At 45.9% G+C, this 461,373-nt stretch carries 376 protein-coding genes, 11 tRNA genes, 1 other RNA gene, 6 pseudogenes and 1 riboswitch (1 of these 395 cut by a window edge); of the genes and pseudogenes, 211 read left to right on the top strand and 183 right to left on the bottom strand.

Going from position 1 to position 461,373, the window contains the following annotated elements:
- The 3 genes from ZMOB_RS03815 to ZMOB_RS03805 form a co-directional block, all read right to left on the bottom strand.
- Positions 1-522, bottom strand: the 5' portion of a protein-coding gene (locus ZMOB_RS03815) for a RelA/SpoT family protein (protein WP_014500685.1). Its footprint begins 1,596 nt before the window's first position; 522 of the gene's 2,118 nt are visible here — the first part of the coding sequence; the start codon lies at positions 520-522; its stop codon lies off the left edge, out of view.
- Positions 523-712: 190 nt separating this feature from the next.
- A complete protein-coding gene (locus ZMOB_RS03810) occupies positions 713-1,195 on the bottom strand; it encodes a hypothetical protein (protein WP_011240060.1) in 483 nt (160 codons plus the stop codon).
- A gap of 125 nt (positions 1,196-1,320) precedes the next feature.
- Positions 1,321-1,851: a hypothetical protein gene (locus ZMOB_RS03805; protein ID WP_252507317.1), complete on the bottom strand. Its 531-nt coding sequence runs from the start codon at positions 1,849-1,851 to the stop codon at positions 1,321-1,323.
- 22 nt (positions 1,852-1,873) lie between these two features.
- On the opposite strand from ZMOB_RS03805, the gene ZMOB_RS10335 reads away from it, so the two are divergent.
- Positions 1,874-2,065 (top strand): hypothetical protein, encoded by a 192-nt coding sequence (locus ZMOB_RS10335; RefSeq protein WP_252507316.1) that lies wholly within the window; start codon positions 1,874-1,876, stop codon positions 2,063-2,065.
- Positions 2,066-2,461: 396 nt separating this feature from the next.
- Here ZMOB_RS10335 and ZMOB_RS03800 read toward each other — a convergent pair whose 3' ends face one another.
- On the bottom strand, positions 2,462-3,226 hold the full coding sequence (locus tag ZMOB_RS03800; protein WP_041573369.1) for an SDR family NAD(P)-dependent oxidoreductase: 765 nt from the start codon (positions 3,224-3,226) through the stop codon (positions 2,462-2,464).
- Positions 3,227-3,268: 42 nt separating this feature from the next.
- On the opposite strand from ZMOB_RS03800, the pseudogene ZMOB_RS10560 reads away from it, so the two are divergent.
- A pseudogene (locus tag ZMOB_RS10560) lies at positions 3,269-4,047 on the top strand (IS5 family transposase).
- Here ZMOB_RS10560 and ZMOB_RS10210 read toward each other — a convergent pair.
- Positions 4,021-4,224: a hypothetical protein gene (locus tag ZMOB_RS10210; RefSeq protein WP_162094011.1), complete on the bottom strand. Its 204-nt coding sequence runs from the start codon at positions 4,222-4,224 to the stop codon at positions 4,021-4,023. The pseudogene ZMOB_RS10560 and the gene ZMOB_RS10210 overlap by 27 nt on opposite strands.
- Positions 4,225-4,432: 208 nt before the next feature.
- Here ZMOB_RS10210 and ZMOB_RS03790 point away from each other — a divergent pair, with 208 nt between their 5' ends.
- Entirely contained in the window at positions 4,433-5,197 is a 765-nt protein-coding gene (locus ZMOB_RS03790) for a hypothetical protein (RefSeq protein ID WP_014500683.1), read from the top strand.
- Positions 5,198-5,412: 215 nt separating this feature from the next.
- On the top strand, positions 5,413-6,420 hold the full coding sequence (gene bioB, locus ZMOB_RS03785) for a biotin synthase BioB (protein ID WP_012817502.1): 1,008 nt from the start codon (positions 5,413-5,415) through the stop codon (positions 6,418-6,420).
- A gap of 82 nt (positions 6,421-6,502) precedes the next feature.
- Here the strand turns inward: bioB and ZMOB_RS03780 are convergent, their stop codons facing one another.
- Positions 6,503-6,724: a hypothetical protein gene (locus ZMOB_RS03780; RefSeq protein ID WP_011240067.1), complete on the bottom strand. Its 222-nt coding sequence runs from the start codon at positions 6,722-6,724 to the stop codon at positions 6,503-6,505.
- 445 nt (positions 6,725-7,169) lie between these two features.
- Positions 7,170-7,721, bottom strand: coding sequence for a CDP-diacylglycerol--glycerol-3-phosphate 3-phosphatidyltransferase (pgsA, locus tag ZMOB_RS03775; RefSeq protein ID WP_011240068.1), 552 nt, complete (start codon positions 7,719-7,721; stop codon positions 7,170-7,172).
- 501 nt (positions 7,722-8,222) lie between these two features.
- Here pgsA and ZMOB_RS03770 point away from each other — a divergent pair.
- The gene (locus ZMOB_RS03770) at positions 8,223-9,491 is read left to right on the top strand and encodes an MFS transporter (protein ID WP_012817501.1); all 1,269 of its coding nucleotides are present in this window, start codon (positions 8,223-8,225) and stop codon (positions 9,489-9,491) included.
- A gap of 64 nt (positions 9,492-9,555) precedes the next feature.
- Here ZMOB_RS03770 and ZMOB_RS03765 read toward each other — a convergent pair whose 3' ends face one another.
- On the bottom strand, positions 9,556-9,936 hold the full coding sequence (locus ZMOB_RS03765; protein ID WP_014500682.1) for a winged helix-turn-helix transcriptional regulator: 381 nt from the start codon (positions 9,934-9,936) through the stop codon (positions 9,556-9,558).
- A gap of 106 nt (positions 9,937-10,042) precedes the next feature.
- Here ZMOB_RS03765 and ZMOB_RS03760 point away from each other — a divergent pair, with 106 nt between their 5' ends.
- The 4 genes from ZMOB_RS03760 (at position 10,043) to leuD (ending at position 15,233) form a co-directional block, all read left to right on the top strand.
- Positions 10,043-11,107, top strand: a complete 1,065-nt coding sequence (locus ZMOB_RS03760) for an SDR family oxidoreductase (RefSeq protein WP_014500681.1) — start codon at positions 10,043-10,045, stop codon at positions 11,105-11,107.
- 429 nt (positions 11,108-11,536) lie between these two features.
- Positions 11,537-13,099, top strand: coding sequence for a serine hydrolase domain-containing protein (locus tag ZMOB_RS03750; protein ID WP_014500680.1), 1,563 nt, complete (start codon positions 11,537-11,539; stop codon positions 13,097-13,099).
- A gap of 104 nt (positions 13,100-13,203) precedes the next feature.
- Positions 13,204-14,658 (top strand): 3-isopropylmalate dehydratase large subunit, encoded by a 1,455-nt coding sequence (leuC, locus tag ZMOB_RS03745; RefSeq protein WP_011240074.1) that lies wholly within the window; start codon positions 13,204-13,206, stop codon positions 14,656-14,658.
- The gene (gene leuD / locus ZMOB_RS03740; protein WP_014500679.1) at positions 14,655-15,233 is read left to right on the top strand and encodes a 3-isopropylmalate dehydratase small subunit; all 579 of its coding nucleotides are present in this window, start codon (positions 14,655-14,657) and stop codon (positions 15,231-15,233) included. Before leuC ends, leuD begins: the two co-directional genes overlap by 4 nt.
- A 63-nt stretch (positions 15,234-15,296) precedes the next feature.
- Here leuD and ZMOB_RS03735 read toward each other — a convergent pair whose 3' ends face one another.
- Both ZMOB_RS03735 and ZMOB_RS03730 read right to left on the bottom strand, forming a co-directional pair.
- A complete protein-coding gene (locus ZMOB_RS03735) occupies positions 15,297-16,106 on the bottom strand; it encodes a nucleotidyltransferase family protein (RefSeq protein ID WP_011240076.1) in 810 nt (269 codons plus the stop codon).
- Between the two features lie 57 nt (positions 16,107-16,163).
- A complete protein-coding gene (locus ZMOB_RS03730) occupies positions 16,164-16,490 on the bottom strand; it encodes a DMT family transporter (RefSeq protein ID WP_011240077.1) in 327 nt (108 codons plus the stop codon).
- 337 nt (positions 16,491-16,827) lie between these two features.
- On the opposite strand from ZMOB_RS03730, the gene ZMOB_RS03725 reads away from it, so the two are divergent.
- Together ZMOB_RS03725 and ZMOB_RS03720 are read left to right on the top strand one after the other, a co-directional pair.
- Positions 16,828-18,267 (top strand): hypothetical protein, encoded by a 1,440-nt coding sequence (locus ZMOB_RS03725; RefSeq protein WP_014500678.1) that lies wholly within the window; start codon positions 16,828-16,830, stop codon positions 18,265-18,267.
- Positions 18,264-19,253 carry a glycosyltransferase family 2 protein gene (locus ZMOB_RS03720; RefSeq protein WP_014500677.1) on the top strand — a complete coding sequence of 330 codons (990 nt, stop codon included), beginning with the start codon at positions 18,264-18,266 and terminating at the stop codon, positions 19,251-19,253. Before ZMOB_RS03725 ends, ZMOB_RS03720 begins: the two co-directional genes overlap by 4 nt.
- Before the next feature lie 146 nt (positions 19,254-19,399).
- On the opposite strand, the gene ZMOB_RS03715 is transcribed toward ZMOB_RS03720, so the two are convergent.
- Positions 19,400-21,196 (bottom strand): ABC-F family ATP-binding cassette domain-containing protein, encoded by a 1,797-nt coding sequence (locus tag ZMOB_RS03715; protein ID WP_014500676.1) that lies wholly within the window; start codon positions 21,194-21,196, stop codon positions 19,400-19,402.
- 195 nt (positions 21,197-21,391) lie between these two features.
- Here ZMOB_RS03715 and ZMOB_RS03710 point away from each other — a divergent pair, with 195 nt between their 5' ends.
- From ZMOB_RS03710 to ZMOB_RS03665, 9 genes are all read left to right on the top strand, one after another.
- Positions 21,392-21,742, top strand: a complete 351-nt coding sequence (locus ZMOB_RS03710) for a WD40 repeat domain-containing protein (protein ID WP_011240081.1) — start codon at positions 21,392-21,394, stop codon at positions 21,740-21,742.
- Positions 21,743-23,144: 1,402 nt separating this feature from the next.
- On the top strand, positions 23,145-24,551 hold the full coding sequence (gene pabB / locus ZMOB_RS03700; RefSeq protein WP_252507315.1) for an aminodeoxychorismate synthase component I: 1,407 nt from the start codon (positions 23,145-23,147) through the stop codon (positions 24,549-24,551).
- On the top strand, positions 24,523-25,179 hold the full coding sequence (locus tag ZMOB_RS03695; RefSeq protein ID WP_252507314.1) for an anthranilate synthase component II: 657 nt from the start codon (positions 24,523-24,525) through the stop codon (positions 25,177-25,179). Before pabB ends, ZMOB_RS03695 begins: the two co-directional genes overlap by 29 nt.
- A complete protein-coding gene (locus tag ZMOB_RS03690) occupies positions 25,145-25,981 on the top strand; it encodes an aminotransferase class IV (protein ID WP_014500673.1) in 837 nt (278 codons plus the stop codon). Before ZMOB_RS03695 ends, ZMOB_RS03690 begins: the two co-directional genes overlap by 35 nt.
- A gap of 199 nt (positions 25,982-26,180) precedes the next feature.
- Positions 26,181-26,618, top strand: coding sequence for an RrF2 family transcriptional regulator (locus tag ZMOB_RS03685; RefSeq protein ID WP_011240085.1), 438 nt, complete (start codon positions 26,181-26,183; stop codon positions 26,616-26,618).
- A 66-nt stretch (positions 26,619-26,684) separates the two neighbouring features.
- Positions 26,685-28,322 (top strand): hydroxylamine reductase, encoded by a 1,638-nt coding sequence (gene hcp / locus ZMOB_RS03680; RefSeq protein ID WP_011240086.1) that lies wholly within the window; start codon positions 26,685-26,687, stop codon positions 28,320-28,322.
- A gap of 341 nt (positions 28,323-28,663) precedes the next feature.
- On the top strand, positions 28,664-29,731 hold the full coding sequence (locus tag ZMOB_RS03675; protein ID WP_014500672.1) for a tRNA-dihydrouridine synthase: 1,068 nt from the start codon (positions 28,664-28,666) through the stop codon (positions 29,729-29,731).
- 268 nt (positions 29,732-29,999) lie between these two features.
- A complete protein-coding gene (locus ZMOB_RS03670) occupies positions 30,000-31,349 on the top strand; it encodes a replication-associated recombination protein A (protein ID WP_014500671.1) in 1,350 nt (449 codons plus the stop codon).
- A 189-nt stretch (positions 31,350-31,538) separates the two neighbouring features.
- On the top strand, positions 31,539-31,871 hold the full coding sequence (locus tag ZMOB_RS03665) for a hypothetical protein (RefSeq protein ID WP_014500670.1): 333 nt from the start codon (positions 31,539-31,541) through the stop codon (positions 31,869-31,871).
- 266 nt (positions 31,872-32,137) lie between these two features.
- On the opposite strand, the gene ZMOB_RS03660 is transcribed toward ZMOB_RS03665, so the two are convergent.
- The 8 genes from ZMOB_RS03660 to ZMOB_RS03625 form a co-directional block, all read right to left on the bottom strand.
- Positions 32,138-33,721, bottom strand: a complete 1,584-nt coding sequence (locus ZMOB_RS03660) for a helicase HerA domain-containing protein (RefSeq protein WP_012817485.1) — start codon at positions 33,719-33,721, stop codon at positions 32,138-32,140.
- 12 nt (positions 33,722-33,733) lie between these two features.
- A complete protein-coding gene (gene ybaK / locus ZMOB_RS03655; RefSeq protein WP_014500669.1) occupies positions 33,734-34,207 on the bottom strand; it encodes a Cys-tRNA(Pro) deacylase in 474 nt (157 codons plus the stop codon).
- A 356-nt stretch (positions 34,208-34,563) separates the two neighbouring features.
- A tRNA-Cys gene (locus ZMOB_RS03650) sits at positions 34,564-34,637 on the bottom strand.
- A gap of 339 nt (positions 34,638-34,976) precedes the next feature.
- A complete protein-coding gene (locus ZMOB_RS03645) occupies positions 34,977-35,639 on the bottom strand; it encodes a hypothetical protein (protein WP_014500668.1) in 663 nt (220 codons plus the stop codon).
- Positions 35,640-35,937: 298 nt separating this feature from the next.
- Complete coding sequence (locus tag ZMOB_RS03640; protein WP_014500667.1) at positions 35,938-36,897, bottom strand: S1/P1 nuclease; 960 nt, start codon at positions 36,895-36,897, stop codon at positions 35,938-35,940.
- 17 nt (positions 36,898-36,914) lie between these two features.
- On the bottom strand, positions 36,915-39,407 hold the full coding sequence (locus tag ZMOB_RS03635) for a TonB-dependent receptor (protein WP_014500666.1): 2,493 nt from the start codon (positions 39,405-39,407) through the stop codon (positions 36,915-36,917).
- Between the two features lie 322 nt (positions 39,408-39,729).
- Entirely contained in the window at positions 39,730-40,524 is a 795-nt protein-coding gene (phoC, locus tag ZMOB_RS03630; RefSeq protein WP_014500665.1) for an acid phosphatase PhoC, read from the bottom strand.
- 157 nt (positions 40,525-40,681) lie between these two features.
- Positions 40,682-41,626, bottom strand: coding sequence for a metallophosphoesterase family protein (locus ZMOB_RS03625; RefSeq protein WP_011240096.1), 945 nt, complete (start codon positions 41,624-41,626; stop codon positions 40,682-40,684).
- 507 nt (positions 41,627-42,133) lie between these two features.
- Between ZMOB_RS03625 and ZMOB_RS03620 the strand changes: the two genes are divergently transcribed.
- From ZMOB_RS03620 to ZMOB_RS03585, 9 genes are all read left to right on the top strand, one after another.
- Positions 42,134-42,952, top strand: a complete 819-nt coding sequence (locus tag ZMOB_RS03620) for a tetratricopeptide repeat protein (protein ID WP_014500664.1) — start codon at positions 42,134-42,136, stop codon at positions 42,950-42,952.
- A gap of 230 nt (positions 42,953-43,182) precedes the next feature.
- Positions 43,183-43,905 (top strand): tetratricopeptide repeat protein, encoded by a 723-nt coding sequence (locus tag ZMOB_RS03615; RefSeq protein WP_025420184.1) that lies wholly within the window; start codon positions 43,183-43,185, stop codon positions 43,903-43,905.
- Positions 43,906-43,924: 19 nt separating this feature from the next.
- Positions 43,925-44,074 (top strand): hypothetical protein, encoded by a 150-nt coding sequence (locus ZMOB_RS10195; protein ID WP_158306276.1) that lies wholly within the window; start codon positions 43,925-43,927, stop codon positions 44,072-44,074.
- A 9-nt stretch (positions 44,075-44,083) separates the two neighbouring features.
- A complete protein-coding gene (locus ZMOB_RS03610; protein WP_014500662.1) occupies positions 44,084-45,451 on the top strand; it encodes a tetratricopeptide repeat protein in 1,368 nt (455 codons plus the stop codon).
- 137 nt (positions 45,452-45,588) lie between these two features.
- On the top strand, positions 45,589-46,413 hold the full coding sequence (locus ZMOB_RS03605) for a tetratricopeptide repeat protein (RefSeq protein ID WP_014500661.1): 825 nt from the start codon (positions 45,589-45,591) through the stop codon (positions 46,411-46,413).
- A 182-nt stretch (positions 46,414-46,595) separates the two neighbouring features.
- The gene (locus ZMOB_RS03600) at positions 46,596-47,204 is read left to right on the top strand and encodes a tetratricopeptide repeat protein (protein ID WP_014500660.1); all 609 of its coding nucleotides are present in this window, start codon (positions 46,596-46,598) and stop codon (positions 47,202-47,204) included.
- A gap of 107 nt (positions 47,205-47,311) precedes the next feature.
- Positions 47,312-47,905, top strand: a complete 594-nt coding sequence (locus tag ZMOB_RS03595; protein WP_014500659.1) for a tetratricopeptide repeat protein — start codon at positions 47,312-47,314, stop codon at positions 47,903-47,905.
- Positions 47,906-48,108: 203 nt separating this feature from the next.
- Positions 48,109-49,689 carry an SEL1-like repeat protein gene (locus tag ZMOB_RS03590; RefSeq protein WP_014500658.1) on the top strand — a complete coding sequence of 527 codons (1,581 nt, stop codon included), beginning with the start codon at positions 48,109-48,111 and terminating at the stop codon, positions 49,687-49,689.
- A 269-nt stretch (positions 49,690-49,958) separates the two neighbouring features.
- Positions 49,959-50,501, top strand: a complete 543-nt coding sequence (locus tag ZMOB_RS03585) for a tetratricopeptide repeat protein (protein ID WP_252507312.1) — start codon at positions 49,959-49,961, stop codon at positions 50,499-50,501.
- A 159-nt stretch (positions 50,502-50,660) separates the two neighbouring features.
- Here the strand turns inward: ZMOB_RS03585 and ZMOB_RS03580 are convergent, their stop codons facing one another.
- Entirely contained in the window at positions 50,661-51,491 is an 831-nt protein-coding gene (locus ZMOB_RS03580) for a fructosamine kinase family protein (RefSeq protein ID WP_011240103.1), read from the bottom strand.
- A 65-nt stretch (positions 51,492-51,556) separates the two neighbouring features.
- A complete protein-coding gene (locus tag ZMOB_RS03575) occupies positions 51,557-52,036 on the bottom strand; it encodes a low molecular weight protein-tyrosine-phosphatase (RefSeq protein WP_011240104.1) in 480 nt (159 codons plus the stop codon).
- A 338-nt stretch (positions 52,037-52,374) separates the two neighbouring features.
- Here ZMOB_RS03575 and ZMOB_RS03565 point away from each other — a divergent pair, with 338 nt between their 5' ends.
- The 4 genes from ZMOB_RS03565 to ZMOB_RS03550 all read left to right on the top strand — a co-directional run bounded on the left by ZMOB_RS03565 (position 52,375) and on the right by ZMOB_RS03550 (position 57,403).
- Positions 52,375-53,073, top strand: coding sequence for a YggS family pyridoxal phosphate-dependent enzyme (locus ZMOB_RS03565; RefSeq protein WP_011240105.1), 699 nt, complete (start codon positions 52,375-52,377; stop codon positions 53,071-53,073).
- Positions 53,074-53,090: 17 nt separating this feature from the next.
- A complete protein-coding gene (locus tag ZMOB_RS03560) occupies positions 53,091-54,050 on the top strand; it encodes an ABC transporter ATP-binding protein (RefSeq protein WP_011240106.1) in 960 nt (319 codons plus the stop codon).
- A gap of 64 nt (positions 54,051-54,114) precedes the next feature.
- On the top strand, positions 54,115-55,707 hold the full coding sequence (nadB, locus tag ZMOB_RS03555; RefSeq protein ID WP_011240107.1) for an L-aspartate oxidase: 1,593 nt from the start codon (positions 54,115-54,117) through the stop codon (positions 55,705-55,707).
- Positions 55,708-55,729: 22 nt separating this feature from the next.
- Entirely contained in the window at positions 55,730-57,403 is a 1,674-nt protein-coding gene (locus tag ZMOB_RS03550; RefSeq protein WP_014500656.1) for a M20/M25/M40 family metallo-hydrolase, read from the top strand.
- 667 nt (positions 57,404-58,070) lie between these two features.
- On the opposite strand, the gene ZMOB_RS03545 is transcribed toward ZMOB_RS03550, so the two are convergent.
- The 4 genes from ZMOB_RS03545 to pyk all read right to left on the bottom strand — a co-directional run bounded on the left by ZMOB_RS03545 (position 58,071) and on the right by pyk (position 62,156).
- A complete protein-coding gene (locus ZMOB_RS03545) occupies positions 58,071-58,877 on the bottom strand; it encodes a DUF2141 domain-containing protein (RefSeq protein WP_014500655.1) in 807 nt (268 codons plus the stop codon).
- A 184-nt stretch (positions 58,878-59,061) separates the two neighbouring features.
- Positions 59,062-59,757: a tRNA (guanine(46)-N(7))-methyltransferase TrmB gene (gene trmB / locus ZMOB_RS03540; RefSeq protein ID WP_011240110.1), complete on the bottom strand. Its 696-nt coding sequence runs from the start codon at positions 59,755-59,757 to the stop codon at positions 59,062-59,064.
- Positions 59,758-59,836: 79 nt separating this feature from the next.
- Positions 59,837-60,463, bottom strand: coding sequence for a GNAT family N-acetyltransferase (locus ZMOB_RS03535; RefSeq protein WP_014500654.1), 627 nt, complete (start codon positions 60,461-60,463; stop codon positions 59,837-59,839).
- A 265-nt stretch (positions 60,464-60,728) separates the two neighbouring features.
- A complete protein-coding gene (pyk, locus tag ZMOB_RS03530) occupies positions 60,729-62,156 on the bottom strand; it encodes a pyruvate kinase (RefSeq protein ID WP_014500653.1) in 1,428 nt (475 codons plus the stop codon).
- Positions 62,157-62,475: 319 nt separating this feature from the next.
- On the opposite strand from pyk, the gene ZMOB_RS03525 reads away from it, so the two are divergent.
- The 4 genes from ZMOB_RS03525 (at position 62,476) to ruvA (ending at position 65,140) form a co-directional block, all read left to right on the top strand.
- Positions 62,476-62,715 carry a DUF2312 domain-containing protein gene (locus ZMOB_RS03525; RefSeq protein WP_012817470.1) on the top strand — a complete coding sequence of 80 codons (240 nt, stop codon included), beginning with the start codon at positions 62,476-62,478 and terminating at the stop codon, positions 62,713-62,715.
- Between the two features lie 454 nt (positions 62,716-63,169).
- Positions 63,170-63,919, top strand: coding sequence for a YebC/PmpR family DNA-binding transcriptional regulator (locus tag ZMOB_RS03520; RefSeq protein ID WP_014500652.1), 750 nt, complete (start codon positions 63,170-63,172; stop codon positions 63,917-63,919).
- 34 nt (positions 63,920-63,953) lie between these two features.
- The gene (gene ruvC, locus ZMOB_RS03515; RefSeq protein ID WP_041573432.1) at positions 63,954-64,457 is read left to right on the top strand and encodes a crossover junction endodeoxyribonuclease RuvC; all 504 of its coding nucleotides are present in this window, start codon (positions 63,954-63,956) and stop codon (positions 64,455-64,457) included.
- A 41-nt stretch (positions 64,458-64,498) separates the two neighbouring features.
- Positions 64,499-65,140, top strand: a complete 642-nt coding sequence (gene ruvA, locus ZMOB_RS03510; protein ID WP_014500650.1) for a Holliday junction branch migration protein RuvA — start codon at positions 64,499-64,501, stop codon at positions 65,138-65,140.
- A gap of 59 nt (positions 65,141-65,199) precedes the next feature.
- Here the strand turns inward: ruvA and ZMOB_RS03505 are convergent, their stop codons facing one another.
- Positions 65,200-65,502: a hypothetical protein gene (locus ZMOB_RS03505; RefSeq protein WP_224452981.1), complete on the bottom strand. Its 303-nt coding sequence runs from the start codon at positions 65,500-65,502 to the stop codon at positions 65,200-65,202.
- Between the two features lie 268 nt (positions 65,503-65,770).
- On the bottom strand, positions 65,771-66,700 hold the full coding sequence (locus ZMOB_RS03500; RefSeq protein ID WP_014500649.1) for a 2-hydroxyacid dehydrogenase: 930 nt from the start codon (positions 66,698-66,700) through the stop codon (positions 65,771-65,773).
- A gap of 145 nt (positions 66,701-66,845) precedes the next feature.
- On the opposite strand from ZMOB_RS03500, the gene ruvB reads away from it, so the two are divergent.
- The 7 genes from ruvB (at position 66,846) to pal (ending at position 72,990) form a co-directional block, all read left to right on the top strand.
- On the top strand, positions 66,846-67,889 hold the full coding sequence (ruvB, locus tag ZMOB_RS03495) for a Holliday junction branch migration DNA helicase RuvB (RefSeq protein WP_011240118.1): 1,044 nt from the start codon (positions 66,846-66,848) through the stop codon (positions 67,887-67,889).
- Positions 67,890-68,068: 179 nt separating this feature from the next.
- On the top strand, positions 68,069-68,569 hold the full coding sequence (locus ZMOB_RS03490) for a YbgC/FadM family acyl-CoA thioesterase (protein WP_011240119.1): 501 nt from the start codon (positions 68,069-68,071) through the stop codon (positions 68,567-68,569).
- Between the two features lie 7 nt (positions 68,570-68,576).
- A complete protein-coding gene (locus tag ZMOB_RS03485; protein ID WP_011240120.1) occupies positions 68,577-69,287 on the top strand; it encodes a MotA/TolQ/ExbB proton channel family protein in 711 nt (236 codons plus the stop codon).
- A complete protein-coding gene (locus tag ZMOB_RS03480; protein ID WP_014500648.1) occupies positions 69,287-69,814 on the top strand; it encodes an ExbD/TolR family protein in 528 nt (175 codons plus the stop codon). Before ZMOB_RS03485 ends, ZMOB_RS03480 begins: the two co-directional genes overlap by 1 nt.
- 9 nt (positions 69,815-69,823) lie before the next feature.
- On the top strand, positions 69,824-70,903 hold the full coding sequence (locus tag ZMOB_RS03475; RefSeq protein ID WP_014500647.1) for a hypothetical protein: 1,080 nt from the start codon (positions 69,824-69,826) through the stop codon (positions 70,901-70,903).
- 53 nt (positions 70,904-70,956) lie between these two features.
- Positions 70,957-72,333, top strand: coding sequence for a Tol-Pal system beta propeller repeat protein TolB (tolB, locus tag ZMOB_RS03470; RefSeq protein WP_011240123.1), 1,377 nt, complete (start codon positions 70,957-70,959; stop codon positions 72,331-72,333).
- Between the two features lie 126 nt (positions 72,334-72,459).
- Complete coding sequence (pal, locus tag ZMOB_RS03465) at positions 72,460-72,990, top strand: peptidoglycan-associated lipoprotein Pal (protein ID WP_011240124.1); 531 nt, start codon at positions 72,460-72,462, stop codon at positions 72,988-72,990.
- A gap of 177 nt (positions 72,991-73,167) precedes the next feature.
- Here the strand turns inward: pal and ZMOB_RS03460 are convergent, their stop codons facing one another.
- Positions 73,168-74,295 (bottom strand): glycerophosphodiester phosphodiesterase, encoded by a 1,128-nt coding sequence (locus ZMOB_RS03460; RefSeq protein ID WP_014500646.1) that lies wholly within the window; start codon positions 74,293-74,295, stop codon positions 73,168-73,170.
- Between the two features lie 17 nt (positions 74,296-74,312).
- Positions 74,313-76,703, bottom strand: coding sequence for a TonB-dependent receptor (locus ZMOB_RS03455; RefSeq protein ID WP_014500645.1), 2,391 nt, complete (start codon positions 76,701-76,703; stop codon positions 74,313-74,315).
- Between the two features lie 210 nt (positions 76,704-76,913).
- Positions 76,914-77,023, top strand: a riboswitch (TPP riboswitch).
- A 71-nt stretch (positions 77,024-77,094) separates the two neighbouring features.
- Here ZMOB_RS03455 and thiC point away from each other — a divergent pair.
- Positions 77,095-78,909 carry a phosphomethylpyrimidine synthase ThiC gene (gene thiC / locus ZMOB_RS03450; protein ID WP_014500644.1) on the top strand — a complete coding sequence of 605 codons (1,815 nt, stop codon included), beginning with the start codon at positions 77,095-77,097 and terminating at the stop codon, positions 78,907-78,909.
- Positions 78,910-79,426: 517 nt separating this feature from the next.
- Here the strand turns inward: thiC and ZMOB_RS03445 are convergent.
- The 3 genes from ZMOB_RS03445 to ZMOB_RS03435 form a co-directional block, all read right to left on the bottom strand.
- Positions 79,427-79,828 (bottom strand): cell division protein ZapA, encoded by a 402-nt coding sequence (locus ZMOB_RS03445; protein ID WP_014500643.1) that lies wholly within the window; start codon positions 79,826-79,828, stop codon positions 79,427-79,429.
- A 192-nt stretch (positions 79,829-80,020) separates the two neighbouring features.
- Complete coding sequence (locus tag ZMOB_RS03440) at positions 80,021-80,413, bottom strand: nuclear transport factor 2 family protein (protein ID WP_014500642.1); 393 nt, start codon at positions 80,411-80,413, stop codon at positions 80,021-80,023.
- Between the two features lie 210 nt (positions 80,414-80,623).
- Positions 80,624-80,905: a hypothetical protein gene (locus ZMOB_RS03435; protein ID WP_012817458.1), complete on the bottom strand. Its 282-nt coding sequence runs from the start codon at positions 80,903-80,905 to the stop codon at positions 80,624-80,626.
- Between the two features lie 214 nt (positions 80,906-81,119).
- Between ZMOB_RS03435 and tkt the strand changes: the two genes are divergently transcribed.
- From tkt to ZMOB_RS03415, 4 genes are all read left to right on the top strand, one after another.
- Positions 81,120-83,111 (top strand): transketolase, encoded by a 1,992-nt coding sequence (tkt, locus tag ZMOB_RS03430; protein WP_014500641.1) that lies wholly within the window; start codon positions 81,120-81,122, stop codon positions 83,109-83,111.
- 49 nt (positions 83,112-83,160) lie between these two features.
- Positions 83,161-84,174 carry a type I glyceraldehyde-3-phosphate dehydrogenase gene (gene gap, locus ZMOB_RS03425; RefSeq protein ID WP_011240132.1) on the top strand — a complete coding sequence of 338 codons (1,014 nt, stop codon included), beginning with the start codon at positions 83,161-83,163 and terminating at the stop codon, positions 84,172-84,174.
- Between the two features lie 222 nt (positions 84,175-84,396).
- Positions 84,397-85,590 carry a phosphoglycerate kinase gene (locus ZMOB_RS03420; RefSeq protein ID WP_011240133.1) on the top strand — a complete coding sequence of 398 codons (1,194 nt, stop codon included), beginning with the start codon at positions 84,397-84,399 and terminating at the stop codon, positions 85,588-85,590.
- Between the two features lie 669 nt (positions 85,591-86,259).
- Positions 86,260-87,174 (top strand): class I fructose-bisphosphate aldolase, encoded by a 915-nt coding sequence (locus tag ZMOB_RS03415; RefSeq protein WP_011240134.1) that lies wholly within the window; start codon positions 86,260-86,262, stop codon positions 87,172-87,174.
- A 156-nt stretch (positions 87,175-87,330) separates the two neighbouring features.
- Here the strand turns inward: ZMOB_RS03415 and ispG are convergent, their stop codons facing one another.
- The gene (gene ispG, locus ZMOB_RS03410) at positions 87,331-88,464 is read right to left on the bottom strand and encodes a flavodoxin-dependent (E)-4-hydroxy-3-methylbut-2-enyl-diphosphate synthase (RefSeq protein ID WP_011240135.1); all 1,134 of its coding nucleotides are present in this window, start codon (positions 88,462-88,464) and stop codon (positions 87,331-87,333) included.
- A 377-nt stretch (positions 88,465-88,841) separates the two neighbouring features.
- Between ispG and ahcY the strand changes: the two genes are divergently transcribed.
- The gene (gene ahcY / locus ZMOB_RS03405) at positions 88,842-90,236 is read left to right on the top strand and encodes an adenosylhomocysteinase (protein WP_012817455.1); all 1,395 of its coding nucleotides are present in this window, start codon (positions 88,842-88,844) and stop codon (positions 90,234-90,236) included.
- Positions 90,237-90,530: 294 nt separating this feature from the next.
- Here ahcY and ettA read toward each other — a convergent pair whose 3' ends face one another.
- Positions 90,531-92,213, bottom strand: a complete 1,683-nt coding sequence (gene ettA / locus ZMOB_RS03400; protein ID WP_011240137.1) for an energy-dependent translational throttle protein EttA — start codon at positions 92,211-92,213, stop codon at positions 90,531-90,533.
- 708 nt (positions 92,214-92,921) lie between these two features.
- Here ettA and ZMOB_RS03395 point away from each other — a divergent pair.
- The 5 genes from ZMOB_RS03395 (at position 92,922) to ZMOB_RS03375 (ending at position 99,298) form a co-directional block, all read left to right on the top strand.
- Positions 92,922-93,161, top strand: coding sequence for a hypothetical protein (locus ZMOB_RS03395; protein ID WP_011240138.1), 240 nt, complete (start codon positions 92,922-92,924; stop codon positions 93,159-93,161).
- 220 nt (positions 93,162-93,381) lie between these two features.
- A complete protein-coding gene (gene cysS / locus ZMOB_RS03390; protein WP_014500640.1) occupies positions 93,382-94,932 on the top strand; it encodes a cysteine--tRNA ligase in 1,551 nt (516 codons plus the stop codon).
- A gap of 92 nt (positions 94,933-95,024) precedes the next feature.
- Positions 95,025-96,353, top strand: a complete 1,329-nt coding sequence (locus tag ZMOB_RS03385; RefSeq protein WP_014500639.1) for a 3-deoxy-7-phosphoheptulonate synthase class II — start codon at positions 95,025-95,027, stop codon at positions 96,351-96,353.
- Between the two features lie 55 nt (positions 96,354-96,408).
- Positions 96,409-96,484 (top strand) — tRNA-Glu (locus ZMOB_RS03380).
- A 447-nt stretch (positions 96,485-96,931) separates the two neighbouring features.
- Positions 96,932-99,298 carry a TonB-dependent siderophore receptor gene (locus tag ZMOB_RS03375; protein WP_014500638.1) on the top strand — a complete coding sequence of 789 codons (2,367 nt, stop codon included), beginning with the start codon at positions 96,932-96,934 and terminating at the stop codon, positions 99,296-99,298.
- 25 nt (positions 99,299-99,323) lie between these two features.
- Here the strand turns inward: ZMOB_RS03375 and ZMOB_RS03370 are convergent, their stop codons facing one another.
- The 5 genes from ZMOB_RS03370 to ZMOB_RS03350 form a co-directional block, all read right to left on the bottom strand.
- Complete coding sequence (locus ZMOB_RS03370; protein WP_012817453.1) at positions 99,324-100,685, bottom strand: L-serine ammonia-lyase; 1,362 nt, start codon at positions 100,683-100,685, stop codon at positions 99,324-99,326.
- Between the two features lie 90 nt (positions 100,686-100,775).
- Complete coding sequence (locus ZMOB_RS03365; protein WP_011240143.1) at positions 100,776-101,693, bottom strand: MurR/RpiR family transcriptional regulator; 918 nt, start codon at positions 101,691-101,693, stop codon at positions 100,776-100,778.
- 332 nt (positions 101,694-102,025) lie between these two features.
- Entirely contained in the window at positions 102,026-102,805 is a 780-nt protein-coding gene (locus ZMOB_RS03360) for a DsbA family protein (protein WP_014500637.1), read from the bottom strand.
- Between the two features lie 30 nt (positions 102,806-102,835).
- Positions 102,836-104,194, bottom strand: a complete 1,359-nt coding sequence (locus tag ZMOB_RS03355) for a M48 family metalloprotease (RefSeq protein ID WP_011240145.1) — start codon at positions 104,192-104,194, stop codon at positions 102,836-102,838.
- Between the two features lie 335 nt (positions 104,195-104,529).
- Positions 104,530-107,268, bottom strand: a complete 2,739-nt coding sequence (locus tag ZMOB_RS03350) for an Rne/Rng family ribonuclease (RefSeq protein WP_014500636.1) — start codon at positions 107,266-107,268, stop codon at positions 104,530-104,532.
- Positions 107,269-107,870: 602 nt separating this feature from the next.
- Between ZMOB_RS03350 and ZMOB_RS03340 the strand changes: the two genes are divergently transcribed.
- From ZMOB_RS03340 to prfB, 3 genes are all read left to right on the top strand, one after another.
- Positions 107,871-108,818, top strand: coding sequence for an N-acetylmuramoyl-L-alanine amidase family protein (locus ZMOB_RS03340; protein WP_012817448.1), 948 nt, complete (start codon positions 107,871-107,873; stop codon positions 108,816-108,818).
- A 211-nt stretch (positions 108,819-109,029) separates the two neighbouring features.
- Entirely contained in the window at positions 109,030-111,609 is a 2,580-nt protein-coding gene (locus tag ZMOB_RS03335; protein ID WP_014500633.1) for a penicillin-binding protein 1A, read from the top strand.
- A gap of 110 nt (positions 111,610-111,719) precedes the next feature.
- On the top strand, positions 111,720-112,847 hold the full coding sequence (prfB, locus tag ZMOB_RS03330) for a peptide chain release factor 2 (RefSeq protein WP_011240149.1): 1,128 nt from the start codon (positions 111,720-111,722) through the stop codon (positions 112,845-112,847).
- 52 nt (positions 112,848-112,899) lie between these two features.
- On the opposite strand, the gene lexA is transcribed toward prfB, so the two are convergent.
- The 3 genes from lexA to ZMOB_RS03315 form a co-directional block, all read right to left on the bottom strand.
- The gene (gene lexA, locus ZMOB_RS03325) at positions 112,900-113,553 is read right to left on the bottom strand and encodes a transcriptional repressor LexA (protein WP_011240150.1); all 654 of its coding nucleotides are present in this window, start codon (positions 113,551-113,553) and stop codon (positions 112,900-112,902) included.
- 165 nt (positions 113,554-113,718) lie between these two features.
- Positions 113,719-114,744, bottom strand: coding sequence for an anthranilate phosphoribosyltransferase (gene trpD, locus ZMOB_RS03320; RefSeq protein ID WP_011240151.1), 1,026 nt, complete (start codon positions 114,742-114,744; stop codon positions 113,719-113,721).
- A 26-nt stretch (positions 114,745-114,770) separates the two neighbouring features.
- Positions 114,771-115,355 (bottom strand): anthranilate synthase component II, encoded by a 585-nt coding sequence (locus ZMOB_RS03315; RefSeq protein ID WP_041573431.1) that lies wholly within the window; start codon positions 115,353-115,355, stop codon positions 114,771-114,773.
- A gap of 992 nt (positions 115,356-116,347) precedes the next feature.
- Here ZMOB_RS03315 and ZMOB_RS03310 point away from each other — a divergent pair.
- Positions 116,348-118,240, top strand: a complete 1,893-nt coding sequence (locus ZMOB_RS03310) for a methyl-accepting chemotaxis protein (RefSeq protein WP_014500631.1) — start codon at positions 116,348-116,350, stop codon at positions 118,238-118,240.
- 58 nt (positions 118,241-118,298) lie between these two features.
- Here ZMOB_RS03310 and ZMOB_RS03305 read toward each other — a convergent pair whose 3' ends face one another.
- Entirely contained in the window at positions 118,299-118,730 is a 432-nt protein-coding gene (locus ZMOB_RS03305; protein WP_014500630.1) for a MerR family transcriptional regulator, read from the bottom strand.
- Between the two features lie 66 nt (positions 118,731-118,796).
- Between ZMOB_RS03305 and ZMOB_RS03300 the strand changes: the two genes are divergently transcribed.
- A complete protein-coding gene (locus ZMOB_RS03300; protein ID WP_014500629.1) occupies positions 118,797-119,429 on the top strand; it encodes a cation efflux transmembrane domain-containing protein in 633 nt (210 codons plus the stop codon).
- 3 nt (positions 119,430-119,432) lie between these two features.
- Here ZMOB_RS03300 and ZMOB_RS03295 read toward each other — a convergent pair whose 3' ends face one another.
- The 8 genes from ZMOB_RS03295 to ZMOB_RS03260 form a co-directional block, all read right to left on the bottom strand.
- Positions 119,433-120,356 carry an NAD(P)H-binding protein gene (locus ZMOB_RS03295; RefSeq protein WP_014500628.1) on the bottom strand — a complete coding sequence of 308 codons (924 nt, stop codon included), beginning with the start codon at positions 120,354-120,356 and terminating at the stop codon, positions 119,433-119,435.
- The gene (gene proB / locus ZMOB_RS03290) at positions 120,353-121,546 is read right to left on the bottom strand and encodes a glutamate 5-kinase (protein ID WP_011240157.1); all 1,194 of its coding nucleotides are present in this window, start codon (positions 121,544-121,546) and stop codon (positions 120,353-120,355) included. Before proB ends, ZMOB_RS03295 begins: the two co-directional genes overlap by 4 nt.
- Entirely contained in the window at positions 121,531-122,574 is a 1,044-nt protein-coding gene (gene obgE / locus ZMOB_RS03285) for a GTPase ObgE (RefSeq protein ID WP_014500627.1), read from the bottom strand. Before obgE ends, proB begins: the two co-directional genes overlap by 16 nt.
- Positions 122,575-122,665: 91 nt before the next feature.
- The gene (locus ZMOB_RS03280; RefSeq protein ID WP_014500626.1) at positions 122,666-123,274 is read right to left on the bottom strand and encodes a GNAT family N-acetyltransferase; all 609 of its coding nucleotides are present in this window, start codon (positions 123,272-123,274) and stop codon (positions 122,666-122,668) included.
- Positions 123,275-123,466: 192 nt separating this feature from the next.
- Positions 123,467-123,736 carry a 50S ribosomal protein L27 gene (gene rpmA / locus ZMOB_RS03275; RefSeq protein ID WP_011240160.1) on the bottom strand — a complete coding sequence of 90 codons (270 nt, stop codon included), beginning with the start codon at positions 123,734-123,736 and terminating at the stop codon, positions 123,467-123,469.
- A 132-nt stretch (positions 123,737-123,868) separates the two neighbouring features.
- Positions 123,869-124,177 carry a 50S ribosomal protein L21 gene (gene rplU / locus ZMOB_RS03270; protein WP_014500625.1) on the bottom strand — a complete coding sequence of 103 codons (309 nt, stop codon included), beginning with the start codon at positions 124,175-124,177 and terminating at the stop codon, positions 123,869-123,871.
- 303 nt (positions 124,178-124,480) lie between these two features.
- Positions 124,481-127,861: an autotransporter outer membrane beta-barrel domain-containing protein gene (locus tag ZMOB_RS03265; RefSeq protein ID WP_014500624.1), complete on the bottom strand. Its 3,381-nt coding sequence runs from the start codon at positions 127,859-127,861 to the stop codon at positions 124,481-124,483.
- A gap of 305 nt (positions 127,862-128,166) precedes the next feature.
- On the bottom strand, positions 128,167-129,621 hold the full coding sequence (locus ZMOB_RS03260; RefSeq protein WP_014500623.1) for an MATE family efflux transporter: 1,455 nt from the start codon (positions 129,619-129,621) through the stop codon (positions 128,167-128,169).
- 224 nt (positions 129,622-129,845) lie between these two features.
- Here ZMOB_RS03260 and ZMOB_RS03255 point away from each other — a divergent pair, with 224 nt between their 5' ends.
- Positions 129,846-130,496 carry a 5-formyltetrahydrofolate cyclo-ligase gene (locus ZMOB_RS03255; protein WP_014500622.1) on the top strand — a complete coding sequence of 217 codons (651 nt, stop codon included), beginning with the start codon at positions 129,846-129,848 and terminating at the stop codon, positions 130,494-130,496.
- Between the two features lie 79 nt (positions 130,497-130,575).
- On the opposite strand, the gene ZMOB_RS03250 is transcribed toward ZMOB_RS03255, so the two are convergent.
- The 4 genes from ZMOB_RS03250 to ZMOB_RS03235 form a co-directional block, all read right to left on the bottom strand.
- Positions 130,576-131,901 (bottom strand): M23 family metallopeptidase, encoded by a 1,326-nt coding sequence (locus ZMOB_RS03250; protein ID WP_080558553.1) that lies wholly within the window; start codon positions 131,899-131,901, stop codon positions 130,576-130,578.
- Between the two features lie 66 nt (positions 131,902-131,967).
- Positions 131,968-132,731, bottom strand: a protein-coding gene (locus tag ZMOB_RS09800; RefSeq protein ID WP_099045773.1) for an IS5 family transposase whose coding sequence is annotated in 2 segments (ribosomal slippage) — positions 131,968-132,398 and positions 132,398-132,731 — 765 coding nt in all. Because the reading frame shifts where the segments join, the coding sequence is not laid out codon by codon here.
- A 43-nt stretch (positions 132,732-132,774) separates the two neighbouring features.
- A complete protein-coding gene (locus tag ZMOB_RS03240; RefSeq protein WP_049779044.1) occupies positions 132,775-133,158 on the bottom strand; it encodes an arginine N-succinyltransferase in 384 nt (127 codons plus the stop codon).
- On the bottom strand, positions 133,155-134,369 hold the full coding sequence (locus ZMOB_RS03235; protein WP_014500621.1) for a hydrolase: 1,215 nt from the start codon (positions 134,367-134,369) through the stop codon (positions 133,155-133,157). Before ZMOB_RS03235 ends, ZMOB_RS03240 begins: the two co-directional genes overlap by 4 nt.
- A 317-nt stretch (positions 134,370-134,686) precedes the next feature.
- On the opposite strand from ZMOB_RS03235, the gene ZMOB_RS03230 reads away from it, so the two are divergent.
- The 3 genes from ZMOB_RS03230 (at position 134,687) to dnaJ (ending at position 138,753) form a co-directional block, all read left to right on the top strand.
- On the top strand, positions 134,687-135,367 hold the full coding sequence (locus ZMOB_RS03230) for an HAD family hydrolase (RefSeq protein WP_014500620.1): 681 nt from the start codon (positions 134,687-134,689) through the stop codon (positions 135,365-135,367).
- 231 nt (positions 135,368-135,598) lie between these two features.
- Entirely contained in the window at positions 135,599-137,506 is a 1,908-nt protein-coding gene (dnaK, locus tag ZMOB_RS03225) for a molecular chaperone DnaK (protein ID WP_011240553.1), read from the top strand.
- 119 nt (positions 137,507-137,625) lie between these two features.
- Positions 137,626-138,753, top strand: a complete 1,128-nt coding sequence (gene dnaJ, locus ZMOB_RS03220) for a molecular chaperone DnaJ (protein WP_011240554.1) — start codon at positions 137,626-137,628, stop codon at positions 138,751-138,753.
- 110 nt (positions 138,754-138,863) lie between these two features.
- Here dnaJ and purB read toward each other — a convergent pair whose 3' ends face one another.
- Together purB and radC are read right to left on the bottom strand one after the other, a co-directional pair.
- Positions 138,864-140,159, bottom strand: a complete 1,296-nt coding sequence (purB, locus tag ZMOB_RS03215) for an adenylosuccinate lyase (protein WP_014500619.1) — start codon at positions 140,157-140,159, stop codon at positions 138,864-138,866.
- A gap of 139 nt (positions 140,160-140,298) precedes the next feature.
- Positions 140,299-140,982: a RadC family protein gene (gene radC / locus ZMOB_RS03210; RefSeq protein WP_011240556.1), complete on the bottom strand. Its 684-nt coding sequence runs from the start codon at positions 140,980-140,982 to the stop codon at positions 140,299-140,301.
- 154 nt (positions 140,983-141,136) lie between these two features.
- On the opposite strand from radC, the gene ZMOB_RS03205 reads away from it, so the two are divergent.
- The 11 genes from ZMOB_RS03205 to ZMOB_RS03155 all read left to right on the top strand — a co-directional run bounded on the left by ZMOB_RS03205 (position 141,137) and on the right by ZMOB_RS03155 (position 151,397).
- Entirely contained in the window at positions 141,137-144,277 is a 3,141-nt protein-coding gene (locus tag ZMOB_RS03205; protein ID WP_014500618.1) for an intermembrane phospholipid transport YdbH family protein, read from the top strand.
- Positions 144,278-144,331: 54 nt separating this feature from the next.
- Positions 144,332-144,532: a YnbE family lipoprotein gene (locus tag ZMOB_RS03200; RefSeq protein ID WP_011240558.1), complete on the top strand. Its 201-nt coding sequence runs from the start codon at positions 144,332-144,334 to the stop codon at positions 144,530-144,532.
- Positions 144,529-144,927, top strand: a complete 399-nt coding sequence (locus ZMOB_RS03195; RefSeq protein WP_011240559.1) for a YdbL family probable chaperone protein — start codon at positions 144,529-144,531, stop codon at positions 144,925-144,927. Before ZMOB_RS03200 ends, ZMOB_RS03195 begins: the two co-directional genes overlap by 4 nt.
- Before the next feature lie 247 nt (positions 144,928-145,174).
- Entirely contained in the window at positions 145,175-145,492 is a 318-nt protein-coding gene (locus ZMOB_RS03190; protein WP_011240560.1) for an AtpZ/AtpI family protein, read from the top strand.
- A gap of 44 nt (positions 145,493-145,536) precedes the next feature.
- Entirely contained in the window at positions 145,537-146,337 is an 801-nt protein-coding gene (locus ZMOB_RS03185) for a F0F1 ATP synthase subunit A (RefSeq protein WP_011240561.1), read from the top strand.
- A 35-nt stretch (positions 146,338-146,372) separates the two neighbouring features.
- Entirely contained in the window at positions 146,373-146,612 is a 240-nt protein-coding gene (locus ZMOB_RS03180) for an ATP synthase subunit c family protein (protein ID WP_011240562.1), read from the top strand.
- A 121-nt stretch (positions 146,613-146,733) separates the two neighbouring features.
- Positions 146,734-147,234 carry a F0F1 ATP synthase subunit B family protein gene (locus ZMOB_RS03175; protein ID WP_011240563.1) on the top strand — a complete coding sequence of 167 codons (501 nt, stop codon included), beginning with the start codon at positions 146,734-146,736 and terminating at the stop codon, positions 147,232-147,234.
- A gap of 13 nt (positions 147,235-147,247) precedes the next feature.
- Complete coding sequence (locus tag ZMOB_RS03170; protein WP_012817205.1) at positions 147,248-147,886, top strand: F0F1 ATP synthase subunit B family protein; 639 nt, start codon at positions 147,248-147,250, stop codon at positions 147,884-147,886.
- Positions 147,887-148,040: 154 nt separating this feature from the next.
- A complete protein-coding gene (gene uvrC, locus ZMOB_RS03165) occupies positions 148,041-150,035 on the top strand; it encodes an excinuclease ABC subunit UvrC (protein ID WP_014500617.1) in 1,995 nt (664 codons plus the stop codon).
- A gap of 41 nt (positions 150,036-150,076) precedes the next feature.
- The gene (gene recO, locus ZMOB_RS03160) at positions 150,077-150,835 is read left to right on the top strand and encodes a DNA repair protein RecO (RefSeq protein ID WP_014500616.1); all 759 of its coding nucleotides are present in this window, start codon (positions 150,077-150,079) and stop codon (positions 150,833-150,835) included.
- A gap of 37 nt (positions 150,836-150,872) precedes the next feature.
- A complete protein-coding gene (locus ZMOB_RS03155; protein WP_014500615.1) occupies positions 150,873-151,397 on the top strand; it encodes a cupin domain-containing protein in 525 nt (174 codons plus the stop codon).
- Here ZMOB_RS03155 and ZMOB_RS03150 read toward each other — a convergent pair whose 3' ends face one another.
- The 4 genes from ZMOB_RS03150 to ZMOB_RS03135 form a co-directional block, all read right to left on the bottom strand.
- Positions 151,398-152,207, bottom strand: a complete 810-nt coding sequence (locus ZMOB_RS03150; protein ID WP_014500614.1) for a LysR family transcriptional regulator — start codon at positions 152,205-152,207, stop codon at positions 151,398-151,400.
- Positions 152,208-152,273: 66 nt separating this feature from the next.
- Positions 152,274-153,482, bottom strand: coding sequence for a trans-sulfuration enzyme family protein (locus ZMOB_RS03145; RefSeq protein WP_014500613.1), 1,209 nt, complete (start codon positions 153,480-153,482; stop codon positions 152,274-152,276).
- 66 nt (positions 153,483-153,548) lie between these two features.
- On the bottom strand, positions 153,549-154,598 hold the full coding sequence (gene leuB, locus ZMOB_RS03140; protein WP_014500612.1) for a 3-isopropylmalate dehydrogenase: 1,050 nt from the start codon (positions 154,596-154,598) through the stop codon (positions 153,549-153,551).
- Between the two features lie 132 nt (positions 154,599-154,730).
- Complete coding sequence (locus ZMOB_RS03135; RefSeq protein ID WP_014500611.1) at positions 154,731-155,354, bottom strand: nitroreductase family protein; 624 nt, start codon at positions 155,352-155,354, stop codon at positions 154,731-154,733.
- A 413-nt stretch (positions 155,355-155,767) separates the two neighbouring features.
- On the opposite strand from ZMOB_RS03135, the gene cas1f reads away from it, so the two are divergent.
- From cas1f to cas6f, 6 genes are read left to right on the top strand one after another with little or no spacing between them, the layout of a single operon-like run.
- A complete protein-coding gene (gene cas1f, locus ZMOB_RS03130) occupies positions 155,768-156,745 on the top strand; it encodes a type I-F CRISPR-associated endonuclease Cas1f (RefSeq protein ID WP_014500610.1) in 978 nt (325 codons plus the stop codon).
- Positions 156,742-160,182, top strand: coding sequence for a type I-F CRISPR-associated helicase Cas3f (gene cas3f, locus ZMOB_RS03125; RefSeq protein ID WP_014500609.1), 3,441 nt, complete (start codon positions 156,742-156,744; stop codon positions 160,180-160,182). The genes cas1f and cas3f overlap by 4 nt, the downstream gene beginning before the upstream one ends.
- Positions 160,183-160,209: 27 nt before the next feature.
- The gene (gene csy1 / locus ZMOB_RS03120; RefSeq protein WP_014500608.1) at positions 160,210-161,529 is read left to right on the top strand and encodes a type I-F CRISPR-associated protein Csy1; all 1,320 of its coding nucleotides are present in this window, start codon (positions 160,210-160,212) and stop codon (positions 161,527-161,529) included.
- An 11-nt stretch (positions 161,530-161,540) separates the two neighbouring features.
- Positions 161,541-162,554 (top strand): type I-F CRISPR-associated protein Csy2, encoded by a 1,014-nt coding sequence (csy2, locus tag ZMOB_RS03115; protein ID WP_014500607.1) that lies wholly within the window; start codon positions 161,541-161,543, stop codon positions 162,552-162,554.
- Positions 162,555-162,602: 48 nt separating this feature from the next.
- On the top strand, positions 162,603-163,646 hold the full coding sequence (gene csy3 / locus ZMOB_RS03110) for a type I-F CRISPR-associated protein Csy3 (protein ID WP_014500606.1): 1,044 nt from the start codon (positions 162,603-162,605) through the stop codon (positions 163,644-163,646).
- A complete protein-coding gene (cas6f, locus tag ZMOB_RS03105; protein ID WP_041573366.1) occupies positions 163,636-163,836 on the top strand; it encodes a type I-F CRISPR-associated endoribonuclease Cas6/Csy4 in 201 nt (66 codons plus the stop codon). Before csy3 ends, cas6f begins: the two co-directional genes overlap by 11 nt.
- Here cas6f and ZMOB_RS09795 read toward each other — a convergent pair.
- Positions 163,810-164,588 (bottom strand): annotated as a pseudogene (locus tag ZMOB_RS09795) (IS5 family transposase). The gene cas6f and the pseudogene ZMOB_RS09795 sit on opposite strands and share 27 nt — an antisense overlap.
- Positions 164,589-164,819: 231 nt before the next feature.
- Here ZMOB_RS09795 and ZMOB_RS03095 point away from each other — a divergent pair.
- On the top strand, positions 164,820-165,242 hold the full coding sequence (locus tag ZMOB_RS03095; protein ID WP_014500604.1) for an EF-hand domain-containing protein: 423 nt from the start codon (positions 164,820-164,822) through the stop codon (positions 165,240-165,242).
- 86 nt (positions 165,243-165,328) lie between these two features.
- On the opposite strand, the gene ZMOB_RS03090 is transcribed toward ZMOB_RS03095, so the two are convergent.
- The 7 genes from ZMOB_RS03090 to ZMOB_RS03060 form a co-directional block, all read right to left on the bottom strand.
- Complete coding sequence (locus ZMOB_RS03090; protein WP_011240579.1) at positions 165,329-166,990, bottom strand: acetolactate synthase large subunit; 1,662 nt, start codon at positions 166,988-166,990, stop codon at positions 165,329-165,331.
- 63 nt (positions 166,991-167,053) lie between these two features.
- Positions 167,054-168,001, bottom strand: a complete 948-nt coding sequence (locus tag ZMOB_RS03085; protein ID WP_014500603.1) for an AEC family transporter — start codon at positions 167,999-168,001, stop codon at positions 167,054-167,056.
- 209 nt (positions 168,002-168,210) lie between these two features.
- On the bottom strand, positions 168,211-169,512 hold the full coding sequence (locus tag ZMOB_RS03080) for a Gfo/Idh/MocA family protein (RefSeq protein ID WP_014500602.1): 1,302 nt from the start codon (positions 169,510-169,512) through the stop codon (positions 168,211-168,213).
- A gap of 627 nt (positions 169,513-170,139) precedes the next feature.
- A complete protein-coding gene (gene trmFO / locus ZMOB_RS03075; protein WP_014500601.1) occupies positions 170,140-171,480 on the bottom strand; it encodes a methylenetetrahydrofolate--tRNA-(uracil(54)-C(5))-methyltransferase (FADH(2)-oxidizing) TrmFO in 1,341 nt (446 codons plus the stop codon).
- A gap of 48 nt (positions 171,481-171,528) precedes the next feature.
- Positions 171,529-174,306, bottom strand: a complete 2,778-nt coding sequence (gene gyrA / locus ZMOB_RS03070; RefSeq protein ID WP_014500600.1) for a DNA gyrase subunit A — start codon at positions 174,304-174,306, stop codon at positions 171,529-171,531.
- 68 nt (positions 174,307-174,374) lie between these two features.
- Positions 174,375-174,800 carry an organic hydroperoxide resistance protein gene (locus tag ZMOB_RS03065; protein WP_011240584.1) on the bottom strand — a complete coding sequence of 142 codons (426 nt, stop codon included), beginning with the start codon at positions 174,798-174,800 and terminating at the stop codon, positions 174,375-174,377.
- Positions 174,801-175,070: 270 nt separating this feature from the next.
- Positions 175,071-175,778, bottom strand: a complete 708-nt coding sequence (locus ZMOB_RS03060; RefSeq protein WP_014500599.1) for a YfdX family protein — start codon at positions 175,776-175,778, stop codon at positions 175,071-175,073.
- Positions 175,779-176,224: 446 nt separating this feature from the next.
- Here ZMOB_RS03060 and ZMOB_RS03055 point away from each other — a divergent pair.
- Positions 176,225-176,299, top strand: a tRNA-Val gene (locus ZMOB_RS03055).
- A 209-nt stretch (positions 176,300-176,508) separates the two neighbouring features.
- Here the strand turns inward: ZMOB_RS03055 and ZMOB_RS03050 are convergent.
- From ZMOB_RS03050 to ZMOB_RS03035, 4 genes are all read right to left on the bottom strand, one after another.
- The gene (locus tag ZMOB_RS03050) at positions 176,509-180,084 is read right to left on the bottom strand and encodes a DEAD/DEAH box helicase (protein WP_014500598.1); all 3,576 of its coding nucleotides are present in this window, start codon (positions 180,082-180,084) and stop codon (positions 176,509-176,511) included.
- Between the two features lie 226 nt (positions 180,085-180,310).
- Positions 180,311-180,387 (bottom strand) — tRNA-Arg (locus tag ZMOB_RS03045).
- Positions 180,388-180,549: 162 nt separating this feature from the next.
- Positions 180,550-180,873 (bottom strand): DMT family transporter, encoded by a 324-nt coding sequence (locus ZMOB_RS03040; protein ID WP_011240587.1) that lies wholly within the window; start codon positions 180,871-180,873, stop codon positions 180,550-180,552.
- A 66-nt stretch (positions 180,874-180,939) separates the two neighbouring features.
- Positions 180,940-181,407, bottom strand: a complete 468-nt coding sequence (locus ZMOB_RS03035; RefSeq protein WP_011240588.1) for a helix-turn-helix transcriptional regulator — start codon at positions 181,405-181,407, stop codon at positions 180,940-180,942.
- A 175-nt stretch (positions 181,408-181,582) separates the two neighbouring features.
- Here ZMOB_RS03035 and ZMOB_RS03030 point away from each other — a divergent pair, with 175 nt between their 5' ends.
- Positions 181,583-181,774: a hypothetical protein gene (locus tag ZMOB_RS03030; protein ID WP_011240589.1), complete on the top strand. Its 192-nt coding sequence runs from the start codon at positions 181,583-181,585 to the stop codon at positions 181,772-181,774.
- Between the two features lie 6 nt (positions 181,775-181,780).
- On the opposite strand, the gene ZMOB_RS03025 is transcribed toward ZMOB_RS03030, so the two are convergent.
- A complete protein-coding gene (locus ZMOB_RS03025; protein ID WP_252507308.1) occupies positions 181,781-184,003 on the bottom strand; it encodes a S9 family peptidase in 2,223 nt (740 codons plus the stop codon).
- A 98-nt stretch (positions 184,004-184,101) separates the two neighbouring features.
- The gene (locus ZMOB_RS03020) at positions 184,102-185,871 is read right to left on the bottom strand and encodes a fatty acyl-AMP ligase (RefSeq protein ID WP_014500596.1); all 1,770 of its coding nucleotides are present in this window, start codon (positions 185,869-185,871) and stop codon (positions 184,102-184,104) included.
- 98 nt (positions 185,872-185,969) lie between these two features.
- Here ZMOB_RS03020 and ZMOB_RS03015 point away from each other — a divergent pair, with 98 nt between their 5' ends.
- Positions 185,970-186,515 carry a regulatory protein RecX gene (locus tag ZMOB_RS03015; protein WP_011240592.1) on the top strand — a complete coding sequence of 182 codons (546 nt, stop codon included), beginning with the start codon at positions 185,970-185,972 and terminating at the stop codon, positions 186,513-186,515.
- Positions 186,516-186,523: 8 nt separating this feature from the next.
- Here ZMOB_RS03015 and nth read toward each other — a convergent pair whose 3' ends face one another.
- From nth to purM, 4 genes are read right to left on the bottom strand one after another with little or no spacing between them, the layout of a single operon-like run.
- Positions 186,524-187,171, bottom strand: a complete 648-nt coding sequence (nth, locus tag ZMOB_RS03010; protein ID WP_014500594.1) for an endonuclease III — start codon at positions 187,169-187,171, stop codon at positions 186,524-186,526.
- Positions 187,168-187,932 (bottom strand): 4-hydroxy-tetrahydrodipicolinate reductase, encoded by a 765-nt coding sequence (dapB, locus tag ZMOB_RS03005; RefSeq protein ID WP_011240594.1) that lies wholly within the window; start codon positions 187,930-187,932, stop codon positions 187,168-187,170. The genes nth and dapB overlap by 4 nt, the downstream gene beginning before the upstream one ends.
- A 4-nt stretch (positions 187,933-187,936) precedes the next feature.
- Positions 187,937-188,563, bottom strand: a complete 627-nt coding sequence (purN, locus tag ZMOB_RS03000; RefSeq protein ID WP_014500593.1) for a phosphoribosylglycinamide formyltransferase — start codon at positions 188,561-188,563, stop codon at positions 187,937-187,939.
- Entirely contained in the window at positions 188,556-189,656 is a 1,101-nt protein-coding gene (gene purM / locus ZMOB_RS02995; RefSeq protein WP_014500592.1) for a phosphoribosylformylglycinamidine cyclo-ligase, read from the bottom strand. The genes purN and purM overlap by 8 nt, the downstream gene beginning before the upstream one ends.
- A gap of 60 nt (positions 189,657-189,716) precedes the next feature.
- Between purM and ZMOB_RS02990 the strand changes: the two genes are divergently transcribed.
- From ZMOB_RS02990 to ZMOB_RS02975, 4 genes are all read left to right on the top strand, one after another.
- Positions 189,717-190,808: a hypothetical protein gene (locus ZMOB_RS02990; protein ID WP_011240597.1), complete on the top strand. Its 1,092-nt coding sequence runs from the start codon at positions 189,717-189,719 to the stop codon at positions 190,806-190,808.
- 3 nt (positions 190,809-190,811) lie between these two features.
- The gene (locus ZMOB_RS02985) at positions 190,812-191,456 is read left to right on the top strand and encodes an HdaA/DnaA family protein (RefSeq protein WP_011240598.1); all 645 of its coding nucleotides are present in this window, start codon (positions 190,812-190,814) and stop codon (positions 191,454-191,456) included.
- A gap of 196 nt (positions 191,457-191,652) precedes the next feature.
- Positions 191,653-193,791: an RNA degradosome polyphosphate kinase gene (locus ZMOB_RS02980; protein WP_014500591.1), complete on the top strand. Its 2,139-nt coding sequence runs from the start codon at positions 191,653-191,655 to the stop codon at positions 193,789-193,791.
- 199 nt (positions 193,792-193,990) lie between these two features.
- Positions 193,991-195,484 (top strand): Ppx/GppA family phosphatase, encoded by a 1,494-nt coding sequence (locus tag ZMOB_RS02975; RefSeq protein ID WP_252507307.1) that lies wholly within the window; start codon positions 193,991-193,993, stop codon positions 195,482-195,484.
- 77 nt (positions 195,485-195,561) lie between these two features.
- On the opposite strand, the gene rnd is transcribed toward ZMOB_RS02975, so the two are convergent.
- Complete coding sequence (rnd, locus tag ZMOB_RS02970) at positions 195,562-196,734, bottom strand: ribonuclease D (protein WP_011240601.1); 1,173 nt, start codon at positions 196,732-196,734, stop codon at positions 195,562-195,564.
- A 101-nt stretch (positions 196,735-196,835) separates the two neighbouring features.
- Here rnd and aspS point away from each other — a divergent pair, with 101 nt between their 5' ends.
- Positions 196,836-198,626, top strand: coding sequence for an aspartate--tRNA ligase (aspS, locus tag ZMOB_RS02965; protein ID WP_014500589.1), 1,791 nt, complete (start codon positions 196,836-196,838; stop codon positions 198,624-198,626).
- Positions 198,627-198,658: 32 nt separating this feature from the next.
- A complete protein-coding gene (locus ZMOB_RS02960) occupies positions 198,659-199,444 on the top strand; it encodes a polyphosphate kinase 2 family protein (RefSeq protein ID WP_014500588.1) in 786 nt (261 codons plus the stop codon).
- 48 nt (positions 199,445-199,492) lie between these two features.
- Here ZMOB_RS02960 and greB read toward each other — a convergent pair whose 3' ends face one another.
- Entirely contained in the window at positions 199,493-199,990 is a 498-nt protein-coding gene (gene greB / locus ZMOB_RS02955; RefSeq protein ID WP_011240604.1) for a transcription elongation factor GreB, read from the bottom strand.
- A gap of 74 nt (positions 199,991-200,064) precedes the next feature.
- Positions 200,065-202,131 carry a lytic transglycosylase domain-containing protein gene (locus ZMOB_RS02950; protein WP_252507306.1) on the bottom strand — a complete coding sequence of 689 codons (2,067 nt, stop codon included), beginning with the start codon at positions 202,129-202,131 and terminating at the stop codon, positions 200,065-200,067.
- A gap of 48 nt (positions 202,132-202,179) precedes the next feature.
- Here ZMOB_RS02950 and dapA point away from each other — a divergent pair, with 48 nt between their 5' ends.
- The 10 genes from dapA to rplL all read left to right on the top strand — a co-directional run bounded on the left by dapA (position 202,180) and on the right by rplL (position 209,426).
- On the top strand, positions 202,180-203,055 hold the full coding sequence (gene dapA / locus ZMOB_RS02945) for a 4-hydroxy-tetrahydrodipicolinate synthase (RefSeq protein ID WP_014500586.1): 876 nt from the start codon (positions 202,180-202,182) through the stop codon (positions 203,053-203,055).
- A gap of 3 nt (positions 203,056-203,058) precedes the next feature.
- Positions 203,059-203,541 carry an SsrA-binding protein SmpB gene (gene smpB / locus ZMOB_RS02940; RefSeq protein ID WP_011240607.1) on the top strand — a complete coding sequence of 161 codons (483 nt, stop codon included), beginning with the start codon at positions 203,059-203,061 and terminating at the stop codon, positions 203,539-203,541.
- Between the two features lie 194 nt (positions 203,542-203,735).
- Positions 203,736-205,781 (top strand): M13 family metallopeptidase, encoded by a 2,046-nt coding sequence (locus ZMOB_RS02935; RefSeq protein WP_014500585.1) that lies wholly within the window; start codon positions 203,736-203,738, stop codon positions 205,779-205,781.
- Positions 205,782-206,065: 284 nt separating this feature from the next.
- A tRNA-Trp gene (locus ZMOB_RS02930) sits at positions 206,066-206,141 on the top strand.
- 99 nt (positions 206,142-206,240) lie between these two features.
- Positions 206,241-206,438 (top strand): preprotein translocase subunit SecE, encoded by a 198-nt coding sequence (gene secE / locus ZMOB_RS02925; protein ID WP_011241714.1) that lies wholly within the window; start codon positions 206,241-206,243, stop codon positions 206,436-206,438.
- A 15-nt stretch (positions 206,439-206,453) separates the two neighbouring features.
- The gene (gene nusG / locus ZMOB_RS02920) at positions 206,454-206,993 is read left to right on the top strand and encodes a transcription termination/antitermination protein NusG (protein WP_011240609.1); all 540 of its coding nucleotides are present in this window, start codon (positions 206,454-206,456) and stop codon (positions 206,991-206,993) included.
- Between the two features lie 86 nt (positions 206,994-207,079).
- Positions 207,080-207,511, top strand: coding sequence for a 50S ribosomal protein L11 (gene rplK, locus ZMOB_RS02915; RefSeq protein WP_011240610.1), 432 nt, complete (start codon positions 207,080-207,082; stop codon positions 207,509-207,511).
- Between the two features lie 4 nt (positions 207,512-207,515).
- A complete protein-coding gene (gene rplA, locus ZMOB_RS02910) occupies positions 207,516-208,217 on the top strand; it encodes a 50S ribosomal protein L1 (protein WP_011240611.1) in 702 nt (233 codons plus the stop codon).
- Between the two features lie 264 nt (positions 208,218-208,481).
- The gene (rplJ, locus tag ZMOB_RS02905) at positions 208,482-208,997 is read left to right on the top strand and encodes a 50S ribosomal protein L10 (protein WP_011240612.1); all 516 of its coding nucleotides are present in this window, start codon (positions 208,482-208,484) and stop codon (positions 208,995-208,997) included.
- A gap of 57 nt (positions 208,998-209,054) precedes the next feature.
- Positions 209,055-209,426, top strand: a complete 372-nt coding sequence (gene rplL, locus ZMOB_RS02900; protein WP_011240613.1) for a 50S ribosomal protein L7/L12 — start codon at positions 209,055-209,057, stop codon at positions 209,424-209,426.
- A gap of 6 nt (positions 209,427-209,432) precedes the next feature.
- Here rplL and ZMOB_RS02895 read toward each other — a convergent pair whose 3' ends face one another.
- Complete coding sequence (locus ZMOB_RS02895; protein WP_041573364.1) at positions 209,433-209,810, bottom strand: hypothetical protein; 378 nt, start codon at positions 209,808-209,810, stop codon at positions 209,433-209,435.
- Positions 209,811-209,921: 111 nt separating this feature from the next.
- Here ZMOB_RS02895 and rpoB point away from each other — a divergent pair, with 111 nt between their 5' ends.
- Both rpoB and rpoC read left to right on the top strand, forming a co-directional pair.
- Entirely contained in the window at positions 209,922-214,094 is a 4,173-nt protein-coding gene (gene rpoB, locus ZMOB_RS02890; protein WP_041573427.1) for a DNA-directed RNA polymerase subunit beta, read from the top strand.
- Positions 214,095-214,176: 82 nt separating this feature from the next.
- Entirely contained in the window at positions 214,177-218,352 is a 4,176-nt protein-coding gene (gene rpoC / locus ZMOB_RS02885) for a DNA-directed RNA polymerase subunit beta' (RefSeq protein ID WP_011240615.1), read from the top strand.
- Positions 218,353-218,480: 128 nt separating this feature from the next.
- Here rpoC and ZMOB_RS02880 read toward each other — a convergent pair whose 3' ends face one another.
- Complete coding sequence (locus ZMOB_RS02880) at positions 218,481-218,951, bottom strand: acetyltransferase (RefSeq protein WP_014500583.1); 471 nt, start codon at positions 218,949-218,951, stop codon at positions 218,481-218,483.
- 197 nt (positions 218,952-219,148) lie between these two features.
- On the opposite strand from ZMOB_RS02880, the gene cysQ reads away from it, so the two are divergent.
- A complete protein-coding gene (cysQ, locus tag ZMOB_RS02875) occupies positions 219,149-219,967 on the top strand; it encodes a 3'(2'),5'-bisphosphate nucleotidase CysQ (protein WP_014500582.1) in 819 nt (272 codons plus the stop codon).
- Positions 219,968-220,026: 59 nt separating this feature from the next.
- Here cysQ and accC read toward each other — a convergent pair whose 3' ends face one another.
- The 3 genes from accC to aroQ form a co-directional block, all read right to left on the bottom strand.
- Positions 220,027-221,385 (bottom strand): acetyl-CoA carboxylase biotin carboxylase subunit, encoded by a 1,359-nt coding sequence (gene accC / locus ZMOB_RS02870; protein ID WP_012817173.1) that lies wholly within the window; start codon positions 221,383-221,385, stop codon positions 220,027-220,029.
- A gap of 4 nt (positions 221,386-221,389) precedes the next feature.
- Positions 221,390-221,872, bottom strand: a complete 483-nt coding sequence (accB, locus tag ZMOB_RS02865; RefSeq protein WP_014500581.1) for an acetyl-CoA carboxylase biotin carboxyl carrier protein — start codon at positions 221,870-221,872, stop codon at positions 221,390-221,392.
- A 96-nt stretch (positions 221,873-221,968) separates the two neighbouring features.
- The gene (aroQ, locus tag ZMOB_RS02860) at positions 221,969-222,409 is read right to left on the bottom strand and encodes a type II 3-dehydroquinate dehydratase (protein WP_011240620.1); all 441 of its coding nucleotides are present in this window, start codon (positions 222,407-222,409) and stop codon (positions 221,969-221,971) included.
- Positions 222,410-222,487: 78 nt separating this feature from the next.
- Here aroQ and thiS point away from each other — a divergent pair, with 78 nt between their 5' ends.
- Complete coding sequence (thiS, locus tag ZMOB_RS02855) at positions 222,488-223,483, top strand: sulfur carrier protein ThiS (RefSeq protein WP_014500580.1); 996 nt, start codon at positions 222,488-222,490, stop codon at positions 223,481-223,483.
- Positions 223,484-223,549: 66 nt separating this feature from the next.
- Here the strand turns inward: thiS and ZMOB_RS02850 are convergent, their stop codons facing one another.
- Positions 223,550-223,846, bottom strand: a complete 297-nt coding sequence (locus ZMOB_RS02850) for a putative quinol monooxygenase (RefSeq protein ID WP_011240622.1) — start codon at positions 223,844-223,846, stop codon at positions 223,550-223,552.
- Positions 223,847-224,066: 220 nt separating this feature from the next.
- On the opposite strand from ZMOB_RS02850, the gene ZMOB_RS02845 reads away from it, so the two are divergent.
- The 3 genes from ZMOB_RS02845 to ZMOB_RS02835 all read left to right on the top strand — a co-directional run bounded on the left by ZMOB_RS02845 (position 224,067) and on the right by ZMOB_RS02835 (position 227,218).
- Positions 224,067-224,339: a CsbD family protein gene (locus ZMOB_RS02845; RefSeq protein ID WP_014500579.1), complete on the top strand. Its 273-nt coding sequence runs from the start codon at positions 224,067-224,069 to the stop codon at positions 224,337-224,339.
- Positions 224,340-224,669: 330 nt separating this feature from the next.
- Positions 224,670-226,259, top strand: a complete 1,590-nt coding sequence (locus ZMOB_RS02840; RefSeq protein ID WP_011240624.1) for a peptide chain release factor 3 — start codon at positions 224,670-224,672, stop codon at positions 226,257-226,259.
- Positions 226,260-226,435: 176 nt separating this feature from the next.
- Positions 226,436-227,218, top strand: coding sequence for a transporter (locus tag ZMOB_RS02835; RefSeq protein WP_252507305.1), 783 nt, complete (start codon positions 226,436-226,438; stop codon positions 227,216-227,218).
- 196 nt (positions 227,219-227,414) lie between these two features.
- On the opposite strand, the gene glf is transcribed toward ZMOB_RS02835, so the two are convergent.
- The 7 genes from glf to ZMOB_RS02800 all read right to left on the bottom strand — a co-directional run bounded on the left by glf (position 227,415) and on the right by ZMOB_RS02800 (position 236,022).
- Entirely contained in the window at positions 227,415-228,560 is a 1,146-nt protein-coding gene (gene glf, locus ZMOB_RS02830; RefSeq protein ID WP_014500577.1) for a UDP-galactopyranose mutase, read from the bottom strand.
- Between the two features lie 113 nt (positions 228,561-228,673).
- Positions 228,674-229,594, bottom strand: coding sequence for a DUF4422 domain-containing protein (locus tag ZMOB_RS02825; protein WP_014500576.1), 921 nt, complete (start codon positions 229,592-229,594; stop codon positions 228,674-228,676).
- A complete protein-coding gene (locus ZMOB_RS09685) occupies positions 229,591-231,135 on the bottom strand; it encodes a glycosyltransferase family 2 protein (protein ID WP_014500575.1) in 1,545 nt (514 codons plus the stop codon). Before ZMOB_RS09685 ends, ZMOB_RS02825 begins: the two co-directional genes overlap by 4 nt.
- An 86-nt stretch (positions 231,136-231,221) precedes the next feature.
- Positions 231,222-233,162: a glycosyltransferase family 2 protein gene (locus tag ZMOB_RS09680; RefSeq protein ID WP_141933255.1), complete on the bottom strand. Its 1,941-nt coding sequence runs from the start codon at positions 233,160-233,162 to the stop codon at positions 231,222-231,224.
- 331 nt (positions 233,163-233,493) lie between these two features.
- The gene (galE, locus tag ZMOB_RS02810; RefSeq protein WP_014500574.1) at positions 233,494-234,477 is read right to left on the bottom strand and encodes a UDP-glucose 4-epimerase GalE; all 984 of its coding nucleotides are present in this window, start codon (positions 234,475-234,477) and stop codon (positions 233,494-233,496) included.
- Between the two features lie 48 nt (positions 234,478-234,525).
- Entirely contained in the window at positions 234,526-235,782 is a 1,257-nt protein-coding gene (locus ZMOB_RS02805; RefSeq protein ID WP_014500573.1) for a glycosyltransferase family 4 protein, read from the bottom strand.
- A 150-nt stretch (positions 235,783-235,932) separates the two neighbouring features.
- Positions 235,933-236,022: transfer RNA gene (locus ZMOB_RS02800), tRNA-Ser, on the bottom strand.
- A 314-nt stretch (positions 236,023-236,336) separates the two neighbouring features.
- Here ZMOB_RS02800 and ZMOB_RS02795 point away from each other — a divergent pair.
- Together ZMOB_RS02795 and ZMOB_RS02790 are read left to right on the top strand one after the other, a co-directional pair.
- Positions 236,337-236,870: an SH3 domain-containing protein gene (locus ZMOB_RS02795; RefSeq protein WP_014500572.1), complete on the top strand. Its 534-nt coding sequence runs from the start codon at positions 236,337-236,339 to the stop codon at positions 236,868-236,870.
- A 103-nt stretch (positions 236,871-236,973) separates the two neighbouring features.
- Entirely contained in the window at positions 236,974-237,393 is a 420-nt protein-coding gene (locus tag ZMOB_RS02790; protein WP_011240628.1) for a hypothetical protein, read from the top strand.
- 38 nt (positions 237,394-237,431) lie between these two features.
- On the opposite strand, the gene cysK is transcribed toward ZMOB_RS02790, so the two are convergent.
- The 3 genes from cysK to ZMOB_RS02775 form a co-directional block, all read right to left on the bottom strand.
- Positions 237,432-238,355 (bottom strand): cysteine synthase A, encoded by a 924-nt coding sequence (cysK, locus tag ZMOB_RS02785; protein WP_014500571.1) that lies wholly within the window; start codon positions 238,353-238,355, stop codon positions 237,432-237,434.
- A gap of 209 nt (positions 238,356-238,564) precedes the next feature.
- Positions 238,565-239,473 carry an RNA polymerase sigma factor RpoH gene (gene rpoH / locus ZMOB_RS02780; RefSeq protein WP_011240630.1) on the bottom strand — a complete coding sequence of 303 codons (909 nt, stop codon included), beginning with the start codon at positions 239,471-239,473 and terminating at the stop codon, positions 238,565-238,567.
- Positions 239,474-239,525: 52 nt separating this feature from the next.
- Positions 239,526-240,479 (bottom strand): RluA family pseudouridine synthase, encoded by a 954-nt coding sequence (locus ZMOB_RS02775; RefSeq protein WP_011240631.1) that lies wholly within the window; start codon positions 240,477-240,479, stop codon positions 239,526-239,528.
- A gap of 56 nt (positions 240,480-240,535) precedes the next feature.
- On the opposite strand from ZMOB_RS02775, the gene ZMOB_RS02770 reads away from it, so the two are divergent.
- From ZMOB_RS02770 to ZMOB_RS02755, 4 genes are all read left to right on the top strand, one after another.
- Positions 240,536-240,979 (top strand): M67 family metallopeptidase, encoded by a 444-nt coding sequence (locus ZMOB_RS02770; protein WP_014500570.1) that lies wholly within the window; start codon positions 240,536-240,538, stop codon positions 240,977-240,979.
- 117 nt (positions 240,980-241,096) lie between these two features.
- The gene (locus ZMOB_RS02765) at positions 241,097-241,723 is read left to right on the top strand and encodes a histidine phosphotransferase family protein (protein WP_011240633.1); all 627 of its coding nucleotides are present in this window, start codon (positions 241,097-241,099) and stop codon (positions 241,721-241,723) included.
- A 171-nt stretch (positions 241,724-241,894) separates the two neighbouring features.
- Positions 241,895-242,149, top strand: a complete 255-nt coding sequence (gene grxC / locus ZMOB_RS02760) for a glutaredoxin 3 (RefSeq protein ID WP_011240634.1) — start codon at positions 241,895-241,897, stop codon at positions 242,147-242,149.
- Positions 242,150-242,186: 37 nt separating this feature from the next.
- Positions 242,187-242,489: an SCP2 sterol-binding domain-containing protein gene (locus ZMOB_RS02755; protein ID WP_012817168.1), complete on the top strand. Its 303-nt coding sequence runs from the start codon at positions 242,187-242,189 to the stop codon at positions 242,487-242,489.
- A gap of 75 nt (positions 242,490-242,564) precedes the next feature.
- Here ZMOB_RS02755 and ZMOB_RS02750 read toward each other — a convergent pair whose 3' ends face one another.
- From ZMOB_RS02750 to ZMOB_RS02720, 7 genes are all read right to left on the bottom strand, one after another.
- Positions 242,565-243,923, bottom strand: coding sequence for a tetratricopeptide repeat protein (locus ZMOB_RS02750; RefSeq protein ID WP_252507304.1), 1,359 nt, complete (start codon positions 243,921-243,923; stop codon positions 242,565-242,567).
- Between the two features lie 173 nt (positions 243,924-244,096).
- Complete coding sequence (locus ZMOB_RS02745; RefSeq protein WP_014500568.1) at positions 244,097-245,221, bottom strand: tetratricopeptide repeat protein; 1,125 nt, start codon at positions 245,219-245,221, stop codon at positions 244,097-244,099.
- On the bottom strand, positions 245,211-245,861 hold the full coding sequence (locus tag ZMOB_RS02740) for a cysteine hydrolase family protein (protein WP_011240638.1): 651 nt from the start codon (positions 245,859-245,861) through the stop codon (positions 245,211-245,213). Before ZMOB_RS02740 ends, ZMOB_RS02745 begins: the two co-directional genes overlap by 11 nt.
- A gap of 37 nt (positions 245,862-245,898) precedes the next feature.
- Positions 245,899-246,624 carry a hydroxyacylglutathione hydrolase gene (gene gloB, locus ZMOB_RS02735; protein WP_011240639.1) on the bottom strand — a complete coding sequence of 242 codons (726 nt, stop codon included), beginning with the start codon at positions 246,622-246,624 and terminating at the stop codon, positions 245,899-245,901.
- A 41-nt stretch (positions 246,625-246,665) separates the two neighbouring features.
- A complete protein-coding gene (locus ZMOB_RS02730) occupies positions 246,666-247,079 on the bottom strand; it encodes a VOC family protein (RefSeq protein ID WP_011240640.1) in 414 nt (137 codons plus the stop codon).
- A gap of 202 nt (positions 247,080-247,281) precedes the next feature.
- Entirely contained in the window at positions 247,282-248,307 is a 1,026-nt protein-coding gene (locus tag ZMOB_RS02725) for a tetratricopeptide repeat protein (protein ID WP_014500567.1), read from the bottom strand.
- Between the two features lie 25 nt (positions 248,308-248,332).
- The gene (locus ZMOB_RS02720) at positions 248,333-249,076 is read right to left on the bottom strand and encodes an alpha/beta fold hydrolase (RefSeq protein WP_012817163.1); all 744 of its coding nucleotides are present in this window, start codon (positions 249,074-249,076) and stop codon (positions 248,333-248,335) included.
- Positions 249,077-249,339: 263 nt separating this feature from the next.
- Here ZMOB_RS02720 and thrS point away from each other — a divergent pair, with 263 nt between their 5' ends.
- From thrS to ZMOB_RS02705, 3 genes are all read left to right on the top strand, one after another.
- Entirely contained in the window at positions 249,340-251,319 is a 1,980-nt protein-coding gene (gene thrS, locus ZMOB_RS02715; RefSeq protein ID WP_014500566.1) for a threonine--tRNA ligase, read from the top strand.
- A gap of 13 nt (positions 251,320-251,332) precedes the next feature.
- Positions 251,333-254,113, top strand: coding sequence for a [protein-PII] uridylyltransferase (locus tag ZMOB_RS02710; protein WP_014500565.1), 2,781 nt, complete (start codon positions 251,333-251,335; stop codon positions 254,111-254,113).
- A gap of 163 nt (positions 254,114-254,276) precedes the next feature.
- Positions 254,277-256,523 carry a RodZ family helix-turn-helix domain-containing protein gene (locus ZMOB_RS02705; protein WP_014500564.1) on the top strand — a complete coding sequence of 749 codons (2,247 nt, stop codon included), beginning with the start codon at positions 254,277-254,279 and terminating at the stop codon, positions 256,521-256,523.
- 25 nt (positions 256,524-256,548) lie between these two features.
- Here the strand turns inward: ZMOB_RS02705 and ZMOB_RS02700 are convergent, their stop codons facing one another.
- Positions 256,549-256,800, bottom strand: a complete 252-nt coding sequence (locus ZMOB_RS02700; protein ID WP_011240646.1) for a hypothetical protein — start codon at positions 256,798-256,800, stop codon at positions 256,549-256,551.
- A gap of 116 nt (positions 256,801-256,916) precedes the next feature.
- Between ZMOB_RS02700 and mnmA the strand changes: the two genes are divergently transcribed.
- A complete protein-coding gene (gene mnmA / locus ZMOB_RS02695) occupies positions 256,917-258,029 on the top strand; it encodes a tRNA 2-thiouridine(34) synthase MnmA (protein WP_011240647.1) in 1,113 nt (370 codons plus the stop codon).
- Between the two features lie 82 nt (positions 258,030-258,111).
- Here the strand turns inward: mnmA and mgtE are convergent, their stop codons facing one another.
- Positions 258,112-259,587, bottom strand: coding sequence for a magnesium transporter (gene mgtE / locus ZMOB_RS02690; protein ID WP_011240648.1), 1,476 nt, complete (start codon positions 259,585-259,587; stop codon positions 258,112-258,114).
- A 212-nt stretch (positions 259,588-259,799) separates the two neighbouring features.
- Between mgtE and ZMOB_RS02685 the strand changes: the two genes are divergently transcribed.
- Positions 259,800-260,267, top strand: coding sequence for a peptidylprolyl isomerase (locus ZMOB_RS02685; protein ID WP_014500563.1), 468 nt, complete (start codon positions 259,800-259,802; stop codon positions 260,265-260,267).
- 10 nt (positions 260,268-260,277) lie between these two features.
- Here ZMOB_RS02685 and ZMOB_RS02680 read toward each other — a convergent pair whose 3' ends face one another.
- Positions 260,278-261,177: a LysR family transcriptional regulator gene (locus ZMOB_RS02680; protein WP_011240650.1), complete on the bottom strand. Its 900-nt coding sequence runs from the start codon at positions 261,175-261,177 to the stop codon at positions 260,278-260,280.
- A 527-nt stretch (positions 261,178-261,704) separates the two neighbouring features.
- Here ZMOB_RS02680 and ZMOB_RS02675 point away from each other — a divergent pair.
- Positions 261,705-262,331, top strand: coding sequence for a class I SAM-dependent methyltransferase (locus ZMOB_RS02675; protein WP_011240651.1), 627 nt, complete (start codon positions 261,705-261,707; stop codon positions 262,329-262,331).
- Between the two features lie 30 nt (positions 262,332-262,361).
- Here the strand turns inward: ZMOB_RS02675 and ZMOB_RS02670 are convergent, their stop codons facing one another.
- The gene (locus tag ZMOB_RS02670) at positions 262,362-263,045 is read right to left on the bottom strand and encodes an MBL fold metallo-hydrolase (RefSeq protein WP_011240652.1); all 684 of its coding nucleotides are present in this window, start codon (positions 263,043-263,045) and stop codon (positions 262,362-262,364) included.
- Positions 263,046-263,312: 267 nt separating this feature from the next.
- Between ZMOB_RS02670 and ZMOB_RS02665 the strand changes: the two genes are divergently transcribed.
- From ZMOB_RS02665 to ZMOB_RS02650, 4 genes are all read left to right on the top strand, one after another.
- Positions 263,313-266,564, top strand: coding sequence for an efflux RND transporter permease subunit (locus tag ZMOB_RS02665; protein ID WP_014500562.1), 3,252 nt, complete (start codon positions 263,313-263,315; stop codon positions 266,562-266,564).
- A complete protein-coding gene (locus tag ZMOB_RS02660; protein WP_011240654.1) occupies positions 266,557-267,774 on the top strand; it encodes an efflux RND transporter periplasmic adaptor subunit in 1,218 nt (405 codons plus the stop codon). Before ZMOB_RS02665 ends, ZMOB_RS02660 begins: the two co-directional genes overlap by 8 nt.
- Positions 267,764-269,254, top strand: coding sequence for an efflux transporter outer membrane subunit (locus ZMOB_RS02655; protein WP_011240655.1), 1,491 nt, complete (start codon positions 267,764-267,766; stop codon positions 269,252-269,254). Before ZMOB_RS02660 ends, ZMOB_RS02655 begins: the two co-directional genes overlap by 11 nt.
- A gap of 188 nt (positions 269,255-269,442) precedes the next feature.
- On the top strand, positions 269,443-270,390 hold the full coding sequence (locus ZMOB_RS02650; protein WP_014500560.1) for a LysR family transcriptional regulator: 948 nt from the start codon (positions 269,443-269,445) through the stop codon (positions 270,388-270,390).
- Between the two features lie 75 nt (positions 270,391-270,465).
- Here the strand turns inward: ZMOB_RS02650 and gatB are convergent, their stop codons facing one another.
- The 3 genes from gatB to gatC are packed head-to-tail and all read right to left on the bottom strand — an operon-like array spanning position 270,466 to position 273,708.
- Positions 270,466-271,938 carry an Asp-tRNA(Asn)/Glu-tRNA(Gln) amidotransferase subunit GatB gene (gene gatB / locus ZMOB_RS02645; protein ID WP_012817153.1) on the bottom strand — a complete coding sequence of 491 codons (1,473 nt, stop codon included), beginning with the start codon at positions 271,936-271,938 and terminating at the stop codon, positions 270,466-270,468.
- Position 271,939: 1 nt separating this feature from the next.
- Positions 271,940-273,418: an Asp-tRNA(Asn)/Glu-tRNA(Gln) amidotransferase subunit GatA gene (gene gatA / locus ZMOB_RS02640; RefSeq protein ID WP_011240658.1), complete on the bottom strand. Its 1,479-nt coding sequence runs from the start codon at positions 273,416-273,418 to the stop codon at positions 271,940-271,942.
- Positions 273,418-273,708, bottom strand: a complete 291-nt coding sequence (gatC, locus tag ZMOB_RS02635) for an Asp-tRNA(Asn)/Glu-tRNA(Gln) amidotransferase subunit GatC (protein WP_011240659.1) — start codon at positions 273,706-273,708, stop codon at positions 273,418-273,420. The genes gatA and gatC overlap by 1 nt, the downstream gene beginning before the upstream one ends.
- 233 nt (positions 273,709-273,941) lie before the next feature.
- On the opposite strand from gatC, the gene ruvX reads away from it, so the two are divergent.
- From ruvX to ZMOB_RS02585, 10 genes and pseudogenes are all read left to right on the top strand, one after another.
- Positions 273,942-274,481 (top strand): Holliday junction resolvase RuvX, encoded by a 540-nt coding sequence (gene ruvX, locus ZMOB_RS02630; RefSeq protein WP_011240660.1) that lies wholly within the window; start codon positions 273,942-273,944, stop codon positions 274,479-274,481.
- 204 nt (positions 274,482-274,685) lie between these two features.
- A complete protein-coding gene (locus ZMOB_RS02625) occupies positions 274,686-275,246 on the top strand; it encodes a sorbitol dehydrogenase family protein (RefSeq protein WP_014500559.1) in 561 nt (186 codons plus the stop codon).
- A 57-nt stretch (positions 275,247-275,303) separates the two neighbouring features.
- Complete coding sequence (locus ZMOB_RS02620; RefSeq protein WP_014500558.1) at positions 275,304-276,890, top strand: GMC family oxidoreductase; 1,587 nt, start codon at positions 275,304-275,306, stop codon at positions 276,888-276,890.
- A gap of 9 nt (positions 276,891-276,899) precedes the next feature.
- Positions 276,900-278,417, top strand: a complete 1,518-nt coding sequence (locus tag ZMOB_RS02615) for a cytochrome c (RefSeq protein WP_252507003.1) — start codon at positions 276,900-276,902, stop codon at positions 278,415-278,417.
- 317 nt (positions 278,418-278,734) lie between these two features.
- Positions 278,735-281,260, top strand: coding sequence for a TonB-dependent receptor (locus ZMOB_RS02610; RefSeq protein WP_041573363.1), 2,526 nt, complete (start codon positions 278,735-278,737; stop codon positions 281,258-281,260).
- Positions 281,261-281,525: 265 nt separating this feature from the next.
- Positions 281,526-281,864 carry a hypothetical protein gene (locus ZMOB_RS10150; protein ID WP_014500556.1) on the top strand — a complete coding sequence of 113 codons (339 nt, stop codon included), beginning with the start codon at positions 281,526-281,528 and terminating at the stop codon, positions 281,862-281,864.
- Between the two features lie 145 nt (positions 281,865-282,009).
- A pseudogene (locus ZMOB_RS10555) lies at positions 282,010-282,788 on the top strand (IS5 family transposase).
- Positions 282,789-282,920: 132 nt separating this feature from the next.
- The gene (locus ZMOB_RS02595; protein ID WP_014500555.1) at positions 282,921-283,880 is read left to right on the top strand and encodes an aspartate carbamoyltransferase catalytic subunit; all 960 of its coding nucleotides are present in this window, start codon (positions 282,921-282,923) and stop codon (positions 283,878-283,880) included.
- A complete protein-coding gene (locus ZMOB_RS02590; RefSeq protein ID WP_014500554.1) occupies positions 283,877-285,103 on the top strand; it encodes a dihydroorotase in 1,227 nt (408 codons plus the stop codon). The genes ZMOB_RS02595 and ZMOB_RS02590 overlap by 4 nt, the downstream gene beginning before the upstream one ends.
- Before the next feature lie 152 nt (positions 285,104-285,255).
- Positions 285,256-285,846: a hypothetical protein gene (locus ZMOB_RS02585; RefSeq protein WP_014500553.1), complete on the top strand. Its 591-nt coding sequence runs from the start codon at positions 285,256-285,258 to the stop codon at positions 285,844-285,846.
- A gap of 46 nt (positions 285,847-285,892) precedes the next feature.
- Here the strand turns inward: ZMOB_RS02585 and ZMOB_RS02580 are convergent, their stop codons facing one another.
- The 16 genes from ZMOB_RS02580 to fmt all read right to left on the bottom strand — a co-directional run bounded on the left by ZMOB_RS02580 (position 285,893) and on the right by fmt (position 307,408).
- Positions 285,893-287,995: a prolyl oligopeptidase family serine peptidase gene (locus ZMOB_RS02580; protein ID WP_014500552.1), complete on the bottom strand. Its 2,103-nt coding sequence runs from the start codon at positions 287,993-287,995 to the stop codon at positions 285,893-285,895.
- A gap of 58 nt (positions 287,996-288,053) precedes the next feature.
- Entirely contained in the window at positions 288,054-290,291 is a 2,238-nt protein-coding gene (locus ZMOB_RS02575; RefSeq protein ID WP_014500551.1) for a TonB-dependent receptor, read from the bottom strand.
- Between the two features lie 92 nt (positions 290,292-290,383).
- A complete protein-coding gene (locus ZMOB_RS10225; protein WP_011240670.1) occupies positions 290,384-290,548 on the bottom strand; it encodes a hypothetical protein in 165 nt (54 codons plus the stop codon).
- A gap of 255 nt (positions 290,549-290,803) precedes the next feature.
- Positions 290,804-291,589 carry an SDR family NAD(P)-dependent oxidoreductase gene (locus tag ZMOB_RS02570; RefSeq protein WP_014500550.1) on the bottom strand — a complete coding sequence of 262 codons (786 nt, stop codon included), beginning with the start codon at positions 291,587-291,589 and terminating at the stop codon, positions 290,804-290,806.
- A 227-nt stretch (positions 291,590-291,816) separates the two neighbouring features.
- Complete coding sequence (locus tag ZMOB_RS02565) at positions 291,817-293,232, bottom strand: efflux transporter outer membrane subunit (RefSeq protein ID WP_014500549.1); 1,416 nt, start codon at positions 293,230-293,232, stop codon at positions 291,817-291,819.
- The gene (locus tag ZMOB_RS02560) at positions 293,232-294,359 is read right to left on the bottom strand and encodes an ABC transporter permease (RefSeq protein ID WP_014500548.1); all 1,128 of its coding nucleotides are present in this window, start codon (positions 294,357-294,359) and stop codon (positions 293,232-293,234) included. The genes ZMOB_RS02565 and ZMOB_RS02560 overlap by 1 nt, the downstream gene beginning before the upstream one ends.
- Before the next feature lie 3 nt (positions 294,360-294,362).
- Positions 294,363-297,131 (bottom strand): ribosome-associated ATPase/putative transporter RbbA, encoded by a 2,769-nt coding sequence (rbbA, locus tag ZMOB_RS02555; RefSeq protein WP_014500547.1) that lies wholly within the window; start codon positions 297,129-297,131, stop codon positions 294,363-294,365.
- A gap of 4 nt (positions 297,132-297,135) precedes the next feature.
- Positions 297,136-298,182 (bottom strand): HlyD family secretion protein, encoded by a 1,047-nt coding sequence (locus ZMOB_RS02550; RefSeq protein ID WP_014500546.1) that lies wholly within the window; start codon positions 298,180-298,182, stop codon positions 297,136-297,138.
- A gap of 422 nt (positions 298,183-298,604) precedes the next feature.
- Complete coding sequence (locus ZMOB_RS02540; protein WP_252507302.1) at positions 298,605-300,215, bottom strand: tetratricopeptide repeat protein; 1,611 nt, start codon at positions 300,213-300,215, stop codon at positions 298,605-298,607.
- A 156-nt stretch (positions 300,216-300,371) separates the two neighbouring features.
- Complete coding sequence (gene argC / locus ZMOB_RS02535; RefSeq protein WP_014500544.1) at positions 300,372-301,310, bottom strand: N-acetyl-gamma-glutamyl-phosphate reductase; 939 nt, start codon at positions 301,308-301,310, stop codon at positions 300,372-300,374.
- A gap of 2 nt (positions 301,311-301,312) precedes the next feature.
- Positions 301,313-302,215, bottom strand: coding sequence for a C40 family peptidase (locus ZMOB_RS02530; protein WP_014500543.1), 903 nt, complete (start codon positions 302,213-302,215; stop codon positions 301,313-301,315).
- Positions 302,216-302,298: 83 nt separating this feature from the next.
- Positions 302,299-303,693, bottom strand: a complete 1,395-nt coding sequence (locus ZMOB_RS02525) for a leucyl aminopeptidase family protein (protein WP_014500542.1) — start codon at positions 303,691-303,693, stop codon at positions 302,299-302,301.
- Positions 303,694-303,836: 143 nt separating this feature from the next.
- On the bottom strand, positions 303,837-305,168 hold the full coding sequence (rimO, locus tag ZMOB_RS02520; RefSeq protein WP_014500541.1) for a 30S ribosomal protein S12 methylthiotransferase RimO: 1,332 nt from the start codon (positions 305,166-305,168) through the stop codon (positions 303,837-303,839).
- Positions 305,169-305,412: 244 nt separating this feature from the next.
- Entirely contained in the window at positions 305,413-305,754 is a 342-nt protein-coding gene (locus ZMOB_RS02515; protein ID WP_014500540.1) for a DUF167 domain-containing protein, read from the bottom strand.
- A 14-nt stretch (positions 305,755-305,768) separates the two neighbouring features.
- Entirely contained in the window at positions 305,769-306,506 is a 738-nt protein-coding gene (gene truA / locus ZMOB_RS02510) for a tRNA pseudouridine(38-40) synthase TruA (protein ID WP_011240682.1), read from the bottom strand.
- Positions 306,503-307,408, bottom strand: a complete 906-nt coding sequence (fmt, locus tag ZMOB_RS02505; RefSeq protein WP_014500539.1) for a methionyl-tRNA formyltransferase — start codon at positions 307,406-307,408, stop codon at positions 306,503-306,505. Before fmt ends, truA begins: the two co-directional genes overlap by 4 nt.
- Before the next feature lie 146 nt (positions 307,409-307,554).
- Here fmt and recR point away from each other — a divergent pair, with 146 nt between their 5' ends.
- The 3 genes from recR to ZMOB_RS02490 all read left to right on the top strand — a co-directional run bounded on the left by recR (position 307,555) and on the right by ZMOB_RS02490 (position 310,138).
- Positions 307,555-308,151, top strand: coding sequence for a recombination mediator RecR (gene recR / locus ZMOB_RS02500; RefSeq protein ID WP_011240684.1), 597 nt, complete (start codon positions 307,555-307,557; stop codon positions 308,149-308,151).
- A 22-nt stretch (positions 308,152-308,173) separates the two neighbouring features.
- Positions 308,174-308,707 carry a peptide deformylase gene (gene def / locus ZMOB_RS02495; protein WP_011240685.1) on the top strand — a complete coding sequence of 178 codons (534 nt, stop codon included), beginning with the start codon at positions 308,174-308,176 and terminating at the stop codon, positions 308,705-308,707.
- Between the two features lie 84 nt (positions 308,708-308,791).
- The gene (locus tag ZMOB_RS02490) at positions 308,792-310,138 is read left to right on the top strand and encodes a DNA recombination protein RmuC (RefSeq protein WP_012817134.1); all 1,347 of its coding nucleotides are present in this window, start codon (positions 308,792-308,794) and stop codon (positions 310,136-310,138) included.
- 36 nt (positions 310,139-310,174) lie between these two features.
- On the opposite strand, the gene ZMOB_RS02485 is transcribed toward ZMOB_RS02490, so the two are convergent.
- Both ZMOB_RS02485 and ZMOB_RS02480 read right to left on the bottom strand, forming a co-directional pair.
- Positions 310,175-310,414, bottom strand: a complete 240-nt coding sequence (locus ZMOB_RS02485; protein ID WP_012817133.1) for a hypothetical protein — start codon at positions 310,412-310,414, stop codon at positions 310,175-310,177.
- 211 nt (positions 310,415-310,625) lie between these two features.
- The gene (locus ZMOB_RS02480; protein WP_017466380.1) at positions 310,626-310,826 is read right to left on the bottom strand and encodes a hypothetical protein; all 201 of its coding nucleotides are present in this window, start codon (positions 310,824-310,826) and stop codon (positions 310,626-310,628) included.
- Between the two features lie 254 nt (positions 310,827-311,080).
- On the opposite strand from ZMOB_RS02480, the gene queD reads away from it, so the two are divergent.
- Entirely contained in the window at positions 311,081-311,437 is a 357-nt protein-coding gene (queD, locus tag ZMOB_RS02475) for a 6-carboxytetrahydropterin synthase QueD (protein WP_011240688.1), read from the top strand.
- Positions 311,438-311,649: 212 nt separating this feature from the next.
- Positions 311,650-312,963, top strand: coding sequence for a UDP-glucose dehydrogenase family protein (locus ZMOB_RS02470; protein WP_014500538.1), 1,314 nt, complete (start codon positions 311,650-311,652; stop codon positions 312,961-312,963).
- Between the two features lie 79 nt (positions 312,964-313,042).
- On the opposite strand, the gene purL is transcribed toward ZMOB_RS02470, so the two are convergent.
- Positions 313,043-315,247, bottom strand: coding sequence for a phosphoribosylformylglycinamidine synthase subunit PurL (gene purL, locus ZMOB_RS02465; RefSeq protein WP_014500537.1), 2,205 nt, complete (start codon positions 315,245-315,247; stop codon positions 313,043-313,045).
- Between the two features lie 147 nt (positions 315,248-315,394).
- Here purL and ZMOB_RS02460 point away from each other — a divergent pair, with 147 nt between their 5' ends.
- The 23 genes from ZMOB_RS02460 (at position 315,395) to alaS (ending at position 346,693) form a co-directional block, all read left to right on the top strand.
- Entirely contained in the window at positions 315,395-316,408 is a 1,014-nt protein-coding gene (locus tag ZMOB_RS02460) for a cysteine synthase A (protein WP_011240691.1), read from the top strand.
- Positions 316,409-316,477: 69 nt separating this feature from the next.
- A complete protein-coding gene (locus ZMOB_RS02455; RefSeq protein WP_011240692.1) occupies positions 316,478-316,840 on the top strand; it encodes a heme oxygenase-like domain-containing protein in 363 nt (120 codons plus the stop codon).
- Between the two features lie 1,209 nt (positions 316,841-318,049).
- Positions 318,050-319,048: a 16S rRNA (cytosine(1402)-N(4))-methyltransferase RsmH gene (gene rsmH, locus ZMOB_RS02445; RefSeq protein WP_014500536.1), complete on the top strand. Its 999-nt coding sequence runs from the start codon at positions 318,050-318,052 to the stop codon at positions 319,046-319,048.
- Positions 319,045-319,635, top strand: a complete 591-nt coding sequence (locus tag ZMOB_RS02440; protein WP_014500535.1) for a hypothetical protein — start codon at positions 319,045-319,047, stop codon at positions 319,633-319,635. Before rsmH ends, ZMOB_RS02440 begins: the two co-directional genes overlap by 4 nt.
- Positions 319,632-321,347 carry a peptidoglycan D,D-transpeptidase FtsI family protein gene (locus ZMOB_RS02435; RefSeq protein WP_011240695.1) on the top strand — a complete coding sequence of 572 codons (1,716 nt, stop codon included), beginning with the start codon at positions 319,632-319,634 and terminating at the stop codon, positions 321,345-321,347. Before ZMOB_RS02440 ends, ZMOB_RS02435 begins: the two co-directional genes overlap by 4 nt.
- On the top strand, positions 321,347-322,807 hold the full coding sequence (locus ZMOB_RS02430) for a UDP-N-acetylmuramoyl-L-alanyl-D-glutamate--2,6-diaminopimelate ligase (RefSeq protein ID WP_014500534.1): 1,461 nt from the start codon (positions 321,347-321,349) through the stop codon (positions 322,805-322,807). Before ZMOB_RS02435 ends, ZMOB_RS02430 begins: the two co-directional genes overlap by 1 nt.
- A complete protein-coding gene (locus ZMOB_RS02425; protein ID WP_014500533.1) occupies positions 322,804-324,195 on the top strand; it encodes a UDP-N-acetylmuramoyl-tripeptide--D-alanyl-D-alanine ligase in 1,392 nt (463 codons plus the stop codon). The genes ZMOB_RS02430 and ZMOB_RS02425 overlap by 4 nt, the downstream gene beginning before the upstream one ends.
- Complete coding sequence (mraY, locus tag ZMOB_RS02420; RefSeq protein WP_014500532.1) at positions 324,183-325,253, top strand: phospho-N-acetylmuramoyl-pentapeptide-transferase; 1,071 nt, start codon at positions 324,183-324,185, stop codon at positions 325,251-325,253. Before ZMOB_RS02425 ends, mraY begins: the two co-directional genes overlap by 13 nt.
- On the top strand, positions 325,250-326,575 hold the full coding sequence (murD, locus tag ZMOB_RS02415; protein ID WP_014500531.1) for a UDP-N-acetylmuramoyl-L-alanine--D-glutamate ligase: 1,326 nt from the start codon (positions 325,250-325,252) through the stop codon (positions 326,573-326,575). The genes mraY and murD overlap by 4 nt, the downstream gene beginning before the upstream one ends.
- Complete coding sequence (ftsW, locus tag ZMOB_RS02410) at positions 326,575-327,810, top strand: putative lipid II flippase FtsW (protein ID WP_014500530.1); 1,236 nt, start codon at positions 326,575-326,577, stop codon at positions 327,808-327,810. Before murD ends, ftsW begins: the two co-directional genes overlap by 1 nt.
- Positions 327,807-328,970: an undecaprenyldiphospho-muramoylpentapeptide beta-N-acetylglucosaminyltransferase gene (murG, locus tag ZMOB_RS02405; protein ID WP_014500529.1), complete on the top strand. Its 1,164-nt coding sequence runs from the start codon at positions 327,807-327,809 to the stop codon at positions 328,968-328,970. The genes ftsW and murG overlap by 4 nt, the downstream gene beginning before the upstream one ends.
- The gene (gene murC / locus ZMOB_RS02400) at positions 328,967-330,397 is read left to right on the top strand and encodes a UDP-N-acetylmuramate--L-alanine ligase (RefSeq protein WP_012817126.1); all 1,431 of its coding nucleotides are present in this window, start codon (positions 328,967-328,969) and stop codon (positions 330,395-330,397) included. The genes murG and murC overlap by 4 nt, the downstream gene beginning before the upstream one ends.
- Positions 330,394-331,326 carry a UDP-N-acetylmuramate dehydrogenase gene (murB, locus tag ZMOB_RS02395; protein ID WP_014500528.1) on the top strand — a complete coding sequence of 311 codons (933 nt, stop codon included), beginning with the start codon at positions 330,394-330,396 and terminating at the stop codon, positions 331,324-331,326. The genes murC and murB overlap by 4 nt, the downstream gene beginning before the upstream one ends.
- Positions 331,323-332,288, top strand: coding sequence for a D-alanine--D-alanine ligase (locus tag ZMOB_RS02390; RefSeq protein ID WP_011240704.1), 966 nt, complete (start codon positions 331,323-331,325; stop codon positions 332,286-332,288). Before murB ends, ZMOB_RS02390 begins: the two co-directional genes overlap by 4 nt.
- On the top strand, positions 332,281-333,231 hold the full coding sequence (locus tag ZMOB_RS02385) for a cell division protein FtsQ/DivIB (protein WP_011240705.1): 951 nt from the start codon (positions 332,281-332,283) through the stop codon (positions 333,229-333,231). The genes ZMOB_RS02390 and ZMOB_RS02385 overlap by 8 nt, the downstream gene beginning before the upstream one ends.
- On the top strand, positions 333,228-334,511 hold the full coding sequence (gene ftsA, locus ZMOB_RS02380; RefSeq protein ID WP_012817123.1) for a cell division protein FtsA: 1,284 nt from the start codon (positions 333,228-333,230) through the stop codon (positions 334,509-334,511). Before ZMOB_RS02385 ends, ftsA begins: the two co-directional genes overlap by 4 nt.
- Positions 334,512-334,727: 216 nt before the next feature.
- On the top strand, positions 334,728-336,137 hold the full coding sequence (gene ftsZ, locus ZMOB_RS02375; RefSeq protein ID WP_014500527.1) for a cell division protein FtsZ: 1,410 nt from the start codon (positions 334,728-334,730) through the stop codon (positions 336,135-336,137).
- Positions 336,138-336,212: 75 nt separating this feature from the next.
- A complete protein-coding gene (locus ZMOB_RS02370; RefSeq protein WP_252507301.1) occupies positions 336,213-338,282 on the top strand; it encodes an SPOR domain-containing protein in 2,070 nt (689 codons plus the stop codon).
- Positions 338,279-339,556, top strand: coding sequence for a chloride channel protein (locus ZMOB_RS02365; RefSeq protein ID WP_014500525.1), 1,278 nt, complete (start codon positions 338,279-338,281; stop codon positions 339,554-339,556). Before ZMOB_RS02370 ends, ZMOB_RS02365 begins: the two co-directional genes overlap by 4 nt.
- Positions 339,557-339,645: 89 nt before the next feature.
- The gene (locus ZMOB_RS02360) at positions 339,646-340,824 is read left to right on the top strand and encodes a deoxyguanosinetriphosphate triphosphohydrolase (RefSeq protein WP_014500524.1); all 1,179 of its coding nucleotides are present in this window, start codon (positions 339,646-339,648) and stop codon (positions 340,822-340,824) included.
- Between the two features lie 200 nt (positions 340,825-341,024).
- Positions 341,025-342,749, top strand: coding sequence for an arginine--tRNA ligase (argS, locus tag ZMOB_RS02355; protein ID WP_012817119.1), 1,725 nt, complete (start codon positions 341,025-341,027; stop codon positions 342,747-342,749).
- 3 nt (positions 342,750-342,752) lie between these two features.
- Positions 342,753-343,880: an SPOR domain-containing protein gene (locus ZMOB_RS02350; RefSeq protein ID WP_014500523.1), complete on the top strand. Its 1,128-nt coding sequence runs from the start codon at positions 342,753-342,755 to the stop codon at positions 343,878-343,880.
- 140 nt (positions 343,881-344,020) lie between these two features.
- Positions 344,021-346,693, top strand: coding sequence for an alanine--tRNA ligase (gene alaS, locus ZMOB_RS02345; protein WP_014500522.1), 2,673 nt, complete (start codon positions 344,021-344,023; stop codon positions 346,691-346,693).
- Between the two features lie 76 nt (positions 346,694-346,769).
- On the opposite strand, the gene ZMOB_RS02340 is transcribed toward alaS, so the two are convergent.
- The gene (locus ZMOB_RS02340) at positions 346,770-348,548 is read right to left on the bottom strand and encodes a cation:proton antiporter domain-containing protein (protein ID WP_011240714.1); all 1,779 of its coding nucleotides are present in this window, start codon (positions 348,546-348,548) and stop codon (positions 346,770-346,772) included.
- A gap of 702 nt (positions 348,549-349,250) precedes the next feature.
- On the opposite strand from ZMOB_RS02340, the gene ZMOB_RS02335 reads away from it, so the two are divergent.
- Entirely contained in the window at positions 349,251-351,131 is a 1,881-nt protein-coding gene (locus ZMOB_RS02335) for a carbohydrate porin (protein WP_014500521.1), read from the top strand.
- 286 nt (positions 351,132-351,417) lie between these two features.
- Here ZMOB_RS02335 and ZMOB_RS02330 read toward each other — a convergent pair whose 3' ends face one another.
- Positions 351,418-352,845, bottom strand: a complete 1,428-nt coding sequence (locus ZMOB_RS02330; protein WP_252507300.1) for a glycosyltransferase family protein — start codon at positions 352,843-352,845, stop codon at positions 351,418-351,420.
- Positions 352,846-352,923: 78 nt separating this feature from the next.
- Between ZMOB_RS02330 and ZMOB_RS10550 the strand changes: the two are divergent.
- Together ZMOB_RS10550 and ZMOB_RS02315 are read left to right on the top strand one after the other, a co-directional pair.
- Positions 352,924-353,702, top strand: a pseudogene (locus ZMOB_RS10550) (IS5 family transposase).
- 950 nt (positions 353,703-354,652) lie between these two features.
- Positions 354,653-355,699, top strand: a complete 1,047-nt coding sequence (locus tag ZMOB_RS02315; RefSeq protein ID WP_252507299.1) for a sigma-54 interaction domain-containing protein — start codon at positions 354,653-354,655, stop codon at positions 355,697-355,699.
- 39 nt (positions 355,700-355,738) lie between these two features.
- On the opposite strand, the gene pdxH is transcribed toward ZMOB_RS02315, so the two are convergent.
- From pdxH to ZMOB_RS02280, 7 genes are all read right to left on the bottom strand, one after another.
- Positions 355,739-356,317 (bottom strand): pyridoxamine 5'-phosphate oxidase, encoded by a 579-nt coding sequence (pdxH, locus tag ZMOB_RS02310; RefSeq protein WP_011240718.1) that lies wholly within the window; start codon positions 356,315-356,317, stop codon positions 355,739-355,741.
- A 65-nt stretch (positions 356,318-356,382) separates the two neighbouring features.
- Positions 356,383-357,411 (bottom strand): tRNA preQ1(34) S-adenosylmethionine ribosyltransferase-isomerase QueA, encoded by a 1,029-nt coding sequence (gene queA, locus ZMOB_RS02305; RefSeq protein ID WP_014500518.1) that lies wholly within the window; start codon positions 357,409-357,411, stop codon positions 356,383-356,385.
- Between the two features lie 36 nt (positions 357,412-357,447).
- The gene (locus tag ZMOB_RS02300; RefSeq protein ID WP_014500517.1) at positions 357,448-358,281 is read right to left on the bottom strand and encodes a peptidylprolyl isomerase; all 834 of its coding nucleotides are present in this window, start codon (positions 358,279-358,281) and stop codon (positions 357,448-357,450) included.
- Positions 358,282-358,517: 236 nt separating this feature from the next.
- Positions 358,518-359,054 (bottom strand): pantetheine-phosphate adenylyltransferase, encoded by a 537-nt coding sequence (gene coaD / locus ZMOB_RS02295; protein WP_014500516.1) that lies wholly within the window; start codon positions 359,052-359,054, stop codon positions 358,518-358,520.
- Between the two features lie 83 nt (positions 359,055-359,137).
- Positions 359,138-360,034 carry a polyprenyl synthetase family protein gene (locus tag ZMOB_RS02290; RefSeq protein WP_011240722.1) on the bottom strand — a complete coding sequence of 299 codons (897 nt, stop codon included), beginning with the start codon at positions 360,032-360,034 and terminating at the stop codon, positions 359,138-359,140.
- 9 nt (positions 360,035-360,043) lie between these two features.
- Positions 360,044-360,289: an exodeoxyribonuclease VII small subunit gene (locus ZMOB_RS02285; RefSeq protein WP_011240723.1), complete on the bottom strand. Its 246-nt coding sequence runs from the start codon at positions 360,287-360,289 to the stop codon at positions 360,044-360,046.
- Between the two features lie 76 nt (positions 360,290-360,365).
- Positions 360,366-361,052 carry a DUF1013 domain-containing protein gene (locus ZMOB_RS02280; protein WP_011240724.1) on the bottom strand — a complete coding sequence of 229 codons (687 nt, stop codon included), beginning with the start codon at positions 361,050-361,052 and terminating at the stop codon, positions 360,366-360,368.
- Positions 361,053-361,457: 405 nt separating this feature from the next.
- On the opposite strand from ZMOB_RS02280, the gene ZMOB_RS02275 reads away from it, so the two are divergent.
- The 5 genes from ZMOB_RS02275 (at position 361,458) to ZMOB_RS02260 (ending at position 365,632) form a co-directional block, all read left to right on the top strand.
- On the top strand, positions 361,458-362,573 hold the full coding sequence (locus ZMOB_RS02275) for a cysteine desulfurase family protein (protein ID WP_014500515.1): 1,116 nt from the start codon (positions 361,458-361,460) through the stop codon (positions 362,571-362,573).
- Positions 362,574-362,582: 9 nt separating this feature from the next.
- The gene (locus ZMOB_RS02270) at positions 362,583-362,897 is read left to right on the top strand and encodes a 2Fe-2S iron-sulfur cluster-binding protein (RefSeq protein ID WP_011240726.1); all 315 of its coding nucleotides are present in this window, start codon (positions 362,583-362,585) and stop codon (positions 362,895-362,897) included.
- Positions 362,898-363,003: 106 nt separating this feature from the next.
- Positions 363,004-363,101: signal recognition particle sRNA small type (gene ffs, locus ZMOB_RS09775), an RNA gene on the top strand.
- A gap of 153 nt (positions 363,102-363,254) precedes the next feature.
- Positions 363,255-365,141, top strand: a complete 1,887-nt coding sequence (locus tag ZMOB_RS02265; protein WP_014500514.1) for a DNA polymerase III subunit gamma/tau — start codon at positions 363,255-363,257, stop codon at positions 365,139-365,141.
- 158 nt (positions 365,142-365,299) lie between these two features.
- Positions 365,300-365,632 (top strand): YbaB/EbfC family nucleoid-associated protein, encoded by a 333-nt coding sequence (locus tag ZMOB_RS02260; protein WP_014500513.1) that lies wholly within the window; start codon positions 365,300-365,302, stop codon positions 365,630-365,632.
- 51 nt (positions 365,633-365,683) lie between these two features.
- Here ZMOB_RS02260 and dcd read toward each other — a convergent pair whose 3' ends face one another.
- Positions 365,684-366,238, bottom strand: a complete 555-nt coding sequence (gene dcd, locus ZMOB_RS02255; RefSeq protein WP_014500512.1) for a dCTP deaminase — start codon at positions 366,236-366,238, stop codon at positions 365,684-365,686.
- A 53-nt stretch (positions 366,239-366,291) separates the two neighbouring features.
- On the bottom strand, positions 366,292-366,777 hold the full coding sequence (locus ZMOB_RS02250; RefSeq protein ID WP_014500511.1) for a cytidine deaminase: 486 nt from the start codon (positions 366,775-366,777) through the stop codon (positions 366,292-366,294).
- 95 nt (positions 366,778-366,872) lie between these two features.
- Here ZMOB_RS02250 and ZMOB_RS02245 point away from each other — a divergent pair, with 95 nt between their 5' ends.
- The 9 genes from ZMOB_RS02245 (at position 366,873) to ZMOB_RS02205 (ending at position 377,711) form a co-directional block, all read left to right on the top strand.
- A complete protein-coding gene (locus ZMOB_RS02245) occupies positions 366,873-368,408 on the top strand; it encodes a replicative DNA helicase (protein ID WP_011240731.1) in 1,536 nt (511 codons plus the stop codon).
- A 115-nt stretch (positions 368,409-368,523) separates the two neighbouring features.
- Positions 368,524-369,498 (top strand): cation diffusion facilitator family transporter, encoded by a 975-nt coding sequence (locus ZMOB_RS02240; RefSeq protein WP_014500510.1) that lies wholly within the window; start codon positions 368,524-368,526, stop codon positions 369,496-369,498.
- Positions 369,499-369,776: 278 nt separating this feature from the next.
- Entirely contained in the window at positions 369,777-370,790 is a 1,014-nt protein-coding gene (gene hpnA / locus ZMOB_RS02235) for a hopanoid-associated sugar epimerase (RefSeq protein ID WP_014500509.1), read from the top strand.
- Positions 370,790-371,929 carry a glycosyltransferase gene (locus tag ZMOB_RS02230; protein ID WP_011240734.1) on the top strand — a complete coding sequence of 380 codons (1,140 nt, stop codon included), beginning with the start codon at positions 370,790-370,792 and terminating at the stop codon, positions 371,927-371,929. The genes hpnA and ZMOB_RS02230 overlap by 1 nt, the downstream gene beginning before the upstream one ends.
- Positions 371,926-372,786, top strand: a complete 861-nt coding sequence (gene hpnC, locus ZMOB_RS02225; protein ID WP_014500508.1) for a squalene synthase HpnC — start codon at positions 371,926-371,928, stop codon at positions 372,784-372,786. Before ZMOB_RS02230 ends, hpnC begins: the two co-directional genes overlap by 4 nt.
- The gene (gene hpnD, locus ZMOB_RS02220; RefSeq protein ID WP_011240736.1) at positions 372,786-373,661 is read left to right on the top strand and encodes a presqualene diphosphate synthase HpnD; all 876 of its coding nucleotides are present in this window, start codon (positions 372,786-372,788) and stop codon (positions 373,659-373,661) included. The genes hpnC and hpnD overlap by 1 nt, the downstream gene beginning before the upstream one ends.
- The gene (hpnE, locus tag ZMOB_RS02215; protein ID WP_014500507.1) at positions 373,658-374,902 is read left to right on the top strand and encodes a hydroxysqualene dehydroxylase HpnE; all 1,245 of its coding nucleotides are present in this window, start codon (positions 373,658-373,660) and stop codon (positions 374,900-374,902) included. Before hpnD ends, hpnE begins: the two co-directional genes overlap by 4 nt.
- A gap of 14 nt (positions 374,903-374,916) precedes the next feature.
- Complete coding sequence (gene shc, locus ZMOB_RS02210; protein WP_014500506.1) at positions 374,917-376,893, top strand: squalene--hopene cyclase; 1,977 nt, start codon at positions 374,917-374,919, stop codon at positions 376,891-376,893.
- Between the two features lie 140 nt (positions 376,894-377,033).
- Positions 377,034-377,711 (top strand): phosphorylase family protein, encoded by a 678-nt coding sequence (locus ZMOB_RS02205; RefSeq protein WP_014500505.1) that lies wholly within the window; start codon positions 377,034-377,036, stop codon positions 377,709-377,711.
- On the opposite strand, the gene hpnH is transcribed toward ZMOB_RS02205, so the two are convergent.
- Positions 377,655-378,800 (bottom strand): adenosyl-hopene transferase HpnH, encoded by a 1,146-nt coding sequence (gene hpnH, locus ZMOB_RS02200; protein WP_012817100.1) that lies wholly within the window; start codon positions 378,798-378,800, stop codon positions 377,655-377,657. The two genes, ZMOB_RS02205 and hpnH, sit on opposite strands and share 57 nt — an antisense overlap.
- Positions 378,801-378,803: 3 nt before the next feature.
- Positions 378,804-379,826: a 4-hydroxy-3-methylbut-2-enyl diphosphate reductase gene (gene ispH, locus ZMOB_RS02195; protein WP_011240741.1), complete on the bottom strand. Its 1,023-nt coding sequence runs from the start codon at positions 379,824-379,826 to the stop codon at positions 378,804-378,806.
- A gap of 495 nt (positions 379,827-380,321) precedes the next feature.
- On the opposite strand from ispH, the gene ZMOB_RS02190 reads away from it, so the two are divergent.
- Positions 380,322-380,912: an HpnM family protein gene (locus tag ZMOB_RS02190; RefSeq protein WP_014500504.1), complete on the top strand. Its 591-nt coding sequence runs from the start codon at positions 380,322-380,324 to the stop codon at positions 380,910-380,912.
- A 69-nt stretch (positions 380,913-380,981) separates the two neighbouring features.
- On the opposite strand, the gene ZMOB_RS02185 is transcribed toward ZMOB_RS02190, so the two are convergent.
- From ZMOB_RS02185 to rplM, 6 genes are all read right to left on the bottom strand, one after another.
- Positions 380,982-381,314, bottom strand: coding sequence for a hypothetical protein (locus ZMOB_RS02185; protein ID WP_011240743.1), 333 nt, complete (start codon positions 381,312-381,314; stop codon positions 380,982-380,984).
- Complete coding sequence (cheB, locus tag ZMOB_RS02180; RefSeq protein WP_011240744.1) at positions 381,302-382,327, bottom strand: chemotaxis-specific protein-glutamate methyltransferase CheB; 1,026 nt, start codon at positions 382,325-382,327, stop codon at positions 381,302-381,304. The genes ZMOB_RS02185 and cheB overlap by 13 nt, the downstream gene beginning before the upstream one ends.
- A 356-nt stretch (positions 382,328-382,683) precedes the next feature.
- Positions 382,684-384,357 (bottom strand): chemotaxis protein CheW, encoded by a 1,674-nt coding sequence (locus ZMOB_RS02175; protein ID WP_014500503.1) that lies wholly within the window; start codon positions 384,355-384,357, stop codon positions 382,684-382,686.
- A gap of 220 nt (positions 384,358-384,577) precedes the next feature.
- The gene (locus ZMOB_RS02170; RefSeq protein WP_014500502.1) at positions 384,578-385,981 is read right to left on the bottom strand and encodes a globin-coupled sensor protein; all 1,404 of its coding nucleotides are present in this window, start codon (positions 385,979-385,981) and stop codon (positions 384,578-384,580) included.
- 206 nt (positions 385,982-386,187) lie between these two features.
- Positions 386,188-386,736, bottom strand: a complete 549-nt coding sequence (gene rpsI / locus ZMOB_RS02165; protein WP_014500501.1) for a 30S ribosomal protein S9 — start codon at positions 386,734-386,736, stop codon at positions 386,188-386,190.
- The gene (gene rplM, locus ZMOB_RS02160; RefSeq protein WP_011240748.1) at positions 386,736-387,215 is read right to left on the bottom strand and encodes a 50S ribosomal protein L13; all 480 of its coding nucleotides are present in this window, start codon (positions 387,213-387,215) and stop codon (positions 386,736-386,738) included. The genes rpsI and rplM overlap by 1 nt, the downstream gene beginning before the upstream one ends.
- Before the next feature lie 329 nt (positions 387,216-387,544).
- Between rplM and ZMOB_RS02155 the strand changes: the two genes are divergently transcribed.
- Positions 387,545-387,928 carry a MerC domain-containing protein gene (locus tag ZMOB_RS02155; protein ID WP_011240749.1) on the top strand — a complete coding sequence of 128 codons (384 nt, stop codon included), beginning with the start codon at positions 387,545-387,547 and terminating at the stop codon, positions 387,926-387,928.
- Positions 387,929-387,990: 62 nt separating this feature from the next.
- Here the strand turns inward: ZMOB_RS02155 and ZMOB_RS02150 are convergent, their stop codons facing one another.
- The 4 genes from ZMOB_RS02150 to ZMOB_RS02135 form a co-directional block, all read right to left on the bottom strand.
- Positions 387,991-388,524: a DUF192 domain-containing protein gene (locus ZMOB_RS02150; RefSeq protein WP_012817097.1), complete on the bottom strand. Its 534-nt coding sequence runs from the start codon at positions 388,522-388,524 to the stop codon at positions 387,991-387,993.
- A gap of 229 nt (positions 388,525-388,753) precedes the next feature.
- Complete coding sequence (locus ZMOB_RS02145; RefSeq protein ID WP_011240751.1) at positions 388,754-389,308, bottom strand: recombinase family protein; 555 nt, start codon at positions 389,306-389,308, stop codon at positions 388,754-388,756.
- A 224-nt stretch (positions 389,309-389,532) separates the two neighbouring features.
- Positions 389,533-390,711, bottom strand: coding sequence for an aldose epimerase family protein (locus ZMOB_RS02140; RefSeq protein WP_014500500.1), 1,179 nt, complete (start codon positions 390,709-390,711; stop codon positions 389,533-389,535).
- A 503-nt stretch (positions 390,712-391,214) separates the two neighbouring features.
- Positions 391,215-392,792 carry a lysine--tRNA ligase gene (locus tag ZMOB_RS02135; RefSeq protein WP_014500499.1) on the bottom strand — a complete coding sequence of 526 codons (1,578 nt, stop codon included), beginning with the start codon at positions 392,790-392,792 and terminating at the stop codon, positions 391,215-391,217.
- A 371-nt stretch (positions 392,793-393,163) separates the two neighbouring features.
- On the opposite strand from ZMOB_RS02135, the gene ZMOB_RS02130 reads away from it, so the two are divergent.
- The gene (locus ZMOB_RS02130; RefSeq protein WP_014500498.1) at positions 393,164-395,884 is read left to right on the top strand and encodes an ATP-dependent DNA helicase; all 2,721 of its coding nucleotides are present in this window, start codon (positions 393,164-393,166) and stop codon (positions 395,882-395,884) included.
- On the opposite strand, the gene ZMOB_RS02125 is transcribed toward ZMOB_RS02130, so the two are convergent.
- From ZMOB_RS02125 to ZMOB_RS02110, 4 genes are all read right to left on the bottom strand, one after another.
- The gene (locus ZMOB_RS02125) at positions 395,885-396,931 is read right to left on the bottom strand and encodes a serine hydrolase domain-containing protein (RefSeq protein ID WP_014500497.1); all 1,047 of its coding nucleotides are present in this window, start codon (positions 396,929-396,931) and stop codon (positions 395,885-395,887) included.
- Between the two features lie 35 nt (positions 396,932-396,966).
- Positions 396,967-397,881 (bottom strand): nuclease-related domain-containing protein, encoded by a 915-nt coding sequence (locus ZMOB_RS02120; protein ID WP_014500496.1) that lies wholly within the window; start codon positions 397,879-397,881, stop codon positions 396,967-396,969.
- Positions 397,882-398,043: 162 nt separating this feature from the next.
- The gene (locus ZMOB_RS02115) at positions 398,044-398,289 is read right to left on the bottom strand and encodes a hypothetical protein (RefSeq protein ID WP_012817091.1); all 246 of its coding nucleotides are present in this window, start codon (positions 398,287-398,289) and stop codon (positions 398,044-398,046) included.
- 356 nt (positions 398,290-398,645) lie between these two features.
- Positions 398,646-398,721, bottom strand: a tRNA-Thr gene (locus tag ZMOB_RS02110).
- 194 nt (positions 398,722-398,915) lie between these two features.
- On the opposite strand from ZMOB_RS02110, the gene ZMOB_RS02105 reads away from it, so the two are divergent.
- The 3 genes from ZMOB_RS02105 to gltX all read left to right on the top strand — a co-directional run bounded on the left by ZMOB_RS02105 (position 398,916) and on the right by gltX (position 402,984).
- Complete coding sequence (locus ZMOB_RS02105) at positions 398,916-399,734, top strand: PAS domain-containing protein (protein ID WP_014500495.1); 819 nt, start codon at positions 398,916-398,918, stop codon at positions 399,732-399,734.
- A 226-nt stretch (positions 399,735-399,960) separates the two neighbouring features.
- Entirely contained in the window at positions 399,961-401,637 is a 1,677-nt protein-coding gene (locus tag ZMOB_RS02100) for an NAD+ synthase (protein WP_014500494.1), read from the top strand.
- Positions 401,638-401,649: 12 nt separating this feature from the next.
- Positions 401,650-402,984, top strand: coding sequence for a glutamate--tRNA ligase (gene gltX / locus ZMOB_RS02095; protein WP_014500493.1), 1,335 nt, complete (start codon positions 401,650-401,652; stop codon positions 402,982-402,984).
- Between the two features lie 20 nt (positions 402,985-403,004).
- Here gltX and ZMOB_RS02090 read toward each other — a convergent pair whose 3' ends face one another.
- From ZMOB_RS02090 to ZMOB_RS02075, 4 genes are all read right to left on the bottom strand, one after another.
- The gene (locus ZMOB_RS02090; protein WP_014500492.1) at positions 403,005-403,208 is read right to left on the bottom strand and encodes a hypothetical protein; all 204 of its coding nucleotides are present in this window, start codon (positions 403,206-403,208) and stop codon (positions 403,005-403,007) included.
- 66 nt (positions 403,209-403,274) lie between these two features.
- Positions 403,275-405,527 (bottom strand): TonB-dependent receptor, encoded by a 2,253-nt coding sequence (locus ZMOB_RS02085; RefSeq protein ID WP_014500491.1) that lies wholly within the window; start codon positions 405,525-405,527, stop codon positions 403,275-403,277.
- A gap of 193 nt (positions 405,528-405,720) precedes the next feature.
- Positions 405,721-407,421 carry a 2-isopropylmalate synthase gene (gene leuA / locus ZMOB_RS02080; RefSeq protein ID WP_014500490.1) on the bottom strand — a complete coding sequence of 567 codons (1,701 nt, stop codon included), beginning with the start codon at positions 407,419-407,421 and terminating at the stop codon, positions 405,721-405,723.
- Positions 407,422-407,740: 319 nt separating this feature from the next.
- On the bottom strand, positions 407,741-410,833 hold the full coding sequence (locus ZMOB_RS02075) for a beta-galactosidase (RefSeq protein WP_244858482.1): 3,093 nt from the start codon (positions 410,831-410,833) through the stop codon (positions 407,741-407,743).
- A gap of 303 nt (positions 410,834-411,136) precedes the next feature.
- Here ZMOB_RS02075 and ZMOB_RS02070 point away from each other — a divergent pair, with 303 nt between their 5' ends.
- The 3 genes from ZMOB_RS02070 (at position 411,137) to ZMOB_RS02060 (ending at position 415,020) form a co-directional block, all read left to right on the top strand.
- Positions 411,137-412,708 carry a glucan biosynthesis protein D gene (locus ZMOB_RS02070; RefSeq protein ID WP_014500489.1) on the top strand — a complete coding sequence of 524 codons (1,572 nt, stop codon included), beginning with the start codon at positions 411,137-411,139 and terminating at the stop codon, positions 412,706-412,708.
- 116 nt (positions 412,709-412,824) lie between these two features.
- Complete coding sequence (gene mdoH, locus ZMOB_RS02065; protein WP_014500488.1) at positions 412,825-414,783, top strand: glucans biosynthesis glucosyltransferase MdoH; 1,959 nt, start codon at positions 412,825-412,827, stop codon at positions 414,781-414,783.
- 160 nt (positions 414,784-414,943) lie between these two features.
- Positions 414,944-415,020 (top strand) — tRNA-Arg (locus ZMOB_RS02060).
- Positions 415,021-415,233: 213 nt separating this feature from the next.
- Here ZMOB_RS02060 and ZMOB_RS02055 read toward each other — a convergent pair.
- The 3 genes from ZMOB_RS02055 to ZMOB_RS02045 are packed head-to-tail and all read right to left on the bottom strand — an operon-like array spanning position 415,234 to position 418,363.
- The gene (locus ZMOB_RS02055; RefSeq protein ID WP_014500487.1) at positions 415,234-416,400 is read right to left on the bottom strand and encodes a KpsE/RkpR family capsule polysaccharide export protein; all 1,167 of its coding nucleotides are present in this window, start codon (positions 416,398-416,400) and stop codon (positions 415,234-415,236) included.
- A 47-nt stretch (positions 416,401-416,447) separates the two neighbouring features.
- Positions 416,448-417,686 (bottom strand): glycosyltransferase family 4 protein, encoded by a 1,239-nt coding sequence (locus ZMOB_RS02050; RefSeq protein WP_014500486.1) that lies wholly within the window; start codon positions 417,684-417,686, stop codon positions 416,448-416,450.
- A 17-nt stretch (positions 417,687-417,703) separates the two neighbouring features.
- Positions 417,704-418,363, bottom strand: coding sequence for an ABC transporter ATP-binding protein (locus tag ZMOB_RS02045; RefSeq protein WP_014500485.1), 660 nt, complete (start codon positions 418,361-418,363; stop codon positions 417,704-417,706).
- Between the two features lie 372 nt (positions 418,364-418,735).
- Between ZMOB_RS02045 and ZMOB_RS02040 the strand changes: the two genes are divergently transcribed.
- On the top strand, positions 418,736-419,860 hold the full coding sequence (locus tag ZMOB_RS02040; RefSeq protein WP_252507298.1) for a polysaccharide biosynthesis/export family protein: 1,125 nt from the start codon (positions 418,736-418,738) through the stop codon (positions 419,858-419,860).
- Between the two features lie 190 nt (positions 419,861-420,050).
- Positions 420,051-421,925, top strand: coding sequence for a DUF885 domain-containing protein (locus ZMOB_RS02035; RefSeq protein ID WP_014500483.1), 1,875 nt, complete (start codon positions 420,051-420,053; stop codon positions 421,923-421,925).
- 48 nt (positions 421,926-421,973) lie between these two features.
- Here ZMOB_RS02035 and ZMOB_RS02030 read toward each other — a convergent pair whose 3' ends face one another.
- Positions 421,974-423,074 carry a branched-chain amino acid aminotransferase gene (locus ZMOB_RS02030; protein WP_012817078.1) on the bottom strand — a complete coding sequence of 367 codons (1,101 nt, stop codon included), beginning with the start codon at positions 423,072-423,074 and terminating at the stop codon, positions 421,974-421,976.
- Between the two features lie 49 nt (positions 423,075-423,123).
- A complete protein-coding gene (gene folD / locus ZMOB_RS02025) occupies positions 423,124-424,017 on the bottom strand; it encodes a bifunctional methylenetetrahydrofolate dehydrogenase/methenyltetrahydrofolate cyclohydrolase FolD (protein WP_014500482.1) in 894 nt (297 codons plus the stop codon).
- 226 nt (positions 424,018-424,243) lie between these two features.
- On the opposite strand from folD, the gene ZMOB_RS02020 reads away from it, so the two are divergent.
- The 5 genes from ZMOB_RS02020 to ZMOB_RS02000 all read left to right on the top strand — a co-directional run bounded on the left by ZMOB_RS02020 (position 424,244) and on the right by ZMOB_RS02000 (position 432,652).
- Positions 424,244-426,466, top strand: coding sequence for a heavy metal translocating P-type ATPase (locus ZMOB_RS02020; protein ID WP_014500481.1), 2,223 nt, complete (start codon positions 424,244-424,246; stop codon positions 426,464-426,466).
- The gene (locus ZMOB_RS02015; protein WP_014500480.1) at positions 426,463-426,672 is read left to right on the top strand and encodes a heavy-metal-associated domain-containing protein; all 210 of its coding nucleotides are present in this window, start codon (positions 426,463-426,465) and stop codon (positions 426,670-426,672) included. Before ZMOB_RS02020 ends, ZMOB_RS02015 begins: the two co-directional genes overlap by 4 nt.
- 597 nt (positions 426,673-427,269) lie before the next feature.
- A complete protein-coding gene (locus ZMOB_RS02010) occupies positions 427,270-428,676 on the top strand; it encodes an NAD(P)H-dependent flavin oxidoreductase (protein ID WP_011240776.1) in 1,407 nt (468 codons plus the stop codon).
- Between the two features lie 163 nt (positions 428,677-428,839).
- Complete coding sequence (locus ZMOB_RS02005) at positions 428,840-430,285, top strand: catalase (RefSeq protein ID WP_014500479.1); 1,446 nt, start codon at positions 428,840-428,842, stop codon at positions 430,283-430,285.
- A 240-nt stretch (positions 430,286-430,525) separates the two neighbouring features.
- The gene (locus ZMOB_RS02000; protein ID WP_252507297.1) at positions 430,526-432,652 is read left to right on the top strand and encodes a ligand-binding sensor domain-containing protein; all 2,127 of its coding nucleotides are present in this window, start codon (positions 430,526-430,528) and stop codon (positions 432,650-432,652) included.
- Here ZMOB_RS02000 and ZMOB_RS10060 read toward each other — a convergent pair.
- Positions 432,639-433,417, bottom strand: a pseudogene (locus ZMOB_RS10060) (IS5 family transposase). The gene ZMOB_RS02000 and the pseudogene ZMOB_RS10060 overlap by 14 nt on opposite strands.
- A 59-nt stretch (positions 433,418-433,476) precedes the next feature.
- On the opposite strand from ZMOB_RS10060, the gene ZMOB_RS01985 reads away from it, so the two are divergent.
- Positions 433,477-434,319 carry a GGDEF domain-containing protein gene (locus ZMOB_RS01985; protein ID WP_252507296.1) on the top strand — a complete coding sequence of 281 codons (843 nt, stop codon included), beginning with the start codon at positions 433,477-433,479 and terminating at the stop codon, positions 434,317-434,319.
- 18 nt (positions 434,320-434,337) lie between these two features.
- Here the strand turns inward: ZMOB_RS01985 and ZMOB_RS01980 are convergent, their stop codons facing one another.
- Positions 434,338-434,727 carry an MliC family protein gene (locus ZMOB_RS01980; RefSeq protein WP_014500478.1) on the bottom strand — a complete coding sequence of 130 codons (390 nt, stop codon included), beginning with the start codon at positions 434,725-434,727 and terminating at the stop codon, positions 434,338-434,340.
- Positions 434,728-434,875: 148 nt separating this feature from the next.
- Between ZMOB_RS01980 and ZMOB_RS01975 the strand changes: the two genes are divergently transcribed.
- Together ZMOB_RS01975 and ZMOB_RS01970 are read left to right on the top strand one after the other, a co-directional pair.
- On the top strand, positions 434,876-436,003 hold the full coding sequence (locus tag ZMOB_RS01975; RefSeq protein ID WP_012817071.1) for a hypothetical protein: 1,128 nt from the start codon (positions 434,876-434,878) through the stop codon (positions 436,001-436,003).
- Positions 436,004-436,051: 48 nt separating this feature from the next.
- Positions 436,052-436,498, top strand: a complete 447-nt coding sequence (locus ZMOB_RS01970) for an ASCH domain-containing ribonuclease (RefSeq protein WP_012817070.1) — start codon at positions 436,052-436,054, stop codon at positions 436,496-436,498.
- Positions 436,499-436,537: 39 nt separating this feature from the next.
- On the opposite strand, the gene argJ is transcribed toward ZMOB_RS01970, so the two are convergent.
- Positions 436,538-437,767 carry a bifunctional glutamate N-acetyltransferase/amino-acid acetyltransferase ArgJ gene (gene argJ / locus ZMOB_RS01965; RefSeq protein ID WP_014500477.1) on the bottom strand — a complete coding sequence of 410 codons (1,230 nt, stop codon included), beginning with the start codon at positions 437,765-437,767 and terminating at the stop codon, positions 436,538-436,540.
- Positions 437,768-438,119: 352 nt separating this feature from the next.
- On the opposite strand from argJ, the gene secA reads away from it, so the two are divergent.
- The 4 genes and pseudogenes from secA to ZMOB_RS10525 form a co-directional block, all read left to right on the top strand.
- Positions 438,120-440,897 carry a preprotein translocase subunit SecA gene (gene secA / locus ZMOB_RS01960; RefSeq protein WP_014500476.1) on the top strand — a complete coding sequence of 926 codons (2,778 nt, stop codon included), beginning with the start codon at positions 438,120-438,122 and terminating at the stop codon, positions 440,895-440,897.
- Positions 440,898-441,075: 178 nt separating this feature from the next.
- The gene (locus tag ZMOB_RS01955; protein WP_014500475.1) at positions 441,076-441,645 is read left to right on the top strand and encodes a cold shock domain-containing protein; all 570 of its coding nucleotides are present in this window, start codon (positions 441,076-441,078) and stop codon (positions 441,643-441,645) included.
- A 144-nt stretch (positions 441,646-441,789) separates the two neighbouring features.
- Positions 441,790-442,299, top strand: coding sequence for an outer membrane lipid asymmetry maintenance protein MlaD (gene mlaD, locus ZMOB_RS01950; RefSeq protein ID WP_011240785.1), 510 nt, complete (start codon positions 441,790-441,792; stop codon positions 442,297-442,299).
- A pseudogene (locus tag ZMOB_RS10525) lies at positions 442,296-442,766 on the top strand (DUF2155 domain-containing protein); the annotation flags it as partial. The gene mlaD and the pseudogene ZMOB_RS10525, both read left to right, overlap by 4 nt.
- A 35-nt stretch (positions 442,767-442,801) precedes the next feature.
- On the opposite strand, the gene aat reads toward ZMOB_RS10525, so the two are convergent.
- On the bottom strand, positions 442,802-443,608 hold the full coding sequence (gene aat, locus ZMOB_RS01945; RefSeq protein ID WP_014500473.1) for a leucyl/phenylalanyl-tRNA--protein transferase: 807 nt from the start codon (positions 443,606-443,608) through the stop codon (positions 442,802-442,804).
- A gap of 150 nt (positions 443,609-443,758) precedes the next feature.
- Between aat and ZMOB_RS01940 the strand changes: the two genes are divergently transcribed.
- Complete coding sequence (locus ZMOB_RS01940) at positions 443,759-444,769, top strand: P1 family peptidase (protein WP_014500472.1); 1,011 nt, start codon at positions 443,759-443,761, stop codon at positions 444,767-444,769.
- Positions 444,770-444,775: 6 nt separating this feature from the next.
- Here the strand turns inward: ZMOB_RS01940 and ZMOB_RS10480 are convergent, their stop codons facing one another.
- From ZMOB_RS10480 to ZMOB_RS01915, 6 genes are all read right to left on the bottom strand, one after another.
- Positions 444,776-444,901 carry a hypothetical protein gene (locus ZMOB_RS10480; protein WP_011240789.1) on the bottom strand — a complete coding sequence of 42 codons (126 nt, stop codon included), beginning with the start codon at positions 444,899-444,901 and terminating at the stop codon, positions 444,776-444,778.
- Positions 444,902-444,905: 4 nt separating this feature from the next.
- Positions 444,906-445,334: a hypothetical protein gene (locus ZMOB_RS01935; RefSeq protein WP_014500471.1), complete on the bottom strand. Its 429-nt coding sequence runs from the start codon at positions 445,332-445,334 to the stop codon at positions 444,906-444,908.
- Complete coding sequence (locus tag ZMOB_RS01930; protein ID WP_011240791.1) at positions 445,327-445,548, bottom strand: hypothetical protein; 222 nt, start codon at positions 445,546-445,548, stop codon at positions 445,327-445,329. Before ZMOB_RS01930 ends, ZMOB_RS01935 begins: the two co-directional genes overlap by 8 nt.
- 34 nt (positions 445,549-445,582) lie before the next feature.
- Positions 445,583-446,137: a glycoside hydrolase family 108 protein gene (locus ZMOB_RS01925; protein ID WP_014500470.1), complete on the bottom strand. Its 555-nt coding sequence runs from the start codon at positions 446,135-446,137 to the stop codon at positions 445,583-445,585.
- Positions 446,138-446,274: 137 nt separating this feature from the next.
- Entirely contained in the window at positions 446,275-446,601 is a 327-nt protein-coding gene (locus ZMOB_RS01920) for a hypothetical protein (protein WP_014500469.1), read from the bottom strand.
- A gap of 225 nt (positions 446,602-446,826) precedes the next feature.
- On the bottom strand, positions 446,827-447,459 hold the full coding sequence (locus ZMOB_RS01915; RefSeq protein WP_011240794.1) for a glutathione S-transferase: 633 nt from the start codon (positions 447,457-447,459) through the stop codon (positions 446,827-446,829).
- Between the two features lie 285 nt (positions 447,460-447,744).
- Here ZMOB_RS01915 and ZMOB_RS01910 point away from each other — a divergent pair, with 285 nt between their 5' ends.
- On the top strand, positions 447,745-448,635 hold the full coding sequence (locus ZMOB_RS01910; RefSeq protein ID WP_012817060.1) for a DMT family transporter: 891 nt from the start codon (positions 447,745-447,747) through the stop codon (positions 448,633-448,635).
- Between the two features lie 37 nt (positions 448,636-448,672).
- On the opposite strand, the gene ZMOB_RS01905 is transcribed toward ZMOB_RS01910, so the two are convergent.
- Positions 448,673-449,896 carry an amino acid aminotransferase gene (locus ZMOB_RS01905; protein ID WP_014500468.1) on the bottom strand — a complete coding sequence of 408 codons (1,224 nt, stop codon included), beginning with the start codon at positions 449,894-449,896 and terminating at the stop codon, positions 448,673-448,675.
- Between the two features lie 316 nt (positions 449,897-450,212).
- On the opposite strand from ZMOB_RS01905, the gene ZMOB_RS01900 reads away from it, so the two are divergent.
- Positions 450,213-451,943, top strand: a complete 1,731-nt coding sequence (locus ZMOB_RS01900; protein ID WP_014500467.1) for an alkaline phosphatase family protein — start codon at positions 450,213-450,215, stop codon at positions 451,941-451,943.
- A gap of 3 nt (positions 451,944-451,946) precedes the next feature.
- On the opposite strand, the gene guaD is transcribed toward ZMOB_RS01900, so the two are convergent.
- The 3 genes from guaD to ZMOB_RS01885 all read right to left on the bottom strand — a co-directional run bounded on the left by guaD (position 451,947) and on the right by ZMOB_RS01885 (position 454,877).
- A complete protein-coding gene (gene guaD / locus ZMOB_RS01895; RefSeq protein ID WP_014500466.1) occupies positions 451,947-453,248 on the bottom strand; it encodes a guanine deaminase in 1,302 nt (433 codons plus the stop codon).
- Positions 453,249-453,261: 13 nt separating this feature from the next.
- Complete coding sequence (locus tag ZMOB_RS01890) at positions 453,262-453,762, bottom strand: MarR family winged helix-turn-helix transcriptional regulator (RefSeq protein ID WP_011240799.1); 501 nt, start codon at positions 453,760-453,762, stop codon at positions 453,262-453,264.
- A gap of 113 nt (positions 453,763-453,875) precedes the next feature.
- Positions 453,876-454,877 carry an NAD-dependent epimerase/dehydratase family protein gene (locus ZMOB_RS01885; RefSeq protein ID WP_014500465.1) on the bottom strand — a complete coding sequence of 334 codons (1,002 nt, stop codon included), beginning with the start codon at positions 454,875-454,877 and terminating at the stop codon, positions 453,876-453,878.
- Between the two features lie 125 nt (positions 454,878-455,002).
- Here ZMOB_RS01885 and ZMOB_RS01880 point away from each other — a divergent pair.
- Positions 455,003-455,077, top strand: a tRNA-Gln gene (locus ZMOB_RS01880).
- A 3-nt stretch (positions 455,078-455,080) separates the two neighbouring features.
- Here the strand turns inward: ZMOB_RS01880 and ZMOB_RS01875 are convergent.
- Positions 455,081-456,619, bottom strand: coding sequence for a sucrose-6-phosphate hydrolase (locus ZMOB_RS01875; RefSeq protein ID WP_014500464.1), 1,539 nt, complete (start codon positions 456,617-456,619; stop codon positions 455,081-455,083).
- Positions 456,620-456,803: 184 nt separating this feature from the next.
- On the opposite strand from ZMOB_RS01875, the gene ZMOB_RS01870 reads away from it, so the two are divergent.
- Positions 456,804-456,878 (top strand) — tRNA-Gln (locus tag ZMOB_RS01870).
- Between the two features lie 79 nt (positions 456,879-456,957).
- Here the strand turns inward: ZMOB_RS01870 and ZMOB_RS01865 are convergent.
- A complete protein-coding gene (locus ZMOB_RS01865; RefSeq protein ID WP_011240802.1) occupies positions 456,958-457,845 on the bottom strand; it encodes an aldose 1-epimerase family protein in 888 nt (295 codons plus the stop codon).
- A gap of 146 nt (positions 457,846-457,991) precedes the next feature.
- On the opposite strand from ZMOB_RS01865, the gene ZMOB_RS01860 reads away from it, so the two are divergent.
- From ZMOB_RS01860 to clpP, 4 genes are all read left to right on the top strand, one after another.
- A tRNA-Leu gene (locus ZMOB_RS01860) sits at positions 457,992-458,076 on the top strand.
- A gap of 109 nt (positions 458,077-458,185) precedes the next feature.
- Positions 458,186-459,667, top strand: a complete 1,482-nt coding sequence (tig, locus tag ZMOB_RS01855) for a trigger factor (protein ID WP_012817053.1) — start codon at positions 458,186-458,188, stop codon at positions 459,665-459,667.
- Positions 459,668-459,684: 17 nt separating this feature from the next.
- Positions 459,685-460,650: a glycosyltransferase gene (locus ZMOB_RS01850; RefSeq protein WP_011240804.1), complete on the top strand. Its 966-nt coding sequence runs from the start codon at positions 459,685-459,687 to the stop codon at positions 460,648-460,650.
- Between the two features lie 78 nt (positions 460,651-460,728).
- Positions 460,729-461,361 carry an ATP-dependent Clp endopeptidase proteolytic subunit ClpP gene (gene clpP / locus ZMOB_RS01845; RefSeq protein ID WP_011240805.1) on the top strand — a complete coding sequence of 211 codons (633 nt, stop codon included), beginning with the start codon at positions 460,729-460,731 and terminating at the stop codon, positions 461,359-461,361.
- The last annotated feature ends 12 nt before the right edge of the window (positions 461,362-461,373 follow it).

Below are 461,373 nucleotides of genomic sequence, written 5' to 3'. Positions count from 1 at the left end.
AATCCGTTCTGCCAACGGGGCGTAGATATCCATGGTTTCACGCGCGATACGGCGGCGTTTTTCTTCCTTTTTAATGAAATGCAATGTCCGCATATTATGCAGACGGTCTGCCAGCTTGACCAGAAGAACGCGGATGTCGTCTGACATAGCGAGCAGGAATTTTCTGAGATTTTCAGCCGCGCGTTCGGTGACGGATTGTGCCTCGATTCGCGATAATTTCGTGACACCATCAACTAGACGAGCCACCGCTGAGCCAAAGAGTTTTGCCAGCTCTTCGCTGGTTGTTCCAGTGTCTTCGACAGTATCATGCAGGATGGCCGTTATGATCGTTTCGGCATCCATATGGATATCGGTCAGGATTCCGGCCACCTCTAGCGGGTGGCTGAAATAGGGATCGCCGCTTGCCCTTTTTTGATTGCCATGCGCTTTCATGGCGAAAACATAGGCGCGGTTTATCAACGCTTCATCGGCGTTTGGATCGTAGCTTAAAACCCGATCGACTAGTTCATATTGTCTCAACACGGAGATAAAATTGCGGAGGATTTCAACATATTGCAAGCCTTCATTCACATGAAGCGCAATTTTTTTTGTGAGGCCGAAATCTGTCTTTTTGAAAGGCTGTTATTGTCGGGTAATCTATCATTTCGCCTCGGAAGCGATTGAGGGCGCTTTCCGAGGCTATATCATCGCTGATTATCTTGAAATCGGGCGATTAAAAACCGCGTTCAGCATTGCGGCGTTGTGCATCGAATTTGATAGCGGCCATTGTGTCAGGCAGTTTTTCGGATGCAATATGGCTGTTGTAATAGACGAAATATTTCTTCAAAGGCGCTTCATATTCTTTACCAGCTTCGCCTAAATGTTGCTCGGCTAAATTAGCGATGGCAGCGAGTTTTGTCGGTTCAACGGAAGCAGGATCGGGATTAGCCTGCAATATCGCTAAAAGGTCAGGCTGAATGGTAACCGCTTTTGGCATTTTTGCGGCCTGTTCTGCGGCATTTTGGGCATTGATGCTTTTCCAGCGGAGCATTTGACCACCCACCAGAAGGCAAAGTAAGCCCAAGGAAACAACGATATGGATTAAGGCCTTTTTCAGGCTGCCTTTATGAAAATAGAGCCAGTAGAAAAACATGAGCATCGCGGCGATGAAATAGAGTGCAATCACGCCTGCGATGATGTTGATGATATTATCCATAAAATTCCCACAAATATGATCTTTTTAGGAGATATAGGGTGAGATAAGATTGTTTGTAAATTGTCCATTTGAGTAATAATCGTAAAAAATGATGTAATGATGTTCAGGGTATTATTTTAACGCTGCTATATAGCTTTATCATCGGATTTTTGTAGGTTGTCTTGATTAGGGCTATTTTGAAGGGATAATCCGCCTTGTTGGGCGACTTCTAGCAGAATGTCCCAGAGCGTTTTTAAATGTGATTTATTAAGGGCTTTGCCGGAATGGCTGGCCATTTCCTCACCGACTTCAACCATGCTCTCTGTCCATCCGAGAGCATCGCGGACATTTTGGCTCATATGGTTATATAATGTCCTGATTGCCATGGATTCACCACGGAAATCGCCGATTTCGGCGGCTGGTTCAAAGGGCTCTAAAGATATCTTCATTCTTTCTGCCAGTGCCCCACCCGCATAAAGGGATAAATCGCCTGAAAAATGATGATCTTTATTATTGGTCATTTGAGCCAATTCATCATCTGTGAAAGACGATACATCGAGCCACTCGCCGCCTTTAGAATAGTCAAAAGTGATGAAGAAACCTTCATCGCGGGCATCTTGGAAGAGCTTGTTAAGTCTTGATTTGATAGAATTATCAGCGTTTTCAGTATTAGACATTTTCTGACTTTTAAAAGCGGCTTTGGCCTCTTCTGATATTTGGATGCTATTTTCTGATGAATTCGATGTGGGTTGGATTACCTTTGAAGCTGTTGTTCTGACATTTATATTTTGGCTAGCCTTATATAAAAGTAAGTTATCCCTTGGTCCCGGGATGATATTGGATAAAGGCATTGATGTATCCTTTAAGAATCCAATGATTGGGGCAATGTGATATTATTTACCCATGAAAAATCATTGGATATTAAGTGCATTATTTTGTGATAAGTATTTATATTTTTAATAACGCCATTGGTGACTGAATATTTAATTCATTTATACTTTAAAACAGAAGTAAAGAGGCCTCTAATGTAGAGGTGATTAGAGGAGAGTGAGAGATTGTCGTTAGGTAGTCTTTAGGTCTCGAAGAGATACAGAGGTCGATGGAACGTTATTTGAGAGTAGGTGATGATCGAATGACGGTTTTTGTGAATGTAAAAGAGAAATAGCTTTCTGCGTAGTGGAAGAGGCCGAAGCCATTATGTCTTTTTCAGGCTATTGAGTTATTGAGATGTGAGGTAAAAAAAAGGGCTGCTAAAGGGCAGCCCTTTTTGCGGTTATCGCTGTATTTTTAGAGATAATTGAGGATACCGCCTTCAACCCGGAGAGCGGCTCCGGTCGTGGCAGAAGCCAAAGGCGAGGCGGCGTAGAGCACCATATTGGCGACCTCTTCGACACTAGCGGCGCGTTCAATAATGGAAGAAGGCCGAAGATTTTTGGTAAAATCGGCTGCCGCTTCTTCGTAGCTTTTTCCGGTTTTTTTGACTTCCGGTTCCAGCATTTTTTTCAAGCCATCCGAGAGCGTGGGCCCAGGTAGGACAGAATTGACGGTAACGCCGGTTCCTGCCAGCGTTTTAGCAAGGCCACGGGCGATTGCAATCTGGGCGGTTTTGCTGAAGCCGTAATGCACCATTTCTTCTGGAATATTGAAGCCGGATTCCGACGAAATAAATAGCACCCGATCCCAGCCTTTTTCAGCCATTTTCTTGGCATAGGCACGGGAGAGACGAACGCCGGACATTACATTGATGTCAAAGAAATTCTGCCAGCAATCATCGCCGATATCGAAGAAATTGCCTTGGGGGCTGAAAATACCCAGGTTATTGACCAGAATATCGCAAACCGGATGCGCTTTGACCAAGGCATCGCAGCCTTCGGCCTGTCCAAGATCACCGACGAAGCCAACAACTTCGGCTTCTGGAGCGGCTTTTTTGACTTCGGCAATTGCACTATTTAATTTTTCTTGATGACGGCCATTAACAATGACCTTTGCACCTGCTTCGGCGAGACGAATAGCAATGCCTAGGTTCTGTTGACAAAGGGTATAATTTAAGATTTTTAGAGATAACTTGAGAACAAGTTTTGTAGGGTAGATAGGATGCGAGGAGATCTGACGGACGCGGAGTGGGAGATAATACAGGGTCTTCTTCCAAGCGAACGAGGCCGCTGCGCGCGTCCCGCCAAAAGTAATCGGTTATTTCTCAATGGTATGCTTTATGTGCTTCGAACAGGCTGCCCGTGGCGAGATATGCATGAACGTTATGGGAAATGGAATTCGATCTATGTTCGGTTTCGTAGGTGGGCAGAACAGGGTGTGTGGGACGCTCTTCTTGAAACTCTCGTTGACCTTGGCCTGACAGATGACTGGCAACATATGATAGATAGTACGATTATTCGCGCCCACAGCCAAGCGGCTGGCGCAAAAGGGGGACGTATAAGGAAGGCTTTGGTCGCAGTCGCGGAGGCTTTACGAGCAAGATCCACGCCCGTTCCGATGGTCAAGGCCGCCCTCTAGCTTTCGCACTAACCGGTGGTGAGGTCTCTGATTATTCTGGCGCTGATAGCTTGATAGATATCCCTGTCACAACACCCCACTGTTTTCTCGCTGATAAAGGATATGATAGCGATAGGTTACGCGAAAAACTGCTTTTTCGAGGCATCCTTCCTGTTATCCCGCCTCGTTCCAATCGAAAAAAGCCTATTCCTTATAATCTCCAGCACTACAAAGATCGTAATCGTATTGAGCGGATGTTTAATAAGCTAAAGCAGTTCAGGCGCATTGCCACACGCTATGACAAAACCAGAAAATCTTTTCTCGCCTTCCTTCATCTCGCGGCCGTAAAATTGTGGTTACCTTCCTTTGTCAACAAAACCTAGGCCGATGCCTTCGGATGAGCCGGTGACAATAGCTGTTTTGCCGGTGAGATCAATTTTAACCATCTTCTTCCTTTCATTGAATCCTCTATGCCCGAAAGAGAAAGCAATCTGTCCTGAGGACGTTGCCTTTTGATTAGGGGCGAAGGTAGTTTTGATAAGGAAACGATTGCTCTGCAAAGAATTTCCGAGTTTTTGCGGGTGATTATTCAGATAAAAAAAAGCGTCTTTATCGGTTTATTCGATATATGGCAGAGGCCATTTTATCAGAAAATTGTGGGCAGGTGATAAAGACGGGGCTGTGCTTCTTTTCAGGATATGAGATGAAAAACGGGGTGAAAGAGGTTTCATTTGCCTGAAAACTAGCCTTGTTTTATAGGGTTTTTCTATGACCCCGATCCATGCTCAACCGCCTATCCGTGATGATAGTTTTGCCGCTTTGATTGCCCATGCGGCCAGCTTCTTTTATGGCGAAAAAACAGCCGTCGATTTTATTTATAGTGTATCGCGGATTTGTGAGTTTAAGACCTATTTTCGTGACTTTTTGACTAATGCGGTTCAGCCGGATGTCGCCGGTATTTTTTTGCTGTATCCGAAAGCCTTGGAGGACAAGGCTTTTGAACGGGAATTTTCGCCTTTTGTTGAGAAAGGTATTTTGATTCCGGCGACGACCCCTGATGGTTGGATTTTGCCGAAATTATCCCAGAAGAATGATATTTTTGAAGCGATTATGGCTTTATTCGCATTAAAAAAGAAATTCAGAAAGCGGGTAAAGTATTTTTTCAGCTTTGAATTGTTGTTTGACGAAAGCTATCGCGACAAAATTTTCTTTGCTTTATTATTGCTGGCTATCGAGCATATCGACCGCAGTCGGAATGTTCAATTTATCGAAGAAATCGGCGATATTTTTAATAAGGATTTGAAGAATACTTTGCTGATCCTGTCGGAAAATCGCTCTTTTGCTTTTGATAGCTTGTTGCTGCCTGTAGAAAATGAAGTGGTTTACCCTGATCTTGTTGATGAAGCGGTTTTTGTGCCAGCGGGACAATCTGAAAATAACCTGCTTTTTTCGATCAAAAGTCGCAATATCAACCAGATATTGTCTTCTATCGCGGCTTTGATGTTGGGTGATATTCCGGTAAAAATTAGATAATTTTATAGATATATTATCGGGCATATCGGGATGCCATGATGCCCGCAATCAGTGTGATGAGGAAATATCATTGGCTATTTAGGCCATTATTTTTATGGCCTTCTGTGTATTTCTGTTTTCTTTGTCGCGCCTATCCTTGGCTGGCGCGGCTATCCATAACGGCCAATTACTGGCATTAAAGGCGATTATTTCGCTGCGAAAAGGGTTTTTAAAATATGGTATCGGTGGGAACACAGTCTCATTCTGGCAGAGATCAGGCCGAACAGAATCCGTCTGTGGAGAATGTTCGTTATGACTGGCAATTGGATGAGGCTTTGGCGATTTACAACCTGCCTCTTTTGGAGTTGATCGGGCGCGCCAATTCTGTCCATCGTCGTTATCATGACGCAGGTCATCTTCAGAAAAGTAGCCTTTTGAGTATTAAAACCGGCGGCTGTCCTGAAGATTGCGGCTATTGTTCCCAATCAGCCCATCATGATGTTGAATTAACCCGCGAAAAGCTGATGAACCCGACGGCGGTTATCGCTTTGGCCGCGAAAGCCAAGAAGGCCGGTGCCGAGCGTTTCTGTATGGGTGCGGCATGGCGCAAAGTGCGAGACGGTAAGGAATTTGATGCCGTTTTAGAAATGATCCGTGGTGTTCGCGCCTTGGATATGGAAGCCTGTGTTACTCTGGGCATGGTCAATGAAGATCAGGCCAGACGTTTGGCCGAGGCCGGATTAACCGCCTATAACCATAATTTGGATACGGGCCCCGCTTATTATCCCCAAATTGTATCGACCCATAGTTATCAGGATCGCTTGGAGACTTTAGCCAAAATTCGCGATGCCGGTATTGCGCTTTGCACCGGTGGGATCATTGGTTTGGGAGAATCTCCCCGTGATCGGGTCGAAATGTTGGTGGTTCTGGCAGGCATGAATCCTCATCCCGAAAGCGTACCGGTCAATATGTTGGTGCCGATTGAAGGCACTCCCTTGGCCGATGCCGATCCGGTCGACCCTCTGGAAATTGTCAGAATGATTGCTACGGCGCGTTTGATGATGCCGCAGTCGATGGTGCGTTTATCCGCTGGCCGATCAACTTTGAGCCGTGAAACCCAGATTTTATGTTTGGTCGCGGGTGCCAATTCGATTTTCTATGGCAATGTTTTATTGACGACCCCTAATGCCGATATGGCCGCCGATGATGCTTTGTTAGAGGCTTTGGGCGTTACCGCTGAATAAGACAAAAAAATAACCTCATGTCTTTTTGACATGAGGTTATGAGCAAGCAAGGGCGGTCTTTGTTGCCGTGAAGAAAGCGCCTTTATGATAACATGGTATCGTAAAGTAATTCGCCGATATGGCTTAAGATAAAGGCGGATACCGCAAAATAGGCAAAAGAACCTATCGCAATGCGCACGGCTGGAAATTTCGAATGATAGTTGTCTTTCCGGTTGGCAAAATAGAAAGCCAAAGTCAAAGCGGCTGACAAAATCAAAATAACGGGCAGCAAAAGCGACAGGGAAAAGTCAGAAAGATTCAGCATGATTCTCTCCTTTTTTTATTTTTATAAGAAATAAACTAACATATTTTCCGCATAAATAAATATAAAAAATTATTTTTTTAAAATAAAAGATAATCAATTATATCGAGGCTCTGCTGGATCTTTTCTGCTTGATGGCCTCGGTAACAGTATGAAAAAGCTGTGTTTCATCTCTGTGTCCGAGAAAAAAGAATATATTCATTTCGGATGAAAAAGTATGTCCGAAACAAAGAGAAACAGAAAAAGGCAGACTTGCGGAAGAAAAACGGGAATCAGTACAGGCTGATAATTAGGAAATCAGGCTATATGAGATTGGTCATAGCCTGAGGAAAAAGCCGTTTTGCAGTTACGAATAGAAACAGGTTTTACTAAAAACAGAAATGGCAAATTAGAAATCCATTTGTCGTTATCGAAAAAGGGTTATTCAGATTGGGAGAATAATCCGGCATCAATCCATATGTTTGATGCCGATACGCAAATAATCCCATCCGGTGATAAGTGTTAAGCTAGCGGCTATCCATAAAGACGTCAAGCCGAGGATGCTGACCAAAGGCGTGCTAAGGGTGGCTCCGCTGAGAATGATGGCTCCAAAAGCGACCAGCTGGAAGGTCGTTTTCCATTTGGCCAATTGGCTGACAGGCAAAGAAACATGCAATTCGGCCAGAAATTCCCGTAGGCCAGAAACCGCGATTTCCCGCAGCAAGATAATCAATGCCGCCAAAATATGGAAACCGGCAATCAGCGGATGGCGGGAGATCAACATCACGATAACCGAAGCTACCATGATTTTATCCGCGATCGGATCAAGAAAAATGCCGAGTTTTGAAACCGTCCCCTGCGCGCGGGCAAGATAGCCGTCGAAATAATCAGTAATCGCCATCAGGCAATATAAAAGAAAAGCGCAGACATAGCCCAGCCAGCCCGGATTCCAGAGCAGGGCAACCAAAACCGGAACCGCAAAAATACGGGAAAGAGTCAGGACATTCGGCAATGTCAGCATGGCACGATCAGTTCCTTTGGCATCGGCCTTGATCCTTGCGGAAGAAAGGCTTTTTTTTGTAAAACGGTCATGCCCGACCGCGAAAAAGCTACCTGTAGCAGCCTTCTCCTATTTCGAGGATGCCCTATTGCCTTATCAGAAATGACAAATCGCAAAACGGGCAGCGACGAGAAAGACTATGTCCCATTAACAACTTGAAAACAACATCTGCGTTGCCGCTATCTGTCCAATATTGCCTTTGAAGTTATCTTTATGAGACGCGGTTTCAAATCTTGCATATCGCCAAGATAACCTGCTGTCAAACCTATCTATTTTCCTTTGAAAAAACGATTTTTGGGTAAAAAGGCTGCCTTGCTGCAAAGGTAAAAATGTTCGCTTTTTTCGGCTTTGAAAAAGGGTCGGGTGTATTTTTTCCTTTTTCTAGCGGCTTCTGCCCCTTGGCTCTATTCCCTGCTTTCGTTATGAGAGATGCCTTCTAGGACAATATGAGTTTTTTCCGGCATGAAAGCTTCTATCCGGCTTCTGAATAAACGCCGGTTCCTGCCGCTTTTCGTTACCCAGACCTTGGGAGCTTTTAACGATAACCTGTTCAGGACAGTGGTAGTTCTGGTCGCGACTTATGGGATTTATTCCAATCCTCAAATGGAAACCCGTTTTTCTGCGCTGGCAACCGGCATCTTTATTATACCTTTTTTTCTGTTTTCGGCTTTGGCGGGACAATTGGCTGATAGCCATGACAAAGCCCGCATTATCCGCATCGTTAAAATAGCGGAAATCGCTATCATGGCGACGGGCGCTATCGGTCTATGGGGACATTCGATCCCGTTAATGCTGATCGCCGTTTTTGCGATGGGCATCCATTCGACTTTCTTTGGCCCGATCAAATATGCGATTTTACCCCAGCATCTGAAAAAAGATGAAGTTTTGGGAGGAACTGGCCTTGTTGAAGCCGGTAGTTATCTCGCTATTCTGGGGGGAACGGTGGTAGCCGGTTTTGTGAATAGCCAAATCGCCGGTGCCGTGATTTTGTTGGTCGCTTTATCGGGCTGTTATGCATCGAAATCTATTCCCGATGCCAAAGCCGAAAAAGAAGGCGAGCCGATTGATCATCATATCTTTCGTGCCTCTTACCGTCTGATCTCGGCAACAATGCATATTCCGCGTTTGTTTTTGGCGATTTGTTCGATCAGCTTTTTCTGGGCTATCGGGTCGGTGCTGATTATCCAATTCCCGCCTTTGGTTAAAAATCTTTTTTATGCGGATAAGCAGGTAGCTAGTCTCTTTCTAGCGATTTTTTCTATCGGTGTGGCGATTGGTTCGGTTCTGATTAATCGCCTTCTTTGCGGTAAGGTATCTGCCCGCTATGCCCCCGGTTCGGTTTTGGCAATGGGCGCTTCGGTCTTATGGTTTGAGCAGGTTATCGGGCGTTGGCATAATATCCCCGTTCATCGTTTTTTCTCGGTGCCTGAATTTATCCAACAGCCCGGTGTTATCTTGGTCTTCTCTGCTTTGTTGGCAGTTGCCATTACTGGCGGGATGTTTGTTGTGCCGCTTTATGCTTTTTTGACGACGACCGTTGAGAAAGATCACACTGCCCGCACGGTTGCGGCTAATAACATTATGACATCTGGTGCGATGGTTTTGGGTGGTTTTTTGGCAGCCCTTGCTAGCAATAGCGGTTTTTCAACTTCCCAGATTTTATATTCCGTCGCGGGGATGTGTTGTGTTGCCGCATGGCTGTCATGGCGGCTGCATTGTAGTTGTGACTAAGTTTTTTTGGCACAAGCGGAAAGAAAAAAGGCAGTTGAAAGAATGTCCTTTCGACTGTCTTTTTTTATGGTTTTTCGGGAGAATATGCCCTGTTTAATGCCTCGCTATGGGCAATGCCCCATTGGTAAAGCATTTCAATAGGTTCGACAAAAAGCTGTCCCAATTCGGTTAACCTATATTCGACAATCGGGGGCATCACTTGCTCTATATCGCGATAAACCCATTGTCGTTGTTCCAATTCTTTTAATGTTTGGGTCATCATTTTTTTGGATAGACCCGGAATAGCCCGCATCAACTGGGTTGGACGGGCATGTCCTCCCAAGAGATGGAGGCTGTGCAAAATCATCGTTGTCCATTTCCCGCTTAATAAACGTAATAACTGTCTGGGCGCGCAATCTTCATCAAAGGGTGGGTGGCGATATTCTTCGGGAAGAGGCGGAGTCAAAGGGGTAACCTTTCAGTGACCAAGGCACAAAATAGTGCCGGATTGCGGATATTTTCCAGAACAGACATGCTCCTGACAGAAGCGTGTTGAAAAGGAAATATCAATTATGGCTCTTAAAGCGTTGGTTGTCGGATCGACGGGTATTGTCGGTCAAAATCTCTCCAATCGTTTGGTTGCGGAAGGTTGGACGGTCTATGGTTTAGCACGGCATCCCTTTGATATTGTGAGTGGGGTTTTGCCTGTTGCTGCCGATATTTTTGACAGGGAAGCCTTGCAGCAGGCTTTAGCCGATATTTCTGTCTCCCATGTCTTTTTTTGTGCATGGTCACGTCGTCCAACAGAAAAAGAAAATTGCATCGTTAACAGCGAAATGATTACCCATATTTTTCAGGCTCTACCCCATCCTGAAAAGATCAAGCATAGTGCGCTGATTACCGGCATGAAGCATTATCTGGGTTCTTTTGAAAATTATGCCAAAGGGGGCGCGATTGAAACGCCTTTTCGAGAAAGTGTGCCGCGTCTTGATCTCGAAAATTTTTACTACAATCAAGAAGATGCTTTGTTCAAAGCGTCGAAGCAATATGGCTTTTCATGGAGCGTCCATCGTCCCCATAGCATTATTGGCTATGCCCTTGGCAATGTGATGAATATGGGCACAACTTTGGCAGTTTATGCCACTATTTGTCGCGAAACAGGCCGTCCCTTTATCTTTCCGGGATCGCCTGAACAATGGCATGCTTTATCTGATTTGACCGATGCCCGCCTGTTAGCGGATCATGTGTTATGGGCTTCGACCCGTGCCGAAGGGCAAAATGAGGCGTTTAATGTCGTGAATGGCGATATTTTCCGCTGGAAATGGTTATGGCCAAAATTGGCGGAATGGTTCGGAATCGAAGCCGCACCCTATCCTGAAAAAATCACCTCTTTGGCTGATACTTTATCAGGGGATGCGGATTTATGGCAGGATATTGTGAAGCGGTATCAGCTTAAAAATATCGGATTTGAGAAGTTAAATTCGGCATGGCATACCGATGCCGATTTGGATCGCCCGCTTGAGACCGTGACCGATATGAGCAAGAGCCGCCTTGGCGGATTTACGGGCTATCAATATACGCCGCATTCCTTTTTCGATTTATTTGAACGTTTGCGGGCTGAACATATTATTCCATAGCCGCTTTCTTTTTGCGCCTCGTCAGAATGATTTTACCTTATGGTCATAAAGTCTTTCTGATGAGGACATGGTATGAAAGGCGTCAGGAAAAATTGTTTATTCCCTTTTCTGAAATGCGTCTTTTCTCGAAGAGCCTTTTCGCAAAAATCATTTTTGTTTTTGGGCGTTTTGAAAAGTCATTTTCGACCAAAATAGACCCCTTTGTTGTGACTGTCTAAAATCCGGCACTATTAATCTGATCCCTCTTTTATCTTGATGAAATAAAGCTATTGAGTTTCGTCTAAATTTTCCTGTCTTTTTATGAAAAAACGCTATCGAAGAAGAGAGGACGACTTTATCTGAGTCGTCTCTTTTCGCGCCAATCATTTGAATGACGGTCTGTTTTTATTCACTGTCCGCTTTTTTGGGCAGAATGGTAAAGGGTATGGCATGAAGTGTCGGACGATCATAACGGCTGTTAAAAATTTACGCCGTGTTAAAACAGTTTATTGCAAAAACAGGATCGCCTCTCTTCATAAAATCGCATTGAAAACCGGCACGCTGTTAACCGCGTTTTCCTGTCTTGTCCCGTCAATGATTCAAGCCGCTGAGCCGGTCAATAATACGGTTGTGCAAACGCTGGCACCGCCGGAAGAAGGCACTTCTGTTATTGATTATCAGAAAATAGACCAACGTCTGAATCGTTTGATGGAATCCCAGACGATGGTAGGATTGGGCGTTGTTATCGTCGAAAATGGTAAAATCCGTTTTGTCCGTGGCTATGGTGTTAGGCGGGCAGGGGGACATGCTTCGGTAACCCCCAATACAGTATTCCGTTGGGCGTCTTTGTCGAAAGGGGTGGCTTCGACTTTGGTCAATTTATTGGCCGATCAAAAACGCCTGTCTATTGACGATATTATTGCCCGCTACAGCACCAGTCTTCGCTTGCCAGAACATGCCGAACAGCAAGCGACTATTCGGATGTTGTTATCGCAGCGTTTGGGTTTGGTCCATAATGCCTATGATGACCGTTTGGAGCATGGCGAAGATCCGGCGACGCTGCGCCAGAATTTGGATCATTTGCATTTAAGTTGTTCTGTCGGGCAATGTTATGGCTATCAGAATGTCGCGTTTGATACGGCGCATGAGATTGTCGAACGCGTAACCGGCATGAGTTATGCCCAAGCCGTGCGGCGTTATCTGTTTTTGCCTTTGGGGATGTATTCCGCCTCGATTGGCCGCAATGCTTTGGTCAATTCAGCTGATTGGGCGGAGCCTCATGTCTGGCAGCATACCCGCGAGGTCAAAGAAAATTATTACCGGATCCCAGCCGCTGGTGGTGTGAATAGTTCTATTCTCGATTTGGGACGTTGGATGCGGGCGCAAATGGGGATGGATCCAGAAACTTTGTCGCCGTCTTTATTAAATCGTATTCATCAACCCCAGATCAATACTGGCACATGGAAAGGAGGGCCTGTCGATCATGCGATGGATGATGCCGCCTATGCCATGGCTTTTCGGGTCTATCATTACCGTGGTCATTTGATGGTAGGGCATCGGGGCGCGGTGAGTGGTTACCGTTCCTTGTTATTGTTTGATCCCAAATTAAAATCCGGTGTGGCCGCGCTATGGAATAGTGAAAGTCCGCGTCCAACGGGAGTGCAATTGGAGGTGATGGATATGCTCTATCACCAGCCCTTCCATGACTGGATGGAATTGGATACACCAGACCAAGCCCCGCTTGTGCATCGCGCGGCGCATCCTATATCAAAGAAAGAGCGATTGCAGTTGGAACGGCATCATCCGTCATCTGTGAATGCGAAAAAGGGAAAAGGCGGCAAGACTGCTTTACCGACCAAAGAAAATCATAGCAAAACGACATCTTCGAAAGCGTCTGCGCATTCGGTCGTTACCAAGAAAGTGGTAGCGGCGGATAAAAAGGCGAAAGGAAATGCTGTGAAAAAGCCAGCACCGGCAGCGGCCAAGAAAGACAAGGCATCCCATAAGAAATAAAGGCAAAGCGAGGCCTTTCTTGGGGTGTGTGCTTGCTATCCATAAGGGCGGCGATATTGCAATTATAACGAATAGCGTTAAAAAACGCCGCCAAAGGAATGATTATGACAAAAAATCCCCGCACTCTTTATGAAAAAATATGGGACGCTCATATTGTCGAGCGTCGTGAGGATGGTTCTGCTCTTATCTATATCGATCGGCATCTTGTCCATGAAGTGACCAGCCCGCAGGCTTTTGAAGCCCTGCGTCAGGCAGGTCGCCCCTTGCGTCGCCCTGATCGGACTTTGGCGGTGCCGGATCACAATGTGCCGACAACCGCACGTGTCGATAGTGAAGGCCATCTGTTACCAATTGCCGACCCACAATCGGCAAAGCAATTAGCGGCTTTGGCTAAAAATGCGCCAGAATTTGGGGTTCGCTATATCAGTGCGACTGACCCTGAACAGGGCATTGTCCATGTCGTGGGCCCTGAACAGGGTTTTACCTTGCCCGGAACGACTTTGGTGTGTGGTGATAGTCATACGGCGGCTCATGGAGCCTTGGGGGCTTTGGCTTTCGGTATCGGGACTTCTGAAGTCGAACATGTCATGGCAACCCAGACTTTGATCCTAACCCCTGCCAAGACTATGGAAGTTCGGGTTGAAGGCAAGCTGTCTCCCGATGTGTCGGCAAAAGACCTGATCCTTCATATCATTCATAGCTTAGGCACCGCAGGCGGCACCGGATATGCTATTGAATATACCGGTGAGGCGATCCGCAATCTGTCGATCGAAGAGCGTCTGACCGTTTCCAATATGTCGATCGAAGCGGGTGCGCGCACCGGATTGATTGCAGCGGATGAAAAGACCTTTGCTTATCTCTTTGGTCGTCCGATGGCACCCAAAGGCGCAGATTGGGAAAAAGCGGTGCAGTGGTGGAAGTCTTTGGCGACTGATAAGGGGGCTGTTTATGACAAGACCGTTATCATTAAAGCCGAGGATGTTCAGCCTTCCGTGACATGGGGCACCAGCCCTGAAGATGTGGTACCGATTACCGGCGTTGTGCCTGATCCGGCTTCTTTTGCTGACCCTGCCAAACAGGCGGCGGCACGTCGTTCTCTGGAATATATGGGGTTAGAACCCGGCCAGAAAATGGAAGGTCTGGCAGTTGAAAACGTCTTTATCGGAAGCTGCACCAATAGCCGTATTGAAGATTTGAGAGCGGCGGCTTCGGTCGTTTGGGGGCGGCATGTCGCCGATAACGTTAAACAGGCTTTGGTCGTTCCCGGATCCGGTTTGGTAAAACGTCAGGCCGAGGCTGAAGGTTTGGATGAAGTCTTTAAAGCGGCTGGCTTTGAATGGCGTGAACCCGGTTGTTCGATGTGTTTGGCGATGAATCCCGATAAGGTTCCAGCAGGTGAGCGTTGTGCTTCGACCTCGAACCGTAACTTCGTCGGACGGCAGGGCCCCGGTGCCAGAACTCATCTGGTTTCACCTGCTATGGCGGCCGCTGCGGCTGTGACCGGACATCTGACCGACCTGCGTCATCTGGAGCCGGTTAAAATGGGAGAAAAGGCATGAAAGCTGTCAAAATAGTCGAAGGTCGTGCCTATCCGTTGGGCGGAAGTAATATTGATACGGATATTATTATTCCGGCTCATTATCTGAAAACGACCGACCGTAAAGGTTTGGCCAAAGGTGCCTTTGAAACTATTCGGGCGAAAGAAGGCAATGTCTTTGACAATCCCGAATATAAGGGTGCGCCTATTTTGATTGCCGGTGACAATTTCGGTTGCGGTTCCAGTCGAGAACATGCGGCTTGGGCGATTAAGGAAATGGGTATTGAGGCGGTGATCGCGCCTCGTTTTTCGGATATTTTTTCCGGTAATGCCTTCAAAAACGGTTTGTTGACGGTTGTTTTGCCGGAAGCCGATGTTGAGCGTTTATTAGAAGTCGCCAAGACTGATCCCATTACGCTTGATCTTGAAAATCAGGTGGTCACGACCCCTTTTCAGGATCGCTTTCATTTCGACATTGATCCTTTCCGCAAGCGTTGCCTGTTGGAAGGTTTGGATGAAATCGGTCTGACTTTGAAAGATCAGGACAAAATTAGCCAATATGAAGACGTGTTGGCCAGTGATCGTCCTTGGGTCTAGGATTCTTTAAGATCGCATTTTAGAAAAACAGCCCGTTTTTTAGCGGGCTGTTTTTTGTTTATGTTATTGTCGATTTTTTAGGATTTTTTCGGCAAGCTGATAATCCGAGAGTTTATCAACATCAATGCCAGCTTCCGGTTCGGATAAAACCACTGGATTGATCGTAAGACCGAGCTTGTTACCAACCTGATTGAGGGCTTTTTTAAAGCTGATACTGCGCGTGATGGCGCGGATCGCAAGGCAAAGGCCAAAATGGCGAATGAGCCGCCATGCTTTTTTACGGTTTTGTTCTATTTCTGACCATTGCTGTAGGGCGGATTTTACCTTGTCATTGGCCATAGCGAAAAGATTGGCTCCGCTATAGGCATCATCCGAAAAACAGAGCCATGTCCGGCGATTTTCAGGATAGCTTTTGAGAAGATTGCTCCGAGACACAACCCCAACGCTTAAATCGCTATTCTGTGCTTGGGACAGAAATTCCGTGACCATCTCTTTTGTCAGCAAAGGGTGGTCGGCTGTCGTTACCAAAAGCGGATAGGTGATTTTTTTCTGGTCGATCAGGCTGATAATGCTGTTGGCAATGCCGCTTCCCGATAAAGCCGTTGTGATCCGCGCATCTTCGGCCATCCATGCACAATCACCTGTTAACAGGGCTTCGGGCTCCTGTGCCATTACAACAATCTGACTAATTGCAGGCGTTTTTGTATTTTTATCGGGCGACAGGGCTAGCAATGTTTTTGCTACCCGTGACAGCATGGCTTCGCCAGCAATCGGTGTTAGCGCTTTCCATTCCTGTTGAAACTGAGCGGCGAGCGGGTCAATGCCGGGGCGTTGCCCTGCCAGAATGAGTGCTGTCCATAATTGTCCGGTCATATTTTTTTCCCGCTATCCGCCAAGAAAGCATAAATTGCGGCTTGGCACATGATCCCGCTAGGCAGGTGAAATCAGATTAAGGCCGATAACACCGATCAAAATCAAGGCGATACAGCCTATCTGTCGAAGATCAAGCGTTTCGTTGAAAATCCATTGGCTGACGATAGTCATGATCGCCAAGCCGCCACCCGCCCATACGGCATAGACGATACCTAGGGGGAGCGTTTTGAATACGAAGGATATAATCGTAAAACAGATAAAATAGCCGATGCAGGCGGTAATCAGCCATAGCGGTTTATCGATGCCGTTTGCCAGTCGCAAGGCGGTGGTAGCGGCTACTTCGAAAAAGACCGCGATAGCTAGACCTGTCCAGCCGGTAAACATGATAATCTCCTGAAAATATGGGGAAGGAAGAATAGCGGGAAATGATGATGGCGTAAGCTAATTTTTGAAGAAAAACAGTAACTCTTTAATCGGTATAATAACTGGAAAAGTTAATAGCAGAGGTCCTGCCAGCGGAAGAATACTCACGATTATATATTTGGAAAATATACTTTGAATAATGCAAAAAAGCCATTTAATTATAATATTTTTTAATACTCTTAAGTATTATATTTTATATAGATGAATTTATTAAATTATATAAATAAAATATGTAATGGTATGCTTGTCTGAATATAAGGTGATGTTGTAGATCCCGCTCATTAACAGTGGGGTATCTATGGAAAACAAAAGATTATATAAAATAAGTTTTATATTCATTGTATGTTGTATATTAATATATGCAGGAGATGTGCTTTTTTGGTGCCATCTTCCCATACGAATAAAAGACAGTGGATTAACGCTTACATTCAATAGTATGATTGATCACCTTCTTCACGGTAAATTCGATGTCGATCCCGACATCGTTGGGAAGGAAGGTTTTCTTCGGGATGGGCATGTTTATGCGTATTGGGGGATATTTCCTGCGCTTTTGCGTCTTCCAGTAATTTTTCTACCGAATGGTTTGCATATCGATGTGACGCGTCTTTCCTGTGTCATTGCGGCTATATTTATGTTTTTAATAAATTTGAAAAGCCTTAAATATGTTACAGCCAATACCACCCCAGCTTCTTCATGGGTAAGAAAAAGTCTGTTGTTTGCAATAGCGTTTAGCGGCGTTCAGATATGCTTTCTTCGTCCTTCTCTTTATCAAGAAGTATGTTTATGGGCATTGGTCTTTGGTATGATGTTTGTGCATTGGTCACTACGTGCATGTTTGGATGCAAAACAGATTCCGAAGGCTCTTATTTGGATGTCAGTAGCATCTGTAGGAGCCCTTTTGACACGTGTGTCTATGGGAATTGGAACCTATGGAGCTGAGTGCCTCTTAGGAATTGTTGTTCTTTGGCGCCATCTTAATAATATTTCAAAATCTTCTAAAGAGACAGTCCACCAGCAAAAATACCAGTATGTTATCGCAGCTGCTATTCTAATTGTTGGAATTTTGCTTACGGCTGGTATTAATTTTGAAAGATGGGGTAATCCTTTTACTTTCGCTAATTATAACCTTTATTTATATAATGCAGAGTATCCCGATCGAATAGCAAGAACTGCGCGTTATGGGCTATTTAATATCCAGCGAATCCCTTTCGGCCTGATCTATTTCTTTTTTCCATTATGGGCAGTGCGCAACGGAAATCACTTGATTTTTCAAAATCTATTTACACATCTTCTTGATGCAGTTGAATTACCTCCAAGTAGTTTTTTTCTTACAGATGGTGTATTTCTTCTCTTTGGGGCTATTTTTATTTATTCTTTATTAAATCGTTCTGCCAAATGTCGATCTACGGATATAAGAATATTTTCTTGCTCGATTATCTTAGGGCTGGCTGTTCCTGCAGTTCTTATGTTGATGGCTATTAGTATGAATTATCGATATCGGGCAGAATTTTATCCTCTCATTATGTTCCTAGGATTTATGGGCATCTCCTGTGTGTCTGTAGGTGAGTTTAATAAAAAGTGGCTTAAAACACTATGCATAACACTTGTTGTTATCGGTATCATTTTTTCGAATGCTATTCTTATCATCTACAATCTTAGTCAGCATGGGCCTGCCTTAGAGTTAATAACAGATGGAATCCCTAATTATTACTTATCAAGGTTTCGGCACATTATATGAACGAGATACTTAGTAAAAATGATATGTCGTTTTGCATACCTCGAGCATTCTATGGCTTACGCGTAGCTGTGTTGATTCCCTGCTACAATGAGGAAGTCACGATTAAAAAGGTGATTTGTGACTTTCTCGATCATCTGCCTGAAGCGACTATCTATGTTTATGACAATAATTCAACCGACAGAACTGCAGAATTGGCATATGAGGCTGGAGCTGAGGTCTATAATGAATCGAGTCAAGGAAAAGGATGTGTTATCCGTCGCATGTTTGCGGATATTGAGGCAGATCTTTATGTACTTGTAGATGGAGATGCAACTTACGATGCATCTGCCTCTCCTCAGATGTTGAATATAGCTATAGAACAAAATCTCGATATGGTGACTGGGCTGCGAGTGACTGACAGGCAGGACGCCTACCGGAGCGGCCATGTCTTAGGAAACAAGATATTCACGTCCCTTGTCCGCTATATGTTTGGACGAGGGTCTAAAGATATATTTTCTGGATATCGTGTATTTTCTAGAAGATTTGTGAAATCTTTTCCAGCCTTATCATCAGGTTTTGAAATTGAAACCGAGTTTACAGTTCATGCCCTAACGCTTTTAATGCCTATAGGTGATATAGAAACTGCGTATGTTGAGAGACCAGAAGGGTCATTATCAAAACTTAATACATACCGAGATGGATTACGGATACTTAATGTTATTTTTACACTTCTACGCAAAGAAAGGCCTTTGTTTTTTTTCGGTATTCTCGGAACTTTTTTTTGTCTTTCAGGAATTTTTCTTGGGATCCCTGTTATTATGGAATTCTTGAGAACAGGCTGTGTCTTACGTCTGCCTACGGCTGTACTGGCGACCGGCTTTATAACGCTGGCAGCTTTATCATTTTGTTGTGGCCAGATTATAGATAATATTGCCGTAGCGAGATTTGAAACTCGAAGGTTAAATTATCTTGCTTATCCATCTATAAGAAAAATGAATGATCGTTAAATATTCATTGTAGATAAAAAAGAGATCATTGATTATTTAAATTAAGTTTTAAAGTCAGAAATATTGAAATGGATTATCTATCGGGCTGACCTATCCAATAATATCTAAATATTAGGGGTGGAGTCATCCCGATAGCAATTGAGATATTAGCCTTCCAGTTGTTCGGCTAACTCGAGCCAGTGCATCTCGGCTTCTTCTTTTTCAGCTTTTAAAGCGGCGATTTTGTCGCTTAATTCCGAAAATTTAGCCGGATCGCGGCTGTATAAAGTCGGATCAGCTAGATCGCTTTCATGCTTTTGGATGGTCGCTTCCATTTTTTCGATTTCTTGGGGAAGCAGGTCATAGGCTCTCTGGTCTTTATAGCTTAATTTGACCTTGCCAGATTTGGGTTGCGGTATCGTTTTGCTGGAGGCTGTTTTTTCCTCAGCTGTGTTCGCCGGTTTTCTGGTTGCGGCAAGCCGTTCGGCGCGTTGCTTTTGCCAGTCGCTATAACCACCGGCAACGATATCAATTACCCCAGAGCCGTCCATCCCGAGAGTCATCGTGGCGACATTATCGAGAAAGTCACGATCATGGCTGACCAGAAGCACGGTGCCGCTGTAATTGCTGATGACTTCTTGCAGTAAGTCAATCGTTTCAAGATCGAGATCGTTGGTCGGTTCATCGAGAATAAGCAAGTTGGAGCGTCGTGCAAATTCACGTGCCATCAACAGGCGTGATTTCTCACCACCGGAAAGGGTAGATACCTTGGCATCCAAGATAGATGGATCAAAAAGAAAATCTTTCAGATAACCGACGACATGTTTTTTTTGATCGCCTATTTCGATCCATTCTCCGCCATGCGCGATAACATCTCGCAATGTTTTTTCGGGAGAGATAGACGCTCGTTGCTGGTCGATAACAACGGCTTCTAATGTATCAGCACGTTTGACGATACCTTGATCGGGGTCGAGGTCACCCATCAGGATTTTTAACAGTGTTGTTTTGCCTGCTCCGTTGGCACCGACAATGCCGATACGGTCGCCGCGACGGATTCGCAGCGAGAAATCTTTGATGACTTCACGATCACCGAAGCGCTTGCTGATATTTTTGGCATCAATGACAACCTTCGTTCGGACATCATTAGTATCGAGCGCTAATTTGGCCGTGCCTTCCATGCCGGTCATATTTTTGCGCTCTGCCCGCATTTCAAAGAGCTTGGTCAATCGTCCTTGGTTGCGTTTGCGCCGTGCCGTGACACCGCGTAAGAGCCAATGTTCTTCTATCTTGAGTTTGGCATCCAGCTTTTCAGCGGCACGCAATTCTTCGGCCTGAATTTTTTCCATCCATGCGTCAAAACCGCCGAAGCCGATTTCTGCCCGCCGGATATCGCCGCGATCAAGCCAGAGACATTGGCGGGTAAGGCGGGTTAAAAAGGCTCGGTCATGGCTGATAACGACAAAGGCACCTTTGAAACGGTTGAGCCAGCCTTCCAAAAATTCGATTGCGGCCAAATCCAGATGGTTGGTCGGTTCATCCATTAACAAAAGATCGGGTTCCATTGCCAATGCGCGAGCAATAGCTGCCCGTCTTTGTTCCCCGCCGGAGGCAGATTGGGCATTGCGAGAAAGATCAACGCCTAATTGATCGGCGATAGCTTCAACCTGATAGCGGGGAGGGGCGTTATCGCCTGATAGAGCATAGTCGGCCAAAGTCTCGAAACCTTCAAAAGAAGGTGCCTGTTCCAGTAAGACTAGTTTCAGTCCTGGCTGGATGCTGCGTCGCCCTTCATCCGGTTCGATTGTCCCTGCGAGTAATCTCAACAGGGTTGATTTACCGGCTCCGTTCCGACCGATCAGTGCCAGACGGTCGCGGGGCTGGATATTGATATCAAGATGACGGAAAAGATATCCGGTGCCTTGATTAACACCGAGATTTTCAAAAGAGAGTAAAGGTGGAGCCATAGCCTGTTTCTATAAAGGGAAAAAAGCTTGCCGTCATCCTTTGATGAAGGCTTGTTTTAACGGATATTTTCTTTGTCTTATTTAAAGATAGATAGAAAGTGTTAAACATTTACCGCTATTCGATAGGGGGAATTGATCGGGCAATTATTCATTCCTTATTCAAAACCGCTCCTTTATTGAAGAAGAATGCTTAAAATGAAATCTGCCGCAGTTTTTTGCCTGTGGGCTGTTCTTTCCGGTGGTGTGATTTTATCTCCGGCTACAGCGCAGCAAAGAAGAGATCGGGATGTCGCACTGGCAGCTATCCGTAACGGCCAGATATTGTCTTTGCATCAAATTGAAGAGAAGATCCTGCCTCGTATGGGTGGGTGCCGCTATCTGGGCCCCGAATTGCATGATAATACCATTTATCGTCTGAAATTTATCCGCAATAATACGGTTATTTGGGTCGATGTTGATGGTCAGAGTGGTGAAGTTTTGAGTCGCACCGATTCCGATAATGGCGATGAAAGTGATCAACCTTATATGGGCGATCCCAGAAAATAACGTTTTACCCTGACCCGCTTTCTGTGCTGGGTCTGCGCATTTTAAAAATTTTTAGAGTCTGACACCACCTTTTCGCTTAATAGAGAGAAGGACAAGGCCTTGCCTGTTACTGGCCGATAAAGCGTCCTAGAGCGGTGATCCTCATCAGGACGGAAAAGCTATCGTAAAATCTAAGACTGGATGTTTGAAATTTAGTCTAGGCCTCAAGACGAATAATATAGAAAATATAGTAATGGTAGCTGGAAAAAATTTATAATAAGAAATTTATTTATAAAATATGAAAATAGCATTCATCGTATAAACAAAAATTATTACAGATGGCATATTCGGTACAATTATTTTTATAATTATTCGTTTCTATAATAATTTATTTCTATTTTTTAGATCTAAATATATTAGGAATTATGGATTATTACTCTTATATTAGAGGAATTTCAATATCATATACCTAAGTGACTGCATGAAGGTAGTTATGACGGTGGCGCTGACAAAGAAGCTCAACAAAGGGCGATTTCTGAAAAGGGAGTCTTTCATGCGCGGATTGAAGTTAAGTATAATGCCGAGTTGTAGCCAAATAAGAGCGATTTGTATTAGAAATTGAGCTGACCAGAAAGTCGGTGATGATTTTATAATCAAAGGAACGAGCGCTACCAAAATAGGGATTATTTTGGTGATAGGTATGTTTTTTATAGTTAACATTTCCAAACGCCTCTTTATTGATGAATAATATAACGTTTTTTATTGGAGTATTACATTAAATATTTTTAATGTTATGTTTTGTAATTTATGTTTATTTTTTTATTATTATTTTGTTGTTAAATTTTTATTTATTTTATTTTTCTATTTTATTGTAGCAAATATACGTTTTTATTAAAATTTATGAGTTGTTAATGACATTATTTATAATACAATATTTGTTTCCAAGGCAAAAATGTTACTTTTTGAATAGATTTTTATTTTTATAGACTATCTTCGTTTCATATTTGTGTTTTTACTATGATTTCCAAAAGATATTGCTTTTCTTTATAATCTTTAACCTGATCATGCGCAGGGTCGTTTTTTTGTGAGATGAATAGCGACAAGAAAACTTTCTTTGAAAATACTGCCTGATATTCTGCGACAAGAGTATTCTGGCAAGCGATCGCCTGTGTTTGATGGTCAATTTACCTCATTTTGAAATATTGTTACTATCTCTTTTTTGATATTATTGTTTTCAAATTTAAGTCTTTGTTCTGATTATCGGAAATTATATCCAAAGCCGCTTCTTTTCTTCATTCTTGTCAGGATTTTAGGTAGCGTATTGCCGCATAAGGGATAATATAATCAGGCTATTCTTCGTTGCCGGATGGAAGTCTTCCGCCCGACTATCAGCAATCCTGATAAATTTCAGATCGGTAAAGCAATGTGGCTACAAAAAATTGATCTTAAAGACCCGTTGGTCGCCGCGAATATCCTTTCTTCCCGACCGTATTTTGCTTTTCTTGATAGTGCGATGCATCAGGATAAATTGGGGCGATATTCTTATATCGCAGTTGATCCTTTTGCGAGACTGACGGTTTGTGGTGACCAAGCCTATTGGAATTCAGTTCCCGAAAAAGGTGATCCTTTAGAAATTTTGCAACGGCATTTGGCGCAATTCGCTTTTGATGAAAAAATTGAACGGCGCTTTCCTTTTCAAGGCGGATGTATTGGTTATGTCGGTTATGATTATGGCCGCTGCCTTGAAGTCATCAATGGCTATCCTGAAACAGAAGACAAAGCCGCCGATATCAATTTTTGTTTTTACGATGTGGTTCTGGCTTTTGACCATATGACGGGGGAAAGTTACCTTTGCTCTTCCGGTTATCCTGAAACCCAACCTGACAAAAAAGAAAGCCGAGCAAAAGCCCGTTTGGCACAATTTTCTGACTGGCTTTCGATGCCTTCTAAACAGGCATCTTTGGATGAAAAGCCCAACAGGCTTTCATTAAATTGGCAATCGAATTTTACGAAAGAACATTATTGTCAGGCGATCGAAACAGTTCGGGAATATATTCGAAAAGGCGATATTTATCAGGCGAATATCGCCCAGAGTTTTTCAGCTGAATTGCCGGATGATTTTCAGCCTTGGCCTTTTTATCGCCAGTTACGTCGCATCAATCCTGCAACCTTTGGGGCGTATCTTGCTTTTGGCGATCAGGTTATTGCATCGGCTTCGCCGGAACGTTTTGTTCTGTTGCAGGATAATCAGATTGAGACGCGTCCGATTAAGGGGACTGCCCGCCGGTCACCGGATCTTGAGAAAGATAGAGCCGCCGCTGAAGAATTGCTTCATTCCGAAAAAGACCGCGCTGAAAATATCATGATTGTCGATCTGTTGCGGAATGATTTGTCACATGTGTCAACAGCGGATTCTGTCGAAGTAACCGATTTATGCCGCCTAGAAAGCTATGCTGGTGTGCATCATTTGGTGTCCGTGGTTACCGGAAAATTACGGCCTGAAAATTCTTCCGTTGATCTTTTGAAAGCCTGCTTCCCCGGTGGGTCGATTACAGGTGCGCCCAAAATTCGGGCGATGGAAATTATTGCAGAAATCGAACAATTGGCACGCGGCGTTTATTGCGGGTCGATTGGGTATATTGATTTTGGCGGTAATCTCGATTTCAACATTGCGATTAGAACCGTCACCCTGAGTGAAAACAAAGCGGTTTTTCAGGTCGGCGGCGGGATTACCCTGCTTTCCGATCCCGAAGCGGAATATGTCGAGACCCTGACCAAGGCAGCAAAAATCTTTGAAAGTTTTGGCACATCGGTTTCTGAAATGGCTTGATGGTGAGGAATGTCTGATGCTTTTGATGATTGATAATTACGACTCTTTTGTCGTTAATCTGGCGCGCTATTGCGAAAGGCTTGGCCGTAAAGTCAGCTTGTTTCGCCATGATAAAATCACCCTTGAAGAGATCGAGGTGATGTCGCCCAAAGCGATTATCCTTTCTCCGGGGCCTTGCTCACCGGAAGAAGCCGGTATCTCTTTGGATGTTTTACGGCAATTTTCTGGCAAGATACCTATTTTAGGGGTCTGCCTTGGACATCAAGCCATTGGTGTTGCTTTTGGTGGTGTTATTGCTCGTGCCAGCTATCCGCTTCATGGGCGTGCCGTGGAAATCAGCCATGTCGGGAAAAGACTATTTAAAGATATTCCTAATCCTTTTAAGGCGGCACGCTATAATTCGCTGATTATCCAGAAAACCGAAGAGATGGAACAGCATTTGACGGTTGATGCGCTGTCACCGGAAGGCGAGATCATGGCTTTATCGCATAAAAGTCATCCTACCTATGGTATCCAGTTTCATCCTGAATCGGTTTTGACCGAATATGGCGACGCGCTTTTGTCGCGCTTTTTTGATTTGGAGGAAGCCTTCTATGCCGATATGGCTGAACGGTGTATTAGCCAATAATGCTGGCGCAGAATTTAACCTGAATGATAAAGGGTTATTACTGGGATATGGTGTTTTCGATACCGCCTTGGTTATCGCTGATAAAGTTGCCTATCGGGAAGCGCATCTTGAAAAATTGACAAAAAGCTGTGCGGCGTTGTCCTTGCCGGTCGCTTCCTCTTTTTTAAGCGAAATGATGGAGGAGGCAGCGAAAGACCTGCCTTTGGGCGTAATAAGGATCACCGTGACGGGAGGCGTGGGCCCAAGGGGAATGGCTTTTAGTCCCGAAGCCAAGCCTAATGTTATTGTTTCAGCTTCCCCGATAGCAGCGACAATATTTTGTCCTGAGATACGGCTTGTCTTGACGCCACTTCGGCGGAATGAAAGCTCTTTTACGGCGCGGATTAAAACGCTGAATTATCTTGATGCGATTATGGCGGTGACAGAAGCGCGTCAGAAGTCTTTTGATGATGCGCTGTTTTTAAATACCGCAGGACATGTTGCCTGTAGTAGCACGGCCAATCTTTTTATGATCCGTGACGGGTGTTTGATTACTCCGCCAGTCAGTGATGGTATTTTGGCAGGTATTATGCGTGCCAATATTCTGCGTTTGGCAAAATCCCGTGATATTCCGGTTGAAGAGCGCTCTATTGGCTATGAAGAGCTGTTAGAGGCAGATGACATTTTCCTAACCAATAGTTTGCGTCTGATCACTCAGGTGACGCATTTAGGGGAGGTTGCTTTGCCGCGTCGGTCGGCGGCCTTGCTGGCTTTGCTGAAGTCGATGGTTTTTGACGAGATTAATTACAGTCGTTTTCAATAGGGGGTTTTGATTTTATTATCATATTGAGTAATATATTTTTTGATATTGCCTTTTTTTGTATTTTTCATTCTTCTTGAGTGAAAGAAAGTGATGAAGAAGGCCTCTTCTTTTTAAATATGACCTTTAGGTAAAATTTAAACTTTACCTTTTTGTAAACTTTGTGGTAAAAGTCTTTTCGTCGATAAGGAATCAGCGTTTTATGCTCTCAATTTCGCAATCAACCGGTTATGCTGTTCTTGCGCTGTCTGCTATTCATGCAGAGAGTGAAAAGCTCACCATGGCGCGCGACATTGCCGAAAAAGCGAATATTCCACGCCCTTATCTGACGAAGATTTTAGGTCGCTTGCAAGAAGCCGGACTGATTACAGCCAAGCGAGGTCAAAATGGTGGCCTGCGTTTGAACCGTCCGCCGGAGACGATTTCTCTTTTGGAAATCGTGAAGGCGATTGATGGGAAAGATTGGGGCTGTGGTTGCTTTTTGGGTTTGCCGGGATGTTCCAATGAGCATCCTTGCCCAATGCACAGCTTTTGGCTGAAAACCCGTCCGGTTATTGTCAAGCAATTGGAAAATATGACCTTGGATAAGGCCAAACACTTTACCGAAGCCGGTTGGAAATTCCGCTCTGAAGAAGGCTGAAGATCCGTTTTCCTGACCTCAGAATCTTTTCTGCATTGATGGGTAGGTTACGAAGAGGTTAATGTCATGCTATGTTTTCAGTGTGAACAGACACACAGCGGCACCGGCTGCGTTATTCGGGGTGTTTGCACCAAAACCCCTGAAGTCGCGGCTATTCAGGATCTGATGATTTTTGCATCGGCAGGTCTTTCTTATGTCGCCAAGAAATTGCCGGATAGCTGTGAGGCAGAGCGAAAAGAAGCCGCTTCACTGGTCATTCAGGCCTTGTTCTCGACAGTGACGAATGTCAATTTCGACGCCGATGTTTTGACCAAAGCCCTTTATCATCTGGTTGACTTCCGCGATGCGCTGAAAGCCAAACTACCTGAAGATGTCGAGCTTCCTCTGGCTGCAACGCTTGATTTTTCACGTGATCGTGAAACGCTGGTCAAGCAGGGGGAGTCCTATGGCATTGCGAGCCGTCAGAAAACGCTTGGTATCGACGTCACTGGTCTTCAGGAACTTCTGACCTATGGCATGAAAGGCATGGCCGCCTATGCGCATCACGCAGCGGTTTTGGATTATCGTGATCCCGATGTCGATAACTTCCTGTTGGAAGGCATGGCCGCTCTGACCGATCACAGCCTTGACATCCAAGCTTTGTTAGCTGTTGTGATGCGTTGTGGTGAAGCCTCTTATAAGACGCTGGCTCTGCTCGATAAGGCTAATACTTCCTCCTTTGGCCATCCGGTTCCAACTAATGTTAAAATGGGCCCGTCAAAAGGAAAAGCGATTTTGGTATCGGGGCATGACCTCCTTGATATGAAAGAGCTTTTGGAGCAGACCAAAGATACCGGCATCAAGGTCTATACCCATGGCGAAATGTTGCCCGCCCATGGTTATCCCGAATTGAATAAATATCCGCATCTTGCTGGCCATTATGGCGGTGCATGGATGCTTCAGCGTCAGGAATTTATCAATTTCCCAGGCCCGATCGTCATGACAACCAACTGTCTGATGGAGCCGAGAAAAGAATATGCCGGTCGCGTCTTTACCCGTGATCTGGTCGGTTGGCCGGGCTTGACCCATTTGCCTGATCGTGACTTTTCAAAGGTAATTGAAGCCGCGCTTGAGAGTGAAGGCTTTACCGAAGATCAGGAAAGCCGTTCCCATATCGCTGGTTTTGGTCATCATACAGTTCTTGATTCTGCCGATGCGGTTGTTTCGGCGATCAAGAAAGGTGATATTAAGCATTTCATGTTGGTCGGTGGCTGTGATGGTATCAAAAGCGGTCGACATTACTTTACCGATATTGCCGAGAAGGCTCCCAAAGACTGGGTCATTTTGACATTGGGTTGCGGTAAATTCCGTGTCACTGATTTGGATCTTGGTAAAATTGGCGATCTGCCGCGCTTGCTCGATATGGGGCAGTGCAATGACAGCTATTCCGCTATTCGGGTCGCTTTGGCTTTGGCCGAGGCTTTTGATACCGATGTGAATAGTCTGCCTTTATCGCTTGTTCTGTCTTGGTATGAGCAGAAAGCTGTTTGTGTGTTGTTGGCTCTATTGCATTTGGGTGTGAAGGGTATCCGCTTGGGCCCGACGCTTCCGGCCTTTATCACGCCGAATATGCTGAAAATTCTGGTCGATAATTTCGATATTAAACCAATCGGTAATTCTGCCGAAGAGGATTTGCAGGAAATCTTGGCTGCTAAAGCCGCCTGATAGATTCAAAGAGTTTAATTTATTCTACGGGGAAGGGGGGCTTTGGCTCCCCTTTTCTGTATTCATGAAAGAGGCGGTTTTTATATCAAAAAAGAGGGCGATATTAGACAATAGCTTGGTTTGATTTTTAGCTATACGTTTGATCAATAAGGCAGGATATGCGGTTTTCTATTCGTCGATTTTTTTCAGCTGCCTCTTCTGCTGCGATAGAAAAATGACGATATAAATATTACCCGAAAAATCTTAAATCCGGTTATATCGGGCGATTATCTTAAAAAACTTGTTTCCTGATGAAAGGATATTTCTGTATTCCTCTCGGGAATCATTTGGGAGGCCAGAGCATGAAAACCGAAATTCCATATTACAATCCTGAATTGAGTTATGAAGATAACTATAAGGAAGGCCCTTTCGGCTATTTCGCAGATATTGTCGAAAAGCCCGCTCCTTCTTTTGCGGTTTCGGTGAAAAAGCCGGTTTCTTTTCTTGGATGTTCGGTTGATCTGCCCTTTGGTATTCCGGCAGGCCCTTTGTTGAACAGTCGCTATATCAAGGCGGCTTTTCATGCGGGTTTTGATCTATGCGTTTACAAGACGGTTAGAACGCAGGAGCATAAAAGCCATCCTTTGCCGAATGTTCTAGCCATTCATCCCGAAGGTGTCTTGAGTGCCGATTGTGAAGCGGTTTTAGCGGATACCCGTTATAATCAGCCTTTATCGATTACCAATTCTTTTGGAGTGCCTTCCTTTAACCCTGATATCTGGCAGCCGGATATGGCCGAAGCGGTTAAAGCAGCTTCGGATCATCAGGTCATGATCGGCAGTTTCCAAGGCACGCGCGGCAAGGGCAAGATTGAAGAAGATTATGCCTTGGCTGCCCGTATGGTTGCGGAAACCGGCGCACCTGTTTTGGAAGCGAATTTGAGCTGTCCCAATGAAGGTGTGAATAGCTTGCTTTGCTTTGATGCGTCTTTGGTTCAAAAGATTGTAGAAGCTATCAAAGCAGCTGTGCCGGATCGGCCTTTGTTGATTAAGACCGCTTATTTCAAAGATAATGCCAAGCTAGCCGATCTCGTCTCGCGCGTTGGCCATCTAGTAAGTGGGTTTAGCACGATTAATACTTTGAGTGCGCGGCCTCTCGATGAAAAAGGGCAAGCTGCTTTATCCCCGAGCCGTCCTGAAGGTGGGGTTTGCGGTGATGCTATCCGTTGGGCTGGACTGGAAATGGTGCAGCGTTTGGCAGCTTTTCGTGAAGAAAAATCACTCGATTATGCTATTGTGGGTGTTGGAGGCGTGAATAAGCCTGAACATTATAAGGCTTATATCGAGGCGGGTGCGAATGCTGTGATGACCGCCACGGGATCTATGTGGAATCCACATTTGGCAGAAGAAACTAAGAAATTTTTGGCTTAAATTAGCTTAGATTTAAAGGGGCAGACTTGGCGTTATGCGATGTTTGCTCCATTCTGTTTCACGTGAAACAAGGGCAGCGCCTCTATTCGAGCGTTGCCTTTTTTTGTTTATGTGGGTTGGAGGTGGGCACGGTTCGGGACGGCTATTCAGAGTGAAATTGGCTAGCGAAGTCGTGAGTATAACTCGAGCGATTCTGGAAGAGATTTTATTGTAAAAAACCCCGTGCTAACGATAGCCAAAAAGGGCGTTTACCCTGTATGATTGGTAGATGGATGATTTATTCAATTCTGTAGAGCCGCTTGTTTTTACCGAAAATGAAAAACAGCCTTTGCCTGAAAATCGGCCTTTAGCGGATATTTTGCGCCCCAAGCATCTATCTGATGTGATCGGGCAGGCGCATGTCACTGGAGAAAACGGCATTATTGGTCGAATGGTGGCGGCTGGTCGGTTATCCTCTCTGATTTTATGGGGCCCGCCCGGAACGGGAAAAACGAGTATTGCCCAGCTTTTGGCTGAATCGGTCGGGATACGGTTTGAAATGGTATCGGCCATTTTTTCAGGTGTTGCCGATCTCAAAAAGATTTTTTTAAAAGCGGAGCATCATCGACAGCAGGGGCGTCAGACTCTTCTTTTTATTGATGAAATCCATCGTTTCAATAAAGGGCAACAGGATAGCTTTTTACCCTATATCGAGAATGGCACTTTTGTCTTGGTAGGGGCGACAACTGAAAATCCGTCTTTCGCTTTGAATGCGGCTTTGTTGTCCCGCGCCCAAGTGGTAACGCTGAACCGTCTGGATGAAGAGGCCTTGGGCTTGTTGCTAGAAAGAGCCGAGACGGTTTCTGGTCAGCTTTTGCCTGTGGATGAAGATGCCCGAAAAGCCTTAATCGCTTCGGCTGATGGTGATGGTCGGTTTTTGCTAAATCAGGCAGAAATCCTGTTGGCAATGAATCTGACAAAATCTTTATCCGTGCCAGAATTGGCGCAAATCCTTCAAAAAAGGATGGCGATCTATGACAAAGATCGGGATGGCCATTATAATTTGATATCGGCGCTACATAAATCAGTAAGGGGGTCTGATCCGCAGGCCGCGCTTTATTATTTGTCGCGGATGCTGGTTGCTGGTGAAGACCCGCTTTACCTGCTGCGCCGTTTGACCCGTATGGCCAATGAAGAAGTGGGCTTGGCTGATCCTAGGGCTATGGAGCAGTGTATTGCGGCTAAAGAGACTTATCAGCTTTTAGGCTCGCCAGAAGGCGAGCTGGCGATTGCTCAAGCCTGTGTCTATGTCGCGACCGCACCCAAATCCAATGCGATCTATAAGGCCTATAATCAGGCAATGGCTTTGGCGCGCGAAAGCGGCTCTGTCTTGCCACCACCCAATATCCTTAATGCACCAACCGAGATGATGAAACAGCAGGGTTATGGTGAGGGGTATCACTATGACCATGATATGCCCGATGCTTTTTCAGGGGATAATTACTGGCCGGAGAATTTGCCGCCTGTGACCCTCTATCAACCGAATATACGGGGTTATGAAAAGCATATCACGGAGAGGTTAGCTTTTTGGGAGCATTTGCGACAGGAAAGAAAAAAAGGAAAGCCTAGCGGTAAGTAAAAGCGGGTGAAAATATCGGGCAAGGCAGGAATTTATGTCGGCTTTTGAAACGGCATTGACGGCGATCACTTTTATCGGGATTGGGTTTTTGGGGAACAAAAAGGCCTGAATTAACGTATTACCTTTCATAAAGACGCCTTTTGTCGAGTAAAATGAGGGCAAAGGGCGGAAAGAGTAAAGGTGCTTGTTATGTCCCATAAAAAACTGGAAGTGTCTGCCGGAATAAGGCACCGCATGGCCGCTGAGATTATGGATCATATGAATTATATGGTCGATGACCCAGATCAGCTATCAGTTAAACCCGCTAATGCCCTTGATCATATCTTTCTTTATGAAGATAGTGGTGCTGTGATTGCCGAAATTCCTGTGGTTTTTAAAGGTGAGTCCGGACGCGTCCTTTACGATATATCGCATAACCGTCTTGTCCACAGCGATATTAAACACGACCAGTTGAAAGAAATGGTTTCCAGTAAGATGCCTGATTTTAAGGAAGAGCTTCTGGAATATTTTCGCGAAAATTGATGGTGGATAATGGGTTTGAAGGGTGCTCTCTTTAAGAAGAGGGCGCCTTTTTTATTGAATATTGTTGATCCTGTTGTTTCACGTGAAACAAGCTAGGATGTCGGAAGGCATGATGCAAATTTGCGTCTGGATGAAGGCGATAGGGTAAAAGGCTTTTTTTGCGAAAGCGGACGAAAGAGCGTTGGTCGTCTGTATCTGAAAAAACAGCTTGTTGTTTATGTAAAAGGGCAGAGTTGAGATAAAGCCATCTGCCCTTGTGATTGATGTTAGGCGGCTGTGCTGGTCGTCCAGCCTAAAGCCGGAAGAGTAATGCTGCGCCGTCCGCCAAAATCGGTTCTGATAGCGATAATGCCTTGATTTTCCATATAGCCGATCAGCCGTCTGGCACGCCCAGCCGAGCGCGTGCCATAAATACGGGCAATCATTTCATCATCAGGGCAGGGGGCATTTTCTTTGGCGGTTTTTGCCAAGAACAAGAACACCGCTTGTATATCGTCTTCTAGGATACTGGCTGCCTTAAGCGCTGGTTGCCACAATTCATCCTGTAAGTCGTCATTGCTAAGCCCTGCCTTGGCGATAGTCAGCCTTTTGGTGAAGGCGGTTAAATCCAAAGGCGGAGTGGATAGGCCATGCATCCGACAACCGATTGTAAATTCGGGATAGAGCAGATTGGCTTGACGGTAAGCATTTTCTTCTTCTTCGACGATGCTGGAAAGTAGGGCATCAATGAGCGCTTCTTTCTGGCTATTATCGACCGGATTTTCGGCGGCTTCTGCCTCGGCTATTTTCGCCTCTTCTTCCTTTTCCTTTTGTAGCAATTCCATCAATTGACTGGATGACGGCGGTGGAGGTGGTTCCGGCGAGGCCAAAGGTAAAGCCGGTTCTTCTGGTTCAGAGAAGAGCAAATCTTCGGGATTGCTATTTTTGCTGTCGGGGAGCGGCATCAGTTTAAATCCGCCTGTCCGGCTCTTAGTCTCGACTTCCCCAATTTTGACCGCAATAGGGCGGCGGCATAAAGCAGGCCCTAGGGCGAGAAAATGGCCCCTTTCAAGATCGCGGATGCTTTCGGCTTGTCTTCTATCCATGCCGAGCAAATCGGCTGCCCGCGCCATATCGATGTCAAGAAAAGTACGCCCCATGAGAAAATTTGAGGCTTCGGCGGCAACATTCTTGGCTAATTTGGCAAGACGTTGGGTTGCAATGACACCGGCAAGGCCTCTTTTCCGGCCACGGCACATCAGATTTGTCATAGCCGCGAGAGATAGACGGCGTGCTTCGTCCGAGACTTCTCCTGCTTGGGCGGGAGCGAATATCTGGGCTTCATCCACAACGACAATTGCTGGATACCAATGATCGCGCGGAGCATCAAAAAGCGTTGCCAGAAACCACGCCGCGCATTTCATCTGGTTATCGACATCAAGACCTTCGAGATTAAGCACCACGGAAACGCGATGTTCACGAATTCTTTGCGCCAAAACCCGAATTTCGGATTCATTATAAGCCGCTGCTTCGACTGCAACATGAGGAAAGCGTTCTGCGAGGGTGACGAAATCGCCTTCGGGATCAATGACAATCTGTTGCACAAAACGGGCGCTTTTTTCCAGCATCCGCCTCAATAAATGGGACTTACCGGAACCGGAATTACCCTGAACCAACAATCTTGTTGCCAGCAATTCTTCGAGATCCATCGGGACAACTTGTCCCTTGGGATCTTTTCCCATGTCGATCATCACAGTCATGCGGCATCTTTGAGCAAGGCTTGTCCTTTTCTGCAAGGGCAGATCAGTCAAAAATAAAAGAATTTGCCATAAATAAGAAAAGGGTTCGTCTCTTTCCTTATTTATGGCCATTGAGAATCGAGGTTAATTGGCGACCGATGCGATTTTGCCATCAACAGCGCGACGAGCATCTTCGGGAGCAAGAGCGACTAATACCCCGCGCTGACCGCCATTGATAAAGATTTTTTCAGCCTGAAACGCAGATTCATCAAAGATGACCGGAACGCGTTTCTTCTGACCAAAAGGGCTAATCCCACCAACATGATAGCCGGTCATCCGTTCTGCATCGACAGGTTTAATCATATTGGCTGATTTTCCCCCTGCTGCGGCAGCCAATTTTTTCATCGAGACTTCGTGATTGACCTGCACCACGACGCAAACCGGCTTGCCATCGACTTCAGTCATTAGAGTTTTATAGACGATCTCGGCGGGTTGCTGGAGGGCTTCGGCGGCTTGTAATCCAGCGGCTGATGCCTTGGGATCGTAGTCATAGGGATGAACGGTAAAAGCAATGCCTGCTTTTTCAAGAAAAGCGGTTCCGCGTGTTTTCTTAGTCATATTTTCAAATACCCTGTTCTCTTTTGATCGAAAAGAGTTGAAGTGAAAATGGGGAGGTCGTGAACAGACGGATGGCTTATGGACTGTGTTTTGGCCATATCGCCAGCCTGTGAAGACGTAATATAGCGGTTTCGCATCTATATCAAAAGAGGGCGATCGAAGCGATGAAAAGAGAGGATATGAGAATTATCGGGATAGTGGGAAGAAAAGCGAAAAGAATGTTTTGAAATAGAACGGTGGTGTTGAGGGGATAGCTGACAGCTGTCCCATTATGGCAGGATGTATCTATTAGGAGGATAAATTTAGGAGATGTCGGCAGGGTGAGGCCATTTGCCTTCAGCCGATAAAAAGAAATCTGGAGGCCCGAGCCGGAATCGAACCGGCGTGCAAGGATTTGCAGTCCTCTGCGTAACCACTCCGCCATCGAGCCACCTCAAGCGCAAATGCGCGGATTTTTGGCTTTCGTCAACCTAAATCTTTGAAAAAATGTATAATATTTTTTAAAGGGTATAATATATTGGTAGTTAAGTGGTTGTTTTTAAATGCTTTTATGTTGGAGGCTGCCTGTGGGGCAGTGAACGACTGTATTGTAATCCCGTAAACTTCCATCAAGTTTCTAAGCTGCCTGTGCGGCAGTGAACAAGACAAGGCGGGAAAATGGGTTTCCTTTAATTTTCTAAGCTGCCTGCGCGGCAGTGAACCAGTATCATAGGCATCATAGATAAATTTTATGTTTCTAAGCTGCCTGTGCGGCAGTTATAAATCCTATTCAATCAAATTTTAAATCTTTTGTATTAAATGTAAATTGTTGGTTGCCAGATTCATAAAATGGCGCTTCTATAATCATTTTTTTAGAATTTTTTATTTGTTTCAAAAATGAGGTTGCAGATTCAATAAAAGATATATCAGATCTACCTGAATCAGAACTTGAACATTTAAATTTTTGAATGGGTTTATCATCAAATTTTACTGAAAAAAAACTCCTTGAGAAAGAATGACAGAGTATTTGCCCTGAATCTACTGAAAATAGTATATTCAATCCATCTTTAGGTCTTCTTCTAATCATTACATGAGCATATGATGTATCATAAGGAAATGGGAAATATACATTGTTTAGGCTGGTGATTGATGCAAAATAAGAGGTGGTTCCACGCATTTCATCTTTGCCTTCACTATAAACCCATGGTGAAGATTCTACTTTTTTATCATTAGAATTTGGTGTAACCTGTACTTTATTAGAAAATTCTGTGTTGTTTTCTGAAATTGTTCTATCTTTTTTCTGTTCTTCTTTGTTGCTTGTAAAAGTTCCATATAAAAATGCTACACCTATAGTAGCTGCTATAAAATGGCCTCTATTTACTCCTTTAATATAAGGAACAAGTATACCTGCAAAACATAGTAAAATAATTATTGTAAAAATAAAATAAATCATGATGAATCTCAAAATTACTTTTTTAGTATTATATAAAAATATTTAAATAAATAAATAAATTTTTTGCATTCTTTCTTCTTTTTTATTGGTATTGTTTGTGTATTTTTGGATGTGTCTAAAAATATAATGTTGTTAGTGAAAAGATTTTGAGAAAATTCAAATGGGTATGCAATGCCTAATTCCTACGTATACGCAGGATATAAACGCATGGATTCGAGCTTTTATAGAATAGCCCATAGTCGGAATAACATACGGGCCATTCTATAAAATGATTGAGATGAAAATTATTGAAACAGGCTTATCCGTTATTATTGGCGGCGGCGTCCTGTTTTTGTGCCTGAAGAAAATAGGAAAGCGGAATAGAGCGCAGGCGATGGTTTAAGATATAAGCCAGACGCACCCCTGCCTTTTTGAGCTGTGAAGCGGCGACTTTTCGAGCGGCTGAGTCATAGCCTGCAGAAAGCGGAATGGGGGGGCGTGTTGCATCGCAGCCAGCGGGGGGATTGAAGCTGTAGGCATAGCGTTTACCGAGTTGGAAACTTTCCATTGCCCATTGCTTGCTATCACCGAGAACCCAAGATTTTTTATCTTCCGGCGAGATTTCCTTCTTCAAGCTATCAGCAAGATGTTGCGGGTCGGGGTCAATTTCTTTGACCACATAGGTATCCCAATAGCTGTGAAGGTTGAGCGACCTTGCATTATTGATCGAGACTTTGACGCAGTTGCCGCCCCGATCATCATGATCGGCGGCGTGGAGCGGCTGATGAAGATCACCGACAAAATGAAGGACATATTTCAGCGCTAAGACCCGATCTTGATCGGAGGTCTGTTTACTGGAAAGTTCTCTTTCAAAGCGGTCTAACTGACTGACGACGCAAGGTTGTGCGCCGCCATTTTTCATCGGATTGGAACGGTTGGAGGCCGCTGCACAAGCCGTGACAAGATTGGGGTTGTCGATTTCGATATCAACAAAATGCCACGGTTCGGTTTCACCATGTCCAGCCGAACGCCATTTATCTGCCCATGTGGCGCGAGACATGAAGTCCGGTTCGGTCAATCTATCGTGATCCATTGCCAGAATAGCATTGACCTTTTTGCGGGTTGTCGGCGTCATATATTTCCATGCCAAAGCGGCGATGGCTTCATGGCCTTCCATGCCCCAAGCATAAAGCGGTTGGGGCAGGGTCAGCATAGCGGCGACTATAGCCAATTTTGTCAGTCGTTTTTTAAACAACTTTAAAACGCGATTATCCGTCATGAGAATATCCTATGCGATTAGAAACCGCTGCTGATAGAGAACATGGCCGAGAAAGGTGACGCAATGCTGTAGGTTGGTGCAGAACCTTTGACCATCTGTCCATCCAGAGCCTTGGCATATTGGGCGTTGGTCTGGAGACCGGAAGCATAGTTTAGATAATGCTTGTTGGTGATGTTGGAAAGATTGAAACGGATGGTTGGGCTTTTGAGACCGCCCCAGCTTTTGAAGCGATAGCCGCCGCCGATATTCATACGAACATAGGAAGGCACCTGTTCGTCATTCATAAAGGTTGAATATTGCGATCCGACATATTTCAGGCTGAAGTTACCGAAGATATGACCGTTGTCGTAGTCGAGACCGAAGCCGACCTGATAGCGAGGCGTTTGCGGCGCAAATTTGCCTTTTGTTGGCAGAATAGCGGAAACACCGGCGGCCGAAGCGGCGAGATTACTTCTGTTACGGGCATCGATATATTCGGCAGAGACGTAAGGTCGGATATTATAGATAGCACGCGTACCGATTTCAAAATCGACACCATTCGTCGTTTGGTTACCGCCGTTAATGCTTCTGGAATAGTAAGAAGTTGGGTTGTTGGGATCGATAACAGTCTGAGAAAATAGACGGTTATGGAAGTCATAATGGAAATAGGTCAACGAGGTGTTGATCAATTTACCATGATAACGCCAGCCGAATTCTTCGGATATCGAGGTTTCTGGCTTGAGATCTTTCACCGCCTGATTGCTATATCCGGTTCCGGCAACATAGGAGCCGGAATCAAATAGTGAGGTATTCATCGGGATGCGGTAATTGGTCGCGACCGAGAAGAATACCTGATGTTCGTCATTGATTTTATAACGGATAGAGCCGCTGGGTAAGACTTCGCGGTAAGTTTGGTTGATATTTTTGCCGGTTGAGGTGTCAGGGAGATAATTTCTGCCCTGACGGTTGATAATCGAGATTTTAACCCCGCCATCAATCGTCAATTTGTCATTGAGCAAAGAAATTGTGTCACCAATAAAAGGCGTATGAATAAAGGTGCGGGTCAAGTTGTCGCGATATTCGGCTTTCTCACCATTAGCTAAAATCACATTTGAACCACCCCCCCATTTGTCACGCGGGCTGCCATCGTCATTCAATAAAGAATAAGGTGCCGTTTGGCGTTGAGAGGAATATTCAAACCAATAGCCGACCATCAGGCGGTTGATGCCTGATGTCCATGTCCATTTGGTTGTAGAACCGGAACGATAGGTTTTGGTGATTGAGGGTTCATAAAGCAGCGTTTGGCCATAATTCTGCCCGTCGACTGTTCCGCTCATCGTTTGGGAACCATAGGACATTTTGTTCATGTCCTGCCAATAAGCGCCGCCGCCATTTCCGTTGCTATATAAGAAATAGGGGGTTTCCGTCAGCGTCATTTTATGCCCGAGATTGAGATGAACCGGCGCGCTGACATAGATATTGGTGAAGGGATTGGGATGTAATTTATAATAGGTCGTGTTGGCTTTGGTATTTCCGGTATAAACCGAGCTGTAAACGGTATTGGCAATGCCGGATACGGGCCCGCCCATGATACCTTTCCCGTATTTTTGCCAAGAAGCCATATTAACGCTGGGCATGTTAATATTGTCTAGGTTATTCCCGATGACAAGCAATGAGGCTTTGTTATCCTTGCCCCATTCCTTGACCACTTTCATTTCACCGTGAAGTTTCTTTTCGGTGCCGGGCCCACGCCATAAATCTTCATGGGTGTCGGAGAAAGAGAAATAGGCGCGTGTGCCGGAATTGCCGATTTCACCCGTGTCAAAACGAGCAAAACCACGGAAAGTGTTATAAGAGCCATAGGTAAAATTGGCGCGACCGCCCATCTTTTTAGCCGGATCAATCATATGCATGTTGACCACACCACCGGCAGCACTGACGGTTGGGCTGTCGAGATCGGCAGAGCCTTGAGCGACCTGAATAGTCGACAAATTTTCGGAATCGACGATTTCCTGCGGATAGACGGCATGGCTACCAACATCGTTTAGCGGGAAGCCTTCCAGAATATAGCCCATTGAGCTTTCATTCATGCCGCGCACCGAGGTATGTCCACCGGTCAAGCCCATCGGGTCGGAATCTGACGAGTTAACGCCTGGCAAGAGGGCGATCAACTGCATCGGGTTAAGCCCCGGTGTCTGCTTTTCGATATAATCGCGAGTCAGTGTCGATTTTGATTTGGGGGAATCTTCCTTGATCATCAGACCGCCACCGAATGCCCGTCTGGTCACCCCATCGGCATAGGAACGCCCCGTCACCACAATGGCCCCGTCATTTTTTGCCGGATGATTGGCGCTGTTATCGGTGACGGCATGTTGTTGACTGGATGTGTCATCGGTTGCGGGCTGTGGCGGCACCGTGTTTTGTGCCATTGCGCCGGAAACCCATAAAGACGAATATAAAATGACCCAATTTAATCTGGACTGTTTAAATGACAAAAAAGATTTTGTTTTAGCCGATAAAAGATTCTTCATCCCGTCCCCCCTTAAAATATTTCCCGATCCTGCTATGATACAAATAGCGGTTTACAATGATTAAGTTCGATGATTGCTTGTTTTAGAAATATTACGTCTAGGAAAAATGACGATATTCCAGCCTGTCGGTATTCTATAATTTTGCAGTTATCTGGCGGAAAAGAGGCGGTTATTTATGATTTGGTTTGTGGCGTGAGAATGCCACCGGACTAAATCCAATTGCCTTTGAAAGAGGCTGCGCTCTTTCATTTTTTCTCCTGTTTGATATCCAAAAATTACAGCAAGCAATCTTTCCCCTTGTTGAAATAATACCTGATTGAATTTAGCGAGCGCTTTGTTCAATCTTGCATAGAAGATCGTCTGGCGTGTGCGCTGATGCGCGTGCCTTTTCTAATTCTTTCCGAGCTAATTCCATGTCTCGGCGGAAATCGGCATCCCCATGTAAAGCTGCAATTTCGCCCGATGCCATGATATAGCCTGCCTGCACATCGCTGACCCAATGCGCGCCGCAGACAATCCGGCTGGTTCCAAAAATTTGGCCACGCTGCAAAATATTTGCCGCATGATCGGGGATCAATTCAGCCAGAATGAGCGCAACGCTCCAACCGATAGTCGTATGACCTGAAGGATAGGAGCCTTGTTTTCCCAGACCTTCGCGATCTTTTTCCGTGCAGATAGGTTGATCGGTATCCACAAAAGGCCGTTTGCGATTCCAGTTATTTTTGGCTCTGCCAATATCGTCATATTCGGTGCGAAGTGCGCGTTTAATCAAATTGGCAAGATGCGGTAATTGCGCAATATCGAGATTCATTCCTGCGGCGCAGGCATAGTCTTTGAGCACTGAAGCGAGATGAAGATCGGCATCTTGAGTTGCCAATGCCCAGCGCGTGCTACCTTTTAATTGTCTGGTGCTGTTAAAGGTTTGATCATCATGCGCCTGTAATGGACTGCCGGAAGTGGGTGGGGGCGCAAGGTAAAGAAGGGGATCGCTGTGGAAATGATAAGTCGAGGAGGGTTCACTTTTTTCTGTATGAGCTGAAACGCTTTGAGAAAGGCCGCTTGCCAGAACGCCGGATGTAAGCGCGATCATACAGATGAACCGCGGGACTTTTATCATGTCGTCAGTCTTCCCTTGTTATATAATATGGATAGAAAATGCCGATTTCACGACATTTCCTATCCTTTTAATAAAAAAACCTTTATTTCAAGAATTTAATTCTTAATTTTAGTTTAAAATTGTAACATAAAAATATCATGTGGCTATAATAAGACAATTATGTGTTGCGCGGGTCTATCGTGTGGAAGCCATAGCTTTCGTAATGCGGAATGACTTTACCCTTTTCGACTTTGACGACCATGAAGCCTTCCGGCGTGCCGTAGCGCGTGCCATGCCACCAATTGCCGCAGACTGATCCCCCCGTGATATAAGGCACGCCATGCCATTCGACCCGTTCGACAACATGGGTATGCCCCTGAAACACCCCGATCACATTATAATGGTCGAATAATTCCAGAATATCGGCTGCATTGATGACCGATAAAGAATGATGTTTCATTTTATTGAGGGGGACAGAGGCGTAATCAATCGCATTCATAATCGGAATATGGGTGGAAACAATAATCGGTGTACCGACAGGCTGGGCAGCGAGATCGCGCGAGAGCCAATTGAATTGTTCGGCATCAACGCGACCTTCATAAGAGCGATCTTCTGTAATACCGATTGAATCCAGAATAACGAAATGCACACCTTTATGATCAAAGGAATAATAGGTCTGCCCGAAATTGTCCTGAAAGTATTTTTTACCGTAAAAAGGATCGGTCGGCTGGGCGCCGCTTTCTTTATAAATACCGAAGCAGTCATGATTACCCATAGTATTATAGACAGGTAATCGCAGATCATCGGCGGTGCGTTTGTATAGATCGGCGAGCATGGTGGCTCTGTTCGCGTTAACGCCTAGCGCGTCGAAAACATGGTCACCGCCATGAATGGCAAAATCAGCAGGAAATTGGCGAGCCTTTAAAAAGGCTTCGTGGCAGCCTTCGGCACCGTTTAATTCTGGTTGAAGATGAGTGTCTGTAATAAATACAAAGGTAAAGGATTGGTGAGACCGTAGCGGGGGACGATTGGGAACACCGGCATAAAGGCGAGGTGCTGTTGCGGCGGCGAATGTTGCGCCAGCAGAGAGTGACAGGAAGCGGCGGCGATTAAAAGAGATCATGGATTCTACCCTATTTCCTCGTGAACCTACAAAAATATCGGTTTTTGAAATTTTCATTTCGAGAGAAATGAGGCCAGACAAGCCAATAGAGAGGGCGATATCCGATGATATGCCTTGAACACAAACTATCCATCCAGCTTGTTTAAGCCCCCCGCCCCAAGAAAGATTTTATGTGTCTAGAGTAGAAAAGTGACTGTATTGTTACAGCCTTTATTCCCTCTGATACTGATTTTTTGAAAGAATGTAAGACGTTTTAGTCATCACTGTCTGAATGAATGTAACTAATTGGCTTTATTGTGGATTATGCACCACAAGTCATTTTTGAATTGAAGCGCTTTGGGGCTTGTGTCTAAAGCGATGCGGAAGGACGTGTTTCGCTGGAGGGGCTGTTTTTACAAGAATGAAGGCCTTGGCGTGAAACGGCTTTGATCGTTGTCTGTCTTTACCCATGAGCGATGCGGTCATTTCGAGGCATCCATATTCGATGATAGAAAACAGACGGTGATCATGAAAAAAATTCTGCTTTTATGGGTTGTGGTTTTTTCTTTTGTCGCGAGCCGCACGCAAATGCAGATTAGAAAAGAATTAGAATCCTTTCAGTCGAAATATGCGGCCTTGATAAAAAAGCCTGTTCAAGAAAAGAGCTCTGGGCGTCGTCTTGTCGTCGAAAAAGATAGTATACCGCCTGATCCTCCGCTTCGTTATCAAATTTTTTTGCATCCTCAAGAGGCCGCCAAGAAAGGCGATGCTGAAGCCCAAATGTTTTTAGGGAAAGCCTATCTGACGGGGCGTTCCGATGTCCCTAAAAATAGTAAACAGGCGGTGTTCTGGTTCCAAAAATCTGCCAATCAAGGCTATGCCGAGGGGGAAGTAGCGTTAGCGGATGCCTATCACAATGGAACGGGCGTGGGGCGCGATGAAGCAAAAGCGGCTTTTTGGTATCAAAAGGCGGCGGCGCAAAATAATATCGAGGCCGAAGCCCGTTTAGGTTTTGTATATCATCAAGGGCGCGGTCTTCCCAAAGATGATAAGATGTCTTTTTTTTGGTTCGATAAAGCCGCCCATCAGGGATCCCTTTTAGCGCAAACGATGGTTGGCGTGGCCTATTATTACGGTAGTGGCGTTCCGCAGGATAAGGGGCGAGCTTTCATGTGGTATCAGAAGGCTGCCCATCAGGGTGATGTGATGGCGCAATATTTATTGGGTATGGCCTATTTGAAAGGAGAGGGCGTTGCGCGATCCAAGCGTGACGGGGTTTTCTGGTTACAAAGGGCGGCTGCCCAAGGGGATTATAACGCCTTTAAAATCCTGCAAAGACTACAATAGCCCAATCCATAATAAGGGAATTTTTATCTTATCAATAGAGGATTTTTATATCCCTGTATTGGAAGAATTATGCGTTGTTTGCATGAGGATTTCGTTATTTGTGCTTAGATAAAACAGAGAGTTATTACAATATTTTTCAATTTGAGAAAATTATAAGCGGATTTTGAATGATATTATAGCCATGATTGTATAAGGGCTATGCAGTCTTTGTTACTAATTATACGGTGATTATGAAGAGAATACTTGTTTTGACTGCCGCCCTTCTTCCTGTTTTTGCCCAACCCGCTTTTGCCCGTATCGGTGTTGGTCGCGTTGTAAAAATGACCCGTGATGGTTTGAAATCGCCGCTTCAAAAAGCGGCTGAACGAGGAGATGCCAAAGCGCAATATGCTTTGGGTAATGCCTATTCCAAAGGCCAAGATGTTTCCAAAAGTGACGAACAAGCTGTCTCTTGGTATCAGAAATCTGCCAGCCAAGGCTATGCACCGGCTCAGGCGGCCTTGGGATATGCTTATTCCTCTGGATTGGGTGTGCCCCATGATGATCAACAGGCGGTTTCTTTTTTCCAAAAAGCGGCCAATCAGGGTAATGCTTCGGCTCAATATAATTTAGGCATGGCCTATTCAAATGGTCAGGGTGTGCCTCATAGTGATGAAGAGGCCGCTTCTTGGTATCAGAGAGCGGCACATCAGGGTTATGCCCCTGCTGAATTTAATTTAGGTGCCGCCTATTATCACGGCGAAGGGGTCGTTCAGGATTACGGTCAGGCCGTCTTTTGGTATCAAAAAGCAGCTGAACAGGGCGATGCCAAGGCGCAAACGGCGTTAGGTGTTGCCTATATTACAGGTCGGGGCGTGACGAAAAGTAGAGATAATGCGCTGATTTGGATTCAGAAAGCCGCCGATCAGGGGGATGTGACGGCTCAAAAAATTCTACCTGCTTTGAAGAAATAAATTTTTCTGAAAGGCTTTTTTGAGAAAAGGCTGGGGTGGCTTCTTATGGGGCTGCCCTGCTTTTATTGATATCGGAGATTGGGGGCAGGCATCATTTCCGAATGATCTTTTTTATCACGGATGGCTTTCAGGGGGAGCGCTATCTGTGGTTGTTATTCCTTTTGAATAGACGGTTATTGTGAAAAAAATTCTGCTTTTATCTGTTTTGTTATCGTCTTCTGTCACGCCTTCTATGGCTGCCCCAGAAAAACCGCATGTTGTTGAATCGGATCAGATCCCGCTTAAACAGGCAGCCGAAGCGGGTGATATCGCGGCACAATCCAATTTAGGTTTGGCTTATTATGTCGGAGCTGCCGTGCCTAAAGACGCCGCGATGGCAGCTTTCTGGTTTGAAAAAGCTGCAAGTAAAGGTTTTTCAGCGGCGCAATATAATCTGGCCGGTCTTTATGCCACCGGAGAGGGGGTTGCTCAGAGCGATAAGCAGGCGGCCTTTTGGTATGAGAAAGCGGCCGAACAGGGCATTGATGAGGCAGAATATAATCTTGCCCTTGCTTATGAACAGGGGAAGGGCGTTGAGCAGAATTATGAGCGGGCGCTTTTCTGGCTGAAAAAAGCGGCGGATCAAAATTTTTTCAAGGCAGAGACGCATTTAGGCTTGGCTTATCAGGCGGGGATTATGCTGCCTCGTGATGATAAAAAAGCGGTGGCGCTTTTCATGAAAGCGGATCGTCAGGTCTATTATGCTGAAGCGCAAATGGCACTGGGTAATGCCTATCGTCGGGGTGCCGGTGTAAAACAGGACGATCAAAAAGCGGTTTCATATTATCAAAAAGCGGCGGATCAAGGTGATGGTGAAGCGCTAACCGCTTTAGGCGTTTTTTATATGACGGGACGCGGCGTGCCGCAGAATTATGAGCGCGGTTTGGATTGTTTTCGTAAAGCTGCTGATAAAGATGTCAGCGCAGCCGAGGATAATTTGGGTAATGCCTATCGTCATGGTTATGGCGTGCCGAAAGATGATGAAAAAGCGGTTTATTGGTATCAAAAGGCAGCCGATAAAGGCGATGCCGAGGCAGAATATAATTTAGGTTTAGCCTATCGAAAAGGCGAAGGTATCTCGCAAGATGATGCAAAGGCAGCCTTTTGGTATAAGAAAGCGGCCGATCAAGGGCATGTAAAAGCGCAATTGAATATGGGCTTTGCCTATTATCAAGCTAGGGGTGTGGCGCAAGACTATGCGCGTGGCATTTTTCTCTATCGCAAAGCCGCAGAGCAAGGCGATAGTAAGGCTGAATATAATCTCGCTATCGCTTATTATAATGGTGTGGGTGAGCCGAAAGATCTTGCCCAGTCGATCTATTGGTTCCAGAGAGCCGCCAGTCATGGGGAAATGAGCGCCCAATATAATCTTGGAGCTTTCTATATGAGAGGCGAAGGCGTGCCGAAAGATAGGAATGAAGCCATTTTCTGGCTGGAAAAGGCGGCCGCTCAAGGGGATGTCGAGGCGCAGTCAACCTTGCATAATTTGGATCACTATCCCCTTTAAGGGCTTTCCTCTGTGCGGGTATTAAGGATTGAAACGGCTTTTGTTTCTTTCGACAAAGCTGTTTAATATTGGCTAAAACCTCTTAAATAGGTTCAAGGAAAAGAAGTTCAGCTTTTTTGAGAGGATGGGCGGTTGTTATGAGAAAATTCCTGTTTTTTACGGCCGTTTTTTTGCCTTTTGTTGCTAATCCGGTGCAAGCCCAGACGGCTAAATCGACGAAAGTGGTAGCCGGAAAAACGGCTCTGTCTTTGGAACAGAAGGCCAGAGCCGGTAACCCGAAGGCGCAAACGGATTTGGGCACGGCTTATTATAACGGCCAAGGCATGGCGCAGGACTATAAGCAGGCTATTTCCTGGTATCAGAAGGCGGCTAACCAAGGTTATCCGCTTGCCCAATATTATTTGGGTAATGCTTGTCTGCAGGGCATTGGTTTGACCCAAAGTGATGAGCAGGCCGTTTCATGGTATCAAAAGGCGGCCAATCAGGGTTTGGCTGAGGCTCAATATAGTTTGGCTATCGCCTATTATACTGGGCGCGGTGTGACGCAGAATTATGGGCAGGCTTCTTTCTGGTTTCAGCGTTCTGCCAATCAAGGCTTTGTTCCTGCCCAATTTTATCTTGGTGTTATGTATCGGAATGGAGCGGGCATACCAGAGGATCATGACCGCGCTTTATTCTGGTTTCATAAGGCCGCCGATAAAGGCTATGCCGATGCCCAATATAATTTGGGGCTGATTTATCACGAGGGCAAAGTCGTCAAAAAAGACGAGAAACAGGCGACCTTCTGGTATCAGCAAGCCGCTAATCAGGGACTTGTCGAGGCTGAATTCAATTTGGGTATCGCCTATTTGAAAGGCCAAGGGGTGCAGAAAGATAAGGATAAAGCGACTTTCTGGCTCGAAAAAGCGGCAGATAAAGGCGACAGCCATGCCCAAGATGTATTGGAAATGATGAATAAATAGATTTGAGAGTCTGTTTGACGATTGAATAACGGGTATGGGCGATGAGCTTATGCCCGTTTTTGTTGGTTATGCTTGTTTCTGGAGAGACATTGAAGCGGATAGGGCGTTTAACAAATTGAAAAATAAAGGAATATTGCCGTAGCTTATTTTATACATATCTTTTTATAAATTATACGGCGATTATGAAGAAAAGAATTATTCTGTTAGGGCTGCTTTTGTCTGTCGGCGGCCAGATTGTTTATTCGCAGGTGCGTAAAACGCCGTCCATTTTTTCCCAAAAAAAACTGTATGAATTAAAACAGGCTGCCGATCAGGGCGATACCGAGGCAGAAGCTGCCTTGGGAGAGGCCTTTGATTTTGGAAAAATAACGCCGCAGGATTACCAAAAGGCTTTTTTCTGGTATCAAAAAGCGGCCGATCAAGCTGTCGCTGAGGCTCAATATAATTTAGGCGGGCTTTATTATAAGGGGGCAGGAAGGCCTAAAGATGGGGAAAAAGCTGTCTATTGGTACCGAAAGGCGGCGGATCAAGGCTATATAGACGCGCAACGGAATTTAGCTCTTTTATATGCTAAAGGGGAGCTGGTGCCGCAGAGCGATGAGCAGGCTGTTTATTGGTATCAAAAAGCCGCCGATCAAGGCAATGCTGAGGCTCAAAGGGCTTTGGGATCGGCTTATGCTTTGGGAAAGGGCATGCCAAGAAATAAAGAAAAAGCGCTTTTCTGGATTGGGAAAGCCGCTGACCAAGGGGATGCTGAAGCGCAAAAGTTACTGGCGATGTTGGTGCGATAATCTGACAAGGATTCTGTTTGTCTTAATATTCATGTGATTTTGAGAATAACGCGTTTTAAAATGAGGGAATAGAGGGCGGTTTTGGCCTTCTTTTATCGTGGGGTTTGATGTTTTTTGTTCCTTTAGTGGTTTTGTCCCTGTCTGTTTCGCCTTTAACGATGCAAGCGGATAAGGAACGCTATGACCGTGAGATGATCTCTTCTTTGGAAGTACGGGCGAAGGCCGGTAACCGTTTGGCAGAAGAGGTTCTGGGCGAGGCTTATGCGCATGGCAGAGGGCGGCCGCAGGATGATGAAAAGGCTGTTTACTGGTATCAGAAGGCGGCCGATAAAGGCATGAAGGAATCCCAGTATAATTTGGGGGATGCCTATCTTCATGGGCGAGGTGTCGGGGTAGATTATGAAAAAGCCGCCTTTTGGTATCGGAAAGCGGCTGATCAGAATTTTATACAAGCGCAATATAATCTCGGGCTTTTATACGTCAAAGGCCAAGGTCTGCCAAAAAGTGATGAGCATGCAGCCTTTTGGTGGCAGAAGGCTGCAGATCAAGGCTATGCCGATGCTCAATTAAATTTAGGTAAGGCTTATTATTTGGGTCAGGGTGTTGTGCAAGATAAAGGGATTGCACGATTCTGGATTCAGCAGGCGGCTGATAAGGGTAATGCCAAGGCTAAGGAGGCTTTACAAATATTGTCTCATTAGTTTGTGTTCTATTTGATAGGTTTTTATGGGCTGGGCGAGATATCGTCCGGCCTTTTTTGTGAAGTAACTGTGTTAATGTTCGGGTTTATAGAAAAAGATTGGAATGATGAATTTATTAGGGTGTCGGTACAAGTTTTAATGTAATTATGTTTATTGATGCCGTAGAATAATTATTCTGTTCTTTTATAAATAATGTGGTTTTCATGAAAAGAATATTATTGGTAGCGGCCTTTTTTCCTTTGTTTGTTAAGCCTGTTCAAGCGGCGGGGGTGGCGCAGACAAGTCAAGTGTCCCGTGGCAGTGCTATCATTGAACTTCAAAAAAAGGCTGAAGCAGGTGATGCCGCTGCTCAATTCGTTTTAGGTTTAGCTTATCAAAAAGGAGCGGGAATTGCGCAGGATTATGAGAAGGCGGTGTTTTGGTGGCAGAAGGCAGCTGATCAAGATAATGTCTCGGCTCAACGTAAGTTAGGTGTCGCTTATATTTCGGGTCAAGGTATCTCACAAGATTATGAGAAGGCCGTATTTTGGTTTGACAAGGCTGCCGATCAAAACGATGCTTCGGCTCAATATTATTTAGGCCTTTTGTATGATCAAGGGGCAGGCGTCCCAAAAGATAAAGTAAAAGCGATATTTTGGTATCAGAAGGCTGCTGAACAAGGTGATGCTGCTGCTCAATCTAATTTAGGTAATGCTTATCGTGATGGTATGGGCGTTGCGCAGGATTATGAGAAGGCAGCCTTTTGGTGGCAGAAGGCCGCTGATCAAGGCAATGTTGATGCTCAATTTTATCTAGGTGGTGCTTATTATTTTGGTTATGGAGTTGCGCGAGATTATGAGAAGGCGATGTTCTGGTCGCAGAAGGCAGCTGATCAAGGACTTGCCGCTGCTCAATATTTTTTAGGTAATGCTTATTATAATGGAGCCGGTGTTGCGCAGGATTATGGGAAATCGGTGTTTTGGTATCAGAAGGCAGCTGATCAAGGACTTGCCGCTGCTCAATATTTTTTAGGTAATGCTTATCATGATGGAGCGGGAATTGCGCAGGACTATGGGAAGGCGGTATTTTGGTATCAGAAGGCAGCTGATCAAGAACTTGCCGATGCTCAATTGAGTTTAGGTTTGGCTTATGATTTGGGTCAGGGAATTGCGCAGGACTATGAGAAGGCAGTATTTTGGTATCAGAAGGCAGCTGATCAAGGCAATGTTGATGCTCAATTTTATCTAGGTAGTGCTTATTATTTTGGTCAAGGAGTTGCGCAGGACTATGAGAAAACGATGTTTTGGTGGCAGAAGGCTGCTGAACAAGGCAATCCCAAGTCTCAATTTGGTTTAGGTAATGCTTATTATAATGGAGAGGGAGTTGCGCGGGATTATGAGAAGGCGGTGTTTTGGTATCAGAAAGCTGCTGATCAAGGCTATGCTGATGCTCAATATAATTTGGGTGATGCTTATTATCAAGGTCAGGGTGCTGCGCAGGATTATGGGAAGGCAGTATTTTGGTGGCGGAAGGCAGCTGATCAAGGACTTGCCGCTGCTCAATATGCTTTAGGTTTAGCTTATTACAACGGAGCAGGAATTGCGCAGGATTATGGGAAGGCGGTGTTTTGGTATCAGAAAGCTGCCAATAAAGGCTATGCCGACGCTCAATTAAATTTGGGTGTAGCTTATCTGAAAGGTCAAGGTGTTGTGCAAGATAAAGGGGTTGCGCGATTCTGGATTCAGAAAGCGGCGGATAAAGGTAATGAAGCGGCTAAGGAGGCTTTACAAATATTGTCTCATTAGTTTGTGTTCTATTTGATAGGTTTTTATGGGCTGGGCGAGGTGTCGTCCAGCCTTTTTTGTGAAGTAACTGTGTTAATGTTCGGGTTTATAGAAAAAGATTGGAATGATGAATTTATTAGGGTGTCGGTACAAGTTTTAATGTAATTATGTTTATTGATGCCGTAGAATAATTATTCTGTTCTTTTATAAATAATGTGGTTTTCATGAAAAGAATATTATTGGTAGCAGTATTTTTTCCTTTGTTTGTTGAGCCTGTTCAAGCGGCGGGGGTGGCGCGGACAAGTCAAGTGTCCCGTGGCAGTGCTATCATTGAACTTCAGAAAAAAGCTGAAGCGGGTGATGCTGCTGCCCAATTCGTTTTCGGTTTTGCTTATTCTCAAGGTAAGGGAGTTGCGCGGGATTATGAGAAGGCGGTGTTTTGGTGGCAGAAGGCAGCTGATCAAGGCAATGCCAAGGCTCAATATGCTTTAGGTGTCGCTTATGCTAATGGTATGGGCGTTGCGCAGGATTATGAGAAGGCGGTGTTTTGGTATCAAAAGGCTGCTGATCAAGGACATGCCGCTGCTCAATATGATTTAGGTAGTGCGTATTATCAAGGTGCGGGTGTTCCGCAGGGTTATGAGAAAGCGGTGTTTTGGTATCAGAAGGCTGCCAATCAAGGCGATGCCGACGCTCAATATAATTTAGGTGTCGCTTATTATTTTGGTCAGGGTGTTGTGCAAGATAAAGGGATTGCGCGATTCTGGTTTCAGCAGGCGGCTGATAAGGGTGAGGCCAAGGCTAAAGAGAATTTGCAAAAATTGTTTTATTAGTTTTGTTCTATTTGATAGGTTTTTATGGGCTGGGCGAGGTGTCGTCCGGCCTTTTTCGTTAGGATAGGATGAAGGGCGTTTTTCTTTTATCTTATTATCGGAGTAGAATGCGTTTTCTGGTTGATGAGGATTCTGGGGCGGGGGCGGTGATCCCGCCCGTTAGACCCCAACAGCCTTTAGAAGATGGGTGACCAAGGGGCGATAGCCGTCCCCGAATAATCTGAGATGAATTAAAGCTGGCCATAATTTATAGATAGGCAATCTTTCTTTATAGCCCGGGGTTAAGGGGTGGTAGGTTTCATAGGCTTCGTAAAAAGAGCCGCTGGCGCGATCGAAGAGATTAATCATCGCAATATCGACTTCGGCATCACCATAATAGCAGCAAGGATCAATCAAGCCTGAAATTCGGCCATCATCGACCAAGATATTACCATCCCATAAATCACCATGCAGTAAAACCGCAGGCGGGGTCATCGGAAGCCTTTGCGGTAAATCTTCAATCAGTTCTTCCAGTCTATCGACCAGATCGGCCGAGATATGTTCGAGATGGGGGCGGAGGCGATATTCACCCCAGAAATCCGGCCAGCTTCTCATCCATTTATTGACCATCGGGATACCGCCGATGCCGTAATCTTTTGGCCAGCCATAAAGCGCGCCTTCGGTGCTGTGAAGTAGGGCAATGACTTTGCCGAGGTCATCCCAAGCATGATGCAGCACGTCCCGATTGCGAAGCCATTCCATTACCAGCAAATTTTCATTGGTGGCGTAAACCATGGGTGCCGGTGCGCCGCTTTGGCTGATTGCGGCGAGCATGGCGGCTTCTATCTCGGGGAAGGGGCTGTTTTTAGCGACGGCATGGCTACCATCTTCCAGCCACAAACGCGTGACTTGAGAAATGTCGCCCCCATGCAATCGTTCTTCCGTGACCAATGGTTTGCCAATTAAAAAGGCGGCTTCATTTGCGACAGAGGCAGAGGATTGGTCATTCATGGGATTACCTTCGCAACAGCGATTCTTGAGATATCAAATAGTTAGGTCTCTTTTTAGCCTTTAGATCAAGCTTTATTCCGGTTTTCGATGTAATCAAGCAAGGCTTTTGCGCCGGTTGAGACATCTTGCCATGTTTTTTCAAAGTCATCTGCCCCGCCATGATAAGGGTCAGCTACCGATTTGCCTTCTTTCCCCGCGACGTAATCCAGCAGAAGATTGAGTTTGGCCTTGCCATCTTTGGGCTGCATTCTTTTGAGATTGGCGAGGTTTTTACCGTCCATCGCAATGATGTAATCGAAGAGATGAAAATCCTGTTTCGAGACCTGCCGCGCTCTTAAATCACTGATATCAAGGCCGTGGTTGCGGGCGGCGGCTTGGGCGCGTTTATCCGGTGCGCGGCCAATATGCCAATCGCCCGTTCCTGCGGAATCCGTTTTAACCTTGAAGCCGTTTTGCTGGGCGAGATCGCGAAAAGCCCCTTCTGCCAAGGGGGAACGGCAAATATTGCCGAGGCAGACAAAAAGCACGGTCGGGGTCGAGGTCATCGGGTTTAGGACTCCTGCAAAAAAAGGCTTTGTTTCGGATCGGATAAAAGGATTAAACGGATTCATCCATCGTTATGTTTAATTTTAGATTTTTTATCCCTGAATAGCGAGGGGTATACATCACTGTTTTTTGGGAAAAAACGGCGGTGAAATTCCTATTTTTCTGTAGCGCTTTGTGAAGCTTTTCTGGGATATTTGGCTTTTTGCCTTGTTCTTTATCGTATTTTTTGGGTTTTTACCGGAAAATGCTCTGATGCTATATCGGTTTTGTGCTTTTTCCCGACTTTTCGGGCTTTGTTCCGAAATATCGGGAAAATCGGTTGGAAATCAGGAAAAAAGTGATAGCGTCTTCTGCCATGACTAACGCGACTTCTCAAAATGAAAATCTTTCGCCTCTCGCTGTTGTGCGGGCGAAAATCGAAAAAGCGGCAAAAATTGCCGGTCGGAATCCTGACGATATCGAGTTGATTGCGATTTCCAAATTGCATCCAGCGGAAGCGGCTCTGCCCTTGATTGCCGAAGGTCAACGCGTTTTCGGTGAAAACCGCGTTCAGGAAGCCTTGGGGAAATGGCCGCCTTTGATTAAGGCGCATCCCGATATCCGGTTGCATTGTGTCGGCCAGCTTCAATCTAACAAGGCCAAAACCGCAGTCGAATTATTCGATGCGATCCATTCGGTAGATCGGCCTTCTTTGATTGAGGCTTTGGGGCGCGCGATGGAAAGCACCGAGAAAAAACCGGAATGTTTTATTCAGGTCAATATTGGTGAAGAAGACCAGAAGGGTGGCTGTGATATTGCCGACACCAAGGCTATTTTACAGCAATGCCGTGATGCCGGATTGCCGGTTATCGGGTTGATGTCGGTGCCGCCTTTGGAAGTTGATCCCGCCCCTTATTTCGCTCTGACCGTGAAAATGGCGCATGATCTTGCTTTGCCTGCGGTGTCGATCGGGATGTCGGCTGATTATGAATTAGCGATTACCCTTGGTGCGACCCATATCCGTGTGGGCACCGCCTTATTCGGTCATCGGGAATAGTGTTGAAAGGCGGGGGAATGAGCGAAGCGGCTATTCTGATCGAAGGGTTATCCAAAGTCTATCAGGGCGGGAAACAAGCCGTCACTGATCTTAACCTGAGGATACCGCGTGGTTCCATTTATGGTTTGTTGGGCCCGAATGGTGCCGGAAAATCAACAACCATCAATGTTCTGGCAGGTCTTGTCAGAAAAACTGCTGGTCGGGTTTCTATCTGGGGTTTCGATATTGACCAAGACCCGTTAAATGCCCGCGCCTCTATCGGGATTGTGCCGCAGGAAATATTCTTTGATCCTTTCTTTACCCCTTTTGAAACGCTGGAAGTCTATGCCGGTCTTTTCGGGATTCCGAAGCATAAGCGCCGGACGATGGAGCTTTTGGAAGCGGTGCATTTGGAGGATAAAGCCTTTTCCCATGCCCGTTCTTTATCCGGTGGTATGAAGCGCCGTTTATTGGTCGCAAAAGCCATGGTGGCTTCGCCGCCGGTTCTGGTCTTGGATGAGCCAACGGCCGGTGTCGATATCGAATTGCGGCAACAGCTTTGGTCTTATGTCAAAAAACTGAATGACCAAGGGGTCACGATTGTTTTGACGACCCATTATCTCGAAGAAGCCGAGCAATTATGCGACCGGATCGCCATTATCAATCATGGCCATTTGGTAACGGATCAGCCGACCCGCGAGCTTTTGGACATGGCAGGCGATAAAAGCATGGATGTTGTTTTGCGCCAGCCGATGGAGGTTTTGCCTTCTGATGTCTCTGATTGGTTAGCCCGCTATCATCATGATGTTTCCGCCGAAATGGTTAATCCGACCCGCTTGCATATTCGCTATGACAAGAAGAAGATTACCGCCGGTGATATATTGACGGTCATTGAACAGGCCGGATTGGCTATTGTCGATGTGTCGACCCACGAAGCCGATCTGGAAGATGTCTTTTTGAGATTGACCAAAAATAATCCAGAGGCATCGTTAACATAGTTGGTTTTTTTCGAGCTTTGAGTTTGGGAAAAATCGGCATCAGGAATGGAGGTCTTTTGACCTTATGAGTGACAAAATTTTCGACGTCGTTATCGTCGGGTCTGGTGCGGCCGGATTAACCGCCGCCTTGCATCTGGCTGACCGTTTTGATGTGGCCGTTTTGGCCAAAGGGTCGATTTCTGACGGATCAACCGCAAAGGCACAGGGGGGTATTGCCGCCGTCTTGGATGCGGGTGATAATTTTGAAAACCATATCAAGGATACCTTTACCGCAGGGGCTGGGTTGAATCGCCGTTCCACGGTTGAATATGTGGTAGAACATGCGCCGGAAGCCATTGAGCATTTGGCTGAAATCGGTGTCCCTTTTAATCCGGGAAATCAATTCGGCGAAAGATGGCATCTGACCCGTGAAGGGGGGCATAGTCATCGCCGTATTGTCCATGTTGACGATGCGACCGGATTGGCGGTGCAGAAGGCTTTACAAAAAGCGGCACATGCCCATCCTCGTATTCGTTTAATTCCCGATATGGCAGCCATTGATCTGATATCCGGTCGCCATTGTCAGGATTCTTCCGATAGCCGCGATATTCACGGGGTCTATGCCTATAATTCCTGGAATGGAAAGGTTCAGCGCTTTTTAGGCCGTGCCACTATTTTGGCAACAGGTGGCGCGGGACAAGTTTACCAACATTCAACGGCACCAAAAGGCGCGACCGGTGATGGTATCGCGATGGCTTGGCGGGCTGGGGCGCGGGTATCTAATCTGGAATTTAACCAATTCCATCCGACTGCCCTCTATAATCCTGAAGGCACCCATTTTCTGATTACCGAAGCGATGCGCGGAGAGGGAGGACAGCTTAAAATTCCGACCGATGGTCATCGCTTTATGCCCGATTTTGATGATCGCAATGAATTGGCTCCCCGTGATATTGTCGCACGTGCCATTGACCATGAAATCAAGCGTTTAGGTCTGAATTACGTTTATCTGGATATTAGCCATCGTCCGGCTGAATTCATTGAACAGCATTTCCCGACCATTCGCGCCCATCTGTTAGAGCAGGGTATTGATATTACGACCCAGCCGATTCCGGTTGTGCCTGCGATGCATTATACCTGTGGTGGTGTGCTGACTGATATCAATGGACGGACGGATTTACCCGGCCTTTATGCCATTGGTGAGGTCGCGCAATCAGGATTGCACGGAGCCAATCGTCTCGCCAGTAATTCTTTGCTGGAATGTTTGGTTTTTGGTGAAGCCGCTGCTCGTCATATTACTGAAAATTGGGATAATCTGTCAGAGCCTCCGGCGGTTCGCCCTTGGGATGACAGTCGAGTTACCAATTCCGATGAAGAAATTGTGGTGCAACATAACTGGCATGAAATCCGGCGCGCTATGTGGGACTATGTCGGTATTGTCCGTTCCAACAAGCGGTTAATGCGCGCTCGTCATCGTCTCGATAATTTGGCGCATGAAATTGCTGATTATTACGGCAATTTCCATGTTTCGCCTGAATTGATCGAGTTGCGTAACTTGATTGATGTCGCGGGTCTGGTGGTGCGCTGTGCCTTGAGCCGTAAGGAAAGCCGTGGGCTGCATTTCAATCTGGATTATCCTGACACTTTGCCGGTTGCCGTTGATACGGTGCTGACGCCTTAATTTTTTAGAGCGTGATTTTTGAATGGGGGGGAAGATGAAAAAGACAATAATTGGCCTTTTGGCGATGGCCGCTGTTGTTCCGGCGGCGGCTGTCCCGCCACCGATTTTGGGGCAAGCGTCATGGCCGATTGAGGCCAGCCGTCTATCGGATACCGTGAAGGTTATTGCCTCTGACTATTTTGAAGGCCGTGCGCCGGGAAGTCAGGGCGAGAAAAAGACAGTTGCCTGGTTAATCAAGCAATATCAGTCTTTGGGGTTGGAGCCTGCCGGAGATAAAGGTGGGTGGACGCAAGCTGTCCCCTTGGTTCACACCCGACTGGGCAAAGCAGATCGGTTGGAGATAACCACCCAGCAAGGGAAAAGGCCGTTACAGTCGGATAAAGATATTTATCTTGCCAGCTTACGGCCTGTAAACAGAATTGCCCTGAATAAAGTGCCGCTGGTTTTTGTCGGTTATGGTGTTTCTGCCCCCGAACGGGGGTGGGATGATTTTAAAGGCGTTGATCTGAAAGGCAAAATTGCTGTCTTCTTAATCAATGATCCCGATTTTTCGGCAGTATCTGGTGACGATGCTTTTGAAAAATTTGGTGGTCGTTCTATGACCTATTATGGCCGTTGGACCTATAAATTTGAAGAAGCTGCCAGAAGAGGGGCTGTTGGCGCTTTGATTATTCATGACAGTCAAGGGGCTGGTTATGGATGGGATACGGTTATCGCTCCTGCGGGTGAGGGCTATGATATTATTCGGGGAGACAAAGATAAGCCCGTAGCCTTGCAGGGATGGCTATCCCAAGCGGCGGCGCAGGATATTTTTGCAAAATCCGGTTTTGATTTGGATAGCCTGAAAAAACAGGCACGGCAAAAATCATTCCAGCCTGTATCGTTAAAAGGCAGCGTTTTTTCAGCTAGCCTGCCGGTAAGCTATCAAAATATCACCAGCTATAACGTTCTTGGCCAGATTAAAGGCGCTAAGCGACCTGACGAAACTATTATGTTTGGGGCGCATTGGGATGCCTATGGCATTGGAGCGCCCGATAGCCAAGGGCGCACTATTCGTTCTGGTGCTATTGATGATGGTGTTGGTGTCGCGGCGGTTTTGGAATTGGCACGCGTCTTTAAGGCCGAGCATCAACCTGATCGGACATTGGTTTTTGCATCATGGACGGCTGAAGAACGCGGTATTTTAGGTTCCAGCTATTATGCCGAGCATCCTTTATTCCCGTTAGATAAAACCGTTGCCAATTTTACGGTTGATGTTTTGCAAACCGCTGGCCGTTCAAAGGATGTGTTATTGATTGGTGCCGGACAAAACAGCCTTGAAAATGACTTGGCGGCTGCGGCGAAAGAAGAAAATCGGGTTGTAAAAGCCGAATTGTTACCGGAACGTGGTTTATTTTTCCGTGCTGATCATTTGCCCTTTGCTAGAAAAGGCGTGCCAGTTCTGTTGATGATGGGGATGGCCGGTGCCTATGACCTTCGAGAGGGCGGCATGGCGGCTGGAGAAAAATGGCTATCTGGGTATATGAAATGCTATCATCAGACCTGTGACCGTTGGACTGAAAATGATGATTTTGAGGGCGCGGCTGAGGATGTGAAGCTGATTTACCTGATGGGGCATCATTTGGCTTTTTCAGATCAAAAGCCGGAATGGCTGCCCAATTCAGAATTTAAAACCAAAACTGTCACTAAAGAATAAAAACGCATTCGCATCGAGGGGTGGTTATTGGCTTCAATGAGATAGCCACCTCTGCTTTTTGGGTTAGAAATTATTTTTTGTAGGCCTTTAAAAGCGCGCCTTCTATCAGACATGTTTTAAAGTTCGTTTTCTGTTGATTGAGGGCGGTCGGTGTTATTGATGGAAGCTAGGCCTTAGGTAACGTTTTTTTACGCAGCTGGCGGTTTGAGAGAAAAACAATGCGTTCCTAGGCGGTATAATCCGGTCCCAGTCGTGATTTTAGTTATATCTTTTTACAGCTTGGGCTTGCTCTCTAAGCATATCAAAAGATCTATAAAATTAGCTCTTAAAACAAAGATAAAAGCCTACACAAATCAATCATCCCCAAAAAGGATGATACCTGTCCTATTGTCATGGCGGGGTATCTTTTGGACTATTTAGGGCTGTGGTGCGGTTTGATAATGCAAGATCGTTGCTGCCGGTCTGTGGCGCCTGTTGCTGATCAATGCGTTTTTGCGATCTTCGGCAGAGGTTAAAATTTTAAACAACAGAGCTGTGGCTAAGGAAGATTATCTTCCCTGATTGCTGTTTGGTTAAAAGATGGCCTGATAGATATCATCAGGCCATCTTTAGAAAAGAAGAATTTAATGTTTTGCAAAAATCATCTTAGAAATTAGATTCCGAGTGATTAGAGACCTTGGTAATCAATGGTATCTTTCCGCCGGAGAGGGGCAAAAGAGAGCAATCCACGGCGGTAATTGAAGCGCACCGGAATAGTGGTCACGCCACTACCAATCGTTACCAAGGATTCTTGCACCCGTGGTTCATGCATCAGATGGGGCGGATTGATCGGAATACCGACACCATCTTCCGAGACCGTTACCCGATGATTGGCATCGCGGTCATGGGTCAGAATAACGGCATAAACGCCCGGTTTCGGCACCCGAATGCAGATTTTGATTGCGCCACTTTTCGGGATAATCATTTCCTGCCGCCGGAATATTTTATTTTGAGCCGATAATGTTTCTTCATCAGCCATGAAATCATCTTCATTCGGTGGATAAAGGTCGATACGCAGCAAGCCCTTCCGATCTTTCAGCCCTACCGCCTGCACGACCAAAGCAGGGCCTTTTTCATTGGGGCGGCACATGACATCTTCTTCTGAAGGAGAATTGGCAATGATGCCTTGATCGTCAGCCATGAAAGAGACGATACCCTTGGTAGAATCAACCTCGGCCATATGTTGTTTATGGCTGGATGTGCTGCCGCTGCTGTTTGGGGTTGATGCCGTTGCTTTTGATGCCGAGGGCGTGGCTGTGCCAAAAGAAGAAGAATCCGGATTATCGGAATCCAGAATTGGTTTCGGGCGGTTATCACCGGATATTGTAGAAGCGGAAGAAGAAAGAATAGGGGTTGCCGCCGATACTTTCTGTTGTGTGCTGATCCTGCCATCCACAACAGGCTGGGCAGCCAGCAAGGCCAAGAATTCCAACACGTATTTTTCCTCTCTTACCGCTTCTTAGAAAGCAATATTTTGTTTTTATACTGTAGTGACAAGCATATTTATACAAAGATGACAAGGGAAAGAACATCGAGCTTAAACAAGCTGTTATGCCCTTCTTTCAAAAGCGTCTTCTTTTTACTCAATAGCTTGAAGAATTTCTTCTGGAATTAGTTTGTCATACTCTCCGATAACGGAAATACCATACTTCATGGCCTTTTTCGCGGGCTTTCTTTTCATAACGAGTCTGTGGCCAATCTTCGGGACGCTGCAAAAAATCACGCGGTGTTTGTGCCAGCCATTCAAAGTCAGGCCGTTGCCCCATAATCATCATCGCCCAGTGGCAATAAATCGGATGATCGGTGCCAAAGCGAAATTCTCCGCCTTTTTTCATCTTGCGGGCGATAAGGCCGATAGGCCCGTGATTCATGAAACGTCTTTTGGCGTGACGGGCTTTTGGCCAAGGGTCGGGATGAAGCAGATAAGCGCGATCGAGGCAGCCGTCGGGAAGCTGTTCGAGAATATCCAAGGCATCGCCCCGATGGAGGCGAATATTTTTTATCTGGTTATTGTCGATATGAGTCAGCAAGCCGACAACGCCATCGAGGAAAGGTTCACATCCGATAAAACCGTGATCGGGGCGCATCATAGCCTGTCCGGCAAGATGTTCGCCTTTCCCAAAGCCGATTTCAAATTCCAATGGGCGATCATCGCCGAAAAGATCCGTTGCGGAGACAGCTTGTTCCGTTGTGATTTCAAGCTGGGGCAGCAGCGTTTCCACTAATTCTGCCTGTTTCGGGCGCAGGCTGTGGCCTTGTTGTCTGCCATAGAGGCGACGAATGGTGAGGGGATCGTGAATAGAGCTTTCAGTCATAAGATCGCCGTATCGGATTTTTTAAAAAGAAGAAAGACAAAGCGTTCCTCTTGAAAAGCCTTCTTTTCGGGAGGAATCGCTACTGAGTTAGGCTTAGACCCATGCGGATAGACTCTTTAAAACCGAAAATGGGTGACAAGAGACCAACAGAATGATGTCTGATATCGCGATAGCCTAGGCGGCTATAAAGGCGATGCGCCCTTTCATTTTTGGTAATGACATCGAGGATAACCCTTTTCATACCCTGTCGGGTCGCCTGTTCCTTGATATAGCCAAGAAGTGCATGGCCAATGCCATGGCTGCGCGCTTTTTCATCAACGCAGATGCTTTCTACCATCATTTCATCCGCGGCAGGTTGTTGGTCTAGTTGACTTAATAATAATCCACGGAATAGGCCGCTGGCTTTCCCGTAAGTCGCAAAAAGATGTTTCAAATCTTGAGTAAGCGAATTGGGGCGATAGCTTTTATAGGTCGCGACACCGAGTAGTTTGCCATCCTTGCGGATCGCGCTGACGATGGATCGATCGCCCATGCTGTGACGAAGAAATTCTTGGCCTTTTTCGGGTGGGCCTAAGGGTATCTTCAATTTTCTTTCAAAGGCTTGCCAGAAAAGTTGAAGGGCGGAAGGGATATTATCAGGGGGAACGCCATCTTGAAGCGTGAAATTTTCGATTTTGGCTAGGGGCGAGGGGGCTGAAGAAGACATTTCATTATCCACATTCTTGACCACAATATTGAGCGGCACGCAGCGGGAATAAGGTCATCAATAGCCGGATAGCTGGAAAAGACAGCCGCGTTGATTTTGCGATAGAAAGTCTGTCCCGAATGAGAAAACGAGATGACAGTCTTTCTTTGTGACTAGCAAGGGTGACTATCTTGGGGAAAAGCAGATATCGGGCTATTCTTGAGCTTAAAAAAAAGCCGGAGAGAAATGTCCCCCCGGCCTTTTTTCTGTGTTGTTATAAAGCGAATTAGGCTTCGATAACATCAACAATGTTGGTGGTTCCAGCTTTACCGAAAGGTTCACCTGCAACAACAACCAGCTTGTCACCGGCTTTGGCGAAACCGTATTTTTTAGCGGTTTCAGCAGCCAGCTTCTTGGCTTCGTCGAGGGTCTTAACCGTGGAAACCTGAACCGGCTGTGCGCCCCAGACCAAACCAAGACGACGAGCAACTTCGGCATCCGGGGTCAGAGACAGGATCGGAGCAACCGGACGGGCGCGGGAAACGCGCTGTGCGGTCTTACCGGTTTCGGTGAAGACGATGATCGCTTTTGCGCCAACCGTTTCAGCGGTTTTGCTGGCGTTTTCAGCCAGAGCGTCAACCGTCGTCGGTTCTGCCGGAGTCGGGGTGAAGCGAACGCGTTCGATGTAACCCGGAGCATTTTCAACATAAGAAGCAATACGATGCATCATGTTGACAGCTTCATGCGGCCAATCACCGGCGGCGGATTCTGCAGAAAGCATGATACCATCAGCACCTTCGTAAATGGCGTTTGCAACGTCACTTACTTCAGCGCGGGTCGGAGCCGGAGCTTTGATCATGGATTCGAGCATAGCGGTTGCAACAACAACCGGCTTACCCAGCTGGCGGGAGCGTTCAACGATACGCTTCTGCGTCGGGGGAACGGATTCCGGCAAGCATTCAACACCGAGGTCACCACGAGCAACCATGACAGCATCGGTTGCAGCCAAGATGGATTCGAGGTTTTCAATGGCAGCTGGCTTTTCGAGTTTAACGAGAAGCGGTGCGCGACCTTTGATGAGTTCTTTGGCTTCGATGACGTCTTCGACGCGCTGCACAAAGCTAAGAGCAACCCAGTCAGCTTTTTCCTTAAGAGCAAAGTCGAGATCTTTGCGATCTTTCGGGGTCAGAGCGGCCAGCGGAATCACAACGTCAGGAACGTTGAAACCTTTATGGTCGGAAAGCGGACCCGGAACTTCGACGCGGGTAACGATTTTGGTCGGGGAAGATTCGACGCAACGAACAACGATCTTACCATCATCCAAAAGCAGGCGATGACCTTTGTCTAAAGCCTTGAAGATTTCAGGATGCGGCAGGTTGACGCGGGTTTCGTCACCGAGAGTTGGGTCCTGATCGAAAGTGAAGGTCTGGCCTTCTTTCAACTGAACCTTGCCTTCTTTGAAGTCACCAACGCGGAGCTTCGGACCCTGAAGATCGAAAAGGATCGTGGTCGGGCGGTTGAATTCTTTTTCAAGCGCACGAATGTTGTCAACGATGACCTTCTTTTCGTCATGGGTACCATGGCTCATGTTGATACGGAATACATCCGCACCAGCCAAGAAACGATCACGAATCTGTTCTGCCGTCGAGCTGGCAGGACCCAGCGTAGAAACAACACGTACCTTGCGGCCGCGTGGGAAAAGTCCTTCAGTCAAGCTTCTATTCCTTCCGCTTTGCTGATTTAATTACATATGCCATTTGCGCTTCTATCATCAGATGATCAAGCACAACTTCGTTTGTCAATTTGTTACAAATGGAAGGAAAAGGGAAGCGTCTCTTCGCAAAGAGATCATATTTTTCTGCATTTTCAATAAAAAAAACAGTCTCTTTCCCGTATCTTGGCAGAAGATTGCTGTATCGTGAGTTTTTTCATACAGCCTTGATAGGTTAAACTTATAGTGGAATGCCTTTTCCTTTGGAAAACAGGCAAAAATTATATATTTAGTTATTTTTCAATGGGGACCGAATTTTACTATGTCAGAAAATATTGCGGCTGATCAACTTCGTCTGTTTATCGAACGGATTGAACGACTCGAAGAAGAAAAAAAAGGGATGGCGGATGATATCCGTGATGTCTATTTAGAAGCCAAGTCTCAAGGTTTCGATGCCAAAACCATGCGTTCGGTTATCCGCTTGCGGAAAATGGAAAAAGACGCTCGCGACGAAATGGATGCTTTGCTGGAAACCTATCGTAACGCTTTGGGCTTGAACTAGGCTTTCTTTCCTGCCTTGAAAAGCGGATTTGCTTGACGCTTTGCTGGATAAAATTTTTATTTTTATCGGCAGGCTATCAGGCTTTGATCCGGTGTCATTCGGCCTGTTGAAGAGGCAATATCCGCTATTGATAGGCTGTTCTTCCCATAGAAATGATATTTTGCTATTTACCCCGCTCGTAAAGTTACGGTTTTCTTCCTTCTTGGTATGTTTTTAGGCTTTGGCCTGAAAAAGAAGAGTGCTGTGACTTGAAAACGGAGACCGGAATCTTCTGACTGTCGATTTGTCAGTCAGCTCGGGACATTGTCTTTAACGTTAAGGCTGGATCAGGCGTGGTCTGACCCATGTCCCGCTTTATTTCGTCTAATTTTTTGATTAGGTCGGATGTAAAGCCAGTATCCCTATTCCCCGAATGCGGGGATATTCATGTTATCTTGTATAGACAGATGGAACCATGGCAGGCCATTCAAAATTTAAAAATATTATGTATCGCAAAGGAGCGCAGGATAAAAAGCGTTCCGCCCTTTTTTCTAAATTATCCCGTGAAGTCACGGTAGCCGCCAAGTCCGGCTTACCTGATCCGAACGCGAATCCGCGCTTGCGTGCAGCGGTTTCCGCTGCCCGTTCCGGTGGTATGCCGAAAGATAATATCGAACGCGCTATTGCGAAGGCTATCGGTGGCGACGGCGATAATTACGAAGAATTGCGGTATGAAGGCTTTGGCCCGAGTGGCGTTTCTTTGATTATCGAAACCCTGACTGACAACCGTAATCGCACGGCCACCAATGTCAGAACAGCGCTTTCCAAAAATGGCGGTAATCTCGGCACCAGTGGTTCTGTGACCCATGGTTTCGACCGTATGGGGTTAATTACCTATAAAGCCGAAGCCGGTGATCCCGACAAAATTTTTGAAGCTGCTTTGGAAGCCGGTGCTGAAGATGTCACATCTTCTGAAGATGAGCATGAAATCTGGACCGCTCAGGCTGATCTTCATGAAGTCGCCGGAAAGCTGGAAGCTATTCTGGGTGAACCGGAAGGCGTGAAATTGGCATGGCGTCCGCAGACCCTGATCAATGTTGATGAGGAAAGTGCCGGAACCTTGCTGCGCTTGATTGAAACCTTGGAAGACGATGACGACGTCCAGACTGTTTGGGCCAATTACGACATCGATGATGAAGTTATGGAAAGTCTGGGACAGGAATAATCTTTCTGTCTGAAAAGGGATGTGATCGGTGCCGATGATTTTTCTGGGACTTGACCCCGGTTTGGGAACAACCGGCTGGGGAGCGATTACAGTTGAGGGTAATCGTCTTAGTCATATTGCCAATGGACAAATCCGCACCGGTCCTTCCATGGCTTTGGCACGGCGGCTAGCGTTATTGCATGATGCCTTAGCCGCCGTCATTGCCAGCCACCAGCCGGAAATGGCGGCGGTTGAAGAGGTTTTGGGCAATAGCAATGCGCAATCAACCCTGAAATTGGGGCAGGCGCGCGGTATTGCCCTGTTTAGCCTTGCAGAAGCTGGGCTATCCGTCGGGGAATATCACCCGAATGTGGTTAAAAAGGCCGTTGTTGGCACCGGAAGCGCTGACAAGAAACAGGTGCAAGCAATGGTGTCCCGTTTGTTACCCGGAGTGAAGTTAGCGGGCCCTGATGCGGCAGATGCCTTGGCGGTGGCTATTACGCATGCCCATCATCACGCCTCTGCCCGTGGTTATGCCCGTCGCGTAAGGGCTTCATAATGGGCGGCTGTAATGAAATGCCGGAATAGAAAGAGATATTGATGATCGCGCGATTGGTTGGTTTTCTGGTAGAAAAAAATTCTGATTCTGCGATCATTGACGTTAATGGCGTCGGCTATCTCGTCCAATTATCAGGACGCGCTTTAGATTATTTCTCCGAAATTGAAGGTGAAATTACCGTCCATATCGAAACCCAAATTCGGGAAGATTCGATTACCCTTTTTGGTTTTGCTTCTTATTTGGAACGGGATTGGTTCAGGCTTTTAACGTCGGTGCAAGGCGTGGGAGGCAAAGCAGCTCTGGCTATTTTAACGGCGTTGACCTGCGATGCGATTTCTGTAGCGATTTCCAGTGGCGACAAGACCATGATTTGTCGCGCCAATGGGATAGGCCCCAAAATTGCCCAGCGTATTATCAATGAATTGAAAGAGAAACCGGCGGCTATTGCTTTGTTTTCTTCTGCCAAAGGCGATCATTTGGCGGTTGAAGATATTTCCCAGCCAGCAGCCTCTGCCCATCATGCGGGTAATTTCGTGGCAGATGCGGTGTCTGCGCTTTTGAATTTAGGGTTTAAACCGGCTGAAGCGCAACGCGTTGTTCAATTGGCTTCGGAAGAATTAGGCGATCAAGCAACATTAGATAGTCTTGTACGTCTGGCTTTACGGTTATCTTCCAAGCATTAAATTTAATCTGTGCCGAATCCCCGCAATAGAGAGCGGGGATAGCGGACTGCTCTTGTGGTTTATGAATGGTCGGGATGCGGGACTTCCCAGTCAACAAAGGCTTTGTTTGTTTTGACTTGGGGATGGCTATCCATCAAAACCTTGATAACCCGATTATAGCGTTCGTCTTTTTCTGCGGCTTTAATCAGTAAATCACCCAAGATTTTCCGGCGCGCTTCCGCATGTTTCTTTTTGGCGGCGGCCTGACGCGCTAGCAGAGATTTATAGCGCTGCTTGGCTTCTTCAACCTGTTTTTGAGCTTTCAGGATTTGCGGCGTCAAGCTGTCATTGCCTTCCGCATCATCGGTCGGAGTTTCTGTCATATAGCTATCCACGGGCTGTATTGATCTTTGTACTTTTCTTTTTCTGACAATATAGCGCATTTTTTCTTCTCAAGATCCTCTCACAAGAGAATTAAAGCTCTATTCGATATGGGGTAAAAAGAGAAGATGCGCAAAATGGATATATTTCAACTGTTTTTATCCATAGACGTGAAATAACTATAAAATATTTTTGAAAATTGAAAAAGAAGGGCAGGCCATCCTTGTTTTTTTGTCTGGCCTGCCCTGTATTCTTTATTTTGTGATGAAATCAGACCACCGGCGTAAGAAGCGGTTTTCCAGCAAAAAAGGCCTGAAGATTGTCGATCACCAAATGCGCCATTGTTGTCCGTGTCTCGACAGTGGCGCTGCCTAAATGGGGCTGTAAAACGACTTTCTGAGATTGCTGTAAGGCCGCTGGCACATTGGGTTCATTAGCAAAAACATCCAATCCGGCACCTGCGATGACGCCTTTTTCAAGCGCCTCTATCAAGGCATCTTCATCAACAATGCTGCCACGGGCAATATTGATAAGAACAGCTTTTTGACCCAAGGCTTCCAGAACCTCTTTATTGACGAGGCCTTTGGTCTCGGCTGTGCCTGGGGCTGCCAACACCAGCACGTCAACGGCTTTCGCAAGATCAAGGATATTGTTGTAATAATTCCAAGAGACTTCCTTGGGATGACGGCTGCAATAGCTGACAGATTTGGACATGGGTGCCAGTCTTTCGGCGATAGCTTGGCCAATTCGTCCTAAACCAAAGACCCCGACATCAAGATTGCTGGCACTGTGGGACAACGGGATTTCTTCTTTTTTAATCCAGCCGCCGTCACGAACCAGCTTGTCATTTCGGATGATGTCCCTTTTTAAGGTAAGGAATAACCCGACAGCCATATCAGCGACATCTTCGGTCAAAACACCCGGAGTGTTAGAAACCCTGATATTCCGTTTTTTGGCGGCCTGTAAGTCAATGCCATCAAAACCAACGGCATATTGGGCAATGATCTGGAGGTTCGGAAATTGATCCATATCATCTGCCCCGAAACGGGCTTGACCATCGCCGATGACGGCCTTGATTTGAGAGGCTATCTCGGCGGTTATTTTTGTGCCGTAATCGTAAACCGTAAAGAGAGAATCGAGCTTGTCTCTTGCCCCGTAAAAAAGCGGGGTGCGTAATAGAATCGCGGGTTTATCCGTCATTGCGTAATCTCCTGATCGCCTTATGAAGGATAAGCATTTTTCTGATCTATCTGCAATCAACTGCCTTGTGATTCCTGTCGCGAAAAAACGAGGCAGCTTTTAAAAGAACTTTATTTTCTCTCCTTTTCATGGTCTTTTTCTTTTTATGACGCGCAATAGCTTATTAAATCCCGAAGCCGAAAATGCTGACCCCGATCAGGCCTTGCGCCCTCGCTCGCTGGATGAATTTATCGGGCAACAGGCGGCAAGAGAAAATATCCGCGTCTTTATCGAGGCGGCAAAAAAACGGCAGGAATCGCTCGATCATGTGCTTTTCTTTGGCCCGCCAGGATTGGGGAAAACAACCTTAGCCCAGATTATTGCCCGCGAAATGGGCGTTGGCTTTCGAGCGACTTCGGGCCCAGTTATTGTGAAATCCGGCGATTTGGCCGCGCTTTTGACCAATCTTGAAGATGGCGATGTGTTGTTCATTGACGAAATCCATCGTCTTCAGCCGGTCGTCGAAGAAGTTCTTTATCCCGCGATGGAAGATCGCGCTTTGGATTTGATGATAGGTGAGGGGCCTTCTGCTCGTTCTGTCCGAATTGATTTACCTCATTTTACCCTTGTAGGGGCAACGACCCGTCAAGGTTTGTTAAGCACGCCTTTGCGTGATCGTTTCGGGATTCCGGTGCGTTTGCAATTCTATAGCATTGAAGAATTGCGGCAGGTCATTACGCGCGCTGCCCGTTTGTTGGGTATGGAAATCGCGCCGGAAGGTGCCGAGGAAATTGCCAAAAGATCGCGTGGAACACCTCGTATCGCCGGACGTTTGCTGCGTCGTGTGCGTGATTTTGCCGATGTTGCTGGCTCTAAAATAGTTGACCGCTTTATTGCAGATGAGGCCTTGAATCGTCTGGAAGTTGATAAATTGGGGCTTGATCTGATGGATCGCCGTTATCTGATGATGATTGCCGATATTTATAAAGGCGGGCCTGTTGGACTGGATACCTTGGCCGCTGGTCTATCCGAGCCTCGGGATACAGTTGAAGAGGTAATCGAACCTTATTTGATCCAGTTAGGATTGGTGGCGCGCACGGCGCGCGGTCGTCAGTTAAATGGTCTGGCTTGGCGACATTTGGGCTTAACTGACCCTAGAGAAGCAGAAGGAAAGCATTCTGAAATAAAAAATCAGCCCGGATTATTATAAAGATATATAAGATTTCATCGCTGGTTAAGGTTACTTTTCTTTTACAAGAGGCCATTCATTAAACGGATTAAAAAAGAATAGATATTTATATTATAATGACGGCTTAGAGCGTATTTTGATTTTTTCGTTAGATAGCTGAAGAAATTCTTGAGCTTGGTCTGTTCAAAAAGGCGGCTGTGATGGTGACAGAGGAAAAGACAATATCGGAAGATACGCCTGTTCATCCGGTTGCAGATGGCCTTTTGAAGGGGCGCGTCCATCATTTTCCCGTCAATATCTATTATGAAGACACTGACCTTTCGGGGCGAGTCTATCACGCCAATTATTTACGTTTTACCGAGCGGGCGCGTTCCGATCTGGTGAAGATTTTGGGTGTCAATCAGCGTCAAGCCTATCAGGACGGTATTGGCATGTTTGTCATTCACCAACAGAAAATCCGTTACTGTCAGCCTGCATGGCTGGATGACCGATTGGATATACAAACTGAAATTATCCGCTTGCGGGCGGCAACACTTCAGCTACAGCAAAAAATTTTTCGGGGTGCAGAGCTTTTAACAGAAATAGAAAGCGAAGTTGCCTTTTTATCTGTCGATGGGCGGCCTTGTCGAATACCGACAGATTGGCGGTCTTTATTTGAAGCGCTGTGCTCTCCCGCATTGGATCGGGTTGAAAGGAAGTAATTAAAAGATGCCTTCTTTGGAAATGTCCGGCAATGCCGATTTGGCGAGTTCTGTTCTATCGCCGGTGACGTTATTTCTTCATGCCGATATGGTTGGCCGTTTGGTCATGATATTGTTGCTTTGCGCCAGTATAGGCAGTTGGGCGCTTATTTTCGGGCAGTTTTTCCGTTCCTCTGCTGCTAATCGGGCAAGCCGTAATTTTGAAAAAGCCTATAGCAAAGCCGAATCAATGGGGGAGCTGGAGCGCTTTTATGATCGCTATTTCGGTAGCAATGATCCTTCTGCCCGTATCTTTCTGGCTGGGATGCAGACCGCCAAATCGGCTGGAAAAGTCATTGACCATGAAGGCGAGCGTGATCGCCTTTCTTTATCCCTTGAGGATGCTGTTGCAGCAGCGGTTGAGGATATGTCTTCCCCGTTGAGTAGTCTGGCAACGATTGGATCTGTCTCTCCCTTTGTGGGTTTGTTCGGGACGGTTTGGGGCATTATGCATAGTTTTAGCCAGATTGCCGCAGGCGGAAATACCGCCATGGCGATTGTGGGCCCCGGTATTGCTGAAGCGCTTTTCTCGACGGCATTGGGGCTGTTCGCAGCTATTCCGGCGAGCATTGCCTATAACCGGATGTCGCATACCATTGGGCGTTTTGAATCGCGCCTGACCCGTTTTTCTGACCGCATCTATATCACCTTAAGCCGCGCCATGGACGCTCGCCACTGATGAGCGCAGTTTCGGCAAGAAAAAGGCGCGGTGCCAAAAGACGGCCTTTAATGGCAGAAATCAACGTCACACCTTTGGTTGATGTGATGTTGGTTCTGTTGATTATCTTTATGGTGACAGCGCCTTTGATGGTGACAGGGGTGGCCGTCAATTTGCCGGATAGCCGTGCCAAGGCTTTGGAATCCAAGGAAAAGCCGGTCACCATTACTATTGAAGCGGATGGCAGTATTCATATTGATGACGATGTTGTTGATATGGCTGAATTGCCTGCCCGTTTGCAGGCTATCCATGAAGCGAATTTGGCAAAGCATGAGCAGGTATCGGGTGAGGGTGATCCTGATGCCCCTGCCGTGGTTAGTGAGCAGCCGATTTATCTGAAAGCCGATCGGGTTTTAAATTATGGTCGAGTGATGCAGGTAATGGGCGAATTGGATCATGCCGGTTTGAAAAAAGTGGCTTTGGTAACAACCGGTTCTTCGGGACATTCTGCGACAAGCAAAGAATCCCCGAATGATGAAGGAAGGTAAGTCATTGTGATGACCTCCCGATCAGCGATGAGGCGCGGCTTTTTTATCGCGGTGGCCGGTCATGTTCTGCTTCTGCTGTTTTTTTTGATCCGTTTTTCCTTGCAAGATAAGCGACAAAGTCAGCCCGTTGATACGATAGAAGTGACCTTTGCCCATGGAGTCGGGATCCATTCTTCTTCCCCTGAAGCCTCTTCTGAAGCGGCAAGGGCGACGACTGCGCCGAAGATAGGGGAAGAAAAAGAGGCTGCCCCCGCGCCGAAAAAAGAGACTCCAAAGGAAGCGGATAGCCAGCCTAAGGCTCAAACCCAGAATTCGGCGAAAGCCGAAGCAAAGGTAGAAAACAAGCCTGTGGCGAAGCCGGAACCGCAACCCAAAGCCAAGCCGGTTGAAACGCCGAAGCCTGTGCCTGTGGCAAAGCCAGAACCCCAGCCTAGAGAAGCGGCAGTAGCCCCAGCTCAAAAAGCAAAAGTAACGGCAGCTGAAAAAACACAACCAAAAGCGGAAAGTAAAACGCCAAGCAAGCCGCATAATGACGTCAAGAATTTGATGGAGTCTTTTTCTAAATCTCAGGTTAATGTTTCTGATCATAAGGCAGGCAGCAACACTGGGAGTAATAAAGGAAAAGAAAAGAGTAACGCATCCGATAGCGGGAAAAGTAAAAGCGACAATAGTCGTAATAGTGGTTCCCGTTTGGGTAATGATTTTTTGAAGGGTATTCTTGGGGGGACGGGGACTTCTTCGAAACCGCAAGGGTCTTCAATCTCGGGCCCTGCCTTGAATGGTTTGGGTGCCGCGATCAAACGTCAGGTTCAACCTTGCTATGATCTTGGGGCATTAGGCGGCACGGATGCAATGCGGATTATTACCGTTTTGCGGTTGCGTTTTAACCCTGATGGTTCGGTAAATGGTGTGCCTGAAATGATCGAGCAAACCGGATTGACCTCGGACAATCGTTCTTATGCCCGTCAAATGGCTGAAATAAGCCGTCGTGCTGTTTTGCGTTGTGCTCCGCTGCATCTGCCTGCCGAACTGTATAAAGGTGGGTGGGATGAAATTGATATTGGCTTCATTCCGGCGCAGATGCATTGAGATTATAAGAAATAACGTCGCCTGTGATGGGCTTCGAAATGAAGGATTGTTGAATGAGCAGCGTAATCAGAAAATGGGCCTTAACGGCTTTGATGGCGGTAAGCAGCACGGCTTTGTTCGCGCAAAATCCTGCGGCTAGTGGTCAAGCAGCCAATCAGGGCGATAATCGCCGCATCTTGCGAGTCGATATTACGGGCGGTATTTCCCAGCCTATGCCGATTGCGGTGCCGGTAATGCCGACTCCGAGTTCGGTTGAAACCTTGGCGGGAACGACGGCGGTATTAGGTCGGCAGGTCGCTTCGGTTATTTCCAATGACCTGAAATCCAGTGGCCTTTTTACGCCATCGCAGCAAGCCTCCTTGCATAATGTATCTTTTCCTGAAGTAACCGCTCCGCAATATAGCTATTGGTTATCGAGTGGCGCGCAGGCCTTGGTTCAGGGTTTCGTTCAGGCCAATGGCGATGGCACTCTGACGGTAGGCTGTTATTTATATGACGTTTTCGCTTCGCAGGAAATGTTGCATAAGGGCTTTGTCGTGAAACCAGCCGACTGGCGGCGAGCCGCACATAAATGTGCTGATGCAGTTTATACCCGTTTGACAGGTGAAGGCCCCTATTTTGACAGCCGCATCGTTTATATTTCTGAAACGGGCCCAAAAAATCATCGCCTGAAGCGTCTGGCGATCATGGATCAGGATGGTGCCAATCACCGTTTCTTGACGAATGGCCAGTCGATGGTTCTGACCCCGCGTTTTGCGCCGAACCAGCAGACTGTTACTTATCTTTCTTATGTTGGTAATTCTCCGCGCATTTATGTCTATACTTTAGGTTCTGGCCATGTGCGTTTGGTGGTGAATAAGCCGAATACGACCTTTGCCCCGCGTTTTTCGCCAGATGGGAAAACGATTGTTTTCTCTATGTCTGTTGCGGGCAATACCGATATTTACAAGGTTCCGGTTTCCGGTGGGCAGGCAACCCGTCTGACCACTTCGCCCGGTATCGACACGGCACCGAGTTTCTCACCCGATGGCTCTAAAATCGTCTTTGAAAGTGATCGGTCAGGTAGTCAGCAGATTTATATTATGAATGCTGATGGATCCAATCAGAACCGCATTAGTTTTGGTAGTGGACGTTACGCAACCCCAGTTTGGAGTCCGCGCGGTGATCTGATCGCCTTTACAAAATTGGGCGGCGGATTTCATGTCGGTGTGATGAAAACGGATGGTTCGGGTGAACAAATTCTGACCAATGGTTGGCAGGATGAAGGGCCTAGCTGGTCGCCGAATGGACGAGTCATTGCCTTCTTTAGAACAGCCCGTAATTCTGGTCATACGGAGTTATGGTCGGTTGATCTGACGGGGGTTAATGAACGGCATATTCCAACGCCTTTAGATGGTTCTGATCCATCTTGGGGGCCGTTATTGCCGTAATTTCTTTATTATTTCGATAAATTGTAAGATAATATCCGAGTTGTTCAAGTGATTCGGTGATTATTACTTTCGATATTATTGCTTTTTTCACAGGATGGCAGACATTTTTTGCCGATGAGGTTAATAATGACTAAAAGTAAATTAACAATAAGTCTGTTTGCTGGTCTCGTAGCCCTGACTGCCTGCTCCGATCACCAGCCTAAAACGGCAAGTTTGCCACCGGCACCGACAACCAAAGCACCAGCCCCGACTTCAAACGGTAATGCTGATGTCGGTGCGGTTCGCGATACTGTGGTTCCCGGCTCTCACGCTGATTTCTTGCGTCAGGTCGGCACCGACATGGTGCATTTTGCTTTGAATAGCCATGATCTTGACAGTGAAGCCAAGGCTATTTTGGATCGCGAAATCCAGTGGTTCAAAAAATACCCCAGCACCCGCGTCACGATTGAAGGTCACTGTGACGAACGCGGCACCCGTGAATATAATATCGCCTTGGGTGAAAAACGCGCTGATGCCGTTCGTGACTATTTGGCCAAAGCCGGTGTTGCTAATTCAATCAATGTCATCAGCTATGGTAAAGAGCGGCCATTGGCGATGGGATCGGATGAAGAATCTTGGGCACAGAATCGTCGTGCTGTGACGGTTACGCCGAATTGATCGGTTACTTTGCCTTAAAAATTGATGCGTAAGTAAGAAGAAGGCCACCTTGGATAAAGGTGGCCTTCTTTTTTTGTGTCGGCGGGTTTTGACGATAGAAATTTGTTTTTTTGTCTTGGGATTTAGGTCACCAATGGATTCGCCTTATCGGCAATAAATGTTGTCCGTAAAATGGCGTTACAGTTCTGTAATGGCTAGACGACCGATAGCGGGGTCATCCGTGAAAAAACCATCTAACCCCATGCTTAAATAGCGTCTGATTTCAGCAATTGAGCCTTGGATGTTACGGCTGCTGTCGCCTTCTTGATTGCGTAATTGCCGAGGCAAAAAGATATTTTCCGGTCGACAAGTATAGCTATGCACTAACAGTCCGGCTTCATGCGCGTCTTGTATAAGGCTGGTCGGTTGTAGCCATTGCCCCGTATTGTCTTTTGGAATGAGATATTCATTAGCGGGCCCAATGGCATCAGCATAGCGGCGTATGTCCCGCAAACCCTCTTTAGTTATCAGATTTCTATAGGTTGTTTTGCCACCCGATGCCAGAATATCGGCTGGTGGCACGTCAGGATCGCCAAGTAAAAACATGAGTTTCCAGTTGGGATGATTTTGCCCTATCTTTTGATGGAGATAACGGAGGGCTGTTGGTTCAAATGACTGGATTTCGACAGCTGTCTGACGAGTGTATGGGTGGTGATCGAGTATTTCTACCAGCTTATCTTCAGAGGGAAGTCCTATTTTCCTGAAATGGGTTGGATGCTTAATTTCAGGAATAAGGCCAATATTTTTTCCATAGGCGGTCGAAGTCGCAGCGACAAAGTCGATGACTTCTTCTAAAGAGGGAATTTCAAACCAGCCATTATAGCGACTGTTAAACGGTCTGATTTTGGAGAGCCGTTCGCAGGCACGAAGCTGTTTGATTTCGGCAAGTGTGAAATCACTTGTAAACCAGCCTTCCTGTTCTTTGCCGTCAATAGTCATCACTCGTCGCCGATTGGCAAATTCGGGATGCTGGGCGACGTCAGTGGTATCGGTGATATTGCTTTCGTGACGGGCAATAAGTTTACCGTCTTTAGTTGGCACCAGATCCGGTTCTATATAATCGGCACCATCGATAATAGCTTTGCCATAGGCGGCTAATGTATGTTCTGGCCGTAGGGCAGAGGCTCCGCGATGCGCAAAAATTAGAGGACGGGTCGGAAAAGCCAAGCTGGGAGCTGCAAAAAGGTCTGTTCCTTTTAAGAGGCTACTGCTGCCAAGAAGAGCGCCTGTAGTTTGTAGAAAATGGCGGCGATTGAAGCGGGTCATAGTAAAAGCCTCGAAAATTAGAAACCGGCCTGAACCGTGATGAAGAACATACGGGGCGCAATAGGGAATGCAGTATATTGGCCAGAGGCTTGATTGGTTCCAAGGGTTGACCAGCCTTTTTCATTCGTCAGGTTAGTAATATTGCCTTGGATACGTAAATCACGGACATGGGGAATATTATGGAAAGTATAGCCCGCATTGAGGCCGTAAATCATATAGGAACCGGCGGATAAATCATTGGTAAAGGTGGCCGGACGTTTGCCGATAATATCGCCGGTGATCTGTGCCGAGAAATTACCCCATTCAAAGCTGCCTACGAATTTTTCTGTCCAGTCGGGAACACCGGCTACGCGTTTGCCTGCGGTCATGACTTCGGAACTGCCGTTATTGTAGTTATCGTTATAGACCGAACGGTTATAGGAAAGGGCATTATAGACAGAGAAATGAGGCCCGAATTTCATCGTGAAGGACAAATCCATACCATCTGTCGTCACTGAACCGACATTGGTCAGGATGGTTGCGCTGCCGACGATCGAAGAATTGGTTTGGGTGGTTGAAACGGCCAAGAGCCGATTGGAAAAATGGACATGGTAATATTCAAGCTGTCCACTGAAATGGGTGAGGGGCCCGAAATGAACCTCTCGGTTGGTGCGGATACCCGTTTCATAGGTCCATGAGGTTTCAGGCTTGCCGTGTTTTTTAAAGTCTTCAAAGGCTTCCTGACTGGTAACGCCCCAAGGTGTAGCATTGCCATAGCCTGCAGCTTCAAAACTACGCATATTTTCTTGAATATTGGCAAAAAGCTGTTCGTGAGGCGTGACATTCCATAACGCGCCAAAGGCTGGAAGGAAGGGTTTGGTCGCTGAAATTTTACCACCCGGAACAGTAATCGCGTTTTTGGGAGAAAGAGAGCCGGGGAGGGCGGCAATCGGTAATTTCCCATCGGTATAGACTAATTCAGATTTAAAACCGGCCTGTAAGGTCAGATTATGGGTTATTCGCCATGTATCCTGAAGATGGGTTACAAAAGTGTCTGTATAAAAAGCGTTTTTATATTGTCGGATAAGCGGGTTTTTCGGTCTTTGATAGGGGGTTGAGGGAGAATTAACATCGAGCGCATACCAGTTTCGGGCTTGGGTATTGTCATTACGTTCATACCAACCGCCGACTTCGATAGAATGTTTACCCGTTTTATAATGCAAGGTGGACATTAAGCCGCCTCGATTATCGAGATATTCGGTTGTCCGTGTCGCATAACCCGAATTACCAAAAACAGATTTTAAATTTTGTCCGGGGAAATAGGCTTCGAATAAGGCGGGAAGTCCGGCGGCTTGAATGGGGCCTGCGACGACACCGACACCAGCGTTATGATGATAATAGAATTGATTATCCCATGAAACATTATCGCTGAAATCATGAGTGAATTTTATATAGCCCAAGAAATCTTCGCGTTGGGCATCAGAATAATAATTTCGATAATTCAATCCAGCGGCAGCAGGCGTTGCTCCACTCGCTGAAAGATAATTTTGGGCATAATTAAAATCGGGATACATGGATGGCCGGACATAAATCGAACTAGGCATAACAACGCCATCTTCATTGGGTTCGATCTTTTTTGACCAATCGAAATAGAGGGTCAGCTTGTTACTATCATCTTGGTGAATGAATTTGGCATTGACCTGATTGCCCCCTTGATGCCCGTTAAAATCCCATGCTTTGGCATCTTGTCTTGCCCATGACACATAGGCTTTGTTCCCGTCTCCAAATTCGCCAGTGTCGATACGCGCAAAGGTTCGATAGGTGGAATAACTGCCAAAAGTTTGGCTTATCTGTCCGCCTGCCCGTGAGAGGGGATCGCTGGTTAGAAATTCTAAAGTACCGCCAAGATTGCTGGTTGAGGCCGTCCCAAGCGCGCCCGCACCGGATGAAAGTGAGGCAGATTTTGTGTTTTCACTAATCATTGCCCGCTGGGGTGATAAGCCATTGTAATTGCCATAATCCTGGTCACCTAACGGCACTCCATCCATTGTGTAACCAAGTTGGTTTTTGCTGAATCCATGAATAAAAAGGGAGGAATTCTGTTCATTATTTCCCCATGGATCAGCATTGGTGAAAACAACCCCTGGTAAAATAGCAATGGCTTTTACCGGATTTAAGCCGGGAAGAAGACGCTGTATTTCAACATGGCTGACGCTTTGCTCGGAATGGGTCTGCCGTGCGGTAACAACAAGGTCAGCCCCTTTATCGGCCTCTTTCCCATTTGTTGTTTTATTCGTTACTTCGGGGACTGAGTCTGCTTTTGTTGTCTCTGTCTGCGCTTTTTCAAGGCTAGGCGTTGCCCCTAAAGCAATGCCGGGAAGAAGAGAGGAAAGCGTAAGCCAACAACATGAAAAAGCGATTTTGCGCACAGATTGTATCCCCTGTAACTTGATTGCAGGAAGGGGATAAGAGCTGATTTTTGCATCAATATTTCAACAAAATGTCATTTATGTTTCATATTCTGAGTGTGGTTTATTTGTATCGTTCTTTTTTGTTGCAAAACATGTATGTGAAATCGTTTTTTATCGGCAAAAGTCATTTGATCGGGTTGCTATCCTTTTCCTTTCGGCGTAATGACAGAGGCATCCCCGGGGGGCCGTATAAATACGGCTGAGAATGAGCTGATTGCTCTAACCCGTCGAACCTGATCCGGCTTAACACCGGCGTAGGGAGGGAAGGCATCAGACCTTGCTTCTTATCCGTCGGCCGAAAGCCTTTTTCCGGTCGGCCTGATGGTTGACCTGCAAGAAGGATGCATAAATGGCTGATATTTCCGATCAGAATATTCCCGGTCACGTCACGACCGGTCCGATTCGTGGTTCCCGTAAAATTTACGTTGAAGGTAAAAATGGCATTCGCGTGGCTATGCGCGAAATCGACCTTGAGCCTTCTGCCAATGAACCACCCGTTCGTGTCTATGATTGTTCGGGACCTTATACTGATCCCAATATTAAAATCGACATTGCCGCTGGTTTAAAACCGCTTCGCCGTGAATGGATTTTGGCGCGCGGTGATGTTGAAAGTTACGAAGGTCGCGAAATTAAACCCGAAGATAATGGCCAGTTGGGCCCTGATCGTTCGGGCGGCGTGCCACCTTTCCCCAATGTAAACCATCATCCTTTGCGTGCCAAAGCGGGTGCCAATGTCACCCAGATGCATTATGCCAAAAAAGGCATTGTCACGCCGGAAATGGAATATATTGCTATTCGTGAAAATTGCGGTCGTGCCCAGATGAAAGAGGCGATGATCCGTGATGGCGAAAGTTTTGGCGCGAATATTCCTGATTTTATCACGCCTGAATTTGTTCGTGACGAAATCGCCGAAGGTCGTGCAGTTATTGCCGCCAATATCAACCATCCTGAAGCAGAACCGATGATTATTGGCCGGAATTTTCTGGTTAAAATCAACGCCAATATCGGTAATTCAGCAGTGGCCTCGGATGTCGCAGCCGAAGTCGAAAAAATGGTCTGGGCCATTCGTTGGGGTGCCGACACGGTGATGGATCTGTCCACTGGACGGAATATCCACGATACTCGCGAATGGATTTTGCGGAATAGTCCTGTTCCGATTGGAACGGTGCCGATTTATCAGGCTTTGGAAAAAGTAAATGGTATTGCTGAAAATCTGACATGGGAAGTTTTCAGAGATACCTTGATCGAACAAGCCGAGCAGGGTGTTGATTATTTCACCATTCATGCCGGTGTTCGTTTGGCCTATATTCCGTTAACGGCAAACCGTATTACCGGTATTGTCAGCCGCGGCGGTTCGATCATGGCAAAATGGTGTTTGGCACATCATCAGGAAAATTTCCTCTACACCCATTTTGAAGACATCTGCGAAATCCTGAAACGCTATGATATTGCCTTTTCTTTGGGCGATGGTTTGCGTCCGGGTTGTATTGCGGATGCCAATGATCGCGCCCAATTCGCTGAATTGGAAACATTGGGCGAATTGACCAAAATTGCATGGAAGCATGATGTTCAGGTTATGATTGAAGGCCCGGGTCATGTCCCGATGCACAAGATCAAGCCGAATATGGATAAGGAATTGGTCGCTTGCCATGAAGCGCCTTTCTACACCTTGGGGCCGTTGACGACGGATATCGCCCCTGGTTACGATCATATCACCTCGGCAATCGGTGCGGCCATGATCGGATGGTATGGCACGGCGATGCTGTGCTATGTTACCCCGAAAGAACATTTAGGTTTGCCTGACCGTGATGATGTGAAAGTCGGTGTTGTGACCTATAAGCTGGCGGCGCATGCAGCTGACTTGGCGAAAGGGCATCCGACAGCGCATTTCCGCGATAATGCTTTGTCTCGCGCGCGTTTTGAATTCCGGTGGAAAGATCAGTTCAATTTGAGCCTCGATCCCGATACCGCAGAATCCTTCCATGATCAGACCTTGCCCGCAGAAGGGGCGAAAGCTGCCCATTTCTGTTCGATGTGTGGCCCGAAATTCTGCTCGATGAAAATCACGCAGGAAGTTCGTGAATTCGCCGCGCAAGGCATGGAAGAAATGAGCGATCAGTTCAAAGAAAAAGGCGGGGAAATCTACCTTCCTGCCGCGGAATAATTCTTATTTTGCTTACTCCCTAGTTTACCCTTGTTCCCTGTCCCTGTTCTGTTCGTCAGAACAGGGATTTTTTTGTCTGTTCGCTGAAAATTCTAAGCTGATTTGAGACGGGTGGGTATGAGGATGCAAAATAGAAAAAGGGTGACCTGTTTTTTGTGAAGCCCCATCGCTATTTAGCTCGACAGTTAACGATGCTGAGAAATATTTCGAGTCGATTAGTCTGGTTAGTTAGACCAATGCTCTGTCCGTATGGTTTGAAGAGCGATAAGAGAGATCGCAGAATTATAATCCGCTATTGGATGCGGTCATTCTAAGAAAAACAGTGTCATTGACCTGTATATTAAAGTGGCGGAACCGCTGCCAGGCCGTTTGCTTGAATATCCACTGACGCCCAAACGTCAGGTGGGCACCGTATGCATCGAACCAAGATTCGAACAGGGACAGCTCCCTTGGATGTATTTATAGCCTCAGGGATAATTGCTAGAGCGCGCACCGCGCAGAACCGCCGTCTGCCTATTTAGGATGCTTGCGCTTCATCATCAAGGCGATTTACGATATTTTCCATTCTTTCTGCATAGTCTTCGATCAAAACTGCCAGTCGTTCTTTTTCCTCTTGCTCCATTTTTAGCTTTTCCTGACAAAGTTTTAGGCTTTCCGTCAGTTGATCTTTTTGCTGCTGGAGCTGTTGATTTTGGGATTCTGCATCGCTGGCTTCGCTTTTGATGTCTTCATTTTGATCGGCCAGCAACAAAGAGGCCAGCATTAAACGTCTGATATCGCCTGCGACATGGAGTTGTTCGCTGACCTTTGCGACTTCTTTATCGACAATATCAGCAAGGAAGCGAAGGCGGTTTTCATCACCATCGCGGCAGGCCAGCTGATAATTACGCCCGCCAATTATTATATCTACTTGCGCCATAATCTGTTCCTGTCTTCAATGTTGCCGGTTTTGTGGAACAGTCACCTTCGTCACTTTATCCCTTTATAAACGCAACAATTACAGGATAAAATACAGAGCTTTTAGGTCTCTGCCAATGACAGGGGACGTGCATTGGCAGGGTAATAGAGTTAACGGCTTGAAGACCTGTTTTTTTACTATAATGAAAGAATCTTATTGAACTGAGCCTAGCGCTTGATCCCCTTCTTTGCCTTCAAGCGGATGCGTTAATTCGTCAACAAAGGCAATTTTTCCATCTCGAAAGCTGTAAAAAGCGACGACTTTGATCCGGCTTTTCTCACCAGAAGCCCGAGTGACATGGGCAATATGCACGGTTGCCGCCGCATCATTATTACTGATGATATGCTGAATATCAATTTCGAGTGCTTTTAATTTTTGGCGCAAGGCTTTGATATGAATAAGAAAATCATTAAGCCCTAATTCTTTGCCGTCAACAAGTTGGCGATAATCTTCTGTAAAAAAAGCCAGCATTTCTTCTGCCGGACGGTTGAAGTCGCTAAGCGTTTCAAAAACCTGCCGAACTAATTGCTCACTATTCTGTGCCATACTTTCTATTCCCCCGCCTAGGATGGATAAGAGAAAGTAATGTTGGTTCTTGCCTGCCTATATTCAATCACGCAGGCAGATTTTTAATGATTCCACGATGTCCATTTTGACAACTGCAACAATAGGAGCCGTTAGATATTTTGCCACTCATTATTTATAATTTATGGCTCTTGCTTTTGTGAGAGGGCGGATGATTCCGAAGGTAGCTTTTTATTTCTTTTCTTGAGAGGCTTCTGAGGCTTTCGCATCAGACAGACTGTCTGCCAGCTTTTCTCTATCTTCTTTTGTTGGGAAAGAGCTTTTATAGGATTCTTGGATGTTTCCAGACAGAAGACTGTCGATACGAGCCAAGGCCTGTTCAGTCGCTTCGCGTAATTTTTGGTAACGCGCAGCAATATCATGATCGGCTATACGCCGGTGGTCTGCTTCTTCCAGACGGATAAGAGCCTGTGACAGACGGTTAAGGGCATGTGAAAGACGATCTTGAGGCATATCTAGCCCATAGCATGTTGAGGCTATGCCTCAATATGGCCTTTTATTGTTTTTATAGGGTTTTTTGCATCTAAAGGTTATTCTTTGTCGTGCGTGGCTGTCCGGCATGTTGACCTTTCCGGTGGCAAAAGACTAATAAAGCCGCGTCTTCCAGTTTCTGTCATTTTTGGCCGGAAATATCGACCTTTTCTTCCAATTTTTTAGGTATCTTGTAATGTCTGTTCCGTATCGACACCTCGCTAATGCCATTCGTGCCTTGTCGATGGATGCTATCCAGGCCGCTAATAGCGGGCATCCGGGGTTGCCGATGGGTATGGCAGATGTCGCAACCATCCTCTTTGGGCGCTATTTAAAATTTAACCCCAAAGATCCGACATGGCCGGATCGTGACCGCTTTGTCTTGTCCGGTGGTCATGGATGTATGCTGCTTTATTCCCTGTTATATTTGACTGGATATGATGAACCTAGCTTAGAGGACATCCAGAATTTCCGGCAGCTGGGTAGCCGTTGCGCGGGTCATCCTGAAAATACTTTGCTGTCAGGGGTTGAAGCAACTACGGGCCCTCTGGGACAGGGAATCGGGATGGCGGCTGGAATGGCCTTGGCTGAACGTCATTTGAAGGCTCAATTCGGTGAAGATATCGTTAATCACCGTGTTTGGACCATTGCCGGTGACGGATGCCTGATGGAAGGTATTAACCATGAAGTTGTTGGGATTGCGGCTAGACTGGGCTTAGGAAATCTTAATGTTTTGTGGGATGATAACGGTATCACCATCGATGGTGACGTTACTATTTCACGCAAAGAAGACGTGATGGCGCGTCATCGTGCCTGTGGTTGGCATGTTGTGGCTTGTGATGGTCATAATACAGAATCCATTATCAAGGCCATGGATGAAGCTATTGCTGATCCTAGACCTTCCTTGATCGCTTGCCGGACAACGATTGGTTATGGTTCCCCAGGAAAACAGGGGACGGCGGCCGCTCATGGAACGCCATTAGGGGAAGAAGAAATTCTGTTGACCCGTGAGGCTTTGGAATGGACTAGCCCTGACTTTACTGTCCCCCATCACATCCTGAAAAAATGGAAAGAACTGGGCACGCGTCATCTTGACGAATATCACGCATGGAAAGAGCGCCTTGAGGCGAATAAAGATAAAGACGAATTTTTGCGGATCACTAAGGGGCAGTTGCCGCAAGATTTTGATCTGACAGACCATAAGAACAATATCATCAGCTCGGCTATGCCGATGGCAACTCGTAAAGCCTCGGAAATGGCTTTGAGCGTTCTGATTCGTCAGTTACCGGAATTGGTTGGCGGTTCGGCTGATCTTACGCCGTCTAATAATACCAAGCCCAAGGGCATGACGACCCTATCGTCAGCTGATTATGGCGGTCGCTACATCCATTACGGTATTCGTGAATTCGGGATGGCGACGGTGATGAATGGTCTGGCCCTTCATGGTGGGGTTATTCCTTATGGCGGTACTTTCCTTGCCTTTTCTGATTATAGCCGCCCTGCAATCCGACTGTCGGCTTTGCAAAAGACAAGAGTCGTCTATGTCATGACCCATGATTCGATCGGTGTTGGGGAAGATGGCCCGACTCATCAGCCGATTGAACAAGTTATGTCTTTGCGTTTGATTCCTAATTTAAGAGTTTTCCGGCCTGCTGATTCGGTTGAAACGGCAGAATGTTGGGAACTGGCCTTGAAAAATATTGATGGCCCCTCATTAATAGTTTTGTCCCGTCAGAACTTACCGTTGCTACGCGAATCGGCGGATGAAAATCTTTCGGCGCGCGGGGCTTATCGTCTCCGGTCGGCTGTTGCCAAAAGGCGGGTTATTTTGATGGCAACAGGATCAGAGGTTTCCTTGGCTGTTGAGGTCGCAGACCTCCTAGAAACAGCAGGTTTTGGGGCAGATGTCGTGTCGATGCCGAGTTGGACCTTGTTCGATCAACAACCCGAATCCTATCGTAATGACGTTTTGCCCGATCAGCCTCAATCGACAATTTTACGCGTTTCGATCGAAGCAGGGACGACAATTGGCTGGGAACGGTATACTGGAATAAATGGTCTTCGTTATGGTATTGATGTTTTTGGTGCATCGGCCCCGGCGAATGATCTATATGCTCATTTCGGCTTGACCGCAGTCGGCATCACGAACAAGGTGTTGGCCGCGATCGCCGGTAAGTCGGCACGTTAAAAAATAGCTATGGAATATAATAGCTACTTAATAAGTTAGGAGAATAAACATGGCGGTTAAAGTTGCGATTAATGGCTTCGGCCGTATCGGCCGTCTGGCTGCGCGTGCAATTCTGTCGCGTCCGGATTCTGGACTTGAACTGGTTACCATCAATGACCTGGGTAGCGTTGAAGGCAACGCTTTCTTGTTCAAGCGTGACAGTGCACATGGCACCTATCCGGGTACCGTTACCACCGAAGGTAACGACATGGTCATCGATGGCAAGAAAATTGTTGTCACCGCTGAACGTGATCCGGCCAATCTGCCGCACAAAAAGCTTGGCGTTGATATCGTGATGGAATGCACGGGTATCTTCACCAACACCGAAAAAGCTTCTGCTCATCTGACCGCAGGTGCCAAGAAGGTTCTGATTTCTGCTCCGGCTAAAGGCGATGTTGATCGCACCGTTGTTTATGGTGTGAACCACAAAGACCTGACCGCAGATGACAAGATCGTTTCCAACGCATCTTGCACCACCAACTGCTTGGCTCCGGTTCTGCATGTTCTTCAGCAGAAAATCGGTATCGTTCGTGGTTTGATGACCACCGTTCACAGCTTCACCAACGATCAGCGCATCCTCGATCAGATCCATTCTGATCTGCGTCGTGCCCGCACGGCCAGCGCTTCCATGATCCCGACCAGCACCGGTGCTGCCCGCGCTGTTGCTCTCGTGATCCCGGAACTCAAAGGTAAGCTGGATGGTATCTCCATCCGCGTCCCGACCCCGGATGTCAGCCTTGTTGACTTCACCTTCGTTCCGCAGCGTGACACGACCGCAGAAGAAATCAACAGCGTTCTTAAAGCCGCTGCTGACACCGGTGATATGACTGGCGTTCTCGGTTACACCGACGAACCCCTCGTTTCCCGTGACTTCTACTCCGATCCGCACAGCTCCACCGTTGATAGCCGTGAAACGGCTGTTCTCGAAGGTAAGCTGGCTCGCGTTGTTGCATGGTATGACAACGAATGGGGCTTCTCCAATCGTATGGTCGATACCGCTGCTCAGATGGCTAAAACGCTCTAGTTTTTGCGATCTTATCGGTAAAAGGGTTGTCCCGCTTTTTGTCCTTGTGGCAAGGGGCGGGATGCCTCTTAATTACTGCAGTTAGTTATTAAGCTGATTGCAGCATTAACCTCCTGATACAGGCCCGTTATGGGATATATCCGTTATAGCTGGGTCTCGTAAGGAGGCTGTCTCCGTTATCAGATCCGCTTTATGATATAAGGCGGCCAAAAGGAGGATATAATGGCTTTTCGTACATTAGATGATATTGGTGACGTCAAAGGTAAGCGCGTTCTTGTTCGCGAAGATCTGAACGTTCCTATGGATGGCGATCGCGTTACGGATGATACTCGTCTGCGCGCTGCAATCCCGACCGTTAATGAATTGGCTGAAAAGGGCGCCAAAGTCCTTATTCTGGCTCACTTCGGTCGTCCAAAAGGTCAGCCGAATCCTGAAATGTCCTTGGCTCGCATCAAAGATGCGCTGGCTGGCGTTCTGGGTCGTCCGGTTCACTTCATCAATGACATCAAAGGTGAAGCTGCAGCAAAAGCCGTTGATGCCCTGAATCCTGGTGCCGTTGCTCTTCTTGAAAACACCCGCTTCTATGCTGGTGAAGAAAAGAATGATCCGGCTCTGGCAGCAGAAGTAGCTAAGCTCGGCGATTTCTATGTCAATGATGCTTTCTCGGCTGCTCACCGCGCCCATGTTTCGACCGAAGGTCTGGCTCACAAGCTGCCTGCTTTCGCTGGTCGTGCCATGCAGAAAGAATTAGAAGCTCTTGAAGCTGCCCTTGGTAAGCCGACCCATCCGGTCGCAGCCGTTGTCGGTGGTGCTAAAGTTTCTACCAAGCTCGACGTTCTGACCAACCTTGTTTCCAAGGTTGACCATCTGATCATCGGTGGTGGTATGGCTAATACCTTCCTCGCTGCTCAGGGTGTTGATGTTGGTAAATCGCTTTGTGAGCATGAGCTGAAAGATACCGTTAAAGGTATTTTCGCTGCTGCTGAAAAAACGGGCTGCAAAATCCATCTTCCGAGCGATGTCGTTGTCGCCAAGGAATTCAAAGCCAATCCGCCGATCCGTACCATTCCGGTCAGCGACGTTGCTGCTGACGAAATGATCCTTGACGTTGGCCCGAAAGCCGTCGCTGCTTTGACCGAAGTTCTGAAAGCTTCCAAGACCTTGGTCTGGAATGGCCCGTTGGGCGCTTTCGAAATTGAACCTTTCGATAAAGCCACGGTTGCTCTCGCTAAGGAAGCCGCTGCTTTGACCAAAGCCGGTTCTTTGATCTCTGTTGCTGGTGGTGGTGACACGGTTGCCGCTCTTAACCATGCTGGTGTGGCAAAAGACTTTAGCTTTGTCTCAACGGCTGGTGGTGCTTTCCTTGAATGGATGGAAGGTAAAGAGCTGCCGGGTGTTAAAGCCCTCGAAGCTTAATTTTCCAGAAGAAGGGGGCGGCTTTTTTAAGTCGCCCTTTTTTTGTCTTTTTTAGATAAAAGAGGCTTTTTAGGCTTGCCTCTTCTTTTTAAAAAATTAACCTGCGACCTGCGACCTGCGACCTGCGACCTGCGACCTGCGACCTGCGACCTGCGACCTGCGACCTGCGACCTGCGACCTGCGACCTGCGACCTGCGACCTGCGACCTGCGACCTGCGACCTGCGACCTGCGACCTGCGACCTGCGACCTGCGACCTGCGACCTGTTTGGGTAAAAGAAAATGGTGATTATTTTTTAAGGTTTAATCACATCAATTGAGCAAAATAAATTAAGAATATAGCCATTATTTTTGCCCATGATTTTATTTTAAGCAGCAATGATCACTAATAAGGCGATTATTCTTTCTTGTTAAAGCAAATCTTTGTCTAATTTTTTAGAAAAACTTTAAAATTTTTTATTTAAGAAGAAGCTAACTCTGTAGCTCTGATGCTATAACCTTATAGTATCTTTCTATATGACAGAAAAAACGGGTGACTGATTCTCTTATCAGGTTAAAAAGAGTTGCTCAGGTAACCGTCAAATTAAGTTTTCAGCCGAAAGCGTTATTTTACTGATACAGCTAGATATGCCGGGGCTGTTACCTTATATCCCAAGGGAAGGAGCGCTGTGATGTCTATTACTCCCGAAGTAAAAGCTATTCTTGATCTTTATGAAAGTGATAATCCCGGGACAAAGGCTAATCTTGCTCGTATTTTGAATCATGGCCGTTTGGGTGGCACTGGCAAGCTGATTATTTTGCCGGTCGATCAAGGTTTAGAACATGGCCCTGCGCGCAGTTTTTATCCTAATCCCGCCGGATATGATCCCCAATATCATTATAAATTAGCAATTGATGGCGGGTTTTCTGCTTTTGCGGCACCGCTTGGGATGCTGGAAACGGGAGCAGCGACTTTTGCCGGTCAAATACCGACTATTTTGAAGATGAACTCTTCGAATAGTTGGTCCTCTGTGAACGATCAGGCGGTCACTTCTTGTGTCGGCGATGCGTTAAGATTGGGATGTTCGGCGGTTGGTTTTACGATTTATCCCGGTTCCGATATTATCTTTGAGCAGATTGAAGAATTCCGCCATATTGCGGCAGAAGCCAAAAGATGCGGATTGGCAACCGTTATTTGGGCCTATCCACGCGGTGGACGATTGACCAAAAGAGGCGAAACGGCCTTGGATGTCAGTGCCTATGCTGTGCATATCGCTGCCCAGATTGGTGGTCATATTATCAAGGTGAAATTACCGACTTCTCATATCGAACAGCCTGAAGCTATCCCAGCTTATTCAGGAAAAGACTGGGCACCATTAGCTAACCGTGTTTCCCATATTATGGAATCAGCTTTTGCAGGTCGGCGTATGGTAGTCTTTTCAGGTGGCGAAGCAAAAACGCCAGATGAGCTTTTTAAAGAAGCCGAAGCTATTCGCGACGGTGGCGGCTTTGGTTCAATTATGGGACGGAATGTTTTCCAGCGTTCAAGAGAAGAAGCCTTGGAGCTGGTGGATAAAATTGTCGAGATTTATAAGAAGAAAGATTGATAGAATCTTAGATGGTGGCCTAATTTAACGAGGCTTTGTATCTGCCTTTTGTAAGAAAGGCTTTTCTGTTGAATGAAAACAGAATTTTAACAGGTGGTTCTGTATCCCTGCCCAAAATGAGCAGGGATAACGAGAAGTAAATTTGTTATAACGAGATTATTCGGCGGCGACCGTGGCCGCCTTCTCTTTTGCTTTTTCGGCTTCGATTTCGGCTGCTTTGGCTTCGACCAAGGAAACGATGTGATCGAGCATTTTGGCATCTTCGACGGTATGATCGGTGACACCGGACAAGAAGACCATATGCTTACCCTGACCGCCACCGGTAACGCCGATATCGGTTTCCCGTGCTTCGCCGGGCCCGTTCACCACGCAGCCCAGAATAGAAAGCGAAATTGGCGTAGCAATATGGGCCAGTCTTTCTTCCAGAGCCTTGACCGTTTTGACAACATCAAAGCCTTGTCTTGCACAGCTGGGGCAGGAAACAACCCGAACACCACGAGTGCGAAGATCCAAAGTCTTGAGAATGTCGTAGCCGACCCGCACTTCCTGCTCGGGATCAGCGGAAAGCGAAACGCGTAACGTATCGCCGATACCATCCCACAACAGATTACCGATACCCAGAGCGGATTTAACGGTTCCGCCAATAAGGCCACCGGCTTCGGTGATACCGAGATGGAGCGGGCAATCGACAGCTTTCGCTAGCGCTTTATAAGAAGCAACTGCCAAGAAAACATCGGAAGCCTTTACGGCTACCTTGAATTCATGGAAATCTTGGTCTTGTAATAATTTAATATGGTTAAGGGCGCTTTCAACCAGCGCATCGGGGCAGGGCTCGCCATATTTTTCGAGTAGCTCTTTTTCAAGGCTACCGGCATTCACACCGATACGGATGGCGCAGCCATTGGCTTTTGCCGCGCGGACAACTTCGGCAACGCGTTCGGAGGAACCGATATTGCCAGGATTGATGCGAAGGCAGGCTGCCCCTGCATCAGCGGCTTCTAAAGCGCGTTTATAGTGAAAATGGATGTCCGCGATGATCGGCACTTCGGCTGCGCGGACAATGTCCTTTAAAGCGGCGGTGGATTCTTTATCGGGACAGGATACCCGAATAAGATCGACACCGACAGCTTCGCAGCGTTTGATCTGGGCGATCGTGGCTTGAGCATCGACGGTCGGGGTGTTTGTCATGGTCTGGACACTGATCGGGGCATCGCCACCGACAGCTACATTACCAACCATGATCTTGCGCGATTTGCGGCGCTCTATATGGCGCCAAGGACGAATGGACATATGCAGAGCCTATACGTCTAAAGGGGCATAAAACCAACCGTTTAAGGGTTTTTGGCCAGCGAAGAAAGCAATATTCAAAATTCTATGGAGAAGATACAACAGTTTATCTTGATATCTGATATCGAAGAAGAGCAGCTTGCCACTTTACATAAAGAATTATTTATATTTTTATATTCTTAATGTTTACATGTCAGGTTATCTCACGTTACAGCTATCCGAATATGGGGAAATATAGCCTTCCGAGCAGATGAGAAATGTGATTCCAGCCTTTGCTTGTGAAAGCGTTTTTTATCTGTTGGCAGAAGACAGCTGAAGCACCCGCCGGATATATTTTGAAATTTGATTGCCGACTAGCCTTTTCTTAGGAGACTTCATTTATGGCTAATGAGCCTTATATTGTCCGTGACATCAGCCTTGCTGGCTGGGGGCGTAAAGAAATTGATATCGCCGAAGGTGAAATGCCCGGTCTGATGGCTTTGCGGGAAGAATATGCCGCTAAAAAGCCGTTAAAAGGCGCGCGGATCACCGGTTCTTTGCATATGACCATCCAAACCGCTGTTTTGATTGAAACGCTGGTCGATTTGGGGGCAGAAGTGCGTTGGGCTTCCTGCAATATCTTTTCCACGCAGGATCACGCGGCAGCGGCCATTGCCGAACAGAATATTCCGGTTTTTGCCGTTAAAGGCGAATCTTTGGAAGAATATTGGGATTATGTCGATCGTATTTTCGATTGGGGTAAGGGTGAAACCGCCAATATGATTTTGGATGATGGTGGCGATGCGACCATGTTCGTTCTGTGGGGTGCCAAGCTGGAAGCGGGTGTTGAATTCCCTGCGCCGCAGAATGAAGAAGAAGAAATCTTCCAGAAAACGGTTCGTCGTCGGGTTGCTGCAACCCCCGGTTTCTTAACCAAAACCGCAAAAGCCATTAAGGGTGTTTCCGAAGAAACCACGACTGGTGTTCATCGTTTGTATGAAATTGCCAAGAAAGGCGAATTGCTTTTCCCAGCGATTAACGTCAACGATTCCGTGACCAAGTCAAAATTCGACAATCTCTATGGTTGTAAAGAATCTTTGGTCGATGCCATCCGCCGCGCAACCGACGTGATGTTGGCCGGTAAAGTGGCTTGTGTCGCCGGTTTCGGTGATGTGGGTAAAGGCTCTGCCGCTTCCTTGCGGAATGGTGGCGCGCGTGTTCTGGTAACCGAAGTCGATCCGATCTGTGCGCTTCAGGCCGCCATGGAAGGCTATGAAGTCGTTACCTTGGAAGAAGCGGCACCGCGAGCTGATATTTTCGTTACCTGCACCGGTAATGCCGATATTATTACGCTCGATCACATGCGCGCCATGAAGCAGCATGCGATTGTCTGCAATATCGGTCATTTCGACAGTGAAATTCAGATCAATTCGCTCGCCAACATGGAATGGACTGAAATCAAACCGCAGGTTGATCTGGTTAAATTCCCTGATGGTAAGGAAATCATCGTTCTGGCTAAGGGCCGTTTGGTCAATCTGGGATGTGCCACGGGTCACCCAAGCTTTGTGATGTCAGCCAGCTTCACCAATCAGGTGTTGGCGCAGATTGAGCTGTTCTGCAACACGGATAAATATCAGAAAGATGTTTACATGTTGCCGAAGCATCTTGATGAAAAGGTTGCAGCTTTGCATCTCCCGAAATTGGGCGTTCATTTGAGCAAGCTTACCCAGAAACAGGCTGATTATATCGGTGTTCCGGTCAATGGCCCGTTCAAGCCGGATCATTATCGTTATTGATTTGTCATTTTGGAAGAGAGCGCTCTCTCTTCTGAATGAAAGCACAAGGAGCCGGTCATTTTATGGCCGGTTCTTTTTTTTGAGTAGGTCGTTGTTGGATAATTAGGCTTGGAATCGATTGTAGGAATCGCCGCCGCTAGGACAAGACGGTAAGGCGTTTTCCGCTCGTCAGTTTATGAGAGCTAGTAACGCGGATGGAGGGAGAGCAGATACTTTAAGAAAGTATCCGCGATTCTAGGGATAAGATAAAAACTGTCCCGACCGGAAAATCCGGTCAGGACAGAGGCAACATGATTAGTTGCGAGTTAATTTTTTATAGGCCTGTGCGCTGGAGCGGTCAGCGGCATCACCCAAGCGGCGGCGTTTGTCTTCTTCATAGGATTCGAAGTTACCTTCAAACCATTCGACATGGCCGTCGCCTTCAAAAGCGAGGATATGGGTTGCCAAGCGGTCAAGGAAGAAACGGTCATGGCTGATAACTACGGCGCAACCAGCGAAGTTTTCCAAGGCTTCTTCCAAAGCACGCAGGGTTTCAACGTCAAGATCGTTGGTCGGTTCATCCAACAGCAAAACGTTTCCGCCTTCTTTCAGCATTTTGGCCATATGGACGCGGTTTCTTTCACCGCCTGATAACTGGCCAACTTTTTTCTGCTGATCCGAGCCTTTGAAATTAAAGGCACCGACATAAGCGCGGGTAGCGATTTCATGCTTACCGAAGGTGAAGCGATCAAGACCGTCGGAAACTTCTTCCCAGACATTCTTTTTATCGTCGAGATGGTCGCGGCTTTGATCGACATAGCCAAGCTGCACCGTGGGCCCGACTTCGATTTCACCGGCATCCGGTTTTTCTTGTCCGGTAATCAGTTTGAACAGCGTCGTTTTACCGGCACCATTGGCACCGATCACGCCAACAATACCACCGGGGGGCAGCGTGAAGCTCAGATCTTCAAACAGCTTTTTCTCACCGAAGCTTTTGGTCAGGCCGCGTGCTTCGATAACTTTGCTGCCCAAGCGTTCCGGAATCTGGATCATGATCTGAGCCGCACCCGGGCGGCGGTCATTTTGCTTTTCAACCAATTCTTCAAAAGCCTTGATACGGGCTTTGCTCTTGGTCTGACGCGCTTTCGGGCTTTGTCTAATCCACTGCAATTCCTGCTGGATGGCTTTTTGACGGCCTTCTTCTTCGCGTTCTTCCTGCTCCAGTCGTTTCGACTGGGCTTCTAACCATGCAGAATAGTTGCCTTCAAACGGAATACCGCGACCACGGTCGATTTCCAGCACCCAACCAACGACATTATCCAAGAAGTAACGGTCATGGGTAACCAGAATGACGTTGCCCGGATATTCTTTCAGATGATTTTCCAGCCATGCGACGCTTTCGGCATCAAGATGGTTGGTCGGTTCATCTAGCAACAGGATTTCGGGTTTTTCCAACAGCAAGCGGCAAAGCGCAACGCGGCGGCGTTCACCACCGGAAAGTTTGGTAACATCGGCATCGCCGGGAGGGCAACGCAGAGCTTCCATGGCGATTTCAAGCTGGTTGTCCAATGTCCAGCCGTCAACAGTGTCAATCCGTTCCTGTAATTCGCCCATTTCAGTCATCAGGGCGTCAAAATCGGCATCCGCAGGCGGATCGGCCATTAAGGTCGAGATTTCGTTAAAGCGATCGACCAGATCCGCGATTTCGCGAACGCCGTCCATCACATTGCCTTTGACATCCTTTGTCGGGTCAAGGTCTGGTTCCTGTGGGAGATAGCCGACGCGGATTCCTTCCGCTGCCCATGCTTCACCCTGAAATTCGGTGTCCATACCGGCCATGATTTTCATCAAGGTCGATTTACCGGCACCATTCACACCGATAATGGCGATTTTGGTTCCGGGTAAAAATTGCAGGTGAATATTATTCAGAACAGGTTTTTTAGCGCCGGGAAAAGTCTTGGTCAGACCTTTCATGACATAACTATACTGGACGGCCATGACGTCTCCGAGATTTGGCGAAAAAGGGAAAATATCGTCTAAATTAGCGAAGCTTTGTTATATTGGCAAATCCTGATCCCCAAAAAATGCGGTCATCAGTGTCTTTGTTTGGTTGTTTTTAAAAAGAAGAAAAATCACCCTTACCCTGTATAGATAAGTCTTCTAAAATTCTACGCCTTATTTTGGTGATGAAAGGCGTGGTCGCCTTGTCTTTTGTAAAATTATATTATTTTTATTGTTAATAATATTTCGCATTTTTGCGTGAAAAACCATTTTTATGCGAATACACCCTAAGGGCTAAAAAGGAAGAACAGAAATCTGAAAAAACGTCCTGAAAAATTTTCTTCTTCATCGAGAAACAGGATATTGGCGATGCGGTGATTCTTGCAAGAAAAACCAATAATAAGGAAACTTATAAGTTTTTATTTTATTTCCCGATTCTGACTCGAAAGCGCAAAAGCGTTTACAACGTCATTTTTTGTCGAAATTTTTAAAATAAAATCGAAGTAATAGGGGTGATAATCAGCTTCTATTCAAAAAACTTGTTCTATTTTGTAGCTTTTTTGCCTCGAAATCACAAATTTGCGACCAATAGAGGTCGAAAAGGCTTTCTTCCTGATTGATTATTGGAAATGAATCGCTATTGGGAGCCAATGGGGCACGGCGTTTCGGACCGGGCCCGTTATTAACAAAACTGGAGCTACTCTCATGAAGAAGCTTGGCATCATTTTTGCCGCCGCCGGTCTGATGGCTGTTGCTGCTTGCAACAAACCGGCTGAAAACACTGAAGCTGCTAACACGGCTGACAACTCTGTTGTCTCCGTTGACAACGGCGCAATCGACAATTTCGCAACCGACGTTAGCACGGCTGCTGCCAACGCTGCTGAAAGCGTTGACAATGTAGCTACCGATGCTGCGAACGATCTGAAGAACAAAGTCGGTAAATAATCGGCTTTTTCTTCCTTGATTGATATAAGCGGCAGGCTTCTGCGGTTTATATCAATACAGAATTTTAGGCGGGTATCTGTTAGATGCCCGCCTTATTCTATATATATCTGGTGCAAAAACGGGTAAAAGCCATTCTCTCTTGTTTTTGAGGCAAGGCGTGGTTTACCTTTCCTATCCTCCTTATCAGCAAGAATAGTATTTTATTTATTAGGGACGACAGATGGCCAAGCCTTCCGCACCGGTTCTGTTTTTTAACAGCCTTTCCAAAAAGATCGAAAATTTTACCCCTATCGATCCAGAGCGTGTGCGTCTTTATAGCTGTGGCCCAACTGTTTATAATTTTGCCCATCTCGGAAATTTACGGGCTTATGTCTTTACCGATAGTTTGCGGCGGATGCTGAACTGGAAAGGCTATCCGGTCAATCATGTCATCAATATCACCGATGTCGGGCATCTGACTTCTGACAGTGATACCGGTGACGATAAAATGGAAGCCGCCGCCCATAAAGCCCAAAAAACAATATGGGATGTTGCCCGCTTTTATACCGAAGCCTTTTGGTCTGATCTAAAAAATCTGAATATTTTTAATCCGACTATCTGGAGCATTGCTACCGACCATATCGAGGATATGATTGCCTTTGCCCGAAAAATAGAAGAGGCCGGATTTACCTATCAACTGGATAGCGGTCTTTATTTCGATACCAGCCGTTTAAAAGAGTATGGATTACTGGCCGGTCATCGTGAGGCCGAAGGTGTTGGGCGGATTGAAACCGTTGCCGGTAAGAAGCATCCTGCTGATTTTGCTTTGTGGCGGCGTTCTTCTCCTGATGAAAAGCGCCAGATGGAATGGATTTCTCCTTGGGGCCCGGGTGCGCCAGGATGGCATCTGGAATGCTCGGTGATGAGCATGAAATATCTGGGTGAGCAATTCGATATCCATACCGGTGGGATTGACCATCGCGAGATTCATCACTGCAACGAGATCGCCCAGAATCAGGCCTTTACTGGTGACCAGCAGAAAACAGGTGCGAATTTCTGGCTCCATAACAATTTTCTGGTGGATCGTAGCGGTAAAATGTCGAAGTCAAAGGGTAGTTTCTTGACCCTTTCTACCTTGATAGAAGCGGGTATCCATCCTTTGGCTTATCGGGTATTATGCTTGTCAGCCCATTACCGTTCCGAGTTAGAGTTTTCACCAGATAATATTCTGGCGGCTTTAACCCGTTTGAAACGGTTGGTCATTGCCGTCGGTCAGCTGAAAAAGAAAGTCCAGAAAAAGGTGGTTGCTGACGGTGAACCAGATTGGTTGCGGGCTTTTGATGAAAGATCATTTAGTAAAGGGGCGCCGCTTGATTATCAGCGGGGTTTGATTGAAGCGCCTTTGAAAAAAGAGGCTTTGGCTATATTGGAACTTTTTGATCTGGCTGTTTCCAATGATTTGATGTTGCCGCAGGCTTTGCCATTGCTGGAAGAAACGCTTGGCAATAAAAAATTACAACCAGAAGAGCAGTTACGATTGATTGCCTCTATGGACATGATATTGGGACTCAATCTTCTGCATCTGGATCGGGCAAGTCTCAATATCCGCCCCAAAAACGCATCTTTACAGGAAAATAACGTTTTGGATCTATTAGAAGAACGGCAATTGAAACGGAAAGAAAAAGATTTTGCGGCATCCGATGCCATCAGAGATCGTCTTTCCGAAGCCGGTATTGACGTTCTTGATGGTGATCCTTTGGGGTGGGAATGGCGGCCTGAATGGAATGCCTGAGTTTTTTGCCAGAGCTTTTCTCTGACAGAAAGAACGCTCCTGCCGAATAGAAAACTGATGAACCGCCTTTGCGCAGCTTGAAAGGAATAATAATGGTAACAGACTGGACGCCAGATAGTTGGCGCGATTTTGAAGCGCGACAATTACCGATTTATCCAGATAACGATAAACTGGATAAGGCTTTAGATCAGTTATCTTCTTACCCGCCTTTGATTTTGGGTTCAGAAGCCCGACTGTTAAAAGAAAAATTGGCCGATGTTGCCAAGGGCAAAGCCTTTGTTGTCCAAGGCGGTGACTGTGCCGAAAGTTTCCGCGATTTCTCGGCTGAATCTGTGCGTGCAACTCTGTCTGCCCTGTTATGGATGGATGCCGTTGTTTCCTATGCTTCTGGTAAGCCCGTTGTCCGCATCGGGCGGATTGCAGGTCAGTTTGCCAAGCCGCGTTCTTCCAACATGGAAGAAAAAGATGGCGTTTCTTTGCCAAGCTATCGTGGCGATAACGTCAACGATATTTCTTTTACCGAAGAAGCGCGTTTGCCCGACCCAGATCGTCTGTTGGCCGGACATGCCCAATCGGCCATCACCCTTAATTTGATCCGTGCCTATACCCAAGCCGGTGATGACAAATGGGAATATGCCTTTAACGGTCTGCATGACTTTGTGAATAGCCGTTCATGGGCAGATGATTCATGGCGTGGTCTGGTCGCTGAAATGGGCGATGCGTTCCGTTTTGCCCAGAGCTGTGGCGGTTTTGGTAACGGATATGCCGCGCCATGCTTTACCAGCCATGAGGCTTTGCATCTGCCTTATGAAGAAGCCATGGTGCGGAGCGATTGCGACTATGGATTGGATTATGCCACATCCGGTCATTTCTTGTGGATTGGTGATCGCACCCGTTTTGAAGGTTCGGCTCATGTCGAATTTTTGCGCGGTATTGATAACCCCATCGGTTTGAAATGTGGCCCCAATTTGGAAGCTGATGAGCTGTTGCGCTTGTTGGATGTCCTTGATCCGTCCCGTGAAGCCGGTCGTATCACCTTGATTACCCGTTATGGTGCGGACAAGATCGAAAAGCATCTGCCTACTTTGGTTCGGGCCGTTAAGGCGGAAGGTCGTCCTGTCGCATGGATTTGTGATCCTATGCATGGCAATGGCACAACCACCAGCGAAGGTCAGAAAACCCGACCATTTGAACGCATCCTTGATGAAGTCAAAGGCTTCTTTGCTGTTCATCAGGCAGAAGGCACCTATGCCGGTGGTATCCATCTTGAAATGACAGGTTTGGATGTAACCGAATGCATCGGTGGCAGCGCTGGATTGAGCGAAGAAGACCTGAAACGGCGTTATATGACGCATTGTGATCCGCGCTTAAGTCGCGATCAGGCTTTGGAAATGGCCTTTCAAGTTGCCGATTTGTTCTAGGCGGCTTTTATAGTTGACGGGAAGGGCGGGGTGGACTATCCCGCGCTTCTCTGCTGGTCCCTTCGTCTAGCGGTCTAGGACGTCGCCCTCTCACGGCGAAAACACGGGTTCGATTCCCGTAGGGATCACCATCCAAGAAATATCGCTATCTATTATGCTGTCTCTGATTTGAGATATTAAATTTTTAAAATGAGCGATCTCCTGATTAAAAAATAACATATCTTTTATAAGTAAAGATATTTTTTATAATTTAATCCTCTTTATAGTAATTTTATTTTAAAATTTTTTTGTCTCTGTTTATTATATAGACAACCCTCTTTTTTTATTATTTTATATTTTCTGACATTCTTTCATTAGAAAACCTCTTGAATATGATATTGATTTGCAATATCATATTTAGAATAATAAATCATTGTTGCTAAACAATATTATCTAATAATATGCTAAATTATTGTTTTTTGTCATATTGGTATATTCTTATTATAAGATAATATGTTTTTAAGGGGGGTCTATGTATATTTCGAGAAATCTGCTTCCGTTTTTAAAATCTGCAAGCCTTTGATTTTAAGGTTCTATCTATGAATTTTTTGGAACCACCTCGTCGCCGTTCCTATGCTTTTTTGAGACGCAATATTGGTTGGCTGTTCCCTTGTTTTTGTCTAGGCGCCATATCGACCGCAGCTTTTTCTGAAACAGCATCCTTTCCTCAAGAAAATATGGAATCCGAGCGGTCGGATGATTCTATGTCGGGACGGCATCATCGCCATCATCACGAAGATCGCGACCATCATGCAGATTCTTATCATGACGAGCACCCTCACGGTCATCACCATGGTCACCAAGATAGGGGATCAGAGGATGAGTTATCTATTCGTGATTTAATCGTTGAAGCCGATCGTCCCAAAGCTACTACCGACGGCAGTAATAGTTATGCCGTAAAAGGGGTTACTATCGGTAAGCGGATTCAACGATTGGAAGATATTCCGCAGTCAGTGTCTGTTATGACTAAGCAACAGATGCTGGATCAGAATTTGAATACTGTTAACGAGGCTTTGAATCAGGTGCCTGGGGTCACGGTTAATAATTATGGTGATGGCACTTCGGGATTTATGTCTCGTGGCTATTCCATGAATACTCAATTTGACAGTATCCCATCTTTCGGTGGGACGTCTTTTGCCCAGCAATTTGATCTGAGCATTTATGATCGTATGGAAATTTTGCGCGGGCCTGATGGTATTTTCCAAGGGGGTGGTTCCCCGGGTGGTGTCATCAATATGGTTCACAAGCGGCCTTTGAACAAATTTCATGTCGAAACCGGTGGATCGGTAGGGGCATGGAATAATCTGCATGGCTATTTTGATGTGACAGGCCCGCTTAATAAAGCAGGGACAATCAATGGCCGTATTGTCATGGCTGGCACCAGTCAGGATTATTACTATAAACCCGGCCATGACCAGCGTTGGACTGGATATGGTGCCATTGATTTCCATTTTGATGACAAAACGACTTTAACCCTGACGGCTGCTGGACAAAAAAATAAGACTACCCGTTTTATGGGATTGCCGCGTGCTAGCAATGGTTCGGATCTAAACCTGCCGGTTTCAAGCTATGTCGGTGCCAGTTGGAATAAAAGTCAGTCCCCAATGTATGAGCTGTCTGCTGATTTTGAGCGCCATCTTGGAAAAGGTTGGCAGGTTCGTTTGGCGGGGCGGCATCGCTATACCAATTCTTCCCAAGAATATAGCTTGCTGAGCAAGCTTGATCCCCAAACAATGAAGGGGTCTTTTAATCTCACGAAGGCTATCGATAAAGAAAGATATGATGACGTTGATTTATATGTGACGGGCCCCGTTCATCTCTTTAATCGGAAGCATATCTTCTTGGTTGGGGCTAACTATAGCTACAATCTTGAAAGAGATGGTAGTGGTTCTGCGACCTATAGCAAAAATCCTCAGTTAACTAATCAGGATATCTTTAATCCAGTTCTTCCACAAAATCTGCTTTCAGGAGATTTGACCTCTTATTATAGAGAACCTTTCGTCCAAAAAGGTTTATATGCCTCTGCCCAGATTGAAGTAATTAAGCCTGTTCAAATTTTGTTGGGCGGAAGATTGAGCAGCTATACCTATAAGCTGAAAAATTTGATCGCAGGTACGCCTACCAAAATCCAGCAGCATGTCGGAAATCATTTGACGCCTTATGCCGGTGTCGTCTGGCATATGACGCCTAATCTGACTTCTTATTTCAGCTATACGGATATTTTTTCACCTCAGGGTGGATATACTGAAGCGGGAACGCGGATTAAACCATTGCAGGGGCAGCAAATGGAGGCCGGAATCAAGGGATCATGGTTCCGTGGAAAGCTGCATGCCAGTTTTGCGGCTTATCGTATTATGCAGCATAATTTGGCGCGTGCGACTGAAGATGGTCGGATGGATTGTGGTCCATCGCAAAGTTCGACCTGTTATGAAGCGGCTGGTTTAGTGCGGAGCCAAGGTTTCGATACCGAAATTATCGGGCAACCGATGAAAGGCCTCGATATCAATTTCGGCTATACCTATAATGATAACCGTCTCATGAAGGCTATTGGTAGCACTTTACCGGTCGGTTCGCGTTATACGTCGAATACGCCTGCTCATTTGTTCAAATTATGGACGCATTACCGCTTTGCTTTGGGAAAATCTTCCGACAAAAATATTTTAAGTTTCGGCGGCGGTCTTAATGCCCAAAGCTCTACTTTTGGCACAACCCGTACGGTTACTCAACCGGGTTATATCATCGGATCCGCTCAAATCGGTTACCAGCTTAGCCCGAAATTCGAAATTTCGGTGACGGTCAACAATTTGAGCGATACCCGCTATTATTCCCGTTTGGGTAATGTGAATTATTATAACTATTATGGCACACCGAGAAGTTTCATGTTCTCGGTTCATAACTCTTTCTAACCTTTTCCAAAGGAGGAATAGCCCTTTAACAGAGGGCTAATCCTCCTTGTGAGGTTTCCTTGTAATTAGCATTCATATCAAGGCCAGTTCGGAGCATCGTCTCAATAACCTGATCGAGACTGACGCGATGATTACCGTCCCCAATCATCGCCAAGCGTGCTGCTTCGATTGCCTTGATTGAGCCAACCGCATTTCTTTCAATGCAAGGCACCTGCACTAATCCTCCAATAGGATCGCAGGTTAAGCCAAGATTATGTTCCATGCCGATTTCAGCGGCATTTTCTATCTGGCGAGGAGACGCATCCAAGGCCGCAGCAAAACCAGCGGCAGCCATTGAGCAAGCGACCCCGACTTCACCCTGACAGCCGACCTCTGCCCCCGAAATGGAAGCGTTTTCCTTGAATAGCGCGCCAATAGCGGTTGCGGTTAGCAGAAAATTTTCAATCCCTTTTGTGATGTCACCTTGGATGAAACGGCGATAATAACGCAAAACAGCAGGAATGATGCCAGCTGCTCCGTTGGTTGGCGCAGTAACAATTCGACCACCCGAAGCATTTTCTTCATTAACAGCCAAAGCCCAAAGATTGATCCAATCCAAAGCCGCTAGAGGGTCAATGGCGCGATCGCTATGGATCGCTTTTAATCGGGCATAAAGGGCAGGGGCGCGTCGTCTGACCCGCAAACCGCCCGGCAGAACGCCGGTTTCACTCATCCCGCGTTCGATGCATTCTTCCATAGTTTGGGCAATGCGTTCAATGCCTTGCGTTAATTCTTCTTCACTGAGGCTTGCCAATTCATTCTGGCGTTGGATGTCGGCAATGGAAAGCCCCGTTTCGATAGCGATTTCCAGTAAGTCCCGCGCGGAATGATACGGATAGGGGATATCTTCATCTTGTAGTTGTGGCGGCAATTTTGCGCCCTCTTCTGGGGCGCGTTCAACAATTGTCCCACCTCCGATAGAATAGGCTGTGTTCTCAAGGAGAATATGGTTTTTATGGTTGTAGGCGACAAAATGCATCGCATTGGAATGAAAGGATAACCGTTTTTTCTTTTCCCAAAGGATGTCTTTGTCAGGGTCAAAGGGAATGATGTCTCCATTTGCAAAATGGAGAGCTTTTTCCTGTTGAATACGGCTGATAATCGGTTCGATGTCGTCGACATTGACTTGATCCGGTCTTTCACCGGATAGACCTAATAAAATCGCACGATCGGTGGCATGGCCGCGTCCGGTCAGTGCCAAAGAGCCGAAAAGGGTAACCACAATCCGGCTTACCTGTTTTTTGTCCAGCGCTTGAATGAAATCGGCGGCGGCGATCATGGGCCCCATCGTGTGGGAGGACGAAGGCCCAATGCCTATTTTGAACAATTCGAAAACACTGCTAACCATATTATCTCCTATTAAGAATAGGTAATAGATAAATTAGGATGAAATAAAGCAGGTTTTTTAAAACTTTATCAAAAAAAAGAGCCTGTGAATCTAATTTTGTGGCGGGCGGGGAAAAAGATGTTTTTCTTTTAGATCCTGTTCCGCTTTTTCTATATTTTGCTGCCGGATAAGCGCATCCGCTCCAAGCTTTTTTTCAAGCGATGCCGCCAGCAATTCTACCATGACCAGACAAGGCACCAAAGATTCATGTGATGTGAAAAGCGTAAAATCGCAGGTCAATACATGATGTGCCAAACGGGAAACCGGTGATAATTTCGGATCCGTTATCAGAATAATGGTGGTGCGTCTTTGATGTGCCTGTTCCGCCAAGAGAGCAATGTCTTCTTGATAATGGCAGATATCAAAGAGCAACAAGATATCACGTCTTCCGCTATCTATGAGTTGTTCATAAGGCGTAAAAGCATTGTTCTGCACCAAATGCGTGCGAGGGCGTAATCGGTGTAACTGATACCAGAATAATTCGGCAATCGGATGTGTGAGATGGTTACCGACAATGTAAACATTGCGCGAGCAATCGGCCAGAAGTTCGGTCACATCCTCTAATTCACAAGCGTTGATCTGCTGTAACGTCCTGTGCATACAATTTTCAAAGAAGCTGTCAGCTTCTTGAAGCACAGACGCAACGGCTGGACGGTCGCTGACATGATTGGCGGTATCATCCTGATTTTGGGGCGTATTATAGATGAGTTTTTGATATAACTCGCCCCGTAAACTGGCTTGAAATTCAGGAAAACTGCTGAAACCCAATTTTGAAACGAAGCGCAGCACGGTGGGCCCGCTTACTTTGGCCTTCGCCCCCAGTTTTGCAACGGTTTCTAAACCGGCCATCATATCGCTGGCAAATAATATCTGAGCAATTCGCCTTTCAGCCTGCGTGAAATTTTCTGACGCCTGATGAATTAGAATAGCAAGATTTGATGTATCTTTTTTTACTTTATGCGCTTTCATGCGATGCTTGCAATATTTGTTAACATAGAATCTTTGCAAATATAAAAAAGGTTTTTCTTAAGAAATTCCCCCTATTTTGAAATATTGGTATCATTTTATTATTTAAATTGGAAGGCTTTAAAAAAGATATTTTGTCGGACTATTGTTCTTATTAATTTTTTTCTAAAAAAATAATTTTATTTTTTTAAAGAAATAAAAAAAGTATATATATGTTATATGTGGGATATTTTTGAAATATAGATATCACCTTTTTGGAGAAGGTGATATCTCCATGTCAGCTATCCAAAGCAAGAATAGAATAATAACAAAATATTTCTTTGGATCCGAAAATATTATTTTGACGATTTTTCTCGAATTTTGGCGACAGCTTCCTTTAAGGCGTCATATCCAGCAACACCGGAGAAGACTTTGTCTCCAATAATAAAGGCAGGCGTGCCGGTTAGACCCAATTCTCTCGCCAGTAGAATATTTTTAGTAATCTCTTGCGTGATGGCTGGATCGCTACCCTGTTTAGCGATGTCCTGAGGATTGAGTCCTAAGGATTTGACGATATCGACGATGACTTCGGGTGAAAGATGTTTGCTGTTATAAATCTGGTGATGAAATTCACTGAATTTAGAACTGTTTTTCGCAATAGCTAATGCTGTGCGAGCAGCAATCTCACTGTCGGGCCCCAAGATTGGCAATTGCCGTATCACCAGACGGATATCTTTATCTTCGGATAAAAGGCGGTTGAGATCGCCGTTGGCTTTACGACAAAAACCGCAAGCATAGTCCGAGAATTCGACAATCGTCACGCGGCCTTTTTCTGCCCCATCCCATGCACCCGCAAAAGGCATTTCCAAAGCCGTTCTGTTTTGTGAAACTAGCTTGTCGGTTTCCCGTTGCTGTAGCGCTTCCATGGCTTGGGGAATAACTTCGGGATGTTCCATAAGATAGTCCCGAACCGGTTCGCCCGATTTTCCTGATATCAAATGGCTTGATAACAGATAGCCTAGCACGACAACGCCACCACCGACGGCTCCAGCTAGAGCAGAACAAAGGCAACTTTTTTTATGACAGCTGTTATTTTCCACTCTTACTTCCTCGGTTGGCTGCGGCATATCGGGCATATTGGGCGGTTCCTTTCAGGGTTAAGTCGGTTATTTTTTCTTCTTGCTAGCCAGTGCCTGACGGGCCGTTGTCGCAATATCGTTAGCACGTCGCCATTCAGCGCTATTCGGATCAAGTCCTTTTAGCGCCATATCCGCCGCATCCATCGCTAGAGTGGTTTGACCACTAAGGCTGTAGCGTTCGGCAGTGGCCAAATTCATATGGGCAACATCGCCTTCGCGGTCATAGATGCTGCCAAGGACAAACCATGCAAGCGGATTATCCTCTTCCCGATCAACGGCAACTGTCAGCACTTTTTTAGCTTCAGCATAATGGGAAGAATCTTCTGTTGCCATCAAGGCGTGACCAAAGGAGGCCGCAATAAGCGGCGACTGTGATATTTCGGTTGCCTCTCTATAGGGTTCCAAAGCGTCATCCGGATGGCCGGATTCGAGTAGAATTTGACCCTTTAATTCCAGAAAATAGGGGTCTTTAGGAATGAGTTTGAGCAGCTTTTCAACTTCATCCATTGATTGCTTGAAATAGGACAGGCGATGAAAAGCATAAGCCCGAGCGTAAAGATCGGGAATATTATGGGCATCGTCCGGATATTCTTTCAGTACTTCGTTAGGGTCAGCAAGATAGCCGGTTAATTTGGCTCTGACCCGAAGGAAGCTCTGCTGTAACTGGGGATCTATGGGACGGTTCCAAGAAGGGAGATTCTCAAGATCACCCCGAAGCATCATTTCACGATCAGCCGTCATAGGATGGTCGCTGGCAAAGCTTCCATCGGAATCGGCGGGCATCGAGCGATATTCCATTTTGCGGATTTTTCCGAAAAATTCCAACAAACCTCGTCCAGAGATATCCGCTCTTTTTAAAAATTTGACGGCAGCGGCATCGGCACTGGCTTCTTGTGTACGGGTGAAGGCAAGGTAATGCTGCACCGCGACCTGACTGCCGATCCCGCCTAGCATGGTTCCGATGGCACCCGCTGCTGGAACGATGGCAGAAAGCGGTACCAAAACCGCTTGTAAAATCATTGCCGCGACACTGATGCGTCCTGCTTCTTTAATACCGCTTGAGTTGATAACATGCCCTGCGGTTACATGCCCTAATTCATGGGCGACAACGCCTTGAATCTGGTTGATGTTATCGGCTGCCATGATCGTGCCAGAATTGATAAAGACCATCTGTCCACCGGCAACAAAGGCATTGATTTCAGAATCATTGACGATCAGGATTTTGACATCCCGTAATCCAGTAGCCGCGACCAAAGGTGCCAATGCCTTCTTTAAAAGAGCATCGCTCTCGGCATCCTGAAGAATTTCCTGTGCAAAGGCGGCTGACTGAATCAACGTAAAGCTGATCATCAAACAAGAGATGAAGAGCCAAAAACGGCGTATCATGAAAAAATGAAAACCCTGATAGCTAAAGAACGGACTCTACACCCAGATATAAGCGCTTATTTATAAGATAACGACCGGAATGGATAAAAGTTTGATAAATATTTTTTATAAATTGTGAAGCACTCTTTTTAATTTTTAAAATTAAATATTGAATATCCATATTTTCGATTTTTTATCATATTTTAAAGTATTTAAATCGAAATGTTCTTTATATTTCGGTTTAGTGTGAATTATCTTGTTGGTGTTTTTCTATATTTATTATTTTTTCTTTTTCTAAAAAACAAAAAGAGCAGGGTTTTTATACCCTGCTCTTTTTTTAGACTGTGTGAATATTTTTATTCACCAAATGTCCGCTGCCACCAACCACGACGGGGAGCTGGCTTTTCAGCTTCTTCCTTGCTGTCGGATACAGGGGCAGCATCAGAATCCTTGGGGGTTTCTGATTTGATGGCCGTGTCATCCGCCTTTTCAACCGTCTTGGCTTCAGCCTTGACGACGACTGGCGTTTCGCTTTCGGTTTCAGCCTTTTTAGCGGCTACTTTTGCTGTAGCGGCCTTGGTCGTTCTCGTCCGTCTTGTCGCCGGACGTTTTGGCTTGGCTTCGGCTTCGCTGTCTTCTGACTCCTCGGCTTTGTCCGCGGTTTTCGGTTCCGCTTTTTTACGACGGGTAGTCGTTGTCCGTTTTCTGACCCGCTTTGGTTTTGTTTCTTCTACCGTTTCGGGTTCACTGGAAGCGACGACCGCTGTTTCTGCCTCGGTGGCCGGTTTTTCTGCAATCGGTTCTTCGTTCTTCACTTCTACGACGGCTGTTTCCGTCGGAGGCGTTTCTTCGTGAAGAACATTTGCCGGTGCCTGATAGCTTTCGCTTTCTACTTTAGGTGAGCGAGCGCGAGGGCGGCGTCTTGTCCGACTGCTGCGAGCTGTTTTGTTTTCAGCTTCGCTGGTTTCTTCTGTCGGCGTGCTTTTTTCTGCAACGTCTTTTTCTACCGGCAGAGCTTCGCTTTCATAGCTTTCCTTGATGGGGGTATCCTCATCAGGCGATGTGGCTTCTGAGGCCTCCGAAGAAAGCATCAAAGGTTTTTCGGCAAAATTTTCACCATTGCGACGACGACCGCCTCGTCTGCCCCGCCGACTGCGACGATTACGACGGCTATGTTCGCTGTCTTCTTCGTGGCTGGCATCTTCTTCTGTATTCAGGAACGCCTGTGTAGCCTCTTTGGGCTCCATACGTTGGTTATCCTGAATCGCTACTTCGGCATTATAGGACGAATTGCGACGAGCCATATTTTGGCGATGATTCCGACGGAAGGGGGCTTCGATAACCTCTTCAGCTTCGATTTCTTCGATCTCTGGCTCTTCCTCATAATCGTCGATTTCGTCTGGTGAGGAAGTCGGCAAAGGCGGTGGTAACATCAGGCCATGGCTGGGGGGAGGCCCTGCCGATTCTACGGATATCTGATTATTGCCACGCAGAGGATCGCCATCGATCAGGATCGTCACCCCATAAAGGGTTTCGATGCTGCCCAGTTCTTTCCGCTTTTTGTTGAGGACATAAATAGCGGAATCAAGTGAAGTCAAAACGTGAATCTGACTGCCATTGCCGCGTGAGGCTTCATCTTCGATCATCCGCAAGGCCATCAAACCTGCAGAAGGCGTGGTCAGCATCAATCCCGATCCCTGACAATGCGGGCAGGGGACAGTCGAGGCTTCGAGCATACCGGTTCTTAAACGTTGGCGGCTCATTTCCATTAGGCCGAAGCTGGAAATATGGCCGACCTGAATACGGGCGCGGTCATGTTTCAAGGCATCTTTCATGGCCTTTTCAACCCGACGGATATTGGCGCTTGATTCCATGTCAATGAAGTCAATGACAATCAATCCGGCCATATCGCGCAGGCGAAGCTGTCTTGCGATTTCGGCTGCCGCTTCGAGATTGGTTGCGGTGGCCGTCTGCTCAATATTATGTTCGCGCGTCGAACGGCCAGAGTTGATATCAATCGAGACCAAGGCTTCGGTTGGATTGATAACCAGATAACCGCCCGATTTAAGCTGAACAATCGGCTGATACATGGCGTTAAGCTGCGCTTCTACTCCGAAACGCTGAAACAGAGGTGCCGGATCAGCATAAGGCCGCACTTTGCGGACGTGGCTAGGCATCAACAGCTTCATGAAATTCCGTGCCGCCCGATAACCGTCATCGCCTTCGACCAGAATTTCATCAATTTCGCGGCTATAGATGTCACGGATAGCCCGTTTCACAAGATCGCTATCGCCATAGATAAGCGCCGGAGCCTGTGACAAAAGCGTTTTTTCGCGAATTTCATCCCATAAGCGGGCAAGATAATCGAAATCGCGTTTGATTTCGGTTTTTGTTCGTTGCAGGCCAGCCGTTCTGACAATGCAGCCCATTGAGCTAGGCAGATTTAATTCTGCCATGATGGACTTTAATCTTTTCCGATCGGCTAGATTGGAAATTTTGCGGGAAATACCGCCACCATTGCTGGTATTCGGCATCAAGACGCAATAGCGACCAGCCAAAGAAAGATAGGTCGTGAGAGCGGCGCCTTTGTTACCGCGTTCTTCTTTGACAACCTGAACCAGCAAAACCTGCCGCCGCCGGATAACATCCTGTATCCGGTAATGATGCCGCCCAAAATGTCGCCGCCGATTTCTTAAATTTTCGAGGCTGTCATCATTGGCATCGTTGCGGATGGCTTCGGAATCAGAGAGATCTTCGCCCTCTTCATCATCTTCACTTTCCTGCTGCTTGTTATGGCGTGCAGAATATTCTTCTTCCTCACGAAGAAGCGCTTCGCGGTCTTCGCGGGGAATTTGATAATAATCGGGGTGAATTTCTGAAAAAGCTAAAAATCCCTGACGATTGCCGCCATAATCGACAAAAGCCGCCTGTAAGGAAGGTTCGACACGGGTAACCTTGGCCAGATAAATATTGCCTTTTAATTGGCGACGGTCAGCCGATTCAAAATCAAATTCTTCGATACGGTTACCTTTGATGACGGCAACCCGGGTTTCTTCCCTGTGGCGGGCGTCAATCAACATTTTAGTAAGAGTCATTCAAAAATCTCCGTCGCGCTGCACAATTCTTTTAGGACAAAGGGCGCGCGAGTAATAATAATATTATCTAAAATAGAGTCGTCATCTGAGAAACAGGATCCAGCGCCGACCTGAGAGGTCAGCCATGAACAACAGCACTGAAAGGCCGCGCGGCTAGTATCGGCGCTGTTACAAGCGCGGAAGGTCTTAGCTGCAGCGGGCCCTGCCTTATCGGAATGGGGCAGGCTTAAAACAGCGGCGTGCATCGATGCTTTCGATCCGGAAACACAAATAGATATCATTCAATAAAGTAGTAATAGCGAGAGGCAGAAGCGATTCCGTTTTTTGAACCAAATTTTTCCTGTTCTCTTCATTGATTCGCTACCATCGCTTTACGTCAGACGCAATGGTTGCTGTTCAACTTGTGGGATGAGCTTATCCTTTATGGGGGAAAATATAAATATCAATAGCTTGCGCTCTAAAAATGTTTTTTTAAAAATGAGCGTTTTTCTGGCTGGTCACAGTCCTTCTAACAAGGGTAATCGGTTAAAATGGCGTATCCGAAAAGAAAAAAGACCCTTTTTTACAGAGAGGGAGCTGTAACTGTTAAATATCTTAAAGGCATGGTCGAGGGTTTTAAGCTGAAATTTTTGAAAAAAAAGCCTTTTGGTTCGATTATCTTTTTTTTGTTTTTCGTATCTCATGAGTCTTGGGCTGCAGTTGTGCCGATGGCAAAACCGGTTCGGATACCCATCGCGCGTGAATCTGGTTCTGCTCCATCAATGCCTCGCATCTATGGGGCGCGGGTTTCCGGTCGTCCTTTAGTCTTGATTGATCCCGGTCATGGAGGGCATGACCCCGGCTCTTCCTCTCGCGATGGACGGTTGCGAGAAAAAGAAGTGACTTTGGCGATTGGTCTTGCCATTCGGGATGCCCTTATCCGGTCGGGGCGGGTTAGAGTGGCATTGACGCGCGAAGATGACCGTTTTTTGCCTTTGGTGACCCGAAGAGAAATCGGGCGGCGGATGAATGCTGATCTTCTTATTTCTATTCATGCGGATAGTGCGGCTGTCGGGAATCCGCATGGGGCAACCATTTATACTTTGTCGGAAGTCGCCTCGGACAAGATTGCAGCACGCTTGGCGGCTAGAGAAAATCAGGCCGATATTTCGGGTTCAAGAGAATTGAGAAATCAGAATAGTGAAGTAAAATCTATTCTTTATGATTTGACCCGTCGTGAAACGATGAATGCTTCTGTGTCTTTTGCGTCGCTTTTACAAAGAGAATTGCAGGATAGAATCCCTTTTCGTAGTCATTACCATCGCTTTGCGGGCTTTGTCGTTTTAAAAGCACCGGATGTGCCTTCTGTTCTTATGGAAACAGGTTATATCTCCAATCCTGTGGAAGCAGCGCGTCTTTTTTCGCGGGGATATCGCGAAAATCTGGCTTTGGGGGTCAGACGTGCGATTGAAATTTATTTTGCCCGACGATTAGCGCGATTGGCAGAAGTTTCTGATTTGAAACCGGATAGGTCGAAAGAAAAAATCGTTACAAGGAAAATAAAAAGATAAATATCAGATATGGTCTAAAAAACAGTTTTTTTATAAATGATTTCCAAATAAGGTAAATGGACGGATATGGCAGATACCGATAACAACAAAGAAAAAGATGTCCCATATCATCTTTTGTTGAAAAAGGTTTTTGCTTCTTTCTGGCAAAGATATTATTTCTATCTTTCTTCAAAAATAGGCTGGAATATTCTCCGCCATTGGAAATTTAACAATGTCTGATCCCTTAAAAATAAGGGGGACAACATCGCAGCGAAAAAAACAGAAAATACAGAAAAAAATGTCTGTTAAACGATTTTGGCATGGAAAGATTTTTCGGTCTTTCTTTCTGTTGTTGGTTGTCGGCTGCTCTTTTTCCGGCTTTCTGTTCTGGCGGTATTTTATCCGAGATTTACCATCAGTTGAAATGCTGGCTGATTATCATTTGCCGATGCCGGCGGTTGTGCGCGATGGCAATGGGATGCCCTTTGGTCATTTTGTTCGCGAACATCGTGAAAAGCTGAATTATGAAGATTTCCCGCCTGTGGTTATTCAGGCTTTTTTATCGGCAGAAGATAAATCCTTCTTTTCCCATCACGGGATCAATGGCGCTGCCTTCTTAAAAGCCGTGTATGAATATTTTACCAAAATGGGCAGTGGAGAACGCGCCCATGGCGGTTCTACCATTACCCAGCAGGTAGCCAAGAATTTATTGGTAGGGGATGAATATTCCCCGACCCGCAAAGTCAAAGAAGCTCTTTTGGCTTTCCAGATCGAGCATCTGTTAACGAAGCGCCAGATTCTAGAAATTTATCTCAATCAGATTTTTTTAGGGCGGAATGCCTATGGTGTCAGTGCCGCTGCTAAAGCCTATTTCGGAAAAACAGTGAAAGATCTGTCTTTACCGGAAGCGGCTTTTTTAGCCATTCTGCCAAAAGCACCGTCCAATTATACCCCTGAACGCTATATGGAGCGCGCTTTGGGACGGCGTGCTTATGTCCTGCATCAGATGATGTTGAATGGCTATATTACTGCCTTTCAATATACCGAGGCTAGTCAAACGCCTTTGGGTGTTATTAAGCCGCATATTATCGCTAAAGCTCCTGTTAAGGGGGGCTATTTTCTTGAAGAAGTGCGGCGGGAATTGGTGAACCGTTTTGGCGAGAGTGCCAAAGACGGCGAGAATAACGTTTATTCCGGTGGGTTATGGGTTAGAACCTCTTTTGATCCTGCGCTTCAGGAATCCGCCGAAACCGCCTTAAGGGATGGCTTTGTTCGTTTTGAACGGGATCATGGTTGGAATGGACGCGTCGGGAATATTGATCCAGGTGAGGGGTGGCAAGAACGGCTGATCGCTGCCAATATCGGCACCGGTTATGCGGATTGGTATGCGGCTGTTATCCTAGAAAAAGAAAATGGTCGCGCCAAAATTGGCTTTGAAGATGGTCAGGAAGATTATCTTTATCCATGGGGGGCAGCGATGCCGCGCCATGATACTGAAACCTCGGCATGGCGGTTTTTGCATGAAGGCGATATTATTATCGTCAAGAAAATCGACAATTTTTGGATATTACGTAGCCTTCCCGCTGTTTCCGGCGGCATGGTGGTAGAAGACCCCCATACAGGCCGAGTCATGGCAATGCAGGGAGGATTTGACTACCGGAACGGGGATTTTAACCGCGCCACCCAAGCCGAAAGACAACCGGGATCCACCTTTAAGCCTTTTGTTTATTCAGCGGCTTTGGATCACGGTATGACACCGGCCTCTATCATTGTTGATGGCCCTTTCTGCGTCTATCAATCTGCTCGTTTGGGTATGAAATGTTTTCGTAACTTTTCCGGTGGTTATTCGGGCCCCCAGACAATGCGTTGGGGTGTTGAGCAATCCCGAAATTTGATGACGGTGAGAGCGGCCGCCCAGACAGGAATGGCGCATGTCGTCAAAATGGCCGAAAAAGCCGAAATCAATCCGCCGGGGCATCCTTATCCACCGGTATTGGGCATCGCTTTGGGCGCGGGCAATACCACTGTTATGCGCCTCACCAATGGTTATTCGATGTTAGCCAATCAAGGGCGGCGCTTGCATCCGAGTTTGATTGATTACGTCCAAGATCGGAATGGGAAGGTTATTTATAAATCGGATGACCGGATATGCAGCGGATGCAATCTGCCAGAATGGGATGGTCAACCCATGCCGAGGCCGCATCATACCAATGGGCAGGCGATCAATGCGATGACGGCTTATCAGATGCTGCATATCTTAGAAGGGGTTGTTCAACGAGGAACTGCCGCGATCTTGCGGGATTTGGGGCGTCCCATGTTTGGTAAGACTGGCACCTCGACAGGGCCGACCAATGTCTGGTTTGTTGGCGGATCTGCGGATTTGGTCGCAGGGCTTTATGTCGGTTATGATCGTCCCCGTTCGATGGGACATAGCGCCCAAGGGGGTACTGTAGCTGCCCCGATTTTTAAACAATTTGCCCAGCGCAGTATGACAGAGATGCCTGTGAAACCTTTTCCGGTGGCACCTGATATTCATATGGTAAAAATAGATCGCTATTCAGGTTTGCGGATCTATGGTTCTGCGCCCGTCAATCCTGCCGATCCGATGAGTCCGATTATATGGGAGGCTTTTAAACCCGATAATGAGCCGCGTCGGAGTTTCTATCGACCTGCGGTTGTTGCGGCAGCCGTTACGCCTGTTCCCAATAATACGACCGATGACAGCCATAAAAGTGAGGCTGTCAAAGCTCAGCCTGTGGCTCCTCCTGTTAATCTTCCGCATCCAAATGATCGCAGTAGCTTGCAGAAGTGAGGTTAAATCTATTAGAAGCCTAGCTGGTCAGTTTTTATCGTCTGATCCGAATAATGTATTTTGATCGGCCTTGTTTGATAGGCTGTTTTCTCATTCAGAAAGGGATGATTATGCGCGCCGAAGCGCAAGCCCATGTCGACCATATTCAAGAATCTTTGGCGCTGCTTAGGCGCTTCCTCGACTGGGATAGAGCCTTGCGGCGGCTGGATGAATTGAACGCCCGCGTCGAAGACCCCAGCCTTTGGGATGATGCCCGCGCGGCGCAAGAAGTGATGCGCGAAAGAGGACGCTTGGATGAGTCCATTGCGGCCACGCGTGCTATTGCGACAGAGCTTCAGGAAAATATCGAGCTGATCGAGATGGCCGAGGCAGAAGGTGAAGAGGAAATGGTGCAGGATGCCATTTCTGCACTGGAAAGCCTTGCTGAGCGCGCCGATCGTGACAAAGTCAAAGCTTTGCTGTCTGGTGAAGCCGATGGCAATGATACCTATATTGAAGTCAATGCCGGAGCCGGTGGCACTGAAAGTCAGGATTGGGCAGAAATGCTTAGTCGGATGTATCAGCGTTGGGCTGAACGCCAAGGCTTCAAGGTCGAATTGGTTGACTATCATGCCGGAGAACAGGCCGGTATTAAATCAGCAACCCTATTGGTCAAAGGCGAAAGTGCCTATGGCTATGCCAAGACCGAAAACGGGGTGCATCGTCTGGTGCGCATTTCACCTTTCGATAGTAACGCACGTCGTCACACCAGCTTTGCTTCTGTTGCTGTTTACCCTGTGGTAGATGACGATATTGATATCGAAGTTTTGGATAAAGATTTAAAAATTGATACCTATCGTTCATCGGGTGCCGGTGGTCAGCATGTGAACACGACGGATTCTGCCGTTCGTATTACCCATATGCCGACGGGTATTGTCGTTGCCTGCCAGAACCAGCGTTCCCAGCATAAGAACCGTGCCGAAGCGATGAAGCAGTTGAAGGCGCGCCTTTATGAACGCGAATTACAAATTCGTGAAGCTGAAGCCAGTGCCGGTTATGCTGCCAAGAGTGAAATCGGATGGGGGCATCAGATCCGTTCTTATGTCTTGCAACCTTATCAGCTGGTAAAAGATTTACGAACTGGCATTACTTCGACGGCTCCGGCTGATGTGCTGGATGGTAATTTGGATGCCTTTATTGCTGCGGCTTTGGCGCAACGGATTACAGGCGAAACCGTTGAAGTCGAAGATGTAGAATAGAGAACAAAATTTTTGATAGCGGTTGTCAAAAACCGCTATTAAAAAGATTTACTTAATAGCGCCGTAATAAGCCCACTAACCGACCTTGGATGCCAATTCTACTGGCATCATAACGCATCGGTGCATAGGCACGATTGGCAGGGTCCAGTCGAACCATTCGACCTTCACGGTGGAAATATTTTAAAGTCGCATCGCTGTTATCAATTAAGGCAACCACGATTTCACCTTCATGAGCTTCATCGGTTTGACGAACGATAATATAATCGCCATCAAAAATACCGGCATCGACCATGGAATCTCCGGCGACCTCTAGGGCGTAATGGGCACCGCTTCCAAGATAGCTTGGTGGGACAGCCAGATGGGATTGGCCTTCCAGAGCTTCTATCGGTAAACCAGCAGCAATTCTGCCATGAAGCGGGATCTCGATAACATCATTATCCGCTTTCGGGGGCGTATAATCCCGAGAAATTTTTTTTTGAATTTCCGTTTTATCTTCTGGCAAACGGATCACTTCCAATGCCCGTGCGCGATTAGGTAATCGGCGGATAAAGCCTCGCTCTTCCAGAGCCTTGATAAGGCGGTGAATCCCTGATTTCGATTTGAGATCAAGGGCGAGTTTCATTTCTTCAAAAGAAGGTGAAATACCTGATACGCTGAGCCGGTTGTGGATAAAAAGAAGCAAATCATGTTGCTTGCGCGTCAGCATAGCCGCAATCTTCCGTCAAAGGCCCGCTAACGAAGGGGCGTGTTTCCTCATCTTTTATAAGACAGGCTTCATGATTCTGTTGGAACAGATATAGAACGTGTAGGAAACATCCATCTAACTGTCAATAGATGAGCCGTTCTTTTGCCCCATTCGTTAGCGGCTATTTTAGCGGAGATTCTGGGAAAATTTCTTCCATGCCTCGAAAACTTGACTGGCACGTCCACTATCTATGACATTTGAGGCGACATTAACGCCGTCATCCCAGTCCCAGCATTTTTCAGCAACAATCAGCGCGCCCGCTGCATTGATTAGAACGGCATCGCGATAGGCCGAGGCTTTACCTGCCAAGAGATCTAATAAGGCTTGGGCGTTGTAGTCTGCATTACCACCCCGAATACTGCTGATCGGGTGGGTATCAAGGTTAACATCGGCAGGTTTTATCCGTATCCGACCTGCGGGTAATCCACTGTTGGGATTTTCATTCTTACGGATCATTAATGCGGTGCTGCTTTTGCTGATTGAGACCTCGTCCAAGGGATCGTCGCCGGAAACCAGCAAAACGGTATCCAGACCAAGGAGGCTAATAGCTTCGCTATAGGCATCAAAATAGCGCGGCGAGGCTAAGCCGATAAGTTGACGGCTGACTTGTGCGGGATTGGCGAGAGGCCCGATCAGATTGAAAATCGTAGGCTGGCCTATTTTGCGTCGCAAAGGTGCAAGCTCGACCAAGGCAGGATGATAGGTTGGCGCAAAAAGAAAAGTGATGCCGGTTTCTTTCAGGCAGTGTTCTGCCTGCTTGGGAGTAAGGTCTATTTTGACACCCAAGGCCTCCAATGTATCAGCAGCCCCTGCCATACTGGAAGAGGCTCTGTTTCCATGCTTGGCTACGGGAATATGAGTGGCGGCAACGACAAGAGAAACGGCGGTTGAAATATTCAGGCTGTTTTGGCCATCGCCACCCGTCCCGCAAACATCAATAGTATCTTCCGGTGCCTTGATTGTGACCATTCTTTCAATGGCAGCTTTGGCTGCGCCAGCAATTTCAGCACCGCTTTCGCCTCTTTTAGACATGGCGATAAGGAAAGCTGCAAGATCATCCTTATCATAGAAGCCATCAAGGATTTCTCCGAATGTTTTTCTGGCTTCGTCGAAGCTAAGGGGGCGGGTCGGGTCTGGAAGAACGGATGTCATAAAAAAGCCCTGCTATTCAGCCGTCGTTATTGATTATTTTCTTGCGCAATTTTGATGAAATTACCAAGCATTTCATGCCCAAAATCGGTGGCAATACTTTCAGGATGGAATTGTAAGCCGTGGATCGGAAGGCTTTTATGCCTTAATCCCATGATAGTGCCGTCTTCATCCCATGCATTCACGACCAGTTCGGAAGGAAAATTTTTCTTGTCCACGACTAAAGAGTGATAGCGTGTGGCTGTCAGTGGAGAGGGCAGGCCTGCAAAAAGGCCGCTATCATCATGGTGGATAGAAGAGGTCTTACCATGCATTAAATGTTCGGCTCGGACGACTGAGCCGCCAAAATATTGGCCGATAGCCTGATGCCCCAGACAAACACCCAGAAGAGGACGTTTATTTTTGACGCAGGCCGCGACCAGATCAAGAGAAATGCCCGCTTCATTCGGCGTTTTGGGGCCAGGAGAAATCACAAAGGCTTGGGCATGGGTTGCCAAGGCTTCTTCTACCGTTAGAGCATCATTGCGGACGACGTCTATTGTTGCGCCTAATTCCTGTAGGTAATGGACAATATTCCATGTGAAACTATCGTAATTATCAATGACAAGGATCATCTTATAAAGACTTTTTAAAACGGACAAACTGTCTTCTTTTAGCACAGCTTTTCCATCCTAGGGATAGTTCTTCTGTTGTTTCTCTTGGTGATTGGAAAAGAAAATTTTTTTGACAGTATGAAAAGCGTAAATAAGATTTACCGCTGTATCTTGATTTTGAGATCAAGGTCTTTTTATTCAAAATGAAATGTAAAAAATAAAAATCCCATATGCTTTGTAAAATTGAGTTCAGTGTATCTCCATTTTTATTTTTATGGAGTAATTTTTATTTAAAAATAGTTTTTGTTCTTTTGAAATGCTTTCTACTAATTTTTCTTTTTAGTCTAATGGCTATTGAAACATTTTTTAATTTTAAATTGTTTAAAAAAGGTCTGGTTTATATTTGAGATTAAGCCTGTATTCTTGAAATATTCTATTCTTATGAGGGGATTGGATATGTGTGCTTTGTAGGGCGCATTCTTCTTTTTTTTACAAAAGATTGCTGTCTGGTTGTGGGGCGTGCCTATTCATTGCTTTTACAGAGAGAAAACGGCCAATTTTAATTTTAAGTTATTTTTAATTTAGTTTTTTTAAAATATAATTTTATATATTATAAAATATTATTTTTATAATTTTATTTTTGGCCAATCCAAATAAATAGAAGGTTTTTCCTAAAACGCTATTTTTATTTCCAAAAATAGAAGTAAATTATGATTTACAGTAAGAACGTAATTCTTCTTAAGAAGAATATTTTATTGTCAATTTTATACAGATGTAGTTGCTACTCCCTATATTTCTGAATATAAAATAACAAAATTTTAGCTAGACCAAGAAAGTTAATAAAAATTTCACGAAATTTAAATACTGAATCTCTTCGTCAAAATAACATCCCTTTGGGATGTTGTTCGGATGGCCGACTGCCTTTGCATAGGAATTTTCAGTAAATAAAATTTAAAAAATGTCGTTTGAATAAAATAACGCCTTTCCTGCTCCTTTGAAAAAACGGTGAATTTATGGGTATTTCAAATTTAATAAAAAATTTGAAAGTTTCTACCAAAGCACACTTCATTATGGTCCTACCTATTCTTCTGTTAATTATAGGAGGATTTGGGTCTCTTCGTGTCCAGTGGAAATTTGTATCAATCGCGAAAGATTTATGTGTCGCCCAGCGCGCCAGAGCACAGTCTGTCAGCGATATTTCTCGTGCAACAGCTGATTATCGTTCTGCTGAAACACGTTATGTTATGGTTCCCGACCCACAGGCCATTCAGGCTGCCCGTCAGGAAATGACAGTCTATCGTAGCCGGATAGAAGACAATATTCACGCATTGGAGCAGAGTGAAGCCAGTCAGGATGTTTTCGATGCGACACGTCGCTTTTTAACAAGCTGGCAGAATTATGCTATTTTAAATAAAGCCACGTTGGATGCGATTCAACAGGGGCGAACGAATGAAGGCCGCGATTTCTTCTGGAAAGAACTTCCTGCTTTTGATCAGGTGACTTCAGCACTTGGTAATTTACAGGCTGTTGAAAAACAGGCGAATGCCAACAAAGTCGCTGATATGGAGCATTCATATAATTATGTTCGTATCCTGACGATTATTGTGACGATATTGGCTATTTTGCTTTCTCTGTTAATCGCTAATATTATGATTAAGGCAGTCGTCCAGCCTTTGGGTATTATTACCAATGCTTTGGCTGAATTGGCCGAAGGTAATATGGATGTAAAGGTTGCCCTTGATCCCCGTGAAGATGAAATCGGCACCTTGCTTGATACTTTGAATACATTCCGTGACCGGATGCGGAATGCTGAAAAGCAAAAGCAGATGGAGTTGGATTCTCTGTTCTCTGGTATTGGTGAGGCCTTGGAAGGTCTGCGTAATTGTGATCTGACAACGCGGATTAGAGGTAATTTGTCTGGCTCTTTCTCGGAAATTCAGGAAAACTTTAATGATTCCCTGAATATTTTAGAACAGACGGTATCCCAGATTATAAAATCGGCTGAAAATATTCAGAATGGGGCAAGTGAAATTCGTCAGGCTTCTGATGATCTGTCTCAGCGGACGGAACAGCAAGCTGCCAGCCTTGAAGAAACTTCGGCTGCTATGGAAGAGATTTCTAAGACCGTCGATCAAGCGGCTGTTGGTGCCAAAGATGCTAAACAAATGATAGATAAAGTTCGTGGTGAAGCCGAAAAGAGCGGCGATATTGTTCATAGAGCGATTGATGCTATGGCCAAAATCGAAAGCTCTTCCAACGAAATCGCACAGATCATCAGCATTATTGATGGCATTGCTTTCCAGACAAACTTGCTGGCTTTGAATGCTGGTGTTGAAGCCGCCCGTGCCGGTGATGCTGGTAAGGGATTTGCGGTTGTGGCCTCGGAAGTTCGGGCTTTGGCACAGCGTTCGGCTGAAGCCGCTAAGGATGTGAAAGAAAAAATCACGGCCAGCGCAGGCGAGGTTGATGGCGGCGTTGTTCTCGTGAATGAGACTGGACAGGCACTGCAACGCATTGTCAGTCAGGTTCATGAACTTGGTAAGAGGGCAACGGAAGCTGCTGCCATGGCGGAAGAACAGGCTGTTGGTTTGAAACAGGTCAACACGGCTGTTTCCGAAATGGACGGCGTGACCCAGCAGAACGCTGCGATGGTTGAAGAATCAACCGCGGCAGCCCGTAATCTGGCCAATGAAACCATCGCTATGATGGAACAGGTCAGCATGTTTAAGCTGGGGAATGGGAATACGCGGCAGTTCGCCAGCACGCCAGCGGTAACTTCCGCTCCGAAGAAGCCAGCGGCACGGCCTGCCTCAAGAAGCAGCGCCAAATCTGCTCCGGCGAAAGCGGCAGCCAAACCCAATCCGGCCCCTAAGCCTATGGCGGATGATGATTGGTCAGAATTCTAATTCCAATAAAAAGCGCTTAATCCTCAAGCGGGTCGGTTTTATCACCGACCCGTTTTTTTTATGAGGTTGATTCTATGGGCGTTTTATTCTGCTTTGATAAATTTTTGAGAATACAGCATTGTGCTATTGTCCCGCCCTGACAGGCGGTTATTTTTTGCCTGAGTTCGGAAGCGAGCTGGGTTAAATCCTGAATTTTGGATTCGATGATATCTAAATGGCCGCGCGCGATTTTATCGACTTTTTGACAATCCTCATCGGGTTGGTCGGTCAATGCGATAATCTCGCGAATTTGAGATAATGGGAAGCCCAATGACCGGCAGCGGCGAATGAAAGATAATCTCTTAAAATGGTCGCGGTTATAAAGTCTATAATTATGGCCTGTGCGAAGCGGGGCAGGGAGCAGCCCAATAGATTCGTAATAGCGGATCGTAACGACTTTGGTATCAGTCTCTTTGGCTAATTTGCCGATCGTGAAATAATCCGTATTCATCGCTTGACCCTATAGTAACTATAGACTGCATTTTAGCTGTCTTGATTCCTCATGACACGAGCAGATATGATGGGTAGGAAATGTTGTTGCGAGCCTGATTTTTCAACAAAGAAAGCTATACCCGAGGGATATAAAAAGGCCTTATGGGTTGTTTTTATTCTTAATAGCATGATGTTTTTAGCCGAGATTGCTACCGGATTTTTTTCAAAATCGGCTTCTTTGCAAGGGGATGCTTTGGATTTTTTAGGGGATGCCCTTAACTATGCCATTAGTTTGCTGGTTATAGGGTATTCGCTGCGGGTAACCGCGTGGGCGGCGGTTCTAAAAGGCGCTACTATGGGGCTGTTAGGCGCATGGGTCTTGGCTATTACCCTTTGGCATATAGCGCATGCTATTGTCCCAGAAGCGACGACCATGGGTATTGTCGGTTCGGTTGCCTTGTTAGTTAATGTCGTTTCATTTTTATTATTATGGCGGTTCAGATCAGAGGACGCCAATATGCATTCTGCGTGGATTTGTTCGCGGAATGATGTGATCGGTAATTGTGCTGTTTTATTAGCGGCCTTTGGCGTGTTTCATTGGGTGAAAGGCTGGCCTGACTATTCCGTTGCCTTTATTATGGCTTTATTAGCTTTGCAGGGGGCTTGGGTCAGTATCCGTATGGCTTTGAAGGAATTACGATCTTTATCTGTTTGCTAACTGCTATCTTTTGAGCCAACCACGGGAGCGATACCAGATAGCGGTTTGGTTCAATCCTTCTTCAAGTGGGATTTGAGGCTCCCAAAGGGTAGTAGGGGGTCTCAAAGTCGGATTGATGACCCAATCAGGATGGCAGAAATAACGGACGCGATCTTGTGTTAGCCGCGCTTGATTTCCATGCAGCCAGCCTTCTGCTTTGGAGGCAAAAGATAGCAATTTTTTAGGAAGATGGACGACCTTTATAGAAGGGCGCCCAACGGCATGTCCCAAGGCTTGGGCGAATTCATTTTGGCTCCAGCCTTCGGGGCGGCCGTCATCAACTTCATAAAGTTGGTGATAGCTTGGCTGGCTGATATCTCGATCGACTAATGTCAGGATAAGGCGCGAAAGGTCATCGGCAGCAATCAGGGATAACCTGCCTTTGGGCGGCATAATCATCAATCCCATGACCGCCATTCTAAACATCTCGAGCATTTCCCGATCCCCTGAACCGTAAACGGCAGGTGGTCGGATAATCGTCCAGTCAAGCCCAGAGGATCTTACCTTTTCTTCTGATTGGGCTTTTGACCAGCCATAATCCGAGAGTTCGGCTTCTCTGGCCGCCAAAGATGAGACATGAATAAAGCGTTTTATTCCGGCGGCCTTGGTGGCTGCGAGAAGTTTTTCTGTGCCGGTCAGATTGATATGCGCGAAGGCTTCCCTGTTTTCGGCTTTGACAGCCCCAGCCATGTGAATAACGGCCTGACAGGATGAAACCAGTTTTTTGAGGCTGTCTTCATCTTCAAGGCTACCACGAATCCACTCTACCCCCGGTCTTGCGGGTTGTGGTCGTCGGGTCAAAGCCTTGATACCAATACCGCGACCTGCGGTATTGTCGAAGACGTGGCCGCCAATAAAACCTGTTCCCCCCGTCAGTGCAATTTTCATAGCATAACCATATGATTGCGATGGATCAGGGCTGTTCTGGCCTCATATCCTAGAATATCAGCAATTTCCTGCGATCGCTTGCCTGTGATTTGGGCAGAATCTTCGCTGTCATATTCGATCAGACCCCGCGCAATAAGGTTGTGTTCTTGATCGAGGATATCGACCACGTCACCGCGGTTGAATTTGCCCTCTATGGAGCAGACGCCCGCAGGGAGCAGGCTGTTTCCATCATGGAGTGCCTCGACTGCGCCTTGATCGATATAAACCTGACCATGAGCGGTTAATCGTCCGGCCAGCCATGTTTTATGAGCTGAAGCGCTTTCATCGGCTGTGAATAGCGTGCCAGCACCATCATCCAAAAACATCGTCAGCGGGGAAGGGCGTTTACCCGTTGTAATCGCGAGATTAACGCCGGAATAGGTGGCGATGCGCGCCGCTTCTACCTTGGAAGCCATGCCGCCAGAACCCATGCCGGAAGCGGAATCACTGCTAGCCATGGCTTCTGTGCTATTGTCGATATGTTCGACCCGATCAATCCGTTTGGCGTTGGGATCTTTCATGGGGTTGGCCGTGTAAAGGCCATCCACATCCGAAAAGAGGATAACGCCAGAGGCATGGCTGGCCTGCCCGATACGAGCAGCGAGACGGTCATTATCTCCAAAACGAATTTCTGCGGTCGCAATCGAGTCATTTTCATTGATGACTGGCACGACACCAAGAGAAAGCAGGCGATCAAGCGTAGCCGAGACGTTAAGATAGCGGCGGCGATCTTCTAGATCATCGAGTGTCAGTAGAATTTGGGATGAATCCAAGCTGCATGCACCCAGCAATTCTGCCCAGCATTGGCTAAGCAAAATTTGTCCGACAGAAGCCGAGGCTTGAGCATCTTCCAAGGATGCCCGTCCACCGCGTGGCAAGTTCAAGCGTCTGGCACCCAGTGCGATAGCACCTGAGGAAACAACAATGATTTGCTGTCCAGCTTGATGCAATTTGGCAATGTCATAGGCGACAGTTTGCAGCCAATCGCGACGAACTTGACCGCGTTGGTCAACGAGCAAAGAAGAACCAATTTTTATAACCAGTCGCGGGCAGTTTTCCGGTCGGAAAACCGCACCGTTATTATTGGCAGAGTTAGTTTCTGTTTCTTGCTCTTGGGATTCTGAAATATCAGAAGTTAGATCGGCGACCATATCTTCTCCGTTTGGGCGCTGCTCTCTTGAGCTTTTTCTATAGCGCGACCGGTCATGGTAATAAGTTGGTCAAGGATGGGATCCAAGCCTTGGCCTGTGGCACCGGATAAAAGCAGAACTTTCTGTCCACTGGCTTCTTCCAATGCCTGCGAAAGCTCAGCACATGTTTCTTCATCAACGCTGTCTATCTTATTCAGCGCCAGTAATTGCGGTTTTTCGGCGAGACCGGCCCCATAAAGAGCCAGCTCGTTTTGCACCTCATTCCATGCGGCTATCGGATCTTCGCCGGAGGCATCAATCAGATGCAGTAAAATCCGGCAGCGTTCGATATGACCCAAGAATCGGTCACCGATGCCGATACCTTCGGAAGCCCCTTCAATAAGCCCAGGAATATCGGCCAGAACGAATTCCTGACCATGGCGGCGCACAACCCCCAATTGAGGATGCAGTGTCGTGAAGGGATAATTACCGATTTTAGGATGGGCGTTGGTCGTGGCTTTAAGAAAAGTAGATTTGCCGGCGTTAGGTAAACCTACCAGTCCCACATCCGCGAGTAATTTCAGTCTGAGCCAGACCCATGCTTCTTGGGCCGGCCAGCCGGGGCCATGTTGACGAGGTGCGCGATTGGTCGAGCTTTTATAGCTAGCGTTACCGCGGCCACCATCACCCCCTTTTAAGAAAATGATTCTTTCGCCGACTTTTGTGAAGTCGTGGAGGATTTCTTCTTTATCTTCTGAAAGAACCTGCGTGCCTACTGGAACATGGATGACCAGATCTTTGGCACCCGCGCCGGTTTTGTTGGAGCCAGCCCCGCTAGCGCCACGGGCTGCGCGGAAATGCTGGGTATAACGAAAGTCGATCAGAGTATTGAGGCCGGGGACGGCTTCAAAAACAATGTCGCCGCCTTTGCCCCCGTTACCCCCATCGGGGCCGCCATATTCAATATATTTTTCATGACGGAAAGAGACCGCACCGGGGCCACCAGCACCGGAGCGAAGATAGATTTTTGCCTGATCGAGAAATTGCATGGTGTGACAGACTATAAAGAAAACAGGGCTTGTTTAAAAGCCTGATGATAGCAGGGGATATCATTTCATCAATAATATCCCCGTTATCATATTACGCAGCTAGTGTCGCGCTTCTGTTTGAAATAGTCTGTGATTTACTGTGTTGAGGAGATGGCTGACAGGAGGAAAAGACCCTGACGCGTTCTTCCTTGATAAAATTTTCTGGTAAAAAAGATACCGATGTATTGGCAGCACCCCAAGCAGCCGTTGGCGGCGTTTTCTGTTTTTCAGAAAAGCCGAGCTTGGTCAGCAATTTTTCAGCCGCAGCATCTGCGTGATCGTAGGCTGCCGTCAGTGACGGAAGGCGCAAAGCCTCATCCGCGAAATGAAGCATCAGTCGGCTGGCTTCGGTGGCAAAGCCCTGTCCCCGAAAAGCGGGGGCAATCCAGCAGAAGAAATGCGCTTCTTTTCCCGCAAGGGCAGTGATGCCGATAAGGCGGGGTTCTTTCCCATCCCGCAAAAAAATGCCGGAATGGGGGCGGGTAACGTCATTTTCGTGAATAAGCCGTGCGGCGTTATCCCGTAAATAACAGGTTACATCGTTATCCGGAGAGTCGAGTAATCCGCTGCGTGATGAGGCAGTATCCAGCAGATCGAGTAAAACGCCGAGGTCATCTGACCAAAGCGGCCTCAAAAATAAACGTGCGCTATAAGCGAACATCGGTTTAAGCTCCTTGATCGCCCCCCGTTTGTAGCTGCCTTAAAAGACAGTATCATGACAAAAGACGAATTATATGAGCGACTAACCGATCAAAAAAAAGAGCGGCCTTTTAGAAGGCTGCTCCCTTTTGTGACTGCTTTTCAACAGTCATAATCGGGTCGCCCTTTGACGGACGACCCAACGGATCATCCGTTATTCAGCTGCCAATGGCAAGGCATCGACGCTGACATAGCTGCGTCCGAGTTTTCCTTTATGGAAAACGACACGGCCTTCGGCTGTTGCAAATAAAGTATGGTCTTTGCCCATACCTACATTGCGACCGGCGTAAACTTTGGTACCGCGCTGGCGAATAATAATGTTACCGCCAATAACGCTTTCACCACCAAATTTTTTAACACCAAGGCGACGACCAGCTGAATCGCGGCCGTTACGCGATGAACCGCCTGCTTTCTTATGTGCCATTATGTAATCTCCCTAGAAAAGCCGACTTTTAAAAAGTAACGACTTTGCCGGTTAAAATTCTGAACATTCTGGCACTGATGGGTAGAATACGCATAGTGCCGGAAAAAGTTTCAGAAAAAATGAAATCCAATATTAAGCAGCGGCGTTACCGACTGATACAATCTTGAGGATTGTATGCTGCTGACGGTGGCCGTTACGGCGACGGTAGTTATGGCGGCGACGTTTCTTGAAGACGATGACTTTTTCCGCCTTAGCCTGAGCAATGATCTCGGCTGAAACCGTCAAACCTTTGACGGGCTGGAGATCAGCACCCTCACCGGCAAGCAGGACATCTTCAAGCGAAACTGTCGTTCCCGCCTCGCCGGCGATTTTTTCGACAACAATTTTGTCTCCAGCGGCGACGCGGTATTGCTTCCCGCCGGTGCGCACGATAGCGAACATGGCTTTTATCACTTCTTCAAAGGCATGAAATAAACAGATCGGATCATGCGTGGTTAACCCACACATGCCGGTTTAAGTGTGCTCTGCTAGTCTAAAGTGAGTCGTGAGTCAATATGTTGAATCGGCTATCAGCCGAAAAAGGCCAGTTTTTGGCCTTATTTCTTCATTGACGTGAAGGATGTGTCTTTTTGAACCACCTGTCCTTTGTTTGGGTATTTTCTTTTTTGAAAAAAAAGGCGTTACTTTTGAAGGTAACGCCTTGAAGAGATTACGAGGAAGTTTGGTCGGAGAAAAATGATTGAATCAGAAGATCCATGAAATATTACCTTTGAGGCCGCTTGAAGAATAATGCGCGCTATATTGGCCGCTATAGCTAAGGCCTAGCTGTAGGCGATTTTTGACTTGGGCTTGTAGGCCGACGCTGACCATCGCCGAATTTTCAGCCAAAGGCACACCCGAAACATTGAAGTCCGCCGTTTGATTAAGAAAATTTTCTTTGATGGAAGATGTGATTGTCCCGAAGGCATGGCGATAACCGATTGTGGCATTGGGTGTCAGGACAGTCGATTTCCCAAGCGTTACGCGGGAAGCCAGTCGGGAACCGAAAGTCGCATAGGCCATATTGCTGCTTAAAGCATGGCCAGAGAGCGCCGCTGCGCCGCCTGATTCACGGAAAGCATTGGTATGCTGGTTGATATAGGCGGCATTTCCAAAAGGTTCGACCATGACCCGACCAATGTCAAAGCGATAGCCGATATCCGCAAAGGCCTGCACGGTGCCGCCATTATAGCGACTGCTTTGTTGATCGGTAAAATCAGCGTAAAGCACTTTCCGACGGGTTGCTAATCTATCCCATGTGTAGGTTGCGCCCATTCTTAAGCCAAGACGATCCCAATGAGTATTGGCATAGCCACCCAAGGTAACGTTATTGCTGTGGCCGGATGAAGCCCGTTCGGAGACAGAAAAGCCGGAATGACCGTAGCCAACCAAGCCACCGATATGCCAATTCGGGATAAGCGAGGTTTCACCACCGAGAACAAAGCCGCCGACGGAATTACTCATTCCAGCGGCATTGGCGCTGTGGCTGTTATGGCTCCAATTGCCGTAGGATTGCATCCAAAGTGTTTGGCCTTGATCGCTGTCGCAGGTCGCTCCTGTAGATTGGCCATCCCGATTGGCAGTTTTTTCAGTGGATGCCCCAGGAATACAGTCGGCTGCCCGCATCCGGTTGATGGCCATATCCCTGATCTCGGTGGCATTTTGAATAAGCGCTGTTCTTGCCGAGGCGTGAATTTCACCAGACAGGCTATTGAAAGCATTCCGTGCCGCTGCAAAATCAAGTAGCGTTACCGGTAGAGCCAAGCTGGAAGTCGGGGACATCGCATCAAGTACTGTTGCAACATTTCGTTCATTTCGGCTTTGGGCGGCATTCGTAAAAGCGATATTGCTTCGTTCGATTTCAAGAGAGACAATATTGCTCTGGTAATCAACGCCGGTTGTCAGGAAGGGGTAAAGGGCATTGCCAGTCAGGTCGCTTTTGACAGCTCCAAATTGACCGGATATGCCGTCCGAGGCGGTCAAAATCGTATAATTTTGTCCTAATTTTGGTCGCCCCGCTTCGGAAGTGGCTAAGCTGACAAGAGTGGCGTTATTGATTTCGGCCTTGCCCTCTACAGCAATCATACTGGCGCTATTGCTGCCTATTTGGGTGAGATAGGTCGCGGCACTATCCAACACTAAATTGTGTGAAACATGCATATTGCCGCCGCCATTGTTGAGCACGGCACCCGGTGTGACAATCCCTTGCTTTACAGTCAAACCGCCAGCAAAAAGCCCGTTACCACTGACAATGCCGGTTGAATTGACAATGGCTGTTGTTTCGCCGTTATTTTCAAAACGGCCTGCATTTTCTACCTGCGATTTGTCCAATCTTCCTGTCAAGATGAGTTGGGCAGCCGCTGCCACGCCGGTTTTTCCGCTGTAGCTGTTATTGCCGGAGAAGATTTCTTGGCCGCCGCCAATGATAACACCACCATGAGTCTGGTTTTCGCCGCCTGTTAAAATAGGCACCGGCACCATCGCGGCACGGGTTGAGCCTTCGGCATAATCATCGCGAATAGAACCGGAGAAGGTATCTTGTGCCTGACTAAGCAATAGGGTGTTATCGCCTAAGACGACTTGTCCGCTGCCAGATAAAGAGCGGATATTCTGTCCGGTTTCAGAATGAGCGATATCGAAACTTCCCGCGACATTAACAACCGCCGATTGGGATATGCTGCCCGTACCGCCAATACCTAACCAGCCTTTTTCAGCGATATTGGTGGCACCGGTATAGCTGTTGTTATTGGTCAGATAGGCGATACCGCCCTCATGGATATTCACATCTTTACTGCCAGAGATGACCCCGGCCAGTCCCAATGCCCCCATGTCAGAAGAGACATCTAGCCCATTGGTGAAATTATAATCCGATACGTAAAAAGGCGTATAGCCTGTTACGGCATTTTCCAGATCATACATCACGGCATTTTGTAAGAAGAAAGAAACGCCTTCCAAGGTGTAATTCTTGGGTGTGTAGATATTGCTGCCCAATGTGAGGACATTGGTTTGATCGCCTTGGGAACCATCACCGGTGACAACCGAAACTGTCTGACCATTCGGGACATTGCCGGTAATGTTTAATATATGACCGGGGTCAACATCGTTGATATAGCCATCGCTGCCTGTTGCGCCTGCATCAATCGCCTGACCCAGTAAATCATTTGAGCCGACGATAATCATTGGTGTTCCGGAATCCAGCAGGGTCGGCATCCCTTTGGTATTTTGTCCGTTATCAAGCGCATATTGGAACATTGCATCAAATTGCCGTCCGGCGTTGGCTCCCGATAACGGAAAGCTGCCGATGATGCCCCGCCAAGGCACTTGGGTGAAGAATTGCGCTCTTAAGGCAGGTGTTAATCCAACGATAAGACAGCTTGCTCCGCAATCCCCCGGGGTTGTTGTGGTGCCATTGGCTTCGACAATATAGCCGCTTTTTGTAAGTTGGCCGGGAACGCCACCATTATCACCGCGATAAATGAAATCACCAGCACCCATAATCCCATAGAAATGATTTTCATCAGGCGCTTTCCCAGCGTCCAGTGATTGTTGCCATGACAAATCTTGATAATAGGCCTGTGAAGGATCCAATCCTGCCGTGTCGGGTGAAATCTGTTGCCCGATGTCGTTAGGATTTAATCGGTTCTCGGTAGCAATAGAGGCTTGAATAAGAGCGACACCTAGACCTGCTGAGGTGTCATAATTGGCTATTTTGCTGCCTGTTGTGCTGTTATAAAATTGGATATTTGAAACCGATGTATCGGATTGCAGATAGCCATAAGTGCCATCGCCATACATATAGCCGTAAGGACTGGATACGGCGGTACCGGTTTGTGGAAACCAGCTGGGCATCGTGCCACTGTTATTCATGCCGACTGCAATATTAAAGGAATCCGAGCCGGTATCGAAAAGATATTCTTTTGGGTCTCCGTTATTAACACCGGCATTGATGCCTAAGCGGGTAAAAGAAAATCCGTCTTCTACTTCATTGATAATATCGAGCGGTATTTCAGTTGCATGCAAAGCATGTGGGTAGAAAACACAACTCGCTAGAAAAAAACGGGTTATAATCCGTCTTAAATTTATCATACTCCCCCCAAATTTTATAATTTAACTATAATTTTATAGTAACGGGAGGAATTTTAGAATTTTTAAAAGTTTTTTTAAGATATTCGAATTTATTTTTGCTCTATAATGGTGAAATATATAAGATAATTTTAATTACATGGGGATGTTTTCATCTGTTTCTTCAAATAAATTAAGGTTTTTATGTAAAAATTTATTTTATATTTATTCATAAAAACCAAAATTTTTAAAAAAGTAATAATTTTTATATTTTTATTGTTGAAATTTTAAGTATAGATTGAAAATATATTTAAATATAAAAATTTATTTTAATGTTTTAAATCTTTATTAGCGTAAAATTGTCTTTTTTCCATGAATGGTAAAAGAATAAGTTGAGCACTACTGCGATAAAAGAGAAAGAGGCTAAAGGATAACCATAAGCCATTATTTCCCCAAGCTTTGAAAAAAAACAGGCTAATCATGAAGAGCAAAAGCGCAATAGCCATACTACCCATCATAGCTTTGCTCCATCCAGCACCAACAAAAACGCCATCCATTACATAGGAGCTGACTCCAACAAGGGGCAGAACAACCAACCAAATAGATAAATTTCCGGCGGCTTGGGCAACGATTGAATCTGTCGTGAAAGATTTGACCAGTAATGAACCCGAAAATCCGTAGATAAGTGCTAATAAAGTGGCGACTAGAAACGCCTGAAATAAAGTAGCGCGCATTAATTGAGAGAAACGCGTGTGATCTTTTGCGCCAGCGGCCTCACCACATAATATTTGTGCCGAACTTTCGTAGCCATCCAAAATCAGCGTTGCGAGCGAAAAAAGTTGATTGATAATGGCATTGGCCGCAAGCAAGATAGCGCCTTGCTGGACACTCATCCGAGTAAAGAAAATAATAGCCGTCATTAACAGTAAAGTGCGTATGAACAGATCGCGATTGAGGCTGAACAAGCTGTAGATGGTTTCTTTTTGCCAAGTCAGGCGATGAAAACCCAGCCGACATAATAGCTGAGGCGAAGCGTAACGGGTGACAGCCGCCAGTAGCAACAGAGTTGAAAAGATTTCAGAGATAATCGAGGCATGGGCGACCCCATTTACCCCTTGCTTTAGCAACAAGACAAAGAGGCAATCCATTGAAATATGAAAAAAATTACTGGCAACCTCGATAGCCAGAACCAGACGCATTGACCGCATCCCGATCAGCCATGCACTTAAAGCCATATTGGCAAGGATGAGGGGCACAATCCAGTAACGGAGACAAACATAGGAAGCGGCCTGCTCTCTAATCCCGCCAGAGGCATTCATTAAAGATAGCCCGAAGGGAATGATAAAAGTTTTGAAAAGTAGCAATAAAAGTCCGAGTCCTAAGGCAAGGGAAACGGCTCGAATAAGCGTTTGTTCGGTTTCATGGCTGGCTTCTATATTCGCGGGGTGGCGTAACCCTGCTTCTTGCCATTGTGCTTCTGACAAAGCGGCGCTGTGGCTGGCTTGGGTTGTATTCTGTCTTCCGGCGGCTTGAGCCGTCAAAGCGGTTGTTCCTGATCGTAAAAAATTAAAAAGCACACAGAGGGTGGTTAATAATTTTGCCCCGATTTCGACACCGCCTTGCGCTTGAGGATCGCCCAAGCGGCCTATCGCCCAGATATCCGCCAGACCAAACAAAGCGGTTGCGATATTGGTGACAATGGCGGGAAGCGCAATAGCTCCAATCACTTTATGACGGGAAAAGGAAAGGCGAAGGCGCGCAGTGGCTTGTTTCGGCAATAGCATTTGTTGGGGATGACTTGCTGCCTTTTCACTGTCAAGTTTGATCGGTGAAATTTGATGTCTTGATATATCCGCTTTCGAGAGGCGTAGCAGAAAGAACAACGCGCGTTTTTATTTTAACTTTGGGATAGTTATGCCTTCTTTCGAAAAAACGGGTTGAAAAAAGCAGAATAACAACAAAATTAAGAAGATAATGAATATTTTTCTGTGCTTGGATGGAGAAGCCTGTGTCCGTTGCGTCGTCTTCCCTTTTCTCTGTTTCTGATCTTCTGAAAGAAGGGGATACATCGGATAATATGCAGCCAACAGCGTCATTGGCTGATAAAAAATCCCTGCGGAAATTATTTCGTCAGCGTCGGAAGGCTTTGGCTGATCATCCTTCTTGGAAAGCTGATGGCTTGATTTTTACGCTGATGTTGGCTGAACACATCCGCAGTCATTTCGGAAAAGCACGTTCTATTTCGGCTTATTTGCCCAATGATGGTGAAGTCGACCCTTTGCCTATTTTCTTGCAGGCGATTGATGCCGGTATCACGCCTTTATTGCCGAGAATTGTTGAAAAAGACGCGCCTCTTGATTTTCATCGCTGGTGGCCGGGTGACCCTTTGGAAGAGAAAAATGGCGGTATTTTGCAGCCGGTTGCAGAATCTGAAAAAATAGTGCCGGATATTATTTTAACGCCCCTAGTCGGTTTTGATCGCTCTTTGCGCCGTTTGGGGCGAGGCGGGGGCTATTATGACCGCAGTTTCAAGGCCTATCCCGATGCCATTCGGATCGGCGTAGCTTGGAGTATTCAAGAGGCAGAGGCTATTCCGGTTGAAGCTTGGGATATGCCCCTTCATGCGGTTGCGACCGAAAAAGAATGGATAGGTTTTTAGGATAGCTTTCCACTAAGACTTTATCGCGATGAAGGGCGGGGGACTCTAGCAGGTGATGCTGGGCGGTAGCGCTTTTCCTTTAGCTTTGCTTGGAAGTGGAATCAGCTAAGGCAAGCATTTCTGCGGTTCTTTTCTTAAAGGCGGTTAGGTCTTGTCCTGTTAACTGATAATGTGCCGTTTGGACAAAATGATCAGGATTGACCGGCACAGAATTGTAATGCAGTTCGTAATGGAGATGGGGGCCTGTTGAAAGGCCACTTGTCCCGATTTGTCCGATTACTTGGCCTTGTGAGACACTCTGTCCTTGATGAACATGAAGGCAGCTCATATGCGCATAGGCGGTTTCAATGCCCTGTCCATGATCGATAAGCGCAAAATTACCATAGCCTGATTTGCGACCCGCAAAAATAACCCGACCGGTTGAAGCCGCTTTGATAGGCGTTCCATAGCTGCTGCTGATATCAATGCCTTTATGGAGACGGCCAAAGCCTAAAATAGGGTGAAAGCGATATCCGAAGGGGGAGGTTATCCGCCCCGCGACCGGAAGAATGAAATTATTGACGCTGACAAGCGGTGCCTGTCCTTTATCGTCCAGCCAGTAGCTTTGTCCGTCTTTTTCCCATTTGAAAAGTCGGAGTTGTGCTATCGGTTTTTTTGTGTCGGACGTATGGCTTTGCGTCAAAGCAATATAAAGTGGGTCGCCAATTTCTTTCTCACCCAAGCTATTTTCCCGCTGGTTCAAGACGATATCCAGCCGTGTTTGGTGACGGATAAACAGGCGAGGATTCGTAAGCTGTTTTTTGAGTAATTCTTCTATTTTAGAAGCCAGTGATGTCGGGATTCCCGCTATTCGGCTATCTTCCCGTATGTTTTTTTCAACCGAAAAACTGAATTTTATAGGGCGGGTCGTAAAAGGGATCGGGTATTTTGTTAGTTTGAACCCGTCTTTTTCGCGATCAATATTGACCATACTGTCAAAAGAAGCCTGAAAATTCAGATGACTAAGACGATGCGCTTGTAACGGGCTGGCGGGCGGCAGGGTAATAAAATGAAAAGCGGTATCTTCCCCGATGTTGTTGTCGGGGATGTTGCTTGAGATCAATTTATCAATTTCTTGCGCTTCTTGGGTTGAAAGTCCGGCTTTCTCGAATATCCGACTAAGCGCTATCCCATTTTCTTTTTTAAGATAACGGATGGGCGCTGTCGGTGAAAGCATGACCTCGCTTTGGGTCGGCATAATGCCGGTTTGAGACGGTGCCGGAAAGAAATGATCCATCCCGACAATCGCCGTCGATAAAGGTGTTTTTTGTGGGTTGGATTTGATGATGGGGGCAACCGCTTCACTTTCTGGCGGGAGAAAAGTGATATGGCTTGCCGGATGGGTCAATAATGCAGCGGTAATCAAACCCGTTAGAGAAAAAGCGCCGCGCCACCAGCGTGCGGAACCAATAGATTCCGCTAGGCTCAGGACTCATTCTTTGAGATAGAAGATGAAACTTGCTGCGATATGGATTGCTGACATGAATGTGTGAGCGCACCGGTCGTATCGTGTTGCGACACGCCGCCAGTCTTTGAGCTTTGCGAACATATTTTCGATGAGGTGACGCTTTTTATACAGATGCCAGTCGTAAGGCGGCTTTGATTTCCGGTTCTTCTTCGGCGGAATACAGGCGGTGATATTCCGGTCTGCGAGAGACTGTCTGATTTTATTACTGTCGTATCCCCGGTCCCCGAGAATTTCTTGTGTTTCTTCCGGCAGATTTGCCAGCAGAACATCCGCGCCTTTGAAGTCACTGACCTGACCTGCGGTCAGATGCAGCCGGACAGGGCGGCCCTGACTATCGCATACAGCGTGAAGCTTTGAGTTCAGTCCGCCTTTCGTGCGTCCGATATGGCGGGGAAAAGCCCCTTTTTGAGCAGGGAGGCCGCTGTCCGGTGTGCTTTCAGATGTGTTGCATCGATCATCAGACGCTTCGAACGGCCTGCCTGCTCCGTCAGGGCGACGAAGATCCGGTCAAAGACACCCAGGCGGCTCCACCGGATAAACCGGTTGTATAAAGTCTTGTGCGGGCCATACGCTTTCGGGGCGTCTTTCCACTGAAGGCCGTTGCGGATCACGTAAACGATCCCGCTCAGGACACGACGGTCATCGACACGCGGCACACCATGCGCCAGTGGAAAAAACGGCTTAATCCGTTCCATCTGGTGCTCAGACAGCAAAAACACGTCACTCACAGCTTCACCTCCATCGGTAAACCTGTGAATCACAACAGCCCGCTCAACTCAAGAAATTAACAGGTCCTGAGCCTAGATCAGTTGTTAGCGTCAGCATCTGTGTTGTGATGCGTTGGTCTAATTCTGGAGAGGTCTTGGTGAGCTGGCTGAGACGATAGCTGTAAAAAGGTTGCTTGACCCCAACTTTGGCAAAAATCTGGGCTGTTCCGACGATTTGACCACTGTCGCTATGTTCGAGCACCAAGACATAGACATGATCGCGGACAGCATCTTCTGTTTCAGAAAAAGCCTCGTTACTTCTAACAATCTTTGCCTCTAAAGCCTTGAGATCAGGAGGTAAATTCGTAAAACCACCTCCTGTTAATTGTGCCAAGGCATAAAGCGATTGTTCATCACCGGCACGTGCTGGACGAATTTTGTAACTCATATTCCCCCGATATTTAAAAGTCCTGTCAGAATGAGAGCAGAAAGCTGCGCCCGTTCTTCAAGACTTTTGATAATCATGAACTCCTTTTGGGAATGGATATTGCCTCCCCGAACCCCCATTGTGTCAATGACGGGCACATCCATTGCCGAAATATTATTGCCATCGCAGACTCCCCCCGTTTCTTGCCAGCGAGCGGTTAATCCGAGATCTTGACAGCTGGATTCAACCAGCGCCATCAGATTTTTGCCTTTTTGGCTAATCGCTTTGGGTGGACGACCGAAATGACCATAAATTTTGACTGTTACACTATGGTCTTGAGCAATATCTGCAATTGTTTTTTTCAGAAGATTTTCAGCTAATTGCATTTTTTCAGGCGTCGAAGGGCGGATATTAATCCGTAACACCGCATTGTCAGGAACAATGTTATTGGGCCCGCCGCCATCAATCTTGGCAGGATTAACCGTTAATCCTTTTTGACTAGCTGATTTGAGGCGAAGTGCCATATCGGCGGCCGCCACGATCGCATTGCGCCCTTGATCTATATTCCGTCCAGCATGGGCAGCCAGACCAGTTATAACAATAGAAAAATTGCCACTTCCTGGTCGGGCACTGGCAAAAGTCCCATCTGGTAGGGTGGACGGTTCATAGGTGAAAGCAGCGATTTTTCCTTTAGCAGATTGAGCCAGTAGCGGAGCAGAGGAAGAAGAGCCTATTTCTTCATCGCTATTTAAAACGATTTCATAGCCTAATTTGTCTTTGTTGGGATGATTTTCAAAGGCTTGGAGTGCCGCCAGCATTACAGTCAAGCCGCCCTTCATATCGGCGACGCCAGGACCACCAATTGTTTCTTCATCCAAGCGAGTTACTTTGTTGAAAGGGTGATCTTTGCCAAAAACAGTATCGAAATGACCTGTAAAAAGGAGTTGTAAGGGCGCATCTGGACGAATCGTTAAATGTAGATGTGTTGCTGTTGTAGGAGAAAGCGGGACGCCTTCCGCAGAAATAATGGCCTGGGAGGGATGTGTTACTTCCTCTATTTTAGCTGGAAGGATTGAAAAAGCCTGTTTCAGCTTTTCTGCCATAACGGCTAGTCCCGCTTGGTTATAAGAGCCGCTGTTAATATTTGCCCATTCTGTGAGATAATCCAGCATAGGAAAATCAGCAGCTATTTTTAAAATTTTCTCTTCGCAAGCATTGATTATATCAGCCATTTCGTCCAATCCTTTTTATTTGTGAATGAAGGCCGATAAATAAAAAAACGGCGATTTATCGACAGAAACAGGAATTTCTAGAGATATAGATCTAGATCATTCCTGATAAAAATGGCAAATGCTGTTCTACGATACTGCGGCGAAGACAGAATGTTTTTTCGTAGAAAATGAAAAAATTTTGAAACCTAAATCGGATATACCATCTAAGGCCGGATATTCTCAGTTAGGGTAAGGTATTTGTAAAAAATAGATCGTATATTTTTATGTAATTATCTTGTTTTAGTTTGAGATACCCCATTACCTACCCCAAGGGAGCTATGACGATAGAACTTGCTATTTATGATATGGATCGCACGATTACTTATCGGCCGACATGGACACCCTTTTTAATTTATGTGGCTTGTCGTCGGCAAAGGTGGCGTTTGCTCTTTCTTCCCTTGGTCGCCTTGGCAATGCTTTCCTATATCATGCGTCTGATTTCACGGGGGCGTTTGAAAGAGATATCCCATGCTTTGCTTTTAGGGATACATGTTGATCCCAATGATATCATGCCTTTGGCCGAGAGTTTCGCTGAGAAAACGATCCGTGATAATATCCGTCCCGGAGCTGTTGCGGCTATAAAAGCCGATCACCAAGCTGGAAGACGGTTGGTTATGGCCACGGCATCTTATCGCCTTTATGCGGGTTTGATTGCCAGAAAATTGGGTTTTGATGATGTTATTGCGACCAATAGCAGTATTCGTCATGATGGTCATTTGATTGCCCGTATTGAGGGAGAAAATAATTATGGCCCTGCAAAATTGCGAATGATTTTGGCATGGATGACATCGGTCGATTTAAAACTCACCGATTGCCATATCCGTTTTTATAGCGACCATGTTTCCGATGCGCCGGTATTCCGTTGGGTGGATTTACCCTTTGCGATCAATCCTTGCCGCCGTCTTGAAATCTTGGCCAAAAGAGAAGGTTGGCCTTGTCTCGACTGGAAACATAGCTGACTAGAATAGAATTCGATTATTTTTATTGAATATTAGGATCTGAAAAACCAATATACGCTGCTTGAGGCGATAAAATAGCCTTAAAAATCAAAATAATAAGAAGCTGTCTTGGGTGAGTGGCTTGCGCTTGTAAAAAGCGTTCTTATATCGCCCAATGTAGACTTGTTCCAAGGGCAAGCTTTTATTTTTAGAAGAGTAAATTTTGTCATTCCTGGGGAAGGAAGGTAGGACATGGGTAAAGTTATAGGTATTGACTTAGGTACGACCAACAGCTGCGTTGCTGTTATGGAAGGTGGTCAGCCTAAGGTTATTGAAAACGCAGAAGGTGCCCGCACGACGCCGTCTATTGTTGCTTTCACCAAAGACAGTGAGCGTTTGATCGGTCAGCCCGCAAAACGTCAGGCTGTTACTAATTCTGAAAACACGATTTTCGCTGTTAAACGTTTGATCGGTCGCCGTTTTGATGATCCGGTAACCAAGCGTGATACCGAATTAGTCCCTTATCATATTGTTCGCGGTAGCAATGGTGATGCTTGGGTTAAAGCGGGTGGTCAGGATTATTCACCTTCCCAGATTTCGGCTTTCATCCTTCAGAAAATGAAAGAAACCGCAGAATCTTATCTCGGTGAAACCGTTGATCAGGCGGTTATTACGGTTCCGGCTTACTTCAACGATGCTCAGCGTCAGGCAACCAAAGATGCCGGTAAGATCGCTGGTCTTGAAGTACTCCGTATCATCAACGAACCGACAGCCGCTGCTTTGGCTTATGGTCTCGACAAGAATGATGGTAAGACGATTGCTGTTTATGACTTGGGTGGTGGTACCTTTGATATCTCCATTCTGGAAATCGGCGATGGCGTTTTTGAAGTGAAGGCCACCAATGGTGACACCTTCCTCGGTGGTGAAGATTTCGACACCAAAATCGTTAGCTATCTTGCTGAAGAATTCAAAAAAGCCGAAGGCATTGATCTGACTAAAGATCGCCTGGCTCTTCAGCGTTTGAAAGAAGCTGCTGAAAAAGCCAAGATCGAATTGTCTTCTGCTCAGACGACCGAAGTCAATCTGCCCTTTATTACCGCAGATGCCACGGGCCCGAAGCATTTGGTCAAAACCATTTCTCGCGCCGAACTGGAACGCTTGGTTGCTGATCTGATTGATCGCACTTTGGAACCCGTGAAAAAAGCTTTGGCTGATGCAGGTGTTAAAGCCTCTGACATTGACGATGTCGTCATGGTCGGTGGTATGACCCGTATGCCGAAGGTTCGTCAGGTTGTTAAAGAATTCTTTGGCAAAGAGCCGCATACCGGCGTGAACCCGGATGAAGTCGTTGCCATGGGTGCGGCCATTCAGGCAGGCGTGCTTCAGGGCGATGTTAAAGACGTTCTGTTGCTTGACGTGACGCCGCTCTCCCTTGGTATTGAAACCTTGGGTGGTGTGTTCACCCGTATGATTGACCGTAACACGACGATTCCAACGAAGAAGTCGCAGGTCTATTCAACGGCTGAAGATAACCAGAATGCTGTGACTATTCGCGTTTTCCAAGGCGAACGTGAAATGGCAGCCGACAACAAGCTGTTAGGTCAGTTTGACCTTGTTGGTATTCCGCCTGCGCCGCGTGGTGTTCCGCAGATCGAAGTAACCTTCGATATTGACGCTAACGGTATCGTTAATGTGTCTGCTAAGGACAAAGGCACCGGTAAAGAACAGCAGATCCGTATTCAGGCATCGGGTGGCTTATCTGAAGGCGACATCGATAAGATGGTCAAAGATGCAGAAAAATTTGCTGCAGATGACAAGCATCGTCGTGAACTGGCAGAAGCCAAAAATAATGGTGACAGCCTCGTTCATACGACCGAACGCCAGTTAACGGAATTGGGTGACAAGGTTGATGCCGCTCTGAAAACCGAAGTCGAAGCTGCTGTTGCTGCAGTAAAGACGGCTTTGGAAGGCGAAGACGTTGCCCAGATTAACGAAAAAACCCAGGCTTTAGGCCAGGTTGCTATGAAATTAGGTCAGGCTCTTTATGAGCAGGATCAGGCAAATAATGAACGGCATGATACACCTGAAACGGAAAAAGCCGAAGGTGACAATGTTGTTGATGCCGAATTTCAGGAAATAGATGACCAAGATAAGAAATAATCTGGTTATTGCGACCCGAAGATCAGCCTAAATAAGGGCTTGTCACGACAATACCACCATCGGTTTTGAAGCGTAAGCTGTGATCGGTGGTGGTAAGGTTGTGAAAGTGGGGGAGCCTTGTGTCTGAGTTAGATTATTATAGTTTGTTAGAAGTCGAGCGCACTGCCGACGATAAAACCATTAAAACCTCTTATCGTCGTTTGGCGATGCGCTATCATCCCGATAGAAATCCGGGTGATAGTGACGCAGAAGAACGCTTTAAGGCGATTTCCGAAGCCTATGATTGCTTGAAAGATCCCCAAAAAAGAGCGGCCTATGACCGTTATGGCAAAGATGCCTTTCAAGGCGGTGGCGGTTTTGGTGGCTTTGGCGGCGGTGCTCAAGATTTCGGCGGTTTTTCCGATATCTTTGAATCCGTTTTTGGCGAGTTTATGGGAGGCCGCGGTCAGGCGCGCTCTTCTGTTCAGCGCGGTGCCGATCTGCGCTATGACCTTAAGATCAGTTTAGAAGAAGCCTTTAAGGGCAAGACAGTCGATATCGAAATTGATGTTGCCTCTGTCTGTGATGCTTGTCATGGATCTGGTGCTAAGGCAGGTTCTGGACGTAAAACCTGCGACACTTGTCATGGCTCAGGCCGGATTCGAGTGCAGCAAGGTTTCTTTGTTGTTGAGCAGAGCTGTCCGGTTTGTCAGGGCAAAGGCGAAGTTATCAGTGATCCATGCCCCGAATGTCATGGGGAAGGGCGCTGTGAAAAGCATAAGACCCTTTCCGTCAATATTCCGGCAGGTGTTGATGATGGCACGCGCATCCGCTTATCGGGTGAAGGCGAGGCTGGTGTACATGGCGGCCCAGCGGGCGATCTGTACATTTTCATTCACGTAACGCCGCATCAGGTTTTCCAACGCGAAAGTTACAACCTGTTTGCCCATGTGCCGATTTCTTTTACCAAGGCGGCCTTGGGTGGAAGCATTCATGTTCCAAGCCTCGATGGCGAGCAATATGAGATTTCTATCCCTGCGGGTATTCAGTCTGGTAAACAACTGAAACGGCGCGGTGCAGGTATGCCAGTCTTAAATGGCCGTGGCCGTGGTGATTTGATTATTCAGATCGACGTCGAAACGCCGACCCGTCTGACGGCAAAGCAACGCGAATTATTAGAACAATTCCGTGAGACTGAAACCGGAGAAGAATGCCCGAAATCATCCGGCTTCTTTTCCAAGTTGAAAACAATTTTAACAGGCGAATAATGCCTTAAGAAATATCGTCTTTTGGAAAGCTTTCTTAGAAAGCTATTTCCGGCAAGAACAAAAAAAAGGCTGTCTTTTAGACAGCCTTTTTTCTTGGTATCTAGCCAGTTTTAGTCTTTAAAAACCCGCTCAAAAATGGTGTCGACATGTTTGAGGTGGTAACCAAGATCAAACAGAGCTTCTAGCTTTTCATCGCTTAACGTAACCTCTGGATCTGCCTTCAGCAGTTCAAGCAATGAGATAGTGCCATCCGATTCCCAGACTTTCATAGCGTTACGCTGAACCAGACGATATGCTACTTCGCGGCTAATGCCGGCTTGGGTAAGGGCTAGCAAAACACGCTGTGAATGAATGAGTCCGCCCATCCGATCGAGATTTCGCTGCATCCGTTCAGGATAAACCAATAATTTATCCATAACATTGGTTAAGCGTGCCAAAGCAAAGTCCAATGTAACAGTAGCATCGGGGCCAATCATACGCTCAACCGATGAATGCGAGATATCGCGTTCATGCCACAAGGCAACATCTTCTAAGGCTGGAGTGACATAGCCACGAACCAGACGAGAAAGACCGGTTAAATTTTCGGTCAATACCGGATTCCGTTTATGCGGCATGGCGGAAGAACCTTTTTGCCCTGGGGCAAAATATTCTTCAGCTTCCAGAACTTCTGTCCGTTGCAGATGGCGGACTTCGATAGCTATTCTTTCAATTGAAGAGGCGATAACGCCCAAAGTAGCAAAGAACATTGCATGGCGATCACGTGGAATAACCTGCGTGGAGACAGGCTCAACATTCAAGCCCATTTCTTTTGCGACATGGGCTTCAACGCGAGGATCGATATTGGCAAAAGTACCAACGGCACCTGAAATAGCACAAGTGGCGATATCCTTGCGTGCGGCTTCTAAACGGTCACGATTCCGTTTGAATTCGGCATAGGCTTCCGCCATTTTTAAACCAAAGGTGGTCGGTTCCGCATGGATACCATGACTACGACCAATTGTTGGCGTCATTTTATATTCGAAGGCACGGCGCTTCAGAACAGCCAGAAGTTTATCAATATCGTCTAAAAGAATAAGCGCGGCGCGGCTTAATTGCACAGAAAGACAGGTATCGAGAACATCGGAAGAGGTCATGCCTTGATGCATGAAGCGAGCGGGATCGCCGACATGTTCGGCCACATTTGTCAGAAAGGCAATCACGTCATGGCGAACTTCGGCTTCGATTTCGTCGATGCGTTCGACTTCAAAGCTGCCTTTTTCCCAGATAGCTTTTGCGGCTTCTTTTGGAACAACGCCTAATTCCGATAATGCATCGGTAGCATGTGCTTCGATTTCGAGCCAAATACGGAAACGGCTTTCCGGTTCCCAGATTTTTACCATTTCTGGTCGGGAATAACGGGGGATCATAATTAGGACTCCTCAAACAATATAGTCCGGTCTTTTCCGGCGGGGGGTTATGGCATTTTGACCTAACAAAGCCGATAGGGGCTATCAATCTTTAAAAATATCAATCGACTATTTCTGACGAGAGTTTGGCGCTTTATGATTACAAAAGGCCAAGTCCTCTTAGACTGCAAGCACCGCTGCTGCTGATAATGACATGGTCATGAAGATAGATTTTTAAGGGGCGTGCCGCGGCGACGATCGAGCGGGTTAATTGAATGTCGGCTTCACTGGGGCTTGCATCCCCACTGGGATGATTGTGGACCAGAATGAGGCCGACCGAACAGAGTTCAATCGCCCTTCGGATAACTTCACGCACATAAACAGGCGCTTGATCAACCGAGCCTTCGCTTAGAATTTCGTCTCGGATAAGGCGATTATGATTGTCCAGATGCAGTAGCCGGCAGCGCTCGGTTAATCGAAAAGCCATATCTGCGTGAAGATAGTCAATCAGTGCTTGCCATCCGGATAAAATGGGCGCTTTTTTGATTTTGGTTTTGAGGAGTCTTAATGCTGCGACTTGAGCAATTTTCAAGGCTGAAACGACGGTTGGTCCTGCGCCTTTGACACGGGCAATCATACCGGGGTCGGCTGTTAGCAAAGTTTCTATATCGCCAAATTCTGCTAATAAAGCGCGTGCCAAGGGTTTTGTATCTTTTCTGGGAATAGCTAGCGCTAAAAGATACTCTATGACCTCGTGATCCAATAAAGCATCAGCTCCACCTGTGAGCAGGCGATCTCTTAATCGGCCGCGATGACCTTGATAGCCAATATCTTTTCTATCCATTCTCAATGGATATAAAGGATTGATGCCGGATGTAATACTGTTTAACTTTCAATACATAAAGATAGCGGCTTTTTCTAAAGCATTCTTGTATGGCATCGAAATCGCGACTTTCATTTTACAAATATTGACCCAATTTTAATAAAGAAAAACAGGGATGACGGATAAAACGCAGAACCAGTTTCGGCTCACAAAAAAGCATTTCTGGCTGTTTGCCATCATCCTTTTTGTGGCTATTCTTCTTATCCTCTGGTCACAGCGTATGATATTTGGGCGCTGGTTGATTACTCGTGAAGTAAATCAGCTTCATATCAAGGCACGTTATCGCCTGACTCGTCTTGATCCAACCCTTCAGCAGCTTGATCGTCTTGTGATTGGTGATCCTGAACACCCTGATCTTACGGCGGATCATGTCGTTATCCATCTCAAGCCTTTATGGCATGGTTTTGCCATTTCCTCTGTCCAATTTGATAAGCTCCGGATTTATGGACGCTTGGATGAAAAAGGTTTTGATTTCGGTAATCTCGATTCTTTGAAAAGTTATATGGCAACAAGTGGTAATGCTTCTGGGCTACCCGCTTTGGATGTTGATCTGAAAGATGCTCGCCTGAAATTAAAAACCGAATATGGCGTTATTGGTATGGCTGCTGATGGTAGTGGTAATCTTGCTAATGGGTTCCAAGGGAATCTGGCTGTATCTATTCCTCATTTTGCATCTGACACTTGCCAAGTAGAGAATGGTCATTTCTTTCTGAAAACATCGGTCTCGCATGGGAGACCTTATTTTCAAGGACCGGCTTCGGCTGAAGCGATTCGCTGTCAGAATGGCGAGATGAAGCTGGAAAAGCTGAAAGGTTCGGTTGATGCTTCTTTAAATAAAGCTTTGGATAGCTGGCAGGGGGAAGCCTCTATATCAACGCCAGAGATAGCTTCTTCAGGAAATGCGCCGTGGCAATTATCGGGTGTAAATGGGAAAGTTACCGCAAAAGGTGATTTCCAAACAGCAAAAGGACAGATGGACTTTTCTGGTAAAGAGCAGATAGATTTTATTTCTGGCGGAAATTGGCATGTTGCCAGCTCTTTCGATTTGCCGTTTAGCTATTTTTCTGAGCCTAAAAAAGGCGATCCTCTTTCGGCAAATATGCGATTTTCTTTGGCAAATGCACGGCTGAAAACAGATTTTTCTAGCCTGACTGTGCCTGATGACACACCTATATCGTCTTTAGTCCAACAGTTGCGGCAAAATTTAACCACGCTGGCAGGAAATATCTCTGCAGATACCGAAATCGCTGTTGATAATAAACAAGGCCATTTGACTGCGACCTTAAGAAAAGCAGTTTTGACTGGTGTATCTGGGCAAAAAATACAATTTTCTGGCCTCGCTCAGTGGCAAGAAAAACAGCAGAAAACATGGCATTTTGGGGGTGATTTTTCTTTAAAAGGAGACGGATTCCCAAACGTTGAAATCCATCTGGCACAGTTAGGGGATTATGGTGTTAAAGGAGAGGCTAAGATTGAGCCTTATCGTAACAATACGGCTTCGATTGCTTTAGCGCCCGTCAGCTTTTTATATGAAAAACAGCATTTCTTATTGAAAACTCAAGCTGATATATCGGGGCCTATCGGAGCGGATGGGCAGGTCAAATCTTTAATTTTCCCTGTCGATATTGAAGGAGAGAAAGACAAAATTGCCATTAACCGCAGTTGTTTTAACCTGCGGGCTGAAAAATTGGTTATGTCAGGTGTAACCGCTCAAAAAATCGTTTTGCCGCTTTGTCCTATCGAAAAGTCATTCTTAAGAGTCGATAATGGTCATTTAACAGAGGGCGGTGCACGTCTTGATAATCCAACGATTGCAGGGGTAATTAACAACCAGCCTTTCAATCTTCATGTGAAGACGTCTTCTTTTTTCCTTGCCCGCCATTATGCGGAATTAAGTGGATTACAATTTAATCAAAAGGGGGATGATGGAGACCCTGATACCCAGCTGTCAATTGACCACTTAACCGCTAATCTTGATGGAATGGATGGTGAAGGTGACCTGACTGGTATGTCAGGACGTTTCAGTCTCGCACCTTTTTTGTTTAGTAATGGTGCTGCTCATTGGGAATGGCAGAATAAGGGCGGCGAGAAGGCAACCGATAATACCGATATTGTTTTGCATGGTGCTGTAGATATTGCCGATGCAGATCAAGCCTCGCCTCGTTTTTTACCGGTACGGTCGCAAGACTTGTTGATGCAAATCAATAAAGATCGTGTCCATATTACAGCGGGTATAGACCGTCCTTTGGACATCCGGACTATCCATCTTTTAGATACAAGGATTGAGCATCATTTTGGTGATAGCCGTGGTCATGTTTTATTCCACGTCAATAATGTGTCGTTTAATAAAAGCCTGCAACCAGAACAAATTACGCCTTTAACCTTGGGTATTTTTGCGGATGTGAAGGGAAGTTTATCTGGCCAAGGTAGAATTGACTGGAAGAGAAAGAACGTTGTTAGCACGGGACAGTTTGTTACTAACGGTCTCGATTTCGCGGCGGCCTTTGGCACGGTTTCAGGCTTTAAAGGGAAGGTCGCTTTTTCTGATCTTTTGAATTTGAAAACGCCCCCCAATCAGCTGGCAACCGTCGATGAGATCAATGCTGGTTTAGCTATCAAAAGCGGACAGATACGGTATCAGCTTTTACCCAATAGGGTGGTCGTTGTTGAAAAAGGCGATTGGCCTTTCTTTGATGGTCATTTGACATTGGATGGTTCTGTCCTCGATTTTGGGCATACAGGCTCCCATAAAGTTGTTTTCCATGTATCGGATATGGATAGTGCCCCGTTGGTCGAGAATCTCCAGTTAAAAAATATATTTGTTAGTGGTCGTTTCGATGGAATTTTACCGATCGAATTTAGCGCCAATAGTGGCAAAATCGAAGGCGGCCGTCTGGCCAGCCGTAAACCTGGTGGGGTTGTGAGTTATGTTGGCCCAGTCTCTAATGCTCATCAGGGAATGTTAGGTAAGGTGGCTTTTGATGTTTTGAAGGGGGTCCGCTATCAACGCTTAGATGTTCTTTTGAATGGTAGCCTTGACGGCGATTTTGTTAGTTCCATTCAATTTGGCGGTGTTCGAGAAGTCGAGACGAAAGCCGATCGTTCTTATTTGGCGCGTGAGATTGAAAAAGTACCTTTCCATTTCAATGTCCAAGTAAAGGCACCTTTCCGTGGATTACTGAACGCGATGCGCTCTTATAACAATCCTCGTTCAGTTCTTAATCAGTCAGAGCTGGCTACTGAAGGCGCCTTCTAACCTTAAAAATGAAGAAAAAGAGTCTATATTAGTAACCATCTATTAGGATTATATATGAGGCAGAAGACCGGAGTAATAGAGAAGAGCCTTCTTTTCGCCAGCTTGCTGATGGTAGGGGGCTGTATCTCGGTTAAGGCACCTGACAAACCGATTGAGATAAATCTTAATGTCAATGTCCGGCAGGAGGTTGTCGTTCATCTTCAAAAAGATGCTGGCGACTTTATTCAAAATAATCCGGAGTTATTCCCACAATGACCAACGTAAAAATGAAATGGCCCAAAGCTATTGTCCGTGCGGCTCTTGTTATGGGGCTATCCTTAGCCGTGCCTTCTTTTGCTCAAGGCGGTGATGATATTTTACAATCAGCCATAGCTAACGGCGTGATTGGTGAAAAGATTGATGGCTATATGGGCTTTGCCCAAACACCACCGCCGCCGGTCAAAACAGCTGTTGATGCTTTGAATATTAGAAGACGTGCTGCCTATACCGCAGAAGCCGCTAAACGTGGGGTTACTGTCGAAGAATGGGCTGTCGCTGTCGGATGTAAAACATTGGCCAGTCGCGTCCAAGATGGTCAATTTTATGCTTTGACCGATGGGAAGTGGCAGAAAAAAAATGGCCCGATCGCATTACCTTCAACCTGCGGTTAAAAAGACTCGGTAAAAAATGCTTTGGAAGGGCTTTTTACCTGTAAATAGGCGTTATTCTGCTGAACTGGTCTCTTTTTGCGATGGGAATAATAGAGAAGTTTGGTTTTTCATTCTCTGTGCTTTGAGTTGACTTGCTTCACCCGTCTTCTTAAAAAAGACCTACTTGACGAGATAGTTACTCGTCATGCTGAATAGCATTTATCCTTGAAATTCAAGGGGTTGGAATTCAAGGCGTAGCGAGTTGGCGATGATGAGTAACGATTCTAATAAAGGGCTGGGACCACAAGACCCTAGAATGGCAGAATTAGAGGCCATGCTTGCGACGAGCAGAAGCGATTCTGAAAGTCGTCTGGCAAAAGCCAATAAGCCTGCGGTTAAAGGTTTTGCTCAAGGAAACAGAGTGTTGACTGAGATGATTGCGGGCCCGGCTGGTGGCGGACTTATCGGGTGGTTGTTCGATCGCCTGATTGGAACTAAACCAATATTTCTGATCATATTTCTTCTATTAGGGGTCTGTATTGCGTTTAGAAATGTGGTACGGATTTCTCGTGAACATCCAGAGTAAAACCTGTATGTTCTTTAATGGATAGATAGCTAGGGGCTCGTAATATGGCTGCTACTAATAATGTAGACCCCATGCATCAGTTTACCGTGGAGCCTTTACATGGGCTTCATATCGGAAAATATGATATTTCCTTCACCAACTCCGCTCTCTGGATGGTGATTGCAATGGCCGCTCTTGCTATTTTTATGGCAGGTGGTCGGAGGAAGGCGTTGATTCCCGGTCGCTGGCAGATGGCCGTGGAAGTCATGACTCGCTTTGTTAACGATATGGTCAGCACAAACATCGGCCCCAAAGGTCGTCCGTTTACCCCGCTGATCTTCACCCTTTTTATGTTCATCCTTTTTGCCAATTTGCTTGGATTGGTTCCGTTATTCGGTTTCTTGCCGGGTGCAGAACCTTTCACGTCAACCAGTCATGTTACCGTTACGGCAACACTGGCGGCGATTGCATTTGGTACCGTGCTTGTTGTGGGTTTCACGCGTCATGGACTCGGCTTTTTCAAGCTGTTTGTGCCGCATGGTACCCCCATGGCACTTATTTGGCTGATCCCCGGGATTGAAGCCTTTTCTTTCATTTTGCGGCCTTTCAGTCTTGCGCTTCGTCTTTTCGTCGCCATGACCGCTGGGCATGTCCTTTTGGAAGTTTTGGCTAACTTTATTGTTAACCCGCCGGTTCAATCTGCCTCGCCTGCTTTTCTAGCAGGTTATTATACCCTAGTGGGTATCCCGACCTTTCTTTTAATGATTGGTATTTCTGCGCTTGAATTTTTGGTTTGCGCCATTCAAGCCTATGTTTTCGCCTTGCTTACGTCGCTCTATTTGAACGACGCGATCAATCTTCACTGATTTCCCAGTATATGGAATGGTAAAGGAGTATTGTCATGGACGTTGAAGCTGCAAGAGTGCTCGGTAAGTTAGTCGGTGGTGGTGTTGCTGCTGTTGGTGCCGGTGTTGCTTCCGTTGGCGTTGGTAGCGTTTTCGCTGGCTTCCTTGAAAGCGCACTGCGTAATCCGGCTGCGGCCGATGGCCAGCAGGGCCGTTTGTTCATCGGTTTCGCCGCTGCTGAACTTTTGGGTCTTCTGTCATTCGTTATCTCGATTCTGCTGATCTTCGTTGCCTGATTTTCAGGTTTTCGCAGTATTTTTCGCACCGGCTGTTTTTTCAGCCGGTGTTCGAAAAATACAGTAAGTTCAGTTAAAGGACAGCGTTGAAACTGTTCTTAGATAAAGTCTGGATGCGATCATGCCTCAGATAGCCCAGCTTGCCTCTACTTACGCTTCCCAGGTTTTCTGGATGCTTGTGGTATTTGGTATTATCTATTTTGGTATTGCCAAGACCATGCTCGTGAAAGTCGAATCCACGATGGATTCCCGCGATAGCAAAATCTCTGATGATCTTGCTGCTGCGGAAGCTGCCCACAAAGCAGCGAAAGAAGCGGATGAGGCATGCCAGTCGCGTCTTGCCAAGGTGCGTTCCGAAGCACAGGCCCGTTTGCAGGCTGCTAAAGAACAAGCCTCGAAGGATGCGTCCCAACAAAATGCTGCGGCCAATGCCGATTATGACCATCGGATCGATTCTGCCAGAATGCGGATCGCTGATGAGAAATCGAAGGTAATGGCCGATCTTGAGAATATCGCGAGTGATATTGCTCACGATATTGTCAAGCAGATCACTGGCCGTTCTGTTCCAAAAGAACAGATTACCAAAGCTGTAGCACAAGTTATTTCTGCTGATATGGTCTGAGGGAGATTACCTAATGGCTAATACAACTCAGACTTCAGCGCCAGCTTCTCCGGCGACGTCTGAAGCGATGCCTCAGACCGCGCCTGCGGCGCCGAAGGTAACGGCGACAACCGAGGCACCGGGAGGTGTTCAACCGGAAGCCCACGAGTCGACTTTTCTTGGATTAAGTGGCCCGGCTTGGGTTTCTGCCTCCATTATTGTCTTTTTACTCGTTCTGGTCTGGAAAAAAGTTCCGTCTATTATTACGTCGGGGCTGGATAAACAGATTGATGAGATTCGTACCCGCCTTGGTGATGCTGAACGCTTGCGCAAGGAAGCTGAAGCCCTGAAGGCCGAGTATGATGAAAAAACGCGTCAGGCTACAAGTGAAGCTGAAGCGATCATCGAACGGGCCAAAGAAGATGCAAGCAGCATCATTGCTGATGCCAAGATTCAATCCCAGCAATTAGTAGAACGTCGTCAGAAAATGGCGACCGAACAGATTGCGGCTGCTGAGCAGGAAGCTGTTGCTGAAATTCGGCAAACTGCTGCCAAATTAGCGCTTCAGGCGGCGACCCAGATTATTCAAAAACAGAATGATGCGTCGCATGATAAGGTTTTGATAGATCAGACAATCGATTCTTTGAAGCAGCAAGGCACACGCCTTAACTGATAGGATTGTTATGTCTGTACAAATCGGCGTCGTCGCCTTTGCGACGGCGCTTTTTTGTTGTTTTCTACTGACCAAAATCAAATGATTACTTTTGTAAAAACTATTTAAAAACCTTGTTTTAAAGCCATATCCTCTTAACTCTTTTTTGGACGGAATGATTTCAAAGATCGTTCTAAAAAGCTTTTTTAAAACAAGATGGATGAGGCACGATCTGAATAACGAATCCCAAGAAACAGATCGTTTCAGCGAAAAACAAACTTTGGACGTTTTTAAAGGAACCGATCATCCAGACCTTGAAAAAGGCGTTGCGGCAATCGGCAATGTTTTAAAGACATTACCACTACGCCCCGGGGTTTATCGGATGTATGACAGTAAGGGAAACATCCTTTATGTCGGGAAAGCGCGTGCCTTAAGAAATCGCGTTGCTAATTACACCCAGATATCAGGGTTATCGCGTCGTATTCAGCGCATGGTTTCGCAAACGCGCAGCATGACGATTGTAACAACGGTAACCGAATCCGAAGCCTTGTTATTAGAAGCGCAGCTTATCAAGCGTTATCGGCCACCTTATAATATTCTATTACGAGACGATAAAAGTTTTCCCTATATTTTATTAAAAGAGGATGGCACTTTCCCGCAATTCCCTTCGCTTCAAAGGCATCGTGGCGTAAAGCGTGCCAAGGGGAAATATTATGGCCCGTTTGCAAGTGCGGATTCGGTTACCTTGACTCTGAATAGCTTGCAAAAGCTATTCTTATTGAGATCCTGCTCTGATAGCTTCTTCCGCAATCGTAAGCGCCCTTGCTTGCTGTATCAGATAAAAAGATGTTCAGCGCCTTGTGTCGGTCGGATTTCTGAAGATGATTACCGTGATCTTGCTGTAGATACGCGTGATTTTCTGTCTGGGAAGTCGACTCATGTCCAGAAAAAGCTGGTAACAGCTATGGAGCAGGCTTCAAATGATTTGAATTATGAGCTGGCAGCGGTTTATCGAGATCGTTTAAAGGCTTTAGCCTTTATTCAAAGCCACCAGTCGATTAACAGCGGCAATTTAAGAAATGCAGATATATTCGGCATAGAATGTCGAGCAGGGCTCGCTTGTATCCAGGTGTTCTTTATTCGTAATCGACAGAATTGGGGACATCATGCCTATTACTTAAATCATATTGATGAACAGCCTTTAGAAGATGTCATGCAAAGTTTTTTAGGGCAATTTTATGAGGATAAAATTGCGCCGAAAGATATTCTGACCAATTATCTCCCTAGTGATAAAAATGTCTTAGAAGACGCTTTGTCATCGCAACGCGACTATCGAGTGAGATTTTACCAGCCACAAAGAGGGGACTTGAAAAAGCTGGTAGATCAGGCTGTACGGAATGCGAAAGAAGCTATTGATCGACGTTTAGCCGAAGCGTCTACTCAGAAACAGTTATTAAAGGAAATGGTCAACCTATTCCATTTGGATAAAATCCCAGACAGAATCGAGGTGTATGACAATAGCCATATAATGGGCAGCAATATGGTTGGTGGCATGATTGTCGCTGGCCCTGAAGGTTTTCGTCGTAATAGCTATCGTAAATTCAATATCAAATCACCTAGCATCAACCCAGGTGATGATTTTGAAATGATGCGAGAAGTTTTGACGCGTCGCTTTTCGCGGTTGGAGCGAAGTGACCCAGATCATTCAAGCAGCGAATGGCCGGATCTTCTATTGATTGATGGAGGAAAAGGACAAGTCCATGCTGTAAAAGACATTCTGGCTAAACAAGGCATTTCAGACATTGCTATTGTCGGTATTTCAAAAGGCCCCGATCGTAATGCGGGACGGGAGCATTTCCATTTAGTTGATGGCAGTGAATATGCTTTACCGCCAAATAGTGGGTTGCTTTTCTACCTTCAAAGATTGCGAGACGAGGCGCATCGTTTTGCTATTGGAACCCATCGCGCCAAAAGAGCCAAAAATCTGACCTCTAGTCCTTTAGATGAGGTGCCGGGTATTGGCCCAAGTCGGAAGAAGGCTTTGCTATTACATTTCGGAACAGCACGTGATGTGAAAAATGCATCGCTTTCTGAACTAGAGAAAGTAAATGGGATTTCCTCGGCAATAGCTCGACAAATTTACGACTTTTTTCATCGTAGTCCCGCGTAAATAATTGGAGAAAATTTTATGAGAGTTTGCGCGGAATGAAAATGATCTCTGAGCCTGCCTTACTTTTAACGAGCCGCTTCCACAGCGAAAATGGCGCTATTATCAGACTGTTGACTGAACAAGGTCTTCTGACAGGATATATACAAGGCGCACATTCTCGTTACCGTCGCCCTTTGTTGTTTGTGGGTAATTATGTTCAGGCAAGTTGGCGTGATAAAGTCGGACGTTCTTTGCCTTCTATCAATATAGAATTACGGCATAGCCGAGGGCTTATAATGGAGCACCCCTTAGCGGCTCTTTTTTTAAGCTGGATATGTCCATTTACCGCCTCCGTCCTGCCAGAAGGTCAACCAGAACCTTATCTGTTCCAAAATCTGAAAAGGTTATTGGCTATTATAGAAAAAACGGATGAGCCTGTCTTATGGATGACTGAGCTGGTTCGTTTTGAATTATTGCTATTATCAGAATTGGGATATGGTCTACATTTATCCCGTTGCATCATAACCGGACAAGAAGCCTGTCTGGACTGGGTAAGTCCAAAACATCATGCGGCAGTCAGTCGACAGGCTGCCCAAGGTCATGAGAAAAAATTATTAGTTCTACCGGACTTTTTAAAAGCACCTTTTTCTGTGTCTTGTCTTGATTTACCTGACCAAGAATCCTTGCAACAAGGACTGAAATTAAGTGGTTTCTTTTTACGCTTTCATTTTGAAGCGGCTTATTATCATCGTTTTTTTTGGGTAAGGCAGCGGCTGATTAAAAATTTTATGATGGCTTGTGAACAAGCCTCTTTCTCATGAGTATTTTTAGAAAGTAACGCGAAAGAAGGCATTAGAAATGAAATATACGGCTTTAGCCTTTTGTTGTTTGGCGGCTGTTAACTTTCAAGCCCAAGCCGTAAAGTCATCGCCGAGTATTCCTTACTGGAGTGTTTGGGCTGATGCACAAGGTGTGACCCATCAAACGCATTGCGCGCTTCGTAATCTGGCTTTGCAGGATTTTGCGCATACTGACCATCCTGAATGGGTATCGCAGCACGATCATGCGACAAAGCGATATGTCTTTAATATCATGCCTGTAGGTTGGATCGGAAATTGGCATAAAAATCCAGAACCTCAGTGGATTATTCCCCTTTCTGGCCGCTGGTTTGTCAAAACTACTGACGGGAAAACCGTTAAAATGAGTGCTGGAGAAATGTCTTTTGGTGGCGATCAATTAGCCCAAATGGTTAACGGGAAAGAAGGGCATATCTCGGGAAGTCTGGGGAAACAGCCTGCTAAGGTCATGATTATCCAGCTTACAGAAAGCCCAGAAAATGCGGTTCATCCTGAATGTGCGGCGGGTGGTACACCTATCAGATAATTATACTTCACTTTCTAAATCAGCGGTAATGGCAGCGGTCAAGGCTTTGACCTTTTTTTGCCGCCATTGGGGTAAAGGTGCCATAAGCCAATATTGCATTTCGCTTTCGGTAATAGACCCAAATTGTTGCAATTCTTTATTTTCGATTAGCTTCTTGGCTAAAATAAGCGGCACTCGACAGCGCCCCAATCCATTTAAGGCAGCGGTGATGGCAAGGCCTGCGTGAGCAACATGTAAAATGATGGGTATATCTGCTTCATACTCGGCATTTGGCCAACCGATAAAGACCTCTGGAGAATCGGGCAGGCCAACGGTCACCATCAGGCCATCACTAAGGGTAATGGCTTCATGATTACCCGGATCATCGGTATAATTTATAGCAACATCCAAATTAGCCTGTGTAAAGTCCAGATCATTCTCAATTGCTAAAAGTGTGAATTGGATATCACGATTTTGCTGATGATATTGAGCTAATTTTGACAAAAGCCATGATTCAGTAAAATCGCGTGGTGCAGCAATAGTCAGCCTTTTCGAGGATTGCCCTGCCTGCATTCGTTGCACGGCTTCTTCGAATTTTAAGAAGCCTTCTCTTAATGCATCTAGTCCAGCCAATGCTTCGGGAGTGAGTTCTAGCCCTTTCGCATTACGCCGAAAAAGAACAACACCCAGAGTATCTTCTAATGCCCGAATTTGCTGCCCGACTGCGGCCGGTGTTACAGCCAATTCATCAGCTGCGCGGGTAAAAGATAAGTGGCGGGCTGCCGCATCCATAACCCGTAAACCATTAAAGGGTAGATGTGTCCGCTTCATAACCCATATTCCTTTGCTGACATATCTACCCTTCTTTTACTCTAACAATAGACGCTTGCTAGCGAATTATAAGCCGATTTTCCGAAGCGCCTGATCGAGATCTTCCTTGAGATCTTCGACATCTTCGAGGCCTACACTAAAGCGTAACATATCCTCGGTGATACCCATAGCCAAACGCTCTTTTTCAGCAACGCCGCTGTGGGTTGTTGAACAAGGATGCGTCATTAAAGAACGTGTATCGCCAAGATTATTAGAGATATCAATCAGTTCCAAATTGTTGAGTAAGGATAGTGCCTGTTGGCGATCTTTACCCAAGAACAACGCAAGAACGGTTCCGCCGGTCTTCATCTGCTTCTTCGCAAGCGCATATTGCGGATGTGATTTCAGACCCGGATAGGAAACACGAGGAATCCGTTTTTCAAGAAATTCTGCCAGAATTTGTGCATTTTCGCTTTGGCGAATGCTGCGCAATTCAAGCGTTTCCAGTCCTTTCATCACAACCCATGCATTGAATGGGGATAAGTTGGGGCCAGTGTTGCGAATGAAAGGCAGCAATGTCTCGTTGACAAATTTGTTACTACCGGCAACAGAACCTGCCAGAACACGACCCTGACCATCCATCATCTTGGTGGCTGAATAGGCAACAACGTCTACCCCGAAATCCATCGGCTTTTGGATAACAGGCGTACAAAAGGCATTGTCGACAACCGTCAGGATACCTGCTTCTTTAGCAATATTACAGACGGCTTCGATATCCACCAGTTCCAGAGTAGGATTGGTCGGCGTTTCAAAGAAGAACAGCTTGGTGTTGGGCTGGATCGCGTCTTTCCATTGCTGGACATCAGCGCCATCGACAACCGTCGCTGTAATCCCGAAACGAGGGAGCAACGAATCTGAAAGCCAGCGGCATGATCCAAAAGCCACTCGTCCGATGACAAAATGATCACCGGCTGAAAGCGCTGACAACAGAACTGAAGTCATTGCAGCCATGCCAGTAGACATCGTGCGAGAAGTTTCTGCACCTTCTATTAAGGCCAGCTTTTCTTCCAGCATCATGACCGTTGGGCTTTGCATACGAGAGTAAATCATACCCTCTTGCTCGCCTGCGAAACGTTCTGCTGCGTCTTCCGCCCGTTCGTAGGAATAGCCGGAAGTCAGGAAAAGAGCTTCGCTCGTTTCCCCAAACTCCGAACGAACAAGACCGCCTCTGATCGCTTGCGTTGCCGGACGCCATTTACGGGTTATATTCCGGTCAAGTCCGGTATGCCGTTTCATAATTTTTTCCTGTTTCTATAAAATGAGAAAAGCGCTGCTTAAATACCTATAGAAGATACAGGTGGATCAGTTAAGAGCCGCTAAAACAGCATTTCCCATTTCAGAGGTAGTCATTTTACCACCAAGGTCAGCCGTACGAGCGCCTTTTTCAAGAGCTGTCGAAACAGCTTTTTCGATGCGATCAGCGTCTGCTTCACGCTTCAGGCTGTAGCGCAGCATCATAGCACCGGACAGAATCGTTGCCAGTGGATTGGCTTTACCCAGTCCGGCAATATCAGGAGCAGAGCCGTGAATCGGTTCGTAGAGGCCTTTACCTTCGCTATTAAGTGAAGCGGAGGGCAATAAGCCGATTGAGCCGACGCAAGCTGAGGCCAGGTCAGAAAGAATGTCGCCAAAGAGATTACCGGTAACAATAACATCAAACTGATCTGGTGCGCGAACAAGCTGCATCGCTGCATTATCAACATACATATGGCTGAGTTCAACATCAGGATATTCCTGAGCGATTTCCAGCACAACAGTCCGCCATAACTGCGAGGTTTCGAGAACATTCGACTTGTCAATCGAACAGAGGTTACCGCTGCGGGAGCGTGCTGTTTCAAAACCAATGCGAGCGATGCGTTTTACTTCATCTTCATTATAGCGCATCGTGTCAAAACCTTCACGGCGATTCTGATCATCTTTGCGTTGGCCACGGGGCGTGCCGAAATAGACATCACCCGTTAATTCACGAACGATCATAAGATCGGTGCCGGTGACGATATTTTCTTTTAAAGGTGATTCTGCCTGTAATTCAGGGAATAAACGCGCAGGTCTCAAATTGGCAAATAAATCCAGTTCTTTTCTAAGACCTAAAATAGCCTGTTCTGGACGTAAAGCGCGTTCAAGATGATCGCATTCTGGGTCACCGACTGAACCAAACAGGATTGCATCACTATTTTTGCATAATTTCAGGGTTTCTTCCGGTAACGGGCTTCCCGTTACTTTCCATGCTGCGCCGCCGATCAAAGCTTCGTCAAATTCGATTTCCTGACTGACAACCGCCTTTAAGATTTTGACGGCTTCAGCTGTAATTTCAGGGCCGATTCCATCTCCGGCCAACAATGCAATGCGCATGGGGCACTCCTTCTACCTAATATGTGTAAAGGCCATGCCGGAACCAACATAAGAGCGCAAGCATTTGAATAGAAAATACCGTAAATTAGAATTTAGGACAGGAAAAGATAACTTTTCTGAAGAAAAATCTTACTAAAATTTAAAATAACCTTCTCTACTCATATCATGGATAGAGTGGCGCATATTTGAAAATTTTAGACGACGGCTATGTGATTCTTCTGGTGCGCTTTGGGTGTCTGGATGACCGACTGCAATCGCGGCATCAATATGATAATTTTGAGGCACTTTTAAAAGCTGCCGCGCCTTATCAAAATATACCCCTGTCATTGGGCGCGTGGCGAGACCCATTCGAGTCGCCTGAAGTGCCATTGCCATCCATGCGGCGCCAGCATCAAAACTATGACTTGGAGCGTCTTTTTCTGTATTGCTGATGGGAGATAAAAGCGTTGTTTTTGAAATAATGAAAATGATAGCCGCTGCCTGTTTTGCCCAACCGCGATTCCCTTCCATTAGTAAATCGATAAAGCCCGACCAGATCGCCGAGTCCCGCATAGCATAGACGAAACGCCAAGGTTGTGAGTTATAGGCGGAAGGCGTCCAACGCGCAGCTTCTAGTAAGGAATAGAGTTGGTCTTTGGATATTTCCTCTGAGGAAAAAGACAAGGGCGACCAACGTTTCAGAAAAACAGGATCAATTGGGTAATCTGCAATGCGGGGTTGGGGAATATTTGAGGCGGAATGAGGGGCGCGAGACATTCTATCCGTATTCCTTGGTCAAGATATGATAGTGGATGGGCATGTCCATATTTCTGTTCATTTGAGGCATTCAGTGAGCAGAAGAATGGTTGCTATTATCTTCTGGTATCCAAAGTAAAAATGAAGACCTGTTGGATAAAATTTTTATGAAAGCTAAATTTAGTGACAAGTCTTATTTTTTAAAAATTTAAATATTTTATTTCTGTTTGTAATATTTACGATTGCTCGTCCTAAATAAATAAGAGTCTTAAATATTTGTTTTAAAAATGTAATTTCAAAAATTCTCGTGATAAATTTATATGTCATAAATATATAAAATGCAGATTTTATTTAGTATTTATAAAATATTTTAAATGTACAACAGTCTACATTCTAATAATAAAATTAGCCATTGTAGATACAGAAGATTTTCTATGAAGCCAATAACATCGGGCGATCTGAAAACTATTTTACATTCGAAACGGGCAAATATCTATTATTTAGAGCATTGTCGGGTTTTGGTGAATGGGGGACGGGTCGAATATATTACCGACCGTGGTAACAAGTCTCTTTATTGGAATATTCCTATAGCGAATACGACCACTATTCTATTGGGTACGGGCACATCCATAACGCAGGCAGCTATGCGTGAATTGGGAAAATCCGGTGTTTTGGTTGGCTTTTGTGGAGGCGGAGGGACACCGTTATTTTCTGCGAATGAGCAAGAAACAGATGTTTTGTGGTTTTCTCCACAAAGCGAATATCGGCCTACGGAATATGTGCAAGCATGGGTTAAATTCTGGTTCGATGACGAAAAGCGTTTACGGGCGGTGAAAGCGTTACAATTAGCCAGAAGCAGTCGTATAAAGGAACAGTGGCTTAAGTCTTCTCTTGGTAAAGATGGCTTTTTACCTGATGAACGCCGTTTATCGGCTTTGCTCCATCAAAGCGAACATGCGATAGAAAGGGCTTCTGATATTGCGACGCTTTTGATCGAAGAAGCCAGACTGACAAAGGCTTTGTTCAAGCTCGCCTCCGAAACCGTTGGATATGGCGATTTTACCCGATCCAAAAGAGGAACTGGTATCGATCCTGCAAACCGTTTTTTAGATCACGGAAATTATTTGGCTTATGGCCTTGGTGCTACTGCGACCTGGGTTTTGGGAATTCCTCATGGATTGGCGATACTGCACGGGAAAACACGCCGCGGCGGGTTGGTGTTTGATGTCGCTGATCTGGTTAAAGATGCGACTATCTTACCGCAGGCCTTCCTTTCGGCGATGGCAGGCGATGAAGAATCGTCTTTTAGGCAGAAATCTATAGCCGCTCTTACCCATAGTGAATCGCTCGATTTTATGATTGATACAATCAAAAAGATTGCTTTGAGTATGGAGGCCGAGCCTGCATTATGAATGTTCTATTCGTTTCGCAATGCGACAACAATGCTCTGAAAGAAACGCGGCGAATCCTTGATCAGTTTGCTGAACGGAAGGGAAGTCGAAGCTGGCAAACGCCTATCACGCAAATAGGCTTGGCTACTGTTCAAAAATTATTGAGAAAAACAGCAAGGCGAAATACTTCTGTTGCCTGTCATTGGTTACATGGGGGTGGGCAGTGTGATTTACTTTGGATAGTTGGGGACGCCAGCCGTTTTAATAATGAAGGCGCTGTCCCGACCAATAGCACTACCCGAAATATTTTACGCCAACAGGATGAAAATGATTGGATAACCGCCGAAGATATTCAGATGTTGGCGCAAATGGCCGCTTTGTTGCATGATTTGGGAAAGGCCAGCAAAGCTTTTCAAAGGCGTCTGCAGTCGAGAGAAAAATCTCGTAATCTATACCGCCATGAATGGGTTTCTTTACGGTTATTTCAGGCTTTCGTCGGGGAGGATACGGATGAGGTCTGGTTAACCCGTCTGTTAGAAGGCAACTATTCAATAAAAGACTGGGTGGCGAAAAAACGGTATAAAAAAGATGGAGTCGATGCCTTGAATGGAGAGGACTGCTATCCCTTTAAATCTTTACCGCCTTTGGCGGCAGCGATTGGATGGTTAATCGTTTCTCATCATCGTATTCCGTTACTGCCTGTTTATATTGAAAAAAAAGACCGTAGAGAACAGGCCTATTTGGGTAAAAAGCCCCAATCGGTAAGACTTGGGATCCTCACAGATCCATTAAATAAGATAACCTCTTTATGGAATGAAATAACTGACAATCAGGCATCACCAGCTCAAATAAAAGCCTATTGGGATATCGACAAAAAAGAAAAATTTCCGGTTTTGTTACCGGAATGGCAAAAACAGGCTTCCAGAATAGCGAAGCGTTTATTGGCTTTGGCCAAGAAAAAAGACATCGGAAAAAACGGGCTTGATAATCCTTATCTTATGCATCTGGCACGTTTGAGTCTGATGTTGGCGGATCACTATTATTCTAGCCTTCCTCCAGAATCAAAAGACCGTATGGCCGCTACCAAAGAACTATCTTATAGCGGAGATGATTTTCTTTATGCCAACACAGACAGTCAAGGTGAGCGGAAACAAGGCTTGAGTGAGCATTTATTGGGTGTGGCAAGAGATGCCGGAATTATCGCCCATGCATTGCCGAATTTTTCTGAATATTTGCCCCGTTTAGCCAAACATAAAGGATTAAAGAAGAGAAGCCAGAATCCCCGTTTTTCGTGGCAAGATAAGGCTGCTGATATGGCGACAGCCCTGCGCGAAAAAACCGAAAGGCAAGGAGCTTTCTGTGTCTGTATGGCCTCTACGGGAACAGGAAAAACTCTTGCTAGTGCTCGTATTATCAATGCCATGGCCAACCCTGAAAAAGGGATGCGTCTGACCTATGCGTTGGGATTGAGAGCACTCACTTTGCAAACCGGAAAATCTTATCAAAAAGATTTACATCTGAATGACAATGATCTGGCTATTTTAGTTGGAGGAAGTGCCAGTAAAACCCTATTTGACTATTATTCAGATAAGGCTGAAGAATCTGGTTCAGCTTCCTCTTTGGATCTATTGGAAGAAGATAGCTATATTTCATATGAAGGCTGTGAAGCCAGCCATCCTTTATTGAGCCGTTTGGGGCATGATCCTAGAATACGAAGCCTTTTATCCGCACCAGTTCTGGTTTGTACCGTTGATCATCTGGTTCCTGCAACCGAATCTTTGCGGGGCGGGCGACAAATCGCACCCATGCTGCGTTTGATGGGGGCTGATCTCGTTTTAGATGAATTGGATGATTATGATTTGAAGGATTTACCCGCCTTAACTCGATTGGTCTATTGGGCAGGTCTGTTGGGTAGTCGTGTTTTATTGTCTTCAGCCACATTACCGCCTTCCTTGGTCTCGGGTATGTATCAGGCTTATCTTGCCGGTCGGAAATGCTATCAATTAAATCATGACCCTAGTCTATCTCTGGCAGCGCAGGATATCCCTTGTTTGTGGATAGACGAATTTGGAACTACTCATGCTGATTGTGCCGATGCCAATCAGTTTGAGCAGGCGCATGATGATTTTGTAAAGCGGCGTAAGCAGAAGCTTTTGAAAAGTGACGCTATCTGTAAAGGCGAAATCGTGCCTTTGGATGAGGTGGTTGGAACGCCAGACGATAAGGTATTATATAAAAATTTTGCTTCAATATTACGCAAGACTGCCTTGGATTTGCATGAAGGCTTTGCTGAAAAAGACCCGATTACAGGAAGAAAAGTTAGTTTCGGTCTGATCAGAATGGCTAATATTGAACCGCTATTTCATGTCGCAAAAGATTTTTTTGCCTTAGGTGGTCGCCGTGATACGCATATCCATTTATGTGTCTACCATGCGCGTTTCCCTCTAATCCAGCGTTCAGCTATCGAAAATATGCTGGATAGGGTGCTGAATCGCCGCGAGGCTGACTTTGTCTATCATCATGCGGATATCCGAGAGATTTTGGATAACAATCCAGAACAGGATCACGCCTTTATTATATTAGCATCGCCTGTTTGCGAGGTAGGGCGTGATTGGGATTTGGATTGGGCGATTACTGAACCTTCCTCTATGCGCGCGCTCATCCAATTGGCAGGGCGTGTACAGCGACATAGAAGAAAATCTGCTGAAAAACCGAATATCGCTATTTTGAATACCGCTCTGCGTTATTTTAAAAATCCTGCAGGGGCTGTTTTTTGGCATCCAGGATTTGAGAAGCCTAAAACTCCATATGGCGACAATCGATTTTATCTTGAAAATCATTGGTTAAGCAAAATTTTAAGACCAGAAGAATATAAGATTATCACGGCTTTGCCTCGCATAGCTCCGCAACCCAAAGAAGAGCGGCATAGCCAAGAAAGAATGTCTGATCTGGAACAAGCACGTATTTGTGAATCTATGTTGCCAGAGAAAAACCTTGGAGAAGTTGTGGGGGGTAGTAGCCGTTCTCCCAAAAAATTGGAACCAAAAGAGGAAATGGCGGCTCTTTGTTGGCAATATCCTCAGGCTAGTCTGACGGGTGTTTTGCCCCAATGGCAGCCATTTAGAGAAAAAACCTTAAGAGAAGAGACTCTTCTATTTTTACCTGACGAAGATGGCGAAAAACTGGAACTTTATCAGGAATATAAGAATCCCGAAAATAGTCATAATCCGTATATTCTTGTTGAACGGGAAAAAAAACATCCGGTCGAAATTGATTATGGCTCCGATATAACCGCATGGCAGGCTGATAGTCTTGAAAATTTATTAGAAGAACAGTCTGAAAATCTTGGTATTTCCCTGTATAAATGTGCTGAATATATGACAAAAGTAAATGTTTTAGAAAGTATATCTGGATATAATTATAATGATATTCTTGGATTTTCTAAATATCACAGTTAATATTATTCAGAAATGATGGAAAAGATTATGCAGCATAATAATGCAAGAATACAGATTTTTCGTCAGGCTATTTCTGATTTTATTAAGAATCGTCGTGATGAAAAATTGAAGGGCAAAGCAGATGATCTCGCTGCAATGCGTAAATATGACTATGCTATTTGGCTAGAAGATGCGGCAAGAAGAGTAGGGCAGATTCATGCGGCTACCCATATCGCCAAAGCTATTCATTCATCGGCTAAAGGAAGCAATCTTTATATAAAACCGGATTCTCTACCACAGAGAGAAGAAATCGGATCGCATCTTTTAGGTGAAAATTTTGATATAGATATTGTCGGTAATGCTGCCGCCTTGGATGTCTTCAAATTTTTAAAAACAAAGGTTGAAGATAAGACCTTGTTAGCGTGGGCTGAAGCAGGTGATCCTGATTTTAAAGCGGCCTTGTCTAAAAATCCTGATCAGGCAGAAGAATGGATTTCTTCTTTTGCCGGCTTGTTGTCTTCGGATAAAAAAGTGCAGTCCCATGCCTTGATGAAGCAGCTTTATTGGTTGCGAGGGAAAGACCCGACTGAAGATGATCAGTATATTTTGCTGCAACCTTTATTCCCGAGCGCATTAGTTAACTATGTCCATCAAAATATTCAGGCCGTACGTTTCGGTGAGAGTAATAAGGAAGCCCGATCGGCTTTTTATAAAAAAGAAGCCTCTGAGTTAGTCTATCAGGAATATAAAAAACTGGCAGTTCAAAGGCTGGGAGGGACAAAGCCACAAAATATATCGCAACTTAATTTTGAACGAGGAGGCGTTAATTACCTTTTGGCATCCTTACCCCCTCGTTGGAAGAATAAAAGACGGCTTCTGCCTTTAAATTGTAAGTCAGCCCTAGAAGTCTTTTTTAAAAGAGATGACGTTTATGGTCAGGTTGATAGATTGATAAAATTCCTGAAATCAAATCCGCCAGATAACCTGAATACACGTCAGTATCGGCAAAGGTTTGAACAGAAATTAACAGAAAGCCTTGTCGATTTTGCTGCGACTATAAAAGCCGAAATGCCTGTTGGGTGGAGTCGGGAGGATAGCTGTCAATTGCCTCCGTATGAAAAATTATGGCTAGACCCTGAAAGAAGCCTTTTTTCTCTTCGTGATGGTTCGGATGAGGCCGATCAGATTTTTTATAATGAGTATATGAAAGGTGATTGGCCTGATGCCGTGGCGCAGAATTTCGGGCGTAGATTGAATGCGAAGCTGAAACATCAAGATATACCCGTGGGCGACACAGAATATATTCACTGGGTCAGACAAGTCACCATAGATGCAGCATGGCCAGTGCCGTGGCGTAGACGGGCATAGGAGTTAGTTGCATGGAAACAGAATTACCCTTCTCAAGCCATATGTTGATTTTGCCTCATATCAGGGTGCAAAATGCCAATGCTATTTCTAGCCCGCTTACGCATGGATTCCCTTCTATCACAGCCTTTATGGGTTTTATGTGGGCATTAGAGCGCAAAGCTCATGCCGCTGGTATTGACGATATAATGTTTAATGCAGTGGGGGTTATTTGTCATGATTTTCAGGAGCAGGTGACAGATAGCGGTTTTACTTATGCTTTTAATCTGACGCGTAATCCAATTGAAAAAGGCGGGAAAACAGCGCCAATCATTGAAGAAGGGCGTATCCATCTTGATGTCTCTTTATTGCTCGCTATTGCCTTTAAAGGTGAGGGTAAAGAAAATTACCAAATTGACGAGTATGTCGAAAAGATAGCTGTTATTGCGCAAAATATGCGTATTGCTGGCGGAAGTATTATACCTCCCTCTCCCAATATGGCGAAGCATAGGAAACCGCATTGGATAGAATGTAATACTTCTTCTGATAACGATAATAACTTTTCTGATTATCGTAAAAATTGTTATCGTCTTTTGCCGGGCTATGCTCTGGTTGAGCGAAGTGGCCTTATTGCTGAACGCTTAAAAAAAATGCAGGAGACCCAGCCAGAGGCGACCTCTTTGGATGCGTGGCTTTCATTATCACGCGTCAATTGGCGGTGTAAAAGCGAAGCCCAATCTCCAAAAACCGAAACAAAAAAAGAAAATATATGGGAAAACGATCAAGACAATGGTTGGATCGTCCCTATTCCTGTTGGCTATGGTGCAGTCGGTGAAATGCAGCCATCTGGATCGGTATCTTCTGCCCGAGATAATACTATTCCTTTCCAGCCTGTTGAAAGCCTGTTTTCGATAGGGGAATGGATTGCGCCTTTCCGTCTAAAACACCCCAATGATTTATTATGGTATCCGTCTTCATTCTTGGGGGAAAAGAATATTATAGAAAAAAGCGTTTATCGTTGTCATAATTTTTACCAATATTCTTTATGATATCGCTTATATATTTTGTTTTTCAGGAAAATTAAGAAGGTTTTTATTATGTCTGAAGAAAAGAATTTAAAAACAGCGTCTGTTCTATCTTTTGAGCGTAAATTAGATCCTTCCGATGCTTTGTTTTTTTCTGGTAATTGGAGCGACAAAGACGATGATACGGCATGGCAACCAATTCATTTGCGCGAAAAATCGGTTCGTGGCACAATTTCCAACCGTATTCCTTCAAAGACTGGAGATGATCCAATCAAGTTGAAGGCGGCTATCGAAAAGCCCAATCTGCAAACGGTGGATGTTGCGACGCTGCCTTTTGATAGTGATACACTGAAAGTAGAATTTACTTTGCGTGTTTTGGGCGGCGTTGGTGAGCCTGCTGCCTGTAATAGTATGGAGTATCGTTCTAAATTAGTGGCTACTATCAGCCATTATATTGATACTCATGGACTTGATATTTTAGGGAATCGATACGCTGCTAATTTGGCAAATGGTCGTTTCCTATGGCGGAATCGCTTGGGTGCGGATGCTATATCTATTCAAATAACTCGATTAAGCGGTGAGGAATCAACTCTAGTCGGTATTTTTGATGCATTAGCGCATCCTCTCCGTCAATTTGAAGAGAAGTCAGTTTCAGAAGAGTTAGAAGCCTTGGCGAAACTGATAACGGCAGGCTTAGCTGGGCAGGAACATGTTTTGCTCCGCGTAAAAGCTTTTATTCGCATGGGAGCAGGACAGGAAGTATTCCCTTCGCAGGAATTGCTGCTTGATAAAGGAAAAAGCACGAAAAGCCGTTTTCTCTACAGCGTTGGTCAAGATGAAAAGGCGATTGCAGCTATTCATTCTCAAAAAATTGGGAATGCCTTAAGAACTATTGATACATGGTATCCTGACGCCGAAATCAATGGCCCGATTGCAGTTGAACCTTATGGCTCTGTTACAACGCAAGGGGTCGCTTATCGCCAGCCAAAGGCAAAAAAAGACTTTTACAATTTATTGGATGCTTGGGTATTAAAAGATAAAGAGCCTGCAATCGAAGACCAGCATTTTGTGATAGCTGTATTAGTAAGAGGGGGAGTCTTTGGGGATGCTAGCTAATCCTGTCGATTCCTATCAGGATATCTATATCTTACCTAATCAGGAAATAGCCCCTCATATTATCATGGAAAAGCTATTTTCTCTACTGCATTTAGAATTAGTGCGGTTGGGTAGCCAGCATATTGGTATCAGTTTTCCAGAGCATGATAATAATAAACCTTGTCTAGGTTTTGTTGACAAAGGAAGGTAACCACAATTTTACGGCCGCGAGATGAAGGAAGGCGAGGAAAGATTTTCTGGTTTTGTCATAGCGTGTGGCAATGCGCCTGAACTGCTTTAGCTTATTAAACATCCGCTCAATACGATTACGATCTTTGTAGTGCTGGAGATTATAAGGAATAGGCTTTTTTCGATTGGAACGAGGCGGGATAACAGGAAGAATGCCTCGAAAAAGCAGTTTTTCGCGTAACCTATCGCTATCATATCCTTTATCAGCGAGAAAACAGCGGGGTGTTGTGACAGGGATATCTATCAAGCTATCAGCGCCAGAATAATCAGAAACCTCACCACCGGTTAGTGCGAAAGCTAGAGGGCGGCCTTGACCATCGGAACGGGCGTGGATCTTGCTCGTAAAGCCTCCGCGGCTGCGACCAAAGCCTTCCTTATACGTCCCCCTTTTGCGCCAGCTGCTTGGCTGTGGGCGCGAATAATCGTACTATCTATCATATGTTGCCAGTCATCTGTCAGGCCAAGGTCAACCAGGGTTTCAAGAAGAGCGTCCCACACACCCTGTTCCGCCCACCTACGAAACCGAACATAGACCGAATTCCATTTCCCATAACGTTCATGCATGTCTCGCCACGGGCAGCCTGTTCGAAGCACATAAAGCATACCATTGAGAAATAACCGATTACTTTTGGCGGGACGCGCGCAACGGCCTCGTTCGCTTGGAAGAAGACCCTCTATTATCTCCCACTCCGCGTCCGTCAGATCTCCTCGCATCCTGTCTACCCTACAAAACTTGTTCTCAATTTATCTCTAAAAATTTTAAATTATATCCTTTGTCAACAGAACCTAGGCAGTATTTTATATTTGAAATATTCATGGCATTTATGAATTATTCATCATTTTTATGCTGAAGAAATTCATTTTTTCTGATATAAAAAGTAATAAAATTTTTAAAGACAAATCTTAATATTCGATTTCTCTTCTTAAAGACAAGATTTTTAGATTATGAAAGATAAATTGCCATTTATTCTAGGTGGAGTCGCTATTCTTATTGCTTCTGGCGTATTTTTATTATGCCGCTCGGGGCGAGCATCTGATATTATTTCAAAGTCAATTAAATCGACATCTCCTGTACGAATATATGCCGAAAATGCAAAAAATACTTATATAAATAATAAGTTTAGTCGGCATTTTGAACATCTAGATTTAGATCATGATCAGAAAATAAGCCGCGATGAATATTTAGCTGGACGCAAAAGAGCATTTGAACGGCTAGATAAAAACCATGATAACATGCTGAGTTTCGATGAGTATGCCGCTTCTGCGGTCAGACATTTTGATCAGGCAGATCAAGATCATGATGGATTTTTAAACAAAGAAGACCTTGCCTCTATAGACAGAAGCCGAAATCATGAAGATATAAAATAATTTCTTTATTTTATTTAGAGATTTATTATTTTAAAGCTTTTTATGAAAGCGCAGGGTAATAATACCCCACGCTTTATAAGAATATATTAGATTGTGATCGTCAGATCACCTAATTTATCGGTCAATTTGTTGTTTTCTGCGTAGTCTACTGGGCAAGCGATGATAGACACACCATCATCGGCTAATGCTTTTTCAATGACAGGTAACAACATATCGGCACTTTTGATTTCGTAGCCTTTAGCCCCGAAACTTTCTGCATATTGAACAAAATCAGGATTGGTAAAGTCCACATCGCGGTGATGCTTTATTTCCAGATCCATTTTCCATTTAATAAGGCCATAAGCGTCATCGACCCAGATCAGCACAACCAGCGGAATATTTTCGCGGATAGCTGTTTCAATTTCCTGTGAATTCATCAGGAATGAGCCGTCGCCCATTACAGCGAGAACTTTCCGGTCAGGGCAGGCAAGTTTAGCAGCCAAAGCACCTGGTAGCGCAAAGGCCATCGTAGAGAGACCATTTGAAATTAAACAAGTCGAAGGCTTTTGGGTCGGATAGAGGCGAGCCATCCACATTTTGATAGCGCCTGTATCAGCCAGAACGATATCATCATCGCCCATAGCTTTTCTGATATCAGAGATAATCCGCTGTGGTTTCAGCGGGAAGCTCTGATCATCCGCATTCCCGTCTAATTCTTCTTTTTTGATCTGTTTAATTTTGGCATGATTGTCGAATTTCGGGAAAGTTGTTTTCTTCAATCCATCAATCAACGCATCCAAAGATTTGTCGATATCCGCTTCAATAGCAATGGCTACCGGATAAGCTGCATCGATATCTTCAGCAAAATGATGGATATGGACAATCTTTTTGTCGTGATTAGGATTGATTTTTGAAGGTGCAAATTCCTGCAATTCATATCCAACTGACAAAATGACATCAGCTGCATCAAACGCAAAATTTTCATAGTCGCGGCGCATAAAGCCAGCAACACCCAGAGCATTGGGGTGGCGATCAGGAATGACACCTTTTGCCATAAAGGTAGTTGCAACCGGAACGTTTAAAAGTTCAGACAATTCAATGAGCTGTTTTGATGCATGGCTACGAGCAACGCCGTGACCCGCCAGAATGATTGGCTGCTTTGCCTTCTTAATCAAATCAATCGTGGCAGCTACCTGATCAGGATCTGGTGCTGTTGTGTGAACCGGATGGACGGTGATTGGCTTTAAATCCGCAGAGACATCAGATTCTTCTAAATCCTGTGGTACTGCTAGATAAACCGCACCAGGGCGCTCTCTTTGGGCAAGGTCAAAGGCTTTCCGCATCATTTCTGGCACGGATGCTGGCGTCAGGATCGTGTCTGACCATTTAGTAACAGGGGCAAACATGCCCTGAAGGTCAATATATTGATGAGACTCTTTATAAATACGGTTAAGACCGACTTGCGCACTGATGGCAACCATAGGGGTGCTATCGGTTTGAGCATCGGCAACGCCCAGTAAAAGATTGATGGCACCGGGCCCCAAGGTTGCGGTGCAAACACCGGCCTTGCCAGTTAGGCGACCATACATATCCGCCATAAAGGATGCACCTTGTTCATGGCGAACCAGGATGAAACGGATAGAAGAATCCGCCATGGCATCAATAAGACGGATATTTTCTTCACCCGGGATACCAAAAACATATTCGACGCCTTCGGCTTCAAGGCATTTAACTAACAGCTTCGCCACCGTAGACTTTGTATCAGACATAAAAGAGAAAACCTTTTTGACGTAGCATTTCCGATTCTAGAAAGCCGGCTCTCCTTACATAATTTAAATGGCGGTTAGAAGAATAAATCCTCCCATAGAGATAATAGATAAAATTGTGCTAAAAAATAAAGTCGAAGCCATATCCTGTTCCATCAATTGATATCGGATGGCTAGCATGGTTGTGATGGCTGCGCTGGGAATAGCCATAGTGATTGTTGTCTGTTCAATGATAAGGGGAGGGGTTTTATTTATAGACGCAAGAACCCATACCGCTGTTGGAATAATAATATTTTTTGATAAAACTAAAGATGCTACTGTTTTACTTAAAATAACTTTTCGAGAAAATAAAATTATACCAGAAGAGAAAAGCGCAACGCCTCCGGTCGCTTTTCCTAGTAGCATTAAAGAAGATTTTAAGGTTTCAGGGAAAGGAATAGAGAGACTGACACAGATAAGAGCTAGAATAGGGGCAATAACAATAGGTTCGGTAAAAGCATGTCTGATATGAGAAAAAAAAGAACTATCCGTGGCTATTTTGTCAGTATTCTTTTTTGGGGAATACGCTGACAAAAGAAAAATGGTAACGGGAACCTGCACGAGGTTCATCATCAGGCTACATATTGAAACCAATATCGTGCTGGCAGTGCCAAATAAATGCCCTAGAACTGTTATGCCAACAAAAGGAACTGCAGGTGCGCTAACAGAAAGAGCTAAAAGAGCAGATTCATTCACTGGGCGCTGGCAGACAAAATATCCTATCCCAAGTGTAATTAGATAGCCGCCAGCCATGGCTAAAAGTAAAATAATTGCGGCAGAACCCGACGATAAAATCTGTGTTTTGGGAAGTGATAAAATCCCAGAGAATAAAGTCATAGGTAAGGCATAGCGTAAGACCATTTTATTCAAGGTCGAGGCTTGATTTGCCGTAAATTCACCACGCCAGCCAGCGAAAAAACCTATCATTAAAGTAATTATAATCGGTAGTAATGCCGATATAATGACTTCTAGCATAAAGGGGTCCTTTGATCGGATAAATATTATAAAAATTTATTATATTTTTAAGGCGGCTTATCAAAATATGAAGTATTTTTATAAAACCGACAAAAGGATTTTTTTGTTTATAAAAAAAGGCGTCATTGGAAGAACCAATAACGCCTTTTTAACTATTTTCCTAAAACAGGAAAAATAAGTCTGTTTAACCCAAATAGGTTAAGTCAGAATCAATAACCACCCTGACGGACATAACCCCAATCCGTGTTGACGGGGCGACCGGTACGGGCAGCTTCGTAAATGGCCTGAATCAGGCGCACATCCTGCATACCTTCTTCACCCGGGCTACGAACTGGTTTGTTATTGAGGACGGCTTCAGCCAGATGATCCAACTGTGCAGAGAACTGGTTGTTCGCTGGCATGATGAACTGTGGCATCATCGACTGGTTAGCATGGCCTGGGGTCTGGACAGAAATCAAATTCTGATAATATCCGGTAGCCGGATCCATCAACAGAACAGCTTTGTCGCCCTGCACCGAGAAACGTGAAGTCGTCGTGGTCGAATAAGACGATGCACCATGAGACAGAGCACCGCTTCTGAAGCGCATCTGCCAAATAATACGATCTTCGACTTCAACGAAACGTTCATCATTCGGATCGCTGTAGGTGTAAGCACGGACTTCGATCGGTTCTTCACCCAGCAAGTAACGGGTACCGTTCAAGCCATAAATACCGATATCCATCAAAGAACCGCCACCGGCGAGTTCACGACGCAGACGCCACTGCTGTGCAGGATCGTTCTGATCCATAACGTCTGAGTTGTCGGTGGTAACCATGCCCAGTTTACCCAACTGGTTTTCACGGATCAATTTTACCGCTGCACGGTTCATTGGATCATAGTGGCAACGGTAACCGATCATCAGCTTTTTATTAGCAGCCTTGGCTGCATCGATCATCCGCTGACAATCAGCAACAGAGGTTGCCATCGGCTTTTCACACATAACATGCTTGCCGGCTTTGAAAGCACGGATAGCAAATTCAGCATGCAAAGAGTTTGGCAAAATGATGTAAACAGCGTCGATTTTTGGATCTTTAGCGATCTTGTCGAAGTTGCTGTAATCATAAATTTTACGGGGATCGACGCCATATTCAGCGGCAACGATTTTAGCTTTTTCAGCGTTACCGCTGACCAAAGCTTCGATGCGGGAATGCTGGCATCCGGCAAAGCCCGGTAAAATCTGGTTAAGGGCATATTTACCCAGACCGACGATAGCATAACCGAAACGACGATCTTCCGGCATCGGGCGGATCGCGTAAGGCATCGGGCGACCTGCAGGCGTGGTCGGAACCTGGCTGGCACCAGCAGGAAGCGTCGCTGCCTGAAGACCACTGGCTAAGGCGCCAGCTGCGGCCAGTCCAACACCACCACCAACGAGAGCGCGACGGGTCAGATTTGGCGTACGGGAAGCGTTGTCATCCGTTGCTGAAACAGCATTGGAAAGATTATCTGAAGACGAGATTTTGTTCGTCATAATCCTTGTTTCTTTCTTAACTAACCAACAATTCAGAGAAGATCCGTCGTGGTTCTCACCTGTGCGTAACTGTTCTCTGATTCGCCGGCTTTTCCAGAAAATTTTGGTATATTAAAATACCGCAGCTTTTAAGTTTTGAGGCTTATAAAGCAATATTTTCTGAAAAACGGTTTAGATTGTTGACCGTCCTAATACGGGACTCTGCGTTCGGCAATAATTGATTGGTAAGCGCTGTCAGATAATTATTTCTTGTGGGTGATCGTTAATTTCGAAAGGGCGTTTTTATTAGTTTTGCAGCATAATATTATAAAACAAAAAAAGAATTTTTGATAAAAATGGCTGATATTAATCTCTAAATCTATATTTAACATGTTTCTTTGTAAAGAAATTCTAAAAAATATGGGTATTTAAAAGCCTTATTTGTATAATAATATTTTTGTATATTTAATGTAGCATTCTAGATTTTGGAAAAATTTTTCAAAAACAAAAAATAATATTTCTTTATTGAGAATAAATGCTGTCTTTTCTGGACGCAAAGACAAAATCAAAAAATATCGATAAAAGATAAATGATATTTATCTTTTATCGATACATAATTTTTAACAAAGATGAGCAATATAATAAAGTTTACTGCTCTAAAATAGAGCTTTTCAGAAAAGCCTCTTCGGAGATCCATTGATCAAGGGCTTTTCTAGCTCTTTCCGCCATCATAGCTTTTCGCTGTTTTTTGGGATGTTTTTCCGAAATAGGTGGAAATAACCCAAAATTGATATTCATAGGCTGGTAGTGGTCAGGATCAGCGTTTTTAGTGATATGTCCCAATAATGCACCTAAAGCTGATTCGACTGGAGGAGAAGAAACCTTCCTATCGAGTTTATCTGCGGCAGTAAAAATACCTGCTAACAATCCGATTGAAGCCGATTCAATATAACCTTCACAACCGGTAATCTGACCAGCAAAACGGATGTTAGTCTGTTTTTTCAGACGTAAATATTCATCCAGTAGGACAGGGGAACGAATAAAGCTGTTCCGATGCATTCCCCCTAACCGAGCAAATTCAGCTTTTTCTAGTCCTGGTATCATTCTGAAAACACGAATTTGTTCGGCATATTTTAACTTGGTTTGAAAGCCGACCATATTCCAAAGGGTGCCAAGAGCATTATCCTGCCTTAATTGCACCGCGCCATAAGGCCATCGTCCTGTTCGAGGATCATCCAGTCCTACAGGTTTCATGGGCCCAAAACGGAGGGTATCAATGCCGCGATCGGCCATGACTTCGATAGGCATGCATCCTTCGAAATAAGGGGTATCTTTTTCCCACTCATGAAAATCACCCTTTTCCCCTGCCAATAAGGCCGCGTGAAAAGCGAGATATTCCTCTTTGTTCAAAGGGCAGTTGATATAATCATGACCATCGCCTTTGTCCCAGCGGGATTGGAACCAGGCGATATCCATATCAATGCTGTCTCGATAGACAATCGGTGCAATAGCATCAAAAAAGGAAAGCGCATCCCGACCGGTTAATTCCGTGATAGCATTGGCTAAACTGTCAGAAGTCAAAGGTCCCGATGCAATAATCGTAGTTTCATCGGGGATATGGTCAATCCGCTCGCGGTGAATCTCGATTAAAGGATGATTTTGTAATCTATTGGTTACGGCTTCTGCGAAACCTTCACGATCAACAGCCAGCGCTGATCCGGCAGGAACACGGTGCTGATCAGCTATCATCATAATCAGAGAGCCCATTTTCCGCATTTCAGCATGTAACACGCCGACGGCATTGCTGTTGGGATCATCTGACCGGAAGCTATTGGAGCAAACCAATTCAGCTAACTTATCTGTGCTATGCGCAGGCGTTTTTTCACGCCCACGCATTTCAAAAAGTCTGACCGGAATTTGTCGGCTAGCAAGTTGCCATGCGGCTTCTGAACCGGCAAGGCCTCCACCGATAATATTGACAGGCTGCATTATCAAAATTCACTTACAATTAATGAGAAGAAGCGGCGGCTTGGCCGCCTAGGCTTCTCCGCTTTGATTTTCTACTGTGCCTTCTTCTTCATCGTCACCATCGTCAGTGATACGAGCAGCTGACACCACTTGTTCACCTTCGGCAACATTAAAGATAGTGACACCCTGCGTATTGCGGCCTGCAATTCGGATATCATTAACGGTTGTTCGTATCAGTTTTGCCTGATCAGTCACCAGCATCAATTGATCGCCATCATGGGCAGGGAAGCTGGCAACAACGGAACCGTTCCGTTCTGATGTTTCGATGTTGGTAATACCCTGACCGCCCCGATTACTACGCCGATATTCGTGGGAAGACGTCCGTTTCCCATATCCATTAGCTGTAACCGTTAAGATAAAGTCTTCAGCTTCTTCAAAAGCTTTTATTTTTTCTGGTGGCAATTCAGCCGGAGCCGGATCTGTTTTCCATGCGGCAGAACGAAGATATTTATCGCGGTCTTCAACCGTTGTTTCAAACCCACGCAGCGTTGAAAGTGAAATAACCTCATCACCGTCTTTTAAGGTGATACCCCGCACACCAGTCGAGGTGCGGCTTTGAAAAACACGAACATCGGTCGCTGCGAAACGAATGGCTTTACCATTACGGGTAGCTAGAAGCACATCGTCATTTTCTGAAAGAAGCGTGACGCCGATCAAACGGTCATCGTCGCCTTCTTCAAAGCGAATGGCGAATTTCCCATTACTTGGAACATTAGTAAAAGCATCCATTGAGTTCCGACGCACACTGCCCTTGGCTGTCGCAAAGAGAACATGGAGATTACCCCATTCCGCTTCATCTTCTGGAAGAGGTAAAACCGTTGAGACCACTTCACCTTCGGCTAAAGGCAACAAATTGACCATTGGGCGACCGCGTGCCTGTGGCGCACCTTCTGGCAAGCGCCAGACTTTTAGACGATAAACCTTCCCATGATTGGAGAAGAAAAGCACAGGGGTATGCGTGCAAGTCACAAAGAGATTGGTAACCGCATCTTCGTCCTTGGTTGCCATACCCGAACGGCCTTTACCTCCACGATTTTGTGTGCGGAAAGTATCCAATGGAGTCCGTTTGATATAGCCGCCATGGGTAACCGTTACGACCATTTCTTCCCGTTCGATCAGGTCTTCGTCTTCAATAGCATCGCTGGCGGCGACAATCTGAGTTCGGCGCGGTGTCGCGAATTGAGCTTCAACCGCATCAAATTCTTCTACCATGATTTCGTAGAGGCGTTCGCGATTGCGTAAGACTTCCAGAAGTTCGCTGATAGAGATAGCCAGCTTTTTCAGCTCTTCGCCTATTTGATCCCGTCCCATGGCGGTCAAGCGGCTAAGTCGTAAGGCCAGAATAGCGTCTACCTGTGCCTTGGATAGAGTATAGAGACCAGATTCTTCAAAATCTTCAACGGCTTCGATTAGTTTGATGTAAGGTAGAACATCATTAACAGGCCATTTGCGCGCAGAAAGTTCGCTATGCGCTTCGGCGGGTGAGGGCGCGTTGCGAATAATGCGGACGACTTCATCCAAATTAGTGACCGCGATCACCATGCCTAATAATAGATGCGCCCGTTCCCGTGCTTTGAAAAGATCATATTTGGAACGACGGGTGATAACTTCTTCGCGGAACTGAACAAAGGCAGCGATAATGTCTTTTAACGACATCGTTTCTGGCCGCCCACCATTCAACGCCAGCATGTTCGCTGGGAAACTACTTTGTGCAGGTGTGTGACGCCATAACTGGTTCAGAACAACATCAGGCGTTGCATCGCGCTTCAGGTCAATGACAACCCGAACCCCTTCGCGATTGGATTCATCACGAATATCGCTGATACCTTCGACCCGCTTGTCTTTCGCTGCCTCGGCAATTTTTTCAACAAGGGCGCTTTTACCGATTTGATAAGGAATCTCAGTTAAAACGATCGAACGACGGTCACCATGTTTCTCTTCGATATTATATCGAGAACGAATGATAATCGAACCTCGGCCATTTTGGTAAGCCGACCTTGCACCACCTTGACCGAGCATAACACCGCCTGTCGGGAAGTCAGGGCCAGGGACAAGGCGAATAAGATCTTCGATAGAAATCGCCGGATCAGCAATATAGGCACGGCAGGCTGCTAGAACTTCGCCGAGATTATGAGGTGGAATATTGGTGGCCATACCAACAGCAATACCACCCGCGCCGTTTACCAGAAGATTGGGAAAACGGGCTGGTAAAACCTGAGGTTCTTGTCTGGAGCCGTCATAGTTAGGCGAAAAATCAACCGTGTCCCGATCAATATCAGCGAGAAGCATCATCGCTGCCGGAGATAGGCGGGCTTCGGTATAACGCATGGCCGCCGGGCCATCTGGGTCCATGGAACCGAAATTGCCTTGACCGTCTATCAGAGGCACCCGCATTGACCAGTCTTGTGTAAGACGAGCCAAGGCCATGTAGATGGCAGAGTCACCATGGGGATGGAAATTACCCATCACTTCACCGACGATTTTTGCCGATTTGCGATAGGGATGCCCTGGAACAAAACCACCTTCCTGTGACGCAAATAAAATGCGTCTATGGACAGGTTTTAGCCCATCACGCACATCAGGCAAGGCACGGGATACAATGACAGACATGGCATAGTCGAGATAACTCGACTTCATTTCATCAATGATAGAAACAGGTGAAATATCGTTGGTGTCTGTGGACGGCAATACGCTGGCCAAGGGATCATATCTTCCGATTAAGTGGACATAAATAGGCGTCTGGGAAACGCTTGCCTTCTTGTAACGTAAGAAGGCTTTCGGCGCCACCCCACATCGTGAAGAATAGGCACCGAAAGCCGGATAAATCTAGAAAAAATGAAGAAAAATCAATCTTGTTAGACGATTTTTAAGCCAACATTGACATTATTTCTGGTCGCATTGGAATAAGGGCAGACTTGATGAGCCGTTTCCACCAGTTTTTTTGCATCTTCTTTAGAAAAACCTGGCAGATGAATAGAGAGATCCGCAGTGATCCCGAAGCCACCTTCGGAACGGGGGCCAATCCCAATCGTAGCCTCAACGGTTGCATCCTTCGGCACCGTTAGATTGAGTTTTGGCGCGACCGCCTTCATTGCACCAAGGAAACAGGCCGAATAACCCGCTGCAAAAAGTTGTTCCGGATTATTACCTTCACCGCCTGGACCGCCCAGCTCTTTTGGTACCGTCATTTTGATATCTAAGGAACCGTCCGTCGTACGCGAACGGCCATCACGGCCACCGGTTGCTATGGCAGTTGCATGGTATTTAGCATCAACAGACATTCGGTATACTCCTTATCTTCAAAACGATATGCTTTGAATAAAACGAGGCTCTTTATTCAAAAGAGTTTTATTCCCCGTTATTTTGATCGTTGTTTTTATGAACGCCTGAAGAGCTATCCCTTTCCATCATTTTTATTTTTTATTTTTTGAATGTGGAAATAATGAATAATGAGGTGATGCTGGAAATCGAGAGCAGTAACCGCAATTACTATCTGCGTTTTCTATCGAGTAAGCATAAGGCTTACTCGATAGAAATGCTTTGCATAGGAATTATTTCTTATGGGGAGTTGAGGCATGCTTGCTTGTTGGAATAATGGTTTCAACATCGTTATCCGATATAAAAACAAGGCTATCCATCACATGATCGATAACCTGTGACGCCTCTTGAGATTTATTGCTTTTAGCTAGAGCAATAGCTTGATTTATAGCCTTTTGTGTTTGAGCCAAGGGGGCAAGAGCCACAATAAAATCAGTATCTTCTCCGACAACCTTCATGGTTTCCACAACTTCTTGTCGTTGGCCTGATTTGAGTTGGCTATTGGCTGTCGCAATAGCGGTTTTCTTTTCTGGAGCCAGTTCTTCTCCAACAATAAATTCACCGCCGACAGGAATCCATGCCGTTTTTTCAATTATAGGTGTGTGAGAAGATGAAGCCGGATGTTGAGGAACGGGATGCAAGTCACTTTCTGCTGCGATGAATTTTTGACGATCATTGCCAGCAGCGACAAGGCGTTTTGATGCGCGAAGTAGCAAAGGTAAGGCTGATGCACTTTCTCCAGAATCTAAAATATGCTTGGCCTGCAGAATATCGACCATTGCATATTGTCCGGACTGGGAAAGATGATCCAAAGCGCGGTCAGCCTTATGCTCTTCCCATTTCGTATGGACAGAATGCAAAGGTGATGTTGTTGTAGTTGCCGCCAAGATCGGGGTGGTTGTTAGAATAGCTAATGCTATAGATTTGGCAAGAATACGCATCAATATTTCCTTCTTCACTCTCCTCCTTGTGCTATATATTTATTTTGATTGATCTAATTTCAAGTAATTTTCTTTAAATATTACAATAATGATATTTGCTATTTGTAATTAATTGGCGATTGCATTTTTATATTGCTGGTAACGCCAAAAATAATTCTCTTGAGAGAATTATTTTAAGGAAAAGATCGCTTTGCTCTAAGCGGTCTTTTCCCAGAGGAATCAACGGGGATGATTCTCTGTAGAAATAGAGAGGAAAAAAATTCCAAGATTTTTTTATGATGGAGATTAATGGAAACAAGGTTTTTGATTTTTTAAGAAGATCAAAAAAATCCCCTAATTATAAGGAGTATTTTCTCATAGGACGTAAAATTTATATCTTTTTTCAAAAAAATATAAAAAAAGGCTTGCATGAGAAACGTTTTACCCATAGAAGCCGCTTCCACGGAGGACGCGTAGCTCAGTGGTAGAGCACTGTGTTGACATCGCAGGGGTCGCAAGTTCAATCCTTGCCGCGTCCACCATCTTCTCCTTCTTGGAGTGAAGCAAGCAGCCTTACTTTTTAGTAATGGCTGTTTTTTTATGTCTTAAACACAATATCTAAACAGCCAGATATTTTGAGTATCACCTAAGATGAGGCGAAATCAGGTTCTTAGGAATCAGCCAGCTAACTTAGCGATGTCTCGGCATGCGTTAATCTGAAGGCATGAAGAATAACGACAGTTTATGCCGCTTATGCCGCAGGGCTGTTATTGCTACGATTACAGGGCAGGCTATGTGCAATATCTTGTGTATAACCAACTTTTGCCCATGCATCATAAGAGCCAATGACGTAAATATTCTGCTTGGCTCGTGATACTGCAACATTAAAAATATTTGGCGTTTCGGCTGCCCAGCGGCGCGCACCGTTTTGATTATTCGCAGGAGCCCCTAGTAGCAAAATAACAGAATCCGCTTCTTTCCCCTGAAATGTATGAACTGTGCCAATATGGCTTCTAATCCATTCACTATTTTTGATTTGGAGTCTTTCAAGTAGGCTCGATTTTTGGCTAAGGCGCAGCTTTAATTCGCTTGAGACAATGCGAAAGGGGGTAATGATAAATAAATCGGGGGAGGTTATGCTTGCTGCTGCCAGCTTTTCTAGAAAATCGATAACAACTTGGCCTTCGGCTTCGCACCATTTGGTATCTGCTTCACCTTTTACATCCAGCCAACGGGATCGGCCAATTACCTTGCCGATAGCACCAATGGAGGGATTGCCAGCAGCATGAACCATCTGGTTGTCATAAGCAATTCGGTTTGAAATCTCGAACATCGGATTCTGGCAGCGTCGATGCACCAATAAAGGGATGCCAACGCGGCGACCATCCTGATCCGAATTGAAGACAGCTTGGAAATTGGAGGCTTGATCGGCCAAACTTTGCGCTGAAGCATCTGGCGCTGACCAGATTGATTTATCAACTTTGAAAAATTGGCAAATCTTGGAGGTCAGTTGCTCCGGCAAAGAAACGACGGGGGGGATTTGCAAAGGGTCGCCGACGACGACTGAACGCTTTGCCCACAGAATTGCCCCTGCGGCGGCTTGTGGCACGGCTTGTCCTGCTTCATCAATCAGAAGCCAGCCAATACTATTAGGCGGAAGGTTACCCAGCATACGGCCTATTGAGGCAAAGGTGGTTGAAATGACGGGAACGACCATGAATAGGCTTGACCATAGGTCGCCGAGATATTGTTTTTCATCTTCGTTCGAAGGCGAACCTGAGGAGAAGATTTTGATGAAGATGCTTAGGTTATGTAGAAATTTTTGTGCAGAAGCATCGATAAAGGCATGGTGAAGGTTCAGAGCCGCAATAAAAAGATCTTCTCTTTTCCGATGCAAGCTGTCGGGGAGCCATGGGGAAGTAAGATTGATCTCTTCATGGCTTTTTTTGAAAAATGAATCGTCAATAATTCTATCGCCAAGAGACGCACGATAAGGCGCTATCCGATTATTGTAGTCGGCAAGCTTCCGCTGCAAATGTTCAAGCTGTTTTTTTTGTGCTTCATATTCAGATTGTAGCTTTTCTAATGACTGGGCTGCTTCACTATAAGATTGATCGGCAAGCTTTTCGTCAATTTCGGCACGAGAGGCGAGAAGTTCCAATCGTGTATAGGCTTGGAGCCATGCTTCCCAGCCTTTGGTTTTGAACCAGCGGGCAAATATCCAAGGTCGTTCGCTTTGATGGCGAGCTATATTTTCCAGCGCGCCTTCATGGATAGCTTTGGCTTTTGCCTGTTGTTTAAAGCAATAGCGGTGATGATCTTTGGCTTGGGTTGTAAGGCGTTGCAGATGCGAAAAAGCGGTTTCACTTTCGGTGAGCGGCTTGCGTAATTTTGTTATCTCCTGAACGATATGTCGCACCGTATGGAGGTCTTTTAATTCCGTCTCAATTTCATTTTTGAGGTTTTTGAAGTGAATTCGGGATTTTTGCCAACGGGTCTTGGCCTCTTGGGGGGAAGGGGGATTTTCGGCTTCGACAATAGCGGGTTGATGCTCACCGATGACCTGTTTTGTTGTTGGATTTCGGGTAGGAAGAACGACTTTATCGCCCCGAGCCGCTTTCAGATAATTTCTGAAACCATATTCTTGATCCCACCAAAAACTTTGCAAAAATTGATGTCGATTTTTGGCATTGCCCAAAGCGGCCGCGATTAACCCCCAGCTTTTGTTATTTTCCGTTTTTTTATCATCTGCGCTGTTATTTTTTTCAAAATAGCTTTGCGGGTTGAGGAGTTGATCGCTGATGCTACGGAAATAGTTTAATTCTTCTGTTGAGCGGCCAATAGCCTCTATAGCCGGTAATTCTTGGCTGATATTTTCGACCGCCTTGTTATTACTGGAAGCAACAATAATTTCATGCCCTTTGATCGACGGGTCGAGGCGGTAAAGATGGAAAAACGCCTTTTCGCCCATCGTTATTTTTTTACCAGTCGGGATGAAGGCGTGTTCTGGGTCATCAAATTCGGCCATGGCCGTGGCGCGATCGACCACCGCTGCCGCAATAACATCCCGAAGTAAGGTTGTTTTCCCTGTCCCCGGGGGCCCATTAACGGCGATGATGCCGTCTTTTTCCTGTAATTGGTCACGGGTTAGATTAACGGCGGCTTGTTGCAATAGCACCAGAGCATGACCGCCAGCGGAAGGCCAACGGGCGATCGGCATTAGGGCAGGCGAAACGGCTTTTTCAACGGCATCATGATCGGTAAGCAAATTGAAAATATTTTCGGCTTTTTTATCACCGAGATAATAGATTAGGCTGGAATTGGCCTTTCCCTGCTGAAGAAGACTGCGTGCCAGCGCAAGATCCCCCAAGAAAAAGGAATTAAGAAGCGTAGCTTGCGGGGGCTTGTCTGATGACAACGGGTGGTAGATCCGAAGCGCAAAGCTGGGTGCTTCGATAAGATCGGAAGGCAAGCCAAATTGTTCCGTTATCCATTGAAAGGCTTCTTCCAAAATACCTCTGTCGAGAGGCTGCTTTTTCCCGTCTGTGCCGTTATTCTGGAGGATAGTGGTGAGATATTCGGTGACTTGGGGTTCGATATCCGGCCAAGCCCCTAGAATATCGAGTTTTCCCTTTAAGGCTTGCGGTAACGCCCATGCAAAGCTGGAAATGGCAACATTGTTATCTTCTACAAGAAAACCGCGATCATCGACGAGAATAGCGGCAATAGCCGATTTTTCCTTTATTCTTTGTCGTGTTTCTTCATCCTTGCCAAAAAGCTGGATCAGTTTTTCTGTTGCTTCCTGCATGGGGATAGAGCCAAGAATAATCTGATAATAGAGCCTTTTTTTAGGGGGCAGGCTTTCGCGATTTTCCCATGGAAGCTGTGCTCTTGTTAGTGAGGCGACCGCTTTTTTATCGCCTGAGGCTAAATCTTCGGGATTGCGGTAGGTCTGAGGTGAAAGCGCTTCTTCGGCTGTCCATGTCGCGAGAATAGCCGCGGGTTCATTGGCTTTTTTAGCCTTAAAACTGGGCAAGAAATGCAGCAATTTATCCAGTAGGTTAAATTTCTTATTCCCTTTTTGAGAAAGGGGTTTTTCTTCTTCAAAAAAAGAAAAGCTGGCTTCTTTTTGAGTGGCGTCTCGGTCTATTTTTTGAATAGCCCATTCGATTTTTTGGATTAAATCCTGTGCGAAATCGCTGTTTCTATAGCCTAGTTCATCGTGGATAAGCGATAGAATATGCGGATTTCTAGGGTTTTCCTGATAAAGATTTTTGAGCCGTAAGAGGGAATAATGGGAATAAGGTCGCTCGTTTTTCTTTATCACGCCAAGACTATCCGTTTTTATTCGTTTTTGTTTCAGTAAAGAAAGTGATTTATTTCAAAGCTATTCTTGAGAAGAGATCGAATTATCCGACATATTGTCTTTATAGGCAACAAAGAAAAAAGGATGGTCGGTTTTGAAGAAAAGAAAAGGGGGATATTCTGCGTTCAAAAAAGAATAATTTTAAATGGAAAGACTTTTGAGAAAATTAAAGGCTTTTATCAAAAGATGGTGCCCCCGAGGGGATTCGAACCTCTGGCCTGCGGTTTAGGAAACCGTCGCTCTATCCTACTGAGCTACGGGGGCATGGGTGATTTCTCTATAGTTTCATCATCATATCGTCAATATTGAAGCCCATATCTTTCGAGATATTCAGTTGTAGTCATCCCTGATTTTTATATTGAAAGGCGAAATTTTCTGACAGGAATCAAAAAAATGCCCGATTTTAGAAAATAGGGGAGTCTCTATTCAGACATTCTTGTTTGAAAGTTTCATGAGAATGATCCCTGCGATGATAAGTGAGACAGCAAGAATACGGATAAAATTTGCGGGTTCTTTCAGAAAAACAATGCCGACGATAAAGCTGCCAATAATGCCAATACCTGTCCAGACGGCATAAGCGCTTCCCAAAGGCAGAAATTTCATTGACCATGATAGCAAGCCGAAGCTGGTAAACATCGTAACAAACATGATGATAGTTGGAATGATACGGGTGAAGCCTTGGGATTGTTTCATGAAATATGCCCAGATAACTTCAAATAAACCTGCAATAGTAATGACCAGCCATGCCATCGATGATGCCCCTTTTTATGCTTGGTCATTCCCCCTTTATAGATTTTGAAAAGAAATTCATCCTGATTAGTGGATTTTATCAGGGATTTTTCGGGCGGTCTCGGAAAGGGCTTCTGGCAGATGTTGTGCCAGATTATAGGCGATTTCCTTTTTGGGGGCATTTAGGTCAAGATCGGCCAGCAAGTCTTCAAACATTTCGGCCAGCAGCGTTTCATTGGGTAACGCCATATTCATTTTTACAAATTGTATGGGGGGCATGATTTGCCGGATGGCCGAGATTTCGGTTTTTAATTCATAACTGGTCAGGCCGGAAAGTGCCAAAATGTCTTCTGGGTTGATTTGGTGATTCATTAAAACGGCGGCTATTTTTCGGGTCAATTCCAAGGGCAGATATTTTTTCTTGAAACGATTCATATCTTCATAAAAGGCATAGCTGGAAGCAGGCATGTCTATGGCTTCAGCTAAGGCTCTGATCGTGATCGGAGGCTTGGCCGCTTTTCGCAATAATTTCAGTTTGTTACATGGGGAGGGCATGAATGCACAATGCGAAAATTTGAGACCAAGTCTTTGCAAAATATTGGTTGTTCTATGTGTTAAAATTTAATACAAATACTTCCTGACAATGCTCGCAAACAAAAAGAAATTTTCCCAGATTTATTCTAAAATTTCATATTGAGTGAGATAATAATTTTTTAATGAGTAGGGCGGCATGGAAAATAAAAAAGAAGTTAACTATGCAGAAAACCTTCGTCTTGAAGCCGACCGCACTTTAAAAAATCAACTTGTTGAGCATAGAAGCTATTGGCTCGATCGTTCTATTGATCTTGGCGGCGATTCTGTTGAAATTATTATGCGGGCTGACCTCTTCTATAGTTATGCGCTTTACGGCGACTTACCTTGAAGACCGTTACTCATTAACATTTTTTCCTGCATTTTCATATAGATAGCGGGATATAAAAAGAAAACTTTTGTTATATGCGGTCAACCAATGGCGATGAAGAAGGAAGCCATGCCTTTCATTCGGGAAGGCCAGTTCTTCATGCGGAATCCCGCGATTTTGTAACAAATGGGTCAGTTCTTCTGACTGTGTGAAGGGCACATTGTGATCGTCATCCCCGTGAATGACCAAAACCGGCGCGCGCCATTGATCGAGATTAGCCAAGGGTGACGATTGCCACATTAGCTTTTGAGATTCTCTTTGGGCATCGGGCGAGAGGTTAGCCGGAGCGGGGCGCAGCATATTATGCACCCCATGGAAATCGACACCGGCTTTAAAAATATCGCTGTTTCGAGCCAGAGCCAAAGCGGTCAGATAACCGCCCCAACTGCCACCCCATAGCGCGATATGCGCCTTATCAACATCAGGGCGGTTTTGGAGGTAGCGAACTGCCCCCATAATGTCGCGATATTCACTGGCACCTTGCCGCCCAGTTTCAGGGGCTTCGCGATAGTCGTGGCCATAGCCGCTGCCGCCGCGATAATTGACACTTAGGACATTATAGCCGTTATTGGCGAGGAATTGATTAAAGATATAAGCATTCTGGTAATAATTTTGCGCTGGGAAACCGTCCAGCATTTGCCGTCGGGGCCCGCCATGCAGAAAGAGGAGGGTCGGATGCGGTTTATTGCGGTTATGGCGTGCTGCAAAAAATTGGCCGTAACTCTCTTTCCCATCAGAGGCCAGAAAATGAACGCTTTCAATGGGTGTAAAGTTTTGGCGGGCGATATCCCACGCCTTTTCCGAGGTCAGGCTATGAAAGCTATTTTCGGTCACAAGCGCCGGATGGGGAAGTTGGAAGTTATTGCTGATTAAAGCCGCCAAGGCTCCGTTGGCTATCGCGGGTTGAAAAGCGAGAGACTCTTGACTGCCCAATCTTTCCGTTTTTTCTGAAGATAGAGAGCGCGCCCAAAGGCTGTAATGATCGCGGTTATCACGATTAGCGCTATAGATGAGCCTGTTTTTGGCCTTATCGACGATGAATTGTTCTACCTCAAAAGCACCCTGCATTAAAGGCGAGACTTTCCCGTTATCGGGATTGAGGCTGTAGATATGGAGCCAGCCATCTTGCTCCCAAGGGAATAAAATCTGGTTTTGCTCTGTCCAATAAAGATTTTGATGACGGGTTCCGGCATAGGCCTCGCCTTGGCCTTTGGGAGCATGCCATTTTTCAGTAAGGGTGAGATCGTTTATATCTGCAATAATCAGCGACCACCAACCCTTTTCACGGTCAGGGGAAGATATGGACTGAGGCGGTTCATAGGCACGAATAAAAGCGAGTTTTTGGCTGTCCGGCGAAAAAACCGGAAAAAGGTCATTACCAAAAGCGGCGGGTAAATACTCTAATTGGCCGCTTGTTATGCGATATAAGGCAATAAAGCCGTGGTCGATGCGATCATCGACAAAAGCCAGTGATTGACCATTAGGTGACCAGCTAAGATCGCGAATATGCCCTTTAATCGTAAAAAGTTTTTGAGGAGGTGTTTGGCTGTCCCGTTTATACAGCCACAAGCTGTTTTTCGAGATATAGACGAGAGATTGGCCATCAGGCGAAAAGACCGGATTATAGCCGGAGGCGATAATGTTATCCGAGGCTGAAGTCAGATCAATCAGATGAATTGTGGCTTCGGGGGCTTGCGGTTGGAAAGTCGGGTTCGGTGGTGGGGCATCTGGAAATTCAGGATCACCGCCGCGAACATAAGCCAGTTGGCTGTCATCCGGCGAGAAGGTGAGGTTATAGAGCGCTTGCCCGTCATCTTCCTTATAATGTGCCAGAATACAATCTAGCGGCAAGCTGTCGGCTTGGGGATCGGGACGGGTTAAGAGGAGCTGATGTTGTCCGGCTTGGTACCGAACAAAAGCCCATTCTTTATGATGATGAGCGGCCGTCAGTTGGCTATCCCGAGGTAAAGCCATCCATTTTTCTAAAGCGGCTAAGAGCGTCTCTTGGGAAGAGGAAACGGGTGTTTTGGAAAGAGCAGATGATGCCCAGAGCGGGTAGGGTGATGAAACTGCAAGGCTGATAGGAAGGAGTAGAGAGGCTAGCCAAGCCTTGGTCTTTTTTCTTCCGAAATTCCGGTTATTTCGGACAGTATCTATTTTGGGGAGAAGAGAAAAAAGGCGTTTCATCATCCTTTCCTTGTAAGGAAGAAGAAAAGGATGAGAAAGCCAAATTATGAGAAGATATCCTTGCCTGAAGAAAAAGCGGCAAGGATATATTTCAAAAACGGTTAGTCCAGATCATAGGCCTTGATTGCACCGGTCAGATACATATTCCGTGCTTTCACACGGCTTAATTTACCGGAGCTGGTACGAGGCAATGAACGCGGTGGCACCAAGGCCACCATGCAGGGCATCCCGATCATCGTCCGCACTTTCTGATTGATCTCAGCGTGCAGTTTCTTTCTTTCTTCGGAATCGGACATCCGGCATTGCACCAAAACCGCTGGCATTTCTTCGCCAGATTCGGTCGTGATCGCAAAAGCGGCGATATCGCCCCCTTTGAAACCGGGGAGCTGTTCAACGGCCCATTCGATATCCTGTGGCCAATAGTTACAACCATTGACGAGGATCATATCTTTGGCCCGGCCAACAATATAAATATAGCCGTCGGACATATAGCCCATATCGCCCGTATCAAGCCAACCATCGACCATGCAGGCATCGGTTGATTCTTTGTCACGAAAATAGCCGCTCATGATGCCGGGGCCTTTGACCCAGACTTGGCCAACTTCGCGTTCCGGTAAATCTTTGCCATCGGCATTACGGATAGAAATCGTCGTGTCTTTGACGGGTTTGCCGCAATTGACAATCGAACGATATCTTTCCGGTTGGTTTTCATCTGCTTGGCTACCGGAAAGAAGGCTTTCCTTGACCATTTCGACCCGAATACCTTCGTTCAATGGCATCAAGGAAACCGCAAGGGTTGCTTCGGCCAGACCATAGGAAGGCATAAAGGCATTGGGGTTGAAGCCTGCTTCGGAGAAGGCATCAACAAATTTCTGCATAACATCAGGCCGGATCATATCCGCGCCATTACCCGCAACCCGCCAACGGGACAGGTCAAAGCGGTCAGCGGCTTTCGTTTGGCTGGACATGCGGCGCGCGCAAATATCATAGCCAAAAGTCGGAGAATAGCTGATCGAATAGCCTTCATTCCGCGTGATTAAATCAAGCCATGCCAGCGGTCGGCGGGCAAAGTCATTGGTTTTTAGATAATCGGTTGAAATCTGATTGGCTATGATCGACAGCATACAGCCGACCAGACCCATATCATGATACCAAGGCAGCCATGAAATACAGCGGTCATTATTCCGCATATTCATGCCCAAGCCATGCGCGTTCAAATTGCTGAGCAACGCTTGATGGGTAATAATAACGCCATGCGGGAAACGCGTGGAACCACTGGAATATTGAAGATAGGCGATATCGTCTTTCTTCGCCTTGGGTAATTCAATAACGGGGGCATCTTCGAGTAGAAGATCATCCCATGCCATCGCCTTCACGCCATTTTTGGCAGCGGCTTTTTCGGCAAATTCCGATAATTCCTTTGGATAGGCAATCAGGCTGGGATCACTGCTTTTAAGCTGGATCGCCAATTGGTCGATATAGGCTTCTTTCCCGCCAAAAGATGTCGGTAAAGGAAGCGGCACCGGCCAAACACCGGCATAAATCGCCCCAAAAAACAAAGCCGCAAATTCTGGACAGGTTTCTGCAATTAAAGCCAATCTGTCACCGGGTTTCATCCCCCGTGCAATCAGCCTTGAAGCCATCTTTAGAGCATCGGCACGCAATTCACTGAAGGGATAGGGTCTGATAAGTGACCCACGCGCATCATGAAAATTCATGCCTTTTTTGGATAACGCCGCGTAATCCAAGGCTTCGCCCATCGTATCAAAATCACAGCGGCGGCGTGCTACCTGATCATCATTGGTAGGCGTAGGTTTTAAAACTGGTTCTTGATCGCCCACAGCATTTTTCTTTCCGACCAAAGTCGACAACGTTTATTCCTCCCCGGGGCATACCTTTTTAGAGTATGCTGTCAGAAAATATCCCGCCCATATCCCGGGATAATAACTGCCCAATTCTTTATCAAACTATGACAGAGACGCAAGTCGTGCATCACCATTTAAAAGACAAGCAACGCAAACCTCTTGATGAGGATTCATTACGTCAACTCGCTTTATATTATGTTGGACGTTATGCAACATCTTCGAAAAAATTGTCAGAGTATTTGAAACGAAAAATAAATCAGTCTGGGTGGATTGGCACCGCACCCCCTGATATTTATGCGATTATTTCTTATTGTATCAATCTTGGCTATATCAATGACCCCCTATTTGCAGAAATGAAATATAATGCCTTTAAAAGACGAGGATATGGCAAAATTAGGGTGAAATCGGCTTTAAAAGCAGCTGGTATTGATGAAAAGATTATTGATAGTCTGACAGAAAATAACGATTCAGCCATGGAAACGGCTTTGCATTATGCCAAAAAACGCCATCTGGGCCCTTTTTATGAAAAAGAGGATCGGGATGATATCAAAATTAAAAGGCGGCATTTTGCGGCTATGGCAAGGGCAGGGCATTCAGCCGATGTGATCGCCCGAATATTCAAGATCAATATTGAAGACCTCGAATCCTAGGCGATGCATCAGGATTGAAGGGGAATACCCGTTTCCTTGACGGCGGCGCAAAGGTCAGATTCGAAGCAGCGCAGGCATTCGGGTTTTCTGGCCTTACAGATATAACGTCCGAAAAGAATGAGCCAATGATGCGCATGAAGGCGATATTTTTCGGGCGTGACGTCTTCTAATGCCTTTTCGACAGCGCGGACATCTTTGCCAGGGGCAAGTCCTGTCCGGTTGGCAACCCGAAAAATATGGGTGTCGACCGCGATGGTAGGACGATTGAAGGCGACATTCAAAACGACCAAAGCAGTTTTCCGTCCAACCCCCGGTAACGCTTCCAATGCCTTTTGATCGGCAGGCACTTGTCCTTGGTATTTTTCAACCAGAATATGCGACAGGGCAATGATATTTTTGGCTTTGTTATTATAAAGCCCGATGGATCGGATATAGTCTTTCAAGCGATCTTCCCCGAGGTTAACCATCTGTTGCGGGGTGTCGACAATTTTGAATAACGGTTCAGTCGCCTTGTTAACGCTGACATCGGTTGCCTGTGCGGACAGGACAACCGATACCAGTAAAGTATAAGGATTTTTGAAAACCAATTCCGAACGCGGATTGGGATTATCCTTGGCTAAGCGCCGATAAAATTCTTCAACAGAATCGGGGGTCATAAACCAAGAACGTCCTTCATCTGGTAAAATCCGGCAGATTGATCGGCAAGCCAAAGCGCGGCCTTCAAAGCACCACGGGCAAAAATAATCCGACTTTCGGCGCGGTGGCCTAATTCGATTCTTTCACCTTCGCTCGCAAAAACAACCATATGGTCGCCTGCAACCGAGCCACCCCGTAAGCTGGCAAAGCCGATCCGGCCTGTTTCGCGCGGTTCGGTGGCGGGGCAGCGCTGTAAATCGGCGATGTCTTCCAATTTTTCGCCACGGCCTTCGGCGGCGGCACGTCCTAGTAATAAAGCTGTGCCTGATGGAGCATCTTTCTTGTGGCGATGATGCATCTCCACAATTTCGATATCCCAATCGCTGCCTAATTTGGCGGCAGCCTGTTTGACCAAAGCAGCCAGCATATTGACCCCAAGCGAGGTGTTAGCGGCCAAGATAACCGGAATTTTAGAAGCGGCTTGCTCAATCAGTTGGTGATCGGCTTCCGTAAGGCCGGTCGTGCCGATAATAATCGGTTTTTTGTGATGGAGGGCGGCTTCGATATTATCTTTAAGAGCCGCCGCCGTTGAAAAGTCGATCAAAACATCAGAGGCCTTGGCCAGACTTTCGCTATCGTTATAGCTGCCGAATTCGGCACCTTTCCGGCCGATGCCACCAGATAGCTGAATGTCTTGCTGTGATGCGGCTTCTTGAATGGCTTTCCCCATCCGGCCAGCCGCGCCAATCAAACCGATTTTGACAGAAGATTCCTTTGTCATAAGATTATCCTTTCTTATGAAAAACGCGGTTATCTTTGAGAATAAGACGATCGGCAGCAAGGTCTTCTAGCGCCTCGGCGTAGATGCGGTGTTCTTCTTTCAACACCCTTTTTGCCAAGCTATCTTCGGTGTCGTCTTCGTAGACCGGAACGGCCGCCTGTGTGATGATGGGCCCAGCATCTAGTTCGGAAGTGACAAAATGCACGGTGCAGCCATGCCATCTGACCCCAGATTCTAGCGCGCGTTTATGGGTATCAAGTCCAGTAAAGCTCGGTAAAAGGGCGGGGTGGATGTTGAGCATCCGGCCTTCCCATGCTGAGACAAATTCCGGCGTTACAATCCGCATATAACCGGCGAGAACCACGATATCGAGTTTGGCTTCCTGTAAGATAGCCAGCACTTTTTGATCATAAGCTGCCCGTCCGCCATGTCCGCGATGATCGAGAAAAGCTGTTTTGATGCCAGCCTCTTCGGCGATTTTGAGGCCTTGGGCATCTTCAATATTGGAGAAGACCAAGGTGATTTCATAAGGGCAATCGGGGCGGTTGGAAGCCTCGATCAAGGCTTCCATATTCGATCCACGGCCGGAGATTAAAACACCGACCTTCTTCTTTGCTGGGCTATTAGCCATTATGGGTTACTTTCCAGTCTGAAGTGCTGTTCCAGCTTCCGGCTTTGCCTGCAACTGTGCAGCCTTTCTGACCTTCTTCGATTATTCCGATGGAATAAACACTTTCGCCTGCTTCATGTAAAGCGGCTTGGACGGTGGCAGCATCTTCGGGATGGACGATTACCGCCATGCCAATACCGCAGTTAAAGGTTCTCGCCATTTCGGCGGGATCAAGATTGCCTTCTTGCTGCAAGAATTGCATCAAATCCGGCTGTTCCCAACGATTGGCATCAATAACGGCATGGCAGTTGTCGGGAAGCGTGCGCGGAATATTTTCAAGCAAACCGCCGCCGGTGATATGTGCCAAGGCTGCAATGACATTCTGGCGGATGAGAGGTAATAGTGACCGGACATAAATGCGGGTCGGTTCCATCAAGACATCAATAAGAAGCGTGTCCTTTTTGAAAGGCGCTGGAGCCTTTAAATCCCATTTTTGGCCGTCGGCTAATTTGCGGACAAGCGAAAAACCGTTGGAGTGAACACCGGAAGAGGCCATACCCAGAATGATGTCACCCGCACGGACGCGACCTGCTTCCAACACTTGAGAACGTTCGACGGCACCAACAGAGAAACCCGCCAGATCGTAATCGCCATCGGCGTAGAGGCCGGGCATTTCAGCCGTTTCGCCACCGATCAAAGCGCAGCCGGCAATCTTGCAGCCTTCGGCAATACCTGCGATGACTCTTTTGGCTAATTCGGGATCGAGATGACCTGAAGCAAAATAGTCTAAAAAGAATAAAGGTTCGGCACCTTGGACAATCAGGTCATTGACACACATCGCCACAAGGTCAATGCCTACATGATCGTGACGGTTGCCGGTAATCGCCAATTTTACCTTGGTTCCGACACCATCATTCGCCGCGACCAGTAACGGATCATTGAAGCCGGCTGCTTTTAAATCAAAAAAGCCGCCGAAACCTCCGAGATCGGCATTGGCTCCGGCTCTCGCCGTCGCACGGGCAAGGGGTGCAATGGCTTTGACCAGCGCATTACCGGTTGCGATAGAAACGCCGGCATCGGCATAACTGTATTTTTGCGTGCTGTTATTAGTCATAAAAAAAGCCCTACACCATCAGACTTGGATTTCTAAGCTGAACTGTTCAAAAGGTTGCATGTGAAGCGGAGATTAGCATTTTTTGACGGAGTTTCCCGTTTTTTCTTCGGATTGTTACCGGCCATAATAACCGGTTACAGTTTGTTCCCGACCATTGCCTATGCCCAGCTTGAACCGGGAGATAGAGGTATTCCGCCAGTTGAGACAACCGAAAATTTGTTGGTCACCGGTATTCGTGTCGATGTCAGTGCTTCATCAGGTGAAAATGCCCGATTGATTGGATGGCGTTTGGCAGAGAGAAAAGCCTGGCAATTATTGTGGGACAAGCGGAATGATTTTGACCGCGATGATAATCTGAAAGATCCAACCACGCCTTTTTCTGACAAAAAGCTGGATTCGATTGTGTCTTCGGTAGTGGTTGAAAAAGAAGAGATTAGCGCGAATCGTTATATTGCTACTTTGGGGGTAGAGTTCGATCGGGCGCGGGGTGGGGCGTTACTTGGCCTTCGCAAGAATCATCACCATTCTTCGCCGATGTTATTGGTGCCTTTGACATGGACAGCCGGAGCGCCGATTAGTTTTGAATGGCGGAATGCCTGGCAAAAAGCCTGGGCAGAATTCAAAACCAGCCATAGTCACATTGCCTATGTCAGGCCGACTGGCGATAATCTTGATCCAGTTTTGTTGAATGCGACCCAGCTTGGCAGCCATAATAAGGCACAATGGCAAAATATTTTGGAGCAATATGGCGCGAGTGGTCTTTTGACTCCTGAAATACGGTTGCATTATAGTTGGCCGGGAGGCCCTGTTTCTGTTTCCTTTTTAGCGAAATACGGTATTGATCAAAAAATATTAGGCCATTTTACTTTAAAAACGGCTTCGGTAGAGAATTTACCTGTCTTATTAAAACAAGGTGTTGAGCATATAGATGCGATCTATATGATGGCTTTGTTTGGCGGTAATCTTGAAAATGATCAGACCTTTATTTCTATCGAGGCTCCGGCTTCGGAAGTGTCGACATTTACGCAAAGAACGATAACCCCAACGCCGGTTTCTTCCCCGCAAGGGAAGGCTGTTTTGAAAAATGATAACCAAGCTGGCTTATCCAGCCCCGAAAAAAGAAAGGAGGCGCCCTTGGCGCCCACGCCCTGACCGATGACCTCTTCTCCTCCTGTCACCCAGATGGCATTGCCTCTGATCTGGCCAGAGCCAGAAAATGATGGAGATTTTATTGTCAGTGACGCCAATAATATCGCCGTTGAGCAGTTGCGTTTGTGGCAGAAATGGCCTGTAAAATCGGCGCTTTTAACAGGTATGCGTAAATCGGGGCGCAGCCTTTTGGGGCGACTGTTTGTTGCCCGCACCGGCGGCGAATTGATTGATAATGCGGAAAGACGGTCAGAAGAATTTATTTTCCATGCATGGAATAGGGCGGAGCGATTAAAGCGACCTTTGTTGGTGATTGCCGATCAACCGCCGCCGCTTTGGAAAATTAGATTGCCGGATTTACGTTCTCGAATGATAGCGAGCCCCCATTTGGTGATTAAGGCACCGGACGATTCGTTGATTGCGGCCTTGATTGAAAGGCGTTTGGGGCGACGTGGATTGCCAGTTTCAACCGAAATATTGGAATGGGTAACGCCGCGTATCGAGCATAATTATATTGCGGTTTTGGACTGGATCGACAAGTTGGATCAGGCGGCCTTGAAAAGACGGGGCCCGATTACCCTGAATATGGTGCGCGCGATTATGGCCGGTGAAGAAATCCCCGATGAAGAAAGACGTGGCCGAAAAATATAATTCGGGGTCGTCTTTTTTTGTCGTTATGGGGCAACCGGAAGAAAGAAAAGCGGTTTTATAAAAATATCACATATCTTTGATAGAGTTGATTCGAAAATCAGATCTGTCACTATACAAAGTTGAGAAAGCGCCTGATCGTTTTTGTCGAGATAGCTGCCAGTGGTTCTTTTCCGCTTAATGGATGAAAGAAAATAATATGTCCCTTATTGCCCAACTACCTCTGAATGAACGTTTTTTTAATCGGGAATTGTCATGGTTGTCCTTTAATCATCGCGTCCTTGAAGAGGCTGGCAACAAGGTTCATCCGTTATTGGAGCGGTTACGTTTCCTGTCTATTTCCGGCAATAATCTTGATGAATTTTTCATGGTTCGCGTGGCCGGATTAAAAGGCCAGCAACTGCAAAGCCTGAATGCGTATTCCAATGACGGTATGACGATTGGTCAGCAATTAGCGGCGTTGACAGAGAGCACCCGCGAATTGATGGCAAGCCAGCAAGAATGTTGGTTGTCGTTGCGTGAAGAGATGAAAACCGTTGGTATTCAAGTGTTGAATATCGACGAAATTAACGGCGAAGATGCCGAAATTTTGGAAAATCATTTTCGGGAACAGGTTTTTCCGGTTTTGACACCGCAAGCGCTTGATCCAGCGCATCCTTTCCCCTTTATTCCGAATAAAGGCTTTAGCCTTGTTTTTGATCTGGTGCGGCAGGTTGATAAAATTCCGGTGCGTGAATTATTGATGATTCCGTCGACCTTGCCGCGTTTTATCCGTTTACCTTCTGGTGCCAGTTCACCGCAAAATCCGGCGCGTTATGTTGCGATTGAGACCTTGATCCGGCGTTTTGTTTCTATTCTTTTCCCCGGTTTTGATGTCATCAGTCACGGTGCATTCCGTCTTATCCGTGATAGTGATATCGAATTTCAGGAAGAGGCCGAAGATCTTGTTCTGTCTTTCCATTCTGCGTTGAAAATGCGCCGCAAAGGGCGTGTTATCCAGCTGGAAATGGAAAAAGATATGCCGCCGGATTTGGAAAAACTGGTTTGTGATGAGATTAGCGGTGATGCAATTTTATTCCAGAGCAGCGGTTTCCTCGCTATTTCTGATTTAAGTCGAATGGTGGAAGAAGAGAGGCCGGATTTAAAATTCGCGCCTTTCACGCCTCGATTTCCCGAACGGATTATGGAATATGGCGGCGACTGCTTCGCAGCTATTCGCGCAAAAGATATCATCGTCCATCACCCCTACGAAACCTTTGACGTCGTTTTGGCCTTTTTACAGCAAGCAGCCGCCGATCCCGATGTCGTGGCTATCAAGCAAACATTATACCGCGCTGGTAAACAATCCGCGGTTATTCGCTCGCTGGTTGACGCGGCTGATGCGGGGAAATCGGTAACGGCCTTGGTTGAGTTGAAAGCCCGTTTTGATGAAGAACAGAATTTGAAATGGGCGACCCAATTGGAACGGGCAGGGGTTCAGGTTGTCTATGGCTTTATTGACTGGAAAACCCATGCCAAGGTTTCGATGGTTGTTCGTCGCGAAGGCAACAGTTATCGCACCTATTGCCATTTCGGAACCGGCAATTACCATCCGGTAACGGCGCGTATTTATACTGATTTGAGTTTCTTTACCGCCGATCAGCGGGCAGGGCGTGATGCCGCCCAGCTTTTTAATTATGTCACCGGTTATGTCGAGCCGCCGCATCTTGAAATGTTGTCTTTGTCGCCGCATGGTTTGCGGGATAAATTACAGAAGTTGATTGATGCTGAAATCGAGCATGTCAAAGCAGGGCGGCCGGGTGTCATCTGGGCTAAATTAAATTCAGTGGTTGATCCGGCCATTATTGAAAGCCTGTATCGGGCATCTCAGGCTGGTGTTCATATTGACCTTATTGTCCGTGGTATCTGTTGCTTGCGGCCTCAAGTGCCAGGGTTGTCCGATAATATTCGGGTAAAATCTATTGTCGGGCGCTTTTTGGAACATAGCCGGATTGTCTGTTTCGGGAATGGACATGGATTGCCCCATAAAGATGCCTTGGTCTTTATTTCATCGGCTGACTGGATGCAGCGGAATTTTGACCGGCGCGTTGAAACTTTGGTTCCGATCGAAAATCCGACCGTTCATGCGCAGGTATTAGATCAGATTATGGTCGCCAATTTATTGGATAGCGAACAGAGTTGGCGTTTGTTACCAGATGGCCGCTATGAACGCATTAAAGACCCCGAACATTTGTTCAATCTGCATCATTATTTTATGACCAATCCATCCTTGTCAGGGCGTGGCACGGCCTTGATTGAAAATAAAATTCCGAAATTGCAGCTTAGAGAAGAGATCTAGCATGGAATAAGCCAGCCTGTTGTTTTTTAATAATGGGCTGGCGATATTTCTATAAAAAGGAATGATTTTTTTCTGTGATAGGATAAGAGCATTATAGGATTAGGGAGGTTTTTCCCTGCCTAGCGGCCAGTTTTATGTCCTAGTGACCCTTTAAAACGGATTTTTCATGATATTGAATAACAGGCAGGGATCGAACGACGTGGATAAAAAATGCCCGATGCCGAAACAGAAAAAATGGTGCAAATCGGGACCTATCGGTATCATTGATATTGGTTCTAATTCCATCCGTCTGGTGGTGTATGACCAGTTAAGTCGCGCCCCGAGAATCCTGTTCAATGAAAAGATTTCAGCCCAATTAGGCCGCAATATTCCAGTAGATGGCCGAATTGATGAAAAAGCGATTGAGCTGGCAATATCCGAATTAACGCGTTTTTGGAAATTAGCGCAAATTATGGAACTTAGCTCTCTTAGAACGGTTGCGACAGCCGCGGTGAGAGATGCTAAAAATGGAGCTTTCCTTCTCGGTGAAATAGCCAAAATCGGGCTAGAAGTTGAAGTCTTGTCGGGCGAAGAAGAGGGCTATGCTTCCGGTTATGGCGTTTTGTCCGCTATCCCCGATGCAGACGGAATTGTTGGCGATTTGGGTGGCGGTAGTCTTGAACTGATCCGTATATCGAAAGGGCGGGTGAAGGACAGAGTTTCTTTGCCCTTGGGTGTTTTAAGAATTGCGGATATTCGTAAAAAAAGCCGCAATGCTTTGGATAACTTTATATCGGAAGCCTTTAAGAAGATTGATTGGCTGGCCGATGCCCGCGATTTGCCTTTCTATATGGTCGGCGGCGCTTGGCGGTCTTTGGCTAAATTGGATATGCATGTCAGGCATTATCCGATCCCTGTTTTACATAATTATATCATGTCGCCCGATCGACCTTCCAAATTGATACGGGTTATTCAGCGCAATAGTCCCAAGAAGTTGAAAAATAAGGCGAATATTTCAACTTCGCGTGTCGAGCAGCTTTCGGATGCAGCTGCGTTGTTAGCCGTGGTGAGCCGTCATCTTCATAGCCGAGCCTTGGTGACTTCGGCTTATGGATTAAGGGAAGGTTTGCTCTATCTTAGCCTTGATAAGGCAACCCGCAAGTTAGACCCGCTTTTATGGAGTGCCAATCAGCGCGGTGAAACGGCAGGTCGTTTTTATCAGCAGGGTGAGGCGCTTTACGATTGGATGTCGACCCTTTTTGCTCAAGATCCGCCCGCTTATCACCGTTTACGTCATGCGGCTTGTTTATTGGCAGATAGCGCCTGGCAGGCTAATCCCGATTTTCGGGCTGAACAAATTTTGAGTATTATTCTACATGGGCGTTGGGTCGGATTGGATGCCTATGGACGGGCTTTGATCGGTCAGGCTTTAGCCGTCAGCTATGACGGTGCAATGGATAAGAAAATCACTAATAATTTGTTGAGTGAAGCGGATACGATCCGCGCTGTGCGTTGGGGTAAAGCCATTCGTTTGGGTATGCGTTTGTCAGGCGGTGTAACGACTAGCCTGAAAAAAAGCACTATTCTTTATCGGAATAACAAAATTATCCTGCAATTTTCCGGTAATTATAAATTAAAAGGCGAGACCGTCCTGCGCCGATTGCGGTCTTTGGCGAATAGTTTTGAAGCCAGCGAAGTGGTCGAATTTTTATAGGATCGCCGCCTTTATTTATTGAAAGCGGTATAAAAAACCTCTGCTATTCAGATGAATAGCAGAGGTTTTGGTTACAATTATTCTTTTTCAATCAGGGTCATGGCGATTTTGCCTTTTTGGACGCTGAAAGCCATTTTACCTTCAATCAAGGCAATGGCCTCTTTCCCAAAAATATCGTAGCGCCAGCCAGTCAAAACCGGATTATTTTCGCGTTCACCCGCGATAATTCCCTCGATATCGTCGCTTTTTGCGATAAGGCGGGCGGCAACTTCGGCATCACGAGCGCGCATTTTAAGCAATAATTTCAGCAAATCGGCAATCATTGCACCGTCTTTTCCGATGCATAATTTTCGGTCATTGCGTTGCGGAATTTCTTCGGGTCTTAAAGCCTCGGCATTTTCGATTGCTTCCATCAGCCTTTGGCCAATGTCATTACTGCCCCAGCTGCCCGAAAGTCCGCGCACCTTTACCAGATCGGATTGACGGCGAGGGGGGTGAATAGCCAGATCAGCCAAGGTTTCATCTTTGGCGATACGACCCCTTGGAATATTACGGTTTTGTGCCTCGATTTCGCGCCATGCGGCCAAGGCTTTGAGACGACCGAGGATATCCGCTTTCCGGTTCGGCATTCGGATACGAAGCCATGATTTTTCGGGATCATTGATATATTGTGAAGGATCGGCCAGCCGTTCCATTTCCTGATCGAGCCATGCGCCGCGCCCTTTATCCCGCAATTCTTTCAACAGCATGGGGAAAAGAGTCGCAAGATGGGTGACATCGGCAATGGCGTAATCCAACTGCCGCCGGTCAAGCGGGCGATGTGACCAATCTGTAAATCTTGCGCCTTTGTCTAATTTGATAGAAAGATATCTTTCTACCAGATTTGAATAGCCGACCTGTTCACCAACACCCAAGGCCATAGCGGCAATTTGTGTGTCAAAAAGAGGAAAGGGCATTTTGCCGGTGTGATGAAGAATAATTTCAAGATCCTGCCCTCCGGCATGAAAAACCTTAAGAATATCTTCATTATTGACCAACAAATCAGTAAGAGGGGTCATATCCAGGCCAGGAGCCAGTGGATCAATGGCTGCGGCTTCTTTATCATCCGCGATCTGAATCAGGCATAACTCCGGCCAATAACTGTTTTCCCGAATAAACTCGGTATCTATGGCAATAAAGTCAGCCCGGGATAAGCGGGAACAAAGAGCGGCTAGCGTTGCGCTATCTGTGATAAGAGGATGAATCTGCATTAAGCCTACTATTAACCGGATTGTGTGCCTTGACAAAGACAAGCTGTCCGAGCGAAGCGCAACAGTAAACAAAAATCTCGTGCAATCAGGAAATTTAATACATGCATGCCTATCGCACCCATAATTGTTCAGCCCTTAGACGCGCCAATGTTGGCGAAAAAGTCCGCCTTTCCGGTTGGGTGCATCGCAAACGCGATCACGGTGGATTACTTTTCGTCGATCTTCGCGATCATTATGGTTTGACCCAGATTGTTGCCGATAGTGATTCGGCTGTTTTCGAAAAACTGGATCAATTACGACTCGAGTCGGTTATCACCGTTACCGGTGAAGTCGTTGAAAGAGCGCCGGAAGTCGTTAATCCCAATCTTGCAACCGGTGAAATCGAAATCCGTGCTTCGGAAGTCGATGTCCAGTCTTTTGCCCAAGAATTGCCTTTGCCGGTCGCCGGTGAAGCTGATTATCCTGAAGATATCCGTTTGCGTTATCGCTATCTTGATTTGCGTCGTGATCGTTTACATCGCAATATCGTTTTACGCTCCAATGTCATCGCCAGCCTGCGTCGCCGGATGATCGAGCAGGGCTTTAACGAATATCAGACCCCGATTTTGACGGCATCCAGCCCAGAAGGCGCGCGCGATTATCTGGTACCAAGCCGCGTTCATCCCGGTAAATTCTATGCGTTGCCGCAGGCTCCGCAGATGTTCAAGCAGTTGATGATGGTTGCTGGTTTCGACCGTTATTTCCAGATTGCACCTTGTTTCCGTGATGAAGATGCCCGCGCCGATCGTTCTCCGGGTGAATTCTATCAGCTCGATTTTGAAATGAGCTTTGTCACCCAAGAAGATGTCTTTGCGACTATCGAACCCGTTTTAGCCGGTGTCTTTGAAGAATTCGGCGGCGGTAAGACTGTTACCCCTGCGCCTTTCCCGCGTATCGCTTATCGTGATGCTATGCTTTATTATGGTTCCGACAAGCCTGATTTGCGGAATCCTTTGAAAATTAGCGATGTAACCGAACATTTCCGTGATTCCGGTTTCGGTTTATTTGCTGGTATGGTCGCAAAAGGCGGCGTTGTTCGCGCTATTCCGGCACCAGAAGCAGGTAAAAATAGCCGCAAATTCTTTGATGATATGAATAACTGGGCGCGCGAAGAAGGTTTTGCTGGTCTGGGTTATATCAATATCAAAAATGGCGAAGCAGGTGGCCCGATTGCCCGCAATCTCGGCGAAGAAGCGACCCAAAAGCTGTTGGCTGATCTTGGCCTTGGTGAAAATGATGGCGTTTTCTTTGCCGCCGGTAAGGAAGGCGAGGCCGCTCGTTTAGCAGGGCTTGCCCGTAATCGCGTTGGTGAATTGCTCGATCTGATCGAAAAAGATAGCTTCCGTTTCTGCTGGGTCGTCGATTTCCCGATGTTCGAATATGACGAAGAAGCCAAGCAGGTCATCTTTAGTCACAATCCATTCTCGATGCCGCAGGGTGGCATGGAAGCCTTGGAAACGAAAGATCCGCTCGATATTTTGGCTTATCAATATGATATCGTCTGTAATGGTATCGAATTGTCTTCTGGTGCTATCCGTAACCATCGGCCGGAGATCATGTACAAAGCCTTTGAAATCGCGGGCTATGATCAGGCTATGGTTGATGAAAACTTTGCCGGTATGATTAACGCCTTTAAATATGGTGCGCCGCCGCATGGTGGGGCTGCTCCGGGTGTTGACCGTATGGTGATGCTGTTGGCGGGTGAACCTAATATCCGTGAAGTCGTTCTATTCCCAATGAACCAAAAAGCAGAAGACTTGATGATGGGCGCTCCGGCGGCCGTAAGTGAACGGCAGTTGAAAGAACTGTCTTTGCGTATTGCGGTGAAACCTACCCAGAAATCAGCTTCGTAAATCTGATAATGCCAACAGAGGGGTAATGCCGCATGTCTGTCAATCTTGCTGATTACGAACAGGGAAAGCCGTTTAGCGGCGATTACGATAAAGTACTGGTGCAGCTTCAAAAGAGACTAGCTCACCTTTTAGTGGCCTATATCGTCTATCGTCGGAAGGCTATTATCTTATTCGAAGGGCCGGATAGCTCAGGAAAAAGCGGTATTATCCAGCGATTGGTGACAGGATGGGACCCGCGCCATTTCAGAGTATGGCCTATCGGTGTTCCGACTGAAGAAGAAAAAGCACATCATTTCCTGTGGCGTTTTTGGACAAAAATGCCCGGAAATGGTGAAGTCGCTATCTTTGATCGGAGCTGGTATGGCCGTGTTCTCGTTGAACGGGTCGACAAGCTGGCTAGTGACGAAGAATGGCAGCGTAGCTATGATGAGATCAATGCCTTTGAATCACTGCAATGTGAAAATGGCACCCGTCTCATTAAAATATTCTGTCATATCTCTGATAAGACGCAGGATGAGCGTTTTAAGCGGCGTTTGATGCATCCTTGGAAACATATGAAGATTGGCCCGGCTGATTTTCATGCCCGTGACGAGCGGGATGAATATAAGAAGGCTTTTTTGGATATGTTCGATCAATGCAACATGCATTGGGCGCCTTGGCATATTATTGATGCCAATAATAAGCAGGATGCTCGTATCCAATCACTTGGGTTGATTGCGGATGAGTTGGAAAAAAATCTTCCTACTGCGCCGCCGCCGCTTGATCCTGAAATCGTTTTGTTGGCTAAAGAAAAATTGGGTATTGATCTGGGCGAATAAATCCTATTGGAAGGATGCCCGATGATTGGGGCATCCCTCCCTCTATTATTATTTTGAGGTCGGAGCGGGATAGCCAATTTCTATAACTTCCCATTCCTTTTCACCGGCTGGTAGGCGGACAATTCTAAGATCGCCTAAAGCTGCGCCCCGCAATGCTCGTGCTAATGGGGACTTCCAGCTTATTCTGCCTTGGCTGGCATCGGCTTCATCTTCCCCGACTAATGCGACTTGGCGTTGATTGTCGTCTTCGTCAGCAATGGTGACGGTGGCTCCGAACCAGACTTTTGACCGATCTTCTACTGCCGAGGGATCAACAACGCGGGCGGCTTTTAATCGGCGTGACAACCATGATAATTCGCGGTCAATCTCACGCATCTTTTTCCGGCCATAGATGTAGTCGCCATTTTCAGAGCGATCTCCATTACCGGCTGCCCAGCTGACAATCTCAACGATTTTGGGGCGTTCGGTATTCATCAGATGATGGTAGCGTTCCTTTAGCTTTTCCAAGCCTTGTGGTGTGATGTAGTTAGGGTTCTTCGTTGTCACGGGACGTCTGTCCTGTTTGATTTAAGGCCGTGAAAGAAAAGCCTGCTATCCTGTAACAGGCTTTCTTAGCTGTGTTAGCGCGAAAGGGTGGGCCCGATGTGATCCATGCCACCTAGATAATCGGATAAGGCCTGACCTCCAACGCGGCTGCGATTGGTGTCGGGGTCAATCCGACTATAGACAACTGCATTTTCTAAGACGCGTTGGATGTAGTTACGGGTTTCATCTAAGGGAAAATCTTCGATCCAGTCGACGACATCCGCATGAGGCATCCGAGGATCGCCATAGCTTGAAAGATAGCGATTCACATTGCCGGGCCCTGAATTATAGGCGGCAACCGCTAAAAGATGGCTGCCTTGATAATAGCTGCGCATTCTTTCGTAAAAGCTGGCACCTAAGGTCAGGTTGAAGGCCGGATCATTTACCAGACGCGCAGGGTCATAGGCTAAGCCTAATTTCTGGGATTGATCTTTGGCCGTTTTCGGCATGAGCTGCATCAAGCCAAGCGCGCCAACGCTGCTTTTTGCGTGGCGGTCGAATTGGCTTTCCTGACGGGAAAGGGCATGCACCATCACCCAGCTCGGTTCGCTTTCATTGGGAAGGGAATAGCTTGGATAACCGCTGCGATTATAGGTAATCAGGTCGCTATTCCGCATAGAACGACAGGCCATGACGGCTAGGTCTTGTCTACCGATGCGCTGACTAAGATCAATGGCCAGCGCGTATTCTTCGGGGCGGGTTAGGCTGTTTGCAAGCGCGCGCAAGAACAGGCTTTGATCCCGCCAATTTTGTTGCTGTCCCAAGCGGATGGTCGCTTGCACCAGAGAGCTGCTGTAGAAAATATTCTGCTGCGAAGAATCGGGCAGAGCAGCCCCATAAGGGGGGATTGGTACGCTCTGTCCCAATAATTCAAGGGAAAGCTGGCCGTAAAACTGGTCAGGGGATTGGCCTGCTGCTGCGAAATAGCGGCGGGCAAGGGTATCATCCCGCATGGCTAAAGCCGAACGACCTGCCCAATAATAGCCTCGGCTACGGCTTTGAGGGCTTTTGGAAGCGGCGGCGTAATTGCTGAAAAAGCCTAACGCCTCTTTGGGCTGGTTGAGGTATTTTAAAGCTGTCCGACCACCCAAGAAAAGAAGATCGGTATAGCGATCCCTGATCGTGAAGGATTGTTCCTTTACCTTTCGGCTATCAGGATAGAGGCTGTAAACCTGCCGGACAATCGCCAAGGTCTGGGCATATTGTTTGTCATTTGCGGTAGCCCTGGCAAAGGTAAGCAGGAGATTGAGCCATTCTCCGGCATCGCTGGGAGCTTGTTTCCATTGTCGCGGCGCAGCCAGCAAAGATCGGGCATCAAAGGGGCGGGCTTTGCTTCGTAAATACTGAGCATGATCTGCCAGAAAACCCGGATTATTGTCAGCATCAGCCCCCAATGCCGAGACAAGGGCTTCGGCTTCGGGGGCGCCTGTCTGGAGTGCAATGCGAGCTTCAAAAACGGGCTTTTGATCTTCGCTGACCCGATTAAGCTGTAAACGGGCGGCTTCGATATTATGTCCAAATAACAACCGGTCTTCTCGGAGCGCCTGCTCCTGTGCTGTGAAGCTGTTATTGAAACGGGCAAAAAGTTTGTTTTCGATATCTGGAGACAGATAACCTTCTGTCCATGCGGCCTTGGCCTGTGTGATGGCTTCGGCTTGCTGATTATATTGATCCAGAATTAATGCATAAGCCGCGCGGCCATTATTGGAGACTGGAGGATAGAGTTGAAAAAAACGCAAGGCTTGTTGCGGTTTTTCCCCTATAGCCGTCAAAGCATCGGCTAAATTCTTTTCAGCGGCTTTTCTTAGAATGTTTTCAGCAGGCCAGTGAGGATTTTCTATCAGAAAAGAGGCATAATCCTGAAAAGATAATGATGTGCCAGAACGTAATAGTTGCCATTTTGCAATTTTACTGTCTGTCTCTGCTGGCTGATTGACGATGGCAATGCTATTGCGTTGCCCGTAACTCTGCCCGGAAAGGAACAGGCCAGCCGGTATGATGGACGCACACAGCTTAAGAAACTGTCTGCGTTGCTTGGGCTGTCTGGACAGCCGTGGCTTAACGTCTTTATCAGACGATAGTAAATTTTGGTTATGGGCCATGGTCTTTACTATATGAGACAGCTTCATACCAAAGGGAAGGAGATGATAATGTTCACGGGCTCAATTCCTGCTCTTGTGACACCGTTTCGCAACGGAAAGTTTGATGAAGTGGTTTTCAGAGCGCATGTTGACCGGATGATTGAAGGCGGATCATCAGCGCTTGTCCCCTGTGGCACCACGGGTGAAAGTGCCACGATGACCATCGAAGAACATAACTATGTTATGGCGGTTTGTATTGATCAGACCAAAGGTCGAGTGCCGGTAATTGCCGGATGTGGATCGAATGATACCAAGGTGTCACTTGCCCATTTGCGCCATGCGGCCAAAGCCGGAGCCGCTGCGGGTCTGGTGGTATTACCTTATTACAACAAACCTAGTCAGGAAGGGCTTTATGCCCATTATAGCTATCTGGCTGAAAATAGTCCGATTCCTATCCTGATTTATAATGTTCCGGGGCGCACCAGCAGCGATATCTCGGTTGAAACTTTGGCGCGTCTGTCGCGTTTACCTGCTATTGTGGGCATGAAAGATGCTAGCGGGCATATTGCGCGGGTTTCTGCACAAAGATTGGCTTGTGGTTCTGATTTCTGCCAGTTGTCAGGTAATGATGATATGGCTTTGGCCTTTAATGCCATGGGTGGTGTTGGTTGTATTTCGGTAACGGCCAATGTTGCGCCGAAACTTTCTGCGGATTTCCAGAAGGCTTGTGCTGAAAATCGCTATCAGGATGCTTTGGCTTTGCAGGATCGTCTTTATCCTTTGCATTCTGCTTTGTTTAGCGATTCCTCTCCGGCTCCGGTCAAATATGCTTTGTCCCGCCTGTATCCTGATTTCTCGCCTGAATTGCGTCTGCCTTTGGTTCAGCCAAGCGATCATAGCAAGGCTTTGGTTGATGCGGCGCTTTCCCATGCAAGGTTGATTTAAAAGATGGCTGCTTTTCGTCCACCTCAGTTTAAAAAATCAAAGATACTCGCCGAGAACCGGCGCGCCCGTTACGAATATGCTTTTGAAGATTTTTACGAGGCTGGTCTTGCTTTGACCGGAACCGAAGTGAAATCTTTACGTTTCGGGCAGGGGTCGATTGCTGAAAGCTATGCCGAGGTTAAAAATGGCGAAGTAACGCTGATTAATGCCAATATTCCGGAATTTAGTCATGGCAACCGGTTCAATCATGAACCAAAACGACCCAGAAAATTGCTGCTTCATGAACGGGAAATCCGTAAGATGCAGACAGCCGTCTCTCGTGAAGGGATGACCGTTATTCCGGTCAGTTTGTATTTTAACAACAAGGGGAAAGCCAAGCTGGAGTTGGCTATAGCACGTGGTAAAAAGACCCATGATAAGCGTGCTACGATCAAAGAACGGGATTGGAAACGCGATCAGGCAAGGCTGTTACGGGATAAAGGGTGATAATATTCTATCACTCTTAACAAAAAAAGAAGCTGTCCCTTATCTGCAAGTGATTATCTTTTGGTAATTTTACAGATTTTTGCGGGAAATAAATTGCTTCTTTTTATTTTATCCTTGCGTCTAAAGTGTGGTAGGCTCCGTTTTTTGAAAAAAAGACAAAGACAATAGTCTGGTTTTCTTAAGGAAGGTTTTTTGTGAAACATCCTCGTTTTTCTATCGGACGGGCATTTGTGGCGATGGCCGCTATGGCATCAGTCGCTGTTCCGGCTTTGGCAGCCGGTGAGACGCTTTTACCCAATAAACCGGCCATTGGCCTGTTCGGTTTTGATGAAAGCGGTATGAACCGTTCGGTCAATCCGGGTGACAGCTTCTATGATTTTGCAAATGGCGGATGGGATCAGAAAACCCCTATTCCTGATGACCGTGCCCGTTATGGTATGTTCACCCAGTTGGCTGATCTTTCGCTTCAGCGGATGAAAGACATTTTAGACGAAGCGGTTAAAACGCCGGGCAATAGAAGCGGTGATCTCTATGCCAGCTATATGGATCAAAAAACGATCAATCAAAAAGGCCTTAGCCCTTTAAAACCGACGATTAATGCCATTAAAGCGGTCAAAAATCAGCATGATTTTGCTCGCCAGTTGGGCGCGATGTTGCCGATCGGTGGCGATGCACCTTTTGCTTTTGGGGTTGCGCAGGATGATCGTCAGCCGGATCGCTATATTATCAATTTCCAGCAATCCGGTCTGGGACTGCCTGACCGTGACTATTATTTGAATAAAGACCCCAAGCTTGAAAGCATCCGTCAGGCTTATGTCGCTTATCTGACCAAGCTGTTACAGCTTTCAGGTGAGGCTTATGCCGAACAGCGTGCTGCCAATTTGATGGCTTTCGAGACCAATTTGGCGACTGTTCAGTGGGCAAGGGCAGACCTTCGCAATATCGACCGCACCTATAACAAATGGCAGCGTGCCGATTTTGAAAAGAAAGCCCCGAATTTCGACTGGAATGCTTTCCTGACTTCTGCCCAGATCAATAATCAGTCTGAATTTTTGGTCGGTGAACCTAGCGCTTTTGCGGGTATGGCTCTGAATATCTCGAAAACGCCCATTCAGACGTTGAAAGATTATCTGCTGGTTCATCTTCTTGACCAGATGGCACCCTATCTTTCGCAGCCTTTCTCTGATGCGCATTTTGCTTTCCATGGTCAGGCTTTGACCGGACAGCCTAAAGAATTGCCGCGCTGGAAAAAAGCCGTCGGTTTGGTCGATACGGCCTTGGGTGAAGATATCGGTAAAACCTATGTTGCCCGTTACTTCCCGCCAGAGACCAAGGCTGCGGCTGACCAGTTGGTCAAAAATATCATGGCAGCGATGAATCGCCGGATTGATAATTTGACTTGGATGTCGCCGGAATCGAAGAAAAGAGCCCATTTGAAAATGGCTTCTTTTACCCCGAAAATCGGCTATCCTGATAAATGGCGCGACTATACCGGTTTGACGATTATTCGTGATGATTTGGCTGGCAATGTCAGACGGTCAAATATGTTCGAATATCAGTTTAGCCTGAATAAATTGGGCAAGCCTGTTGATCGCGGTGCATGGGAAATGACCCCGATGACGGTCAATGCCTATGCCAATCCGACGATGAATGAAATTGTCTTCCCAGCCGCTATTTTGCAGCCACCTTTCTTTGATCCGCATGCGGATGCTGCCGTTAACTATGGGGGTATTGGTTCCGTTATCGGACATGAATTGAGCCATCATTTTGATGACCAGGGCGCAAAATATGACGAGAAGGGCGCTTTGGCACAATGGTGGCTGCCGTCTGATGTCGAAAACTTCAATGCGTTGACCGACAAACTGGTTAAGCAATATGACCAATATGAACCCATTCCGGGATTCCATGTTCAGGGTCGTTTGACCTTGGGGGAGAATATTGCCGATTTAGCCGGTCTGACCTTGTCTTATGATGCCTATCACGCCAGCCTTGGTAATCAGGTTGCGCCTATTCTGGATGGTTTATCAGGCGATCAGCGTTTCTACCTTGGGTGGGCGCAGGTTTGGCGCGTTAAACAGCGCGATGAAGCTGAACGTCGTCAGTTGTTGACTGATCCGCATTCACCTTCGCAATATCGTGTTGCGACCGTCCGCAATCTCGATCCTTGGTATAACAGCTTTAATGTCAAAGAAGGCACTAAACTTTATCTGACCCCGAAGGATCGTGTTCGGATTTGGTAAGCCTTTTTAAAGCCTTATGATAACAAAAAAGCCGGTGCCTTGTTGCATCGGCTTTTTTATGTCTTGTGAGATGAAAAAGGCTTTCTGCAAAGTTGGAAAAAGCTTGCTATCAAGCGTAAGATCGCTTTTGATGGACAGGATGTGATTTGGAGTTTGCTTTAAAAGAGCCTAAAAAGAGGTTTGGTTCTTTTGAAACGGCTTCAGATAATAATTTGGCAGGGATTTTTTGAATAGACTCTTGCTTTTATTATTTTGTCCGGTTATTACGCGACCTCCGTTACCCTAGGAGTGTAGCTCAGTTGGTAGAGCATCGGTCTCCAAAACCGAGGGCCGTGGGTTCGAGTCCCTCCGCTCCTGCCATTTTTCGGTAGTCTAGGTAACGCGACAAAATTTAGGCAAGGCTGATTTGAAATCTAGCCAACTGCGTCAAATAAACGGATTTTCAGCCTGGAGGCATAGATGGCCAAAATAACACCGGCCGAATTCTTTCGGCAGGTTCGGGCCGAAACTGCTAAAGTAGTATGGCCAAGCAGACGTGAAACGGTCATGACCGCTGTCATGGTAGCTATCATGGCTATTTTGCTTGGTGTCTTTTTCTTTGCTGTCGACGCAGCTTTCAGCCATGTTGTTCGACTTCTCCTGTCGCTTCTGGCTTAAAGGATTTTTGGTTTCATGTCTCGCTGGTATATTATTCACGCTTATTCCGGTTTTGAAAATAAAGTAAAAGAAGCTGTTGCTGCCGAAGCTGAACGTCTTGGGCTCCAGCCGTTGGTGGAAGCTATTGAAGTTCCAACCGAGCAGGCTGTTGAAGTCCGTCGTGGTAAAAAAGTGGCTGTTGAGCGCAAATGCTTCCCGGGATATGTCCTTGCCAAGCTGAATATGAACGAAGACGTTTATCACTTGGTTAAAAACACCCCGAAAGTTACGGGGTTTCTTGGCTTTTCTGGTAAGCCACAACCGATTAGCGATGCCGAAGCCGAGCATATCTTGAACCGCAAGGCTGAAGCCGAAGTTGCGGGTAAAAAAGCACAGATTAAAGTCGATTTTGAAATCGGCGATCAGGTCAAAGTTTTGGAAGGTCCCTTCGCCAGCTTTAATGGCGTTGTTGAAGATCTCGATTTTGATCGTGCCAGAGTTAAAGTTTCCGTTTCTATTTTTGGTCGTGCAACCCCTGTTGAATTAGAATTCGAGCAGGTAGAACGCGCCGAATAAGTAATTCAGGTTTTTTTATAAAGACCTGTTGCGGGAGGTGGCCATGGGGGTCATCGTCAACCGCTTAACCTGAAAAGGGTGATAAAATGGCAAAAAAAATTACCGGCTATATCAAGCTGCAAGTGCCGGCAGGTAAAGCTAATCCAAGTCCGCCAATCGGCCCGGCTTTGGGTCAGCGCGGTGTCAACATCATGGAATTCTGCAAGGCATTTAATGCTAAATCGCAGGGCATGGAACCGGGCACCCCGTTGCCGACGATCATCACCGTTTATGCTGATCGTTCTTTCTCTTTCGAAAGCAAGATGCCGCCAGTTTCTTACCTTTTGAAAAAAGCGATCAACCTGAAATCTGGTTCGAAAGAACCCGGTAAGGCTGTTGCTGGTAAGATCAAGCGTTCTCAGATCGTCGAAATCGCCAACACCAAAATGCCTGATCTTAATGCCAATGATGTTGAAGCAGCTACGCGCATCATCGAAGGTTCTGCCCGTGCAATGGGCCTCGAAGTAGTGGAGGGCTAATCACATGGCTAAACTCTCGAAAAAAGCGAAGGCTATTGCAGCCGCTGTCGATAAGAACAAGCTCTACACTGTAGCTGAAGCTATCGCTCTGGTTCGCGAATATGCGACCTCCAAATTTGACGAAACCATTGAACTGGCCGTCAATTTGGGTGTTGATCCGCGTCACGCTGATCAGATGGTTCGTGGTGTTGTTACCTTGCCGAAGGGCACCGGTAAAAATGTTCGCGTCGGTGTTTTCGCCCGTGGCCCGAAAGCTGAAGAAGCTAAGGCTGCTGGTGCAGAAGTTGTCGGTGCAGAAGACCTGATGGAAGCCATTCAGGGCGGCAGCATTGATTTCGATCGTTGTATTGCAACGCCGGACATGATGGGTGTTGTCGGTCGTCTGGGTAAAATCCTGGGCCCGAAAGGCATGATGCCGAACCCGAAACTTGGCACGGTAACGATGAATGTTGCTGACGCTGTTAAAGCAGCCAAGGGTGGTCAGGTTGAATATCGTGTTGATCGCACCGGTATCATCCACAGCGGTATTGGCAAGGCTAGCTTCTCTGCTGAAGATATCCGCGCCAATTTCGACGCTTTGATTGATGCTCTGCTGAAGGCTAAACCAGCCGGCGCCAAAGGTCGTTATGTGAAGAAAGTCGCTATTTCTTCCACGATGGGCCCGGGTGTCAGCATTGATATTGCTGACCTGCCTGCAGCGGCTTGATCTTTGACAAGTCTTTGATTAAAGACCTGTTCGAATTTAAAGTTTGTTCCGGATAGGCTTTCTATCCGGAACCAGTGCCGTCCGAGACTGCGGGAGATAGTTATTCTATCTTAATCGCCCGCATAGACGGGGTTTCAGTGTTTACCAACCTGTAAAGGATTGGTTGCCGAGCCCCACGGACAAAAGGGAGCAGATAGCGTATTTTATCTGTGAACTTTAATGCCTTAATGGATGGTCATTAAGGTAACGTATAAGGAGTGAGGCATGGAACGAGCTCAAAAAGTTGAGCTGGTTGCCGGTCTTAAAAGTGCGTTTGCCGAAGCAGGTGTCATTGTTGTCACCCGCAACCTCGGCCTGACGGTTGCACAGTCCACTGTGCTTCGGTCAAAAATGCGCGAAGCCGGTGCTAGCTTCAAAGTAGCTAAGAACAAGCTCACCCGCATTGCAGTCGAAGGAACGCCGCAGGCTCCTCTCAGTGATTTACTGACGGGTCCGACGGCAATTGCCACGTCCGCCGATCCGGTAGCTGCTGCTAAAGTAGCTGTCGAATTTGCGAAGACCAACAAAAAGTTGGAAATCGTCGGCGCGGTCATGGGTACCACCCTCCTCGACATTGCTGGTGTGCAAGCATTAGCTGAACTGCCGTCTCTGGACGAGCTGCGTGGCAAAATTGTGGGTCTTATCAGTGCACCTGCAACCAAAATCGCGCAGACCATTCAGGCTCCGGCCGGACAGCTCGCTCGTGTATTTGGTGCATATGCTGCCAAAGACGCGGCTTAATTTTTTTGAGTAAACAACTGAAACCACGGGATATGTTGTCCCGTTACGGAGTTAATCATGGCTGATTTAGCAAAAATCGTTGAAGATCTGTCTGCGCTGACCGTTCTTGAAGCAGCTGAACTTTCCAAGCTGTTGGAAGAAAAATGGGGCGTTTCCGCTTCTGCCGCTGTTGCAGTTGCTGCTGCTCCTGCTGCTGGTGGCGCTGCCGCTGAAGAAAAGACCGAATTTGACGTCATCCTCACCGGCGACGGTGGCAAGAAAATCAACGTCATTAAAGAAATCCGCGCCATCACCGGTCTTGGCCTGACGGATGCTAAAGCCCTTGTTGAAGGTGCTCCGAAGCCCGTCAAAGAAGGCGTTGCTAAAGACGAAGCTGAAAAGCTGAAAAAGCAGCTTGAAGCAGCCGGTGCAACGGTTGAACTGAAGTAAGCTTTTTTAAAAGTTTCTTTGGTAAAGAAGGCGGTCTTTTATGGCCGCCTTTTTTTGTTTGGGGCAGGGGCGTTTATGATGGTTTGAGCGGTATCTGGTTACAGTATTTCTTTGAGTGGAAACTTGATCAAATTCGCTATTGAAATGATCTGATAGATTGTTTTTAAAAAATTGTTTTTGGCTCTCGACAATTTCCAACAACATCCCTATATTTATCCCATCTAAAAAGCCTCTACCTTGAAAAGGCGAGGCTACCTGCTTGTTTTTCGGGACAGGATCCAAGTTGCGCAGGGATCTCAGAATAGAAAACATCAGGAAAATGACGCTGACAGCTGCGATACCGAAGATGTGTCGCGGCTTTTTGTTGTCTATAGTAATGTGCATAAGGCATTCGGCCAAAACCGGTAAAAATATTTTTATTCACTCTGAACAAGAATTTTTTATCGGCTGGAATCTGCCCCTATGGGGCGGCTGGTTGTGAAGCGTGAGGATTATATGGCGACCAAGGCATCTGCTATCGGCCACGCGAGTGTAAAAAAACGTATTCGCAAAATGTTTGGTAATATCCATGAAGTTGTGGATATGCCGAACCTTATCGAAGTTCAGCGTGATAGTTACGAAAACTTTCTGCGTTCTCGCCCTGAGGACGGATATGTTTCAGGGTTGGAAAAAACTCTGCGTTCTGTTTTTCCGATCCGTGATTTCGGCGGTGTAGCAGAACTGGATTTTGTCCAGTATGAGTTGGAAGAACCAAAGTTTGACGTCGATGAATGCCGTCAGCGGGGCATTACCTATGCGGCTCCGATGCGGGTTACCTTGCGTCTGATCGTATTTGAAGTTGATCCTGACACGGAAACGCGTTCTGTTCTCGATATTAAAGAGCAGGATGTCTATATGGGCGACATGCCGCTCATGACGCGGAACGGCACCTTCTTTATCAATGGTACCGAGCGCGTTATCGTCAGCCAGATGCACCGTAGTCCGGGTGTTCTGTTTGACCATGATAAAGGCAAAACCCATTCTTCCGGTAAATTCCTGTTTGCCGCGCGCGTTATTCCTTATCGTGGTTCATGGTTGGATTTCGAATTTGACGCGAAAGATATCGTCAATGTTCGTATCGACCGTAAACGCAAATTGCCGGTCACGACCCTGCTTTATGCTTTGGGTTTGAATGCCGAACAAATCCTGCACCATTTCTATAACACGATCACTTTTGTGCGTGGTGATGGCGGCTGGAAAGTGCCTTATGTCGCTGAAAGCTGGCGTGGACGGAAGCCGTTCTTTGACATCATCAATGGCGATACCGGTGAAGTTGTTTTCCCTGCCGGACAGAAGATTTCGCCCCGCGCTGCCAATAAGGCTGGCCGCGATGGCCTGGAAACCTTGCTGATTCCGACTGAAGAAATCTACGGTCATTATGCCGCTTATGATGTTATCGATGAATCAACGGGTCGTATCTGGATTGAAGCGGGCGACGAAGTAACGCCAGAAAATCTGGAATTGCTGGATAATGCCGGTGTCGCAACGCTTGAGTTGTTGGATATCGACCATGTTTCCACCGGTCCTTGGATCCGTAACACTTTGAAAGCCGATAAAGCTGAAGATCGCGATCATGCTTTGGCTGAAATCTATCGGGTAATGCGTCCTGGTGAGCCGCCAACGAAGGAAACCGCAGAAGCGCTTTTCTATGGCTTGTTCTTTGATCCAGAACGCTATGACCTTTCGGCTGTCGGTCGCGTCAAGCTGAATATGCGCCTTGATCTCGATTGTCCTGATACGGTTACGACCTTGCGAGCAGAAGATATTCTGGCCGTTGTGAAAACGCTGGTCGATCTGAAAGACGGCAAGGGCGAAGTCGATGATATCGATAACCTTGGTAACCGTCGCGTCCGTTCAGTCGGTGAGCTGTTAGAAAATCAGTATCGTGTTGGTCTGTTGCGGATGGAACGCGCTGTTAAAGAGCGTATGTCCTCTGTTGACGTTTCGACCGTCATGCCAAATGATCTGATCAACGCCAAACCGGCGGTGGCTGCGGTTCGCGAATTCTTCGGTTCTTCGCAGCTGTCCCAGTTTATGGATCAGACCAATCCCCTTTCCGAAGTCACGCATAAGCGTCGTGTTTCGGCTTTGGGCCCGGGTGGTCTTACCCGTGAGCGTGCAGGCTTTGAAGTCCGAGATGTCCATCCGACCCATTATGGTCGTATCTGCCCAATTGAAACGCCTGAAGGCCCGAATATTGGTCTGATTAACTCTCTTGCTACCTTTAGCCGTATTAACAAATACGGTTTTATCGAAACGCCTTATCGTAAGGTTGTCGATCACAAGGTAACAAATGAAGTTATCTACCTCTCTGCGATGGAAGAAAGCCGCTATACGGTGGCTCAGGCCAACGCAGAATTGGACGCAGAAGGTCATTTCGTCGAAGAACTGGTTTCTGCTCGTGAAGCCGGTGAATTTTTGATGGCACCTCGCGAACAGATCACTTTGATGGACGTTAGCCCGAAACAGTTGGTTTCGGTCGCTGCCTCCTTGATCCCATTCCTTGAAAACGATGACGCTAACCGCGCTTTGATGGGTTCCAACATGCAACGTCAGGCCGTGCCTTTGGTACGTGCTGAAGCGCCGTTTGTTGGCACCGGTATGGAAGAAACGGTTGCTCGCGATTCTGGAGCTGCGATTTCGGCACGCCGTGCTGGTATCGTCGATCAGGTCGATGCTTCTCGTATTGTTATCCGCACCACGGGTGAAATCGAAGCCGGTAAACCCGGTGTCGATATTTATCGCTTGATGAAATTCCAGCGTTCTAACCAGTCAACCTGCATTAACCAGCGTCCGTTGGTCAGCGTCGGTGACTATGTGAATGCCGGTGACGTTTTGGCTGATGGCCCGTCCACGGAATTGGGTGAACTGGCATTGGGGCGGAACGTACTCGTCGCCTTTATGCCGTGGAATGGTTACAACTACGAAGATTCCATCCTGATTTCCGAACGGATTGTGAAAGACGACGTCTTTACCTCGATTCATATTGATGAATTCGAAGTGATGGCTCGTGATACCAAGCTGGGGCCGGAAGATATCACACGTGATATTCCGAATGTCGGTGAGGATGCTCTCCGCAATTTGGATGAAGCGGGTATCGTTTACATCGGTGCAGAAGTTCAGCCGGGCGACATTTTGGTCGGTAAGATCACGCCAAAGGGTGAAAGCCCGATGACGCCGGAAGAAAAGTTGTTGCGGGCGATCTTTGGTGAAAAAGCCTCGGATGTTCGTGATACCTCTTTGCGTCTGCCTCCGGGTGTTGCTGGGACGATTGTTGATGTTCGCGTCTTTAACCGTCATGGTGTCGACAAAGACGAACGCGCCATGGCTATTGAGCGCGAAGAAATCGAGCGTCTGACGAAAGATCGTGAAGACGAGCGGGCTATTCTAAATCGGGCAACCTATGCTCAGCTTCAGGAAAAACTGCTTGGTCAGACGGTAGCCGCTGCGCCTTATAAGCATATCGTTAAGGGTGCCAGAATCGATATCGAGACGCTGGCTTCTGTCGAACCGCATAAATGGTTCAAATTCGCTGTTGAAGATGATGCCCGCCAGGCAGAATTGGAAGCGATCAAGAACCAGTATGACAGTGCAGATGAAGCTATTCGGAAGCGCTTTGAAGATCGCGTTGAAAAAGCACAGCGTGGTGACGAGTTACCGCCAGGCGTCTTGAAAATGGTCAAGGTCTTTGTTGCCGTGAAGCGTAAGCTTCAGCCAGGTGATAAGATGGCCGGTCGTCATGGTAACAAGGGTGTTATCAGTCGTATTCTGCCTGCCGAAGACATGCCGTTCCTTGCTGATGGAACGCCGGTTGATATCGTTCTGAACCCGTTAGGTGTGCCTAGCCGTATGAATATCGGACAGATATTCGAGACGCATTTAGGTTGGGCTGCGCGTGGTCTTGGGGCGAAAGTCCGGACAGCTTTGGAAGAATGGCGCGAAGCTAATGTCGACCGCTATGAATGGGATTTCTCACCACCAGAAGTTGTCAGAGAACGGATGATTGAAGTCTATGGCGAAAAATATGCCGAAGACATCAAGAGCCGTGAAGACAGAGAAATCGTCGAAATGGCGGGTCTGTTAAGAAATGGTGTGCCGATGGCAACGCCAGTCTTTGATGGTGCCAAGCCGGAAGATATTTCTGAAATGCTGAATTTGGCTGGTCTGGATGACTCTGGACAGGTTGAATTATATGATGGACGGACGGGTGAGCAATTCGATCGAAAGGTGACTGTCGGCTATATTTATATGCTGAAATTGCACCATTTGGTTGATGACAAAATCCATGCTCGTTCCATCGGCCCCTACAGCCTTGTCACCCAGCAGCCGTTGGGCGGTAAAGCACAGTTCGGTGGTCAGCGCTTTGGTGAAATGGAAGTCTGGGCATTGCAGGCTTATGGTGCTGCTTATACCTTGCAGGAAATGTTGACCGTTAAGTCAGATGACGTTGTCGGTCGTACCAAGGTTTACGAAGCTATCGTCAAGGGTGATGATACTTTCGAGGCCGGTATTCCTGAAAGCTTCAACGTGCTTGTCAAGGAAATGCATAGTCTGGGTCTGAATGTCGAGCTGAAAACCTCCAAGGCAAAAGACGAAGACGATAGCAGTTTTCAGGTAGCCGCTGAATAGAGGCTGGTCTTTTGATGCGGTGCGGTTTCGACTGCACCGCAGAAGGCTGCCTTATTTGTTGACCCTTTCTGAGGGATGAAGAATGAACGAATTAGCTAATTTTGCCAATCCGCTTGCCAGTACAGAGCATTTCGATCATATCCAGATCAGTCTGGCCTCTCCCGAGCGGATCCGTTCATGGTCTTTTGGCGAGATTAAGAAACCTGAAACGATCAATTACCGCACCTTTAAACCGGAACGGGATGGTCTTTTCTGCGCTCGTATTTTTGGGCCTATCAAAGATTACGAATGCTTGTGCGGTAAGTACAAGCGGATGAAATATAAAGGCATTGTCTGCGAAAAATGCGGCGTTGAAGTCACCGTTTCCAAGGTGCGCCGTGAGCGGATGGGCCATATCGAATTGGCAGCGCCTGTTGCCCATATTTGGTTTTTGAAATCACTGCCAAGCCGCATCGGTCTTCTGCTTGATATGCAGTTGAAGCAGCTTGAACGCGTGCTGTATTTCGAAAGCTATATTGTTATTGAGCCGGGTCTGACGCCTTTAAAGAAATTCCAGCTTCTGACCGAAGATGAATTGCTTGAAGCGCAAGATCAATATGGCGAAGATTCCTTCTCGGCTGGTATTGGTGCTGAGGCGGTTAAAAAGCTTTTGGAAGCCTTGGATCTTGAAACAGAACGCGAAGATCTGCTTGAAGAACTGAAGCATACCAAATCCGAATTAAAGCCGAAAAAGATCATTAAACGACTGAAGGTCGTTGAGAGCTTTATCGAATCCGGCAACCGTCCTGAATGGATGATTTTGGAAGTTATTCCGGTTATTCCGCCTGAATTACGTCCTTTGGTGCCGTTGGATGGGGGTCGTTTTGCGACTTCCGATTTGAACGATCTTTATCGTCGCGTTATTAACCGTAACAACCGTCTGAAACGTCTGATGGATTTGCGGGCACCTGATATCATCGTCCGCAACGAAAAGCGGATGTTGCAGGAAGCCGTTGATGCTCTGTTCGATAACGGGCGGCGTGGTCGCACGATTACCGGCGGTAACAAGCGTCCTTTGAAATCTCTTTCTGATATGCTGAAAGGGAAGCAGGGTCGTTTCCGTCAGAACCTTTTGGGTAAACGCGTCGATTATTCCGGTCGTTCCGTTATTACGACGGGCCCAGAACTGAAACTGCATCAGTGCGGTTTGCCGAAGAAGATGGCGCTTGAGCTGTTCAAGCCGTTTATCTATTCGCGTCTGGATGCGAAGGGTCTGTCAATGACCCTGAAACAGGCGAAGAAATGGGTCGAAAAAGAGCGGAAAGAAGTTTGGGATATCCTTGAAGAGGTCATCCGCGAACATCCGGTGATGTTGAACCGCGCTCCGACCTTGCATCGTCTGGGTATTCAGGCCTTTGAACCGGTTTTGATCGAAGGTAAGGCTATCCAGCTTCATCCTTTGGTTTGCTCGGCCTTTAATGCTGACTTTGATGGTGACCAGATGGCCGTTCACGTGCCTTTGTCCCTTGAAGCGCAGCTTGAAGCCCGCGTTCTGATGATGTCCACCAACAATATTCTGTCTCCGGCAAACGGTAAGCCGATTATCGTGCCGTCGCAGGATATGGTTCTCGGTATTTATTATCTTTCAATGTTGAAAGAAAATGAACCGGGTGAGGGGATGCGCCTTTCCAATATGACGGAAGTGCATCAGGCCTTGAATGTGGGTGCGGTTACCTTGCACAGCAAGATTATCAGCCGTGTCCCGCAGGTCAATGAGCAGGGCGAGACCTATATGAAACGGGTCGAAACCACGCCGGGTCGGATGCTGTTGGGTGAAACCCTGCCGCAGAATTACAAGGTTCCTTTTGAAACCATCAACCGTCTGTTGACGAAAAAAGATATCGCTGACGTTATCGATACCGTTTATCGTCACACCGGTCAGAAAGACACGGTTCTTTTTGCTGATGCGATTATGTCCTTGGGCTTTAAATACGCCTGTAAGGCCGGTATCTCCTTTGGTAAGGATGATATGATCGTTCCGGCTGCGAAAGAAGCCTTGGTCGAAGAAACCCGCGCCCTTGTTCAGGATTTCGAGCAGCAATATCAGGATGGTCTGATTACGCAGCAGGAAAAATACAACAAGGTCATCGACGCTTGGTCCCGTTGTGGTGATCGCGTGGCCGGTGAAATGATGAAAGAAATCCAGATGGTTCATAAAGGACCGGATGGACGCGAATTACCGGTTAACGCCATTTACATGATGGCGCATTCGGGTGCTCGTGGTTCTGCCGCCCAGATTAAACAGCTGGCTGGTATGCGTGGTTTGATGGCAAAACCGTCAGGTGAAATCATTGAAACCCCGATCATTTCGAACTTTAAGGAAGGTTTGACCGTCCTTGAATACTTTAACTCGACCCATGGTGCCCGTAAGGGTCTGGCTGATACGGCTCTGAAAACCGCGAACTCTGGTTATCTGACCCGTCGTTTGGTTGACGTCAGTCAGGATTGCGTTGTTGTTGAAGATGATTGCGGCACCGAGCGCGCCCTTGAAATGAAAGCGATTACGCAAGGGGGTAATGTTATCGCCTCCTTGGGTGAACGTATTTTGGGTCGGACTTTGGCCGAAGATATCATGGGAACCGATGGTCAGGTCGCCATTCCGATCGGCACCCTGTTGGATGAAGCCCATATCGCAGTTATCGAAAAAATCGGTATCCAGTCTGTGAAAATTCGCAGCCCATTGGTCTGTGAATCACATGGTGGTGTTTGTGCCGCTTGCTATGGTCGTGACCTTGCCCGTGGTACGCCGGTGAATATCGGTGAAGCGGTCGGTGTTATCGCCGCCCAGTCTATCGGTGAACCGGGAACCCAGTTGACGATGCGTACCTTCCATATCGGTGGTGCTGCTCAGTTGAATGAACAGTCCCATTTGGAAGCCGTTACCGACGGTCGTTTGCAGTTCCGTGATCTTCGCACGATCATTGATCCGCAGGGTAAGCAAATTGCTTTGAGCCGGACGGGTGAAGTTGTGTTGGTCGGCACTGATGGACGCGAGCTGGCTTCCAGCCGTATTCTCTTGGGTGCTCATCTCCTTCATAACGATGGTGATATGGTCAAGAAGGGCGACCGTTTGGCTGAATGGGATCCGTTCACCATTCCGGTTATCACGGAAAGCGCCGGTATCGTTAAATATCAGGATTTGGTTGAAAACCAGACCTTGACCGAACAGGTTGACGAAGCCACCGGTATTTCTCAGCGTGTCGTTATCGAATATCGCGCCCCGCGTGGTAAGGAAGATTTACGTCCGCGTTTGACCTTGATGAATGGCGATTCTGGCGAGACTGCCCGTTACATGTTGTCACCAGGAACGGTTATTTCCGTTGACGATGGTCAGGAAGTTCTGGCCGGTACGGTTCTTGCCCGTGTCAGCCGTGAATCGGCCAAGACCCGTGATATTACCGGTGGTCTTCCGCGTGTGGCTGAATTGTTTGAAGCCCGTAAGCCGAAAGAAAATGCGATCATTGCGAAAGTATCCGGTCGCGTTGAATTCGGTAAGGATTACAAGGCCAAGCGGAAAGTTATCATTCGTCCGGATGATGGTTCGGAACCGATTGAATATCTGGTCCCGAAATCCAAGGTTATTGACGCGCAGGAAGGCGATCACGTTAAACGGGGTGATAACCTGATTAGCGGTAGCCCTGATCCGCATGATATTCTTGAGGTCTTGGGTGTTGAAGCCTTGGCTGAATATCTGGTTTCGGAAATTCAGGAAGTGTATCGTCTGCAGGGTGTGAAAATCAACGATAAGCATATCGAAACGATTGTTCGTCAGATGTTGCTGAAAGTTGAAATTACCCATGCGGGTGACAGCATCTTCTTGCCGGGTGAACAGGTCGAAAAAGAAGACTTTGAAGCGGTCAATGCTAAATTGGAAAGCCAAGGTCAGGAACCAGCACAGGCAACGCCGATCTTGCTGGGTATTACCAAGGCATCCTTGCAGACCCGCAGCTTCATTTCTGCCGCATCTTTCCAAGAAACAACGCGTGTTCTGACGGAAGCCGCTGTTCAGGGTAAAATTGATACCTTAAGCGGTCTGAAAGAAAACGTCATTGTGGGTCGTTTGATCCCAGCCGGAACGGGTGCTGCCATGAAGCGTCTTCGTGTGACAGCTAACAGCCGTGATGCTGCTTTACGGGCTGCGAATAAGGCGGTTAATTTTGAACAGCCGACTATCGCTATCGAAAGCGACAACACGGATACACCGGATGCAGCTGAATAATTTCTGATTATTCTTTCTTTTAAAAAAAGGCAGCGCTCCAAAAAGCGCTGCCTTTTTTATTGCTTGGTAGAGAGGCCGTTTATTCAAGCCATCTTTCAAGGCAGAAGCGAATATCTGCCTTCTGATATCTATTTTAATATATTTCGAGGTAAATGCATAAAAATCAGGGGATAGGGATAGCCTTGGCGATCTGTTTTGGATCGGCCTGTCTCGATAAAACCTAAATGACGATAGAAGCCAAGAGCTTGGCTATTTTCTTCGTTGACATCAACGGACAGGATATCGTTACAAAAAGAAATAGCCTGTTGCACAAGCCTACGTCCGATGCCTTGCCCCATAAAATGAGGATCAATAAAAAGCGCTTCAAGATGATTGTGAGAGCATAGCATAAATCCTATCGCGTTATCGCTGTCATCGACAGCGAGCCATAAGGATGCCATGGGCAAAAAATCAGAGAGCGACTTTTCTATTTCAAAACGATCTTTTGCTTTTAGAAAAAGATGTGTTTCTTGCACCGCATCGCGCCAGATTTCCATAACACGCTGCCCATCGCCAGAATTTGATTTTCTGATCCGAGATATGAAAGGCGTCTGGGGCATAAATTGAAGGTAACCTTGGTTCAAAAAGGGGCTTAGATTTTTCTACAAGAAAAGATGACCGCCATTTTGATGCCCATAAAAAGCTTTGAAATTGTTATTTTCAGAGTCGTTTAAAAAAACTACGATCTGTTTCTAAAATGCTTTAAATAGAAAAAAAGGTTTTTTTGTAAAAAGCCTTCCGCCTTATGGGAGACATTATGCTTTTATCATCACTTTCGCCGCAGGCTGCGTTATTAGAAGGTCTGGTACAAATTGCGCTACAGGCCGGAAAACGGGCGCTCGAAATTTATCATGGTGATTTCACCGTGATGAAGAAAGATGACGATAGCCCCGTAACGCAGGCGGATCGGGAAGCTGAAGCGATTATTTTACAGGGATTGAAAAAGCTGCAACCCGGTGTTGCCGTCATCGCAGAAGAAGAATACGCCAAAACCAAGAAGGGGTATAATACCGACAGCTTTTTCTTGGTTGATCCCATTGATGGCACGCAGGAATTTGTGAATAAGCGTGATGAATTCACGGTCAATATTGCCCTGATTAAAAAGGCCTATCCTATTTTAGGTGTGATCTATGCGCCGGCAATCAACCGCCTTTATGTCGGCGATGTGTTGGCTAAAACGGCATGGGCCGCTGATACGACTGAAGATTTCCAGATTGAAAACCGGAATAGCATTCAAATCCGTGAAGCGGGTAAGAAATGGGATGTAATGACCTCTTTTTCCCATAATAACCCTGCAACCGAGGCCTATTTGAAGCAATTACCGATCGAAAATCGGATTAAGGCCGGTTCTTCTTTGAAATTATGTTTATTGGCAGAAGGAAAAGCGGACATCTATCCCCGATTATCGCCTACCCATGAATGGGATACGGCTGCGGGTCATGCCATTCTTTTGGCCGCAGGGGGTAATGTGATCGACGAGACGGGTGAAAATCTGACCTATGGGAAACCGGGTTATCGCAACCCCGGTTTTATCGCCTATGGATCGGAGCAGCCGCCTTTACCTGTAGAAAAATAAGCATAAAAAAAGAGCCGGAAAATTCCGGCTCTTTTTCGTTATATCTTTGGTCTATGACATCAGATCTTTTTCAAGCTCTTTTCTTCCAACCAAGCTTCAAGCGATTTGATCGTATAATCGCCATCCACAAATTCTTCTTTGGCGAGAAGTGATCGCTGCAAAGGAATAGTCGTTTTAATCCCGTCAATGATAAATTCTTCCAGAGAACGGGAAAGGCGGTTGATTGCTTCTTGTCTTGTTTCACCATGCACGATCAGCTTGCCAATCATGCTATCATAGTAAGGCGGAATCGCATAACCGCTATAAAGGCCGCTATCGACCCGAACCCCGAAACCACCCGGAGCATGATAATTTTTCACCTTGCCCGGTGAAGGCGTGAAATTATCAGGGTCCTCGGCATTGATACGACATTCAATGGCATGGCCGGATAACGTAATCTGTTCCTGTGTACGGGACAGACCCTGACCATCAGCAACGCGGATTTGTTCGCGCACCAAGTCCAAGCCAGTGATCGCTTCTGTGACTGGATGTTCGACCTGAAGACGGGTATTCATTTCGATGAAATAGAATTGCCCGTTTTCGTATAAAAATTCAATCGTGCCTGCGCCGCGATACTGCATATCGGACATGGCCTTGGCGACGATCCCACCCATTTCTTCGCGCTGTTCTGCAGAGATAACGGGTGAGGGGGCTTCTTCCAGCACCTTTTGATGGCGGCGTTGTAAAGAACAATCACGTTCACCCAAATGGATGGCCTGACCTTCACCGTCACCAAAAATCTGGAATTCAATATGGCGCGGGGCGGCCAGATATTTTTCCATATAAATGGTGTCGTCACCAAAGGCGGCTTTGGCCTCGGATTTGGCTTGTGCCATCAGGCTTTCGAGTTCGTCTTCACTTTGGACGACTTTCATCCCGCGACCACCACCACCGGAAGCCGCCTTAATCAGCACGGGATAGCCGATTTCTGCCGCGACAGCTTTGGCTTCTCTGATCTCGTGAAGGGGGCCGTCTGATCCGGGAACCAGCGGCAGGCCGAGTTTACCTGCCGTCCGCTTGGCTTCTACCTTGTCACCCATAATACGGATATGTTCCGGCTTGGGCCCAATCCAGATCAGTTCATGGCTTTCGACGATTTCCGCAAAACGGGCATTTTCAGACAAAAAGCCATATCCCGGATGAACAGCATCGGCACCGGAAATCTCGGCAGCGGCGATGATATTCGGGATATTAAGATAACTTTCACCCGCGGGAGCGGGGCCGATGCAGACAGTTTCATCCGCCAAACGAACATGCATGGCATCGTCATCGGCGGTTGAGTGAACCGCTACCGTTTTAATCCCCATTTCATGACAGGCACGATGGATACGAAGGGCGATTTCACCGCGATTGGCGATAAGAATTTTTTTGATGGCCACGGAATTACTCTATTACCACCAGCGGCTGATCGAATTCGACCGGCTGGGCGTTTTCAACCATAATTGATGAGATGATCCCGCTTTTGGGCGCCACAATCGGATTCATCACTTTCATGGCTTCGACAATGAGCAGGATTGTGCCTTTTTCGACCTTGTCACCGACATGGACAAAATTGGAAGCGCCGGGTTCCGGTGCCAGATAAGCCGTGCCAACCATAGGCGAATAGACTGTGCCAGGATGATTCGCAGCTTCGGCAACAGGTGCTACCGCAGGCGCTGCCGATGCTGTGTTCATCGGTGCCTGCTGCATCGGGGCAACAGGAATAGTCTGTGGCTGGGCATAGACGGTAGCGTTGCGAACGACACGAATACGGCGGTCGCCATCCTGCACTTCAATTTCAGTCAGGTTCGTCGCATCCAATAAAGTTGCGAGTTGATTCACTAATTCGGGATCGACTTGCATGGCTTCTTTGTGTTTTTCTGTCATTCTTACGCTCACGAAAATTATTCCGGCTATCCGGCATTTATTAATTGTTAAGGCATAAACTGTAATAACCGGATAGTTATTACGGTTTCTGCCATGTCAGAGCTTGGCGGCAGCGTCCAGCGCAAGAGAGTAACTTTCTGCGCCAAATCCGGAAATTGTCCCCAATGCGGCCTCTCCGACATAGCTTTTATGACGAAAAGCCTCGCGGGCATGGGGATTGGAAAGATGCACTTCAATCACCGGCACCGTTATAGCTCTGATCGCATCATAGATCGCAACGGACGTATGCGTATAGGCCGCTGCGTTCAAGATAACGGCCTTTGCCTTTACAGCTTGAGCCTCCTGTAGCCAATCAATTAATGCCCCTTCGTGATTAGATTGTCTTATCTCGACGGTAACATCAAGTTTTTCTGCTTGAAGTTTTAATTTGTTAGCAATGTCTTCTAGCGTTTGATGCCCGTAGATTGTCGGTTCGCGTAATCCCAAGAGATTAAGATTAGGCCCGTTTAGAATAAATATGGTCGGCTTTTTGGCCATGATGTTACTTCCGGTTGCGAGTAGGGGTAAAGGCTCTTTATAGAACAGGTTAGATTTCTTAGGCAAAGGCAGCTTTTCATGAGTGATAGTCTCATCAATATCAAGCTAAATGGTGAACCTCATCAGGTGAAAGCCGGAATAACGATTGCGGCTTTGGCGCAATCATTGGGCTTGAATCCGGCCAAGGTGGCTGTTGAACGCAATCTCGAAATCGTGCCGCGCTCTGAACTCGGCAATGTAACCATTGAATCGGGCGATCAATTGGAAATCGTCCATTTTGTTGGCGGAGGTGATAATTTAATGTCTGATGATAGCTGGTCTGTAGCAGGCCATACCTTCAAATCCCGCTTAATTGTCGGCACCGGTAAATATAAAGATTATGCCCAGAATGCGGCAGCGGTAAAAGCCGCAGGGGCTGAAATCGTGACTGTGGCTGTGCGTCGGGTTAATCTGACTGATACATCTGCCCCGATGTTGACCGATTATATCGACCCGAAAGAATATTGTTTTCTCCCCAATACGGCCGGTTGCTTTAATGCAGAAGAAGCCGTGAGAACCTTGCGTTTAGCACGGGAAGCCGGTGGCTGGACTTTGGTGAAGTTGGAAGTTTTAGGCGAAGCCCGCACCCTTTATCCCGATATGGTCGAGACGTTGAAGGCGACTGAAATCCTTGTGAAAGAAGGTTTTCAGCCGATGGTTTATTGTAGCGATGATCCGATTATGGCGAAGCGTCTTGAAGATGCAGGAGCTGTTGCCATTATGCCTTTGGGGGCGCCTATCGGTTCCGGTCTGGGTTTACAAAATCCGGTCATGCTGCGTCTGATTGTTGAAGCTGCGAAGGTGCCTGTTCTGGTCGATGCTGGTGTCGGCACCGCTTCTGATGCTGCGGTTGCCTTGGAATTGGGCTGTGATGCCGTTTTGATGAATACGGCCATTGCCGAAGCTAAAAATCCGGTGTTGATGGCACAGGCAATGAAATCCGCCGTTGAAGCCGGTCGTATGGCCTATCTGGCTGGACGTATGGGAAAACGGATGTATGCGGATCCGTCTAGTCCGTTGGCAGGTTTGATCTAGTTATCCCATTAGAATCAAAAACAGGAAAAGCAGGCTTTTGGCCTGCTTTTCTTTTCGGGATGGGTTTCAGGCTTCAAAAACCGGAATAAGATGTTCGCCTTTGGGTGGTTCCGAAAAATATTCATTTACCAAAGCGCGCCATTGCGGCAGGGCATCTGATTTGCGGAAGCCTTCGACATGGGCTTCTATCGATTCCCAACGGATAACCAGACAAAAGCGGCCTTTATGTTCGTGAGAGCGGGTCAGAGTCATGCCTTCGCAACCCGGTGAATTGAGAAATAACGGTTTCGCCTTTTCAACTGCGGCGATAAAAGAATCTTCTGAATTTTCCTTAATAGATATCTGCAAGAATTCATAAATCATACAACAACTCCCAATCTCTTTAGCAAAGAATCATAAATTTGTTAAATTTTCCTGTAAATTGTAAAAAGCCTTTTCGGTAAAAATTTTTATATTTCTGGGAACCTATTCCTCTTCTCCTTCGTTGGTGAAGTATAGATCGAATGTTGATGGTTTCACTTAAAGAAAAACGGCTTTATTTTAAGTCGTGTTTAAGTGTCTTAATTGAATGGAGGAGGTAGATATGTCAGGCACCTACAATAAAATTAAAGGGACTGCACAGAAAGCCGTCGGCGCCGGGAAAGAAGAACTTGGTAAGGCGATTGACGATCCTGAATTGCAGAGCAAGGGTATTCTTGAGCAAGCTCAGGGTGCGGCCTCGAAGGCTTTCGGCAATGCCAAGGAAGCTATCAGCGATGGTGTTGATAAAGCCAAAGACGCTTTGGAAGACCTGAAAGAAAGCGCACAGGAAAAATTTGAAGATATTAAAGAATCTGTCGAGAAAAAGACGAAATAACGTCCGACAATACTCATATAGCTTATATCCTATAATTTCACCCTTATCCCTAAATTCCTTGGGCGTCGGTTTCGTTAACCGGCGCCTTTCCCCGTTTTAGGATATTTTATTTTAGGATTTTGGTTGGTGAAGGGTGGAATCATTTTCTTCTGATCTGGGGATGATATAGAAGCAGCATTCATTTTGTCGCGGATTTTGGCCTTTTGCTTGCTAAAAAGATGATTTTTGTTCATGTCATGCGTGACAAGGTCAGGAGATCAAGCTGTCCTGACCCGACTATCGTTTATAGCGATGGATTTTCCCAACAGGCTTCTTTTTGATTCAGGTTTCATGACTGCTCATTCTTCACGCCCAGATAGACGCACATTCGCTATTATTTCCCATCCTGATGCCGGTAAAACAACGCTTACCGAAAAATTGCTGTATTTCGGTGGTGCTATCCATCTGGCCGGTGAGGTGAAAGCCCGTGGCGATAATCGCCGCGCGCGTTCGGACTGGATGAAAATCGAACAGCAACGCGGTATTTCGGTTACCTCTTCGGTGATGACCTTTGAATATGATGGTTTGACCTTCAATCTATTGGACACGCCGGGGCATGAAGATTTTTCCGAGGATACTTATCGCACTTTGACGGCGGTCGATTCTGCGGTCATGGTGATTGATGCTGCCCGTGGTATTGAAGCCCAGACCCGTAAATTATTCGAGGTTTGCCGTCTGCGGTCGGTGCCGATTATCACTTTTATCAATAAAGTGGATCGGGAAGGACGGCCTATCTTTGAATTGCTTGATGAGATTGCCGATCAGTTGGCTTTGGATGTCAGCCCAATGGTTTGGCCTGTCGGTATGGGCGGCCTGTTTGAAGGGCTTTATGATATCGAGCATAAGAAGCTGTTAAAGCCTTCAAAAGAAGATAATCATGCCTATCGCGGGGATGCGACGGTTATTTCTGGTTTGGATGATCCCAAATTGGAAAGCCTTATTTCAGAAAATGCCCGCCAGAATTTAAAAGAAGAAGTTGAGTTAGCGGAAGTCGGTTATGCCGAATTTGACGAAAAAGCCTATCAATCTGGCGATTTGACGCCGGTTTATTTCGGGTCGGCTTTGAAAGATTTCGGTGTTGAACAGTTGATTTCAGCCATTGCACGTCATGCACCGGGCCCTCGGCCACAGCCTGCTGACCCAGAGCCAGTGAATCCCGATGATCCCTCTGTTAATGGTTTTATCTTTAAAGTGCAGGCCAATATGAATCCGGCACATCGGGATCGTGTGGCCTTTATGCGGCTTTGTTCTGGTCGGTTCCGCCGTGGTATGAAGTTAAACCAGATCGGAACAGGGAAAGCGATTTCCATTCACAGCCCGATTTTGTTTTTTGCCCAGAATCGAGAAGTTGCCGATGAGGCCTTTCCGGGGGATATTATCGGTATTCCTAACCATGGCACCTTGCGGGTGGGCGATACCTTGAGCGAGAATAGTCAGGATTTGACCTTTACGGGGTTGCCTGACTTTGCACCTGAAATTTTGCGGCGTGTTGTCTTGTCTGATCCGACAAAATCCAAGCAATTACGAAAAGCGCTGGATGATATGGCGGAAGAAGGCATTATTCGCGTCTTTCATCCAGTAATCGGTGGGCAGTGGATTATCGGTGTTGTTGGGCAGTTGCAGTTGGAAGTCTTTATTTCCCGATTAGATGCCGAATATCGGGTGGCTGCGGCGTTGGAACCGTCGCCATGGCAGACGGCGCGCTGGCTAGCTTGTGATGATCCAAAGATATTGGCTAATTTTATCGCGACGCATCAGTCTTCTATTGCGGAAGACCGTGATAAAGCCCCGATCTTTATGGCAAAAGATGGCTGGGAATTGAATTACGTTTCCGAACGCAATAGCGATATTCGTTTCTTGGCTACCCGTGAAAGGCGGTAACGGATACAGGCTACACTCTTTATATTCTTGTGAATGTTGCGTTAAATTACTTTTACAAGCGGGATTTATTCAATAGTGAAATGGCGTGTTTACCTTGCAATGATAGATAGGGACGCGCCATTTTTCTGAATAAATCTTTTTATTATCTGTCGAGCTTTTTGGCTGGCAGCCTCGCCATGATAGCGCCGCTCCATGCTGAAACGGGTAATATTTTACAGGATAGCGATCCTTTGGGAGCGATCTGCACCGATCGCCCAACTAAATCATCGGCGGCTTGCACTGTCCCCAAAGGGCATTGGCAAATAGAGGCGGATGTCACCAATTATAGTGAATCCCGTTCCGGCAATTTGAATAGTCAAACGCTTTTGGCAACAAACCCGACTTTGAAATATGGCATTAACAGCTATATGGATTTTCAGGTTAACTGGGTTCCTTATAGCCAAATTTGGACGCAGGATCGCGTTACCCATGAAAAACATAATTATGGTGGGTCGGGCGATGTTATTATGCGTTGGAAAACCCGATATTATGAAGATGACCGTTTTAGTTTAGCCGTTATCCCCTATGTAAAAGCACCTGCGGCGGGTCATAAAATCGGTAATCGTCATTGGGAAGGGGGCATGGTCGCGGCGGCCAATATCAAATTGCCAGCCGGATTTTTGCTTACCTTGGCACCAGAAGTCGATATCGTTTTGAATGATGATAATAACGGTATGCATGCGGCGATGCAGAATGTCTTTAATCTGGCGCGTCCGTTAACCAATCGTTTGACCTTGATTGGTGAATTATGGTCGGCGACCAATTTTGATCCATCAGGAAAAACAACCCAATATTCCGCCGATAGTGCGCTTGTCTATGCCCTAACCCAGACAATTCAGTTAGATATTGGTGCCAATGTCGGTTTGAATAGGGATACGCCTGCCGAGCAAATCTATTTGGGAATCAGTAAAAGATTTTAGGCTGCTTTCGATAAAGTAAATAATATCATTTTGGGATAAAGTAATCTTTCGTTGGAGCTGATTTTGTTTTTTCCTATTTTGGAACAGACAAGGTCCAGAGAAAATTGCTTTAAGTTATACGGTGGATAGCTATTGACGTAATAATATCAGCTGATTAAATTTAAAAAATAATAAAACCTTACCTTTTAATGATCAACTATAATGGATCAACAAAAAATGATGGCAGTTCTGATATGCCTAAAGATTTATCAATTTGGTCACATACATTAAGTGCTTCAGAAATAGTTACATCCATATCAAGATAACGATACGTACCAAGACGGCCTAGGAAAGAAACATTTGATGTATTTTTTGCTAATTCTACATAATTTTCAAGTAATTTTTTTTCTCCAACAAGCCTAATTGGATAATACGGAGTATCTTCTTTCCCAGCTAGTCGACTATATTCTTTAAATGCTACAGTATTTTTAAAATTATCCGCTTCCCAAGGTGCAAAGTGCTTATGTTCTGAAATCCGGGTAAATGGAATATCATAATCACAGTAATTAATTACTGCTGTTCCTTGGTAATCTCCCTCTGCATCTATACGTATAAAATCAAGTGTACGATACCCTAAGTGTCCAAGTGAAAATTTGAAATATCGATCAATAGGGCCTGTATAAAAAATGTGAGAAAAATTTTCTTCGATATCTTCAAATTTTGTTTGTAGACAAATTTCTATATTTTTTGATTTCAAAATATTTTCAATTATAGCTGTATAGCCGTTTTCTGGCATTCCTTGATAAGGATGATTAAAATAGTTATCATCATAATTAAATCGTAATGGCAAACGCTTTAGGATTGAAGAAGGAAGGTTTTTTGGATCTATTCCCCATTGTTTTTTTGTATAGCCTTCAAAAAATGCCTTATAAAGATCAGAGCCAATCATTGATAAGGCTTGCTCTTCAAAAGTTTGGGGATCAATAATTAATTTATTAGCATTTTGTTCAATGAAAAGGCGTGCTTCTTTTGGTGAAAATGTTGTCTTAAAAAATTGATTGATTGTCAATAAATTAACTGGAAGTGTATATACACAATTTTTTGAAACTGCTTTTACTCGATTAATGTATGGTCTAAATTTACCGAATTGTTGCACATAATCCCATACACGCTTATCTGCGGTATGAAAAATATGAGGGCCATAGCGATGTACCATGATACCAGTAGATGTATCTCGTTCTGTATGGCAGTTGCCTGCAATATGTTTTCTTTCATCTAGTAAAAGTACTTTGTATCCTTTGTCTGACAAATGGCGAGCTATTATTGCTCCACTAAAGCCAGCCCCAACAACACAAAATCGCATAATTCTTCCTTATAAGTGGAAAACTAAAATTTAAAAATTATTATATTATATACAAGTATTTTTTTAAAAAATTAAATATATACTATGAATATTAATGTAATTCCCAAAAAATATTATCCTGCACCTAGGGTAAACTGATGATTACCTAAACGCATTGTTATCGCTCGATTAAGCTTCTTTATAAAGAATTTTTTACGATTTTCTCCCTTAGATTGAAGAAATCCTTCTTTAGGGAGATTCCCTAAAATTCGCTCCATCTCCATAATTTTTGCACCTTGTCGACGTTTTTTTTCAACAAAAATATTAATAATACGTTCACCGATAAAACCAGATACTCGACGTTCCTGAGGGTTGTATTTGTATATAGGCGCATTTAAATCAATTTTATCCGTAACAGATAAAGTAATATCAAAGACCCATTTCATATATTCTTGAAATATATCCCATTTCATAATAAACATATGACAGAAATACCCATGTGTTGAATTCATGACTTTATCAGTTAACAGAGTATCTTCTGGGTACAGATCTTTTATTACTTTTATTGTAAGGTTGATATCTCGGGAAACATGGCAGTTCCGGTAATGCTCGTAAAGCGTTCCAGGTTGATCCCATAATGGTGGGCGTTGAACATCTTCAATATGAGGTAAAATAATGTCAGCACCATCGATAGTATTTAAAATAGTTTCATAATCCCAACCAAACCTTTTCATAGTTTCAGGTTTGAAATCAGAAAAAATACGTTCGGACCAATGTCGTTCAGGAGCAGGTGGACGGCCAAAATTAAATAATCTTCGGTAATGAAAAAAACCGATATAATCTGTTTTTGGCGCATTTTTCCACGCCCAATACATAGCAGTCATTTCACAAAACATTGGGTTCAGTTTTGAAATATTTTCACCAGTATCATCCCCTATAACGCCCGGGAGGCGCTGATTTATAGCTGCTCCGCCTTGAATAGGAATAAAAGGCGCTTTTTTAGGAAGATCAAAAAAGCCATTTGTGCACAAGTAGATTTGGACACGTTTTTTCATAAACCTTCCCCATAAAAATTTGAAATAGTTACATCTGATTCCCATGCAGGAAAACCAGAAAGACATTTTACAGAAAATTCAAAACTACATTCATTGAATGAAATATCTTTAGGAATTTCTAAAAAAGAAAGAACTATTTTTTCTCCAATATGAAGAATTGTTTTTTTATCTATAAGTATTCTTTTGTTCTTATCTAGAAGAATCTGGCTGATGCAAAGTTCAGAAGATCGACCTTCTTGATAGCATGAGAGGAAGTACCAAATTTTAGAGCATCCATGGCCTTCAAAGTTAATATTAATTCGCGCTGGTTCCATGTTGGGATCATGAGCTGGGGGTAAAATTATAATGCGATTGTTTTCATATATAATAGCTTTATAATCTAGAAGATCTGGATAATAAGGCATGCTAATATTATGATTAGAAATTTTTAATTGATGAGATATTTTGTTTTCATCTACATCAAGATCATACCTAGTCAACACCATTTGCAGTTTATTTAGACCTATAAATCGAGGACGTGGTTGATGATTGCTGGGATGAGATCGAGCTACCAATTCTTGGAATTCTTTCCATGAGGAGCATTTTTGCGCAAACATAGCCATAAACAGAACATGTTCTGGTATATATGCACGATTAAGAGAAGAAAAATCTACTGGTTCTAAAGATTTTCGCAACATTGTATGAAATACTTTAGCTACAAAATTGTCTGAAACCAGCGTGTCACCAGACTTGTCAGTTAAATGGAGAAGCTCTTTAATCATACGCTCCCACCAAATGCTCTTAAGCTTTTCATAATGACCACTATCATTCAAAAAAGCTAAGGCTTTTTCTTGAGCCAAAAAGACATCTGCAAAAATATCACGTCCAGCAGTAAGAGAACGATTTTTCTTAGTATCTCTGATACGGTAATAATAAAAGGGCTCTCCAACGACTGATATACGTTTTGCTTGTGTCATTGCTTCCCATTGAAAAGGGATATCTTCTCCAATTAAAGCTGGGAAACGAATGTTATAATTTTTTAAAAATTCTCGCCTATAACATTTATCCCAAACTGGAGTCGGCATAGATAACACAGCAGGACAAGTCTGTGCATCAAATGGAAGCGATGCATAACGTACTGCAGGATCAACAAAATGTGAAACTATACGTGCGCCTTGTGAGAACACAGCATAAAACGTCCCAACTACCATATCTGCAGAGGTGCGCTCTGCCTCTAGATAAAAGGCTTCACCATAACCAGGGTCAACCCAATCATCGGAATCAACGAAACAGATATATTTCCCACGCGCATATTCCATACCTGTATTGCGAGCAGGACCTAGACCCTGATTTTCTTTGTGACAAATGATTTGAATTCTTGGATCTTTTCTTGCGTATTGCCGCGCTTTGGATAAGGTGCCATCTGTTGAACAGTCCTCGACTACAATAATCTCAAAGTTATCGAGAGATTGCTGTTGTAGTGAGGTTAAACATTTTCCAAGGTAGCTTTTTACATTATACGCCGGAACAATAAACGAAATTTTTATTTCATGATTATTCATTATTGATTTTACTCTTTGATGAAATAAGCATTCACTAGATATGAGGCTTCTTACATGATTATAAAAATTTTACAATACTTAAATATTTAAAAACCCTTATCAGGGAATACTAGACTATTTAGATTTATATCTTGTATATTTAATGATTGCCATTGTAATGTGCGGCGCCCAAAATAATCTATAAAAAAAATTTTTTTATTTTGGATGTAAAAAATAATTACTGGTAAAGAAGATGGCAATCCATCTGTTAATTCTAGTAAATTTAAATCAAGAAGTAACGTATATTCTGGCGCATTCAATAGAATGTTTTGTAAATTATTAATAGATTTAATTAGAACAGAGGATGGACTTAACATATCATGACACTTCCGTGAAAAATATGTTTCATTCTCGCCGGCAATGACCACTCGCGTTTTTCCGCAAGAAACTAGTTGTGCTAATGTATCGAGAATAATAGGGGCGGATTGATCATAATCCATTCTTTGTGCAATGATCACTAAACAACCTTGAGTTCTAGGATACAGAAAATGTTTCCGTTGCATTTCAGAAAGTGATGCATATCCCATATAAACAGATGAAAGATCAAGATTCGGATTATAATAAGGGTCAGATTCTCTTAAACTAGGATATTTAGAACGGGCATATAAAAAGTATTCGCGGTTAGTTTGATATTTATGCGCTGTCGTATCATAACCACGGGAGCGAGACTCATGATGAATAATGTGACTACGGGTTGTAATATAGTTAGTATAGCCTAAATCTTTTAACTGTAGACAAAGAGCAATGTCGTTGAAAGAAAACGGTAAATTTTCGTCGAACATACCAACTTCTAAGAAAACATCTCGACGTATAGCTAGACAAGCTCCAGTAACTGCAGATACTTCTCTTTGGGCTGTTATAATTCCATGGTAAGTATTTGAATCTACGGGAAGTCCGACACCGATATGCCCGACTCCTCCATTCATACCAATTAGGCATCCTGCATGTTGTATAGTGTTATCAGGATAACGTAGTAAACTTCCTACTGCTCCAGATTTTGGCCGCTGAAGAAGCATAAGCATATCGGGAAGCCAATGAGAATCCTGTAATTCAATGTCATCATTAAGAAAAATTAGTATTTCGCCATCAGTTTCACGAACGGCTTTATTATTAACACCAGAGTAATTAAAATCATTTTTATAATAAATTACTTTATGTCGTATCGGGCAATTTTTCAAAAATTCTTCAGATTTCGATGGACTACAATTGGTGATGATTACAATTTCTATTTTATTAGAAAATTCTTTTGTTGTTAAATGCAGACTCTTCAATAGATTTTTCAAATAAGATCCATAAAAAGCAGTAGGTATAATAATAGTAATTTTTTTGTCTTTTATAAATTCATTTATTGAAAACTTAATTGGAGATTGTGGTGGAAAAAATTGATCTGTGTTGGGGCAGGTAAGGTGACTTAGGCATAATGGTAAATGTTTAACTTTAGCGCGAGATAAATGCTTAATTTTTTCGTAAATGAAATTATCATCTATGTTAATTTGGCCGTCCATCCAATAAGGCCTAAAGGCGCAACCTGCTGCAAGATAATCTACCGTATTAAGAAGTTCTGGAGAAAAATCAGGTTTAAAAAATGGGCATTCATGCAGAATAGAGCTAAGCTTTGTATCATGGTCTGCGTAAAATAAACTGTATCCTTCAGATAATTTTTGATATGCAATTTGTCCATAATCCTCTTCAAAAATCGTTGCCATTCGTATCCAAAAAACGACATCATATGGTTCAGAAACTACAGAAAATTGAGAAAGAGGCAAAGATACAGTCTCAACTGTACAACCTCGCTGAGACTGTAAACTAGCTATACAATCAAAATAATCAGGAGATTGAATTACATTTGGACTAAGAAGGGCTAGTATCCGTAATGGTACAATCTCTTTGTCTTTTAGCCGAGGCAATGGATTATTTTGTCGCCAATTATGGTAAGCTAAATCAATTTTAGTTAGCCCACGAAAGCGAGATAACTTTTTTTTTTGCAACCTATTATAATACAATTATGCTGGAAGGCTAAAAATAATTTACTGAAACGATCTCTCCAGCGATAGACAAACTGACGAATTCTTCTTATTGGGAAAGTAATTTTCCACGAAAGAGAACTTTTTAGTCGAAGATTTCTTTGGTAAAAAGTAATAAAAGAATTTTCTAAATCTTTATACGCTAACAATGTAGGCGTATTTTTATCTCGATATATTGAAAAATCTAATTTTTCTTTTAGATCGCTCATTTTTAAAAGATACCTTTATTGATGACAATAGAATCCATCAATTGTTGTAAAAATTAATACTATTATAATTTATTATAAGATTTATCTTAAATATATCCTTGTGGATGTTTTTCACGCCATAATAAGGCTGTTTCAACAATTTTGTCGATACTGCCAAAATTTGTCATCCAGCCAGTATCTTTTTGCAGAGCTGTAGAATCTGCTACTAATACTGCAGGATCACCTTGTCGACGTGGGGCTGGTTCCCATGAAACTTTTTGACCACTTACTCGTTCGACAGACTCTATAACTTCTAAATTAGAATATCCTTGTCCATTCCCAACGTTATATACAACGCTCCGATCATTGATTTGATCAATTGCGCGTAAATGGGCGTTTGCAAGATCAGAAACATGAACATAATCGCGGATACAAGATCCGTCTCGGGTTGGATAGTCAGTTCCGAATAATTTTAATGTAGGTCGCCGTCCTAAAGCCGAATCTATTGTTAAAGGAATAAGATGTGTTTCTGGTCGATGATCTTCTCCAGCTCGCCCTAAGTGATCTGCCCCAGCTGCATTAAAATATCGTAAACATGCACTGTGCAAATGATATATTCTATCAGCCCAATATAGAATCCGTTCGATCATGTATTTACTCTCGCCATATGGCGATCCTGGCTGAATGAGATCAGTTTCGGAGATTGGATCAACTCTATTCTCTCCCCCGAATAATGCAGCTGTAGAAGAGAATACCAGCTTATTTATGTTATTTTCAATACAAGTCTGAATAAGATTAAAAGCTGTAAGATAATTATGGTAAAAGTATTTTAATGGTTTTCTCATGCTTTCTGCGACTTGAGAAAGTGCCGCAAAATGAAAAACTCCATCCCATGCACGGTTAGCGATTACGTTTGCTATGGCTGTTTTGTCTAGTAAATCAACATGATGAAATTCAACACTTTTAGGAACAGCTTGGATGTGTCCAGTACTTAAATTATCAAGAACAACAACTTCGTGGCCAGCATCTAGAAGAGCCAAAACAGTATGGCTTCCAACAAAACCTGCGCCGCCAGTGACAAGATAGCGCATTAAACAATCCTTTCTATTGTATGAATAGTTTTGAATTTTAATGTTATTTTATTTTAATTTATGTAATTTCGCACTGCAAAGGTCTAAGGCAGAAGACAAACGCTTACAATAAGCGCTATTAGAGAAAAAGATCGCACGATCTTTCCCTGCTTGTATAAGTTTTTTTGTGAGTTCTGGATTATATTCTAGCTGTATTATAGCATTTTTCAATTCTTCGACACTTAAAGGATTTACTAATATTCCAGCTTGGCCAATAATTTCTGGAAGACTGCCTTCTGTTGACCCAACCACGGGGGTTCCCAATGCCATAGCTTCGAGAGCTGGTAAACCAAAGCCTTCATATAAAGAAGGAAAAATGAGCGCTTTAGCATGCGAAATTATGTTAATTAAATCATCTCGTTGTAAATATTTGATTACAATACAACGCCTTGATCCATCATTAGAGTAATTATTTATTTCTTCCCATACATCATCACATCCCCACCCTTGTGAAACAACAAGAACTAATGGTAGTTTAGTTTTACTTTCTTTATGAGCAGCAATAATTCTAGCAATATTTTTTTTAGGCTCTACTGCACCAAAAAATAAAAAATATTTTTTTTCTTCTAAGCCTTCAGGAATTTCTTTTCCATTTTTAAATGGTTTATTCCAAAAGCCATTTTCAATTGATTGATAAGTATTTATTACTTTACTATTATCACACCCTAGTATCGATATTATATCTTTTCTTGAATTTTCAGAAACTGTTAATATAAAATCAGATTTTTTATCTATAGAAAAAATTAATTTTTTATAAAGTAAATGATTATTTAAAACAAATTCTGGGTACAATAAAGGAACAATATCATGAATTGTGTATACGTTAATAGCATTGCGAATACAGATTGGCATAGCAGATGTCCAATGTGCAATATCAATTCCTGGGATATCTAACTCAGTAAATCGACCGAAATGTTTAAAGGCTGCCATTGCACTTCTGTAAAGCTGTCTTATGTGCCATGCATGATTAATAGGGAGGTCATTTTGACTTCTGACAAAAGAAATTTCGTTTACTCTGGGAGCAAAGCACGTTTTAATTTCCCTATAAAATCTTTGTATAGGGCCTAGTGTAGATTTTTTTTTATTACTAAAAAATAAAATTTCATTCAGAGAAGAGCAATTGCCAAAATGAGAAGTATTATTTCCAAGAAGAATATCTATCTCATGGCCGCATTCCACGGAGTTTGTAATAAAATTATTTGTATAGGTAGTAATCCCTGTACCGAATGGTAAAGATAAATTTAAACTATCAACAAGTATCCTCATTTTTAATTCTTTTATAAAAATTATAGAAATATCTTTGTTTATAAAATAAATTTTTCAAAAGATAGATAGCTTAATAGAAAAATTACTATCAAGATGGCAATAATCATTTTAATAAACAAAAATTTATATTTAAATACGAATAATAAAGATTGGCGGAGAGGGTGGGATTCGAACCCACGGTACGCTTCCACGCACGACGGTTTTCAAGACCGTTGCCTTAAACCACTCGACCACCTCTCCCGCTTAGAAATGCGATCGTCATCAATCAAATCGATGTGGAAGAGGCTCTGTAGCAGCATAAATTCGATAAGGGAAGCCTTTTTTATGGCGAATAAGAGATGTTAAGGCTTTCTCATTTTGGTATTTTTTCTCTATATAGAGCGTGACTGATGAAATGAACGCGTGATTTTGGGGCTTTATATCTAGAGGTAATAAAAGGATAACGCCCTGTTCGGCGGATGACGTTCTTTTTTTATCAGTTTATTCCGGTTCCATTTGAAGAATAGTCTTGGTTATCAAGTGATATTCTGAACAACAGCTAGGCTTAGGCAGATATGATGGTGCGTGTATTTCAGTCAGGGAAAAGAAAATTATTCTGTGCTGTCGCCCAATTTTTTATTTTTTGTCTTTGTCCCGTTTTTTTTATTATATCGCCGCTTTCAGCCGCCGTTATTCATACAACGCTGCCTTATTGGGCTTCGATTAGTGCCAGTGAAGCCTTTATGCGGAGTGGCCCCGGAGCGAATTATCCCGCGATTTGGCATTACCAGCGGCCTGATTTGCCTGTAAAAGTGGTTGCCCGTCATGAAAATTGGAGAAAAGTGGAAGATATTGACGGGGCAACTGGATGGATTGCCTCGGCCTTACTTTCTGACAGGCGCACCGCGATTTTGAATGGTGTTGGTATCCAAAATTTATATGCAGAGCCTTCGGCAACGGCGTCCGTTATCTGGCGGGCTGAAAATGGTGTGATTGGTCGTGTTTCAAAATGTCGTGAGAATTGGTGTCTATTTAACATTCGTGGTCAGACGGGCTATATCAATAGCCGCAATCTATGGGGTGTTGATCCCAATGAAGAGATCAAATGATCCCTTCTCGCGCTTTAACACTAAATAATATTTGTTTTATTAACAATTTTATCGTTTTTTTGTACAAAACGGCAAAATAATTATCTTCAGTGACGGAAAAAATATGGCTGTTTTTAGAGTAAAACGCTCGACCCTTCGCAAGTTATTATGCGTCACTGTTCTTTCTGTCGCGTCGCCTCTTGTCGCCAGTCCCCCTTTACCAACACCGATGGCTTTGTCTTCGCTGGAAAGTGGAGAATGGCGGATTTCTGTGCTTCCGAAAGGCATGACGGATGTCTGTCTCGGTAATCCACATCAGTTGATGCATAGTGCCATTCCGTCAGGCCAATGTGATGCGTTGGTGGTCGATAACAAGCCGGATATGGCAACTATGGAATATCGTTGTGGCGAGGCCGGATGGGCGCGCACCACTATCCATGTTGATAATGGGCATAGCGCCCGCATTGATAGTCAAGGCGTTGCGGGGCGGATGCCTTTTGCCTTTAAAGCGGATGTTCGCCGTATCGGGAATTGCCCTTCTTAAAAGACAATCCCGATAGCATGGTGTGAAGTGGGGCTGTATCAGGCTTCCGGTAAGAAATCCGGCACCGACAGATATCTTTCACCGGTATCATAATTAACACCGAGAATACGGCTATTTGCCGGTAATTCTTTGATTTTCTTGGCAATGGCGGCCAGCGTTGCCCCCGTTGAAATGCCGACCAACAGACCTTCTTCTTTCGCGGCGCGCAATGCCCATTTTTTGGCTTCGTCATTCTCGATTTCAACGATGCCATTTAGAATATTGCGATGTAAATTTTTCGGCACGAAACCAGCACCAATGCCCTGAATAGCATGTGCGCCCGGTTTGCCGCCTGCCAAAACCGGAGAAGTCGCCGGTTCAACCGCGAAAATTTGAATATCCGGCCATTTTTTACGGAGGCTTTCACCGATGCCAGTTAGGTGGCCGCCAGTGCCGACGCCGCTGACAAGGGCATCAATCGGTGTATCGGCGAAATCTTTCAAGATTTCCTGCCCTGTTGTGGTGGCATGGATATTGATATTAGCTGGATTTTCAAATTGCTGGGGAATCCAAGCACCTTCTGTTTCTTCTGCCAATTGGCGGGCGCGCTCGATAGCACCAGCCATGCCTTTTTCTTTCGGTGTTAGGTCAAATTCGGCACCATAGGCCAGCATCAAACGCCGTCTTTCAATCGACATTGATTCAGGCATAACCAAAATCAATTTATAGCCTTTGACCGCGGCGACCATAGCGAGACCGATTCCGGTATTCCCGCTGGTCGGTTCGATAATCACGCCCCCTTTTTTCAATTTGCCGCTTTTTTCGGCATCTTCGATCATCGCGAGGGCGATACGGTCTTTGATTGAGCCGCCGGGATTACTCTTTTCGACTTTTATCCATACTTCATGGTCAGGAAACAGCTTATTGAGACGCAGATGAGGCGTATTCCCGATCGCTTCCAAAATAGTATTGATTTTTGCCATTTTTCCTGTCCTTAAAAATGATTGTCTAGGCAGAATAATCTGTTCATTTATATGTAGGGCGCGTCTTTTCTTTTATAAGGAAGGCGCGAACGGTCTGACAATTAAACTTTACTATCAGTGTGTCAGGAAATTCTTTTCTATAAAATAAAAACGCCCCACCGTGAGGCCGGGCGTTTTTTAATGCGATGACCAATAGCGGCGAAAAACGCCTATGCCATAGCGGGTAACAGCTTTCTGTCTCCGGCGAGTTCCATGATCGCCTTTTGCAATTTATCGAAGGCTCTCACCTCGATTTGCCGGACACGTTCGCGGCTGACCCCATAGACCTGACTTAATTCTTCCAGTGTTTTCGGGTTATCGCTTAATCGTCTTTCTGTCAGAATATGTTTTTCACGGTCGTTCAGTTTATCCATCGCTTCGATCAACAATTTATGACGAACGAGGCTTTCTTCTTCCTCTTCGATCTGTTGGTCTTGTAGCGGTTCCTGATCAACCAGCCAGTCTTGCATCTGGCCTTCGCCGTCTTCCCGCATCGTGATATTGAGCGAGCTGTCGCCACCCATCGCCATGCGGCGGTTCATATTGACAACTTCTTCATTGCTGACCCCGAGATTGGTCGCAATGGAGTCGACTTCATCCGGTTTTAAATCCCCGTCTTCAAAGGCATTCATATTGCTCTTTAAACGCCGGAGATTGAAGAACAGCTTCTTTTGTGCGGCGGTAGTTCCCATTTTAACGAGACTCCAAGACCGCAGGATATATTCCTGAATAGAAGCCTTTATCCACCAGATGGCATAGGTCGCGAGGCGAAAACCGCGTTCGGGGTCAAATTTTTTGACACCCTGCATCAGGCCGATATTGCCTTCTGAAATCAATTCGGAAACAGGCAGGCCATAGCCGCGATATCCCATCGCGATTTTGGCAACCAGACGTAAATGGGAGGTTACCAGACGGCTGGCTGCTTTCGGATCTTGGTGTTCCTGAAAGCGTTTAGCCAGCATATATTCTTCTTCCGGTTTTAAAATCGGAAATTTGCGGATATCGGCCAAGTAATGGTTAAGACTCTGGTCACCGCCCAATGCAGGAACCACTGCCGGAAGGGTGCTACTGGTGGCCATTTTGATCTTTCTCCCGTCTTCCCAAATTTGCTACCTACGAATAGTTGGCTGTTTAGTTACGATTGCTTATCATAAGCATCTTGAATAAAAGCTGCATATCTTGGGGCATTTCCGCATCAAAGTCCACCTGTTTACCTGAAATCGGGTGAATAAAACCCAGATGGGCAGCATGTAGAGCCTGCCTTTGAAAAGCCAACGATTGTAATAACGCATGATGCGCCTTTTTGCTCCGTCCATAAACCGGATCACCCAATAAAGAATGGCCGATAGAGGACATATGCACCCTGACTTGATGCGTCCGCCCCGTTTCAAGGCGACATTCTATAAGAGAGGCATTTTTTAAAGGCGTAATCATGCGATAATGGGTCACCGCCCGTTTGCCGCGTCCATCAGAGACGATCGCCATTTTTTGGCGATTGACGGAAGAGCGAGCCAGAGGTGCATCAACATGGCCTTGGAGGCTGGGATGGCCGTCAACAATCGCCCGATAACGGCGGTTAATCGAATGGTCGGCAAATTGTGCTGCAAGGCCTGCATGCGCGGGATCGGTTTTGGCTACCACCAACAGACCGCTGGTGTCCTTATCAATGCGATGGACAATACCCGGTCTTGCCACGCCGCCAATGCCGGATAATTTTCCGGCGCAATGATAAAGCAGAGCATTCACCAAGGTATTATCATAATTACCGGCCGCAGGATGCACCACCATGCCGGCTGGTTTATTGACAACTAGCAGATGCTCATCTTCGAAAACAATTTCCAGTGGGATGTCTTGCGGTTCGTTATGTGCCGGACGGGGAAGGGGGATATCAACGGTAAAGCAATCAAGGCTTTTGATCTTGAAAGCCGGATCGCGCACCAATGCCCCTTGGCTGTTACTAACACAGCCGGAGGAAATCAGGTTTTTTAGTCTTTCCCGCGAAAGGCGGGTTATCAAACTGGCCAAAGCCCGATCCAAGCGCCAGCCGATCATTTCTTCTGTTAACGTCACTTGTTCTGTCGGCATTGCTTTTCTATCAAGCTCCCTTGGATTTGTTCCGATGATTTGCCATGGTGTTCTTTATGGCTTTCACTAATGGAATTCCGCTTTCTGACAAGGAAAGCGTGAAATTTTTTATCGCTTCGTCTTTTGTTGAAACGATTTTACAGGCGGCTTCGGCCTGTCCTGATAAGGAAATATGCGGCCTTTTAATCGGTAAAGCGAATTCTGTGACCGAAATCAGGCCGATGGAAAATAAAGCCGCCCATCCAGAGCGTTTTTTTGAAATGGAAGAAGCGGATCTGATCCGTTCCCATCGAGAAGCGCGAGAGCGGGGTTTAAAGGTCATTGGCCATTATCATTCCCATCCATCGGGTAATTGTCGTCCGTCTCATTGGGATGCAGCTTTGGCACATGATGGGCAATATTGGTTGATTGCGGCTTCCAATAAAATAGAAGGATGGTATGCCGGTAAAAACGGGGTGGTTGAAGGCATATTTCATCCTTGCCGACTTGTTGTCGAGTAAATATGCCTGAAAATAATAAATGACAGCTTGTGGTAAGTCTTTTTACTATAGCTTTAACTTATTCTATTTAAATAAGATAACCTTATTAAAATGTCAGTTTGAAGGATCTTTGACTTTATGACCATGACAGCTATCAATCTGGCAAGCTTGCTCTGCTCACGGCTTTGTCATGATCTCTTAAGTCCTGTCAGTGCCATGAATAACGGCATCGAATTGTTGGCCGACGAACATGACCCTGAAATGCGGGCGCGTTGTATTGACCTCCTTTCTGAAAGTGCCAAGGTTTCAGCGAGTAAGCTGAAATTTTTCCGATTGGCCTTTGGGCAGGGCGGAGGCTTTTCTGAATCTGTGGACACTGAGGAAATTCGTGAGGCTATTGCCGGATTATTCGGTTTTGACCATCGCATCCAGTTGGGATGGATGGTTGATGATCCGGTTATGGAAAAACAAGCGGTTCGTATTCTGCTGAATCTGTCTTTGATTGCGTCTGATGCTTTGGTGCGAGGCGGTAATCTCGATATTGGAGCCGAAGGCAATGAAATTGTTATTCGGGCAGAAGGGCGGCGTTTGGTCTTTGATGAGCAGATTGAAGCAACCTTGTTAGGGAAAACCCCGCAAGATCAATTAACGCCGCGTTTGGTGGCGGCATGGCTTATCTATACCCTTATCAAAGAGAGAAATGGCGATTTGCAGATTGTTCGGCCAGAACCGAATGTTTTGCTGTTTGGTATCAATTTGATGTGAGGATGAGGGTTATTGGGTTCCTGTAATTCATTGCATCACTATGATCTCAATATTTTATTTTATCTGTTCTGGGTAAAATAGTAGCTTGGTGCCAGTAACATTTAGTCGGTTTTCTCCTATCTTAGGATTGGAGATGACGCGGCCTTCGCTTCATTCATTGGGAGAGTATTCATGGCGCATATCGAAATTTATACCACGCGAGTTTGCCCCTATTGCAAACGGGCAAAAGCTCTGTTCGCCGAAAAAGGCGTGAGTTTTGACGAATATGACGTCACGGATGACAGCGCTAAAAGAACCGAAATGATTAAGCGTTCCGGTGGCCGAACCGTTCCGCAGATCTTTATTGATGACAAGCATATCGGTGGCTGTGATGATCTGGTCAAATTGAACAGTGAAGGTAAGCTCGACCCATTATTGGCAAAATAAGGTTGAGGCCGGATAAACAGCATCGAAGGAATATATTTTGGATTTTACGCAGGATCAGTTCATCGCCAAAGTCATCAAAAGTGATGCCTATGTTGCCGGTTCCAAAATCAAATTCGACTTTGGAGAAGAAGGCACCATCCTGTTGGATGGTATCAGTCGCAAAGTGGAACGGGATGACGGAGAAGCCGATAGCGTAATCAGCCTTAGTTGGGGTGATTTTAAGGCTTTGGCGAATGGTCAGCTTAATCCGATGACGGCCTTTATGACCGGACGGGTTAAAGTCAAAGGCGCGATGACGCCTGCGATGCAGTTAAAGCAAATATTCCAGAATATCCGCTAATCCGGTATAATCTTTTATAGTTAGAAAAGAAGCTCTGCCGAAACAGAGCTTCTTTTTTTTCAGTGAAAGCGGGCGTTAGGCGCGCTGTTTTTCAAGCTCGCTTTTGCCCTGCTGTGCCATCGCGATATATTGGCGCAGCGTTACATTTTTTTCTGCATCCATATCGTTAATCAGATGATTATAGCTGGCCTCGGCCTCATCAAGGCGACCAAGGCTGATTAGATAAATAGCCTTTTTAAGATAGGTTGTGGCAACCCCGATCTGTAATCCGCCATTTTCTGTTTTGGAAAAACGGGTCAGGAAATCGTCATAAACCGGAAGGGCGGCTTCGGGATTACCATGATCGCCGAGATGACTGCCTTTGCTGAATAATGCCCGCGCGACATAAAGTTGCAGATTGGGATCTTCGCTGTCGCCAAAACGGCCAAGGAGATCGTCATAGCTGGCAAGCGCTTCCGCATCCTGTCCTGCCTGTGCCAAGCTGATCGCTTTATTGATCAAGGCCGTGGCAATCATGATATGGATAGACGGATCTTGTGAATCCGAAAAACGAGCAAGAAAGCGATTATAGCCGTCAATTTCTTCTTCGACGCGGCCTTGCTCGCTTAACAGGCCAGTTTTTTCAAAAAAGCTGTTGGCGACGATTTTAGCGGTGGCATCGTCTTCGGTGTCGATGAAACGCTGAATAAGCGCGTCATAAACGGCAATCGCTTCATCGGTCTGATTGAGGTGATAAAGGGCGGCGGCTTTGTTGAATAAGGCCTTGGCAATGCCGTTTTGAACTTCTTTATCATCAACATCCGAAAAGAGGCTGATTAACTGGTCGTAACAGGCGATTTCTTCTTCTGTCCGTTCCAGTTTTTTTAAGGTAACCGCTTTATAGAATAACGCTTTGGCGACATTATTCCGCAATTCGGGCGTTTCGCTGCCCGAGAACAGGGAAATAAGTTCGTTATAGCTGCTAAGCGCTTCTTCGTCTTTTTCGACGGCATCCAGATTGCCTGCTTTGTTAAACAAAGCCTTGGCAACACAAATCTGTAATTCGGCTTCCTGACTATCGCGGAAACGGGTGATTAATTCATCATAAACGGGATGAACTTCTTCATTCCGTTTGGCTTTGCGAAGCGTGACCGCCTTGTCGAACAGCGCTTTTCCAGCGAAAATCTGTAAATTGATATCTTCGGCTTCGATGAAGCGGCTTATCAAGGCATCATAGGCGGTAAGCGCATCATCAATTCGATTCATGGCAGCCAAGCAACTGGCTTTGCTGGCGAGCATCATGGCGATGTAAATCTGTAAATCTTTTGCCTGCTCTTTGGAAAAAGATGCCAGCCATTCGTCATAGCTCTTTAAACGGGTTTCGTTATCTTGCTCTGTGGAGGGTTCCATCAGGCTTTCAAATTGGCTTTTCGCTTGTTCGATTATGCTATTCATGCTGCTTTTGCCGTCGCTTTTGAAAATGAAATAAGACAGGAAGTCTAGGGCTATAAAGGCCATAGAAAAAAGACGCTATCCGAAAGATCGGAGAATTTGCCTTTTGTCTTATGAAAATTGAGATCGCGAGAGGTAATAAAAGGCGCAAGGATAAGCGCCTTTTATCGATTGGGTTACACAGTTTCGAGGCTATTTTTCTCTTTTTCCGCCAAGATATGGTATTTTTTTAATTCCTGATTTTCGCTGTCATCCAGCGAATTTAAGACGAGATCGTAACAATCAATCGCTTCTTTCACCTGTCCTTTGGCGACGAGATTGGTTGCCTTTTTAATTAAAGCTGTGGCGACCGCAATTTGGAGGCTGGGCTCCTTGGTGGAAAGAAAACGAGTGATAAAGGCGGTGTAAAGATTATTTTCATCTGCCCGCCGTTGCAGGCGACAGAGAATATCGGCGGCATTGATATAGGCTTTGGCCAGTTGGAACGCCATTTCATCGCTTTCATCTTTTTCAAAGCGATGAATAAGGCTTTCATAGATTGAAAAAGCCTCTTCCAGTTGGTCATTATTTTTAAGGGCTTCGGCTTTCTTGATCGACACCAAGGCAAGGCAAAGCTGTATATCGTCTTCTTTGCTATCGGAAAAACGATTCAGGAAACAATCATAGGCAGCAATCATCCGGTCATGCTGCCCTAGTTTTTTAATACAACCCGCCTTGTTGAGCAGGGTATTGGCAACAATTTTTTCGATATTCGGATCTTTGTTATCGGCAAAACGGGTCAGCAAATCATCGCAACAGGCGATAGATTTCTCTGTCTCATTCATCTTGCTGAACAAGCTGGCTTTATTAAATAAAGCCTTGGCTACCCCCGATTGTAACAAAGGCAAGGGGTTTTCCGAAAAATGTTGGATGAGGGCATCATAGCTGTCGATAGCATCCTGATATTTTTCGGCATTGCTGAGCAAGACGGCCTTGTCGAAGAGGCTTTTCCCGACATAGATTTGAAGTTCGGTATCTGGCAAATTCCCGAAGCGTTCTATCAAACGATCATGGGTCGCTATTTCAGCTTGGGGATTTTGTAATATCCGAAAACAGCTAGCCTGATTGGCAAGTGTCATTGCCCCATAAAGTTGCCATTGGGGTTCGGTAGCATCCTTGAGACGATCATCAAGATCGGCATAGACCACCAAGGCTTCTTCTGTCCGTCCGGCTTTACTGAGGCTGAGGGCTTTATTGAAAAGCGCGGGAATAAGCGCTTCCAGTAAGCTGTCTTTTCTTGTTGATGCTGCCTTATCCGGCATAGCCACCTCCCGAAGTGTCTGTCCGGTTTCCGCTGGTTAGTTCGGTTAGGAAATCCTGATAGGGCAGGGGGCGGGAGAACATGGGGAAGTTTTTAGTGACCGAAAATTGCTGTTCTTCCGCACTGGTGGCGGCGGTGCAATCGGTCAAGGCGACTGTATCGAAGCCTTTTTCATAGCCTGTCCGCAAGGTTGCTTCGACACAGCAATTGGTCAGGAATCCAGCGACCGCAAGGGTTTCAATTTTGAGTTGGCGCAAGATGAAATCGAGATTCGTGCTGTAGAAACCCGATAATCCTCGCTTGCCTTCGATAACGATATCCGTTTCTTTTACCGGAAGCTGTTCGATGATTTCAGCCCCCCAAGAGCCTTGCTGAAAAGCCTGTTTTTCAAGGATAGCTTTCAGGATGCCATGGGTCTGGGGATTCATTTCATGATAATCAGCGGTGAAGGTTATCGGGCAGAAAAGAATATGCACGCCCAAAGCCCGCGCTTTTGCGACCAGATCCTGTGTGTTTTCCAACATGCCGCTGGCATCCATCACGGGTTTGACAGCTTCATAAAAAACGCCATTGGGATTGGCAAAGTCGTTCTGATATTCAATCAGAAGAAGGGCTGTCTTTTTCGCTTTATCTGTGGTCACGCTATTTCCTTGGGTCGAAAAGAGGAAAAAGGATATTTTAGAAAATATCTTTGGCCTTGCGGAGTTTAGCCAATTCTTCGGGATTTTTTGCTCTCATAAAAGGATTGGTGGCTTTTTCGAGAGCAATAGTTGTTGGCAGAGTGATTTTACCTTGAGCGCGGAGAAGATCGACTTCTTTGACCCGTTTTTGCAAGGCCTGATTATCAGGATCAACAGTCAGCGCGAAATGGCCGTTATCCTGCGTATATTCATGGCCGCAATAGACCTTTGTTTCGGGAGGCAGAGCCGCAAAGCGTTGTAACGCCTGCCACATTTGTTCAGCCGTTCCTTCAAAAATCCGGCCGCAGCCCATTGCAAAAAGGGTGTCACCGCAGAAAAGAACATGATGATCGGGAATATAATAGGCGACATGGCCGAGGGTATGAGCTGGAATCGCCATAACTTTGGCAACAAGACTACCTAATCCGATTTCATCGCCTTCATCGACCTTGATATCAATAGCCGGTATCGGGTGGCTTTCATGAGAAGGCCCGATGACATCGCAACCGGTTTCAGCCTTGATGACTTCATTGCCGCCGGTATGGTCATTATGCCAATGGGTGTTCCATATCTGGGTTACTTCCCAGCCTTTTTTCTGAATAAAATCCAAGACGGGTTCAGCCTGTCCCGGATCAACCACTACAGTTTTATCGCTGACTTTGTCGTGAAGTAGCCAAATATAATTGGTTTCAAAGGCTGGCACCGCCACTATTTCGATAGTCATTTCAGATGTCCTTTTTCGGAAAAATGACGATAGGGCTGCTTCTACCAGCTACCCGTATTCGGCATGGATTTCCAAGGCTCTATCGGTTCCAGCTTGTCACCGGCCTGCAATAACTCGATTGAGATTTGATCCGGCGTTCTGACAAAAGCCATCCATCCATCACGAGGCGGACGGTTGATGACATAACCACCGTCAATCAGTTTTTGGCAGCTGTCGTAGATATTATCGACTTCAAAAGCGAGATGCCCAAAGTTGCGGCCGCCTTCATAGCCTTTTTCATCCCAATTCCACGTCAATTCGACCTGAACATTGTCATTCGGCACAGCCAGATAGATGAGCGTAAAGCGGCCTTCGTTATTATTGACCCGTCCTACTTCCTCAAGTCCAAGAAAACTGAAAAAACGAATAGTTTCATCAGGATCGGAAACCCTGATCATCGTATGAATATAACGCATCGCTCATGCCTTTCAGAACAGATTCTACCTTGGCCTGTAAAATACCGGCTTTTGCAAAATGACTGCAACCATTCTCTTTTATAGAAAAAAATACAGAAAAAGGCTGCCTTATCTGCATTCTCTTTGTTTTTTTATCCTATCACCGCTTATTGCTTTTATTTTTAAGATTTTGGCAGAAAAAGGCGCTTTCGTCTCAAAAATTTTAGGGTGCTTTGGGCGCTGTCGATTTTGGTTCTGTTGCGGCATTGGCTGGCATATCATCTATTTCAGAAAGTGCCTTGCGCGCGACCTCAGCAATTTCGGCGGAGGGATTGGCTCGAATAGTTCTTTCCCATGCTGATTTTGCTGTCTCTTTATCGCCAGAAAGGGCGTAAATCAGGCCTTTTTCAAAAGAAACATGGGTATCAAGTGGCGCGAATTTTTCTGCCTCGGTAATATCATTTTTGGCACGGGTCAAATCCCCTTGATGCCGTGCCAAAGTAGCTGACATGAGCCATGCGGTGGCATCTTTCGGAATAAGCTTGAGAGCTTTGTCGATATCCTGTCGGGCAATGGCATAGTCGCCCACCGCAACATCTGCGCGGGCGCGGTCGGATAGGGTATTGCCCCGCATTTTATCCGGCATAACCGGTGACATCAGCGCATGATCGAAAGCATTGCGCGCCGCCCCCGGGTCCTGATTAGCCAAGGCGGCATTTCCCGCTTGTGACCAGAAAATGGCAGAGCGGCCATCATGTTCAAGATCGGATTCCCTTGCGGCCTGTTCAAAGGAATCAACCCCCGCAGAATACCGACCAAGGGCGACATAGGCCATGCCCAAACATTGGTTGGCTAGCACACCTCCTGCACTTAAACGCCATGTATTAGCGATTTCGGCGGCCTGTTCGGGGTCGCGGTCAATCATATTAACGCATTGGTCATAGCGTTGTTTCAAGCTGGCATTTGGCACAATGACCTTTAGGGTCTCGTTATCTTGTTTTTCTTTTTTTCGATCACGGCTGTTTTTTTTTACGTTTTTTGCCGCTCCCGAAGGGGCTGATGTCGTGGTTTCTTTGGGAGAATTGGTCAGTTTGGGGGTGCTTTCTCGGGGGCCTGTTGCCAGAAAAACCGGTGATTTGGGCAAAGAAAGCGACGGGATTTCCGAGGCAGCTTCAACCGGTGCGCTATTGGCAGCCGGTGGAGCCATCTGGTCAGTGGCAGCGAGTAAAGCAAAAAGAGAAAGGATCATGATACCTGCTTTTTATCGGGAAATATCAGGCGGGAATTTCGGCCAATAATTCGGACAGAGTATTGATAATCAGATGAATATCCGAAGAACGTGACAGTCTATGATCGGCATCTTTGACCATCGTGACGCGAATATTATCAGAGGCCAGTTTTTCAGAAAGCATCAAGGCATTTTGCCATGGCACTTCTGTATCCTTTTGGCCTTGGATAAGACGGACAGGGCATTGAATGTCGATTTTTTGGGTCATGAGTAGATTTTTTTGACCACTTTCCCAAAAGGCGCGGGTGACAAAGACTTCATTACCGGCATCATCAACAGGGATAACTAATTTCCCCTGTTGTTCGATAATCGCCTTCTCCTTTTCAGAGAAACCCCATTCCGTGAAATCAGGCGCAGCAGCCAAGCCGACCAATCCCGCAATCCGTTCAGGGCGACGAAGTGCCGCCAACAACATCAGCCAGCCGCCCATAGAAGAGCCGACCAGAATAAGACGGCCTTCGGTGAGTTGGTCAATGACGGACAGGCAGTCTTCCAGCCATTCGGTCAGTGTACCGTCTTGAAAATCGCCTTCGCTTTCGCCGCAGCCGGAATAGTCAAAGCGCAGGCAGGAACGTTTCTTTTCAGCCGCCCATGCGCCGAGGGCGATGGCTTTGGAACCGTGCATATCGGACATATAGCCCGGTAGGAAGACGATGGTGGGGCCTGATCCTTCCAATTTATGATAGGATAACTGTTTCCCATGAGCCGATTTGATAAAAGCACTTGTCATCGTCGTAATAAGCCTACTTTAAAAAACTGTCAGTTCTGAAATAACGCCAGCTTACTTACTGGATTTATAAAGCTAATATCTTTAACGCTTTTTTTAGAAGGGGTCTATCTTAACTGCTAGAATCCTGTGGGCTTGCTATTGATGATATAATGTATCATTAGCGCAGATCAGAGGTTGCAACATAAGGGTAAGACCGCGCATAAGCCTCTGAAGCGGTTTTGCCGCTTCGATATTAACATCTTTGAAATAAAAGAAAGACGAGAATGGCTGAGAAGATCAGGATCACGCTTATTGACAATTCGGAGCGCGAGGTTCTGCAGGGCACTACTACCACCCAGATCGCCGCCTCTATTTCTACATCCCTTGCCAAAAAGGCTTTGGCCGCCCGTTTTAATGGTCAGATGATAGATCTTTCTCAGCCGCTTTTGGAAGATGGCCGGTTGGAAATCATTACGGCCGAAAATGAAGCCGAGGCGCTGGAACTGGTGCGGCATGATTATGCCCATATTTTGGCAGAAGCTGTCCAGAAATTATTCCCCGGAACCCAAATTACTTTTGGTCCAGTGACAGATGACGGCTTCTATTATGATTTTGCGCCGAAAGATCGGCCTTTCACCGAAGAAGATTTGCCGCTGATCGAAGCCGAAATGCGGAAAATTATCGCCCAGAATAATGCATTGGTGCGTGAAGTTTGGGAACGGGACAAGCTGATTTCCCTTTGGGAATCGCAGGGCGAAAAATTCAAGGCCGAATGGGCAAAAGAATTACCGGAAGGGCAGGAGCTGACTATCTATCGCGCCGGAGAGTGGTTCGATATGTGTCGGGGGCCTCATCTGCCTTCTACCGGAAAACTTGATCCAAAGGCCTTTAAGCTGACCCGTGTTTCGGGTGCCTATTGGCGTGGTGACCAGAATAATGCCATGTTGAGCCGTATTTACGGCACCGGTTGGTTAAACGCCAAGCAGCTGAAAGTGCATCTCGAAAGACTGGAAGAAGCCCAGAAACGCGATCATCGTCGTTTGGGTCAGGAAATGGATTTATTCCATTTACAGCAGGAAGCCCAAGGTTCGGTTTTCTGGCATCCGAATGGCTATACCATCTGGTTACAGTTGGAAGCCTATCTTCGTCGTCGCATGAAGAATGCCAATTATAAAGAAGTGAAAACGCCGCAATTGATGGATGCGGCTTTGTGGGAGGCTTCTGGACATTGGGGCAAATTCCGCGAGAATATGTTCGTCGTTCCTGACGAAATCCCAAGCACCGATCCAGATAAGCCGGTATTGTCGGGTAAGGGTAATCTGATGGCTTTGAAGCCGATGAACTGCCCTGCTCATATCCAGATTTTTAAACAGGGTATTCGTTCCTATCGCGAACTGCCTTTAAGAATGCTGGAATTTGGTTGCTGTCATCGCAATGAAGCCCATGGCGCTTTACATGGTTTGATGCGGGTTCGTCAGTTGACCCAAGATGATGCCCATATCTTCTGCACCGCCGAACAAATCGTTACCGAAACCAAAGATTTTGTGAATCTGTTGGATTCAATTTATCGCGATTTGGGCTTTACCAGCTATGCTGTGAAATTATCCTTGCGGCCTGAATTGCGTGCCGGTGATGATGAATTATGGGATAATGCTGAAAATGGTCTGCGCTCGGCTTTGGAACAGGTCGGTATTACCGATTATGAAGAATTGCCGGGTGAGGGCGCTTTTTATGGCCCGAAACTCGAATTCCATTTGACGGATGCAATTGGCCGGACATGGCAATGCGGCACCTTGCAGCTTGATTATGTTCTGCCGGAAAGACTGGATGCCAGCTATGTCGCCGAAGATGGTAGCCGCAAACGGCCTGTTATGCTTCATCGTGCGATTATCGGCACCTTTGAACGCTTTATCGGTATTTTGATCGAGCATCATGCCGGACGTTTCCCACTGTGGATGGCACCGGTTCAAGCCGTTGTGGCAACCATTGTTTCAGAAGCAGACAGCTTTGCTGAATCGGTTGTTGAAAAGATGAAAGCTGCCGGTTTGCGGGTCGTTTCCGACATTCGTAACGAAAAAATCAACTACAAGATTCGCGAACATAGTCTGACCAAAGTGCCGAATATTTTGGTGGTCGGTAAACGCGAAGCCGAAGAAGGCAAAGTGGCTATCAGAAAATTGGGCAGCCGCGACCAGATTATTCTTTCGGTTGATGAAGCAATTGCCTTATTGTTGGAGGAGGCCACCCCGCCCGATCTGAAATAAGTGAGGAAATTTTATGCCGGTATCTTTTTTATCCTTGGCTTCCCAGCCACAGATTATTGATTATCCGGCCATAAAAGAAGAAATCGCTTCGATTAAAAAGGTGGCAGCCGGTGATCCGGTTTCGGAATACCGTGCTGTCAGCCTTGTATTAAAACAGACCGTTTTAAAAGGACGGGAGGTTATTGCCGAGGCTTTGACCCGCCGCCCGCATCAAGGCCGAATTGCGGCTTTGAGTTATGCCTATCTTACCGATCAGATTATTCAGTTGGCCTTGTATGCCATGGTCGGCGATGACGAAAAAGCGACCGATAATCTGGTTATTTTAGCGGTGGGCGGATATGGCAGAGGTGAGATGGCACTGCATTCCGATGTGGATATCGCCTTTTTATCCCGACGATCACCCCGCAAAGCTCAAAAAAAATTGATTGAATCCTTGATATCCTTGCTTTGGGATGTCGGTTTACGGGTTAGCCAATCCCATCGCAGTTTAAGCGATATGGTAAAAATGGCGAAAAAAGATATCACGATCAGAACAGCTCTTTTAGAAAGTCGCTATCTGGTCGGTGATAAGGCGTTGTTTGAAGAGGCTTCGACCCGTTTTATCCAAAAGGTGGTTGCGGGTTCGGGGCGTGACTTTGTTGCTGCCAAATTATTGGAATGGGATGAGCGGCATTTGGCCCGTGGCGACAGCCGCTATCTGGTTGAACCGCATTTGAAAGAAGGCAAGGGCGGATTGCGGGATCTGCAAAGCCTGTTCTGGATCGCCAAATATTTGTATTTGGAAAAAGAAGCCCGTCATACGGTTCTGACTTCGCCTATTTTGACTGATTACGCCTTGGTAAAAGCCGATCTGATTGCGGGGCATGAGGCAAAAAGATTCCGTCGCTGCGAAAATTTTCTATGGGCAGTGCGCTGTCATTTGCATATTTTAGTTAAACGCCCCGAAGAAAGATTGAATTTTGATGTCCAGCGCAGTCTGGCTGAAAAGATGGGCTATCGCTCGAAATCGGGGAAATCAGCTGTCGAGCGCTTTATGCATCACTATTTTCTGGTCACGAAGATGGTCGGAAATCTGGCTGCGCTTTTCATTGATGCCTTGAAGGTTAACCATTATTTGAAGCCGAAAAGCAGGCGGTCGGGGGCTTCAAAACAGATTGATGGTTTTCCCGTTATTCAAGGCGAAATTGTCCTTGATGATGATTTTTTCTTTCGCCACAATCCGGCGGCTTTGATTACCCTTTTTGCCGTCGCCTATCGTCATCGTTTGGATATTCATCCTTTGACTTTACGCCAAGCCGGACGCGATGCCCGTCTGATTGACGAGGCGTTACAGAATAACCCTGTTTGTAATGCGGCTTTTTTAACGCTTTTTACCTTGCCTTATAATCCTGCCCCGATTTTGAAAATTATGAATAATACCGGCGTTTTAGGGCGGTTTATTCCTGATTTTGGCCGGATCGTCGCCCAGATGCAATTCGATATGTATCACCATTATACAGTCGATGAACATGCCATCCGAGCATTGGATATTTTATGGCAGATAGAAAACAACAAGCTTGAAGATTTATATCCTTTGGGAAGTCGGCTGTTTAAACAACTGAATGCCCGTCTTGTGCTATATATGGCTTTGTTTTTGCATGATATTGCCAAAGGCCGAGAGGGAAGTCATTCTGCTTTGGGCGCGGAAATCGCCTTACGTTTATGTCCGCGTTTCGGCTTAACTGCGGCTGAAACGAAGCTGGTGGCATGGCTGGTCAAAAATCATTTATTGATGTCTCATACCGCTTTTCAGCGTGATTTAGCGGATGCCAAAACGATTACTGATTTCGCAAATGCCGTCAAAAGTCCTGAAAGACTGCGTTTGTTATATCTTTTAACGGTGGCGGATATTTCGGCTGTTGGCCCCCATATCTGGAATAGTTGGAAGAACCAGTTATTGACCTCTCTCTATGAGGCTTGCTCTCAATGCCTTTTGGAGGGCCCGACCGGACATGGTGCCGGAAGGCGGCAGCGGATTGAAAACCGCCAGAATGATGTCAGTGAAAAGCTGGATTGGGATAAGGATTTATTCCATGCTTTGGTAAAGCGTTTGCCGGATGACTATTGGTTTTCAGAACGAACCGACGTCATTGCCGCCAATATGCAACAGATAATAGACACGGATAGTAAGGGGCAATCCATCTCGGTAAGGGGGCATGAGATGCCCGCTTATGATGCCACGATGATAAGTCTCTATGCGATCGATCATCCAGGGTTTTTCTACCGGATTTCTGGGGCTATCCATGCGACTGGCGGCAATATTCTTGATGCTCGTATTCATACGACCCGCGACGGTATGGCGATGGATAATTTATTAGTCCAAAATAGCCAAGGGGGCATGATTAAATCCGGTGAGCATCTGAACCGGATGATGCAGGCTATTGAGGATGCCGCGACCAGCCATATTCGAAGTAGCAATAAATTAGCAGCCCTCCGTCCGCCCCTCTTTTGGCGTGGCAAGGCGTTCCATGTCGAACCTTTGGTTTTTATTGACAATCAGGCTTCTGATCGCTTTACCGTCATTGAAGTCAACGCCCAAGACAGGCCTGCCTTGCTCCATGATCTGGGTTGCGCCCTGTTTAATGCCCGTTTAACGATTAGTTCGGCTCATATCGCCACTTATGGAGAACGGGCTGTCGATGTTTTCTATGTCTCTGATTTATTTTCCCATAAAATCACAAATCAGAATCGGTTGAAAGCAATCGAGAAACGGTTGCTTGCTGCGGCCGATGCAGCAAGAATAAGCGAGAAGTGAAATAATTTCTTACATTAGGCTTCTTTGTTTATAAATTTTGTCATATCAAAATAATAGCCGTGTAAAAATATCTGTATATTTTTGGGGAAAAATGGGAATAAAAGTTAAAAAATAGAGTGTCTCACTCTGCGGTATAATAATATTTAAATGAGGCTGTCATAATTTGAAACACAATGCCAACGATAGTGACACCGTGAAAAACAGAAAAAAACAAACGGTAGCCAAAGGCCAAACGGCCTCTTCCTTGCGTATGGAGCGGGTCTCGAAAAGATGCCGGAAGCTATTGCTGGCCGGATTTATGATGGCACCTTTATTCCCTGCCACGGCTCAAAATACTGGACAGGCGGCTACCAAGAATGAGGCCGTTTCTATCGAAACGCTTGAACAGGAAATCCGCCATATTGAGCAGGCGCAGGCGGCTTTGCAGCAAGATTTATTGGCAGTCAGACAGCAATTACTCGCAAAAAAACAACAGCAATCGACCATGGCTTCGGCTGGAGATCAGAAAAAAACGCCTGAAGCCGCTCCATCTAATGCGCCTATGCTGGCCAATAATGCTGTAACACCGCCAGCCAATAAAGTGAATGAGACTCCGGCGGATACTCATCTGGCTACGGCTGATAAAAATACCCCTGCTTTGACAACGGTAGCACCGGATTCTACTGCGACAGCCGCTACAAATCTAGGGAATAATAGCACGGCGCTTGCTTCCTCAGCGGCTCCCAATAAAAGCAATGCTGCTGATAGCAATAAAAGTCTCGATCTGGTGATGGATCCTTTCCAAAATCAGAGCGACCAATATGGTATGGCTAATTTAGGCAATGTGCCTTCGACATCGTCCAATACCAGCACCGATCAGGCAAAGGCAGATGCCGCTTTTGCTAGTAATGTAGGGGGTGATATTGCCCAGATTAGAGAGGGTGATAACGGCGCAGTCGAGTTATTCAAACACACGGATGTGCCGACGGAAGCTATTATTGCGCGCCATGCCCGCGATATTATTTCGATGACAGCCAATAACGGCGTGGGTCCGCATCCAAGAGAAACCGCCGGTGCGCAGTTGGCGGGTGCTTTGGGTGACCATGGCGTTTTCAATCTGGGCCCGATGACCTTTATTTTGGGTGGTTTTATTGATGCCTCTGGTCTGGTTTCAAACCGTCATATAGCCTCCGGCACCTTTAATTCATGGAAGTCGATGCCCTTTAAAAATAATCCTGACTATCATACCGCGAATACGGAAGCGAGCGCACGCTATACCCGATTGTCGCTATTGATGCGCGGCACGGTATCCCAACATTCGACGATTTCAGGTTTTGTTGAAACTGATTTCGGGGCTGGGGGGTCAACAACAAACCCCTATGAAAGTAGCAGTTATATTATCCGATTGCGCCAAGCCTATTTGGCATATGATGATAGTCGCTATAATTTCCATGTTTTGGGTGGTCAGGCATGGAGTTTGTTAACCCCGAACCGTGTCGGTATTACGCCTCGTCAGGAAAGTGTCGCTGAAACCGCGGAAGCCTCTATTCTAGCTGGGCAGACATGGGCAAGACAGTGGCAAGTTCGTGTAGCTAAAGACTGGTTTAACCATCGTTTTTGGGCCGCGATTTCTATTGAAAATCCGGCTACCATGTATGACACAACCGGTTTCACCAATAATGCCGGACGCATTGTTATGCCCAATGGTTCGACAACGACCATTACCTCAAATGGTGTCGGTTTGACCCAGCCATCGGCATATTCTGCCGAAGTGTCGCCCGATATTATCGGTAAATTGGCTTGGGATCCGGCTTGGGGGCATTATGAAGTTGTCGGTATTATGCATATGCCACATGATCGGGTAACCACGGCTGATGGTGTTGGGCATAATAATACGGTTCTGACCGGCGGTGGTGGTGGTTCTATGGTGTTGCCATTGATCCCGAAAAAGGTCGAATTGCGATTAGCTGGTTTGGTCGGGAAAGGGATCGGGCATTATGGTGCCGCCTTGTTACCCGATGCCACATTGGATGCCGAAGGGCGGCCTGTTCCTTTATGGAGTATGCAGGCAACCGCTGGTATTATGGGGCATGTTACACCACGGCTTGATCTTTATGGCTATTACGGAATTCAGGAATCTGGGCGTTCTTATTTCACCGAGAATGGGCACGATTATGGGTACGGTAATCCGCTTTATAATAACAGCGGTTGTAATACCGAGCTTTCGACGGCTTGTGTTGGTAGCACAAAACGGATTAGTGAAGCGACAATTGGTGGCTGGTGGCGTTTCTTGAAAGGCCATTATGGCACGGTTCAGGCCGGTGTCCAATTAGCCTATTCTACCCGCGAGGCATGGCGTGGCACTGGCGGTTCACCGACAACGCATATGAGCGAATTATTCTTGAGTTTGCGCTATTTGCCATTCCAGTAAAAAGATTTGGAAAGGACAAGTTTTTTCATATCTGGGATGTTTTTAAGGCATCAGGGTTAAAATGCCCGTCTAGAATTTCGAGAAAACTTGTCTGTGTTCCTTCCTCTTGCGTCAGTAATTCTATTAGCGCCGTGACAGAAGAAGGCTTGTCAGCGAAAGATTGTCTTTTTCTTTCGGCCTGCGCGGTAGGGCTATCCTTTTGCCCTGTGGTTAACCGTTCAGATAAAATTTTGAAGATTTCGATGCTTTCTTCGGAAAAATTTACATCATTTTTCATCAAAGAGATGCCTTGTCTTTCATATTCCGGTTAAAACAGATAACGCATCATACCAGCTTTTTTCTTCTTAAACAGATATGCGCCCTGTTATCAGGAGTGTTATAGGCAAAATTCTTATGTCCATTGATTTTCAGATTGATAAGCCAAAATCAGCACAACGTATTGTTGTTGCGATGTCAGGCGGTGTCGATAGTTCGGTCGTTGCAGCTTTGGCGAAAGCAACGGGTGCTGAAACTATTGGTATTACACTCCAGCTTTATGACCATGGGGCGGCTGTCGGACGGAAGGGAAGCTGTTGCGCCGGTAAGGATATTCGTGATGCCCGCGCGGTTGCTGAAAAAATCGGTATTCCCCATTACGTTTTTGACTATGAAAATAATTTCAAAGAAAGCGTGATTGACGATTTCGTTTCCGAATATGTTGCCGGTCGCACGCCTGTGCCGTGCATTCGTTGCAATCAAGGGGTAAAATTTACTGATCTTTTAAATGTTGCCCGTGAATTGGGTGCCGATTGTTTGGCAACGGGACATTATGTCCGTCGTTTGGTCAATAATGATCGGGTGGAAATGCATCGTGCTTTAGATCCTGCGCGCGATCAAAGTTATTTTCTTTTTGCGACGACAAAAGAGCAGCTAGATTATCTGCGTTTTCCTTTAGGTGGTTTACCCAAGCCGAAAGTGCGAGAGATGGCCGCTGAATTAGGTCTGTCTGTGGCGATGAAAGCCGATAGTCAGGATATCTGTTTCGTTCCCGATGGTGATTACGCCCGTATTGTCGAAGAAAAATGTCCAGAATCAGGGCAGGGGGGTGATATCGTCGATATGCAAGGCCGTGTTTTGGGCAAACATTCGGGATTGATCCATTTTACAGTGGGGCAACGACGAGGTTTGGAAATTGGCGGTCAGAAAGAACCCCTCTACGTTATTCGACTTGATCCGGCGAAAAAACAACTGGTTGTAGGCCCGCGTCAGGCTTTGGCTGTGGCGAAAGCTGAGATCAAGGAAGTGAATTGGTTGGTCGATGGTTTTGATCGCGAGATGCAGGTTAAAATCCGTTCAGCGGCCAAGCCAGTATCAGCCCGTTTTGATGGTAAAGAATTGGTATTTGAAAAGCCGGAATATGGTGTTTCACCAGGGCAGGCGGCTGTTTTCTATGATGGTGACCAAGTTTTGGGAGGGGGTTGGATTAAAGAGACGACTCCAGCCGTCTTTGATGATTTGGCCGAATAATTTTATTTGATTATTCTATGAAAAAAGCAGGCTCCCTTTATGAGAGACCTGCTTTTTTAATGGAATCTATTTGGGGCGGGCGTTAGGCACCTGTTAGACCGCTGACCGTGGCCAATCCCAAAAATGTAAGGAAGCCCATCGCATCGGTTGTCATAGTCACAAAAATAGAGGATGCCACCGCAGGATCGCTGCCTGCGCGGTCAAAGGTGAGAGGCACCAACACGCCGGCCAATCCGCCAATGATGATATTGCTCATAATGGCTAAGGCGATAACTTCTGTCAGCAAGACATTATGGAAGACTAGCCATGTGCCAGCCCCCAAGACACAAGCCACGGTTAAACCGTTTAACAATGCAATCCGTAATTCACGAGTGATAGAGCGGACGCAGTTGGAAGCGGTAAGCTGATTGGTTGCCAAGGCGCGAACGGTGACGGCCATCGTTTGTGATCCGGCATTGCCGCCGACACCGGCGACAATCGGCATCAGAGTTGCCAATTCGACCATGCGGGCAATGGTGCCTTCAAAAAAGCCGATAATGGTTGACGCCACCAAGGCGGTGCCAAGATTGGTAATCAACCAGCGCACCCGACTTTTATAACTATCAAGAACCGGTTCGTTGATATCGCCATCACCGGCACCGGAAAGTTTCAGGATATCTTCATCGGCTTCGTCCCTGATGATATGGATAATATCATCAACCGTAATCATACCGACAAGGCGGCCGGATTCATCGACAACGGCGGCGGATATCAACCCGTATTTTTGGAAACGTAAGGCAACCTCTTCCTGATCCATGGTGACCGGAATGAGGGTTTGTTCCGGCTGCATAATATCCTGTATCAGGGCATGACGCGGCATTCGGAGTAATTTTGATAATTTACAGGTGCCTATCGGTCGATGGGATGGGTCAACGACAAAGACTTCCCAAAAATCGGTCGTCAGATCATCATTTTGGCGCAGATAATGAATGACATCGCCAACGCTCATATTCTCATGCACCGCCACAAGATTGCGTTGCATCATCCGTCCCGCAGATTCCAGCGGGAAAGACAGCGCGCGCTCGATCGCGGCTCTGTCTTCGGAAGATAAGGCCTGTAACGTTTCTTGCTGTTTTTGTGCGTCCAGCTCGCTGACGATAACCACCGCATCATCAAGATCAAGCTGGGCGATGATATTCGCCACTTCCTGTCCGGTTAGGGATTTAAGCAAATCTTCCCGAACCCATTCGTTCATTTCGGAAATGACTTCACCACTCATCAAATCGGTGATGGCCGCCGCTAAAGGACGACGAATTTCAACAGGAGCTTGAGCAAATAATTCGGCAATATCCGCAGGATGAAGCGGTGCCACCATGTCATAAACGGCCTGATTATCGCCTTCTTCTATGAGTGAGACAATTTGCCGAACAAATTCGGAGGCAAGGCGGTTTTCTTCTTCCTGACTATTGGGAATAGACGATCCTCTTTCTTCCAAAGAATCCGGTTGATCGGGCGCAAGGCCGTTTTTTTCCTGTTCGTCCATGGCAGTTTCTGCATTGTCTATTGTCGATTTTTTCATATCCGCTTCCTCCCTTCGGATATTATCCTGCCCGATTGCCGGATGCTCTGCTTTCTGTTGAAAATAAAAAGACCCTTTATTCTAACCAATGTTATTTAGATTTATGTGACAGCCCCTTATCATATTCTTTGCTCAGGGAAAAAGGCTGGCATCTCTATCACTTACCGCCTAACTAAAAGCTCTTGTTATTTTTCGATGAAGGAGGCCGGAATATGGCTGATGATCCCGAAAATCTTTTGATTATGACGGTGGATGGTGGTGACGTAACGATTCGGTTGCGTCCTGATTTAGCCCCCAAGCATGTCGAGCGCATCAAAGAGCTGACCCGTGAAGGCTTCTATGATGGTATTGTTTTCCATCGGGTTATTCCGGGCTTTATGGCGCAGGGCGGCGACCCGACGGGAACTGGCATGTCAGGTTCTGACAAACCGGATCTTCAGGCTGAATTTTCCGATGCCAAACATATCCGTGGTGTCTGCTCGATGGCACGCACCTCTTATCCGCATTCTGCCAACAGCCAGTTTTTCATCTGCTTTGGTGATGCCACTTTCCTTGATCGCCAATATAGCGTTTGGGGTGAAGTGATCGAAGGGATGGAGCATATTGACGCTTTGCCGAAGGGTGAACCGCCTGCGAATCCCGGTAAGATTATCAAAGTCCGTATTGCGGCTGATAAATAATTATCCTCTTCTAACCCGCCCTTGTTTCTTCTTTGGGCGGGTTAGTGAGCCATTCGTGAAATAGTCGAACGGGTCGCCGTCCCAATGAAGCGCGACGGCAAGCAAACCAATAGCTATAAGGGCTATCTATATTGCTGCTGAAAATGGGTCTTAGGCTCGTTTTATATTGTCCTTTGTAATTACAATCCAAAAGACAGGCGATTCCCATACCCCCAGCGGCGGCATCCAGCATCAATTGTCCAGAATCAAAAAAGTCGATGGCTGCCGGTTCCAATTTAGGAAGGCCGATGGCTTCGCGCCATGTTGTGAAATTATCCGGCATGTCCCGATGTAAAAACAAAGTCGTTTTCGCTAAATCTTCGGGATGCTTGAGCGCATTTTCCCCTTCAACAAATTCGGGTGCCGCAAAAAGCATGATTTTATTAAAGCCGAGCCTGTAAGAATAAAAAGCGGGATCAATATCCCGCGCCAAAGTTATCACGGCATCAAGGCCTTCCCCAAGGCGAGAAAGTGCATAAGGAGCGGTATCGACATCAATATGCAGTTCTTTGTGATGTTGTCGCAGATGGGTGATGCGTTTTATCAATTTTTGTGAGGCGTAAAGGGGCGGAACTCCTAATCTTAAACGCAATAATTCATGTCCACCGCTGGTCGAGATTTCGACGGCCTCGGCCAGAATATCGAGCGCGGGCCCTAGACGATGATAAAGCGTTTCCCCGTCACCATTAAGCCGCATGGCCTGATGCTGTCTGATAAAAAGCCGTCTATTAACAAATCTTTCTAATTGCTGAATCCGGCGGCTTAGAGCCGGAGAAGAAAGCGAGAGGGCTTCAGCAGCGGCTTTGATTGATCCCAGACGGGCTACCTGCACAAAAGCTTCAATGGCCGTTAGGGGCGGTAACCTGCGCATGCGTGTTTTTTCCTAACTTTATTATGAAAAATGAAAGTTTTTGGGGATAAAAAAAGAGCCATTATGGGGGGCTTATGGTTTCATTTTCTGCATGTCCTACGGTATCATTGCTATTTTAGCCTATTTGTCGTTGCAAAAAATGCAATTGCAAGATATTTTTTAGCAATTGCCTTTTTTCTGGGAATCGCTCATTAAGAAAGTGCCTTTCAGGCATCCTCTCCTAATACTACGGTCGGTCGTTAAGACCGACCTTTTTTTTATTCTGACAACGGTGACAATTTATATTTCTATGCAGAGCCGTAGAGATTTTTTAATGCTGCATTGCTAGGGAAAGAGTCTTAATATTGTCCTACTTTTTCTCGTCTTAGCTATTTTTGATAAAAATAATTGCCTGTAAGTTTAAAATTTACCCCTGATTTTCGACAAATAATTGCTAGCAACGCTTGCCTTCCCCGCATAATTTGTGCGAACGAAAGGCCTTTGCGGGCAAGCCCTGCCCAAGATAGTCAATAAGTTTTGGAGTAGCGATGACAGGATCTTCCGCAGATGATACCTTGAAAGGGGTTCATGGCCGCCAAAAAGCCCAAAAACGGCCAAACCCTTTTGCTATATTTTTTCAAGGATTTCTGAAGCATCCGGTGATGGTGGGATCAATAATTCCGTCATCGCAGAAACTGATTCACCGGATGTTGTCTAAAACCGACTGGAGCAATACCAAATTATTTGTTGAATATGGCCCAGGTGTCGGGACTTTTTGTCCCCATGTTTTGAGCCGGATGGCACCGGATGCGACCTTGATCGCGATAGACACCAATCCTGATTTTGTTGCCTATCTTAAAAGCACGATCAAAGATCCGCGTTTTATCGCTGTGAATGGATCTGCGGCGGATGTTCGCTCGATTATCAAAGCCCATGGTTTTGATAATGCCGATTATATCTTGTCAGGACTGCCTTTTTCGACCTTGCCAGAGGGCGTTGGTGCGACCATTGCCCATGAAACCGGCGCGGCTTTGAGAAAAGGGGGGGCTTTTCTGGTTTATCAATTTTCACCTAAGGTGAAAAATTTTCTTGATCCCGTTTTCTCTGATATCGATCATGAGATGGAATGGATCAATATTCCCCCAGCCCAACTTTATTGGGCGTGGAAGCAATAAAATTTAGGTCGTTTTGATGCCCTGATTATATCAGGGCATAAGACCTAGCACCGAATCTGCCACAAAGGGGTTATGATCCCTTTCTGCCCCGAAAGTGGAGGGACGGCCATGACCCGGAATAAAGACGGTTTCGCGTCCCATCGGCCATAATTTTTCGGTGATAGATTGAATTAAGGCTTGATGATCGCCTCCCGCAAAGTCACTGCGCCCTATTGAATTCCGAAACAGAACATCACCAACAATCGCTAAATGTGAAGCAGCGTTGTAAAAAACGACATGCCCCGGTGTATGTCCTGGACAATGCCGCACTAAAAGCCGTTCTTCTCCAAGCGTGATTTCATCTTTGTCTTTTAACCACTGGTCGGGGGTAAAACTTTCACCTTCAAAGCCATATTGTTGTGCATTTTCAGGAATTTGGTCAATCCAGAACTGATCATCAGGATGAGGCCCGATAATGGGGCAGCCAAGAATCTGGCTGAGAGCGGCTGCTCCGCCGCAATGGTCAAAATGGCCATGGGTGATAAGAATCTTTTCAACCGTGACCTGTTTTTTCGTGATAGAATCAAGAATGAGAGGGATATCACCACCCGGATCAACGATGGCACCCTTCATTGTTTCTACGCAATAAAGCAAACTGCAATTTTGACGTAGAGGCGTAACTGGAATAACCGTCGCTTCTAGGGGCATTTTTCCTGAATGGGAGGTCGTTGGCATAGTGAATTATCCCTTTTATTATGCCGCTTTTGCCCTTTAAAAGGCATAAATATGCTATAGGATGGGCTAAATAGAAAATGCCAGCTATGATATTCGACTGGGCATGATCTAAAAAAATTTAACATTTAAAATTGAAAATTTAACGTTGCATATCAGACATAAATAGGCTGTAAAACAATTACAACGACGCGTTATTTTTTGCTTCTGTTTGATTTTTAGAAAAGCAAATCAAACAGACATCCGTATCAACGATCTGGAACACCGCTTATGCTCGCGCTGGTACGCATTGCTCTCCGTCGCCCTTATACTTTTATTGTTATGGCGGTGATGATTTTTATTGTGGGGATTTTATCCGCCTTTAAAACACCGACCGATATTTTTCCTGATATTAAAATCCCGATTGTGGCTGTCATTTGGCAGTTTCAGGGGATGTCCCCTGATGACATCCAAAGCCGGATCAATACGCCTTACCAGCGAGCGATGACAACGGTTGTCAATAATATTGACCATCTGGAAGCGATGTCGATTGCCAATTTCGGTATTGTGAAGATTTTCTTTCAGCCGGGAACGGATATTCGTCTGGCCAATGCCCAGATTACCGCCAGCGCCCAGACAGTTTTGCGATCTTTGCCGCGAGGGATCAACCCTCCGCTTATCCTGAATTATAGTGCGTCCACCGTTCCGATTTTACAGCTTTCTGTTCATGGTAAAGGTTTAACCGAACAGCAGCTGAATGACCTTAGTTTTAACGCCGTACGTGCCGGTCTTATTACTGTTCCGGGGTCGGCTATCCCTTATCCTTGGGGTGGGCGTGTGCGTCAGATACAATTTGACGTTGATCCCCATGCTTTGCAATCTAAGGGTCTAACCGCTCAAGATATTTCAAATACCATTGCTCAACAGACCCAGATTACGCCAGCCGGTTTCGCCAAAATAGGCCCTTATCAGTATAATATCCGCCTCAATAACGTGCCGGGTTCTACCGAGCAGCTTAACCATTTGCCGATTAAAACCGTGAATGGTGCGACCGTTTATGTCAGCGATGTTGCCCATGTGCGTGATGGTGCCGCTCCGCAGACGAATGTTGTCCATGTCGATGGCGCACGTTCCGTTTTGCTGACGGTGTATAAAAATGGTTCGGCTTCGACTGTTTCTGTGGCGGCGGGTATTCTTGCCAAAATTCCGAGCTTGCTGGTTGGCTTGCCCAGCACTTTGCGGGTTGACGCTTTGACCAATCAGGCGATTTTTGTTCAGGAAGCTATTTCTGGGGTAGCTAGAGAAGCGGCGATTGCGGCCGTTTTGACCAGCTTGATGATTATGTTGTTCCTTGGTTCTTGGCGGTCAACGGTCATCATCGCTATTTCTATTCCTTTGGCGATTATGTCAGCTTTGGGATTGCTTTCGGCCTTTGGTCAAACGCTGAATATCATGACCTTGGGAGGATTGGCGCTGGCTGTGGGTATCTTGGTCGATGACGGCACCGTCACGATCGAGAATATCAACTGGCATCTTGAGCATGGCAAAGACGTTATTCCAGCCATTATTGACGGGGCGATGCAGATCGCAACACCTGCTTTGGTTTCAACGCTTTGTATTTGTATTCCCTTTGTCCCGATGTTCTTTTTGCCGGGGATCGCCGGATTCCTGTTCGCGCCGATGGGGATGTCGGTTATCTTTGCGATGTTGGCCTCATTCCTGCTGTCTCGCACCTTGGTGCCGACTTTGGCGATGTATTTATTGAAGCCGATTCCGCATAAACATGACCCCGAACATGCGGTGAAATCGTCGAATATCTTTGTCCGTTTCCAGCAGGGTTTCGAGCATCATTTTGAAAAAATGCGCCTTGGCTATGTCCATCTTTTGGAAAAGGCATTGCGCGCAAAATGGCTGTTTATTGTTGCTTTTTACGGCTTTGTTATTCTGTCCTTTACTCTGTCGCCTTTTCTGGGACGGAATTTCTTCCCGTCGATTGATACCGGATCGATTACGCTTCATGTTAGAGCGCCAATCGGGACGCGTATTGAAGAGACTTCGGCTATTTTTGCCCGTATTGAAAACCGGATACGTTCGATTATCCCTGCCGATCAGTTGAGATCGGTGGTTGATAATATCGGTATTTCATCCAGTGCGATCAATACGACCTATGATGCCACGGGCTCGATTGGGATGCAGGACGGGAATATCATGATCAGTCTGACGGAGGATCATGCGCCAACCGATTCTTATATCAAGCGGTTGCGGGAAATATTGCCGCGTGAATATCCGGCCGAAACCTTTGCGTTTCTGCCCGCTGATATTGTTTCCCAGATTTTGAATTTCGGTTCACCTTCACCGATTGATATTCAGGTTACGGGACGTAATCCGGTTGATGATGAAAGCTATGCCCGTCTTTTATTGCGGGAAGTCCGTAAAATACCCGGATTGGTTGATAGCCGGATTCAGCAATCTTCCAAATATCCTGAATTTACCGTCAAGGTCGATCGTTCCCGTATCGCTCAATTGGGCTTAAAAGAGTTGGATGTTACCAATAGCTTGGGAACTTCGCTGGCTGGTTCTTCGCAGTTGGCACCCGTTTTCTGGGTCGATCCGAAAAATGGCGTTTCCTATCCTGTTGTGGCGCAGACACCGGAATATATGGTGGATAGTCTGGCGCATCTTGGCAATGTCCCGATTTCAGGGGAGGGGATGCGCGCGCCTGAACCTCAAATTCTGGGGGCTTTGGGCCCGATTGTCAGAACCCATAGTAGCGCGGTGACGTCGCAATATAATCTGGCTTCATTGTTCGAGATTTATGGTTCTATCCAAGGTCGCGATTTGGGGGCTGTCAGTAATGACATCTTGAAAGTGATCCATGAAATGGAGAAGCAAAAGCCAAAAGGGGTCACGGTTACTTTGCGAGGGCAGTATCAGACAATGAATACCGCCTTTCAAGGGATGGGTTTTGGCTTATTGGGGGCGATTGTTCTGATCTATTTGCTGATCGTCATCAACTTCCAGTCATGGCTTGATCCTTTTATTGTGATTGCCGCTTTGCCCGGCGCTTTGGCGGGTATTATCTGGATGCTGTTTGTGACGAAAACGACGCTTTCGGTTCCAGCTTTGACGGGGGCGATCATGTGTATGGGTGTGGCAACATCAAACTCGGTGTTGGTTATCAGCTTCTGTCGTGAAAAGATGGAAGAAGGCTTTACTTCGGCGCAGGCCGCTCTTGAAGCGGGGGCAACCCGTTTGAGACCTGTCTTGATGACAGCCTTGGCGATGATTATCGGTATGTTGCCTATGGCTTTGGGCTTGGGTGATGGCGGTGAGCAAAATGCGCCTTTAGGACGGGCTGTTGTCGGCGGATTGATTGTCGCAACCACGGCATCCCTGTTCTTTGTGCCTTCGCTCTTTTCGTTAATGCACCGTAATGATCCCAAAAAAGACATTGAATTTCCGGAAGCCGCGGAAAGCGATCACTCTGAGACAATAAAGAAACCTGATAAAGGCGATGATACCAATGGAGAAGTCTATGCCTGATATGCAGGACGCAAAGACCCAACATCAAAACCACGAAAAACAGGAAAGTCGTCGGTTAAAAAAAATCGGGATTCTTGCGGTATGTCTGCTGGCCGGTGTTGCGGGTTACGGTATTTACAGCCGTTATCAGAATGAACATGCGGTAAAGAAATGGACAGAAAGTGAATCTGTCCCCAGTGTTTCGATTATTTCTCCGACTGAAGCACCTGGAACGACTACCCTGACTTTACCAGGGCGGGTCAATGCGTGGTATCAAGCGCCTGTCTATGCTCGAACCAGCGGCTATCTGAAAGCATGGTATACGGATATCGGTACCCCCGTGAAAGCTGGTCAGATTTTGGGTTTGATTGATGCCCCTGACCTTGATCAGCAATATGCCGCCGCCAAGGCTAGCCTTGCAACAGCGGCAGCACAGAGGGCTTTGGCACAGACGACTTCTGACCGTTGGCAAAAGCTGATCGCTGAAGATGCTGTTTCGCAGCAGGAAGCGGATGAAAAGAAGGCCAACTATGCCGCCCGTTTAGCGATGGAGCATGAGGCAGCGGCAGAAGTCGATAGATTGCGGGCTTTAATTGGCTTTAAACAGTTATTGGCACCTTTTGATGGGATTGTGACTGGCCGTTCTACGGATATCGGGGCTTTGATTATTGGCGGTGCGTCCAATACCAATAATACCCAGCAGCCGTTATTTACAGTTTCCGATATTCATAAAATGCGCGTTTATGTGAATGTGCCGCAGGCCTATGCAGCCGAGATTAAACCCGGTATTACGGCGGCTTTACATCTTCCTGAATATCCCGATCGTGTTTTTCATTCGACTTTCGTTGAAACCAACCATGCTGTGACGCCCGCCAGTGGCACGATGTTGGTTCAGATGGCGGCTGAAAATGCCGACCATGCTTTGAAACCCGGTTCCTATGCCCAAGTAGAATTTACGCTGCCGACACCGTCTAATATTGTCCGAATTCCGGCGAGCGCGGTTCTCTTCCGGCAGCAGGGTATGACGGTTGCGACCATCGACAAAGACAATCATGCTCATTTGCATATTATCAAGATTACGCGTGATCTGGGTAAGCAGATTGAAATTGCGGGCGGTATTTCCCGTAGTGATCGCGTGATTGATGCGCCAGCCGATGATATCGCCGAAAATGATTTGGTTAGTCCCGATGTGAAGCAAGCCAAAGCTGATGGGGCTGCCCATGGAAAATAAGAATAATTTCCTGCTTTTACCGTCTTTTCAAAATAGGACGGTAAAAGGCGACATTCGGAAAAAAATTTCAATCATCGCCTTGATGACGACTGTAATTTGGGGCGGTTTGGTTTCAGGATGCTCTTTTGCACCAGATTATCACAAGCCGACGGCCAAAGACATCAAGGACATGCCGGTTGCCTATAAAGAAGGGGGAGCTTGGACTTCGGCACAGCCTGCCGATGAAGCACCGCGCGGGGCTTGGTGGAAGATTTTTGATGATACGCATCTGAATGATCTGGAAGACCGGATTGAAAAGAATAGTCCGCAATTGGCCGAGGCCTTGGCGCGGTATCAGCGGTCGCAGGCCTATGTAAAAGAAGTCCGTTCCGGGCTGTTCCCTTCTATCAGTGTCAATAGCAGCATCAGCCGCCAGCGTGTCTTTCGAAATCCGGGAAGCACCTATAGCCCTTATATTTATAGCCCTTCTATTGCTGGGGGCGGTATCAGTTATGAAGCCGATATTTGGGGGCGTATCCGCAATATGGTCAAAGCTGGTAAGGCAATGGCCGAAGCCAGTGCTGCGGATATGGGATCTATTCGGTTAAGTTTACAGGCCGAGTTAGCCGATAACTATATGCAGCTTCGCGGTTTGGATGCGCAGGCCGCTTTATATCGTGAAACTGTCGCTGCCTATATGCGAGCCTTACAATTAACCGTGGCACGCCACGATGGTGGGGCGGTTTCCGGTGTCGATGTCGAGCGCGCCAGAATGCAGCTTTCTGCTACGCGGTCTGAATTGTCGCAGGTGATGGCACATCGCGCTTTGTTAGAACATGCGATTGCTGTTCTGATCGGTGAGCAGCCCAGTAATTTCTCTATCGAACCGGTGGATATGATCAATACCCCGCCGGTTATTCCAGTTTCGGCACCTTCACAGCTTTTGGAAAGACGGCCTGATATTGCCTCGGCTGAACGGCAAATGGCGGCGGCCAATGCCGCGATCGGTTCCGCGATTGCGGCTTTTTTCCCGACAATTTCGCTTTCGGCAAATGGTGGGTCAGATTCAGCCGCCTCTAGCCTTTTATCCGCGCCATCAGGATTTTGGGCTTTGGGCCCTGCTATGGGTGTTTTGCCTTTATTCCAAGGCGGGCGGCGACGTGCCAGAGTGAAAGAGGCAAGAGCTGATTTCGATGCCACCGCAGCCAGTTATCGGGATACGGTCTTAAAAGCCTTTCAGGAGGTTGAAGATCAGATGGCCTTAGCAAATTGGTTAGCCAATGCCCATGCCGATCAGGAATTCGCCGTTACCGCCGCAAAGCGTGCCAATAACCTTGCAACCATCCGTTACAAGGAAGGGGCAGCCAATTATCTGGAAGTCGTTATTGCCCAGACCGCGGAATTACAAAACCGTCGTCAGGCCTTGATTATTCAGACGCAGCGTTTGCAAGCAGGGGTTGGATTGATCCGCGCTTTTGGGGGAGGATGGAAAGCTTCCTAGACTTTAGCCCTGTAAATGTTATGTGAGGTTAAAGTTATATCGTTATGGCTAAAATAGTTTGATATGACTGATCTGGATTTATTTTCAGATTGTTGTGCAGTCTTTCAATAGATAAGCTTTTTTAGCGAAGCTTGGTTGTTGCTATAAAAGGCAATATTTTAAATTAGGAATAGGCGCGTTTGACTTTTATGCGACAAAATCAGCTTGATGGTCTGGTCGCTTTTGTCTGTGTAGCCAGACTGGCGAATTTTTCTTCTGCGGCACAAAGACTAGGTGTTTCTCCTTCTGCTGTCAGCCAATCAATCCGCGCTTTAGAACAGCGGCTGGGCGTGATGTTGTTCCACCGGACAACAAGAAGTGTTAATTTGACCGATGCAGGGGCACGTTTTTTGGCGCGGGTACAGCCTGCTGTTGATGAATTGATTAGTGCTTCGACCGATGTCGGTGATGATAGCGGCCCCCCATCCGGTTTATTGCGGCTTATTATGCCCCGTTCCGGCTATCTGTTAGCTTTGCGACCTTTGTTGCGGGATTTTCTTGAAGCCTATCCTGAAATGAAAATGGAAATCGCCATTGATAATACGATGGTTGATCTTTCCAGTCATGGATTTGATGCCGGTATTCGTTTTGGCGGTTTTGTTGAAAAAGATGTAACGAGCGTCAATATCGGCCCTTCGATGCGGTGGTATGTTGTCGCATCCCCTGAATATGTTGCCAAGCGGGGCATTGCCCGACATCCCAGAGATTTGCTGGGGCATGAATGTATTAAATTCCGCCGGACATCCGGTGAAATTATCCAGCGGTGGAATTTCACCAATAAAAACGAAAATCTGATGATCAATATTGATGGTCGTCTGGTTTTAGGTGACCTTGCGGTTATGGTTCAGGCCGCCTTGGATGGGTTAGGGGTTATCTATACTGTCAATGGCTATGTCGAGCGCTTTATTGAGGACGGGCGTTTGGTGCGAATGTTGGCTGATTGGAGTCCGCCGACATCGGGCTTGGTTCTCTATTATCCGGCAAAGCCAAGGATTTCCCGAAAAGTAAAAGTCTTGATCGACTATTTACAGGAACATGCCCATTTTTTGGTGAATGAAACCGGATCGCATGACTTTATGTTAGACCCATTAAGTTAAAATGAAGCGGTAAAAACTATAAAAAAAGGCCACCGAATTTCGGTGGCCTTTTTGTTAGAAAGAGAGAGATACCGATTAGGCTGATAACAGCTTTTTCAGGATTTCGTTGACGACCGCAGGATTGGCTTTACCGCCCATTGCCCGCATGGTCTGACCGACGAAGAAGCCGAAAAGTTTATCTTTACCGCTGCGATATTGTTCGACCTTATCCTGATTATCAGCAAGAATTTTGTTGATAACCTCTTCGATAGCGCCGGTATCGCTGGTTTGTTTCAGCCCGCGTTCTTCGACAATAACCGCTGGATCCTGTCCGCTTTCCAGCATGATTTCAAAGACCTGTTTGGCGAGGCTGCCTGACAAAGTGCCATCAGCAACAAGACCCACCAATTCAGCCCCCTGTTTCGGAGAAACCGGACTATCCGTGATATCACGTCCCAATTTTTTCAAGGCACCGAACAAATCAGACGTCAGCCAGTTAGCGGCAGCCGTGGCGATTTTGGCATCGGGTGCTTTGAAATATTCCAGCATGGCTTCAAACCATGCGGCGGTTTCATGATCGGCCGTGATAACCGAAGCCGTATAAGGCGTTAAATTAAGCTGAGTAATATAACGCTGGCGTTTGGTATCCGGTAATTCTGGCAGGCTTTCGCGACATTCGTCAATAAAGCTTTCCGGCAATTCCAAAGGCAGAAGATCAGGATCTGGAAAATAACGATAATCATGTGCGTCTTCTTTTGAGCGCAATGACCGCGTTTCGCCCTTGTCATGATCGAACAGGCGGGTTTCCTGTATGATTTCGCCACCGTCTTCGATGACTTCAATCTGGCGGCGGGCTTCATATTCAATAGCAGCCTGCACAAAGCGAACCGAGTTCACATTTTTGATTTCGCAGCGCGTGCCAAAGGGCTCACCGGCTTTCCGAACGGAAACATTGACATCAGCCCGCATCGAGCCTTCTTCCATGTTACCATCACAGGAACCGACATAACGCAGGATTGCCCGCAATTTACGGATATAGGCACCGGCTTCGGCCGGAGAGCGGATATCCGGTTTTGAAACGATTTCCATCAAGGCAATACCAGCCCGATTTAAATCGACATAGGATTTATCGGGATGCTGGTCATGCATCAATTTACCGGCATCCTGTTCAACATGGATGCGTTCAATGCCGATTTCGCGTTCTTCACCATCGACATCGATGAGAAGGCTGCCTTCGCCCACAATCGGGTGATAAAGCTGTGAAATCTGGTAACCTTGTGGCAAATCGGCGTAAAAATAGTTTTTACGGTCGAATTTTGACACGCGGTTGATAACGGCACCAATGGCTAGACCCGTGCGGACAGCCTGACGGATACATTCACGGTTTACCACCGGAAGCATCCCCGGCATAGCGGCATCAATCAAAGAAACCTGTGAATTCGGTTCTGCACCGAACGCGGTAGCGGCACCGGAAAAAAGTTTGGATTTTGAAATAACCTGTGCGTGGACTTCGAGCCCTACGACAATTTCCCAACTGCCGGTTGCACCTTCAAGGATATATTTTTCCATTTTACCACCATTTCTTTGGCTGGCTGGTAAATCCGGCGCGCTCTTCGAGAGCAAGGCCAGCATTTAACACGCTCTGTTCATCCAAAGGCTTGCCGATCAACTGCAAACCAAGCGGCAGACCCTGTTCATTAAGGCCAACCGGCACCGTCATTGCAGGGAGACCCGCCAAAGAAGCCGGAACTGTGAAGACATCGTTCAGATACATCGCGATGGGATCTTCTTGCTTTTGACCAAGGGCAAAGGCAGCTGTTGGCGTTGCAGGAGTCAGCAGAATATCGCATTTGTCAAAAGCGGCTTCAAAATCGCGGGCAATTAAAGCACGGATTTTCTGTGCCTTGATATAATAGGCATCATAGAAACCGGCAGACAGCACATAGGTACCGATCATAATCCGGCGTTTGACTTCGTCACCGAAACCAGCCGCTCTGGTCGCGGCATACATATCCGCGAGATTGCCACCTTCCGGCGTTTTGCGTTCACCATAGCGAACACCGTCGTAACGGGCGAGGTTAGAGGAGGCTTCCGCCGGAGCAATGATATAATAAGCCGCCAAAGCATGTTGCGTATGGGGCAGGCTTACATCAATAATTTCGGCACCCGCATCCTTCATCATGTCGATGCCACGCTGCCATAAACTTTCGATTTCGGGCGCCATGCCATCCACGCGATATTCTTTTGGAATACCGATTTTTTTGCCGCGAATGTCAGAGGAAAGCAGTTTTTCCCAATTCGGCACCATCACATCGACAGAAGTGGAATCTTTGGGATCGAAACCCGCCATGACTTCGAGTAAAGCGGCGCAATCCTTGACAGAATGAGCCATGGGACCTGCCTGATCGAGCGAGGAGGCAAAGGCGATAACCCCGTAACGGGAGCAACGGCCATAGGTCGGCTTTAAGCCCGTGATGCCGGTGAAAGAAGCGGGCTGACGGATGGAGCCGCCGGTATCGGTACCGGTGGCGGCCGGAACGAGTTTAGCGGCGACGGCTGCTGCCGAACCACCGGAAGAACCGCCCGGCGTTAAGGCCGTGTCATCGCCCTTTTGCCGCCAAGGAGAAATGACATTCCCGAAGGCGCTGGTCTCATTGGAAGACCCCATAGCAAACTGGTCAAGATTCAGTTTGCCGACCATGCCAGCACCTGCCGAGAATAACTTTTCAGTAATCGTGGATTCATAAGGCGGCACAAAATTGTCGATAATTTTGCTGGCCGCAGTGGTGCGATAGCCGTTGGTGCAAAACAGGTCTTTGATACCGAGCGGCACACCGGATAACGGTTTTAACTGGCCGGAGGCGCGGTCTTTGTCAGCCTTTTCAGCCTGTTTTAAAGCATGGTCAGGGGTGAGCGTGATAAAAGCATTCAGCTTTTCAGCTTCATTGGTGGCAGTCAGAAAGCTTTCAGCGACTTCTTTCGCTGAAAAGTCACCTTTTGCGATACCATCGCGTAAATCTGTAACACCAAGATCTGTAAGACGGGTCATTATTCGATCACCTTTGGCACAGTGAAAAAGCCATGCTCTGCTTCGGGCGCATTGGCCATCAGGGCATCACGGATATCGGGAACGGTGACTTCGTCTTCCCTTAGGCGCTGGGATTGGGCAATAACCGAGGTGAGCGGTTCTACACCATCCGTATTGATGGCAGATAACTGCTCTCCCCACCCCAATATGGCGTTGAGTTCAGGAACCATCGCGGTAACCTCTTCCTCTGTTACGGCGATGCTGGCGAGTTTCGCTATTTTGCGAACAATACTGGCATTTATGACGGACATATCTTTGCGCTAGCACTGGCAAAGATTTGCTTCAAGAGCAGAACAGGATCAAATAAGAAAACAGGCCTTTTTCCGGTAAAAAGAATTTTAAAAAGGCGCTTTTCTTGTAAGGGCGTTCTTCCTTTTTGAAAAATTTTCTATAGCGGCAGGCAATGACCGATTGGATAGGTTTTATCTTCCTATAGATTATAAGTCGTTTTTGAGCCTGATTAGAATAATACGAAGGAAACAGAATGCCCTATGATGATGACAATGAATTTGAATCTTTTCGTCTGAACCGATTGGACGAGAAAAGAGAAGAAAATATCCTGAAAAAACAGGAAGAGCTTCGTCTGTTTCAGGAGGCTTTGCCGCGAAAAGGGCGTTTGGCGGGTTTGGATGTCGGGACAAAAACCATCGGTCTTGCCCTTTGCGATAGCCAGTGGATTATTGCTAGTCCGGCAGAGACGATCAGACGGAAGAAATTTACGCTGGATTTGGAATTACTGCGGCAATTTGTTGAAAAACAACAGGTAAAAGGGTTGGTTATCGGTCTGCCTTTAAATCTGGATGGCAGCGATAGTCCAAGAACCCAATCGGTGCGTGCCTTTGCTAAAAATGTTGCGCCTTTATCTTTGCCGGTTTTGATGTGGGATGAGCGTTGGTCAACCAAAGCGGTCACGCGCACCTTGTTGGAAGCCGATGCCAGTCGTGCCAGAAGAAGTGAAGTCGTCGATAAAATGGCCGCTGCCTATATCTTGCAAGGCGCTATCGATTCCTTTGCGATGTTTTAAGACTATTTCGATGGATATGATGATTTTAAAAAGGTCATTTTATCCATCCTTTTTAGATAGATAGTATATAATCCCGATATTTGGGTTCGGTTCATTATGAACATGATAGGATTTTACTATATCAACGGAACCGTTTCTTTATTAAAAAGTAATGATATCCAGATTATTTAACCTTTTTTCACTGCTTGTTATATCGGGAAATCTATGCCGGAACATCCAAAGCCGTCTGACAAAAAGCCGTCTCCCCGACGGGAATTTTTGAAAATCGCAGGGCTTTCTGCCGGAAGTGCTGTTGCTGCGGGAACGGCACCTTTGCTGGCTGAAGATAAAAATGAAAATGATCGGCTTCAGGATCAATTTTTTCAGATTTCGACTTTCCTGACAGGGCATCATGATCTTGATCGCGCTTTGTCCAATCGCGCGCTGACAGCTTTGATCGCGGTGGATGCTCATTTTCCTGAAAAATTACAGAATTTACAGCAAGCCTTGGCTGTTGAAAAATTAACGGATTCTTCTTTGTTGCGGACATCTCCGATAGGGCAAGATGATGCTTTGATGGCGACCGCCAAGACGATCGTTTCGGCTTGGTATCTTGGTTATGCCGGAGAACCGGCCAGTCATGCGATGGAAGATAATGCCCGTTTTATTACCTATAGCGGGGCTTTGATGTATCGCCCGACCATGGATGCCACGGTTATTCCCAGCTATGCCCGTGGCGCACCTAGCTATTGGGTTAATCCGCCTGCCACTATCAAACAGGATTAGGGTTGTTATCCCTTTCGACACGATCCATTCCTCTTATCCGAAAGAAAAGAGCCTCCCATGGAATATGATGCCGATGTCATTGTAATCGGTTCAGGCGCGCTAGGTAATAATGCGGCGTATGAATTAGCCAAGCAGGGTAAATCTGTTATTATTCTGGAAGCCGGAAAATCCATTCCCCGCTGGAAAATTACTGAAAATTTTCGGACATCACCCCGAAAAAATAACTACAACGATCCTTATCCCAATGCGGCCACGGCTCCGACCTCTTTTGCCAAGGATTATATCGAGAATACGGGCTCCTTTGCCTATCTTCCCGGAATGTTGAAACTGGTTGGTGGCACAACATGGCATTGGGCAGCCTGTGCATGGCGTTATCTGCCCAGTGATATGAAGTTGAAAAGCCTTTATGGTGTCGGACGGGATTGGCCGATTTCCTATGATGATTTGGAGCCTTATTATTGCAGAGCCGAAGAAGCCTTAGGCGTATCAGGGCGATCAGATGAAGATCAAAGCGGGCAGGGGAGAAAGCATTTTCCGCCGCGTTCAAAAGAATACCCGATGCCGTCTGATGGTATCAACTACATGACCAGTCGGATGAATGACCGTTTAGAGAAATTAGGCTATCGTTTCGTGCAGGAACCTTCCGCGCGACCGACCAATCAGCCTTATGATGGTCGTCCAGCCTGTTCCGGCAATAACAACTGTATGCCGGTTTGTCCGATTGGGTCGATGTATAGCGGTGATGTTCATGCCCGTCATTCCGTAAAGGCGGGGGCTAAGCTGTTGACCGAGGCCACCGCTTTCAAGCTGGAAAAAGGAAGCGGGAATAAAATCGAGGCTGTGCATTATCGGACAACTAAGGGCGAGGATAAAAAGCTGACAGCGCGCTATTTTATTGTCGCCGCCCATGGTTTTGAAACGCCGAAATTATTATTGATGTCCGATGTTGCCAATTCTTCCGATCAGGTTGGTCGGAATATTATGGATCATAATGGTCTGGCGATACAGTTTTTAGCCGATGAGCCTTTATGGGCAGGGCGTGGCACGGTTGAAGAAGCCTGTATCGTCAATATGCGTGATGGTAACCATCGTCGCCGCTATGCGGCTTCCAAGCATAATATCGGAAATGCCGTTCCCAATATGGCGGTTACTGAGCGGTTGATTGCGCAGGGAATTTTCGGAAAAGAATTAGATGAGCGCATCCGCCACGATGCGGCGCGTTGGGTCGATATTTCTTCTATGCTTGAAACCCTGCCTATGCCGAGCAACCGCGTTATTCCTCATCCGACCAAAAGAGATGCTTTGGGCTTACCGACTTTATCTGTCCATTATGATGTTCCGGCTTATACCGAAGCGGCTAAGGATATTATTATGCGTGACTACCGTCGGATTGCGGCGGGCATGAATGGCAGCATCGTCAATGAAGTCAGCGAATGGCAGAATCATGACCATATTATGGGATCTGTCATTATGGGTAAAAATCCCGCAGATTCAGTCGTGAATGGCGAATGTCGTAGCTTTGACCATCACAATTTGTTTTTGGCAACGACGGGTGTCATTCCGGCGGCGGGCGTCGTGAATCCGACTTTGACAGGGGTCGCTTTGGCGATCCGTATCGCTGATATCATCGCGCGCGAAGTATAAGAAAGGCATATGATGATGAGACCTTTTTTCCATCGTCTGGCATCCGTGGCAGGACTGGCTTTTTGTGTATCGCTTCCAGCTATGGCATGGGCTGAAAAGAGTCAGACTAGTATGCCTGTTAGCCCGCCGGTGGTTGTTCAGAAAAATGTTGCCGCTTCTTCGGCGACCAATGGCTTTTCTTCTGATCTGGAACGGGGGGCTTATCTCGCTAAAGCGGGGGATTGTATTGCCTGCCATCGGGGTAATGCCAACAATGCGCCGCCTTATGCTGGTGGCTATGCAATTGCGTCCCCGATGGGTAGTATTATCTCGCCTAATATCAGCCCTTCAAAAACGGCCGGTATTGGTAATTATAGCGAACAGGATTTTAGTCGCGCTTTGAGAAAAGGTATCCGAAAAGATGGTGCCTATCTTTATCCGGCTATGCCTTACACAGCTTATGCCGGATTGAGCGATCAGGATGTTCATGCCCTTTATGTCTATTTTATGCAGGGCGTGGCTCCGGTAGATGAAAAACCCCAAGCCGTTACAAAACTTTCATTCCCATTTAATCTGCGTCTGTTGATGTCGGGATGGAATTTACTGTTCCTGCATGACAAGCCTTTCAAAAATAATCCCAAGGTCAGCGATGAAATCAATCGCGGGCATTATCTGGTCGATACGCTAGCCCATTGTAGCACTTGTCATTCACCGCGAAATTTCTTCATGGCAGAATCTCGGCGGCGTTATTTGACCGGAACTTCTGTTGGTGGCTGGTATGCGCCCAATATTACACCGGATGAAACCGAAGGTATCGGGAGTTGGAGCGAGGAAGAAATTGCCCGCTATCTGAAAACTGGGCATGTTAACGGTAAGGCGCAGGCCGCCGGTAGTATGGCGGAAGCGATTGAATATAGTTTGCGCTTTTTATCGGATGCCGATCTCCGTGCGATGGCGGCTTATCTGAAAACAGTGGCTCCCCAGAATTTGACGGGAGCAAAGCAATCTCGTTTCAGTTTTGAAAATAAAACGCCTGCCCATTTAGTCGATGTTGAACCGGTTACCAGCCGCACGGCGATGGCTATGAGTGATGCCGGTTCGGTCGATGGGCAGTTGCTTTACGAAAATGCCTGCGCCAGTTGTCACGGTCGCAATGGGGAAGGGACGGCTGACCATTTTTATCCGTCACTGACGCATAATAGTGCGACAGGTGGTCTTGTTGCCGATAATCTGGTTATGACTATTCTTAACGGTATTGAACGTAAAAGTAACGACGGTATCGCAGGGATGCCTTCTTATGCTGATGAATTAAACGATAGTCAGATTGCGGCTATTGCTAATTATGTCATTTCCCGTTTCGGTAATAAGGCTATTCCACCGGTTTCTATCCAACAAGTCGCAGATTTTAGAGCCAATAAAAGCACGCCTGCTTTGTTGATGAGAATGATGCCTTGGCTGTTATCCGGTGCTGGTTTCGTTTTTATTGTGGTGATGATTATCGGTTTTTTCCGTTTGAAAAGCCTGTTTAAGAAACGGCCTTCTCACTAAAAATTAAATATAAATTGGTTATCTAAGGCGCAGTGTAAAATCTTGCGCCTTTTTTTCTGTATTTTTGAATAAAATGGGATGATTTTTCTATTTTTTAGAAAAGGAAAAATATTAATTTTACTTATATATTTTTATTATAATTAATAATAATTTATTTCTATATTTGAGGTTTAATTTTATTAAATGGTGAATGTTTTGAGTCGCGATGTATTAATAAATTGCCGTTCTCATTAATGGCTGTGTCACTAAACGTAAAAATTACTGCAATAATAGCGTAACAATTAAAATCTATACACCCTCTATAAGTAGGGGGGTAAATGATGAAAACCACTTCCGTAAAAAGCAAAAGACATTTTTCTATTAAAAAACACAAGTTAAAAATATTTTTTCTATGTTCTTCACTATGTCCTTCATTGTGGTATTCTGCGGCATTGGCAAATAATGCTTTAGAAAAAGAACAATATAGCGAAAAAAAGATAGATAAAAGCGATATTCAAGAAAATAAAAATGACCGTCCCAGTATGATTGGTCAGACTGCCCCAACAGATGAAAAAAGTATCGTTGTTACGGGGCGTCATTCTTATATTGATGGTGTCAATAGACGCGCTATCGGCGGCGGTCTGATGATTAAGGAAGATGCCCCTAAATCGAAATCTAGTATTACCCGCGATTATATTGAGAAGCAGACACCTGGTTTGAACCCGATGCAGTTGATTGCCCTTTTGCCGGGTGTCAACTCTTCAGATTCTGACCCAATGGGTTTGACGGGAGGGCATACCTCGGTTCGTGGTATGAACGAAGCCTCAATGGGCTATACATTGGAAGGCTTTCCGTTAAACGATATCGGTAACTACGCTGTTTATCCGCAGGAAATTGTTGATTCAGAAAACTTGTCAACCATTCAGGTGGCTCAAGGTTCTGCCGATCTCGATAGCCCGACGATTAGTGCCGCGGGCGGTGTCGTTAATATGTATATGATCGATCCGGCTAAAAAAATGGGCGGACGAGCCAATTTTACGTATGGTTCCTATAAGACTTTCCGTGGATTTGCCCGTTTTGATACCGGTGAAATCGGCAATTCCGGTACCCGTGCTTATTTCTCTTTCTCGGATACGCATGAAAATTTATGGCGTGGCCCCGGCACTGAAAGAAAACTTCACGGTGAAATGAAAGTCGTCAAGGAATGGGGTAAAGATAACCGAGCATCGCTGGTTGTCGTCGGAAATAACCTCAATAACTATAATACCCCCAGTGTTAATATGGCTTCTTGGGATAAATATGGCATTGGCGTGATGGGTGGTCCTGTTTCGGGGACAGCTAATACCGTTTATAGTTCGGATTATACTGGAAATACCAAAGCCAACGCGACCTATTACAGGTTACATCCCAATCCGTTTACCAATATTTATATTAGCGCCCCTACGCGTCTTAATCTTGGACATAATATGGTGCTGACTGAAACGCCTTATTTCTGGTATGGTAACGGTAATGGCGGTGGTGCCTATTGGACTGATATGAATAAGATGTCCTATGGTTCCCAAACCATGAGCGGCACGGTTGATGGAAAAAATTACGGGCAGACTTTGCTCTATGAACCGTCTATCACCAAGACCTATCGTCCGGGTGCGGTCACCAAATGGACATGGACAAAAGGTATCAACCGTTTGATGGTGGGTTATTGGTTTGAATATTCAAACCAGCGCCAAACCGCGCCTTATTCATTGATTGATGAAAACGGAAATCCCTATGATAAATGGGGTGGTGGTTCAAATGTGATTTTGGCGAATGGCGAAAAGGCTGAATATCGGGATACAAGAACCCGCACGGTCATTCATACGCCTTTCATTGGTGACAGTATCTCGCTCCTGAATAATAAATTGACTATTGATGCGGGTGTAAAATACTCCATCATTAAAAGAATGGGACGGAATTATCTTCCCGACACCTCTACGGGTGAAGTTATTAACCAAACTTATCGCGCCGTCTTACCGACCGGTTCTATTCGCTATAAAATCAATGACGAGCATCAGTTATTCTTCTCGGTCTCGACCAATTACCGTGTTCCGATGAATAGCTCTCTTTATGACTCCGGCACCTATTATGCCGGTAGTGGCTATAGCAACCATGCCGCGACGGGGTTGAAACCGGAAACGACGATTTCAGAAGAATTCGGATGGCGCTATCAAGGTAAGGTAATCAATACCTCTTTGACCTATTTCCATTACGACTTTCATAACCGTCTGTTTTCTCAAACGATCATTGATCCAGAGAATCCGACTTCTTACTATTCAACCAGTATCAACGGCGGTAACCAGACGACGAATGGTGTCGATTTTGAAATCGGTACCCGTCCTATCTATAATATTCGGCCTTATGTTTCTGCGGAATATATTGATGCCCGCACGAAAAGTAATTTGATGGCGTCTGGATCCGGTGTTTCTGCTCTTTTGCCAACAAAAGGCAAATTTGCACCACAAACGCCGCGCTATCAGGTTGGTTTTGGCCTCGATTATGACAACGGTCATATCTTCGGTAACTTCAGCTTGAAATATGTAGGGTCGCAATATTCGACCTTTATGAATGACGAACAGGTGCCTTCCTATGTTCGTATGAATATCGGTGGTGGATATCGCTTCAACAGTTGGGGCGGTTTGAAGAGCCCGACTATTCGTTTCAACCTCGCCAACATTACCAACAAGCATTATCTCAACTATGCTTCGGGTGTGACGACCAATGCTCAGTACGTCAAAGCTTTGAATGGGCAAATGGTCAAAGGGTCAGCCCCGACTTACGGTATTGCATCGCCTTTCTCGGCTATGATGACACTCAGTACCGGTTTCTAAAATTGAAAATATTTTTGGCCGGAGCCATGGGTATATTTTTTACCCATGCTTCCGGTCAGAATATCTTGTTATGCCTGTGGTTGCGGGCAATGACAGATGGACTAGGATTTATCTCTATCTTTTAAAATTAATATCACATTCGTGAAATATTATAATTTTAGACATAGTCGTATACTTAAAGCATGTTAATAAACGGAATGTAATTCTATCAATTTAGAATGAAAATAATTGCAAATTATTTGAATATAATATTTAATAGAATATTATGAAAAAGACATTAGCTATTTTATTATTTTCTCTAAGCGCCTGTGCGAGCTCCAATTTGCCAAATAAAATTAATGGGAAATATTATTGGAGTGGAGATAAACTCTGTAAAAAATATAAAATATATAAAGAAGATGTCATTGAATGCTCAGATAAAAAGGGCCGAAATATCAATTATAGATCTGCAATGAATGATAGCGAATATCAAATTTACTATAGGAGATGGTTATCTTCTGTTGCCAGATCTAAAGCTGGATTTGAGCAGCAATCTGTCCCATCACAAAATAATTATCTTTCTCCTACTATGTATCCTGCTTTTACAGGTAGTATTAACCCTTAGTATTTTGTAATTTTATCCTGAATTCTTGCTTTAATATTTTCATTAAAAAATATCGATAATCTATTAAAGCTAGGTTCTGTTGACAAAGGGTATAATTTAAGATTTTTAGAGATAACTTGAGAACAAGTTTTGTAGGGTAGATAGGATGCGAGGAGATCTGACGGACGCGGAGTGGGAGATAATACAGGGTCTTCTTCCAAGCGAACGAGGCCGCTGCGCGCGTCCCGCCAAAAGTAATCGGTTATTTCTCAATGGTATGCTTTATGTGCTTCGAACAGGCTGCCCGTGGCGAGATATGCATGAACGTTATGGGAAATGGAATTCGGTCTATGTTCGGTTTCGTAGGTGGGCAGAACAGGGTGTGTGGGACGCTCTTCTTGAAACTCTCGTTGACCTTGGCCTGACAGATGACTGGCAACATATGATAGATAGTACGATTATTCGCGCCCACAGCCAAGCGGCTGGCGCAAAAGGGGGACGTATAAGGAAGGCTTTGGTCGCAGTCGCGGAGGCTTTACGAGCAAGATCCACGCCCGTTCCGATGGTCAAGGCCGCCCTCTAGCTTTCGCACTAACCGGTGGTGAGGTCTCTGATTATTCTGGCGCTGATAGCTTGATAGATATCCCTGTCACAACACCCCACTGTTTTCTCGCTGATAAAGGATATGATAGCGATAGGTTACGCGAAAAACTGCTTTTTCGAGGCATTCTTCCTGTTATCCCGCCTCGTTCCAATCGAAAAAAGCCTATTCCTTATAATCTCCAGCACTACAAAGATCGTAATCGTATTGAGCGGATGTTTAATAAGCTAAAGCAGTTCAGGCGCATTGCCACACGCTATGACAAAACCAGAAAATCTTTTCTCGCCTTCCTTCATCTCGCGGCCGTAAAATTGTGGTTACCTTCCTTTGTCAACAAAACCTAGAGACTTGTCTGGTGACTAAGAAAAGACTTTTATTCTTAATTTATGGCGCAAAAGCCGGTTTTTGTTTTTTCTGCTTTTCGAGCCTTTTCTGATATTGAATGTCGCGAAAAGAGAAGGTAAGCCTCTATTTTGATGTCTTTTACTTTACCTTTTCCCCATCGCCATTTACTTGGCATCGCGCCGCTTGCGGCTCATGAAATCCTTTTTCTGCTCGATGAGGCGGAACGCTGGGTTGCCCTTAATCGGGCGGCGGCTGTCAAGCATGATGACAGTCTGGCCGGTTTGACCCAGATTAACGCTTTTTTCGAAAATTCAACCCGAACGCTGCTCTCTTTCGAGATCGCCGGAAAGCGTTTGGGGGCAGATGTAGTCAATATGGCTGTTGCCCAGTCTAGTGTTAAAAAGGGTGAAACGCTGATTGATACAGCAGTAACCCTTGATGCCATGCATGCGGATATGTTGGTTATTCGCCATCAGGCTTCGGGTGCTGTCCAGCTTATTGCCGATAAAGTGGACTGTCCGGTTTTGAATGCCGGTGACGGTCAGCACGAGCATCCGACGCAGGCTTTGTTAGATGCTTTGACCATTCGCCGCCGAAAGGGGCGGTTTGAAGGACTGGTTGTCGCTATTTGTGGCGATATTATGCATAGTCGTGTTGCCCGTTCGGATATTATCGCTTTACAGAAATTAGGGGCGCATGTTCGCATTGTGGGCCCTTCAACATTGATCCCTCCCCATATCGAAGCCTTGGGCGTTGAAGTCTTTCATGATTTAGATAAGGCGATTTCTGGCGCGGATGTCGTGATGATGTTGCGTTTACAAACGGAAAGAATGGCGGGCGGGTTTATTCCTTCTTTGCGCGAATATCATGCTTTGTTCGGTTTGACGGTCGAAAAACTGAAATTGGCGGCGGATGATGTTCTGGTTATGCATCCGGGGCCGTTAAATCGCGGTGTTGAAATCGATTCCGCTGTGGCGGATGATCTGAAATATTCGGCTATTACGGAACAGGTCGAAATGGGTGTTGCCATGCGGATGGCCTGTTTGGATGTGCTGACCCGTCAACGGCGCGGTGTGAAAGGTTGGGCATGAGTTTCATCGCAATTATCAATGGCAGATTGATTGATCCTGCTTCCCAAAAGATAGTCGAAGGTGGCTTGCTGCTTAAAGAGGGGCGGATTGCCGCCCGTGGCCAGATTGACCCCAGCCAAGCCGATAAGGTGATTGATGCCGAAGGCGGCTATATTGCTCCGGCGATTATTGACCCAACCGTGTTTTCTGTTGATCTTCCGGCCTTTATTAAGGGCGGGATTGGTCGCGTGGCTTTGATGCCCGATCAGTCGCCTGCTTTGGATGAGGCCGCTTTGATTCAGCGCGCCAAGGCCTCCGGTGGTGAGGCGGTTGAGGTCTATCCTTTGGCGGCAGGTAGTCGCGGCCTTCAAGGGCAAGAATTGGCGGAAATCGGCCTGATGCAAAGGGCGGGTGCTAAGGCGGTCGCGACAGGGCGGCAGTGGATTGCCGATTCCGGTTTGATGTATCGCTTGCTTGATTATGCGGCTTCTTTGGGATTGACGGTTATCAGTCATGCCGAAGATGGTGGTTTGACCAAGGGATGTGTTGCAACCGAAGGGTTGATGGCCAGCCGCCTTGGTCTAAGGGCAGCTCCGGCGGTTGCCGAAGCAATAGTTGTCGCACGTGATTTGATGTTGGCTGAAGAAACCGATTGTAAAATCCATTTTGCCCAACTGACCACGAAAAAAAGTTTTGATTTGATCCGTCAGGCGAAAGAAAAAGGCGTTAAGGTAACGGTAGGTATCAATCCGGCTTATCTATTGTTATCGGATCGACATACCGAAGATTTTCGGACTTTTGCGCGTTTGTCACCGCCTTTACGAGGTGAAGATGACCGTTTGGCTTCGGTTGAAGCCTTGCTCGACGGTGTAATTGATATGTTCTGTTCCGCCCATGACCCGCGCGATGCCGAGGATAAGCGTCTTCCCTTTATTGATGCCAAGCCCGGTATGGCCGGAGCCGAAACATTGTTATCGGCCTCTTTGGAATTGGTGCATCAGGGTGTCATTGATTTGTCCCGATTGGTTGAATTGTTATCGGTTAATGCCGCGCAATTATTGGGTTGTGAAGGCGGCGGTCTGTCTGTCGGTGACGAAGCTGATATTGTTATTTTCGATATAGATCGGGAATGGCAGCTTGATAGTGCCAAGATGGCTGCCAAAGCAGGCAATTCGCCTTTTGATGGTCGAATGATGCGAGGGAAAGTGACCCATACTATTAAAGGTGGCAAAGTCTTGCTGTGATAATTTTATAAATTTTTAATTCGTTTAGTTCCAAAAGGGTGGGGATGGCTCGGCTTTTCCTGCCTTTTTTGTATTTAGCGATTGCTATCGTATCGAGGTTAAAAGACGGGGCATGTCCGATATTGATTAAATCGCTGACAAAGGATTGGATAATGCGTTTTCGATTTAAAGGGTTGGCAGGCTTGCTGTTGTTGTGCAGTTCAGTGAGTTTCGCCAGAGGTTATTACAGTGAATGTAAAATTTCTGGTGGTAGTAAATTTTCTTGCGGTGGCTGGTTCACGGGCAAAGCCGTTGTGAGAGATCGGGGCTATTACAGCGAGTGCAATATTTCTGGCGGTAGTAAATTTTCTTGTGGTGGTTGGTTCACGGGTAAAGCCGTCGTGAGAGATCGGGGCTATTACAGCGAGTGCAGTATTTCTGGTGGTAGTAAATTTTCTTGCGGCGGTTGGTTCACGGGTAAAGCCGTTGTGAAGGATGGCGGTGATTATTTAAAATGCAACGTGTCTAATGGATGGGGAAACTGCCAAGGATGGTATACGGGGCAAGCTGTCGTAAAAGACAGAGGGGATTATCACCTATGCAAGATAGAAGATGGCGAAAAAATATCTTGTGATAATGCATATAGCGGCAAGGCTGTTTTGAAAGAAAACGGCCAATTTCACCTATGCACTATAGAGAATGGTTATAAGCGGTCTTGCAGTCGTGATGATTATTCTGGTGAGGCGGTGTCCGATGATGAATAAAAAGTCTGCCGGATAAATAGATTATCCGGCAGTTAAGGACAGCGGATTACAGCAATTTGCGATAAAGATACGTCATGGTTAAGGCCTGTGTTCTGGCGGTCTGTTTTAAATCTGCGCCAGAGCCATGGCCGCCTTCGGTATTTTCATAATAATAAAAAGGCAGCTTCATTTCTTCCATGCGGGCTGCAAATTTACGAGCATGTTGGGGCCCAACGCGATCATCTTTGGTGGTCGTAAAAATGAAGGGTTCGGGATATTTTACGCCTTGCTTGAGGTTATGATAGGGTGAGAGACCTTCCCAGAAGGCTCTTACTTTAGGGTCTTGGTTGACGTCGCCATATTCACCTTGCCATGAGGCACCGGCTGCAATTTTGGATATTCTTAACATGTCCAGCAAAGGCACCTGAATAACCACCGCATTCCAAAGTTCGGGATGCTGGGTCATTTCGACCCCCATCAAAAGACCACCATTGGAGCCGCCTTGAATACCTAGATGACGCGGTGATGTTATTTTACGCGCCATCAGATCCTTGGCAACGGAAGCAAAGTCATCATAAATGATCTGCCTCTTTGTGCCTAATCCAGCTTCATGCCATGCGGGCCCGAATTCACCGCCGCCCCGAATATTAGCGAGAACAAAGGCTCCGCCTTTTTCGAGCCAGAGCTTGCCAATCGAAGCTGAATAATAAGGTGTATTACTGACCTGAAAACCGCCATAGGCCGTCATTAAGGTCGGCGTGGTGCCATCATATTTGATGTTTTTCCGATGGACGACAAAATAAGGAATTTTCGTGCCGTCTGTGGAGGTGGCTTCAAGCTGTTCGACGACATCCTCTGACGCATCGAATTGAGGGGGAAGGGCTTTAACGCTTTCGATTTTGTCTTGTGCGGTATCGGCTAGATAAAGCGTGGATGGCGTGACAAATCCGCTAACCTCGATAAAGGCGCGATCGCTTTGGCTGTCGCTTGACCCCAATTCTATCGCCAATTTATCTGGCAAGGGCAGCGTTTCCGCCGTCCATTGGTTATGGGCGGTGGGCGTGAAAGCGATAGCCCGACCTTGGACGTTATCCAAAATAGAAAGTAACAGCCGGTTTTTAGTCGAAGTCAGGCCGTTAAAGGCTTCCTTTGCTGTCGGCTGCCAGACAAGCGTTGCCTTTAGCTGGTCGGGTGACTGCAAAAGCGCATCAAGGTCTATTGAGACAATCGAACCAGCTGAAAATAGCGTGCTGCCATTTTGCCATGATTCATCAAGAGATAAAATAACGCGTCCTGCGACCAGTTCGACAAGGCTGGCTTTATCAGGGATGGGAAGCTGTTTTATCCCCGTTTTTGTCAGCACAAAACTTTGATGATGAAAGGTGTCTAGCGGCCGTTCGATGACCGTTAATGCGTTATTTTGACCGTCGCGAAGAGTCGTGGGCGTTATGCCATAGCCGCCGTCACTTTTATTGCCGCGATAAATTTCTTGCGCTTGATCAAGAGATTGGCCGCGTGCCAGCCGCTTGACGATAAAAGGATAGCCGGATTCCGTGAGGTCGTCCTTTGTCCAATTGGTTGCAATCAGCAGGTGATCTTTATCTTCCCATGTAACGCGATGTTTCCCGCGCGGCAGGTGAAAGCCATCTTTGACAAATTGCTTTGTTGTCAGATCAAATTCGCGAATTTCGGCGGCATCTTCGCCACCATCCGATAAAGATATTAAGCAAAGCCGTTGATCCGGCTGGAAACAGTCAATGCCATGGAGCACCCAGCTTTTGCCTTCTGCTTTACCCAAAGCATCTATATCAAGCACCGTTTGCCAATGAGGCGTCGCGTTACGGTAATCTTCCAAGCTGGTTTTGCGCCATATCCCGCGAAGATGATCGCTATCTTTCCAGAAATTATAGATTTCACCCTGCAAAAAGCTCGGCATCGGGATGCGATCCTTGGCCGATCCGATGGCGAGGGCTTCTTGATAAAGCGTTTTATAGCGGCTGTCTGATTCCAAAAGGCTAGTGCTTTTGTCATTATGGCTTTTGACCCATGCCATCGCTTTGGGTGAAGAAAATTCTTCGAGCCAGATATAAGGGTCGTTATGAGCCACTGCGGCCATTGCCGGAATGGATGCCATCGAGGTCATCAATAAAGCGGGTAACATAGAGCGCATAAAGTTGGTTCCCCCCAGTTAAGTCGTTTAAAGACTATAGTCATTATTTTTGCGTTGTCTAAAAATTACCGATGACAGAAAATCTAGCTGATCTTGGCTCGATAGAATGGCCGGTTGCTCCTGTACTGACGGCCGAAGTCGGTGTTAAACGATAATCATAGGCATATTGTGCAGCATAGCCATGGTTGTTGAATAAATTAAAGATACTGGCTTCAAAACGCAGCCTTTTAGAGACTCTGTAACCGACGCTAAGATTGACTTCTCTATAGCCTTTGGAGCGTAAAGAATTATCTTCGTTGAGAGGATAACTGCCCAGCCAGCGGACTTGCAAACTGCCATACCAAGCCTTGTGAGAATCTGCCAAAACACCAAAAGCCCAAACAAATTTAGGGGCATTCGTCACGTAAAGGCCGTCAATTCCATATTGCGAAGGGTCTTTTGTTCGGTAACGCGCATGGGCAAAAGACAAATCTGTATTAAATTCTAGCCATGACAGCGGGTTATATTGTGCCGAAAATTCCACCCCTTTACGCCGACTGGCAGGCCCCGGGGTGTTGACGCCCGCATCGCCGTCATAGCTAAGCTCGGAATCGAAATCGATCAGGAAAACGGCGGCTTGCATATGTAAATTTTTGATGGGGGTCGTTCGAATGCCGATTTCACCGCTGACGGCGGCGGTCATCAAAGGCACTTTGACAGAATTTTGTGCAAATTGGTCCGCCGAATAAGAGCCTGAAACCGAACGGAAGTCATTCGAGTGATAGCCTTTACCACCGCTAAAATAGAGTTCCGTATTTTTCCAAGGCCCGAAAATCAAGCTGCCTTTGGGCTGGAAAAGCCATTGATGTTTTTTTGTAGTGCTGCCATCCACAAGATTATCATCGGTGCCACCTTGATAATCTTCGCGGAAGCCGACAACTGTGCGGAGCCATGGTAACCAATGGGTTGTATTCTCGACATAAAAGCCGACTGCGCCCAGATTGATATTATCGCCATTACAGAGATATCGGCCACTGGGGTTTAAACTGCCTGGGCATTCTTCAAGCGCTTGGCGGTGGTAGGTATGGCGGCGATTGACGTATAGAATATCATAGCGACCTTGAAGACCAACCTGCGTATCCGTTTTAAAGTCGCCGATATAGTCGTTGCGGCTATAAACAGCACTGCCACCGAATGTCGTTCTGGCTTCGTGTTGGGAGTGTTGGTCACCGTTAACGGGATCGTCCAGATAATGTGTGAAGTCATTCCATAATGTCATTCGGCTATGGGTAGCAAAGGCACTGGTAACAAATTTCCAGTTGGAACCTGATTTACGATAATGGCCGGAAATGCCATAGCGTTCGGCAAAGCCGCCATCGGTAGGATCGAGTGAGCCATAACGACTGATCATGCCCGTTTCGATGGCTTCTATCGGTTGGTCATTGGTGGCGCGCCATTTGCCACGATAATACATCGCCGTTACATCAAAACCGTCCGAGTTGTCGCCATGGGTATAATGCGACATTGCCCGAATAGACCGTGCATTGTCGGGATATTTCCATGGCCCATCAGCATGTTGAAGGCTTAGCGCATTAACCCAACGGTCGCCATTTTTGAAATGCGTTGTTCCGCCAATATAGAAGCGATAGTCGCCCAAGGTACCACCGCTGAAGGAAACTTGGCGGGGAATATCATCAGCCAGCTTCATATGATCGGAGCCAGCAACACCAAAGTCGCCAATATTCGCGTGAAAAGGCCCTTTTGTGTAATCTACCCCGCCAAGTGTTTCGGGAATAAGAAAGTTGATATCAGTATAGCCTTGACCATGAGCATTAGTGGCTCCGTTAACCGGCACATCATCAACAAAAGTTGCAAGGTCAGTTCCGTGATCGAGGTTAAAGCCACGTAAGAGGAATTGATTGGCCTTACCTTCACCAGAATGGGTCGTGACAACCAAACCCGGAACCGCTTCCAATATCTGTCCAACGCGATAGGCGGGTCGTAGTTGGATTTCTTTGGCTGTGATTGAGCCTTCACTGGCTGTGCTGGTCTTTCCGAGGAGGTCTTTTCGTGAGGCGACTACTTCAATATCTTTTGATGTGACGCTTTGCGATATTTTTTCTTTGGAATGGCTTCTGGGCGTGGGAGAAGTATTTTTTTCGGCGGTTTCATCATTTGATGCGTTTTCTTCGACCGGAATATCTTCAGCTCTGGCGGCTGATGACAGAGTTTGAACGCAGCAGATACTGCTTAAAAGCATTGTTACAAGCGTTGTCTTTTTCAGAAAACGCCTTTTGACCTTTTTTTCTGATTTCACTTTCTGCGCCTCTAGATGATATAATATATCATATCTTCATATGGGCGTGAAGTCTACAGTTATTGATATTGATTTTCAATAACGAAAATTAGTTAATGACATACAGCAATACGAGTAGGGCGGCTGGGAATGCGTTTTACTTTACAGCTTTTTTGCGGCGGCAGATTGGTTGTGGTGACCACCGGTATGGGCAAAGCCGGAGGAGGGGGCGGTTCCGTATCGAGGTCTGTGACCAAAAATAACAAAGGAATTATCATAAGGCCTCAATCAATAGGAGGGGTAAATTATTATTTATGTTATAACATAACATTTATATGCCGTAATCAAAATAGTTTTTTTGGTAATAAAACTTGTCTGCTGTTAAATAGCGTTAAAAGTTAAAAAGACGGCCTCTGAATGCCTTTGATATAAGTGTTTTTTGATAGGTTTAGAAGAATTTTGGGTTATCTGATGCAGGCTGTTTGAAGCGAAATATTGCCCCCACCCAATGCGGGAGCAATACCGGTATTTCTTTATAGAATTGTTGGGATAATTCCGCCTTCAAGCCGGATGGCTGCTCCGTTCGTGATGGCTCCGAAGGGGCTGCAAAGTAAAGCGACTTGGGCTGCAATTTCCGCCGGATCGCAGCGGCGTTGCAGCAAAGAAAGGGGGCGCATTTTTTTAAAAAATTCGGCTTCCATTTCTTCTTCTGAAAGACTGTCATTGGCGACAGCCGCTCTGATGAAAGCCGTACTGCCTTCGGATTTTGTGGGCCCCGGTAGAATTGTATTGACGGTGACAGCCGTGCCTTTAGTCTCTTCAGCGAGGCCGCGCGATATCGCTAATTGTGCCGTTTTCGTCATGGCATAATGGATAGTATCGCCTGGGGTAACCACGCCACATTCGCTTGAGACGAAGATAATGCGTCCCCAGTTTTTCTCGATCATTTGCGGAAAATAGTAACGAGAAAGCCGGACACCGCTCATGACATTGACTTCGAAAATATGGTGCCATTCATCATCGGTAATGTCAGAGAAGGCCTTTGGTTCAAATATTCCAAGGTTATTGATTAGAATATCAACCGCAGGAACCTCTTTTGTCAGAGCTTCGATACCCGCTTGGCTGCCCGCATCCGCTAAAACAGCTTTGACTTTTTCTGGCGCTGGAAATGTTTTGAGAGCGGCATCTAGTTTACCCTGACTGCGGCCGCAGATAATGACATTAGCCCCTTCTTCGGCAAATCTTTGCGCAATCGCAAGGCCGATACCGGAGGTCGATCCGGTGACAAGCGCGGTTTTGCCCGTGAGCTGTAAATCCATAAAAGGCTCCTATCCTACAATATTGTTATAGCTGGTAAGCTGTGTTCCCTTACGAAAGGGAAGACTCCTCTCTAGGATTATTACAGGCATTGTCCTTTTCAGAGGTAATTTAAAAATTTGTGGAATGTCGTCTCAATAAAAAGAAATTTGAATGGAACGGGATGGGCATAAAATCAGAATTACTCCGTCATTTAAAGGCAGAGTAATTCCGATTTTAAGAAAGAATTTTAGCTCCATCCACCACCAAGGGCATAATATAGATTGATGGTAGCCATTTGTTGTTGCTGGATGGTTTGAATGAGGCTGTCATCCTTGTCCACTTTATCCAGTTTGGTTTCCAAGACATTTTGAAGCGTATGCTTGCCGCCTTGATAAAGGCCTTGTTCGACTGTGATATTTTGTTCTGTCGTAGCCAAGGCCTGTGACAGCTGCATGATGCGCTTATCCTGACTGCTACGCGCCTGATAGGCATTTTCCACTTCGGTGAGGGCAGACAAAAGTTTTTTGTCATAGAAGGCAACCGCTTCATCAAGTTTGGCATCTTCCAAAGCGATATGGGCGTGCACCCGTCCAGCAGTAAAAATCGGGAGATAGGCCGTTAATGCCATAATGCCCCCTGAATTTGAAAAGCCGGAAAGACCAGAAAAACGAATTCTTCCATCGCCGCCAAAAAATTGGAGGCCAAAGCGAGGCAGTAAATCAGCCTTGGCGCTTTTTAGGCGATTTAAAGCGGCATTGATATTGGCTTCGGCAGCGGCAATATCCGGTCGCCGATTTAAAACCGTACTGGGTAATTCCCCAGCTGGAGCAGGAGGGGTTACGGATTCCGGTGATATCGCTATTTCTACATTTTCAGGCGTTTTCCCACCCAAAATAGCAATATGGCGCAATGAGGCTGCAATGGCAGATTCAAGATCGGGGCGGTAGCTGTGTAAGATATTGATCTGCACATCCAAGCCTTTGATATCCGACAAAGTCGCTTGTCCGGCATTGAATCTTGCTTGTGTATAGCTTTTCAAATTCTCCAACAGGATGAGGCGTTGGTCGATAAGTGCCAGTCTTTTCCGTAGACATTGGATGCCCGTGTAATAGCTGGCGACTTCAGCCGCGATTGCCATTTGTATCTGGTGAAGTTGGGCTTCCTGTCCTAAGACTTCGGCTTTGGCGGCTTTGGCATCGGCATGTCTTGCACCGAAGAGATCCGCATCCCAAGAGGCGGTGACACCTGCGATATGGCCTACTGAGGTCGGATCGCTGGAATCATTACTGAAACTGTTGAGATAGCGATTACGGGAATCCGTGCCACCACCTGCGATATTACCGGTAACGCCAATCGTCGGAGACAATGACGATTTGGTCATTTTGAAGTTAGATTTTGCCTCTTGAATATGATCGCGGGCAATGCGGAGATCAAGATTAGCCTTGAGCGTGTCTTCGATGACCTTGGTGAGTGCAGGATCGTTCCAAGCAAGCCACCATTTCGATATATCGCTGGCCTGTCCCGCAGCGGCTTGCGCGAATTGTGAAGGCACCGCTACCTGTGAAGGTGGCACTGGCGTTTTAAACGGTGAACAGGCAGCCAGTATCAGGGTGGCGATGAATCCCGAATAAAGGGATGTTTTTTTGATAAAAGTCAATTTCATCAGGACTGGCTCGTGAGCATAGAACGGAAACGGATAAGGGCGAAAGCAAGAAACAGGATTCCGGCGGCGATAATGATGACCAATGGTTGGGTAATGGCATCAAAACCAGCCCCACGATAAAGAATGGCCTGTGCAATATTAACGAATTGAGTTGTTGGCAGAAAATAGACCGCATGTTGTATTGAGGTCGGCATATTTTCGACCGGCGTCGCCGCACCGGATAAAAGATAAGCAACAGCGTAAACCGGCACGACCAACAAACCGAATTGCGGCATGGTTGGGGCAACTGTGGCTAGCATAATCCCCAAGGCCGTTACCGAGAATAGATAAAGCAGAGTGCAAACCGCAAAAAGCAGGATAGACCCTGATAATTGAACCCCGAGCCAGAGATGCACCACCAGCCAGAGCGACAGCATCGAGGCTATAAAAATAGCCCAGCCATTCGCGATAATTTTAGCCATAGCGATTTCGCTGGGGCTGACAGGCAAAACCAACAGATGTTCAATAGTGCCATGTTCTTTTTCACGGATAACGGCTGCCCCGACGAGAATAATCGAAAGCATCGTTATGTTCGTGACGATCTGCATCACCGACATAAAAGGATAGGATTCGGTATTGGGGTTAAAGTAAATCCGGCTGTCGATTTGGAAGGGTAAAGCCGAGGTAGCCGAAGACAGCGGAATAGCAGCTTTTATCTCGCGATAGAAAATTTCGGTTAGATAGACCGTGCCTAATCCAGCCTGTGTCATTGCCGTGGCATCAACGCGGATTTGCAAAGAAGGTTCTCGTCCTGCGAGAACATCTCTTTCGAAATTAGGCGGAATATCAATGGCGAAAATATAGTCGCCTTTATCCATTCCATCTTCGGCTTGTTGCGTATTGGTCAAAACCGGCGGTTTGAAATAGGGTTGCAAAATAGCATCCCGCAATCGGTTTGAGAGTGTCGAATGGTCATGGTCAATAAACGCCACTGTGGCGTTTGAAACCTCGACTTTGACGCCATCGGCAACGGCCAGAACGCCGCCTGTAAACGCAAAGACGATCAGGGCAATCAGAACCTTATCGCAAAGAAGGCTTCTGAATTCTTTGGCGCATAAAAGCGCGACATTGATTAGCCAACGTCTCATCTTTTATAGCTCCTGTTTCCGAAGGAGGACACAGGCAAGGGCGAGATAGAGAAGGGCAAATCCCGTCAAAGCCCCATACATCGTCAAAAAGGCCGTAAAACCAAGACCCTTGGTAAAACTGCCAAGACTGATTAGCTGGAACCATGATGCCGGAAAACAACGTCCAACATGATAGGAAATGCCCGTTAATGTTGAAACAGGGTATAGCAGCCCCGAAAAATTGACTGCCGGAATGAGGCACAAAATGGCCGTTCCGAAAATCGCCGCGACTTGGGAGCTGACAAAAGTCGAGATCAAAAGGCCGAGGCCGGTTGCAGCAAGATTATAGAGCAATGCGCCTAGGGAAAGTGCCAAAAAAGACCCCTTCAAAGGAACGCCTAAAATCGTGACTGACAGCACCACCAGCGAGAGATAGGCCAGCATCGCAATAGCAACATAGGGAAGCTGTTTCCCGATAAGATATTGTCGGGTTGAAGCCGGAGAGGCATAGAGATTGATAATTGAACCAATTTCTTTTTCCCGAACGACGCCAAGCGCCGTCAGCATGGTCGGGATCAGAATTAAGGCCAGCATGATGGTATCTGGCACCATCGTATAAATGCTAAGAAATTCCTGATTATAGACAAAGCGGGGTTCAATCGAAAAAGGCAGCGAAGAAGGCGCATTATGCGTTAATCCCTGTGCCGATAATTGGGCATATTGTAACAGGGCATTCGTGGCATAGGATTGAATATTTGCCCCAAGAAAAGGCATCGCACCGCTGATCCCGATACCGAGAGAGGGATGGCGACCGGCCTCGATATCCCGACCGAAACCGGCGGGAATATCAAGTGTCATCTGTGCTGTCCCATCACTAAGGCGTTTGTTCATTTCAGCGATACTGGAAGAGGCCGCTTTTTCTGTGAAATAGGATGAGCCTTGGAAGGTTTTGACCAAGCTGCGGCTTTCGTTACTTTGATCTTGGTCGCAGACGGTGAAGCTGATTTTATTGATATCAAAGGAAATACTATAGGCCGAGACCAAAAGCAGGATAATGGGCCCTGCAACCGCAAAGGTCAGGCGTAATTTATCCCTTAATAGTTCAAGGCTTTCGCGCCTTGCAAAAGCCCAGACATAAGACAACCAATGCCAGAGAGGCGATGGCGTCGCCTTTTTTTTATTATCCGAAATATTCTCAAGAGAGACATTCGAGGAAGAGGTCTGGTTGTCACGGTTATCTTTGTCTTGTGACATTTGGTCTTGGAGATAGTCGATAAACGCGGCTTCGAGTGATTTTTCTCCCCGCTTTTTCATCAATTCATCTGGTGTGCCAACCGCCAGCACATGGCCGCGATGCATCAGGGAAATACGGTCACAACAGGCCGCTTCATTCATGAAATGGGTTGAGACGAAAATGGTTACATGCTTGTTACGGGAAAGATCGATCAGATGATGCCAGAACATATCTCGCGCGGCCGGATCAACGCCCGAGGTCGGTTCGTCAAGAATGAGAATATCAGGGGTATTGATACAAGCAGCGGCAAGCTGCAAACGTTGCCGGATACCCAAAGGGAGATCAGCCGGACTGATATCGGCAAAGGGGCGTAATTCAAAATTATCCAGCGCATCATCAACACGTTGTTCGGTTTCTTTTTCAGTTGCCCGATAAAGGCGCGATTGCAGCACCAGATTTTGTTTGACCGTCAATTCTTCATAAAGCGAAAAGGCCTGTGACATATAGCCAATCCGCATACGTGTATTGAGATCCCCCGCAGAGACTGGCTTGCCGAATAATTTGGCCGTACCGCTAGTCGCGTCCAGCAGACCCGTCAGCATTTTCATCGTTGTCGATTTGCCGCAGCCATTGGAACCAAGAAAGCCGAAAATCTCGCCTCGACCAATACGAAAGCTGACATTATCTACCGCTGTAAAAGAGCCAAAACGACAAGTGAGGTTATTGGCCTCGATAGCGGGTTCTGGATCGGTATTTTTATAGGGAGGAATTGAAAAACCGCTGGCTTGGGTACGTTTTTCTTCTGGCAGAAGAGAGATATAGGCTTTTTCAACCGTATCTTGGCCGGTTTGTTTTAGAATATCTGTCGTTTTGCCATTTGCCAAAACTTTCCCGTCATCCATGGCAACCAGCCATGAAAAACGAGCCGCCTCCTCCATATAAGCAGTGGAGACAATTACCGTCATCGAGGGATTACCGGCTTGTAAGGCATCGACCAATTCCCAGAATTGTTGCCGCGACAGAGGATCCACGCCGGTGGTCGGTTCGTCGAGAATAAGCAAATCGGGATTATGGACAAGAGCGCAGCAGAGGCTAACCTTTTGCTTCATACCACCGGATAATTTTCCGGCCGGACGATCAAAGAAAGGGGCGAGGCTGGTCGCTTCCAAAAGCTGGGCAATACGAGTTTTCCGATATTCGGCATCGAGACCGAACAGTCTTGCGAAAAAGTCGATATTTTCCTGTACTGACAAAGTCGGATAGAGGTTATGCCCCAAACCTTGCGGCATGAAAGCAACCCGAGGCAGAACGGCTTCGCGTTGTTTTTTTTGTCCTATATCCGCATCAAGTGTGGTGACTTTTCCGGATTGAAGGCGTTTTACCCCCGAAATAATACCAAGCAGTGTCGATTTGCCTACGCCATCGGGCCCGACCAAGCCGATAGTTTGACCGGCTGGCAGATCCAGATCAATCTGATGCAAGGCTTCGTTATCGCCATAATGATGAGTCAGATTCTGGATGGAAACGGCGAAATCGGAAGCGGCAAAATTTTTTGCCATTGTATCATCCCCGATCCGACTTGAGGCTTGGCCATTGTGCCGAAGGCTCTGTCCGAACATAGCCGATTCCGGTCATACCCGCTTTCAATACACCGCCGAGGCGATGAACCGTATCCGGCATAATGCGGAGTTTGACCCGATAGACCAATTTTTCCCGCTCGGTTTTTGTCTCGACAAATTTGGGCGTAAATTGGGCTTCCGGTGAGACAAAAGAAATCTGTGCCGGAACAAGGCGATCATTCATCGCATCTAATTTGATGCGAGCTTCATCGCCGACATGCAATTTTCCGGCAACCGCAGATTCAAAAAAGACAGTCAGATAAATATCAGACGGATCGAGTAAAGAAGCCAAACGACCACCCTGACCAAGCACCGAGCCTTTTTCCGCAATGCGATATTCTATTTGTCCACTGGTAGGCGCTCGAATCGTCATTTCTGCTAAATTGGCATCCAAACGGGCTATTTGTGCCGAGGCTGCTTTCACGGCTTCTTTGGCAGCGGCCACATTATGTTGGCTGGCCTCTTCGGAGAGCTTGCGCGTGGTATAAGCAGTTTGGCTGTTCTGCAATTCCATATCCGAGACCAACGACTGTGCTACCATTTGTTTTGTGTGCATCAGTTGTTGTGCCGCCAATCCGGTTGAGGCATGAGCCGCCGCCTGTTCGGCTTCAGCACGGCGAAGCGATTCCTGTGCCTGTTCAAAATTGGCCTGTGCCGCATCCCGTTGGGCGCGAAGTTCGGAATCGTCCTGATGGGCAAGGATTTGCCCCGTCTGAACGACATCGCCTTCATGGAAAGACAAATCGGTAATCCGTCCAGCATATTTGGCCGCGACATCAAAGCGAGTCATTTCCAGACGGCCATTGCTGCCTTCTATATGGGGGGGCAAATCATTTTTATGTTCAAAATAATGCCACAAGCGGAAACCGCCAAAACCAGCACATATCACAAGGATACAGCCGATAATGAGCCATAATTTACCAGACTTACGCGGAGGAATTTGCCCCGAGGAAGGCTGTGTTTGGGAGGCGTCTTTTGTCTGGTCAGTCATTTCGCAAAACTTTTATGTGTATTATGTTAAATAAGAAATAAACAAATATATACTACGGAGTATCATTGATAATTTATATGACAAGGCATAATTTTTGACAAACATAACGTATTTTTAATTATTTTTTTCTTTATTGATCTGAATAATCAATAAGATATACTTTGAAATAATAAGTATTTATTAAAAAGATGAGTTTTTGGAATAGTAAAAAGGTCTTCTAAGAAGAGCCATTTTTCAAGGCCATCAGGCGGCCTTGGGTGGACGGATCGGAAAGCCTTTGGGGCAATAAAGCCATCTGGATTTTTCGGTAATTGGTTTTGAAAAAACGGCAGTCCTAGAGCCATTCTATTCAGGCAAGCGTCTTTATTCAGTCCCGCCTATGCGCGCCTGTTTAGAAAATGCCTTTTATCGAGATTGAAGGGCTATTTTGTTTTTTTGACGGATTTGGTTGTCGGAACCGATTCTTTATAGCTGGAAGCCATACAGGCAATCTCTTTTTTCATCAGGCTATTACAGCTTTCCTGAGCCTCTTTGGCAGACGCAAATCCAGTCAGGAGGAGGCGATAGACCGGACTGCCTGTTTCGCTATAGGTGATGATTTTATATTTTGCTGCGTTGGGTAATTTCGCCTGTATGCTCTGTAATATCTTATGGCTTTGTTCTGTTGCCGCTGGAGTAATCGGCAATTTATGGGTGGCTAGCTGAATGGCCGGATAGGTCACATTATGACAAGTCGCAGAAGAGCAATCCTTGTCTTCCTTTTTTGAGTCCGCTTTCAGGGCTGCTGTGTTTTGAGGCAGGCTTTCTTTTTTCTCGGGACTGTTGGGTGCTGTTGTCGCTGTAGCTTTGGTTGATTTATTTTCTGCCAGAATTTCTTTGATCGGTAGATTGAGGCTTTTCTTGGGGCTTGGAGCTGTCTGTTGGGGAGCAATTTTCTCTTTGACGGTTACCGTAGGCGTTTTTGGGGCATTGTCACTGATGCGATCGCTATCGGAGATAGTTGGATTACTGGACGCTCTGGGGGCAGGTTGCGTGCTGTTAGCCGAGGGTAACTCTATCTCGGTAATGGTTGAAGGCGCATTGGGATTGGTCGCCGCCGTCAATGTTGCCGCTGGCCGTGTCGCCGGTGCCGTTGTTGCGGATGTCGCTGTAGCTATATGCTGCCCATTTTGATCGTTAGAAAGAGCGGTTGGGGCAGGTGTCGCAGGCTTTGCAGGAACAGGGATCGGGTTTGCTATGGCCGCTGTTTTGGTTGGTTGTGAGATTGAAGGCGTAACCGGAGCCGAGGAAGATGCTGACATTATAGCGGGGCTAACTGTCGGGCGGGGTGCGGAGCTGTCTGTTTTTGGGGGTATAACAGGGGAAGTCGTTTGAACTACCGGACTGGAGGCAGGTGTAGAAGAAAGAAAGCCATAATCCTTGGCAGGAGGCACGCCGATAAAGGCCTGAAGTTGAACGGCACCGTTCTTTTCTCGGATAACGCGGCTCCATTGGGACAAGCGGGCATTGACCTGATCGGCAGATAAATCCTGACCTGCCATTTTTGAGGCATCATTCCAGCGTTCTGCCATCGCATAAGCAAAGGCTAGATTCTGTCGAAGTCTAGCTGAATTGGAAGGCGTTGAAAGAAGCGGTTCCATCCTTTTGATCGCTTCTGTTGGTTGTCCGGCCAAAGTCAGTGCCAGACCAAGATCAACAGGAGACACCTTTGTGATCGGTGATAGAATACTTTGGGCGGCTGTTTTGTTATTATTGCCGATCGCCGCAAGACCCATATAAAGGCGGGCTTTTTCATTATAAGGATCGCGCAAGACCAGCTTGTTCAGGCATTGCCAAGCCGAAAGATAACGTCCGGCCATCAGATAAGCGCGCCCCAGTTTGAACTGGATATCTGAATTATCGGGTTGTTGCCGGAAAGCCTGTTCGGCCGCGGTAACCGCCGAGAAGCGATCACTGACAATATCGGCAGAAGCCGAGCTGGCACCGATAACGGAAAGGGCGGCAACAGCCGTTATTTTCAGAAAATCGTTCAAGACAGGACTCTTTTTTAGCAACACAGGACTATTATCCTAGCAGGTGCAAGCGGTTTATGAGCGACCTTACAAGCAAAACCGCCTGTTTCGAGGCGGTTTTATGCTTGTGACAGGCTATTACAAGACCCAATCTTTAAAGAGGTCTTGGGGAGGGTTTTATAATCTTAAACCTCTGGTTTCAGGACAGCCTGACATCAGGTTGATATTTTGCACCGCGGCACCGGCAGCGCCTTTCCCCAGATTATCAAGGGCGGCAACCAATAGAATTTGGCCAGTGCTTTCGTTCCCGAAAACGAATAATTCCATCCGGTCACTATTGGCGCAATGCTCGATTTCGATTTGAGTCATATCCTGTGACTCTGACAGGGGTTTAACCCGAATAGTGGCGGAATCCTGATGATGTGCGGCTAGAATATGATGAATGTCTTCCAGCGTGACCTTTTGAGAAAAAAGACCCGCTGATAGGGGTACATGCACCAACATGCCGCGATAGCAAGGAGAGACTGCCGGAGAGAAAATCGGCGGCATTGTCAGTCCTGCATGATGCTGCATTTCGGGAATATGTTTATGCTTAAGAGAAAGGCCATAGCCTTTGAATGCAGACGGTTTTGTGCCGGATTCATAGGCTTCGATCATTTTACGGCCACCGCCGGAATAACCTGAAACCGCATGGACAGTCAGCAATTGTTGATCCGAAATAAGGGCCGTTTCCGTCAGCGGTCGAACCAGTGATAAAAAGCCGCTGGGATAACAGCCAGGATTAGCGACAAAACGGGCAGATTGGATGCGTTCTTTCTGACCTTTTGTTAATTCAGGGAGGCCATAGACCCAATCTTTGGCTGTCCGATGCGCGGTTGAGGCATCAACAATCCGTGTTTTGGGATTTTTAACCATAGAAACCGCTTCTTTTGCGGCATCATCTGGCAGGCATAAGATAACGATATCTGCCTGATTTAAAGCCTCTTCACGGGCTTTTCTGTCTTTGCGATCTTCTTCACTTAGAGTGATAATCGAAAATTCAGGCCGATTAGCCAATCTTTCACGAATTTCAAGGCCGGTCGTGCCTGCGCCACCATCAATAAAAAGAGCCGTCATAATTATAATCTCCGCCGTGCCAGAATAGGCGAGGGGTTTGTTTTGGATAAGCGTGTAACAACATCTGACAAAGCTTCAAGCGTTACGCTCATGGAAAAGGCATTGGCGTGAAGCAGTGTTTTTTCATCGGCCATTATACCGACATGCCCCGCGAAAAAGATATAGTCCCCTCGTAAAAGCGAAGCATCAGGCGCGATTTCATGGCCTAATTGGCTGCGTTGCATATCGCTATCGCGAGGGGCTTTCTGTCCGGTCACCTGAAGGCTAAGCTGGACAAGGCCCGAGCAGTCTATCCCGCCTGCGCCGCGTCCACCCCAAAGATAGGGAAGGCCAATCATCTTTTCGGCAAAAGAGACCGGATCGCTGTTTGTTTTTCCCAAGTTATTTAAAAGGCAACAATGGCGTTTATGAATATAGCCAAAGGGGCTTTTAATGAAATTGCCTTCCTCCTCGCCTTGGAAGCGGCTGCCTAAAGACCAAAAATGGCGCGGCTGTGATTTTATGTCAGCCTTGGAAAAAACGATGCCTTGCATTGCCGTGACGCTATAAAAAGCTTTGTCTGGTAAAGGCGCATGAGGTGATAAGGCTTGTAAAGGTAAATAGCCGACATAATGGTCAGCAAGACTGTATCCCCATACCCAGTTATCGGATATTTCGAGAACGGCAAAAGCCTCGCCCGGTAAAATTTGGCTGACCGATGGGCTGTCTTCTGAAGGCTGTTTCCGCATCAGACAAGCCGCTGCCCCGCAGAAGCGGGTTATGGGTTTGACATAATGCGAAGAGAAAAGACGGCCTGCTAAGGCAATATCGGCTAAGCCGTCTTTAAAGGCATAGATTCTGGGATCGAGAGAAGATGATTTCTGTGTAAGACAAAAAGCGGGTATTTTCTGTTCAACTTTAGGCATCTTCCCTCATCCTTCATTATAGAAATATTGTCCCCTGATAGGATGGGATAACTTAATCAGGGATTATCCTGATACTGAATAATTTAGCCATTTTGGATGTAACGGCTTTTCAGCATATGCCATGCCGCCCGTAAACCATAGGCGGCGCCCCCTTTTGGACGGCCTGCTTTGGCCGTTGCTTGCCATGCGAAAGTATCAAAATGCGCCCATTTAAGGGAATCGCCAACAAATTCCTGTAAGAATAATGCTGCCGTAATCGCGCCGGCCATGCCGCCGCTACCCGCATTATTGATATCAGCGATCGAGGATTTCAAAAGCGTTAGATAATCCGACCATAAAGGCAGTCTCCATAAGGGATCTTGAACTTTGTTGCCGGATTCGGCGAGTTGATGCGCGAGTTCATCATCATTGGCGAAAAGAGCGGGTAAATCCGTGCCTAGGGCAACGCGAGCTGCCCCCGTCAGAGTGGCAAAATCAATAATCAATTCGGGATTAGGTTCGCTGGCTTTGGTCAGGGCATCCGCCAATACCAGACGGCCTTCGGCATCGGTATTACCGATTTCAACGGTTGTGCCTTTCCGACTGGTCAGGATGTCCCCCGGTCGCATCGCATCACCGGAAACGGCATTTTCAACCGCAGGAATGACCAGATGCAATCGGACAGGCAATTTCATCGCCATAATCAGATAGGATAATGCCAAGGCATGAGCCGCACCGCCCATATCTTTTTTCATCAGAAGCATTGAAGAAGAGGGCTTGATATCTAACCCACCAGAGTCAAAGCAGACACCTTTCCCGACAATCGCTATTCTGGGATGTTCAGGACGACCCCATTGTAATTCGATCAGCCGTGGCGCTCGGTGAGGAGCGGCTGCCCGTCCGACGGCGGTAACCATCGGATAATTACTATCCAATTCTTTCCCATGGGTGGTGGTCACGATCGCCTGAAAAATAGTGGCGATTTCTTCGACCGCCTTTTGCAATTCGGCGGGCCCGCAATCACAAGCGGGCGTATCGACCAGATCACGCACTAAAGCGGTGGCTTCGGCTTGGGCGACAATGTCGTCAATGGCGCTTTGATCGCTATCGACTAATAAAATACGGGAAGCGCGCGCAGGATGATCGGAACGGTAACGATCAAAATAATGTTGTGCCAACAACCAGCCAAAAGCCAGTTTTTCAATATTGCCGGAGCGCAAGCGATAGCTGCCTTCTGGTAGGAGGCTCGCCAATTTGGCTAAATCCCAGATTGAATTTTCTTCGCTGACCCCGACTAAAATTTGTGCGGGTTGTTTATCATTGGCGGGTAAAAGCAGGCTTTCACCGGCTTGGCCGGAAAAATGCGCCAATTGGGCAGCCAGTGCAAAATCGGCATTATTTTTGGCTAATAATGTTTCGAATTCGTCAGACGTAACCGGTATAATTTCTTGTGCCGGTTGGCCTTTGTCGACTGCCAGTAAAGATTTGAACAGACGCATTTTTTACGCTCCTTTAGACAGTTTCAATAACCAAGCTGGTGATTATTGAAACTGTTCTGAAATCCGGTTTTTATTCCAAGGTTTATAGCCGGATTTTTGTCAAAAATACAAAAGGGATATGGTTGTTTTTATCCCTTTATATTTTAGGAGAGCGCGACCCCAAAAAGATCATGTTCATCGGCATCTTCTACCCGAATAGTCACGATGTCACCGATTTTTAGATCATCAGCATCGCGAAGATGAACTTCGCCATCAATTTCAGGTGCATCCGCATAGCTGCGACCTGAAGCCCCGCCTTCACCGTCGGTGCGGTCGATAATGGTCGCAATGTCGCGGCCAATTTTGGCTTGCAATTTAGCTTCCGAAATTTGGGCGGCTTTTTCCATCAGCCTTTGATAACGTTCATTTTTGACTTCTTCGGGAACAGCGCCGTCGAAAGCATTAGCGGCGGCACCTTCTACCGCTTCGAAACGGAAAGCTCCGACGCGGTCAAGCTGGGCTTCGTCCAGCCAATCTAACAGATATTGGAAATCTTGTTCTGTTTCACCGGGAAAGCCGACCACGAAGCTGGAACGGAGGGCAATATCCGGCACGATTTCACGCCATTTTGTAAGGCGATCCAGTATTTTGACTTCATTGGCGGGGCGTTTCATCCGCTTTAGGACAGAAGGAGACGCATGTTGGAAGGGGATGTCCAGATAAGGCAGGATTAAACCCTCCGCCATTAACGGGATAAGAGTATCGACATGGGGGTAGGGATAGACATAATGCAGTCTGACCCATGCGCCCAATTCACCCAATCCACGTACGAGGTCGGTCAGATCGGCCTTTACCATCCGGTCTTTCCAACGATATTCCTGATGACGAAGATCAACGCCATAAGCGGAGCTATCTTGCCCAATCACCAGCAATTCTTTGGTGCCTGCCGCAACCAGTTTTTCGGCTTCGCGTAGAATGGCATCAGCACGGCGAGAGACCAGATCGCCCCGAAGTGAAGGAATGATGCAGAAGCTGCAACGATGATTACAGCCTTCGGAGATTTTCAGATAGCTGTAATGGCGCGGTGTGAGTTTTAAGCCTTGTTCCGGCACCAAATCGACATAGGGTGAGGCTTCGATCGGGGCAGCGTCATGGACAGCCGAGACGACCTCTTCATATTGTTGCGCACCTGTGATCGCCAGAATGTCAGGGAAACGTTCCCGAATGCGGTCGGCTTCATTGCCAAGGCAGCCGGTAACAATAACCCGACCATTTTCGGCCATGGCTTCACCAATGGCATCAAGGCTTTCTTCCTTGGCGGAATCAATAAAGCCGCAGGTGTTCACCAAGACAACATCGGCTTCGTCATATTGTGACGAGAGATTATAGCCTTCTGAACGGAGTTTTGTCAGGATGCGTTCGCTATCGACCAAGGCTTTTGGACAGCCCAAAGAGACCATGCCGATTTTCGGAGAGGTGGGGAGTTTCTTTATCATCTATGGATAGCCAGTAAATTATTGCCGTTTGCTTGGCGAGGGATTTTCTAAAGCCTGCTTGATGGCCTGCGCCTATATCAATATTCCGTTTGGAATGCTGCATTGAATAGCGGAGTATCTGGCCTGAAATATAAAAACCGTCCCATTCTGTTACAAAAAAGGGACGATTTTTGTTAGTCTTTCAAGGCTTATGAGGCGTTACTCATATTGAGAGAAGACATTTTTCAGAAGGTCATAGCTAGGATTAGCTGACCTTTTTGATGAAATCTTCTGCAATTTCTGTCAGCCGTTTGACATCCCCCGCAATATGTAAAATTTTGATTTTGGAATGTTCGCCGGATTCTATCCTGACTGCGCCTTTTGGGACAGAAAAACTTTTCGAGAGATACGCCATCAGATTTTTATTGGAAGCCCCCTCAACCGGAGGTGCTGCAACACGGATACGGAACAGTCCCCGCCCAGCGGTATCTTTATCGAACATAGTGATGCCGGTTTTACTGGCACGGGCGGTTACCCGAAGTGCCAGACGGATGCCATCTTCAACGGGGGTATAGGGTAAGTCTTCGTTTTGCGTGGTCTCTGTCATGGGGCTTCTTATAGTCAATAAATGGCTTGCGTAAAATACAGGCCATCCGGTGGCGCATTAAAGCCAAGGGCGGCACGATTGCGCGCTTCTAAAGCAGTGGTCATATCATCGGCTGTCCATTGACCTTGGCCGACCAAAACAAGACAGCCAACCATTGAGCGCACTTGATGATGCAAAAAAGAACGCGCAGCGGCGGTGATTTCGATCTGGTCGCCTATGCGTCTGACATCAAGGTGATCGAGGGTTTTAACCGGACTTTTTGACTGACAATGCACCGAGCGGAAAGTTGTAAAATCATGAAGGCCGATAAGCCTTTTCGCGGCGATATCCATCGTTTCGGCATCCAGCGGCTTTATCACATGCCAAGCCCGTCCGGCTTCCAAGGTTAGAGGCGGTCGACGATTGATAATCCGGTAAAGATAGCGGCGACCAATACAGGAGAAACGTGCATGCCATTCAGGATCGACCTGTTCACAAGAAAGAATAGCAATCGGGCGCGGTTTTAAACGGGCGTTTAAAGCCTCCATTAGCCGAAAGGGAGTAAAATCACGGGCAACGTCAATATGGGCGGTCATCGCCAAACCATGAACACCGGCATCCGTCCGGCCTGCGGCCTGAACGGGGGTAGGTTGTCCAGCGATGGAGGCGCCCGCTTCTTCGATAGAGCCTTGGATGGTTGCCCCATGTTTTTGACGTTGCCAGCCCATGAAGTTCCGGCCGTCAAATTCGACGGTAAGGCGATAGCGATTCATGAAAGACGCGTTCCCCGTGGAATGGCGAAACCGCGCAGCATATCTTCCAGTTTCATGGCTTTTCGTCCGGCGCGCTGGACAATGACCGGTTGGAGAGAATCGCTGCCACAGCCGATTAACAGATGATCATCGAGCGTTTCACCAACGGCACCGGCCTGATTTTGGACATGGGCTTCCAAGATGCGTATTCTTTCCTCGTTATAAAGGAAGAATGCCCCAGGTTTGGGGGCAAAAGCGCGGATTTGCCGTTCAGTCTGCACGGCACCTTTGGAAAAGTCGATTAAGGCTTCACTTTTGTCAATTTTAGCGGCGTAGCTTTCGCCGCTTTCCGGTTGTTTGACGGGCGGATATTGTTCCGGCTGTGCCAGCACTTCGACCATCAATTTTGCCCCGATATGGGCAATTTCGTCCGAAAGAGCACCCGCATTTTTATCCGCTATCGGCGTTTTTTCTATTTTGAGCATTGCTCCGGTATCAAGGCCGCGATCCATCTGCATGATAGTTACGCCGCTTTCTTGATCACCAGCAAGGATCGCCCGTTGGACAGGGGCTGCGCCGCGCCATTTTGGGAGAAGAGAGCCATGCACATTTAAACAACCAAGGCGCGGCATTTCAAGAATGGCCTTGGGTAATAACAGGCCATAGGCCGCGACAACCGCAACATCGGCTTGGTGATCAGCAAATATTTTCTGTGTTTCGGCTTCTTTCAGAGAAACAGGCGTATAGACATTTAAGCCCAATTCCCTTGCCCGTTTTTCAACCGGAGAAGGGCGGGGTGCTTTGCCGCGTCCGGCAGGTCTGGCGGGCTGGGAATAGACAGCCACTATCTCATGTCCGGCATCAACCAAGGCGTTTAATGTCGGTAGGGCGAAATCGGGGGTTCCCATAAAAATAATTTTCATGTTGCGAGAAAAAGCGCGCATGGCCGCATATTGCAAGCGGTGAATAGCGGTAATTTTACAAATACTTAAAAAATAACCGCATTTTTGGCTTTTTATCTGCCGGAAAGCCCCTACCGATTTTTGTATAAAGGTTTATCTGATAAAAGATGTCTGCTTCTCCTATAGAAAATCTTATCAAGAGTCTGGCTGTTATGCCCGGATTGGGCCCGCGATCAGCAAGGCGGGCGGCGTTGTATCTGATTAAAAAGAGAGAAACCGCACTTTATAATCTGGCGCAGGCTTTGGATGAGGTGCAGCAGTCGCTGGTTATCTGCCCCGAATGTGGCAATATTGATAGCTGCAATCCTTGTTCGATCTGTTCCGACCCCAAGCGGGATGATGCCTTGCTGTGTGTGGTTGAAGAGGTTGCTGATTTATGGGCGCTTGATCGGTCACGTCTATTTGCGGGACGCTTTCATGTCCTTGGCGGGCGGTTATCGGCCTTGGATGGGATAACGCCCGAAGATCTGTCGATTGATGCCCTTGTGAAGCGGGTTCAATCGGGAAAAATTAAAGAGGTTGTCTTGGCCATGAATGCCACGTTAGAAGGCCAGACGACCGCGCATTATATAACGGATTGTTTAGAAAAATATCCGGTAAGAATTACCCAATTGGCGCATGGTCTTCCTGTAGGAGGGGAGCTTGACTATTTAGATGATGGCACTTTAGCGCAAGCTTTGCGTGCCAGACGACCTGTATCATGACCTTTATTTTGAGAAAGTAATTATGGCTTTATTGCCCATTCTGGAAGTACCTGATCCGCGTTTGCGTGAAAAATCGACTGTGGTCGAAGTCTTTGACGACAATTTGCAGCGTCTGATCGATGACATGTTTGAAACTATGTATAAAGCCCCCGGCATCGGATTGGCGGCTATTCAGGTCGGCGTTGCCAAAAGATTATTGGTAATTGATTTACAGCAGCCCGAAGAAGGTGGCGAAGCCAAGCGCAACCCGATGGTCTTTATCAATCCCGAATTGACACCGGAAGGCGAAGAAAAACGCCTTTATAATGAAGGCTGTCTATCTGTCCCCGATCAATATGCCGAAGTGAGAAGACCTTCCGTTATCAATGCCAAATGGCAGGATAGAGACGGTAATTTCCATGAAGAGCGGATTGAAGGTTTGTTGGCAACCTGTCTTCAGCATGAAATGGATCACTTGGAAGGCATTTTATTCATTGATCATTTATCGCGGTTGAAGCGTGGCATGTTGATGAAGAAACTGTTGAAAGAGCGGAAATTACGGGAAGATTCCTACTGAGTTTCTGAGAATCAAAAGAAGCCTGTGACCGGAAAGCTTGAACCTTGTTTTTGCCTTCCGGCTTCTTTTTAAAATGGATAGAGAATGACCGCTTTTTTGCCTTTTCTGGCTTTTTTATTCGGGTTGATAATCGCAGGCTTGCCGCTTCTTTGGTATATCCGGCAACAAAAAACAGCCTTAGATGGCTTGCAGGCACGGGTCTTGGAAGGGGCAAAAGCAGAAGAACAGGCAAGAAGAATACCGGCTTTGGAACAGGCGGTAGAAAGCTGGCGCGAAAAAGCTTCGCTATTGATGGCGGAGCAGGCTGCCAATAAGCGTGGCGAAGAAGAGCGCGAAAAAGCTTATCGCCAACAAATTGAACAGTTGAAGGCCACGGAAGACGCTCTGTCGCAGAAATTTGATAGTTTGGCGGCGAAAACCCTTGAAAAAGCCCATGGCCAATTTTTGGAACAAGCCCAGATGCGCTTTGCTAAATCCGAGCGCGAGGGTGAGGCCAAGCTTGAATTATTATTACAACCCGTAAAAGACAGTCTGAAACGCTATGAAGCCTCGGTAAAAGAAGCGGAGCAGTTAAGACAGACGGAATATGGTAGTCTGACGGCATTGGTTTCTACCATGAGAGAGGGACAAGAAGCCGTTAAAAACGAGGCCAATAAGCTGGTCAATGCGTTGAGAACGGCTCCAAAAGCGCGTGGATGTTGGGGCGAACAGCAGCTTCGCAATGTCTTGGAAAGCTGTGGTTTAAGTGAATATGTCGATTTTGAAACCGAAGTCAGCGTTAATAGTGAAAAAGGCCGGTTAAGGCCAGATGCGATTATCCGAATCCCGAATGGTTCGATTTTGGTCGTGGATTCCAAGGTTTCCCTGAATGCCTATCAGGATGCCTATGATGCGGTCGATGAGGATAAAAGGCAGCTTTATTTGCAAGCTCATAGCAAGGCAATCAAAGCGCATATTGATGGATTGAGCCAGAAAAATTATTGGGATCAGTTCAAAGAAGCCCCCGATTACGTCATCATGTTTATTCCGGGTGAGCATTTCTTATCCGCTGCTTTGGAGCAAGACCATAATCTATGGGAATATGCCTTTCAAAAGCGGGTGTTATTGGCAACGCCAACGAATTTGATTGCCATTGCCCGCACGGTAGCGGCTGTTTGGAGGCAAGAGGATATTGCCCATAATGCAAGAAAAATCGGTGAATTAGGTAAAGAGTTATATGAACGCATTGCCAAGGTTGATGCCCATATGCGGGCTTTGGGCAATAGTTTAGAAAATAGCGTTAAAAATTATAATAAATTTGTCGGCTCTTTCGAATCCCGTGTTTTGGTGACGGCGCGTAAATTTCGCGAATTGAATATTGAGACCAAAGAACAGGAGATCAAAGAACCACCCATCTTGGAAATTACGCCAAGAATGGAGGATAAAGAGTAAAAAAAGAGGCTGACCTTGGTCAGCCCCTTTGCCGGATTAACGGCCGCGATTGTCAGGCCCGCGATCATCACGAGGCCCGCGACGGTCGCCATCACGACCAAGATCGCATTTGGCGAATTTACCGCGGCCATCGCGGCAGCGTTTTGGCGGGAGGGGTCTTCTAGCGTCGCATTTGACAAAACGGCCACGACCATCGCGGCAAGGTGCGCTGAATGCAGGGGCGGCGGTGGTGGTAACAACCGCCAAGGCGGTTAAAGCTGAGAGCAGAATACGCATTAAAAAATTCTCCTGAAAGGATCAGTGTAGAAAATGTCATGAGCTGATCTTTTTGTCGATGAAAAAATCAATCCAGAGTGATCCTTCTTCTAGAAGATAATCTATCAGGCTAAGTGCTGAAACAATAAAAGCCGGATATAAATATCCGGCTTTTATCGGGTTGACTATATTCTGCAAAGAGTAGGGTAAGGTAGAATTAGGACATCAGAGATCAGCTTTCAGTTTTTGGAGTGTTGGGACTGGGTTCATCGTGATGATGCATTCGATGATCGGAATGGTGATGACAGCATCCTTTTTTACAATGACACTGACATTTCATTTTTGCTGATTTCGGTGCGGACGCCTGAGCATAGCTTGCCGGTGCCATCGCCAAAATACCCGCTGCAACAAAAAGTGACATTAAATTCCGCATTTTCCTGCCTTCATCATTCTTAGTGGGTATTTGAAATCTAGCAGAGCTTTTTAGGGCTGTCTATTGCAAAATACTATCATTAGCAATTTTATTGAGCATTTTTCCTTCACAATAAAAAGTTTGATATTTAGTTTATTTAAATTAAAGTGAAAAAAGACGCATATTCCGAGGATTTGTCGCTATAAGGCTTATATTATTTTGAGAGTTCCGGTTATTCACCGAAGAATCAACTTCTAACCTGACACGAGAAAAATATGAGAATCACGCAAGCCTTTACTTTCGAGGCCGCGCATCGTCTGCCGCATGTGCCGGAAACCCATCGTTGCCGTCGGTTACACGGTCATAGTTATCGGGTTGAGTTGCGACTGGAAGGGGCCGTTAATCCTGAAACCGGTTTTGTTGTCGATTTTTTTGATGTCGAGCATATCTTTGGCCCTGTACTGAAACAGCTCGATCATTATTGTTTGAATGATATTCCGGGTTTGGAAAATCCAACAGCTGAAAATATTTCCCAGTGGATATGGCGTAAAATCAAAAATGATTTGCCGCTGTTGGCGGCCGTTACCGTTTATGAAACACCCCATTGTTGGGCTGAATATCTAGGGGATTGATCCTTTCTATTCATATCCCTGTCACAGTTTTCTTTTTATAAACTGATTTGAGGGCTTTTTAGGAGATAGATCGGAAGGGGAGGAATTCTTGCTTTCTGAAAAATCTCCAGCCCTTTTATGCTCGTCTTGGAAAAATGACTTTAGCAAAAGACTAAAGAGCAAAACCTGAATAAGGCGCTATCCGTTCAGGTCTGGAGAAGGATAAGAATTTTATGCGCATTACCATGATCGGTTCCGGCTATGTCGGGCTGGTTTCCGGCGCCTGTTTTTCTGATTTCGGTCATAATGTCATCTGTGTTGACCATGACCAAGAGAAGATAGCGCTATTACAAAAAGGCGTTATGCCGATTTATGAGCCGGGTCTTGCGGATATGGTTGCCAATAATGTTAAGGCTGGGCGGCTTTCCTTCTCCAACGATTTGGCTTCTTCTGTTAAAGACGCGGATGCGGTTTTTATTGCAGTGGGCACACCTTCACGTCGAGGCGATGGCCATGCTGATTTATCCTATGTTTTTGCAGCGGCGAAAGAAATAGCCGCTTCTGTTTCAGACAATACGGTGGTGGTCGATAAATCAACGGTTCCTGTGGGGACGGGGGACGAAGTCGAGCGTATTATCCGAGAAATTGCGCCTGATAAAAAAATCTGGGTAGCATCTAATCCTGAATTTTTACGGGAAGGTGCGGCTATTGGCGATTTTAAGCGTCCTGATCGTATTGTTATCGGGACAGAAAATCCTGAAGCCCGCGAGATTATGCAGGAAATTTATAGGCCGCTCTATCTGAACCAGTCGCCTATTTTATTTACCAGTCGTCGATCGGCTGAATTAATAAAATATGCTTCCAATGCTTTTTTGGCGACGAAGATTACCTTTATCAACGAAATGGCTGATTTATGTGAAGCGGTTGGCGGGGATGTTCAAGATGTTGCCCGTGGGATTGGTGCGGACAATCGTATTGGTTCCAAATTTTTACATGCAGGCCCCGGATATGGAGGGTCTTGTTTCCCAAAAGATACCTTAGCCCTTTTGAAAACGGCCGAAAATTTTGCAACCCCTCTGCGTGTGGTGGAATCAGTCGTGACCGCCAACAATATTCGCAAAAGAGCGATGGCCCGGAAGGTTTTACAGGCGATTGGCAAAGATATGAGAGGCCAAAAAATTGGTCTTTTAGGGTTAACGTTTAAGCCAAATACCGATGACATGCGTGATGCGCCTTCTTTAGCCCTTATTCAGGGATTAGAAGATGCGGGAGCGATTATTCATGCCTATGACCCAGAAGGTATGGTGCAGGCGCGCCCGTTATTGCCGAATGTTGTTTTTGAAGATGAGCCTTATAAAGTCGCAGAAAAGGCCGAAGCTTTGGTGATTGTTACAGAGTGGGATGCTTTTCGAGCATTGGATTTGAAGCGTATCGCCGGATTGCTGAAAACACCATTATTACTCGACCTTCGGAATATTTACACGGAAGAAGAAGCGAAAAAGGCTGGACTGGTTTATCATGGCATTGGCCGACCCCATGCAGGGTAAAAATTGAAGTTTGGTTATTGAAAAAAGAAAGGGCTTGGAAAAATCCAAGCCCTTTTTAATATCCGTTTTTAAGGGCTATTTATTGCATCAATTCAGGCAGAAAAGCCTCATGAGATTTCCGTAATTTTTCAAGTGAAACCGACTGGCTGTTTAAAACTACAGCATCGCCACCCGTGACACCCAAACGGAATACCGGAATACCTGCTTTTTCAGCGGCAGAAACCAAAGCTACGGCATTGGTCGAAGAGACCAAATAGCGTCCCTGATCTTCACCGAAATAATAGGCATGTTCTGCAATGGCTTTATCATGCGCTTCGACAGTAGCGCCGATATTACCCGCCAAAGCCATTTCAGCCAAAGCAACTGCCAAGCCACCATCACTGATGTCATGAACAGCGCAGAGCATTCCGTCCTGAATCATAGCACGGATAAAATCGCCCGTGGCTTTTTCCTGTGCCAGATCAACGGATGGGGCGGTACCTTCCTCACGACCGGCTATTTCACGCAGCCAGATCGACTGACCTAAATGGCCTTGGCCGCTATTACCGACCAGATAGATTTCTTCGCCGGTATTTTTAAAGGCAATGGTTGTGCTATCCCGCCAATCCTGCAGAAGGCCGACACCACCGATTGTAGGCGTGGGCAAAATAGCAAGGCTACTACTATCATCCTGACGTGTTTCATTATAGAGTGAAACATTGCCTGAAACGATGGGCATATCCAAGGCGCGGCAGGCTTCACCGATTCCTTTAATCGCACCGACGATTTGACCCATAATTTCAGGGCGTTCAGGATTACCGAAATTCAGGCAGTCCGTTGAAGCCAAAGGCAAAGCACCCACCGCTGTAATATTGCGATAGCATTCGGCAACGGCCTGTTTGCCGCCTTCTTCGGGATCAGCCCGGCAATAGCGCGGCGTGACATCAACACTCATCGCCAAGGCTTTCTCGGTGCCGTGGACTCGGACAACCGCGGCATCACCACCCGGACATTGAACGGTGTCGGCACCAACCATATTATCATATTGTTCCCAGATCCAGCGGCGGCTGGCAAGATCTGGAGAACCGACCAAGGTTACCAGATTGTCAGTGATAGAACCGGATGCAGGAACAACGTCTAAGGCCTTGGCTTTGGGCGTTGCAACCCAAGGGCGATCGTAGCAAGGGGCATTATCGGCGAGCGGTGCCAAAGGAATATCGCAAACAATATCCCCTTTCCATGTCAGAACCATATGTTTGCTGTCGGTGACGCGACCGATGATAGCAAAATCAAGTTCCCATTTTTTGAAGATGGCTTCTGCCTCGGCTTCACGTCCAGGCTTTAAGACCATCAACATGCGTTCCTGTGATTCGGAAAGCATCATTTCATAAGGAGTCATGCCTTCTTCGCGGCAAGGCACCATATCCATGTCTAATTCAATGCCGACTTCACCCTTGGAAGCCATTTCAACGGCAGAGGAAGTGAGACCAGCGGCGCCCATATCCTGAATAGCGACGATGGCATCAGACGCCATCAATTCCAAGCAGGCTTCAATAAGGAGTTTTTCAGAAAAGGGATCGCCCACCTGTACCGTTGGACGTTTTTCTTCGGCATCTTTACCAAAATCGGCAGAAGCCATCGTTGCGCCGTGAATACCGTCACGACCCGTTTTAGAACCAACATAAACAATCGGGTTTCCTGCGCCCGATGCAGCAGAATAGAAAATCTTGTTCGTTTCGGCGACGCCAACCGTCATGGCGTTCACCAGATTATTGCCATCATAAGCCGGATGAAAATTGACTTCACCGCCAACCGTTGGAACACCAACACAGTTGCCATAGCCGCCAATACCAGCGACAACGCCTGAAACCAAATGCGGTGTTTTCGGGTGTTTCGGGCTGCCAAAACGAAGCGCGTTCAAATTTGCAACCGGACGGGCGCCCATTGTAAAGACGTCTCGTAAAATACCACCAACGCCGGTGGCGGCACCCTGATAGGGTTCGATATAACTGGGATGATTATGGCTTTCCATTTTGAAAATGGCGGCTTGCCCATCACCAATATCGACAACACCGGCATTCTCACCGGGGCCGCAAATGACTTGCGAACCTGTGGTCGGCAGCTCTCTTAAATGTTTCCTTGAACTTTTATAAGAGCAATGTTCTGACCACATGGCAGAAAAAATGCCTAATTCCACCAAATTAGGCGTTCTGCCCAGTGCCTGCTTAATGGTGTCATATTCTTCGGGGGATAAGCCATGACTGGCCACAGTCTCGGCGGTTATGCTGCTGTTTTCTTCGGTCATATTTTAGCCGATAGCGAAGTGTAACCTTTCTGTCAGCACCCAACCTATCTTTAATGAAAATTATATGCGTTGTTGATACTATTCTATAGAGTTTTCTGTCAAAACCCTGTTTGGCTCCGGCCATAGCTCCGCTATGAAAGAAACGCTATGAACATTGCATCTTCTTCTGTGCCTAAAAAGGCCGAAAATATTCTTTCCATGATTGGCAACACATCGCTTGTTAGGCTGAAAGGCCCCAGCGAGCTGACAGGGTGTAATATATATGCCAAATGTGAATTTACTAATCCTGGGGGATCTATCAAAGATAGAGCCGCTTTGTCGATTATTGAAGATGCAGAAGAGCAGGGGATTATTGAACCCGGCGGCGTAATTGTTGAAGGCACAACCGGCAATACCGGAATTGGGTTAACTTTGGTCGGAGCAGCCAAAGGCTATCATACCATTATTGTCATGCCGGAAACCCAAAGTTCGGAAAAGATTGCGACCCTTCAGGCCTTGGGGGCTGAATTGGTCTTGGTGCCGGAAACCTCTTATTCCAATAGCGCCCATTATGTTCATATGTCGCGGCGGCTGGCGCAGGAGACAGATAACGCGATCTGGGCGAATCAGTTTGACAATCTGGCAAACCGAATGGCGCATATTAAAACAACTTCGCAGGAAATCTGGGCGCAGACAGAAGGGCATATTGACGGGTTTATCTGTGCAGCCGGAACGGGCGGTACCTTTGCCGGAACCGGATTAGGTCTGAAAGAGCATAATCCCGATATTGTGGTGGCGTTGGCTGACCCGTATGGGGCCGCTTTATATAATTATTATACTAGCGGTGAATTGCGGGCAGAGGGGCATTCTATTGCCGAAGGGATTGGTCAAAGTCGGATTACAGGCAATCTTGATGGCGCACCGGTTGATAACCAGTTTTTAATTAGCGATCAGGAAGGTTTGGCGCAAATCTATCAGTTGCTTCAAAAAGAGGGGTTGTCTGTTGGGCTGTCGTCGGGGATCAATATCGCAGGTGCCATTAAACTCGCAAAAGAATTAGGCCCCGGAAAAACGATTGTTACGATTTTGGCCGATTCTGGATTACGCTATCTCTCGACTTTATATAATCGCCATTGGCTGATTGCGCATGATCTGCCTGTTCCAGAATGGCTGGCTAAATAGTTGCTTTCCTTGCCGTTATAATGTTTGAGATATAGTATTCGTCTTTCAGGAAGTATCCGATCTTTTTCTATGCCCAATAAACGCCCCAAATTTCCAGATAACCAAAGCGGTCAACGCATTAAAGTTGGCCTGACCGGTCTTGCGGGTGTGGTTTTGCTCGTCTCTTTTGCAGCATTCTTGCTTAGTTTAGCACCAAAGGAAGATCAGACTGCGGCGATGGCGAATAGTGAAGTAGAAATGGATATGAACGGGCGCGTTAATCTGGATGTATTGGAGAAAGATCCGCCCCGTGATCCTCTGGCAGAATTGGGCGTTTCACCCGGAGGCAGTGTTAAGCTGCCTTTGCCTGATTTATCGAGCTTGGCAGCCTCGAATACTCAAAATATTCCAGCCGGTGAGGATGAGGGCAATCCATCTGAAAATATGCCTTGAACTAGAGGCATAAATAAAATTACCGAAAAAGCCCGTAGTTTAGTTTGAGATTTAAAACCTCTGTTTGGTTGAATAGATATTCAGCTAATTAGTTAAATAGTATTAGGCGCAAATTTTTAGACGCTCTATTTAAAAATATTAGCTAAAAGACGCGTTGAAAGCCATTCTTTCTAGAGAATGATGACACTGTTTTATCATGAGATGACGCGTAACATCTTAATGATGTAATGCCGCTATAAATCTTTATCTTTTGAAAGTGATTTTTCTATCCATAATCAAACGGCGCGAAGTGCAGAAAGCTTTTGTCCTTTTTATCAGAACAAAAAATCTTTGTTTTCAGTCCCCATCCCAATATTTTTTATATTTTATATGAAGAATAATATTTCTTTGGTCTTTTTTGTTCATCTTGGAGAAAGGCTATTTTTTCATGACAAAACCAATAACTGTAATAACATATTTGATGTATTAAATTATTTAATTATAATTTTTTATAAAATTAAATAATTTAAGTTTAAAATACTTTGTGCTTTAAATGATTTTTTAAATCCAAAGAGGAGCTGTTTTTACAATTCATCCTCTATTTAGACGGTCTGTGTTATGGAAGCCGGTTGTTTTGGAGGCTATTATTATAGCTTTTAATCCAAAAATATAAAAATGTTTATTTTCAATAACTTATTTGATGAAGCTCAAAAAATATCTCTTTTTTTAAGAAAGTGGTTTCAATCCCACTTGTCGGTTTTATACGGCTATGATACCCCAAGAATAATAGTTAATAATTCCTTTCATTTAAATAATGATACCGATCAGATAGGGTAAGGCGTTGTCGTATTTGGCTTTCTATTACAGAAAGAACAAAAGAAATTCTGTTTCCAACAGAATAAAATTACCTGCGCCTGAACTTCATTCGAGCCATTTAAAATATAACTTTATAATTCATAATAATAATAAAAAGTTATGTGGCAATATATCATTTGGGTCTATTCTGATCCAAAAGTTAGTTCTGCTCGGTAAAATTTATCATTCTATTTTTAAACAAAGGGATAATGAATCCGCCTTATTCTTCTCATTCAATACATTCCAATTTATTGGCCAAAAATTGAATAAATTTTTTAGCCTTGTCTCTTTTTTCTTTTCTCGACTGATTTCTTCTCAATTGATGACATTTCTTTTCATAAATTTTTGCAAGTTGGGTCGGATGGAAGGTTCCTTATGACATCTGACTCTTTTTCAGCCCCCCATATTCCTGTCCTTCTTGATGAAGTCATAGAGGCTTTATCGCCCGTTGAAGGTGGTATCTATATTGATGGCACTTTTGGTGCAGGAGGATATAGTCGCGCCATATTAGAAAAGGCTGATACTCAAGTAATCGCTTTTGATCGCGATCCGGATGCTATTCGCGAAGGGGCCTCCTTGGTCGAGAAGTATAAAGGTCGGCTACGGTTAGTGAATGACTGTTTCTCTAATATCGGTCACCATCTTGATGCTTTGGATATTAAGGCTGTTGATGGAATGGTCTTCGATATTGGCGTTTCTTCCATGCAGATTGATCGCCCTGAACGTGGTTTTTCGATTCAGGCTGATGGCCCGTTAGATATGCGGATGGCACAAACAGGGCTGTCTGCCGAAGAATTCCTGAATAATGCTCAGGAAAAAGACATTGCCGATGTCCTTTATTTGTATGGTGAAGAGCGTCAGTCCCGTCGCGTGGCACGGGCTATTGTCGCGGCACGGCCTTTAACGACGACTTTTCAGTTGGCTAAGGTTATTCGCCAATCTTTGGGCTATCGTCCTTTTGATAAAAAAGATCCGGCTGCCCATTGTTTCCAAGCCATTCGGATTCATCTGAACCGCGAATTGGACGAGTTAAAAGACGGATTACAAACAGCCGAGCGCTTTTTAAAATCCAAAGGATGTTTGGCGGTTGTTACTTTCCACAGCCTTGAAGACCGCATTGTAAAGCATTTCATGAGGGAACATGCCGGGCAGACGGGGCAGGTATCCCGTCATCAGCCTGTGATCCCGCAGCAAAATCCTGTTTTTTTCTCAAAACCCGCTCGTCCTGTGAGAGCTGGAGAGGCTGAGCTTGCCCGTAATCCAAGGGCACGTTCGGCTACTCTTCGGGCTGTCTATCGGACAGAAACGCCGTTTTCAGAAGATATTTCTCGACCTGATACCCATATCCCGCGTTCTCGGAGACAATCGGCATGATAATCACAAAGCATTTTCGCTCTATTTGCTTGGTCGGGTTGTGCTGTATCGCAGCCCTGATCTGTTATATGATTACGCAGCGGGTTTCTCTGGAAAGACGGGCGCTGTTACATACCGAGCGGGAAATATTGAATTTACAGCAGACTATTCGTCATCTCCAGACCGAGAAGGATACGCTTGCCCGTTCAGGGCAAATTGACCGTTGGAATGCCGAGGCTTTTGCACTGGTTTCACCGAAAATAAATCAATTTGTCTCTGATGATACCCAATTGGCAGCGCAGGATAGTCAGGTCGATAATAGCAATACCGATCTGTCGCCGAGCCATGACAGTCAATCGGGTTTCCGGCAGGCGAGTTATGTAGTGCCTTCAGGACGCGGAGATGAACAATTTTCTATGCCTTCATCCTATAAGCCAGAACCGGTAAAAAAAGTTCAATATAATCATTCCTCTGCTGTATCAGAAACTACATTGGCGCCACCCGCTCCAGCGCAGAATACCATCAAGAATGACAATAAGGGAATGACCAAACTGGCAGCCTTATCTCTTCCGAATAACCATTATAGCAAGATACAAGCTGTCCGGTGAGCACCCGCATTAAGTCTCAAAAAAAGAAGGCCTTATCATCTGTCGCTGATATTCTGACCACAAGCCATATTCGGCTTATGGTCTTGCTTATTCTTTTTTGCTGCGGCATCGCTGCGGTTATTGCCAAGCTGATATGGCTTATCTTTATTACCGGTTGGGGGGTGGAAGAGCGCCGCCATCCACCCGTTGCGCCGTTGCAGGCGCGCGCCGATATCGTTGATCGTAACGGTCGGACATTGGCGCGCACGATTGATGTTTGGTCTATCGGGATACATCCGCGCACGTTACAGGCCAATCATATCAGCGACCCCGATATTCTGGCTGCTAATCTGGCGGCTTTGCTGCCTGAACGGACGGCTGATGAATATCGGAAGATTTTACATTCCAATCGTAGCTTTGTTTTTTTGCGTCGCCATGCCTCGCCGGAATTAGTGCGCGCTTTGAATATGCTGGGTGAACCAGCAATTGATTTCTTGCATGAGCCTTCGCGATTATATCCAGAAGGTAACTTATGCGCCCATGTTATCGGCTGGATCGGTGAAGATGGGCATGGCCAGTCCGGCATGGAATACAGTTTTGACAAGGAATTGACCGACCCCAAAAGACAATCCGAGCCTTTGGCGCTTTCTATTGATATTCGGGTTCAGGCCGCCGTTGAAAAATCATTGGCTGCAGCCATGCAAAAATATAGTGCGGTGGGTGCCAGTGCCATTGTTTTGGATGTCGATACCGGCGAAGTTTTAGCGATGGCATCCTTGCCCAATTTTAATCCGAATGACCGGAGTAGTTCTGACCCGACTGCTTTTGACAATAAAGCGACTCTTTCTGTGTATGAATTGGGATCGACCTTTAAGCCTTTGACCATGGCAACTGCTATCCAAGATGGCGTCGTAACCTCTTTGGCAAAACGGTATGATGCAACCGAGCCTTTGGCGGTGGGTCGTTTCCATATCCATGATGAGCATGCCCAGAAAAGATGGCTAGATGTGCCAGAAACGCTTGTGCATTCTTCCAATATTGTGACTGCCCGTATTGCTGATGAATTGGGCCCAGAAAGAATGCAGGCGATGTTCCGGAATCTTAATTTCGATCATCGTCCGGCTATCGAACTGGCAGCTAAAGGTCGTCCGATCTGGCCTGCTTTTTGGGCAAGAACAACGGTTATGACGACTGGATATGGTCATGGTATTGCGGTTACGCCTTTACATTTAACCAGTGCTTATGCCGCGATTGTGAATGGTGGCATTTGGCGACCAGCCACCTTGTTGAAGCGTAATCCCGATTATCGTCCCGATGGCAGCCGCCAGATTATTTCGGGTCAGACCAGTGCGACTATGCGGCGGTTATTGCGCCTGATTGTGACAGATGGAACCGGACGGAAGGCCAATGTTGAAGGTTTTCGGGTTGGTGGCAAGACCGGAACGGCAGATAAAGCCGAGAAAGGTCGCTATAATCACGGTGCGCGTATTTCGACTTTTGCAGCCGTTTTCCCTATGGATACACCGCGTTACGCTATTGTTGCCATGTTGGATAACCCGCAAGGGACGGCTGAAACCGGAGGTTATGCCACCGCCGGTATGGTAACGGCGCCAATGGTCGGGGATATTATTCAGCATATAGGCCCGTTGCTGGGGGTTATTCCTGATCCGAAACGCGATCTTGATCTTACCGATTTACGGGCTTTGTTATGGAAACCACCGGCGAAACAATAATGAGCGGCACAGAAAAAAAACTGGGATTTTTGGCCTCCGGTTACGGACTTAGCCCAAAAGAAAAAGACTATCCTGTTCTTGGTTTTGCGGTGGATAGCCGTAAGGTTGAGAAGGGTTTTGTTTTTGGGGCTTTTCCCGGAGCCAAAGTGAATGGCGAAGATTTTATAGAAAAGGCAATAGCTGCCGGTGCCGTCGCCATTGTTGCCCGCCCCGAAGTCAAAATTGAGGGTGCGGTTCATTTGGTAGCCGAAAATCCTCGATTGGCTTTTGCTGAAATGGCTGCCCGTTTTTATGCTCCTTTCCCGCCTGTTATGGCTGCGGTAACGGGCACGAATGGCAAAACATCGGTTGCAGAATTATGCCGTCAGCTTTGGACGATAGCGGGTCATAAAGCGGCATCAATCGGGACTTTGGGCGTTATTACTGCGAAAAATAGCTATTCGCTGGGGATGACAACGCCGGATGTCGTGACCTTTCTTTCTTGTTGTTCCGATTTAGCGCGTGCGGATATTTCTCATGTGATTTTTGAAGCCTCCAGCCACGGTCTTGACCAATATCGAAGTGATGGAGCGAAAGTGATAGCGGGCGCATTTACCAGTTTTTCTCGCGATCATCTTGATTATCACGGGACAATGGAACGCTATCTTGCCGCCAAACTGCGTCTATTTGATGAGCGTATTGCACCCGATGGCACGGCTGTCGTTTGGGCTGATGATCCGGCAGCCACAACGGTTATTGCCCATGTCCAAAAACGTGGTCTAAAATTAATAGATATTGGAGAAAAAGCCGAGGCTATCCGCCTCGTTAATCGAGAAGCTGATAGTCAGGGACAGATGATTACCCTGTCGATTCAAGGTGAAAGCTATAAAATTCGACTGCCTTTGATCGGTGGATATCAGCTATCCAATGCTTTGGTCGCAGCCGGATTAGTTCTGGCCACGGGAGGTGACATCAAGCAGACGATGGCGGCTCTTACTTTACTAAAACCTGTTCGAGGCCGGCTGGAAAGAGCAACCCAAAGCCAAAATGGCGCGGAAGTCTATGTTGATTATGCCCATACGCCTGATGGCTTGAGAGCTGCGATTGAAGCCTTGCGACCTCATACTGAAGGGCGGCTTTGGGTCGTTTTTGGTGCAGGCGGCGACCGTGATAAAGGCAAAAGGCCAGAAATGGGTAAAATTGCCGCCAATCTTGCCGATCATGTTATTGTAACCGACGATAATCCTCGCGGTGAGGATGCGGCGACTATCCGAAAAGAAATTCTGGTAGGATCGCCTCTGGCAGAAGAAATAGGTGGACGGAAAGAAGCTATTTTTTCTGCTATCAAGCGAGCCGAAAAGGGCGACATTGTTTTGATCGCGGGAAAAGGGCATGAGCAAGGCCAGATTATCGGCCGTGGAGAGACTATGCGGGTTCTACCTTTTGATGATGTGACTGTCGCCAAAGAGGCTGTATTATGAAGGCTTTATGGCAATCTGAAGCTATTGCACGCGCTGTAAAGGGTACGGCTTCGGCTGATTTTTCTGTTCGGAATGTCGCCTTTGACTCCCGCGAAATTCAAAAGGGCGATTTATTCTTTGCTTTAAAAGGCACGGAATCCGATGGGCATAACTATGTCGATGCGGCCTTCAAAAGGGGCGCCGCTGGAGCGGTGGTTATGTCGCCGGTGCCTTATCCTCATATTCTTGTTGATGACAGTTATCAGGCTTTGAAGGATTTGGCGGTTGCATCCAGAAAACGCAACCATGGTAAAATTATCGGCATCACCGGATCAGTCGGGAAAACCAGCACCAAAGAATCCTTGCGTCTTGCCTTGGAAAGAATGGCACCGGAGAAAGTCCATTATTCGCTAAAAAGCTATAATAATCATGTCGGTGTTCCTTTGAGCCTCGCCCGTATGCCGGAAGAAAGTCTTTTCGGTATTTTTGAAATGGGTATGAATCATGCGGGGGAATTATCTGATCTGACCAAGCTTGTTCAGCCTGATGTTGCCTTGATAACGGCGATTGCACCGGCACATGCTGCTTTTTTTGCAGATGAGACCGCTATTGCCGAAGCGAAAAGCGAAATATTTGAAGGTCTATTATCGGGCGGGATCGCTATTATCCCTCATGATTCCCCTTATCGCGATTTATTGACAGCTAAAGTCCAAGAGAAAAAGGCTGAAATTCGTAGTTTTGGTTTTGGCGAAGGGGCAACCATTCGCGCCCAGAATATCGTTCGTGAGGCAGATGGGCGTGTGCTTGTAACCGCCTCTATTCGTGATCGCCAACTTGTCTTTTCTATGGCGATGGCTGCCGAGTATTGGATTTCAAATGCGATGGCTGTTTTGGCGGTGGTGGATGCGGTTGGCGGTGATTTAACCTTAGCTAGTTTGGCCTTGGGTGATATTACCGGTTTCCAAGGTAGGGGACAGCGTTTTGATATCCCTGTTGGAGATGGAAGCGCTATTGTTATTGACGAAAGCTATAACGCCAATCCAGCATCAATGGCGGCAACGATCAAGGCTTTAGAAAATGAGCCAAAAGACAAAAGACGTATCGTTTTATTAGGCGATATGCTGGAATTAGGTCAAAATTCTGCCGCTTATCATCGGGCATTGGCAGACCCCTTATCCCATGCAAAAGTAGATCACGTTTTATTGGTCGGTCAGGAAATGGCTGCTTTGGAAGAAAGCCTTGCCGGTAAAATCGCGTGTGATCGAATAGAAAAGGCCGATCAGGCAGAAGCGCTTTTGGATGAGATATTGAAAGCCGATGATATTTTGTTGGTTAAAGGGTCGAATAGTCTGGGATTATCCACGGTGGTTTCGTCTCTTTCGAAAAAGGGCTGTGCATGTTCTATCTGATTGCCTCGGCGGAAGGCTTTTCCCGATTATTTAATCTGATCCGTTATATTACTTTCAGAACAGGGGCGGCGGCTATCACCGCCTTGTTAATCGGTTTGATTTTTGGCCCGCGTTTTATTGGCTGGATGCGTATTCACCAGCATAAAGGGCAACCTATCCGTGATGATGGCCCGAAAACGCATCTAGCAAAGGCTGGCACCCCGACGATGGGGGGGCTGATGATTTTGATCGCGGTCTCTATCTCGCTTTTTCTATGGATGGATTTTACCAATCCCTATGTTTGGGCTTGTATCGCAGTGATGTTAGGCTTTGGTGTGATCGGATTTATCGACGATTATGACAAAGTAACCCAAAATTCAACGCGGGGTGTTTCCGGTAAAGTCCGGCTGTTATGGGAATTTGGGATTGCCTTTTTTGCCTGTTATCTGATTTTGAAAGACGGCAATACCCAACTCTATTTGCCTTTTTATAATGGCCCTGTGATTGACCTTGGTTGGTTTTATTATCCCTTTGCAGCTTTTGTGATTGTTGGCACTGCCAATTCTGTCAATCTGACCGATGGGCTTGATGGTCTGGCAACGATGCCGGTGATTATTGCCAGTCTTGCCTTTTTCGTTATCAGTTATGTCGTTGGTAATGCCGTTTTTGCACATTATCTCGGTATTCCTCATGTCCCCGGTGCCGGAGAGTTAACGATTTTGACAGGGGCGATTATCGGGGCGGGTTTTGCTTTTCTGTGGTTTAATGCACCGCCTGCGGCCATCTTTATGGGTGATACGGGGAGCCTTGCTTTGGGGGGATGCCTTGGCACGATTGCGGTTGCGACCCATCATGAAATCGTTTTGGGCATTGTTGGTGGCCTTTTCGTCGCAGAAGCCTTGTCGGTGATTATTCAGGTCGGTTTCTACAAACGTTTTAAGCGGCGCGTATTCCGTATGGCACCGCTTCACCATCATTTTGAACAACTGGGTTGGTCAGAGCCGACCGTGGTGATCCGTTTCTGGATTATCAGTTTTGCTCTGGCTTTGCTTGGTCTAGCAACGTTGAAGTTAAGATGATTACTAGCCCCGTTTTTTCCGGTCAGTTTTATGCGGTTTTAGGCCTTGCCCGATCAGGCATGGCCACTGTAGCTGCCCTTTTGGCATCAGATGCCAAGGTGATGGCTTGGGATAATAATCCTGAAACCCGCGATCGACTGCAACAGCAATATCAAGAAGCGATTGATAAAGGACGGCTGGTTATTGCCGACCCGATGATTGCTGATATTTTTGGCATATCGGCCTTTGTCGTATCTCCCGGTATCCCAATCAATCGTCATCCGATTGCCGCTTTGGCGAAAGAACGCGGTATCCCGATTATTGGCGATATCGAGTTATTTGCCCAAGCCCATGGATTTTGGGAAAGACATGGACGGCGTTGCCCCGTTGTCGGCATCACTGGAACAAATGGTAAATCGACGACAACCGCGCTGATCCATCATATTTTGAAAGAGGCGGGTCTCCCGACCTTGATGGGTGGTAATATTGGTTTGCCTTTATTAGCAGCAGATCCTTTGCCCGATGGTGGGGTCTATGTGTTGGAATTATCCAGCTATCAGATTGATCTGACCTTTACCCTTGATTGCGATATTGCGGTTTTGACCAATATTACGCCGGACCATCTCGATCGGCATGGCGGTTTTGAAGGTTATCGCAAAGCGAAAGAACGACTATTTTTACTGCAATCATCGCCACATTATGCCGTTATTGCAACGGATGATATCCCTAGTCAGGTAATTGCCAAGCAGTCGGCTGCCCATTTGGTCACGGTGCATGCTGATAATATTTCGGCAGAAGATCAAATAAATTGGCCGAATTTGCAGGGCCCTCATAATGCTCAAAATGCCGTTTTAGCGATGGCCGTTGCCCATATTCTGGGTATCTCGGATGATGTTATTTCAAAAGCCTTGGTTAGTTACGCGGGGTTGCCTCATCGGATGCAAAAAATCGGTGAGCGGCGGGGTGTTTTGTTTATTGACGATTCCAAAGCGACCAATGCCATGGCAACAGCCCCTGCTTTGGCGGCTTTTCCGGCTATCCACTGGATATTAGGAGGAGTGCCGAAAACAGCTGACCTTGATCCTTGCAAAGCCTTCTATAATCATATCCGTCAGGCCTACACGATTGGTCAGGCGGGCCCTGATTACGCGCAATTATTGCGTGAAGCGGGGGTGAACGTCGTGGAATGTGGCACCCTTGAAAAAGCAGTGCGTTTGGCAGCGGAAGAAGCCCAGCCTGATGAAGTCGTTATGTTGACTCCGGCTTGTGCTTCTTTTGACCAGTTTAGCGATTATGAGGCGAGGGGACAGGCCTTTAGAAAAATAGTGGAGGCGCTTGATTAATGGGCGCTATGCACCATTCCGGATCTGATAAAGTCGATAGCGCTTCTGTGATCGAAAACCGGAAAAGAAAAACGCGGAAAGATAACAAAAATCAGAGACTGGGGCGAGCTGACCGCTCGGCTTTGGGGCGATGGTTTTGGGAAATTGACCGCTTTCAGCTTTTTCTGATTTCGCTTTTGATTGCAATCGGCGTGATTGCTGTTGCCGCGGCATCCCCTGCGATTTCGGCTCAAGAAGGAAAGCCCGCCTTTTATTATTTTACCCGCCAGATTTTCTGGTGCCTTATCGGTATCCCCGTCATGATCGGGGTATCCATGGCACCGAAAGACCTTGCCCGTCGTGCCTGTATTTTAGGGGCGGCAGTGTGTTTTTTCCTTTTACTCCTTGTGCCTTTTTTAGGTGTGGAAGTGAATGGTGCCAGACGATGGCTTGGTTTCGGGATGTTTAAAATCCAGCCTTCGGAATTTTTGAAGCCTTTTTTTGTCGTTACGATGGCTTGGATGCTTTCTTTCCGCTTCAAAGATAAAAATTTACCGGTAATCCCGATCTCAATGTTTTTTGTGGCGATTATTGGTGTGTTGTTGATGAAACAGCCTGATTTCGGCCAGACAGTTATCTTTACAGGAGTCTGGCTGGTCTTGTTGCTTTTATCAGGTATTCCGGTTTTCTTGATGGTCGGCCTTGGTGTGGCGGGGGCTTTAGGTGTTGTCGCGGCCTATGAATTTTATTCTGTTGCCCATACGCGGATTGATGCCTTTTTGAACGGCACCGGCGACCATTATCATGTTGACCGCGCAATGGCGACTTTGACTAATGGCGGCTTTGTCGGTGTGGGTCCTGGTAGCGGGATTGAGAAATTTCGCTTACCTGAAGCCCATAATGACTATATTTTCTCCGTTATCGGTGAAGAATTTGGCCTTTTGGCCTGTATTATCATTGCCCTTATCTATGGCACTATTGTTATAAGGGTTTTTAGACGCCTGCTTGGCGAGGATAACGGCTTTCTGTTATTGGCCTCGGCAGGTCTTGCGACCCAATTCGGGTTGCAGGCTTTAATTAACATGGCGGTGAATGTGCAGCTTTTGCCTTCAAAGGGAATGACCTTGCCCTTTATCAGTTATGGCGGGTCGTCTCTTGTCGCTATGTCTATCGGTTTCGGATTGTTGCTGGCTTTCACCCGCCGCAATCCTTATCTTGCCCGATCAACCTATCTTCCGAAGTGGCAGCAAAAATGAATGGCAGCCGACAATATATTCTCGCCGCTGGTGGCACCGGTGGCCATATGATTCCAGCCCACGCATTGGCTGTTGAGTTAATGCGGCGGGGTCATCATGTGGCTTTGGTGACCGATGAAAGAGGAACGCGTTTCCCCGAATTATTTAAAGATGTCCAGATACATCAGCTTCCTGCTGGTCGTTTGACGGGCGGGGTAAAAGGCCTGTTTCAGGCGATGCGGAATATTTGGGCAGGGCGGGAACGCGCCTTGACGCTTTATGAAAATTTTACACCGGCGGCGGTTGTCGGTTTTGGTGGTTATCCGGCGTTACCAGCGCTATTGGCGGCTTTTAAAGCGAAAATCCCGACGGTTATTCACGAGCAAAATGCGGTGATGGGACGGACGAACCGTTTTCTGGCTGGAAGAGTGGATGCCATTGCTACCGCTTATCATCAGGTTGATCGGCTGAAAAAACGGTATCGTCGTAAGACTGAAGTAACAGGTAATCCGGTGCGGGATGAAGTCTTGTTTCTGCGTGACCTGCCTTATCCGCCGTTAAGTGACAACAGCATTTTTCGGATATTGGTGGTCGGTGGTAGCCAAGGTGCCAGCATTTTGTCAGAAGTCGTACCGGAAGGTTTGGGGTTATTGCCGCTTCATCTGCGGCGGCGGCTTCAAGTGACGCAGCAATGCCGACCGGAAGATTTGGAAAAGACTCGCGCTCAATATGCTAAGCTTGGTATCCCTGCTGATATTTCGACCTATATGGCGGATTTACCGCAGCGTCTTGGTTGGTCTCATTTGGTTATTTCCCGTGCAGGCGCTTCGACCATTGCCGAATTAGGCGTTGCCGGACGGCCTGCTATTCTTATTCCTTATCCTGCGGCGATGGATAATCATCAATATGCCAATGCCCGTGAGCTTGTTTCTGCCGGTGGCGCGCGTTTGATTGATCAACGACGCTTTAATCCTTTTGAACTGGCAAAACAGATTCAAAAAATGGCTTTGGAGCCTTCTGCTTTGAAAAATGCCGCTGCCAGAGCAAGGCAGGTTGGTTATCCCGATGCGGTTGAAAAATTGGCTGATTTGGTTGAGCGGGTCGGAGGCGATCTGCCTCAACAGAATTCTATAGAAGAAGATTCAACTTTCGAAAAAAATCAAGAAGGAGCGGTTGCATGAAGGGTGTCGGCACGGATATCGGCCGAATTCACTTTGTCGGGATAGGGGGTATCGGAATGTCCGGTATCGCCGAAGTGATGCATAATCTCGGCTATCAGGTTCAGGGTTCTGATATTTCAGAAGGCTATACTGTCGATGCTTTGCGCCAGATGGGAATTAAGGTTCTGATCGGGCATCATGCCGAAAATGTCAAAGATGCGGCGGTGGTGGTTGTTTCCAGTGCTATTCATCGTGGTAATCCTGAAGTCGAAGCTGCCCTTGAAAATCGTATTCCGGTTGTGCGTCGCGCAGAGATGCTGGCTGAATTGATGCGGTTAAAGTCCACCGTTGCTGTTGCTGGCACCCATGGGAAAACTACCACGACTTCGATGGTTGCGGCCTTGTTGGATGCGGGTGGTATTGACCCGACGGTTATCAATGGTGGCATCATTAACAGTTATGGTTCCAATGCGCGTTTAGGTGACTCTGATTGGATGGTTGTCGAAGCCGATGAAAGCGACGGCAGCTTTTTACGCTTGGATGGCACCTTGGCCATTGTGACCAATATTGATCCTGAACATCTGGATCATTACGGTTCCTTTGAAAAAGTGCAGGATGCTTTTGTCGAATTTGTATCCAATGTGCCTTTCTATGGTGCTGCTTTCCTGTGCATTGATCATCCTGTGGTTCAATCTATCCTCCCTCGTATTCGGGATAGACGGCTGATTACCTATGGTTTTTCGGCTCAGGCCGATATTCGGGCGGTTGATATCACACCTATCTCTGGTGGTAACCGCTTTACAGCGGTCATTCGTAGCCGTGATGGAGATATCCGTCGGATTGAAAATATCTTTTTACCGATGCCCGGACGGCATAATATCCAAAATGCACTGTCGGCTATCGGGGTGGCTTTAGAATTTTCCATTCCTGATGCCGCTATCCGTGACGGTTTTGCACGTTTTGGAGGGGTGAAACGTCGCTTCTCTCGGGTTGGCGAGATTAAGATTGGTGATGGCTCGGTTCTGGTTATTGATGACTATGGTCATCATCCGGTTGAGATTAAGGCTGTCTTATCAGCCGCCAGAGAAAGCGCGCAACAACGCGTCATTGCTGTGGTTCAGCCGCATCGTTTTTCGCGTTTGCATGATTTGATGACAGAATTCCAAAGCGCTTTTAACGATGCTGATATGGTGTTTGTCGCACCGGTCTATGCTGCTGGTGAACAGCCAATAGCGGGCGTGGATTCTCAAGCCTTGGTTTCGGGATTGAAACAGCATGGCCATCGTTCTGCTCAAGCTGTGGATTCTCCTCGTTCTTTGGCGATTGCGCTTGCTGATATTATCAAGGCCGATGACATCATTATTTGCCTTGGCGCGGGCGATATTACGAAATGGGCCGCAGGTCTTGCGGCGGATATTACCTCAATCAGAGAGGTTCATCACTTATGACAACTGCTACATCTTCCAATATCTCAAGTAAATTGCCGTCTATTCGCGGTGAAATAGAAGCCAATGCGCCTTTGGCACCCCTGACATGGTTTCGGGTCGGCGGTAATGCCGAATGGTTGGTTAGCCCCTATGATACCGAAGATTTGTCGGATTTTCTGAAGAAAATTGACCAGTCTATGCCAGTTAGGGTGCTGGGGATTGGTTCCAATGTGATTATTCGTGACGGCGGTGTTTCCGGCGTTATCATCCGTTTGCCGCGTCGTTTTTCATGGGTCAAAAGAGAAGAGGGGAACCGCCTGCGTTGTGGTGGATCGACCCTCGGCATGATGATTTCAAAGGTTGCTGCTGCTGAATCTTTGACCAATTTAGAATTTATGCGCGGTATTCCGGGATCCATCGGTGGTATGATCCGCATGAATGCGGGTGCCTATGGCGGTGATATTTCCAAGATTCTGATTCAGGTTACGCTGGTTCGTCGGAATGGTGATATTGAAATCTGGCCAGTTGAAAAATTGAATTTTGCCTATCGCTATTCTGAATTGCCAGAAGATGCGATTGTGACCGAAGCGCTTTTCCAAGGGCAACCCGGCGATAAAGACAAGATCGAAGCTCAGATGAATAAAATTATCGCCGAGCGTGAAGCCAGTCAGCCGGTTCGCAGCCGGACGGGGGGATCGACCTTTAAAAATCCTGAAGGCTATAAAGCCTGGGAGCTTATTGATGAAGCTGGTTGTCGTGGTTTGAAAATCGGTGATGCCGAAGTTTCTACCAAACATGCCAATTTTCTGTTGAATTTGGGTGATGCTACCGCGGCTGATATTGAAAATCTTGGCGAAGAAGTGCGGGCGCGCGTTAAAGCGAAATTCGGTATTACCCTTGAATGGGAAATAAAACGCATCGGCCATAAACTCGATGGGGATAAGGCATGAGCGACAAAAAGCATGTTGTCGTTTTGATGGGCGGATGGTCTTCGGAACGTGAAATTTCGCTTCTGTCAGGCCGCCATGTCGGCAAGGCTTTGGAAGAGGCTGGATATCGCGTGACGCTGCTCGATATGGATCGGGATATTGCGTTCAAGCTTCGTGAAGCTAAGCCGGATGTGGTTTTTAATGCTTTGCATGGCACGCCGGGTGAAGATGGCAGTATTCAAGGTCTGATGGATTTAATGGCTATCCGTTATACCCATTCGGGTTTGACGGCTTCGGCCATTGCCATTGATAAAGAATTGACCAAAAAGATTCTGACCCCTGAGAATATTCCGATGCCGCAGGGCTGTTTGGTTGAGCGCGAAAGCCTTTATACAAAAGACCCGTTGCCACGACCTTATGTCTTGAAACCGGTCAATGAAGGCTCTTCTGTCGGCGTTGCGATCATTGATGAATCTTTTAATGACGGTCAGCCTATTCGGAAAGACCAGATTGATCCGTGGAAAAATTTTAAAACCCTTCTTGCCGAACCTTTTATTAAAGGGCGGGAATTAACCGTGGCGGTGATGGGTGACAAAGCCTTGGCTGTTACCGAATTATGCCCGAATAACGGCTTTTACGATTATAAAGCCAAATATACTGATGGCATGACGACCCATATCTGTCCTGCAAAAATTCCGGCAGAGATTGCTGAAAAGGCGATGGCTCTTTCCTTGAAAGCGCATCAACTTTTGGGATGTCGGGGCCCGTCGCGTTCCGATTTTCGTTGGGATGATGAAGCCGGATTGGATGGTTTGTTTCTGTTAGAGGTGAATACCCAGCCGGGTATGACACCTTTAAGTTTGGTTCCTGAACAGGCAAAACAGCTGGGTATCGACTATGTCGCCTTGTGCCGGATGATTGTTGAGGAAGCCTTGGCGGAAGACACATTACAAGAAACCAAAATGGCAGGACAGGGTGGCTAAAGCAGCACGCAGAACAAAATCGGCTCCGGCTAGGCGTTCTCCAAGGCGGCATGCCCGCCAAACGGGTGCGACAATTCGTCGCCCCAAACGGCCTATCAAGAGTAATGAGACGATAGCTCTGCCTAAATGGCTGGGTTTTCTTTCCCATCCGTTATTAAAACAGATGGCAAAGCGTCTTTTGCTTATTCTTGTTATTGTCGGATTTTTGGCCGGTCTTTGGGCTGCGCGTTGGCCACAATTATTGGCGACCAAAACAGGTGAATATCTGGGACGGCAGGGCTTTTCTGTCCGTCATGTCGAAATCGTTGGTTTGCATCATATGGATCGGCAGGCGATCTATGACATCGCCTCTACCCAGCAAAATCTGGCGATGCCTTTGGTTGATCTTAATGCTATTCGGGATCGCTTGTTACGTTTTGGCTGGATTGAGGATGCGCGTGTTTCCCGCCGTTGGCCGGATACTTTGGTCGTTGATATTGTCGAGCGAAATCCGGCGGCGGTTTGGCAATATCATGGTCATTTGAGACTGGTCGATAATAACGGCATTATTATTTCGGATGTTGACCCGCATGCTTCGCCTGATCTGCCCTTGGTTATTGGGGCGGGTGCCAATCTGCATCTTGAAGATTTGGGGCATCTTTTGGAAGCAGCCCCCTCTTTGAAACCGATGATTGATGCAGCAAGCTGGATCGGGAATCGGCGGTGGGATTTGCATTTTGCTTCTGGTGAAACTTTATCTTTACCAGAAGGGAATGAAGCCGAAGCGGCTTTGGTGCGTTTCTCTCATATTAATCGCGAGCATCACTTGTTAGAAAGGGGCTATGTCAAATTCGATATGCGTGTTCCGGGGGCACCTATTACAGCCAGAATTTCACCGGAACCCGTTAAGAAAGCGACAAAGCCTGCAAAGGCAGCTGATCCTTTGGTAAGTGATCGAATATGAAGGAACGACATCATAGTATGACGCCGGTAAAAGAAGGCAATCTGATAACTGCGCTTGATATCGGTTCTTCCAAAATTTCAGCCCTGATTGTTGAGAAAAGGGCTGATAATGTTTTGCAGGTATTGGGAAGTGGTCAGCGAGAAAGTCTGGGGGTCAGACGGGGCTATCTTTTCGATATGGAATCGACGGAAAAGGCGGTTCGAGAAGCCGTTGAACAGGCCGAAAGGATTGCAGGCACCAATATTGAATCTGTCTGGGTGTCTTTTTCTGCGGGAGGATTGATATCCGATCTTAGCTCGACAGAAGTAGCCTTGAATGGTCAACGGATCGAAGAAATCCATATGGAGACCCTGTTGGCGACCGGACGGGATGCGATTGATCCTGATGGGCATATGGTGCTTCATGCTCAACCCGCCCTTTATACCTTGGACGGGTTAAAGGGGGTTAAAAGTCCGATTGGTCTTTATGCCGACCGCTTGGGAGTCGATATCCATGTGATTGCTGCTGAACCTTCGCCTGTCAGAAATTTGGAATTGGCGGTGCGTTCGGCACATCTGGAAGTGCAGGCGATTGTTGCTGCGCCGATCGCGGCCGGAATGTCTTGCCTCTTTGCAGAAGAGCGGGAATTGGGTGTGGCCTTGGTTGAATTAGGGGCAGGCGTTACCAATGTATCCCTTTTTGCCGGTGGGCTGTTGGTTGGTTTGACTTCTATCCCGATGGGCGCATCCGATATTACAGATGACATCGCGGCGGCTTTTGGCACCAGACGGTCGGATGCAGAAAGATTGAAATGTTTTTATGGATCGGCGCAGAGTTCACCTCGCGATAATCATGAGATGATAGATGTGGCGCCGATTGCCAATGACGAGGATGTAATTGATCCACAACGGATAAGTCGGGCGCAGCTGATCGGTGTTATTCGGAAGCGTTTGGATCATTGGATGGATCATATCGCCGATGCCCTGAAATCTTTGGGCTATAATGGCCCCGTCGGACGTCAGGTGGTGTTAACAGGAGGGGGTGCAGAATTGAAAGGTATTGCCGATTATGCCCAAGGTGTCTTGGGTCGTTCGGTTAGAATAGGGCGGCCGCACGGCCTTGTTGGGCTTCCAGATGCCCATAGTGGCCCGGCTTTTGCGACTTTGACGGGGCTTGTTCTTCATGCTGCGTCGGAACCCTTTGATCTTAGACCGCTCTCTTATAATAATAGAATGGGCAGTCAAAAATCTTTTATGGGATCTTTTAAACGTCTTTTTCAGATGTTTCGTCGCGAATATTAAAAATATATTCAAAATTAAGATTTTATTGCACATTTTTACGTGCTTTTAGTAATGGCTTCAGGCAATATAAGATTTAGTCACTAGGTAACAGGGTGAATAGCTTTGTTTGGTCAGATCCGGTAATCTTTTCGACAAAGAGTAACTTGTTAAATCCGATTTTATAGCATTGTAGCCTAGGATAAGCCTGACAAAATGTATTTGGGACGGAGAGCGTAAATGACCATCGAATTCATGCAACCCAGTGATAGCAGCGAAGTAAGTGAGCTGCCCCGGATTAGCGTGATTGGTGTCGGCGGCGGCGGCGGAAATGCTGTTGCCAATATGATTGCATCAGGTGTGCAGGGTGTCGATTTTATTGTAGCCAATACAGATGCCCAGGCCTTAAATATCTCTCCGGCAGAACAGCGGATTCAGCTTGGCCCGACGACGACGCAGGGCTTGGGGGCAGGATCGAGACCGGAAGTCGGTAAAGCGGCCGCAGAAGAAACGATCGAGCAGATTCAGGAAGCCTTGGAAGGCGCAAGAATGTGCTTTATCGCCGCTGGGATGGGGGGTGGCACCGGCACGGGTGCAGCACCGGTCATCGCAAAAGTAGCGCGTGATCGTGGTATTCTGACAGTCGGTGTTGTGACCAAACCGTTCAACTTTGAAGGTAAAAGACGGGCGCGGTCAGCTGAAAGCGGTATTGAAGAACTGCAAAAGCATGTCGATACGCTGATTGTTATTCCAAACCAGAATTTGTTTTTGATCGCCAATCCGAACACGACCTTTAAGCAGGCCTTCCAGATGGCGGATGAGGTTTTGCAGCAGGGTGTTCGCGGTATTACCGATTTGATGGTTTGCCCCGGTCTTATCAATCTTGATTTTGCTGATATCCGTTCTGTCATGAGCGAAATGGGTAAAGCGATGATGGGTACCGGTGAGGCTTCCGGTGATAATCGGGCTATTGAAGCCGCGGAAAGAGCCATTGCCAATCCGTTGTTGGATGGTGTGTCTATGAATGGCGCACGAGGCGTAATCGTTTCTATTATCGGTGGTGAAGATATCACCTTGATGGAAGTCGATGAAGCCGCCAATCATATTCGTGAATTGGTCGATGATGATGCTAATATCATCTTTGGTTCAGCCTTTAACGAAGACCTTGATGGTCGTATCCGCGTTTCTGTTGTGGCAACCGGTATCGATTCGAGCAAAAAAGAAGGCGAAGAAGAAAAATCTTCTTATAATCCGACTAGCTCGGCTTCCGGTTATACCGCTGTTTCCTCTCAGTCGATGTCTTCGGTATCCCAGTCCACCGTTGTACCTGCCCCAAAGGCAGTGGCACCGCAGCCCCAGCCGCCTGTTGAAGATGAGCTGGTTCTTGGACAAGAGGCCGTTAAACCGGTCGAAAAAAAAGATAATTTAAAAGCAGCTTCTCCGTCCGTCGATGACAGCGATTTTAACCAGAATTCTAACGCTGGTTGGAATAGCGAGCCGACCCGTCCGGCTCCGAGACTGGCAAGAGAAGGCAGCACCTTATTTGAACGGATGTCTAACATTGCCCGTGGAGCTGATCGCAAAGACAGCACTGAAAACCGTGGCCGTGTCGATATCCCTCAATTCTTGAATCGTCAGGGTAATTCCTAAAATTTCGGGTCTTTGTTAGACTCAAAAAAAAGAAACAGGTCGTTCTCATTCGGTGAGCGGCCTGTTTTTTTATCTGTGGCATCCTACGGCATCAATTTAGCTTCATTTCTGACCGCTAAAATATATTTAATCCGATCTTCTGCCTTTTTTGTCGTTTTATGCTTGCGTTCGCAAAGACAGTTAGCTTTTTACGTTACTATGGCTATCGAGATAAAAGATTCTAAGAATGGCGGTTTTGGGAAGCAGCCCGTTCCGTCCGAATTTATCGGCACCCGCATATCGGCAAAAGCCCAAAAGACATCCTATGGTAAGATACGATATATCGTTAAATCTACTTGGGTATCTTTTCTGGTTTTGACAGGCATCCCTTGCTATTCTGTTCCTTTACAGGCGCAAATAGCCGAGAATGAGACGGGTAGCGATAAGGCAGATTTGACTGTTTATCTGCGCCGTTTGGCGGCGCAACCTCATGATACCAATGCCCTGATTGGAGCAGGACTGGCTTCTTATCGGGCGGGTGACCTTCACGCTGCTTATGGTTTTTTGTCCCGTGCCGAGACATTGGCTCCCCATGATGGGAAAGTAAAAGCTACCTTAGGATCGATTTTTATCCAGCAGGAAAAACCGCAGCAGGCCTTAAAATATTTTCATGAGGCAGTCTCGAATGGTATTCCAGCAGCCATTGTCGCGAGTGATAGCGGATTGGCTTATGATTTATTGGGCAATAAAGCCAAAGCCGAAGCAGCCTATACGATGGCTTTATCCTCTCATCCTGATGATGAGACGGAAAGGCGATTTGCCCTTTCTCAAGCCATTGCCGGACATGCTAGTAATGCCCTCGCTTTGATTGATCGCCAGCTAAGACAACAAAATCGGGCTGCATGGCGCACGCGTGCTTTGATATTAGCGTTAACCGGCGATGTCGCTGGAGCTAATGCTATTATCAAATCAACGATGCCTGCCGGTTCTGCCGAGGCAATGGCGTCATTTTTAAGCCGTTTACCCCATCTGTCAGCTCAAGAAAAAGCGGCAGCCGTGCATTTCGGGGATATGAAAGTTAAAGGCAGCAGCTCGCAATCGCTTTGGGCTGAAAATGACAAATCGGGCCCTGCTGATACCAAAGAGCCTGTTTCAGATTTTAATATTGATAGCATTCCGGCAACGCCTGAAGATTACGTCACATCAGAAAAACCCATGCCACTGGCTCCGCAGGCACCGCGCCCAGAAGTCGGTGAAGATCCGATTCGGCCTTTGACAGTCAAAGACGATGATAGAGAGCCACCAACGCCCAAAGTTCTTTTAAAATCGAGAAGAGGCAATGTTGGCGAAAAGGCAAATCCTGTAGCTGTAACGGTTTCGCCTCCTGTTGTTCCGGCTCCAACAGTGTCGCCCGTTCTGCCGAAGCCAAAAAGTAAAATCGCTTCGGCACCGATTGTACAGGAAAAGACTTCTGAAAAAACACCGCCGACTACTAAAAAAACGCCGGTTAGGAGCGAGGCGGAGTTAAAGGCCTATTGTAAGATAAATATTGAAAATAGCCTTAAGTTACCCGCTAAAAAGGCAATGAAAGGGAAAATTGTAGCAAAGCCTGCTCATGCGTCTAAAACACCCAGCAAGGTCGAGCTTTTAAAGATCAATCAATGTATTGCCGAGCAAAAGGCACTCGATCAAAAAGCAGAAAAAAGTAGTGCGAAAAAGGTAGGCAATCTGCCGATTGAGGCCAGTGAGAAAAATCCCAAAATGCTGAATGGGAAAAAAGACCTGTCAGCGAATAGCCCAGCTACTACGATAGAAAAGAAAAATAGCCATGCTGCTGTAGATACAAAAACGGCCACTGAGACCAAAGCCGTCACCAAATCAGCGCATGAGGCCACAAGTGAACGCTATTGGGTTCAGGTTGCCAGCGGCGAAAATAAGGCTAATCTTCTTGCGGTCTGGCAAAAATTATTAACCAAATATCCTTTACTGAAAACAACACAGCCATGGACTTCGCCTTGGCATAAATCGCATCGTTTGCTGGCAGGCCCGTTCTCGTCAGATGAACAGGCACAAGATTTCGTTAACAAGCTAAAAAAACATGGTTTTTCGACGATTCAATTTACATCTCGTAAAACTGTGCCGGTAGAAAGGCTGACGGCAAAATGAAGATACGCTATGGCCTTGCCTGTCTTGCTGTGGGCTGCCTAACCGGATTGGGCGGGATGCTTTTGTCATGGATACTGCATGCCGTGCAACATATCGCTTATGGCTATAGCTTGCAGCATGTCATAAGCGAGGAAAGCTTTTTAAAAGGTAGCATGGCCGCGTCACCTTTGAGGCGGTTAGAAGTGCTTGTTTTTTGTGGGGCTGTTGTCGGTGGTGGCTGGGGCTTGCTGCGTCATTTTGGTTCACCTTTGGTTTCGATTACGCAAGCCGTTGCCGCCAATAAAAGAGTAATGCCTTTCTGGACGACTATTATTCATGTCCTTTTGCAGATTGTGACGGTCGGCCTTGGCTCGCCCTTAGGGCGGGAGGTGGCTCCGCGGGAATTGGGCAGTTTGATTGGCGAAAGATTTGCCTTTTGGGGGAGCTTATCCGAAAATCAGCGGCGGATTTTAGTCGCTTGTGGGGCAGGGGCTGGATTGGCTTCGGTCTATAATGTGCCACTTAGTGGCGCGTTATTTGCTTTGGAAGCCTTGTTGATGACATGGGCTAGTCCGGTTGTCATTGTCGCTTTGTTGACCTCGGCCTTGTCTGCTCGCATGGCATGGATTCTTCTGGGAAATAGCATGGTCTATCATGTCCCTGCATGGCCAGTAGATACCCGATTAATGCTGTTGGCATTACTTGCAGGACCTGTTTTCGGGATTGCTGCTCATTATTTTCGCTTTTGGTCGCAAAAAATAACCGCCAGCAGAATAAAGGATAACCGCCGATTAGCTTTGGTGGCTATCCTCTGTTTTGCCGCGATTGGCCTATTGTCTATGTGGTTTCCTGAAATTTTGGGTAATGGCAAAGGCCCCGTGAGCTTGGCTTTTAATGATAATTTATCCGGTATGAAGGCCGGCGAGTTATTCTGTTTTAAAATTCTGGCTGTCTTTCTAGCCCTCTGGGCAGGCGCATATGGGGGATTATTGACTCCCGGTATCAGTTTCGGGGCTTTGTTGGCTGTTGTTATTGGCCATCTATGGAATATGTGGTTACCGCCAGTGCCGATTGGTGCCTTTGCTATTATTGGGGGTGCCGCTTTTTTAGCGAGCTCAATGAAAATGCCGATTACGGCTATGGCTTTGGTCATCGAATTTGCCAGAACCGGTCATGATTTTCTGATTCCTATTGCTTTTGCAGTGGCGGGTTCCATTGCTATCAGTCAATTTTATGACCAGAAAAAACAGCCAAAAACAGCATCTAAAAGCGTTATCAGTCATTTGGGAGGGTAGGCTTGTTTTTGGAAGGATGATTTGCTCTTGAAATTCATTTTCTATTTTTGGCTGTGGTTTTTATGCGTTATTTGTAAACGCCCGATGACATGGGTCATGATAGAATAATGAAAACAGAATTTGCATCTTATGCCGCCGATCCCGAATTATCCCGTGGCAGACTACATGATGAAGGGAAGGGTGCCGTAAGAGGCCCCCGCAATGCTTTTCAGCGTGACCGTGACCGGATTATCCATTCTATGGCTTTCCGAAGGCTCCGTTATAAGACGCAGGTTTTTATCGCGCCGGAGAGCGATCATTTTAGGGTGAGATTGACCCATAGTTTAGAAGTCGCCCAGATTGGCCGGACGATAGCCCGGGTGCTTCGGTTGAATGAAGACCTAACGGAAGCCTTATGTCTGGCGCATGATTTAGGGCATCCGCCTTTTGGTCATATCGGCGAAAATATCTTGAAACAGGCGTTGAAAGACGCAGGTGGTTTTGACCATAATGCCCATAGTCTTCGTATCCTGACCCATTTAGAATCGCCTTATCCGCGTTGGTCAGGCCTCAATTTGACTTGGGAAATGCAGGAAGGTTTAGCCAAGCATAATGGCCCGATAAGGCATCCGAATTGGGCATTATCAGCTGTGGATGATGCTTTCCCGTTGGAATTGACAAGCTGGCCATCACTAGAGGCGCAAGTAGCGGCTTTGTCCGATGATATCGCCTATGACAACCATGATTTGGATGATGGATTGCGGGCAGGATTGATTGATCTTGAAGAAGTCGTTGCCCAGCCTTTGATTGCCCCAACATGGCAAGCCGTGAAAACACGCTACCCTGATTTAACTGGGAAAAAGTTAATTGCTGAATTGATCCGTGAGCAAATTGGTCGAATGGTCAATGATTCGCTGGATGAGACCCGCCGCCGGATTGCCTTTTTTAAACCGGAACATCTGACGGATATCCGGCAGATGCCTCAAGCCATGGTCGGCTTTTCAGATGAGATGACCAAGAATGAGCGGCTGTTTAAAAAATTCATGTATCAAAAGCTGTATCATCACCCCCGATTATTACCGATTGCGGAGAGATCGTCTTATATTATTTCCAGATTGGTAGCGCTTTATAAGGATAATCCGCGATTATTGCCGGAGGATTGGCAAGAAAATTGGCCGGATAATGAGGTCGATCGGCAACGGCATATCGTTGATTATGTCGCCGGTATGACGGATCATTATGCGTTAAAACGCTATCATCAAGATATCGGTGCCTTCGATCTGGTCTAAAAAAGGATATCGCTTATCCTTTTTGAAATAGATTTATTTCTTCAAAGATTGATAATAATGCCCTTGAGAGGCTTTAGTCAGGATTTGATTGTTCCGCAAAATAGATTAGAGCCTTTTGGCAACAACAGGTTAAGGCTTGGGATAGTAGCTTTGGCTGTTTTTTTGCTTTTTCATTATTTGTCTGATGGATTATTTTAACCGTGACCCTTTATCGCCATTTTGCCGCGCAGCTCTCTTCTATTCTTGATACCTTTGAGGCCGAAGGTCTGTTACCGGCCGGTCTGGATCGTAGTCGGGTTGCTGTCGAGCCACCGCGTGACCCGTCTCATGGAGATTTGGCTATCAATGCCGCTATGGTACTGGCAAAAGCGGCTAAGACGGCGCCCCGTGCTTTGGCTGAAAAACTGGTTGAATCTTTGTCCCAGTTGGAAGGGGTTGAGTCTGTCGAAATCGCAGGCCCCGGCTTTATCAATATCCGGTTGACCGATGATTGCTGGCGGAAAGAATTGACCCATATTCTGGAACAGGGTCAAGATTATGGCCGTTCTGATATTGGGCAAAATTTACGCGTTAATGTTGAATATGTTTCGGCAAACCCTACCGGACCTATGCATATGGGCCATTGTCGGGGCGCCGTGGTTGGTGATGCTCTGGCCTCTTTGCTAGATTTCGCTGGTTATAAAGTTACCCGCGAATATTATGTCAATGACGCAGGACAGCAAGTTCAGACTTTAGCGCGTTCGGCCTATATGCGCTATCGGGAAGCCTTGGGTGAAGAAATCACCATTCCTGAAGGCCTGTATCCGGGTGACTATTTGGTTCCGGTTGGTAAATTACTGGCTGAAAAATATGGCGACCGTTACCTCAACGCGCCGGAATCCGAATGGCTGGCTTTGTTCCGTGAAACGACGGTCGCAGCCATGATGGACATGATCCGTGATGATTTAGCCTTATTAGGTATTCATCACGATAAATTCACGTCAGAAGCAGCGCTTCACAAAGCTGGTATTGTCCAAAAAGCCATTGATAAACTGGAAAAAGAAGGCCTGATCTATAAAGGCGTTTTGGAAGCGCCGAAAGGTGAAACGCCGGAAGATTGGGAACCTGTCGAACTGACCTTGTTCCGTGCGACTAAATTTGGTGATGACAGCGATCGGCCTGTTCAGAAATCCGATGGTAGCTACACCTATTTTGGTGCTGACCTTGCTTATCATGCCGAAAAAGCAGCGACTGCCGATCAGCTAGTCGATATTTGGGGTGCTGACCACGCAGGAACGGTTAAGCGGATTAAAGCAGCAGTTGCAGCTTTGACCCAGAATAAAGTCCCGTTGGATGTAAAACTGGTTCAGATGGTGCATTTGCTTCGTGGCGGTGAGCCAGTCAAAATGTCGAAGCGTTCCGGTAACTTCGTTACCCTTGCGGATGTCGTATCAGAAGTAGGGCGCGACGTTGTTCGCTTTTCAATGCTGACCCGCAAAGCGGATGCCCAAATGGATTTCGATTTTGAAAAAGTAATCGAAGCCTCAAAAGACAATCCGGTCTTTTATGTCCAATATGCTCATGCCCGTGTTCACTCCTTGCATCGGCGGCTTGTATCAGAGAATATTACTTTACCTGAAAAAGCGGATTTAAATCTGCTTGATAAAGAAGAATTGGCGTTGATTCAGCAGGCTGCCCAGTTCCCGCGTCTGATTGAAGCGGCGGCTGTCGCGCATGAACCACATCGTATCGTTTTTTATCTGTTCACCTTGGCTGCGGATTTTCATAGCTTGTGGAATAAAGGTAATGATAATCCTGACCGGCGTTTTCTGTTGCCGGATAATCCAGCAAAAACAGCAGCCAGACTAGCTTTGGCTGATGCTGTTGGTCAGGTTATCAGAAATGGGCTTGGCGTAGTCGGCGTCAATGCCTCGGAGGAGATGTAGGGAATGGATGATAAAGATCAGGAGCATGATGCCATGAATTCTCATGGCCGGCCACAAGAGAACAATACCTATAACCGAACATTTGGCCGGTCTAATGCTCATGGTTCGTCCCGTGATGACACCAGTGATTTTTATGATCATCATTCGGCTGATGCAGATGATGGCGATGAAGATGATAGCTTGCCATGGCTGGAACCCGTAGAAGATGACGATAATGGTCATGGTGGGAATATTTTCCAGATCGTTATTGTCGCCTTGGTCGCTTTATTGACTTTGGCTTTGCTAGGGATTGGGCTTTATTGGTGGTTCCATCGTCCGCCAGCCGTTAGTGGTAATGCGTCCGTGATTACAGCGGAACCGGGTCCCTATAAAACCAAGCCCCGTGAGCCAGGTGGGATGAAAATCGAAGGCGAAGGTGAATCAGCCTATGCCGCCAGCGAAGGACGGGATATCAATTCATCTATTGATACATCCGTGCAGCCGGAACAGCCGATGACGATCGCGCCGAAACAGGCTGAACAGCCTATCACGCCACCGCCTCCAGCCTCAGCACCTGTCACAAAAACGCGGCCTGATGTCGTAGAAAATGAACCGGAAATGTCGGATATGACGGGCGACACCCGTCATTCAACCGCAACGCATCCGGCAGCCCCACGTCCAGCAGCACCGGTGAAACACGAAAAAGAAGTTAAACCTGCCGAGCATCCGGTTAAGGCTGCGGAACGTGAAAAGCCACCTGTTGCTGTGGTTAAACCGGCTACAAAAGTTGAAAAGCCGGAAGCTGAACATCCAGCAGAAGTGGCAAAACCCAAAAGTCGCGAAGATTCCGTTGCGGGTGTGATGAGCAGTCTTCACAAAGATGCTCATCCGGCAGATGAAGCCAAAAAAGCACCAGCAGGTGCCGGTGTTATCCAGTTGGGTGCCTTTGGTAGTGAAGCCAAAGCCAATGAAGTTTGGTCTCATTTGACGCAGCGTTATAGCTGGATCAAGCCTTTGCCGCATCAGATCATCTCTGTGAAGATCGGTGAAAAGACCTTCTATCGTTTACGGGCGACAGCGGGTGGTCAGGCGAATAGCTTCTGTAGCCAGCTTCAGGCCGCAGGTGAGACTTGCGCCCATATCGGAAAATAATATCCTGATCTGAAGAGGGTATGCGTAAAATAAATACGCATACCCTGTATTTTTTCGTCTGTTTATACTGTTTTTATGCCCATCGGGTGCTATGGCTGCTGGCAATAAAACTTCCGGTCAGCAGTGTTGGGGGCCTCATTATGATAACAACGAATGAAATCCGCCGTTCTTTTCTCGAATATTTCGAAAAGAATGGCCATCGGATAGTACCATCGGCACCCTTGGTGCCTCAAAATGATCCGACGTTGATGTTTGTTAATGCGGGGATGGTGCCTTTCAAAAATACGTTTACCGGTCTTGAAAGTCGTCCCTATAAAACCGCAACATCGTCACAAAAATGTGTCCGTGCTGGTGGTAAACATAACGATCTTGATAATGTCGGTTATACTGCCCGCCATCATACCTTTTTTGAAATGTTGGGTAACTTCTCTTTCGGTGATTATTTCAAAGAACGCGTCATCGAACTGGCATGGGGTTTGATCACCAAAGAATGGGGTCTTGATCCAGAACGCCTTTGTGTGACCGTTTATCATACCGATGAAGAAGCCTTTAACCTATGGCGCAAAATTGCCGGATTACCTGAAGACAGAATTATTAAAATTGCGACTTCTGATAATTTCTGGTCAATGGGTGATACGGGACCTTGTGGCCCTTGTTCTGAAATATTCTATGACCATGGCCCCGAAATTCCGGGTGGCCCTCCGGGATCGCCGGATGAAGATGGTGATCGCTTTGTCGAAATCTGGAATCTCGTCTTCATGCAATATGAACAGGTCAATGCCGAGACCCGTTTGAATTTGCCGAGACCCTCCATTGATACTGGTATGGGATTGGAGCGCATTGCGTCTGTCTTGCAAGGCGTTCATGACAATTATGATACCGATACCTTTAAGGCCTTGATTGCGGCATCTGGTGAGTTAACTCATACGGCGACAGATGGTCAATTTAAGGCTTCCCATCGGGTTATTGCCGATCATTTGCGAGCGGCTGGTTTCTTGGTTGCTGATGGTGTTTTACCGGCCAATGAAGGTCGTGGGTATGTTCTGCGTCGTATTATGCGTCGCGCTATGCGCCATGCCCATTTGATCGGTGCAAAAGAGCCTTTGATGTATCGGCTTGTACCAGCGCTTCTTTCTGAAATGGGTATGGCTTACCCTGAATTGGTCAGAGCTAAGGCTTTGATTGAAGAAACGTTGCGCTTGGAAGAAACGCGTTTCCGTCAGACTTTGGCTAATGGTCTGAAAATTTTGGAAGATGAAACTCAACATCTGAAAAGTGGTGACACTTTACCCGGTGAGGTCGCTTTTAGACTCTATGACACCTATGGTTTCCCCTATGATCTGACAGCTGATGCTTTGCGGGCGCGGAATCTGACCGTCGATCAGGCTGGTTTTGATGCAGCCATGGCCGAACAGCGGAAAGCCGCGCGGGCTGCATGGAAAGGGTCAGGCGAAAAAGCATCGGATGAAATCTGGTTCGATATTGCTGACCAGTTGGGTGGCACTGAATTTACCGGATATACCGCTGAAAAGGGTAGTGGCCAGATCATTGCCTTGATTAAAGATGGCAAGCGAGTTGAAACGGCTAAACAGGGCGATGACATCACCATCATCACCAATCAGACGCCTTTTTATGGTGAAAGTGGCGGTCAAAAAGGTGATATTGGTGTTATCATCGGTAATAATGATCTGAAAATGACGGTTACTGATACTCAAAAACCGTTAGGTCGTATTCATGCCCATATCGCTAAAATCGAAAAGGGCGAGATTAAGATTGGTGATGACATCCAGTTGCAAGTTGATATCAATCATCGCAACCGTTTGCGTGCCAATCATTCGGCAACCCATTTGTTGCACGCCGCTTTGCGGGATCAGTTAGGACAGCATGTTTCCCAGAAGGGAAGTATGGTTTCTGCTGAACGTTTGCGCTTTGACTTTTCTCATCAGAAGGCTTTGACCGATCAGGAATTGGCCGCGATTGAAGCCGAAGTTAATCAGCAGATTTTGAATAATTCTGTTGTGACGACGCGACTGATGACGCCAGAATCCGCTGTTGAAGCCGGAGCGATGGCCTTGTTTGGTGAAAAATACGGCAATGAAGTCCGTGTTTTATCCATGGGATCATGCCTTAACGACCAGAATGAGGAAAGCTCTTGGTCTGTTGAGCTTTGTGGTGGCACCCATGTATCGGCTTTGGGGCAAATTGGGTTATTCCATATTGTCAGTGAAACCGCCGTTTCTTCGGGTATCCGTCGTATTGAAGCCGTTACAGGCGAAGAAGCTAGATTGTGGTTGGTCGGTCGTGATCGTCTGTTACGAGAAACCGCTTCTATTTTGAAAGCCGTGCCGGAAGAAGTTCCAACACGGACGGCTGCCATCCTTGACGAGCGCCGTAAATCTGAACGCGCTCTGGCCGATGCTCAGAAAGCTTTGGCTTTGGCTAATGCCAATGGCGGGCAGGGCGGTAATAATGCCGCCCCCGAAAAAGTCGGTGCGTATCAGTTTATCGGTCAGGTCATCGAAGGGCTTGATCCTAAAGCTCTGCGTGGTTTGATTGATGAAAATAAGAAGATCATTGAATCTGGCGTGATTGCCCTCATCACGGTTAATGAAGGGCGTGCTTCTGTTGCCATTGGGGTAAGCGATAGTCTGAAAGACAAGATAAGCGCTGTTGATCTTGTTCGGAAGGCTGTTGAAACCTTGGGTGGTAAAGGCGGCGGTGGTCGCCCTGATATGGCTCAAGGCGGTGGCCCCAATGGGAATGAGGCCGCCCAGGCTTTGGAAGCGGTGAAAGCCCTTTTAGAAAAAGCCTAAGACGCGTTTCATTGATGAAAAAAAAAGCCCTGAATTTTTCAGGGCTTTTTTTATGAATAAGTGATTTTTAAAAAGATTATGCTTCAGGCATAATGCTAGGCGTATGCCTGATCGCTTGCATATTGCCTTCCTCGGCCGCTTTCAGGACATTTTCACGCATCGAAGCGCGTTTGTCATGAATAGCTGCAACCGCATGACCGGTTGAAACTCCAAGAGAAATCAAGGTTGCTTCTGCTAAGCGCAAAGAGCTTTCGAGCGTTTCAGCCACGATATCGGTCGCACCCGCTCTAAAAAGCTGTGCTGCATGACGGGAATCGCTGGCACGGGCAATGATCGTTAAATCGGGATAGATAGTATGCAGTCGATGCACCACATTGACCATAGAAACAGGGTCGTTAATGGCAAGCACCACGGCATTGATCTTGTTCCCTAATTGCTGGATGAATACCGGATTGCTGATATCACCAAAAGTAGCGTGATAGCCGTCCCTTTTAGCATTGATAACCAGATCAATATCGGAATCGATCGCAAGATAGGGTTTCTTTTCTGACGTCAGCACATCCGCAATGACTTTCCCAACGCGCCCGATACCTGCAACAATGGTATGATTTTCGATATCTTCGATCGGTTCCTCATTGGAGGGTAAAGTCAAATTATGTTCGCGTAAGGTGAGCTTGAGCGAGACTTTGTGACCAATTTTCGCAAGAAGAGGTGTAATCGTTAAACCGATCGCGGTAACAATTTCCCAAAAAGCAGCCGTCGATGGCATGATAAGCTGTGCTTGTCTGGCCGTTGCTAAAATAACCAAGGTTGTTTCAGATGGCGCCGACATCAGCAAACCAGATTCAACCGCTGTAGCTAGTCGGACATGGCTCAAGCGCAAGAGTGTGCTGGTTACCAGCGTTTTCACAAGAACAACGCCAGCAACGCCTAGAGCCAAGGCCTGCCAATTCGCCATGATAAGCCGAAGATCGAGGCTCATCCCGACGGTGAGCAAAAACACACCGAGTGCCAGTCGTTGGAAAGGCAGAATGACCATCTCGACTTCGACATGATAATCGGTTTCAGCAATCAAAAGACCTGCAGTTAAAGCCCCAACGATCGGCGACAGCCCCATAGCGCTGGTGGCAACAGACGCCAGAATAACGACCAATAGGCTGATAGACAGGAAAACTTCAGCACTTTTGGTTCTAGCAGCCTGTGCGAAAAGCGTAGGAAGTGCAAAACGTCCCAAAACCAGAATGGCAATAACGGTGGCACCACCTTGCCAAATGGTTGCGATCAATCCGTCCCAGCGATTATCTTGCCCATAAGGTGCCATGGCACCCAAGGCAAAGATGATCGGCACCAGAGCAAGATCTTCAAAAAGAAGAATAGCGAAAGCGTTTTTCCCGACTGGTCCCGTTGTTCCTACTAGAGGCAGCACCAAAGCGGTTGACGATACGCTGAGAGCCAGTCCCATCCCGATGGCACCCGCCCAATTTTCGCCCAAAGCGTAGAGGCCCGCCCCAATGAGGAAGCCACATCCCAAGAGCTTTCCAGTTCCCAGACCAAAGACAGCCTGACGCATTGCCCATAGACGTTTAAAAGATAATTCAATGCCGATAGAAAAAAGCATCAGGACGATACCGAAATCTGCAAAAGGCTCGATACCGTCAGGATCGGAAATAGTGATATGTTTTAACCATGGATATTCGGTGACAAGCGAGCCCAAGGCTTTGGGGCCTAGAACGGCACCGGCCAGAATGAAACCGATAACAGGGGATATTCGAAAGCGAGCAAAGGCCGGAATAATCAGCCCCGCTGCCCCCAAAATAACAAGGGAATCACTAAAAAGAGAAGAATTCATATGCATGGGGCTGCATTATCCATAAATGAAGAGCTGTGCCTTGTTTTTTATTAAATCAAAGAGCCATTTTTGCAATAAAAATTACAAAAATACATGAGCGTATTATTATAGAACAGAATAAATAATATTCAATTTACAGAGACTTAACATCGGGATGGTTTTTGAAAATCGGATAAATCTATTTTTTATTATAAAATAATTTTATCTCCGATGAGTATTTTAATAAAAATCGATAACCCTCTAAAAATGCTTATCCGGTTATTCGCCTTTTGATGCAAAAATACCATGTAATAAGGTTATTATCGGTTATCTTTATAAAATAAGGTTGGGTGGCAGAGGATAAGGCGTTAAATATTTTTAAACAAGATTGCCTTATATAAAACAGCTAGAGAAATAGCTGACAAATGCTTTTTAGTCGGATACAGAGCCATTTAATTCCAATGGCTAAAAGAGCAGGGCTTTGGTATAGGGGAATGGAGGGTAAAAGTCGTCTTGTTTCAAACCTTTTCTAACGGACTATTTTTAGTGTCTTATGCTTGTGAAACGACCGTTTTTCGGCCAGAGAAGAACACTGAAAATCTGGCATAGATGATTCTGTAAAAGTGGTTTTGTTGTATCAAAGACCACATTAGAACAGGTCTCTTAAATATATTATAATATTATAAAATAAAAATATAAAAATATAAAAATCCTTACGGAGAGGATAAAATGAAAAATAATTTTAAGATTGCGAAAGTGGCGCAGTGGGTCTTGGCCTTGTCCATTGCCACAACCTCTGCTGAAGCCTGGGCTGATCCTTTGGGCAACTGGCTTGCCAAAGTGAATAATCATCACAAACAGAAAGAGAGCGCCAGCGAGCAATCAGTCGAACAAGACGATCGAACTGATACCGATAACACGGTTAATACTTCACCTGTTGCTAATCAGCCACAGGCACAAACATCACAGACTGTTTCGCAACCTTCTGCCGTTACGCCTTACCAGTCTGTCAATAACAGGGAAAGCCAGGCGGCATCGCAGATACCAGCAGCAGACGCTACCGATAATGATGTCCGAATGTCAGATAACGACAATAATGACGCGAGTGGTCGTTCTGTTGATGCGCCTCAAATGGCAGAAGTTTCCCATCAGCATGTTTCTCCTGCACCATTTCCTTATGCTTCTTTGACGGTTGGTAGCAGCGAGTTACAGCCGGAAACGGATCCGCGCCTTCCTGTCAGCAAGGGCGGTGTTGTCGAAGAGAATGTTGAAAATAAAGGTTTGGTTGACAGTATCGTTCAGTCAACGCGCGGTCGTCACAACGCTTTTGCCTGGATTGGTGTTGGCGATAACAGCGTAATGTTAGCCCGCGACCCGAAAGACCGCGGTATGTTCGGCACATGGTTAGGGATTAAACCATGGTTGCGTGACAAGGGTATTGATATCCAATCCTCTATGGGCGGTGTTGAAACGGCCTTTAACGCGCGGGGTGGTGATCGTCACGCTCTTAGAACGGCTTATCAATGGTTGGTGCAGGCCAGTTTTGACATGGAACGTTTGGGCGTCGTCAAAGGTGGTAAATTCAACTTTATGATGACCAAGCGTGGTGGTGGTCAGATTGAAGCTGCTATCAATTCAACGACCTTGACTGAAATGCAGGAAGTTTACGGTCGTGGTAATATTTGGCGCTTGATCGAAGGTTCTTATGAACAGCAAATCGGTCGGTTTAACATTAAGGTTGGTCGTTTAACCGAAAACAACGAATTCGGTATGGCAATGACCGGATGTTCCTTCATGAGCTTGGGCTTCTGCGGTAACCAAGCCGGTAACCTTGTGGGTGACTATTGGTATAACTGGCCAGTTTCAAACTGGGCAGGCCGCGTGACCTATCAGGTGTCAAAAGAAGTCACCATCGGTGCCGGTGTTTTTGACGTTAATCGCAAAAACATCCAAGGTAAGGTTCTCCACGAAAACTTCTACATGGATAACCCGTTCCATCCTGAAGCCGGTTTGTATATCGGTGAAGTTAAATGGGCTCCGAAATTCGGTAGAGAAAATAACCTCGAAGGTTTGTTCAAATTTGACGGTTGGTATACTGACGATAAGTCTTACAATTTGCGTTATTATCAAGATGTTGCGACTAAAGCAGGATATTCTTCACAGGGGCCTGAAGTCCGTGGACGTTATGGTGCCTATGTAACAGCTGAACAGCAAGTTTTACGCTTTGATAACCATCGCCAGCTGACGGTTGCTTTCCGTGCTTTGAAAAATGATGGTCGCACCAATAAATCAACGGCTGAAGTTTCTGCTTATGCCATTCTGTTCGGCGTTTCCAAAGAGCGTCCTGATGACTGGGTTGGTATCGGCTCAGGCACGACTTGGTTGAGTAACGCCTTCTTGAAGAGTCCGGCTTTGTCAGCGCAGAACCGCCATCAGGAATATTATTCAGAACTGTTCTATAATATTCAGCTTTCTCCGGCGGTCTTCCTGCGTCCGAATATTCAATATGTTGTCCATCCGGGCGGCTATTATGCTCGTGGCCCTGTGCCTTACAACTATAATTCTAAAAATATTATTTTGCTCGGCCTTAAGAGCGGTTGGGTATTCTAATACTATAACGCCTATCCGGTTATCGAATGACATGCCTTTTTCGATAACCGGATAATAATGTCAACGCATGAAAAGAATCTGCCATTTATCATAAGGCAGAAATGATTAACCTCCTGCACATCAATAAAATGATTATTTTTATTGTCTTTAGTTCATTATTCTAAAATGAAGAGTGCGAACGGAGCGATTATCACCTTCGTGATGTGTCTATTTTTCTGTCGATAAAATTAAAATTTATTTGCTATCGGCTTTATTAAAGAAAATACAGGCTAATATTGAGATCACTCTATTGGTCGATATTCTTTAAAACCTTGTTAATTTCAAAATTATCAGCGGTTTCTTTTTTAAAACAAGAGGATGGCCGGAAGAAAAGACAAATATCTTCAGTCTTTTCGCCATTTTTCTGTGGATAACAGCTCACCTGACGATATTCTTTTGGTAAATTTTTACCTGAAGAAGAGGCGCTGATAATGGCATTAGAAGCTGAAAAAAGCGATGGTGATAAGGCAATAGGATCAGGATAGCGCGTGCTATACATGTTGGACGGTAACAGGCTGTAAATGGGAATGGGACGATGAAGCAGGCTATATCCGCCACTTTCCCAATAATCGATCTGATATAAGGTAAGGCCACATAAATTAGAGAGGCTTCGTGCTTTCATCTCAGCCTGTAAGACCCCACGATATTGATACCAGTGAGAAATATTTCCCGTAGAGCAGAGAAAAGAGCAAGCTCCCCATGTCGTAAAAGCGGCTATCTGGGCTAACTTTTTATGCAAAGGCGTAAAGTTGACAGTAGCTTTCTCTATCAGAATGGCACTGCCAATAGCCGCGAGGATTATAAAAATACCGCTGCTTAAAAAGATGAAGCGATATTCTTTATGGGAGACAAGCATGTGAAAAATAAGATTGACTAAAGCTGTTCCGAATAAAGCAGGATAGCGGTAGGCTGCGACTAAAATGGGAATAGGCAGGATCAAGGAAAGCCATTTCCAATTTGTCCAAATATCAAAAAAATAGCTATATATCGGAGCGGTGCCGTAATCCTCTGCACGGTGAAAGATCAAATTTTGTTGTATGTTTTTAAACAACCATAAAAGAGGATATTCGCCTATAAAGATATCCGATAGCGAACTAATAAAAACAGCCCCTAATCCACCAAGGATAAAATAACCCCACTGCCTAACATTTATTCTTAATGTAAAGAGCGTAATGAAAAGAATAGAAGGGATATATTGGAACCTTAATAAGGCTGATAATCCCATTAAAAATCCAGAGAGTATCAGGCTGCTCTTCTTTTTTTCTTCTGCAATTAAATAATAGGCAGCGGGCATAAAAGCCGCGAAAGAGAGTGACTCACTAAGCGGATGCGCAGCGAAAAGAACGATTTCATACCATGTCGCGGCAACAAACATGGCAAGACAGCCGGTAAAGAAGGAATGTAATCGCCCTAATTTATAGGCGCTCCAGATAACACCCAATGATAAAAGAGCCGTGATCGCATGGGGTAAAACCCAATATAAAAAACTTTGTGTGTTCATGATATCTCCCATTTTCATAGCGGCTGCCAATAAAACGGGGACAAGGCCACCTCGCATCCCGTAGCGATATTCCCAAGGGATGACCGAATAGCCGAAGGTAAGGCGGTGCGCCTGTTCCAAATACTGGAAAATTTCGTCTGGATGATAATAGCCGATGGGAAAGATGGCCGTCATTCTTAGGTTCTGTTGACAAAGGGTATAATTTAAGATTTTTAGAGATAACTTGAGAACAAGTTTTGTAGGGTAGATAGGATGCGAGGAGATCTGACGGACGCGGAGTGGGAGATAATACAGGGTCTTCTTCCAAGCGAACGAGGCCGCTGCGCGCGTCCCGCCAAAAGTAATCGGTTATTTCTCAATGGTATGCTTTATGTGCTTCGAACAGGCTGCCCGTGGCGAGATATGCATGAACGTTATGGGAAATGGAATTCGATCTATGTTCGGTTTCGTAGGTGGGCAGAACAGGGTGTGTGGGACGCTCTTCTTGAAACTCTCGTTGACCTTGGCCTGACAGATGACTGGCAACATATGATAGATAGTACGATTATTCGCGCCCACAGCCAAGCGGCTGGCGCAAAAGGGGGACGTATAAGGAAGGCTTTGGTCGCAGTCGCGGAGGCTTTACGAGCAAGATCCACGCCCGTTCCGATGGTCAAGGCCGCCCTCTAGCTTTCGCACTAACCGGTGGTGAGGTCTCTGATTATTCTGGCGCTGATAGCTTGATAGATATCCCTGTCACAACACCCCACTGTTTTCTCGCTGATAAAGGATATGATAGCGATAGGTTACGCGAAAAACTGCTTTTTCGAGGCATTCTTCCTGTTATCCCGCCTCGTTCCAATCGAAAAAAGCCTATTCCTTATAATCTCCAGCACTACAAAGATCGTAATCGTATTGAGCGGATGTTTAATAAGCTAAAGCAGTTCAGGCGCATTGCCACACGCTATGACAAAACCAGAAAATCTTTTCTCGCCTTCCTTCATCTCGCGGCCGTAAAATTGTGGTTACCTTCCTTTGTCAACAAAACCTAGACACAAAGCCAAAAGCGTAATCAGAAGCACAGTAAGATGAGATGCTTGTATTGATTTCAAGGAAAAAGAGGCGGCAGATTTATCTTTATTTGCCATTATTTTTCCATTTCCAGCCAGAATTTAATAATTTGGATTTAGGACAACTATATCGACATAATAAACAGATATTTAACTTGTTAGATGAACAAGATATTTAAAAGCATCATCTATTCAAAAAGAAATTGATAACATTTATACCGTCTTATATTCCTTAAAAACAAAATCAAATCATAATTGATTTTTATTATATTGTCGAAATGAGATGATCTTTGGACTTAAATTTCTTTTTATAAAAAATCATTCCTTTATGTTTAAAAAATGCAAATTGATTTTAAAATATAATTTTTAATTTTATTTTAAACTATTAAAGATATATATAATTTTTCTATACTTGTCAGTACGTTACATCCTGCTATAATCCATAATGGTTGTAATATTAAGTCAAAGAGCAAAATTTATTTGCCGAGTTGCATATTGCCCTATGGAACTGATGATCTGGTCAGTTCTTTTTAAAAGGGAGGTATGAGTAACATTCTAAATATGGCGTTTTACATTCTTTATGAAAGTAAAATATAATTATATCGAATGTAAAATGTTTTGGAAATTGTTTATTCAATATTTCCATATTTCTGATTAAAGTATTTATTTAAAAACAAAACAATTAAGTATAGATATTGTCTTCAATGTATGTTTTTTACAGTGGGGCGCTGTAAATAATATTTGGCCTTTTTTGTAAAAAATAAATGATAAAAACAATAAAGGCTAATAAAACTAGGGTATGGCTTTGAGAAATGAACAACTATATTATATTTTTTAAAAGTATTAATTTTTAACGTATTATGGCTTCAATTTCTTCGTTCAGGAGTGCTTCTGTCGTAGAAAATACAGCGCTTATCGGCGAAAGCCCCGCTATGCGTGAAATACGGTATCTGATTCAGCAGGTTGCCCCTACCTCTGCATCAGTATTGATTACCGGCCCATCTGGGAGCGGTAAAGAGATGGTTGCATCTTCTATTCACGCATCAAGCCCGCGTTCACAAGGAAGATTCATTCCTGTTAATTGTGGCGCAATTCCGCGCGACTTGTTGGAATCAGAGTTGTTTGGCCATGAAAAAGGCGCTTTTACGGGTGCTGTTGGCCAGACTTGTGGACGATTTGAAGAGGCTGATGGCGGTACGCTTTTTCTTGACGAAATTGGCGACATGCCTTTCGATATGCAGGTTAAACTGCTTCGGGTTTTAGAGGATAATATTATTACCCGCGTGGGTGGGCGGCAGCCTATCCATGTTGATACCCGTATTATATCGGCGACCCATCGCGACATCCATAATGCGATTGAGCATAAAGCCTTTCGGGAAGATTTATTCTACCGTTTGGCCGTCTTTCCTATTCACTTGCCTTCATTGGCCGATCGTTCTGATGATGTTCCGTTATTGGCAGAATATTTTTGTGACCGTTTGCCGGAAAGTCGGAAATTTTGCTTTTCTTCGGATTCCTTGCATTATCTGTCCCAATATAGCTGGCCGGGGAATATTCGTGAATTGCGTAATCTGATCGAGCGCACCTCTATATTATATCCCGATCAAAAAGTTGGGGTGGAGCAGACCCAAAAATTATTAAATCTGGCGGTTTCGAGCCAACCGGCCGAGCGCGATGCTTTGTGGAATTTAAGCAGCCCGTCATCGGAAATATCATCAGATCGTGATTTGTCTTTAGCTGATGATATTTTGGAGGATGATCCCGATAATGAAAGCGAAAATCTGGCGTTATTTGCAGATTTTCCTATACCCGGCGATGCTGTGAAATTGAAGGAATTGGTAACGGAATTGGAGTGCCGTTATATTACGGCGGCTTTAAATTCTGCCAATAATATCGTTTCTGATGCTGCCCGTCTTTTAGGATTGCACCGGACAACGCTTATCGAAAAGATGAATAAATATAAGATAAGCCGTTCTTGATCCGGCAGGCCTTTTTCAAGAAACCTGCCGGATATCCGGTTAGGGGTATAAAAATTCGCTCTGCCAGCGGCCATCATTCAGGGTAAATAATTCGCGTTCATGTAATCTGAACTCGCGATCATTCCAGAATTCCATACGGATGGGGCTTACTCGAAACCCCGTCCAGTAAGGAGGACGCGGCACATCTTTGCCTTCATAGCGGGCTTCGATATCGGCAATCCGTTTTTCGAAAACATCACGTGCCGGTAATGGGCGAGATTGTTCGGATGCCCATGCACCAAGCTGTGATTTGCGTGCGCGCGTTGCAAAATAGGCATCGGCTTCTTCATCAGAAATCAGCGTGGCAGCCCCTTCAATGCGAACCTGACGGCGCAATTTCTTCCAATGGAAGAGCAGGGTTGCTACCGGATTTTCTAAAAGCTCGTGGCCTTTCCGGCTGCCCAAATTCGTGAAAAAGACAAAACCGTCTTTGGTATGTCCTTTTAACAGCATCATTCGCACACAGGGGAAAGCCTGCTTGCTGGCTGTTGCGAGTGCCATCGCCGTTGGATCATCGGTTTCGGCTTTTTTAGCCTCATCCATCCATTCGTCGAACATTTTATGAGGATCTTGAGTCATAATGCTGGTCTAACGCTATCAGTCTGTCAAGAAAAGCGGGTTATCCAATATTTCTATCACTGTTATTATTTCGGTAAAAGAAGGCTGGAATCTCCGTAGGAATAGAAACGGTAGCCAGTATCAATCGCATGTTGATAGGCAGCCAGCATCTTTTCCCGCCCCATTAAAGCCGAGACCAGCATAAATAAGGTCGATTTCGGCAAGTGAAAATTCGTCATTAGACCGTCAATGACCTGAAAACGGTAGCCTGGAGTGATGAAAATATCGGTTTCATCGGAAAAAGGATGAACCAGACCCATTTCATCGGCAGCACTTTCGATCAGGCGAAGGCTGGTTGTACCTGTGGCGATAACACGACCGCCTTGTTTTTTGGTTTCGTTGATGGCGTTCGCTGTTTCAGCCGAGATTTGTCCCCATTCGCTGTGCATAACATGGTCATCGCTGTCCTCTACCTTCATAGGTAAAAAGGTACCAGCGCCGACATGGAGTGTTACTTTTGTATGTTTGACGCCTTTTTCTTCTAATCGCTGTAAGAGCTCTTCTGTAAAATGAAGAGAAGCGGTGGGCGCCGCGACAGCGCCTTCTTTTTCTGCGAAGATAGTTTGGTAATCTTGCCTGTCTTGTTGGTCCGCCGGTCGTTTATGGGCGATATAAGGGGGAAGGGGCATATTGCCTGCCCGTTCCAAAAGTATTTCAACTGGCTCGTTACCAAGAAATTCAAAAAGAACCGAGCCATCATCATTGCGATGAACAACCCGAGCAGAGACATCTTGGCCGAAATCGACGATATCATCGCTTTTCAGCCTTTTGGCATTACGGACGAAAGCCTGCCATTGGCGAAGGCCTTCGCGTTTAATCATATTGGCGCTGATACGTGCCTGATTTTTTTTGCCTTCAAGATAGGCCGGAATAACACGGGTATCGTTGAAGATTAACAGATCGCCTTCTTGTAAAAGATTCGGTAAATCCGCGACATGGTAGTCATCCATCCCTTGGGATGTAACCTGCAACAAACGAGCGGATTCCCGTGGAACAGCGGGTCTTAACGCAATAGATTCAGTTGGTAGCTCAAAGTCGAAAAGATCAACCCGCATAGAAAGACGTTCCTGTTTTAAACAGTGATATTATGATTAGTGCGATTGGCCGGAAGCCGCCGGCGGTTCTGCATTGGCAGAAGCCGCGCGTGATTTGGCAAGAAGGCTGCGCATAGCATTACGCCGCACTTCTTCTTCCTGCTTTTGTTGTTCAGCAAGGTTGATGGCTTCCTGTTTTTCAACGGCTGCCTTGACTTCTTCAGTCGTCGGCGGATGGATTTTATCAGAACCAATAGAAGCACGGACAATAATCGACGGATGGGCAGGGGGTTCACCTTTTTCTACCGCATCGACATATTCCATGCCGGACACCACTCGACCGATAGGCGTATATTCGCCATCAAGAGAGAAAGTCGGTTGATAGACAATAAAAAATTGGCTGTTGGCGCTGTCCTTTTCCTGCGCTCTTGCCATAGAGACTTCCCCACGGACATGGGGCATGTCGTTAAATTCGGCCGGAAGATTGGGAAGCGAAGAACCGCCACTACCATCCCCTTTGGGATCACCAGTTTGCGCCATAAAGCCTTCAATAACGCGGTGGAATCTTAGGCCGTTATAGAAACCTTCCCGTACCAATGTTTTAATCCGTTCAACGCTTTTCGGGGCTTTATCAGGGCGAAGTTGGATAACGACGCGGCCACCTGTTGAAAGATCAAGGTTAAGCGTATTTTCAGGCGTCATTTCAGGAATGGGGGGTAAATCCGGCAGAGCTTGGCGTTGCGTTTTTTGAACGACTTTTCTGATTTCTTGCGGGGTCGCCGTTAGCTCCGGTTCTTTTTCTTTTCCACGTTTTTGAGCAAGAAGGGGCGCGGCTAAGAAAAAAAACACAAAAATGGCGCTAGTGCTTTTTAAAATACCCTTACAGCGCATAGTATAAACATCCTTCTTGACGGTATATTGATAATTTAAGCAATCATCACCCGAGTTATAGACATATCGGACAGGCTTTTCAAAAGTCTTGTCCTGATTATCAGGAAAGAAAAAGCGGTTACGGGATGGGTTTTGCCTTCGGAATAAAGAATGTCACCTTATGCCTGATAAAAGATGAAGGTTATATGGATAAAAACCTTACTTTGTGGCTTGCAAGCGTTCTGATTCCAAAGATTCTAATCTTGAAAAGATTTTTTTCTTGTAACGGCTTCTTGTAATTTTTGTGCGACATAAGGCGGCACAAAAGGCGTGATATTGCCATTATAAAAAGCGATTTCCTTGACCAAACGGGAAGCAACAGGTTGCAAAACGCTGTCTGCCATCAAAAAGACAGTTTCGATTTTATTATTTATTTGCTGGTTCATGCCCGCCATTTGATATTCATATTCAAAATCGGCAACCGCACGCAAACCCCTTAGAATAACCGATGCGCCTTGGCTTTCGACGCAATCCATCAGCAAAGAGTTATAGATGATAACTTCGATACGGCTTTTTGTTGGGTTTTCGAGGCGGCTTATTTCATGACGGATCATGGAAGCCCGCTCTTCTGATGAGAAAAGCGGCGATTTCCCCGGATTCTCAGCAACTGCAATAATAAGATGGTCGAAGATACGAGCGCCGCGCCGGATAATATCAAGATGACCTAGCGTGACAGGGTCAAAAGTACCGGGATAAAGCGCAATGGGCTGCTTTTTCGGAGAGAGAGCGTCCATATCACAACATTTCCCTTCACACTCCTGACAGCAAAAAACTTTTTCAAGATTTTTTGCTGTCAAAAGAGGCTGATACGTAAAATTTAGTGATCGCGCGCTACGATATAGCGAGCAATACTCCGTAAATAATCGGCTTCTGATCCGAAAACAGACAGATGAGCAATCGCCTGATCGACCAATGCCTGTGCCTGTGAGCGGGCTTTTTCGAGACCTAACAGAGACAGGAAGGTCGCTTTTCCGGCGGCAGCATCTTTACCGACTGCTTTTCCGGCAACGGCTTCGTCACCTTCGGCATCGATCAGATCATCAGCAATCTGGAAAGCAAGACCGATATCACGGGCATAGGCCTTCAGACGATCACGGATGTCTTTATTCTGACGACCCATGATAGCACCAGCTTCTAAACAAAAACCGAATAAGGCGCCGGTTTTAAGCTGTTGCAAGCGGGTGATGGTCGGAAGATCAAAAGGCACCGTCGAGGTTTCTGCGGCCAAATCGATGGCCTGTCCACCGACCATACCGTCTTTACCGGAGGCGATAGCCAAAGCCTGAATCAATTCCAGCCGAACATGGGGATCGGTATGGATTTTTTCTTCTGAAAGAATTTCAAAAGCCAAAGCCTGAAGCGCGTCACCTGAAAGAACCGCAGAAGCATCATCAAAGGCTTTATGAACAGTGGGTTTGCCACGCCGCAAATCATCATTGTCCATGCAGGGCATGTCATCATGAATCAAAGAATAGACATGGATACATTCGATAGCCATGCCGACCCGTAAAGCGGCTTCGCGATCGACATTGAACAAGGCGCAGGTGGCGACAACCAGAAGAGGACGCAGTCTTTTTCCGCCACCGATTGCGGCATAGCGCATGGCCTCTACCAAGCGGCGACGGGGGTCTTCTGGAACCGGTAATTGTTCAGCAAAAAGCCGGTCAATATCCTGAGCGACCTGTTCCATCATGGTCTTAAGATTAACTGCCATATCTATTATTTACTCCGCATCGAAAGGACTAGTTCCTGTTGCCCTTCCGTCCTGATCGAGACTGATCTGTTCGATTTTTTTCTGTGCCGCTTTCAGCCGTGCTTCGCATTGTTTTTTCAATGCATCGCCCTGACTATACATCTGGATAGAGTCTTCGAGGGTTGTATCCCCGCTTTCGAGGCGGCGGACAATCTCTTCGAGCTTTTTCAAGGCTTCTTCGAAGCTCAATTCCGATATGTTTTTTTCTTGGCTCATCTACGTATGATCAGACAGGACTTTCGGGAAGAAAAGACGATTTTTACCGCCTTTATCCCGAAAACTTGCCTTTCCCTTATTGCTTCTTGGTGAAAGGATCAACAAAGCCTTTATATTGGCTTTCGCCTTCGCTGGCATGAATTTCTTCTGCCGTCCGTTCCTGATTTTCACGTTTGCGATGCAGATAACGGATCATAGCTTCGCGCTCACCCGCCAAGGTTGCGTCAAAAGGAGAGGTTTCCTCTTCTTTATCCTTTTCCACTTTGGCAATAATCGCGTTTAATTCGCGCTGGGTCGTGAGACCTAAGGTGACCGGATCTTTTGGAACAATATTGATCATATTGTAATGCGTACGATTGCGAATTTTGGCAATCGTTTCGCGGGTCGTTCCGATCAGTTTTGAAATCTGGCCATCCGTCACCTTGGGATGGTTAGCAATAATCCATGCAATACCATCGGGTTTATTCTGACGCCGTGAAATCGGTGTGTAGCGGGGCCCTTTCGGGCGACGGTTTTGTTCAGGGGGAAGCTGGATAACCAGACGGTAATTCGGGTCTTTCTGACCTTTTTCGATTTCTTCTAAAGTTAGCTCACCTGCACGAACCGGATCGCGACCTGCTAATTTCGTAGCAGCGGTATCATCGGCAATCGCCTGAACTTCAAGAATATGAAGACCGCAAAAATTGGCAATCTGTTCAAAAGTAAGTGAGCTATTATCGACAAGCCATGAGGCTGTCGCATGAGGCATAAGCGGCTGGGCCACAGCAAAATTCTCCTGAATATTGCACCCCGTTACGGCGAGGCCTGCATAAGAAAATGGCCACCCGTGGAAGGATGGCCTTGCGTATTTTTTATCCTTACCCTGTCATAGGGTTAAGGGCAAGGTAGATATCAACACCCTGTCGATTATAGAGTGTTTTTTCTATTCCCGTTGTTATAATTATACTATTATTTTAAATGATATTTTTTAGAAGATGGAAAATAAATTTTAATTTTTAAGAAATAATATTTTTAAATAAAGTGATTTTTTAATCACTGTTATCCTTTTAGAGTAAAGAAACTATCTTGTTTTTTCTTTTTAAAAATATTGTTTTTATGCACTGTCATTGGATAAAGAGAATCTTGTAGAACAAGCCTTTCTTTCCAGATTTTTTAAAGATTACGCTAGATGATTTACCTAGACTATCAAGCCACGACCCCCATGGCACCCGAAGCCAAAGCAGCGATGCTGCCTTGGCTGGATGGTGGCGCTAATCCGCATTCTCCCCATCGGATAGGAAAAAAAGCGGCTGCGGCCGTTGCCATCGCTAAAGACCAGATCACCGCTTTGATACCCGAAAGCGAGGCAGGGAATCTGGTTTTTACGTCGGGTGCAACCGAAGCCCTTAACATGGCGATAAAGGGGTTGTGGTTTTCTGGGAAAAATACCCGCCGTAAAATTGTGACATTGGCAACTGAACATGCCGCGACATTAGATAGCCTAGGCTATTTAGCCCGTTTGGGTGCAGAGATTGTGCTTTTGCCTGTTCATTCTGATGGCTTGGTTGATCTGGAAAAGGCTGCGGCTGCGATTGATGACAAGACCGCCCTTGTGACGGCGATGTTCGTCAATAATGAAATCGGCGTTATTCAGCCTATCGCCGAATTAGCAAAATTAGCCCGTCAGGTTGGGGCGTATTTCCTGTTGGATGCTGTCCAAGGCTATGGGCGTTTAGCCTTGCCAGAGGGCTGTGACATGATCGCTTTGTCAGGCCACAAAATTCATGCACCGATAGGTGTCGGGGCATTATGGTTTAAAAAAGATATTACTTTAACGCCTCTTTTACATGGCGGGCATCAGCAAGAAGGATTCCGCTCTGGAACTCTTAGTCCGGCTTTGTCTGCGGCCTTTGGTGCTGCCGCCGCTTTGGCGCAGCAACAACAGGCAAAAGATCAAAGCCATGTGGCGGCTTTATTCGCTTTAGCTAAAGCAGAAATGCCAGATTGGATCATCAATGGCTCGGAAGATCAGCGTTGGCTCGGTAATTTTAACATTCATCAAGAAGGTATCGATTCCAGCCGCCTGATAAGTGATGCCCGCCAAGTGGCTTTTTCGGCGGGTTCGGCTTGTTCAAGTGGCGATGGTCGCCCCAGCCATGTTTTAAAAGCCTTGGGGTTGTCTCAAAAAGCGGTGAGGGGAAGCATCCGTATCGGTTTCGGTCGATATACAACGGAAGAAGAACTACTTTCCGGCTTGGGATATATTAGAGAAGCTGCGGAAAAACAGCGGCGTTTTTTGAGTTAAGGAAATGTCATGTCTGTAACTGTCTTGTTCATTGATCAGCAGCAGAAAAAAATCACCTGCCAAGCCGAAAAGGGTGATAAATTATTGGATGTTATCCATAAAGCCGGTCTGCCGATTGAAGGCACTTGTGAGGGTGCCTTAACCTGTGCAACTTGCCATGTCGTGATAGAGGCTGACAATTTTCGCCAGCTTGAGGCCGCTTCGGATATTGAAGAAGATATGTTGGATTTGGCTTTTGATGTGGAGCCGACTTCTCGCTTGGCTTGTCAAGTTTATTTGCCGGATTGCCAGCATTTTACGGTCTATTTCCCACAAGATTTCTAAAAAGAGCCGATGGAAGCAGGCCGTTTTTTTGGGAAATATCTGTCTTGATTGATAATTTTCCGTTGTTACGGGCTTGCAAACCCCGTCTGAATGTTTCATAGGCGATAGTGGAAGTCGGGCGGACGGTGCTGTCGCCAACCCGGTCAGGTCCGGAAGGAAGCAGCCGTAACGAATTTGTATCGGGTCGTTCCGGCTTCCACGTCTTAAAAATTTCTAAAAATTCCTTTTTTCTTTATCCTTGATAATCGCGCTTTTATTCCGTTTCGGATAGATGTCCTTTTAAAGCCGGATAAGAATGATGGACTGAAAAATATTTCAGTCGCTTTCCTGCCCCATATTATGCATTAACTTCGTCCTATGGTTGATTCTTCCTCTCTGGCAACGCCCTATCGGGTTCTCGCCCGTAAATATCGTCCCCAGAAATTTTCTGATCTGATTGGTCAGGATGCGATGGTGCGGACGTTGGGGAATGCGATTGCCCGCGACCGTTTGGCTCATGCCTTTCTGTTGACGGGAGTCAGAGGCGTTGGAAAGACCTCTACAGCGCGATTGATCGCCAAAGCCTTGAACTGCGTCGGGAAAGACGGCCATGGTGGAATGACGATTGATCCTTGCGGAGAATGCGAGGCCTGTCGCGCTATTGCCGAAGGGCGTCATATTGACGTGGTTGAAATGGATGCCGCATCCCATACTGGGGTAGATGATATCCGCGATATTGTTGAATCTGTGCGCTATGCTTCGGTATCCGCCCGTTTCAAGGTCTATATTATCGACGAAGTCCATATGCTTTCAAAAAGTGCGTTCAACGCATTATTGAAAACATTGGAAGAACCGCCTGCTCATGTAAAATTCTTATTCGCCACGACAGAAATCAATAAAGTGCCGATTACGGTTTTATCCCGTTGCCAGCGTTTTGATTTGCGGCGGATATCCACGGCTACTCTAACGGATTATTTTTCAAAAGTTGTCCAGTTGGAACAAGTGGAAGCCGAAGAAGAAGCTTTGGCTATGATCGCCAAGGCAGCTGAAGGTTCAGTACGTGACGGCCTGTCCATTCTCGATCAGGCAATTGCCCATAGTTCTGGTAGTATTTTAGCGGCCGATGTCCGTGAAATGCTGGGGCTGTCTGATCGCGGTGTTATTAAATCCTTGCTAGTTGATTTGCTGGAAGGAAAAGGCGATCATGTTCTCGATCATGTTAAAGCTCAATATGATCTAGGCGTAGAACCGGAAGCCTTGTTGCATGGCTTGTTACAGCTTATTCATGCCATTACCCGCAGCAAAATGGGGCGGCCTGATAATCTGACCCTTCATCCGACAGAAGAAGAAATTTGGCTGGCTGAATTAGGGAAAAAACTGTCTTTTCCGGTGCTTCATCGTTTGTGGCAGCTTTTATTAAAAGGCCATTCCGAAGTTCAAAACGCAGTTTTACCCTTGGAAGCGGCAGAAATGGCTTTGCTTCGGGTAATTCATGCGAGCCAGCTTCCTGATCCTGCAACGATTATTGCCCAGTTAAAAAAACAGGGAAGCGTTTCGCCGAATTTATCACCTTCACCAGAAGATAACCGATTGGCTCTGCCGACCTCTTCTTTTCAAGACATAAAGGCGGGCGACGTAAAAAAAAACACTTTTAAACCGGTAAACTCGTCGGGATCTCAGGAAAAAGAAGCCTTACCGAAAAACAGGAATGATTTTTCAAAATCGTTGCAATCGACTGAAAAAAAAGATTTTTCTCCTTTCGATGACGATAATAATAGCCGGGTGGCGGCCAGTGGTTATCCTGTCGAAGGTAATCAGAAATTTTCTGAATTACCGGAAAACCAGCCAAGGCCATCGGCTATACCGATAGCACCAGCGAGCGAGGCAAAGCTTAAGAATCCTCATTTTCCGCCAGATTTTAAATCACTGACAGAAATGCTTTTCGATAATGGTCATGCCTTGCTTGGGCATAGCTTGGAAGATTATGGGCGGCTGATCGAATATAATCCGCCTCGATTGCTGTTGGAAAATCATAGCCGCATATCTGGTGAAACCCGCCAAGAATTATCCTTGGCTCTAAAAAATTTGACAGGACAGGCGTGGCAGGTTGAATTTTTACAGGATCGGAAAGGGCAGCCAAGCTTTCGGGAAGCCGAAATAGCCCAAAAAGAAGCCCGTCAAAAAGCGATTTTGAATACGCCCATTGTCCAAGCGGTCTTGAAGACATTTCCTGATGCCGAATGGGTGCAGTCATCTGATGAATAGATAGAGAGGCTTGGTAAAGATGAAGGCATCTTAAAGCTCAATATGTCTTATGAAAGAAGACGAAAACTTTCCTCAAAAAATTTTTGCATCAGCCATGGCCTCTTCCTAAAGCAAACAGCACAAGCTAAAATGAAATTTCATAATATAAAGGCTTTGCTATGGATCTCGAACAAATGATGAAGGCAGCGCAAGAAGCTGCCCAGCAATTACAGAACCAAATGGGAGAAGCTCAGGCTAAACTCGACACGATTGATGTCGAAGGTGCTTCTGGCGGAGGTTTGGTCAAAATCAAGGCTACGGCTAAAGGCCGGATTACCGGCGTTGAAATTGACGAAACGCTGCTGGTGCCAGCTGAAAAGCAAATGCTGGAAGATTTGATTGTAGCAGCTTGCAACGATGTTAAAGCTAAGGCTGATGAAGCCAGCAATGCTGAAATGTCTAAAATGACCCAAGGGATGCCTTTACCCCCCGGAATGAATTTACCGCTTTAAATTTATATAAGAGGGAAGGGGCGGTTATGCCCCTTCCGGTCTTGAAGATTCTTAGAGGCGGGGGAGGGTAACGCCCCGCTGCCCCATATATTTTCCGGAACGATCAGAATAGCTAACCTCGCAAGGTTCGTTGCCTTGTAAGAACAAGAATTGGCAAGCGCCTTCACCGGCATATATTTTGGCCGGAAGCGGCGTGGTATTGGAAAATTCTAGCGTTACATGGCCTTCCCAGCCCGGTTCAAGCGGCGTGACATTGACGATAATGCCGCAGCGGGCATAGGTCGATTTCCCAAGGCAAATAACCAACACATCTTTGGGAATACGGAAATATTCGACTGTCCGAGCCAAAGCAAAACTGTTTGGCGGAATGATGCAAACATCGGTTTTACGATCAACGAAGCTGCTTGAATCAAAATTTTTCGGATCAACCGTCGCAGAATTGACGTTGGTAAAAATTTTAAATTCGTCAGCGACGCGGGCATCATAACCATAAGACGATAATCCATAGCTGATACAGCCGCCTCTACGCTGGCTTTCAACAAATGGCTCAATCATTCCGTGTTTTTGAGCCTGCTCGCGTATCCAGCGGTCAGCCATGATCGACATGCATATATTCCTTTTCTAAGATTCTAAGCAAATTTCAGGTGTTTTGATGTGAATTAGTCGTTTTTCGGAGAAGTTAGATTTTTGGGCCCAAAGCTATGAGGTAATAAAGTCGAGAGCCGATGGGGTTCGATTTCGGAACCTTCAGCTGAACCGCAATAGACCATTATGTCATAATGGCCTATTTCTGCCGCTTCGTTTAAAACCTGACGGCAACGTCCACAAGGATAAATGATATCGTGGCCGATAAAACGGTCTTCGTCGAATTTCCCTCCACAAATGGCAATTGCTCTGATATGGGCGAGGTGACCCACTGTATTGGCCGTTGCAACCGCAACCGTTTCAGCGCAGAGGGTAAGACCATAGCTGGCATTTTCAAAATTCGTGCCGGTAATCACGCTGCCATCTTTGAGTAAAAGGGCGGCACCCACTGCAAAAGCAGAATAGGGAGAGTAGGATTGGCGCGCAGCGGTGCGGGCTTTATCCATCAATGATTTCACGGTAATGTTGCCAGCTTCAAACGCATCGATAGATTCGGACATGAAATGGTATTCTCTTTTTTGAAGGGGTTACTATCCCGAAATTGTGCTTTGATATCACATAAGATTGAAAAAAGAAGAAGAAGGGTGGATTCGGCATGGTAGAAAGTCTGAAAATTGTACCTTCAACGCCTGCTATGCCAGAAAAAGACAATGCGTCTCTTCCTGTTAATCTTGAGGCAGAAGCGGCTCTTTTGGGCGCTTTGCTGATTGATAATCGTTTGGCCGAAGATGTTCAGGTCAAATTGAGAGATGAGCATTTTTTTGATCCAACCCACCGTCTGATTTATCAGCTTATTATGCGCCAGTTAGATCGTAATCAGCTGGCTAATCCGGTTACTATTCAGCCTTTGATAGAAAAAGACCCCGGCTTACAAGCCAAGGGAGGCATGAAATACGTCTATAATCTTGTCGTTAATCAAGCCTCTTTGGTCGGGGTGCGTGATTTTGCAGCACAGATTTACGAGCTGGCTTTGTTGCGCGAGCTGGTCAGTGTCGGGCGCAACATGGTCGATAATGCCTTAAATACCCAAGGGATTATTGATCCTCGCGCCCAGATTGAAGAGGCAGAAACAGCGCTTTATCGGGTGGCTGAATCGGGTATTTCCGAAGGCGGTGTTAAGAGTTTTTATCAAGCGGCTAAGATAGCTGTCAAAGCCGCTGAAATGGCTTTAAATTCTGGCGCGCATCTATCCGGTGTGACGACAGGTCTGGAATCCGTCAATGCCAAGATCGGTGGATTGCACCGATCTGATTTGCTGATTTTGGCAGGCCGTCCCGGCATGGGAAAAACGGCTTTTGCAACTAACGTCGCCTTCAATGCTGCTCGTCGCTATATGTATGATACCCAAAACGGCATCCCGCCAGAAGAAACGCCCGGGGCGCCGGTTGCCTTTTTCAGCCTTGAAATGTCGGCAGACCAATTGGCTACCCGTTTGTTGGCAGAGCAATCCCGATTATCCTCGGAATCTTTGCGCATGGGGCGAGTCAGTAAAGAAGAATTTCGTAATCTGGCACGAGCCGCTGCGGAACTTGAAAATTTACCGCTTTATATCGACGATACCCCCGGCCTTACCATTGCCGCCCTTAGAACAAGAGCGCGGCGTTTAAAGCGTCGCCATAATATCGGTTTGTTGGTCGTCGACTATTTGCAGCTCTTGCAGGGGTCGGGCAAAGCCAATGATAACCGCGTTAATGAAATTTCGGAAATTAGCCGTGGTTTGAAAACCCTTGCCAAGGAATTAGATATTCCCGTTTTGGCCTTGTCCCAGCTTTCCCGCGCGGTTGAGCAACGCGAAGATAAACGCCCCCAGCTGTCCGATCTGCGTGAATCCGGTTCTATCGAGCAAGATGCCGATATCGTGTTATTCGTTTATCGTGAAGAATATTATCTCCAGTCTCGTGAGCCTAAAAGGCCGCCAGAAGGGAGTGATGCTTTGGTGGATGCCCAGATTGATGAAGAGCATCGCAAATGGCAGCAATCTATGGAACAGGTTTATAACCGAGCTGAATTGATCGTGGCCAAGCAACGTCACGGGGCGACCGGTAAAGTGCGTTTGCGCTTTGAAAGCCAGATCACGCGCTTTTCTGATCCGGTTGATGAGTATAATTCTGAAAATGATTATCCCGCATAGTAAAATGAAGTTGATATAATCTGAAATTAAAATAAAACGCATAAAGTTAAATATATAATTATGTAATGTGATATTATAACTTTTGTAGTGATAGCTACAAAAGAAATGAGACTTTATGGCAAGCGAAATAAAAAATACAGAAATGGGTCATGATCATGACCATAATCATAACCATAACCATAGTCATGCGCATCATGACCATCATCATGGACATTCCCATGTTCATGAGATCAATGCCAGTAATAGTCGCGGTTTCGGGATAGGTATTGCTATCAACTTAGCCTTTATTCTGGTTGAAATAGGCTATGGCATTACTTCGGGTTCTTTGTCCCTGATTGCGGATGCCGGACATAACCTTTCCGATGTTTTGGGATTAGCCTTATCTTTGGCGGCCTTTATTGCCGAAAGGTCAAAGCCAACATCACGCTTCACCTATGGTTATCGGTCATCATCTATTTTGGCTGCGCTTTTTAACGCTCTCTTTTTGGTTATTGCTTGTGGCGCCATTGGATGGGAGGCGATACGGCGTTTTTCAGAGCCGGTCGATGTTCCGGGTGGCACTATCATGATTATTGCCGGTATCGGTATTATCATCAATTTTGCCACGGCTTTGTTATTCAAAGATGGCCATGAAGAATTAAACCGTCATGCAGCCTTTCTTCATATGTTGCTGGATGCGTTGGTTTCAGCTGTCGTTGTCTTGTCAGGGTTTATTATCAAAATGACAGGCTGGCATTGGATTGATCCAAGTCTTAGCCTTGCCATTGTGGTCGTTTTGTTATGGAGTAGTTGGAGCCTTATTAAACGCTCTTTTGCGATGGCTCTAAACGCTGTGCCGCCGTCTATTGATGTCAGTGCAGTGGTTACTCGGCTGGATCAACTACCGGATGTTATCAATGTGCATCATGTTCATATCTGGCCGGTAAGCACCAGCGAGACTGCGATGACAGCCCATATTGTGCGCTCCAAAATTCAAAATAATGATGCCTTTATTGGATCTGTTGCCGATATTATGAAAAAAGAATTCGATATCGGTCATGTAACCTTACAAATAGAGCATGATGGCTGCGATAATGAAATTATATGTTGAGGATAACTTCTTGATATAAAAATATAATTTTCTTTATTGTCACCAATCGACAAAATGTCACATACTGTGACAATAGTGCCAAATTTATCACAGTCGGAATAACTACGCCGCACTCTTATTTATTCCGGTTGTGATAAAAGCACCTTGGCTTTACCGGACAATACTATCCGGCCATTATATGCTTAAAAGGGCTTAACGACCCTGTCTTTCTGGTAATTGAGATCAATTGAGTATAGTGCCGTTATTTCCGCTTATTGGAGGCGTATAAGGGGTCTATCGTGCAAGATCATAATCAGGTGAACAAAGAGAAGCCTGTATTAGTTACTGGAGTTTCTGGATTTGTGGGTTCTGCGGTTGCGCGTTCATTAGCGCAGCAGGGCTATAAAGTGCGAGGCATGGTACGTGCGACCAGCCCGAAAACCAATATCCGTGACTTTCCCGGCGAGATTGTTTTTGGTGATCTGGATGATCCGCCTTCTTTAAGAGAACCCCTTTCAGGCTGTGGCGCGCTGATCCATGTAGCAGCTGATTATCGTTTATGGGCCGCCGATCCTAACGAAATTATTCGTCATAACCGTTTGCATACCCAAGCGATCATGACAGCGGCGCTTTATCTGGGTATCGAGCGCGTGATCTATACCAGTAGTGTCGCTACTTTGGCACCGGGACATGGTAAACCCAGCGATGAGAATTCTCCGCTAACGCCGGAAAATGCTATTGGTGCCTATAAACGTTCCAAGGTTGAAGCCGAACGTCTGGTTGAAAAGATGATAGCAGAGCAGGGCTTGCCTGCGGTTATTGTTAATCCTTCAACGCCTATTGGCCCAAGGGATGTTAAGCCTACGCCTACCGGACGCATTATTATCGAAGCGGCTACCGGAAAAATGCCTGCCTATGTCAATACAGGGCTTAATCTTGCTCATGTGGATGACGTAGCAGATGGGCATGTTAAAGCCCTTGAAAAAGGCGTTATCGGTGAAAGGTATATTTTAGGCGGAGCCGATGTGCCTTTAAGTATCATGTTGGCTGAAATCGCGCGACAGGTAGGTCGGAAGCCACCAAAAGTCGCTTTGCCAAGATGGCCGCTCTTTCCATTGGCATGGGGCGCAGAAGCCTTTGCCAAGATAACGAAAAAAGAACCTTTCATTACTAGCGATGCCTTGCGCATGGCTGGCTATCATATGTATTTTTCGTCGGAGAAAGCCAAACGCGATTTGGGTTACAAATCTCGTCCATGGCAACATGCCATTTCTGATGCCATCGAATGGTTTCGGGCAGAAGGTATGTTGTGATGATCGCCACCATTCTAGGATTAACCTCCCTTAGTATTTGGATTGGTCTTCTGTTCTTTCATGGTGGCTTTTGGTTATGTCATGAACGGGATGATCGTCCCGTTCCGTCTTTGGAAATATGGCCGGATGTCGTGGCAATTGTGCCTGCCCGCAATGAGGCCGATGTTATTGATAAAGCAATAGATTCATTATTACGGCAGGATTACCCCGGTAATTTTAAAGTTATCCTTGTTGATGATAATTCCGAGGATAGAACCGCAGAAATCGCCAAACGTATTGCGGGGACTTATCCTGAGGGTAAATTGACGATTGTGAATGGATCAGCTCTGCCTAAAGGTTGGGCTGGTAAATTATGGGCCTTAGATCAGGGTATTAAGGCCGCCGGACAGGTAAAATGGTTATGGCTAACCGATGCCGATATCGCGCATCAGGATGATACCTTGAAAATGTTGGTTGCTCATGCCGAAAAAGACGGATTGATTTTTCATTCCCTGATGGCGCGACTAAGTTGTAACAATTTTGCAGAATGGGCGCTTATTCCGGCCTTCGTCTTTTTCTTCCAGATGTTGTATCCTTTTCGGCATATCAATAATCCCAAGCATAAAACGGCCGGTGCTGCCGGTGGATGCATGTTAGCCGATCGTGCCAGTCTTGAGAAAGCAGGTGGGATAGGGGCTATCCGTCATGCTATTATTGATGATTGCAGTCTTGGCGGCATCATGAAAAAGCAAGGAAAAATTCGGCTTTCTCTAACAAATCGTTCACTGAGTATCCGACCCTATTTAGGGTTTCAGGAAATTGGCCACATGATTTCCCGTTCAGCTTATGCTCAATTACGATATTCTTTCTGGTTGTTGGCATTGACATTATTCGGGATGTGCCTTGTTTATCTGGTACCGCCTGCTTTGGCTTTGCTGACCCATGGTGTATCGGCTTGGATTGGTCTGGCTGGATGGATGATGATGGCATTAGCCTTTCAACCAATATTACATTTTTATCACCGCTCTCCTCTTTGGGGTTTAGCGCTTCCCTTAATTGCGGCCTTTTATAGCTGTGCGACATTTTTTTCTGCCGTGCATGTCTGGCAAGGGCGAGGCGGTATGTGGAAGGGGCGTGCGCAAGCACGTATAGGTCTGTGAGTATTAAAACAAAAAACAAGCTAAATGCAGCCGCTTTGGTTTCTGGAAAAGGACATCAGGATGAAAATTTTCCGGTGGCTTCTTTTCTGATCAATCCCGAATATCGGCCTATTATTATGGCATTCTATCAGTTTGCCCGCCAAGCTGATGATGTCGCTGATAATGTGATCGCAAGCAAAAAAGACCGCTTGGCTATCCTTGAGGATATGCGCAGCAGTTTGACAGGCGAAAGCCAGAGCGAGCCTAATGCCGTTGTCTTGCGCCAGACTTTGATAACTCATGGTCTCGATCATACGATTGTTCATGGTCTTGATCTGTTGGAAGCCTTCCGGCGTGATGTATCCGTCAATCGTTACGAAAATTGGGACGCTTTGATGGATTATTGCCGTTATTCGGCTTCTCCTGTTGGGCGCTTTGTTTTGGATGTCCATAAGGAATCCCGTAACCTTTGGCCGATGAATGATGCTTTATGCACGGCTTTACAGGTCATCAATCATCTTCAGGATTGCGGTAAAGATTATCGCATGATGAACCGTATTTATATCCCAAGCGATATTATGGAAGCGGTGGGTGCTACCGCTGGAGATTTAGGCCGTTTCCATGCCTCATTGCCTTTACGTCAGGCTATTGAGACCGCTGCCTTGAAAACAAAATCTCTTTTGAAACGGTCTTCTGGTTTTTCTGCCGCTATTCACGACAAGCGGTTGGGGGTTGAAGTCGCGGTTATCCAACGCTTGGCGGAAAGCCTGACCGAATGTTTAACTAAGCATGATCCGTTATCCGAACGGGTTCACCATAATAAAGCTGAAACTTTGGGACTGGCCTTTGTCGCCGCCGCAGGGAGATTATTTTCTTAATGACTTCGGCCATGAAAAAGATTCAGCCAGAGGCTTTTTCCGAAAAATCATCGGATAGCCAAGCTTCGGTCAGCGGTGCAAAAAGCAGCAGCTTCTATATCGGTATGCGGGTTTTGCCGCCAGCCGAGCGGGAAGCGATGTATGCTATTTACAACTTCTGTCGCCAAGTGGATGACATTGCCGATGATCTGGAAGGCAGCCAAGAGGAAAGAAAGCAAGCGCTTGACGCATGGCGGCATGATATCAATGCCCTTTACGCTGGTGAGCCCTGTGGACAGGCCGCTTTTCTGAAAGAACCGGTTGCCCGTTTCCATTTGAGACAAGAAGATTTTATTGCCGTTATTGACGGTATGGCCATGGATTTGAAAGGGCCTATCGTTTTTCCTGATGAAGCAACCCTTGATCTTTATTGTGATCGCGTTGCTTCGGCTGTCGGGCGGCTGTCTGTCTATGTTTTTGGCATGGATCCCAATATAGGGGAATCTTTAGCTTACCATCTTGGCCGAGCGTTACAATTAACCAATATCTTGCGTGATATTGACGAAGATGCCGAAATCGGGCGTTGTTATCTGCCCCGGGAACCGCTTGAAAAAGCCGGTATTCCACTGGATATTGAAAAAGCCTTGGCTGATCCACGTCTCGACAAGGTTTGCCGTGATCTCGCTTGGCAGGCCGAAGGGCATTATGCGGCTTCTGATCATATTATCCATAATCGCCCCAAAGGCTATTTGATCGCGCCTCGTTTGATGGCCGCAGCCTATTCTGCTTTATTGCGTAAAATGTTGGCGCAAGGGTGGAAAAATCCTCGGAAGAAAGTCAAACATAACAAACTTGCCCTGTTATGGACTTTGCTCAGATTGAAGGTGACTTCATGAGTGTAACGCATATTATCGGGGCGGGGCTGGCTGGATTATCTGCCGCGGTAGCGATTACCCATGCCGGAGGACGCGTCAAAATTTATGAAGCCTCGGCCATGGCTGGGGGACGGGCGCGTTCCTATCATGATAAAAAGCTGGGGATTGAAATTGACAATGGCAATCATATGCTGCTGTCAGGCAATCATTCTGCCAAGACCTATTTGAAAAGAATAGGGGCAGAGCATCGTTTTAAAAGCCCAAAAGAGGCCGCCTTTTCTTTTTGTGATCTAAGCGACAAAGAACGCTTTACCATTAAGTTAAGTAATGGCCCTTTACCTTGGTGGGTTTTATGCGCCAAAAGCCGCGTCCCTCATAGCAAAGCCAAGGATTATTTAGCATTATTGTCGCTGTTATTGGCAGATCATAATACAAAAATAGGTGATCTTGTTCCAGATAATACGGCTTTATGGCGTAAATTGCTTGATCCTTTTTTTGTATCGGTTCTCAATACACCGGCAAGAGAAGGGGCTGCCTGTCTGGCGGCAGCGGTTATTCGGGAAACTTTGATGAAAGGGGGTAATGCCTGTATCCCCCGTATCGCTTATCCCAATTTGGCAAGCAGTTTTATTGACCCTGCGCTTGACTATTTAAAAGCGAGAGGGGTCGAAGTTGATTTCCGTAACCGCCTGCGTCAAATCCATTTTTCAGGTCAGAATGTCGCCTCTCTGGAATTTGCTCATCAGGATGTAAAGCTGGGAAAAGGCGATAAAGTGATTATCGCTTTGCCTGCTTGGGTCGTTCAATCCTTGATACCAGATATCGAAACGCCGGATAAATATCAGGCGATTATCAACGCTCATTTCCTGATGAAGCCTACTGCCGCTATGCCTCATATTATGGGTGTTGTCGGAGGAACTGCTGATTGGATTTTCACTTTTGAAAATCGGATATCGGTTACGATCAGCGCCGCTAATCATTTATTGGCGCTTGAAAAAGAAGAACTGGTTAAGCGTATCTGGGATGATATTCAGACCGTTTATGCTTTCAAACAGGATATGCCTGAATGGCAGGTCGTGACTGAGAAAAGAGCCACTTTTGAAGCGACTGTCGAGCAGAATAATCGCCGTCCACCGGCGGTTACAGCGTGGAATAACCTGTTTTTAGCCGGAAATTGGGTGAGAACAGGCCTGCCTGCGACTATTGAAAGCGCTATACGATCCGGCCAAACTGCGGCTGATCTCGCTTTATCCCATTCATAATTAGAAAGCCCATAATGACTGTATCGACTTCCTCGGCTTTTCATCATAGCTCGTTGTCTGATGATGTTGAGCCGATTATCCAAAAGGCCACCCGTGCCTTGCTTGAGAAGCAGCATCAGGATGGCCATTGGGTTTTTGAATTGGAAGCCGATGCAACCATTCCCGCTGAATACATCCTGTTAAAGCATTATTTGGGTGAACCCGAAGATTTAGAAATAGAGGCCAAGATAGGTCGCTATTTGCGTCGTATTCAGGGCGAGCATGGCGGATGGTCTTTGTTTTATGGTGGTGATCTTGATTTGAGCGCCACGGTCAAAGCCTATTTTGCCTTGAAAATGATCGGAGATTCTCCTGATGCGCCTCATATGCTTCGAGCCAGAAATGAAATTTTGGCACGGGGTGGGGCGATGCGTGCCAATGTCTTTACACGTATTCAATTAGCTCTGTTCGGGGCAATGTCATGGGAGCATGTCCCTCAAATGCCCGTAGAGTTGATGTTGATGCCGGAATGGTTTCCGGTTCACATCAATAAAATGGCCTATTGGGCAAGAACCGTTTTAGTCCCGTTATTGGTTTTACAGGCGTTAAAGCCTGTCGCCCGCAATCGGCGCGGTATCTTGGTTGATGAATTATTTGTGCCGGATGTTTTACCGACCCTTCAGGAAAGCGGTGACCCTATATGGCGTCGTTTTTTTTCGGCACTTGATAAGGTATTGCATAAAGTAGAACCTTATTGGCCGAAAAATATGCGCGCGAAGGCTATTCATAGCTGTGTTCATTTTGTGACCGAGCGGTTGAATGGTGAAGACGGGTTGGGTGCTATTTATCCGGCGATTGCCAATAGCGTCATGATGTATGATGCCTTGGGATATCCCGAAAACCATCCAGAAAGAGCCATTGCTCGTCGCGCTGTCGAAAAATTGATGGTGTTAGATGGCACGGAAGATCAGGGTGATAAAGAAGTCTACTGTCAGCCTTGTTTATCCCCGATTTGGGATACGGCTTTGGTTGCCCATGCCATGTTGGAAGTCGGAGGCGATGAGGCTGAAAAATCGGCTATTTCTGCCCTGAGCTGGTTAAAGCCGCAACAAATTTTGGATGTAAAGGGCGATTGGGCATGGCGGCGGCCTGATCTCCGACCCGGGGGATGGGCCTTTCAATATAGAAATGACTACTATCCCGATGTCGATGATACGGCTGTTGTGACTATGGCGATGGATCGAGCCGCAAAATTGTCGGATCTTCACGATGATTTTGAGGAATCTAAAGCGCGTGCCATGGAATGGACCATTGGGATGCAAAGCGATAATGGCGGTTGGGGTGCTTTCGATGCCAATAACAGCTATACTTATCTGAATAATATTCCCTTTGCTGATCATGGCGCGTTACTTGATCCGCCAACGGTCGATGTCTCGGCACGCTGCGTTTCAATGATGGCGCAAGCCGGTATCTCGATTACAGATCCCAAAATGAAAGCGGCAGTTGATTATCTTCTGAAAGAGCAAGAAGAGGATGGTAGCTGGTTCGGGCGTTGGGGCGTCAATTACATATATGGCACATGGTCGGCCTTATGTGCATTGAATGTGGCCGCTTTACCCCATGATCATTTAGCTATTCAGAAAGCTGTGGCTTGGCTGAAAAATATTCAAAATGAAGATGGTGGTTGGGGTGAAAATTGCGATAGCTATGCCCTTGATTATAGCGGATATGAGCCGATGGATTCGACGGCTTCCCAAACAGCATGGGCTTTATTGGGCTTGATGGCTGTTGGGGAAGCTAATTCCGAGGCCGTGACAAAGGGTATAAACTGGTTGGCACAAAATCAGGATGAAGAAGGGTTGTGGAAAGAAGATTATTACAGTGGCGGTGGTTTCCCCCGTGTTTTTTATCTTCGGTATCACGGTTATTCCAAATATTTTCCTCTTTGGGCTTTAGCGCGCTATCGCAATTTGAAAAAAGCCAATCAGCCGATTGTTCATTATGGGATGTAACAGGCTGATTTTATAACCTGTTAGTAATGAAATACGTCTAAATCAAAATACGGCTGATTTTTTGGCCGTATTTTTTTGTATTATCATATTGTTTTTATAAAATATTGTGATGATTGGCGGGGTATTATGAAGGAAAAAATATGCTGAACCATATCCTTGCTGTGACCGGAATAGATCGTGAAGCACGGGCGGCGGCGCAATGTGAAAAAGTTTTGTCTCTGGCAGGGGGAGGGGATAGTATTCGTCTCGAAGAATCTTTGCGCCGAATTATGCAAGAAAACACGATTGCCGGTTTAGTGAGTTTTGGTTTGGCTGGCGCTTTGGATTCTGATTTAAAAGTAGGCGATTGGGTTGTCGGAAGCCATTTAACAGGGAATGTCGATGCCGATTGCGATGAAGCATGGCAAGGCTCGCTTGAGAAAATTTTCCCTAAATTAAAAAAGGGAATAATTTATTCAGATGGCACTCTTGTTTCCGATATCGCCCAGAAACAAGACATTCAGAAAAAACAAAAGGCTATCGCCGTTGATATGGAATCCCATATCGTTGCCCGAATAGCCCAAGAATATAATTGTCCATTTATTATTTTAAGAGTGATTTCAGATCAGGCCGATCACGCTCTGCCTCCCGCTTTTTCGGTGGCGATGCAGCCTGATGGCAGCGTCGCGATACCGGCCCTACTGAAATCATTGTTATTGAAACCGAGCCAAATACCGGCTTTCGTCACGACAGCAACGGCCGCAACGAAAGCCTTGAAAGAGTTAGGCCGCGTCGGTTTCCTTTTTGGCAGCAGCCTCGGCTTCCCGGATTTCAGCTAAACGCTGCTGAACGTGATCGGAGAACACATCCTTGGCGCGACGCTGATTGGCAAGGCTGATATCGGGTGCCATAGCACCTTCTGTTTTGATGCCTTTTAAAGCAACCATAGCAGCTTTCAGCGGATGGCGAACCGTGTCAATAACCGCCGTGGCTTCAAAACCAGAGTGAACCATACAGTCTTGGCATTTTTCATAATTGCCAACGCCGTAATCATCCCAAGCCGTATTTTCCATAAGGTCTTTGAAGCTTTTGGCGTAATCTTCACCCAAAAGATAGCAAGGACGCTGCCAGCCAAAGACGGTACGGGTCGGGTTGCCCCAAGGCGTGCATTTATAGGTTTCGTTACCGGCCAAGAAGTTCAAGAACTGAATGGACTGGTTGAACGGCCATTTATGACCTTTGCCCAAACGGAAAATGTTGCGGAACAGGTTTTTCGTGGTGGTGCGGTTCAGGAATTCATCCTGATTGGCAGCCCGTTCATAGGCGTAACCCGGAGAAACCGTGATGCCGTCAATGCCGATGGCCTTCATGCGGTCAAAGAATTTAGCCGTCCGTTCTGGATTGGCATCGTTAAAGAGCGTGCAGTTGATCGAAACCTGAAAACCACGGGATTTGGCAAGACGAATAGCAGCTTCCGCTGTTTCATAGACACCGTCTAAAGAAACAGAGCGGTCATGCATTTCCTTGTCACCATCAAGATGGATTGACCAAGTGAAATTGGGGCGCGGTTCATATTGATCGACCTTCTTTGCAAAAAGCAAAGCATTGGTGCAGCAAATAACGAATTTGCCTTTATCAAGAGCGCCTTTAACAATTTTAGGCATGTCGCGATGAAGCAGCGGTTCACCACCGGCGATAGAAACCACCGGAGCGCCACATTCATCAATAGCCTGCATACATTCGTCATAAGACAAACGCTGGTTCAGAATTTCTTTGGGGTAATCGATCTTACCGCAGCCCTGACAGGCAAGATTGCAGCGGAAGAGCGGTTCAAGCATCAAAACCAGAGGATAACGCTTTGTCCCTTTGATATGATTACCAAGGATGTAGGAACCAATCCGTAAAACCTGACTAAAAGGAATACCCAAGGCTCAAGCCTCCTGTTCTGTATCGTTAGAGAGACTGTCCGCCTCTTCTGAAGCAGCAGTTTTGTTGTCTAAATTGTTATGTGCCGCATTGCGGGCTTTGAGATGGCGCAGGGTTGGCGGCAAGCGGAAAGCAATCTTCTCTTCGACACCATCAAGCTGTTCTACAGTGACAGGGCCTAGAGCGCGGATGGCGGTAATAACGCTTTGCACCAATTCTTCTGGCGCAGAGGCACCTGCCGTTAATCCGACTGTATTGATACCTTCAAACCAAACAGGATCAATTTCGCTGCCATCGGCGATCAGATAGCTGGGAAGACCTTCTTCTAAGCCAATTTCGCGCAAACGGTTGGAATTTGAGCTGTTCGGTGAACCGACAACCAAAATGAGATCGGATTGTTTGCAAAGATCTCTGACCGCAGCTTGCCGATTCTGGGTCGCGTAACAGATATCCGAGGTATCGGGCCCAATGACATCTGTAAATTTTTTGCGCAATGCAGCGATAACCGAGCGGGTATCATCAACAGAAAGCGTTGTCTGGGTGATGAAAGCGACCGGCGTATCGGACGGAATGTCAAGGCTATCTACCTGTTCGGCGGAACCGACGAGGTGAACAGGCCCATCAATCTGGCCTAAAGTACCTTCAATTTCAGGATGACCGGCATGGCCAATTAAAATCAAAGTCCGTCCATGAGAAAGGTAACGTCGGCCTTGCGCATGCACTTTGTTTACCAAAGGGCAGGTCGCATCGACCACCGGCAAGCCGCGTTCTTCGGCTTCCTTTTGAACGGTGCGAGCAACGCCATGCGCACTGAAAACAGTGACTTCGCCGGGGGGAACTTCGGAGAGTTCTTCGACAAAGACAGCGCCTTTTGCCTTTAATGTATCGACAACATGACGATTATGAACGATTTCATGGCGGACATATACAGGCGCTCCGACACGGTCTAATGCCTGATCGACAATTTCGATAGCACGGATCACGCCGGCACAGAAGCCACGCGGTTGAGCCAGAATGATTTTTATCACAAACAGTCCCGATTTTGGATGTTCTTAATTCTAGACCTTGCAAGTCTAACCTGACACAGGTCTGTATCTATTTTATAGATAATTCTAAAGCAGATAACGCATAATGTAGCATAGAAACGGCAGATTTCGTGTGAATTATGTATAAAAAACACAGTATTTTCAGATGTTGCGGTCAAAAACGGAAACTCAACCCTTTTTTTGACGTTTTTTTTCATCAAGGCATAATGAAGCATTTTTTGTGAAGGATTAGACAAAAAGTTCTAAACCGGCGATGAGTGATGGGACGGATGCTTGTTTCAAGGTTATTGTTCTTTCCTCGTTCATTAGATGCTTTTTAAAAAGACATATTAAACCAAGGGAAGAAAGCCGACGGGAAAATCAGGATATTACATTTCCATTATTTCCGGCATTTTTATAAATGGGAGATAAGTAAGAAATGTGGAATCGTATTTTGCCTCTTTCCATATTCATGTGAATTGAAGAGTAGGATTTTTTATGGCTTTAAAATTGAAAAATATAATACCCGCTATTTTGGTGACGGTAGCGCCGGTTGCAGCCTTTGCTCAAGCGAGCGATCCTGCCGCCACCCAAATTGACGCCTATCACAATGCTATTATCGAAATCATGAAGCAGGGAAAAAGCCTTGGAATTTCTGGCCGGATAACGCGCTTTGAAACCTTGGTTCATGACTATTATGACATGCCAACCATGACGTCTTTGGTTGTCGGATCTGGTTGGTCTTCAGCTTCCCAAGCGGATCGCGATCAGGCTATTGCGGCTTTGGAACATCATAGTGCCGTTATGTTGGCCAGCAATTTTGTCAGTTATGGCGGTGAACAGTTTAAAACCGAACTGCCTGTTACCAGCCGTGGTTCTGATAAATTGGTACGGGCAACGATCACGAGTGATAAGCTGATTTACCGGATGCGTTTTAGTCAGGGTAAATGGAGAATCGTCGATATTATTTCGGATGGCGTCAGCCAGTTAGCGGTTCAGCGCGCTGACTTCTCTTCGACGGTTGCTTCTAATGGTATTCCGGGACTGGTTCACAAATTGGCAACGATTGATGCCAAAACCATGAAATAATTGAAGCGTATTTCCTTAGGCCGGAGCTTTTTTAAGATCCGGCTTATTTTTTAGAAAAGACGCCTTGCATTATTTGTTATTGAGGCGTGCTGCCAAAACCTCAAGCGGGATATGTTTGACCGCTTCAAGGCGATCATCAGCCTGTAAGATATCCGCGATGATAGCAAGCCTTTGTGTAATATGGTCGAAATCCTGTAAAACAGAGACATGATTTTCGACAACATAGCTATCGCCGCATAATATCACTGATAGATGTTCGACATCATGGCGCACCAAAGCGACTTCGGCGGCCAGCTTTTTAAATAAAAGGGTGGTTGCCCGATTATTTTTGCACAAATCTCCGGAACAGGGACGAGCCTGTTCCGGATTGAGAAAATCTTTATCTGATTTTATTTCTGACATTTAGCAAGAACCACAGAGGCGATATCGCCGATAGCGACCTCCTGATCGATAACCTTGGCATCGCGAGCAGCGCGGGGTGCATCACCAGCGATAGCGGTTTCCTGATCTTGAGCAAAAGTGAACGCGCCACTAGCTTTCAATGCCCGCATCCCGGCAACGCCATCATCACCAACCCCCGTCAAAATACCGGCAACAACATCATCTTTGGCGGTTTTTGCAAGGGCTGCAAATAGCAAGCTGGCGCTGGGGCGGTGGCCTTGGACAGGTTCCTTGGGAAGCAAGCGAATGGTCGGATCAGGCCAACGGTCAATCACCACATGGTTATTGGTGTCGCTGGCAATATAGATCACGCCTTGTTTTAATTTGGCACCATCTTTGGCCAGTTTGACCTGAGGTTTGATAGCAGAACCCAAACGAGTCAGATAAATTTCGGTAAAACTATCATCCAAAGGTTGAACAATAAGGGTCGGAGGGCAGTTGGCCGGAAATTCCGGTAAAATGTCAAGCATTGCATCCACGCCACCCGTTGAGGTCGCAAGGGCAATCATCTTACCATTCCATTCCAGTTCGTCTTTGGCAACCTTACGCTGTCTGGTCTTTTTACGGATTTTACCGCCAGCCGCAGCAACAATCAGTTCAGCCAGTTTAGGCCCAAGTTTTTTGAAAACTTCCAGAGTCACATTCTGTGGTTTCGGGAAGCATTCAAATGCGCCCAATTCCAAAGCACGCAGTGAAATTTCTGCACCACGCTGGGTCAGCGTCGAAAGCATGATGACCGGCATTGGCCGTTCTTTCATGATTTCTTCGAGAAATTCGATACCGCTCATTCCCGGCATTTCGACGTCAAGCGTAATGACCTGGGGTGATAATTCTGTAATACGTTCCCGTGCTTCATCTGCATTCGCCGCGACGCCGACAACCTGAATATTATCAAAGCTGTCCAGCACCTCGGAAAAGAGGGTGCGCATGGTGAGAGAATCATCAACAATTAAAACGCGAACAGGATCGCTCATTCCGTATCCCTTTATATTGATTTTAAAACGCCCGTTATGTGGAGAAAACTGGTTCAATATGAAGCAGTTGTTTAAAAACCGATATTTCTAAATCCTATTGAATGTCTATCATTTGATAGAAAGTTTAATACCATAAACTCTAAAATATGCTTAACAAAATCGGCTTTTGTCTTTATATTTCAGACATATAAGGCAATGCTCTTCTGGAAAAATTATCAATTTTTATAGAAAATCCGAAGTCGTCAAAAATATAAAAACCGACTCCTCAATAAAAATGCGCATCCATCCAAAACGGATTTTTAAATTAAAATATTTTACGTAATAATAAAAATATATTCTTTTAAAATAATGTAAAATTAACTGTATTTGTGAGGGTTTAATAAGGAGTCTATGTCAATAACTAGAGCCGTTTGACCTTCTTGTAGAAAAGCAACCCCACTAATACCGTGCACAGCTTGGAAATTTTTTTCGAGGCTTTGAACTAAAACCTGTCTTTGGCTTTCAAGAGCATCAACGATAATCATCACTTCTGGTTGGTGAATCGTCGGGTCAATTCTGATCAGGATTTTTCGGCCTGTCTTAAAAGAATCCTGTGTGAAATTTTCCTCTCCCAATAAGGCAGAAAGCGCAATAGCCGGAAACCACTGATCCCGTAGTTGGATCATTGACTGTCTTTCATCGACCCAATGAATATCTTCTGCGTTGACCGCGATGCTTTCGATGATATCGGAGATAGGCAGGATATAGCTTTGATCTTTGACGGTGGTAATCAGGCCTTCAACCATCGTTTGATTAAGGGGTAGAAGCATCGTGACCCGCGTGCCTAAACGGGGAGGAGCATAAATGCGGATTTCTCCCTTTAATGACTGAACAATGTCTTTGACGGTCGCAAAGCCGCCTTTTCCATGATGCGAGGCATGGCTTTCAAAAGATTGCGTTTCGTCTGCTTTCCCATCTGGAGCATCTTTATCTGCAATTATGCCGTATTGTTCGGCAATTTTGACCAGTTTTTTCCAAAGAATGCCACGGCCATCATCGGCGATAATGATCTTTAAGCGGCTGGCATGATAGCGGGCTTCCAAGCGAATATGACCTTCGCGAGGTTTACCCATTTCCTGACGCGTTTCGCTTTCTTCAATGCCGTGAAAGGCCGCATTATCGACAAGTTCAAGTAAAGCCTTGCCAAGATCAATGACGATCCGTTTGTCGATTTTGATTTCAGATCCGATAACTGAAAAAATAATATTTTTGTGATTATTACCGCATCTTTGCTTAATGATATCAATGACTTGTTTAAAAAGCGGCTCGATAGTCTGAGTTTGGAGCGCCATAGCATAATTATTGGCAGATTGGATCAGTTGATCCAATTTTTCGAGCGCATTGACCCGACCAGCTTTTTCATCTGAAAGGCCATGAGTGAGACTTAATTCTGAACGAATGCTCAGCATTTCGTGGAATATATCGAATAGGTTATCCAGTTTTTCAGGATTAACTGGAATATGCGGTTCAAGACTGCCTTCAACGTGAAGCGTTTCATCCGTGGCATTTTGATGAATACGCGTTACGGGATCATCGGCCACCAGAGCGTTTTTGGATAAAATGACTTCTGGCTTGTCTATAGTGATTTCATGACCGACTTTTTTAATCGCATATTGAGAAGAATGGGCGATTGTCTTTTGTAATTCTTCTTCAATCTGGGTCTGGTCAACCGGAATCTGTTTTGATGTAATGGCCAGAATGTCATTTTCGATCGTATCAAAACTACGCTGGATAAGATCAATTAAGAACAGATTTAAAGCCAAGCGATCTTTGCGGATCGCTTCTATCAGTTGCGCTAGTAAAAAAGTTAACTGAACTAACGCTGTTTCATTATTGCCAGAGGCCTGATTATTCAGTTCTTTTATCGCCATTTCCAGACGGAGCAGGCATTTGCTGTCATAGATACCGGCCTGACAGGCCTTTAGATCATTTTCGATCGTTTTTTTTTGGGCTTGCCATAAAGTAAACAGTTTTTTTTCGGGCTGTGTCATAAATTATACCGTCTTCCCCGAAAGAACGTCTGATAGTTCCTGTTACCTTTGAATGCCGAAAAGGGACATTCAGAAAATAGCGATTGCCTAAAGCCTTTATCCGTCTTGTTATTATATCAAAAAGGCAAAATAGGCTGGAAAATTTTTCCTATTACGTCAAGGATCAATTGGAAAGCGCGCATGATATTTGACGTTTTTTATCGCTATAAATAAAGCAAAATTAGTTTGTTTTCTCATCTGCCCCTAGATGAAAACGTTCCAAAGCGGTGCCAAGTAGGTCAATTGCCTCGACAATATTTCGAGAAGCTTCGGTTGATTGCTCAACAATAACGCCCCCTTGTTGCGTTATTTGTTCAGTATTTTTAACGGTCGCAGCGGCGTTTTGCAGCTCTTGTGATTGAGATGCCGCTGATAGTGAAATATCATGAGCCTGCCGGTTAACGGTTTCGATACTCTCTATAATTTCTTCAAAGGTTTTGCCGGTATTTTCAACATGATTTTTTGTGATGCTAAGCTGTTTTAAACTGTCTTCAATAAGGGTTTTAATACCTGCGGCGGCTTCGGCTGAACGCTGAGCCAGCGCCCGAACTTCATTCGCAACAACGGTGAAGCCTCGACCTGCTTCGCTCGCTTTCGCGGCTTCAATACTAGCATTTAAAGCCAAAAGATTGGTTTGAAATGCGATATCATCAATGAGGGTAACGATATTGGAAATCTTTTTAGATGAGGCGGACAACGCTTCCATGCTCTTGATGGCATCATAGGCGATACGGCCACCTTCACCTGCTTTTTCCCGTGTTTCATCAATGGATTTACTGACATCCTTTGCCTGTAAAGCCGTGTTTTTGGCCGCTTCGGCAATATGACTCATGGTATTGGTTGCATCACCCAATGTCTGAATTTGGTGATGGCTGGAATCGGTTAAAGATTGCGAAAAACGACCGATATTATGCGCTTCTGATTTGGCGCGATGAGCGATTTCGATAACTTGGGCGATCACACCCGCTAAGCTAGAACGCATAACGGCGAAGTCATTCGCGATCGCAGCATAGTTTTTCGGGATATGTTCTAGAACGACATCAAAATTTTGTTCGGCCATCTGGTTAAGCGCTTTGCTCAAGCTCGTCAGGATGGTGTTCCGTTCCTGACGCTCGTAATCCAGATAATTCGACAGAACAATTTCAATATCAAGAAGGGTTAATTTGACTAAAGAGCCAATTGTATCGGCTAATTTGCGGTTGAGAAATAAACCTGCCGCTGAGGATTTTATCGCCCGCGTAATTAATTGTTCCAAACTAACAGCATAGGCGCTGATATAATAGGTAGGCGTTACCCCAATTTGGGCATGAATGGCACCGATTTTTTTGGAAGTTTCCTCACTTTTTTTATCCAAAGGTAAGGTGAACCACGAGAGCCAATGCGCTAGCTGCTTCTTTTTTGCCTTTTCAATCGCGTCTTTGCTTTTGAAAAAACGGGCAGCCGAAGTGCGTGTCAGATGCGTATAAAGATAATCAAGGGTTTTCTGCCCATGACGCTCAACAATTTTTTTGAGCGCGGGAAAATTTTTATAGTCACCGGCAGTGACGTTAAATAACTTTAAACGTTCCTTGAAATCTTCAGCCACGCAAAATCCTTAATTTGGAATCCGTTTAGTCGTTTATCGGACATTCTGTTCCCAAGCAAAAAAGCACAAAGAACATGGGGGTAGAGTGTCCTTTACTTTTACGGCATATAGCCGGAAATTTACATCCATTTTAAAAGAAAAAGGGTGCCAAAATGGCACCCTTTTTGTCTTTTTCTTTATAAATTGTTTTATAAAGTAAAAAGATCTTAACGTTTGGAGAACTGGAAGCTACGGCGAGCTTTGGCACGACCGTATTTCTTACGTTCAACCGCACGGCTATCGCGCGTCAGGAAGCCAGCAGCCTTCACAGAAGAACGCAGAGCCGGTTCGTAGCGGGTCAAAGCCTGAGAAATACCATGCTTTACGGCACCAGCCTGACCAGAGAGACCGCCACCGGTAACGGTTGCGACAACATCATACTGGCCACGACGTTCCGTGACGTCGAAAGGCTGATTGATAACCAAACGCAAGGTCGGACGGGCGAAGTAAAATTCCTGATCGCGACCGTTTACAGTGATCTTGCCGCTGCCCGGTTTGATCCAGACGCGAGCAACAGCGTCTTTACGACGGCCAGTTGCATAAGCACGACCCTGTGCGTCCAAAATCTGCTCACGCAGGGGAGCAGGTTCGGCAACAGCAGCTTTTTCTTCAACAACAGTTTCTGTAACAACAGAGGTCGTTGCGGCACCGGCTTTCGCTGCGCCGGCTTTTGCCAGATCAGCAAGATCGGAAAGAGATTGACGATGATCAGCCATCAGGCACCCACCTTATTTTTACGGTTCATAGCCGCAACATCAAGAACTTCAGGATTCTGAGCCGTATGCGAATGTTCTGCACCGGCAAAGATACGGAGGTTACGCATTTGCTGGCGACCTAAGGGGCCACGGGGAATCATGCGTTCAACCGCTTTTTCCAATACACGTTCCGGAAAACGTCCGCCCAAAACTTTGGCCGGAGTGGTTTCCTTGATACCACCAGCATAACCGGTATGCTTGTAGTATACTTTTTTCTGCATTTTACGGCCGGTGAAACGAACCTTGTCTGCATTGATAACAACAACATTGTCGCCGCAGTCAATGTAAGGCGTAAAGCTCGGTTTGTGCTTGCCGCGCAGAAGATTAGCGATAATCGTTGCGACACGACCAACAACTAATCCTTCGGCATCAATCAGATGCCATTTTTTTTCGACGGTTGCAGGCGTTGCCGGCTTCGTCGTTTTCATGAGCGCCTTCATGGGCTCTTGTTCCTCATATGGCTAAAATTCGTAAAATCACGGAAATTCCTGCCTAAAACAGAAATGCCGTCTATTGAAGGCAGGTGAATACAGTCTAGGCCGGAATAGTCAAGAAAAATAAGGGTTTTTAGAGTGGTATTATAATACCGCGATGATTTTTTGTTCTTTTATATCCCAAAAAATGATCGGTTTTCGATCATCCTTAAGAGGGTAAAATGACCGCCGTTACGTTGTAACATATACTGACACCTCCCATATAACCGGAAGACCAGCGCATCTTATCAACTGCCATAGTAAAAGGATGCCTTATTCAATTTTAGGATAAAGAGATGATAAAGCGAATTTTTCAGTCTCATTGGCTAGATCGCATCGCTGTTGTGCTTTCAGGATTATGCGCTATCCATTGTTTCGGCGGATTATTTCTTTTGCTCTTTTTGTCCGAAGTATCCGATCGTCTTAACGACCCGCGTATTCATGAAATCGGTTTGGGGTTAGCTGTTCTTTTTGCTTTATTGGGATTGGGTGGCGGATTTTTATCTCACCATAAATGGCGTCCTGTTATTATAGGCTTTATTGGTATTGCCTTTATGTCTGTTGGATTATTTGTAGGTCATAGTGTGGCAGAGGATGTTTGCACGGTGATTGGGGTTTCTTTGGTAGCCTGCGCCCATTTGATGAATCATCGCGTTAGACGGCATAGCTGCCTTCATTGATAAAAAGGCTGGCGATATATTTCTGCTTTTGAAGATGCAAAAATATATCGCTTCCTGTTTCTCTATTTTTTTTCTTGAAAGAATTTTTCGGGGAAGGGCAGTGTCGAAGAACATTGCTTGATCGTTATCCGTGAACCAGTTGTAATATTGTGGCTGCTTAAAAGGCCTTTCCCGACTTCTAAGGCAACGCGAACCGGCTTGTCAGAGACATGAAGCTCTGTCGTATTCGGCTTCATATTTTCTATTTGAGTGATTTCACCCTTATCATTGATAAAAGCTACTGACATAGGCCGTAATACCGACCGCATCGTAAAGGCATAGCGACGCGGTTGATCCCATAGGAAAAGCATGATCGGTGTACCGTTATACAAATTGGCAACACCTTGGTTGATCTGTTCTTTGGTATGGGCGACAGGAACCGTTGTGAATGGGATTTTTGTTCCGAAACTGGCTGTTTTAATTTCAAATTCGCAGTTTGCCCATGGGTCATTAGTGGGCGGAACGGCTTCTGTTGATGTGGGCGTTTCTTTATAATCGGGCGTGTCGTTATTGGCAGATAAGATAAAAACCGCTGCCAACATAAGGATTTTACGCATCGGATATGCCTTTTTATACTCGAATTCAGAAATTCTTTATCAGGATATCCATTTGTTGAACATCCAATAGCGTATATTCAGGGCATATAAAGAAACGGCTTTGGTTTAGCTTTCTAAAAAGCATCTTTGATAAAAATAGGGTGATTTTTGTTCACCAAATAAAATCTTGATCCTGTCCGGATCGGGGAAACATCACCTCCTCATTCTGAAAAATATTAAACCGATTATTTTATTTTTTGGCTTTCAAATAGCGATAAAGCGTTGCTCGGCTGACACCAGAAGCCCGACAAATATCAGCAATCGGCATATCGGGGTTGCTGTGATAAAGCGTAATAGCGGTGTTAATTTTATCCTCCGGCATATGGGGACGTCCACCCAAGCGACCTCTTGCCCTTGCTGCCTTCAAACCGGCTTGAGTGCGTTCGCGGATAAGATTGCGTTCAAATTCCGCCATCGCCCCGAAAATATGGAAAATCAAACCGCCATCAGAAGAGGCTGTATCAATCTTTTCCGAGAGGCTTTCAAAAAGAACCAAACGTTTTTTTAAATTATCGACTAAGGTAATCAATTCTTTGAGTGACCTTGCCAGACGATCAAGCCGCCAGACGATAAATTTATCGCCTTCGCGCATGAAATTTAAGGCTTCCTCAAGCCCCGGCCTCTCAGCTTTGATGCTGCTTACTTTATCAGTAAATACTTCTTCGCAGCCAGCTTCCTTTAAAGCCTTGATCTGGTCATCCAGATTCTCTTCATGGGTTGAAACCCTTGCATATCCAATTTTCATAATTCTCTTTTATTTCCGAATTTTAATTTTGATATAGTGATTATAAGATGCGTTTTAAGATTAAATATAATAAAGGTTATATTACAATAGGGTATACGGATAATCTTTAAATCTTTTTAATTCTGTATACCGCAATATGTAATAATGAGAAATATATGAGACATTAGGTAGCAACTAATAGAGGTTATTAGTCACTACCCATATGCCTATATTAAAGAGATATTCTAACGACGCGTTCCAAAGCGGAAAATCGTCGTATAATCAAATACCTGTCCCGGTTTGAGTTCGGTTGTCGGGAAATTGGAGTGATTGGGCGAGTCCGGAAAATGTTCAGCTTCAAAAGCAATAGCGTCGGTTTGGCGATATTGTTTGTTGCTTTTGCCGTAATAAGTACCGTCCAAAGAATTGGAGGTATAAACCTGCATCCCCGGTTGAGATGTCAGCACATCCATTGTTCGTCCCGTTTTAGGATCGAAAATTTGGGCTGCGAGGCGAGGTTGTTTCCCATATTCTCCGTTAATAACCCAATTCTGATCATATCCCCGTGCATAGCGGAGCTGTTCATTGTTGTCGCGCAAATGATCGCCAATTCGCATTGGATTACGGAAATCAAGGACAGTGCCTGCTACAGGGGCTATCTCGCCAGTAGGAATAGAGGTCGTATCCGTCGGCGTATAGTTATCGGCGTTAATTTTTAAAATCTGGTTTTCAATCGAACCGGAGCCTTCGCCGCTTAAGTTAAAATAGCTGTGATTGGTTAGATTGAGAACCGTCGGCTTGTCCGTTTTAGCCTGATAACGCAGCCGCAATTCATTTTTGTCATTCAATGTATAGGTGACATGAACCGTTAAATTCCCCGGGAAACCTTGGTCATTATCGGGGCTGACCAAAGTTAATTCTGCACCCGCCTCATGTTCGGTGGCGGGCAGGGGACGGACTGTCCAAACATATTTATCAAAACCCCTTGTCCCCCCATGTAAGGCATTCGGCGCAGCGGTTACGGGGACATGATAGGTTTTGCCGCCGAGGCTGTAAGTACCATTCGCAATCCGGTTGGCATATCGACCAATCAATGCACCAAAAAAGAGGCCGCCTTTCGCTGCATCTACGGTATAGCCTTTGAGATCGGAAAATCCGAGAACAATATCACCGGCTTTACCATCGCGATCAGGCGTTTCGATGGATTGGATGATACCGCCATAAGAAATAAAACGAACGGTTACGCCATTAGCGTTTTTTAAGGTGTAAATCTGAACAGGTTGGCCTTCAGGAGTGGTGCCAAAGGGCGCACTACTTAAACTGACCGAAGACGCAGCGCTATAGGCAGCCGTCGGTGTGATAACCGCCGCTGGCACAGATAAACCGAGGCATAAATACATTATTTGTTTTGATAGATAGCGCATGTGACAATCTTTCTTCAATTTGTAAAAACTGAATCAGTAAATCTCTTATTTATTTGTTGAATATTTAGACGAATTAAATAAGATAATCGAAGAAAGATATGATATTTTGTCTTAAAATCAATAATAATGCCGTTTATTTAATAATTATTATTTTAGATTAAATTTAAATTAAAAATAATATTGTTATTTTTACTAATGTAATATTAAACTTTTTTGAAGTCAACTTTGACAACGCAAGTCAAATTTAATTCAATTTATTATTTTTTCTTAAAATAAAGAGCAGAAAAGCGCTTTGAGAGAGGTTTGTGAAAGGTTGACATAATTTAAATTATACATTTTTAACTTTTTAAATCAATTTAAAATAACTTAATTTTTATTATTTGAAATTTTTAAATTATATTAAATATTTGTTTTAAGGTTATTTTTAAAAAATCTTACTAATAGGAAATGGTCTTCGGAGAGAAAACTGAATCCGTTTTCTCTCCGAAAAGAATAAGTCTTAATTATTTTGCCAAAGCTTCAGCAATCAGTTTTCTAGTATTATCCAAGCCATAGAGCTTGATAAAGCTACCCATGCGAGGACCTTGGCTGGAACCAAGCAGCGTTTCATAGAGAACACCGAACCAATCTCTTAACTGATTCTCGTAATAGCTTTTTCCGACTTCATAGACTTCGGTTTGTAAAGCCTCGGCAGAACTGTCTGCTGCCAATTTTGAAAGGCGGTTATCCAAATCTTTCAAAGCCTCTTTTTCCTGTTCTGTCGGAGCGCGACGTTTCAGGGTCGGGGCAATATGATCTTTGTGATAGGCCAAGGCAAAACCGATCAGGCGATCGAGATCGGGATATTGTTCGACAGTAGCTTCTGGTAGTAATTGATTGAGATAGCCCCAGACCATAGCCTTGTCTGCGCCATCACCCAAAACACCCACCAAATTCAGAAGCAGGCTGAAAGGCACTGGCATTTCTGTTGTCGGGACAGCACCATTGTGAATATGGTGAACCGGATTACCCAGCTTTTTATCAGCATCCTGATCATGCCAATTTTTTCTGAACTGCCAATATTCATCAATGGCACGCGGGATAACACCGAGATGTAAAGATTTTGCTTTTTTCGGTTCACGATAGGCAAAGAAAGCAAGGCTTTCTTCTGGGCCGTAGCGGAACCATTCCTCCAATCCAATGCCATTTCCCTTGGATTTGGAAATCTTTTCGCCATTTTCATCCAGAAACATTTCATAATTGAAACCTTCTGGTGGGCGACCACCGAGAACACGGGTAATTTTGGATGACTGGGTAACGGAATCAATCAAATCTTTTCCGGCCATTTCATAATCAACGCCAAGCGCCTTCCAACGCATTGCCCAATCGACTTTCCATTGCAATTTGGCTTTACCGTCAAGAATAGACTGTTCAACTGTTTCACCTTCATCCTCGAAGCAGATAATACCGGCTTCGGCATCAACGACTTCGACCGGAACCTGCAAAACAATGCCGCTTTTTTCGCTGATCGGAAGGATCGGGGAATAGGTTGCCCGTCTTTCTTCGCGAAGCGTTGGCAGCATGATATTCATAATTTTTTGATAGTTACGAAGAATATCTTTCAGCGTTTCATTGAAACGGCCAGAATTATATTGTTCGCTGGCTGAATAAAAATCATATTCAAAGCCGAAACGATCAAGGAATTCTCGCAGCATCGCATTGTTATGATGCGCGAAACTTTCATATTTGCCAAAAGGATCGGGAATACGGGATAAAGGCTTGCCCAGATGTTTAGCCAGCATTTCATGATTGGGCACATTGTCGGGAATTTTCCGCAAACCATCCATATCATCCGAGAAAGCGATCAAACGAGTCGGCGTGTCTGACAGAATTTCATAGGCGCGCCGCACCATCGTGGTTCTGAGAACTTCGTTAAAGGTGCCGATATGAGGCAGACCTGAAGGCCCGTAACCGGTTTCAAAAAGGATATACCCTTTTTCAGGAGCCGCCTTAGCATAGCGTTTCAGCAATTTTCGTGCCTCTTCAAAAGGCCATGCTTTGGATTTTTGGGCTGCAATGCGAAGCGCGTTTTCCTGTGTCATATGATCCTGTTGTGTCATAAAAGAAGACCGGACAAGAAGGCCGGTCTTGAATAAAAACTATCCGGTGCATTCCTATATACAGGGATATCAAAAATCAAAGTATCCCTTTTGACTGAATGCCGGTTATCGGGGATAGGTATTTTACCCCGTCATCCCAACTGAAGAAATCCATACCGGAGCCATAATTTGCGTTATCTTACTCTATCGGAATGGCTTTTTCAGTTGATAAACCTATCTTGGTCAGGAATTTATCCTGTTTATGCCTGATCGGGCAGATTTCAATATCGGTCGTTTAGAGGTTAATCAAGCCTTGGGACAGTGTCTTCTTTGTAAGGTGGAATAAAGTCGTCTTCTCAAGATAGGAATAATGCGTGACAGATAGCCTTTTTTCAGAAGATCAAATACCTCCGGCATTACATGTCACCCATGCTGGTATATGGATGGCTTTCCCCAATGGGAATATCCAGTCGCTTGATCGTCAGACGGCTGTCAATCTGTTACAGAAAACGCCTCTTATTCTGCTGAATGCGCCTATGGTTGCCAGCCGACTAAAAATCGAAGAGACGAGCGGAATTGATCTTCTGGAATTATTTGCTTTTGTGCATCCGGCGCGTTTTGCGGTACCAACCGCCTCAGGATTGGCGCGGTATTTAGGCTTGGATGTGCCGGAAGATGATATTTCGGCTGCCCGTATTCTCCATCAGATTACCAATCATCTTTTGAAAACGCTTTCCGACCCGAAATGGCAGGAACGGGGTGGTGCCTGGGATAGTGCCGCCGCTTTGGCGCGGCGGCAATGGAATTGGAGCCCTTTTATTGAGGCTTATTTGGAAAAGCCGCTTCATCCAGAAGCATGGTTGTTTTCCCGTTTGCCTGAATGGGAAGATGCGCCACCAAGATCGCCTATCCGTCCGGTTGTTTTATCACCGGAAGAGGCAGACGAAAGTTTGGGAAAAACTTTGGGTGAACAGGCGGAATCTAGACCCGAACAGCGCCGTTATGCTCGTCATGTCAGTCAGATATTTAGCCCCAGAGAAAAAGAGGATGAACCGCATCTACTTTTAGCGCAGGCTGGAACCGGCATCGGGAAGACATTGGGCTATTTGGCTCCAGCGGCGGAATGGGCAGAAAAAGCCGAAGGCACGGTTTGGATTTCGACCTATACCAAGGCTTTACAACGTCAGTTAGGGCGGGAAGCTGAACGGATTTTTCCTGATTTCCAGCAATATCGCGAGAAGGTCGCTATCAGGAAAGGGCGCGAAAATTATCTCTGCCTGCTCAATCTTGAAGAAGCCTTGCAGGGCAATTACCGTTATCGCACCAATATTCTGGTTCAGTTAGTTGCTCGATGGGCAGCCTATAGTCGTGATGGGGATATGGTTGGGGGCGATCTTCCCGGATGGTTGATAAGTCTGTTTCGACGTAATGGGGCTTTGTCCCTGACAGATAGGCGCGGCGAATGTATCTATTCAGCCTGTCCCCATTTTCGGCGCTGTTTTATTGAACGCGCTATTCGTGCCACCAAAAATGCCCGTATTGTTATTGCCAATCATGCTTTGGTGATGTTGTTGGCAACGGGAGATAAAAGCGAGGATAGCCATCTTAATCGCTTGATTTTTGACGAAGGGCATCATGTATTTGAATCGGCAGATTCAACCTTTGCAGCCGCCTTTACAGCCAGAGAATCTTGCGAATTAAGGCGCTGGTTGACGGGATCAGGCAGCCGCCGACGGCGAAAAGGTTTATCTGAAATAGCTGGATATGATGAAAAAATTGCGGATGCTGTCGAAGAATTGAAGGAGGCCGCTCGTTTCCTGCCTTCTGATAGCTGGTTAAAGAATTTATCCGAAGATAAGCCGCAAAATGGCATTGAAAGGCTGTTTCTGGCTATTCATCATATGGTGAAATCGCGGGCGGACAAATCCGAGCAGGGCTATAGCCTTGAAATCGAAATTATTGATGTCGATCAAGTCGTAACCGATGCCGCGAAAGAAAGCCAGACTGCGCTTCACGCTCTTCGTGAACCCTTGCTTCTGATTGGGAAGCGTCTTGAGCAATTATTGGTAGAATCACCTGATTGGCTCAACAATGCTGTGCGCGGAAAAATAGAAGGCTTGATGAACGCTTTAGGGCGGCGCGAAATGATATTATCAAGCTGGTTGAATTTGATTGAGCGGCTGACGGGGGTAGCAGAGGCGAATTTTATCGACTGGCTGGCGATCGATCGAATTGATGGCCGAGAATATGACATCGGGATCCATCGTCATTGGATTGACCCGACCCATCCCCTTGCCGAAGATGTGTTCAAATCTGCGCATGGGTTATTGATTACTTCGGCGACTTTGGGTGTGGGGCGGGTATCACCTTCTGATCTGGAAGCTGAGAAGGCCGAGGATAGTCTTTTATGGGATATGGCCGAGCAGCGAAGTGGTGCCAAACATTTGGATATTCCGCTGTTACATTTTGAGGTGAAAAGTCCGTTCCATTATCGTGATGCAGCTGAAATATTTATCGTGACCGATATTCAGAAAAATAACCTTGCGTCTTTAAGTAATGGCTATGTGCGGTTGCTGGAAGCTGCAAAAGGCGGTGCATTAGGGCTATTTTCGTCGATTCATCGATTGAGGCGCGTCCATGCGATGATTGTCGACCATCTCGCAAGGCAAGGTTTGCCACTTTATGCCCAGCATGTCGATCCAATGGATACCGGCACTTTGGTTGATATTTTTCGGGATGACCCTCATGCCTCTCTTTTGGGGACGGATGCTTTGAGAGATGGTATTGATGTTCCCGGACAATCTTTACGACTTGTGATTATGGAAGGGTTGCCTTGGCCACGTCCAACGGTTGCTCATGCTGCAAGGCGGAGAGCCTGGGGCGGGAGAGCTTATGATGACCAGATTATTCGTGCCAAACTGGCACAGGGATTTGGTCGTCTGATCCGTAGTCAGCATGACAAGGGGGCATTCGTGTTATTGTCTTCGGCAGTGCCTTCTCGGCTTTTGAATGCTTTTCCTGAAGGGGTTCCTATTCATCGTTTGCCCCTTGATGAAGTAACCGCGATGATTACAGAAAAATGCCGCTTGGAATAATTATGAAGAAAGAGCGCTGTCCCATCCTGCGATAACGGCATTTCCCGTTTTTCGCCGGATATCTTGCATAGGTACCCCTGAAAAGCGGGTAGGGTGAACGCGATTGGTTAATAATGTCCATGCCAAAGAACGGTCGAAATCTATCCATAATCCGGTTCCAGTAAAGCCGGTATGTCCAATGCTCTGATCGGAGCAAGCCTGACCACCTGCCCAGTTATCAAATTTACATTCCCAACCAAGAGTTCTTTTGGGATTGGTTGAAACGCGACGGATCGCTTCCAAGGCTTTGGGAGAAGCCGCTTGGCCATTCAAAAGCGATTGGGCAAAGTCAAGAACCGCATCGACTGTACCGAATAAACCAGCATGACCGGCCGCACCCCCCAATGCCCAAGCATTCTCATCATGCACTTCGCCTTTAAGAACACGGTGGCGGAAAACGCAATTTTCGGTCGCCACCGCAAGGGAGGTGGGTGGGGTGTAGGTAAGTCCCTTTGGTAAGGGTAAAGTGATTAATGGAGCATGATGTAGCCGTTCCAAGGCAATACCAAGCAACATAAAATTGATGTCAGAATAAACGGGCGTGGCAGTTTTTTCCCATTTGCGTTGCAAAATGAAATGCCGAAGCCGATTGGGATCGCTGCCATAGGTATAAATAGGCTCTACCGCGGGAAGACGCGTGTTATGGGTAAGGCAATCTCTGAAAGTCAGTGTCCGTTCATAGGCCGAACCGACTTCATATTGTCTTAGGTCAGGAATAGCTTTGGTCAGAGGTTGATCGAGATCAATGATTCCATCATCGACCAGTTTTAAAATAGCCGGTGTTGTCGCCATTACCTTGGTTAAAGAAGCAAGGTCGAAATAATGTTGTCGTGTCAGTTTTTCTTTTTGCGGTATAATCTGGGCAAAGCCGTCAAGGTAACATCCTTTCCGACCGTCAGCCGTGATCACGCCTAATGCGGCACCCGAGATTTTACCTTCCGCAACGAAGGCACCGACAGACCGAAAGGCTTCTTTTGCTAGATTTCCCAGTCTTTCAGAAAATGCCATGAGACGACCTGCCTTTAATCTGTTCAGAAGCAATATTATCTTTTGATAATAGACTTATAAAAGGGTTTTTGGGGAGATTTTTTGGCAATTTCTTCCAAAGCGCTAGTTACTTTTATTGCTTCAGGGGTGTTAATAATGGCCTGAAAATTCTTTAGACGACGGAAATTTTTGGGATTAATCACGATGACTTCGGATTCTTCATCTGGCAAATAGTTTTCTATTCTCCATCCCGGTAAGGAAACAACAGGCCGGACTGGAACCGTATAGCCCAATTTCCCCCGTAAATATTTTGATAATTCGCCACTGACAGCTTTTGCCTGTTGTAAGGGAAGGTCTTCTTGGCGGCGGCCACTAAAAAGGATGCTGTGGCCATCATATTCTGCCAAAGCGCCTTGGCCACCTTTAATATCAGCATATTTTGAACGATATTTTGTTTCAATCGCAAAGATGCCTGTTGGTCCAACGAGAACATGGTCGATATTTCCACGAGGAAAAGACAGATCGTGAAAAAGATACCATCCCTCTCTGACTAAGGGGGTGAAATATTCAGCCGTAGCCATTTCCCCCATCAGGCCTGCGGTAAAGGCCTTCCGGCGAGCCATAATTCTTTTCGTTGCATAGACAGAGGTGGTTATTGAGGCACCGCATATCATTGCCCATAAAAGGTCGATCCAATGGAATTGCACAAATGCGGGATTGATCCACTGTCCCATCAAGCAAATAAGAATAATTGAAGGGATAAGCGCGGAAAAAGAAAAGACCGCTATCAACTTATTATTTTCAAAATTTAGATTTTTTTGCAGTGTTTCGCCGGGCAGGGGAAGAAGCGGTTCTGAAATAGGACTGCGGCGTTTGAGTTGGCGATTTTTGAACTGGCAAAAAATAATGGTGGCCGCAGGAACCAAGGCGCAAAGAAGGATAAACAAGACGGCAGATACGCTACTGAACAAGAGAACCTCGGATAATCAGATCAAATATAGATAACGATCTGGTTCATAAATCAATTTGAGGTAATATCTATATCAAAAGTCTTTTCATGCAGCTGTATTTTAAAAGAGGAATGGCGGATTATTCTATTTTCTCTCTTGTCGCTATCATAACAGATTATCTTTTCATGATGGGTGACAGTAAACAGTCATCACAATTAAAGACATAATATAGCCGTTGTTACTATATATCCCGTTTTCTTTGAAAAATCCTAAAATTTCGTCTGGGGAATACCCTTTTTCGTGAAGAATTTTGATAGAAGAAACCATCTCGTTCACGATATCTTTTTTGGTTATTAACTTCTCTTTTTCCGGTAGATTATCTACCTTATCTCGCAATTCTTTAATTATATTGTGGTTGAAGCGATGCACGGCTGATTATCCCCAATACTAGATTGGGAGGATTATCTAACATTTTTTCTAAAAAAAGAGAATAAACAGAGCGGGCTTAGATGAAGCCCCAAAAGTCGATTTTTGACTTCATAATTTTTATAACATACTGATTTTACAATTAAAAAATATGGAATATCTGTAAAATAAGTTTGGTGATTACAATCTATCATCAAGTCTTATTTATAAGTTGATTTTCATATTGGTGGGCATTTTTTAGAATGGATAGCCTAAATAGGGCGAATGAACAGCCGAAGGCAGCCATTATCAAGCGATAATAGATAAAGTATAGTTGAATTTTTAAGGAGGTTATTGCCGAGAGATAAAGGCAAAAATTCTGGTGCCGCTTGCAGGACTCGAACCTGCGGCCCTCGCATTACGAATGCGATGCTCTACCAGCTGAGCTAAAGCGGCGCAACAGAGTTGTGGCTCTTAGCAACCCTCTTCAGAAAGCTCAAGCATAATTTTGCAATTAGACAGAAATAATTTTCTGTTAGCGATATTTTAAGCTTATTGTCTTTACGCCCTTCGTTTGAAAGTGGATAAAGCATATCCACAAATAATCGACGTGATTACCTGAAAATTGACGAAGGCAAAGACCCAAAAATATGACGGACAGTCAGAGAAAAGAGATCGAGGCTCCTGTTTTCCCAAGGGGGGGAAGTGAAGGCGTTATGAAGGCGATTGGGGCATATGATCGCCGGATGCATGTACGCGCCTATAATTTTTGGCTGTCGGTATTAAACGGTCACAAAATTCCATTGGTGAGCGATTTTGATCCGGCTGCTATCGCTGATTTCGGGCAGCACAGCTTCTTGCTGGATTTTCGAGAAAATCCCCATAATCCGAAGATATCCTTTCTAGGATATGCCTTACGCGAGCTGGATAAACTGACATATCATGTCAATCATATTTCAGATGCCCCCGAAGGTAGTCTGATTGCCCATATGGCAACTGCCCCTCATTTTGCAGCGGTAATTGAACAAAAAGGCCCTGTTGGCTTTGAGGCTGACTTTGAAACCTATCTGGGTCAGTCTTTGATCTATCGCGGCATCTTTATGCCTTTTTCTTCGGATGGTGAGCATATTGACCATCTTTATGGGGTCGTGAATTGGAAAATTCTCTCTGAAGATAAGAGTAAGGCAAAATCATCTCTTTTGCAGACCGTTGCCAGTGAATTGTCAGCGGTGGATAGCCATAAGGCTTCTGGAGAAAAAGCCGATCATTCCGCTATTCCAATGATAAAAAGCAGTGATAGTCTGGCTTCATTGAAGAAAGCCCCTGCAAAGGCGATCGTCGATCTGGGACCTGTTGGTAAAGATTTTGTTCTGTTGTTAGGTCGCCGTGAAAAAGATGATCAGATCGGCATTGTTGCCATGGTCGAGAAAGACGACGAAGGTCTTAAGGCGCTTTTGAAAAAGCTATAAGATCAGCACCAATTATCTGAAATAGCTTGGGCTTTTTTAAAGGCCAATCGTGCAGCTATTTCAGGGTTGGTGTTTTTAAAGGATATGCCTTTTCATTTGTAACTCTTTGGGGCAAAGGAACAAATGAAGGCATTTTCTTTTTTGTCTGTTACAGGCTGTTTGACCATCTGCCTGAATTTTAAGGAGGAAAGGATCGGAAGCCTTTTCTGGTAAGGATTCCGATCTGATGAGCATGACTGACCAATTGACAATACTGTTAGCTCAAATCCCGCAAACGGTCGGTCATTGCCGCCGTAATGCGGATGCTATGCTGAAAATCAGGCAAGAAGCGGGGAAGGTTGATCTTATCCTGTTTCCTGAATTGCAATTGATCGGTTATCCTCCCGAAGATCTCGTTTTAAAGCCGTCTTTATTGCAAAATGCCAAGGAAGAATTGGAGCGTTTGGCTCTTGCGACATCTGATGGCGGGGCGGCAATGTTGGTTGGAACGGCATGGCAGGAAAAGGGGCGGATTTTCAATGCCGTTGCCTTGCTGGATCAAGGTAAAATTGCGGCTATTCGCTATAAACATGACTTGCCAAATTACGGCACCTTTGACGAAAAGCGGATTTTTTCAGCGGGACCTCTTCCTGAACCTGTTTTGTTTAGAGATGTCTCTCTTGGTATTCCTGTTTGTGAAGATATCTGGACAGAAAAACTCTGTGATCATCTGAAAGAACGCGGAGCGGAAATACTTCTTGTGCCGAATGGCAGTCCTTTTGAAAGCGGTAAATATCCGGTTCGGCGTAAAGTTGTTGCAGATCGGGTTAAAGAAACAGGATTGCCCTGCCTGTATCTGAACAGGGTCGGTGGACAGGATGAAGTCGTTTTTGATGGTGGCTCTTTTGTTGTCAATCGAGATGGTGCAGTGCCTGTCTCTCTGCCGCGATGGCAGGCGGATTGTTATGTAACTCGTTGGCATAAGACCGAAGAAGGTTGGTCTTGTGATGAGGGTTTACAGAGTAAAATCTCAGAGGGTGAAGACGGGCGATTAAGCGATATTTATCAAGCCATGATGATGGGGCTTGGCGATTATGTCCGCCAGAATGGTTTTTCTGGTGTTTTGCTGGGCTTATCCGGTGGTATTGACAGCGCGCTTTCGGCGGCGGTCGCAGTAGATGCCCTTGGTGCAGATAAAGTCTGGTGCGTGATGCTGCCTTCTCGCTATACTAGTCAAGAAAGCCTTGATGATGCGCGCGCTTGTGCCGAGATGCTGGGATGTCGGTTAGATTCTGTTCCCATCAATCCGGCGGTTGAAGCTATTGACGGGATGCTGGCTCCACTTTTTTCAGGGAAAAAGCCTGATATTACCGAAGAAAACATTCAATCCCGTTTGCGCGGGGTCGTGTTAATGGCGATTTCCAATAAATTTTCTCCAATGGTGTTAACCACGGGAAATAAAAGTGAAATGGCCGTTGGCTATGCGACCCTTTATGGCGATATGAATGGCGGCTATTCTGTCCTGAAAGATCTTTATAAAAGTGATGTCTTTAAGGTATCCCGTTGGAGAAATAGCCATAAACCTGCCCATGCTTTAGGCCCCGATGGCTATGTCATGCCCGATCGAGTGATTACCAAGCCACCTTCCGCAGAATTGCGGGAAGATCAAAAAGATAGCGATTCATTACCTCCTTATGATATATTGGATGCTGTCTTGCATGGCTTGATTGAAGAGGATTTGTCCTGTTCTGATCTGGTCAAACGCGGCTATGATCCTGATTTGGTCACGCGGATTGAAAATCTGCTCCATCGTGCCGAATATAAAAGAAGGCAGGCTCCCCCCGGTGTGAAACTGGGTAGCCGCAATTTCGGGCGGGATCGCCGTTATCCGCTTTCCCATCAATTTCGTTCTTCTCATTCCTGATCGGGTTTTCTTGTGATTACTACGCGCTTTGCACCATCGCCGACGGGCTTTTTACATGTCGGCAATATTCGGACGGCTTTAATCAACTGGCTTTATGCCCGCCATCATCATGGCCGTTTTGTCTTGCGGATTGATGATACCGATAGCGAAAGATCAACCGAAGAATATACCCAAGCTATTCGGGCTGATTTGGCTTGGCTTAATCTTAACCCAGATGTCGAATATAGCCAGTCCAAGCGAAGCGAGCTTTATGAAATCCGTTTTGAAAGCCTGAAGGCGAAAGGGCGTATTTATCCTTGTTACGAAACGCCACAGGAACTGGATTTAAAACGCCGCATTGCGATTGGACGTGGATTGCCGCCGATTTATGATCGAGCTGCGCTTAATCTGACAATTGAAGAGCGTTCGGAACTGGAAGAAAAAGGCATTAAACCTCATTGGCGTTTTCGTCTGGATCACGATCATGCCATTAAATGGAATGATCTTATTCGGGGTGAACAGCGCTTTGACCCCAAGTTGCTTTCAGATCCCGTTATCCGTCGTGCAGATGGCAGTTGGCTTTATCTGTTGCCGAGTGTCATTGATGATATTGATATGGAAATCACCACCATTGTTCGCGGTGAAGATCATGTCAGCAATACAGCGACCCAAATTCAGATGTTTCAGGCTTTGGAAGCTGAATTGCCTGAATTCGCCCATATGGCCTTGTTGACGGGGGGCGATGCAAAAATATCGAAGCGTTTTGGTGCCGATAGTGTCGCTGATTTCAAAGCCGATCATATCGAGCCGATTGCCTTGGAGGCTTTGCTTGCCCGTATTGGCACGAGCGATCCGGTTGAAGTTCTGACGGATTTGGCACCTTTGGTTGAAAATTTTGACTTTAGTCATTTCAGCCGCGCCCCAGCCCGTTTCGATATGGCAGAATTAAAGCATCTGAATGCCCGTATTCTTCATATCATGCCTTATGAACAGGTCGCAGATCGTTTGCCGGAAGCTATGGATGCCCATAGTTGGGAAGTTATCCGTCCGAATATAGATGATTTATCCGAGGCAGCCTTTTGGTGGTCGGTCGTCAAAGAAGACATCGCCAAGCCTGATCTTTCCGCAGAGGATAAGGCCTATCTGGTTGAAGCGATGGCCATTGCCAAAACGCTCGATTGGTCTTCCAATCCGTGGAAAGAATGGATTGATATTTTGAAAAAACAGAGCGGACGTAAAGGCAAAGCCCTGTTCCTGCCGCTGCGTTTTGCTTTGACAGGACAAAGCCATGGCCCCGATATGGCAGGATTACTATCTTTGATTGGCCATGAAAAAGCCATTAAACGTCTGGAACAAGCCGTAAAATAAGATCTATTGATCTGGTCAAATTACTTAAGAAGTTTTTTGATCAGATCAAAAATAGAAAAACTGGTGCGATTATAAACGCGGTTATAAAGCGCTTTTTTCGGATCGGTAAGCCAGCCCCAGCCACGAGGCATCCGCAATCCCAATTTATTTTTGATGATGCGAGTAGGGGAAGTTCTGGCCGCAATGCTTTTGCGGATGCTGGGTTTTCTGATGCCAAGTTTCATAATATTATGAGTAAATCCTCACAGGATAAGGAACAAGACCTTATCCTGTGAAAGACTTCATAACGGTTAGATATCTTTCGAAAATCCAAAGTAAAATCCGCGTCTGGCACCATAAGAAGGCAAGCCGACACCGACACCATCCCCCGTTCTGATCTGATAAACATGATCACCGATATTGGTGATATCAAAGCGCAGATTGATGCCTTGTCTTTCAATACGATACATGATTGTCGTGTTGACCGTGGCATAGGGTTTAACGCTGGCTCCATTCGGAATGGTATCGCCATTGGCCAAAGTCAGATCCGTTCTGAGACCTGAACCATAAAGAGCCGTTGCGCCTAATTGCAGGTTTTTCAAAACACCATCATGGAAGGTATAGGAAACGCCACCAGAAGCCGTCCAGCTCTGGTTATGATCCAGATAGATGTAATGTTGCGCGATATAAGCGAGATCATCGGCTTCGAAATTATATTCGCTGGATTTGATCTTCTTCCCTAAGGCCTTCTGATAGGCGAAGTTGCCATAGACGCGCCAACCACCATGCGTATAGCTGCTGTTAAAGTCGATACCCCAGATTTTACCGCGACTATAATTGAACGGTGTCATCAGGATAGCTTCGCCAAATTGGCCTTCATCAATCAGATTATGAGAGCGACGATAGTAACCATCGACTCCGAAAGTGAAGTCTTTGCCGATTTTTTGCTGGATACCGGCATCATAGTAATTTTGCCGTTCGGCATAAGGTGTTGTAGCCTTGTTTACCCCTGTTGCCGCGCCGGTTGTTCCATTAAAGCGGCTGATCGTTCTGTAACCGACCAACTCAAAGGGAGGCGGGGAGAAATAGCGCGAATAGCCGACATGCAAGGCCGTTGATTTAGTCGGTTGCCATGTCAAATTCGCGCGGGGGCTAAATTGGTGTTCTGTCCGATAGCTGGAATAAAGATCAAAACGAACACCATAGTTAAAGGTCAAATTTTGAGCGAGTTTCCATTCATCCTGAACATAGGCGCTGTAGGTCAGTTGGGTTTTCCCGCTGTTATCAACAATGGATAGCGGCGTCGTACTCGTCTGATTACCGTCATCATCGGCGGCAAAAACCGAGGATGTTGAAAAAGTGCTACCCCGTTCCCGATCAAAGAAGAAACCACCGCGTAATGTGTGATGTTTGCTGACATGCCATGACGCATCATATTGCAAGCCAAAGGCGACATTCCTGCGTGTAATCCGTTGCGCCATCCCGTTGAAGATCAACTCACCTGCGACAGAAGGATAATAATCAAGAGAAGAATAGCGGCCAAAGATGGAGGCCTGCATCGAGAAAGGCCCTGAATCATGCATGAAAGCCAGTTGGGCAAAGCCCGTCCGTTCTCTCTGATTTTCATCAAGGTCATTACTGCGATAGTCAGTCTGGCCATTCAGATTAAAGCCGGTTGTTCCGTTTTCCCCCGGATGGATATTTTTCGGGTTCGGAATTTGGAAATTCTGCTGGGAATAACCGGCCATCAAGGAAATACGGTTGCTGTCATCAAGGATATGATCGAGATAACCGAAGAAATTACCTTGATTGCTGTGATCATGCAGCGGGGTTGAAGAACCGTCGATACTGTCGATTCCCAAGGCTGTATGGCGATATTCTCCGGTGACATAATAATTGGTCGATCCGGTCGATCCGCCATATTGAACGCTTGGGATGATCGTTTCATGGCTGCCGCCGTAAATGGAGGCCGTTCCACCATTTTTTTGCAGGCCACTTTTGGTCGTAATATCAATAATACCTGCGGTTCTTAGGCCGTATTGTGCCGGTAATGCCCCCGTAATCAAATCCATTTTATCGATCATACGAGGCGCCAAGGTTTGACCAAAAACCGAAATGCCTTCCGGTAAAATAATACCGTTAATACGATATTGTAGATTGTTATGATCGCCCCGAATATGAACTTGGCTGAATTGATCCTGAGTTACCCCCGGCATTTGCAGCAGGATATTATTCATCTGCTGATTATAGCCACCTGGAATAGATTCAATCTGTTTTTGATCCATTGAATAAACGGTTGCACCCAAGTGAGACTGAATTTGAGCGCGAGCTTCGTTTAATCTTTGCGCGGTCACCAGAATGTCTTTGCCTGTGGCATTCGATGGCACCGCATTTTCTGTTTTTGAGGTGCTGTTTTCTGATGGGGGAGAGCTCTCTTCGGCAGAAGAATTTTCATCCGCTGCAGCATAAGAAGGCGATAAAGTAACAATAGATGAAAGTGCCAATATGCTGGCAGCACTATAGAATTTGAATAATTTAAGAGCCGATTTTCTGGAATCGCTCATCCCCATTTTCCCCCTGTAGAATAGTTATGTGATAACATAACATTTCTAAGAGCGAAATGTTCATGAATATACGATGAACAAAAGAATGAAATGTTACAAAATGTGAATATTGCGGGGATGAGATGAGGTTTAAAAAAATGGCTCCTGCTTTTTATAAAAGAGGAGCCATTCAAATAAGATTTATTTTTAAATATTAGCCGACGCTTTTCGGATCGACGGCATAAGCACGATTAACCGCACTTAAGACAGCCCGAACCGAAGCAGTAGCGATATCGTCGTCAACACCAACACCGAAGACGGTTCCACCCTGCGGCAAGCTGCATTCAATATAGGCAGCCGCTTGCGCTGTATTACCGTGGCTAATGGCGTGTTCTTGATAATCGACGACTTCTAAGCGGATATTCGTAATAGAAGACAGGGCGTCAATAATGCTGGAGATTAAGCCGTTACCGTGGCCTTCAACCTCATGAATGTTATCTCCGGCTTTTATCTTGCCGATGATCGCATATCCATTGTCACCCTGCTTGACTTGAAAATCAACCAACTGAAAGTGGCCGCTATTGTCGAGGTGATAATAGTCAACAAAAGCATTCCAGATATCTGAAGAATCCAGCTCTTTTGAAGAAGAATCAGCCAGTTCCTGAACTTTACGGCTGAAATCTACCTGCATCCGTCGTGGCATTTTCAGGCCTTGATCTTGCTCGATGACCCATGCCACGCCCCCTTTTCCAGATTGGGAATTAACCCGTATGACAGCCTCGTAAGAGCGTCCCAGATCAGCTGGGTCGATGGGCAGATAAGGCACATCCCAAATGATTTCACCGTCTTCCTTGGCCTTTCTTTCGGCGCGCTGGGTGAAACCTTTACGGATGGCATCCTGATGAGAGCCGGAAAAAGCCGTGAAGACCAGATCGCCTGCATAAGGATGCCGCGGCGAAACCGGTAATTCAGTGCAATATTCAACGGTCTTGATGACCTTATCAATGTCAGACAGATCAATATTTGGATTGATAGCCTGTGTATAGAGATTGAGTGCCAGCGTCACCAAATCAACATTGCCGGTTCTTTCACCATTACCGAACAGGCAACCTTCGACACGGTCAGCACCAGCCAGCAAGGCCATTTCAGCCGCGGCGATACCCGTTCCACGATCATTATGAGGATGCACGCTGACAATGATAGAATCACGTCTGGAGATATTGCGGCAGAACCATTCAACCTGATCAGCATAGATATTTGGCATGGCAGCTTCGACCGTTGCTGGTAAATTGATGGTCAAAGGCTTTTCCGGTGTTGGCTGTAAGACATCCAGAACCGCTTCACAGACTTCCAGACTGAAATCCAGTTCCGCAGTCGAAAAGGTTTCTGGGCTATATTCAAAGCGCCAATCCGTGCCAGGGCGTTTTTCAGCTTCGTCCCGCAGCATGGTTACACCTGCGATAGCCAGTTTTTTAATTTCTGGCCGTTCCATATTGAAGACAATCCGCCGCCATGCCGGAGAAACGGCATTATATACGTGAATAATCGCGCGATGGATACCTTCGAGGCTATCAAAACTTTTGGTGATTAAATCCTGACGTGCCTGTGTCAAAACCTGTAAAGTGACATCTTCTGGCACGGCATTCTGTTCAATTAAGCTACGAACAAAATCAAATTCAGTGGCACCGGCGGAAGGAAAGCCGACTTCGATTTCTTTCAGGCCGATCGAAACCAACAAATCGAATAAACGACGCTTTTTTTCACCGTCCATCGGGTTGGCCAAAGCCTGATTACCATCCCGTAAATCAGTAGAGAGCCAGATTGGGGCTTTTTTGATGACTTGGGAAGGCCACTGCCGATTGGGTAAATCGATGGCAGGGAAAGGACGATATTTTGTAGCCGGATTATGTAACATGATTATCCCTAAAACTTCGTTCTGCCTTGTCCGGTGATTGGATCACCAGAACAACAACGTTGTTTTTTCTAATGAAGTAACCCCTTAGGCGTTGACCCTTGCTGTAACAAGAAGGGCAAAGCGAATAACACGCCTAAGGGCGTGTAAGTCGTAGATCGCGTGCTATAAGAGGCAGGGAAAACATGCCTTTATATATAAAAGAGCGATGACAATAAGTCTATAGAAAAACGGGGTATAGTTGTCCTTCTGAAAGCGAAAAAACAGGAAATAGTTATTCAAAGATTTTCTGTATCAGAAATAAATACCCCGATTTGATAGATTATTGCTGCTCTTGGGCTTCCTTTATATCTTTCCAATTAGCTGCATCGATCTTTTCTATCGGCACCCCTCCACGGACATTATGTAATACCGTGAGGTGAATAGGCTCCATCACTGTATTTTCTTTATCAAAAGCCGTTCCGTCTGATGTAACCGCCAAGGCAAGAAGGTTGTCGCCATTGTAGTCAATAATGCCCGCAGGAATAGAGAAAACCGTCTGAGGCCCGATATGCGCAATATATTGTCCAATATTCCAGCCATTCACAAAAATGAGCATTCGATAATGGCTTTTGGAGCGAATTTTATGGCCATCCCCGATGGTTAGGCCAAGGGTAATGTCATTCTCTTTGGGAAGGTTTAATTTTACATGGCTACGATACCATGTTGTTCCCGGTGTCGAAGAAAGGCGCGTCATATCCGCCGATGACCAATTGGAATCGGAATAGCCCGGTAAATGCCAGCCGGAGCGTTCCCCAAATTGGCCGCCGTTATTAAGCGCCCCCCGATCGGTATCAAGTAGATTTTCGCCCCCAAGATTACCTTGGACTCGCCATGAAATCGGGACAGCATAGGCGGCACCAGAGGGATCAGACAATGACGCGGCAATCAGACCTGATGGTGCCCTTTGCATATTATTATCGGCGTTGTCTTCGCGGTGGCCGTTCAGGCGGATCATAACAGAAAATACGTGATCGCCTGCTTTCTGGGCACTTTCGGGTAAATTAATCCGAAAACTGCCACGGGTTGAAGGTTGTGACAGACCATTTTCTATTTCATTTTCACCCAGAAACTGGCCATCCATCCATAATTGCAAAAAGCCACTGCCGCCTGCGCCATAGTGAAGTGTCAGGCTTTTTGCCTGCGGATCACCGACAAAATGGCCACGATACCAGATATCCCCATCATGGAAGCCATAGGAATCTGCATTCAGATTGGGCTGACCTTCCGGGGGGGATATAATCGCACTGTCATCAGTGTCGTCAGCTTTCTGCCAATGGCTGTCATCAAAATTTGGACGTGCCTCTGGTGTGCCTTCTGCCGCCTGCCAGTCTAAGGTCATTAAATCTGGCAAAGTAAAGTTTTCAGGTTCGGGCAGGAAATCCTTGGCTATGAAATTGCCATTTAGGAAATTCCGGCTGAAAGCAACATGATGGCTGTTCCATTCCAGCGTTGTGATAGCAGGTGGAGCCCAGACTTCTAGCGTTTCTTGGCTACCCGTATCGCCTTTTAGCGATAAAGTGAGATCCGTGGATGAAGCCTGTCTAACGAGTGAAGGGCCAAAGACAAGCACATCTCCGGCATCAGTCGAAAAACGCGAAAAGCGTGCGGATTCCTTTTCATCGCCGATTAAAAGAATAAGGGGGGCTGGGCCGCCATTTTCGATTTTTATGCGGGTAAGGCCGCCATGAATATAATTTAACCGTAAATCATGCCGCGCCGGATCATAGAAATATCGGGCATCGCCTTCGATAACAGTTACGCGAGGTTTGGTTTCATATCTTAGAACGATTTCGCCGGCTTCCCCCTGACGACCATTAAAAAGGGCAATATCATGTTCCCCTTGTGTAATCATCGTCTGAAATTGAGAGGTCGAATAAACCAGACGGTTTCTTCCGAGGTTAAAACCAGCGATTAGATATTTGCTGTCATGGCCATTTAACTCGAGATTGCCTTCTTCTGGAAGAGTATAGGTGCCATCGGGCAGAGCAACAGAGAAGGTGAATTTGCTATCATGCAGACTATTGGCAGGCTTATGCGTGATAAAGAAAAGATGAGAATTGGTGTCGGGATTAACGTTATGCAGCACTCGAATATGGCTGGAGGTTGGGACAATAACCGAACCCGGCATCATTTTTGTAATATCAGAAAAAGTGGAGATAAATTGCCCCAATCGCTTTAGGCCATCGGCTTTAGGTCTAAGGTTACGAGCTTCATCGATCGGCGCGCCATAATCGAAAGAGGTGATGCGGCCTGACTGTCCAAGCCAGCCCCAATTGATACCGCCATAAACCATTCGAAGCGTTTGGTTTGTTAAGCCGTTGATAAGATTGTTTCCTAATATCAACATTTCATGGCGTTCGTCATTACTATTGGCGAGGCAATTATATTGTTCGTTGCTACCCCAATAATCGGCGCTACCATCTTCTATGGTTATAAGGCTAGTTGCCGGACGTTTTAAGAAACTCGCGCTGTTATCGAGATTATAATATCCGAGATCAGGAGGCGCAGCTTCCCGTAAAGGTTGATTTTGAGTGTCGCAAAAGCGTGTCGTGTTAATTGAGAAACCGTGGAGATCAATGAGGCTAGCGACATCTTCGCCAGATCGGGCGACAGAAAGCCAGTCGCCAACGGGTCCAGTTTCATTATGAAAAATAGGAAGCGTGATGCCGTCATGGCGGGCTTTGGCATATAAATGTGCCATATAGCGTTGTTTGACAGGGCTGGGATCGCCGAGACGATCTTCCACCTGATATAAAATGACATTGCCTTTATCGCCGTCATATTGATGGCGGCTGATAATCGCATTGACTCGCGTTAGCCATTCGTCAACGGCCGCAAGATAAACCGGATCGTCACTTCGGGCATCGACTTTCTGACGGGTGAGCCATCCGGGGAAACCACCGCGAGACAAATCGGCGTCAGCATAGGGCCCGATCCGAACCACAACATATAATCCCGCGACTTTTGCCATGCTGAGTAGGCGATCAATATCGCGAATACCATTAAAGTCGTAAACACCCGGAGCAGGAGAATGATAAGCCCAGTCTAACTGAATAGTTACCGTATTGAAGCCAATCGCCTTCATCTTTTCAAAGATATCTTGCCAGAGAGAAGGGCTGGGCAAGCGGAAAGGATCAAACTCTCCACTCCAGATAAGAAATCTTCGGCTATCTATCATTGCCGAATAGCGGTCGAATGTAATTCTGACGGTTTTTTCGGCAGGAAGGCTGACCGTAATATCTCGACCTTTTACTGGACGAGATAATATTTTGTCTGAATTATCGGCAGCTATAGCGTTGTGGTTGATAAGGGAAGGAAGCAACAAAGAAAGCAAGCTTGCGCCTAGCCGGAATCTTTTCGCTATTTTCCCCATCTTGTCCATTTTACTCTGCTATCCTGTTTTGTAAGTTATGGTTTATTAAGCAAGTTTGTTTTTATAAAAAAAATTTACAATTTGTCATCAGTCGCTTTTACGATACCAATTATCTTATTTCGGATATCTTCAACAGGATTACACCCCTATGGTGAATGAATGAGAAATCATAATCCTGAGAATTCAAAGATACATCCCGATTTTGAGGCTATAATCGAAAAATAGGTCTCGAATACCATATTCAAATCTTTGGGCAGCTGCGTTACAGCAAGAAAATAGCGTAAATTATTTTGGAGAGAATATATGAATGCCTCTTTTAACCGCCGTCAGATGCTTGTTGCTCTGGGTATTGCTACCGTTGCAGGAGCCGGTTTTAAGGGGAATTCACTCTTTGCAGCGTCTTCTGTCGATAGCAATCTGCGCTTTGGCAAAGCCCAAAATTTTTCATGGAAAGGGCTGCAAGCCTATGCCATGGAATTATCGCGCCATCCTTATAATCAGCCAAAGCCATCACCTGAAGTGATGGCGATTGACTATAATGCTATGGTCAAAATCAGCTGGCGGGATGATAAAACTTTGTGGGCGAATGACCCAGAAAGAGCGACCCGCTTTTTTCCGGTCAATCGAGCGGCACCCGTGCCTTTGAAAATCTATGTCGTCGAGAGCGGTCAGTCTCGTGAAATGCTGTTTTCTGATGACCTTTTTAATGCGCCAACGGATAGCCCTTTACATAAATTACCCAAAGATCAGATGGGTTTTGGTGGTTTCCGTTTTATGAATCCCGACCGGATGCATGATTGGTTGGCTTTCATGGGCGCATCCTATTTTAGGGCTGCGGGTGATCAGGATCAGTATGGTTTGTCAGCCCGAGGTCTGGCGATCGATACTGGCCTTTCTCATCCTGAAGAATTCCCTGTCTTTACCCGTTTTTGGCTAGAAGAAGCGCCCAATAATGGCATTATTATTTATGCTTTATTGGAAGGCCCAAGCGTCGTTGGTGTTTATCGGATGACCACTTACCAAAAGAATGGTCATGTGGTTCAGGATATTGATTGCACTGTTAAGCTCCGTAAAACGGTCGAGCGTCTGGGTTTCGGTGTCATGACCAGTATGTTCTGGTATGGTGAAAATAACCATCGTAGCGGTAAAGACTGGCGCCCTGAAGTCCATGACTCTGATGGTCTGGCTTTGTGGACAGGGAAGGGCGAAAGACTGTGGCGACCTTTAGAAAATCACGAGGTAACACGCGTCAGTAGCTTTTCTGATGTAAATCCGAAGGGGTGGGGTCTTATCCAACGCGACCGGAATTTTGATCATTATCAGGATGATAACTTCTTTTACGAAAAACGCCCGAATTTATGGCTGGAAACGCGGAATAATTGGGGCGCTGGTGCTATTAATCTGTTGGAAATGGCAACAAAAGGCGAAACAGATGACAATATCGGGGCAATGTGGGTTCCTGCCGGACAGGCGAAAGCCGGTAATCGTTATGACTTATCTTATCGTTTGACTTGGCTGAACAGCGAGCCGTTACCGAAACCGTCTTCTTATGTCGTCGATACACGGACAGGGATGGCGAGCGATGATCCTGTTGGTCAGGATGAACGTTGGTCAAAACCAGGATTGGAAAAGATAGTTGTTGATTTTGAGGGTTCAGCCTTGGCCAATTTGCCACGCGAAGGGGTTGAGTTCGTTGTAACCGCCAATCAAGGACAGATTATCTATAGTTCAGCCGCGCCGGTGGCTGGTTTCTCTAATCGCTGGAGAGCGACAGTTGAAGTAAAACCCGTTGCCAACCAAGTAATGGAATTACGTGGCTATCTGAAAAAAGGCAACAACGCCATTAGTGAAACATGGCTCTATGCCATAGGATAGTTTTATCCCTATTAAGCTGAATACAGCTCGCTTTATGCGGCTATCATTTAATCTGGTTTCAAGAATAAAATAACAATTCTTCTCTGTCATTTGCATGGGCAGAGAAGAATGATGATATGGGTTTCGAAAAAGGCGTAAAAATGAATAATCCTGAACAGGCACAGACAGGTGACGCTCCTTATGGGGCAGAGGCTTTATCTTGCTTGCCGCCTTTGGCTCCCATTGAAATGCCGATTCAGTCATGGAGTAAAGTAGACGCCGTCAAATCGAAAATCAGAACCTCTCCTTCGGTTATTGGCAATCGTCGGGCTTTGTTATTTGGTGCGACGCTGATCATTTCTATTGCCGCCGCCGCTGATCTTTTCATTGCCGAATCGGTGCAAGGCATAAGTCTGAGTGAATTTCTGATATTCATTCTCTTTTCTCCTTTATTTACATGGCTGGTTTTTGGTTTTCTAGGATCTTTGATTGGTTTTACCCAATTGATACGAGGCAAAGCCTCTTCCGATTATCAAATGCCGCCAGCTTCAGTTGCTCCGCGCGGTAAAACGGCCATATTGATGCCCATCTATAATGAAGATGTTGATATGGTTTATTTGCGCCTGAAGGTGATGGCGCAATCGCTGGTAGAGACTGGATATAGTCAAAATTTTGAATTTTTTATTTTAAGCGATTCAAAAATAGTCAACGAATTGACTGAATTCGCAGCCTATCAGAAGCTGAAAGATGAAATAAAAATTCCGGTATGGTATCGCCGTCGCGAAAAGAATATCGCCCGAAAACCAGGTAATATTTCTGACTGGATTCATCATTTCGGCAGCGGATACGATTATATGCTGGTATTGGATGCCGATAGTCTGATGTCGGGTGAAACAATCGCCCGTATGGCTGCTAGCATGGATAGAGACAAAGGGGTCGCTCTGTTACAGACGGTTCCTATGCCTGTGAATGGGCAGACCTTTTTTGCTAGATGGCAGCAATTTTCTGCAAGGCTATATGGCCCTCTGGCGAGTGCTGGATTGGTCTGGTGGTCTGGATCGGAAGCCAGTTTTTGGGGACATAACGCTATTATTCGCGTGAAGGCTTTTGCAGAAAGCTGTGGCTTGCCAAAGCTTTCCGGTAAAGAACCTTTTGGCGGTAATATTATGAGTCATGACGTTCTGGAAGCGACATTGCTACGGCGGAATGGTTGGGCCGTGCATACAATTATGGCAGAAGGCAGCTATGAAGAATATCCTCCGACATTAGTCGATAGCGCTATTCGAGACCGCCGTTGGTGCCAAGGCAATTTACAGCATGTACGCTTGTTGGATATTAAAGGATTACATTGGATTAATCGCTTGCAGCTATTGATTGGTGTTACCTCTTATACGACTTCGACTTTATGGCTTTTCCTCTTGCTCGCGACCCTTATGCATCATTTTGGACGGGGAAGCGCTAATCTTAGCTTACCTCCATCAACATGGCTCCTTGTCCTGACGATTATCTGTCTGTTTGGTGCTAAAATTTTGGCGGTTATATGGGCGTTGATGGACAAAAGACGGGCGAAAACCTTGGGTGGTTTGAGCGGTATTTTGGCAAGTGTCGTTATTGAAATACCTTTATCTGCCTTTATTGCTCCCATCCTGATGGTGACCCAGACTTTAACTTTCATTGACATTCTGCGTGGCCGACCCAGCGGATGGAACACGCAAAGACGAGACGTTGATGGCATAAGCTTTTCAGAAGCTTTCCATTATTATCGTCCTCATGTTGTGGTGGGTCTTGTCTTTACTTTATTGGCTTTTATCGGCGGCGGGGCTTTGACATGGCTGTTAATGGTCGCGTTGGGTTTGGTATTGGCTCCAGTGACGGCCTATGTAACTTCTTATTCTTCCATGGGAAAAGCTTTGGCTTCAATCGGAATCTTTGTGACGCCGGAAGAGCATCGACAGGATGGTACATTGGAATCCCAGAAAGAAAGCGGTATCGTTCATGCGACAATTAAAGCCGCTTCTAATATGCCGCCACAGGCTTATTCCAATGCCAAAAAGCAGTCGGGGGCAGGGTCTTTTCCGGTAGAAAATCCGGTATAGTCGATAATGAAATTTTTTAACCGCAAGATAGGCAAAAAAAGTAGAAGTGATCTACCTTTTTTTGTCTGTCATATGCAGTGATCAAAAAAAATTATCATTAAAAACAAGATAAGGGCTAGTCGTCACTGACTGGCTTTGCTAAAGGCTCTTGCACTGCTTTGCACCCGTAGCTCAGCTGGATAGAGCGCTGCCCTCCGAAGGCAGAGGCCACAGGTTCGAATCCTGTCGGGTGCACCATAATTCTTACTGCAGTTTTTTCTTGGACAATTAATTTCAGGCTTGCCTTGTTGCTTTTTGTAAAAGCAATAACCTGTGGCGCTGTCTTTCTATAGAAATGTATAAGATAGATTTATTTCTGTGGCTCTTATATCTTAGTTCGGACTCCTAATTATTTTTAGCTACAGAATTAGAATGTCAAGCCAGCTTTAAAGCTGGCTTGATAAGACTATTTTAAGCAGCGTGTTCCCTTGTTCCAGCAATAATTAGCCAACCAATGGCATAAACCAGCATCAGCACAAGAGCCGTTCCGGCTATTGTTACAATGGGTTTAGGGTAGGTTGATTTAACCGGCATATTGGGTTCAACGACGCGGATGATAAATAATTTTTGCCGCATTGCAGTTTCACTCGCTTTTACAAGAGAGGCTGCAGCTGATTCATAGCGTTTGGCGGCAAATTCTTGGCGGATACGAAGTTCTTCGTATGAGCCCAATCCCGTCACCATAGAAGTCCGACCATTAGTCATCAGGCTTTTTTGCTTATTAACAACGGATTCTAAAGACGCGACCTGTCTTTTCTGAGCAATATATTGAGGACTATCGGGTGAAATAGTTTCTTTCATAGAATCAAGCTGTGCTCGAGCCTGTGCTAATTGAGCCGTAAGCTGAGAGACCAATTTAATTTGAGTTTCGCCAGTAATCCGTGGATCTAAATCCTGATCACCGCGTCTGAAATGGGTAATAGCTAATTGTATTTCTGCAATCTTATCTTCAGCTTGTTCTAACTGATTTTTAGCAACCCCAACAGCACTTTCGTAACGACGTTTATTCATGTCGTTAACCCGCTCTTCGCCTAATTTGAGGAGAGTTTCAGCTAAAATATAGGCATCCTTCGGGCGAAAGGCTCGAACTTTGACATTCGTAATGCCGGTTTCGGTCTCATATTTTACTTTAACATGATTTAAATAATATTTTAACAGCATTTCGGGTGTTGGATTAGCAAACCATAAGCGGCTAAAAATATCGGCCTCAGGTCTTCTGAACATCTCCACAAGGTTTAATTGTGATTGAAGTTTTGCGATGACGTCATGAGATTGCAGATAGTCATTGACACTGACACCTTCAGTCTGACTTCCACCCGAACTTCCTAATGCACCCATCATTTGACTAAGACCAGTGGCTGGCATCGCATTTTGACCATCAGAGCGGACGACAAAATGAGCCTCGGACTCATATTGATCAGAGGCAATCAGCGAGTAATAAAAAGAAAGGAACAAAAGAGGAAAAATAACGATTATTATGAAATTCCTATGTTCTTTCCATGATTTTTTCAAAAAATCTATGGCAGCAGAATAATATCTGTCAAAAGGCTTCTGAAATTCTTCGTCCGTCGTTTCCACATTTTTTTCCAAATTTAGTTAAAAACCAAAAGCGGCATAAATATCTATTAGAGCTTATCTGCTAATTGAAGCACGGCTGTAATATGCGCATCCCAACTTGGCAACTGCCATTTCAGCATAGCTTTTTTTTGTATTTCCACTCGTTCAGAATTGGACCGGCTATATTCTATAACAGCATTTTGCCAGCCTAAGCCATCAATGGGATCAATATATTCCGGGACTATACCCCCCACTTCTCGATGCGCAGCTATATCGCTACAAATAACGGGAACCCCTAAACTAATCGCTTCTGCAATCGGAAGACCATAGCCTTCTGCAAAAGAAGGCATGAGTAAGGCGCGTGACTGCTTTAACCAAAGCTGCATTTGATCATCTCCGAGATGGCTAAACTCGAAAACCCGTTTTTGCATAGCGGGACACCGATCAAGCATATCAAGGATATTTTCATTTTCCCAACCACGTCGCCCCACTAAAACAAGATAGGGTGTTTTATCACCATAAAGGGTGACAAGATTTCTCCAAATATTGAGAAGCAATAAATGATTTTTTCGAGGCTCTATCGTGCTGATATAAATAAAAACTGGTTGCTCTTCATTGATATTGAGCGTTTCAAATAAAGAAGGGTGAATATTTTTAGATAATTTAGAATTATGCCTAATATCTACACCTAAATGGGCTGTAACTATAGGTATGTTTTTTTCTGATTTTTGAAGAAAATCTTGGAATTTTTTTTCAGTATCGTAAGAATTAGCAATAACCCCATCTGCTAATTGAGCTACTGTATTCATTCTTTTTATATGTAAATCAGCTCCATTAGGACGGGCATATTCAGGATAACTAATGGGAATAAGGTCATGCAACAAGCAGATAAATTTAGCCTTTTCTTTTTTTAGAATAGAGGCCATCAGTTTTTGATTGGTCAAATGATGAGGTGAGGATTGTAGAAAAATACGAAGCGACCGACTATTCTCGGGCACAGATTGAGGCCACATTAAACCGTAAATTTTACTGATATACTGCCACTTCTCGATGCTTTTTGGGGGAATAGAGATTTTTCCATTCCATAAATTATCGACGTGATCGAGGAAAATCAAAGCTTTGTCATTGGGAATCCGTCCATATCGCCCAAAAATATTGATAGCTGCAAAAGAAAGCTGATCTGGAATTCGACGTAATAACGCGCGGGCATAGGCCATTTCCACTCGGTCAACACCGGTAGGTGTAGCATGGAATAGGCGGGATAATAGACGTGACAGATCAAGGACGATCTCTCGATCTGGCTGCATAAAATAATCCTTTGAGTTTAAGACTGGCTCTGTTTTTCCTGATGAAATGTAATCGCTTCATCAATGGTATCAAAGAGATGAAGCTGTTTCTGATACATGACAGCACCACTATCGCAATATTCTCTCAAGGTATTAAAATCATGAGAAATCATCACTAAAGTACCATTCTCGCGACGTTCGATGAGCGCTTCGTGACAACGATGACGAAATCTTTCATCACCGGCACCGGTGACTTCGTCGACGAGATAGCAATCAAAATGAATTGCTAAGGATACACCAAAGGCTAGTCGAGCAACCATACCGGCTGAATAGGTTTTGATCGGTTGCCGAAAAAAAGGCCCTAATTGGGCAAAGTCTTCAACATAAGCTAATAATTCATCTACATCTTTTCCATAGACACGCGCGATAAATCGGCAGTTATCAGCGCCGGTTAGACTGCTCTGAAAAGCACTAGTATAGCCAATCGGCCAAGAGGTCGACATCTTGCGTGTTATTTTCCCGAAAGTTGGCTTCTCAACCCCGGAAATCAAACGGGTCAAAGTCGACTTACCCGCACCATTGGCTCCGCATATACCGATACTTTGGCCTCTTTTTAAGGTGAAGTTCAGATCACGGAATACAGTATTTTCAAATTTCTGATTTTTATATATTTTTGTAACATGTTCAAATTTGATCATTTTTTACCATAACCATTCCGAATTGCTTTAATAATTTATTCTAAAGAGACAATTCAAAGCGTCAAAACTGGTCATTCCTTTATAGAAACAGTATCAACGCTCTTCTATAGGGTAATTATCCCACCGTAACATTCATAAAAGAGGCAGAATGAACAGCGTTTTAAAGGTTGCGCACAAAAAGATGGAGTTGTGCTTTATTTTTTTCCAAAGATATAGCATGAGCTCCTAGTGATGATGAATTCTTGCCAAGCCTTTGCTCGATCTCTATCGAGATACACCCGATCCTTGTCGCAATTGGGGTGCCTTATTATACCTGTTGTATTGGCAGGTTGTAATTCTTTGCCTTCTAGCGGACCGACGGCCCATCAGTTTTTGAAAAGGACAAAACCTGGGCGCAACCCGTTGGATATCACGGTGATCGACTTGAACCAACCTACAAATGGAATGAAAGCGGTGCTGGCAGCAGACAAAAATAGCGAAATACTAGATGACAATATTTCGCTTTCTTCTGCTGCCGAAAGATATACCAAGGAAAATGGTAGCGAGACTGGCCGGAATCTAAAATTACGGGATTTAGCATCAGAAGGGCGCGTTGACCTTATCGGCCCAGGCGATGTCCTTCGAATCAGTATCTATGAGGCAGGCACCCGGCTTTTTATCGGTAATAGTAACCGTTATGGTTATACGGGCGTTGATCCATCCGCTTCCGCTGAACATTTTGATATTGTTGCTGTTGATGCAATGGGAACGATTAAGTTACCCTATGCGGGTAGATTGCGTGTGGCTGGTTTACGGGTTGTTCAAATCCAGCATCTTATTGAAGAAGCCTTCGCCACCCAGTCACAGAAACCGCAGGCTATGGTTTCTGTTCTCGAAAATGTTGCTAATACGGTTTATGTCGGTGGTGATAATGCGACGAAAGCATCACGTATGCCGCTGACTTTATACCGGGAGCACTTACTGGATGCGGTTTCTTATGTCGGGGGACCCCGTGCATCGCTTTTAGCGGATACGGTCGTTATTTTTTCTCGAAGCGGGAAAACCGTTAAACAGCGTCTCGACCATATCACGCCTGAAAGCCCAGACAATCTTGCCTTATTGCCAGGTGACCGGATTGAATTGGTGAAACGGCCAAGAACATTTGAGGTCTTCGGGGCAGGTAGTCGAGTTGAGCAGATGGCCTTCAATAATCCTGAAGTTTCCTTAGCTGAGGCGCTTGCGAGAGGCGGTGGCCCAAATGATAATATTTCTGACCCAAGAGCCGTCTTTTTGATGCGTTTTGTCCCAGATGAGACAGCGCCTAATAAGGAAAGACCCGTCGTTTATCAGCTAAATATGCTTGATCCTGCTAGTTATTTTATGGCGCAAAGATTTACTTTGCGGGATAAAGATGTCCTTTATATTTCCAGCGCGAAGTTAACACGTGCTATCAAGGCTGCGAATATTGTTAACCAGATATTTGCACCGCTCCTTATTGCAAGAGCGGCAGCATATTAATTTTTAGCTTGTTATCGGAGCTGGGTTGTAATCTGAAGATATCTATCCAGCTCCAAGAATATTATTCTATTTTTAGTCAATATTTTGTCTTGCTTCCCTTAGAATAATCAGAAAAACTATTCTCCTTTGTAACAAAGTTTAGTCATGGCCTAAATTGGGAACATGCCTTTGATTAAGGGGGGAATTGATCTTGGGGAATCAACGAATAGGTAAACCCGATAGTCAGGAAAGACGAAATATTCTAAAAAAAACGGCCACGGTTCTGACCGTTGCAGGAATCAGTAATATTATTCCAGAAATAGTAAGTGCAGCGGATAATTCACCGTTATCAGGTCTGTTGGCAGAGCTTGCCCATGAAATTTTAATTCTGTCGCCAGAAATGGCGACAAGTTTAGGACTTGATAAGGGGCAACTGGCAGGACTTGAAGCCAAACTGTCTGATAATTCCGAGAAGGGTTTATCAGAATGGTCTCGTCAAATGCGCTCTATGCGTCAGAGATTGGATAAGGTGAAAGCCAGTCTCAAGAATGAAAAAGACCAAATACAATATGAAACAGTTTCTTATGCTGTGGATCGTGGTTTAGACGGTCTTGGCTTTTCTTACGGCGGAGGTGCCGCTGCTGGTTTTTCTGGTGGAACAGAAACCTATAGCCTTAGCCAACAAAATGGCGTTACTACCTCGATGGCTGATTTCTTGAATTCTCAGCATCGGATTGAGAATAAGGCAGATATTGAAGCCTATCTTTTACGATTGCAGGCTTTTTCTCGACAAATTAAAGAGGAAACTGAGGAACTCAAAAGAGAGGCCTCTATTGGCGTTATCCCACCTAATTTTATTGCCCAAAAAGCCTTCGCACAAATGCAGGATTTTCGGGCTATCAAGGCTGAAGAACAAAGTTTTGTTCAAAATTTAGATGTTCGCGCGAAAAAAGCCGGTATCCAAGGTAGTTTTTCGGATAAAGCGGCCAAAATTGTAAAAGATAGCCTTTATCCTGCTTTGGATATTGAATTGGCAGAATTCTCAAAAATTCTGCCTAAGGCCGGAAATAATCCATCCGTTTCACGTTTACCTGATGGGGAAGCTTATTATCATTGGGCTTTAAGATTAGGCACGACGTTGACGACATCTGCGTCGGATATTCATAAAATCGGTCTTGAACAGAATGAAATTCTGAAAGCCGAAATGGATGGCTTGCTTAAATCACAAGGCTTTACCCAAGGAAGTGTTGGACAAAGATTACAGGCGTTAAGCAAAGATCAGCGTTTTATCTATCCTGATAATGATGCAGGTCGAGCTGAAATTCTAGATTATCTCAATGGAAGACTGGCGGCTATTCGGCCTTTGCTTCCTAAATTGTCACATTTGGGGATGAAAGCCCCAATTCTGGTCAAAAGAGTTCCACCCGATGTCGAAAAAGGTGCCCCTTTAGGCTATATGAATTTTCCGGCCTTGGATGGCAGCCGACCAGCTATTTATTACATTAATCTGGCATCAACGAACTTATGGCCGCGCTATTCTTTGACAACTCTGACTGCCCATGAAGGTATCCCCGGTCATAGTTGGCAAGGCGCCTATCTGGCAGAACATCATAGTGAAATTCCTCTTATCTCTTCCATGATGGGCTTTAATGCCTTTGTTGAAGGATGGGCGCTCTATGCCGAAAAGCTGGTAGATGAATTAGGGCTTTATACCAATGATCCAGTCGGAAGGATTGGTTATCTTTTAGATCAGCAATTTAGAGCATGTCGTCTGGTGATCGATACCGGATTGCATTCTATGGGGTGGTCGCGTGATCAGGCTATCCGCTATTTGATTGATGAATGTGGTTATGTAGTGGATGCCGCGACCAGCGAAGTTGATCGTTATTGTTCTAGCCCAGGACAGGCCTGTGGCTACAAAATGGGACAGCTCGAAATTTTGAGGTTACGCCAAAAGGCAAAAGATCAATTGGGCTCGGCTTTTGATTTGGCTTCTTTTAATGATGCCATTGTCAAAACAGGCGGTGTACCTTTGCCTGTTTTGGGGGATGTGATCAATCGTTATATTGCCCGCAGTAAAGGTTAGCAGACATAGAAAAAGAGCCCCTAAAAAGGGGCTCTTTTTTAAAGAAAATTAAACGCGTTTGACCCAGCCATAAGGATCTTCTGCGCGTCCATACTGCAAGTTAATCAGAGATTCTCTCAGTTCATTGGCTACTGGATTATTAGCGCCATTTTCACCAATCTCAAAATCGCCATGTGTGTCGCACACTTTACCGATAGAAGTAATAACCGCGGCTGTCCCACAGGCAAAGGCTTCCAGCAATTTGCCAGATTTGGCATCTTCACGCCATTGATCAAGGCTATAGGGCTGTTCCAGAACGGTATATCCTTTGTCGCGGGCTAATGCGATGATCGACTTCCTGGTAATTCCGTGGAGAATCGTGCCTTTCAGTGGAGGGGTGATCAATGTTTTGTCATTCATGACAAAAAAGACATTCATCCCACCAAGTTCTTCGATCCAACGGCGTTCGATGGCATCCAAGAAGACAACCTGTGCACAACCATGGGCGTAGCCTTCGGCTTGAGCTGTCAGACTGGCTGCATAATTACCGCCACATTTGGCCGTACCAGTGCCACCAGGAACCGCCCGAACATGATTTTCGGAGACCCAAATCGGCACACCTTTGGTTGCATCCTTGAAATAAGAGCCAACCGTACAAGCGATAATCGCGAAAATATATTCTTTGGCAGGTTTCACCCCAAGGAAAGGCTGGCTGGCAATTTGGAAAGGACGAATATAGAGGCTACCTACTTCACCATCAGGCACCCAGTCACGATCAATATCGACCAGCTTATGCACGGCATCCAGAAAGATTTCTTCTGGAATGGGTTCCATCGCCATAACTTCTGCTGAATGGCGGAAACGACGGGCATTTTCTTCGGGCCGGAACAGCAAAATTTCATTTTCGGGACTGCGATAGGCCTTCATCCCTTCGAAAATTTCCTGCGCGTAATGCAACACTGAAGCGGCCGGATCGAGTGGTAACGGCTGGCGAGCCATAACCCGTCCGTTATGCCATCCTTTTTCTTCGGAATAGTGAATCACAACCATATGATCAGAAAAGGTCGTGCCGAAGCCAGGATTAGCCATCATTGCCTTGCGTTTATCAGCGGGCGTAGGATGGTCAGTGGGTTCTATCGTAAGAATAGAGGTTTCTTTCGTTTGAGACATATACTTAACCAATCTTGGTAAAGACAATGAAATGCTTTGTCTTTGTCCTTTAAGAAGCAGAAGTCAAATTCCGTGCAGCCTGCACCGTATTATTAAGAAGGCAGGCAATAGTCATGGGACCAACCCCCCCAGGGACTGGAGTGATGGCCGAAGCGACCTTCGCAGCTTCGACAAAATCAACATCCCCGACAATGCGCGTTTTCCCCGCAGCCTTGGCAGCCTCATCCTCAGCAGGAACCCGATTGATACCGACATCGATCACAACGGCGCCGGGTTTGAGCCATGAGGCTTTGACAAAATGAGGAATCCCGACAGCAGCGACAACGATATCGGCCTGTCGGCATAATTCTTCCAAATTTTTGGTATGGCGATGCGCAACGGTTACCGTGCAATCGGCGGCTAAAAGAAGCTGTGCCATCGGACGGCCAACAATCGTTGATCGACCAATCACCAAAGCATTTTTGCCTTTTAGGCTCCCCAAGCTATGCTCGAGCAACATCATGCAACCGGCAGGTGTGCAAGGCACCAAACTAGGCGTGCCTATTGCCAAACGTCCTGCGTTAACGACATGGAAGCCATCAACATCTTTGTCTGGATCAATAGCTTCAAGAATAGTTGGGGTATCAATATGCTTAGGTAAAGGCAGCTGAACCAAAATGCCATGAACAGCGGGGTCATGGTTGAGTGTTTCGATCAAATCGAGCAATTCTTGCTGACTGGCATTTGCATCAAGGCGATAGCTGAGGGAATTCATTCCGACAGCTGTGGTCATTTCTTCTTTCTTACGTACATAGATACGGCTAGCTGGGTCCTCGCCCACTAGGACAACGGCCAAGCCAGGAACGACGTTACGTTCTTTTTTGAATGTTTTGACATCTTCGGCAATTTTATTGCGTAAATTTGACGAAAATTCTTTACCATCAATAATTATTGCCTCAGTCATGAACAATCCTTACAACAAAAATATTAAAAGAATCAGCTTGGTCTTATAGGCTAAGCCATGCCCTATATAGGGGGATCACTTTATTTTGGAAGAAAACAAGTCTTAAAAATACCATTGATAAAGAAAATAAATTATAATTCACCCGACTGAACGGCACCATTTCTAACCTGATGAGTTAGCTCTGATATATCTTGCGGTTAAATCGGTCGGAAAGAATCCCCATCATATGGCATCAAAAAAGACGGTTTCTTTATTTATTAAAGGTATGGAATGTGCGGCTTGTTCAAGCCGTATTGAGAAACGGCTAAACCGTCTTCCTGATGTCGAAGCCTCGGTCAATTTTGCGACCGAAAAAGCGCAGGTTACTTTTGATCCGAGTGTAACGCAGATAAGTGACATCATAAAAATAATTGAGAAAATTGGTTATGGTGCCATCGAATCTGAAAAAATTGATAGTGAAAAGCAGCGTTTACTAGAACAGAAACTGAGAAAACAAACCCTATATTATTTTCTACTTGCCCTTTTTTGCAGTCTACCTTTTCTGCTTCAGATGGTGATGATGTTTTTTCCTAACCATTCGATGGCAAAAACAGAGTCTGAAATGCCACGTCTTATCCAATGGGGCTTGGCGACTATTGTTGAATTTATAGCGGGTGCCTCTTTCTTTAAAGCAGCATGGAAATCGCTTCGTTCTGGATCGGCCAATATGGATGTTTTGGTCGTTTTAGGAACGGGTATGGCCTATCTTTATAGTAGCATCGTTACTTTCGGTGGCTTCAGGCATCTACATATTTATTTTGAAGCCAGCGCCATGATTATTACGCTCGTTTTATTAGGGCGCTTGCTAGAAGATATGGCCAAAAATCGGGCAGGCTCCGCGATGCACTCTTTATTGTCATTGCAACCACCGATTGGCCATATAGAAGAAGATGGACATATTTCGGATGTCGTTGTTAGCCAAATACAAACAGGCAATATCCTTGTTATTCGTTCAGGTGAGCGAGTGCCTGTCGATGGACAGATTGTAGCAGGTGAATCCTCTTTCGATGAAGCCATGCTAACAGGCGAAGCGATGCCAGTTGTTAAACAAGCCGGTGATACTGTTTTTGCTGCTAGCATCAATAAGGGCGGCGCCGTCAGGATAAAGGCCATCGCTGTTGGGGCGCATACAGCCTTGGCAGGTATTATCCGAATGGTTGAAGAGGCTCAGGGGTCAAAAGCGCCGATTCAAAAACTGGCTGACAAAATAGCCGGTATTTTTGTTCCGGTTGTGATTGTCATTGCTTTTCTGACTTTAGCTGTCAGCTGGCTTTTGACAGGGTCTTTTTCTTCTGCCTTGGTTTCCGCTGTTTCAACCTTGGTTATTGCTTGCCCTTGTTCTTTGGGATTGGCGGTCCCGACGGCAATTATGGTGGGAACGGGGGCTGGCGCCAAAAAAGGCATCCTTATTCGCAATGTCGATGCTTTAGAACGTGCTAAAAATATCAATTATTTGGTGGTTGATAAGACAGGAACAATTACGGAAGGCAAACCCGAGGTTGCAACAGTGGCCTGTAGCGCGGGTATAAAAGAAGAGGATCTTTTAACGGTTGCGACCTCTCTTGCCAGTCAATCATCCCATCCTTTGTCGCAAGCTATCGCTTCTTTTGGCCGAGACAAAGACATTACCATTTTTCTGCCTGACCATATACTGGAAAAGGCGGGTCTTGGAGTTACTGGAACAGATAAGAACCATCATAAAATCAGGATGGGTTCTTTACGCTTTCTAGAAGAATCCGGTATAAAAATTCAAGATTCCGCTTTATCTCAGCTTCATCAAGACGAGCATAAGAAAGAGAGCAGCTTTGTTTATATCGCCCGCGACAACCAATATCTAGGCTCTATCGCCTTGGCTGATCCTGTCAGACCCACTTCAAAAAAGGCTGTTGAAAGACTACATGATTTAGGTATCGAAGTGGCGATGTTGACGGGTGATAATGACGTCACTGCCCAAAAAATTGCCGAGAATGTCGGTATTCGTCATTACAAAGCAGGTCTGTTACCGGAAGATAAAGCAAATGAAATTCAGAGCTTGAAGAAACAAGGGCATTATGTTGGTATGGTCGGTGACGGTATCAATGATGCACCGGCCTTAGCCGTAGCTGATGTCAGTTTTGCCATTGGAGCCGGTTCCGATATTGCAATTGAATCGGCAGATATCATTTTGATGAAATCCAACCTTGAAGAAGTCGCCCTTGCGATATCTCTTTCGAGAGCAACCATGCAAAAAATGAAACAGAATTTGTTTTTTGCCTTTATCTATAATGTTTTGGGTATTCCATTAGCCGCTTTCGGTTTTCTTAACCCTGTTATTGCTGGAGCTGCGATGGCAATGAGCTCTGTTTCTGTTGTGAGTAATTCGCTTTTATTAAGCCGATGGTCGGCTTTTCCATCAGGAGAGATTAAATGACCCGTGTGATTTTTCAGGTCGAAGGGATGCATTGCGAGAAATGCGTTAAAACGATTGAAGGCCATTTAGGCCAGTTACAGGGCGTTTCTGCTGCCACGGCATCTTTAAAGAATAAAGCCGTCACTATAGATTATAATCCGGACGAGGTGTCGGAAGATGTCTTGAGAAAAGAAATAGATGATTTAGGATATGATATAGTTGCCTGATCTGAAAATAACAGCGGTTATTGGATAACCAAATCAGGATATTCCAGCCCACCTATCTTGGAGCAGGTGGACTGGAATTCTCTCCCTAATACTTGCGGTCAATTTATATCATTTGACGGAAAAGTAAATTTATATAATGTATTTTTTTGTAACTTAGATTAATTTTTTTATTAAGATATTCTTCATAGAGATGGTCGTATTTTTTCATTTTATCCTTATATAATAAAAAGCACCCAAACTCTGAAATTTTGACGATAGAATAGTCGAAAGCGAATTTAGTTTTGAATGAACCATCTCTTTGGGCGAAAAGAGTTAGTTAAATCGCAAAAAATTTAAATAACAATAAAATTTATTTTTGAATAATTTTGTTGTTATGAATTATTTAATTTTGAAAAATAGTATTAACTAAGGGTGGTTTTTAAAAAATCTTTTCCCATTTTTTGATTAAATCTTTAAAATATTTCATTCCCTTTTTAAAAGAGCTGATTTAAAATTTTGTGCCTCGCGAGAATGATTTGAAACTAAACTTCTGCGTTTTTTATTGATAAAAGCGCTTTGACCCAAATTAAGAAAATTGCATTTTAAGGGAGGATTAACTTGTTCAAAGGCTTGCACCCAATCCGTTACGGCAAGCGTGAAGTATGGCCTCTGATTGAAGGCGGGAAAGGTATCGCCGCATCGGATCATATGAGTGCAGGCGCTTGGGCGGCTGCTAATGGCATTGGCACAATTTCGGCTGTTAACGCAGATAGCTATGATGAAAATGGCCGGATTATTCCCCAAATATACCACAGCAAAACCCGTCCAGAACGCCATCAAGAATTGGTGCAATATGCCATAAATGGTGCCATTGATCAGGTTAAACGCGCCCATGATATTGCATCCGGCAAGGGTGCTATCAATATCAATATTTTATGGGAAATGGGCGGTTCCCAAACTATTTTAAAAGAGGTTTTGGAACAGACCAAAGGGCTGGTGACAGGCATTACCTGTGGTGCCGGTATGCCTTATAAACTTTCCGAGATTGCTGCCCATTATCAGGTTTATTATTTGCCGATCGTTTCTTCGGCTAGAGCCTTTAATGCCTTGTGGAAACGTGCTTATTCCAAGGCACCTGAATTTCTGGCCGCTGTTGTCTATGAAGATCCGTGGCGGGCAGGGGGGCATAATGGTTTATCCAATGCTGAAGATCCAGCCTCACCGCAGCCGCCTTATGAACGGGTATATGCCCTCAGGAAGGTGATGCGTGCTGTGGGTATTCCTGACAGTATACCCATCGTTATGGCAGGCGGTGTTTGGCATCTTGAGGAATGGAATGATTGGATCGACAATCCTGAATTAGGCACGATCGCTTTCCAATTTGGAACGCGTCCGTTGGTAACGCAGGAAAGTCCGATTTCTTTGCCATGGAAAAAACGTCTGATGCAGCTGGATGAAGGGGATGTTTTATTGCATCGCTTTTCACCAACAGGATTTTATTCTTCGGCGATCAAAAATAGATTTTTGAAAAACCTAGAAGAGCGGTCAGAGCGTCAAATTGCTTTCTCGGGTAAAGAAGCCGGCGATCACCAACATTTGTTGGATGTCGGTGTAAATGCCCGCGCCAGTTTTTGGGTCACTGAAGGTGATTTGGCAAGAGCGCGCCAGTGGGTGGAAGATGGCTATGTCTCGGCATTAAGAACGCCAGATAATACGCTTGTTTTTGTTACCACAGAAGAAATGCGGATGATCCGTAAAGATCAGGCCGCTTGCATGGGGTGTTTAAGCCAATGCAATTTTTCTTCATGGACGGAAGCCGACAAAAATACGACAGGCCGTGTGCCTGATCCACGAAGCTTCTGCATTCAAAAAACATTGCAGGATATTGCGCATAGTGATGAGATCGAAGACAATCTGATGTTTTGCGGTCATTCAGGATATCGGTTTAAGACCGATCCTTTCTACGCCAATAATTTTATTCCTACGGTTCAACAATTAATCGACCGTATTCTTACTGGAAAATAATATTTATCTGAAATTACCCTGTAATAAAATGCAGGGTAATTTTTGATAGCTATCAAAATAGAGCTTATTATTCGGTCATTTCATCGCACCGCCGAATTTTTAAGGATACAATCACCTAGACTATGCGTTCAGTCATAAATCCCAATCAGGTAAGAGGGACGTTATGACTAGACCCAATCTTCAGACTGAATCAGGCCGCATTGTTGGTGATAACCAAAATAGTATCACCGCAGGAAAACGAGGCCCAACCCTCCTCCAAGATGTCTATCTCATTGAAAAATTAGCGCATTTCAACCGCGAGCGGACACCGGAAAGGGTTGTTCATGCCAAAGGATCGGGCGCTTTTGGTGAGCTAACGGTAACAGCTGATATTACCCGCTATACAAAAGCCAAAATCTTTTCAGAAATCGGGAAAAAAACACCGATGTTTGCCCGTTTTTCTACGGTTGGCGGAGAAAGAGGCTCGGCAGATACAGTGCGTGACCCGCGCGGTTTTGCCCTGAAATTTTATACTGAAGAAGGGAATTGGGATTTAGTCGGGAACAATACCCCCGTCTTTTTCATCAGAGATGCGATAAAATTTCCAGATTTTATCCATACGCAAAAGCGTAATCCACAGACGAATTTAAAAGACCCCAAGATGGTATGGGACTTTTTCTCGCAAAGTCCTGAAAGTTTGCATCAGGTTCTTATTCTCTTTTCTGATCGTGGTATTCCTCTTAGTCATCGCTTTATGCATGGCTTTTCTAGTCATACCTATTCGATGATCAATGAGGCTGGAGATATCCATTATGTGAAATGGCATTTCCTGTCACAACAGGGCATCAAAAATTTGAAGGCCGAAGAAGCTGAAAAATTGGCAGGCAGCAATCCTGACCATTATCAGGAAGATCTCTTTTCTTCGATCGAGAAAGGCGATTTCCCGAAGTGGAAGGTTGCAATCCAAATTATGACGCCTGAACAAGCCCGAAATCAGCGGCTTAATCCTTTTGATGTTACCAAAGTCTGGTATCACAAGGAATTCCCGTTGATGGAAGTTGGCTTTTTCGAGCTTAATAAAAATCCCGAAAATTATTTTCAGGATGTTGAGCAAGCCGCTTTCTCCCCAGCGAATACTATACCTGGCCTTTATTTTAGCCCTGACAAGATGTTGCAGGGACGGCTTTTTGCCTATGCTGATACACAACGTTACCGTTTGGGTATCAATGCGACGCAGATTCCTGTTAACCGCCCAAGATGCCCTGTTCATGGTTATTATCGCGATGGCACGATGCGGGTTGATGGCAATGGTGGTGATGCCGTCAATTATGAACCTAATTCTGATCCATCTTCGCCCTTTGAAAACGCATCTTATAAAGAACCGCCTATCGCGGTTGATGGTGAAGGGGGGCATTATGACCGCTATGAAGATTCCGGAAATGACAATTATGAACAGCCCGGAAAACTTTATCGTTTGATGAAAGAGGATGAAAAAGCCCGTTTAGTTTCCAATTTGGTCGCTTCTCTGGGTGCTCCCTCGGTGCCTAATGCGATAAAAGAAAAGCAAATAGAATTATTTAGACGTTGCGATGCAGATCTTGGAAAAAGATTAGCCGATAGCCTGTTATAAAATAGGCTGCTTTTCGTATATGCATCTCTCTTTTGAGAGGTGCATATATTTATATTTTCACTGTCTGTTATCTGTATTTTTTTTGTTAAATTTTGTTGGTGAAAAGATTATATCAAAATAAAATAAATAGTTTTTGAAACCTAAAAAGATTTCTGTGTGTTGTACATTTCTTGTTTTTTGCAAAAAAAAGGACTGTTTTTACTTTATATTTATATAGGTATCACAGTTTTTTTTGCAGGAATGACATCTTTAAATGCCGCCGACACATGGGCGGATTGGCGGCCTGTCTATATTCAGACGGTCGACATTTCTAATGGCAACCAAAATTTAAACAGCAATATATCGGCGATTGCCAAAGACAAACAGGGAATTTTTTGGTTCGGAACAGCGGGCAGCGGCTTAATCCGTTATGATGGACAGCATGCGGATATCTTACGCTATTCATCCTCTTATAATTTAAGTTTGCCTGATAACGTTATTCATAGTCTGGCAGCGTTGCCAGATGGGGGCTTGCTCATTGGGACGGATGTTGCCGGTGTTGTCCGTTTTAATCCCATGGATAATAATTTTTACCCCTATCCAGCGACAGGAAAACAATATCTAGGTAGTCGGATCTATGCGATTGTCCCAGATAGGCAGGGGGGATATTGGATTGGATCGGATATTGGTCTGTCCCATATCGATTCTGATTTAAAACATACCCGACAATTTTTTGTCTTTTGTCAGGATAATGGCACCTGTTCCAGTCAAACACGGGCGATTTTACAAGAAAAGGATGGATCGCTTTTATTAGGAACGGATAAAGGTCTAGTCCGTTATTCGCCAGATAATCAGAAATTTACCTATATTCATTTCAAGACATCAGTTCAAAATAATATTGAAGGAATCCGTGCGCTTTATAGGGATTCTAAGGGCTATCTTTGGATTGGAACGGCATCTAGCGGTGTCTTTTACATAACGTTAGATGGCAAATTACATCAGCCTGAATCTCTAAAACAAGAGAGTCCCTTTATTCGGTATCATTCCGTAAATAGTTTTGTAGAGACCTTTAGCGGTGCGCTTTGGATTGGAACAAGAGGTGGGGGGTTATTATCTCTTGACAGAAAAAGCGGGAAAATAAGCTTTATTCATCAGAATGAAGCGGCTCCAGAAAATCTGGATACGGATTCTATCCGCGCTTTTTATCGTGAAGAAAATGGTAATATATGGATCGCGGCAGGAGACAATATCGCTTTTTACAATCATGAAAATGATCATATTTTTACCTTTAACAATAGCGGTATTAGCAGCAAATCCCTTGCTGATCGCAATGTCTATTCCATTTTAGTTGGCCGGTATAAGCAAATTTGGCTAGGTCTCGAGAATGGACAGATCGACTATTTTGATAAAAAACAAGGCTTTATTCGGCATTTGAGATCAAAAGGCATGGCTTCAGGGGAAGGGATTCATAGCCTTGTCGAATTGGGCGATGGTAGTATTTTAGCCGCTTCTAAAGGTTTGAGCCTGATAAATCCTCGAAATCTAGAAGTCTCGCCTTACTCTGTCCCAGATTTGCCAGAAAATCTGATTGTCACCAATCTTCTTTATAAAAATAACATTCTCTATATCGGCACTCCAGAAGGCTTATATATTTACGATATAAAGAATAAAAAAACAGAACACTTAACGCATACGAATAGCGATTCGAATAGTCTAGCTAATAATAGAATATTAGACTTAGCCTTTCATGATAATATTTTGGTGATTGCTACGGCAAAGGGACTTAGTTTTTATATTCCCAAGAATAAAAAATTTTATAACATTTTCCATCGAAATGATAATATCAACACTATCCCTAATGACTATATTGCAGCACTTCGGTCGGCCGGAAAAATACTTTGGGTTGGAATTAGAGGTGGTTTGCTGAAAAAGCAGGGCAATACTCTTTCTGTGGTGCCGATGCCGGAGAGCGAGTTATTCTGTGAGACTATTCAGAGTTTAATAAACGATACTAAAAATCGACTCTGGATAGTTGGTAGCAGCACTATTGCTGCGATAAATCCAAAGACACAAAAAATAGATCAAATAAATCGTCATAGCGATAGCGATAAAATGATCTATTATCGGGATAGCGCCGCAATCGGAGCGGATGGCGAAATTTTATTGGGTGGATCGAATGGTCTGACGGTTATTCCAGCCGATTTCCATCCTGATATAATACCACAGCCTAAAGCTGGCCTAGCTATTACTAGCGTCAAATTTAATGGCAATGAGCTGCCTTATGGAAAAATTCCGAAAGAAGGTCAGCCTCTGAATCTACCTTCACATGCCAAAAATTTGTTAATAAGATTTTCTCTTCTGGATTACGGTTTTTCTAGGTTTTGTTGACAAAGGAAGGTAACCACAATTTTACGGCCGCGAGATGAAGGAAGGCGAGAAAAGATTTTCTGGTTTTGTCATAGCGTGTGGCAATGCGCCTGAACTGCTTTAGCTTATTAAACATCCGCTCAATACGATTACGATCTTTGTAGTGCTGGAGATTATAAGGAATAGGCTTTTTTCGATTGGAACGAGGCGGGATAACAGGAAGAATGCCTCGAAAAAGCAGTTTTTCGCGTAACCTATCGCTATCATATCCTTTATCAGCGAGAAAACAGTGGGGTGTTGTGACAGGGATATCTATCAAGCTATCAGCGCCAGAATAATCAGAGACCTCACCACCGGTTAGTGCGAAAGCTAGAGGGCGGCCTTGACCATCGGAACGGGCGTGGATCTTGCTCGTAAAGCCTCCGCGACTGCGACCAAAGCCTTCCTTATACGTCCCCCTTTTGCGCCAGCCGCTTGGCTGTGGGCGCGAATAATCGTACTATCTATCATATGTTGCCAGTCATCTGTCAGGCCAAGGTCAACGAGAGTTTCAAGAAGAGCGTCCCACACACCCTGTTCTGCCCACCTACGAAACCGAACATAGACCGAATTCCATTTCCCATAACGTTCATGCATATCTCGCCACGGGCAGCCTGTTCGAAGCACATAAAGCATACCATTGAGAAATAACCGATTACTTTTGGCGGGACGCGCGCAGCGGCCTCGTTCGCTTGGAAGAAGACCCTGTATTATCTCCCACTCCGCGTCCGTCAGATCTCCTCGCATCCTATCTACCCTACAAAACTTGTTCTCAAGTTATCTCTAAAAATCTTAAATTATACCCTTTGTCAACAGAACCTAGGCAAATACATTATAGCTATCGTTTGTTAGGGCAGGATTCTGAATGGCTTAACTTACCGGCAGGTAGTGTGCCTTTTGTTATTTATTCCCATTTACCAGCAGGCCATTTTACCTTTGCCCTTCGAGCGACTATCCCTGGTATAAAGCAGCCTATTCTTGAAACGCATTTCCCAGTGAATGTTGAATACAGGTGGTATGAATACCGTTTTGTTAAAATTGCTCTGATCATAGTTTTAGCATTATTTCTCTATGATCTGATATCTAATCAGATTAGAAAATTACGACTGATGATTACTAATAAAACTTTGGAGTTGCAGGAAACCAATCTTCGTCTAAAAGAATTAGCGAATACTGATGAATTAACAGGTCTACTTAATAGACGCGCCTTTACAGAAATGTTTGAAAAAAATTGTGCGCAATTTAGTAAAACAAAAGACCAGTTTTCTGTTTTTATTCTAGATATCGACTTTTTCAAAAAGATAAATGACAACGAAGGGCATTTGGCAGGCGATGCCGTTATTCAATATATTGCCCAGAAAATTACTGAAAATATTCGACAACAGGATTTCGCGGCACGCTATGGCGGAGAAGAGTTTGTTATTATGCTGCCCAATGCCGATATGGAGACAACTTGTCAGGTTGCCTCACGTATTGGGAATGCGATTTCCGAAAAGCCAGTTCCTTACCAAGGTAGAGAAATCCCTGTGACGGTTAGTATCGGGGTTGCCGTTATGAAGGAAAATGACGATGCCAATTCCTTGTTAGAACGGGCGGACGAGCGTCTCTATATGGCGAAAAACCAAGGCCGAAACCGCGTTTCTTCTTAAATTGGTTCAGTGTCTTGTTTATTTTAGTAAACGGCAATTCCGATAAATAATACGAGAATTTTGGGCATTATCGCCTTTAAAAACTGACAGAAAAGCGGAGTCACCTTTGCTCCACCAGATAAGGCCATGGGATAAATCCAGCCCATGATGGCCGATATAACGCTCGCCACTGGCCGAAACCGCCTCTGTAAGACCATAGCTTTGATCGCCAATATCAAGGCGAAGAAAAGAAACAGTTTCTTTTCTACTCTGATCTTCTGAATTGATATAATGCGCCGTCACATTTTTCTTGTTATCACATAAGTAATGATAGGCCTTTTCTTGAATATTGATATTTTTCGAATTCTCTTCAGCCAAAATTGGTGTGGTTACAAAAAGAGCCAGAAGTGTTAAATATTTCAATTTCATCACAAAGACTCACTCGTTATTATTGATATTTTGTATGTTATCTAATTTATGGTTGGCGTTAGGGTAAAACAATATCCTTTGCGTTGAATATGAATGTTTTCCGGCACATATAACAATGCCCTGAAAAAGAGAGGATTGTCTGTTGGAAATGAAGACTGTTTCCCTTGCTTCTTTGTTTTTATCTACAATTTTGATGGCTTGCCCGCTTTATGCTCAATCGGAGCCAGAAAATACAGCATCGCTTCCGTTAGTGGCAGGCAGTGAAAAGACCCATCGGGCGGTTGACTATGTCGGTGGCTGGGCTGTGACCAGTAATGGCAAAACCATCATGGAAATCCAGATAGAACAAACACATGATAGCAAGAATCCTTTTGCCGGGTTTCTTAGCCATCCCCATTTAGATATTACCCCCAAGGCTTTCACCAAAGTGCATGGTCCCTTGGTTAGGGAAGAAATTATTGCCAGCCGTTTTTTTGACGATCATTTATTTTTTTCTACCCGTGACGGGCTGGGGGCACGCCATGATATCGAAATGTGGCTTGATAATAATGAGAGCGCTTCTTTAAATATTCTCGATATCGCGGGTATTCGCTGGCCTATTACCCGCACCAATAGCCGTGCGCCTTTCACGCTGAATTGGGATATTAATCATGTCTATACAATAGATCGACCTGAATTACCGCCTAATACGGAAATTATTAAACTGTATCATGAAGTTCAGCCTTTAAAAAATACGGATGAAGAGCTTGCGGGATCGGCTCGCATCCAAAGAGTTAAAGATATTATTACGCAAGGGAAATTGCATACAGCGCAGGATTTTAATCAGGCGGCATATATCCTGAATCGGAGTTCCAGATCCGAAGATGCTCTGTTGGCGCATAGTTTAGCCATGGCAGCCTTGGCGAATGGGGATGAAACCGCCATTACGACGGCAACAAACAGTCTTGATCATTATTTGATGTTAAATGGCCGCCCCCAGATTTATGGCACCTGTCGAGAAGGTTCAGCAAAAAATAGTCCGATCAAACAGCCTTATGACAATAGCATTATTCCTGAAACCCTGCGTCATGAATTGGGGGCTTTTGAACCTATTGCGTCTCTTGCGCCCAGCACGGCTGACAAAAATCTACTTCCTATAGAAAAGTCGAATGAAACCCCTGGGAAAGAGGCTGTAGCGAATACATCGCCGCCAACTGTGAAAATTTCGCATCGCAAAATTCCGATGGGGCAGCCTGTTGTTACGAAAAAAATACCAGCAATGCCTAAAAAGGATTAGTTGGATATGAACGTCTTTTTTGCGGCTGTTTGAAGGATATATTGAAGCGTGACTGATATCCCAGACCGAAAAGAAGCAGTTATTTCCTTATGGCCAGAATTCGCAAAGGCGATTGTATCTGGCAAAAAAACGGTGGAATTTCGACGAAGAATACCGCTTCCAGCTTTATCGGCGCGGATTTGGATTTATGCGACGCGTCCTGTGAAATCAGTGATTGGCTTTGCTTATCTGGAAGCGATTGTTCAAGGCGATGTTAACACACTTTGGAGTCGATACGGGCGCGAAGCCTTTCTATCAGAACAACAATATCGAGATTATTTTGAAGGGACAGAAAAGGCAACGGCTTTTCTCCTTAGAGACCATCAGCCAATCCGACCAATCAATCTCGACCAATTAAAAGAAATCCGTGCTAATTTTCAGCCACCCCAGTCTTTGACGTGGTTACGAAAAGAAGAGACGCAAAAATTGGTGAGTTTGACTAGTCAGGTAGAATAGGGGGCGGTAATCCCAATCGATTGCCGCCCCCTATGGTTATCAACTCCGGTAATCGGCGTTGATCGAAATATAACCATGGGTCAAATCGCAAGTCCAAACCTGCGCCTGACCTTTCCCTAATCCGATATCGACAGAAATATCTATTTCTTTGCCTTTTAAATGAGCGGCGACAGGGGCTTCGTCATAATTGGGTACAACCATGCCTTTCGCGGCGACCTCTATGCCGCCGAAGCGGATGGACAAAAGATCCCGTTCCGCAGGCTGACCGGCTTTCCCGACAGCCATAACAACGCGTCCCCAATTGGCATCCTCTCCCGCCATAGCGGTTTTTACCAAGGGTGAGTTAGCAATCGACATCGCGATAATATGTGCGCTTTCATCAGAGACCGCACCATTAACGGTAACGCTGATAAATTTGCTGGCACCTTCGCCATCTCTGACAACCTGCTGTGCCAAATCAAGGCAGATAGCTGTTACCGCCTCTTGCAATTTGTCGGCATCTTTATCTTCTTCTGACGATAAAATCCGATTACCAGCCGCCGCTGTTGCAAAAGCGAGAACTGTATCAGAGGTCGATGTATCACTATCAACTGTGATGCAAGAAAAGCTTTTCTTATTAGCTTTGGTCAGCATTTTCTGTAGCAATTCAGGGGCAACGGCGGCATCTGTGAAGATATAACCAAGCATGGTGGCCATATCAGGCGCAATCATGCCTGACCCTTTGATGATACCGACCATTTTGACGGATTTACCCTGAATAGTAATGTCCTGACGGGACATTTTTGCAAAAGTATCCGTGGTCATAATGGCATTAGCCATATGGTCCCAATTCACATCTTCCGCAGAGAAGGCCTTTTCAAGGCCATCACAAGCGGTCTTAATTGGGAGAGGCACGCCGATAACACCGGTTGAAGAAACAAACACCTCATGCAAAGCGCATTTTAGATGATCGGCCACGCGAGCCGTAATCGCGGCTACCGCTTCGCGGCCTTTATGGCCAGTAAAAGCGTTTGAGTTTCCTGCGTTGACAACAAGCGCGCGGGCTTTCCCTTTTTTAATAGCGGCACGGCACCATTCCACTTCGGGCGAAGGGCAAGCTGACTGGGTCGTAAGCCCCGCGACTACGGTATCCGGCTGAAAAAGAAACAGGCTGAGATCATTGCGCTGCCAATTTTTATAACCGGCGCAGACCGTTCGTAATGTAATCCCGTCTATGGCCGGTAATTCAGGTGTATAACTGGGCGCAAGCGGGGAAATATTGGCGATCATACAAAAAGATCCTTCAATCACAATAGACTGGCCGGTTTGTTCATACGGCTTGATAATGTATTATCACTATAGCGATCCGTCTTTATTCCTCAAAGAAGGATATAAAAAGCTCGAAAAAAAGATTAAATGACAGTAAGACTGTAAAAATACTCTTGGCTGCTCTGGTCTCTAGAATCTGATGCTTGTCAGAAAAATCGACAGGGTAAGAACAAAGAGGCATTGTAATGGGGGGAGGGGATGATTGACGTTACCAAGGCGGCGACCTATCTTCTTTTCAACTTATCAGCTTAAAAGTGAGCCTTTGCCGGTTCATTCCGTTCACCGCATATTTTGAAATTGTTAGGGACTGTCCATGTTCGGCGCTATTGCCAAGGCTTTATTCGGCTCTGCTAATGATCGTTATATCAAATCCCTGCGCCGTATTGTTGAAAAAGTAAACAGCTTTGAACCCAGCGTTTCTGCGCTTGATGATGACGGGCTTGCCCGACAAACGGTTCTTTTCAGGGAAAGGTTGGCCAAGGGTGAAACGCTAGATCAACTTCTGCCGGAAGCCTTTGCCACCGTCAGAGAAGCGTCGAAGCGAACTTTGGGACAGCGTCATTACGATGTCCAGATTATCGGTGGTATTGTCCTTCATCGTGGTGAGATCGCAGAAATGCGCACCGGTGAAGGGAAAACCTTGGTAGCGACGCTTGCCTGTTATTTGAATGCATTGGAAGGCAAGGGTGTTCATGTCGTGACGGTCAACGACTATTTGGCAAAGCGTGATGCTGAACAGATGGGGCAAGTCTATCGTTTTCTTGGCCTGACCGTTGGCGTTGTTATGCCGAATATTTCGGATGAAGAACGCCGTCAGGCCTATCTTGCCGATATTACCTATGCGACGAATAATGAATTGGGTTTCGATTATCTCCGCGATAATATGAAATATACGCGGGAACAGATGGTTCAGCGGCCTTTCAATTATGCCATCATTGATGAAGTTGATTCAATCTTGATCGATGAGGCGCGGACACCGCTTATTATTTCGGGCCCAACCGATGACAAATCTGATCTCTATATTGCGATAGATCAGGTTGTTAAAAAGCTTGGCTCTGATGACTATGAAATTGATGAAAAACAGAAAAATGTCGTTCTGACTGAAGATGGGACAGAGCGCGCCGAACAGTTTTTGAAAGCCGATGGTCTTTTGCCGGAAGGCAATCTTTACGACTTTGAAAATACCCAGATTGTACATCACCTTAATCAGGCATTGAGAGCCAATTTGATGTTCCGGCGAGATGTCGATTATCTGGTTAGAAATAACAAAGTCGTCATCATTGACGAATTTACAGGCCGGATGATGGATGGCCGTCGTTGGTCGGAAGGTTTACATCAGGCGATAGAGGCCAAAGAAGGCGTTCAGATCGAACCTGAAAACCAGACTTTGGCCTCTATCACCTTCCAGAATTACTTCCGTCTATATCCACGTATTGCGGGTATGACCGGAACTGCGGCAACGGAAGCCACCGAATTCCATCAAATTTATAAAATAAATGTTGTTACTATCCCCACCAATTTACCGGTGCAGCGGAAAGATGAAAACGACCAGTTTTATAAAAATCTGGAAGACAAATTCCGAGCTATTGCCAAATCTATTAAAGAACATGCCGCTAGTGGCCAGCCTATTTTGGTCGGCACTGTCTCGATTGAAAAATCGGAATTGCTTTCGGAATATCTGCGTCATGAAGGGGTGCCTCATAAGGTTTTGAACGCCCGTTATCATGAGATGGAAGCGCATATTGTTGCGCAGGCTGGGCGCTTGGGTGCGGTAACGATTGCAACCAATATGGCCGGACGCGGCACAGATATTCAGTTGGGCGGTAATGCTGATTTCCGGATTGCTGACGAATTGCGGGAAATGACGGAAGGGCCTGAGCGGGATGCGGCTATCATCCGCATCAAGAAGGAAGTAGCAGAAGAAAAGCAGAGAGTTCTTGAAGCCGGTGGCTTATTCGTCCTTGGAACGGAACGCCATGAAAGCCGCCGTATTGACAACCAATTACGGGGACGGTCGGGACGTCAGGGTGACCCCGGATTGAGCCGTTTCTATCTTAGCCTTGATGATGATCTGTTGCGTATTTTTGGTTCCCAGACGATGTTTGCCAAAATGATGAACAAAAGTCTGGCTGATGGTGAAGCCATCGTTAGCCCGATCATGTCGAAGGCAATTGAAACCGCGCAGAGAAAAGTTGAAGCCCGTAATTATGACATTCGGAAACAGGTCGTCGAATATGATGACGTGATGAATGACCAGCGGAAAGTCATCTACGAACAGCGCGCTACGGTTATGGACGCGGAATCGGTCAATGACCTTGTCGAAGAGATGCGGGAAGATACTATTGCCGATCTGGTTTCCGAGACTTGTCCTGAAGATCAATATGTCGAACAATGGGATATTGATCAGTTAAAGGAAAAAGCGCTTGATCTTCTGAATCTCGATTTGCCGGTCAAAGAATGGCAGGAGGAAGAAGGTATTGATAGCGAAATCATTGCCGAGCGTATCCTTGAAAAATCCGATGAACTTTTAGCTGAACGCAGCAAAGATATTCCGCCAGAGCAATGGGCGGGTATTCAAAAGAATACGTTGCTTCAGGCGATTGACCATCATTGGAAAGAGCATCTTTCTGTTCTTGATAGTTTGAGACAGATTATCCATTTGCGGGCTTATGCCCAACAGACGCCGATCAATGAATATAAGCATGAGGCTTTTGCGCTGTTCGAGCGGATGCTTATCTCTATTCGCGAAGATGTTACCCGCAATTTGAGTCGAATTGAGCTTTTTCAGCCGTCTTTTGAATTGTCCGAACTACCAGAATTTTTCAAAAATTCGCCGGAAATCATGGCAGCCTTAGAAGAGCAGGAAAAACTGCTTTTTGAGACAACTGTTGATGGCCAGAATCAACCACAAGATGACCAGATTACGGTCAATCAAATGGCTGCCCAACAAGGCGCTGCTGCTCAAACCGATTCTCTATCAGATGCAGATCCGGCGCATTGGGTAGGAAAGATAAGTCGTAACGCGCCTTGTCCTTGCGGGTCGGGTAAGCGTTACAAACATTGTCACGGCGCTTTCGATAGTAAAAATTAAGAGAAAAGCTGCCTTCGGGCAGCTTTTTTTATGACCTGTCAAATTTTTGATCGAGAAAGGCTTTTAGAAAAGAGGCCTTTCATTTTGGATAAAAAGCGCAATATTTTTCATGAATACTGCGGTATAATTACTTTCTTCTTTCTTTCTCCATGCTAGTTTGATTGAGAGGAGGGGGAGAATGCCGAATAAACAGCTTCATTCTACTATAAAAAACGTAACAGCTATGCCTGTAAGTGATCAAAATTCGGTCGATATTTTGATTACAGGATATGTAAAATGGTTCGATATTATTAAGGGTTTTGGCTTTTTGATCGGTTCAAAGGGCGAAGGCGATATCTTGATCCATTTTTCTTTATTACAGGAATATGGGAAACGTTTTTTACCAGAAGGCTCATGGGTCAAATGTTTGGCAAGGAAAAGCCGTCAGGGGTGGAAAGCCTATAAAATCCTTGCCTTTGAATTAAATAAAGAGATCGATCATAAATCGTCGCTTGATAGTAACGAACCGCCTTTAAAGGAAAGTGAAACATCCTTTGAAGCGGTTACTGTCAAATGGTTTAATAGAACCAAAGGCTATGGTTTTTTGATCCGGAATGCTGATCAGCAAGATATTTTTGTCCATGCTGAAGCCTTTCATGCCGCTGGCATCAAGAAATTTGAAGCTGGAAAATCGCTTTATGCTTGCCTTCGGCAGAGTGATAAAGGGCTATCGGCATATCTTTTAAAAGACGTAACAGCGCCCGAATAGACTTAAATCAGATAGCTCCTTTATTCCGATCTGTAAGAATAACGAGACGTCTACCTTAAAAATTCGTCTTTCACGGATTTCGATTAGGTCTATAAGTCATGAAACCCCTTTGGTGAAATGCTATAAAAGAGATATAATCGCCTGATGAAAAATACTTTGCGTGAATATAGTGCAGAGGCGTTAACCGGCCTTTTTATTGTCTTGGCGACGATTGGCTTCGCCTATTATGCATGGAATAAAACCGGTGGTGGTGTGACTGCTCATGCGGTTCATGTAAAGGCGTTGTTTCCTAATGCAGGTGGTATCAATTCTGGCACAGAAGTTAGAGTTGCCGGTGTGAAAATCGGTAGCGTCCTTGATGAACAGCTTGATCCGCAAAGTTATCAGGTTATGGTTAATCTGGCATTAGACCCGAATATTCCTCTTCCCTTAGACAGCAGCGCGGCTATCACCTCGGACGGTTTGATGAGCGGTTCCTATATTGCGCTTATTCCGGGTGGGTCAGACAAACATCTGAAAGAAGGCGATACAATCATTGACACCCAAGGCTCGGTTAATCTGATGGGGCTGATTGGCCATTATTTAAATAATAGTAGTGGTTCAAAACCGGCACAGAATGATGCCTCGGGACAAGCTGCTGACAAAAATTCATGAAACGAATTATCGTTATTGTTCTTTTGGTGGCGGTTATCCTCCTTTCGGGAGGGATTTTGTGGGATATTAAAAAAAATCGTCCCGAATGGTTCGATTTTCTTCCGCAGAGCGAAAACCAAACTTCATCACCTAAAGTCGGTGATGAAGAGCCTTCAAAGGACGATAATGAAGTAAAAGTTCCTGAAAAAGCTGATCATACTGAGGCTCCTCCTCCTGAAAAAGGATTACTGCCGATGTCTCAGCGTGTGGCGGTCTTGGGCGTTTTGAATAAAAAAACAGGTGAATGGCAAGATATTACCTTGCATACAGGAGAAATAACGCATTTCCCTGATCTTATTATCAAATTACAGGCCTGTGATGAAACCATGCCTTGGGAAGCTGAGCATTTAACGGGGGCTTTTGTGCAGGTTGAAAGCCTAAAATATAATCATCGCTGGCAACGAATTTTTTCAGGATGGCTTTATAAGGAAGCACCGTCCTTGAATGTTCTGGAAAGCCCTGATTATGATATCTGGCCTAAAAGTTGCACAATGCGCGCACCATTAGGACATGCTAAAGAGAAGGAAGCTTCACCTGGCGCAGTCCCATCAGTCTCTAAAGCTATGCCTTCCGTAAAGGGTAAATCTACATCAGCGAATTGATTTTCTTTTGTCTTGCTGTGTTTGTTGTGTAGGAGTGGAGAAAGGCGATCGAGGGTATTCCAGTTGCCGGTTTCTTTATCTGTAAAATAACTGGAAACGGCAGATTTGAGATGCTTTAGATAGTCTTCTCTTGTGATTTCTATTGCCCCCATAGAGGCGAGATGATCGGTAATAAATTGGCAATCAAGCAAGCTGAAATTGCCGACTTTCAATCTGGCTACCAGCCAAGCCAACGCTACTTTTGATGCATTGCTGACCCGACTGAACATGCTTTCCCCAAAAAAGGCATAGCCTAGATTGACTCCGTAAAGGCCGCCAACCAAACGGTTATCCAGCCAACATTCGATAGAATGGGCATAACCTAAATTATGGAGCTGGCAATAAGCTGCACGGATAGGGGGATTAATCCAGCTGTCGGGGCGATCTTCTGTTGGTTCGGCACAAAGGTCAATAACCGCTTCAAAATCGCGGTCTGCGGTTACTAAAAAACGATCAGAGCGAATAATCTTAGCCAAAGAGCGCGATAAATGAAAATGATCGAGGGGCAATATTCCGCGTTTTTTGGGTTCAACCCAATAAACTTCATCTGTTTCCCGACTATCCGACATCGGAAAAATGCCGGTCGCATAAGCACTAAGCAAAAGATGAGGATCGATCATATTTGTCATAGTCTGCCTTCTTTTCAGGATCAGACTATAGGAGATAGCGGTTGGAATTGGTAATCAAAATAAAAGCAGTACACTTCTTTCGGTCGAAAATTTTTGGTTTTAGAATAATCTAGAAACCGTTCTTTTAAATGTTTTGAATAGCAGGTTTTTTTGAAACAGACATTTTCTCCCAAAACCGGCAACCTTAATTTGATTACGGATGTCGGCGGCCTATTAGTTGGGCAATCAGAAGATCCGATCGCTGAAACGGGTGTTACCGTTTTGACCTGTCCGTCTTTGTGGACGGCCGCAGTCGATATTCGTGGCGGGGGCCCTGGTGGGCGAGAAACTGCCGTGCTTGATCCCGAAAATCTGGTTGGCGGCGTGCATGCTATCGTTTTGACCGGAGGATCTGTTTTTGGATTGGCCGCCGCCGATGCGGTAACTGTAGCCCTATCTCAAGAGGGAAAGGGGTTGAATATCAATAGCTGCCACAATCCTGTGCCAATCATTCCAACGGCAGTGCTTTATGATCTGGCGAATGGCGGCAAAAAAGATTGGGGTAATACCCCGCCTTACTATCAACTGGGAAAAACCGCGTTACAAAAAGCCGATATTTCTTTTGATCTAGGACGAGCCGGAGCGGGCTATGGTGCTTTGGCTGGTCATGTCAGGGGCGGTATTGGCTCAGCCTCTTTGGATTTGGATGATGGGATAATCGTAGGCGCTTTAGTCGCCGCTAATCCCGTTGGTTCTCCTTATATGGATGATAATCGGCATTTTTGGGCCTGGCCTTTTGAAATCGGTCAGGAATTTGGAGGAGAAAAACCCGATATCAGGCAGGTATCCTATAATGATCCCTTTCCCGATATCGAGCGACTTTCCGAGAATTTTCGTTTAAAAGGCGGCGCCAATACGATGTTGGCTGTTGTTGCAACAACAGCAGAACTCGATCGCAACCAGACAAAAAGATTAGCTATTATGGCACAGGACGGTTTTGCTAGGGCTGTTAGGCCAGTGCATACACCTTTTGATGGTGATACTTTATTTGCGTTGTCTTCCGGTGCGGTTTCTATAGCTGAGGGAAAAATAGCGAATTTAGAATTGGCGCGTATCGGTTCTGCTGCTGCTGATTGTGTCACACGAGCCATTGCCCGTGCCGTTTATTATGCCAATAAATGACTTTGACTATTTAGGTTCGTTCGTTTTGTTTTCGGTCTGCACCGCTGCCTGTAAAGCTAATAATTGCAATCGAATAGAACCGGCTGTTTCATAAAGATTGATACTACCCTGAAGCCATTCGGCAGCGGTCATCCTATTATCGGGATTGTGAGGAAAGGCGGGTAGCGGGGGCGGGGGTGTCATCAGATTGGCTGGCAAGTCCGGCATTGGCTGCACGACGCGCGTCGTCGAGCAAGCGGGAAGCATCAGCATTGCCACAGACAGTATTATATACCGGCTGGGTTGCCATTTTTTGTGCATTTTCTTGAATATTCCTTATTTTATCGCCTTGTTCTTGCTGAATAAGACCCATCTGACGGGTCAAATCGTCTATTTGTTGTTGGGCAAGATTGGCTTGTTTCTGGGCGGTTTCCAGAGCTTTTTCATATTTTGCCTGTTCATGCCGTTTACCGCGCCGATAGCCATCGTGATGGATCAGCCCGATCGCAAGAAAAATGGCCGATATCGCCAAAATTGGTTTCCATGAGCCTTTTATAAAAGACCAAATTAAAGGTAGCTCAATCATGGCAGCCTTCATTCTGGATATTTTTATTATCCTGATTACTGAAAGAAATCAGGGTTCCGCCAAAGGTCGCCATCCCGATCCCTTGCGCCATATTGTTAATCCATCCCATGTCATGTCCCAGCAATGTGCCAACGACGATAAGCAGACCTCCCCATGTTGTGCGTTCTTTCAAACGGCCTTTTATCCAGCCTATGACTGTATAAAAATGCCTCATTGTTTTTCTCCATTTTGTTCAGGTTTTGTTCTTTTTAGGTCATGGCAGACCACCATTGACCATCGGGTAAATAACTGGTTGTCCGATTATTCCATCCTTTCAAAAATCGAGGCTGGTGAAGGGATAAATCAAAATTTTCCCGTGTTTTTGCCCATATAATAGCGGCTTGTGCTTCGCCATTTTTCTCTATCCAATCCCGATAGGCTTGAATGGTTTTATCCCCGACAACCCCGTCAGGCGATACACCAATAAGACCTTGTAAGAGCCGAATGGCTGTTTTGGGGCCTGATCCCCATGCCTTGTCTAACACCGAAGCAGTGACATGATTCCAAGGCAATTTATCCAAGCCGGAAGCATGGTAATATTGTGCGAGGCCTATGCTAACAGCTTCATCTTCTGTCAGTCCGGCTATATCAAAAGCCGTGATATGAGATGTCTGGCGTTCGCTGGAAAGCGCCGCAGCGGTGATGCCATATTTTGAGCCTACTAATTGACCATTCCACCAATTGCCTCGATCCTTGGGATCAAGAGACAATTGACCTTCCCAATGCTGGATATACCAACGGATAAAATCGGCGGCTGTCATCATGAGATAGTCTTCCTATTCCCTGATAACAGTCGAGAAAGACGGATTCCGATCATTTTAGAATTTCCTGAAAATGAATATGGGCGACCATTTTAAAATAGGAAACTTGTCACTATCGATGGTCACCCTTGAGCTTCGATTTATTGAACGATTTCTGATCGGAATCCGTGGATGTTCGCCATTTCAAGCATATCTTCCGTTGATATGACATGTTGTCCGACAAGCCAGACATCTCGAGGAAAAGTGATGTCCACAATATTGGCATGGCATACCGGCACATAACCCTTGCGCCTTAAATAGTTAGCCGCAGAGCTTTCTATTTTTTGATGCGATAATTGTTGTTTTTTGACGGTATCGCCATATCCAAGATGCTTTTTAACAGGCGGGTATCCCGTCGATGCAACTGCATTTCGGGTCAGTGCAGGCAGCATATCAGGGGATACCATTGCCTTTTCAGAATTCCTCATAACCACATTCCTTTTTGTTCTTGTTATGTTCTAAAAATATCAACAAGACTCTCTGTAGGAAAGCTGGTTATGGTAAAATGTTATTTTTGTTGGAGTTGTATTATAAAAATATATCAATATTTATTGAATTTTAAATTTATATAATAAAATTTTTGATTTTTAAAATATTTGTAATCGACTCACAAAATTGAATAACGGCACAGTTCTCTGTGCCGTTATAGAATCTTAAGCCTTCATACTGGGACGGGAAGAAACTTCGCTATACCAGCGGTGTAAAGCTTTCAATTTGGAATCTGGTTCCATATCCAGTCGTTTTTTAGCCAGATCAAGGGCAACAACCGCTGTGATATCAGCCATCGAGAAAAAAGCACCAGCGGCATAAGCCTGCTTTTGTAGACGGCTATCGAAATCTTCAAAAAAGCGAATAGTCCGTTTTTTCCCGCGTTCAGCTAATTCCGGAATTTGTTGATAACTATCAACGCCTGTTAAAGCGTGGCCTTTAAGGTTGCTATTACTATTACGGGTAGCATCGACAACCGAAAAATAACCGTCCAGTTCTATTCGTCTTTCCCACATTCCTACAATTGCCCGCTCTTCGGCTGTCCGACCAATTAGAGGAGGATCAGGATAAATTTCTTCCAGATAACGGCAGATAACCGGCACTTCTCCTAATGCAGTGCCATCATCCAATAACAAGGTTGGCACGACACAATAGGGATTTATTTTGCGGTATTCTTCTGAAAATTGCTGCTTTGCGGCAAGGTCGACTTGGATATTTTCAATATCAATATTTTTTTCTGCAATAAAAATCCGCACCCGCCGAGGATTGGATGCGCCGCTATAGTCATATAATTTCATTTGTTTTTCCTCAATCTGATCTCTTACCGTTTATAATGTTTTGAACGCAGAAACGGCTATTTCTTTTCCGAAAAAGCGAAAAGTTTTTGTCACCTTGCTTTTATTGATAAAAGCGGCCCTGTGAGTAGAAGCTCTATTCTATTGCTTTAAATAATTATAATTTTCTGAAATTTGAATTTTTATTTTTGGTAAATAAAATAATAATATTTTTATTTAAAATAATATTATGTGAATTATAGTGCGGTTACAGCTATTATATTCACAATCCAAGTGAGGGGATATGTCATGAACCGGTTATGGAATAATGCATGGATAACCTTATCGCTGGCTGCTTTTATGTGGGCCAGCAATTTCGTTATTGGGCGTATTATTCCGCCTTCTATGCCGCCTGTTAGTCTGTCTTTTTGGCGTTGGGCTTTGGCTGCCTGTATACTTTTGCCGTTTGTGTGGTCATCTTTGAAAAAAGAATGGCGCGTTGTTTTAAGGCATTGGCCAATTATTCTCCTTTTGGGAACAACAGGGCAGGCCGGATCAAATACTTTAGCTTATTACGGATTGCATAGCACGGGGGCGACAGTGGCTTTGCTTATCCAATCGGCAACCCCTGTTGTCATCTTGCTTTTCGCTTTTTTTCTTTATGGTGAAAAACCAAGCCCAAAGCGTATTGTGGCGATGCTTTTTGCCTTTGGTGGCATTCTCTTTGTGATTGCCGCTAAGGGAAATGGTGGGGCGGCCTCTACAATCGGGGGAACTTTGCTTTTGACAGCAACGATGCTGTGCCAGGCTTTGTATGCTACCATTTTACGCCATAAACCGCCGACTACGCCGTTAGTTTTGTTGTTTTCCTGTTTTGTGGCAGCCTCTCTTGTCTTGCTACCTTTCCAAATTCCTTATGGGGTGGGGTTACCCTTCCATGATTCTCATTCTTTATCGGCGATAATCTATCTGGCTATTGGCCCGTCTATTTTTGCCTTTTTGTTTTTTAATCGAGGCGTTCATATTATTGGCGCCAGTCGTGCCAGCATTTTTCTCTATCTGATGCCTGTTTTCGGTAGCCTGATCGCGGTGCCATTCTTAGGGGAGCGTTTGGGATGGATGCATCTGACCGGATTTTTACTGGTCGGGGTTGGTTTTGTTCTGTCACGAGAAAAGGTGAAATCTATCTTATCCCGTTAATAAAAAAGCCCTTCCCTTGGGAAGGGCTTTAAACAGGTTAGATAACCTTTTGTATTGCCTTCACAAAAGGATCTATCGTTGTCGGCGTTAAACCGGCGACATTGATGCGACCCGATGGCGCCATATAAATAGCGTTTTCGATACGCAGCTTTTTAATCTGTTCTGGTGACAGCGGTAATATCGAGAACATACCTTTTTGCTGTAACAAAGGCGCAAAATAGGAATCAGCCTTAGCCAAAGATTGGCGATTACCGCTAATCCGTTGTTGCATGGCATTTAATTCTGTCTGCCAAGAATCATATAAAGCTTCATTTTCAAGAATAATACGAACAGCCGCTGCGCCATGATCGGGTGGCATAGACCAATGGGTTCGTGTTGATGCGATCAGATTAGACTGAACGATTTTACGGCTTTCGGCATTTTGGGATAACACGAAAATCGCGCCGGTTCTTTCTCGATAAAGCCCGAAATTTTTATCACAAGAATATGTCACGATCATTTCGTCTACTTGTTGGCTCAACCAACGAAGACCTGCGACATCCTCTTCTAAACCATCGCCTAAGCCTTGATAGGCAAGATCAATGACCGGTAATAATCCTTTTTGACTGATAACTTCTGAAAGAGCTTTCCATTGATCAAAAGTAAAGTCGCATCCGGTCGGATTATGACAACAGCCATGCAATAAGATGACATCACCCCTTTTGACCTGCTTCAGATCGTCAAGAACCGCATCAAAATCAATTTGACGTTTTTCTCTATTGTAAAAAGGATGGCTGATGCTGTTTAAACCAGTATTGGCAATGATCTGAAGGTGGTTAACCCATGTCGGATTACCGTAATGAATGTCTGCATTCGGATTGCCTGCATGGATGAGATCAAAAGCGAGCCTTAAAGCTCCGGTCCCACCAGGGGTCTGTAAGCCTGACAAGCGTTCATGATCTTTGAAATCATTCCCAAAGACGACCGGAATTAGTCGGCGAAAAAATTCTATATCGCCTGCGGATCCTAAATAAGATTTGGTATTCTGTTCGTGGATAAGCTGTATCTCGGCAGCTTTAACCGCTCGCATGACAGGGGTATGTCCCTGATCATCACAAAAAACCCCAACGCCGACATCAATTTTATTTTCGCGAGTATCTTCACGACAAAGCGCGATCAATTCCAAAAGCGCATCTGCTGGTTGAGATTTTAAATTTGAAAAAACCGATTTTTTTTCAGAATGGCTCGGCCTTTCTGTTATATTTTCGGCATAGGCGGTCATAATATCCCTCTTTCTATTCCTCGATAAAAAGAGGTTAAACGCAATTTAATCCCCGAAACAAGGATAAAGCATAAGGCTTTTCTGTATCTATAAAATGATAGGACAGGATAATAAATTTACTTCTATTATAGAGATAATGTCTTTTTCTTTATATCCATTTTTATAGCTATATTGATATATAATTATTTTTTGCGATCTGTATCATATAACGAATAATAATATAATTTTGTTATCCTCTTTAATAAAAAGAGACTTCCCTATATCGAAATGTCACATTTCGATGATATTATTGGTTTTTCCCAGAATTTTTTAAGGGATGAACTCATTGCTTCATCATTCTTTTTTAAAGACCGTATTTTCTTCGTTGGCGATAGCGATAGTTACAAGCAGTCTTTCATCGGTAACAATCGCGGCAACGCAACCTTTGGATAATCATCCCAAGGGAGAGATTGCCGCGTCTTCTGAAACAGCGCATAACCCATGGAGTGGGACGCGCCTGATCGTTGCTATTTCTGTTGATCAATTTTCGTCTGATTTATTTTCTGAATATCGTGGCCGCTTCCGGTCAGGAATGAAGCAGTTACAAAATGGTGTCGTCTATCCCATGGCTTACCATAGTCATGCGGCAACGGAGACCTGTCCTGGACATTCGGTTTTGTTAACAGGCGATCATCCAGCCAGAACAGGGATTATTGCCAATAACTGGTATGATTTTTCGGTCAAAAGGGCTGATAAAAAGGTCTATTGTAGTGAAGACCCGTCTCTTTCAGCTGATCCTCAGAATTACCAACCATCGGTTCATTATTTAAAAGTGCCGACTTTGGGTGATCGGATGAAAAAAGCGAATCCCCATAGCCGTGTAATTTCTGTAGCGGGCAAAGATCGTGCCGCCATTATGATGGGTGGCCATATGACAGATCAAATATGGTTTTGGTCTGATAATGCGTATAAAACGCTGGCTGATCATAAGGGGGAGATGCCTGCCACTGTAAAAACAGTGAATGAACAAGTAACCCGTTTGATGCAGCAAGATGAGGCGCCTGTCATGCCTTCTGTTTGTGCGGATCACGCATCGGCTCTGAAAATCGGGAATAACAGAATTATCGGCTTGGCACCGGCATCCAGAAAAGCCGGTGATTTCAAAACTTTTCGAGTAACCCCCGACTATGATCGGACAACTACCGATATTGCTATCGGATTGATTGATGAGTTGAAATTAGGGCATAGCAATGCCCCCGATCTGTTAACGGTGAGTTTGTCTGCAACGGATGCTGTTGGCCATGCTTATGGCACCGAAGGGGCTGAAATGTGTAGCCAAATGGCGGGTCTGGATGATAATATTGCCCGTATTATTGCTGCCTTAGATAGTAACGGTGTTCCTTACGTCTTGGTTCTGACAGCTGACCATGGTGGCCAAGATGTGCCTGAACGTGCAAAATTACGCGGTGTGGAGACGGCTCAACGCGTTGACCCCGCGTTATCGCCAGATCAGCTTTCTTTGAGGTTGGCAGAACGTTTTCAATTGAGCCATAATCAGCCATTATTTTTTGCCAATGAACCACAAGGCGATTGGTATATTAACCGTAATTTACCCGAGCAAACAAAAGCACAGCTTATTCAGGCTGCAAAATCGGAATTATCCAATCACCCACAGGTCGCTGCGGTTTTTACCGCATCAGAATTAACCCATATCCCATATCCAACCCGTTCACCTGAATTATGGAATCTGGCGGAAAGAGCGAAGGCTTCTTTTGATCCACTACGTTCGGGGGATTTGATTGTTCTTTTAAAACCGCGCGTGACACCTATTGCCAAACCGGTTTCATATGTAGCGACCCATGGATCAGCATGGGATTATGATCGGCGCGTCCCCATTATTTTTTACACGCCGCATGCCTCCGGTTTTGAACAACCTATGCCGGTTGAAACCGTCGACATTATGCCAAGCTTAGCGGCTCTCTTGCAGATTCCTTTGAAAAAAGGGGAGGTCGATGGCCGCTGTCTTGATCTTGATCCGACGGAAGCTACCACCTGTCCCGTAAAATAGTCTCTAGATAGGGGGGTGATCAATACCGCCAAAAGCCAATTTACCTTTGATATAGGTAGCGGCAATAGCGCGATCATCCCCCATAATTTCGAGAGCAAAAAGCTTTTCTTCCAAAGAGGCGTTTTTTGTTCTGCGATCAAGCAAAGGCGTGGCCGCCGGATTTACGAGGATAAAGTCTGCTTCTTGCCCCATTCCTAGTGAGCCAACATAGCGATCGATACCCAGAAGTCGCGCGCCGCCTAAAGTCGCGAGGTAAAAGGCATAAAAAGGATCAAGATTATAATTCTGTAACCGACATGTTTTATAGGCTTCAGCCATCGTTGCCAGTAATGAGAAGCTGGTTCCAGCACCCACATCACTTCCCAAACCCATCGTGATCTTAAGCTGGCGGGCTTTTTCTAAATTGAATAATCCTGAACCTAAAAATAGATTGGATGTCGGACAAAACGCAATTCCAGCACCCGATTTAGCTAAGCGATGGAACGCGGAATCTGATAGATATAGGCAATGCGCAAAAACACTTCTGTCAGTTAACAATCCAAAATTTTCATAGACTTCTAGATAATCGCCAGCCTTCGGGAAGCGTTCTTTAACGGCAGCGCATTCATCTTTTGTTTCAGCAAGATGTGTTTGCATAAGAATATCGGGATATTCACCCAGTATTTTTCCTGCACCAGCCAATTGCTCCGAAGAAGATGTCAGAGCGAAACGGGGTGTTACAGCATATCCCAATCGGCCATGACCTTGCCAGTTTTGGATTAACTTCTCACTATCGTCGAGGCTTTTTGGTATTTTATCGGCAAGCGCCTTTGGCGCTAAATCCATCAAGACATTACCCGTGATAATGCGCATATCCGCCTTTAAAGCAGCATTATAAAGCGCTTCGACTGATTGGAAATAGGATGTCGCAAAAACAAGCGTGGAGGTCGTGCCATTCCGCAGACATTCCTTTAAAAAAAAGTCGGCCGTTTCTGTCGCATAGGCTTTATCCGAAAATTTCTGTTCGGTTGGAAAAACCTTTTTTTCAAGCCAACCAAGTAAAGTCTCACCTCCGGCGGCGATACAGTCGAGCTGTGTGTAGTGGATATGACTATCAATAAAACCGGGCATAATTAAATAGCCGGAGCAGTCAGTAATCGCCAGATCAGGAAACTGCGTCTTGATAATTTCAGCCTTATCCCGTGCAATGACACGACCATTCTCAACGACGATTATGCCATCTTTTTGATGGGAAACAGCCTTGTCCCCATAGAAGGACGGGTCATCTGTAAAAGAAATTATTTCGCCTCGAAAACCCTGACGCATGTCTATTTCCTTGTTAATCGCCTTTGCGGAGGGCTAGGGCAGAATCCTTTATATCGGTCGATAAAAGATTTTCTAATAATTGCCAGAATCCGGTTACAGCATCGGCTCCGCTAGTCGCGTAAGCCTTGGCCATTTTATCTCGAATTAATCCGAATAACTGACTTTCTAGAGCTTTCCCTGAATCACTTAATTTCAGCAATCGGCATCGGCGATCCCGTTCGCCTTGTCTTATTGTGATAAGTGCCTTTTCTTCTAAATCATGAATAATCCGTCCTAGAGATTGTTTAGTGATATTCAGCAATCGAAGTAGCTCTCCGACTGAAATATCAGGTTTTCTGGCAATAAAATAAAGCGAACGATAATGCGCTTGCCCTAATCCGTTTTTTGTCAGCAGGCTATCAATGGACTGATAAATAGTGGAGTAGCCAAAATAAAGGAGTTCTATACCCCGTCTTATTTCAGCTTCCCTTAGGAAAAGAAGGGAATCGGCTGGCGAAGAAAACGCCTCTTTCATCAATCCACACCTTTGAAAAATAAATAAAATATGGGGAAAGAAGGATATAGAATTGATTGAGAAAACAAAGCCCTGTTTTTTGAGCTAACAATTCTGAATTTTTTATAATAGCTTCATGAATGGGTGATATAATGGCGAAACCATTCGACAAAACGGCCTGCTCCGATATCCAGCGTAATCTTAGGGTGAAATCCTAAATCCCGCTTTGATGTCTCAATATCGGCATAGGTGGTGGAAACATCACCTGCCTGCATGGGGCGCAATTCTTTGATGGCATGACAGCCGCAAGCCTCTTCTAATAATTCAACAAGATATTTCAGGTTTTCGGGGTGATGATTGCCGATATTATAGAGATTATGAGGATTAAGGCTGCCGCCTGATTTTATCTTGTTATTATCTTGAGGTGGGTTGTCCAAGGCCGCAATTAAACCGGATACCGCATCATCAATATAGGTGAAATCACGTTGCATTTCGCCATTATTAAAAAGCATAATTGGCTGTTTTTGAAGGATTTTTTTGGTAAAAATCCACATAGCCATATCTGGGCGACCCCAAATACCATATACTGTAAAAAAGCGGAGACCTGTCAGGGGGATACGGTAAAGATAGGCATAGCTTTCGCTTAACATCTCACCCGCTCTTTTGGTTGCTGCGTAAAGAGAAGCTGGGTAATCCGGCTGGCTATCAACTTTAAAGGGCAGGGTAGAACGGTTGCCATAGACAGAAGAGGAAGAGGCATAGACCATATGCCGGACTTTTCTATGTCTTGCTAACTCAAGTATATTGAGATGGCCGATTAAGTTAGAATCGCCATATATCTGGGGGTTAATGAGCGAATATCGAACACCGGCCTGAGCACCTAGATGGATAATGCGATCAAAATCGAATTTTTCGAGAGTGTTATTGAGAAGAGTTCCGTCCGAAAAATCGATAGGGGAAAAATGCAGTTTGCCGTTTTTGAGCTTTTTTAATTCTGCCAAACGTTTTTTCTTTAACTCGGGATCATAATAATCATTTAGATTATCTATCCCGACTATTTCTTCGCCTCTTTCTAAAAGGGATTTTGCAGCAAAACTACCAATAAAGCCTGCAATGCCTGTTATCAGAATAGCCATAATCGAGATCCTTTCGGAGGAATTGCCCGAATTGAGGTCGAGAAAAGAAAAATTTTTAGAAATCAGGACTTTTCAAGCCCGTTTCAGTCGTTATAAAGAAGATCATTCTCGACCGAGAAGCCTATTGGGGCGTAGCCAAGCGGTAAGGCAACGGGTTTTGATCCCGTCATGCGCAGGTTCGAATCCTGCCGCCCCAACCATTTTTAACAGGCATCGCTTGAAAAAGCGGCTAGATTAGCATCCTGTAATGTCCATCTCTTAAAAGAATCAAAAACGGCATAGCCTTCGATAGCGAATAAACGGCCTTTAAGGCTGTCCTTATCGGGGAATATTCGACTACTTATGCTGTAGAGGCCTTGGGTCTGATCATCGCCGACAAAAATTTCTATAGATGATCGGTCAAGGAATATATGCAGTCTGACTTTGGAGGTGTTCGGAAGCGGACAGCTTCTAATCCCTTTTACATTTTGCCCCGAGCGATTTCGGTCAAGAATGATACGATTCTGGCTTCTATCGATATAAAGAAGCGTTTCTTGCCCTTTGCCATTACAGCGCAAAGCCAAACCAGCTTGATAAGCATTGCTTTTTTCCAAGTCAAAGATCAGCTCTATTTCTTGCAGGGGAGAGTCCATCGTAAAGGGATGCTCGGCATCCGAAAGCGTTACGACAGATTCAATTTTTTCCGATTGTCGTAAAATCTCCATTTCTCTAACAGGCGTCATCACAATTTTATTATCAATTAAATCAAGCTTGCGGGGCAACGTCATACAGCCAGCCCATCCATCTCGTTGGCTGGGTTTTTGATTTTCCCACATATCAAACCATGCAATTAATATTTGACGACCATCTTTAGCTTCAAAACGTTGTGCTGCATAGAAATCATGACCATAGTCTAGTTCTTGGAAGGATGTTTCCGGCGTAAATTGAGGTGCTTGCCATTTTCCAAGAATATAGCCGTTTTGAAATAGATTCCGGTTTTTGTAACCGCTTGCCTTCAAGCCTTGTGGAGAAAACATCAAAACAGAACGATTGCCTAACGAGAAGAAATCAGGACATTCCCACATAAAAGCCCGTTTTCCCAGCGGTAATTGAGAATTATCACCCAGCAGTGTTTTGACAAAAATCCAGTCTTTTAGATTTTCGCTTCTGTATAGAGCGACATGTCCGATTCCTTGATGTTTCTTATCATCTGTTCGATAGCCCACCACCATAAACCAGTGGTCATTCTCCTTCCAAACGCGAGGGTCTCTGAAATGGGCGACCTGTGGCATGGGTGCTTTTTCAAGGACGATGCCTTCTTTTTGAAAATGGATGCCGTCTATGCTTGTCGCCATACACTGCACTTCACGAATGGCATCAGGGCTATCGTTAGATAAAACGATATGCCCCGTATAGATCAGAGTCAAAACGCCATTATTATCAACAGCGCATCCTGAGAAACAGCCGTCGCGATCAAATGAATCCCCTGGAGCAAGGGCAACAGGGAGTGTTTCCCAATGAACTAAATCACGGCTTTTCGCATGTCCCCAATGCATCGGCCCCCAGACAGGTGCAAAAGGATAGTATTGATAAAAAAGATGGTATTCCCCCTTGAAAAAAATCAGCCCGTTGGGGTCATTCATCCAACCAGTTAAAGGCGTTACATGAAATCCAGGATACCATTCAGAAGATAGAAGCCGTTTTCCAGCTTTTTTCTGTGCATCCTCGGCTTTGATTAAATTTTTATAAGAGGGGGATTCCATTATCGCTGCCTTTTATTCGGATGGAAGAATTATAAAGAGTAACGACCAAAGACAAAAATTTTTCCTTTTGGGAGAGATGACGCTGTTTTTTTTCTATATTTTTTGGTCGCAAGGCTTTTCAAAAGAAATTTACTTGCTATAAAGCGGCTCTTCAAAAATAGACTGCACTCTTAATGAAGTCTATTGGGGCGTAGCCAAGCGGTAAGGCAACGGGTTTTGATCCCGTCATGCGCAGGTTCGAATCCTGCCGCCCCAACCATTTTTAGCCTTGATAGACAAAAGGCTACAAAAGTGTTCCCCTTTGCAGCCTTTCGCCGAAATTTATTTTTCAATAAAAATTATAAATCGTCTTCATCGACATTGATGAGAATTTCGATACCAAAAGAGCGGCTTTCTTTCGGTTTGATCGGGACAATACCCGGTTTTTCAAAAATATCGCCTTTGAAACCTGCTGGATCGGAATGTCCCTGCCATGGCTCGATGCAAAGGTAATCGGCACCTGGTTTCATCCATAATGCCAAGGAGGGCATTAGAGGAAATCGGACAATAGCGCCCTTATATCCGGGTGCCCCCATCCAAACAGAGCGGCTAGCAACTTTATCAAAAATCAAGGCATCATCATTAAACAGGTCATCATTTAAGATAACCGTCCGATCATGCACCGGATTTTCTCTTGGGCTAACAAAAAGACCGTCACTATCGACACCGGAGATGGTACCAATCTCGGCTTTTTCAAAAAGGACGATGTGATTCTTTCTATCTGCCCCTGTTGGAAGCGGCCATCTTAAAGCTGGATGGAAACCAAAGCTGGCCGGCATAGGAGAATCGCCATTATTGGTCACTTTTGCTTCGATAGTTAAACTATTTTCTTTCAGACGATAGTCGATATCAAGCGTAAAGAGGAAAGGATACACAGCCCGCGTTTCCGAATCATCTTTCAATCGGAAACAGGCATGATCTGCCTCGATAACGATCGGATCAAAAGCTTTCCGGCGAGCAAAACCATGACGCGGAAGTTCATAGCTTTTATCGCCCAAGCGATACTGATTTTGAACCAAAGTGCCGACAATTGGGAAGAGGAAAGGGGCATGGCCGCTCCATATTTCAGGATTCCCGTCCCATAGCCATTGCTGGCCATCGGCATCTTCGATACGTTGCATTTCGGCACCCGATGTCGAGATATCGAGCGTCAATGAATTATTTTTTATAGTGATAATCTTGCTCATGGGCGGTTTTTATCGCATTTTTTTTCAGAGAACGCCATTTTTTATCGCAATATCGACCTCAAATGCAGGAATATTCGAATAGAAAGCAATGACGGGCTTGCTCTTGGGGAAACTATTGTTATAGACCTCGCCAAAAGATTTTATTTGCGGGCGTGGCGGAAATGGTAGACGCGCTGGATTTAGGTTCCAGTATCGCAAGATGTGGGGGTTCAAGTCCCTTCGCCCGCACCATCCCATTCACTGTTCAGAGGTTTTCCTTCTGAAGAGCGTTTGTCCCGAATCCTCGGGGCAGATATTATTTGGCTTTAAGCAGAATTCAGAAATAAAGGTTCGTTACGAGATGGAAACTGTCGAAACGTTAAATGAAGGCCTGAAGCGGAACTACACGCTGACTATTACGGCAGATGAGATCCGTAAAAGAATCGATCAGGAAGTTGCCGAAGCTGCACCGCGTGTTAACTTACCTGGTTTCCGTCCGGGAAAAGTTCCAGCAAAACTGGTTAACAAAATGTATGGCGCTTCTTTAGCACAGGATGCTCTGAACAAAGCCCTTCAAGACGGCGTTCAGAAGTTACTGAGCGACAAAGGCGAGAAGCCCGCTATGCAGCCGGAAATCGAACTGACCGAAGGCTATGAACTGGGTAAAGACGCCGAGCTGAAGGTTAAATTCGAAATTTTACCGGAAGTGCCAGAAATTTCCTTTGATGATCTGAAGCTGGAACGTTTGACGGTCGAAGCTGATAATGCTGTGATCGATGAGAAAATTAAAGAATTCGCAGAACATCAGAAAAGCTTTGATGATTCGAAAAAAGATCACAAAGCTGAAAATGGTGACCTTGTCGTTGTTGATTTCGTTGGTAAAGTTGATGGCGAACCCTTCGAAGGTGGCACCGGCTCTGATATGAGCGTTGAGCTGGGCGCAGGTCAGTTTATTCCGGGTTTTGAAGAGCAGTTGGTCGGTGCAAAACAAGGCGAAAGCCGTGTTTTAAAGGTAACCTTCCCTGAAGATTATTCGGTTCCTTATCTGAAAGGCAAAGATGCCGAATTCGACGTCACTGTCAGCGATGTTCGGGTTCCACGCAAAGCTGAAGTCAATGATGACTTTGCAAAATCCCTTGGCCTTGAAAGCCTCGATCAGCTCCGTGATCTGATGAAAGGTCAGATTGAACAGGAATTAAATGGTCTGACGCGCACTTACATGAAGCGTAAGCTGTTGGATCAGTTGGCTGATAGCTATAGCTTTGAAGTCCCGAGCCAGATGGTCGAAGCTGAATTCAATCAGATTTGGCGTCAGCTGGAACATGCTGCCAGCCATGAAGAAGATTCTGAAGCCGCTTTGGCTGAAATGGAAAAAGAACGCGATGAATATCGCGCGATCGCAGAACGCCGCGTTCGTTTAGGACTGGCTCTTTCCGATATCGGTGCCAAAAACAATGTTGAAGTAAGCCAGAATGAAATGAACATGCTCATTTCTCAGGCTGCACAGCGTTATAACCCGGCCGATCGTCAGCGTTTTGTTGAATATCTGCGTCAGGATCCGATGATGGCTGCACAGCTTCGTGCGCCGCTTTATGAAGATAAAGTGGTCGATATCCTGTTTGAAAAAGCCAACATCACGGATCGTGCTGTTACGCGGGAAGAATTAGAAGCCGCTATTGAAGCTGAAGAAGACAGCATCGGTAAGCATGATCACGACCATGATCATAAAGAAAAGGCTTCTGACAAACCCAAGGCTAAAAAAGCAGCCGCCGCTCCTAAAAAGAAAGCAGCGCCTAAAAAGAAAGCGGCTCCTAAAGCCGAAAAGAAATCTTCTGACGAATAAGGAAGGTTTCAGACAAGGTGCTGCCTGAAACAAAAACGGCTACTTTGAAAGTAGCTGTGCTGTTACCCTGTCATAACGAAGAAGCTGCCATCGGTAAAACGGTGGCAGCTTTTCGTCATGTTCTGCCTGATGCAGATATCTATGTTTATGACAATAACAGCACGGATAACACCATTGCGATTGCGCGACAGCATCATGCCATCACGCGTTCGGAAAGGTTGCAAGGGAAGGGGCATGTTGTTCGGCGGATGTTCGCTGATATTGATGCTGATATTTATATCCTTGCTGACGGTGATGCGACTTACGATGCCTCTGCTGCTCCAAAAATGGTGGAAATGCTTTGTGAGCAGGGGCTGGATATGGTGGTCGGAATTCGGCAATCTATTTCTGACCAAGCCTATCGTCTAGGACATCAATTCGGCAATCGTGTTCTCAATGGTATTTTAGCCTGGCTGTTTGGCCGTAATTTTACAGATATCCTTTCCGGCTATCGGGCTTTTTCAAAACGCTTTGTGAAAAGCTTTCCTGTTTTAAGCACTGGCTTTGAAATTGAGACAGAAATAAGCGTTCACGCTTTGGCTTTACAAATGCCGGTTGCCGAGGTTGAAACGCACTACAGTGCCCGCCCAGAGGGGTCTTTTTCAAAATTATCAACTTATCGGGATGGCTGGCGTATTCTCTTGACGATTATGTCGCTTTTCAGACTAGAACGCCCGATGCTGTTTTTTAGTGTTATTGGTATTTTTCTGGCGATTATGGGTATCGGATTGGCTGTGCCTTTGATGATTACCTATTGTCATACTGGATTAGTTCCAAGATTGCCGACAGCTTTACTGTCAACCGGCCTTGTCATTCTTTCCAGTCTTTCATTCGCCTGTGGTATCATACTGGATACAGTGGTTTATGGCCGTCGAGAAGCGTTAAGATTGGCGTATCTGGCGCAATCTGGCCTTTTAAATTTCGATAAAAAGAAAGATAGATAGATATATCTTTGGGCTTGAATTAGTAAGCAAGAGCGACAATCTATAACTTTCGCCAAATAATAAGGACGCTGTTTTTCGATGAGCCATGATCACGCTGATATCGTCAATGCTTTAATCCCAATGGTTGTCGAACAATCGAACCGTGGGGAACGTAGCTTCGATATTTATTCTCGCCTGTTACGGGAACGTATCATTTTTGTAACCGGTCAGGTCGAAGACCATATGGCTTCGGTGATTTGCGCTCAGCTTTTGTTTTTGGAAGCTGAAAACCCTAAAAAAGATATTTTCCTTTATATCAATTCTCCGGGGGGCGTTGTAACAGCAGGCCTCGCTATTCACGATACTATGCAGTATATTCGTCCGAAGGTTGGTACACTTTGTATTGGTCAGGCTGCCTCTATGGGCAGCTTCCTGCTGGCCGCCGGTGAACCCGGTATGCGGGTTGCAACGACCAATAGCCGTATCATGATTCATCAGCCTTCAGGTGGTGCGCAGGGTATGGCGGCTGATATCGAGATTCAAGCGCGTGAAATCTTGCGGATGCGTAAACGTTTGAATGCTCTTTATGCAAAATATACCAATCAACCGATTGAAGAGATTGAGAAAGCGATGGATCGCGACAATTTCTTGGAAGCGGATGAGGCAAAAGCCTTTGGCTTGATTGATAAAGTCTTCGACAAGCGTCCGGTTGCTTCTGAAGAAAAAGAATAAGTGATTCCAAGC

Source organism: Zymomonas mobilis subsp. mobilis ATCC 10988 (assembly GCF_000175255.2).
In the GTDB taxonomy this organism is placed as follows: domain Bacteria; phylum Pseudomonadota; class Alphaproteobacteria; order Sphingomonadales; family Sphingomonadaceae; genus Zymomonas; species Zymomonas mobilis.
This window is presented reverse-complemented; position numbering and strand designations above follow the sequence as displayed.

Bases quoted from the DNA above. Each gene is read 5' to 3' on its own strand.
- ZMOB_RS03460 (WP_014500646.1), bottom strand. From the start codon at position 74,295: ATGACCCGCTTCAATCGCCGCCATTTTCTACAAACTACAGGCGCTCTT.
- ZMOB_RS02655 (WP_011240655.1), top strand. From the start codon at position 267,764: ATGGAAAATAAGAATAATTTCCTGCTTTTACCGTCTTTTCAAAATAGG.
- ZMOB_RS02670 (WP_011240652.1), bottom strand. From the start codon at position 263,045: ATGCCAACGACCTCCCATTCAGGAAAAATGCCCCTAGAAGCGACGGTT.
- ZMOB_RS02610 (WP_041573363.1), top strand. From the start codon at position 278,735: ATGATGAAAACCACTTCCGTAAAAAGCAAAAGACATTTTTCTATTAAA.
- purN (WP_014500593.1), bottom strand. From the start codon at position 188,563: ATGGCTAATAGCCCAGCAAAGAAGAAGGTCGGTGTTTTAATCTCCGGC.
- ZMOB_RS02530 (WP_014500543.1), bottom strand. From the start codon at position 302,215: ATGCCTAAAGTTGAACAGAAAATACCCGCTTTTTGTCTTACACAGAAA.
- ZMOB_RS03445 (WP_014500643.1), bottom strand. From the start codon at position 79,828: ATGGCGCAAGTAGATATAATAATTGGCGGGCGTAATTATCAGCTGGCC.
- ZMOB_RS02950 (WP_252507306.1), bottom strand. From the start codon at position 202,131: ATGGCCCATAACCAAAATTTACTATCGTCTGATAAAGACGTTAAGCCA.
- ZMOB_RS01875 (WP_014500464.1), bottom strand. From the start codon at position 456,619: ATGGAATCCCCCTCTTATAAAAATTTAATCAAAGCCGAGGATGCACAG.
- ZMOB_RS03500 (WP_014500649.1), bottom strand. From the start codon at position 66,700: ATGACGGATAAACCCGCGATTCTATTACGCACCCCGCTTTTTTACGGG.
- ZMOB_RS02650 (WP_014500560.1), top strand. From the start codon at position 269,443: ATGCGACAAAATCAGCTTGATGGTCTGGTCGCTTTTGTCTGTGTAGCC.
- ZMOB_RS03590 (WP_014500658.1), top strand. From the start codon at position 48,109: ATGAAAAGAATATTATTGGTAGCGGCCTTTTTTCCTTTGTTTGTTAAG.
- ZMOB_RS02590 (WP_014500554.1), top strand. From the start codon at position 283,877: ATGAGTTTCATCGCAATTATCAATGGCAGATTGATTGATCCTGCTTCC.
- folD (WP_014500482.1), bottom strand. From the start codon at position 424,017: ATGACTGAGGCAATAATTATTGATGGTAAAGAATTTTCGTCAAATTTA.
- ZMOB_RS03395 (WP_011240138.1), top strand. From the start codon at position 92,922: ATGAAGAAGCTTGGCATCATTTTTGCCGCCGCCGGTCTGATGGCTGTT.
- rplJ (WP_011240612.1), top strand. From the start codon at position 208,482: ATGGAACGAGCTCAAAAAGTTGAGCTGGTTGCCGGTCTTAAAAGTGCG.
- cas6f (WP_041573366.1), top strand. From the start codon at position 163,636: ATGCTAGCTAATCCTGTCGATTCCTATCAGGATATCTATATCTTACCT.
- ZMOB_RS02230 (WP_011240734.1), top strand. From the start codon at position 370,790: ATGATCGCCACCATTCTAGGATTAACCTCCCTTAGTATTTGGATTGGT.
- pabB (WP_252507315.1), top strand. From the start codon at position 23,145: ATGTGGCTACAAAAAATTGATCTTAAAGACCCGTTGGTCGCCGCGAAT.
- leuD (WP_014500679.1), top strand. From the start codon at position 14,655: ATGAAAGCTGTCAAAATAGTCGAAGGTCGTGCCTATCCGTTGGGCGGA.
- csy2 (WP_014500607.1), top strand. From the start codon at position 161,541: ATGGAAACAGAATTACCCTTCTCAAGCCATATGTTGATTTTGCCTCAT.
- ZMOB_RS02175 (WP_014500503.1), bottom strand. From the start codon at position 384,357: ATGACACAGCCCGAAAAAAAACTGTTTACTTTATGGCAAGCCCAAAAA.
- ZMOB_RS03095 (WP_014500604.1), top strand. From the start codon at position 164,820: ATGAAAGATAAATTGCCATTTATTCTAGGTGGAGTCGCTATTCTTATT.
- accB (WP_014500581.1), bottom strand. From the start codon at position 221,872: ATGACAGAAAAACACAAAGAAGCCATGCAAGTCGATCCCGAATTAGTG.
- ZMOB_RS03090 (WP_011240579.1), bottom strand. From the start codon at position 166,990: ATGTCTGATACAAAGTCTACGGTGGCGAAGCTGTTAGTTAAATGCCTT.
- ZMOB_RS02960 (WP_014500588.1), top strand. From the start codon at position 198,659: ATGTCTGTCAATCTTGCTGATTACGAACAGGGAAAGCCGTTTAGCGGC.
- truA (WP_011240682.1), bottom strand. From the start codon at position 306,506: ATGAATCGCTATCGCCTTACCGTCGAATTTGACGGCCGGAACTTCATG.
- uvrC (WP_014500617.1), top strand. From the start codon at position 148,041: ATGATTTCAAAGATCGTTCTAAAAAGCTTTTTTAAAACAAGATGGATG.
- ZMOB_RS03265 (WP_014500624.1), bottom strand. From the start codon at position 127,861: ATGATAAATTTAAGACGGATTATAACCCGTTTTTTTCTAGCGAGTTGT.
- ZMOB_RS02725 (WP_014500567.1), bottom strand. From the start codon at position 248,307: ATGATCCTTTCTCTTTTTGCTTTACTCGCTGCCACTGACCAGATGGCT.
- ettA (WP_011240137.1), bottom strand. From the start codon at position 92,213: ATGGCCGTCCAGTATAGTTATGTCATGAAAGGTCTGACCAAGACTTTT.
- ZMOB_RS03670 (WP_014500671.1), top strand. From the start codon at position 30,000: ATGGATGATTTATTCAATTCTGTAGAGCCGCTTGTTTTTACCGAAAAT.
- queA (WP_014500518.1), bottom strand. From the start codon at position 357,411: ATGCGGGTTGATCTTTTCGACTTTGAGCTACCAACTGAATCTATTGCG.
- ZMOB_RS03145 (WP_014500613.1), bottom strand. From the start codon at position 153,482: ATGAAACGGCATACCGGACTTGACCGGAATATAACCCGTAAATGGCGT.
- ZMOB_RS02470 (WP_014500538.1), top strand. From the start codon at position 311,650: ATGCGCATTACCATGATCGGTTCCGGCTATGTCGGGCTGGTTTCCGGC.
- ZMOB_RS02700 (WP_011240646.1), bottom strand. From the start codon at position 256,800: ATGAAAAATGATGTAAATTTTTCCGAAGAAAGCATCGAAATCTTCAAA.
- ZMOB_RS03560 (WP_011240106.1), top strand. From the start codon at position 53,091: ATGAGCGAAGCGGCTATTCTGATCGAAGGGTTATCCAAAGTCTATCAG.
- rpoH (WP_011240630.1), bottom strand. From the start codon at position 239,473: ATGGCCACCAGTAGCACCCTTCCGGCAGTGGTTCCTGCATTGGGCGGT.
- ZMOB_RS02135 (WP_014500499.1), bottom strand. From the start codon at position 392,792: ATGACACAGGAAAACGCGCTTCGCATTGCAGCCCAAAAATCCAAAGCA.
- ZMOB_RS02360 (WP_014500524.1), top strand. From the start codon at position 339,646: ATGGGTCATGATAGAATAATGAAAACAGAATTTGCATCTTATGCCGCC.
- ZMOB_RS02330 (WP_252507300.1), bottom strand. From the start codon at position 352,845: ATGACGGCCATCTTTCCCATCGGCTATTATCATCCAGACGAAATTTTC.
- rpsI (WP_014500501.1), bottom strand. From the start codon at position 386,736: ATGGCTGATCATCGTCAATCTCTTTCCGATCTTGCTGATCTGGCAAAA.
- ruvB (WP_011240118.1), top strand. From the start codon at position 66,846: ATGACGCGCAATAGCTTATTAAATCCCGAAGCCGAAAATGCTGACCCC.
- phoC (WP_014500665.1), bottom strand. From the start codon at position 40,524: ATGATAAAAGTCCCGCGGTTCATCTGTATGATCGCGCTTACATCCGGC.
- ZMOB_RS02895 (WP_041573364.1), bottom strand. From the start codon at position 209,810: ATGCACATTACTATAGACAACAAAAAGCCGCGACACATCTTCGGTATC.
- ZMOB_RS10150 (WP_014500556.1), top strand. From the start codon at position 281,526: ATGAAAAAGACATTAGCTATTTTATTATTTTCTCTAAGCGCCTGTGCG.
- ZMOB_RS02390 (WP_011240704.1), top strand. From the start codon at position 331,323: ATGAGCGACAAAAAGCATGTTGTCGTTTTGATGGGCGGATGGTCTTCG.
- ZMOB_RS01955 (WP_014500475.1), top strand. From the start codon at position 441,076: ATGCCGAATAAACAGCTTCATTCTACTATAAAAAACGTAACAGCTATG.
- argJ (WP_014500477.1), bottom strand. From the start codon at position 437,767: ATGATCGCCAATATTTCCCCGCTTGCGCCCAGTTATACACCTGAATTA.
- ZMOB_RS01910 (WP_012817060.1), top strand. From the start codon at position 447,745: ATGAACCGGTTATGGAATAATGCATGGATAACCTTATCGCTGGCTGCT.
- cas3f (WP_014500609.1), top strand. From the start codon at position 156,742: ATGAATGTTCTATTCGTTTCGCAATGCGACAACAATGCTCTGAAAGAA.
- ZMOB_RS02615 (WP_252507003.1), top strand. From the start codon at position 276,900: ATGATGATGAGACCTTTTTTCCATCGTCTGGCATCCGTGGCAGGACTG.
- ZMOB_RS02070 (WP_014500489.1), top strand. From the start codon at position 411,137: ATGAATGCCTCTTTTAACCGCCGTCAGATGCTTGTTGCTCTGGGTATT.
- dapA (WP_014500586.1), top strand. From the start codon at position 202,180: ATGTTCACGGGCTCAATTCCTGCTCTTGTGACACCGTTTCGCAACGGA.
- ZMOB_RS02790 (WP_011240628.1), top strand. From the start codon at position 236,974: ATGGCTGTTTTTAGAGTAAAACGCTCGACCCTTCGCAAGTTATTATGC.
- ZMOB_RS03725 (WP_014500678.1), top strand. From the start codon at position 16,828: ATGGAAAACAAAAGATTATATAAAATAAGTTTTATATTCATTGTATGT.
- recR (WP_011240684.1), top strand. From the start codon at position 307,555: ATGTCTGCTTCTCCTATAGAAAATCTTATCAAGAGTCTGGCTGTTATG.
- ZMOB_RS01935 (WP_014500471.1), bottom strand. From the start codon at position 445,334: ATGATTGAGCTACCTTTAATTTGGTCTTTTATAAAAGGCTCATGGAAA.
- gatB (WP_012817153.1), bottom strand. From the start codon at position 271,938: ATGGAAAAATATATCCTTGAAGGTGCAACCGGCAGTTGGGAAATTGTC.
- ZMOB_RS01905 (WP_014500468.1), bottom strand. From the start codon at position 449,896: ATGACCGCCTATGCCGAAAATATAACAGAAAGGCCGAGCCATTCTGAA.
- tig (WP_012817053.1), top strand. From the start codon at position 458,186: ATGGAAACTGTCGAAACGTTAAATGAAGGCCTGAAGCGGAACTACACG.
- ZMOB_RS03620 (WP_014500664.1), top strand. From the start codon at position 42,134: ATGAAAAAAATTCTGCTTTTATGGGTTGTGGTTTTTTCTTTTGTCGCG.
- ZMOB_RS03170 (WP_012817205.1), top strand. From the start codon at position 147,248: ATGGCTAATACAACTCAGACTTCAGCGCCAGCTTCTCCGGCGACGTCT.
- murC (WP_012817126.1), top strand. From the start codon at position 328,967: ATGAAGGGTGTCGGCACGGATATCGGCCGAATTCACTTTGTCGGGATA.
- csy1 (WP_014500608.1), top strand. From the start codon at position 160,210: ATGCAGCATAATAATGCAAGAATACAGATTTTTCGTCAGGCTATTTCT.
- mnmA (WP_011240647.1), top strand. From the start codon at position 256,917: ATGTCCATTGATTTTCAGATTGATAAGCCAAAATCAGCACAACGTATT.
- ZMOB_RS02595 (WP_014500555.1), top strand. From the start codon at position 282,921: ATGTCTTTTACTTTACCTTTTCCCCATCGCCATTTACTTGGCATCGCG.
- ZMOB_RS03195 (WP_011240559.1), top strand. From the start codon at position 144,529: ATGACCAACGTAAAAATGAAATGGCCCAAAGCTATTGTCCGTGCGGCT.
- gatA (WP_011240658.1), bottom strand. From the start codon at position 273,418: ATGACCCGTCTTACAGATCTTGGTGTTACAGATTTACGCGATGGTATC.
- ZMOB_RS02050 (WP_014500486.1), bottom strand. From the start codon at position 417,686: ATGCAGCCAGATCGAGAGATCGTCCTTGATCTGTCACGTCTATTATCC.
- ybaK (WP_014500669.1), bottom strand. From the start codon at position 34,207: ATGACTAAGAAAACACGCGGAACCGCTTTTCTTGAAAAAGCAGGCATT.
- ZMOB_RS03720 (WP_014500677.1), top strand. From the start codon at position 18,264: ATGAACGAGATACTTAGTAAAAATGATATGTCGTTTTGCATACCTCGA.
- ftsZ (WP_014500527.1), top strand. From the start codon at position 334,728: ATGACCATCGAATTCATGCAACCCAGTGATAGCAGCGAAGTAAGTGAG.
- ZMOB_RS01920 (WP_014500469.1), bottom strand. From the start codon at position 446,601: ATGAGGAATTCTGAAAAGGCAATGGTATCCCCTGATATGCTGCCTGCA.
- ZMOB_RS02750 (WP_252507304.1), bottom strand. From the start codon at position 243,923: ATGAATAGCATAATCGAACAAGCGAAAAGCCAATTTGAAAGCCTGATG.
- ZMOB_RS03635 (WP_014500666.1), bottom strand. From the start codon at position 39,407: ATGAAGAATCTTTTATCGGCTAAAACAAAATCTTTTTTGTCATTTAAA.
- cas1f (WP_014500610.1), top strand. From the start codon at position 155,768: ATGAAGCCAATAACATCGGGCGATCTGAAAACTATTTTACATTCGAAA.
- ZMOB_RS03300 (WP_014500629.1), top strand. From the start codon at position 118,797: ATGATGGGTAGGAAATGTTGTTGCGAGCCTGATTTTTCAACAAAGAAA.
- ZMOB_RS03625 (WP_011240096.1), bottom strand. From the start codon at position 41,626: ATGATCTCTTTTAATCGCCGCCGCTTCCTGTCACTCTCTGCTGGCGCA.
- ZMOB_RS02150 (WP_012817097.1), bottom strand. From the start codon at position 388,524: ATGCGTAAAATCCTTATGTTGGCAGCGGTTTTTATCTTATCTGCCAAT.
- ZMOB_RS02265 (WP_014500514.1), top strand. From the start codon at position 363,255: ATGGTTGATTCTTCCTCTCTGGCAACGCCCTATCGGGTTCTCGCCCGT.
- ZMOB_RS03735 (WP_011240076.1), bottom strand. From the start codon at position 16,106: ATGACCGGACAATTATGGACAGCACTCATTCTGGCAGGGCAACGCCCC.
- ZMOB_RS02085 (WP_014500491.1), bottom strand. From the start codon at position 405,527: ATGAGCGATTCCAGAAAATCGGCTCTTAAATTATTCAAATTCTATAGT.
- ZMOB_RS02155 (WP_011240749.1), top strand. From the start codon at position 387,545: ATGATAAAGCGAATTTTTCAGTCTCATTGGCTAGATCGCATCGCTGTT.
- ZMOB_RS03615 (WP_025420184.1), top strand. From the start codon at position 43,183: ATGAAGAGAATACTTGTTTTGACTGCCGCCCTTCTTCCTGTTTTTGCC.
- gloB (WP_011240639.1), bottom strand. From the start codon at position 246,624: ATGACTATCGAAATAGTGGCGGTGCCAGCCTTTGAAACCAATTATATT.
- ZMOB_RS03575 (WP_011240104.1), bottom strand. From the start codon at position 52,036: ATGACCTCGACCCCGACCGTGCTTTTTGTCTGCCTCGGCAATATTTGC.
- ZMOB_RS02350 (WP_014500523.1), top strand. From the start codon at position 342,753: ATGGATGATAAAGATCAGGAGCATGATGCCATGAATTCTCATGGCCGG.
- ZMOB_RS03370 (WP_012817453.1), bottom strand. From the start codon at position 100,685: ATGGTTAGCAGTGTTTTCGAATTGTTCAAAATAGGCATTGGGCCTTCG.
- ZMOB_RS03520 (WP_014500652.1), top strand. From the start codon at position 63,170: ATGGCAGGCCATTCAAAATTTAAAAATATTATGTATCGCAAAGGAGCG.
- ZMOB_RS02300 (WP_014500517.1), bottom strand. From the start codon at position 358,281: ATGCGCTGTAAGGGTATTTTAAAAAGCACTAGCGCCATTTTTGTGTTT.
- pal (WP_011240124.1), top strand. From the start codon at position 72,460: ATGACTAAAAGTAAATTAACAATAAGTCTGTTTGCTGGTCTCGTAGCC.
- rplU (WP_014500625.1), bottom strand. From the start codon at position 124,177: ATGTTCGCTATCGTGCGCACCGGCGGGAAGCAATACCGCGTCGCCGCT.
- ZMOB_RS02625 (WP_014500559.1), top strand. From the start codon at position 274,686: ATGCCGGAACATCCAAAGCCGTCTGACAAAAAGCCGTCTCCCCGACGG.
- leuC (WP_011240074.1), top strand. From the start codon at position 13,204: ATGACAAAAAATCCCCGCACTCTTTATGAAAAAATATGGGACGCTCAT.
- ZMOB_RS02270 (WP_011240726.1), top strand. From the start codon at position 362,583: ATGTCTGTAACTGTCTTGTTCATTGATCAGCAGCAGAAAAAAATCACC.
- ZMOB_RS03060 (WP_014500599.1), bottom strand. From the start codon at position 175,778: ATGCGTATTCTTGCCAAATCTATAGCATTAGCTATTCTAACAACCACC.
- rpmA (WP_011240160.1), bottom strand. From the start codon at position 123,736: ATGGCACATAAGAAAGCAGGCGGTTCATCGCGTAACGGCCGCGATTCA.
- ZMOB_RS03415 (WP_011240134.1), top strand. From the start codon at position 86,260: ATGTCTATTACTCCCGAAGTAAAAGCTATTCTTGATCTTTATGAAAGT.
- ftsA (WP_012817123.1), top strand. From the start codon at position 333,228: ATGAAGGAACGACATCATAGTATGACGCCGGTAAAAGAAGGCAATCTG.
- ZMOB_RS03035 (WP_011240588.1), bottom strand. From the start codon at position 181,407: ATGCCCTCCCCATGTAACAAACTGAAATTATTGCGAAAAGCGGCCAAG.
- ZMOB_RS03505 (WP_224452981.1), bottom strand. From the start codon at position 65,502: ATGACAGAAACTCCGACCGATGATGCGGAAGGCAATGACAGCTTGACG.
- leuB (WP_014500612.1), bottom strand. From the start codon at position 154,598: ATGCGCATTGCATTGTTGGCCGGAGATGGAATCGGCCCTGAAATTACA.
- thrS (WP_014500566.1), top strand. From the start codon at position 249,340: ATGGCTGAGAAGATCAGGATCACGCTTATTGACAATTCGGAGCGCGAG.
- ZMOB_RS03780 (WP_011240067.1), bottom strand. From the start codon at position 6,724: ATGCTGAATCTTTCTGACTTTTCCCTGTCGCTTTTGCTGCCCGTTATT.
- ZMOB_RS02570 (WP_014500550.1), bottom strand. From the start codon at position 291,589: ATGGATTTACAGCTCACGGGCAAAACCGCGCTTGTCACCGGATCGACC.
- pgsA (WP_011240068.1), bottom strand. From the start codon at position 7,721: ATGCTGACATTGCCGAATGTCCTGACTCTTTCCCGTATTTTTGCGGTT.
- ZMOB_RS03770 (WP_012817501.1), top strand. From the start codon at position 8,223: ATGAAAGCTTCTATCCGGCTTCTGAATAAACGCCGGTTCCTGCCGCTT.
- fmt (WP_014500539.1), bottom strand. From the start codon at position 307,408: ATGAAAATTATTTTTATGGGAACCCCCGATTTCGCCCTACCGACATTA.
- ZMOB_RS03600 (WP_014500660.1), top strand. From the start codon at position 46,596: ATGAAGAAAAGAATTATTCTGTTAGGGCTGCTTTTGTCTGTCGGCGGC.
- ZMOB_RS03150 (WP_014500614.1), bottom strand. From the start codon at position 152,207: ATGAAGCGGACACATCTACCCTTTAATGGTTTACGGGTTATGGATGCG.
- ZMOB_RS03335 (WP_014500633.1), top strand. From the start codon at position 109,030: ATGTCTGATCCCTTAAAAATAAGGGGGACAACATCGCAGCGAAAAAAA.
- ZMOB_RS03385 (WP_014500639.1), top strand. From the start codon at position 95,025: ATGGTAACAGACTGGACGCCAGATAGTTGGCGCGATTTTGAAGCGCGA.
- ZMOB_RS02090 (WP_014500492.1), bottom strand. From the start codon at position 403,208: ATGAAACTTGGCATCAGAAAACCCAGCATCCGCAAAAGCATTGCGGCC.
- gatC (WP_011240659.1), bottom strand. From the start codon at position 273,708: ATGTCCGTCATAAATGCCAGTATTGTTCGCAAAATAGCGAAACTCGCC.
- argC (WP_014500544.1), bottom strand. From the start codon at position 301,310: ATGACGGCTCTTTTTATTGATGGTGGCGCAGGCACGACCGGCCTTGAA.
- ftsW (WP_014500530.1), top strand. From the start codon at position 326,575: ATGGGCGCTATGCACCATTCCGGATCTGATAAAGTCGATAGCGCTTCT.
- ZMOB_RS02880 (WP_014500583.1), bottom strand. From the start codon at position 218,951: ATGCCCCAGACGCCTTTCATATCTCGGATCAGAAAATCAAATTCTGGC.
- dnaK (WP_011240553.1), top strand. From the start codon at position 135,599: ATGGGTAAAGTTATAGGTATTGACTTAGGTACGACCAACAGCTGCGTT.
- ZMOB_RS03805 (WP_252507317.1), bottom strand. From the start codon at position 1,851: ATGTCTAATACTGAAAACGCTGATAATTCTATCAAATCAAGACTTAAC.
- ZMOB_RS03730 (WP_011240077.1), bottom strand. From the start codon at position 16,490: ATGTTTACCGGCTGGACAGGTCTAGCTATCGCGGTCTTTTTCGAAGTA.
- ZMOB_RS03710 (WP_011240081.1), top strand. From the start codon at position 21,392: ATGAAATCTGCCGCAGTTTTTTGCCTGTGGGCTGTTCTTTCCGGTGGT.
- ZMOB_RS02185 (WP_011240743.1), bottom strand. From the start codon at position 381,314: ATGTCAGAAATAAAATCAGATAAAGATTTTCTCAATCCGGAACAGGCT.
- ZMOB_RS02775 (WP_011240631.1), bottom strand. From the start codon at position 240,479: ATGCCGACAGAACAAGTGACGTTAACAGAAGAAATGATCGGCTGGCGC.
- ZMOB_RS02720 (WP_012817163.1), bottom strand. From the start codon at position 249,076: ATGACAAGTGCTTTTATCAAATCGGCTCATGGGAAACAGTTATCCTAT.
- ZMOB_RS03260 (WP_014500623.1), bottom strand. From the start codon at position 129,621: ATGCTATTGCCGAAACAAGCCACTGCGCGCCTTCGCCTTTCCTTTTCC.
- secA (WP_014500476.1), top strand. From the start codon at position 438,120: ATGTTCGGCGCTATTGCCAAGGCTTTATTCGGCTCTGCTAATGATCGT.
- trmFO (WP_014500601.1), bottom strand. From the start codon at position 171,480: ATGCAGCCTGTCAATATTATCGGTGGAGGCCTTGCCGGTTCAGAAGCC.
- gap (WP_011240132.1), top strand. From the start codon at position 83,161: ATGGCGGTTAAAGTTGCGATTAATGGCTTCGGCCGTATCGGCCGTCTG.
- ZMOB_RS02745 (WP_014500568.1), bottom strand. From the start codon at position 245,221: ATGCCGGATAAGGCAGCATCAACAAGAAAAGACAGCTTACTGGAAGCG.
- tkt (WP_014500641.1), top strand. From the start codon at position 81,120: ATGTCTGTTCCGTATCGACACCTCGCTAATGCCATTCGTGCCTTGTCG.
- ZMOB_RS02515 (WP_014500540.1), bottom strand. From the start codon at position 305,754: ATGACAGAGACCACGCAAAACGAAGACTTACCCTATACCCCCGTTGAA.
- ZMOB_RS03810 (WP_011240060.1), bottom strand. From the start codon at position 1,195: ATGGATAATATCATCAACATCATCGCAGGCGTGATTGCACTCTATTTC.
- ZMOB_RS01980 (WP_014500478.1), bottom strand. From the start codon at position 434,727: ATGAAATTGAAATATTTAACACTTCTGGCTCTTTTTGTAACCACACCA.
- ZMOB_RS03280 (WP_014500626.1), bottom strand. From the start codon at position 123,274: ATGTTCGCTTATAGCGCACGTTTATTTTTGAGGCCGCTTTGGTCAGAT.
- ZMOB_RS03420 (WP_011240133.1), top strand. From the start codon at position 84,397: ATGGCTTTTCGTACATTAGATGATATTGGTGACGTCAAAGGTAAGCGC.
- aroQ (WP_011240620.1), bottom strand. From the start codon at position 222,409: ATGGCCAAAAAGCCGACCATATTTATTCTAAACGGGCCTAATCTTAAT.
- ZMOB_RS02480 (WP_017466380.1), bottom strand. From the start codon at position 310,826: ATGCGGAATTTAATGTCACTTTTTGTTGCAGCGGGTATTTTGGCGATG.
- nadB (WP_011240107.1), top strand. From the start codon at position 54,115: ATGAGTGACAAAATTTTCGACGTCGTTATCGTCGGGTCTGGTGCGGCC.
- ZMOB_RS03760 (WP_014500681.1), top strand. From the start codon at position 10,043: ATGGCTCTTAAAGCGTTGGTTGTCGGATCGACGGGTATTGTCGGTCAA.
- rnd (WP_011240601.1), bottom strand. From the start codon at position 196,734: ATGCAGATTCATCCTCTTATCACAGATAGCGCAACGCTAGCCGCTCTT.
- ZMOB_RS02550 (WP_014500546.1), bottom strand. From the start codon at position 298,182: ATGACTGACCAGACAAAAGACGCCTCCCAAACACAGCCTTCCTCGGGG.
- ZMOB_RS03355 (WP_011240145.1), bottom strand. From the start codon at position 104,194: ATGATACGCCGTTTTTGGCTCTTCATCTCTTGTTTGATGATCAGCTTT.
- ZMOB_RS02340 (WP_011240714.1), bottom strand. From the start codon at position 348,548: ATGCATATGAATTCTTCTCTTTTTAGTGATTCCCTTGTTATTTTGGGG.
- ZMOB_RS02285 (WP_011240723.1), bottom strand. From the start codon at position 360,289: ATGAGCCAAGAAAAAAACATATCGGAATTGAGCTTCGAAGAAGCCTTG.
- queD (WP_011240688.1), top strand. From the start codon at position 311,081: ATGAGAATCACGCAAGCCTTTACTTTCGAGGCCGCGCATCGTCTGCCG.
- ZMOB_RS03660 (WP_012817485.1), bottom strand. From the start codon at position 33,721: ATGGCCATAAATAAGGAAAGAGACGAACCCTTTTCTTATTTATGGCAA.
- ZMOB_RS03375 (WP_014500638.1), top strand. From the start codon at position 96,932: ATGAATTTTTTGGAACCACCTCGTCGCCGTTCCTATGCTTTTTTGAGA.
- ZMOB_RS02020 (WP_014500481.1), top strand. From the start codon at position 424,244: ATGGCATCAAAAAAGACGGTTTCTTTATTTATTAAAGGTATGGAATGT.
- pdxH (WP_011240718.1), bottom strand. From the start codon at position 356,317: ATGACTCAAGATCCTCATAAAATGTTCGACGAATGGATGGATGAGGCT.
- ZMOB_RS03200 (WP_011240558.1), top strand. From the start codon at position 144,332: ATGAGGCAGAAGACCGGAGTAATAGAGAAGAGCCTTCTTTTCGCCAGC.
- ZMOB_RS02275 (WP_014500515.1), top strand. From the start codon at position 361,458: ATGATTTACCTAGACTATCAAGCCACGACCCCCATGGCACCCGAAGCC.
- ZMOB_RS03360 (WP_014500637.1), bottom strand. From the start codon at position 102,805: ATGCCCGATATGCCGCAGCCAACCGAGGAAGTAAGAGTGGAAAATAAC.
- ZMOB_RS03040 (WP_011240587.1), bottom strand. From the start codon at position 180,873: ATGGCATGGCTGGTCATTACTATTGCAGGTTTATTTGAAGTTATCTGG.
- mdoH (WP_014500488.1), top strand. From the start codon at position 412,825: ATGGGTTTCGAAAAAGGCGTAAAAATGAATAATCCTGAACAGGCACAG.
- aat (WP_014500473.1), bottom strand. From the start codon at position 443,608: ATGACAAATATGATCGATCCTCATCTTTTGCTTAGTGCTTATGCGACC.
- ruvX (WP_011240660.1), top strand. From the start codon at position 273,942: ATGCCCTATGATGATGACAATGAATTTGAATCTTTTCGTCTGAACCGA.
- ZMOB_RS02845 (WP_014500579.1), top strand. From the start codon at position 224,067: ATGTCAGGCACCTACAATAAAATTAAAGGGACTGCACAGAAAGCCGTC.
- ZMOB_RS02825 (WP_014500576.1), bottom strand. From the start codon at position 229,594: ATGAAAAAACGTGTCCAAATCTACTTGTGCACAAATGGCTTTTTTGAT.
- ZMOB_RS03305 (WP_014500630.1), bottom strand. From the start codon at position 118,730: ATGAATACGGATTATTTCACGATCGGCAAATTAGCCAAAGAGACTGAT.
- rplA (WP_011240611.1), top strand. From the start codon at position 207,516: ATGGCTAAACTCTCGAAAAAAGCGAAGGCTATTGCAGCCGCTGTCGAT.
- ZMOB_RS03645 (WP_014500668.1), bottom strand. From the start codon at position 35,639: ATGATTTATTTTATTTTTACAATAATTATTTTACTATGTTTTGCAGGT.
- guaD (WP_014500466.1), bottom strand. From the start codon at position 453,248: ATGCGTCAGGGTTTTCGAGGCGAAATAATTTCTTTTACAGATGACCCG.
- coaD (WP_014500516.1), bottom strand. From the start codon at position 359,054: ATGGACGCTCTCTCTCCGAAAAAGCAGCCCATTGCGCTTTATCCCGGT.
- mraY (WP_014500532.1), top strand. From the start codon at position 324,183: ATGTTCTATCTGATTGCCTCGGCGGAAGGCTTTTCCCGATTATTTAAT.
- ZMOB_RS03490 (WP_011240119.1), top strand. From the start codon at position 68,069: ATGGTGACAGAGGAAAAGACAATATCGGAAGATACGCCTGTTCATCCG.
- grxC (WP_011240634.1), top strand. From the start codon at position 241,895: ATGGCGCATATCGAAATTTATACCACGCGAGTTTGCCCCTATTGCAAA.
- ZMOB_RS02795 (WP_014500572.1), top strand. From the start codon at position 236,337: ATGATGGTGCGTGTATTTCAGTCAGGGAAAAGAAAATTATTCTGTGCT.
- cysK (WP_014500571.1), bottom strand. From the start codon at position 238,355: ATGGCAAAAATCAATACTATTTTGGAAGCGATCGGGAATACGCCTCAT.
- cysS (WP_014500640.1), top strand. From the start codon at position 93,382: ATGGCCAAGCCTTCCGCACCGGTTCTGTTTTTTAACAGCCTTTCCAAA.
- glf (WP_014500577.1), bottom strand. From the start codon at position 228,560: ATGCGATTTTGTGTTGTTGGGGCTGGCTTTAGTGGAGCAATAATAGCT.
- ZMOB_RS03480 (WP_014500648.1), top strand. From the start codon at position 69,287: ATGAGCGCAGTTTCGGCAAGAAAAAGGCGCGGTGCCAAAAGACGGCCT.
- ZMOB_RS02335 (WP_014500521.1), top strand. From the start codon at position 349,251: ATGAAAAATAATTTTAAGATTGCGAAAGTGGCGCAGTGGGTCTTGGCC.
- thiC (WP_014500644.1), top strand. From the start codon at position 77,095: ATGGCTGATATTTCCGATCAGAATATTCCCGGTCACGTCACGACCGGT.
- ruvA (WP_014500650.1), top strand. From the start codon at position 64,499: ATGATCGCGCGATTGGTTGGTTTTCTGGTAGAAAAAAATTCTGATTCT.
- ZMOB_RS01890 (WP_011240799.1), bottom strand. From the start codon at position 453,762: ATGAAAGAGGCGTTTTCTTCGCCAGCCGATTCCCTTCTTTTCCTAAGG.
- ZMOB_RS02290 (WP_011240722.1), bottom strand. From the start codon at position 360,034: ATGGCAGTTAATCTTAAGACCATGATGGAACAGGTCGCTCAGGATATT.
- ZMOB_RS02765 (WP_011240633.1), top strand. From the start codon at position 241,097: ATGACCATGACAGCTATCAATCTGGCAAGCTTGCTCTGCTCACGGCTT.
- nusG (WP_011240609.1), top strand. From the start codon at position 206,454: ATGTCTCGCTGGTATATTATTCACGCTTATTCCGGTTTTGAAAATAAA.
- ZMOB_RS03190 (WP_011240560.1), top strand. From the start codon at position 145,175: ATGATGAGTAACGATTCTAATAAAGGGCTGGGACCACAAGACCCTAGA.
- trpD (WP_011240151.1), bottom strand. From the start codon at position 114,744: ATGACATCCGTTCTTCCAGACCCGACCCGCCCCCTTAGCTTCGACGAA.
- murB (WP_014500528.1), top strand. From the start codon at position 330,394: ATGACAACTGCTACATCTTCCAATATCTCAAGTAAATTGCCGTCTATT.
- purB (WP_014500619.1), bottom strand. From the start codon at position 140,159: ATGATCCCCCGTTATTCCCGACCAGAAATGGTAAAAATCTGGGAACCG.
- ZMOB_RS02005 (WP_014500479.1), top strand. From the start codon at position 428,840: ATGACTAGACCCAATCTTCAGACTGAATCAGGCCGCATTGTTGGTGAT.
- ZMOB_RS03155 (WP_014500615.1), top strand. From the start codon at position 150,873: ATGAAATATACGGCTTTAGCCTTTTGTTGTTTGGCGGCTGTTAACTTT.
- alaS (WP_014500522.1), top strand. From the start codon at position 344,021: ATGATAACAACGAATGAAATCCGCCGTTCTTTTCTCGAATATTTCGAA.
- ZMOB_RS01865 (WP_011240802.1), bottom strand. From the start codon at position 457,845: ATGAGCAAGATTATCACTATAAAAAATAATTCATTGACGCTCGATATC.
- ZMOB_RS03435 (WP_012817458.1), bottom strand. From the start codon at position 80,905: ATGCCTCAAGATCGTCTTTCACATGCCCTTAACCGTCTGTCACAGGCT.
- ZMOB_RS02100 (WP_014500494.1), top strand. From the start codon at position 399,961: ATGAGCATGACTGACCAATTGACAATACTGTTAGCTCAAATCCCGCAA.
- rplM (WP_011240748.1), bottom strand. From the start codon at position 387,215: ATGAAGGCGCTCATGAAAACGACGAAGCCGGCAACGCCTGCAACCGTC.
- hpnE (WP_014500507.1), top strand. From the start codon at position 373,658: ATGAGTGTAACGCATATTATCGGGGCGGGGCTGGCTGGATTATCTGCC.
- ZMOB_RS03525 (WP_012817470.1), top strand. From the start codon at position 62,476: ATGTCAGAAAATATTGCGGCTGATCAACTTCGTCTGTTTATCGAACGG.
- radC (WP_011240556.1), bottom strand. From the start codon at position 140,982: ATGGATAGAAAAGATATTGGCTATCAAGGTCATCGCGGCCGATTAAGA.
- clpP (WP_011240805.1), top strand. From the start codon at position 460,729: ATGAGCCATGATCACGCTGATATCGTCAATGCTTTAATCCCAATGGTT.
- ZMOB_RS02460 (WP_011240691.1), top strand. From the start codon at position 315,395: ATGAACATTGCATCTTCTTCTGTGCCTAAAAAGGCCGAAAATATTCTT.
- aspS (WP_014500589.1), top strand. From the start codon at position 196,836: ATGCATGCCTATCGCACCCATAATTGTTCAGCCCTTAGACGCGCCAAT.
- ZMOB_RS02770 (WP_014500570.1), top strand. From the start codon at position 240,536: ATGGCTTTCACTAATGGAATTCCGCTTTCTGACAAGGAAAGCGTGAAA.
- dcd (WP_014500512.1), bottom strand. From the start codon at position 366,238: ATGTCGATCATGGCTGACCGCTGGATACGCGAGCAGGCTCAAAAACAC.
- ZMOB_RS02425 (WP_014500533.1), top strand. From the start codon at position 322,804: ATGAAGGCTTTATGGCAATCTGAAGCTATTGCACGCGCTGTAAAGGGT.
- ZMOB_RS02030 (WP_012817078.1), bottom strand. From the start codon at position 423,074: ATGTCTCAAACGAAAGAAACCTCTATTCTTACGATAGAACCCACTGAC.
- ZMOB_RS01925 (WP_014500470.1), bottom strand. From the start codon at position 446,137: ATGATGACAGCCGCCGATTTTATCCGTTGGTATATCCAGCATTGGGAA.
- ZMOB_RS02440 (WP_014500535.1), top strand. From the start codon at position 319,045: ATGATAATCACAAAGCATTTTCGCTCTATTTGCTTGGTCGGGTTGTGC.
- trmB (WP_011240110.1), bottom strand. From the start codon at position 59,757: ATGACTGAAAGCTCTATTCACGATCCCCTCACCATTCGTCGCCTCTAT.
- ZMOB_RS02145 (WP_011240751.1), bottom strand. From the start codon at position 389,308: ATGAAAATTGGATATGCAAGGGTTTCAACCCATGAAGAGAATCTGGAT.
- ZMOB_RS03135 (WP_014500611.1), bottom strand. From the start codon at position 155,354: ATGTCTCGCGCCCCTCATTCCGCCTCAAATATTCCCCAACCCCGCATT.
- thiS (WP_014500580.1), top strand. From the start codon at position 222,488: ATGAGTGATAGTCTCATCAATATCAAGCTAAATGGTGAACCTCATCAG.
- ZMOB_RS02710 (WP_014500565.1), top strand. From the start codon at position 251,333: ATGCCGGTATCTTTTTTATCCTTGGCTTCCCAGCCACAGATTATTGAT.
- ZMOB_RS02835 (WP_252507305.1), top strand. From the start codon at position 226,436: ATGATAGCGCCGCTCCATGCTGAAACGGGTAATATTTTACAGGATAGC.
- ZMOB_RS02430 (WP_014500534.1), top strand. From the start codon at position 321,347: ATGAGCGGCACAGAAAAAAAACTGGGATTTTTGGCCTCCGGTTACGGA.
- secE (WP_011241714.1), top strand. From the start codon at position 206,241: ATGGCCAAAATAACACCGGCCGAATTCTTTCGGCAGGTTCGGGCCGAA.
- ZMOB_RS03340 (WP_012817448.1), top strand. From the start codon at position 107,871: ATGGTCGAGGGTTTTAAGCTGAAATTTTTGAAAAAAAAGCCTTTTGGT.
- ZMOB_RS03485 (WP_011240120.1), top strand. From the start codon at position 68,577: ATGCCTTCTTTGGAAATGTCCGGCAATGCCGATTTGGCGAGTTCTGTT.
- ZMOB_RS02620 (WP_014500558.1), top strand. From the start codon at position 275,304: ATGGAATATGATGCCGATGTCATTGTAATCGGTTCAGGCGCGCTAGGT.
- rplL (WP_011240613.1), top strand. From the start codon at position 209,055: ATGGCTGATTTAGCAAAAATCGTTGAAGATCTGTCTGCGCTGACCGTT.
- ZMOB_RS02490 (WP_012817134.1), top strand. From the start codon at position 308,792: ATGACCGCTTTTTTGCCTTTTCTGGCTTTTTTATTCGGGTTGATAATC.
- obgE (WP_014500627.1), bottom strand. From the start codon at position 122,574: ATGCAATTTCTCGATCAGGCAAAAATCTATCTTCGCTCCGGTGCTGGT.
- ZMOB_RS03240 (WP_049779044.1), bottom strand. From the start codon at position 133,158: ATGAGTTACAAAATTCGTCCAGCACGTGCCGGTGATGAACAATCGCTT.
- galE (WP_014500574.1), bottom strand. From the start codon at position 234,477: ATGCGCTATCTTGTCACTGGCGGCGCAGGTTTTGTTGGAAGCCATACT.
- ZMOB_RS02140 (WP_014500500.1), bottom strand. From the start codon at position 390,711: ATGCGCTATCTATCAAAACAAATAATGTATTTATGCCTCGGTTTATCT.
- ZMOB_RS03030 (WP_011240589.1), top strand. From the start codon at position 181,583: ATGGAAAATAAAAAAGAAGTTAACTATGCAGAAAACCTTCGTCTTGAA.
- purM (WP_014500592.1), bottom strand. From the start codon at position 189,656: ATGACTAATAACAGCACGCAAAAATACAGTTATGCCGATGCCGGCGTT.
- def (WP_011240685.1), top strand. From the start codon at position 308,174: ATGGCTTTATTGCCCATTCTGGAAGTACCTGATCCGCGTTTGCGTGAA.
- rplK (WP_011240610.1), top strand. From the start codon at position 207,080: ATGGCAAAAAAAATTACCGGCTATATCAAGCTGCAAGTGCCGGCAGGT.
- ZMOB_RS02245 (WP_011240731.1), top strand. From the start codon at position 366,873: ATGGTAGAAAGTCTGAAAATTGTACCTTCAACGCCTGCTATGCCAGAA.
- ZMOB_RS02260 (WP_014500513.1), top strand. From the start codon at position 365,300: ATGGATCTCGAACAAATGATGAAGGCAGCGCAAGAAGCTGCCCAGCAA.
- ZMOB_RS03580 (WP_011240103.1), bottom strand. From the start codon at position 51,491: ATGAATGACCAATCCTCTGCCTCTGTCGCAAATGAAGCCGCCTTTTTA.
- rpoB (WP_041573427.1), top strand. From the start codon at position 209,922: ATGGCGACCAAGGCATCTGCTATCGGCCACGCGAGTGTAAAAAAACGT.
- ZMOB_RS03675 (WP_014500672.1), top strand. From the start codon at position 28,664: ATGAAAACCGAAATTCCATATTACAATCCTGAATTGAGTTATGAAGAT.
- murD (WP_014500531.1), top strand. From the start codon at position 325,250: ATGATTACTAGCCCCGTTTTTTCCGGTCAGTTTTATGCGGTTTTAGGC.
- ZMOB_RS02580 (WP_014500552.1), bottom strand. From the start codon at position 287,995: ATGCGCTCTATGTTACCCGCTTTATTGATGACCTCGATGGCATCCATT.
- ZMOB_RS03080 (WP_014500602.1), bottom strand. From the start codon at position 169,512: ATGACGAACAAAATCTCGTCTTCAGATAATCTTTCCAATGCTGTTTCA.
- ZMOB_RS03550 (WP_014500656.1), top strand. From the start codon at position 55,730: ATGGGGGGGAAGATGAAAAAGACAATAATTGGCCTTTTGGCGATGGCC.
- prfB (WP_011240149.1), top strand. From the start codon at position 111,720: ATGCGCGCCGAAGCGCAAGCCCATGTCGACCATATTCAAGAATCTTTG.
- ZMOB_RS03750 (WP_014500680.1), top strand. From the start codon at position 11,537: ATGAAGTGTCGGACGATCATAACGGCTGTTAAAAATTTACGCCGTGTT.
- ZMOB_RS02045 (WP_014500485.1), bottom strand. From the start codon at position 418,363: ATGATCAAATTTGAACATGTTACAAAAATATATAAAAATCAGAAATTT.
- ZMOB_RS01915 (WP_011240794.1), bottom strand. From the start codon at position 447,459: ATGAAATTATATGACTATAGCGGCGCATCCAATCCTCGGCGGGTGCGG.
- ZMOB_RS03475 (WP_014500647.1), top strand. From the start codon at position 69,824: ATGACCTCCCGATCAGCGATGAGGCGCGGCTTTTTTATCGCGGTGGCC.
- ZMOB_RS02850 (WP_011240622.1), bottom strand. From the start codon at position 223,846: ATGATTTATGAATTCTTGCAGATATCTATTAAGGAAAATTCAGAAGAT.
- ZMOB_RS03595 (WP_014500659.1), top strand. From the start codon at position 47,312: ATGTTTTTTGTTCCTTTAGTGGTTTTGTCCCTGTCTGTTTCGCCTTTA.
- ZMOB_RS02105 (WP_014500495.1), top strand. From the start codon at position 398,916: ATGACGGACAGTCAGAGAAAAGAGATCGAGGCTCCTGTTTTCCCAAGG.
- ZMOB_RS02015 (WP_014500480.1), top strand. From the start codon at position 426,463: ATGACCCGTGTGATTTTTCAGGTCGAAGGGATGCATTGCGAGAAATGC.
- ZMOB_RS03685 (WP_011240085.1), top strand. From the start codon at position 26,181: ATGCTCTCAATTTCGCAATCAACCGGTTATGCTGTTCTTGCGCTGTCT.
- ZMOB_RS03310 (WP_014500631.1), top strand. From the start codon at position 116,348: ATGGGTATTTCAAATTTAATAAAAAATTTGAAAGTTTCTACCAAAGCA.
- ZMOB_RS10225 (WP_011240670.1), bottom strand. From the start codon at position 290,548: ATGATAATTCCTTTGTTATTTTTGGTCACAGACCTCGATACGGAACCG.
- mgtE (WP_011240648.1), bottom strand. From the start codon at position 259,587: ATGAAAAAATCGACAATAGACAATGCAGAAACTGCCATGGACGAACAG.
- ZMOB_RS03085 (WP_014500603.1), bottom strand. From the start codon at position 168,001: ATGCTAGAAGTCATTATATCGGCATTACTACCGATTATAATTACTTTA.
- ZMOB_RS03185 (WP_011240561.1), top strand. From the start codon at position 145,537: ATGGCTGCTACTAATAATGTAGACCCCATGCATCAGTTTACCGTGGAG.
- ZMOB_RS02685 (WP_014500563.1), top strand. From the start codon at position 259,800: ATGGCTGATGATCCCGAAAATCTTTTGATTATGACGGTGGATGGTGGT.
- ZMOB_RS02250 (WP_014500511.1), bottom strand. From the start codon at position 366,777: ATGTCCGAATCTATCGATGCGTTTGAAGCTGGCAACATTACCGTGAAA.
- proB (WP_011240157.1), bottom strand. From the start codon at position 121,546: ATGGTCGCCGATCTAACTTCTGATATTTCAGAATCCCAAGAGCAAGAA.
- rbbA (WP_014500547.1), bottom strand. From the start codon at position 297,131: ATGGCAAAAAATTTTGCCGCTTCCGATTTCGCCGTTTCCATCCAGAAT.
- hcp (WP_011240086.1), top strand. From the start codon at position 26,685: ATGCTATGTTTTCAGTGTGAACAGACACACAGCGGCACCGGCTGCGTT.
- purL (WP_014500537.1), bottom strand. From the start codon at position 315,247: ATGACCGAAGAAAACAGCAGCATAACCGCCGAGACTGTGGCCAGTCAT.
- ZMOB_RS02840 (WP_011240624.1), top strand. From the start codon at position 224,670: ATGACTGCTCATTCTTCACGCCCAGATAGACGCACATTCGCTATTATT.
- recO (WP_014500616.1), top strand. From the start codon at position 150,077: ATGATCTCTGAGCCTGCCTTACTTTTAACGAGCCGCTTCCACAGCGAA.
- ZMOB_RS03025 (WP_252507308.1), bottom strand. From the start codon at position 184,003: ATGATGAAACGCCTTTTTTCTCTTCTCCCCAAAATAGATACTGTCCGA.
- ZMOB_RS02075 (WP_244858482.1), bottom strand. From the start codon at position 410,833: ATGGGGAAAATAGCGAAAAGATTCCGGCTAGGCGCAAGCTTGCTTTCT.
- tolB (WP_011240123.1), top strand. From the start codon at position 70,957: ATGAGCAGCGTAATCAGAAAATGGGCCTTAACGGCTTTGATGGCGGTA.
- ZMOB_RS02560 (WP_014500548.1), bottom strand. From the start codon at position 294,359: ATGAGACGTTGGCTAATCAATGTCGCGCTTTTATGCGCCAAAGAATTC.
- ZMOB_RS01900 (WP_014500467.1), top strand. From the start codon at position 450,213: ATGAACTCATTGCTTCATCATTCTTTTTTAAAGACCGTATTTTCTTCG.
- ZMOB_RS03715 (WP_014500676.1), bottom strand. From the start codon at position 21,196: ATGGCTCCACCTTTACTCTCTTTTGAAAATCTCGGTGTTAATCAAGGC.
- ZMOB_RS02980 (WP_014500591.1), top strand. From the start codon at position 191,653: ATGTCCCTTATTGCCCAACTACCTCTGAATGAACGTTTTTTTAATCGG.
- ZMOB_RS03175 (WP_011240563.1), top strand. From the start codon at position 146,734: ATGCCTCAGATAGCCCAGCTTGCCTCTACTTACGCTTCCCAGGTTTTC.
- bioB (WP_012817502.1), top strand. From the start codon at position 5,413: ATGGTATCGGTGGGAACACAGTCTCATTCTGGCAGAGATCAGGCCGAA.
- ZMOB_RS03235 (WP_014500621.1), bottom strand. From the start codon at position 134,369: ATGGCTGATATAATCAATGCTTGCGAAGAGAAAATTTTAAAAATAGCT.
- hpnD (WP_011240736.1), top strand. From the start codon at position 372,786: ATGACTTCGGCCATGAAAAAGATTCAGCCAGAGGCTTTTTCCGAAAAA.
- ZMOB_RS03065 (WP_011240584.1), bottom strand. From the start codon at position 174,800: ATGTCTGTTGATGCTAAATACCATGCAACTGCCATAGCAACCGGTGGC.
- rimO (WP_014500541.1), bottom strand. From the start codon at position 305,168: ATGATAAAGAAACTCCCCACCTCTCCGAAAATCGGCATGGTCTCTTTG.
- ZMOB_RS02365 (WP_014500525.1), top strand. From the start codon at position 338,279: ATGAAGATACGCTATGGCCTTGCCTGTCTTGCTGTGGGCTGCCTAACC.
- ZMOB_RS03605 (WP_014500661.1), top strand. From the start codon at position 45,589: ATGAGAAAATTCCTGTTTTTTACGGCCGTTTTTTTGCCTTTTGTTGCT.
- ZMOB_RS03790 (WP_014500683.1), top strand. From the start codon at position 4,433: ATGACCCCGATCCATGCTCAACCGCCTATCCGTGATGATAGTTTTGCC.
- ZMOB_RS02205 (WP_014500505.1), top strand. From the start codon at position 377,034: ATGCTGAACCATATCCTTGCTGTGACCGGAATAGATCGTGAAGCACGG.
- ZMOB_RS02985 (WP_011240598.1), top strand. From the start codon at position 190,812: ATGACCTCTTCTCCTCCTGTCACCCAGATGGCATTGCCTCTGATCTGG.
- ZMOB_RS01975 (WP_012817071.1), top strand. From the start codon at position 434,876: ATGAAGACTGTTTCCCTTGCTTCTTTGTTTTTATCTACAATTTTGATG.
- ZMOB_RS02315 (WP_252507299.1), top strand. From the start codon at position 354,653: ATGCGTGAAATACGGTATCTGATTCAGCAGGTTGCCCCTACCTCTGCA.
- ZMOB_RS03205 (WP_014500618.1), top strand. From the start codon at position 141,137: ATGACGGATAAAACGCAGAACCAGTTTCGGCTCACAAAAAAGCATTTC.
- ZMOB_RS02660 (WP_011240654.1), top strand. From the start codon at position 266,557: ATGCCTGATATGCAGGACGCAAAGACCCAACATCAAAACCACGAAAAA.
- ZMOB_RS02585 (WP_014500553.1), top strand. From the start codon at position 285,256: ATGCGTTTTCGATTTAAAGGGTTGGCAGGCTTGCTGTTGTTGTGCAGT.
- ZMOB_RS03365 (WP_011240143.1), bottom strand. From the start codon at position 101,693: ATGAAAGCGCATAAAGTAAAAAAAGATACATCAAATCTTGCTATTCTA.
- ZMOB_RS02525 (WP_014500542.1), bottom strand. From the start codon at position 303,693: ATGCGTCTGTTCAAATCTTTACTGGCAGTCGACAAAGGCCAACCGGCA.
- ZMOB_RS02665 (WP_014500562.1), top strand. From the start codon at position 263,313: ATGCTCGCGCTGGTACGCATTGCTCTCCGTCGCCCTTATACTTTTATT.
- mlaD (WP_011240785.1), top strand. From the start codon at position 441,790: ATGAAAAATACTTTGCGTGAATATAGTGCAGAGGCGTTAACCGGCCTT.
- ZMOB_RS09685 (WP_014500575.1), bottom strand. From the start codon at position 231,135: ATGAATAATCATGAAATAAAAATTTCGTTTATTGTTCCGGCGTATAAT.
- ruvC (WP_041573432.1), top strand. From the start codon at position 63,954: ATGATTTTTCTGGGACTTGACCCCGGTTTGGGAACAACCGGCTGGGGA.
- shc (WP_014500506.1), top strand. From the start codon at position 374,917: ATGACTGTATCGACTTCCTCGGCTTTTCATCATAGCTCGTTGTCTGAT.
- ZMOB_RS02485 (WP_012817133.1), bottom strand. From the start codon at position 310,414: ATGCGTATTCTGCTCTCAGCTTTAACCGCCTTGGCGGTTGTTACCACC.
- ZMOB_RS03690 (WP_014500673.1), top strand. From the start codon at position 25,145: ATGCCGATATGGCTGAACGGTGTATTAGCCAATAATGCTGGCGCAGAA.
- lexA (WP_011240150.1), bottom strand. From the start codon at position 113,553: ATGCTGACGCGCAAGCAACATGATTTGCTTCTTTTTATCCACAACCGG.
- ZMOB_RS03230 (WP_014500620.1), top strand. From the start codon at position 134,687: ATGACGATAGAACTTGCTATTTATGATATGGATCGCACGATTACTTAT.
- ZMOB_RS02190 (WP_014500504.1), top strand. From the start codon at position 380,322: ATGGCTTTAAAATTGAAAAATATAATACCCGCTATTTTGGTGACGGTA.
- ZMOB_RS02000 (WP_252507297.1), top strand. From the start codon at position 430,526: ATGACATCTTTAAATGCCGCCGACACATGGGCGGATTGGCGGCCTGTC.
- ZMOB_RS03295 (WP_014500628.1), bottom strand. From the start codon at position 120,356: ATGAAAATTGCACTGACGGGGGGAACAGGTTTTATTGGCGGCCACGTC.
- ZMOB_RS02240 (WP_014500510.1), top strand. From the start codon at position 368,524: ATGGCAAGCGAAATAAAAAATACAGAAATGGGTCATGATCATGACCAT.
- ispG (WP_011240135.1), bottom strand. From the start codon at position 88,464: ATGTCCATTCGTCCTTGGCGCCATATAGAGCGCCGCAAATCGCGCAAG.
- ZMOB_RS03315 (WP_041573431.1), bottom strand. From the start codon at position 115,355: ATGATCCTTGTCATTGATAATTACGATAGTTTCACATGGAATATTGTC.
- ZMOB_RS03180 (WP_011240562.1), top strand. From the start codon at position 146,373: ATGGACGTTGAAGCTGCAAGAGTGCTCGGTAAGTTAGTCGGTGGTGGT.
- ZMOB_RS02680 (WP_011240650.1), bottom strand. From the start codon at position 261,177: ATGCGCAGGTTACCGCCCCTAACGGCCATTGAAGCTTTTGTGCAGGTA.
- ZMOB_RS03015 (WP_011240592.1), top strand. From the start codon at position 185,970: ATGACAGAGACGCAAGTCGTGCATCACCATTTAAAAGACAAGCAACGC.
- ZMOB_RS02565 (WP_014500549.1), bottom strand. From the start codon at position 293,232: ATGAAATTGACTTTTATCAAAAAAACATCCCTTTATTCGGGATTCATC.
- ZMOB_RS01885 (WP_014500465.1), bottom strand. From the start codon at position 454,877: ATGGCTATTCTGATAACAGGCATTGCAGGCTTTATTGGTAGTTTTGCT.
- nth (WP_014500594.1), bottom strand. From the start codon at position 187,171: ATGACCCCCGATTCTGTTGAAGAATTTTATCGGCGCTTAGCCAAGGAT.
- ZMOB_RS03535 (WP_014500654.1), bottom strand. From the start codon at position 60,463: ATGTCTTCTTCAGCCCCCTCGCCCCTAGCCAAAATCGAAAATTTCACG.
- ZMOB_RS03665 (WP_014500670.1), top strand. From the start codon at position 31,539: ATGTCCCATAAAAAACTGGAAGTGTCTGCCGGAATAAGGCACCGCATG.
- leuA (WP_014500490.1), bottom strand. From the start codon at position 407,421: ATGTTACATAATCCGGCTACAAAATATCGTCCTTTCCCTGCCATCGAT.
- ahcY (WP_012817455.1), top strand. From the start codon at position 88,842: ATGGCTAATGAGCCTTATATTGTCCGTGACATCAGCCTTGCTGGCTGG.
- ZMOB_RS02675 (WP_011240651.1), top strand. From the start codon at position 261,705: ATGACAGGATCTTCCGCAGATGATACCTTGAAAGGGGTTCATGGCCGC.
- ZMOB_RS03350 (WP_014500636.1), bottom strand. From the start codon at position 107,268: ATGACTCTTACTAAAATGTTGATTGACGCCCGCCACAGGGAAGAAACC.
- murG (WP_014500529.1), top strand. From the start codon at position 327,807: ATGAATGGCAGCCGACAATATATTCTCGCCGCTGGTGGCACCGGTGGC.
- ZMOB_RS02730 (WP_011240640.1), bottom strand. From the start codon at position 247,079: ATGCGTTATATTCATACGATGATCAGGGTTTCCGATCCTGATGAAACT.
- cysQ (WP_014500582.1), top strand. From the start codon at position 219,149: ATGCTTTTATCATCACTTTCGCCGCAGGCTGCGTTATTAGAAGGTCTG.
- rpoC (WP_011240615.1), top strand. From the start codon at position 214,177: ATGAACGAATTAGCTAATTTTGCCAATCCGCTTGCCAGTACAGAGCAT.
- rsmH (WP_014500536.1), top strand. From the start codon at position 318,050: ATGACATCTGACTCTTTTTCAGCCCCCCATATTCCTGTCCTTCTTGAT.
- ZMOB_RS03640 (WP_014500667.1), bottom strand. From the start codon at position 36,897: ATGACGGATAATCGCGTTTTAAAGTTGTTTAAAAAACGACTGACAAAA.
- csy3 (WP_014500606.1), top strand. From the start codon at position 162,603: ATGTCTGAAGAAAAGAATTTAAAAACAGCGTCTGTTCTATCTTTTGAG.
- ZMOB_RS01930 (WP_011240791.1), bottom strand. From the start codon at position 445,548: ATGAGGCATTTTTATACAGTCATAGGCTGGATAAAAGGCCGTTTGAAA.
- dapB (WP_011240594.1), bottom strand. From the start codon at position 187,932: ATGACAAAGGAATCTTCTGTCAAAATCGGTTTGATTGGCGCGGCTGGC.
- ZMOB_RS02805 (WP_014500573.1), bottom strand. From the start codon at position 235,782: ATGAGGATACTTGTTGATAGTTTAAATTTATCTTTACCATTCGGTACA.
- cheB (WP_011240744.1), bottom strand. From the start codon at position 382,327: ATGAGCGATCCTGTTCGCGTTTTAATTGTTGATGATTCTCTCACCATG.
- smpB (WP_011240607.1), top strand. From the start codon at position 203,059: ATGGCTGCTTTTCGTCCACCTCAGTTTAAAAAATCAAAGATACTCGCC.
- ZMOB_RS03440 (WP_014500642.1), bottom strand. From the start codon at position 80,413: ATGGCACAGAATAGTGAGCAATTAGTTCGGCAGGTTTTTGAAACGCTT.
- ZMOB_RS02125 (WP_014500497.1), bottom strand. From the start codon at position 396,931: ATGGCATTTTCTGAAAGACTGGGAAATCTAGCAAAAGAAGCCTTTCGG.
- ZMOB_RS10480 (WP_011240789.1), bottom strand. From the start codon at position 444,901: ATGACCGCTGCCGAATGGCTTCAGGGTAGTATCAATCTTTATGAAACA.
- ZMOB_RS02455 (WP_011240692.1), top strand. From the start codon at position 316,478: ATGCCCAATAAACGCCCCAAATTTCCAGATAACCAAAGCGGTCAACGC.